Source organism: Actinoplanes oblitus, assembly GCF_030252345.1.
Classification (GTDB): domain Bacteria; phylum Actinomycetota; class Actinomycetes; order Mycobacteriales; family Micromonosporaceae; genus Actinoplanes; species Actinoplanes oblitus.
Map to the genome: position 1 here is coordinate 6,173,593 of NZ_CP126980.1, position 458,160 is coordinate 6,631,752.

The following is a 458,160-nucleotide window of genomic DNA, read 5'->3' on the forward strand; positions in this document are numbered from 1 at the left end:
GGCGGCCCGGCACCAGGTTCCGCACCGTCAGCGAGGTGCCGGTGGTCTCGCCGAGCAGCTCACTGACGCCGCCGTTCTGCCGGTACACCTCGTATTTCAGACCGGAGCCGGAAGCCGGCCAGGAGATGGTCGCGGTCCGGTCGGTAACGGTCGCGGCCGGCCGGCCCGGCGCCTTCGGCGCATTGCTTTCGGTACGGCTGGGGTGCACCGTGACCAGCGCCAGCGAGTACGGCGCCAGGGTCTGCGTCCCGGCGGTCCCGGCCGAGGCGGTGGTCAGCCCGTCCGCGCCGTTGGCGAACGTCTCGACGACCGGGGTCGCCGCGGACGGCGTGAACCCGTGGTAGTTCAGCGTGACGGTGTGCGCCGCGTCCGGGTCCTTGTTGACCATCAGCACCGCGAGGTCACCGTTCGGCCGCCGGACGGCGTGCGCGCTGACCAGTGCGTCGTCACTGCCGGTACCGATGAACTGGTCCCCGGTGTGCGCGAAGTCCCCGAGCAGCGACAGCGCGTGGTACGGCGCGAACGGCGTGTTCAGCGCGGGCTCGCACGCCGAGTTGTCAGCCACGCAGGTGCCGCTGGACAGCAGCCCGAAGTCGTTGAAATCGGTCTGCCCGGCGACGGTGGTGGCCTTGTCCGGACCGTTGTGCACGTTCCACCACTGCACGGTGAAGACGCCCTGGGCGAGCAGCCCGCTGTAGACATCGGCGAGGAAGAGCGCGCCGGGCTGGGTGTTGCGCCCGACGTCCACGTTGGTCTCGGTCATGCTGATCCCGATCCGGCCGGCGCCCGCGCCGGCGTACCGGTCGATCTGCTCGCGCAGCAGGTAGACCGCGTCCTGGATCTGCGCCGGCTTGCCGAGGGCCTCGGCCGGCGTGCTCCCGCCCGGGTACCAGTGCACGTCGACGAAGTCGATGGCCGCGCCGGCCCGGGTGAGCACCTCCTGGTTCCAGGTGCCGCTGTCGCCGGCCGCCACGATGCCGTCCGGCCAGTTCCCCGGCATGGTGAGCACCGCGCCCACCTTGATCGTCGGGTCCACCGCCTTCATCGCCTTGGCATAGGCGACGACGTTCTCCGCGTACTCCTTGGGGCTCTTGTCGGCGTGGTTGTCGGCCTCCCACGACGCGCCGTAGTGCCCGTTGCCGTAGTTCTCGTTGCCGATCGTCCAGTACCGGGCGCCGTAGCCCTTCGTCACGTTGGCGTACCGCACCCAGCCGGCCGCCTCCTCGGCGGTCCCGGTGCCGTAGTTCGCGATGATCATCGGCTGGGCGCCCGTCCGCCGCGCCCCGGCCATGAACGTGTCGAAATCGGTGTCCGGCGCGACGTAACCGCCCGGCGCGGTGTGCGTCTCCCAGTGATAGATGTCGGCGTAGGACCCGCCGGGATAGCGGACCATCTGGACGCCGGCGTCCTTGAGCAGGTCGGCCACGGCGGGCGTGCCCAGCTGCGAGTCCCAGATGGCGTGGTTGACGCCGAGCGCGGTGTCGCCGACGGTCGCGAGGCCGGCTCGGGCGTCGACGTCGACCCGGGTGTCGGTGGCGGCTGCCTGGGCGGCCGATGGCACGCCCGCGACGGCGCTGACCAGCGCGAGCAGGACGACGCCCGCCCCGGCACGCCGCCGTAGTGACAGATGCATGAGGTTCTCCATGGGGACAGGGGATGGTGGGAGCGCTCCCATGGTCCGGCCAGGAAAAGAGCCCTGTCAATGCCGCGATGCGGGGGCATTGACGGTACGGTACGGCGAGACCGCTCCGGGCGTACCGTAAATCGGTGTTTTCAGGATGAAGCGATCCGGGGGACGCGGTCCAGCTCGATGCCGAAGTGGGTTTTGTACGCGCTGAGCAGGGCCTCGTCGGAGTCCAGGACGGTCTCGGCGCGCTCGTCGCCGGCGGTGCGGATCAGGGTGCGCGCGCTCAGCGTGATGCGGTCGGCGCCGTCCAGGCGGGTGCAGACCGGGTTCTGCCGGAAGTGCGAGCCGGGCCAGGTCTGCTGCCACCAGCAGGCGGGGTCGAAATCGGTCAGCGGGCGGGGGCGGCGCTCCAGCCGGTACTGCGGTTCGCCGTCCCGGTGCACGACGACGTCGCCGTGCTCGGCGTCGGTCAGCCGGAAGATCCCGCCCGGGTCGCTCTGGTCGCCGCGGTCGTCGAGGCGCAGCGGATAGGACGTGTGCCGGCCGAAGCCGACGTCGACCAGCCAGGCGCCGTCGACGATCAGGGCGAGGTGGTCGAAGAGCGGGCCGAACACGCCGTCGCCGCGGTGCACCCGGCAGGCGACCCGGTCGACGGTGTGCCCCAACTCCTCGAGGAGCACGGCGAACAGGCCGTTGAGCTCGTAGCAGAAGCCGCCCCGGCGGCGCCGGACGACCTTGTCGAACAGCTCGTCCGGGTCGAGCGAGAGGGTCTCGCCGAGGTGGATGCCGAGGTTCTCGAACGGCACCGCGGTCTGGTGCGCCAGCGTCAGCTCGGGCAGCGTGGCGTCGCGCGGGACGCCGATCCGGTTCAGGTATGCGGTCACGTCCACCGGCAAAGCGTACGTTGACAACGATGCCGGTCGCTGCGAAGGTCGGCCGGTGCATCCGATCCCGAGCGAGCGGGCCCGCGCGCTGGTGACCGGCGCCTACGACACGCACGTGCACGTCGCGCCGGACGTGATGGAGCGGCGGATCGACGATGTGCGCCTGGCGCGCCGGTTCGCCGAGGTGGGGCTGGCCGGGTTCGTGCTCAAGTCGCACTACGTGCCGACCGCGGAGCGCGCCGAGGTGGTGCGCGGGGTGGTGCCCGGTGTCGAGGCGCTCGGCGCGCTCACCCTGAACGGCTCGGTCGGCGGGCTCAACCCGGTGGCCGTGGAGATCGCCGGCCGGCAGGGTGCCCGGGTCGTCTGGCTGCCGACCGTCGACAGTGCCAACGAGCGGGCCGGCCGGGCCGCGATCCCACCCGGCGCGACCCCGCCGATGTGGGCGGCGCTGCAGGACGAGCTGACCGGGCGGGGCATCGCCTGTCCGCCGATCGAGGTGGTCGACGAGGCCGGGCGGATCGTGCCGGCGCTGCACGACGTGTTCGCGGTGCTGGCCGAGCACGACATGGTGCTGGCGACCGGGCACCTGAGCGGGCCGGAGATCGTGGCGGCGGTGGACGCCGCGGCGGCGGCCGGGGTGCGGCGGATCATCGTGACCCACCCCGAGTTCACCTCGCAGCGGCTGGACGTGGCGACCCAGCGGCACCTGGCCGGGCGCGGAGCGCTGCTGGAACGGTGCTTCACCACGGCGTACACGAAGAAGGTCTCCTGGGATGCGCTGGTCGCGCACATCCGGGCGGTGGGGCCGGAGCATTCGCTGCTCTCCAGCGATCTGGGGCAGCCGTTCAATCCGCCGGTCGAGGACGGGCTCGCGCTGCTCGCCGACCGGCTGCTCGGAGCCGGCTTCGGCGACGACGAGGTGCGCACCATGGCGGTCGTCAACAGCCGGCGTATCCTCGGGCGGCCGTGATGCCGGCGTCCCGCGCCAGCAGCGCGGCCTGCACCCGGTCGGCGACGGCCAGCCGGGTGAACAGCTGCGAGGCCCGGTTGCGCACGGTCTTCTCGCGCAGGCCGAGACGCCGGGCGATCTCCGCGTAACTGTCCCCCGCCGCCAGCCCGGCCAGCAGGTCGAGTTCGCGTGCCGAGAGTGCGTCGAAGGGTGCGGGCAGCGGCGCCGGCCGGGGACGGACACCGCTGAGCAGCGACCCGCCGACGTTCGGGCCCAGCACGAACCCGCCGGAGGCGACCGCCCGCAGCGCGTCCACGACGGCGCCGGGGTCGGTGTCCTTGAGCACGTATCCGTGCGCGCCGACCCGCAGCGCCCGGGCCACCAGGTCCTCGTCGTCGCTCATGGTCAGCATGAGCACCCGGGTGACCGGGCTGACCCGGGTGATCCGGTGCACCGCCTCGATGCCGTCGCCGTCCGGCAGGGCGATGTCCAGGGCGACCACGTCGACCTCTCCCCCGGTGACGCCGCGCAGCGCGCCGGCGACGGTGGCCGCCTCGAGCACCTCGGTCACCCAGCTCTCGGCCTCCAGGATGGCCCGCAGCCCGCGCCGCATGATCGGATGATCGTCGACCACCAGCACCCTGGTCATGACACCGGCAGCCGGACGTGGATCGCGGTGCCGCCCGCGGGACCGGCGCCGATGTCGAAGTGGCCGCCCAGCTCGGCGGCCCGTTCGCGCATCGAGGCGAGACCGACGCCGTGGTTCCGGCCGCCGTTGATGCCGATGCCGTCGTCGACGATCTCCATGGTCAGGCACCTGTCGCGGCGTACCGCGACGGCGCAGGTGCGGGCCCACGCGTGCCGGGCCGCGTTGGTGACCGCCTCGGCGAAGATCCGGTACGCGGCCACCTCGACCGCCGGCGGCAGGCCGTCCAGCGAGCCCACCACGGTCAGCCGGGCCGTCAGCCCGCCCTCGGTCAGCTTGCGGCAACCGGTACGCAGCGCGTTCTCCAGCCCGTCGTCGAGCGCCGGCGGCCGCAGCTGGTCGACCAGGCGCCGGACCTCGACGACGCAGTCCCGCAGGTCGTCGGCGAGCTCGGTGGCGGTGCTCGCGGTGTGCACCCGCATCGACATCCCCATCAGCGCCGGACCGAGCCCGTCGTGCAGGTCCCGGCGCAGGCGCTGGCGTTCCTCCTCGCGGGTGAGCACCAGCCGCTCGCGGGCGTCGCGCAGGTCCCGGATCATCCGGGTGACGGCGACGGCGACGGCCGCCTGCATCGCCACGTCGCCCAGCAGCCGGCGTTCCGGTGCGGTGAACGGGCTGCCCGGACTGCGGATCGCGACGAGCAGCCGGCCGATCCGCTCGCCGTGCGCGATCATCTCGAACGACTCGGTGGCCGTCGTCGCCCGCCCGTGCTCGGCGAGCAGCCGGGGGCCGTCGCCGGTGGTGGACTCCAGTGCCACGTAGGGCACCCGCAGCGACCGGGCCACCGTCGCGGTCAGCGACGGCAGCACCGCGCTGGGGTCGACCGCCCGGCCGAGCAGGTCGCCCAGCTCGGCGATCACCCGGTACGGATCGTCCCGGTCACCGAAGAGCAGCCGTTCCACGGCGCGCTGGACCCACCGGCGCAGTGGTTCGAACGTCATCGCGATCAGGCCGGTGACCACCAGCGAGGCCACCGACGTGCGGTTGCCCAGTACCGCCCGGCCCAGCATGCCGACCAGCACGACGTAGCCGGCGATCACGACGAGGGTCATGATCGACCACACGATCGCACGGTTCAGCACCTGGTCCAGGCCGTAGAGCCGGTGCCGGACCATGGCCACCGTCATCCCGAGCGGCACGGAGAGCGCCACCACGATCGGCGCGCCCGGCACCGCCAGGGTGTTCAGGACCAGCCCGATGGCCAGCAGCACCGCCGCGGCGAGCAGGTAGGCCAGCTGCCGCCGGGCGTCGCCGCTGGTCCGGCGCCAGCGCAGCCAGAGCGCGACCAGCATGCCGGCCATGCCGGCGGCCACCGCGACCATGCCGGCCGCCGCGGCGTGCACCGCCGGCGACGCCGGCCCGGCGAAGGTGAAGAACCTGGTCAGCAGGTCGCGGGGGTGCTCCAGCGCGGCCACCGCGAGGCCGAGCGTGCCGAGCAGGGTGCCGCCGGCGAGGACGCCGGCGACCAGCCGCCAGTACCGGCCGGGCAGCGTGCCGTCCGGGAAGACCAGCAGGGCCAGTGCGATCAGCCCGAACGGCGGCCACCAGCACCACTGGCCGGCCCAGGCCGGGATCACGAAGTCCGACCAGCTCAACGCCAGCAGGTCGGCACAGGACACCAGCCCGGCGGCGCGCATCAGCCGGCCCACCGGGTTGCCCGGCTCGGCGGCCAGCACGAGCTCGCCCATCACCAGGTAGGCCACCGCCACCGGGGCGACGAAGAGGGTGGTCGTCACGGACATCGCGCCGGCCCCGGCCAGCTGGCCCACTGCCACGGCTACGACGACGGCGACAGCGGTGATCAGGAGCATCAGATGCTCGCGCACCCACCGAGCGATGGTCAACGCCCTACTCCCCACTTGGCGACTGGGAGGACGGTAGGCGCCGGGAACCGCCTGAGTCAGCGTTCAGTAGGGTTGCGGACAGGCCTGATGCGACAGTTGGCAGTGCGCGAAAATCGGCGCCCGGGTGGTATCACGCCACGGTTCGTCAGGCGTCCGCCGCGCCGTACCGGCCCGCGGTGAACAGCAGCGAGGGCTCCGGGCGCATCCCGTGCCGGAGCACCTCGCCGATCAGGATGACGTGGTCGCCGGCCGGGATCAGCCGGTGGGTCCGGCAGACCAGGTAGGCGGCCACGTCCGCCAGCAGCGGCAGGCCCTCCGGACCGGGCCGGCTGGCGGTTCCCCGGAAGCGGTCCCCCGGCCCGGCGAACCGCTCCGCCAGCTCCCGCTGCCCAGCGGCCAGCACGTTCACCGCGAACCGCGGCGTGGTCGCGAAGGCCGCGTGGCAGCGCGAGTCCCGCCGCAGGCACCACAGCACCAGCGGCGGGACCAGCGACACCGAGGTGAACGAGTTGATGGTCAGCCCGACCGCCAGTCCGTCGTGGACGGTGGTCACCACCGCGACACCGGTGGGGAACTTGCCGAGCGCGTCGCGCAGATTCCGGTGCATGTCATCGCCCTGCCAGTTCGGCGCGGGCCAGCCGCACGTCGGGGTCGTCGGGCGCCAGTGCGGCCGCCACGTCCAGGTCGGCCAAGGCCCGCTCCCACCGGCCGGCGCGCCGGTACAGGTACGCCCGGTTGTAACGCAGCGCCGGATCGTCCGGGGCCAGGCCGACGGCATGGTCCAGATCGGCCTCGGCCACCTCGGTACGGCCCAGTTCGAGGGCCGCCGCGGCGCGGCCGGAGCGGGCGGTGACCAGGTCCGGGTCCGCCTCGACGGCATGGTCGAAGGAGGCCAGGGCGGCGCGGTACTGCCCGCGTTCGGCCCGGACGCTGCCCGCGATGACGTGCAGGTGCGGGTTGCCCGGTTCGCGGGCGAGCCCGGCGCGCACGTCGCACATCGCGGCGTCCAGGTCGCCGCGCTCCAGGCGGAGGGCGGCCCGGTTGACGTACGCGTCGACGAAGTCCGGATCGAGCTCCAGCACATAGTCGAAGTCGGCCAGCGCGCCGTCGGTGTCGCCGCGGGCGGCACGCAGGTCGCCCCGGTTGTAGTACGCCTCGTGGAACGCCGGGGACAGCGCCATCACCGTCTCGTACTCGGCGAGCGCCTCGTCGTCGCGGTCCAGCCGGCGCAGCAGGTTGGCCCGGTCGAAGTGGTACTCCGGCCAGTTCGGATCGGCCTCGATCACCGCGGTGTAGTCGGCCAGCGCGTCCTCGATCCGGCCGAGCGCGACGTTGACCTGCCCGCGGTTGTAGCGCAGGACCGAGCGGTGCAGCCGGTGCTCGCCCGGCTCGAAGAACGCGTCCATCCGGGCGATGCAGTCGTCCACCAGGCGCAGCGCCTCCGGCAGGTTCCCGTCGTGCACCTCGACCAGTGCCAGGCCGTTGCGCATGAACACGCTCTGGAAGACCCGCTCGCGCGGGTTGTCCAGCACCGAGGCGATCGCCACGGCCTGGTTGACCCAGCCGCGGGCCAGCGCCTGATCGCGGTGGTCCGGCTCGTAGTGCCGGGTGTAGAGCATGCCGGTCGCGTAGGCGGCGCCCATGTGCACGGCCGGCACCACGCTGTTCGTCCGGGCCTCCTGATACAGCGCCTCGGCCTCGGCCGGGCGCTCCAGCACCGCGAGGGCGGTGGTCAGCCGCGAGGTGATGAAGAGGTAGCGCAGCTCCGGCTGGTCCCAGCCGACCAGCCGCCGGGCGCGCTCGGCCAGGTCGATCGTCGCGTCGTAGAAGCCCATGACGCTGCAGTGGTCCACCGCGAACCGCAGGGCCGCGACGGCGTGCACGGCCGGGTCGGTGCCGCGCTCCCGGTGGTACGGGATGGCGCCGAGCCGCAGCGACACCTCGCCGGCGCGTTCCAGGTCGTCGGCCCGCCGGTCGTGCAGGCGCCGCCGCTCGTCCGGGTCCAGGGCCAGGTAGGCGGCGAGCGTCGCCGGATCCTCGGCGAGGCAGTCGCCCGCCACGTACGCCTTGGCGTCGCCGGCACCGGACGCGGCGCCGGTGCGGACGACCAGCGCGAGCGCCGACGGGTCGAGCCGGCGCCGCATCACGGTCAGCAACTCGACGTCGGTCGGGTCGGCCTGATCGGCGTTCTCGATCACCAGGGTGCGCGGGCCGATCCGGCCGGTCAGGTCGCGCAGGAACTCGGTGAGGCCGTGCGCCAGCCGCCGGGTCCGCAGCCGCGAGTAGTACCTGGTGCGTTCGGCCGGCACCGCCAGCCCGGTCAGCGTCTCCGGCGCGGCGGGCACCAGCCCGTGCAGTTCCGGCGCCGCCGACAGGATCTCGATGGCGTGCGCGGCGACCAGGTCCGGCGGCGCCTCGGGGACGATTGCCCGCAATATCGTGCCGGCCATGGTGTACGGCCCGCGCAGCCGGCGGTGCGCGTTCACCGGTGGGGTGAGCAGCTTCATCTTCTTGCTCCGCATCAGTCGAGAACGTGGGCCGGCGCCGGTGCCCGGTCGCGCCGCGCCCGCCACAGCAGGTAGCCGAGGGCGGCGAACTGAAGCCCGTTGACCAGCAGGAAGGCCACCGAGTCGGTGACACCGGCGAGCCCCGAGCCGTCCGAGAGGTGGCCCAGCACGACACTGAACATGTGATAGGTCGCCGGGATCCCGGCCACCAGCAGGGTGCCGATCGAGAACGCGTAGCCGAGCACCAGCAGCCACGAGTACCAGCGGGCGACGGCCCGGTCGGTCGGGTGCCAGGTGCTCTCGTCCAGCACGTGGGCGTGCCGGCCGAGCAGGCGGTTCACCCGGTTGGCGACGGTGCGCCGGGCGGTCTTCTGCAGGTCGACGCAGCCGAACACGGTGACGATCACGTGGTACAGGTCGGTCTGCAGGTAGAAGTAGAACTGCCAGACGAACCGCAGCAGGGTGGCGAACGCCATCGCCAGGCAGATGCCGCCGGCCAGCGGTTCGGTGCCGTCCGGACGGCGCAGCAGCCCGGCCACCAGGGTCAGCACCGCCACCGCCACCAGGTCGGCCAGCATGCCGGCCAGCATCGGCAGATACCGTTTGGCGCGCGGCACCGCCACCAGGCCGTCCAGCGACGTCTCGACGACCACGAAGTAGAGCCGCCGGCCGATCCCCATCCGGGACCGCAGGCCGAGGCGGCGGCCGGCGAGGGCGTGGAACGACTCGTGCAGCAGGATGAACGGGAACTGGCCGACGAAGACCACCATCACCACGACGGTCACGTACGGCGAGAAGAACAGGTTGCTGTAGTGCGGGGTCAGGCCGGGCTCGCGGATCATCGCGAGCACCGCGGCGAGCAGCAGGCCGGCGTACCCGATCATCGCGACCGGCGAGAACAGCGCGCGCCCCAGGCGCTGCCACCGGACGGTCCCGGCGGCCGCGACCGGTTCACCGGGCGCCGCGACGAACTCCATCTCGGTCATCGCCTCGAGGAACTCGACGATGTCCACCGGCTGCCCGAAAGCCCGCTCGTACCACTGGGCGGCGCGGCTCGGCGGCGTGCCGCGGATCAGTTCGCGCAGCAGCGCCGCGCCGTCGGCCGGCAGCACGCAGTACGCGTCGATGTCGGCCCGGCCGACAGTCACGTCGTCGCCCTCGTCGAGCATCGTGAGCTGGTGCAGCCGCACCGGCCGATCCAAGTCTTCGACCATGATTGATCTCCCGTGCCAGGGTTGGTGGGGCTCCCTCGCGGGAGCCCCGTGTCTCATCAGGCGACGCCACAGCTCGGGCTGTACGGACACAGCGCCGCACTCGTCAGGCGCACGGCACCGGCCTTACGCACGTTGATCTTCTTCATGGCTTTTCCTCCCCCCGGTATCTCTGAGGTCTTGCGCAGAGCATGTCCGGCGGGGATGTCCCGGGCACAGGGACAGCCATCCCGGCCGGGCGGGAAGAACGCCCGTCAGCAGAGGAGGTCGTGCAGCGCCGCGACGCAGTTCGCCACGTCCGCCACGTGCGCGCTGTGACCGAACGAGCGGGGCCGGGGAATCGCGACGTCGAGCACCCGGCGGACCTGTCCCGGCCGGGCGCTGAGCACCACGACACGATCGGCCAGCAGCACCGCCTCGGAGATCGAGTGCGTGACGAAGACCGTGGTGGCCGGCGCTGACATGTGCATCGCCTGCAGCTGCCCGGCCAGTTCCTCGCGGGTCAGCGCGTCCAGGGCGGAGAACGGCTCGTCCATCAGCAGCACCCGGGGCCGCTGGATCAGCGCCCGGCAGAGCGCGACCCGCTGCTGCATGCCGCCGGAGAGCTCGTGGGGATGCCGCCGGTGGAACCCGGCCAGGCCGACCGCGTCGAGCAGTTCCGCCGCCCGCTCCCGGTACTCGGCCCGGGGCAGGCGCCGGATCTCCACCGGCAGCATGACGTTGCCCAGCACGGTCCGCCAGGGCAGCAGCGCCGGCAGCTGATGCATCAGCACCACGTCGCGGCGGGGGCGGTGGACCGGCGTACCGCCGATGGTCACGCGGCCACCGGTTGGCGCGAGCAGCCCGGCCATCAGGCGCAACAGCGTCGACTTGCCGCAGCCGGAGCGCCCGATGACGGCGACGAATTGGTTCTCGCCGATCGTCAGGTCGATGTCGCGCAGCGCCGCCACCTCGCCGGCACGGGTGGTGAACGTCCGGGACACCCGCTCCAGCACGATCATCCGGAGATCGCCCGCGCCCACGGCACCAGCCAGCGTTCCAGCACCACCACCAGGTAGAACAGAGCGGTGCTGAGCAGCGCCAGCAGGGTGATGGCGGCGAACGCGAGCGGCGTGTCCAGTGACATCCCGGACAGCACGATCACCGCGCCCAGCCCGCCGCTCGGGTTGTTGATCTCGGCGACCACCGCGCCGATCACGGCCAGGGTGACGGCGACCTTCAGGCCGGTGAACACCTGCGGGAGCGCCCACGGCAGGCGCACCTTGACGTACGTCTGCCAGCGCGACGCGGACAGCGACCGGCTCAGCTCGCCCAGCTCGGCCGGGGTCGAGGTGAGCCCGGCCATCGTCGCCACCACGATCGGGAAGACGCAGATCAGCACCACCAGCACGATCTTCGGCCGGGCGCCGAAGCCCAGCCACACCACGAGCAGCGGGGCGAGCGCCACCTTCGGTATCGAGTTCAGCGCGACCAGCACCGGCAGAGCGGCCCGCTCCAGCGCCCGCCACGCGGTGAGCAGCACCGCGACCAGCAGGCCGAGCGCCACCGCGATGCCGAACCCGGCAAGGGTCTCGGACACCGTGGCACCGGTCTCGCGGATCAGGTAGCCGGGCTGGGCACGGAAGGCCGCCACGATGTCCGGTGGCGCGGGCAGGATGATCTGCCGGATGCCGAACACCGCGGTGGCCGCCCACCAGAGCACCACCGTGCCGACCACCCCGGCGATCGGCAGGGCGGCTCTCACGGGTGTCGCCCGACGGTGGAGTAGGTGAGGATTCCCCGCACCACCAGCCGGGGGTCCTCGGCGAGCCGGCACAGCCGGTCGAGGTCGCGCTCGGTGAGCCCGGCGCCGAGCAGACCGGCCCGCTGCTGCTCGACGTTGACCGCGATGAGCCGCGCCCCCGCGGTGCCGCCCGGCCAGGACCGGGCCCGGACCTCGGTGGTCACGTCGACGAGCCCGGCCGCCAGCATCGCGGCGTGCAGCCGGCAGGCCCACGCCGGATCGTTGCCGTTGCCCGGCAGCAGCCGTCCCACCAGGATGTCGTAGTAGCGTTCGACCAGCTCGGCGGCGGCCTCGTCGGGCGCGGCCAGCACCACCCCGCGGATCGCCGAGGCCCATTCCTCGACGAGCAGGATCCCTTCCGGTACGAGGGACGCCGCCAGCCGTTCCAGCACCTCCACCCGGCTGGGCAGGTGAGACAGCACCAGCCGCGCGTGGATCAGGTCCCACGGCGGTGCCGGGACCGGTTCGGTGATCAGATCGTGGCGCAGCACGTCATAGCCCGCCCCGGCCCGCAGGTGCCGCGGCTTGAGGTCGGTGGCCAGCACCGGCCCGGCCCGCTCGGCCAGCCAGGCCGCGATGCTGCCACCGCCGGCGCCGACCTCCAGGCAGCGCCGCCCGGTGAGGTCGCCGAGGGCCGCGAGCCGCTCGACGGTGAACGGGTCGAGGATCTCGGCGAGCAGCCGGTGCCGCAGCGCCGCGATCGGATCGTCGTTGTCGAACGAGTACGTCCCCCGCCGCGTCGCCATCGGCTCAGCCCGCCGGCGCCAGCGAGAAGTCGACCACCGCGTCCGGGGTCAGGCTGCCCGGCGGGACCAGCCCGTTCCTCTCCAGCGTGGCGATCGCCGTGCCGACCCGCTGCTTGTCGATCACCCCGGACGTCTTCACGTACGGCGTCATCAGGGTGATCTCCCCGACCGCTGCGGTCACGTCCGCCGCCGGCTGCGCCTTCTTCATGATCTCGGCGGCTTCCTGCGGGTGCTCGATCGTGTACGCCAGCCCCTTGAGCGCCGCGTCGCGGAACCGCCGGGCCAGGTCCGGATTGCCCTGCGTGATGCTCACCGACGCGATCAGCCCGTTGCCGTACAGCTCCGGCAGGTAGGTGCTGTACGGCATGACCACGGTCTTCTTGCCACCGGCCGCCTTCTCCAGACCCTTCGCCCCGATCAGGAAGGTGCTCAGCGCGTCCACCCGCCCACCGGCCAGCAGCGCCGGCAACTGCGGCGGCGGCGCGTTGACCCACTGCACCTCGCTCGCGTCGATCCCGGCGAGTTTCGCGTAGCCCGGGAAGAGCAACTGGTTCACCGAACCGGTCGCGGCGCCCAGCTTGTGCCCCTCCAGGTCGGTGGGTTTGGCGACGGCGGAACCCGCCAGCGAAATGATCGAGACCAGCGTCTGCTGGTGGATCGCGGCTATCGCGCGGACGTCCTGGTACTGGCCTTTTCCGGCCAGGATCCAGGCCCCGGTCAGATCGAGATTGGCGAATTGCGCTTTCCCGGCCGCGAGTACCTTCAGGTTCTCCCCGGTCGCCGCGCCGAGCTGAATGGTGACGTCGATCCCGGCGTCCCGGAAATACCCCTTCTCCTGGGCGACCCAGGCGAAGGCGTCACGGCCCACCGCGCCGAAGGCGGTGAGATAGGTGACCCTGTCAGCTGCCGGCCTGCCGCCGTCCGGCTGCTCGTCGTCACCACACGCGGTGAGCGACAACGTCATGGCCATGGTGGCGGCGAGCGTGGCAAAGATACGCCTCATCGGACTTCCCCCGCATCGGTGACACATTGATCAACAACGATACGTTTCCGTGCGGAAGCCTAACCGATCAGTTCAGATCCGCGGTCGCCCACGACCCACCCGATTTCCGTACGCCCCGGCAGGCGCGCCGTTCTTTGCACGGCGTTCCGCGCAGCGATCGCCGCGACAGTCGTCACGGCGATCGGCGGATGCGGCCGGCCGCGCCCCGGGCCACCCAGGGTCAGCCGCATGGCGAGCAGCGACCTGCGGAGTGCGGACCCCGCTCAGCACCTCGATCCGGGCGCCGCCCAGCGACGGCGGTTGTGCCGCCGCTCAGCGACCGCGATCGTGCCGCCGCTGAGCGGCCGGAGTCATCGCGCTCAGCGGCCGAAGGAGAACCGCCGCTTCTTCTGCGGCCGGAAGCCCTGCAGCATGTCCGCGCCCTGGCGCAGCGCCCGGCTCGCCCGGGTGGTCCCCCGCCGCGATTCCAGGCGGTCACTGAGCTTGCGCGCCCCGGCAGCCGCCAGCGGCACCGCGATCGCCATCACCACAAAACGTCGAATGAAGCCGAAAATCATCGGAACACTCCATCATCAGGCCGGACAATGCTTCACAAATACCCGCCTGGCCAGGGAGCCAATCCCCGGGTGAAACCCGTAACGCCGACACCACGCCCTGGTCGCCGATGGTCAGCCGGGTTCGGATTCGTGGCCGGCCGGGTGGGAGCGCAGCAGGCCGGCATAGGCGCGCTCGGCGGTGATGTCGCCGGTGATCACGCGGTGGATGGTGCGGGTGATCGGCATGGGCAGGCCGTGGCGGTCGGCCAGCCGGACGGCGGCGTGAACCGTCTTGACGCCCTCGGCGACCTGGCCCATCTCGGCGAGGATGTCGTCCAGGCCGCGGCCACGGCCGAGCTGCTCGCCGACGTGCCGGTTGCGGCTGTGCGGGCTGATGCACGTCGCCACCAGGTCGCCCATCCCGGCCAGCCCGGCGAGGGTGGTCGGCTCGCCGCCCATCGCGACAGCCAGCGTGGTGAGCTCGGCGAGTCCGCGGGAGATCACCCCGGCCCGGGTGTTGTCGCCGACGCCCAGGCCCTGGGCGATGCCGGTGGCGATCGCCACGACGTTCTTCAGCGCTCCGCCGACCTCGCAGCCGATCACGTCGTGGTTGGTGTAGACGCGCAGCAGGCCGCGCCGGAACACCCGCTGGATCTCGGTGGCCACGGTCAGATCCTCGGTGGCGATCACGGTGGCCGCCGCCATGCCCGCCATGATCTCCTTGGCCAGGTTGGGGCCGGTGAGCGCGGCCGCCGGATGCCCCGGCAGCACCTCCTTGATCACCTCGGTCATCCGCAGCAGCGAGTCCCGTTCCAGCCCCTTGCTGAGGCTGACCACCGGGATCCACGGGTGCAGGTCCGGCTTGACGCGCTCCAGGGTGGCGCGGAACGCCCCGGTCGGCACGCCGACGACGAGCAACTCCGCGTGGCCGGCCGCCTCGGCGAGGTCCGAGGTGGCACGCAGGCGGGGCGGGAGCGGGAAGCCCTGGAGGTAGCGCCCGTTGCTGTGCTTGGCGTTGATCTCGTCCGCGGTCTCGGAGCCGCGCGCCCAGATCAGCGACTCGTGGTCGCGGCGGGTGAGAACGGAGGCGACAGTGGTCCCCCACGAACCAGCGCCCAGCACAGTGATCCGCATGATCGCCCTCCTCCTCGGCGCCTTCGGCGCGCCTTGAGGATACGGCCGCACAGACGTCCCCTAGGTCCGTCCACGCGCGACGAGCAGCCCGCCAGGATCCCGCCATCGCCACACCCGTGACCGTCGGCGTCCGCTCCTGACCCGCGGACAGCGAGCCGGGACCGGACTCCAGGCCGGCCAGCCGGAACCGCGCTGACGAATCCCGGGTCGGAACCGTCGCACGGCTGCCGGCGCGGGACCGGACTCACGTCACGGGACGTCGTCCGGTCCCGCGGGATGCCGGCGGGAGCGGACCTATTGGAAGCTGACGGCGGTCGGGCGGACGACCAGCACCACGCGGTGCTCGGCGTCGCCCGGCGGGCCGTCGAACCGCATGCCGTAGCGGTCGGCCAGCTTGGCGAAGAACTCGGCGCCCGGGTCCGGGTCGGCGCGTTCCAGGACGCCGCGGACCTCGAGGTAGCGGTAGGGCTGGTCCGGGTCGTTCACCGAGAGGCTGACCCGGGGCTCGGCTAGCAGGTTCTGGTATTTGCGGCGGATCGTGGTGTTGGTGAAGTAGAGGTACGTGCCGTCGTAGCTGAACCACATCGGGTTGACCTGGGGCTGCCCGTCGGGGCGGACGGTACCGAGGTGGCCGAAGAGCGGGCGCTCAAGAAGATCGACATGGCTGTCCGGGATGACACTCATAGCTCGACCTTATAACAGAGCCCTGACACTCCGCAGTACACTGTTGCCCATGGAACTCGGTGATCGCCTCGGCCTTGTGATCAAGCGGGCGGAGCAGGCGCTGATCGCGCGCAAGACGGCGGCCTTGCGCGAGTTCGAGCTGACCGTCCCGCAATACGCGGCGCTGCTGCTGCTGGCGTCGGCCGAGGGGATGTCGGCGGCGCAGCTGGCGCGGGAGTCGATGGTGACGCCGCAGACCATGTCGACAGTGCTGGCCAACCTGGAGGCGAAAGGCCTGATCGCCCGCGAGCCGTCCCCGATGCACCAGAAACTCGTGGTCAACCGGGTGACTCCGGCCGGTCACGCCGTGCTGCTGAGAGCCGACGCGGCGGCCAGCCGGATCGAGACCCGGCTGGCCGCCGCGTTCAGCGAGACGGAGCGCGATCAGTTCCGGTCACTGCTCGAGCGCGCCATTGCCGACCTCACCCGCGAGTGATCACCGCGAGCATCGGGGACACGACCTCACGCGCGGGTGATCCAGAAGGTCAGCCCGATCGACTCGTCGGTGAAGGCCCGCGGGTCGGGCCACTCCGGCTCACCGGCGGCGAAGTCGGTGGCCAGCACCTCGTCAGCGACCAACTCACCATGCTCGGTCAGGGCCAACCCGGTCTCCCCCGCCGCACTGAAACGCAGCCGGATCCGGTCGGCGACCTCCAGGCCGCTCGACTTGCGCGCCTCCTGGATCTGGCGGATCGCGTCGCGGGCCAGGCCCGCACGGCGCAGCTCCGGCGTCAGGTGCAGGTCCAGCGCCAGCGTCGCGCCGGCGTCGGAGGCCACCGCCCAGCCCTCCCGCGGCGTCTCGGTGATCACCACCTCGTCCACGGCGAGGATCACCGGCTCCTCGCCGACGGTCACCGTGGCGGCTCCGGTCGTCCGCAGACTGGTTTTCAGCTCCGCGGCGTCCGCGGCCTGGATGGCGGCCGCGACCTGCTGGACCGCCTTGCCGAACCGCTTGCCCAGAGCGCGGAAGTTGGCCTTGGCCGTGGTGTCGACGAGCGATCCGGCGAGTGGCTCGACCGCGTTGACGTTCAGCTCCGCGGCGATCTCGTCGAGCAGCTCGGGCGGCAGGTCGGCCGCGCCGGAGACCAGCGCGCGGGACAGCGGCTGACGGATCTTGAGACCGGACTCGGCGCGGGCGGTGCGGCCCAGCTCGACCAGCCGCCGGGTGGCCGCCATCCGCGCGGAGAGCCGCTCGTCGACAAGCGCGGCATCCGGCTCGGGATAGGCGGCCAGGTGCACCGACTGCGGCGCCCGCGGATCGACGGGCACGATGAGGTCCTGCCAGACCTGCTCGGTGACGAACGGGGTGAGCGGCGCCATGAGCAGAGTCACGGTGCGTAGCGCTTCGTGGAGGGTGGCGAGGGCGGCCGGGTCACCCCGCCAGAACCGGCGACGGCTGCGCCGCACGTACCAATTGGAAAGATCGTCGATGAAGGCGGCGATCAGCTTGCCGGTCTCGTGCGGGTCGAACGCGGCCAGGGCCGCGTCAACCCTCGTGATGAGCTGCTGGAGCTCGGAGAGAACCCACCGGTCCAGGGCGGATCGCTGGGCGGGCGCCGGGTCCGCCTCGGTCGGCGTCCACTTCGCGGTACGCCCGTAGAGCGCCTGGAACGCGACGGTGTTCCAGTACGTCAGCAGGACCTTACGAACCACCTCTTGCAACGCCGCGTGACCGACCCGCCGGGCCGACCACGGTGAGCCGACGGCGGCCATGAACCACCGGACCGCGTCGGCGCCGTGCTGGTCCATCAGCGGGATGGGTTCGAGGATGTTGCCGAAGTGCTTGGACATCTTGCGGCCGTCCTCGGCGAGGATGTGGCCGAGGCAGACGACCGTCTCATAGGACGAGCGGTCGAAGACCAGGGTGCTGACCGCCATCAGGGTGTAGAACCAGCCGCGGGTCTGGTCGATCGCCTCCGAGATGAACTGGGCCGGGAAGCGCGACTCGAACAGCTCACGGTTCTTGTAGGGATAGCCGAACTGGGCGAACGGCATGGAACCGGAGTCGTACCAGGCGTCGATCACCTCGGGGACGCGCCGGGCCGGCGAGTGGCACTCCGGGCACGCGAAGGTCACCTCGTCGATGAACGGCCGGTGCGGGTCCAGGCCGGACAGGTCCCGAGCCGCCAGGCCGGACAACTCCTCCCGGGACCCGACGCAGGTGAGATGGCCGGCCTCGCAGCGCCAGATCGGCAGTGGCGTGCCCCAGTAGCGGTTCCGCGACAGCGCCCAGTCGACGTTGTTGGTCAGCCAGTCGCCGTAGCGGCCGTGCTTGAGGTTCGCCGGCTGCCAGTTGGTCCGCTCGTTCTCCCGGAGCAGGGCGTCGCGCACCGCTGTGGTGCGGACGTACCACGACGGCTGGGCGTAGTAGATCAGTGCGGTGTGACACCGCCAGCAGTGCGGGTACTTGTGCTCATAGGGCTCGTGGCGGAACAGCAGCCCGCTCTCCCGCAGCTCCTCGACGAGCGGCCCGTTCGCCTCACGGAAGAACATGCCGCCGACCAGCTCGATCTCCGGCTCGAACGTGCCGTCGCGCCGCACCGGATTGACCATCGGCAGCCCGTAGGCCCGGCAGCTGGCCAGGTCGTCGGCGCCGAACGCCGGCGCCTGGTGCACCAGTCCGGTCCCGCTGTCGGTCGTCACATAGGTCGCCAGGATCACCAGGTGCGCGTCCGGCACGTCGACCAGCTGGAACGGAGGCTGGTAGGTCCACCGCTCCAGCTCCTTGCCCTGGAATTCCTCGCCGGTCGGCGTCCAGCCCTCGGGGATCAGCGGCTCGGCGACCACCAGGCGCTCCCTGCCGTCGGTGACCACGACGTAGGTCACCGACGGGTGCACCGCGACGGCGGTGTTGGACACCAGGGTCCACGGTGTCGTCGTCCACACCAGCAGCGACGCGCCGCCGGCCAGCGGACCCGAGGTGAGCGGGAACCGCACGTAGACCGACGGGTCGACGTCGGTCTCATAACCCTGGTCCAGCTCGTGATCGGAGAGCGTGGTCTGGTCGCGCGGGCACCACGGCGCCACCCGGAAGTCCTCGACCAGCAGCCCCTTGTCGAAGATCTGCTTGAGCGACCACCACACCGACTCGATGTAGTCCGGGTCCATCGTGCGGTAGGCGTCGTCCATGTCGACCCAGTAGCCCATCCGCCGGGTGAGCTCGGTGAACGCGTCGGTGTGCCGGGTCACCGACTCGCGGCACCGCGCGTTGAACGCGGCGATGCCGAACGCCTCGATGTCCTGCTTGCCGGTGAATCCCAGCTCTTTCTCCACGGCCAGCTCGACCGGCAGGCCGTGGCAGTCCCACCCGGCCTTGCGGGCCACGTGGTAACCCTTCATCGTCCGGTATCGCGGGAACACGTCCTTGAACACGCGCGCCTCGATGTGGTGCGCGCCGGGCATCCCGTTGGCGGTCGGCGGGCCCTCGTAGAACACCCACTCCGGGCGGCCCGCGGACTGCCGCAGGCTCTGCCCGAAGACGTCGCGCTCCTGCCAGAACCGCAGGATCGCGTGGTCGAGAGCCGGAAGATCAACCTGGGCGGGGACCGGACGATACATGCGGACGACCCTACTCAGCGCCGCCCGGCGACGTGGCAGCGAACTTACCTCGGTCGCCCGGCAGAAACGCGACGTACGTCACTCGACCACGTCGGCGGCCGACTCCCGCAGCACACCGCGTCGCGGCCGGCACCTGTCGTCCACGCACCGCCCGGCGAGTACGCCGAATCTTTTCGTACGACCGTCGGGCCGATTTTGTCGGAGGCCCCCGCTACGTTGCCGTCGATGACAGCCGAACTGACGTTTCCGCACCTCCTCGCCCGTCCCGGGCCGGTGACCGATGGCCGCTCGCCGCCACCGGATCGTGGCGGACGAGCCCGGCGGCCGGTGGCTGTGCGATGACGCGCCGGGGGCTCGCCGGATTGGTGCGCCGGTCATTCTCGGTCAGGATGGGCGGATGCGAGTGTCGATCTTGGTCGGTCAGGTGCCGGCGGTGTGGGACGTGGAGACGAACCTGGCCACGGTGCGGGAGGTGGTCGGCGAGGCCCGGGCCGGGGACGTGGTGGTGCTCCCGGAGGGGATGCTGTCGGGCTACGGCGAGGACCTGGGGCCGCTCGGCACGCTCGATCCGGCCGCGGTGACGGACGCGATCGGGCAGGTGGCGGAACTCGCCCGGCGACACGGCGTGCACGTGTTCTGCGGGACGTTGCTGCCGGAAAACGGCGGCTGGGCGAACGCCGGGCTCTACTTCGCGGCCGGCGGAGGACACCAGGTCTATCGGAAGATCAACCTGGCGATGAACGAGCGGGGGCCGCTGGTGGCGGGTGACGGCCTGCCGACGTTCGCGGTGGGCGGGGTGGCGGGGCCGGAGTTCGTCGCCGGGGTGCAGCTGTGCCGGGAGATCAGGTTTCCGGAGCAGTGGCAGCATCTCGCGGCGGCCGGGGCCGAGCTGCTGGTGTATCTGACCAACGCGGCCAATCCCCAGGAGCCGGCCGGGGTGTGGCGCAGCCATCTGATCAGCCGGGCGGCGGAGAACCAGCGGTTCCTGGTGTCGGCGAACATCGTCAGTCCGGCCCAGCACTGTCCGAGCATGGTGGTCTCGCCACGCGGCGAGGTGCTCGCGGAACTGCCCGCCGGGCAGCGTGGCCTGCTGCGGCACACCGTCGACCTGAGGGAGAACAGCGACTGGTATCTCGGTCAGCGCCGTGCGGACGTGCTGTCCCTGGCCTATCACCGCGGCTGAGCGGGGCCGGAGCCAGGCGGTCTGATCAGGGCCGGCCGGGCCGGGACCAGGCAGGCTGGTCAGGGCCGGCCGAGCCGGGACCGGACAGGCGGGTCAAGGCCGAGCGGGGCCGGGGCCAGGAAACCGGGTCAGGGCCGGGAAGGGGCCGACGGCGCAGGCGGTGAGGCCGTGGGACAGCAGGGTTCGGTGGGTGCGGGAGATGGCCTCGTGGCTGCCGACGGCGATGGGGTGCTCGCCGACGCGGCCGGTGTAAAGGACCAGCATCACGGCGTGGGCCAAGGGGATGCCGGGGAGTGCCGACCACAGCGCCGTCACCGCGGAGTCGAGGGTCTGCGAGCGGTCGGCGGCCAGGTACACCGCGGCGGCCGGGGAACGGTCGAGGCGGTGCGGGGCCGGCGCGGGTGGGTCGGCCGACTGCACCGCCGGCCACAGGGCCTCCACCAGGGCGGGCAGGTCGTCGTCCCGGCGGAAGTCGCGGCCGGCGGGGCGGGCCGGGCCGGTGCGGGGCTCGGACGTGACGAACGGATCCGCGCACTCGGGACAGCGGCCGAGGAGGTGGTTGGCCTGGCGGGCGAGTTCGCCGGGGTGTTCGGCGGTGTGCACCAGGTTGGCGAAGGGACCGTTCGCGTAGCGGGAGCGGATGACGCGCTTGATCCGGCGGGCGGCTTCGAAGGCGTCCGGGCCGCGCAGCACGAGGACCTCGGAGCCGGCGGTGCACAGGTAACGGTCGAGGAAGGCGTGCATCAGGACGTGGCCGTCCGCCGAGTACTCCGACCAGAGGAAACGGACGTCGGCGGGGGTCAGGGCCACCGGATGACGGCACACCACGGACAGTCCCTCGGCGGCCACCGCGGCTTCCACGGCGGTGCTCCTGACCGTACGCAAGCAGTCGGGTTTGAGAAGAATGAACGACCGGGACAAACCGCTCCCCTCCCGCCGTGCCGCCCTGACCCGCAACCTTACGGTGCCGGCCGCCGGAGGGGCCGCTCGGCGACGACCAGTTCGGTCGCGCGGTCGCAGGGCAGGCCGGGGGCGGCTTCGGCAAGTCGCTCGAGCAGGACCGGCGCCGGCGACGCTGACCGAGCGAGACCAGCCTTGGCGACACCGGGCGGGCGACACCGGGCGGGCAACACCGGACCTGGCGTCGCCGAAACGGGCACATCCTTGCGGGGCGGCAACGATCCGAGGAGAATCTGGGCAGGTTGATGACCCAGCCGACGCTTCGTGAGGAGATGGCTGGTGTCCGCGATCCCTGAGACCGACAGGAGTTCCGCGCAGCACCCCCAGGTGATCCACCTGGCGGGCGAGCTGGACTGGGGCTCGACAGCGGACCTCGGTCAGCGGTTGATGAGCATCGCCGAGTCGAGTACCGCCGGCACCATCGTGCTCGACCTGTCCGCGGTGAGTTTCCTGGACGCCCACTGCGTCCGCGACATCGTCCGATTCTGGAACGCTCTGACCGCTCGCGATCAGCAATTGTGGGTAGCTGGTCTGCATGGTGTCGCCCGCAAGATCTTCGACATCCTGGAGCTGACACCGATGCTGGCACGTCGGACGGACGATGACGATGGCGTGAGGGAGGCCAGTGACCGAGCCTGACGGACCGGTGGCCCGGCGCGACGACATTCCACCGGACGAACGCCGCCGGCGAGCCGACCTGTGGGAGGCCAGCGCCGACGAGCGCGAACGGCTCGCCGACGAGCGGGAACGGCTGGCCGACGAGCGCGAGTCCCTCGCCGACCAGCGGGAGCGGATCGACGACCGGCACGAGCAGACCCTGGACCGGCGGGAACCCGGCCGGGCGACACGTGCCTCGAGCGCCGGCCAGCCGGGCGACGACGATGACGAGGCGGCGGCGACGCTGGCGGCGGTGCGCCAGGCCGAGATGGCGGTGCGGCGCGCGGAGGCGGAACTGGAGCGGACCCGGCAGGCGGCCGCCCGGGTGCGGGCCCGCGCGGACCTGCGCCTGGCCGGTGCCGAGCGCGCCGCCACCGCGCGCGACCAGGCGGTGACCGCCGATGCCGAGGAGTCCGCCTGGCTGGCGGACCGGCGTGACTTCGTCGCCGCCGAACGCGAGGTGCAGGCCGCCGCCCGCGACGACCTGGCGGACCGGCGCGAGGAGGCCGCCGGGCAGCGCGAACGCCTCGCCGATCAGCGGGAGTACGACCTGCTGGATCGGGAGCACCGGCTGGATCGGCTCGGCCCGGCCGGCCGGCAGTCCCGGACGGCACGGTCCGGCGACGATCCGGCGCTGGACGCGAAGGCGCGGGCGGCCGGTCAGCGCCAGCGGGCCGCGGCGAGCCGGCGCGCGGCGGCGCACGACCGCGCCGAGGCGGCCCGGGTGTGGGGGCCGCAGACGTACGGGCCGATGCTGCTGGCCAGCTTCGCCCCGCTGGCCCGGCAGTTGCTGGACAACGACGACCTGTCCGCCGCGCTCACCCAGGTGCTGAAGTTCACCGTGGAGGCCGTGGCGGGATGCGACTACGCCAGCATCACGCTGGTGCGGCACGGCCGCGTCGTCGACACCGTGACCAGCGACGCGGACGCGGCCGAACTCGACGACGTGCAGTTCGCCACCGGCATCGGCCCGGCCGTGGAGGCGATGTCCGGCGTGCAGCCGGTCCACGTCCCCGACCTGTCCGCCGGGAAACGCTGGCCGGTGCTCGCCGCCACCGCCGTCGAGCTGGGCGTCTGCAGTGCTCTCTCGTTCGGTCTCTACGTCCACCGGCCGCCCGATCGGTCGGCGCTCGGCGCCTTCACCCTGTACGCCTCGGCTCCCGGCCCGTTCGGCGAGGAGGACCACGACTTCGGGTCCATCCTGGCCGCCTATCTGTCGGTGGCCGCCGCCACGGCACAGCGCCGCGACGAGGTCGACCGCCGGGAGGCGGCGTTGCATCGGGGCCTGAGCACCCGCGACGTCATCGGGCAGGCCAAGGGGATCCTGATGGAACGCGAGCGGCTGTCCGCCGGGGAGGCCTTCGACCGGTTGCGTCGCGTCTCCCAGCGGCTCAACCGCAAGCTCACCGACGTCGCCCAGCACCTCGCGGAAACCGGCGAGCTGCCCGCCTAGGGACCGGGCCCTATGCCCACTCGTGGGTCAGGACGGCGTACAGGTCGGAGTCCCGCCAGCCGTCGCGGATCAGCTCGGTCTCGCGCATCCGGCCCTCGTGACGCATGCCGATCCGGGTGAGGACCCGGGCGGAGGCGACGTTGCGCGGGTCGCAGGTGGCGTACACCCGGTGTCGCCGGTGCTCGCCGAACGCCGCGCCCACCATCCACCGGGCCGCCGCGGTGGCCAGTCCGCGCCCCCAGAATCCCGGGTGCAGCGAGTAGCCGATCTCGGCCTGATGCTCGCCGCGCAGGCCCAGCTCGGCACTGCCGGCGACGACGCCGTCGGCGACGATCGCGAAGACGAAACGGGTCGGGTCCGGCTGCTGCCAGGCCGCCGCTGCCGCACTGACGAACGCCTCGGTCTCCCGCGCCGTGTTCGGTCCCCACGCCTGGTACCGGCACACGTCGAGGAGCTGCGCGAACTCGTGCACCGCCGGCCAGTCAGCGACGGTCATCGGCCGCAGCGCGACGGACGTCATCGGGCGACCGCGCTCGCCTGCCGGGCCAGCGGGCCACGGCGGTCGGTGATCGTCCGGGCGGTCGGCATGCCGCCGGCGGTGGCGAGCCGGCCGAGGGGTCCGGTGGGAGACAGCATGCGAGGATCATGCCGGACGGGGCAACCGCGGCGCCCATCGAGGTGACGACGGCTCGGCCGGCCTCACAGGAATCGCACATTCGTTGAGGCGGTGGCATCGCTGCGCCAGAATGCCAGCCGTGACCGCCCGCATCCTCGTCGCCGACGACGATCCGAAGCACGTGCGGCTGATCCGGCTCTACCTGGAGCGGGAAGGCCATCAGGTGCTCACCGTCGGTGACGGCCGGGCGGCGCTGGAGCAGACCCGCGCCCGCCGCCCCGACCTGCTCGTCCTGGACGTGATGATGCCCCTGGTCGACGGCCTGGACGTGTGCCGGATCCTGCGCGCCGAGGCCGACCCGGCACTGTCCGGGGTGGCGATCCTGCTGGTCACCGCCCGGTCCGCGGAGAACGACATGCTGCTCGGGCTGGACATCGGCGCCGACGACTACCTGAGCAAACCGGTCAGCCCGCGGGAGCTGACCGCCCGGATCCGGGCCCTGCTGCGCCGGGTCCGCGGCGGGGAGAACCGCGAGGTGCTGCGGGTCGGTGACCTGGAGGTGGACGCGCCCCGGTTCGAGGTGCGGGTGGGCGGGCGGGCGGTGCGGCTGACCGCCAAGGAGTTCGCCATCCTGGAACTGCTCGCCCGGGAGCCGGGCCGGGTGTTCACCCGCGGGCAGATCATCGACAAGACGTTCGGGTTCGAGAACGACGTCTCCGAGCGCACCGTCGACGCGCACGTGGTCAACCTGCGCCGCAAGATCGAGATGGATCCGGCCGAGCCGCGCTACGTGCAGACCGTGTACGGGCGCGGCTACCGGATGGGCGAGCGGTGAGTTTCCGCCTGCGGATCTTCCTGCTGGTGCTGGTGGTGGCCGGCACCGCGATCGGCGCGACCGCCTGGCTCACCCTCAGCCTCACCTCCCGCGAGGTGACCCGGCTCAGCGCCGCCCGGGACCGGCACCAGGCGGAGATCGCCGGGGCGATCCGCCGGTTCGGGGTGACCAACGGGCGGTGGAACGGCGTCGACGCGGTGGTGGCGGAGCTGTCCGAGCGCACCGGCCTGCACATCCGGGTGGAGACCGAGGGCGCCACGCTTGCCGATTCGGACGTGCTGCGCGACCAGGTCGTCGGGCCGGTGCAGCGGCTGTCCACGCCCGTCGACCCGTACCCGGTGCTGGACGCCGGGACGCCGCGGCCGGCGAGCACTGTCGCGGTCGCCGCACCGATCCCGGCGCGGCCCGTGCTGCCGGCCGACCTGTTCGCCACCACGCCGGGCGGCAGCGGGCTGCGCACCCCGGAGCAGAGGGCGTACTTCCAGCTGGTGCAGTACCGGGCCGCACTGGTCGCGGTGCGCTGCGCGGCCGGCGAACACGCCGTCGCACTGCCCACGCTCGGCTCCGAGACCGCGCCCTACCTGACGCCGGAGCAGCGCGCCGCGGCGCCCGAGTGCGTGCGGGCCGGCCAGCGGAAAGTGCTCCACGACACGGACTGGCTCGACCAGTGGTGGGAGCAGTTCGCCCAGTGCCGGGACGATCCGCCGAGCGACTTCGAGCAGTGCCTCGGACCGGCCTTCACCGAGGCGGTGTCGACCACCGGGGCGATTCCGGTGCGGATCTATTTCGGGGCCGGGCGCGACCAGGGTCTGGCCGGGCTGGGCCGCCCCGCGCTGTTCGGTGCCGCCGGGCTGCTGGTGGCCGCGGCGCTCGGCACCGCCTGGATCGCCCGCCGGATCAGCCGGCCGGTGCGCGCGATCACCGGGGCGTCGCTGCAGCTCGCGGCGGGCCGGCTGGACGTCCGGGTGCCCGCCTCCGGCAAGGACGAGCTGGCGTTCCTGACCGCGTCGTTCAACGCGATGGCCGAGGCGATGCAGCGCAGTGAGGAACGGCAGCGGCGGCTGGTCGCCGACGTCGCCCACGAGCTGCGCACGCCGCTGTCCAACCTGCGCGGCTACCTGGAGGGGCTGGCCGACGGGGTGGTCGAGCCGACGCCTGAGCTGTTCGCCTCGCTGCACGAGGAGACGCTGCTGCAACGCCGGATCCTCGACGACCTGCAGGTGCTGGCGCTCGCCGAGAACGGGGACCTGGCGTACGCCATCGCACCGCTGGACCTGGCGGAGCTGGCCGGGTCGGCGGTGACCGCGCACCGGGCGGTGGCCACGAACGCCGGCCTGCGCCTGCTGGTCGACGCGCCGGAGCCGGTCGAGGTGCAGGCGGATCCGGACCGGCTGCGCCAGGTGCTCGGGAACCTGCTCAGCAACGCCATCCGGTACACCGACGCCGGTGGGCAGGTCGAGGTGCGGGTGAGCCGGGACGAGCTGACGGCGATCCTGACCGTACGCGACACCGGGGTCGGGATGAGCGCCGAGGAGGTGGCCCGGGTGTTCGACAGGTTCTGGCGGGCGGACCCGGCCCGGCACCGGGCGACCGGCGGGTCCGGGCTGGGACTGACCATCTCCCGGCGGATCGCCGAGGATCACGGCGGGACGATCACCGCGAGCAGCGCGCCGGGGCTCGGGTCGACGTTCACGGTCCGGCTGCCCGCCCGGATGCGGTAAGGCGGCCGCGCTCCGGCGTACCGGAAGCGGATCTGACCGGACGTGCCGCGGACCCGGAGCCTAGCGACGGGATGTGGTCCTGTCGGCGGCGACCGGACGCGGCTCGTGGCGCGTCAGCCTGCTGCGCGGACCGGGAACGGAGCGGTGGGCGCGGGCCTCGGCCTGCGGGAAGACGAAACGCTTGAACGCCCACAGCCGGAACACCATGGCGATCAGGGTGCCCAGGATGATGCCGCTGACGAAGTCGGCGATCTCCTGGACCGGGCGGCTGACGTCCGGGACCCGCAGGTCCAGCAGGTAGCGGGAGACGGCGAGCGGCAGCACGTTGAGACCGATGCCGATCGCGCTGACCGCGAAGAACAGCGCCGCCTCGTGATGCTGCTCACGGCCGCCGCGGGTACGGAACGACCACTCCCGGTTCAGCACATAGGACAGGATCGTGGCGACCACGGTGGCGAAGGCCAGCGCGGTGACCGGCTTGTCGTGCAGCACGGTGAGTTTGAGCAGATAGTTCAGGGCGGTGGTGGCGACGAAACAGATGCCGCCGACGACCAGGAACTTCGCCGCTTCATGGTGTTTGCGCCACAGCCGGTTCAGCCACATTCGCGCGAGTCTAGAGGGGTTTTCTGAGCGCTGCCGTAAAGCGGTGGCGGCCGATCATGGGCGGCTGGGAGGCTCCGGGACATGCGCCTGAACCACCGCACCCTGGCCAGCAAGATCATCGGCAGCGACCTGCCCTACACCGTGCTCACCCCGCCGGACTGGTCGCCGGAGGAGGCGTTACCGCTGGTCCAGGTGTTGCACGGGGCGAATTCGTCGGCCGAGGTGCTCGCCATGATGCAGCCGATCGCCGAGGGGATCGACCTGCCGCGCGCGCTGATCGCGTGTGTCTCCACGCCCACCGTCGGCGGTTTCTACCTCGGTCCGTGGGAGCGGGTGGTCGCCGACGAGCTGCCGGCTGAGTTCAACGTCACTCGGATCGCGCTGCTGGGTAGCTCGATGGGCGGGTTCGGGGCGCTGCGGATCGCGTTCGCCGACCCCCGGCGGTACAGCGCGGTCGCGGCGATCTCCCCGGCGCTGATCCCGGAGGGCGAGCCGCGCGCCCGCAACACCCTCAGCGTGCTGGCCCAGCTCGCCGAGGAGACCGACGAGGACGTCCCGCGGCGGCTGCGCGCCAACGCCGACGCGATCCGGGCCGGCGGCCTGCCGATCATGCTGCGCTGCGGCGACCGGGACGTGTTCAACATGCACGACGGCACCGAGCAGCTGCACCGCCTGCTCTGGGACCTGGACATCGCGCACGACTACCACCTGGTGCGCGACGGCGACCATCTCGGCCCCGAGGCGACCGCGTCGCTGCGCGCGGCGTTCGCCTTCGTGGCCGGGGCGCTGACGCCGCCGAGCGCACGGGATCGCGAGCTGGAGCAGGCCTGGCGCGACTGGCAGACGGCCGGCAAACCGGGTGATCCGCCGCACCTGGACGCCTTCGGTCCGTCGGCGTCGACCGCCGTGCGGGTGATGATGGCCGACGACCTCGCCGAGGCCGCCCGCCGCGACCCGACCGCCGCCCGGCGGTACGGCGTGCTGCGATGAACCCGGCGCTCGCCCGCGCCCTGATCGACGCCCAGTTCCCGCGGTGGCGTGACCTGCCGATCGAGCGGGTCGGCACGCACGGCACCGTCAACGCCGTCTTCCGGCTCGGCGACCGGCTGTCGGCGCGTTTCCCGCAGCGGGACGAGGATCTGGCCGCCGAGGCCGCGGCCGCCCGGGAGCTGTTCGGCGCGACCCGCTTCGCCACCCCGGAGCCGGTCGCGCTCGGCGAGCCGGGCCCCGGCTTCCCCCGGCAGTGGGCCGTGCAGACCTGGCTGCCGGGCACCGTCACCAGCGAGACGTCGCACGCGGCGAGCGAGGAGCTGGCGCGCGACCTGGCCGAGTTCATCGGTGGCGTGCGGGCCCTGGACACGCGCGGGCGGACGTTCGGCGGCCGGGGCCGGGGCGGGCACCTGCCCGACCACGACGACTATCTGGCCGACTGCTTCCGGCGCAGCGAGGGCCTGCTCGACGTCCCGCGGCTCCGCCTTCTCTGGGCCCGGCTGCGGGAACTGCCCCGCGAGGCGCCGGACGCGATGTGTCACCGCGACCTGATCCCCGGCAATCTGCTCGCCGACGGCGACCGGCTCGCCGGGGTGCTGGACGTCGGCGGCTTCGGCCCCTCGGATCCGGCCCTGGACCTGGTCTGCGCCTGGCACCTGTTCGACGCGGCCGCCCGGGAGGTGCTGCGTACCGAGCTCAGGTGTGGCGAGCTCGACTGGGAGCGGGGCCGGGCCTGGGCGTTCCAGCAGGCCATCGGCCTGGTGTGGTACTACGACCGGACCAACCCGGTGATGGCCCGCCTCGGCCGCAGCACCCTGCGCCGCCTGCTCGACGGATAGCGGGGCCGGGCCGGGACGTTTCGGTCGTACCGGGACGAGCAGCACCCGGGGCGACCGATGATCTTGGGCTGGACCGTCCGATAGGTGGGTATGGGACGGGCGGCTCGGCGTGGAAAAGTGTCCGGGTGCAGATCGATCTGGGTGATGCCGCCTCGGCCGTCGGGACAGCTCGCGACGGCGGGCGGGTGGTCAGCGTCGAAACCGCGGGGCGTCGCGCGGCCGGCTGTCTGATCACCGGGCGGCTGGTGCTCACCTCGGCCCACGCCGCTCCGGCCGTCGGCTCGGAGGTGACCGTGTGCCTGGCGGCCTCCGGGCGCGGCCTCACCGGCGTAGTGGCCTGGCGGGGCACACCGGGCGGGCCGGACGACGCCGCGCTCGTCCGGATCGAGGACACCGCCGGGGCCGAGGTCGCCGGGCCGGACCCGGTGTTCGGGCGGATGGTGACGGACCGGCCGGACCGGCCGGCGCGGGCGTGGGGTGTCCAGCGGCGGGACTGGCCGGTCGGCGCGGCGCCGCGGCCGGTGGCCGGCGCGCTCCACGAGAACCGGTTCGTGCCCGGCGACGCCGGCGACCTCGGCGGCTCCGGGGAGCCGGCGGCCGGGCTGTCCGGTGCGGCGGTGTTCTGCGCCGGGCTGCTGGTCGGCGTGGTCGGCGACGGCCTCGGGGTCACGCTGGTGAGCGCGCTGTGCCGGGAGCGGGGGTTCCTCGAGGTGGCCGGGACCGCGGTGTCCCGGCTGTCGCCGGTCGAGCTGGCCGGGGCTCAGGTGACCGAGCCGGACGCGCCGCGGTCACCGGCGGCGCTGCTGCGGGCGGAGAGCCGGGTGGTCGGATTCCGCGGGCGGCACCGGCTGATGGACGAGCTGGGCGCCTGGTGTTCCGGGGCCGGGTTCGCGGCGCTGCTGCTGCACGGGCCGGCCGGGCAGGGCAAGTCGCGGGTCGGGCACGAGTTGGCCGGGCGGCTGACGGCGGCCGGCTGGGCGGTCCTGTGGCTGGGCGAGTCCGCGCCGGACGAGGCGATCGCCGCGGTCGGCGACGTGGTGGTGCCGCTGCTGATCGTGGTGGACGGGGCGGAGGACCGCGCCGGGCAGATCCGGACGCTGCTGGCGGCCTGCGCCCGGCACGACGGCGCCCGGCCGCTGCGGGTGCTGCTGCTGGCCCGCAACGCCGGCGACTGGTGGCGGATGCTGCGCGACGAGCGGCTGCTGGGCGGCACCGCCGTGGTGGACCTGCCGGTGCTCGACGACGACCCGGACGGGCGGGCCACGGCGTACCGGGAGGCGGTGCACGCGCTGGCGGCCGCGCTGCCGGGGGTGCCCGGGCACGCCGCGCACCACTGGCCGACCGTCGCGGAACGGCTGACCGGGCAGCCGCACGACGCCGGCGGCCGGGCACTGAGCGTGCAGATGCGGGCGCTGGCCGACCTGCTGGACACCGCCGGGTTCGGCATCGCGGCGGGCTCGCGCAAACCGGCGGAGGACCGGCTGCTGACCCACGAGCAGCGGTACTGGTCGTTCACCGCCGCCTGGCACGGCCTGGACCTGCCGGATGTGGCGGCGCAGGACGTGCTCGCCGTCGCGGTGCTGGTCAGCCCCACCGACGAGGAGCAGGCCGACCGGCTGCTGAGCGCCGTCGCCGCGCTCGCCGGCCGGCCCCGGGAGCTGCGCGACGCGGTCCGGACCTGGCTGGCCGACCTCTTCCCCGCCGCCGGCGCCCGGCCGTGGGGCGGCCTGCGGCCGGACCGGCTCGCCGACCGGTTCGCCGGGCTGCGCCTGGCGGCCTCCCCCGGCCTGGTCACCCCACTGCTACCGATCCTCACCGAGAGCCAGCGCCGGCGGGTGCTGACCCGGTGGGCGCGAGCCGCGCGGCAGCCGGATCTGACCGACCGGCTCAGCGTCCCGCTGACCAGCCTCTGCGTCCGGCACGCCGGCCTGCTCACCGAGGCCATGGTGGCGGCCGCGGCCAGCGTCGCGGGCGCCGCGCCGCTGGTCACCGCGATACGGCGGATCGGCGCCGACCCGGAGGCCGACCCGGAGGCCGGCGTGGACCGGCTGGTCGCCATCGCCGACCGGCTCCCCCGGACCGGTGACCTGGCGCCGCTGGCCGCCGAGATCACCCAGCGGATCGCCGACCGGCACCGGCGGGCCGGGCGGGAGCCGGAGCTGGCCACCGCGCTGAACAACCTGTCGGTACGCCTCGGTGACCTCGACCGGCACGCCCCGGCGCTGGCCGCGATCGAGGAGGCGGTGGTCGTGCACCGCCGGCTCGCCGCTGCGGAGCCCGCCACCTACGAGGCGGCGCTGGCCCGGTCGCTGGGCAGCCTGGCCGTCCGGCTCAGCGTGCTGGATCAGCCGGAGCCGGCGCTGGGCGCGGCGGCCGAGGCTGCCGAGATCTACGGCCGGCTCGCCGAGGCGGACCCGGACAGCCACCGGTCCGAGCTGGCCGGCGCGCTGCTGAACCTGTCCCTCGGGTTCGGTGCTGTCGAGCAGTATCCGCAGGCCCTGGCCGCCGCGGAGGAGGCGGTGGTGCTGCACCGCCGGCTCGCCGAGCAGGAGCCGGCGGAGTTCCTGCCGCAGCTGGCGGCGGCGCTCAGCGTGCTCGGCATCAACCTGGGGATCCTGGACCGCAACGAGCCGAGCCGGACGGTGGCCGAGGAGGCGGTGGCGCTGCGGCGGCGGCTCGCCGAGCGGCAGCCGGACGCGTACCTGCCGAGTCTGGCGTCCGCGCTGACCGATCTGGCGGTGCGGCGGATCGTGCTCGGGGAGAAGGCGGCGGCCCTGGCCGCGGTGGAGGAGGCGCTGACCATCCGCTATCAGCTCGCCGAGGAGCGCCCGGAGACAGCAGGCGAGGATCTCCAGTGGTCGCTGCACGTGCATCGGGTGATCTCCGGGCAGGAGGCCGACCAGCACCCTGTCCGATAACGTTCACGGCGTTCGATGACTGCCGTGCGAGGACGAGGAGGGCGACGTGGCGGTTGCGCCGATCGAGCCGGATCAGACCGGGATGCTCGACACCGGCGACGGCAACGCCGTCTACTGGGAGACCTGCGGTAACCCGGACGGCGTACCGGTGCTGGTCGTGCACGGCGGGCCGGGTGCCGGATGCTCGGTCGGCATGCGCCGGTCCTTCGACCCGCAGCGGTACCGCATCATCCTGTTCGACCAGCGCAACTGCGGTCGCAGCACGCCACACGCGAGCGACCCCGGGACCGACCTGAGCCGCAACACCACCGAGCATCTGATCGGTGACATGGAACGGCTGCGCGAGCACCTCGGGATCCGGACGTGGCAGCTCTTCGGCGGCTCCTGGGGTGTCACGCTGGCGCTGGCCTACGCGCAGCGCCATCCGGACCGCGTCGCCGGCATGCTGCTGGTCAGCATCACGTCGGGGCGCCGGTCCGAGCTGGACTGGCTGTACCGGGGCGCCGGCCGGATGTTCCCCGAGGCGTGGGCGCGGTTCCGGGATTTCGCCGGTGCCGCGGACCACCGGCTGCCGACCGACGTCGAGCCGCCGATCGAGGATTTGCTGATGGCATACTCCCGGCTGCTGGACAGCGCCGACCCGGACCTGCGACGGCGAGCCGCCACCGAGTGGCTGGCCTGGGAGGACGCGCTCATCTCACTGGAGCACAACGGCAAGCCGGGACAGTACGGCAGGCGTTCCGACGAGGCGGCGCTGGCCTTCGTCCGGATCTGCGCCCACTACTTCGCGAACGGCTGCTTCCTCGACGACGGCGTGCTGCTGCGCGAGGCGGGCAGGCTGACCGGCATTCCCGCCGTCCTGGTACACGGGCGCGGCGACCTCGGCTCCCCGGTCATCACCGCGTGGGAGCTCGCGCGGGCCTGGCCCGATGCCGAGCTGGTCGTCGTCGAGGACTCCGGCCACACCGGCGGCGCCGCGATGGCCGAAGCCCTGCGGGCCGCCGGCGACAGGCTGGCCGGCCGGATCTCCGCGCGGGCGGCGGGCCACTGAACGTCGCCGGTCACGGCGTACCGGAAGCGGATTGTGAGTTTCTGGTGAAGAAGTCACACGGGTTCCGGTCAGCGCAGGGAAGCGTGCAGGAACCGCACAGGATCTTCACAAGCTGACCCTACGGTCGCCTCCTCACGACCACGAGGGGGAGGCCGAGATGTGCGGTCTGAGCGCGTACTTCAGCAACCGGCCCGGTGCCGGGCCGCTGGACGAGGCGGGCGCGGCGGCCTTCGCCGCGGCATTGGCCACGATGCGGCATCGCGGGCCCGACGACACCCGGATCGTGCACGGCGACGGGTACGCGCTGGGGTTCAACCGGCTCGCGATCATCGACCGCGAGCAGTCGGCGCAGCCGCTGCACTACGCGGACCGGTGGTCGGTGGTCTTCAACGGGGAGATCTACAACTACCACGAGTTGCGGGCCGAGCTGATCCGCGAGCACGGGGCGACGTTCGCCACGCACGGCGACACCGAGGTGCTGGCGGCCGCGTTCCACCACTGGGGTGAGGCGGCGCTGCCCCGGCTGCGCGGGATGTTCGCGTTCGTCGCCTACGACCACCGGACCGGGACGGTGCACGCGGCCCGGGACGCGTTCGGGATCAAGCCGCTCTACCTGGTGGAGACCGCTGACGGCCTGTGGCTGGCCAGCGAGCGCAAGGCCCTCGACCCGTTCGCCGCGCCGCCCGGCGGTGCGCTCGACACCGACGCGCTCGGGCACTACCTGAGCTTCCAGTTCGTGCCGGACCCGAGCACCCTGCACCGGCACATCCGGCGGCTGCCACCGGGGCACCGGCTGGTCTGGACACCCGGCGGCGGCGTGCGCGAGCACCGCTGGTTCCGGCCGTCGCTGCGCCCGCTGCGCCTGCAACCCGAGGTCGCCCACCAGGCCATTCAGGACGCGCTGCGCGCCAGCGTACGCAAACACCTGCACGCCGAGGTCCCGGTCGGCACGTTCCTCTCCTCCGGCGTCGACTCGTCCGCCGTCGCCGCCCTGGCCGCCGAGGCGCGACCGGGCATCCACGCGTTCACCGCCGGGTTCGCCGCCGACGGGTACTCGGAGATCGACATCGCCCAGGACACCGCCCGGCAGCTGGGCATCCCGCTGACCCCGACGGTGGTCACCGACGAGCAGGTGCTGGCCGAACTGCCGCGCATCGTGCAGCTGCTCGACGACCCGGTCGCCGACCCGTCGCTGATCCCGCTGTACTTCCTGGCCCGCACCGCCTCCCGCCAGGTGACAGTGGTGCTCTCCGGGGAGGGCGCCGACGAGCTGTTCGGCGGTTACCGGATCTATCGCGAGCCGCTGTCGCTGGCCACCGTCGACAGGCTGCCGCCGAGCCTCAAGCGCGGCCTGCACCACCTCGCCCAGGTGCTACCGGAGGGCGTCCGGGGCCGGTCGTTCCTGGAGCGCGGCACCACGCCGATCGAGCAGCGCTATTACGGCAACGCCCGGATCTTCGACCCGGAGGAGAAGGCCCGGATCATGCGGTTCACCGCGGAACCGCACACCGCGATCACCGCCCGGCTGTACGCCGAGACCGCCGATGTGGACGAGGTGGCCTCCATGCAGTACGTGGACCTGCACACCTGGCTGCCCGGCGACATCCTGGTCAAGGCCGACCGGATGAGCATGGCGCACAGCCTGGAGCTGCGGGTCCCGTTCCTCGACCAGCAGGTGTACGCGGCAGCCGCCGGCCTGGCCACCGACCTGAAGCTGCCGCCGGGGTCACGCACCACCAAGGCGGCGTTGCGCGAGGCGATGCGCGGGATCGTGCCGGAGTCGGTGCGCGACCGGGCCAAGCTGGGCTTCCCGACCCCGACCCGGCTGTGGCTGCGCGGCCGGATCGGCGACTGGGTCGATCACCTGCTGGCCACCTCACAGACCGGCCACCTGCTGGACCTGGAGTATGCCCGGGGTCTGCTCGCGGAGCACCGGGCCGGCACGGCCGACCGGTCGCGCAAGGTGTGGACGGTCGCGATGTTCTGCCTCTGGCACGCGATCAATGTGGAGCGGACCATCGTGGTGCCCCGGGCGGAGCAGGTCCCGGTGCCGCACTGAGGTCCCGGCCCTCCTGACGCTGCCGGTCGGATCACCGTCCTCCCTCGTCGCTCTGCCGACAACCGTATATCAGCATCCTTAGGTAAGCATGCTTGAATCAGGAGCTTGTTCTTCGTTACGCTGATCTCATGGTCCGTTCGGTGAACCAGGTCGCGCTGTCCGTGCGACGCGTCCAGCACCGGCACCACCGCGCCCTGACCGCCACGCTGTCCCACCTGGGGGTCTCCCTGGTGCAGTGGGATGCCCTGCGTCACCTGCACGAGCACCCCGACGCGTCACTGCACGACCTGGCACAGCTGACCTTCCAGACCGACCAGTCGTTCGGCACCCTGGCGGCGCGGATGATCGATCGCGGCCTCATCGAACGCGTGCCCGCACCCGGCCGGGCGATCCGGCACAGGATCACCGACGCGGGCGAGAAGATCCGCGACGAGGGCACCCGGCGGGTGTCCGCAGTGCTCGCTCAATCGTTCGCGGGGCTCGACGCGCAGCAGCTCGATCAGCTCGGTGCGCTGCTCGAGCTGGTCCTGCGGCAGCCGCTGGACCCGGAGACCACCGGCCGCGACTGATCCCGCGGCCGGCGACCGTGACTGATCCCGCGGCCGGCGGCCGTGACGTCTGGCGCGTCGATCACGGGGCGGCCCGCACTGCTCCGGTCCGGAGGATCGAGGCGCGGTAAATGCCGGCGCGTCCTGTCTACCGTGGCGCCGTGATCGGCAAGGCACCGCGACGCTCGGCATTGGGCGGGCTTGGGCGCTGGCCGTCGGCGGCGCGGCGCTAGCAGCGCTGCCGGTGCTCCTGGATCCGATCACGAGAACCACGGACTGCCCGAACTACGGCGCTGCCCGCAACGCGAGCGTGTTCGCCAATGGGGACTGGGACTTCTCCTTTCCGGGCGATCCAGGCGCCCTGGACGCGACGAGGCGGCAAACTAAGGTTCCTTATATAACCAAGCTGATATAGGATGGTGTCACCGAAACGAGAGAAAAGAGCCCGGCATGACGACGACCTCGCCGACCGTGTACACCGTTCACCGGCCCGGCACCACTGCGGTCCCGCTCACCGTCGACGAGGCCGGCGCCGGGCACCCGTTCCTGCTGCTGCACGGCGGCGCCGGCCCCGCCTCCGTCCTACCGTTCGCCGCGCAGCTGGCCGCACAGCGACCGGCCCGGGTCCTGACGCCCACCCACCCCGGCTTCAACGGCACCCCGAGACCCGACGACATCACCGACGTGCGCGCCCTGGCCCACCTCTACGTCGCCCTGCTCGACCAGCTCGACCTCCACGACGTCACCCTGGTCGGCAGCTCCATCGGCGGCTGGATCACCGCCGAGATCGCCCTGCTGGCCAGCCCTCGCATCGCCAGCGTGATCATCATCAACGGCGTCGGCGTCGACGTCCCCGCCCACCCGGTCGCCGACTTCTTCGCCCTCACCCTCGACCAGCTGACCGACCTGTCCTACCACGACCCCGACCGGTTCCGGCTCGATCCCGCCACCGTCACGGACCGCCAGAAAGCGCTCATGGGCGCCAACCGGCAAGCCATCGCCCTCTACGGCGGCAGCTCCATGACCGACCCCACCCTCGCTGGCCGCCTCACCCGGGTCACCGTCCCCACACTCGTCCTGTGGGGCCAGAGCGACCGCATCGCCACCCCCGACTACGGACGCGCGTACGCCGCCGCCATCCCCGGCGCCCGCTACCAAGCCCTCGACCAGGCCGGCCACCTCCCCCAGATCGAAACCCCCGCGGCCACCCTCACCGCCGTCTGGGGCTTCGCCGACCAGCACGCCACCGCGCGCCCCACCCACTGATCAGGCACTGACTCCCGCCCTGGGGCAGCCCGGGCCGACCGGCAGTGGGTGGCCGTTGACCGGTGACGTCAACCTGTCGGTCAACAGAACGAGCCCGGCGGAGCTGACGGGATGACGAGCCTGTGGCGCAACCGGGACTTCACCGCCCGGTGAACCGGTCAGGTGATCGCCACCGGCTCGGCGCGCGACGCCGGGCTCGTCGGTGCGGCCGGGTCGCTGCCCTGGGGTGTGCTGCCGCGGGGTCGCTGCCGGCGGGGTTCCGGCTCGACGAGGTCGGTCCGACGGGGACTGTCTGGGCGCCGACCGGCATCATGTTCGTCACCGCCGACGCGGCCACCGTCGGCCCGGCGGTCCGCAAGGCGCCCCGGCTGGTCCCGGACGGAGCCGCACGGTGAGGATCAGCCCACCCGCCGGCGCCGCGTGAAAGGCGGCGGCCGGTGCCGGCCGATCAGGATCAGCCGGCCCGCCGGCGCGCCCGCCTGGCCGCCAGCTCGTCACCCGCGGCCGGCCCCTCGGGCCGCTCGTCGACCGGCTGCGGCGCGGCCGGCTCGGCCGGCAGGTGCGACAACGAACCCTGGATCTCCTTGAACGCACCGCCGATCGCGATGCCGAACACGCCCTGGCCGCCCTGCAGCAGGTCGACGACCTCCTCCGGGGAGCGGCACTCGTAGACGGTGGTGCCGTCCGAGATCAGCGTGATCCCGGCCAGGTCCTCGACACCGTGCGAGCGCAGCGTCTCGATCGCCCGGCGGATGTTCTGCAGCGACACCCCGGCGTCCAGCAGACGCTTGACGACCTTGAGGACCACCAGGTCGCGGAAGGAGTAGAGGCGGGAAGTGCCGGAACCGGAGGCGTCCCGCACGCTCGGCACCACCAGCGTGGTCCGCGCCCAGTAGTCGAGCTGGCGGTAGCTGATGCCGACCGCCTGGCAAGCCGTCACTCCGCGATAGCCGACCGAGCCGTCCTCGCCGACGAGTGGGCCTTCAAGAGGCTGCTCGTGCACGCGACTACCTCCCCGCTGCCCATGATCAACAGATCTGGGCGGTGCCGGTTCACCTGGACTTCACGAGCGTATATCTCAGTCACTGGCGAAACATGGAGGTAACCGCACGACACGCCGCGTTCGGACGAGCGACACGCCGACGCGCCGTTACTCTCCGGCGCGTCTCGGTGTTTTCCGCCACTTTCAGCCGGCGAAGTCCTCGGGCCGCACCTGGTCGAGGAACTCGCGGAATTTCTCCACCTCGTCCTCCTGCTCGTCGGGGATCACGATGCCGGCCTCGGTCAGCACCTGATCGGCGCACCGGATCGGCGCGCCCACCCGCAACGCCAGGGCGATCGAGTCGCTCGGCCGGGCCGACACCCGGAGGTTCTCCCCGATCAGCAGATCGGCGTAGAAGACGTTGTCCTTCAGCTCGGTGATCTCCACGGCCTTCAGCGGCTGCTGCACCGCCGCCAGGATGTCCCGCAGCAGGTCGTGGGTGAGCGGCCGGGCCGGTTTCACACCCTGCTGCTCGTAGGCGATAGCTGTCGCCTCCACCGCGCCGATCCAGATCGGCAGGTACCGGTCACCGTCGACTTCCCGCAGCAACACGATCGGCTGGTTGCTGGGCAGCTCCACCCGGACCCCGACCACGCTCAGCTCGCGCACCGCCCGCCTCCGTGTTCGTTGTTGTCGCCGCCCCCAGACGGCCGCCCCTTACCCTGCACGGTACACGCACGCGGTGCTGATCCGCCCCGCGCGGGACACCCCGCACAGGGTAGGCCCACCGCGGCTCAACGCCCCAGTTCGCCGCGCAGTCCGGTCCGTACCAGCGCCGCGTGCAGCCGCTGCGACAGTGCCTGCAGCTCACGCGCGGTGTCGCTGGCGCGGGCCCGGGCCGCCGGATCCTGCTGGCGCACCAACGGCGCCAGCAACTGGGCGAACAGGCCCACCTCGCGGTCGGCCGAGTTCTTGAACGCCCGCAGGTGACGCACCTCCAGGCCGAACTTGGTCAGCCCGACGACGGCCTCCACGATGATCACCGCGTCGGCGTCGTACCAGCCCGGCGGGCGCGCCACGACCAGGCCGATCTGCTCCAGCTCGGCGAGCAGCGGCTCGTCCACCCCGGTCCGCTCGACCAGCTCGGCCGTCGGGATGCGGGCGTCGGCCGGATCGGCGGCCCGCTGCGTGCCGACCGCCACCAGCGTCGGCCGCTGCGGGACCACCGGCTCCTGCTCCATCCGGTCCAACTGCTCCCGGATCACCCGCAGGGGGAGGTACTGATCACGTTGCGCGGTCAGCACGAACCGCAGCCGTGCCACGTCGTTCCACGAGTACTTGCGGTACCCGGAGGCGGTGCGCTGCGGGTCGACGAGACCCTCCGCCTCCAGGAACCGCAATTTGGAGATCGTGGTGTCGGGGAACTCGGTGCGCAGATGGGCCAGCACCTCCCCGATGCTCATCAGCGCACCCTCGCGCCCGGCCTGGGGGCGCGAAGCCCCCGGGTCGCGTGCGGCCGCCCCCGACGGGTTCACGCCCGGCCGCCCTCGCCCTCCGGCCGCGGACCGGCGATGAACACCAGACGGAACTTGCCGATCTGGACCTCGTCGCCGTTGCTCAGCGTCGCGGCCTCGACCCGCTCACGGTTCACATACGTGCCGTTGAGCGAGCCCACGTCGCGGACGGTGAACACGCCCCCGTCGCGGTGGAACTCGGCGTGGCGACGGGAAACCGTCACGTCGTCGAGGAAGATGTCACTGTCCGGGTGCCGCCCGCTGGTCGTCACGTCGTGATCGAGCAGGAACCGGGCGCCCGCGTTCGGGCCACGGCGGACCACGAGCAGGGCCATGCCGGGAGGCAGGGAGCCGGACATGCGGCTGGGCACCACGTCGGTCTCGGGACCCTCGAGCACCTCGTCAAGGGCGCCAAGGTTCAGCGTGGACGTGACGTCGAGCGGGGGGAACTCGTCGTCTGGGCGCGTCATCGGACCACCTCACGGATCAGTTGGTCGTCGCCTCGACCGGCAAGGTCATGATGTTGCGACCTCGCCGAGGCCATCAAGGCCCGACGCACGACTATCGGTTTCGAAGGAATAACAGTTCTACATGTGCCCCGCGAGCCTAGTCAGCGCCAATATCGCGGGGCAACCAGACTCGCGGGTCGATGCTTCGGTCTAGCTCTCGGTGAGCGCCTGGTACGCCGCGGCGTCCAGCAGCTCGCTCACCGCCGCCGGATCGGCCGGGGCGATCTCCACGAGCCAGCCGGCCGCGTACGGCTCCGCGTTGATCAGCTCGGGCTCGTCACCCAGCGTGTCGTTGCGGGCCACCACCGTCCCGGCGATCGGCGCGTAGATCTCCGAGACGCTCTTGGTCGACTCCACCTCGCCCATCGAGTCGCCCGCCGCCAGCTCGGTGCCCTCCTCGGGCAGCTGCACGTAGACGATGTCACCGAGCGCGTCCTGCGCGAAGTGGGTGATCCCCACCCGCACGGGGCCACTGCCGTCACCGGCGACCCACTCGTGCTCCGCGGTGTACCGCAGATCCTCAGGAATCAACACTTCCTCCGTAGTCACGAAACCGGACGTGCGTACTGCAGGGCAGTCGCCTTACGCACCGCGGTCACCTCGACCATGCTGCGCGAGTCCATGGTCACGCTACCGCCGCCGCTCTTCACCGACGCCACCACCCCGCCCGGGATCTGCAACGCCGTACTCATCGTGCCGGGCGGGCCGATCACGAGAAGGCGGAACGGCCCCGTCAGATGCTCACCGTCGGCGATGATGCCACCACTGGGCGCGTCGATGAAGTAGGTGGACGCGACGATCCGTACCGAGGCTCCGGTCCCGCTGTTGATCTGCATCACCTCGCCGCCCGCCCCGCGCAGCTCCTGCACGGTGTTCAGCACGTCGGACGCCTCGACCTTGGTCAGCGTGATCTCCAGGCCCGGGCCCCGGCCGGCGATGGTGCCGGCCAGCAGGCCCAGCTCCTGACTGCGCTTGTTCGCCTCGTCGAGCGCCGCCTCGCGGCCGGCCACCCCCGAGGTGAGCTGCTGCTTGCTGCGCTCCAGCGCCTCGATGTCGGTGTTCAGCCGGCTGTCCCGGGCCTCCAGGTCGCTCAGGATCCGGACCAGGTCCTCCTGCCGCACGGTGGACAGGCCGCTGTCCGCGTCGTTGCTGCGCAGCTGCACCACCAGGGTGAACCCGAGCAGCGCCAGCAGCACCCAGATCAGCGTGCCGGCCGCCGCGGGCCGCTTCCGGCCCGGCTCCGGCTCCGCCGCCGCGCGATCAAGATCACTTTCCGGATCGGCCGGCTCGGGCGTGTCGCGCGTCGACTCATCGGGTGACGTGTCGGAAATCTCCGGCTCACCCTCCCGGGTGCGGACCGCCTCGGCTTCCGGTGCGCCGTCCGCCACCGGATCCGCCGCGTCGCTTTCCGGTACGACCTCGGCGCGCTCCCCGGCGTACCGGAAATCGTCAGCGGCCTCGGCCGAAGCGGGCCGCAAGTCGAACGTCGGCTCCTCCGCCACCACCGGCGGGCCCGCGGTGCCGCCGTCCCCGGCCTGCGGCTTGCGCCCGGCGGTGGGCATGCCGAAAGCCGGCGCCTGCTCGCGCTCGTTCTCCTCGCGCTCGGTCATCGCGTCCCCTCGTCGGCCAGCATCCGGATCCGGGCCCTCAGGCCCGGAAGAGGTGCCGGCGGATCGCCGCGACGTTACCGAAGATCCGCACGCCCAGCACCACCACGACACCGATGGACAGCTGGTTACCCACCCCCAGCTGGTCGCCGACGTAGACGATCAGGCCGGAGACCAGCACGTTCGAGATGAACGACACGACGAACTGCTTGTCGTCGAAGATGCCGTCCAGCTTGGCCCGCACCCCGCCGAACACCGCGTCGAGCGCCGCCACCACGGCGATCGGCAGGTACGGCACCAGCTCGTGCGGGACCGTCGGGTGGAACACGATGCCCAGCAGGACACCGCCGAGCAGAGCGAGAACGGGGATCATCGGCCGCCTTCCGAGGGTGAGCCGGCCGTCGACGGCGAGCCCTCGGGCACACCGGAGACGGCCACGGACGAGGCGCCCGACGGAGCGGGCGGAGGGGTGCTCGGCGCCGCCGACCGCAGCTTCAGCTCCGGCGCCGCGTTCAGGGTGACGCTCTTGACCTTGGACGACTCGAACGACAGGCCGAACCGGGCCGACAACGTCTGGAAGAAACTCCCGGCGTACCCGTCCCGGAAGTCCTTGGCCAGATCGCCCGGACCGATCGCCGTCACCTCGTACGGCGTGGTCACCGGCCGGGTGTCGACCAGGATCGCCTCACCGGCCTGCCGGATCGTCGAGGTGGCGGTCAGCCGCTGCCCGTTGATGGCGATCGCCTCGGCGCCCGCCGACCACAGCGCGTTCGCCGCCAGCTGCAGGTCGGTGTCCTTGACCTGCCCCTCGGTGCGCCGCTCGCCGGTCACCGGGTCCACCGACGTCGGCCCGTCCGCCAGGATGATCTTCGCGCCCGGGCCGCGCACCGGGGCCAGCCCGGTGGCCGCCTCCAGGTCGCCGATCCCGGCCACCGCGGCACCGCCCAGCTCGCGCTCGCGCAGCTGGGCGACCTGCTCGGCGAGCAGGTCGGCGCGCGCCTGCAGCGTCTCGGTCTGCGTCCGGCGTTTCTCCACCTGGGCCACCAGGGCGTCGCGCGCCTTGGTCCGGCCCGGCTCGTCGGCCACCGTCTGCTGATAACCGACCACCAGCAGGAAGCCGATCACGCCGGTGGTGACGATGGCCAGCCCGCTGGTCAGCCGCTTGCGGGCACCGGTGCGCCGGTAGCCCTCGGCGCGGCGGGCGGCGGCGTCCGCGTAACCCGGGTCGAGCGGGTTCTGGAACAGCGCGGTGAGGAAGTCCGGGCCGTAGGTCCGCTTCCCGGACGCCTCGCCGTCGGGATCCGGCGCCGCAACCGCCGGTTTCCTCCCGGCCGGCTCACCGCCGGGCTCCGGCGCCGGAGCCGCCGGGGTGGTCACGGCGCGACCGCCGGTGCGGCGCCCGGCCCGTCCCGGTCGGCGCGCAGCAGCCGCGCGGCCTGCATCAGATAGAGCACACCGGCCGCCCAGTACAACCCGAGCGCCCACCAGGCCAGGCCCCAGCCGACCGGGACGGCCCAGCTGTCGATCGACGGCACCGCGTCCGCCAGCAGGATCACCGGGAACGCGGCGAGCAGCACGAACGTGCCGGTCTTGCCCACGTAGTGCACCGGCGGCGGCCCGTAACCGTGCCGGCGCAGGACCAGCAGCGCGATCCCGACCACCACCTCGCGCAGCAGCAGCGCGCCGGTCAGCCACCACGGGACGACGCCGCGCATGGTGAAGCCGATCAGGGTGGCCAGGATGTAGAGCCGATCGGCGAACGGGTCGAGCAGCTCACCCAGCCGGGACACCGAGTTCATCCGGCGGGCCACGTAGCCGTCGACCCAGTCGGTGGTGCCGCCGACCGCGAGCACGATCACCGCGGCCACGTCGTTCTCCGGGCCGAGCAGCAGATAGAGGAAGAGCGGGACGCCGAGCAACCGGACGAAGCTGATCACGTTCGGAATCGTGAAGATCCGGTTGGAGGTCTCGATGGACGGCGCGGGCTGCGACATCGCCACGACTTCCTCTCCCCCTGGGCTGCGACTTCCGGGCCCGGGCACGGAGATGCCGGGGGTCGCTCGCCGAGCCACTATAACCACCTGCCTACCGAGTGCCGTGGCGCAGTCACGCCCGCCACACCCGCTAATGCGTCCTAGGAGGCTAGGCACCTGCCTAGCCTCCGCTCCGGGGCGGCATGCCCCCGCGGCCGAGCGGGCCTGTGCCGTCGTGCCGATCGAGAAAACACGCGGCGAGGTCCAGGTAGCCGCGGTGCGGGACCTGGGCCGCTGATGGGAGCGTCAGTGACGCTGGAACAGCGACCACAACGACGGCACGACCGGCGCCGGCAACCGCCAGCCCGTCGTCTCCAGCCACGTCGTGGTGTTGCTCACCCGGCCGTCCACGATGTCGAACATCACCAGGGCGAACGGCGCGAACCCGGCGCCCTCCGGCCGCATCTGCCAGAAAGCCGGCTGCCCGGAAGCCGCCACCGGAACAAGTCGATGCCCCACGCACGCCGCCTCCGGCGCCGCCATCGCCGCCCCGAACGGCTGCCCCGCCGACTCAAATCCGCCGGCAGCGCCCGCCGCGCCGCTCCCCGCAACATGTCGACACAGACGTTGGTGGCGATCCGGTAGACCCAGGTCCGCAGCCGCGTTCCCGGCTGGCAGCAGCGCATCGTCGAGGCGGCACACGAGCTTCGCGTCCGCATGTCGTCGCTCAATCCACGCGCCGACTCCCGGCTGACGAACCATCGCGAATCGGTACTGACGCCGGCCCTCGGCGCCCGCGCGACCGAGGTTCCCGGCGAGGCGCTGGACGGCGAGTACCGAGCCCGCCGGTTCACTCCGGACCGAGCCCGCCGGTTCACTCCGGACCGAGCCCGCCGGTTCACTCCGGACCGAGGATGTCCGGGAAGGTGCCGTACCGGCCCAGCGCGCCGAGTGCCGGGCGGAGCGGGAATCTGCCCGTCACCAGGTCCGCCGGTAACTCGACCCGGTGCGCCGGGAAACGCCGGAGAACGCCCAGGGTGATGTGCGGGCTGAACGCGTCACCGATGCCGGTCAGCGGCCTGCCGTCCACCGCGCCGGCACACCGGACCACGGTGTCGTGCGCCGCGTCCAGCTCGCGGCCGCGGAAGGCCTCCAGGCCGGCGTAGACGCCGCCCTCCGGGACGTGGAAGTCGCCGGGCGAGATGGGCGAGAACGCGAGCCGGTTCAGCCGGACCCAGATCACCGGCGGGAGGGCCCCGGCCACGCACGTCCACCACCGTTGCGCGGCCTCCGCGCCGCAGTCCGCGTGGAGAAGGGTGAGATGCGGTGGTGCGGCCGGGCCGATGGTCATCAGCGGCTCGCCACTCGCACCGACGTGCGCGGCGTACTCGGCGAGGCGATCGGCGGTCTCCGGATCAGGCAGCAGAACGATTCCGTACGGCAACGACGCGTCCTCTCGGTGAGCCCTCGGGAGACGAAGCGATGGGCGCCCGCTCAGCGTAGTAGGTCGAATACAGGTGGTTACCGAGGCCAGGCGGGGCGGGCGCCGATGCCGTACCGAAGAAAAACGAGCGGATCCGGAGCGGGCGATTGATCCGGGGTTGCGGATTCGTATGCCCTTCGACGCTCGCCGCGGGCGGGCCCGGAGGGCGACGAGATGCGGACCGAGGTGACCAGGGCGATCGCCGCGCAGCGCGGGGATCTCGCGGAGATGCTGGCCGGGTTGAGCGAGGAGCAGTGGGATGCGGGGACGCTGTGTGCCGGATGGCGGGTGCGGGAGGTGGTCGCGCATGTGACGCGACTGCCTGCGGGCCTGCTCAGCGGCGCCCCGGCCACCCGCTTCACCGCTTGACGCGATGCCCGGCGTCCCCCGGCCGGCCACCGGGCGCCGGGCATCGCCACGCCGCTCGCCGCTGGGCGGGTAACGCCTCGGGGTGTCGGCGGAACGGACAGTTTTCGGCGGCCCATCCGGGGGACAGCGGGGAGCGGCGTGCCAGCCGGGGGACTGGCACGGTGGGGCGGTGACGTGCGCCGAGTCAAGAGATCGGGCGGGCGAACCGCCCGAACGGGCACAGGGGGCGCAAACCACGCCGGTTTGCCAGAGGCTACTTGAACGATAAAGCTTGCTGGCGTGCAAGCGACAACTCACCACATCGCCGACATCGACGAGGCGCGGGCCGTACTCCGCAGGTACTTCTATCCGCTCGATGTGGACGTCCTGAACCCGGCACCCAGCTGGACGGCGCACTTCGCGGTGGGTGGCGACCCCGGGGTGACGCTCGGCGTGCTGGACTTCGGGGTGGATGTCCGGATCAGTGCCGGTGAGACCGGGTACTACCACGTGAACCTGCCGCTGACCGGCGCCGTGACCTGGCATCAGGGCCGGGACGAGCCGCGCCGCGCCAGCGCCGGGGAGTCGGCCGCGGTGAACCTGCCGATCGGGGACGCCTACCTGGACTCCTGGGACGGCGACTGCCGGCTGCTCGCCGTCAAGATCGGGCGAGGCGAGCTGGAGAGCCAGCTGGAGCGGATGCTGGACCGGCCGGTACGCAGCCCGATCGACTTGGCGCCGGTGCTCGACGTCCGGAAGGGCGCCGGGGCCAGCTGGGCCCGGCTGGTCCGGATGGTGGCCGCCGACACCGGCAGCCCGCAGGGGCTGACCGGGCATCCGGTGATCGGCGCCCGGATGCGGGAGACGCTCACCACCGGGCTGCTGCTGGCCGCCGATCACCGGTACCGGGGGCCGCTCGAACGGCGATCGCCGGCCCTGGCCGCGCCCGGCGCGATCCGGCGGGTGGTGGAGGCGATGCGCGCCCAGCCGGGCCGGCCGTTCACGGTGGCGGAGCTCGGTGAGATCGCCGGGGTGGGTGCCCGGTCGTTGCAGCAGAGCTTCGCGCGGTACGTCGGGATGCCGCCGATGACATACCTCCGGCAGCTGCGGCTCGGGCTGGTCCACGAGGGCCTGCGCGGTGCCGACCCGGCGACGACGACGGTGGCCCAGGTGGCGTACCGCTTCGGGTTCACGCACCTGGGCCGGTTCGCCGCGGCCTACCGGGAGCGGTACGACGTCACCCCCTCGGAGACCCTGCGCGGCTGAGGCGGGTCAGCGGCGGCCCCGCCGCGCCCGCACGTAGTCGTCGATCACGTAGCGGCCCAGCTCGGCGGCGTCCGGACTGAACACCCGGCCGCCATTGCGCCGCGCCACAGCACCCATGAACCGCTGCAGCCCCGGGTCCTCCCCCAGCATGAACACGTTGAGCGTCGCGCCGTACCGGGTGAGCAGGTCCACCTCGCGCACCGTCGCCTGGACGGTCTCCGGCAGCGGCGGCCACCAGAACGCCGCCTCGCCGTCGTCCTCCAGGTGCGCGGTCGGCTCGCCGTCGGTGACCACCAGGACCACCGGCTCCGAGCCCGGGTGCCGGCGCAGGTGCCGGCCGGCCAGTTTCAGCGCGTGCTGGAGGTTGGTGCCCTTCTCCATGGTCGGCTCGATCGCGGCGAGCTCGCCCTGCGACAGCGGCATCGCGTACTTCCCGAAGCCGATGATCTGCAGGGCGTCCTGCGGGTACTTCGTGGCGACCAGGTGCGACAGGGCCAGCGCCGTCTGTTTCATCGGGCCCCAGCGGCCGTCCGCGAACATCGAGTACGACAGGTCCACGCAGAGCGCGACCACCGCCGAGGCACGGCGCTCGGTCTCCGCGACCTCGAAGTCGTCCGGCTCCAGGCGTACCGGAAGGGTGGCGACGCCGCGGGAGGCGGCCCGGCGGCGGACCGCGTTGCCGATCGTGCGGACCACGTCGAGCGGCTGGTCGTCGCCGAACTCCCAGCGCCGGGACGAACCGATCAGGTCGCCCGCCGCGCCCGCGTCCCGCATGTCGTGCTCGCCGCGCTTGCCCGCCGCGAGGTCGTGGAAGATCCGGGACAGCGCGGTCTGGCCGAGCCGGCGCAACGCTTTCGGCGAGAGGGTGAGGCCGTCGCCGTCGCGCTGCACCCAGCCCTGCCGGCGCAGCTCCCGCTCCAGCTCGCGCAGCCGGCGCAGGTCGTCGGCGGCGGACCGGCCGAGCTGGCGCTCCACGGCGTCCACGTCGACGTCGTCGAGGGTGGCGCCGGGGTGCTCCTGGCCGAGCTGGTCGATCAGCTCGTCCAGGTCGGCGATCTCGCCGAGGGCGGCGGCCGCGTCGCCGTAACCCAGGTCGCCGGGGCCGCGCATCCGCTCGCCACGGTCCCAGTTCATGCCGGGCCGCAGCGCTTTCAGGTTGTCGGTCAGCTCGGCGAGCTGACCGGCCAGCGGGCCCTCGCCGAGCGCCTGGGCCATCAGTTGCCGCAGCTCCTCGCGCTGCTGCGGGCTGAGCGAGCGCATCAGCCGCTCGGCGGCGGCGGCCTGCCGGGCCAGCGAGTCGATCAGCTCGTCGATGTTCTGCGGGTCGTCCGGGAAGAACCGGCCGTGTTTGGCCATGAAGTCGCGGAACGCGTCGCCGGTCTCCTCGCCCCGGGCGTGCTTGGCGAGCAGGTCGTTGAGGTCGCTCACCATTTCCGACACGTCCGCGAGATCCCCGTTCCGCAGGGCGTCGCGCATGCCGGCGAAGCGCTGCTCGACGACCTCCCGCCGGAGGCCGTCCAGGATTTGCTGGTAGATGTCGCGGGCTTCCGCCGACTCCCAGTGGTATTCGGACAGTTCCGAAATGGCCTGAGACGTCGATCGCGGCAGGTTGTCCAGGACGGCCTCGTTGAACCGGGCCGCCATGTCGTCCCGAGCACTCAGCGCATCCCGCTCGGCGGCGAGGGCCTGATCCAGCATCTGCCGGGCCCGGGTGACGGCGCCGTCCAGGTTGCCCCGGCGCAGCGCCTCGCGCCGCAGGCGCCGGGCCCGCTCGCGCAGCGCGTCCAGCCCGCCGGCGTCCCGCGGCCCGCGCCGGATCAGGTCGCGGAGCGCGTCACGCAGGGTGTCGCCCCGCATGACCCGCTCCCCCATCTCGTCGACGGCCGCCCGCACGTCGTAGGGCGGCGCCAGCGGGTCGGGGCCGTCCCGCCAGGCGCCGTACCGGAAGACGTTCCGTGCCATGCTCAGCTCCCGTAGAGGGTGCGGCCGTCGTCGGTCAGTTCCTTGGCCAGCCGTCTCGTCAGGTGCAGCCCCTCCAGGACGAACTCGACGCCGGCCGCGGCCTCGCCCGGTGTCGGCGCGTCCCCGAGACCGAGCCGGTCGAGCACTTTCGACAGGCCGGGCACCGTGCCGATCTGACTGAGCAGCTCCTCGGCGCTGACCAGGTCACCGGTCTCGATGATGGCCCCCTCGGCGACCAGGTCGGTGAACCCGGACAGGTCCAGCCCGGCCAGCCGCGCCCGGAACGTCTCGGCGGTCGCGACCCGCAGCAGGTGCGCCAGGATCTCGGTCTCCCGGCCCTCCTCGCCGCTCTCGAACTCCACCTTGCCGCGCAGCGTCGAGGTGACCGACACGGTGTCGCAGATCCGGGCGACCGCCTCCCGCTCGCCGCGCAGCCCGGACCGGCGCAGCGCGGACGCCGCGACGGTCTCCGCCGCGGCGATCGAGAACCGGGCCGACACGCCCGAGCGGGCGTCCACCGACGACGACTCGCGGACCGCCCGGGTGTAGCGGGCGAGCACGTCGATCAGGTGCTCCGGGACGGCCGCCACCAGGGCCGCCTCCTGCCGGACCAGCGCTGTCTCCAGCTCCAGGTCGACCGGGTAGTGCGTCCGGATCTCGGCGCCGAACCGGTCCTTGAGCGGGGTGATGATCCGGCCCCGGTTGGTGTAGTCCTCCGGGTTGGCCGAGGCGACCAGCAGCAGGTCGAGCGGCAGCCGCAGCTGGTAGCCACGGACCTGGATGTCCCGCTCCTCCAGCACGTTGAGCAGCGACACCTGGATCCGCTCGGCCAGGTCGGGCAGCTCGTTGACGGCGAAGATGCCCCGGTTGGTGCGCGGCACCAGGCCGAAGTGGATGGTCTCCGGGTCGCCCAGGGCCCGGCCCTCGGCCACCTTGATCGGGTCGACGTCACCGATCAGGTCGCCGACGCTGGTGTCCGGGGTGGCCAGTTTCTCCCCGTACCGCTGCGAGCGGTGCAGCCAGGAGATCGGCAACAGGTCGCCGGACTCGGCCGCCAGCCGCCGGCTCGCCGGGGTGAGCGGATGGTAGGGGTGCTCGTGCAGCTCCGAGCCGGTGATGTAGGGCGTCCACTCGTCGAGCAGGCCGGCCAGCGCCCGGATCAGCCGGGTCTTGCCCTGGCCGCGCTCGCCGAGCAGGACCATGTCGTGGCCGGCGAGCAGGGCCCGCTCGACCTCGGGCAGGACGGTGTCGTCATAGCCGACGATGCCGGGGAAGCGCGGCTCGCCGGTGCGCAGCTTGTCGAGCAGGTTGTCGCGCAGCTCCTCCTTGACGGTGCGGAACCGGTGCCCGGTGGCACGCAGCTCGCCCAGGGTGCGCGGCAGGTCGGCGGGAGGTTCGAAGATCATCGCGGTAGGACCCTCTGTCACCGCAGGAACGCTACTCCGCGACGGTGACAACCGGCGACTGTGATCGGGAACGCAACCAGGACCGCGCGATTGGCTTTTGCTCACGGCGGCGGCGCGCGGCAGGCTTCGTCCCATGATTGACAGGTACGTCGCCTTCACCTCCGACCCCACCGGCGGGAACCCGGCCGGCGTGGTCCTGGACGCCACCGGACTGGACGACTCCCGGATGCTCGGGATCGCCGCCGAGCTGGGTTTCTCCGAGACCGCATTCATCACCGGGCGGGACGGGGACCGCCTGCGGCTGCGGTTCTTCAGCCCGCTCGCCGAGGTGGCGTTCTGCGGCCACGCGACGGTGGCCACCGCCGTCGCCCTCGGCCCCGGTGAGCACCTCTTCGTGACCAACGCGGGCGAGGTCCCGGTGACCGTCGACACCACCGGATCCGCCACGCTCACCAGCGTCCCGACGCGCGTGGAGCCGCTGCCCGAGGCGGACCTCACCGCGCTGCTCGGCACGTTGCGCTGGTCCGCCGGCGACCTCGACCCGGCCCTGCCGCCCCGGGTGGCGTACTCCGGCAATCTCCATCCGATCCTGGCCGCCGCCAGCCGGGCGCGGCTCGCGGACCTGGACTACGACGTGCCGGGGCTGACGGCGCTGATGACCGAGCGCGGCTGGACCACGATCCAGCTGGTGTTCCGCGCCGGCGAGCACAGCTTCGACGTGCGCGACCCGTTCCCGATCGGCGGCGTCTACGAGGACCCGGCCACCGGGTCGGCGGCCGCCGCCCTCGGGGGTTACCTGCGCGAGCTCGGGCTGGTCGGCGACGACGCGACGCTGGAGCTGCGGCAGGGCGACGACCTGGGCCGCCCGAGCCAGATCACGGTCCGCCTGGTGCCCGGCGAGGCCGGCGTCCGGGTCAGCGGCCACGCCGTGAAGATGTAGGCACCGACGGCCCGCCGGCGGTCCCGACCCGGTTCGGCTGGTGGCGGGACGCTGATCCCGGGGCCTAGCCGGACAGGGCCATCCCGGATTCGTAGCGCATCCAGGTGCCCTTGCCGCGGTGCTTCGAGGCGTACATCGCCATGTCGGCGTCGTGGAGCAGCGACCGCACGTCGTCGCGCTCCGCGGCGCAGGCGATGCCGATGCTCGCGTTGGCGCAGACCGCCATCTCGTCGCCGACCTGGATCGGCTCGGTCATCGCGCGGAGGATGCGCTGCGCGGTCAGCTCCGCGTCGCGGACCGTGCAGTCGCGCAGCAGCAGCGCGAACTCGTCGCCGCCGAGCCGGGCCACCAGGTCGCCGGAGCGCACCGACTGACGCAGTTTCTCGGCCACCCCGGCGAGCAGCAGGTCGCCGGCGGCGTGCCCGTGCGTGTCGTTGACCGCCTTGAAGCCGTCCAGGTCGACCAGCAGCAGCGCGACCGTCTCCGGCCGGGCCTCCCGCAGTGTGCTGGTGGTCTCCTCGCGGAAGTGCGCACGGTTGGCCAGCCCGGTCAGCTCGTCGAAGAGCGCCTGGTGGCGCAGCCGCTGCTCGTGCTCGCGCAGCTCGGTGAGGGTGGTGTCGAGCTGGTCGATCAGCCGGGTGTTGTCGTGGAAGGCGGCCAGCTGCCGGGCCACCACCAGGGCCACGATCACGCCGAGACCGCTGACCGCCACCACCAGCGGGCCGTTCCTGCCGTCCGGCAGCACGAGCACCAGGGTGGCGAAGACGACGACGATCGAACCGTACGGCAGCAGGCTGTACGGCTTGCGGCGGCGCGCGCCGAACGCGGTCTCGTCGACGCCCGCGATGATCTCCTGGATCCGCGGGCCCATCGCGACCAGCAGCGACGGGAAGAACCGGATGGCGTACACGTAGGCCGGGAACCCGTCGGCCAGGCCGGGCGGGGCGGCGAACAGGCCGATCCCGTTCCCGAGGGCCGCGGCGATCATCGGGATGGCCGCCGCCCGGTGCATCGGCGCGTTGCCGCTCAGGAAGATCTTCACGGCGGCGAAGCCGGTGGTCAGCATGACCGCGGCGCCCAGCAGCGCGCCGACCAGGCTGGAGTTCTCGTCGTGGTGTTGCGGGCTGAGCACCAGGCACCAGGCGACCACCGCGCCGCCGACCATCACGGTGGCGGTGTCCAGCCAGAACGCGAGCGCCTCGCGGCGGGAGCGGCCGGGGTGCGGGTGGATCAGCATGGCCACGATGATCAGGATCTCGCCGGCGGCGAAACAGCCGGACTGCACCGTGCCGCCGGCCGTCGACCACTGGTCGTGCCGGGTCAGGGTGAGCGCCGCCTGCACCGAGTCGCCGAGGACGAACAGCCCGGCGGCGACCGTCAGCAGCCGCCAGAAACGGCGGACCGGGCCGGACGCGATCCGGCTGACCCGCCAGGCCGAGTACGCCAGCAGCAGGTCGAGCGGCGGCTGGAACAGCCAGAACACCCGCACCTGGGAGTTGTAGTGGCCGGCCAGCACGAACAGCAGCACCAGGCCGAGCGCGGTCCAGCCGAACGCGCCGAGCAGGACCGGGTCACGCCGAATCGCCCGACCTGCCCTCGGCTCCCGCTCCACCCTCGTCACGGCGGGACAATCGGCCGGCGACGGCAACTCTTGAGCGTTCCCGGGCACCGGAGCGGCAGGGCCTAGGATGACTCCTCGATGAGCGCCACACTGATCGCCCGGGAACTCGCCGCTGGGCACGGCGACCGCAGCCTCTTCACCGGCCTGGACCTGGTGGTCGCCCCCGGGGACGTGATCGGCCTGGTGGGGGTGAACGGCGCCGGTAAGACCACCCTTCTGCGTACGCTGGCCGGTCTGCTGCCGGCGGAGAGCGGAAGTGTCGCGCTCAGCCCGCCCACCGCGAACGTGGGTTATCTCCCGCAGGAGCGGGAGCGCCGGGCCGGTGAGACGGTGCGCGACTTCTTGGCCCGGCGCACCGGGGTGGCGGCCGCGCAGGCGGCGATGGACGCGGCGGCCGACGAGCTGGCAGCCGGCGCACCGGGCGCCGACGACAGGTACGCGGTGGCCCTGGAACGCTGGCTCGACCTGGGCGGCGCCGACCTGGACGAGCGTGCCGAGGCCCTCTCCCGGGCGGAGCTCCGGCTCGACCTGGAGCTGCCGATGACAGCCCTCTCCGGCGGTCAGGCGGCCCGCGCCGGGATGGCGTCGTTGCTGCTCAGCCGCTATGACGTCTATCTGCTCGACGAGCCGACCAACGACCTGGACCTGGACGGCCTGGCCCACCTGGAGGGCTTCGTCAAGGGTCTGCGCGGTGGTCTGGTGGTGGTCAGCCACGACCGCGAGTTCCTCGCCCGCACCGTCACCAAGGTGCTCGAACTCGACCTGCATCAACAACAGATCCACCGGTACGGCGGCGGCTACGCCAGTTACCTGGAGGAGCGCGAACGCGCCCGGTCGCACGCCCGCGAGCAGTACGAGGAGTACTCCGACAAGAAGGAGGACCTGCTCGACCGCGCCCGGACGCAGCGTGCCTGGATGGACAAGGGCGTCCGCAACGCCCGCCGCAAGTCGAGCGACAACGACAAGATCGGCAAGAACCTCCGCGGCGAGACCAGCGAGAAGCAGGCCGCCAAGGCCCGCCAGACGGAAAAGATGATCGAACGCCTCGAGGTGGTCGAGGAGCCGCGCAAGGAGTGGGAACTCCGGATGGAGATCGCCACGGCGCCCCGGGCCGGCGCGGTGGTGGCGACCATGCGGGAGGCGTACGTCCAGCGCGGCTCGTTCGCCCTCGGGCCGGTCACCCTGCAGGTCGACTGGGCCGACCGGGTGGCGATCACCGGCGCCAACGGCTCCGGCAAGTCCACGCTGCTCGCGGCGATGCTCGGCCGGCTCCCGCTGACCTCCGGCACCGCCGCGCTGGGCCCGGGGGTGGTGGTCGGCGAGGTGGACCAGGCGCGCGGGCTGTTCCTCGGCTCGCAGAGCCTGGCCCGGGCGTTCGGCGACGCGGTGCCGGACTGGAGCGACGCCGACGTGCGGACCCTGCTGGCCAAGTTCGGGCTGCGGGCCGGGCACGTGCTGCGCCCGGCCGGCTCGCTCTCCCCCGGCGAACGCACCCGGGCGGCGCTCGCCCTGCTCCAGGCGCGCGGGGTGAACCTGCTGGTCCTCGACGAGCCCACCAACCATCTGGACCTGCCGGCGATCGAGCAGCTGGAGTCGGCGCTGGCGTCGTACACCGGCACCCTGCTGCTGGTCACCCACGACCGCCGTATGCTGGCGGCGGTCCAGACCAACCGCCACCTCGAGGTGGCCGACGGCAAGGTCACCGGCTGACACCCATGAGCACGATCATCACGTTCTACACCGCCGCCAACGACGACGCCGCCGAGGACGACGGCCCCGGCCGCGACGCCGTCGAGTTCGCCGGCTTCGACGTCTTCGCCTCCCTGGAGGAGTGGGAGAGCCTGCTGCTGGACCGGACCGGGGACCAGATCGCCGGGCCGGAGCAGGTCAACGACGAGGAGTCGCCGCTGATCCTGGGCTTTCTGCCGAAACTCACCGCGGCCCTGGCCCGCGCCGACGCCGCCACCCTGCGCGACGTCACGGCCCGGTGGGTCGCGGCCCGCGCGGCCGACGGCGAGACCCTCGACCCGGCCCGGGCCCGCGAGATCCTCACCGCGCTGGTGACGCTGGCCCGCTCGCGCCGTCGCCTCTACTGCCAGGTCGCCTGACCCACGCGCTCATCCTCCTGGCCCGCTCCCACCGCCGCCTCTACCGCCAGGTCGCCTGGCCCACGCGCTCATTCTTCTTGGCCCGTTCCCGCCGCCTCTACCGCCAGGTTCGCTCACCCACGCGCCGGCCGGGCGCGTCTGCCGGGCGCTGAGCGCCTCGGCGGCCGGGCACGGCGTGCGGATCGATCAGGCGACGTGGCGGGCCGGACGGAGCAGGGTCAGCGCACGGAGTGCCTCGGCGCGGGAGATGGGCTGGTCGTCCTCGGCCTGAACGGCCAGGGCCATCTCGATCGCCTGCCGGATCCAGGTCGTCTTGGGCAGGTCGGCGGCCTTGGCCGCGGCGGCGACGGACTGGTCGAGATCGACCGGCAGGCGCAGCGATCGGACGACCATGACCGGCGAGCCGGCCGGGGGCAGCGAGTCCAGCAGCGCCTGCTCCTCCCGCGGCCCGGCGGCCGGCTCGAAGGCGAGCCCGGTCATGAACCCGTCGAGCTCTTCGGGCGTCCGCGGTACGTCGTGACTCATTCCGTCTCCTCCCACCGGCTGAACTCCATCAGCTCCTCGTCCGTCATGTCGCGGGCGCCGATGATCTTCCAGGTGTGCCCGGCGGTGTGGTAGACCGCGACGATCAACGGTCGACCGGCCGCCGTGCGGCTCCACACGGTGAGGACCGAGACGCCGGTGGCGCTGGTCGCCCGTCGCGGCCAGCGGCGGCGCGCGTCCAGCGCCTGACGCACCTCACCCTGCTCGATGCCGAGCAGGGCGGCCAGTGCCCAGTCGTCCCATTCGTATGGCACCCCGGAAGCGTACTACTCGCGTAATACGCGGCTCCACCTCCGAGGTTACCCCGCCGGCGGGGTGAGTCCCGGGCTGAGCGGGCTCTCGTTGCCGCCACGGTCCAGCGCGCTGAGGCAGTAGGTCGCCTTCGCCACCGGTTGCCGGTCGGCGATCTCCGTGCCGGCCCGGCCAGTGGCCACCAGGGTGGCCGGGCCGCCGGTGCTGCGGTAGAGCGCCCAGTTCGCCGTCGCGACACCGGAGGCGGTCAGCACCAGCCGGTTGCCGGCCCGCCCGCTCCCGGTGAGCCGCGGGGTGGCGGGCGCCGCCGCGGCCAGCCGGGCCAGCCGGGGCAGCAGCGCCGGGGCCGCGTAGTGCGCCTTCCGGTACCGGCTGATCGCGCCGAACTTGTCGCCACGGACCTGCGCCGCGCTGAAGTGGATCTCGCCCTGCGCGCCGTACTGCCGGTTCAGCCGCATCTCCCGGTCGAGCATGGCCGGGTCGCTCCAGTCGCCCTTCTCGCCCACCCGGTAGTCGGCCATGCCGATGTAGAGCTGCACCTTGCTGCCCTTCATCAGGGTGGTCCACCACTTGACCATGGTGGTGTAGTCGGCCTTGTCGAACCCGATGGTCCAGTACAGCTGCGGCACGATGTAGTCGAGCCACCCGGAGAGCACCCAGGTGCGGGTGTCCGCGTAGATGGCGTCGTAGCTCTCCAGGCCGCTGGAGGCCGAGCCCCGCGGGTCCGACGACCTGTTGCGCCAGATCCCGAACGGGCTGATCCCGAACTTCACCCACGGCTTGAGCTGCTGGAGCCGCTCGTGCATCTCGCGGACCAGCGTGTTCACGTTCGCCCGGCGCCAGTCCGCCTTCGATTGCCCGGCACCGTATTTCCGGTACGAGGCGGCGTCCGGGAAGTCCTGCCCCTCCTCCGGGTACGGGTAGAAGAAGTCGTCGAAGTGCACGCCGTCGACGTCGTACTTCCGCACCGCCTCCAGCATCGAGTCCTCGACGAACCGGCGCGCCTCGGGGATGCCCGGATCGAAGTAGAAGCGCCCGTTCTTCCCGGTCGGGTACGCGATCCGCCACTCCGGATGCTTGCGCAGCGGATGGTTGGGCGCCAGCTTGGCGGCGTCGGTACCGGACCCGCCACCGGGCGCCGGCTGGGTCCCCCGGTACGGGTTGAACCAGGCGTGGAACTCCAGCCCCCGGGCGTGCGCCTCGGACACCATGAACGCCATCGGGTCCCACCCCGGCGACCTCCCGTCGAACCGGCCGGTCAGCCAGTTCGACCAGGGCGCGTAGTCGGACGGCCAGAACGCGTCGCCGCTGGGCCGCACGTGCACGAAGATCGCGTTGTGGTGCTGGGCGACCGCCACGTCCAGCCACCTGAGGTACTCCGCCTCGACCTGCGCCTGGCTCAGCCCGGGCCGGCTCGGGAAGTCCAGGTTGTAGACAGTGGTCAGCCACATCCCGCGCAGCTCCCGCGCGGCCACCACCGGCTGCCCGGCGCACCGCCCGGCGGTGCCGGCCACCGGTGCCGCCAGGGTTCCGGCGGGGACGACAGGCAACGACCCAGCGGCCGGCGCCTCGTAGAACGCGGCCCGGACCAGCCCGGCGCCGATCCCCAGCGCGGCGATCAGCACCGCGGACAGCAGCAGTCCCAGCCGAAGGCGTTGCGCCGTCGTCACAGCACCGACCGGTACACGTTCAGGGTGTCCTCGGCGATCCGGGCCCAGCTGAAGTGCTCGACGGCGCGACGGCGGCCGGCCTTGCCCATCCGCTCGGCGAGCTGCGGGTCGTTGAGCACCCGGGTGAGCGTGGCGGCCAGGTCGGCGACGAACTTCTCCGGGTGCACCGGGGTGCCGGTCCCGTCGTCGACCTGCTCGATCGGGACCAGCAGGCCGGTCTCGCCGTCCGCGACCACCTCGGGGATGCCGCCGGTGGCGGTGGCGACGACAGCCGTCTCGCAGGCCATCGCCTCCAGGTTGACGATGCCCATCGGCTCGTAGACGGACGGGCAGACGAAGACGGTGGCGTGCGTCAGCACCTGGATGACGTCCTGCTTGGGCAGCATCTCCTGCACCCAGATGACGCCCTCGGGGTCACGGGCGGCGCGCAGGTCGTCGGCGAGCGCCGCCACCTCGGCAGCGATCTCCGGGGTGTCCGGCGCACCGGCGAGCAGGATGATCTGCGCGTCGGCGGGCAGCGAGAGGCAGGCCCGCATCAGGTACGGCAGGCCCTTCTGCCGGGTGATCCGGCCCACGAAGACGACGCTCGGCCGGTTCCGGTCGATGCCGAGCCGGTCCACCACGGCGGTCCCGTGATCGGGTGAGTACAACGAGGTGTCGATGCCGTTGTAGACCACGTGGATCTTGTCAGGGTCGACCGACGGGTACGCCTTCAGCACGTCCCGCCGCATCCCGGCGGAGACCGCGACGACGGCGTCGGCCCCCTCGATCGCGGTCCGCTCGCAGAACGACGACAGGGCGTAGCCCCCGCCGAGCTGCTCCGCCTTCCACGGGCGCAGCGGCTCCAGGCTGTGCGTGGTCACCACGTGCGGGATGCCGTGCAGCAGTTTCGCGGTGTGCCCGGCGAAGTTCGCGTACCAGGTGTGGCTGTGCACGACATCGGCGCCCGCGCAGCCGGACGCCATGGCGAGGTTCACCCCCATGGTGCGCAGCGCGGCGTTCGCCCCGGCCAGCTCGGCCGGTTCCGGGTACGCCGTGACGCCCTCCTCGGTGCGCGGCGCGCCGAAGCAGTGCACCCGCACGTCGGCGAGCCGCCGCAGGTCCCTGGTCAGGTATTCCAGGTGCACACCGGCGCCGCCGTACACCTCCGGCGGGTATTCACGGGTCAGGAGGTCCACACGCAGAGCCACGCACCGCACAATAGCCGACCGCAACCGGGTGCGACCGCTTCGCGCACCCGGATGGCAACCGTCCGGGGCTCCAATGACCAGGTGCGAAACCGGAGCAGCAGCGTGGCGTGGTGGTACGCCCTGGCGATCGGTGTGCCGGCGGTCACCGCCGCGCAGCTGTTCGCCGCCGGTCCGCTGTTCTACGTGATCCAGCTGGCCGGCGTCGCGGTGGTGCTGTGCCGGCGCTCGCATCCCGGCTGGCGGCTGCTGGCCGCCGGGCACCTCGCCGGGGTGCTGGCGACCGCCTTCTGGACGCTGGGCCCGGTCGCCCCGAGCAACACCCCGCAGGGGCTCACCCTGGTCCCGCTCTACACGCTGGCCGCCGCCGGCACGGTACGGCTCACCCGGCGCCACCGGCGTGTCGCCAGCCCGGCCGAGCTGGGCGTGGAGGCCGGCGCCGTGGTCCTCGGGCTGGCCATGGTGGCCTGGTCGTTCGTGGTGCTGCCGTACCTCGGGGCACCGGGGTACCAGCAGGTCAGCAACGCCCTCGCGGCGCTCTACGCGCTGATCGACCTGGCCGTGCTGGGCGGCGCGCTGCGCGCCCTGACCGGCCCGTGGCGCACCCCGGCCCGGCTGCTCGGCATGTCCGGGGCGGCGCTGCTCGGCGCCCACCTGCTCTACGCCGCCACGGACGGCGACGGCACCGCCCCGTTCCTGCCCGGCGGCACCTCGTTCCTGCTCATCCAGTACGCCGGGGTGCTGGTCACCGCGGCCGCCCTGCACCCGGCGGCGGACCGGCTGGGCGTCACCGAGCAGCGGAACACCCGGACCAAGCTGGCCGGGATCGTGGCCATCGCGATCGTCGGCCCGCTGCTGCCGGTGCTCAGCCGCCCCACCGACGCCGTCGCGTACGTCCCGGCGACGCTCACCGCGGCCCTGTGCGGGCTGCTGGTGCTGCGGATCTGGCTGCTGGCCCGGATCGCCCAGCGGCACGCCCGGGATGCCGGGGAGCGGGCCGCCCAGCTGCGCGCCTCCGTCGACGAGCAGGCGGCGCTGCAGCGGCGGCTGGCGTACCGGGCCGGGCACGACACGCTGACCGGGCTGGCGAACCGGGAGCTGCTGCTCGAACAGCTGGCGCTGCCCAGCGTCCGGGACCGGGCGCACTGCCTGCTGCTCTGTTCGCTGGACGGGTTCAAGGAGGTCAACGACTCGTACGGGCACCCGGTCGGCGACGAGGTGCTGCGTCAGCTCGCCGGGCGGCTGCTGCTGTTCGCTCCCGAGGCGGTGCTGGTCGCCCGGCTCGGCGGTGACGAGTTCGGGCTGCTGCTGACCGACCCCGATCAGGCGGTGGAGCTGGCCGGGCGGGTGCTGGAGACGGTGGCCGGGGTGCCGGTGACCGTCGGCGAGCGGCGGATCCACCTGACCGCGAGTGCGGGACTGGCGGACGGCGTACCGGGAAATCCGCCCTCGGTCGTGCTCGGTGACGCGGACCTCGCGCTGCGGGCGGCCAAGGTGGCGGGCGGCGCCCGCCTGGCCCGGTTCGACGACTCGCTGCGCGCCCAGCAGAGCGAGCGTGCCCGGATCGCCGCCGGGCTGCGCGCCGGGCTCGCCGACGGCTCGCTGTTCCTGCACTACCAGCCGGTGGTGGACCCGGCGACCGGGCGGATGACCGGCGTGGAGGCGCTGATGCGCTGGCGGCGGGACGGCGAACTGGTGCCGCCGATGGTGTTCATCCCGGTCGCCGAGCAGACCGGGCTGATCGGCCAGCTCGGCGTGCTGGCGCTGCGGCTGGCCTGCGCGCGCGGCGCCGACTGGTACCGGCGGCACGGGATCTACGTGACCGTCAACGTCTCCACCCATCAGCTGCGCGACCCGGAGTTCGCGGACACCGTGCTGGCGGTCCTCGCCGAGACCGGGATGCCGGGCACCGGACTGGTTCTGGAGATCACCGAGTCGGTGCTCGTCGACGCGGCCGACACGCCGGTGCTCGGGACGCTGCGTGAGCACGGGATCCGGATCGCCATCGACGACTTCGGCACCGGGTACTCGTCGCTGGCCTACCTGCGCCGGCTGCCGGTGGACATTCTCAAGATCGACCGTTCGTTCATCGACGACGTCAGCTTCACCCGGGCCATCCTCGACCTGGCGCACAGCCAGGACCTGGTCACGGTGGCCGAGGGGGTGGAGACGGCGACGCAGGCGGACCAGCTCCGGGAGCTGCGGTGCGATCTCGTCCAGGGCTATCATTTCGGACGCCCGGCCGAGCCGGAGGCGATCGAGTCACTGATGCGAGAGAGCAGCGCCACGGCCGCGTGACCAAAGTTCGCAACACTTTGGGTGGCGAACGGCAGGCGGGGATATTAGCGTCCTTCCCATGGCTGTCAAGGTGCTTGCGATCGTTCTGGCCGGTGGAGAAGGCAAGCGCCTGATGCCCCTGACCGCGGACCGGGCCAAGCCCGGTGTGCCGTTCGGCGGCATCTACCGGATGATCGATTTCGTCCTCTCGAACCTCGCCAACGCCGGCTATCTCAAGATCGTCGTGCTGACCCAGTACAAGTCCCACTCGCTCGACCGGCACATCTCCAAGACCTGGCGGATGTCCACGCTGCTCGGCAACTACGTGACACCGGTGCCGGCCCAGCAGCGGCTCGGCCCGCGCTGGTTCGCCGGCTCCGCCGACGCGATCTACCAGAGCCTCAACCTGATCAACGACGAGCGTCCGGACTACGTGATCGTCTTCGGTGCCGACCACATCTACCGGATGGACCCGAAGCAGATGGTCAACGACCACATCGCCTCGGGCGCCGCGGTCACCGTGGCCGGCATCCGCCAGCCGCTCTCCCTCGCCGATCAGTTCGGCGTGATCGAGGTCGGTCCCGACGGGCGCAAGATCTCCGCGTTCCGGGAGAAGCCACGGGATGCCGTCGGCCTCGCCGACTCCCCCGACGAGGTCTACGCCTCGATGGGCAACTACGTCTTCACCACCCGCGCCCTCTGCGAGGCCGTCTCCGCCGACGCGCAGAACCCGGACAGCAAGCACGACATGGGCGGCAACATCATCCCGATGCTGGTCGAACGCGGCGAGGCGAACGTCTACGACTTCCGCGACAACGACGTGCCCGGCGCGACCGATCGTGATCGCGGCTACTGGCGCGACGTGGGCACCCTGGACTCGTTCTACGAGGCGCACATGGACCTGATCGCCACCCTGCCGATCTTCAACCTGTACAACCACGAGTGGCCGATCTTCACCAACTACGGCTCGTGGCCGCCGGCCAAGTTCGTGCACGGCTACGACGACCGCCAGGGCCGCGCCATCGACTCGATGATCTCCCCCGGCGTCGTCGTCTCCGGCGCCCTGGTCGAGCGCTCGGTCATCTCCCCCAACGTCCGGGTCAACTCCTGGGCCCACGTGGACGGCGCGGTCCTCATGGAGGGCGTCTCGGTCGGCCGCCGCGCCGTCATCCGCAACGCCATCATCGACAAGAACGTAACCATCCCGGAAGGCGCCCAGATCGGCGTCGACCTCGACCGCGACCGCAAGCTCTACACCGTCAGCGACAACGGCATCGTGGTCATCGGCAAGAACCAGCGGGTGGAGTTGTAGGGTCGCGGGTTCTGGTGGGATGGGGGGGTGCTTTCGGTACGCCGGGAGCACCTGCTCGCGGTGGGGGCTTCAGCCGGGTTCTGCCGCGCTGGGTCCGCCGTGACACGGGAGGGGTCGGGCTGCCACGCCACGGTCCGTCCTGCCACGGTCCGCCTCGCGACGGTCCGCCCTGCCGCGGTCCGCCCCGCGACGGTTCGTCCTGACGCGGTCCGCCCTGCCCCGGTCCGCCTGGCGACGGTCCGTCCTGACGCGGTCCGCCCCGCCCTGCCACACCACGCCACGCCACGCCACGGTCCTCCTCGCCCCGGTTCGGCTCCGGTCCGCCACAGCCCAGTCCCCGCCCGCCCAGGGGGCCTGCCCTGGGCCAGCATGACGGGAATTCTCGATCTTGGGCGGGTGGGCTGTGGACAGCGCGTTGATGTGGATAATCCGCTACACCGTCGGCAGTGACTGGCGCTGATGGGTCAGCCGGGTGACTGCTCAGCGGGAGCGAAGATCCGGCGGCGCGCTGCAGCCGCGATCTCCAGCGACGCACTCCAGCGGCGACCCCCCTAACGGCGCACTGTAGCCGCGGCCTCCAACGGGTGCACGGCAGCCGCGACCCCCTAACGGCGCACGGCAGCCGCGACTCCCAACGGTGCACTCCAGCCGCGATCCCCAACGGCGCGCTGCGGCCGTGATGACCGGCGGACCTCGCGTGTGACGGGGACGGACGGGGCGTGATCTGCGGACGGCTGCTGGGGGCGTACCGAAAGCGGGGGTTGATCTTGACTCTCGACCTGGTCGAGGGGGCAGGGTTCGGCTCATGAGTGGGACGCGGACGGAAGCGGTGGGACGGGCGCTGCGGCGAGCCTGGGGGCGGGACACGTGCGATCCGCATGACCTGCCGGATTGGGAGCCGGGAAATCCGGCTCGGGGGCAGTGCGGGGTAACGGCGCTGATCGTGCGGGAGCTGCTGGGCGGGGAGCTGGTGCTCGGCGAGGTGTTCGTTGGTGCGGAGAAGGTGGGGCACCACTATTGGAATCGGCTGCCGGATGGGCGGGATGTCGACTTCACGGCTGATCAGTTCCGGCCGGAGGAGAGGGTGACCGGAGGGTTGGTTCAGGAGGTGCCGACGGGCGGTCCGCTGCGCTGCCGGGAGCAGTATGAGTTGCTGCGTGCCCGGGTGTTGGCCCAGCTCGCGGCACATCCCTGACCGGCCAGCCGAGCGCAGCTCCGGCTGGTGCACATGGTGGTCTCAACACGCCGGACACCAACGTGGGCGCCAGCCGGGCACCGCGACATCCACACGGACCCGGCCATAACGCGGAGCACGGCTGCGGCTGGCCTACACGGTGGTCTCAACACACCGGACACCACCGTGAGCGCCAGCCGGCCACCGCGACGCCTGCACAGAACCGCACCACCACGCGGAACATGGGCCGCGGCTGGACCACACGGTGGCCTCAACACGCCGGACACCACCGTGAGCGCCAGCCTGGCACCGCACGGACCCGGGCCACCACGCGGAGCACGGGCCGCGGCTGGACCACACGGTGGTCTCAACAGGCCCGACACCACCACCAGCACCAGCCCGACACCGCGACGCCCACACCACCACAGGGAACAAGGACCGCGGCTGGACCACACGGTGGTCTCAACACGCCGGACACCACCACCAGGGCCAGCCCGGCACCGCGACATCCGCACGGACCGCACCACAACGCGGAAACGGGCCACGGCTGGACTCGGCACGCCGGACACCACCGTGAGCGCCAGCCGGCAGGGGGCGGGTCATGGATGGTCTCGGAGGGTCGTGGACGGGGACACTCCGAAGCGGGCCCGATAGGCGCCGGCGAAGCGGCCCAGATGCGTGAAGCCCCACCGATAGGCGACGTCGCTGACGCTGGTGAGGCCGGGGTCGGCGCGGGACAGCTCGGCGTGCACCCCGTCCAGGCGCAGCCGGCGCAGGTAGGTCATCGGGGACATGCCGACGTGCTGGCGGAAGGCGTCCTGCAGGACCCGGACGCCGACGCCGGCGACCGCGGCCAGCTCCCGGGTGGTGTAGAGGCGCCACGGCTCGGCGTGCATCACGTCGAGGGCCCGCTTGACGGTGCGCGGGCGGTACGGGCCCTGCAACCCGGCCGGCTCCTCGCCGTAGGGGTGCTCGACAGTCAGCGCCAGGCCGCTGACCACCATGTCGCGCCAGCGGGCGGCCATCCGCGGCTGGCTGGCCAGGCACTCCGGGGAGCGCAGCTCGGCGAGCAGCAGGCGGACCAGCGCCACCCAGGTCCGGCCCGGTCCGTCGACCAGGTCGAAGCTGGCGCCCAGCGGCATCGGCGAGACAAGCCGCTGGTCCAGCGCGGCGTCCAGTTCGCGTTCCAGGGCGCCGCGCTCCACCTTGACGCTGAGCAGCCGGCAGGTGCCCGGCCAGTCCAGCTCGATGTCGCCGGTCGGGCGGAAGACCACGGCCCGGGTCGGGTCGGCGAGCACCACGGTGCCGCGGTGCCGGGACCGGAGCACGCCGGTCAGCGGCACCAGCACGTGGTATGCCGTCTCCAGGGCGGCGATCGCCACCCGGATGTCGGTGCCGTACCCGACCTCGCCGACGGTGATCGGCCCCAGCTCCACCACGTCGGCGCTGAAGTCGAACCGGCCGGGGTCACCGACCGGCTCGATCCGCAACGGCTCGTAGTAGATCTTGCGACAGAACGCGCGGGCCTCGTCCACGTCGGTGGTACGCAATGCGACGTGAACCGGGACATCACCGCCCGTCATGGCTACACACTAGACCGCGAGCAGGGTCCTCCCCGGCACCGCGTGCTCCGGCCAGGTGAACTCGGCGACCGCGCCACCGCGCACCGCCACCTCGGCCAGCGGGTCCGGGCCGTCGGCCCAGATCGAGTACCGGCCCTCGGCCAGGCTGTCGATGACGACGCAGTAGGTGACGCCGCCCCGGACGTAGCGGGCCCGGACCGCGGCGTGCTGCCGCTGCTCCGGCCGGTCGGCCGGGCTGATCTCGATCTCGTGGCCGTGCTCCCGGGCCGTGGTGTGGATGATCAGCGCGCCGATCGGGCCGCCGATGTTCAGCATCACGGTGCCCTGACCGGACGGCGCCAGCGTGTGGTGGTGGTGCTGATGGTGGTGATGATGATGATCGTGGCTCATGCCGGCACCGAGAATCCGTCGAAGGGAGTACCCAGGTAGGGGAAGTGCTTGAGCAGCCCGGCGCTCGCGTCCTTGATGCTCAGGCCCTGCTCGACCAGGGCGGCCGCGGCGTCCGGGGTGAACTTCTTGTCCACCAGCGGCACGGTGACCCCGGCGATGGCGCGCAGCGAGATGGAGACGACGTCGTCGGCGATCCGGCGGCCGTTGGGGAAGCCGGCCACGTCACCGCCCACCACGCCGAACTTGTTCGGCTTGGCGGCCGGGGCGATCGCGGTGTTCAGCCGGAGCATGTCGGCCTGCAGCTGGCCGGTGTTGTTCTGGAAGCCGTCGATCAGGCCGGCCGGGATGCCGGTGAGCAGGATGGCGAGCAGGTCGGCGCGGTCCTTGCCGGCCTTGTTCAGGTCGGCCAGCTTGTCGAACAGGCCCGGGTAGAGCACCGGCAGCAGGGAGGCGAGCTCCGGCTTGGCGACGAACTCGGCGAACTGCTTGTCCTCGCTCGGCGGCAGGCTGTTCCACTTGTCCTTCTGCGCCATCGGCACGATGACCTCGTTGAACAGCGGGTTGCCCAGCCGGGACACCTGCACCTGCGGGCCGACGTAGACGTCAGCGTTCTTGCTGTCGCCGTCGCGCACCTGCACCTGGCGGCGGCTGGCCGAGGTCCACACCCCGATCACCGCGCCCGAGTCGGCGGCCTTGACCCGCTTCTTGCCGTCCCGGCGGACCATGTGCAGCGGGATCTGCACCGCGATGCTGTGCACGTTGGTCTTGTCGGTGGCGTTGACCGCCTTGCCGGCGTAGTTGAACAGCTTCTGGCCGACCAGGTGCTTGTCCTGGAACGGGCGCAGCGTGGCCAGGTCGAAGATGGCGCCCAGGTCGACGAAGAACGCGTCGGCGCGCTGCCCGGCGAACACCTTCTCGCCGGTCTTCAGCTTGTGCACGGCGTCCTTGGCGAGACCCTCGTAGTCCGGGATGGAGACCTTCCCGACGTTGCAGGGCGGGCAGGGCAGCTTCTTGGCCAGCACCGTGCTCTTGCCGTGGCTGTCGACCTTGGTCACCGAGAAGAACTGCCGCCGATTCCAGTTCTCGCTGTCGAGCGATTCGATCTGCCCGGTGTTGTAAAGAAAGGTCCTGTCATTGCGCAGTTCGGTGACGAACCGGAACTGATACGTGATGTCCGGGCGGGCGTCGCCGTTCGCGTCGATGTGGATTTCGTAGAGCACGTCGTCGCCGAACTCGAAGAAGTTCGGGCCGCTCGCCGGAATCTGCAGCGGCACGTAGTTCGCGATGATGGTGACCGTGTCCGGATCGTCGGGGCTGACGAACGCGTACAGGTCGGAACTGTCGGCGACCGGGTCTTTGCTGATCTCCGGCGCTTCGCGGTGGGAAGACATGGTGTCGTGATCCTCTTCGGTTAGCGGCCGGCGTGCTTGAGCAGCTGGGCGGCGAGTTTCTTGTCGGTGACGGTCTTCTTGGAGTCGCCGGAGAAGAGGTCGATGGTGCCCTTCTTGGCGTCACGCACCGAGACGATCAGCGGGGAGCTGTCCTTCGCCGAGGCCGTCTCGTTTCCACCGTTCTCGCTCGCGAGGCTGAGCCCGGCAACGGAGGCGGCCGAGACTCCGACGCCGGCGGCGGTGAGCGCCAGCATCCGCCGGCGATTGAACCGCGGGAACGCCTGGGCACGGTAGCGACTACGACTCATGCTGGGCCTTTCGTCTGTTGGGGGCCGGACGAGCGTTGCATTGTCGACGCCGGTGATTACGGGAATGAAGATCGAGGAGTTCAAAAGTTTTTTCAGGGATCTCTCAGGACCGGCGGCGACGCCGTCCGAGCAGGGCGATCACGCCGGCGATCGCGCCGGCGCCCAGAGCCCCGGCGATCAGCCAGTGGCCCACGTCGGCCGGGTCGTCGGCCGGACCGGTCGTCGCGGCCAGCACCGGCTCCTGGGTCGTCTGCTCCGGCGTCGGGCTGCTCGCCTCGGTCACCGGGGCCGCGCTCTTCGTCGCCACCGGCCGGGTGGTCTTCTTCGGCGCGGCGGTCGTCTTCTTCACCACCGGCTTGGCCGCCGCCGGGAAGACCAGGTCCGAGCAGGAGTAGTAGGTGTCCGGGGTGCTGGACGTCTCCCACACGACGTAGAGCATCTGCCGCCCGGTCCGCTCCGGCAGCTTCACGCTCATCCGGTACGCCCCACCGGTCAGCGGCGGGTCGGTGAACGTCCCGATCGGTTTGCTGCCGAGGTCGTCCCAGGTGAGCCGCTTCGACGAGTCGTAGCCGGGTTCGGTGAGAAAGATCCGGAACTGACCCTGGTGCGGGATGGTCCCCTTGTAGGCGATGCCGAGCCGCTGACCCGGCTTCACCGTCGTCGCCGGGAAGTCATCCCGGGGCAGGTCCAGCCCCCGGTAATCGGCCAGGCCGGCCGAGCAGAGCTTCCCGTCCGGCACGACCTTCCGATCGTTCCCGTTCACGCCGGCGATCCGCACGTTGTCGAACGCCCCGAGGAACCCGCCGGTCGCCGCCTTGGCCGCCTTGCACGCCGCCGCGGTCGTCGAGGTCCCGTTCCCGGCGCAGGCCGCCGACCGGCTGATCGGGGTGGTCGGCGCGCCGTGCGCGAACACCGGCCCGGCCGGCACCACGGCGGCCCCGACGGCCGCCAGAACGATGAAGAGACGCACGGCTGACTCCCAGGCGGATCACACGACCGGGACGTTCCCGGTCACCCGGGAGATACGGAGATCCGGCACCCCTCGTTCAGCGGCTGGCCGGCTGTGATTGCATGACCGAGTCCGGAAACACCAAACGGGAGGATTCATGAACAAGCCCGACGTCGGTCCCATCCCCGACGAAGCGCCCGCCGATCTCGTGATCGAGGACCTGGTGGAGGGCACCGGCCCGGAGGCCAAGCCCGGCGAGTACGTCAGCGTCCACTACGTGGGCGTGGCCCAGTCGACGGGCAAGGAGTTCGACGCCTCCTACAACCGTGGGCAGGCCCTCGGCTTCCGGGTCGGCGGCCAGCAGGTCATCGCCGGCTGGGACCAGGGCGTGGCCGGGATGAAGGTGGGCGGCCGGCGCAAGCTGACCATCCCGCCGCACCTGGGTTACGGCTCGGCCGGTGCCGGCGGCGTGATCAAGCCGAACGAGACCCTGATCTTCGTGGTGGATCTGGTCGAGGTTCACTGAGCTCGGCGGCGGGCCTGTCGGACTCCTCCTGCAGGAGACCCGACAGGCCCGCCGCCGCCTCGGCCTCGATCCGGGCGGCCAGCGCCTCCTCCTCGGCGAGCTTGGCCTCCTCGGACAGCACCTCGGCGGCGACCTCGGCCACGTGGGCCGCGCGCCGCTCCTCGACCGCCTCGGCGAGCGCCTCCGCGTACCGCAGACGTGCCTCCGCGACCTCCTCGTCGACGCGCTCCAGAGCCGACTCGTCCGGCCGGGTGTGCGACCAGATCCGGTTCAGCTGGTCGACCGAGAGGTCGCCGCGCCGGTACGCCTCCAGCGCGGCCCGCTCCACCAGTTTCCGGCTCTCGTCGGCAGGACCCGTCCACGCGTCCCATTTCGCCTGCTGGTACCGCTGCTCGGCCTGGTCACGCTCGTCGGCCGCCTCGGTGGCCCGCTCGCGCGCCTCGTCGGCGGCCGCCATCGCTCGCTGCGCCGCGGCCCACACCTCGTCGGCGCCGGTCGCCAGCTCCGCCGCCTCAGTCGCCTCCGGCGGCGGCGGAACCGGCCGGCGCCGCCCCGCCACCACTGCCATCGCACCCAGCGCCAGCACGGCGAACAGAATCAGCCCGAGCAGGATCTGGGCCGCGTCCATCCCCGTTCCCCTCACGCCCCTCGACGTTAGTAGGAACGTGAGACGCCCGCACCCGGGGCTCCCAAGGCTCGTCCAGAGGAATCACTTGGCCGCCCCGAGGGCCGCGCAGCCACCGGTCTCGTCGGGCAGCAGCGGCCGGAAGGTGACCTGCCACTGCTTGCCGCCGGACACCCACGGCGTACGCATGTTCGCCTTGCCGGCGGCCGCCCACAGCCGGTCCTTGTCGGCACCGTCGACCGACACGCAGTGCAGGCCGGTGCTGGGGGCCAGTTCCGCGCCGGGCAGCGCCGGGCCGGGCCAGTCCTGCGGCTTCTGCGTGAGGCCGTCGTCGGCGGCGACGTACTCCTGGGCGAGCGCGGCCAGGCTCGCCGGCACGTAGGCGTCCGGGCCCGGTGAGCCGCTCTCGGTGGTGAAGGCGTTCAGGTCGTCGACGTAGCCGGCCAGCTTCTTGCGGGCGGCCTGCTGGGCGGCGGTCAGGTTCGGGTCGTTCGGCTGCGCCTGGTGCAGGGCCGTCACGCGTACCGTCGCGGTCTGGCCACCGGAGGTGGCGGTGATCACCGTGTCCGGGACGTCGGCGACGCCGGGCGAGCCGAGATCGGCGCCGTTCCGGACGCCGGCCGCGATGGCGTCGGCGGCCCACTTGCTCGCCTGCTCCGGGGTGATCCGGCGAAGCTGCAGGTTGGGCAGGGCCGGGCCGGGTGCGATGGCGGGCACCGGCCCGTTGCTGATCACCCGCCCGTCGGCGTAGACGGTGACGTCCGGCAGGCGGCCGAACCGGTAGGAGGTCGGCACGAAGCCGCCCTCCTGGCCGATGCGCACCAGCACGGTGGGGTCGCCGGTGGGCGCGCTCTCGGTGATCGGATCGGCGGTGGTGCCGGCCGAGCCGGCCGAATCGGGCCGGGCACAGCCGGCCATCAGGATCAGGGGGATGGCGGCAGCGGTCAGAAGGCCGCGGGTTCGGGTCATGACCGGTACGACGAGACGTCCGCTCCGCCGGTTCCGTCCCGGCCGAAGATTCCCGCCGAAAGAGTGGATCTTCTAGGGGAACGCGGGTGTCACGGCACCACGCGCGCGGAACGGCCCTGCACGCTCACCACGTCACCGGGGTGCAGCTGCCGGCCGCGGCGGGTGTCCACCTCACCGTTCACCGTGACGTCGCCGGAGGCGATCAGGATCTTGCCCTCGCCGCCGGTGTCGATGAGGTCGGCCAGTTTGAGGAACTGGCCCAGCCGGATCATGTCACCGTCGATCGGCACGTCACGCATCGGCACATCATGCCACCAGCGATTTTCCGCCGGTCATGGGCCGGTCCGGCCGGTGGGCGCCCGGGACCCACGGCGGAGCGCGGGAAAAGTTCCGGGTGGGTTGAACCATCGGGAGCTGTGATCCGAACTAACTCCCGTGAGGTATTTGGGAACAGCACTGACCCTGGTGGCGACCGCGGGCGCACTCGGCGTGGCCGGCCCGGCCCTCGCCGACGTGACGATCAGCCCGTCCAGCGCGCCGCAGGGCAGTGGCCAGAACCTGAGCTTCCACGTACCCAACGACGGGAAGCTGCCGATCACCCGGGTGACGCTGAGGATCCCGGCGGACACGCCGATCGCCGAGGTCTATCCGCTCTCGGTGGACGACTGGGCGCCGCGGATCGCCTGGCAGGAACTCGCCACGCCGCTGAAGACCATCCACAACGGCACCCCGGTCACCCAGGTGCCGGAGGCGATCACCTGGATCGCGGTCGGCGGGAAGTCGATCCCGCCGGGTGGCGCGGCGGACCTGAGCGTGGCGGTCGGCCCGCTGCCGACGCTCAGCACGGTGCGGTTCACGCTCGTCGAGACGTACGCCGACGGGAAGACCGGACCGGCGGTGACGGCCGGGATGACGCTCACCCCGGATCCGGCAGGCACCGCGGCGGCCGGTCACCACGGCGCGGCGGATCCCGTGCCGGCCGACGAGGAGCAGCTCTTCGCGGACACCGTGGCGCAGGCCGAGCAGGACGACCGGGGCGGCTCGGTGCTCGCGATCGGTGGCTGGGTGGTGGCCACGCTGGCCCTGCTCGGCGCCGGCTGGGTGCTGCTGCGCAACCGGCACCGGGCCGCCGAGCCGGACGAGTCCGAGGAAGACGCGGCACCCGAGGCAACATCCGAGGCCCCGGAGACGTCTGAGGAGAAAGAGGCAGTCACGGCCAGCCGCTGGAGCTACCACGGCTGAATCAGACTCCCACGCAGGCAGGGTCCTGCAGCGGGAAACCTCACGCGGGTGGGCGTGAGGCGAGTCGTGGCACGCGCGTGGGGCGCGGGTCATGACAGGCGGGTGGGGCCCCGGGCAAGGCCCATGATCCGCGAATCGGGCGGGCGGGAAGGCGACTTCCCGCCCGCGCGGTGCTTCAGACGGGGACCACGCGTTCGGTACGCAAGGCGTCGATGATCTCGCGCTCCACCCGCTCCGACTCCTCGTGCGGGACCTGGCAGGTGCCGGCCGCGATGTGCCCGCCGCCGCCGTAGCGGAGCATCACCTCGCCGATGTCGACCGGCGAGGAGCGGTCCAGGATCGACTTGCCGCAGGCGAACACCGTGTTGAGCTTCTGCCGTCCCCAGATGATGTGCACCGAGACGCGGGCCTCCGGGTAGAGCGCGTACACCATGAACCGGTTCCCGGCCTCGATCACCTCCTCGTCGCGCAGGTCCACGACGATCACGTCGCCGTCCAGGTGGCTGACCCGGTGCAACTGCTCGACGAAGCGGGCCGAGCAGTCGTGGAAGAGCATGGCGCGCTCGGCGACGTCCGGCAGGGCGAGGATCTCGTGCACGTCGGAGTGCTCGATGCAGGCGTCGATCAGCTGCATCATCAGCTGGTAGTTGGAGATCCGGAAGTTGCGGAACCGGCCGAGCCCGGTACGGCTGTCCATCAAGAAGTTGAGCAGCGTCCAGCCGGTCGGGCTGAGGATGTCGGTCAGCGAGTAGTCCGCCGAGTCGGCCTGGTCGACGGCGCGCATCAGGTCGTCGGAGACCTGGGGGAACCGGGCCTTGCCGCCGAAGTGGTCGTAGATGACCCGGGCCGCGGACGGCGCGTTCGCGTCGATGACGTGGTTGCTGCGCTCACCCTCGTTGCGGATCGTCTCCGAGTGGTGGTGGTCGTAGACCTGGTAGGCGCGGGCGTCGTACGGCAGGTTGGTGAGGATGTCCCGGTCGGTGATGTCGACGGCGCCGTCCTGCACGTCCTTGGGGTGCACGAACATGATGTCGTCGATCAGGTCGAGGTGCCGCAGCAGCACGGCGCAGACCAGGCCGTCGAAGTCGCTGCGGGTCACGAGCCGGTACTTCACGGGGTCCCCCTCGGTTGCCAGACCTTTGCGACCATTTTGCCACTTTTATCGCTTAGGTCTTCCCGATCGAGGAAGCATCGGGGACGCCGGCCCATGTGCTGGGCGGCACACCTCGTGGTGAACCATCGGAGGGGGCTGCTGCGTAAGGTTCAAACGGACGGTAACAACCCGGTCGGAGGACACGGAGACGATGGACCAACCACAGCTCATCCAGGAGCGCAGCGCGCCGCCGGCCACTCTGGTGATCTTCGGCGCCTCCGGTGACCTCACCCGCCGCAAGCTGCTGCCGGCGGTCGAGAGCCTGGCCCGCCACGGTCGCCTGCCCGACCAGTTCGCCCTGGTCGGCGTCGCCCGGACACCGATGTCCGACGAGCAGTTCGCGGAGAGCGCCCTCGGCGGCCGCAGCCTGAGCGAGAAGCGACAGCTCGCCGGCGGCGTCCGCTACGTCTCGGGTGGCTACGACGACCCGGAGACCTACAAGCGCCTGGCCGAGACGCTCGACGAGCTGGACGCGCAGCGCGGCACGTCGGGTAACCGGCTGTTCTACCTGTCGACCCCGGCGAACGCGTTCGAGCCGGTGATCTGCGGGCTGGCCGGCGCCGGGCTGAACCAGGCGAACGAGGGCTCCTTCGCCCGCCTGGTGATCGAGAAGCCGTACGGGCGGGACCTGGCCACCGCCCGCGAGCTGGACGGCGTCGTGCACGCCGCCTTCGACGAGGCCAACGTCTTCCGCATCGACCACTACCTGGGCAAGGACACCGTGCAGAACGTCCTGGCCCTGCGCTTCGCCAACTCGATCTTCCAGCCGATCTGGGACCGCTCGTGGGTCGACCACGTGCAGATCACCGTGGCCGAGACGCTCGGTGTCGGCACCCGCGGCGGGTTCTACGAGTCGGCCGGCGCGATGCGCGACATCGTGCAGAACCACGTGCTCCAGGTGCTCGCGCTCGCCCTGATGGAGCCGCCCGCCTCGTTCGGCGGCGAGGGCCTGCGCAGTGAGAAGGTGAAACTGCTCCAGGCGATCCGGCTGCCCACCGACCGCGACATCGCCGACGCGGCCGTCCGGGGGCAGTACACCCGCGGCGGCACCCGCGAGGAGCTGATGGCCGGGTACCGCGAGGAGGTCGGCGTCGACCCGCTGTCGCGGACCGAGACCTACGCCGCGCTGCGCCTCAACGTCGACAACTGGCGCTGGGCGGGCGTGCCGTTCTACGTGCGTACCGGCAAGCGCCTACCGGCCCGGGTCACCGAGGTGGCGCTGCAGTTCCAGCGCCCGCCGCACCTGCCGATCCCGACCAGCCAGCTCACCGAGCTGGACGCGGACGCCCTGGTGCTGCGCATCCAGCCGAACGAGGGCATCTCGCTGCGCTTCGGCGCGAAGGTGCCCGGTCACTCGTTCCGGGTGCGGACCGCCAGCATGGACTTCTCGTACGACCAGACCTTCGTGGAAGAGTCGCCGGAGGCGTACGAGCGTCTGCTGCTGGACGCCCTGGTCGGAGACGCGTCGCTGTTCATCCGCAGTGACGAGGTGGAGCAGTCGTGGCGGGTCGTCGACCCGATCATCGAGCACTGGACGAACGACCGCTCGCCGATCCCGACCTACGAGGCGGCGTCCTGGGGCCCGGCCGACGCCGACCGGCTGATCGGCCGCAACGGGCGGAAGTGGCGCAACTCGATCTGAGACTGCGTCGGTGGGCGGGCTCGCATAGGGTTGTCAGGGAGTCCGCCCCCCGACCCGAAAGAGCTATCGCGAATGCAGGTTTCGGTCGCGCACCACCCACCCAACACGGCCGTCCTCGTCCTGCGCGGTTCCCTCGACATCGATACCGCGCCAGCCCTCAAGGCCAACCTCGGCCGTCTGGTCGAGCGTCCCGCCCCGCGCGTGGTGGTCGACGTGTCCGGCCTCGACTTCTGCGACTCGATGGGCGTCGGCGTGCTGGTCACCGCGCACGGCCGCGCCATGGAGCGCGGCGGCTGGGTCCGGCTCGCCGCCCCGTCCGGTTTCCTCCGCCGCCTCTTCGACACCCTCGGCCTGACCGACTATCTCCCCATGTTCCCGGATGTCGAAAAAGCCATAAAAACCGATTGACCCGATTTCGGTACGCCCGGAGCACGGTCCCGCCAAGCCCCACGCGACACCCGCCCGGCTCCGGACCGCCCCGCGCCTCACGCCCCGGGCGGCTGGCACCCACGGTGGTCTCCGGGCCGCTGACAGCACCGTGACGACCAGCCGGGCCGCGACGCGCGGTGCGGCCGGGACGGTGAGCGCGCCGCGCGGGGCGGTCAGCGGGTGCCGGTGGAGACGGCGTCCAGGGCGGCGACCGCGGCGCCCCGGGCGCCGGCCATGTCCAGGTCCGCGACCAGGGCGAACGCCGCCGCCTTGGCCTGCTCGTCGCGGAGCTGGGTGTTCTCCCGGACGGTGTTCAGGAACCACTGCCGGAAGTGCGGAGCCGCCTCCACCACCCCGCCACCCAGGAAGTACGCCGCCGGGTCGGTGAAGTTCGCCGCGATGGTGAACAGCTTGCCGATGGCCCTGGCCTGCTGGCCGAAGATCGCCATCGCCAGCGGGTCCTCCTTCTCGCCGTAGCCGCGGAGCAGTTTCGCCGCCTTCTCGATCGGCTCGGCGGCCAGCGGGTGCTCCGGGAAACGGGTCAGCCAGTACGGCAACAGGTTGTTCTTGATCCCGGTCAGCGACGCGATCGACTCGACGTCGCCGGCGAACCCGCAGTTGCAGGCCGGCACCGGCTGGTCCGCCTCGAGGACCCCGTGCAGCGGGATCTGCACGTGCCCGAGCTCGCCGGCCATCCCGGCCGCGCCCCGGATCACCTTGCCGTTCTCCACCACGCCGCCGCCGAGACCGGTGCCGACGATCGCGGCGACCGACGAGGTCTCCAGCGCGGCGGCCCCGAAGTGCCGGTGATGGGCGTAGAGCGCCGCGGCGTTCGCGTCGTTGTTGTAGATCACCGGCAGGCCGAGCCGGGCCTCCAGGGCGCCCCGGATGTCGAAGCCGTGCCACGACACCTGGTTGAAGTTCGTCGCGCCCTTGGACGAGATCACCCCGTGCGCGCTGGCCGGGCCGGGCGTGTCCAGGCCGACCGCGCGGACCAGGGACAACGGGGTGCTGGTCAGCTCCAGGATGCCGGTGAACGCCTCGGCGAGCGCCTCCACCGCCGACTCCGGCCCGTCCAGGACCCGGGAGGGATTCTCCACCAGGGTGGTCACCAGGAACTGGCCCGTCGCGTCGAGGACGGTGGCGTTGTTGCAGGTGCCGCCGTTGTCGAGACCGACGACGACCCAGGAGGAGGGGGTGCGTACCGTTTCAGCCTGATCCACGGGTGAGAGCCTACGTCCGGCACCGGTGTCCGGTCACGGGTGCGCTCGGATTGCGGGCTCGTTAGTCATGGTTGCCGTCGTGCGGCGGCGCCGCGAGCGGGCCGAACCGGAGTGCATGACGACGACCCGCCGCACCCTGCTCGCCGGTTCCGCCGCCATCGCCGCCGGGGTGCTCGTCGAGATGCCGGCCCAGGCCGCGCCGGCAGGTCCGGTTCTGCTCAGCGACGACCCGATCGCGCACCTGCTGCGCCGGGCCACCTTCGGCGCCACCCCGGAGTCCCTCGCCGAGGCGCGCGAGCTGGGCGCCGCCGCCTGGCTGGACCGTCAGTTGCAGCCTGGCAAGATCGACGACGCGGCCTGCGACCAGCTGCTGAAGCGACTCCCCCAGGCGCACGCCGCCCCGGCCGCGGTCCGCGCCGCGCTGCCCGAGCACTCCTACGACGGCTTCCGCCAGCTCGGCCAGGCGATCATCGCGCGGGCCGCCTGGAGCGAGCGGCAGCTGTTCGAGACGGTCGCCGGTTTCTGGGCCAACCACCTGCACATCGCCGCGCCGAGCAGCGGCGTCTGGGACACCCGCGGCGACTTCGACGCCCAGGTGATCCGCAAGCACGCCTTCGGCCGGTTCGCCGACATGCTCCGGGACGCCGCCCGGCACCCGGCCACGCTCACCTACCTGGACCAGCGCTCGTCGACCAAGGCGCACCCGAACGAGAACTACGCCCGGGAGCTGATGGAGCTGCACACCGTCGGTCTCGTCTACGACGAGACCGACGTCCAGGACGCCGCGCGGCTGCTGACCGGGCTGACCGTGAGCCGGGCCGGCAACTACGCGTACGACGCGTCCCGGCACGCCACCGGCCCGGTCGACATCCTGGGTTTCCGGCACGCCAACGGTGCCACCGACGGCGAGGGCGTGGCGCTGGCCTTCCTCGACCACCTGGCGAAGCACCCGAAGACCGCCGAACTGCTGGCCCGCAAGCTGTGCGTCCGGTTCGTCGCCGACGAGCCGCCGGCCACGCTGGTCACCCGCCTCGCCAAGGTCTACCTGGACAACGGCACCGCCGTCGTCCCGGTGCTGCGCGCCCTGTTCACCTCGCCGGAGTTCGCCGCCTCGACCGGCCAGAAGGTCCGCACCCCGTTCGAGGACCTGATCGCCGCCGTCCGCGCCCTCGGGTTGCGGCCGGAGCGGGACGGGACGAAGGGTCTCGGCACGCTCTACGACATCCTGGTCGAGGCCGGGAACGCCCCGCTGCGCTGGGCGCCGCCGAACGGCTACCCGGACGTCGCGGCGATCTGGGCCTCCCCCGCCGCCTTCCTGCTGCGCTGCAACCTGCACCTCAACCTGGCCGCCGGCTGGCATCCGAAGCAGCTGACCCGCCCGGCCGACCTGCTGAGGTCACTGGTCTCGGTGCTGCCGGCGACCTACGGCGAGCTGGTCGACGCGCTCGCGGTCCGGCTGGTCGGCACCCGGCTGCCGGCCGCGCACACCGCCGCCGTGCTCAGCGTCGCCGGAAAGCTGCCGACCAGTGGAGTCGACAGGAACGTCGCGGGCCACGCCCCCTACCTGATCGCGCTCGTGCTCGACTCGCCGTCCTTCCAGCTGAGGTGATCATGAAGACCGAACGGTGCTGCCCGGAGCTGTCCCGCCGCACGGTGCTCGGCGCCGCGCTGACCGGGCTGGCCGGCGCCACGCTGAGCACCCAGACGGCGTTCGCCGCCGCGGGCGCCGCCTACACCGGCGACACGCTCGTGGTGATCTCGCTGCGCGGTGGCTTCGACGGGCTCTCCGCCATCGCACCGATCGGGGATCCGGCGTACTACCAGGCACGGCCCTCGATCGGCGTACCGAAAAACCTGGTGATCGGCGGTGACGGAACCTTCGGTCTGCACCCGGCGCTCGCCCCGATCCTGCCGCTCTGGAAGAGCGGCAAGCTGGCCGCCGTGCACGCGGTGGGTCAGCCGGACCCGACGCGGTCGCACTTCGCCGCGATGGAGGCGATGGAGAACGCCGCGCCCGGCACCTCGCTGCGCAGCGGCTGGCTGGACCGGATGCTGGGGCTGACCGGCGCGACGGCGCCGATGGCCGGCGTCTCACTGGGGCACGCGATGCCCGCGCGGATCATGCTGGGCTCCTCCGACGACGTGGCGATGACCGGCATCGACAGGTTCACCCTGGCCGGCGAGGACAAGCGCCCGATGGCCGCCGCGTTGCGCGCCATGTATGCCGGCGCCCCCGCGGCGCTGGCCGCTCCGGCCCGGTCCGCCGACCGCGCGCTGGCCGCCGCCACCAAGGTCAAGAATCTGGAGTACGCGTCGACGGTCACCTACCCGGCCACCGAGCTGGGCGCCGCGCTGCGCGACGTGGCCCGGCTGATCAAGGCGAGGGCCGGTCTCGTCACGGCCGCCGTCGACTGCGGCGACTGGGACATGCACGAGGGTCTCGGCGCGGCGGTGAAGGGTCAGCGGATGTTCGACAACCTGGCCGATCTGGCCCAGGCCCTGGCCGCGTTCACCACCGACCTGGGCGACGCGCTGAACAACGTGACGGTGCTGACCGTCAGCGAGTTCGGCCGGCGGGTCCGGGAGAACGCGTCGCACGGCGCCGACCACGGGCACGGCAACGCGATGCTGCTGCTCGGCGGCGGTATCCGCGGCGGGAAGGTGTACACGAACTGGCCCGGCCTGTCCCCCGGCGCGCTGGTCGCCGGCGACCTGGCGGCGACCACCGACTACCGCGCGGTGATCGGCGAGCTGCTGCGGAAACGGTGCGGTTTCGGCGCCCTCGACGGGGTGTTCCCCGGGGTGCGGCCCAGCGACTTCGGGCTGGCCGTGGCGAAATGAGGAAAGGGGGCCGGTGACCGGCCCCCTTTCTCGTGTACGCGCTGCTTACCGCGCGCCGGCGGTGCGGCGCTTGGACCAGACGTCGAAGGCGACGGCGGCGAGCAGCACCGCGCCCTTGACGAACATGACCGTCTCGGTCTGCCAGCCGAGCAGGCCGGCGCCGTTGTTGATGACACCCATGATCAGACCACCGGTGATCGCGCCGACCACCTTGCCGACGCCGCCCTGCACCGCCGCGCCACCGATGAAGGCGGCCGCGATGGCGTCCAGCTCGAAGCTGTTACCGGCGGTCGGGCCGGCCAGGTTGAGCCGGCCGGCGAAGATGATGCCGGCGACCGCGGACAGCACGCCCATGTTGACGAACAGCCAGAAGACCACCGACTTGACCTTGACGCCGGAGAGCGTGGCGGCCTGCAGGTTGCCACCGACCGCGTAGATCTGGCGGCCGAAGACGGCCCGGTTGGTGACCAGGGTGTAGCCGACCACCAGGACGGCGAGCAGCACGAGGACCCAGGGCAGGTTGCGGAACCGGGCGAGCTGCACGACCACGAACATCACCAGCACGGCCGGGACGACGACCTTGGTGATGAACAGCCACATCGGGTCGACGCTCTGGTGGTAGCGGATCCGGGCGGTGCGGGAACGCCACTGCACGACGACCATGCCGACGACGACCAGCAGGCCGACGAGGATGCTGAACGCGTCGGCGCCGCCCAGCGGGCCGAGTGCGATGTTCTTGAGGAATCCGGGGGTGAAGCCGTTGGCCAGGGTGCGGATGTCGTCCGGGAACGGGCCGATGCCCTTGTTGCCCAGGATCCGGTAGGTGACCGCGCGGAACAGCAGCATGCCGGCCAGGGTCACGATGAAGGCGGGGATGCCGAAGTACGCCACCCAGTAGCCCTGCCAGGCGCCGACCAGCGCGCCGAAGGCCAGCGTCGCGATGATCGCGATCGGCCAGGGCAGGTCCCAGTTCACCATCATCACCGCGGCGAACGCGCCGGAGGCGGCCACCACCGACCCCACCGACAGGTCGATGTGCCCGGCGATGATGATCAGCACCATGCCGATGGCGAGCACCAGGATGTAGGAGTACTGCACGATGATGTTGCTGAGGTTCTGCGGGGCGAGCAGGTCACCGCCGGTCAGCGCCGTGAAGATCACGATGGTGGCCGCGAGGGCGATGTAGATACCGCTCTGCTTCAGGTCGAAGTTGACCTTACGAGGCGCCTGGTCCTGGGCACCGGCCGGTCCCTTGTCAACGGACAGATCGGCGTTGGTGGGTGCGACGGTCACGGCGCCACCTCCTGTTCTTCCTTCGTCATCAGAGTCATCAGACTCTCCTGGGTGGCCTCGGCACGCGGCACCTCGCCGGTGATCCGGCCGGCCGAGAGGGTGTAGATACGGTCACAGATCCCGAGCAGCTCGGGCAGCTCGGACGAGATGACCAGGATGGCCTTCCCCTCGTCGGCGAGCCGGTTGATGATCGTATAGATCTCGTACTTCGCGCCGACGTCGATACCGCGGGTCGGCTCGTCGAGGATCAGCACATCCGGATCGGTGAAGATCCACTTGGACAGCACGACCTTCTGCTGGTTACCGCCGGAGAGCTTGCCCACCACCGACTCGACGCTCGGGGCCTTGATGTTCATGCTGGCCCGGAAGTCGTCGGCGACCTTGCGCTCCTCGTTGCCGTCGACCCAGCCGCCCTTGGCGAGCTTGGACAGACCGGCGGCGGAGACGTTGCGCTTGATGTCCTCGATCAGGTTGAGGCCGTAGCGCTTGCGGTCCTCGGTGGCGTACGCGATGCCGTGGTCGATCGCCTCGCGCACGTTGCGGGCCTGGATCTCCTTGCCGTCCTTGACCAGCTTGCCGGAGATGTTGACCCCGTAGGACCGGCCGAAGACGCTCATCGCCAGCTCGGTGCGCCCGGCGCCCATCAGGCCGGCCAGCCCGACGATCTCGCCGCGGCGCAGCGTCAGGTTCGCGTTGCGCACCAGCGCGCGGTCCGTCTGGGTGGGGCTGTAGACCGTCCAGTCCTCGATCCGCAGGACCTCGTCGCCGATCTTCGGCTCGTGATCGGGGTACCGGCTCTCCAGGCTCCGGCCGACCATGCCCGCGATGATCTTCTCCTCGGAGAGGTTCTCGATCTCGTCGGTCCAGATCGTCTTGCCGTCACGCAGAATGGTGACCCGATCCGAGATTCCCATCACCTCGTTGAGTTTGTGCGAGATGATGACGCAGGTGATGCCCTCGTCACGGAGACCACGGAGCAGACCGAGCAGGTGCTCCGAGTCGGCGTCGTTGAGCGCGGCGGTGGGCTCGTCCAGGATCAGCAGCTTGACGTCCTTGGAGAGCGCCTTCGCGATCTCCACCAGCTGCTGCTTGCCGACGCCGAGTTCGATCACCGGCGTGACCGCGCTCTCGTTCAGGCCGACCCGGCGCAGCAACTCGTCTGCCGCCGCGTTGGTCTCGTTCCAGTTGATCCAGCCGCGCTTGGCGCGCTCGTTGCCGAGGAAGATGTTCTCCGCGATCGAGAGGTTCGAGGCGAGCGCCAGCTCCTGGTGGATGATGACGATGCCCCGGTGCTCGCTGTCGCGGATGCCGGAGAAGTGGCAGGGCTCGCCCTCGAACTCGATGTCGCCCTCGTAGGTGCCGTGCGGGTAGACCCCGGAGAGCACCTTCATCAGGGTCGACTTGCCGGCCCCGTTCTCCCCGCAGACGGCGAGGATCTCGCCCCTGCGTACCTCCAGGTTGACGTCCTGCAGGGCCTTGACGCCCGGGAACGTCTTGGTGATCCCTGACATCCGCAGGATCGTGTCGGTCATCTAGACCCTCCTATGGGCCGACGAAGTCCGCGCCCCGCCCGCGGGGGCGGGCGGGGCGCGGCACTCGAATCACTTCAGCTGGTCGGCGGTGTAGTAGCCGCTGTCGACGAGCTCCTTCTTGTAGTTGCTCTTGTCGACGATGACCGACTGCAGCAGCTGGGCCGGGACGACCTTCTTGCCGTTGTCGTAGTCGGTGGTGTTGTTGGTGGTCGGCGTCTGACCCTTGAGGATCGCGTCGGCCATCTCACCGGTCACCTTGGCCAGCTGGCGGGTGTCCTTGTAGATGGTCGAGTACTGCTCGCCCTTGATGATCGACTTGGTGGAGGCCAGCTCGGCGTCCTGACCGGTGACGACCGGGTACTTGCCGTCGGTGCCGTAGCCACCCGACTTCAGGGCGGAGAGGATACCGATCGAGATGCCGTCGTAGGGCGACAGCACGCCGTTGACCTTGACGCCACCCTTGTAGGTGGAGGTCAGGATGTTCTCCATGCGCTTCTGCGCGGTCTCCGGGTCCCAGCGCAGGGTGGCGACCGTCTTGAAGTCCTTCTGGCCCGACTTGACGACCAGCGTGCCGTCCTTGATGTACGGGTCGAGGATGCTCATCGCGCCGTTGAAGAAGAACGTCGCGTTGTTGTCGTCCGGCGAACCGGCGAACAGCTCGATGTTGAACGGGCCCTTCGCGTCGCCCTTGCTGCCGTCCGCCTTGAGCACGCCCAGACCGGTCAGCAGCGAGGTGGCCTGCTGCACACCGACCTTGAAGTTGTCGAAGGTGGTGTAGTAGTCGACGGTGGCGCTGTCCCGGATCAGCCGGTCGTACGCGATCACCGGGATCTTCGCGGCCTCGGCGTTGTCCAGCTGCGAGGAGAGCGCGGTGCCGTCGATCGACGCGATGATCAGCAGCTTGGCGCCCTTGGTGATCTGGCTGTCCAGCTGCTGGGTCTGGGTCGGGATGTCGTTCTCGGCGTACTGCAGGTCGACCTTGTAGCCCAGGCCCTCGAGCTGCGACTTGAGGTTGTCGCCGTCGTGGATCCAGCGCTCCGACGACTTGGTCGGCATGGTGATACCGATCAGCGCGCCGGCGGCGCTACCACCACCGGCCGCCTCCTTGTCGGTGGTCTTCTCGGCGTCCCCGCAGGCGGCCATGGTGGTCACCAGGGTGGCAGCGGCGAATGCTGCCGCGAGCCGGGTGTATTTCACGGTGATTCTCCTCTTTGAGAGCGGTGTTACAGGGGGCGGGCCAGACGGTGGTACGCCTGGTTCCACCGCACTCGATCGGCGAAGTCGTCGGTCGTCGTGCGGTCATCGATGAGCAGGAGCTCGGTCTGGGCCATCGTCGCGAAGTCCCGGAGGACCTCGGCGCCGACGGCCTGCGTGAGGACGGTGTGGTGCGGTCCCCCCGCGGTGAGCCAGCACTCGGCCGAGGTCGACAACGACGGCGCAGGTTTCCACACCGCCCGGGCGACTGGCAAATTGGGCAGCGGCTCGTCCGGCGGCACCACCTCGACGGCGTTCGCCACCAGGCGGAATCGGTCACCCAGATCAGCCAGACCGATCACCACACCGTTACCGGGCGCGGCGTCGAACACCATCCGGACCGGGTCCTGGCGACCGCCGATGCCCAGCGGGTGAATCTCGACACGTGGCCGTCCGGCCGCGATGGTCGGGCAGACCTCGAGCATGTGCGCTCCGAGGATCTTCGGCTCGCCCGGACCGAAGTGGTACGTGTAGTCCTCCATGAACGAGGTACCCCGGTCGGAGCCCGCGCCCATCGCCTTCACGGCGGCCAGCAGCGCGGAGGTCTTCCAGTCGCCCTCGCCGCCGAAGCCGTACCCGTCGGCCATCAGCCGCTGCACGGCCAGGCCGGGCAGCTGGCGGAGCCCGCCGAGATCCTCGAAGTTGGTGGTGAAGGCGCCGAAGCCGCCCTCGGTCAGGAACTGCCGCAGGCCGGCCTCGATGCGGGCGCCGTAGCGCAGCGAGTCATGCCGCTCGCCACCCTCCGCCAGCTCGGGGGCCAGCTCGTACAGCTCGGCATATTCGGACACCAGATCGTCGATGGTCTTCTCGTCCACCGCGTCGACCACGGCCACCAGATCGTTCACGCCGTACGTGTTGACCGACACACCGAAGCGCAGCTCGGCCTCGACCTTGTCGCCCTCGGTGACCGCGACGTCGCGCATGTTGTCGCCGAAGCGGGCCAGCCGCAGGGTGCGCAGCCGCTGCAGGCCGGCCGCGGCCTTGGCCCAGCCGTCGATCCGCGCGACCACCACCGGGTCGGACACGTGCCCGGCCACCGTCTTGCGCGGGACGCCCAGCCGCGCCTGGATGAACCCGAACTCCCGGTCGCCGTGGGCGGCCTGGTTGAGGTTCATGAAGTCCATGTCGATGGACTCCCAGGGCAACGAGATGTTGTGCTGGGTGTGCAGGTGCAGCAGCGGCTTCCGGAGCGCGTCGAGGCCCGCGATCCACATCTTGGCCGGCGAGAACGTGTGCATCCAGGCGATCACGCCGATCACGTTGTGGTCGGCGTTCGCGTCCAGCATCACCTGCTTGATCGCACCGGAGTCGGTGAGCACCGGGCGGGTGACCAGCTCGGCACCCAGGCCCGCGGCGAGGGTGCGCTGGATCTCAGCGGACTGGTCGGCCACCTGCTGGAGCGTCTCCGGCCCGTACAGGTGCTGGCTGCCGGTGAGAAACCAGATCTGCGGTTTCATCTGTGTCCTTAGGTGTTGATGGTGGTGCTGTTACCAGGTGTCGGTCACGCCGGACGCCCGGGCGATCTCCCGCCCGAACCAATCTTGCGGCACCGGGCACCCGGTATAGAGCTCGTTGAGGATCTTGGCCGCTTCCGGGGCACCCCGATCGCTACCGAGCGACCGCTCAGGGCGGTCCGGCCGACGCCGATCACAGGCGTCGTGCTCGGCGGGAACGGCATGGGAGTACCTCCACGAGGGGAGCCGGTCGGTGGCAACGGCCACACCCCGGCGGGAGAATCCCAGTGTTATCGCTAACAAAAGGCGTGTCAACGGCTCTTGGCAACAAGGCGGTAACGGCCGCTTAACGGCGGCCGTGACCCCGCTCAGGCCGGCGGCGCAACGCTCTCACGCACCACCAATTGTGCCGGAACGATCACCGTTTCGGCGGTACCCGGCTCGTCTTTCATCTGGTCCAGCAGCAGGGTCAGGGCGGCCCGGGCCACGTCGCCGAAGGCCTGGCGGACCGTGGTCAGCGGCGGGATGAAGAACGCCGCCTCCGGCACGTCGTCGAAACCGATCACGCTGACGTCGTGCGGCACCCGCCGGCCGCGCTCGTGCAGCGCCCGCAGCACGCCCAGGGCCAGGTGGTCGTTGGCCGCGAAGACCGCCGTGACCTCGGGCATCCGGGCCAGCATCTGGCCGGCCCGGTAGCCCTCGGCGGCCGACCAGTCCGCGCTGAGCAGCGGGGGCACCTCCCGGCCGGCCTCGCGCAGGGCCTTGCGCCAGCCCTGGATGCGCCCGGCCGAGTCGAACCAGTCGGTCGGCCCGGAGACGTGCCAGACCGTCTCGTGCCCGGCCTCCAGCAGGTGCCGCACCGCGTCCCCGGCGCCGGCCACCTGGTCGACGGTGACCAGCGAGCGCCCGGCCGCCGGGTCGCCGTCGATGAACACCACCGGCACGTCGGCCGGGATCGCGGCGAGGGCCTCGGTGGCCGACGCCGTCTGGGCGATCACCACCAGGCCAGCCACCCGCTGGTCCAGGTGCCGTTCGACCACCGAGGAGATCGAGTCCCGGTCCAGCTCACGGACGCTGCCCACGCTGACCGCGAAGCCGGCGTCCGCGGCGGCCTGCTCGAACTCGGTGAGCATCGAAGCGGGCCCGTAGAGCATGCTGTTGCGGGCGACCACCCCGATCAGCTGGGACCGGCCGGTGACCAGGGCGCGCGCCGCCCGGTTCGGCCGGTAACCGAGCTCGGCGATGGCGGCCCGGACCCGGATCCGGGTCTGCTCCTTGACGTTGGGATGGTCGTTCAGAACGCGTGAGACGGTCTGGTGGGACACCCCGGCCAGTCGTGCCACGTCCGTCATCGCAGGGGTTCGGGATCCCTTGGTCTCCACTTGCGCACCTCGCCAGGTCCAGATCTGATGGAGCTTAGCGGCAGGCCGCGCGTCTCCCGTGTGGGAATGTTATCGATAACAATGCCTGCCTCGCGAGCCCCGCGCGGCCGGTACCGGCGGAGCCGTACTCTCAGCAGCGATGGACGCGACACCCACGATCAGCAGCCACGTCGTGCTCAGCTCAGCGGGCGACGAGGGATTCACCTCCCTGCGCCGGCCCGCGCGGCCGCGCGCCGAACGATACGAGATCGGCCGGTCCCTGCGCGAGCGGTCCCCCCGCTCGGACGTGGCGCACTGGCGACCGCCGGCCGATCGGCCCGACCCGGTGCGCCAGGTGGTGGCGTCCCACGAGGGCCGGCTGCCCTGGCTCGTCCCGGTCCGGATCGGCCGCATGATCGCCAATCCGTACGCGTTCCTGAGGGGAACCGCCGGACTGATGGCCGACGACTTCGCCGGCCTGCCGCACACCGGCATCACCCCGGTCATCTGCGGCGACGCCCACCTGGGCAACTTCGGCTTCTACGCCAGCCCGGAGCGCGAGCTGGTCTTCGACCTCAACGACTTCGACGAGGCGCACCCCGGCCCGTGGGAGTGGGACCTGCGCCGCCTGGTGGTCAGCGTGCACGTGGCCGGCCGGGTCAACGGCTTCCGGGAGAGCGCCTGCGCCGACGCGGTGCGGCACTGCGTCGAGGAGTACCGCGAGCAGATCGCCCAGCTGGCCGCCCGCCCGCTGCTGGCCCGCTCCTTCGACCAGCTCGGTGTCGACGCGATGCGCAACGCCGCGAGCCGGGCCAGCTTCCGCGACGAGATCGAGCGGGCGGCCCGCCGGGCACGCCGGCGCACCAGTGACCGGGCGCTGCCCCGGTTCACCGAGCGGCGCGACGGCACCCGCCGGCTCGTCGAGGAGCCGCCGGTGATCACCCGGCCCCCGGACGGCGACCGGGAACTGCTCGAGGAGGCCCTCGACGGATACCTGAACACGCTCAAGCCGCACTGGGCCCGGATCCTGGGCGGTTACCGGATCCTCGACGTGGCACACAAGGTGGTCGGCGTCGGCTCGGTCGGCCTGCGCGCCTACGTCGCGCTGTGCGAGGGCAGCGATCCGGAGGACGTGGTGTTCCTGCAGCTCAAGCAGGCCCGCCGCTCGGTGATCGCGAGACACCAGCACGGCGCCCTGGCCTGGCACCGGCACCAGGGGCAGCGAGTGGTGGAATATCAGCAGGCGCTGCAGACGGTCAGTGACCCGCTGCTGGGCTGGACCACCGTCGGCGAGCACCAGTACTACGTGCGGCAGTTCCGCGACATGAAGGGCGCGATAGTGGTCGAGGACATCAACGCGGGAGCGCTCGCCGACTACGCCGGCATCTGCGGCTACCTGCTCGCCAAGTCGCATGCCCGGACCAGCGGCGCCTCGATGATCGCCGGCTACGTGGGCAGCGGCGACAAGCTCGACGACTCGCTGTCCCGGTTCGCCCGGCTCTACGCCGACCAGGTGGAGAAGGACCACGCGGCCCTGGTCAGCGCGGTCCGCACCGGCGAGCTCGAGGCGGTGGCGGCGTGAGCGGCGTGATCTCGCTGGACTCGGCGCCGCTGCGCGAGTTCTGGACCGAGCGGCACCTGTGCACGCTGACCACGCTGCGGGCCGACGGGTCGCCGCACGTGGTCGCGGTCGGCGCCACCCTCGACCCGGTCACCGGCATCGCCCGGGTGATCTCGTCAGGCACCTCGGCCAAGGTCCGGCACGTGCTCCGCGGGCAGCAGCGGGTGGCGATCTGCCAGGTCGACGGCCCGCGCTGGAGCACCGTGGAGGGCTTCGCGGTGATCCGTGACGACCCGGAAGCCGTCGCCGACGCGGAGCGGCGGTACGCCACGCGTTACCGCACGCCCCGGCCCAACCCGGCCCGGGTGGTCATCGAGGTCAAGGTCACCCGCGTGCTCGGCTCGGCCTCGCTGGGTGGCTGACGGCGGCGGTCCCGGGCCGGCCGGCGCAGCCGCCGGACACCCAGGTAGACCAGGTAGCCGGTGACCAGCAGCGCCCCCGGGAACTTGAGGTGGCGGACCAGGCCGGAGCCGTCCGGCAGCACCGAGAACGCCGCCCCGATCGCGATCAGCAGCATCGCCCTGGTACCCGGCGCGGTCACCGCCAGCAGGGTCAGCGGCCACAACGTGTACCAGGGCAGGAATACCGGAGCCAGGGCCACCGTGGCGACCATCGCCGCGGCGGCCCCGGTCAGCGCCGCCCGGACCGGGTCGACGCGGTCCCGCGCCGAGCGCACCCAGATCACCACCAGCACCACGGCGAGCAGCACGAAGGCCACCGAACGGACCGCCGGGACCGCGTCGAACCCCCTGTCGAACAGCTGACCGGCATAGGTGACGGTCATCCCGACGGCCGTCGGCATCGAGGTGAACTGGACCAGCGCCTCGCTGTCCCGCAGCCCGGCGACCCAGCCGAAGTCGAGGCCGGCGAGCACGGTGATCCCGCCCAGCGTCGCCACCGCCGGCACGGCCACCCCGGCCGTGCCGGCCACCAGGTCACGCAGGCCGATCCGCCGGCCGGCGGCCCGGGCGCCGGCCACGATCAACACCGCGAACGGGACGGCGATCAGCGCGCTCGCCTTCACCGCCACCGCGCCGCCGAGCAGGACGCCGCCGGCCACCGTCGCCACCGCCCGCCGCGGGAACCGGACCGGCACGGCCAGGCCGCCGACCAGCAGGCCGAGCATCACCGCGTCGTTGTGCGGGCCGCCGAGCAGATGCGCCCCGACCAGCGGGCCGGCCAGCGCCAGCCACAGCGCCCGGGCCGGCGGCACCCCGCAGCGCCGGGCCAGCGCCGGCAGCCCGGCCGCCATCGCCAGCACCCCGGCCAGCGCGACCAGCCGGAACAGCACCAGCGGCAGGAGCAGCGAGCCCAGCCGCGGCGGCAGCGCGTCGGCGATCGCCGGGGCGACCGGCAGCGCCTTGCCGGCCGCCACGATCGCGCCGGCGAGCACCACGAACAGCGGACCGTACGGCGTCACGGTGTCCTGCCAGATCGGCGGGACCGCGTCCAGCCAGGTGCAGGGCAGCGTCTCGGCGGTCGCGGAGTAGGGGCTCAGCCCCTGCGCGTACAGCTCGCCCTGGCAGCTGTAGGAGTAGAAGTCGCGGCTGCCGACCGGCGGCAGGAACAGAAACGGCGCCGTCCACAGCGCGATGGTGCCGAGCACCCATCGGACGCTGTGCTCCCGCTCGCGGCCGGCCCACCACGCGTAGCCCATCAGGCCCGTGCCGGTCAGCCACAGGACGATCACCGGCAGGTGGTGGACACCCGTCGCCGGCAGCGCCCCGCCGAGCAGCCCGGCGGCGAACAGCAGGAGCGCACCGGCGAAACCGGCCCAGCGCAGGGTCCGCGAGGTCAGCACGGCCCGATGGTCCCGTCCCCGGATGAGCGCCGGACCAGGGCGAAGCGAACGGTGAACGGCCATCCGATGCGGTGAGAGTTCACCCGGCTCCGATCTGATCGACGAGGACAAATGTCCGGTCCCCCGTTCGGGGGACCGCTCGGCACCCTAGCCGGGGCGGGCAACCCCGGCCGTCGCACGCGGGGCGGGGGCCGGCTGCGGGCGTACCGTCAATCGGGTTCGATCCGGCCTCGCGGCGCGCCGATCCCCCGAGGCCGCAGCGGCCTCGCGCCAGGCGATTTCCGGTACGGCGGGAGCCGTCCCGCCGGCGACGTCCGCATAGTGGCCGAGGAGTTGATCGCCGGCCGCCGCCGCAGCTCCGGCCCCCGATCGCGAGGCGGCCGGCCGCGCCCATCCGGTGGCGCGGACCCGGATCGGCGGCCAGCCGGGCGACCGGCGCGGTGAAGCCGGCCGCCCCGTGCGGCGGCACCAGGAAACCGGTCCGGCCGTCGCGGACCAGGTCACACGGGCCGCCCCGGGCCGGCGCCGCCTGCACCGTCTGCCCGAACACCCCTGGTAGCTCGCCCTCCCGCAGAGAGCTCCGGCACTAGCGGCTCTGCGCCCAGTCGCGATCCACGGTCGGCACAGTCCGCTGTTCCCGCAGTGCCCGGCTCCGGGCAACCGCCCAGCCCATCAAGATCAGTCCCAGCTGGTCATGGCGGTGGTGTCCGACGCGGTGACACCACCATGACAACCAGCCCGAAGGCCGGCTGGCCGTGACAGTGGTATCCGCGACGGTGACACCACCACGACAACCAGCCGGACACAGCAGCTGGCCGTGACAGTGGTGTCCGGGACAGTGAGACCACCGGGACAACCAGCCAGAGACCCCGGCTGGCCGTGACGGTGGTATCCGCGGCGGTGAGACCACCGTGAGGACCAGCCCAAGACCCCGGCTGGACGTGACGGTGGTATCCGCGACAGTGACACCACCATGACGACCAGCCCAAGACCCCGGCTGGACGTGACAGTGGTATCCGCGACAGTGACACCACCATGACGACCAGCCCGACACCCCGGCTGGCCGTGACAGTGGTGTCCGGGACAGTGAGACCACCATGACAACCAGCCCGACACCCCGGCTGGCCGTGACAGTGGTGTCCGGGACAGTGAGACCACCATGACAACCAGCCCGACACCCCGGCTGGACGTGACAGTGGTGTCCGGGACAGTGAGACCACCATGACGACCAGCCCGACACCCCGGCTGGGCGGGACGGTGGTATCCGCGGCGGTGACACCACCGTGAGGACCAGCCCAAGACTGCGGCTGGGCGGGACGGTGGTGTCAAGGGTGGTGAGGCCACCGGGAGGGCCAGCTGTTAGGGACGGGTTCTCCGGGGTGCGTTGCTGAGGGGAACTCATTAGGAGATACGGGAACGCGTCTCGCCTGGCTGAGCTTGTGCAGGTGTCATGTTTTGTCCCGCTGGAAGGGACACCTCAGGCGGGGGCGCGCAGCGGTCTGGTGCTGGGAGTGCCTGGCGACGTACCGGAAAGGGGTCAGATGCGGCCGTCCGGGGTGAAGGGGCAGGTGCGGGCGGGGAGCACCAGGCCGGCCGCGGCGAGGTCGGTGAGCAGGGCCGACAGTTGGGTGCGGGTGAGCAGGCCGGACTCGTCGGGTGACGGATGCGGGACGCCGAGTGCGGTGGCCGCCTCGATCGCCCGGGCGCCGATCGCGGCTTCGACCGCCCAGACGCGGTGAGCGCTGAGCGCGGGGCGCGCCGAGACGGTCAGCGCGCCGTGCAGGTGCAGCAGGCGGCGCAGGTCGGCGGCGAGTTTTTCGATCGGCAGGCCGTAGGGCCGCGGCTCGGGCGGGCGGCGGTCCCACAGGCGTTCGGTGAGCGCGTGCCAGCACCGCGGCGCCTGCCGGACCGTGACGAAGATCAGCGGCGGCGTGGCGATCATGATGGCGATGCGGCTGGCGTCCAGCAGGTTCACGGCACCCTCCGGATGCCCGGTACGTAGTCCTCTCCTCGACCTTCCGCCCGGATTGGCACCCCGTCAACACCACTTTGTGCGACTAGCGCCTATCGACAACCGAGAATCCCTGACCAAGGACCGCCGGCCGTGTGACGTCGGCGGATAGTCGCTCCCGGCGGCCGTCCGCGGGAGCTGCTCAGCCCCGGCCACCGGCCAGCAGCTGGCCGACTGCACCGCCCCGGTCAGCCACCACGTCGCTCAGCCGGCCCGGGGTGACTGGGTGCGGGCGGGACGGGCTCCGGGCGTACCGAAAGCTGGTTGTGAATGTGGGGTGGGAAACAAGAACGGCGGCGGGAATGCTCCCGCCGCCGTCTCTCGTCCCGGCCTGGTGCGCCCTGATCCGCCATGCGCCCAAGAGCTCGGGGGGCGGTCTCCTGGGCGGGTCGTTCACGGGCGCGGTAAGCAGCCGCCAAAACTGGGGGGCGGCGGCCGCTCGGCCGGGGAGTGCGTGGCCCCGCGGCGGACGGATCTCCGCAGCAGGACGGCCGGTCCTCCGGTGAACCCGCCCCCGTCGGGGCGCGTCCTTCGTGGACCCGGCCGCACAACAACCGTGCCAGACCCACCCCCCTTGATCCGCAAATGGCAAGCGTGCCCTTCGCCACACTCCGTCACCTGTTCAGGGTCGCCCGCAAGTTCGTAGGTTTCCTGAGAGGGAGCTTAAGAACTGCTTAAATCGATCACTCCGGCGTTTCCGGCAACCAATGATCGTCGTTGATCCGGGCAGATCGGCCCGCCCGCCGCCGGGGACTCGGCATATTCACTGCTCACCACATTGAACCCGGAGCGCCCGGTGGACGTATTCAGTGGCGACCGAGTACATCCGGCGGGCTGCGGCGCCGGGTCGGTCACCGGCCGCGGTGCCCTCGCGAGTCCGGGCTGGGGGACCCGCAGAGCGGTGGCGCACCACGCAAATCCGTGATTAACCTTCCACATCCACCACGTGGCGGGCGGTTGATCCGGTACGCGAGGGGCGGGCACCGGGGGGCGCGGAGGTGGTCCAGGGTGAGGACGGTGGCACATATGCGGCGACGGGGCGGTGGGACATTCCCCAGCCGTAACGGAGCCGCGTCATGAGCTTCGAGGACGACGAGTATTGGGACGAGGAGTACAACGAATACTCCTTCATGCCGAAACACGCGGTGGTCCAGCAGCGCCATTACGAAAAGCGTACGGCGCCGGACCCGGTCATCCCCACTCGCCGTTCGGCTGCCGAGAGTGACGAACCGGCGGCACGCCGTGGCCGTCGCGGCCCGGACCGACCGGCTGCCCCGTTCGACGACAAACGCCCCAGCTGGCTGTCCGACCCGGACTTCGTGCCGATCGACACCTCGGTCGAGAACCTGTCCGGCAACTACTTCGACGACATCGACTTCAACCGCCCCGAGCTGGGTGTCGACTTCGACAAACCGGACTTTCCGATCGTGGACCCGGCGGCTCTGCAGAACCCCGAGCGCCGGCGGCGGCCGCAGGGTGAGGACTCCGGGCGGGCGGGCCGGCCGGCCGATCGGTACGGGGTCCGGCGGGACGGCCCTGACGAACGCGGTCGCGGACGGTCCCGGGACATCGGGGATCGCCGGGACGACGGACGGCGACGGCCCGCCGAGGAACGCTGGGACGAGCGGCGTCCGGCTGAACCCTCGGTGCGCTGGGACGACGAGCGGCGGGGCGGTCCGGCCGGCCGGTCCGAGGAGCGGGACGGGCGGCGTGGACGCGGCTCGGCGGCGCGGGACGGGTTCGCCGATGAGCGCGGGTTCGAAAACCAGCGCGGGCGAGGGATGGACCCGCAGCGCGGCATCGACCCGCAGCCCCGGGAGGATGACGGCTTTGGGCCGATCCGTCCGGTGGGTGGTCGGCGGCCGCGGCGGGACGACGAGGACGTGCGGCGCGGGCCGGCGCGAGGCGGCGAGCGGCCGGCGGTTGCCGGGCGGGCTCAGGTTCCGGGTGGCAACGGCGATGACCGGTACGACGGGCGGGTGCGCCCGCAGGACGCCGAGCCGGTCCGGGCCAACGGGCGGGTGCGCCCGCAGGACGCCGAGCCGGTCCGGGCCAACGGCCGGGTGCGCCCGCAGGACGTCCAGCCGGCTCGGCCGGGCGATCGGGTCCGGGACGAGGAGTCGGTCCGGAACAACGGCCGGGTCCGGGACGACGATCTGATCCGGGACGACGAGTTCGGCCGGGACGGCGAGCTCCGGCGGGTCGACGGCCGGGGCCGCGGCGACGCTCGCGATCGTGACGAAGCGGTCCACGACGGCGGACGGGTCCACGGCGACGACCGGCGGCCCTGGCACGACGAGCCGGTCGACCTGCGTGCCCGCGACTGGGATGACCTCCCGGCGGACGCCGATCTGGCCGATGACCCCGCCGCCGAGGACTGGACGGCGGACGAGCCGCGGGACGAGCGTCTCGCCGGGCTGGACAAGTGGGTGGAGCAGGACGAGGACGAGCAGCCCGGTATCGGCCGGGGCGAGCCGGTGGTGCTCGACGGCGAGTACTACGAGACGCCCCGGGACAGCGACGAGGGCAAGCCGCGGGTTCTGCGGCGGGCCGAGCCACCCGCTCCCCCGAAGGTCGTCAGCCGCGCCACCCCGCCGCCCGCGCCACGCGTCATCAAGAGTGAGCCGCCGATCGCGCCCCGCGTGGTCGGCTCGCCGCAGCCGGCCGCGCCCGCCCGGGTGATCGGTCCGGCCGGACCCCAGGTCCCGGCCGCGGCGTCCGCTTCCCCCGCGGCGGCTGCCCGCCCGCAGGGTCCGGCCGTTCCCGAGGTCACTGACATTTCCGGTACGCCGATCGCGTCCCGCAACGCACCCGCCCCGAACGACGTGCCGCCGAACGCCACCCGGCTGATCTCCGGCGCGGTACCCCCGAACCCGGCTCCGCCTGTCACCGATGCGGTCCCGCCGAGCCCGGCCCGTCCCGTCCCGCCGCACCCGGCCGGTCCCGTCCCGCCGAACACGGCCCGTCCCGTCCCGCCGAACGCGGCCGGTCCCGTCCCGCCGAACGCGGCCCGGCCGGCGCCGCCGCATCCGGCCCCTCCCGTCCCGCCGAACGCGGTTCGGCCGGTCCCGGCCAACGCGGCCGGGCCCATCCCGCCGGGCAGTGCTGTCCCGGCCGGCTCGGAGACCACCGTCCCGAACCGGCAACCGGAACCGCCCCGCACCGGAACCCCGCAGCAGCCCGGCGCTCCCGGTCTGGCCGGTCCCCCGCCGGGTGGCGTGCCCGGCGGCCCGGCCAGTCCGGCTCCGGGTGCTGGGGCGTACCCGGGATCGGGTGTGCCGCAGCAACGGACCGGGCGTAGCCCCCGCACGGCGCACGTCTTCCTCTCCGAGGGTGACGGGCCCTGGGCGATCGTGCCGGACGAAGCGCCGCCGATGCCGATGCCCACGCATCCGAGCGGACGGCCCGGCGCACCGACGCCGGCCAACCGGCCGACTGTGCCGATGCCCGGCCAGTCGCCGGCCGCCCCGGCCCAGCCGATCACACCGCCCGGCCTGGTCACACCGCAGCCGGTGCCGACCGCCGACCCGGTCGCGCCCCGGTCCGCCCCACCGGCCGGCCCGATCGCACCGCCGTCGGCCTACCCCGCCGGCCCGATCGCACCACGCTCCGCGCCACCGGCCGGCCCGGTCGAGCTGCGGCCTACTGCGCCCGCGGGGCCGGTCATGCCGCAGCCGGGCCGGCCGATGCCGGCACCCGGTGCGGCGGGCGCGCCGCAGCCGATGCAACCGCACCCGGCTCCGGGCGCGACCGGAATGCCGCACCCGGCCCAGCCCCACCCGGCACCCGGCGCGCCACTCCCCGCCGAGGCGAACCCGGCATTGGGGGCGCCCTGGTCCGGCCAGCCCCACCCGGCACCCGGCGTGGCGCACCCGATCCAGCGGGGCCCGGTCGCGGGCCCGAACCCGACGCCCACGGCACCGCCTCCGGTCCAGCCGATCCCGGGACCTGCCGCGGCGCAGCCGGGCACACCGACCTTCGGTGGCACGCCCGCGGGGACGAACCAGCCGTTCGGGCCGCGTCCTGTGCCCGCCGGCTTCCGCGCTCAGCCGGTCGTGCCGCCGACGGGTGCCAGCCCGCAGGCGGACACCACCGCACCCGGGTGGGCCGCGGACCAACCGATCGCGCAGGCTTCGGCGGCCGGCGCTGCTCCGGCAGCGCCGCCGGCCGCGCGACCCGTGTCGTCCGCGGGCCAGTGGGTACCGGCTGCCGAGGCTCGGCCGGTATCGCCGGCTGGGCAGCAGGGGCTGGACGGGGTCGGCGACGGCTGGGGTCCACGGGCCGGTCAGCATCTCGCGGCCACGAGCGGCGCACCGGGACACCCGATCTCACCGGCCGGTGGACCGGGACACCCGATCTCCCCGGCTACCGCACCGGGACACCCCATGCCGCCGGTTGGCGGACCGGGACATCCGCTGTCACCGGCCGCCGGGCCGGGACACCCGATCTCGCCGGCCGGCGGGGCGGGGCAACTGGCGAATGGCTGGAACCAAGGAACCGGAAGTGTGCCCGTCGCGCCGCATGGCGGCGTGGGCGGTGGCCTGTCGCCCGCCGGCAACCGAAGCCATGAGGTACCGACCGGGGAGCTGTCTCAGGTCGGGACCCGGGGCGGCGAGACGCCGACCGGCGAGCTCGCGCAGGTCGGGAACCCGGGCAGCGGGGCGCCGACCGGGGAACTGCCGCAGGTGGCGCCGACGGACGATGACGGGTGGGGTCCGCGGGCCGGGCACCGGTCCGGCGCGGGGAGCACCCCGCTGCCGGCCCCACTGCCGGCCCCGCTGCCGGGCAACGACTCGGGCCCGGAAGCACATGCTCCTGCGGCCGGTGGCGGCCGGCCGCAGGACGACATCTGGTCGTCGCCGCGGCAAGGGCCGACTGCCGGAACCGGTGCTGTGCCCGCACAGCGGACGCCGGCCGACGACGGTTCTCCGGCTGCGGGGGACGACGGGGAGCCGGCGCCCTACATGGACGCGGACGGGACCTGGCACAACCTGAAGCCGATCGGGAAGCTGGCGGTGTCCGGGCCCGATCAGGAGCCCCGCCGGTACAGCGATACCGCGTTCGGCAGTGGGTGGTTCGTGGCCAAGACCGACGGAAAGGCTCCGGGAGCAACCGCCGCGGCGAGCGACGAGCCGCACGGGGCGCCGGACAGCGCGCCGGAGGGCAACCCGGCCGGCACGGCACCCGAGGCCACGGTAACCACCGGCAACGACACCGAGCCGGCCGGCGATACCGCGAACGGGACCGAACCGGCCGGCAAAACCGCCACCGGCACCGAACCGGCCGGGAAGCCCGCCAACGGCACCGAACCGGCCGGGAAGCCCGCCACCGGCACCGAACCGGCGGGCAAGCCCGCGAACGGCACCAAGCCCGCCGGCGAGAACGGCGACCTGGGGAAGCACCTGCCGCTCTCCGCCGCCGACCTGGACGCCATCCGCTGGCGGCTGGACGGCGGAACGCTTCGTGAGGTGGTCGACGACCGGAACGCCTTGCGCGATCTCGGGGAGCGCCTGGACGGGCCGCTCGCCGACGAGGCCGACAACGTGGTCAAGGCGGGGCTGCTCAGCGTACGGGCGGAGGTCTACCGGCTGCTCGGCGAGCTGGGGATGGCGGCGGCCGCGAGCCGGCTCGCGCTGGCCCACGCGGAGTCGGCGCAGGACGAGCAGTCGATGGTGATCGCGCAGGCGGAGCTGGCGCACGTGTTGCGGCTGCGCGGGGACTGGATGGAGGCGGACCGGCTGTTCCAGCGGGCGGTGGACTCCGACGTCTCGGCGGCGGTGCGCAGCGTGGTGCACGAGAACGCCGGGCGGAGCGCGTTCGACCAGGGGCGGCACATGGAGGCGCTGGATCACTTCGCGCGCGCGATCCGGCTCGGCGCCACCGAGGACACCGATCTGGTGGAGCGGATCGGCGTGTGCCTGGAGGCGGTCTACATCCACGTGCTGCGGGACGGCTGGGGTCCCTATCCGCGGCGGTCCGAGGAGATCCTGGCGCCGCTGAGCGGGCGCAACAGCGAGGAACCGGCGGAGGACGCGGCACCACCGGCGGAGCGGCGGGGCGCGGAGGCCTTCGACGAGGTCACCGCGGAACACCCGATCGTCGGGGAGAAGGGCTGATCGCGGGACTGCCGGGCGCGACCTGGGCGGTTCAGACGCCGACGGCGGTCTCCTCGGGCCGCTCCGCCGGGGTCCGGCCGGCCAGCGTCACCCCGGCGCTGGCCAGCGTGACCAGCAGCAGCGCGAGGATCTCGACGGGGCCGAGCCGCTGCCCGAGGACGAGCAGGCCGGCCAGGGCGGCGGCCGGCCGGCTCCAGGCTCATCAGGATGCCGAAGACCCGGGTCGGGATCCGGCGCAGCGCTGTCATCTCCAGTCCGTACGGGATCACCGAGGAGAGCAGGGCGACGGCGGCGCCGCCGAGCAACAGGTGCGGATGGTCGACGACACCGGCCGCGCCGGGCAGGCCGAACGGGGCGGCCAGCAGCGCGCCGACCGCGAGCGCGACGGCCAGGCCGCCGGTGCCCGGGACGAGCGCGCCGACCCGGGCGCTGAACACGATGTAGCCGGCCCAGCACAGGCCGGCCAGCAGGGCCAGGGCCAGCCCGCCGAGCGGGGCCGAGCCACCCGAGTGCAGGCCGAGCAGGACCACGCCGGCGCCGGCCAGCAGCGCCCAGAGCAGGTCGACCAGGCGGCGGGTCTGCACCAGGGCGAGCAGCAGCGGGCCGAGGAACTCGACGGTGACCGCGGTACCCAGCGGGACGCTGCGGATCGCCAGGTAGAAGACCAGGTTCATGGCGCCCATGAACAGCCCGAGCAGCAGCGCGGCCCGCCAGGCGGCGGCCGGCCAGCGCCGCGGGCGGGGCCGGGCGAGCAGGCCGAGGACCAGCGCCGCGACGGTCAGCCGCAGGAGGGTGACGCCGGCCGCGCCGAGGTCGTCGAAGAGCATCCGGGCGGTCGCGCTGCCGATCTGGACCGAGCCGATGCCGGCCAGGACGAGCAGCGGCGCGGGAACCCGTTTCATCTGTCACTCCGTTCGCAGGGCCACCACCGGGTCCAGCCGGCCGGCCCGCTGTGCTGGCACTACGCCGAAGATGATGCCGACCGCCGCGGACACCCCGAACGCCAGGGTCATCGACCACCAGGTGAGCGCGGCCGGCACCGGGCTGAGTCCGTCGACCAGCAGCGCGCCGGCGGCGCCGAGCGCCATGCCCAGCACGCCCCCGGTGGTGGTCAGCAGCACCGCTTCGAGCAGGAACTGGACGCCGATGTCGCGGGGCCGGGCGCCGACCGCCTTGCGCAGGCCGATCTCCTTGGTGCGTTCGCGCACCGAGACCAGCATGATGTTGGAGACGCCGACGCCGCCGACCAGCAGGCTGATCCCGGCGATCGCGGCGAGCACCCCGGTGAGCACGCCGAGGATGTCGCCGAGCACGCCGAGGATCTGTTCCTGGGTGACGGCGCTGAAGTCGGTGTCCGGGTGCCGCTGGGTCAGCGTCGCGACGACGTCCTTGCCTAGCTGGTCGATGCGGTCGCGGTCCGGGGCCCGGATGGCGAGGCCGTCGATCCGGTCGGTGCCGAGCAGCCGCTGCGCGGCGGTGACCGGTACGTGCACCTCGTTGTCCCGGTCGACGCCGAGGCTCTGGCCGAGCCGCTCGAAGACCCCGATGACCCGGAACCGGACGCCCCCGATGGTCAGCTGCCGGCCGATCGGGTCCCGGTCGGCGAACAGGGTGCGGGCCACGCCGGCGCCGAGCACCACGACGCGGCGGCCGGTGCTGACGTCGGTGCGGGTCAGGTAGCCGCCGCGGGACAGGTGCCTGACGAAGACCGTCGGCGTGGTCTCGAGGACGCCCTGCATGCTGGCGAAACCGGACCGGGAGCCGGCCCGGACGGTCTCGCCGGAGGCGATGGTGACGGCGACCCGGGAGCGATCCCCGACGACCCGGCTGACCGCGTCGGCGTCGTCCAGGGTGAGCGGGGAACTGGTCGGGGCGGCGCCGGCAGCCAGCCGGCCGGGCACCACGATCAGCAGGTTCGAGCCGAGCCCCTCGACCTGGTTCTCGATCTGCTGTTTCGTGCCGGTGCCGATCGCCACCAGCGCGACCACGGCGGCCACCCCGATCACCACGCCGAGCATGGTGAGCAGGCTGCGCAGGCGGTTGGCCCGCAGCGCGTCCAGGGCGACCCGCCACGCCTCGGCGACTCTCATGCCTCGATCAGCCCGTCCCGCATCCGGATCTGCCGGTGGGCCCGCTGCGCCACGTCCCGGTCGTGGGTGACCAGGACGACGGCGACCCCGTCGGCGTTGAGCGACTCCAGCAGGGTGAGGATGGATTCCCCGGTGGCGGAGTCGAGGTTGCCGGTGGGTTCGTCGGCCAGCAGCAGCGAAGGCCCGGTGACCAGCGCCCGCGCGATCGCCACCCGCTGCTGCTCGCCGCCGGAGAGCTGGTTGGGCCGGTGCCCGATCCGGTGGGCCAGCCCGACCCGCTCCAGCATCGCGGCCGCCCGGGCCCGGCGTTCGCGGCGCCCCACGCCGCGATAGACCAGCGGCAACCCGACGTTGTCCTGCGCTGTGGTCCGGGCCAGCAGGTGGAACGACTGGAAGACGAACCCGATGGTGGTGTTGCGCAGCTCGGCCAGGTCGTTCGGGGACAGCGCGCCGACGTCCCGGCCACCGATCAGCAGCGAGCCGCTGGTCGGCCGGTCCAGACCGCCGAGCAGGTGCATCAGTGTCGACTTGCCGGAACCGGACGTGCCGACGATGGCCAGGTAGTCGCCGGGCTCGACGGTGAGCGAGACGCCGCGCAGCGCCGGGACGGAGACGCCGTCCAGCTGGTAGGTGCGGGTCACGTCGGTGGCGACGACGGCCGGGGTGCTCATCGATGCGCTCGCCAGCTCGCTCACCGGGCCCGGTCGCCGGGTTCCACCTGGTCGGCGCCGGCGACCACGATCTGCTGGCCGGCGTCCACCCCGGCGACCACCTGGACGGTCTCCTCGCCCTGCACGCCGAGGCGCACCGGCACCGGCTGGTAGCGCCCGTCGCGGACCGCCCAGACGGTGTCCCTCCCGTCGGTGCTGACCACCGCGGAGGCCGGTACGGTGACCGCGTCCTCGACCTGGCGGACCTTGAGCCGGACGATGGCGCTCATCCCCGGCCGCGGGCTGGGTGCCGCGCCGCCGCTGTCGGCGAACTTCCCGCCGCCCAGGTCGAGCCGCACCCGGTAGGACACCCCGCCGCGCGCCGAGGTGGTGGGCAGCAGGTCGACCGAGCGGACCGTGGCCTGGTAGGTGGCGCCGGTCGCGGCGTCCAGCTCGACGTCGGCCCGCACGCCCGGCTTGACCAGCAGGACGTCGGTCTCGTCGACCTCGGCGGCCAGTCCGAGCCGGCCCATGTCGATCACGGTGAGCAGCGGGGTGCCGGCGGCCACGTAGGAGCCCTCGGTGATCGCCGAGTCGACGCCCTCGGCCGGCGTGGTGGCATTCGTCCCGCCGGTCCCCAGCAGGGACGACAGATCCGGGCCGGCCGGCGACGCGGCCCCGCCGAACTGGACCACGCCCGAGACGGGAGCACGCAGGGTGAGCGCGTCCACGGCGGCGTCCGCCAGGGCGTACGCCTGCTGTGCCTGCATCCGTTGCGCGGCGGACAGTGAGCTGACCGCCTCGCCGAGCGACGCGACCCCCCGCTGCACCGCGCGGACCGCGGCGGCGGCCGCGTCGGAGGCCGCGGCATACTGCTCCCGCGCGGTGCCGACCTGCTCGATCAGGGCTTTCCGCAGGGTCGGGTCGGCGATCTTCGCGGCCGCCGCCCGGGCCTGGCGGAACGCTTTCTCGGCGCGCCGGTCGGTGCTCTCGCGCACCTCGGTGAAGTCACCGGACGGCACGCCGCCGCCGGACGGCGACCGGTCGAGGGCGTCCTTCGCGGCATCCCGGCGGCGCTCCAGCTCGGGCGAGGTGATGACGGCCAGGACGGCACCCTTCCGCACCCGGTCGCCCGGCTCGACGAGCACGTCGGAGACGGTGCCGGCGGCGGGAGCGCTGAGCGTGGCGGCGGTGCGGGCGGTGACCGAGCCGGGCGCCTCGACGATCTCGTCGACGGTGCCGACAGTGGCGGTGCCGAGGCGGACTGAGGTGGGGTCGGAGTCGCAGGAGGCGGCGGTCAGTAGCAGGAGCACCAGGGAGCCGCCGGCGATCATCGCGGTGCGGGACACAGAGGCCACTCTATGTCGGATCACGCCCGGACGAGAGGCCGGGAAAGCGGAGCGAGGGGCCGGGGAAAGCCGAACGGGCCGCCCCGGAGAGGGACGGCCCGCGCTCGGCGGGAGTGATCAGGTACCCGGGCGACGCCCGAAGACCTTCACCGTCGAGCCGATCTTGCCGATGCCGTAGTACTTCTTGGCATCCTGCTGGAGCAGGTTGACGCAACCGTGCGAACCACGCCACTTGTCGTGGATGTACGTGGTGGTCTGGTGGAACCCGCGCCCGCCGATGAAGCGCTGCCAGTACGGCAGCCACACCTCGTACGGATCGGACCATTCCCGCTTCGTCCGCTTGTTGATCGAGAAGGTGCCGGCCGGCGTCCGGTACCCCTTCATGCCGGTACGGGTGATGGTCGGCTTGACGTAGACCTTCCCGTTCTTCATCACCCACGTCGTCTGATGGGTCAGGTCGACGCAGAAGGTGATGCCCTTCCGCTTGGGCTGGCAGGCCGCCGTCCTCGTCGCCGCCAGTCGTTTGGCGACGTCGTAGGTGGTCGGGCCGGCCAGGCCCTTGGCCGGCGAGATGCCGAACCGGTTCTGGAACTTGATGATCGCGGCACAGTCCGCGGCGGACTGCTTGCCGTCGACCGTCACCGTGCCGTAGCCACCCAGCTGCTTGAGGTAGCCCTCGACCTGCTTCTGGTACTTGCCGGTCGCGCACGATGCGGCCGCCGCCCTGGTGACCACCGTGGTCGCCACCGTGGCGGTGACCGGCGCGCTCCGCACGGCCGCGCCGGCGCCGGCCGGTGCCAGTGCGAACGCACCGAGTCCGCCGCCCACCACGGCGGCCAGCGCCGCTGTGGTGAGACGCGCGGTAACACGTATCACTGCCAAATCACATCCTCCCCAGGAGTGTCGTCCGCACATCGAAGCACAGCCGCCCCACCACGACGCTCAGGGGAAGGGACGGTGACACAAAACCGGGATGCCGATCGGCATCCCGGTCCCGGGGAAGAGGTTTTCTACTTGGGGGTGGCGAAGTCCTGCACCCAGTACGGGGTGTCGTCGCGATCCAGCGCCAGGCCGACGCCCATCTGGTCGAGCTTGCAGTCGAGGATGTTCTCCCGGTGCTCCGGGCTGTTCATCCAGCCGTCCATCGCCTCCCACGGGCTGTCCTGGCCGCGAGCGATGTTCTCGCCGTACCACCGCCAGGAGTAGCCGGCCTCGCTGACCCGCTCGCCGGCCCGGTCGCCGTTCGGCGACGCGTGCTCGAAGTAGTCGCGGCGGGCCATGTCGGCCGCGTGCCGGTTGGCCGCGTCGATCAGCCGGCGGTCGATGGTGACCGGCCGGCAGCCGGCGCGCTCGCGGTACCGGTTGACCAGGGCCAGGATCTGCTGCTGGACCGGCGCGACCGGGCTGGACGAGATGCTCTGCGCGGTGACCGCGGTGCGGGAGGCGGCGATCGGGTCGGCCGCCGCGGCGAAACCGTAGTTCTTGCGCGGGGTCTCCGCCTTGATCCGGGCCGGCGCCCGCTTCGGTTCCTCCGCCGGCCCCGCCGACGGCTCGTCCGCCGGTTCCTCGGACGGCTCCGCCGGCTCGCCCGACGGCGCCTCCGCCGGCCGCTGGGCGCGGTGGGCGGACCCGCCGCCGGGCGCCTCCGGGAGAGTGCTGCCGGGCGTCACATCCGGAATCCTCGGCACGTCGACCACATCGGAGTCCGGCTCCTCCTCCACGTACTCATCGCCCGCGCCGTCGAACAACGGCTCACCGAACACATTGAAGCCAGAGAAATCGTCATCCGGCGGCTCCTGCGCCAACGCGCGTGTCGTGACCGCTCCACCGGCGACGAGAGCCGCGGCAGCCACGCCGAGCACAACCAGAGGCTTACGCATAACTGAAGTCGATCCCATTCCTCAGCGCGCCCCGCCTTTCCGGGGCGCTCCCGGAGTTGACCAACGTCACAGACGCGAGGCGGTCACTTCGCCGCCGGACCCGCCTCCGGTCACCGCTGTTTCGACAACCATTTATCCGTACGGCATGAGCTGCGTAAAGTCCGATCAGGGCAGAGCACACGCGTCGCACAATCGCACTGGATTCCGGCACACTTCCCGCTATCGGGGTAATCCGCAAAGGCGTTCTTGCCGTCCACCCGGCTGGTCCCGGAATCGCATCGACCGCCGCTACGGTTCCCCGGTGCGAAACCGATACCTGGACCTGCTTCGTGCCGCCGCGATCGTCCGGGTGATCGTCTACCACCTCTTCGGATGGTCCTGGCTGTCCATCGTGATGCCCGCCATGGGCGTCATGTTCGCGCTGGCCGGATCGCTGACCGCGGCGTCGCTGGAGAAGCGGCCGGCGAATCGGGTCGTCACGTCCCGGCTGCGCCGGCTGCTCCCGCCGCTGTGGCTGCTCGGGCTCATCGCCGTCCCGGTGATGATCGCCCTGGGCTGGGCGCAGGAGGAGGACGGCGAACACCCCTTCACGCCGTGGAAGCTCGCCTTCTGGATACTGCCGCTCGGCGACCCGCCCGGCAGCGACCTCGGCATCGACTCCTGGGAGCCGCTCTGGTACATCCGGGCGTACGTCTGGTTCATCCTGCTCTCCCCGCTGCTCTGGGTCGTCTGGAAGAGGCTGGGCCCGGCCTGCTGGCTGCTGGTGTTCGCGCCGATCGCCGCGATCGTGGTGCTCGACAAGACCGGCTTCGCGCTGCCGGAGACCGCCGACGCGGTGATGTGGGACTTCGTCACCTACGGCGCCTGCTGGATCATGGGTTTCGCACACCGGGACGGGCGGCTGGCCCGGCTGCACCCGACGAGCGTGCTGCTCCTCGCCGCGATGCTCGGCGGGGCGGCACTGTACTGGCAGAACGGGCACCAGGGTGAGGACGCCTGGGACCTGAACGACGTCTCCGAGTCGCAGTCGCTCTACTCCCTGGCCTTCGTGCTGCTGACGCTGCGCTGGCAGCCGGGCATGGCGTGGCTGGCCCGGGTCCGGCCGCTGGACCGGGCGGTGACGCTGCTGAACAACCGGGCGGTCACCGTCTACCTGTGGCACAACCTGGCGATCGCGGCGATCTGGCCGCTCCTGACCTTCCTCGCCCTCGACGACCTCGGGCACCTGGAGAAGCCGGTGACACTGGGCATGACGTTCCTGCTGACCGGGGTCGCGGTGCTGCTGTTCGGCTGGGTCGAGGACCTGGCCGCCCAGCGCCGGCCGCGGCTGTGGCCGGACGCCGTCCCCGCTCGCGCGGTGAGCACCGCCACGCCCGATCCGGTGGCCGTGCCGATGGAACCGACCGGGCCGGTGCCGGCCGGCTGGCCCGAGGTGGGCCGGGACGGCATGCCGCGGGCCGGGTGGAGTGACGCGGGCCGCGACGGGCAGCCGTTCGCCGGGCGGCCACCGGCCGGGGTGAGCCGGCACAGCGCGCCGCCGGCCGACGGACGCAAGGCCCGCCGGGCGGCCAAGAAGCGCGACGAGAACAACCTGATCCCCACCTGGTGGGCGCCCGAGGAGTGACGAGCCGCCGGCTCCGGTGCGCGCGGTGGGCGGCTGCCCACCGGGGCCGGCCCCATCGCCGTACCGAAAATGATCGGCCCTGGGCGAGCCGGGCCGGTGCCCGGCAAGTCGGCCGGTCAAAGCGAGCAAAGCTCGCGAAGGCGGATCTTCTCCTCGGTAGCCTGAGGCCGTGGGGCAGCAGACACAGGCGCTGGCTCCGGCGCTCGACGCCGGGGTGATGGCGCTGGTCTTCCGCGCCGGACCGCTCTACTGCGCGCTGACCCTCAACGAGGTCCTGGAGACCATGCGGCCGCTGCCGACCCGGCCGCTGGCCGGCACCCCGCCCTACGTGCTGGGCCTGACGATCCTGCGCGGCGAACCCGCCCCGGTGATCGACGTGACCCGGCTGCTGACAGGGACCACGTCCGAGATTGATAGGTACGTGGCGGTGCGGGCCGGGCGCGGTCCGGTGGCCTGCGCGACGGGGCCGGTGCTCGGCGTGCGGACCGTCGAGGCGACCGCGCCGGACGGACCGAACACGCTGTTCACCGGGGCGTCCCGATCGCTGGTGGCGGCCGTCGGGACGATCGGCACCGAGCCGCTGCTGGTGCTGCGCGCCATCCGGACCGTGCCGGACGAGGTCTGGGAGCTGGCGGGCCGGGACGGCGGGACGGGAGGGACGCCGTGAGGCATGTCGTGCGGGAGGACCCGCCGCTGGTGCGGTTCCGCGGGATTCTCGAGCAGCGGCTGGGCTGGGTCACCGCGGACACCGAGGCGGTGCCGGTCCTGCCGGTGCTGGCCGAGCGGGCCGCGGCCCGGCGGATGTCCGAGAACGAGTACCTGAATCGGCTGTCGGTGCGGGACTGGCCGGAGGAGACCACGGTGCTGGCCGAGCGGCTCAGCATCACCGAGACCTATTTCTTCCGGCACGCCGACCAGTTCCGGGCGCTCGCCGAGCGGGTGCTGCCGGAGCGCGTCACGGCCCGGGCCGGGCAGCGGGCGCTGCGACTGCTGTCGGTCGGGTGCTCGTCGGGCGAGGAGGCGTACTCGCTGGCCATCGTGGCGCGCCGGGCGTGCCCGGCGCCGGACTGGATCGTGTCGGTGCTGGGCATCGACGCTAACCCGGAGATGCTGCGCCGGGCCGGGCAGGCGGTGTACTCCGACTGGGCGCTGCGGGAGACGCCCGCCGACATCCGGCGGCGCTGGTTCCGCCCGGCCGAGGACGGCTACCGGGTGCTGCCGGAGATCACCGCGACGGTGCGGTTCGCCGAGCACAACGTGGCCGACCCGGCCGAGCCGCGGATCTGGCAGCCCGGCCGGTACGACGTGATCTTCTGCCGCAACCTGCTGATGTACCTGACCAAGGCCACCGTCGCCGGCCTGCTCCGGCGGATCACCGGGGCCCTGGCGCCGGGCGGCGCGCTCTTCCTCGGGCACACCGACTCGCTGGGCAGCGATCCGGACGGCTTCACCGTGCAGCACTTCGGCGACACGGTCTACTACCGGCGCGACGAGCCGGCACCCCCGCCGCGCCCGGAACTGCGGCCGGTCATCCGGCACGACCCGCCGCGCCAGCCGGAGGACGTCCACCCGCGGGCCCTGGAGCTGCTGCGGGACGAGCAGTTCACCGAGGCGCTCGACCTGATCAGCACCGCGCTCCCCCAGCGGCGGCCCCGCGACCTGCTGCTCTACGGCGTGCTGCTGGCGCAGCGCGGCCGGCTGGCCCAGGCCGAGGAGACCGCGCGCACTCTGATCGACTCCGGGGTGCCGGACGCTGACGCGCACCACCTGCTCGGCGTCTGCCACGAGGTGGACGAGCCGGACCGGGCGGCCGGGCAGTACCGGCTGGCCGCCTACCTGGATCCCGGGTTCGCCATGCCCCGGCTGCGGCTGGGGCTGCTGGCCCGGCGGCGCGGGGACGGGCGGGACGCGGCCGCCGAGCTGGGCGCGGCGCTGGAGCTGCTGCCCCGGGAGAGCGAGGAGCGGATCACGCTGTTCGGCGGCGGGTTCGGGCGGCTGACGCTCAGCTCGCTGTGCCGTACCGAGCTGGACGCGGCGACGGCGGCCGGCGGGACGCGGCGATGACCGATCGGATGCTGTCCCGGGTCGAGCGGCTGCGGGCCGACTTCGACCACTCGTTCTCGGTGCCGGCCCGGACCCTCGACGACGAGGCGGTGGAGCTGCTCGCGGTGGGGGCGGGTGGGCGGGCGTACGCGTTGCGCCTGTCCCAGACCTCCGGCCTGTACCCGGACCGGCCGGTCACCCCGCTGCCCACCACGGTGCCGGCGCTGCGCGGGCTGGCCGGTTTCGCCGGTGTCGTGGTACCGGTCTACGACCTGGCCGCGCTGCTCGGGCACGCCATCGCCGAGGAGCCCCGCTGGCTGGTGCTGGCCACCGGCACACCGCCGCTGGCGCTCGCGTTCCACCAGCTCGACCACCACGTCCGGGTGCCGGTCGCCGACGTCGTGGACGGCTCCGGGACGACGTCCCGCAGCTGCCTGCGCGGCATGGTCCGGCTGCCGGACGGCGACCGGCCGATCGTCGACGTGCCGGCCACCCGCGCCCTGGCCCATCGGATGGCCGGGCATGAACACCCGGAGGTGTCCCCTTGATGGCTGGACGCACATATGGCCGGAAACTCGGCATCGGCGTCGGGATCACCAGCGCCCTGACCCTGATGTCGGTGGTCGTCGCCGCGCTGTGCCTGCTGTTCGTGATGCACGCCAAGGACCGGGTGATCTCGGCGGCCACCCACGAGCTGACCGGGGCGCAGAACCTCAACCGGCTGATGGAGAAGCGGCTCGCCGACTATCGGGGCTACCTGCTCTATGCCTCCCAGGAGTTCTCCGAAGCCACCGCGCAGGACCGGGTCGACTTCCTCAGCCAGCTGAGTGACCTGCAGTCGGGCGCCGGCGCGACGGTCAAGGGCATGCTCGCCCAGGTGGCCGACACCGAGGACAAGCACGCCGCGGCGATCGACACGGTGATGGACCAGCGGTCCCGGTCCGCCGACCCGGTGGCCGCCGCCAAGCTCAACAGCGACCGGGTGGTGCCGCTGCGCAACCAGGTGCAGTCGCAGCTCTCCGACCTGATCGACCGGGTCCGGGCCGACGTGGAGGCCGACCGCCGGCACTCGTCGCGGCAGGCCACCATCGCGATCGTGCTGATCCTGGTGCTGGGCGTGCTCACCACCGGCAGCGCGGTGCTGGTGGCCTGGCGGCTGAGCCGGGACCTGCGCCGCGAGGTGGGCGCCGCGGTGGGGCACATCCAGAGCTCGTCGGCGCAGCTGGAGGCGGCGGCCGCGCAGCAGGTGAACGGCGGCCGGGACCAGGCCAGCGCGATGAGCGAGATCACCACCACGATCAACGAGCTGCTGATCACCTCGCGGCAGATCGCGGACAGCGCCCAGCGGGTCTCGAAGATCGCCGAGGAGACCGAGTCGGCGGCCCGCAACGGCGACGCCACCATCGGCCAGACCCGGGCGTCGATCACCGCGATCCGCACCCAGGTCGACCAGATCGTCCAGCACATGCTGGCGCTGGGCGAGAAGTCGCAGCAGATCGGGGGGGTCGTGGACCTGGTCTCCGAGCTGGCCGAACAGACCAACATCCTGGCCATCAACGCCACCATCGAGGCGAGCGGGGCCGGTGAGTGGGGCCGCCGGTTCGCCGTGGTGGCCGAGGAGATCCGCAAGCTCGCCGACCGGACCGCGGCGTCGGCCAAGGAGATCCGGGCGCTGATCGACGACGTCCGGGGCGCGGTGAACACCACGGTGATGGCCACCGAGATCGGCGCCAAGGCGGTGGACGCCGGAGCCCGCCAGTTCGACGACGCGACGAGCGCGTTCCGGGAGATCGCCCAGCTGGTGGCCACCACCAACGACGCCACCCGGGAGATCGAGCTCTCCACCAAGCAGCAGACCACCGCCGTCGAGCAGGTGAACGTGGCCGCCTCGGACACCGCCCGGGTGTCCCGGGAGACCGAGGCCAGCGCGGTGCAGACCAAGCAGACCGCCACCCACCTGAGCACCCTCTCCAGCGACCTGCTGGAACTGGTCGGGACCCGGAGCCACTGAGATGCCGGAGAACCGGGATCCGCTGCGCTACTTCCGGATCGAGGCGCAGGAGCTGGTCGAGCAGATCAGCTCCGGCGTGCTCGACCTGGACCAGCGGCCCGGTCCGGAACCGATGGCGAAGCTGCTCCGGGTGGCGCACACGCTCAAGGGCGCGGCCCGGGTGGTGAAACAGAAGGCGATCGCCGACCGGGCGCACGAGTTCGAGGAGATCCTGGTCCCGTACCGGGACGACCCGGCCGGCCTGGCCGCCGCCGAGATGCGTGAGCTGCTGCGCCTGAACGACGAGATCAGCGCACAGGTCGCCGCGCTGACCAAGCCATCGGAGCCGGCACCGGCACCGGAGCCGGCACCGGTGGCGATGCCGATGCCCGAGCCGGTGGAGCCGGCTGTCCCCGGGACGGCCCCGGTGGAGCCGCCCGCGCCCCGCTCCGCCTCCGCCGACCTGGACGAGCTGCTGGACGCGATCACCGAGACCACCGCCCGGATGGCGCCGCTGCGGGCCGGCAGCCACGTCGTGGAACAGCTGCACCAGCACGCCGAGGCCCTCGCCGACCAGCTCCGCGGTGGCCGGACCGCGGCCGCCGTCACGCACGCCTCGGCCCGCCGGCTGGCCGCCGAGCTGGGCACCGCCGGGCGGCGGCTGATCGACGCGATGGACCAGATCGAACGGGAGCTGGACGACGTCCGGGCCAAGGCGGAGGGCATGCGGCTGGTGCCGGCCGGCACCATCTTCACCGCGCTGCGCCGGGCGGTGCGCGACGCCGCGGACAGCGAGGGCAGGCGGGTGCGGTTCGTGGCGCACGGCGCCGACGTCCGGATGGGCTCGCACCTGCTCGGCCCGGCCAGCGCCGCGTTCCTGCACGTGGTCCGCAACGCCGTGGTGCACGGCATCGAGCCGGCCGCCGAACGGGTGGCGGCGGGCAAACCGGCCGAGGGGACGGTCACCGTCGGGGTGGAACGCCAGGGCCGGTACGCCACGTTCCGCTGCTCCGACGACGGCCGGGGCTTCGACATGGCGGCGCTGCGGCACAAGGCCGAGGCCCGCGGGCTCCCGGCGCAGGGCGAGGCGGAGATCCTCGACCAGGTGCTGCACGGCGGGCTGAGCACCTCCACGGCGGTCACCGAGGTGGCCGGCCGGGCGATTGGGATGGACGTGCTGCGCGACGTCGCCACCCAGCTGCGCGGCGAGGTGAAGATCCGCAGCACGCCGGGCGCCGGGGCGGTGGTCGAGCTGATCGTGCCGCTCGTCCTGCTGAGCATGACCGGCCTGCTGGTGGAGACCGCGGGTACCGTCGCCTCGCTGCCGCTGGACGCGGTCCGCGCCTGCGTGCGGCTCAGCGCCGTGGAGGCGGCCACCGCGGCGACCACCGGCAAGCTGGTCTACCAGGACGTCGCGGCGCCGTTCCGGCCGCTGGCCGAGGCGCTCTACACCGGCCTGACGGTGCCGGACGCGGCGGGACCGGGTGCCGCCGTGCTGATGGACGGCGGGGACGGCCTGGTGGCGCTCGGCGTGGACCGGCTCTGCGGCACGCACGGGCTGGTCGCCCGGCCGTTGCCGGAACTGGCCCCGTGCACCCCGGCGATCGGCAGCGTCTCGGTGGACAGCGACGGCAACCCGCGGCTGGTCCTCGACCCGGCCGGGCTGGCCCGGGAGATCCTGCGCGCCGAGGGCGCCGCCGGCCGGTCGGCCGCCTCGGTCGCCCCGCCGCTGCCGATCCTGGTCGTCGACGACTCGCTGACCACCCGGATGCTGGAGCGCAGCATCCTGGAGTCGGCCGGTTACCAGGTCGACCTGGCCGCCTCCGCCGAGGAGGCCCTGGACCAGGCGAGAACCCGGCGGTACGGCCTGTTCCTCACCGACATCGACATGCCCGGCATCGACGGCTTCACCTTCGTCGAGCGGACCCGCGCCGACCCGGAGCTCGCCGCCGTCCCGGCGATCCTGGTCAGCTCCCGGGCCAGCGCCGCCGACCGGGAGCGCGGCATCCGGGCCGGCGCCAGCGCGTACGTGGTGAAGGGCGAGTTCGACCAGGAGGAGCTGCTCGCCCACATCCGCCGTCTGGTGGTGCGCGAATGATCCGGGTCCTGGTGGTCGAGGACTCGATGACCATGCGCCACCACCTGCGCGAGGCGCTGGCCGAGGACCCGGAACTGCTGGTGGTCGGCGAGGCGGTGACCGGCGAGCAGGCGGTCGAGATGGCCGGCCGGCTGCGCCCCGACGTGATCACCATGGACATGATGCTGCCCGGGATCAGCGGGTTGCAAGCGACCGAGCACATCATGGCCGAGCATCCGACGCCGATCCTGGTGGTGTCGTCGGCCGACCGCAAGGAGCTGTTCAGCACGTACAACGCGCTGGCCGCCGGGGCGGTGGACGTGATGGAGAAGCCGCGCGGCGACGATTCCGACGTGGACTGGTCACCGCGGTTCCGGCGTACCGTACGCATGGTCTCCCGGATCCGGGTGATCACGCATCCGCGAGCGCGGCTGGACGGCCGGGCCCGGCCCGCCGCGCCGCTGTCCCCGCCGGCGCCGGCGGCCGCCGCGGCCCCGCCGCCCGCCAACCCGTTGGCGCTGGTGGCGATCGGCGCGTCGACCGGCGGGCCGGGCGCGCTCACCGAGCTGCTGCGCGACCTGCCACCGGGCTTCCGCACGCCGGTGCTGGTGGTGCAGCACATCGCGGCGAGCGAGCAGTTCGCTGTGGCGTTCTCCGACTGGCTGGGCGGGCAGACCGGGCGCAACGTGCGCTACGCGACCGACGGCCTGAAGGTGAGCGCGCTGGCCGGTCAGGTGCTGCTCGCCCCGCCGGACCGGCACCTGTACGTCCAGGACCACGCGCTGCGGCTGTCCAGCGGGCCGCCCCGGCACTCCTGCCGGCCCTCGGTCGACGTGCTGTTCGAGTCGGTGGCCACCGAGTACGCCGGTCTGGCGGCCGGCTGCCTGCTCACCGGCATGGGCCGGGACGGCGCTGCCGGGCTGCTGCAGATGCGCCAGCGCGGCGCCGTCACCTTCGCCCAGGACGAGCACACCAGCACGGTGTACGGCATGCCGCGGGAGGCGGCGCTGCTCGGCGCGGCCACGTTCGTCATGTCCCCGTCCCGGATCGCGGCGCGGCTGGCCGAACTGCACCCGGTGGTGAGCCGCCGATGACGCCGACCGTGCTGATCGTCGACGACAGCCTGACCGTCCGGATGGACCTGCACGACGCGTTCTCCGACGACGGCTTCCAGACCATCCTGTGCGCGAACGGCGCGGAGGCGCGCGCCGCGTTCGCCAGGGAGGAGTTCGACGCCGCCATCCTGGACGTGCTGCTGCCCGACGCCGACGGGCTGGAGCTGCTCACCGAGCTGCGCGGATCGGCCGCGCACGCCGGGGTGGTGACCATGCTGCTGTCGGTGGAGAGCGAGGTCACCGACCGGCTGGCCGGGCTGCGGATCGGCGCCGACGAGTACGTCGGCAAGCCGTACGACGCCGGTTACGTGGTGGCCCGCACCCGCCAGTTGCTCGGCGAGGCCCCGGACAGCGCCAACGGCAGCCCCACCATCCTGGTCATCGACGACAGCACGACGTTCCGCGAACGGCTGCGTGACCTGCTCGAACCGGAGGGGTACGCGGTGCTGACCGCGGCCAGCGGCGAGGAGGGCCTGCGGATGGCCGCCGACCGCCGCCCGAACGCGGTGATCGTGGACGGGGTGATGCCGGGCATCGACGGCGCCACGGTGATCCGCCGGATCCGGCTCGACCCGGCCCTGCGCGACACGCCGTGCCTGCTGATGACCGCCGCCGACGACTACGCCACCGAGATGCAGATGCTGGACGCCGGCGCCGACGCGTTCGTCCGCAAGCAGCAGGACCTCGCGGTGGTGCTGGCCAAGCTGGCCGCGGTGCTGCGGCAGGCCGCCGAGCAGCTGCCGATCGAGGCGATCGGCAGCCTGCACGGTCCGGGCAAGGTGCTCACCGTCAGCCCGAACCGCGCCGAGCTGGAGGAGTGGGCCGACGCGCTGCGCGCCGACGGCTACGACATCGTGGCGTGCGGCAGTGTCAGCGACGCCCTGGAACTGCTCGGCGAGCAGGCCGCCGACTGCATCGTGCTGGGCCTGGACGGCGACCTGCCGCACGCCCGCGAGGGGTGCCGGCGGATCCGCGAGGTGCCGCGGGTCGGTGACCTGCCGCTGATCATGGCGGGCCGCGAGGAGGCGATGCTGGACTGCCTGGCCGCCGGCGCCGACGACTACGTGCGGCTGGCCGACGGCCCGGAGGGGCTGCGGGTGCACGTGCGCGCCCAGATCCGCCGCAAGCAGTCGCACGACGAGGCCCGCCGGATCCGCGAGGAGCTGATGCGCCGCGAGCTGGACGCCGCCGAGGAGCGCGCGGCCCGGCAGCTGGCCGAGACCCGGGCCGCGTTGGTCGAGGAGTTGGAGTGGCGCAACCGGGAGCTCGAGGCGTTCTCCGGCTCGGTCTCGCACGACCTGCGCGGCCCGCTCCAGGTGATCTCCAGCTTCGCCGAGCACATGCTGGAGGAGGCCGACGACGAACAGCTCGGCGAGCAGACCCGGCACCGGCTGAGCCGGATCTACGCGGCCGCGCTGCGGATGGCCGACCTGGTCGAGTCGCTGCTGATCCTGGCCCGGGCCAGCCGCGGCGAGCTGCGCCGGACCACCTTCGACCTGACCGCGACGGCCCGGCAGGTGTGCGCCGAGGTGGCCGGCCGGGACCCGGAGCACAAGGTCGACTTCGAGGTGCAGGAGGCGATGACGGCGGACGCCGACGAGGGCCTGGTCCGGGTGATCCTGGAGAACCTGGTGAACAACGCCGTCAAGTTCACCCGCAAGATCGAACACCCGGTGGTCACCGTCGGCTTCGATCAGGGGCGGTTTTTCGTACGCGACAACGGCGCCGGCTTCCCGGCCGGCAAGGCGGGTGAGCTGTTCCGCCCGTTCGCCCGGTTGCACGACGCCCGGGACTTCCCCGGCACCGGGATCGGCCTGACCACCGTGCACCGCGCCGTGGAGCGGCACGGCGGCGAGATCCACGCCGAGGGCGAGGAGGGGCAGGGCGCCACGTTCTGGTTCACCCTGCCCCCGGCGCAGCCGGCTACCTGACGTACGCCAGCCCGTCGCTGACCACCGCCGGGCGGCCGGACGTCCCGGCCACCACGATCACGACGGTGTGCTTCTTGCTGGCCAGCGCCTTCACCCAGAGCGCCTGCCGGTGACCGGCCGAGCCCGACCTGGTGTCCACCGTGGCGACCTTCCGGCCGTCCAGGTAGACGTACGCCTTACCGGTACGCGGCCCGCGGGAGAAGAGCAGCGCCGCCGACCGGCCGGTGAAGGTGTAGGTGAGCTTGGCGTTCTTCCTGCTCGCGGTGAGCGCCTTGCCGCCCAGGTAGGAACCGGACGTCCGGCCGGCCCAGGTGCCGGTCCGGGTCGCCTTGGTCTCGGCGAGGTAGAGCACCGACTGGGTGGCCGACGCGGCCCGGGCGTTGCCGGCCACGTCGCGCGCGGTGAGCGTGTAACCGACCCGCGCACCCGGCTTGGCGGTGGTCGCCCAGCTGCTCGCGGTCCCGGACAGTGTCGCCGAGCGTGGCCGGCTCACCGTGACAGCGGCCAGCCGCAGGTTGTCCCGCGCGGTGAACCCGACGGTCACCGGCGCCGACGTGGCGCTGTAGGTGCCGGTGCGCAGGCTCACCGCCGGCGCGGTGAGGGTCGGTGCGGTGGGGTCGCCGTAGAGGGTGGTACTGACCCGGGCGGTGCTGCCGGACCGGTGCGCGGCCAGGACGGTCACCGAGTGCCGGCCGGGCGCGACGGTCAGCTTGACGCTGCGGGCGGCGCCGTCGAGGGTCGACACCGTCCGGCCGTCGACCGAGACGGTGATGCCGGCGAGGTCGGCCGCCGCGGTCGCCACGGTCCAGGTCAGGGTGGCGCTGTCGCGCACGTAGTAGGCGCCGGCCGCGTACCCGCCGCCGGTCACCGACCGGAGCGCCATGCCGGTCACCATCTGCTGCGACTTGGCGCGGATCGCCGGCAGCCGGGAGTACAGGTTGTCGCCCGGGCAGACGGTGGCGTCCATGTCCCGGTGCCCGGACAGTCGCGGCACGGTGACCGTGGCGCCCTGCCGGAACTTGCTGTTGGTGGATCCGGCGACGAACGTGGCGGTGCTGCTCGGGTTGTAGCCGTACTTGCCCAGCCGGGCGGCCGCGAGCTGCGCGATCGTCGTCTCGATGGCGTCGTTGGAGGTCGCGGTGCGGTAGTCGCCGAGCACCGCTACCGCCGCGTATCCGGTGTTGAAGCCGATCGTGTGCGCGCCGACCACCGGCGCCTCCACGCCGCCCCGGCGGCCCTCGAAGAGCGTCCCGCACTTGTCGACCATGTAGTTGTAGCCCAGGTCGGACCAGCCGTTGCTGCGCACGTCGTAGATCTGGATGCCGCGCACGATCGCCGCGGACTGGTCACAGGTGTACGCGTTGGCGTCCTGGGTGTGCACGGTGTGGTGCACCCAGAGCGCCTTGACCTCGGTGGCCACGTTGATCGGCCCGACGATGGTCTCGTCGGCGCTCCACCCCTTGCGGGAGACGTACGCCGGGAACTGCGCCTTGATCGGCGCGGTCGAGGTCGGCACCGGGGTGGCCGAGCTCGGGGCGGGCACGCTCGATGCCGACGGCGTGGCCGATGCCGTACCGGGCGTCGCGCTCGACGGGGAACTCGACGGGGAGCTCGGCGGGTCCGACGGCTTCGGCGACGGCTCGGTGCTCACCGATCCGGACGGCTCCGGCGTGGGTGACGCGCTCTCCCCTTCGGCGAGGACCATGCCGCCGCCCTTGCCGCCGGTGTCCCGGCCGGGATCGATCAGATCGACGCGCAACCCGGCCGGCAACCCCTTGCCCTGCCCCTGGATCCGGGTGGCCAGCCCGTCCGAGTCACCCACCCAGAGCGGCTCGGTGCCGCCCCGGCGGGCGCCCGCCGCGGCCTCCGCGCCGTCCGGCCCGCCGTCGCCGACCTCCAGGGACTGCCAGCCGGACCACTTGCCGGTGGCCACGCTGCGGGTCTTCACCTGGATCGTGCCGGCCGGCTTGTCCGCCGGGTCGGCCCAGGTGACGCCGAGCAGGCTGAAGTGCTCGGTGGCGCGCTGCGGCACCCCGGCCGGGCCGGCCACGTCGACGGTGTGCAGCGCGGTCTTGATCCGCGGCGGCTCGGCGCCCGGCTCGGGCGGCAGCACCGAGACGCCCGCCAGCGCCGTGCCGTTCCCGGGGGTCGACGGCCAGGTGAGCACCGCGACGCCACCGCCTGCGGCGAGCACTGCGACGGCGGCACCCACGCCGATGGCAAGCTTCCGATTCATTGACAACCCCCGTGATCGTGATCCGGCGTGAGGCTACCCGATCACGATCACGTGGATTGATCGCGGTTACTCGCTGCCGAGCGCCGTCACCGGGCTGACCTTGGCGGCGCGGCGGGCCGGCAGCACCCCGGCGAGCGCGGTCAGGGCCACCAGGATCAGGAACGCGGCGGCCAGCTGCCACACCGGGATGGCCAGCGGGGCGTTCACGCCGACCGCCTGGATGGCCAGCCAGGCGTACGGGACGCCGAGCAGCAGGCCGAGGACGGCACCGATCACGCCGTACAGGCTGGACTCGGCGGTGAGCATGGCGCGCAGGCCACCGCGGGACATGCCGATCGCGCGGAGCAGCCCGGACTCGCGGACCCGCTCGACCACCGAGAGCGCCGTGGTGGCGCCCACCCCGACCACGGCGATCAGCACGGTCAGCCCGATCAGGCCGAGCGCGATGGCCAGCACCGCGGTCAGCGACGAGTTCAGCTGGTCCCGCTCGTCGGCCAGGACGTTCACGCTGAAGTCCGGGTTGCCGCCGCTGAGCGCGCGCATCGCCCGCAGCCCCTCGGTACGGCCGCTGTCCCCGTCGTGCGCGGCGTCGGCGAGCAGGCCGCTGACCGCCGGGCCGGCGCCGAGCGCGGTGAGGTCGGCCGGCGTGACCAGCAGCCCGGTGTGCAGCGGGGTCTCGTCGCCGAGCACCGCCACCACGGTCAGCTCGACCTTCTTGCCCTTGTTGACGACCGTCGCCCGGTCGCCGACGCCCAGCCCGCCGACCTCGGCGACGTAGCCGGCCAGCACCGCCTTGCCGGGACCGAGGTCGTCGACCGAGCCGTGCTTGACGTCCAGGTCGCGCAGCCGGGGCAGCGCCGCCATGTCCAGGTCGGTGACTGCCAGGTCCTCGAACTGGCCGACCTTCGCGGTGGCGATCCGGCGGTACGCCGTGACCCGGGTCAGCTCCGCGCTCGCCTTGGCCTTCGTCACGAACCCGGCCGGCAGGGCGATGCCGTCGCCGCCGGTCAGCTCGAAGTCGGCCGGGGCGGACGCGGCCAGTTCCCGGTCGCCGAGCACCCGCATCGACGCGCCGCCGACCAGCACCCCGGCGGTCAGCGTGACGCCGAGCGCGACCACCACCGACACCGCGGCGGCGCGCCGGGCACTGCCGCCCACCCCGCCGATCGCCAGCCGGCCGACCGGGCCGAGCCGGCGCAGCGGCCAGCCGGCCACCGCGAGCACCGGCCGGACCAGCACCGGGCCGAGCGCGATCAGGGCGACGAAGGCCAGTGCGCCGGAGGCGACGACGGCCAGCAGCATGGTCTGCGCGTCGTAGTCCTCGGCGTCCGGGCCGGGCAGGTTGGCGAAGACGTACCCGGCCAGGGCGACCGCGCCGGCCAGCGGCAGCAGCCCGGCCACCCAGCGTGCCGTGCCGATGCTCTTGCGGGCGCCGGCGCCGGCCGCCGCGCGCAGCGCCTCGAGCGGCGCGATCCGGGACGCGGAGACCGCCGGGGCGAGCACCGCGACCACCGAGATCACCACGGCGAGCAGGATGGTGCCGAGCGCGGGCAGCACCGGCAGGCCGGGCGAGAGCACCTTCCAGCCGAGCCCGCGCAGCACCGCCGGCACCAGGTGCCCGACGCCCAGCGCGGCGAGGACCCCGACGGCGCCGGTGAGCAGCCCGGTCAGGGCGCCCTCGGCGGCCAGCGCGCGGAACATCGCACCGCGACCGGCGCCGACCGCGCGGAGCAGGGCGAGCTGGCGCATCCGCTGGGCGAACACGATCCGGAACGTGCTGGCGGCGATCAGCCCGGCGGCCGCGACGGCGATCGCCACGAACATGCCGACCACGGCGAACACCTGGTCGATCTCGCCGGCCCGGTCGCGGGCCTCGGCCAACCGGACGTCGGCCCCCGTGGCCACGTTCGGTCGGTCGTCCTGCTTGACGCCCGCGAAGATCTTCGTCATCGCGGCCGCCACCCGGTCCGGGTCCGCTCCCCCGTCCAGGTCGATGTCGACCTGCTGGACGTACGGCTCGTCGACCAGCCCGAGCACCGTGGTGGCCGGGGCGTACGCGTCGTAGCCGAAGTCCTGTGGCGGCTTGACCACGCCGACCACCTTGAGCGGCACCTTCTTGCCGGTACCCGGGTCGACGGTCGCCGTCGCGCCGACGGTCAGGCCGAGCAACTGCACGGTCCGCGGCGTCACGGCGATCTCCCCGGCCGCGCTCGGGTAGCGCCCCTCGGTCGTGGTGACCAGCGCGAGCGGGCCGGTGCCCGGGTCGGCGGTGATGCCCAGGTACTGCCCGCCGAGCTGGGCGCCGATCGAGGTGCGGGCGGCCGTGCGGGAGACACCGGGCAGCGCGGTGATCGCGGCGACCTGCTTGCCGGTGATCGCCCCCTCACGGACCACCAGGTCGGCCGCCTCCGGGGTGCCACTGAGCCCGTTGAGCACGCTGCGCTCGGTGATCTGCTGGGCGAGCACGGTGGCGAACACCACGAACGAGGCGACCAGCACGGCCAGGCCGGTGAGCAGCAGCCGCGCCGGGCGGCGGGTGACGCCGGCGAGTTGCGTACGCAGAATGGTGTTCATCGCCCCGCCGCCAGCTGGTGCAGCGCGGCGGTGACCGACGCGATGTCCGGGTTGTGGATCTCGCCGGCCAGCTGCCCGTCGGCGAGCAGCACGACCCGGTCGGCGTAGGCCGCGGCGCCCGGGTCGTGGGTGACCATCACGATGGTCTGGCCCAGGTCGCGGGCCGAGGAGCGGAGCAGGGCGAGCACCTCGGCGCCGGCCTTGGAGTCCAGGTTGCCGGTCGGCTCGTCGGCGAAGAGCACCTCGGGCCGGGAGACCAGGGCCCGGGCCAGCGCGACCCGCTGCTGCTGGCCGCCGGAGAGCTCGCTGGGCAGGTGGCCGAGCCGGCCGGCCAGGCCCAGCGTGGTGACCAGGCGATCGAGCAGCTCGGCGTCCGGCTTCCGGCCGCCCAGGTCCAGCGGCAGGGTGATGTTGCGGGCCGCGGTGAGCTGCGGGAGCAGGTTGAAGGACTGGAAGACGAAGCCGATCCGCTCCCGGCGCACCTTGGTCAGCACCTTGTCGCTCTGCTTGGTCAGATCGCTGCCGCCCAGCAGCACCTGGCCCGAGGTCGCCGTGTCCAGCCCGGCCAGGCAGTGCATCAGGGTGGACTTGCCGGACCCGGAGGGACCCATGATCGCGGTGAACCGGGCGCGTTCGAAGCCGACAGTGACGCCGTCGAGGGCGCGTACCGCGGTGTCGCCGGCGCCGTACACCTTCACCAGGTCGACGGCCGCGACCGCCGCGAGGGCGTCGCGGCCGAGCGGGGGTGAGGACTGCGTCTGCATGAAAGCTCCAACCAGGCGGGGAGAATGCTGTGAATCCGACGGGAGGAATCCTGTTCGATCCCGGCGGCCCGCACATCGGTCCCCGGTCGGGCTCCATGATCGGGCGGCTCTAACTTTCGGCCGATGGAGGCGGGTTTCCGAACGCCTACGCTGGGTCACGATGAATCGCGTACTTCTCGGTGTTCTGCAGGTCGCCGGCCTCGGTGCGATGGCCGTGATCGGCCTCATCGACGTGTCCGGCGGGCTGACCTCCAGCCCGCTCTTCCCGGTGCAGGTGTTGCTCGCGATGGCGGTCGCCGCGGTCTGGCTGCCGCACTACAAGCCCGGCTCGACTCTGCTGCCGCTGGCCGCCATCGCGGTCTCCGGCGTCTCCCTGCTGGTCACCGCCGCCATCTCGGTCTACGGGCCCTATGGCGACTTGTGGGGCCTCGCCGAGTCCGCCGCGCTGCTGGTGGTGCTGGCCCTGGTCGCCCGCAACGCCCGGGCCGACCTGGCGGTGCTGGCCCTGGTGGCCGCCGGGGCCGCGGTCAGCGTGATGCCGCTGCGCGCCGGGCACTCCGCCATCTACTTCACGTTCTGCCTGATCCAGGCGCTCGGCGCAGCCGGCGCGATCGGGCTGGGCGTGGCCCTGCGGATGATCGCGACGAACCGGCAGCGGGCGCTCGACACGGTCCGCGCCGAGCAGCGCGCCGAGTTCGCCAGGGATCTGCACGACTTCATCGCCCACCACGTCACCGGCATCGTGGTGCAGGCGCAGGGCGCCCGGTTCATCGCCGAGCAGGATCCGCAGCGGGTGCTGCTCGCCCTGGAGCAGATCGAGCAGGCCGGCACCGAGACGATGGCGTCGATGCGCCGGATGGTCGGCGTGCTGCGCGATCCGCAGTCGTCGCCGGACGCCCCGCTCGCCCCGGTCTCCGGGGTGCCCGAGCTGGTGCCGCTCGCCGAGCAGTTCACCGCGGCCGGTGGCCCGCCGGCCCGGCTGCACCTGGAGGGCGATCCGCACGGGTTGCCGGTCGAGGTCTCCACCTCGGCCTACCGGGTGGTGATGGAGGCGCTCACCAACGCGCGGCAGCACGCGCCGCAGGCCACCGCCGTGGACATCTGGGTCCGCCGGGCGCGGGACCAGCTGCTGATCCGGGTGGCCAACGACGGCCCGGCGCCGCGCCCGTCACTGGACCGCCCGGGGTACGGTCTGGTCGGCCTCACCGAACGCGTCCGCGCGGCCGGCGGGCGGATCGTGTCCGGGCCGGGCGTCGACGGCGGCTGGGTCGTCGACGCGGTGTTCCCCCTGTAACTGGAGTGGATCTTTGATACGTGTGTTGGTCGCCGACGACCAGGCGATGGTGCGGACCGGCTTCGGCATGATCATCGGCGCGCAGCCGGACATGGAGGTGGTCGGCGAGGCCGCCGACGGCGTCGAGGCGGTCGAGCTGGCCCGCCGGCTGCGGCCCGATGTGGCGCTCTTCGACATCCGGATGCCGAAGATGGACGGCTTGCAGGCGTTGCGCCTGCTCGCCGGTCCGGGCGTGGCTGACCCGATCAAGGTGGTCGTGGTCACCACGTTCGACCTGGACGAGTATGTGCACCAGGCGCTGCGCAACGGCGCGGCCGGCTTCCTGCTCAAGGACTCCGGCCCGGCGCTGCTGGTCGAGGCGGTCCGCGCGGCGGTCTCCGGTGACGCGCTGATCAGCCCGTCGATCACCGTCCGCCTGCTGGAACACCTCTCGCACCCGGCGCCGGCCGGCGACGACGGTGGCCTGTCCCCGCGCGAGCTGGACGTGGTGCGGCTGATCGCCCGCGGCCGCACCAACACCGAGATCGCCACCGAGCTGTTCATCTCGGTCGGCACCGTGAAAACCCACCTGGGCAGCGTTCAGTCCAAGCTCAGCCTGCGCAACCGGGTGGAGGTCGCCGCCTGGGCCTGGGAACACCGTGTGGTGAGCTGACCCGCGCGACGCGGGGAGCCACATGGGGCTGAGGAACGTGCGCGGACCCGCGCAACGCCGGGAGGTCGCCGGCTGGGTCTGCGGGATGCCGCCTGCCGAGCTGAGCCGCGGCACCCTCGCGGAGCTGACGAGCGCGGCGAGATCGGCGGGAGCGCGAGCGGGAGCGGCGGGCCGGGGGCGGCGGGAGCGCGAGCGGCGGGAGCGGGAGCGGCGGGAGCGCGAGCGGGAGCGGCGGGAGCGGGAGCGGGAGCGGCGGGAGCGGGCCCGGACGGCGTCGCCTCACCGAACGCCGCGGCGCCTCCCCGGAGTTCGAGAAGGCGCCGCGGTCTGGTCGCGATCGCTTTCAGCGGAGCTTGCCACTTCACGGACTGGTCGTCACCGCCCAGCGGAGCCGGCCACCCACGGTCCAGCCGACCACCCACGGCCCAGCCGGCCACCCACGGCCCAGCCGCCCCGCGCAGCGGAGCTTGCTACACCGCGGTCTGGCGGCTGGTCAGCCGGGCGGCGATCGGCGGCTCCGGCGTCTTGTTCTCGGCCGGCCGGATCTGCGAGACGATCTGCCGGGCCGCCGCCCGCGCCGGGTGTAGCCGGTGCCGGATCAGCCGGGCGCCGATCCGCATCCGGGCGCTGCGCGGCACCGGCGTCACCGGCTCGTAGCCGAAATAGGTCAGCCGGTCGCCGAACGCGGCCTCGCACTGACGCACCTCGTCCTCGCTGAGCCGGGACCGCCAGCTCTGCACCCGCTCGGTGGTGACCTCCTGGTGGGTCAGCTTGTGCCAGGTCTTGTACTCCGGCACCGCCACCGAGGCGAGCTTCGACGGGTTGGTCATCGCCGGGTCGAAGTCCTCGTCGAGGAAGTCGCAGATCGCCCGCAGGTGCGGCTCCGGGTCGGCGACCAGGTCCTCGTAGCGCACCTGGTGGTAGACGTCCTTCGAATACCGCCGGGCGGCGAGCAGCGACGCGTCGGCGGACTGGGTCCAGTAGCCGATCAGCTTGTCGAACTCGTTGCCGCTCCACGGGGTCTCCTTGAGGGAGGCCACACAGTCCCGGCCGTCGCGCATGATGTTGATGATCTGCGCGTCCGGGAAGAGCCGCAGGATGGCCGGCAGGTGGCGCAGGTAGAGCGGCCGTTTGTCGCCCCAGCGCGGCTTGCCGAACCGGTCCGCGTAGTTCTTGAACACGATCCCGAGCGCGGAGCCGAGGGTCGGTGGCGCCGCGACGACGGCCTCGACGGTCGCCTGCCGGTCCAGCCCGAGGTCGTCGAACTGGTCCGTCGCCACGATGAACTCGCCGAGCGCCCGGCGGTTCGCGGCGTCGTTCAGGTCGCCGAACTTCTTGCGATCGGTGTACGCCGCGAGCAGGAACCGGGTCTCCGGCGGAAGCGCGATGCGCGGGTGCGCGTGCAACATGAGCTGCAACATCGTGGTGCCGGAACGTGGGCACCCGACGACGAAAATCGGCCGATCACTGGGCATGGCGACCACCGTAGGTGAGGCCCACTGGGTTTGTCCGCCCCAGCGCAGTCATGTTGCTCCTCTCTTCGTCCCCCCATGATCTTGAAGACTCCGCAAAGATTTCGCAAAGTTCCTGTGGCGGCAAGAGGCAGAAGCTGTCACCGGGCTGTGAATTGACTGACAACTTTCCTTAACTCTCACTATGAGCGGGACCCGGACCGTGGCGAACGCCGTTGGGCCGGATCATCACTCGGTCGGGGGCGGCCATCCTAACCCGCGTTCACCGGAACTTCCGCACTCGTTCCGACAGGTCGGGTGGACAACCAGCAACCGGCCACGATGAGCAGAAAACCGGCCACCGTGCCCACCCCGACCGGCTCGTGCAGCAGAGCCACCCCGAGCAGGGCGGCCACCACCGGGTTGACGTAGGTGACCAGACCGGCTCGGTTCGATCCGGCCAGCCCGATCAGCCGGTAGAACGCCAGCATGGCCAGCGCGGTGCAGAGCAGGCCGAGCCCGGCCAGAGCGAGCCACGAGTCGGCGCCCACCCGGCCGGCGTCGGCCGGCAGCCGGAACAGCGCGAACGGGATCAGGACCAGCGTGCTGATCGTGGTGGTGGCGGCGGTCAGCGCGTCCGGCGGGACGTCCGACAGGCGCTGCTGGACCAGCTTGGTGGCGAACGCGTAACTGAGCGCGGCGAGTAGCACCATCCCGGCGCCGAGCAGGGCCCACCGGTCCCCGGAGACGTCCAGCCCGACCAGCACCACCACCCCGGCGAACCCGGCCACCAGGCCGGCCGTGCGGATCCCGGTGATCGGCTCGGTGCTCGCCATCAGCAGCGCGATCACCACCGGCTCGATGGCGATCAGGATCCCGGTCAGCGACGAGCTGATGTGCGTCTCGCCGTAGGTGATCAGCAGGAACGGGCCGACGATGTGCACGGCGGCGAGCACCGCGATCACTCCCAGCCGGCCGCGCAGGGCGCTCAGCGAGCCGCGCAGCAGCGCCACCGGGACCAGCGCGACGGCGGCGATCGCGCACCGGCCGGCGACGACCAGCATCGGCGACAGGTCGTCGATGGCGATCTTGATAAGGAAGTACGGGATGCCCCACAGGACCGAGACGAGGACGAAGAGCGACCAGGAACGACGATTCACCTCTTCAGCCTGGCGCCGTACCGTAGTAAGCGGTAGTGCTGACTTGCTGATGCCGTGTTAAGGAGAGCTGATGATCGACTCGCGCCGGCTGCGGGTGCTCTCCGAGGTGGCCCGGCACGGCAGCTTCAATCGCGCGGCCGCCGAGCTGCGGCTCACCCCGTCCGCGGTGTCCCAGCAGATCAGCGCGCTGGAGCGAAGCCTGGGCACCGCAGTGGTGCGGCGCAGCACCCGCGGCGTGGAGCTGACCGAGGCCGGGCTGGTGCTGATCGACGCGGCCGAGGCGATCAGCGCCGAGTTGCTCACCGCGCAGCGGGAGATCGACCGGCTGGCCGGCGCGCGCACCGAGCGGCTCACCGTCGCCACCTTCACCAGCGGTGGCCAGCGGCTGCTGCCGGCCGCGCTGACCGGGTTCGCGGCGGCTCACCCGGGCGTCGAGCTCACCGTGATCGAGAGCGAGCCGGAGGACAGCCTGCCGCTGGTCAAGTCCGGTGCCGCCGACCTGGCCCTGGCCTACCACTTCGACGGGCCGCCGCCGGTCACCGAGGGCGATCGCTCCGGTCTGGTCTGGACGCCCGTGCTGCGCGACCCGATGTGGATCGTGCTGCCCGCCACGCACCCGCTCGCCGGCGCGTCCGCGCTGGGCCTGGCCGAGCTGGCCGGGGAGCGCTGGATTCACGGCTGCCTGAGCCAGAGCGACCTGCTGGAGCACTACGCGGCGCTGGCCGGGTTCCAGGTGCGGACCGCCTGCCGGGGCACCGACTACCAGTTCGCGCAGTCGCTGGTCCGGGCCGGTGTGGGGATCAGCATGATCCCGGAGGTGGCGCTGAGCAACGACGTGGCGGGCCTGGCCGCCGTGCCGATGCTGCCACCCGGCCCGTGCCGGTTCGTCGGCGTCGCCCTCCCCCGCCGCCGGCCCGCCGTCCTGGCCGGCGCCCTGCTGCGCACCGTGCGGGAGGCGGTCGGCTCCCTGCCACCGCATCCACTCACCAGGTCCTGACCCGCTGGCTCCACCGCCCGGCCCGGCGCCGCCGGCAGGTGCGCCGCACCACGCCGCTCGCCGCTTCCGGCCCGCCGTGCACCATCACCACCCGCTTTCGGTACGCGATGAGCACGCCCACCGGCACCCGGCGCCGCCGGTGCGTCTCCCGCCCGGGCGGTGAGTGCGGACCGCCGGGACGCCGCCACAGCGCGCTCCGGGCGTACCGGAAGAAGCGCAGCGGACCGGGACCGGAAGCGAGCCGAAGCGGTCCGGCGAACCGGACCGCTCGGTCGACGCGGCGGAACCCGGACTACAGCGCGGTCCACAGGGCCGGGACGTTGGGCGGCTCCCAGCCGTTGATAGCGGTGTGCGCCTGCCGGCACTGGTAGGACCGGCCGGCGTAGGTGACCTTGTCGCCCGCCCGGTACGCGGTCCCGGCCGCCCACGTCGTGGTGCCCGAGGTCGGCGCCGGGGTCGGCGAGCCGGTCGGGGTGACAGTGGGTGACGGCGTCGGGGTGGTCGGCGTCGGGGTCGACCCGCCACCGCCGCCGATGTTCAGGTCCACGCAGGAGTAGAACGCGTTGACGGTGTCCGCCACGTTCCACCGGGCCAGCACTGTCTGCCGCCCGGTGAAGCCCTTCATGTTCACCGTGTGCGACTTGGTCGCCCCGGGCTGCGCGCCACCGTCGTTGAAGGACGCCAGCAGCGTGTTGCCGATGAAGTACTCCCAGGTCGCCGTCGAGTGCCGCGCGGTGAGAACCCAGTTGAAGGTGACGTTCTGACCGACGGTGGCGGCCGGCCAGCTCTTGCTGTTGTCGTTGAGCTCAGTGAAACGGCTGCCGCCTCCGTTGCACTGCGTCGACCCCTTCGGGGCCTCGACGCTCTGCGGTTCGTAAACGATGTCGCCGCAGCCGGAGACCGCGCCGCTGGCGCAGTTGGCCTGGCGGCTGGGCGGGGACGAGATGTAGCCGTGCGCGGACGCCGGGGCGACGGCCACGAACAGCGACCCGGCGACCGCCGCGACGGTCAGCGCGGGCAGGGTGAATCGACGTCTCATCAGGGAACTCCTTGCTGAAGCACGAGGGACGACGTGTTCACCAACGTAAATGAAGTGTTCTTAACAGTAAACTCTGTTAAGGAATCTTTAGGGCAGAGGCCAAACCGGGATCTTCGGTACACGCTCGCCGACGTCGCCTGCGGTACCGGGATCGTCACCGCTCACCTGGCGGCGCCCGGCCGCTGGTGACCGGCTTCGATCGTACGAAAGGGATGGTGGCGAAGGCCGCGCCGCGCCTGCCGGACGTGCCCCGGCCGGACCCGCGAAATCGCCTGCCGGCTATCACCCGTCCCGGCGGCGGAAGCTGACGAAGGCGGCGGTCATCAGTGCCGCCGTGGTCCCGGCCAGGATGCCGAACCCCGGCCACGGATCGAGCAGCAGCGGATCCGGGACCGTCGCGAGCACCCGCAGCCCGGCCGCCGACGGCCAGTACCCGATGACGAACTCGGCCAGCGCCTCGGGCATCAGGTTCGCGAAGACCGGCACCAGCAGCGCCGCGACGATCACGCCGGTCACCGCCGCCGTGGTGGATCGGGTCAGCACCCCGGCCGCCATCCCCAGCAGCGCGGCAGCGGTCAGGTAGAGGCCCGCGCCGACGACGGCGCGCACCGCGCCCGGGTCGCCGAGCGAGGCCCGCGGCACGCCCTGGTCGCCCAGCGCGGCCTGGCCCACCACGAAGGCCAGCAGCCCGGCGAGCACCCCGGCGACCAGCACGGTCACCGCGACCACCAGGGCCTTCGCGGCGAGCAGGCGCCCGCGGCGCGGCGCCGCCGCCAGGCTGGCCCGGATCGTGCCGCTGCCGGTCTCGGTGGTGAAGGCCAGCGCGCCGAGCACCGCCGCGGCGATCTGGGTGACCAGGACGCCGGTCAGGCTGACCCGGACCGGGTCCCACGCCTGGCCCGGCGTCCACTGCCGGGCCTGCGCCGTCGCGATCATCCAGCCGAACAGCACGTTCAGGCCGATCAGGACGGCCAGGCTCCACCTCGGCGACCGCAGCGACCGCAGCTTGATCCACTCCGCCCGGATCATCGCGCACCGCCCCGGTAGTCGACGGCCCCGGCGGTGGCGGTCATGAAGACCTCCTCGAGGGATCCGCGGCGCGGCGTCAGCTCGGTCAGCACGATCCGCTCGGCCAGGGCGATCCGCCCGACGGCCCGCGCGTCCAGGCCCTCGACGGCCAGACCGCCGTCCGGCTCGGGCCGCACCGTTGCGCCCGCCGCCCGCAGCGCCTCGGCGAATCCCGGTCCCTCCGCCCGGACCAGCAGCGCCGACGGCGCCGCCCCGGCCAGGAACGACGCGAGGGAGGTGTCGGCTATCAACCGGCCCCGGCCGATCACCACCAGATGGTCGGCGGTCAGCTCCATCTCGCTCATCAGGTGGCTGGAGAGCACCACCGTGCGTCCCTCCCCCGCCAGGTCGCGCATCAGCGTCCGGGCCCAGGCGATACCGCTCGGGTCCAGCCCGTTGATCGGCTCGTCCAGCAGCAGGATCCCCGGGTCGCCGAGCAGCGCACCGGCGATGCCCAGCCGCTGCTTCATCCCGAGCGAGTAGGTCCCGGCCGGCCGGCCCGCGACGGCGGCCAGCCCGACCCGCTCCAGCACCTCCCCGACCCGCCGCGCCGGCAACCGGTTGCTTGCCGCGAGGTAGCGCAGATGCTCCCGCCCCGACCGGTTCGGGTGCACCGCCTGCGCGTCCAGCAGCGCCCCGACCTCGGCCATCGGCACCGCCAGATCGGCGAACCGGCGACCGTTCACGCGTACGACGCCGGCGCTCGCCCGCTGCAGGCCGAGCGCGACAAGCATCGTGGTGGTCTTGCCGGCCCCGTTCGGCCCGAGGAAGCCGGTCACCAGCCCCGGCCGGAACGCGCAGCTCAGATCGTCGACGGCGACCGTGTCGCCGTATCTTTTCGTCAGTCCCCGCAACTCCAGCATGCCGCCGATGCTGTCTCGCCGGCCTGTCCGTTCCCGCAGAGTCCCTGAACGTTCTCTGTGTTCATGGTCTTGTGTGGACGATCGACGGGTATCAGGGTGAGGGGGCAACGCTCCGACAGCCTCCGGGGGACCTGATGGCGTACCGTCGCCTGCCCGCTCTGACCGCAACTCTCACCCTGGCCGTGACCACCGCGTGGGTGCCGGCGGCGGCGCAGGCCGCGCCGCGCGGCCCGAACGCGGTGGTGCTCTGGAACGTCAACGCACAGAACGAGATCTACGAGGTGGCGAAGCAGTCACCGGCCACCGCGGCGCGCAGTTTCGCGATGGTGCAGGGTGCCGTCTACGACGCCGTGAACGCGATCGCCGGCACGCCGTACGAGCCGTACCTGACCGCGCCCAAGTCGCACCGCGGCTACTCGGCCGACGCCGCCGTGGCCGCGGCCGCCTCCGGGGTGCTGCTGTCGCTCTTCCCGGCCCAGGCCGCGACCGTGCACGCCCAGTACGACGCCGCGCTCGCCGCGATCCCGGACGGCTGGGCCGAACGCGGCGGCGTCGAGGTGGGCCGCCGGGCCGCCGACGCGATGATCGCGGCCCGGGCCGGTGACGGCGCCTTCGACACCGACACCTGGAACGTCAGCACGGCGCCCGGCCAGTGGCGGCCCACCCCGCCGACCAACGCGCAGGACGGCGCCTGGTTCGCCGACCTGCGCCCGTTCGTCATCCCGGACGCCGCGATGTTCCGCACCGCCGGCCCGCTCGCGCTGACCAGCGCGGCGTACGCCAGGGAACTGAACGAGGTCAAGACGATCGGCGGGGCCACCAGCACGGTCCGGACCGCCGACCAGACCCAGGCGGCGATCTGGTGGCACGACCGCCGGCTCACCGAGTGGGCGATGAAACGCCAGCTCGCCGAGACGCGGCGCCTGAGCACGCTGCAGACCGCCCGGATGTTCGCGATGGTCGACATCACCAACGCCGACGCGCTGATCGCCTGTTACCACGAGAAGAAGTACTGGAACTTCTGGCGCCCGGTGACGGCGGTCCAGGAGGCCGACAACGACGGCAACCCGGACACCGCCGGCGATCCGGCGTGGATGCCGCTGCTGGTCACGCCGCCGTTCCCGGACTACACGTCCGGGCACACCTGCTCGTTCTCCGCGCTCACCGTGACCTGGCAGCGCTTCTTCGGCCGCGACGACATCCCGATGAGCGCGTACAGCGCGGACTCCGGCACCACCCGGTCGTTCGACAGTTTCTCGTCGGCCCTCGCCGAGGTGGTCGAGGCCCGCATCTGGGGCGGCATCCACTTCCGGGCCGCCGACGTGCAGGGCGTCCGCATCGGCACCGCGACCGCCCGCTACGTCCTGTCCCGCGAGTTCCGCCCCCGCCACTAGCTGGTCCATGTCCCGGAATCCGGCCGTGTCTCGCACTCGGCCGGGTTCCGGGCCACGTGCCGGCATGGTGGGTCATCGGGACTGCCGCAGCTCCTCCAGGGAGGCGCCGTTCAGGATGCGTGCCACGTTTGTCGTGTGGTCGTCGGTCACGAGTTTCCGCGCCAGGTCGTCCAGGCCGGGGAAGTCGCCGAAGCGGGTCTGGAGGAAGAGTTCCATCGAACGGACCAGTCCTTGCTCGCGTCCTTCCTCCCGTCCTTGCTCGCGTCCCTCCACGCGTCCCTCCACGCGTCCGCGCTCCCGGTTTTCCTGGGCGATCTCGCGGCCGGTCTCGGTTTCTGCCAGTTTGTTGCGCATGCCTTTGCTCCTCAGCGCTTTGTCCACTTGAGCTGCGATGGCGTGCTCGGCGAGCATGCTCAAGTCGATCAGGACGAGTCGTTCTTCGGGGTTGGTCAGTTCAGCGATCCGGTCGGCGACCCGGTCGGCTACGTCGGGTGGGCGCCGGCTCGACCAGAGGGCGAGCGGGGCCAGGGGGCTGCGCAGTAGCGTGTCCGGGTCGAGGTCGTCGGGGACGTTCACCGAGTGGTATTCCAGGCGCAGGTGATCGCGCTGGAAGGAGCCGGGGTAGCCGCCGCCGGCGGGCCATACCACGGTTTGGTGGATCCGGTGGTGCGTTTCCTCGTATCGGCTGGCCAGTCCGGCCCAGTAGGCCACCATCCGGACTTGGAAGTCGTGGGTCCGTTTCACCTGTACTTCGATGTGGTGTACGTCGACGGTGCCGTCCGGGCCGGAGACGACGAACACCTTGTCGCGGTGCATGCTGCGCAGCCGGACCTGTTCGGTGGGCCCGTCGACGATCACGGCGCCGTCGTCGACGTGGACCTGGCACAGCAGGCGCAGCGTGTCGCGGGGATGGGCTGTCAGCAGTGCCTTGTACAGGCCGTCGTAGTCCCGGGTGGCGTCTCGTGGTCGCGGTATCTCGGGGCGGTTGTCACCCGGAGTGCGGGCCGTGTCCTTCGTTGTCCGCGCGTTCCCCGATGTGCTGGATGGCATGCGACAACTGTACGCACGTCAGCTGTCGCGCGACAAGGGGTAGTGGTGTGCTGGACTCGGCAGGTCGCGGACGGCCTGCCGGTGATCACGCCACCACCGCCGGCCCATTCCTGCCTCGTCGGAGCACCGCACCAGCCCAACGACCGGCGCCCATGATCCAAGAGACGGAACCCAGCCGTCCCTCGATCCGCCGCTCCCGGACCAGCTCACGTCCGGGCGCGGCGGATCACGCCGGCTCGCGATGCAGGGGTAGCACCACGCGGAAGACCGCACCCCGGTCCGCCCCGTCGCGCACCTCCACGCGGCCACCGTGCGCGTTCACCAGCGACCGCACTATCGACAGCCCCAGCCCCGACCCCCCGCCCCGGCTCCGGTCCCGCGACGTCTCGCCCCGGTGGAACCGCTCGAAGACACGCTCCCGCTCCCCCGGCGGAATCCCCGGCCCGCTGTCCGCGACCTCCAGGACCGCCTCCTCCCCGGCCTGCCCCACCCCGATCCGCACCGGCCCCTCCGGCGGCGTGTGGGCGTGCACGTTCCCCACCAGGTTCACCACCACCTGGCGCAACCGGGCCTCGTCCCCCAGCACCGGAGCGGCACCCGGCGGTCCCGCCCCGGACACCCCGCTCAGCGTCACCGGCCGGTCCGGGTCCAGGTCGGCGAACTGGTCCCGGGCATCAGCGGCCAGCGTCCGCAGGTCCATCGGCGCCATCTCCAGCGCCGGCCCGGACGCCGGCTCGTCCAGCCTGGCCAGCAACAACAGGTCCTCGACCAGCCCGGTCAGCCGCCGCGCCTCGGTGTCGATCCGCCGCATCGCCCGGTCGGCGCCGGTGACATCCCGCAGGTCGCCCACCGTCCGCCCGGCTCGGACCGCCTCGGGAGCCCCACTCGCGGCCCGTTCCGCGGACTCGCGTGTCAGCGACCCGCGCATCAGGTACAGCTCCGCCGACCCGGCGATCCCGAACAGCGGGGTCCGCAGCTCATGACCCACGTCCGCGACGAACCGCCGCATCCGCGCCTCGGACTCGGCCCGCGCCGCGAACGCCAGCTCGATCCGGGCCAGCATGTCGTTGAGCACCCCGGCCAGCCGCGCCACCTCCGAGCCCGGCGGCCCCTCGACCGGCACCCGCCGGCTCAGGTCACCGCCGGCGATCCGGGTCGCCGTCCGCTCGATGTCGCGCAGCGGCCGCAGCGCCGCCGGCACCCCGAACCACCCGGCCACACCCAGCGCCACCACCAGGACCGCCTCGGTGATCAGGCAGAAGATCAGCAGCCGGGTGACGATGTCGTCGACCGCGGCGAGTGACGCCCCGACGACGACCACCCCGCCGCCGGCGCGCGGCACCACCACCATCCGCCACGTGGATCCGTCCGGCCCGGGGGCGGAGACCGCCCCGGCCGAGCGCCGGACGGCGGCCGGGTCGGGAGGTCGCGCCGAGGAGTGATGCGCGGACGCCGACCAGGTCACGCTCCCCGAGGCGTCCAGGTAGACCACCGAGAAGTCGCTGATCAGGTCCAGGCCGCCGAGCAACTGGTCGGATCGCGCCGGATCGGCGGGCGACAGCAGCCCCGGACCCAGCCGCCCCATCAGCTGCCCGAACGCCACCACCTGCCGGTCCACCCGATCCACCAGGTGCCGCCGCAACTCCCGCAGCACCAGCACATCGCTGACCAGGATCCCGGCCATCAGCAGGCCGAGCGACACCGCCACCAGTCGCACCCGCAGAGAACCGCGAAATCTCACGGCCGCGGCCCCCGCATCACATATCCCGCGCCGCGCCGCGTGTGGATCAGTTTCGGCTCGCCGGCGTCCACCTTGCGGCGCAGGTAGGACATGTAGGTGTCCACGATGCTGGTGTCGCCGGCGAAGTCGTAACGCCACACCCCGGCCAGGATCTCCTGCTTGGAGACCACCTGACCGGCATGTGCCATCAGGAACTTGAGCAGCCGGAACTCGGTCGGCGACAGGCGCACCGGCTGCCCGCCGCGGCTCACGTCCTGGCTGTCCGGGTCGAGCGTCAGGTCGCCGACGACCAGCGCGCCGTCGCCGGCCCGGCGCAGCACCGCCTTGATCCGGGCGATCAGCTCGCGCAGGTGGAACGGTTTGGTCACGTAGTCGTCGCCACCGACGGTCAGGCCGGTGATCTTGTCGTCGGGGGCGTCCTTGGCGGAAAGGAAAAGAACCGGAATCTTCCGCGCCGGACCCCCGGTGGCCCGCAGCCGCCGCACCACCTCGAAGCCGTCCATCCCGGGCAGCATGACGTCGAGCAGGATGAGGTCGGGCGGATCCCGCAGCGCCGCCTCGACGGCCGCGGCGCCGGTGGCCGCCGACTCCACAGCGAAGCCCGCGAACCGGAGGGCGTCGGAGAGCAGCTCGCGCACGGTCGCCTCGTCGTCCACGACCAACAACCGCTGCATGGCCCGACCCTACGACCACCCTCCGGCAAAACCGTCCGAGGCTGAGAGAACTTTAAGAAGCCGCGTGGTCGCGCCGCTCCAGGAAGTCGTACACGTCCCGGTTGTCGACGCCCGGGAAGGTGCCCGGCGGCAGCGCGGCGAGCAGGTGCGAGTGCACCCGGGCACTCGGCCACGCGTTGCCCGCCCAGTTCTCCACCAGCTGCGCCGGCGGCCGGCGGCAGCAGTCCGGGTCCGGGCAGGTCGAGACGGTACGCCCGGACACGTCACCACCCCGGAACCACCGAGCGTGCTCGTACGGCGTGCCCACCGTCACCGAGAACTCCCCCGACCGCGTCGACTCCACGTGCACCGTGCACCAGTACGTCCCGGCCGTCGTGTCGGTGAACTGGTAGAACGACGAGTACGGGTCCTCCGCCTCGAACACCGTCCGGGACGCCCACTTGCGACAGACCGGCTGCCCCTCGATCGCCCCGGTCACATCCGACGGGAAACGCACGTTGTCGTTCTCGTACGCCTTGTAGACGATGCCGCTCTCGTGCACCCGCGCGAAGTGCACCGGGATCCCGAAGTGGTGCGTCGCCAGGTTGGTGAACCGGTGCGCCGCCGTCTCGTACGACACCCCGAACGCGTCCCGGAAGTCGTCGATGGCCAGCGCCCGGTCGGCCTTCGCCTCGGCCAGGAAGTCCACCGCGAACTTCTCCGGCATCAGCAGCGCCGCCGCGAAGTAGTTCACCTCGACCCGCTGGCGCAGGAAGTCGCCGTAGTCGGCCGGGTCGTTGTGCCCGAGGACGAAGTGCCCGAGCGTCTGCAGTACGACGCCCCGCGGGTCGTGGCCCTTCCCGCTCGCCACCTGCGGGAGATAAATTCGGCGGTTCTTCAGGTCGGTCACCGAGCGCGTGGAGCTGGGCAGGTCGTTCACGTAGTGCAGGCTGAACCCGACCTGCGCGGCGATGTCCAGGATGCCGCGCTGGGACAGCGGCCCGGTGGTATGACGTACCGAAAGCAGGATCTTGTTGGCCGCGGCCTCGATCTCGGCGAAGTAGTTGTTGCGGTTGCGCATGTCGGCGCGCAGTTGCGCGTTGGCGCGGCGGGCCACCTCGGGGGTGGCGCTCTGCTCGGTGAGCACCCGGTTGAGTTCGCGGTGCAGGCCGATCAGCGACTCCAGGGCGTCGGCGGGAAGTCGCCGGCCACCCTTGACCACCGGCAGGCCCAGAGCGGAATAAGCCGGATTCTTCTGCAGGTGGGTCAGCTCGATCTCCAGGGCGGCCCGGCGCGAGGGTGCCTCGGTCCGCAGCAGGTCCTGCATGGGCACCCCGAGGGCCGCGGCGATGGCCTGCAGCAGGGAGAGCTTGGGTTCCCGTTTCCCGTTCTCGATCAGCGACAACTGCGAGGGCGCCCGGCCCACCGCCTCGCTGAGCTGATCGAGGGTGAGACCGCGCGTGCGGCGCAAATGCCGCAGACGCTGCCCGAGCGTGACGAGGTCGACAGAGTCCGAAGATGAAGCGGTCACGTGTTTCAACTTATCAGAATTTTTTCACTTCTTCTCTTACGGAAGCCCTTCTACGGGGCTGGTGCGATCCATGAGAGTGAAGTTCTTCCACGAGGAAGAACGCGACAGGGCACCGAAAGGGAATACCGATGACTGAGCTTGCCGAAAACCGGGGCGGTACCGCAGAGGACCTCACTCAGGCCTGGGCCAGCGACCCGCGGTGGGCCGGCGTCAAGCGCGACTACACCGCGCAGGACGTCGTGCGGCTGCGGGGCACCCTGCAGGAGCGTCACACCCTGGCCGAGCGGGGCGCCGCGAAGCTCTGGGAGCTGCTGCACACCGAGGACTACATCAACGCGCTCGGCGCGCTGACCGGTGGCCAGGCGACCCAGATGGTGCGCGCCGGCCTCAAGGCGATCTACCTCTCCGGCTGGCAGGTCGCGGCGGACGCGAACCTCTCCGGCCACACCTACCCGGACCAGTCGCTCTACCCGGCGAACTCGGTTCCCGCGGTGGTCCGGCGGATCAACAACGCGCTGCTGCGCGCCGACCAGATCGACACCTCGAACGGCAAGTACGAGCGTGACTGGTTCGCCCCGATCGTCGCCGACGCGGAGGCCGGCTTCGGTGGCCCGCTCAACGCGTTCGAGCTGATGAAGGGCATGATCGCGGCGGGTGCCGCGGGCGTGCACTGGGAGGACCAGCTCGCCAGCGAGAAGAAGTGCGGCCACCTGGGCGGCAAGGTGCTGATCCCGACCCAGCAGCACGTCCGCACCCTGAACGCGGCGCGCCTGGCGGCCGACGTGGCCGGCGTCCCGACCCTGGTGATCGCCCGCACCGACGCCCTGGCGGCGGACCTGCTGACCTCCGATGTGGACGACCGCGACAAGCCGTTCGTGACCGGCGAGCGCACCGCCGAGGGCTTCTACCGGGTCACCCCGGGCGACGACGCCGCCATCGCCCGCGGTATCGCGTACGCCGACTACGCCGACATGCTGTGGGTCGAGACCGGCAAGCCGGACCTCGAGTTCGCCCGCAAGTTCGCCGAGGCCGTGCACGCCAAGCACCCGGGCAAGCTGCTCTCCTACAACTGCTCGCCGTCGTTCAACTGGAAGAAGAACCTGGACGACAGCACCATCGCCCGCTTCCAGAAGGAGCTCGGCGCGATGGGCTACAAGTTCCAGTTCGTCACCCTGGCCGGCTTCCACGCCCTCAACCACTCGATGTTCGAGCTCGCCAAGGGCTACGCCGAGACCGGCATGAGCGCGTACGTGAAGCTGCAGGAGGCGGAGTTCGCGGCCGAGGCCGACGGCTACACCGCCACCAAGCACCAGGCCGAGGTCGGCACCGGGTACTTCGACGCCGTCTCCACCGCCCTCAACCCCGAGTCGTCCACCACCGCCCTGTCCGGTTCCACCGAGGCCGAGCAGTTCTGAGTCAGTAGAAAGATGGGCAGGGAGATCTGATCATGGGTGCCGAAGAGATCACCATCACCGGAACCACCGCAGACCGATACTCCGAGATTCTGACCCCCGAAGCCATCGCGTTCGTGGTGGCACTGGACCGGGAATTCGGCGCACGCCGGGTGCAGCTGCTGGAGCGCCGCCGGCGCCGCCGGGCCACCCGCACCACCGACCTGGACTTCCTGCCCTCCACCCAGCACGTGCGAGACGACGCGTCGTGGCAGGTCGCGGCTCCGGCCGCCGACCTGCTCGACCGGCGCGTCGAGATCACCGGCCCGCCCGAGCGCAAGATGACCATCAACGCGCTCAACTCCGGCGCCAAGGTCTGGATGGCCGACTTCGAGGACGCCACGTCTCCCACCTGGGAGAACGTCATCCTCGGCCAGGTCAACCTGAAGGACGCGCTGGACGGCACCCTCGACTGGACGGCCGCTGACGGCCGCCGGTACGAGGTCGGCGACCAGATGCCCACCATCATGGTCCGCCCGCGCGGCTGGCACCTGCCCGAGTGCCACCTGCGGATCGGCGGCCGCGCGGTCTCTGCCTCGCTGTTCGACTTCGGCCTGTACCTGTTCCACTGCGGGCAGAAGCAGATCGACAGGGGCTCCGGCCCGTACTTCTACCTGCCGAAGCTGGAATCGCACCTGGAGGCCCGCCTCTGGAACGACGTCTTCGTCTTCGCCCAGGAACTGCTCGGCATCCCGCGCGGCACGATCCGGGCCACGGTCCTGATCGAGACGATCAACGCGGCGTTCGAGATGGACGAGATCCTCTACGAGCTGCGCGAGCACTCGGCGGGTCTCAACGCCGGCCGCTGGGACTACCTGTTCAGCATGATCAAGAACCGGCCGGACGTGGTCCTGCCCGAGCGGTCCCAGGTCACCATGACCGCGCCGTTCATGCGGGCCTACACCGAGCTGCTGGTCAAGACCTGCCACCGCCGCGGCGCGCACGCCATCGGCGGGATGGCCGCCGTCGTGCCCAGCCGCGACCCGGTCGCCGCGAAGCGGGCGCTCAACCAGGTGCGCCAGGACAAGCGGCGCGAGGTCGGCGACGGCTTCGACGGGTCCTGGGTGGCCCACCCCGGCCTGGTCGAGACCTGTCGCGAGGTGTTCGACCAGTGGCTCGGCGACGAGCCGCACCAGATCGTGCGCAAGCGGGACGACGTGCGGGTCACCGCCGCCGACCTGCTCGACGTCAAGGCCACCGCGGTCAGCGTGAGCGAGGTGGCGCTGCGCAACAACGTCAGCGTCTCGCTCCGGTACATCGCCTCGTGGCTGGGCGGGCGCGGCGCCGTCGCGCTCGGCGGCCTCATGGAGGACGCCGCCACCGCCGAGATCTGCCGCGCCCAGCTGTGGCAGTGGATCTCGTCGGGCACGCCCACCGACTACGGCGTGCCGGTCACGGCCGCCCTGGTCACCCGGATGTTGCGCGAGGAACTCACCGTGCTGAGCGAGACCGGTGCACTGGACGAGGAAGCGGCCCGGCTCTTCGGCCAAGCCCGGACGCTGCTGACCGTCCTGCTCACCGAGCGGACGTGCCCGGAGTTCCTGACCCTGCCGGCATACCTACGGCACCTGTCGGCCGGGTCCGCTTCTCCGGTCATCACTCAGGCTCCTGTCGCGGCCTGAGTGCATGAGGTGAAGCCGGGGCAGCCCTCCGACCTGCCCCGGCTTCACCGCGAACTCGCGGGAACCCTTTTCACCTCCCGCAGCCGCCACCTCCCGGGGTGGCGGCTTTTTCGTGTGCCTCGTCAGGCTCGCCGCGGCGACCTCGCGCCGCGCCTCGTCCGCCGGCTCGCTCCGGGCGGGCCGGCTATCCGCGGTCCTGCCAGGTGCAGAGGCAGACCCGGTTTCCCTCGGGGTCGGCGAGCACCCAGAAGCCGGGTGCCTCCGCGTCACTGACCAGCGTCCCGCCGGCCGCGACCGCCGCATCGATCCGGGGCCGCACCTGCGCCGGATCCACCCAGAGGTCCGGGTGCCACCGCTGCCGGGGCTCCTCGCTCCCGGACTCCTGGAACCAGACCGTCGGCAGCAAACCGGCCGGATCCCGCACCTCGCCGTCCCGATCGGTCATCCCCAGCACCGCCGCCCAGAACTCCCGGACCCGCCCCGCCGCCGGCGTGTCCAGCGCGAGTTCGAGGCGGGCAAGACCGGCCGTCTCCAGCGTCACCCCGGCCCTCGCCGCCAGCTCCGAGACCGCCTGGGCGAGCCGCAGGTCCCGCTCGGTCACCGCGCCCACGTCATGGCTGCTGGTGCGGACATCCACATACGTGTACCGCAGGTCCAGATCCGGATGGTGATCCATCTCCTCGGCCACCGCCCCGATCGCGCCGACCAGCGCCAGCCCGCTCGCGAAGTCCCCGCTCCGCAGCCGCGTCTGCAACCCGCCCAGCAGGTACACCCACCCCTCGGGTGCCCGCTCCGCGATCTCCCGCCCACTCAGCTTCGTCATGCCTCCATGCTGTCCCGCGCGGCCCCGCCGCACCTGCCCGGGCCCGTCAATCCGCCGGTCCGGTCGGTGGCCCTCCGCCGAGCCGCCGATCCCGCGTGGTGACCGAATTGAGCAGAATGACGGAGATGTGGATGAGGGAGCGGATGGCCTGGGCCTGCGTCGCCGCCGGCGGGGCGCTGACGTTCAGCCTCGAGGCGTTCGGCAGGCCACCGTTTCCCTATGCCGGGACGTTCACGGTCGGCCTGCTCACGGCGTACGCGAACAGCGGCGCCGCCGTCTGGACCCGGCAGCGGCGCTGGACCGCGGCGGGCCTGACTCTGCTCACCGGTGCCGTCGCCGCTGCCGAATCCGGTGCCACCGGCGACCTCGCGTCGGTCACCACCCCGAGTGCGGCCCTGCTCTGGGTGATCGGACGGTTCCTGCTGCTCGCGGGCACCTTGGCGCTCGCCGCCGGCCTGCTCTGGCACAGCGGCCTGCCGGAACGCCGGGAGCGCCTGCTCCCGGCTCTGCTCTTCGCCCTGCTGGTGCTGCTGGCCGGTGTGAAGGCGACCGAGATCGACCGGCTTCCGAGCCTCGCCGACAGCGCGATGATCCACCTCTCGCTGGTCGTCGTGGTGATGTTCGCCCTGGGCGCGACGGGTGTCGCGGTGAACGCGGCGCTCGCCGGTCCGCGCCGGCTCGTCGTCGCCGGCCTCGGTCTGCTGCCGGTGGCGACGCTGCTGGCCGGCGCCCTGCTCACCGTCGACGCCGATCCACTGTTCACCGGGTCCACCGGGTCCGCGTACTCGGTGTTCTCCGGCCCGGCCCAGGAGCAGCGGCTCGGCACGGATGCGGCCCTCGACGCGGCTCTGCGCGAGGACATCGTCCGCAATCTGCAGGCGAATGTCCGGGCGGCGTCCCAGGAAGCAGTCCTCTATGCCGAGGCGACGACGACCAGCACCGAGGTTCCCGGGCCCGGTGAGGGGCCGGGGCCGGCTCTCGCCCGCACCCCGGATCTCACCGACCACGGCGACACCTGGCTCGCGTTCCAGGTGGCGTTCCTGCTCGCCGGTCTGGCGGCGATCGTCACCGCGATCTTCCCGCCCGCGCGCGGGGAGCCGCTGCCCCGGCTGGACTGAGCCTCCGTCCGCAGGCCACCCCGCCGGCGAGCCGTGCCCGCTATGCGGCCCGACCCGCCGTCCGGCTAGATCGCGGCGACAGCCTCGACCTCGATCAGGAACTCCGGGCGGAACAGGCCGGCCACCCGGATCAGAGTGCTGGTCGGCGGGGCGGCGACGTTCACGAACTCGTCCCGCACCGCCCGGACCACCGGCAGCTCGTCGGTGTCCACCACGTAGAAGGTCAGTTTCACCACGTCCGCCCAGCCCGCGCCGGCCTGGGCGAGCGCGGCGCCGAGATTGCGGAACACCTGGCGGGTCTGCGCCTCCCAGCCCTCCGGCACGGTCCCGTCCGGACCCGCCGCGACCTGGCCCGAGGTCCAGATCAGCCGGCTGCCCTCGTGGATGGTCACGACGTTGCTGTACCCGTTCGGCGTCGGTTCGCCGGGGAAGTCGAAGGGGACCATGAACCCACCTTAGAGATCTTCCAGGGCACGCGTGGGTCCAGGACGCCACGGGCCATCACGAACAGGCACAGCGACGCGTTCACAAAGGACGACATCACGTCACTCGGGTGGTGCATGCCCCGGTACAGCCGGGCGGTGGCGACCGCCAGCGGCACCAGCACCAGCAGCCAGCACAGCGCCTTCAGCCAGCGGGGGCGGGCCAGCAGGGCGAGCACGATCGCCAGTCCGACGTAGAGCGCGAACGCCGCCGAGGTGTGCCCGGACGGGAAGCTGGAGGTCGGCGGCGACGGGTCGAGGCGATGCACGTCCGGTCGCGGCCTGTCGATCACCAGCGTGGTGAAGAAGAACACCACCGCCTGCGCGGTGACCGCGAGGCAGAGGAAGATCGCCTCCCGCCACCGGTGCAGCGTCAGCCGCAGCACCACCGCCACGACAGCGGTCACCGCGATGATCGACGAGGTGTTCCCGACACCGCTGAAGAAGCCGGAGACTCCGGTACGGTCCGGGGTGCGCGCGTCCTCGAACGCGCGGTTGACGCCGTCCTCCACGGTGAACGGCCAGCTGTGCGACAGCACGTGGGTGAGCAGCAGGCCCAGCCCGATCAGCAGGAGCAGGATCCCGGCGACCGGCAGCACCACCCGTTTGAAGCCCTGAGCGACGAATGTGGACACCGCCGCCTTCTACCCGATCGCGCGCTCCCGCACACGCCGTCCCTGAAATACCGTCACGGTGATCGCTGGAACCGCGACCCCGAGCAGCAGCCCGGCCACCACGTCACTGGTCCAGTGCACCCCGAGCGCCACCCTGCTGTAGGCGGTGATCACCGGAAGCAGCACCCCCGCCGCGCAGAGCGCCAGCCGTCTCCCCCGCCCGCCCGCGCGCGGCAGCAGGACCAGCAGGAACACCGCCGCCCCGAGCGCCGCGTTCAGCGCGTGCCCGGAGGGGAAGGAGAAGCCGGTGGCCCGGGCCACCGGATCGAGCAGGTCCGGCCGATGCCGGCCGAAGAGCAGTTTGAGTACGCCACCCAGCGCGCCACCGGCGGCCATCGTCGCCGCCACCCACCAGGCGAGCACGACTTCGTTACGCCGCGCCAGCCAGATCGCCAGCACCAGCGCCGCGAGCCGCCAGCTGTTCGGATGGAAGGCGAGACTCCACCAGTCCATCGCCTCCACCCAGCCGGGATGCCCGACCGCGTAGACGTGCAGCGCATCGGTCACGTCGTTGTCGAGCTCCCGCAGCTCGCCGGATTTGCCCAGCACCAGCGCGGCGATCACGCCGAACGGCACCAGCAGCGCGACTGCCGCGCCCGCCGCCTCGGTGGTCCGCACCCCGAGGGAGATCTCCCGCCCCTTCCACATGCGCCGCATATACCCAGCGTCCCCGCCGCGATGCGCGACGGGGACGAACTGGCGGGGTGCGGTCAGCGAGCGGCGAGGGCCCGGCCGGCCTCGGCCGCCGCGGCGTGCGCGGCCTCCTGCATCGCGGCAGCGGTCTCCTTGAACGAGTCGAGCGCCGGGTTCACGCCGACCAGGGTGAACTCCCGCTCGATCAGGGTCAGGTCGGCACCCCAGATGTCGGCGACGACGCGACGCAGGTAGGCGGTGTTGTGGTCCCAGCCGTCGCGCGGCGTGCCCGGCCCGTACGCACCACCGCGGGTGGTGACCAGGATGACCGGCTTGCCGTCGAGCAGCTTCTCCCCCAGGGTGCCACCGGCCATGGCCAGGTCGAACCAGATCTTGACGTGCTGGGAGACGCCGTAGTTGTAGAACGGCAGGGCGAGGATCGCGCCGTCCGAGTCCCGCAGCTCGGCGGCCAGCTCGTTGGCCAGCGCGAGGGCCCGGCTCTGCGCGTCGGTGCGGTCGGCCTCGGGGAGCCAGCTGGCCTGGACCGCGTGCTGCCAGGCGTCCGAGGGCAGCGGCTGGTTGCCGATGTGCCGACGGACGATCTTGGTGTCCGGCGCCGTCTCGAGCCAGGCGGCCTCGGCGATGTCGGCCAGCGCGCTGCTCGCGGACTGCGGACCCTGGATGCTGGCGTCGATGCGAAGAATGCTCATCGGTACTGCTCCCGTTGCTTTCGGACTTGAACCGTCAACTCAAGGTAGGCCGCCATGACTTGAATCGTCAAGTTGTCGAGGTTGACCATTCAAGTCAGCAGGATCACCGGCTGGGTTGAGGATTCAAGCTAAAGTTGTCGCCATGAAGACCGAGGAGCCGGCGACCGGCGAGCCGGCGGCCACCGGGCCGGCGGCAGCCGCGGCGTCGACGGCCGCCGAGCCGCACTGGCTCGACCCCGAGGAGACGGCCACCTGGCTGGCCATGATCAAGATGATCACCCGGCTCCCGGCCGCCCTCGACGCCGACCTCCAGCACAGCTCCGGCCTGTCCTTCTTCGAGTACCAGGTGCTGGCCGGCCTCTCCATGCAGCCGGACCGCCGCCACCGGATGAGCGACCTGGCCGAGTTCAGCGCCTGCTCGCTGTCCCGGCTGTCGCACACCGCCCGCCGCCTGGAGTCCAAGGGCTGGCTCTACCGGGAGCCCGACCCCACCGACGGGCGGTACACGCTCGCGGTGCTCACCGAGGCCGGCTGGGACAAGGTGGTGGCCACCGCTCCCGGGCACGTCGCCGGGGTGCGCCGGCTGCTGATCGACGCGCTCACCCAGACGCAGTACAAGCAGTTGCGCCAGATCAGCGAGCGGGTCAACGACGCGATCGGCAACGAGCCCTGCACCGGCGCGCACGCCAAGCCGACGGTCTGCTGAGCCGGGCGCCTCCCGCCGTACCGTGAAGCGGCGGATCGCCGGCAACGGCGGACCGTGCGCCGGGCCTCGCCTCGCACCCGGCCGGACTCCGGAACACGGCCGGGGACAGCTCGGCGCCGAACTTCCCGCGGTCGCCCGGATTCTCGATCTGGCCGATGGCGTTCGGCACCCGGTCACGACCTCACGTCAGGCACTTCGCGGACCCGCCGTTCGCGGTTACCGTGCAGTAAGGTGCGGGCGTGACCCACGAGGTGTTCAATCAGCCGCCGCCCCTGATCGGTTACGACGTCGCCGCCGATGCCGCCCTGACCGAGGCCCTGGACCGCGAGGGCGCCGGCTGGGCCGCCGACGATCTGCACAAGCTGGGCCTGCGGGCGGGCAGCGAGCAGACCCAGCGCTGGGCCGACGAGGCGAACCGGCACGAGCCCCGCCTGCTCCCGGTCGACCGCTACGGTCACCGCCTCGACGAGGTCGACTTCCACCCGTCCTGGCACCGCCTGATGGACGTGGCGGTCGGCGAGGGCCTGGCCGGCGCCGCGTGGGCCGACCCGCGGCCGGGCGCGCACGTCGCCCGGGCGGCCGGCTTCTTCGTCTGGGCGCAGCCGGAGGCCGGGCACGGCTGCCCGATCTCGATGACCTACGCGGTGATCCCGGCGCTGCGCAACGACCCGGTGCTGGCCGCGCGGTTCGAGCCGCTGCTGACCAGCCGCTCCTACGACCCGGGCCTGCGTGTCCCCGCCGACAAGCGCGGCCTGCTCGCCGGGATGGGCATGACGGAGAAGCAGGGCGGCTCGGACGTCCGGGCCAACACGACGACTGCCGTCTTCTCGGCGGAGACCGGCACCTGGCTGCTGACCGGTCACAAATGGTTCACCAGCGCGCCGATGTGCGACCTCTTCCTGGTGCTGGCGCAGGCGCCGGGCGGGCTCTCCTGCTTCCTGGTGCCGCGCATCCTGCCGGACGGCACCCGCAACACGTTCCGCATCCAGCGGCTCAAGGACAAGCTCGGCAACCGCAGCAACGCCTCCAGCGAGCCGGAGTTCGACAACACCGTGGCCTGGCTGGTCGGCGGTGAGGGCCAGGGCGTCCGGACGATCATCGAGATGGTGTCGATGACCCGGCTGGACTGCGTCACCGGCTCCGCGTCCGGGATGCGCGCCGCCCTGGTGCAGGCGATCCACCACGCCAGGCACCGCGCGGCGTTCGGCGGCCCGCTGATCGGCAAACCGGCGATGCGCAACGTGCTCGCCGATCTGGCGATCGAGTCGGAGGCGGCGACCGCCCTGGCCATGCGGCTGGCCGGCTCGGTCGACCGGGCAATCCGCGGCGACCAGGGCGAGCAGGCGTTCCGCCGGCTGGCCATCCCGGTCGGCAAGTTCTGGGTGTGCAAGCGGCAGCCGGCAGTGGTCGGCGAGGCACTGGAGTGCCTGGGCGGCAACGGTTACGTGGAGGACTCCGGGCTGCCCCGGCTCTATCGGGACGCGCCGCTCAACTCGATCTGGGAGGGCTCCGGCAACGTGCAGGCGCTCGACGTGCTGCGCGCCCTGCACCGGTCGCCGGACAGCCTGGAGGCGTTCTTCACCGAGGTGGGCGCCGCCGCCGGCGCCGACCGGCATCTCGACGAGGCGGTGCGCGGGCTGCGCGACCAGCTCGCCGATCGCAGCGATCCCGAGGTACGCGCCCGTCGCACCGTCGAGCGGATGGCCACCGTGCTGCAGGGTTCGCTGCTGGTCCGGCACGCACCGGCCGCCGTCGCCGACGCGTTCTGCGCGAGCCGGCTCGGCGGGGACTGGGGCTACACGTTCGGCACCCTGCCAGCCGGGGTGGACACCGCGGCGATCATCGAACGGGCTGCGCCACGCGGCTGATCCGCCGGGCTGGGCGCACGGGTGATCCGTGAGGCAGCCCTGATCCGCGCCGGTGCCGCGGACCCGCCCGCCAGGTCAGAAGCCGCCGCGTAGCGAGCGCACCTCGGCGAGCAGCTCCTGCTGGGAGATCGGCTCGACCAGGCCGCCGGTCCGGGCGTCCTGCATCGCCTTGGTCATCTGCACCCGGCGCAGCACCTCCTTGATGTCCGCGCCGGTCATCCCGGTGCTGGCCACCCCGAGGGCGGCCAGGTCGAGGTCGTCGGCGAACATCCGGAACCCGGGCGTCTCGTGCGCCGCGACCAGACCGTGGATCATCTTCCGGAAGATCTCCGCGCGGCTCGCCTCGTCCGGTTTCGGCACGCTCAGCTTGACGTCGAAGCGGCCGGACCGGATCAGCGACTCGTCCACCCGGTGCGGGAAGTTCGTGGTGGCCACCACTATCACGTTCGGGTTCTCCTCGATCAGGTCGTTCATCTCCTGCTTGAAGATCCCGGCGACCGCGTTGAGCGCCTGGCTGGCCGCGTCGCCACCGGCCCCGGCGTAGCTGACGATCGAGTCGAACTCGTCGAACAGCATCAGCGTCGGCACCCGGTAGCGCCGGGCGTCGCGGAAGATCTGCTTGATGTTGCGCTCCGAGCCGCCGAGCCACTTGTCCAGGATCTCCGGGGTGCGGATCTCCCGGAAGTCGGCGCCGATCTCGTTCGCCAGGGCACGGGAGAGCATGGTCTTGCCGGTGCCGGGCGGGCCGTACATCAGGATGCCCTGCGGGCGGCGGGCACCCCAGCGGGCCATCGCCTCCGGGTGCCGGAACGACACCGCGATCTGCCGCAGCTCGGCGACGATCTCGGCCAGCCCGCCGACCATGTCCAGGGTGACCCCCTCGGTGGTGACCGGGGCCGGTGGCGGGGTGGCCTCCCGGCTGAACACGTACCGCCTGCCGCGCAGCGCGTCCGGCCCGGCCAGCTCGGTCACCGCCTGCAGGGTCAGCGTCACGAAGGCCCGCAGGTGGTTCGCCGTCACCTCGTCGCGCGGCACCTCGGCCCGCAGCCGCACCACGTCGCCGTCGTCCTCCCTGGCAACATCGGCCTGCAGGCCGACCCCCGCGTCCGCGAGAACTCCCGGTTCGCGCGCCGCCGCCGGGCCCGCCGTCTTGTCGAAACCCAGTTTCCGGTACGCCGCGGCCGCTGCCGTGCCGACGCCGTCGACGAACCGGGTGGCCACCGGGTCACCCTCGGCGATCCGCTTGGACAGCAGCATGCCGATCGGGTCGCGCCCGAGCACCAGCTTGCGCACCCGCTCGGTGGTCATCTCCTCCGCGCCGGCGTGGATCCGGGCGATGAACACGTGCACCGCGCCGGCCGGCCCGTCGACGCTGGACACTGTGATGTCCACCCGCTGGATCGGGAGCGGCCACCGCGGGCCGTGCACCAGCTCGACCGGGTTCACCCGGGCCGCGGCCAGGACGGTGTTCGCGTCGATCAGTTCCACCGTGGCACCGGCGTACTCGAAGATCTCGCCGCCCATAACGTTTCCTCCGCTTTCGGATTTTCCCCTTACCGGCTTTTCCCAGAGTGACACGTCAGCGCTTCCACCCCGGCATTCACGTCAGTTAATCTGCGAACGCTGATCACCCTCGATGCCGTGGGCGCAGCCGGCGACCCCGGCGGCAGCTCACGGCCGTCGCGATCGTCGAATGTGGAGGAACTCCGTGCGTAAACGCATGATCGCCGTTCCACTCGCCGCCGCTCTGGTAATCACCCAGATGCCTCAGCCGGCATCAGCGGTGGATGAGATCAACACGAAGAAACTGCGCGACGCGGTCACCGTCTCCGGCATCCTCGGGCACGAACGCGTGCTCCAGCGGATCGCCACCCAGAACGGCGGGACCCGGGCCTCCGGCACGCCAGGTTTCGCGGCCAGCGCCGCGTACGTCTCCAGCGTGCTGAAGAAGGCCGGCTACCGGGTCACCGAGCAGAAGTTCACCTTCCCGTTCTACCGGGAGCTCGCCCCGGCCCAGCTCGACCAGGTCACACCGACCGCGACGACCTACCAGACGGTCACCTACGACTACTCGGCCAGCGGCAACGTCACCGGCCGGGTGGTGCCGGCGCTCAACAACGTCCTGCCGCCCACCCCGACCCCCAGCTCCACCGCCGGCTGCGCGCCCACCGACTTCGCGCCGGCCTCGGCCACCGCGCCGGAGGTCGCGCTGATCCAGCGCGGTGGCTGCGACTTCGCGGTGAAGGCCGCGAACGCGGCGGCCGCCGGGTACGACGCGGCGATCATCTTCAACGAGGGCCAGCCGGGCCGGACCGACCTGTTCACCGGCACGCTCGGCGGGCCGGGCACGATCCCGGTGGTCGGGCTGAGCTTCGCCGACGGCAGCGCGCTCGCGACGCAGGCCGCGGCCGGCACCGTGACGGTCCACGTGCAGACCAGCACCGAGGTCAACGCGGCCGCCTCGACCAGCAACATCATCGCGGACAGCCCGGGCGGCGACCCGAACCGGGTGCTGGTCGTCGGCAGCCACCTGGACTCGGTGGTGGCCGGGCCGGGCATCAACGACGACGGCAGCGGCACGGCCCAGGACCTGGAGATCGCCGTCCAGATGGCGAAGCTGAAGATCAAGCCGCGGCAGAAGGTGCGGTTCGCCTTCTGGGGCGCCGAGGAGGCCGGCCTGCTGGGCTCCGAGTACTACGTGGCGCACCTGAGCGACACCGAGCTCACCAAGATCTACGCCAACCTGAACTTCGACATGGTCGCCTCGCCGAACTACGTCAGGTTCGTCTACGACGGGGACGGCTCGGCCACCGGCACCTCCGGCCCGTACGGCTCCGACCAGATCGAGACCCTGTTCACCAAGTACTTCGCCAACCAGGGCCTGGCCACCGACCCGACCGCGTTCGACGGGCGCAGCGACTACGGGCCGTTCATCCTGGCCGGGATCCCGGCGGGTGGCCTGTTCAGCGGCGCCGAGGGCGAGAAGACGCCGGAGCAGGCAGCGGTCTACGGCGGCACCGCCGGTGCGCCGTACGACTCGTGCTACCACCAGGCCTGCGACGACATCAACAACCTGAACCCGAAGGCCCTGTCCGAGCTGAGCGACGGTGCCGCGCACGCGGTGCTGACCCTGGCCCTGACCAAGACCGGCTTCTACCCGGACGGCAGCCTGCGTGCCGCGGCCCGCGCCGCCGCCGCGTCGAAGCGGCTCCCGTTCAAGGGCGACCACGCCCTGCGCTGATCCACCGGCCCGGCCCGGCCCGGCCCCGCTCCGGCGGTGGCCGGGCCGCGGCACCTCGCCCGCCGCCCTGATCGCCGTCCCGGCGGGCCTCGGATCCGCCTCGGCCAGGTCCGTCCGGCGAGCGCGTCGCGGGCCGCGGGAGCATGCGCCCCGCGGACATCGCCGTACCGAAAAGGGCCCGAAATAGGGTCGCCGAGCGGCGACGCGGCCCGCGAGGATTCCGGAATGGATCAAGCGACGCACGAGATCGTCACCTTCTACCAGGACCGCTACGAGGAAGCGACCCGGCTGCACCGGCGCCCGCAGTCCCGGCTGGAGCGGATACGCACCCTCGAACTGCTGCGCGAGCTGCTGCCGGCGGCTCCCGCGAAGGTCCTCGACGTCGGCGGTGGCCCCGGCGCCTACGCGCGCGAACTGCTCGCCGACGGCTACCGGGTGCGCCTGGTCGACCTCGTCCCCGGTCACGTGGCGCAGGCGCGGGCCGGCGACCCGCCCGTCGACGCGGTCGTCGGGGATGCCCGGGAGCTGCCCGAACCGGACGACTCGCAGGACGCCACGCTGCTCCTCGGACCGCTCTACCACCTGCACGAACCCGCCGACCGGGTGCGCGCTCTGCGCGAGGCGATCCGGGTGACCCGGCCCGGTGGCCCGATCCTGGCCGCGGCGATCAGCCGCTTCGCCGGTCCGATCGACATGCTGGCCACCGCCCGCTTCGGCGACCACGTGCTGCGCGACGCCGAACGCCTGCTCACCAACGGTGCCAACGACGCCTCCATCGGCTTCACCCACGCCTACTTCCACCACGTCGCCGAGCTGACGGCGGAATGCCACGAAGCCGGCCTCACCGACGTCGTGGTCCACGGCGTCGAGGGCCCGGGCTGGTCGGCTGCCGAGGCGGCGCTGCCCGGCCCGCACGCCGAGGCCACCTTCGAGGGCGCGCTACGCCTGGCCCGCTTGTTCAGCACCGAGCCCGAGCTGGTCCCGGCCAGCGCCCACCTCCTGGTCGCCGCCACCACCCCGGCCCGCTGACCACTCACGATCCGCACCACCCCCGGTCCGCCGCTTTCCGGTACGCCGCCCGCCGCGCGCCCCGGGTACCGGCCAGCACTCGCGATCCGCAGTACTTCGGCAGCCGTCCGGGAGGGCTCCAGGCGTACCGGAAATGGGTGGGAATGGGAAAAGCGTGCCGTGCGGGAAGCGGCCGCCCGGGGGAAGTCATCACCGTCGGAGGATTCCGGGTGGGTGGGTTCGGTGGGAGGATGCGGCCATGCACGTTGTGTTCGTCCGCGGTGCTACCGGATCGACAGTGGCGACCGTGCACCGGGCTGACGGCGTCTCGTTGCAGCTTCCCGGGTACGACCGCAAGCACAAGGTTCCGCACGATCTCGCGCACTACGCCACGGAACGCGCGCTGGAGATGTCCGGTGGTGTGTTCGGCGCGATCGCCGGTGGCGGGGTCTTCAGCAACATGCGGGTGGTCGGCGGCAAGCCACGCCATGACGCGGCGGCGCGCAGCAAGCGGCTCCTGGACGCGCATCGGGACACGCTGACGATGGCGGAGCTGCTGGCCGGGGTGGTGCACCGGGCGGTCGAGGACGGGAGCGCCGACAAGACGCCGGCGATGGTCCGGGACGCGTGGCGCAGCCTCGGCACCGGGCCGTTCCCGTGGACCGACGACCATGTCGAGGACGCGGTCCGGCTCCTGACCGAGCTGACCGTCGAGTGGCAGGCGCGGGGAACCGTGCGGGTCACCTGGCCGGAACACCTGACCGCGCCGCTGCCCGCGTCGGGCGGGATCAGACGGGGCCGCCGCGGCCGCACCTGACCTCCCGCCACCGCCCACGCGAGAACGAGCACGGCCGCACCATCGGACCCGCGCGAGAACAGGCACGGACCCACCATCGGACCCGCGCGAGAACGAGCACGGCCGCACCATCGGACCCGCGCGACCACGAGGACCGCCGCGCCGCGATCCGGGTCACCGCCGGGAGTTCGCGTGGCATGATGCGTCGATGGCCACCGAGTCCCGGCATGTGACCGAGCACATCGATCGACCGGCCCGGGTGGTGTACGCATACGCCGCCGACCCGGCCAACCTCGCGCACTGGGCACCCGGCCTGGGCAGCTCGGTGCGCCTCGAGGACGGCCGCTGGCTGGTCGACGTGCCGGGCGGCGGAGCGGCCGAGGTGGTCTTCGTCCCGCGCAACGACTTCGGGGTTCTCGACCACGAGGTGCTGCTGCCCGGCGGCGGGATCGTCCACGTCCCGTTCCGGGTGCTGGCCGACGGGGAGCACGCCGAGGTGGTGTTCACCGTCCGGCGGGCCGCCGGGATGACCGACGAGGAGTTCGACAGGGACGCCGCGGCGGTCGCCGCCGACCTGGCCAGGCTCAAACGGATCCTGGAGGGCTGACGCCCCGGGTCAGCCGAGCTGCTGCTCCAGGACCTGACCCGGCCACGGCTCGCGGCCGGGCTGCGGGACGGTGAACTGCTGGGTGGGGGTGAAACCCTGGCGTTCGTAGTACCGGACCAGTGCCCGGTCGTCCCCGGCGTAACAGTCGACGCGCAGCAGCCCGGCGCCCGAGGCCACCGCGAGCCGTCGGGCGTACGCCAGCAGCCGGCGGCCGAGGCCCTGGCCGGCGTACTCCCGGTCGGTCACCAGCAGCACGACGTAGAGCTCCGGCTCCGGGGCCGGGTCCACGTAGGACGGCGGCTGGCCGATGCCGAGCGCGCCGACCACGTCCTCCCCGCGGACCGCCAGGTGCAGGCCACCGTCGGCGGCGATCCCGGAGATGAGCGTGGTGAGCCGGCGGCTCTCGGACAGCGGCGCGGTACCCCACTGGCCGGGCCGGCCGCGGGCGGTCAGCCACCGCACCGCCCCGTCGAGCAGATCCATCACGGCCGGTACGTCATCGGAGTCCCCCGGCCGAATGTCTGTCCACTCTGTACCGTCGCTCATCTGAAACATTCTGCCGCACGACTCGGGCCAACCGGAGAAACGGTCCACCCGCGATTCTCATCAGGCGCAGTCGTCGCCGATGTCCAGCGGATGCTCCGGCTTCGCCAGCTGGTCGGGGTCCTCGGTGTCCGGCAGCGCGGTGCCCCCGATGCCCTTCGGCGTCGGCGCCAGCAGCCCCTTCTTCCCCGCGGCACAGTCGACCCAGGCACTGTAGGACCGGGTCGCGCCGACCCACATCCCGCGATCGCTCCGCCGCACCGTCTCGTCCTGCACGAAGTTCCAGTCGACCTGGTCGTGCTCGACGGCGAGCGGCCGGTAGGCGAACTCGCCCTGGAACGCGTAGACCCAGACGAAGTTGGTGGTCACCCGCAGGACTCGGGTGCGGCCGTCCATCACCGACTCGTAGGTGACCCGCCCACTGACCCGCGGCTCGTTCCGCGGATCCAGCTTGACCGCCGGGTCGATCCAGGTCAGTACGTTGGTGAAGGTCTTGTCGCGCACCGACTTCTCGAATCGGGCACGCGCGCCCGGGGCCAGCAACCGCAGGAACCCGCTCGTCCGATGGTCGACGATCATGTCGTGGTCCAGCCGGGCGAGGATCAGCGCGGTCCGGACCTTGGCGAGCGCCACGGCGACCTCGGCCGCGCTGAACCCGGTGACCGCCTTGGCCGGCGGCAGGGTGATCCCGGCCGCCCCGATCGGATAGTGCGCCGCGGCCGTGCCCTCGAACGGGCTGGTCGGCGCGGCGCTGGTGGTAGTGGTCGCGGTGACGCCGTCCGGCACGCCCGGTCGCGCGGCCGGGGTGTCGTCGTCGCTGAGCGCCCACCGCACCGCCGGGACCACCGCGGCGATCAGCACGGCCGCCAGGAGCAGCGGAATCAGGTGGCGGAGCAGCCGGACCCGGCGCCCCCACCGCACCTTGCGCTCGGTCTTGCGCGCCCAGTCCTGGAGCTGCGCGATCGGATCGCTCTCGTCGTGCTGATTCATCCGTGTGGTCCCCGCGTCCCGCGTTCATCCGAGCGAGATCAGTATGAACCAGCCATCGATCTTGCGGAATGCGTGCGCACCGGGCCGCCACGTCCGGCCCGCCCCGGGCCGGCGCGCCGGCCACCCGACGGTGGCCGATTTCGCCCCGGCCGATCCGGTCGACATCACCGTTGGTGATCACGCGGCGGCGGCCCGGCTGTCCGGAAGCGAGCTGTCCGGCCACCACGACGCGACCCGCCCACGCCCGGAGCCCACCCCCGCCGAATAATCTACATAGGGCTTGACCCGCCGGTATCCACGTCTACCGTTTGGTTATGAGCGACGAGGAGTTCATCCACACGGCCCTCGTCGTGGCGTTCACGGCGGCACCGGGGCACCCCCGCGGCCTCCAGCACGCCATTGACGAGATCTACCGGCTGTTACATGAGGCCCCACCAGGGCATCCCGACCTGGTGATCGGGTGGGGGGTCCTCTTCGATCTGCTCCAGGAGCGCGCCGAGCACACCGGCGCGCTCGGCGACTGGGACGCGCTGGTCGACGCGGCCGGCTGCATGGTGCTGGTGGCCGAGCCCGGCACCGAGCTGGCGGTGCGCGCCCGGCGGCGGCGGTGGCAGGCGCTGCTGCTGCGTCACCAGGCCACCCGGGACCCGGCCGATCTCCGGGACGCCAAGGTGGCAGCGACGGCGGTGGCCCTGGCGGCCGCCGAGGTCCCCCGCTCTCCGCATCAGCCGCGGCCGCGCCGGCCGTGGCGATGTGATTGATCCACCACCCGTGTTTACACGTACCTAGGGGCGGGTTACAGTCGTCACCCGTTATGGGAGCGCTCCCAAATCCCCCTCCCCCCGAAGGTGACGCAGCGTTGAAGCGTAGTGTAAAGACCATCCTGGCCGCGGCGTTCGCCGCGGCCGCCGTTTCCGCTGTGGCGTTCTTCGCGCTGCCGGCGAGCGCCGAAGCGGCCTCGTTCACGGTGACGAACTCGTGGAACTCGGGATACCAGGGCGAGATCACGGTCAGCAACCCGTCCTCCTCGAAGATCGACAGGTGGAAGGTCGAGCTCACCCTCCCGGCCGGGTCGACGATCGGTCAGTCCTGGAACACCACCCTCGCCGCTTCGGGCCAGACCTTCACCTTCACCCCGGCCGGCTGGAACGCCTCGATCGCCGGGGGCGCCGCGACGAGCTTCGGCTTCATCGTCAACGGCACCGGCCGCCCGACGGCGTGCACCGTCAACGGGCAGGCGTGCACCGGGCTGACCGGCACGCCGGCCACCAGCTCGCCGGCCGCGACGCCGGGCACCGCGACCCCCACCGCGACGACCGCGTCGCCCACCGTGTCGCCGACCACCTCGCCGAAGCCGAGCACCGCGTCGCCGACCGCGACCACCGCGTCGCCCACGCCGACCAGGACCGCGACGGGCGGCACCCCGCTGGCCGTCAACGGGCAGCTCAAGGTCTGCGGCGTCAACCTGTGCAACGCGGCCGGCAAGAAGATCCAGCTGCGCGGCGTGAGCAGCCACGGCATCCACTGGTTCCCCAGCTGCTACACCGGCGCGGCACTGGACGCCCTCGCCACCGACTGGAACGCCGACCTGTTCCGGATCGCGATGTACGTGCAGGAGGGCGGCTACGAGTCCGACCCGAGCGGCTTGACCGGCAAGGTGAACAGCCTGGTCGACCAGGCCGAGGCGCGCGGCATGTACGCCCTGATCGACTTCCACGTCCTCAACCCCGGTGACCCGAGCTTCAACCTCGGCCGGGCCAAGGAGTTCTTCGCCAAGGTGGCCGCCCGCAACGCGGACAAGAAGAACGTGATCTACGAGATCGCCAACGAGCCGAACGGCGTCAGCTGGGCCACCATCAAGAGCTACGCCGAGCAGGTCATCCCGGTGATCCGGGCGAACGACCCGGACGGCATCGTGGTGGTCGGCACCCGCGGCTGGTCCTCGCTGGGCGTCTCCGAGGGCTCGTCGTCCGCCGAGATCGTCAGCAACCCGGTGAACGCGTCGAACGTGATGTACGCGTTCCACTTCTACGCGGCGTCGCACCGGGACGACTACCGGGCCGAGGTGCAGAAGGCGGCCGCCTCGCTGCCGCTGTTCGTCACCGAGTTCGGCACGGTCAGCGCCAGCGGCGACGGCGCTGTCGACACGGCCGGCACCACCGCCTGGCTCGACCTGCTCGACAAGCTGAAGATCAGTTACGCCAACTGGAACTTCGGCGACAAGAGCGAGGGCAGCTCGATCCTGAAGCCCGGCGCCTGCTCCGCCGGCACCTTCGCCGGCACCGCTCCGCTCACCGCGTCGGGCCAGCTGATCCGCTCCCGGATCCGCACCGCCGACGACTTCTGATCTCTGGTCCGCCCTCCCCTGCGTGCGGACCACTCGAACCGGGCCGGGACCCTACCCCGGCCCGGTTTTCGGGTTCCAGGGCGAAGCGCATAAAAATTCAGCCTTATATAAGTATCTAGTGATAGGCTCACGCCGTGCATGCGTTCGATGTGCTTGGGGACCCGGTGCGGCGTCGCATCCTGGAGTTGCTCGCCGACGGCGAGCAGTCGTCCGGCGCGGTGACCACGGTGATCCGTGCCGAGTTCGGCATCTCCCAGCCCGCCGTGTCGCAGCATCTCAAGGTGCTGCGGGACAACGGTTTCGCCACCGTCCGGCCGGACGGCGCCCGGCGGCTCTACACGGTCGACGACACCGCGCTGCGCGAGGCGGACGCGTGGCTGAGCCGGTTCCGCCGGTTCTGGACGCCGCACCTCGCCGCGATGGCCACCGAGGTCGCCCGCGGCAAGAGACTGCGGCGCCTGGCCGCATCCGACGAGACCCGGCCCGGCTAGCGGCCGCATGCGGCACGACCCGGCCCGGCCGGTGGCCGCTTCGGTGAACCCGGCCGCATCCGATGGCTTCAGGAGCAGCGAAGGAGCAGCGAATGATCGACGTGACCGAGCAGATCAACAACGTCCGGCGGACCCTCGGCGACAGGATCCTGGAGGCCGGTGCGGCCCGGGTGCTGACCATCAGCCAGGTCTACGACACCGACCTCGACGACATGTGGGACGTGGTGTCGAACCCGGAACGCATCGCCCGCTGGTTCCTGCCGGTCTCCGGTGACCTGCGCGAGGGCGGGAAGTACCAGTTCGAGGGCCAGGCCGGCGGCACCATCACCCGCTGCGACAAGCCGCTGTCGGTCGCCGCCACCTGGGAGTTCGGCGGGCAGGTCAGCTGGGTCGAGGTCCGCCTCACGCCGGAGGGCGACGGGCGCACCCGGTTCGAGCTGGAGCACACCGCGCCGATCGACGAGCACTGGGACAGGTTCGGGCCGGGCGCGGTCGGGATCGGCTGGGACATGGCCGTCTGGGGCCTGGCCAACCACCTCGCCGCGCCGGACGTCCCGCTCGACAAGGACGCCGCGATGGCGTGGATGGTGTCCGCCGACGGCAAGCGGTTCATGAAGCTCAGCAGCGACGCGTGGGCAGCCGCCGACCTGGCTCTCGGCACCGACCCGGCCGATGTGGACAGGCGGGCCGCGGCGACGTTCGCCGCTTACACGGCGACGGAATAGGACCGATTCACGGTACGCCGGTCCGCCGTGCGCCGGCCCGGCCTCCCGTCCCGCACCGGCCGGCGCGTCCCTCGCCGGGCGGCGCTCACTCGTCGCCGAGCAGCGCGTCCAGCACCACCCGGTCGTCGGTGATCGCGGCCTTCCACACCGCCCAGCCCCGGCCCCGCGCCCAGGTCCCCGGGTCCACGGCCAGCCGCTCGCGGAAGACGCGGCGGCTGGCCGGCGGCAGGAAGGTCCACGCGATCACCAGGTCGCACGCCGGATCGCCGACCCCGGACGTGCCGAAGTCGATCACCGCGCTCAGCTTCCCGTCCCGGACCAGCAGGTTGCCGGGCGCCACGTCGCCGTGGAACCAGACCGGCTTCCCGGTCCACCTCGCGGCCAGCGCCTCCGCCCAGATCGCCAGCAGCCGGTCGCCGTCGGGAAAGCCGGGAGCGGCCGACCGCATCTGGGCGTCATAGGTGCGCAGCGGGCCGCCGCGAAACCAGTTGTGCTGGCCGGGCGGCGGCCCGCCGGCGGCGTCGATCTGCTGCAGCGCGAGGAGGAAGTCGGCGATCGCCACAGCGAAGGCATCGGTGTCGGCGATCGTCGCGGTGGCGGCCGGCTCCCCGTCGAGCCAGCGGTAGACCGACCACGGGTGCGGGTAGTCCGCCGACGGCAGCCCCTCGGCGAGCGGGGCCGGGATCGGCAGCGGCAACTGCCGGGCCAGGACGGGTAGCCAGCGCTGCTCCTTGGCGACGGCACCGGCGTACTCCCCGGCGCTGGGCAGCCGGACCAGCATCTCGTCGCCCAGGTGGAAGGTGCGGTTGTCCCAGCCGGGGGTGGCGACCTCGCGCACCGGGAGGCCGGCCCACTCCGGGAACTGCGTGGCGACCAGCCGGCGCACCAGCTCCGCGGCGATCGGCGGGCGGTGCGGGACGGGTCCCAGGTCGAACTCCGTTTCGTCGCTCATCGGGCCACCCCACCGGCCCCGCCGGCACCGGGCAAGCGATTTTCCTGGCGGCGGGCCCGGCGCCCGGCGCGCGGTGGGTTGCCCCGGCGGGCGCGATGGCGTATCCACTGCGTCATGGACGGGGATGAACTGTTGCGGCACTGTCTCGCCAAGCCGGGCGCCTGGCGGGACGAACCATGGGAGAACGACGTCGTGGTCAAGGTCGGCCCGAAGATCTTCGCCTTTCTCGGGAGCACCGGCACCACCGTCGGCGTGAAGTGCGGCAAGGGCCGTGACCTGGCCGACGAGTGGCTGGTCCGGTACCCGGAGGACGCCACCGCCAGCGCCTACATCGGCCGGCACGGCTGGAACACACTCCGGCTGCGGGGCGCCATCCCGGCCGACGAGATCCGCGAGGCCGTCGACGCCTCCTACGAGGCGGTGGTGGCTTCCCTCCCCAAGAAGGATCGCCCCACCGGTTGACCCCACGCCCGCGCCGCCGTCGACGAGCCACCCGGGCTGGCCCCCACGGTGGTCTCAACGGCCCGGAGAGGGCCATGAGCACCAGCCGGGACCGGCGGCGCGCCGCGGTCGTGGGTCGGACGGGCCTCGCGGCCGGTGCACGAACCGGCCCGGCGGCGCGTCGCCGCCGTGAGCGGCAGCGGCCTCGCGGCCGTGCGCACGGACTCGGCCCGGCGGTGCGTCGCGGTCGTGAGCCGGGACCACAGCGCGCGTAGCCACGGGAGGGGCAGCTGCGGTTGCGGGAGGGCGAGATCGTACGAAATCGGGGTTATCGGGGGGAAGCCGAGACGAGGACGAAGTCCACCAGGGCGCGGGCGTAGTCGTCGGCGCCGGCGGCCACCTGGTCGCGGAGGTGGGGCGGGGTGGCCAGGACGTGGTTCATCACGCCGCCGCAGACGCAGTCCAGCAGGAGGGTGACGCTGGTCTCCGGGGGGAGTTCGCCGCGGGCGATGGCCCGGCGGACGATGGCTCGGGCGGCCAGGACCTGGGACTCCTGGAGGCGGTGCAGGTGGTCGCGGACTTCCGGGACCCGCTGCGCGTCGATGCGCAGCTGGAGGGCGGCCCGGCCGGACTCGCCCAGGTAGGAGCGCTGGACCTGGCGGGCGAGGCTGATCAGGTCGGCGCGCACCGAACCGGTATCGATGTCCTCGATGCCGTTCAGCCGGGCGGCCAGCGCGGCGGCCAGCAGGGCTTCCTTGTTGGGCCAGCGGAGGTAGATGGAGGCCTTGCCGACGCCGGCCCGGCGGGCGACGGTGTCGATGGTGAAGCGGTGCCAGCCGTTCTCGCCGAAGACCTCGGCGGCGGCTCGGGTGATGCGCTCGTCGACCTCCGGGTCGCGGGGGCGCCCGACCGGGCCTTGTGGGGTTGGTGACATCGGGCGGGCTCCCGTTGCTGGACGGATCTTGGCCAGTATAGGGTCGGCTTCCTAGACCAAAGTCGTCTAGGAAATGGGGTTCGGATGGCACCGGTGACCCGTGCGGCCGGCGACGAGATCGTCGTGACCGGTGTCGCTCAGCGTGAGGCGTGGCGGGCCCGGGTCCTGCCGCCGGTGGAGCGGCTGGCCGGGGGCATCTGGTCGGTGCCGGTGCCGATCCCGCACAATCCGCTGCGCTACACGCTGTCCTACCTGATCCCCGGCGACGACGGCCTGGTCGTCGTCGATCCCGGCTGGGCCAGCGACGAGGGCTGGGCCGCGCTGCGGGCCGGTCTGGTCGCGGCCGGCGCCACCCAGGCCGACGTGCTCGGCGTGGTGGTCACCCACGTGCACGCGGACCACCACGGCCTGTCCCGAGCGCTGCAGGAGTCCGGCGCCTGGGTGGCCATGCACCCGGCCGAGCGCGACGCGCTGAATCCGAGCGGCTCGCCGGCCGACTGGCTGCGGGCGCACCACGTGCCGGAGGAGGAGATCGCGGCGCTGGCCGGCACCATCGGCAAGCACCGGATGACCGCCGCGGCCCAGCCGGACGTGCTGCTCGACGACGGCGACCCGATCCCGCTGGCCGGGCGCACGGTGACCACCGTGTGGACCCCGGGGCACACGCCCGGCCACATCTGCCTGCTGGAGCCGGCCGCCGGCGTGCTGCTGACCGGCGACCACCTGCTGCCCCGGATCAGTCCGAACATCGGCTTGCAGCGTCCCGGGTCCTCCCCGCTGGAGTCCTTTCTGGAGTCGCTGGAGCGGGTCGCGGCCTACGACGAGCTGGAGGCGTTCCCGGCGCACGAGTACCGGTTCCGCGGCATCGGCACCCGGGCCCGGCAGCTGCGCGCCCACCACGACGAGCGCTGCGCGGAGATCGTCGCGGCCGTCGAGCGGCTGGAGCGGCCGACCATCTGGCAGGTCGCGGCGAGCCTGACCTGGTCCCGCCGGTGGGAGGAGATCGGGCCGATGCGGGTCGGCGCGGTCGCCGAGACCATGGCCCACGTGCGCTACCTGGCCGATCTCGGCGCCCTGCACTGGTCGGGCGAGTTCGTGACGCGGTCCGCCGCCCGCGCCTGACGCGAGCGGCGGTTCCCGGCCGTCAGGCGAGCTTCTTGGACTTCTTGATCGCGGTGGTGATCGCCTCGATCAGCGGCGCCGCGTGGTGCCAGGAGTAGATCGGCACGGCCTGCCACGGGAAGACCTGGTTGGCCTTGACGGCGGGCAGCGCGTTCCAGGCCGGCTTGCTGGCCAGGTCCTTCGGCTGCATGATGCCGGGACGGGCGTCCAGGAAGATGATGTCCGCCTGGTACTTGTCGGCGTTCTCCCAGCTCAGCGTCTCGAAGTAGTCGGCACCCTTGACCTCGGGCATGACCAGGTCGACGCCGAGCTCCTTGAAGTACATCAGGTCGGAGCTGACCGCGGCGCTGGAGACGTAGAAGACGTCAGCGGCACCGGAGCCGAACAGCACCTTGATCCCGCCGGACGCCTTGGCCGCGGCGGTCAGGTCGGCGGCCGCCTTCTCGAAGCGGGCCTTGGCCTCGGTGACCTTCGGCGCGCCGAGGTCGGCGCCCAGCGACTTGGCCAGCTCGGCGTACCGCTCGATCGGCTTGTTCAGCGGGACCCGCCCGACGTTGATCAAGGCGTTCGACGGGGCGACGGCGAGCACCTTGTCCTTGGACTCGTCCGGCACGTACCAGTAGGCCCCCGGGTCGAACATGTGGGTGACCAGCAGGTCCGGGGTGAGCGCGGCGTACTTCTCCACGGAGAACTGGCCCCACGCGTTGCCGACGATCTGGACCTTGTTGATGTCCAGGTCACCGGCCTGCGCCTCGGCGGTGCCGTCGGCCTTCTTGGTCTCGCCGAAGACGCCCACGATCTTGTCCTGCAGGCCCAGGTCGGCCAGCGCGGCGGCGGTGCCGGTGAAGGCGACGATCCTCGACGGGGTCTTGCCGGCCGTCAGCTCCTTCGGCTGGTCGTCGGTGAACGTCCAGGGACCGGCAGCGGCGGCGGAGGTGGCCGGCGAGGACGCGTCGTCCTTCTTGCCGCCACACGCGCTCAGCACGGCGCCCAGGGTAGCGGCGCCGCCGGCGGCGAGCAGGCCACGACGGGACAGGGGAAGGGAGGAATAAGACATGTTCACATCTTTCGCAAGGCAACACACCGGTCGCTCGACCGCGTGAATGGTTAGGCTAACCTAACGAACCGAACGCGCGTCAACAGGATGCACCGGCAGCCGACGGGAGCCCCACACTGTCCACCATCGACATCCGCCCCGGCCGGCGGGTCAGCGCCCGGCCGGCCGGGCTGCTGATCGCGGTCGCGGTGCTCGCCGCCGTGCTGGTCCTCGGGATCGGCTCCGGCGCGCGGTTCCTGTCCCCCGGCGAGGTCTGGGCCGGGCTGGTGGACACCGGTTCGCCGTACTACCGGATCGTCCACGAGATGCGGCTGCCGCGTACGCTGCTCGGCCTGGTCGTCGGCCTGGCCCTGGGCCTGGCCGGCGCGATCATGCAGGCCCTGACCCGCAACCCGCTCGCCGACCCCGGCCTGCTCGGCATCAACGCCGGTGCCTCGGCGGCGGTGGCCAGCGCTGCCGCGTTCCTCGGGATCGGCACCTTCGGCGGCTGGGTGTGGTTCGCGCTGGGCGGTGCGGCGGTCGTCACCGCGCTGGTCTACGCGGTCGGCGGCGGCCGCGCGGCCACCCCGGCCCGGCTGGCGCTGGCCGGCGCCGCGCTGAACGCCGCGCTCTACGGCTACGTGAGCGCGGTGACGCTGGCCGACACCGCGTCGATCGAGAAGATGCGGTTCTGGACTGTCGGCTCGCTGGCCAGCGCCGACTTCGCCACGCTGCGCCTGGTCACCCCGTTCATCCTGGCCGGCGTGCTGATCGCGCTGGCCACCGCCCGCCCGCTGAACGCGCTGTCGCTCGGCGACGACGCCGCCCGCGCGCTCGGCGCCCGGCCCGGCGTGATCCGCGGCCTGGTGATCGTCGCGGTCACCCTGCTCTGCGGCGCGGCCACCGCGGCGTGCGGCCCGATCGTCTTCGTCGGCCTGCTCATCCCGCACCTGGTCCGCCCGCTCACCGGTCCCGACCTGCGCTGGCTGCTGCCGTACACGATGGTGCTCGCGCCGGTGCTGCTGGTCGGTGCCGACGTGCTCGGCCGGGTCCTCGGCAGCCCCGGCGAACTGCAGGTCGGCGTGGTCACCGCGGTCCTCGGCGGTCCCCTGTTCCTCTACCTCGTGCGAGTAGCGAAATGATCACCACCCGGCCCCGCGCCGCACTGGTCGGCGGTGGCGCGCTGCTCGCCATGGCCGCCGTCGCGGTGCTCACCCTGGGCACCGGCGACTTCCCGATCGCCCCCGGCGACGTGGTCAAGGCCCTGGCCGGCCAGGGCGACGCGGCACAGACGTTCATCGTCAACGAGCTGCGCCTGCCCCGGGTGATCACCGCGATCCTGGTCGGCCTGGCCCTGGCCGCCGCCGGCGCGGTCTTCCAGTCGGTCACCCGCAACCCGCTGGGCAGCCCGGACATCCTCGGCATCACCAGCGGCGCCGGCGCGGCGGCGCTGACCGTGGTGATCCTCGGCGGCAGCAGCACCCAGCTCTCGCTCGCCGCGGTGGCCGGCGGCGTCGGCACCGCGCTGGTGATCCAGCTGATCGGCGGGCGCCGCGGGCTGCGCGGTCACCGGTTCATCCTGATCGGCATCGGGATGACGGCCGTCCTCAACGGGATCGTCGGCTACCTGCTGACCAAGGGCGTGCGGATGGAGAGCGCGCGGGCGATGCTCTGGCTGACCGGCAGCTTCGACGGCCGCGGCTGGGAGGAGGCGCTGCCGCTGCTGGTGGTGCTGCTGATCGCCGTACCGGTGCTGGTTCTGCTCTGCGGGCCGGGCCTGCGGATGCTGGAGATGGGTGACGACATCGCGGCCGCGCTCGGCGTCCCGGTCAACCGGCTGCGCAACGGCTCGCTGCTGCTGGCCGCCGTGGTGGTGGCGTTCGCCGCGGCAGCCGCCGGGCCGGTCAACTTCGTCGCGCTGATCGCGCCGAACATCGCCAAGCGCCTCACCCGCGCCCCCGGCCCGAACCTGCTGCCGTCGATGGCAGTCGGCGCGCTGCTCACCGTGGGCGCGGACTGGCTGGCCACGCACTCCGGCTATCCGATCCCGGTGGGGGTGGTCACCGGGCTGCTGGGCGGGGCGTACCTGGTCTGGCTGCTCACCACCGAGCGCCGGGCGGGCCGGATCTGATGAGCACGTCCGAAGATCACGCTGACCACAGGAGACCAGAGATGAGCCGACTGAGCGGCATCGGGATGACCCTCGCCTACGACAAGCGGGTCATCGCCGAGGAGCTGAGCGTCGAGATCCCGGACGGCTCGTTCACCGTGATCATCGGTCCCAACGCGTGCGGCAAGTCGACGCTGCTGCGGGCACTGTCCCGGCTGCTCAAGCCGGCGGCGGGGACGGTGCTGCTGGACGGGAACGACGTGCACTCGCTGCCCACGCGTACCGTCGCCAGGACGCTCGGGCTGCTGCCGCAGTCGTCGGCAGCGCCGGACGGGATCTCGGTGTCCGAGCTGGTCGCCCGGGGCCGGTACCCGCACCAGGGCATCCTGCGCCGGTGGTCGGCGGAGGACGAGCGGGTGGTCACCGAGTCGATGGCGGCCACCGGGGTGGCCGACCTGGCCGACCGGAACGTCGACGAACTCTCCGGCGGGCAGCGGCAGCGGGTGTGGATCGCGATGGCGCTGGCGCAGCAGACGCCGCTGCTGCTGCTGGACGAGCCGACCACGTTCCTGGACATCGCCCACCAGATCGAGGTGCTGGACCTGTGCGCCGACCTGCACGAGCGGCAGGGCCGGACGCTGGTCGCGGTGCTGCACGACCTGAACCAGGCGGCCCGCTACGCGACCCACCTGATCGCGATGCGCGGCGGGAAGGTGGCCGGCGCCGGACGACCGGCCGAGGTGCTCACCGCGACGCTGGTCGAGGAGGTCTTCGGGCTGCCCTGCCGGGTGATCGACGACCCGGAGACCGGGACGCCGCTGGTCGTTCCGGCCGCTCGCCGGCGTGCCGCCGAGGTCGCACCCGCCGGGGCGTAGGCCGTGTTCCGGAGTCCGGCCGGGGCTGCGGCCGGACTCCGAAACGCGGCCTAGTCGAAGATCGCACCGACGACGTGCTCGGCGATCGCCAGGGAGGAGGTCGCCGCGGGTGACGGGGCGTTGCGTACGGCGGTGACCGCGCCCATCCGGTGGATGCGGAAGTCGTCGACCAGGCTGCCGTCCCGGTCCAGCGCCTGGGCACGCACCCCGGCGCCGGCCCGGACCACGTCGGCCGCCCCGATCTCCGGGACGTACCGCATCGCCTCGGCCATGTAGCGCCGCCGGGAGAGCGAGCCGCGGACCTCCTTGACCCCGGTACGCCAGTGCCGCCTCGCCATCCGCCACGCACCCGGCCAGGCGGCCAGCGCGGCCAGGTCCGCGAGGGAGAAGTCGGAACGCCGGTAGCCCTCCCGGGCGGTGGCCAGCACCGCGTTCGGGCCGACCTCGACCACCCCGGTGACCCGGCGGGTGAAGTGCACCCCGAGGAACGGGTAGCGCGGGTCCGGTACCGGGTAGATCATGCCGCGGACCAGGTCCGCCTTGGCCGGCTTGACCCGCATGTACTCGCCGCGGAACGGGATGATGATCGGCTCCTGCCGGTCGCCGGCCAGCCTGGCGACCCGGTCACTGTGGATGCCGGCGCAGACGATCAGCCGGTCGACGACCAGGCGACGCTCGCCCGATGCCACTTCGGTCTTGCCGGCGTACGTCGCGATCCTGTCGACCGGCCAGTTGACGCGGACCTCTCCCCCGGCGGCGGCGATGTCGTCGGCGAAGGCCCGGGCGACGCCCGGGAAGTCGGTGATCGCCGTCTCCGGCGAATGCAACGCGGCGAGGCCGGCGGCGTGCGGTTCGATCTCGCGGATGCCGGCCGCGTCGACCCGGCGCATTCCGGGTACGGCGTTCTCCCGCGCCCGCTTCTCCAGGTCGTCCAGGCGCCCCAGCTCGTCGGCCCGGACCGCGACCACCAGCTTGCCGCACTCGTCGTAGGCGATGCTCCGCTCCTGGCAGTACTCCTTGAGCAGCGACCGCCCGCGGGTGCACAGCCGCGCCTTGAGGCTGCCCGGCGGGTAGTAGATGCCGGCGTGCACCACCCCGGAGTTGTGGCCGGTCTGGTGCCGGGCGACCGCGTCCTCCTTCTCCAGCACGACCACCCTGGTGCCCGGCCGCCGGAGGGTGATCTCCCGGCCGATCGCCAGGCCGACGATGCCGGCTCCCACGATCCCGATGGTCTCGTCAGCCATCACTCTCTCGCCTCCCGGTCAGGTCGGACGGGTATCGCCCTCGACCCTGGTATCGAACCGCACCGCCGCCCGCACCGATGACCCGGTTTCCGGTACGCCCACGCGATGCGACCGCGCTCCCCCTCCGCGGCCGGGTATTGCGCCCACGCCGCGGCGAGCCTATGTGAGCCGAACTGGTGGAGGGAAGACGACGCCGGCCCGCGCGGCGAGGCTGCGGACGTCGATCCACCCGCCACTGCGCGGATCGGCGCCGCTCAGGCATGATGAGGAGTCCGGCAGCGGCATCGACAGGGAGACGACGAGTACACATGGCGTCCGAGCACGACACCGACCGGCGAGCGGCGCGCGTCGCCGCCCCCAGTTCGGCGGCCCAGGCCCGCGACACCCTGCGCGACGCCATTCTGCGCGGCGAGTATCTGCCCGGCGAGCGCCTGGTCGAGGCGCAGCTCTGCGAGCGGTTGCTGGCGAGCCGGTTCAACGTGCGCGCGGCCCTGCAGGACCTGGCCGCCGAGGGTCTGGTCGAGGTGCAGCGCAACCGGGGGGCCCAGGTCCGCAAGGTGTCGATGGCCGAGGCCGTGGAGATCACCGAGGTCCGGATGGTGGTGGAGGGGCTGATCGCCGCCCGGGCCGCCGAGCGGGTCACCCCCGAGCAGGCCACCGAGCTCGACGAGATCGGCCTGCTGATGCGCCGCGCCGTCGAGGCCGGTGAGTACCGTCGTTACAGCGACCTCAACGTCCGCCTGCACGCCCTGATCCGCCGGATCGCCGGCCACCGGACCGCCGACCGGATCGTCGAGACGCTCCGCGGCCAGCTGGTCCGCCACCAGTACATGCTGTCCCTGCTGCCGGGCCGCCCACAGGCCTCACTCCCCCAGCACGAACGCATCATCGCGGCGATCCGCGACCACGACGCCAAGACCGCCGAGGCGGCCATGCGCGAGCACATCGCCAGCGTCATCGAAGCCCTCCGCTCCATGGACTACCTCGGCGGGGTCTGACCCGGTCACCGCCGTCACTCCGTCCCGCCGGCCGCGTCGGAGACGGGCAGGCGGATGGTCACCACCGTCCCGCCCTGCTCGCCCGGCGCGGCGGTGACCGTGCCGCCGTGCTGGGCGGCGGTCTGGGCCACGATGGCCAGGCCCAGACCGGAGCCCGGCATCGAGCGGGCGGCGGTCGCGCGGTAGAAGCGGTCGAAGACGTGCGGCAGGTCCTCCGCCGCGATGCCCGGACCACTGTCGGCGACGGTGAGCAGCGCCCAGCCGGACTCGCCCGGACCGAGGCCGGCTCCCGGCCCGGGGCCGGCGCCGCGATCGGCGACCTGGTGCGAGTCCGCGGTGGTCAGGCGGATCCGGACGGTGCCGCCGGGCGGGCTCCATTTCGCGGCGTTGTCCAGCACGTTCACCACCATGCGCTCCAGTTCGCCGGGGCGGCCGGCGACGATGGCGGGCGTCAGGCCGGTGTCATAGGTCAGCCCCGGGACGCGGATCCGGACCCGGGCCACCGCGGCGGCGACCACGTCGGCCAGCTCGACCGGCTCGACGGTCTCCCGGGTCGCCTCCTCCCGGGAGAGTTCGACCAGCTCGGTGGTGAGGGTGGCCAGCTCGCGCACCTGGGCGTCCAGGTCGGCGAGCAGCTCGGCCCGCTCCTCCGGGGGCAGCCGGTGGGCCAGCTCGGGACGGCGTTCCAGCTCCAGGAGCAGCTCGACGTTGGTCCGGATGCTGGTCAGCGGGGTGCGCAGCTCGTGGCCGGCGTCCTCGACCAGGGTGCGCTGGGCGCGGCGGGACGCGTCGATGGCGGCGAGCATCGCGTTCACCGAGCGGCCCAGGCGGGCGATCTCGTCGACGCCGTGCACGTCGATCGGATGGTCCAGGTCCTGGGTGACGGCGACGTCCTCGACCGCTGAGGTGAGCCGCTCGACCGGGGCCAGGCCGGCCCGGGCGACGGTACGCCCGAGGAATGCCGCACCGGCGATCCCGGCGGCGCACCCGAGGGCGAGCAGCAGCGCGAACGCGGTGAGCACCCGCTCGCTGGGGTCGGAGTCCATCCCGACCTGGACCGCGCCGCCGCCGGCCAGGGGCACGGTCAGCATGAGGTAGTCGTCGGTGCCGAGCGTGATGGTCTCCCGCACCGGCTGCCGTGCGGAGCCGGCGGCGATCCGCCTGGCGGAGTCGGTCACCGGCAGCGTGGTGCGGCTGCCGCCGGACGGCGCGCCGGTGGCGTCGAGGATCTGCCAGCACGGGCCGATCTCGCCGTGCCGCCAGCCGTCCCGCCCCGGGCCTCGCCCACCGCCGCCGTCACCGTGCCCGCCGAATCCGCCGGCGCCGGTGGCCGGCCACTCCCGGGTGCGGGACGACTCGGTCGCCAGCCACTGCTCCGGGTTGGCGGCGATCGACGCCGCGTCGTTGCTCAGCTCGAGGGCGACCTGATGTCGCTGGATCTCCCGGACCGCCACCCACGCGCCGCCCGCGACAGCCACCATGGCCGCCCCGACCGCGACCGTGACCAGCAGCGACAGCCGCGCGTGCAGGGTGCGCGCCCGCCACCACCGAACCGGCCCGAACCTCACCGCCACCCCTCCCCCACAGCCCCGCCCGCAGGACGAGACCGATGACCAGAAGCGCTCACAACGGCTCCTCCCGCAGGACGAAGCCGACTCCGCGCACGGTGTGCAGCAGCCGCGGCTCCCCCTGCGCCTCCAGCTTGCGCCGCAGATAACCCAGGTAGACGTGCAGGCTGTTGGACTGCTCGCCGAAGTCGTAACCCCAGACCTGCTCGAACAGGGCGGCCCGGCTCAGCACCTGGCGCGGGTGCCGCAGGAACGCCTCGAGGATGTCGAACTCGGTGCGGGTCAGCCGCACCGCCCGGCCGCCTCGCTGGACCTCCCGGGTGCGGGGGTGGAGGCGTACGTCGGAGAACCCCAGCCACTCGCCCGCCTCCGCCTCGCCGGGGATCGTGCCGGGTGGCGTGGCCAGCGCCGAGCGGCGCAGCAGCGCGCGGATCCGGGCCAGCAGCTCCTGCAGGGCGAACGGTTTGACCAGGTAGTCATCGGCGCCGGCGTCCAGGCCGGCGACCCGGTCGCCGACGCTGTCGCGGGCGGTGAGCATCAGCACCGGCAGGAAGACGCCGTCGGCGCGCAGCCGGCGGCAGGCCTCCAGGCCGTCCATCCGCGGCATGCTCACGTCCAGGATCAGCGCGTCCGGCTCACCGGCGCGGACCGCGTCGAGGGCCTGCAGCCCGTCGCCGGCGATCTCCACCTGATAGCCCTCGAAGCGCAGCGTGCGCGCCAGCGAGTCACGCACCGCCGCATCGTCCTCCACCACCAGGATCCGCATGCTCTCCACCCTGCCAGCACCCCCCGGCAACGATCAGCCCAGGTGCGCGGCGTCGAGCGCGGACTGCAGCGACCGCAGATATCCGTCGCTGGTCACGGTGGCCCCGGAGACCGTGTCGATGTCGGCGCTCTGCGCGTCCAGGGTCTCCCGCACGAGCGTCGGGATGGCGTACGCGTTGATCTCCTGGTCCTTGTGGTTCCCGGTCGGGTAGACCGGCACGGTGACCTGCGTGATCTTGCCGCCGGCCACGGTGATCTCCACCTGCACGTCACCCCACCGGGTCGACACCGTCGAGCCGGTGTAGTTCTTCCCACTGGAGGAAGAGGAGTCGGAACCGCCGGAGACGGGCGCCACCGCCGCCACCGGCTCAGCGCCATTGGTGCTGGTCCGATAGCTGAACAGGAGCACGAGCACGGCAACGGTGGAAAGCAGCCACAGAGTGATACGACGCATCGGATTCCTTACCAGGAGAAGAGTTCGGTGTGCAGGCGGTCGGCGGCGACCCCGGCCTCCAGCGCGGCGCCCCGCACCGACGCGGCCCACGCCCGCGGCCCACAGACGTACAGATGGGAATCGGCGATCCGGGGCACCAGCTGCCGCAACGTCTCGGCGTCCCGGTGCCCGGCCAGACCGGCCGGCAGCCAACCGGGGCGGTCGGCGCGCGGCCCGAGCAGCGTCACCACCCGCACCCCGCGGTGCTGGGCGAACCACTCCAGCTCCGACCGGAAGGCCAGCTCCGCCTCGCCGCGCGCCCGGTAGATCAGCGTCGCCTCGCCGGGCCGGTAGGGCAGTTCGCCGAGCAGCGACAGCAGCGGTGTGACGCCGATCCCGCAGGCCACCATCACCACCGGCCCACCGGTGTAGGTCTCCCCGGTCAGCTTCCCGTACGGCCCCTCGAACAGCACCCGCGTTCCCGGCCGCAGCCCGGCCACCCGGGAGCTGCCGTCCCCGAGGTTCTTCACGGTGATCCGGAGCTGATCGCCGTGCGGCGTGGCGGAGAGCGAGTACGGGTTGGCCCGGCTCCACCCCGCTCCGTCCAGGAACCGCCACTGGAAGAACTGCCCGGCCCGCACCGGCAGCTCCCCGAGCCGTTCCCCGCGCAGGTACACCGAGGTCAGCCCGGGCCCTTCGGACACCACCCGGGTCACCACCAGCCGGTGCCGCCAGTTGCGCCAGGCGGGCAACCCCACCCGGTACGCCAGCACCGCGCCCGCGGACACCCCGTACAGCGTCCACCAGTACACCGTGGCGGCCGTCGAGCCGGTGAAGTCCGTGCCGGTCCAGAGCTGATGCGGCAGGGCCAGCCCGACCCCGAGGTACGCGTACAGGTGCAGCAGGTGCCACGACTCGTACCGAAGCTTGCGCCGAGCGGCCCGGATCGACGTCACCACCACCATGACCAGCGCCAGGGTCCCCGCGGCGGCGAGCAACATCCCGGGGTAGTTCCAGATCATGTCCCAGAGCTCGGTGAGCAGACCGGTGATCGTCACGATGTGCACCACCATCAGCCAGAACGAGCCGAACCCGGCCCACCGGTGCCACCGCGCCAGCCGGTCCTGCCCGAACGCCCGCTCCACCAGGGGGATCCGGGCCATCAGCAGCACCTGGAGCAGCATCAGGTCGGAGGCGAGCAGCCCGGTCAGCCGTCCCCAGGCGGACAGGGTGACGACCTGCCGGACGCCGCCGTCGCTGACCCAGAGCGCCACCACCACCAGGAGGCTGAGCGCCGCGATCGAGCCGCCCACGTCGGCGTACCAGCGCGGCGTGGCGGACGGGCGGGTGCGGGGCGCCCGGGTGGGCACGGCTGTCGCTGTCATGCCCCCAAGATTCGGCACCTCACCTAAGACCTGGACCACCGGAAACGTAAGGAATCGCTAAGAGACACGGCTCTCAGACCCGGAACAGACGAGCCACAGCTTCCACCCAGGCGCCGGACCGCCAATGGGGAACACCACATGAACCCCGTCTGAAGGAAACCTCGTGAATGCTCTGTTCGCCGCGGCCGCGGATCTCCTGGCGATCGGCCTCCTGACGTTCGGCGTCTACTTCCCCCGGCACCACCGGCGCGACCTGGTCGCCGCGTTCCTGGGGGTGAACATCGGGGTGCTCGCCGTGTCGACGGTGCTCGGCGCCGAGAACGTCGGGGCCGGCCTGGGCCTGGGCCTGTTCGGCGTCCTGTCGATCATCCGGTTGCGCTCCGACGAGATCACCCAGCACGAGGTGGCCTACTACTTCGCGGCGCTCGCGCTGGGCCTGCTCAGCGGCCTGGGCGGCCTCGACCCGATCACCGGCGCGCTGATGGTCCTGATCATCGCGGCGCTCTGGATCGGCGACCACCCCGGCCTGTTCCACAGATACCGGCACCAGACCCTCCGGCTGGACACCGCGCACACCGACGAGACCGGGCTGCGCGCCCACCTGGAGCGCCTGCTCGGCGGGACCGTCGTCAACCTGTCGATCAAGCAGGTGGACCTGGTCAACGACAGCACCCTGGTCGAGGTCCGCTACCTGGCCCCGGCTGGCCGCGCCGCACGGGTGCCGGCCGCGTGATCGCCACCTTCGCCCCGATCTCGCTCGACGGCCTGGTCGCCGCGGCCGAGTTGCTCACCCGGGTCGACCGCAAGTACCTGCTGCCCGCCGCGCTGCTCCCGGCGCTGATGGCCGAGCTGCCACCGGAGGTCCGCGCGCTGGAGATCGACGGCCGCCGCGACTTCGGCTACCGCTCGGTCTACTTCGACACCGAGCGCCTGGACAGCTACCTCGGCGCGGCACACCGGCGGCGCCGCCGCTTCAAGGTCCGCATCCGCACCTACCTGGAGACCGGCGCTCGCTTCGTCGAGGTCAAGACCCGCGGTTCCCGCGGGACCACGATCAAGAACCGGCTCGCGTACGCCGGGAACGGTCACCTCCTGGGCGCCGCGGGCCAGGCCCACCTCGAGCACGTCCTGTCCGGCGCCGGCATCGTCCCGACCGGCCACACCTTCCACCCGGTGCTCGCCACCCACTACCGGCGGCACACGCTCTACCTGCCCGGATGCGGCAGCCGGGTCACCATCGACACGGACCTGAGCTGGTCCCTCCCGGACGGCACCGCACTGAGCATGCCGGGCCACGTGGTGCTGGAGACCAAGTCCGCCGGTGGCCGCTGCGACGTGGACCGGCTGCTCCGGCGGCACCGGCACCGCCCCGTCCCGATCTCCAAGTACGCCACCGGCCTCGCCGCGCTGCGCCCCGAACTCCCCGCCAACCGCTGGCACCCGGTCCTGCACCGCCACTTCTCCCCGAGGAACCACCATGAGACTGCGTAAGAAGTTCGTCGCCGCCGTCAGCTCGGCCGCGCTGGCGGCCGTCCTGCTCGCCGGCTGCTCCGGCGGCACCGGCGCGACAGCCGCCGAGGCGGCCACCGCCACCGCGGCGGTCAGCACTGTCGACGGCACCCAGAAGGCGTCCGCCGTACTCGCCGCCGACAAGACCGCCACCACCGTGGGTGACGTGTCCACCGGCGACGCGTCGGTCGTCACGCTGGCCGGGGGTTCGGCGTCGAGCGACGCCGGCGGCGTCACGGTGAACGGGTCGACGGTGACCATCTCGAAGGCCGGTACCTACCGGATCACCGGGACGCTGACGGACGGGCAGATCGTGGTGGACGCCGCCGGCGCCACCGTCACGCTGATCCTGGACAACGCCTCGATCAGCAGCTCGACCACCGCCGCTGTCGCCGCCACCGCCGTGGACTCGCTGGTCGTCATGCTCGCCGACGGGACCACGAACACGCTGGCCGACGCCGCGTCGTACGCCGATGACGCGGACGTGAACGCGGCCCTGTTCAGCGCCGGCGACCTGGGCATCACCGGGACCGGGTCGCTGACCGTGACCGGGAACGGCAACGACGGCATCACCGCCAAGGACGGCCTGGTGATCCGATCCGGGACGGTCGCGGTCACCGCGAAGGACGACGGGATCCGCGGCAAGGACTACGTGGTGGTCGACGGCGGCACGATCACGGTCACCGCCGGCGGCGACGGGATCAAGGCGGACGACACCGAGGACGCCGACTCCGGCTACGTGGCGATCGCCGGCGGGACGGTGACGCTGACCGCCGCCGGCGACGGCGTCGACGCGGCCACCGACATCGTGCTCACCGGCGGCGACCTGACGGTACGGGCGGGCGGCGGGCACGGCGTCACGGCCGCCGGCGACACCTCGGCGAAGGGCCTCAAGTCCGGGGTGATCACCGTGCTGGAGGGCGGCAGCACGACGATCGACGCCGCCGACGACGCGATCCACAGCGACGGCGCCGTCCACTTCACCGGCGCGAAGGTCACCGTGGCCAGCGGCGGCGACGGCGTGCACGCCGAGGGCCAGCAGATCGTCGACGGCGGCTCGCTCGACGTGACCACGTCCGACGAGGGCCTGGAGGCGGCCGACTTCGTCCTCAACTCGGGCACCGTGCACGTCGTCGCCAGCGACGACGGCGTCAACGCGGCCGGTGGCTCCGGCACCACCACCGCCGGCACCGGTGGCGGGGGCGGCGGCTTCGGGGGCGGGCCGGGCGGGGGCGGCGACGAGGTCGGACCGTACAAGTGGACGGTGAACGGCGGCACCCTGATCGTCGACGCGGGCGGGGACGGGCTGGACTCCAACGGGACGGCCTCGATCACCGGCGGGACCGTCGTCGTCAACGGGCCGGAGGGCAACGGCAACGGGGCGCTCGACGTGAACGGCACCTTCACGATCAGTGGCGGCACCCTGCTGGCGGCGGGCAGCGCGGGCATGGTGGTCTCGCCGGGCACCGACTCCGCGCAGGGCTGGATCTCCGCGTCGCTGGCCAGCGCGGTGCCGGCCGGCACCACCGTGCAGATCGCGGACGGTGACGGGAACCTGATCGCCACCTATGTGACGAGCAAGACCATCCAGAGCGTGGTCTTCTCCTCCTCGAAGATCAGGAGTGGTTCCGGCTACACCGTCTACACCGGTGGCAGCGCGAGCGGCAGCAGCACCGGTGGGCTGTCCGCGGGCGGCACGCTCGGCGCGGCCACCAAGATCACCACGGTGACCGCGGACCAGGCGGCGGCCGGGGGCGGCGGGTTCGGGGGCGGGCACGGGCCGCGCTGATTCCGGTACGCCACGGGCCGCTCCCTCGCCAGGCGGGGGAGCGGCCCGTCGCGTACCCGAAAAGGTGTTGATCCTCGGCAATCGCGATCAACCGCGGCATCCGGCGTGCGAGTATCCGCGAGCCGGACAAAAGCGGAGCATCTGGGAGGTCTCGTGGGCCGGATCGGGAAACGCCGCACGCCGCTGTGGGCTCGGCTCGGCATCGCCGTCGGCAGCCTCCTGCTCGCGCCGGCCCTGGTCACCGGCCAGGCGGCGGCCGGTTCCGGCGGTCCGGCGGCGGCGACCGGGTTCACCGGGCCGCTGAACCTGCTGCTCGTCGGCATCGACCCGCGCGACGATCACACCGCCCCGCTCGCCGACTCGATCATCGTGGCGCACATCCCGGCGGACCGGCACGGCGCGTTCCTCTTCTCGATCCCGCGCGACCTGGTCGTGACGATCCCGGCGTTCGCGGCATCCGGGACACCCGCCCAGCGCAGCAAGATCAACGCGGCGATGGCGCTGGGCAGCCGGCTCGGCGGCGACCGGTTCAGCCCGGCGCAGGGCTTCGCACTGCTGGCGCGGACCGTCGGCGACGTCACCGGCATCCGGCGGTTCGACGCCGGCGCGGTGCTGAACTTCGGCGGCTTCACCAAGATGGTCGAGGCGGTCGGCGGCCTGTCCATGCCGATCGACCAGACGGTCGTCTCCGAGCACCGCAAACCCGACGGCACCCCGCGGGACCGGCTGCCGGAGTGCCCCGGCCACGACAACTGCCACCGGCCCTACACCGGTCCGCAGAAGGTCTACCCGCGCAGCCTCCGGCCGGTGCACCTGCGGCCGTGGGAGGCGCTCGACTTCGTCCGGCAGCGCTACGGCCTGCCGCACTCCGACTACGACCGGCAGCGGCACCAGCGCCAGTTCCTCAAGGCCCTGGCCAAGAAGGTGAAGCGGACGGTGCTGACCAGCCCGGGCGGCCTGCTGCACACCACCGGCGTCATCGGCGACTCGCTGACCTTCGTCGGCGGCGGCCACAGCCTGAGCGAGTGGGCCACCGAGCTCGCCGGCCTGCACCTCAACGCGATGCGGACGCTCGGCCTGCCCGGCTCCGCCCTCTTCGAGAACGGCACCTACCTCGGCGAACAGTTCCCACCAGCGGTCACCACGTTCTTCACGGCGGTGGCCACCGACCGGATCCCGCGGTATCTCCTGGCCCATCCCGGCGTGGTCACCGTCGACGGCTGACCCCTCCCCCGGACACCGGCGCGGGCCGCCGGGCAGAATCGGGGTATGCGGCAGGCACGGGTGGATCACGGTGTGGTCAGTGGGACGTTCAGCCTCGACGGGCAGACCTTCGACGTCGACAACAACGTCTGGGTGGTCGGCGACGACACCGAGTGCGTGGTGATCGACGCGCCCCACGACGTCGACGCCATCCTGGCGATCGTCGGCGACCGGCGGGTCACCGCCATCGTCTGCACCCACGCCCACGACGACCACGTCCGGGTCGCGCCGGCGCTGCGCGAGCGGACCGGCGCACCGATCCTGCTGCATCCGGCCGAGCTGCCGCTCTGGGAGCTGACGCACGGCACCGGCGTCACCTGGGACCGGGACCTGTCCGACGGCGACCGGGTCGAGGTGGCCGGCATCGGCCTGACCGTGCTGCACACGCCGGGGCACGCGCCTGGCGCGGTCTGCCTCCACGCCCCCGATCTGGGGTGCGTCTTCACCGGCGACACCCTCTTCCAGGGCGGCCCGGGCGCGACCGGCCGGTCGTACTCGGACGGCGACCTGATCGTCGCCTCGATCCGGGCGAGACTGTTCGCCCTGCCCGGCGAGACGGTGGTGCACACCGGCCACGGCCCGGACACCACCATCGCCGCCGAGCGGACCGCCCTGACCCGGTCCTGACCCGTCGACGGTCCCGGCGGGCGGCGCAGGCGGTCCTGACTGCTTGATCGCGGCCGGGTCGACAGTCGGTCGACTGCCGCATCACAGTCCCGGAACAGGCAACGCCGCTTCACTCTGCTCGTGACCAGTGAAAACACTTCGAAGAAGCGACTCTCCCGGCGGGGTTTCCTGGGCGGTGGGCTGGGCGTGCTGGCCGCCGCCGCGGGTGGCGGCGGATGGGCGCTCAACCGCTATGTCATCGATCACGTCGAGGTGTCCGGCGCCTCCGCGCTGACCGCCGCCAACGTCGTGCAGGCGCGGGCGGCGACCGACGGCACGGCCACCGCGACGTCCTACACCAGCGGCACCGCGAAGATCGCGATCAGCACGGTGAGCACCGGGTCCGGTGGCGACAAGGTGACCTACTTCGTGGCCGACATCCAGGTCGGGGACGCCACCATCGTGCGGTCGGCGTTCGCCGGCGACCAGTTCGGCGAGAACATCACAGCGAACCCGTCGACGATCGCGGCGAGCGTGAACGCGGTGCTGGCGATCAACGGGGACTACTACGGTTTCCGGGACACCGGGATCGTGATCCGCAACGGGGTCAAGTTCCGGGACGCCGGGGCGCGGCAGGGGCTGGCGTTCTACGCCGACGGCAGCGCCAAGCTCTACGACGAGACGGCGACCAGCGCGGACGAGCTGATCGCGGCCGGGGTGTGGAACACGCTGTCGTTCGGGCCGGGACTGGTCGAGGACGGCAAGGTGCTCGACGGGATCGACCGGGTGGAGGTGGACACCAACTTCGGCAACCACTCGATCCAGGGCGACCAGCCGCGTACCGGGGTCGGCCTGATCGACGAGAACCACCTGCTCTGGATCGTGGTGGACGGGCGCAGCAGCGGGTACAGCCGGGGCGTCACGATGACCGAGTTCGCCCAGATCTTCGCGGACCGGGGCGCGCGGGTGGCGTACAACATCGACGGCGGCGGGTCCTCGGCGATGGTGTTCCGCGACAAGCTGGTCAACAACCCGCTCGGCCGGGGCCAGGAGCGCGGCACCAGCGACATCCTGTACGTGGCCGGGTGATCGCGATGCTCGTACTGATCCCCGCCTACCAGCCGGACGGGCGGCTGGCCGAGCTGGTCCGCGCGCTGGACCGGCACCACGTGCTCGTGGTGGACGACGGGAGCGGGCCGGCGTACGCCGAGTTCTTCGACGCGGCGCGGCGGGCCGGCGCCGAGGTGATCGCGCTGGACCGCAACCGGGGCAAGGGGTTCGCGCTGCGCGCCGGGTTCGCGCACGCGGCGGCCCGCCATCCCGGGCACGACGTGGTCTGCGCGGACAGCGACGGGCAGCACCGGCCGGCCGACATCGAGGCGGTGGCGGCCCGGACCGCGCTCACCGGCGCGGCGATGGTGCTCGGGGTGCGCCGGTTCACCGGGCCGGTGCCGGCCCGCAGCCGGTTCGGCAACGCCGCGACCCGGGTGTTGTTCCGGCTGGTCACCGGCCTGGCGGTGACCGACACGCAGACCGGCCTGCGGGGCTATCCGGCGCGGACGCTGGACTGGCTGGGCCGGGTCCCCGGCGATCGTTTCGAATATGAGCTGCGGCTGCTGCTGCGCGCGGCCCGGGAACGGCTGCCGGTCGAGGAGGTCGGGATCGCCACCGTCTACCTGGACGGGAACCGGTCGTCGCACTTCCGGCCGTTGCGCGACTCGGCGCGCGTCTACCGGCCGCTGCTCGGGTTCGCGGCGTCGTCACTGCTGGCGTTCGCGGTGGACGCCGGGCTGCTCGCGGCGCTGGTGACCGTCACCGGTCAGCTGACGCTGTCGGCGGTGCTGGCCCGGATGGTCAGCGCGACGCTCAACTACTCGGTGAACCGGGCCACCGTCTTCGCGCCGGTGCCGCATCGGCGGGCGGCGCCGCGCTATGCCGCGCTGGCCCTGCTGTCGCTGACCGCCAACGTGCTGCTGCTCGGCTGGCTGAGCGGCGTGCTGGGTTCGCTGGTGCTGGCCAAACCGATCACCGAGGTGGCGCTGTTCGCCGCCGGGTTCCTCGCGCAGCGCGCGTTCGTCTTCGGCCGGGAGCGGCAGCCGCGCGGCGCTCAGGTGGTCCCGGTGCGCTTTCCGGTACGGCGGGAACGCGCTCGCGGCGGGACGGTCGCCACGGCGTACCGGAGATCCGGGCGGTGACGCGGCCGGCGATCGGCCACCGGCCGCATCACGTTCCCGGTACTACTCGGGAAGCGCGGCGTCGGCGGTCGCCGCGTGCTTCGGGATGAGCAGCGCCAGCAGGGCGGCGAGCACCGCGGCCCAGGCGCACAGCCCGAACAGCAGCTGGTAGGCGCCGAGCGTGGGCAGCTCGTGCCCGCCGAGGACCTCGGCGAGATCCTGGACGCGGCCGGCACCTGACCGGCGCCGGGCCCGCGCGCCTCGCACTACCGCGCGGCCGAGGGGTCCACGCGCCTCGCAAGCACCGCGCGGCCGAGCGGTCCGGCCGCCGGCACCCGAGCCGCACCCGTGCGGGTCCGGCCCGGGCACCGGCCGCGGCCGAGAGTGTCCCGGTGACATCTCGACGGCCGTCCGCATGGACCCTCGTGCTCGCCGCCGCCCCGGTGGTGATCGCGGTCTACTACTGGCTGGTGACGCACGACCTGTGGCCGGGCGCCCAAGTCGGCCTCTACGTCAGCGCGAACGGCGCGTTCGCCGCCGCCTGCCTGGTCGTCGGGGCGCGCCACCGCGACCTGCGGCCGGTGATGCTCTGCCTCGCCGCGGCCGGCGCCTGGGGTATGGTCGCCGACCTGCTGTTCTACCTCCTGGCGCTGGTCTACGACGACGTCACCTACCCGAGCGTGGCCGACCTCGGCTACCTGGCCGCCTATCCGACGATGGCGGCCGGGCTGCTGATGATCGTCCGGCGGCGCACGCCGGGCTGGGACGGCGCCAGCGGCATCGACGCGGCGATCGTCGCGGTCGGCGCCGGGTACCTGGCCTACGAGTTCCTGATCGCCCCGACCGTCAACGTGACCACCGGAAACCTGGCCACGCTGGTGTCCGTCGCCTACCCGCTGGGCGACCTGATGCTGATCATGGTGGGTGCCCGGCTGGTGCTCGGCGCCGGCCCGCGCAGCCCGTCGCTCTACCTGATCGCCGCCTACCTGGGCTGCGCCCTGTACGCCGACACGGTCTACACCATCCAGTCGCTGGACGGCACCTACCAGCCCGGGAACTACCTGGACGCGCTCTGGATGGCGGGCGGCTACCTGTTCGCGGCGGCCGTGCTGCACCCGTCGGCGGCCAAGATGATCGCGCTGTCCCAGGTCACCACCCCGGACGCCACCCCGGCCCGGCTGACCGTCCTGGCGATCGCCGCGATCACCGCGCCGACCTCGCTGCTGATCCAGTACGCCCGCGGCGGCGAACCGCACGTGATCGCCGCCGGGATCGCCTGCAACGCGATGTTCCTGCTGGTGCTGGCCCGGATGGCGGGCCTGGTCCGGGCGCAGCGGCTGGCCGCGATCACCGACGGGCTGACCGGGCTGCGCAGCCGGCGGTACTTCGAGGAGACGCTGCGGCACGAGGTGGAGCGGGCCGCCCGGCACGGTGAGCCGCTGGGCCTGCTGCTGCTCGACATCGACCACTTCAAGCGGGTGAACGACACCTACGGGCACGGCGGCGGGGACCGGGTGCTGATCGAGGTCACCCACCGGCTGAGCCAGCTGGTCCGGCCGGGTGACCTGGCGGCCCGGTACGGCGGCGAGGAGTTCGCGATGCTGCTGCCCGGCGCGACCCCGGAGGAGACCCTGGCAGTCGCCGAGCGGATCCGCCGCGGCGTGGCGGCCGCCCCGATCGCGGTCTCCGAGGACGTCCTGTGCCACGTCACCGTGTCGATCGGCGCGGCCGGCGTGCCCGCGCTGCGCGACGTCGACGAGCTGGTGCTGGCGGCCGACCGGGCGCTGTACGCCGCCAAGAACGCCGGCCGCGACCGCGTCGCGGCCGCCGCCTGAGGCAAGCCCGGTGGGCGCACCGGACCTCCTGATGCGCTCCACACCCGGCGCGCTGCGCACTGAGCACGCTCAGACCCGGCGCGCTCAGACCCGGCGCGCTCCGCATCCGGAAGGCGCACGCTGGTTTTGATCTCCGGAAGCACCCACGGGCAATGAAGAGGGCGGCGATCGCTCTGGACGCGCAGCGGCCAGATCGCCGCCCTCGGCCCGCGCGGGAGCATGCGATCCGCACCCCGCAGGGCCCGCGTACATGAGGATTCTGCCCTATCCCCAGACTTCCGCGGCCGTCTCGACGATCAGGCGCAATTTGGCCACCTGTTCGTCATAGGTCAGCACATTCCCCTCGACGGTCGAGGAGAAGCCGCACTGCGGCGACAGGCAGATCTGCTCGAGCGGCACATGTTTCGCCGCCTCGTCGATGCGCCGCTTGAGCGTGTCCTTCGATTCGAGCGTGCCGCGCTTCGTGGTCACGAGTCCGAGAACGACCATCTTCCCCGGCGGCACGAAACGGAGTGGCGCGAACCCGCCCGACCGTTCGTCGTCGAACTCCAGGAAGAACCCGTCCACCGCGAGCTCGCTGAACAGCGCCTCGGCGACGAAGTCATAGCCGCCCTCGGCCGCCCACGACGAGCGGAAGTTGCCCCGGCACATGTGCGTGGTGACGCGCAGGCCGGCCGGCCGATCGGCGATCGCCGCGTTGATCTGCCGGATGTAGCGCAGGTGCTGGTGCTCGGCGTCGTCGCCGCGGTCGGCGAGCAGGCGGCGCTGGTCCGGGTCGTTGAGATAGGCCAGGCTGGTGTCGTCCAGCTGCAGGTAGCGGCAGCCGAGCGCGTGCACCCGGCGAACCTGCTCGGCGTAAGCGGCGCTCAGGTCTGTCCAGAACTGATCCTCGTCCGGATAGACCGCCGGATCGATGGCCGCCCGGCCGCCCCGGTAGTGGACCATGCTCGGCGACGGGATGGTCAGTTTCGCCGTGACGTCCGGACCCACCGCGGCGTCGAGGAACGTGAAGTCGTCGCCGAAGATCGTCTCGGTGAGCCGGATCGGGGCGTCGACGGCGAGCGCCGCCGACTCGAAGTCCAGTTCCCCGTCCGCGTTGCGGAAGTGGACCTGGATCTTGTCGTCGGTCGGGTGGATGCCGCCCAGCCGGTAGATGAAGTCCATGTGCCAGGCGGTACGGCGGAACTCGCCGTCGGTCGCCGAACGCAGGCCGACGTCGCGCTGCATCCGGACCACGTCACGGATCGCGTCGTCCTCGATCGCGCGGAGCTCGTCCGCGCCGATCTCGCCGGTGGCGTGCTTGGTGCGGGCGTCGAGGAGCCGGGGCGGGCGGAGCAGGCTGCCGACATGATCCGCCCGGAAAGGTGGGGTCATCCCCCCACTCAACACCCCGGCTCAGCCGTTGGAAAGAACTTCGTCGATCTGACCGAGGGCCAGCCGCATGCCCTCCCGCATGCCCATCCGGTCCAGCCGCTCCAGCTGCGCGGCGTCGGCGAAGTGGGTCACCACTGTCATCCGGGTGCCGCCGCCCACCTCGTCGAGCGTCACCACGGCGTGCACCGGCTGGTCCTCCGTGATCGGCTCGCCGTGCTTGTCGGCGAACCCGTCGTCGAACTCCAGCCGGTGCGGTGCCTCGATCGCGGTGATCGTCCACCAGCCGTGCGACAGCGTCCCGTCCGGACCGGTCATGTGGTAGCGCACCGCGCCGCCGGCCACGAACTCGTGCCGGGTGACGGTGGCCGGCCAGGTCGGCGGGCCCCACCAGCGCTCCAGCCGGCGCGGATCGGCCCAGACCTGCCAGACCCGGTCGATCGGCGCCGGGAAGTCGGTCACGAAGGTGAGGGTCAACGCCTCGATGTCCTTGATCGTCTCGGTGACTGTCACGATCCCTCCTCCTGCTCCTCCGCACGAAGCATCTCGGTGATCCGGTCGGCCCGCTGCCGCCAGATCCGCTCATAGGCGTCCATCAGCCCGCCGACGACGCCGCGCAGCGCCTCCGGCCGGCCGTGGACGATCTGCTCCCGGCCGCGCCGCTCCTTGGTCACCAGGTCGGCCCGCTCCAATATCGCGACGTGTTTCTGCACCGCCGCGAAGCTCATCGGGTAGAGCCGGGCCAGGGCGGAGACGGACTGTCCGTCCCTGATCACCCGCGCCAGGATGTCGCGCCGGGTGGCGTCGGCGAGCGCCTGGAAGACGCGGTCCGCGTCCCCGCCAACGTTCTCACCTACAACCATGTGGTTGCACGTTACTTGGCGCCGTTCGTGATCGCAACCGGGTAGCGTGCCGCCATGACGTTCTCGATCGTGGGCCGGTCCGCCGACGGCACAGCCCTGGGTGTCGCGGTGGCCAGCAAGTTCCTCGGGGTCGGCGCGGCGGTGCCGGCCGCCCTGGCCGACGTCGGCGCGGTGGCCACCCAGTCCTACGCCAACCTCGCCTACCGGCCGCAGTCCCTCGCGCTGCTGGGCACCGGGGTGGCCGCGCCGGAGGTGGTCAAGGCGCTGATCGCCGGGGACGCCGGCCCGGTCGGGCACCGGCAGGTCGGGGTGGTCGGCGCCACCGGCCCGGGCGCGACGTACACCGGGGCGGACTGCCACGACTGGGCCGGCGGGACGGCCGGCGACGGCTACGCCATCCAGGGCAACATGCTGGCCGGACCGGCCGTGACCGGCGACATGGAGCGCGGCTGGCTGGGGTCCGCCGCCGAGCCCCGGCTGGCGTATCGGCTGCTGGCGGCACTGCGCGCCGGCGACCGGGCGGGCGGCGACCGGCGCGGCCGGCAGAGCGCCGCGTTGCTGGTCGTCGCGAAGGGCCTGGGATACGGCGGCACCAGCGACGTCCTGGTGGACCTCCGGGTCGACGACCACCCGGACCCGGTGACCGAGTTGGGCCGGCTGCTGGAGATGCACACCCTGTACTTCGAACGCCCCGACCCGGCGACCCTGCTGCCGCTGACCGATGCGCTCGCCCGCGAGGTGCGCCAGCGGCTGACCGATCTCGGCCATGTGGACGCGGACCTGGACGAGGCGCTGGCGTCCTGGGCCGGCGTCGAGAACCTGGAGATGCGGATCGTCCCCGGCGCCATCGATCCGCTGGTCCTGGCACATCTGCGAGCCTGACCGCGGTCCGCTTCGGTCCGGGCCGTCATCATTTGGTACGGCTGTGGTGTCCCGCCGTGGGCAGGGGCGGGGAGGCGGGGCCGGGTCGAGGCCGCCGCGCGCCGCCGGGTGCCGGGCGCGGGCGCGAGGCGGGCCCGGGTCAAGGCCGCCGCGCGCCGCCGGGTGGTCGCGAGGCCGGGCCGGGGTAGGCACGCGGGCTTGGCGTACCGATGGTCATTAGTTTCGGCAACGTGAGTATTTACGGCAAAAGGGCCTTCCAGTCCCTTCTGTCCTGCGATGATCATTTATGGGACGTACGTGGTCGGGGACGATGGGACGAAAATGGGACACGAGGAGCGTGCCGGCGCGCCGGTGCTGAGCCGCCGCAACATCATCACGCTGGACTTCCCGGGACCGGCGGCGGCCGTCTGCCAGCTGCGCCCGGCCGGCACTTCCGCGCCGGACCCGTTCACCACTGACCGTTTCGTGGTCCGGCGCGAGCTGGCGCCCGCCGACTCCGGCGTGCCGATGATGCTGCGGGTACGGGTCCTCGACGCGGTCGACCGCCCGCTGCCGAACGCCGTCCTGGAGATCGTCCACCCCGCCCCGGACCCGGCCGCCCCGACGCTGCACGGCGCCCAGCTGACCGACCCGCACGGCTACGCCGAGTTCAAGACCGTCTTCCCGGGCTGGTCCGCCGACCGCCCGGCCGGCCTGGACGTGACCCTGCACCTGGCCGGCACCCGCGACACCGGGCGCTTCCACTTCCCGGCGCAGGTCACCGCCCAGGTGGCGGCACTCCCGGGCTATCGCGCCAACCCGAGCCCGCCGCCCCCGCCGGACCAGCCGGCCGGCATCCTGCACGTGGTCCCGCGCGACCGCTACGACCTCACCGCCGGCCTGCTCGCCACCATCAACGCGGTAACCGACCGCTGAGGCTCGCTACCACCGGCCTGCTCGCGCCCAGTCCTCGGCACCGAGCGTCGGGCTCTGGTGCGGCTTGCGATGGTCGTGCTGGACGCTACCCAGGTCGGGCATGCCGTTGGCGGCCAGCTCCACCTTCGAGATGGCACCCTCGATCTTGACCTGCTCGGCAAGGACTCCTTCCAGGGATGAGGCCATGTCGGCCATCAAGGAGATGAGTTCGCCGCCGGCGTCGAACACCTTGCCGTCGAAGAGGTGGAACAGGAAGTTGCTGCCGCTGGAGATCCAGTCGTTGAACTCCCTGTGCAGATTGATGATCGCCTCGATCTGGGCGTAGCCGATCTGGGCGAAACTGTTCCGGATGGTGCGGATCGTCACGGCGCACTGCTTCCCGGCGGTGCCCAGCCAGGTCGCCTCTTCGCCCACATGGCGTCACCGACCGCGCGAGTGATCTTCGCTGCCAGCCGCTCCTCGGTGACTTCGCGCAACGCTCCGGGGCGCAACCTGACCTCGATGTCGCCGGTCCCGCCGATCAGCACGGACACCGTTCCGTCAGCGCTCTCCGCACGCGCCTCGAACCGGCTGACCTCCTCCTCGAATTGCTGCAGACGTCCCATCTCGCTCTCCCCGTCAGCTCAGTTCGTCGAGGGTCTTCTGGGCAATCGTCCGTGCCGCCGCCTCGGCTGCGGTCCGGTGCCGGGTGGTGACCACTTCGCCGTCGGTGGCGGCGACGTCGGCGGCAGCGAAGGCGCCATCCGCCACCAGGCCGGCGCCGCTGCGGAGTTCCCCGCTCTCGTTGGTGCAGACCAGCGTGGTACCTACCCTGTGTGGCGATTCGGCACAGGTGGTGGTGACCACGTCGGTCGTCGGCCGGGTCGCGCTCTCGTCGGCGGTCCGGCCGTCGATGCCATCGACGAACCGCCCGTATCGCACCACCACCACCACCACCAGCTTGTGTCCGCCCTCGGCCGAGGGCGCGTCGAAGACGCAATGGTCCTGGACGGTGAATACGGCGTTGCCGTAATACGGCGTCTCGGACATGTTGCCGGCGCCGGGCAGCGCCTGCCGGACGAGCCGTTGCACCTGGGCGCACTTCGGGACGGCGGCCAGCGCCGGAGCGGCCGAGGCCGGCGGATCGGGCGACAGGGCCGGATGCGGACCGGACGGCGGATCGGGATGGTCCTCGCAGGCGGCGACCGCACCGCCGAGCGCCGCACAGATCAGGACCGCCAGGCAGCGACCGGTGAACTGATATCCACTCACGTCATCGTCTACGCCGAAATCGGGGCGGCCGGTTCAGCGGCACCCGATGCCGACTTTCCGCAGCTCAGGTGATCTTCGAGCAGTCGGTGACGCGGGCAGCGCCCGGCCTCCCGGCAGGGGGTGCCGCCCGGGTCGAGGCGGGGCGGCGCCGGCGGTGGCCGCAACCTGGTGGCGGTGCCGCGCCGGGCGCGGGCCGGCGCGGCGTGACACCGGTCAGCCGGTGCGCGGCGAGTTGAAGCGGCGAGTTGAAACGGCGAGTTGAAACGGCGGGTTGAAGCGGCGCCCGGCGGTCAGCCGGTGCGCTGCGGGTTGAAGCGGTGCGCGGCGGTCAGCGTCCGGGTCGACCAGCGCATGGCATCCAGGGCCGGGCCGGCGAGATCGGCCGACCCGGCCTCGCCGGCCTCGTAGGCGGAGACCGCGTTCAGCACCTGGCCGAGCCGGCCGGTGCCGCTGGTCAGGGCGTCCGCCACGTCGGCGGTGAGCGGCAGCTGCTCGGCCATCGCCGACGGGGTGCTGCCCATCAACCGGGCCATGCCGGTGACCAGGCCGGCCACGAACGCGGCACCCTGGTCGGCGCCGAACCGGGCGGCCAGGTTCTCGCAGAGCCGGGCCTGGGTCAGCGCGGTGAGCAACTGCTCCTCGGGGGCCTCGGCGACGTCGTCGACCACCATCAGGGTGGCCCAGCGGCGGATCCGGGTGAGCCCGACCAGCATCACCGCCTGGCGGACCGAGGAGATCCGGCTGACCACGCCGGCCGCCACCGAGTTGCTGACCCGCAGCACGCGCAGGGCCAGCGCCGGGTCGCTGACGATGATCGAGGTGATCTTCTCGAGCGGGACGTCCGGGGACATCAGGGCGGCGACCAGCTCCAGGCGGCGCAGCCGGGACGGGGAGAGGCTGGGGGTGCTGAGCACCTGGGGCCGGCTCAGCCAGTACCCCTGGCGCAGCTCCATGCCGTAGCGGTCGGCGATGGCGACCTGCTCGGCGGTCTCCAGGCGCTCGGCGACCAGTTGCAGACCGGGGTGCCGGCGGCAGGCCGCGACGATCTCGTCGAGCCGGCTCAGGTCGCCGTCCAGCAGGTCGAGCTTGACGTAGGAGGCCAGCCCGAGCAGCTGCTCGTGGCCGGAGCCCCAGACGAAGTCGTCCAGGGCGATCCGGTAGCCGGCGCCGGCCAGCGCGGTGATCCCCTCGATCACCTCGTCGTCCACCGTCACCGTCTCCAGCACCTCCAGCACCACCTGCTCCGGCCCGAACGGCAGGGGCAGCCGGCCGGTGAGGAACTCGCGGGTGAGGTTGATGAAGCACGGCCGGTTGCCGGCCACCTCGGCGATCCCGAACTCGGTGAAGGCGTTGATCATGACGGTGCTCGTCGCATAGGTGTCCTGCCGGCCGGACGCGACGGAGTCCATCCGGCCGCGGAAGAGCAGCTCGAAGGCCACCACCGTGCCCTGGGCGTCAAAGATCGGCTGACGACCGACGTGCACCGCATCCATCACCGGGATTCCCACGTCGCTGCCATCGGCAAAAAACCGGGCGACCTGACGAATCGGGGCAGGGAAACACAACCGGAACGGCCGGTTCCGCGGAAAGACCACTCATGTTGAGATGAGACCGCCGTCACAGCGCTTCGAAAGGGAACCACCTGATGCTCAACCTCGCCATCCTGCTGGAGGACAGCGCCCGCCGTTACCCGGAGCGCGCCGCGGTGGTGCTCGGCCCGCAGCGCCTGAGTTACGCCCAGGTGGACGCGGCGGCCAGCCAGGTGGCGAGCATGCTGGTGGCCCGGGGCATCCAGCCCGGCGACAAGGTGGCGCTCTCCTGCCCCAACCTGCCGTACTTCCCGATCGTGTACTACGGGATCCTCAAGGCGGGCGCCGTCGTCGTACCGCTGAACGTGCTGCTCAAGGGCCGGGAGATCACCTACCACCTGAACGACTCGCAGGCCAAGGCGTACTTCTGCTTCCAGGGCACCCCGGAGCTGCCGATGGGCGCCGAGGGCAAGGCCGGATTCGACGCCGCCGAGGGCTGCGAGCACTTCTTCCTGATCACCGCGGACCCGGCGGCCGCCTCGACGGTCGACGGCGCCGAGACGCTGGGCCAGGCCCTCGCCGGGCAGTCGCCGGTCTTCGAGACGGTGCAGCGCGCCGAGACCGACGCCGCCGTCATCCTCTACACCAGCGGCACCACCGGCCAGGCCAAGGGCGCCGAGCTGTCCCACTCGAACCTGGTGCTCAACGCGCTCACCTGCAACCGGCTCTTCGCCTCGCAGCCGGCCACCGACACCCACCTGCTGGTGCTGCCGCTGTTCCACTCGTTCGGCGCGACGGTGAACATGAACGCCGGCTTCTCGGTGGCGGCCACCCTGGTGCTGCTGCCCCGCTTCGAGGCGAACGCCGCGGTGCAGCTGTTGCAGAGCGAGGACGTGACGTTCTTCGCCGGCGTGCCGACCATGTACTGGGGCCTGCTCAACGCGCTGGACGAGAACGTCGACGTGGAGCGGATCGCCCGCAACATGCGGGTCGCCGTGGCCGGCGGCTCGAGCCTCCCCGTGGAGATCATCAAGGCGGTCAAGGAGCGGTTCGGCGTCACCATCCTGGAGGGGTACGGCCTCTCCGAGACCTCGCCGGTGGCCACCTTCAGCGACCCGGACGCCGAGCCCCGGCCCGGCTCGATCGGCATCCCGATCTGGGGTGTCGAGGTCAGGCTGATCGACCCGGAGTGGAACACGATCGGTGGCGCCGACGAGATCGGTGAGATCGCCATTCGCGGCCACAACATCATGAACGGCTACTACAACCGGCCGGCGGCGACCGCCGAGGTGATGCGGGACGGCTGGTTCCGCACCGGCGACCTGGCCCGCCGGGACAAGGACGGCTACTACTACATCGTCGACCGGGCCAAGGACATGATCATCCGCGGTGGCTTCAACGTCTACCCACGGGAGATCGAGGAGGTGCTGCTCACCCACGAGGCGGTCTCGCTGACCGCGGTGATCGGCGTGCCGCACCCCAGCCACGGCGAGGAGGTCAAGGCGTTCGTGATCCTCAAGCCGGGCGCCACCGTGACCGAGGACGAGCTGGTCGCCTGGAGCAGGGAGCAGATGGCCTCGTACAAGTACCCGCGTATCGTGCGCATCGTCGAGTCGCTGCCCATGACCGCCACCGGCAAGCTGCTCAAACGCGAGCTCAGCTGACCCCGGTCGAACAACGGCGACAACCGGCGCCCGGCGGGTATCCCGCCGGGCGCCGGTGCTCCCTAGACTCGCACGCAACACCCGCCCGCCCGGGGTCGATGATCGCTTGCATCGGTGACGCACAGTGGACGGGCAGGCACCCCTGGCGTACGGAGGCACAGCGTGACCACAGCCCTGGCGCACCGGTCCCCGGCGAACGCGTCATCCGCCCCGCCGGCGGCCGGTCTGCTGCGCCGGGTGGGCAACCTCCGGCACCACTCCCCCGGCCGCCTGCAGCTGATCCTCGCCGCGCTGCTCACCCTCGGCCTGCTCACCGGCCTGGTCGCCGGGCTGACCGCGCACGCCGCCTCGTCCGGCACCACCGACCTCGGTGGCCGCGCCCAGCCGCTGCTCGCCGAGTCCGAGCAGATCTACACCTCACTGGCCGACGCGGACACCACCGCCGCCCAGGCGTTCCTGGCCGGCGGGCTGGAGCCGGCGGCGCTGACCCGCCGCTACGACGACGACCTGGCCCGGGCCGGCACCGCGCTGACCCGCGCGGCCCGGCTGGTCCCGGCCGACAGCGAGGCCGGCAAGGCGGTCGAGGCGCTCTCCACCGGCATGGCGCGGTACTCGGCGCTGGTCGCCACCGCCCGGGCCACCAACCGGCAGGGCCTGCCGATCGGCGCGTCCTACCTGTCCGCCGCCTCCCAGCTCAACCGGGACACCCTGCAGCCGCAGGCGCAGCAGCTGTTCCGGACGGCCGGCACCGAACTGGGCGACAGCTACGACGCGGCCCGCAGCTCGTGGTGGCTGATGCTGCTGCTGGTGCTCTTCGTGGCCCTGGGCGTCGCGCTGTTCTGGAGCCAGGCCTACCTGAGCCGCACCACGCACCGCACCTTCAACGTCCCGCTGGTCGCCGCCACCGCCCTGATCGGCGTGCTGGCCCTGGTCACCGGCGGCGTCTTCGCCAACCAGCGATCCCACCTGGCCAGCGCGGACGCCGAGGGCTCGCGCCCGGTCGCGGCGCTCGCCGAGATGCGGATCCTGATGCTCAGCGAGCGGGCCGACGAGGCGCTCACCCTGGCCGCCCGCGGCGCCGCCGACCACGAGGGCGACTTCAAGGCCGCCAGCGGCGGGATCGACTTCAACGACCCCCGGCTGACCTACGCGCGGGCGAGGGTGGTCGAGGCGGCCCGCCTGCACAACGACTACCTGACGCTGCACGACCAGGTGCGGCGGCTGAACGAGCGCGGTGACTACGACGGCGCGGTCAAACTGGCGATCAGCGACGAGACCGGCAAGCGGTTCACCGAGCTGACCGACACCATGGGCGCGGCGATCGGCGACCGGACCGACGCCTTCACCGGCCAGGTCGAGGACGCCGGTGACGGGCTGGACCTGCTGACCGTGCTCGGGCCGCTGCTCGCGCTGGCCGCCTGCGCGCTCTTCGTGATCGGTATCCGTGCCCGCCTGGAGGAGTACCGGTGATGCGTACCCGACTCGCCCTGATCGCCACCGTCGCCCTGCTGCTGGGCACCGCCGGTTGTGCCGGCGACTCCGCACCGCGTTACGACGCCACCCCCGCGCCCACGGCCACCGGCCGGGGCCTCGAGCAGGGCGCCGAGCCCGCCGGGACGGCGCCCGCGGCGCCCGCCGACACCTCGTGCAACCCGCGGGCCAGCCTGCGCCCGTCCGGCGCGCTGCCGCAGCCGGGGCGGATGCCGGCCGGCACGCTGATGGCGGACATCCAGAAACGCGGCCGGCTGATCCTCGGCACCAGCCAGGACACCCTGCTGTTCAGCTCGCGCAACCCGTTCACCGGCAAGGTGGAGGGCTTCGACGTGGACATGGGCCGGCTGATCGCCGGCGCGATCTTCGGTGACCCGGACAAGCTGCAGATCACGGTCATCGGGTACGACCAGCGGGTCAACTCGGTGCTGCAGGGCAAGGTGGACGTGGTCGCCGACACGATGACCGCGAACTGCGACCGGTGGAAGGACGTCAACTTCTCCTCGATCTACTACGAGGCCGGGCAGAAGGTGCTGGTCAGCAAGAACTCGAAGGCGGCGAGCCTGGAGGACCTGGGCGGCAAGCGGATCTGCTCGGCGGCGGGGTCGACGTCGTACGACAACATCGGCAAGGTGCGGAGCAACCCGCCGCCGGTCGCGGTGTCCCGGGCGACCTTCGGCGACTGCCTGGTGGCGTTCCAGCAGAACGAGGTGGACGCGATCTCCACCGACGACACCATCCTGGCCGGGATGGCCGCCCAGGACCCGTACGCGAAGGTGGTCGGCCCGCGGCACACCCAGGAGCCGTACGGGATGGCGCTGAACCGGGACCACCCGGAGTTCACCCAGTTCGTCAACGCGGTGCTGGAGAAGGCCCGGCGGGACGGCACCTGGAAGCGGACGTACGAGAAATGGCTCGGCCGGTTCGGTCCGGCCCCGCAGCCACCGGCGGCACAGTACCGATGACGGCCCCCTCGGTAGCCCCCGCCGACGCCGAACTGGCGCGCCTCGAAACCGCCGTGCAGGTGATCTCGCGCAACCTCGTCGAGCTCGACGAGATGCCCGCTCGCAAGGACCTGGACGGCAAGCAGCTGACCGGCCGGACCGCCCGGGAATGGGCCGACGCCAGCGTCGCGATGGCCACCCTCTGGGACGGCTACCGGATGCTCAGCGAGTCGATCGTGCGCGCCCAGTCGCTGCGCGGGCAGCGCCGGTTCAACGACGCCGACCGGGCGAAATACCTGCACGAGGTGCTCGGCTCGTCGATCCTGCTCTCCACCACCACGGTGCCGCTGGCCCAGCGCGGGCTGCTCGGCGCCGGCCAGATCACCACCACCTGCACGCCGGGCGAGTTGCTCGCCGCGATGGAACTGTCGTTCACCACGGCCGTCGACGTGGCCAGCCGGGCCGCCGAGCGGTGGCAGAAACTCCTCCCCGCGGCCGCCGACGCGGCCGCCGCCCTCGATCAGGCCCGCGAGCTGTCCCGCCGGGTCGGTGCCCCGACCACCCTGCTGGACCAGGCCGACCGGCTGCTCGGCGACCTGACCGGCACGCTGGCCACCGACCCGCTCGGCACCGACCCGTCGATCCTGGACCGGGTCCGTGACCTGATCCGCCGCTCCGACGCGGAGCGCACCTCGGCCGCCGAGCTGCGCGACTCGCTGCACCGGCGGCTGGCCGAGGCCCGGGACCGGGCCGACGAGCTGGACCGGGCCGCCAGCGCCGCGCAGCAGGCGCACGCCCGGGTCACCGGCCGGTTCCCGGACTCGCAGATCGCCACGGTGCGCGCGGTGAACCTGCGGCCCGACCTGGCCGCGGTGGAGGCACTGGCCACCGCCGGGCAGTGGGCGCTGATCAGCCCGCGGCTGGCGCAGTGGTCGCGGGCGGCCCGCGAGCGGCTGGCCGCGCTCTCGGTGGTCACCTCGCACAACGACAAGTTGCTCGCCGAGCGCGACGAGCTGCGCGGCCGGCTCAGCGCCTACCAGGCCAAGGCGCTGCGGCACGGGCTCGGCGAGCATCCCCGGCTGACCCCGCTCGCCGAGCGGGCCCGCACCCTTCTGCACACCGCGCCGTGCGAGCTGGACCAGGCTCGGGCGGCCGTCAACGCGTACCAGGAAGCGCTCACCGCCACGATCGCGAAGGATGCCCGGTCATGAAATGCCAGCGGAACTGCCCCGGGACCATCGAGGACGGCTACTGCGACACCTGCGGGATGGCCCCGGCCGGCAAACCGGTCGCCGCCCCGCCGGAAGCCGGGAGACCCGGCATCGGTACGTGCCGGCGGGACGGCTGCGGCGGCACGATCGAGGACGGCTACTGCGACACCTGCGGGCTCGCGCCGGTGGCCACGAGCGCCCCGGTGCCCCAGCAACGGGCCGCGACCAGCAACACCGGCACGCAGGGCTCGACGCGTGGCAGTGCGCTCTCCACGCGTACCGGTGGGAGCCGGCGCGGCAGCGGCCGCACCTCGTCCAGCCGCCGTTTCGGCAGCGGCCTGGTGGAGATCGCCCCGATCGCCAAGGTCGACCCGGCCACCACGATCATGGCCGACGCGCAGGTGCCGGAGTCCAAGCGGTACTGCGCCAAGTGCAACAACCCGGTCGGCCGGTCCCGCGGTGACCGGCCGGGCCGCACCTCGGGCTTCTGCCCGCACTGCGGCGAGGCGTTCAACTTCACCCCCAAGCTGGTCAAGGGCGACGTCGTCGGCGGCCAGTACGAGGTGGCCGGCGCTCTCGCCCACGGCGGCCTGGGCTGGGTCTACCTGGCCGTCGACCTGAACGTCTCGAAACGCTGGGTGGTGCTCAAGGGCCTGCTCAACTCGCAGGACGAGGACGCGCTCGCCGCCGCCCTGGCCGAGCAGCGGTTCCTGGCCGAGGTCGAGCACCCCAACATCGTCAAGATCTACAACTTCGTCGAGCACGACGGCGCCGGCTACATCGTGATGGAGTACGTCGGCGGCAAGTCCCTCAAGGACATGCTCAAGCAGCGCCGCGAGGCGAACGGCGGGAACACCGACCCGCTGCCGCTGGACCAGGCGCTGGAATTCCTGATCGAGATCATGCCGGCGTTCAGCTACCTGCACGAGCGCGGGCTGATCTTCTGCGACTTCAAGCCGGACAACGTGATCCAGTCCGGCGACCAGATGAAGCTGATCGACCTCGGTGGCGTCGTGCACATCGACGACCAGGAGGCGGCGATCTACGGCACCGTCGGTTACCAGGCGCCGGAGATGGCGACCGACGGCCCGTCGGTCGCCTCCGACCTCTACACCATCGGCCGGACCCTGGCGGTGCTGACCACCGACTTCCGCGGCTACCAGACCACCTTCAAGGAGAGCCTGCCCAGCCGCGACGAGTTCGAGGTCTACACCCGGCACGAGTCGTTCTACCGGCTGGTCCAGCGGGCCACCCGGCCCCGCCCGGACGAGCGGTTCGTGGACGCCGCCGAGATGCAGGAGCAGATGCTCGGCGTGCTGCGTCAGGTGGTGGCCGCGCAGGGCGCGCCGAAACCGGCGCCGTCCAAGGTGTTCACCGGCGAGCTGCGCACCGACCTCAGGTCGGAGGCGCCGCGCTGGCAGGACCTGCCCACCCCGCTGATCGACCTGACCGACCCGGCGGCCGGCTTCCTCGCCTCGATCACCCTGACCGACCCGGCCGAGGTGCTCGCCCTGCTCAAGCACGCGCCGCAGGAGACCGTCGAGGTGCGGCTGCGGGCGCTGCGGGCGGAGATCGACTTGGGCACCCGGCACGGGTCCTTCGACGACGCCCGCAAGGCGCGGGACCGGTTCGCCGCGCTGGACGGCGCCGACTGGCGGCTGGCCTGGTACGACGGGCTGCTCGCGCTGGCCACCCAGGACTGGGCCACGGCCCGCGCCCGGTTCGACGCGGTCTACTCGGTGCTGCCCGGCGAGCTGGCCCCGCAGCTGGCGCTCGGCTTCACCGAGGAGCTGGCCGGGCCGGACCGGATGCCGGTCGCTGCCGGGTACTACGACGTGGTCAGCCGGACCGACCCGTCGTACACCACGGCCGCCGCCGGGCTGGCCCGCTGCCGGCTGGCCGGCGGCGACCGGGCCGGCGCGGTGGAGGCCTACCAGCGGGTGCCCGGCACGTCCTCGGCGTACGCGATCTCCCAGGTCGGCGCGGTGCGGGCGCTGGTGCACGCGCACCCGGACGCCAAGGTCGACGTGCAGGCGCTGACCGAGGCGGCGGCCCTGCTCGAACGGCTGGAGGTGGAGCGGGCGCAGCTCGCCGAGCTCCGGGCCGAGCTGCTGAAACAGGCGCTGTCCTCGATGCGCGGCGGGCTGCGGGTGCCGGCCGCGGTGCTCGGCGGCGGGCGTACCGGCGACACCGGGGAGAAGGACGTGCGGTTCGCGTTGGAGGACGCGTACCGCGAGATGGCCCGCGCCGCGCACGGTCCCGAGAAGATCCGCCTGGTCGACATGGCGAACGCGGCGCGGCCGCGGACCCGCACCTGAGCAACGAGAGAAGGCACGTTGATTCTGACCGAGTGCGACTCCTGCGCCGAGGGGCGCGCCACCGGCGCGTCGTTCTGTGAGGCGTGCGGGCGCAGGCTGACCGACACCGCGTCGGTCGGCGCCGCCGGCGAGACCGAGGCGACGCCGGCCGACGCCCCCGGCCCGGGCCGGAGCACCGGCCTGGCCGGCCGGGACTGCCCGCACTGCGCCGCGGTGGGCGCGGTCGCCGCCGACGGGTACTGCGAGGAGTGCGGGATGCTGGCCGGCCGGCCGCGCGACCACACCGAGGCGGACGGCGACCTGATGGCGGCGGCGGTCAGCGACCGGGGTCGCCGGCACCACCGCAATGAGGACGCGATGTGGCTGGCCGTCGGCAGCGACGCCGTCGACGTGGTGGTCTGCGACGGCGTCTCGGCGTCGTTCGACCCGGATGTCGCCTCCGAGGTGGCCGCGAAGGCGGCCGGTGAGTTGCTGGCCCGCGCCCAGCACCCGGGCCACGCCGCGGCGGGACCCGCGGACCGGCCCGGGACGCGGCCCGACGAGGCCACCGCCCCGGACACCGGTGAGGAGCCGACCGAGCCGGTCGAGCCGGACGAGCCCGCGCTGCCGATCGCCGAGGTGGTCGGCCGGGCGATCCAGGGTGCCGGCGAGGCGGTCGCCCAGCTGGCCGGCACCGGCGACCCGCGCCGGGCCACCTCCAACCCGGCCTGCACGATCGTCGCGGCGGCGGTACGCGGCCCGCACGTCGGGTTCGGCTGGGTCGGCGACAGCCGGGTCTACTGGATCCCCGCCACCGGGCCGGCCGAGCAGCTCAGCGAGGACGACTCGTGGGCCCGGCACGTGATCGCGATGGGCGCCGACCCGCGGGTCGCGATGAACGATCCGAAGGCCCACGCGATCACCGCCTGGCTGGGCGCGGACGCCGGCCGGATCAGCCCGCGGGTGGGCGCGTTCACCGCGGGGGCGCCCGGGCACCTGGTGCTCTGCAGCGACGGGCTGTGGAACTACCTGACCGACCCGGCGGACTTCGGCGACGCCGTCCGGTCCGCGCTGCGCGTCGCCACCGGGCCCCGCCCCCTGCTCGAGGCGGCGCGCGCGCTGGTGGCGTACGCGAACTCCGCCGGAGGCGCGGACAACATCACGGTCGCCATCGTGCCTGTGCCACCGCAAACCGACGCGGACATGGCGGAAGCCGAAGGCGACGCCGTAACCGACAGTGACAACGAGACCAGCGAAGCATAAGGAGTCCCGAGTGTCCTACAGCGCCGAGGCTTTCCAGAACGAGTACCTCGCCATGGGCGCCAGCGAGGTGAACGCGATCGTCACCGTCACCTCGTCGGGCGGCGAGGGCGGCCGCCGCAGCGCCGGGGCGACCGAGATCATCATCGTCGACGCGTCCGGATCCATGCAGGCCGAGGGCCGGATGGCGGCCGCCCGGCAGGCTGCCAAGGCCGCGGTGAACTGCATCGACGACGGCGTGCGGTTCGCCATCATCGCCGGGGTCAGCACCGCGCAGCAGCTGTTCCCGGACCCGGGCCAGCTGGCCGAGGCGTCGCCGCAGTCGCGGGCCGACGCGCTGCGGGCGATCGACCGGCTGCAGGCCAGCGGCGGCACCGCGATGGGCGCCTGGCTGCTGCTCGCCGCCCAGCTGTTCGATCAGCGGCCGGGCGACATCAAGCACGCCATTCTGCTCACCGACGGTGACAACGGCGAGCGGTTCGGCTATCTGGAGAGCGTGCTGGAGCAGATCGCCGGCCGGTTCGTCTGCGACTGCCGCGGCGTCGGCACGAACTGGAAGGTCTCCGAGCTTCGCAAGATCGCCACGGCGATGCTGGGCACCGTCGACATCGTGGCCCGGCCGGAGGGGCTGACCGCAGCCTTCGAGCAGATGATCACCGGGGCGATGGGCAAGACCGCCGCCGACGTGCAGCTCAAGGTGTGGACGCCGGTGAACGCCACGGTTCGCTTCGTCAAACAGGTGGAACCACAGGTGATGGACCTGACCGGCAAGCGGGTCGAGGACGGGCCGCGGGCCGGGCGCTATCCGCTGGGTTCCTGGGGGCAGGAGAGCCGCGACTACCACGTCTGCATCGACGTGCCGTCCGGCAAGGCCGGCGACGAGATGCTGGCCGCCCGGATCTCGGTGGTCGAGGGCGACACCGTGCACGCGCAGTCGCTGGTCCGCGCGGTGTGGACCGAGGACACCGCGCTGTCCACCCGGATCAACCGGCAGGTGGCGCACTACACCGGGCAGGCCGAGCTGGCCCAGACGATCCAGGACGGCATCGCGGCCCGGGAGGCCGGCGACGAGCGGACCGCGACGATCAAGTTCGGCCGGGCCGCGCAGCTCGCCCACGAGAGCGGCAACAAGGCCACCGAGGAGCTGCTCTCCAAGGTGGTGGAGATCGAGGACGCGGCGACCGGCACGGTCCGGTTGCGCCGCAAGGTCAACGCGGCGGACGAGATGGCGCTGGACACGCAGAGCACCAAGACGGTCCGGGTCGGGCGGTCGCAGTGAGCTCCTACACGTGCCCGAACGGGCATGTCTCCACCGAGGCGGACTACTGCGACACCTGCGGGGCGAAGATCGGTGGCGCGCCGGTGGAGGCGCCCGCCACGCCCGTCGCCGACTCGCCGAAAGGCGAGGAGTGCCCGCATTGCGGCACCCCGCGGGCCGGGTCGGCGCGGTTCTGTGAGGACTGTGGGTACGACCACACCACCGGCAAGGTGCCGCAGCTCACCGAGGTGCTGCCGGAGCCGGTGGCGGCCGGCGAGTGGACCGCGACGCTCTTCGCCGACCCGGCCTACTTCGCGCTCAACGAGGTGGAGGGGGTCACCTTCCCGGCCGACACCGGCGAGCGGACCATCACGCTGACCCCGCCGCAGGTCCGGATCGGGCGGGGCAGCGCCTCGAAGGGGACCAGCCCGGAGGTGGATCTGGCCGACACCGACCCGGGCGCCTCGCACAACCACGCGCTGCTGACGCTGAACGTGGACGGGGTGTGGCTGGTCACCGACCTGGGATCGACCAACGGGACCTACCTCAACGACGAGGATCAGCCGTTGACGGCGGGGCAGTCGCGGGTGCTCAAGGACGGCGACCAGGTCCACGTGGGAGTCTGGACGACGCTTACCATGCACGCTCCGTGAAGTAACCGGCCGGCACCGTGACCGAGGTGCCGAACAGACGGTTGACGGTGGCCGCCTCGGTGCTGCTCGGATTCGCGTTCGTGCAGCTCACCGGGGCGCTGCTGCCGGACATCAGGTCACCGCACAGGCCGGTGCGGCGGTCCGGCAGGCCGAGGATGTGACCGAACTCGTGCGCGGCGATCCGCGGCGGGTAGTAGCCGTCGTCGACCGCCTCCCGGCCCATGTACCAGCGGCCGTTGCCCAGCGAGGTGGTGTAGGTGCGGGGCCAGCCGTTGTCGGCGTAGACCCGGATGTTCGGGGTGCGGCCGGCCGGAACCGGCTCCAGCCGGACGTTGGTGACCCGACTGTTCCAGATCTGCGCGCCCTGGTTGACCACGGCGACGAACTCCTGCGCCTGGCTGGCGTCGTAGTAGAGCACCCGGGCCGCGGCCTGGGCGGGGGTGGCCCAGCCGAGTGCGAACACGAGGACCAGCGCGGCGGCGATTCTCTTCCACATCATGGTCCGACGCTAGGCCTGACAACGATGAATATCGATGTCTCGGCTCATATCACTTGGCACCTCGGACTTACGTGATGCCCGCCGCTGCGCGCGGCCGCCCCGGTGTGGTCTCGTCGTGCCGTGTCGGAGTTCGGAAGCAGGCTGCGCGAGTTACGGCGAGCCGCGGGACTGACCATGGAGCAGCTCGCCGAGGCGTCCGGGGTGAGCGCCCGCGCGATCAGCGACATGGAGCGCGGGCACAGCCGGACCCCGCAGGCCCGCACCCTGGCCGCACTCGCCGCCGGGCTCGGCCTCGGCCCGGGCCAGCTCGGCGACCTCGAGGACGCCGTCCGCCAGCAGCGCGTCCAGGCCGTCGGCCGGCCCCAGCTGTGCGAGCCGCCCCGCGCCGTCAAGGACTTCGTCGGGCGGGCCGGCGAGCTGGACCGGATGCGCCGGCACGCGCTGGCCGGGTTCGGGCCGGCGCCGGTCGCCGTGGTGCACGGGCAGGCCGGGCTGGGCAAGACCGCCCTCGCGGTACGCCTCGCCGACCAGCTGCGCGACCACTACCCGGGTGGCCGGTTCTATCTGGACCTGCGCGGCACCGACCCGGAACCGATGGCGGCCGGCGACGCCCTGGTCCGGCTGCTGCGCGCCCTCGAGGTGAACGCCCGGACGATCGGCGAGACCGACGACGAACGCTCCAGCCAGCTGCGCGCGGTGCTCCGGGACCGCCGCTGCCTGCTGGTGCTGGACAACGCCGGCAGCGAGGCGCAGGTCCGGCCGCTGCTGCCCAGCGAGGGCGCGAGCCTGGCCGTGGTGACCAGCCGCCGGGTGCTCGGCGGCCTGGAGGGCGTGGCCCGGATCGCCCTGGCCCCGCTCGGCCCGGACGAGTCGGCAGCCCTGCTGCGGGCGATCGCGGCGCAGGCCGCCGACCCGCGCGCGGCCGCCGGGGTGGAGGCGGTGGCCCGGCTCTGCGGGCACCTGCCGCTCGCCCTGCGGATCGCCGGGACCCGGCTGGCCACCCGACCGGCGTGGACCGTCGACCATCTGGTCGCCCGGCTCGCCGACGCCGACCGGCGACTCGCCACCCTGTCCACCGGCGATCTCGGGGTGGCCACCGCGTTCGCCCTCTCGCACGCCCAGCTGTCGCACCCGGCCCGGGAGCTGTTCCGGCGGCTCGCGCACGTGCCCGGCGTGGACTTCGCGCCCACCTTGGCGGCGGTGCTCACCGGCGCGCACCCGGACGACGCCGCGGACGGCCTGGACGAACTGGTCGACCTGGGCCTGTTGCAGCAGTCCGGGCCGGATCGCTACCGCTTCCACGACCTGATCCGGCTCTTCGCCGGGGAACGCCTGCGGATCGAGGAACCGGCCGGCACCCGGGCCGCGACCGCCAAGCGGATGGCCGACTGGCTGCTGGAGACCGCTGTCGTGGCCGGCCGCTGGTTCGAGCCGGGCTACGGCTGCCTGCCCGCCGGCTATGCCGGGCTGGTGCCGCTGGCCACCGCCGACGAGGCGGACGCCTGGTTACAGGCCGAGCGGAACAACTGGCTGGGGGCGCTGCGCTCGGCCTCCCGCGGCGGGCAGTACCAGCTCGTGGTGGACGTGGCCGAGGCGATGCACTGGTACTCCGACAAGTACGTACGCGCCGAATACTGGTACGACGTCTACGCCCGGTCCCGGGCCGCCGCCGCGCGCCTGCCGGACCGGCGGCAGGAGGTCACCCACATCAACTACTTCTCCTGGGCGGCCACCCAGTGCGCCCGCCGGCCGGACGAGGGCGCCCGGATCGCGATGGACGCCCACCGGGTGGCCGTCGACCTGGGCGACGTCAAGGAGCAGGCGTGGGCCCTGCGGTACGCCGGTGACGCGTGGCGGCAGGCCGGTGACCCGTCGGCCGCGCTGGACAGCTACCGCCGCGGGGCGGAGCTGTCCGACCTGGCCGGTGACCACGACGGTTACGTCCTGCTGCGGTCCGGGATCGCGCAGGCCCTGACCGAGCTGGGCCGGCACGCGGATGCGCTGACCGAGTGCCGGGCCACCCTGCGTGAGGCCGAGGACCGTCCGATGGCACCGCGGCCGGCGCTTGCCGCACTGGTCAATGTGCACCTCACCATGGCCGCGGCGCGGTGCGGGCTGGGCGACTGGGCCGAGGCGCTGCGGGTGGCCGAGCGCGCACTGCCGGCCGCCGTCGAGTACGGCTACGCCGGCTACCTGGCCGAGACGCACCTCACCATCGGCCGGGCCCGGCTCGCGCTGGGCGCCCCGGAGGCCGCCCGGTCCTCCGTGCACCTGGCCCGTGACCTGCTGGAAGACCTGCCGCACGGCCGGCTGAAGACGCTCGCCGGGGAGGTCATGCAGGCTTTGCCCTGACAGTTCTGCGTGTTGTTCTGCGTGGTCAGGGGACATTCACGTTGGTTGCATGGGCTCACGGACACGCCGCCCGGCGTGGACCCGGTGTGAAAGGACTCCCATGGGCTACGTGACCACCTCCGACGGCACGAACATCTACGTCAAGGACTGGGGCGCCGGCCGTCCGGTCGTGCTCAGCCACGGGTGGCCGCTGAACGCGGACAGCTGGGAGGCGCAGCAGCTCTTCCTCGCCCAGCACGGCTACCGGGTGATCGCGCACGACCGCCGCGGCCACGGCCGGTCCGACCAGACCTGGCACGGCAACGAGATGGACACCTACGCCGCCGACCTGGCCGCCGTGATCGAGACGCTGGACCTGCGGGACATCACCCTGGTCGGCTTCTCCACCGGCGGTGGCGAGATCGCCCGCTACATCGGCAACCACGGCACCGCCCGGGTGGCGCAGGCGGTGCTGGTCTCCGCGGTGCCGCCGCTGATGCTGCGGACCGACGACAACCCGGGCGGCCTGCCGATCTCGGTGTTCGACGGCATCCGGGCCGGCTCGCTCGCCGACCGCTCGCAGCTGTACAAGGACTTCGCGGCCGGCCCGTTCTTCGGTGCCAACCGGCCCGGCGCCACCGTGTCGCAGGGCATGCGGGACGCGTTCTGGCTGCAGGGCATGACCGCCGGGCACCACAACACCTACGAGTGCGTCGCCGCGTTCTCGGCCACCGACTTCCGCGGCGACCTGGCCAAGTTCGACGTGCCGACGCTCGTCATCCACGGTGACGACGACCAGGTCGTGCCGTTCGAGGTGGGCGGCAAGGCGTCGGCCGCACTGGTCGAGGGCGCCGAGCTGAAGGTGTACCCGGGCGCGCCGCACGGCATCACCGACACCCACAAGGAGCAGCTGAGCCGGGACCTCCTGGCGTTCCTGAACAGCTACGCGGCCTGATTCCGGGGCCGGGGAGGCGCTATGCTTCCCCGGCACTGTCGTCGATGCGAAAGGGATGGGCATGCGCCTCGACATGGACACGGTCTCCGCCTCGCCGCGAGAGAGCGCCCACTAGCACGTTCCTCGCCGCGGGCGGTCCTTCCTCACGACCGTTCATCTTGGCTCGAGGAGCACTTTTGCATGCCCTTCAGGGCCCGTTGCGGACAACGGGCTTCGCACGACTCTGGACCGCTTCGGCGGTCTCCAACCTGGGCGACGGGGTCACCATGGTGGCCGGCCCACTGCTGCTGGCCGGGATCACCGACGATCCCGCGCTGATCGCCGGCGGCGCCTTCGCCGGCCAACTGCCGTGGCTGTTGTTCGCCCTGATCAGCGGCGCCTTCGTGGACCGGCTGGACCGGCGGCGGCTGGTCGTCACGGTGAACCTGCTGCGCGGCGCGGTCCTCGCCGCTCTGGCCGCGGCGATCGCCACCGGGCACGTCACGGTGCCGCTGGTCTATCTGGCGTCGTTCCTGCTCGGCGTCGGGGAGACCCTCGCCGACACGGCGTACGGGGCGCTGCTGCCCGCGGTGGTCGCGCCGGACCACCTGGAGCGGGCCAACGCGCGGCTCACGGCGACGTTCACCGTCGCCAACCAGTTCGCCGCCAAACCGTTCGGGGCCTGGCTCTACGGGGTGGCGGCGGCGCTGCCGTTCGGGCTGGACGCGGCGAGTTTCGTGGCCGCGGCGGTGCTCATCGCGGGGCTGCCGGCGGTGGGCGTACCGGAGACCCCGGCGGCGAAGCGTGACCTGCGGGCGGACATCGCCGAGGGATTGCGCTGGCTCTGGCGGCACCGCCTGCTGCGGACCCTGGCCGCGGCGATGGGCGTCGCGAACATCGCGTTCTGCGCGGCGTTCGCGACGTTCGTGCTCTATGCCGGTGATCGCCTCGGCCTGTCCGCCGTCGGCTACGGCTTCCTGCTGACCATGTTCGCGGTCGGCGGCCTGGCCGGCACCGCCGTCGCGAGCCGGCTGTCTCGCCGGTTCGGCACCGGCACCGTGTTGCGGGCCGGGCTGATCGTCGAGATCGTCACCCACCTGACCCTGGCGATCACCACGAACCCGCTGGTGGCCGGCGGGATCATCGTGCTCTTCGGGGTGCACACCACGGTGTGGGGTGTGCTGGTGGCCACGATCCGGCAGCGGGCCGTCCCGGACCCGTTGCGCGGGCGGGTGGGCAGCGTGCACGCCCTGCTGGAGACCGGTGGGGCGGCGGTGGGCTGGCTGCTCGGCGCGGTCTTCAGCCGGCTGTTCGGGCTGACCATGCCGTTCTGGATCGCGGCGTGCGCGATGGTCGCGGTCGCGGCCTGGCGTCCGCTCGCCGAGGTCACCACCATTTCCGGTACGCCCACCGCCCGCACCTGATCGACGCCGGCGTGCCCGGTCCCGGGGCCGGGCACGCCGCATCCGGTCAGACGGTCTTCGGGGTGACCTGGCGGCGGGCGATCAGCAGCGCCCATCCGGCCGCCGCCACGGTCACCAGGACCAGGCCGATCAGCAGCAGCACCGGGTGCGCACCGGCCCGGTCGGCCGCGGCACCGACCGGATTCGGCCAGCCGAGGCGGTCGGCCAGCCAGCCCGCCGCGGCCAGCGCGGCACCGGACGCGCCGAGCACCCGCACCTGGGGCTGGATCGGGAGGCGGACGGCCAGGACCAGAGCGGGCAGGGCCAGGGCGACCAGGAGGAGTTGCCCGGCTTCGATGCCCAGGTTGAATCCGAGCAGGCTGAGGGCGAGCTGCCCGGTGGACAGGCGCATCTCGGCCAAGGTGACCGAGAACGCCATGCCGTGTCCCAGGCCGAACAGGCAGGCGACCAGGGCTTCCCGGTCCGGGAAGAGCGGGCGGATCGCATGCAGCGCGCTGACCAGGACACTGGCGGCGATGAACGCCTCGATCGGCGGCACCGGGAGCCGGGCGTGGCCCAGCGCGGAGGCGGCCAGCGCGACCGAGTGCCCGACGGTGAAGGCGAGGGTCACCGCGGCGATCCGGCGCGCGGCCCGGCGCGGGCCGATCTGCCCGCGCCAGCGGCCCCGATGCGCCCGCAGCGCCGCCGGCAGCAGCAGGACCAGCAGGAACAGCAGGTGATCGGGGCCCGCCAGGATGTGCTGGCCGCCGAGCCGGACCATCGCCAGGAACCCGCGCCACGCACTTCCCGCCGCCAGGTCGACGGTCAGATCCGGAACGGTCATCGTGCGCGGATCGACCCGGATCACCCCGACCTCGGCCCGACCACCGGCCGCGGCTGCGGCGGGGGAGGCGGCGCCCGACGGGGCGAGCCGACCGGCGGCCCAGTCGGCACGGACGGAGACCAGGATGGTATGGGTCACCACCTGGTGGATGACCGCGTCGTACCCGAGCCGGAAATGCCGGACATCGCCGCCCGGCGGTGGCGTGAGGGTGGCGGAGGCGGTCAGTTCGCGGTGGCTGCCGCGCTGCGCGTCCGCACCGAACGCCACCTTCCCGATCCGCACCCGCCACGCCCGCCCGTCGACCGCCGCCGGGCGGAAATGCGCCGCCAGATAGACCCGCACCCGCTCGGCGGCCGAGGCGGATGCCGCCGGGACCGCGGAAGCGGACGGCGCCGGAGACGGGGCCGCGGCCAGGTCGATACCGCTGGCCAGGGTGAGATCCTGGGCCGGGATCCGCAGCTCGGCCACCACCGACCCCGGGTGGACGTCCAGGCTGATCACGGTGTCCGGCATCGGATCGGCACCGGCCGGCGACGCCCCGAACACCAGCGCCGCCAGCATCGTCCCGGTGAGCAACGAACGGATCATGAGAAGGCCGCCGTGGCGTCGCCGGCGTTCACCACCCACGGCTTGATCGCGGCCAGGACCAGCCACTTCTCCGCGGCGCTCAGTCCGGCGCCACCGCGCGGTCGAGCGCATCACGACCACCCCATTCAGCGAAGGAAGCACCTCCGGATCACATTAAGACCGAAAAAACGCCTTACGGTACGGTTTGAGCGTTTTGTCCCTTAAGGAGCCGCCACGCGTCGTCCAGCAGCTCGGGACTGCTCGCGAAGACGAATGCCCCGCTCCCCGGCCTCTCCTGTCCGTTCAGCCCGCGGAAGCACCCGCCCGCCTCCGGGAGGATCACCGAGCTGGCCGCGAAGTCCCAGATCTGCCCGCCGGTCTGCACCGCCACGTCCAGATCGCCCTGCGCCACCAGCAGCGGCGGATGCACCGGCCACGGCTCCTCGGCGGCCACCGCGATCAACGGCGCGGCGATCTCCCGCCCCCAGTCCAGCGGCACCACCCCGAGCCGGCTGCCGGCCACCCCGGCCGGCGGCGGCGCCACGTGGATCCGCTCCCCCGCCACGATCGCGCCGTCCACCACCTGCCCGCGGTAGGCACCGCCGCCACGGGTGGCCCACCACACGAGCCCCTGCACCGGCACGACCTGCACGCCGACGGTGACCTCCCCGTCCACTTCCAGGGCGATCAGCACCAGCCACCGGCCGTCCCCGCGGACGAACAGCGCCGTCCCGTCGATCGGGTCGATGATCCACCGGCGCCCGTTCCCGCTCGCCGTCTCGCCGTGCTCCTCCCCGAGGATGGCGTCGTCCGGTCGCGCCTCGGTCAGCACGGCCCGGATGGCGTGCTCGACAGCCCGGTCGGCGAGCGTCACCACGGTGCCGTCCTTCTTGGTCTCCCGCGGCAGGTCGGCGATGACCGCGAAGTGGCGGAGCGCCTCGGCGGCGCCGGTCAGTGCGGCCCGCTGGGCCAGTTCGAGATCCGTCTCCACGGATCCATCCTGCCGGGTCGGGGCAGCGGGGTTGCCGGGTGACGCGGTAACGTGGTCGAAAGCTTTGAGTAACAATGCGTACTCCGATACATTCAGCCTGCCCAGACCTTCAGCCCGCCCAGACCCTCGGCCCGCCCCGACCGTTCCGCCGGCCCGGATTCGCCAGCCGGCTCCGACACCTCAGCCAGCGCAGACAGGACATCGCCCGTGAAGCCGGACCGGATCACCAGCGGGGTGGTCTTCACCGTGCCGCCGTCGCTGCCCCGTGGCCGGCACGAGCTGCCCCGCGAGCAGGTGGTCGCCGCGCAGCGGGAACGGATGCTGATCGCCGCCACCGAGCTGCTGGCCGGCGCGGGCTATCGCGGATTCGGGGTCCGGGAGATCTGCGCCCGGGCGGCGGTGTCCCGGGCCGCGTTCTACGAGTGCTTCGCCGACAAGGACGCGTGTGTCGACGCCGCCTACGACCGGTTCATCGCGGTGTTCCTGGAGCGGCTCGGCAGCGAGGACGGCGTGGGCGGCTTCGTCACGTCGTACCTCGAAACCTTGAGCAGCGACCGTGTCGCGGCCCGGGCCTTCCAGGTGGAGATGGACGCCCTCGGGCGGCCGGCGCGGCAGCGCCGCCGGCAGGCCATCGAGCGGCTCGCCCAGCTGATCCGCGACCTGCTCCCCGGTGGCTCGGCGGTGCCGCTCAGCGCCTGCGTCGGTGCGATATACGCGCTGCGGCAGATCGCCTCGGACGCGCTGGACAGTGACGACGATCCCGATCTGCTGGCGCTCGCGCCGGAACTGACGACCTGGTTGACCCGGATGGTGGAGGACCCCGCATGACCCAGACCTGCACCGCGCCGGCGGCTGAGCACGAGCTCCTCGCCGCACTGCGCGCCGATGAGCACCCCTCGTTCGGGGCGATGTTCCTGCACCGGGCGCAGGCGCAGCCCGAGGCGACCGCCTACCTGCGGCCCGGCCCGGACGGCTCCTGGCAGGCGCAGAGCTGGGCGGCGACCGCCACCGCCGTCACCGAGATCGCGGCCGGGCTGCTCGCGCTCGGTCTGCGGCCGGAAGACCGGGTGGCGATCGCGAGCGGCACCCGGGTCGAGTGGATCGAGGCGGACTTCGGCGTGATGTGCGCCGGCGGGGCGACCACCACCGTCTACCCGTCGTCGTCACCGGACGAGGTGGCGCACATCCTCACCGACTCCGGCAGCCGCTTCGCCGTCGCCGAGAACGAGAGCTTCGTCGCCAAGCTGCTCTTCGACGGCACCCCTGTCGAGTGGGTGATCCTGATCGACGGCGTGCCGGGCGACGACCCGCGCGTGCTCACCCTGGCCCAGCTGCGCGAACGCGGCCGGGCCGGCGAGCCCGGCGCTGTCGAGGCGGCGGTGGCCCGGGTCCGGCCCGACGACCTGGCCACGCTGATCTACACCTCCGGCACCACCGGCCTGCCCAAGGGTGTCCGGATCGCCCACCGCGCCTGGGTCTACCAGGGCCTGGCGATCCAGGCGATGGGCATCGTGCAGCCCGACGACCTGGGCTATCTCTGGCTGCCGCTGTCCCACGCGTTCGGCAAGGCGCTGCTGAGCTGTCAGCTCTCGGTCGGGTTCGCGTTCGCTGTGGACGGCGACGTGAGCAAGGTCGTGCAGCGGCTCGGCGAGGTGCGGCCGACGGTGATGCCGGCGGTGCCACGGATCTTCGAAAAGGTCTACGCCGCGGTGAGCGGGGCTACGGGCGTACAGAAAATGCTGTTGGACTGGGCCGTGAGCGTGGCCGGGAAGCGAAAGTCGGGATTGCGGTTCCGCGTCGCGGACCGCCTGGTCCTCGCGAAGATCCGGGCGCGTTTCGGCGGCCGGATGCGGTATTTCATCTCCGGCGCGGCGGGGCTGTCCCCGGACATCGCGCGGTGGTTCGACGCGGTCGGGCTGCCGATCGCCGAGGGTTACGGGCTCACCGAGTCGTCGGCCACGTCGATGTTCAACCGCCCGGACGACCTGGAGTACGGCACTGTCGGCCGCCCGGTGCCCGGGACCGAGGTGCGGATCGCCGAGGACGGGGAGATCCTGCTCAGCGGGCCGGGGCTGATGGACGGTTACCACAATCTGGACTCCAGCGCGACACTGCGGGACGGCTGGCTGCACACCGGCGACATCGGCGAGATCACCGAGCGCGGCTCGCTGCGGATCACCGACCGCAAGAAGGACCTCATCAAGACGTCGAACGGCAAATATGTCGCGCCCCAGGTGATCGAGTCCCGGTTCAAGGCGATCTGCCCGCTCGCCGGGCAATTCGTGGTGCACGGCGAGAAGCGGAAATTCATCACCGCGCTGATCGACCTCGACCCCGACGAGACCCGGAAATGGGCCTCGGCCCACGGCCTCGGCGACGCGACGCACGCCGACATCGCCCGGTCCGCTCCCCTGCGGGAGGCGATTGCGGGGTACGTCGAGCAGCTCAACGCCACGCTCAACTCCTGGGAGACGATCAAGAAGTTCGCCGTGCTGGAGCAGAATCTCGGGGTGGAGAGCGGCGAGCTGACGGCGTCGCTCAAGCTGCGCCGGCGGGTGATCGAGGAGCGCTATCGGCCCCTGCTGGACGATCTCTACGCGTAAGGTCGGACCATGCATCGAAGCCGGTTGTTCGGAGTCCTGATCGACACCCCGGCCGGGGAGGCCGACGCGGCCGTCTCCTTCTGGGCGACCGCGCTCGGCGGCCGGTCCCGGCCGGCGCCGGGTGAGCCGGAGTTCACCGGGATCACCGGCGCGGTCCCCGGCGTGGCGGTGGTGGTGCAGTCGGTCGACGACGCGGCTCGCTACCACATGGACATCGAGACGGACGACGTCGAGGCGGAGACCGCGCGGTTGATCCGGGCGGGGGCGAGCGTGGTCACGGACAACGGCGGTCACAAGATCTTGCGGGCGCCTGGGGGTCACCTGTTGTGCGTGGTGCCGGTGCAGAGTTCCGAGCACCTCTTCGCCACGGATTCCAAGGTTTGGCCCTGATCGGGCTCGACGCGCTTCGCACCCGGGCCGTCTCGACACCGGCCCGGTTCGATCCCGGCTGCCTTGATCCCGGCCCGGTTCGATCGCGGCTGCCTTGACCTTGGCCGATTCGATCCCGGCTGCCTTGACCTCGGCCGGTTCGATCCCGGCTGTCTTGGTCGGGGCCCGATTTGATCTCGGCCCGCCGCGGGCCCGGCTCGCTTTGCCCGGCTGGCCCCGGCCCCGACGGCTACGAGCGCAGGGCCGCGGTGATCGCTCCGTGGTCGTGATAGTCACGCGACTCCACGATCAGCCCGTCCCGGATCCGCAGCACCTGGATGTTCGCCACCCGGAAGCCCGGCCCGGCATAGTCGTACTCCGCCACGATCACCTCCGGATCCGCCGTCTCGTGCACCCGCACGTTCTCCGGGCTGAGCCGGATGGGCATCGACGCCGCCGCAGCGAAGCGCCGGGCCACCTCGTCCCGCCCGCGCAACCGGGTCCGCTGCGGGTCGAACGGCATCACCACCTCGGCATCCGGCGCGTAGAGCTCGCCGAGCGTGTCCCACTCGCCGCGCCCGATACCGCCGGAGAGCCTGGCGAAGACCTCGCGGGGTGTATCCATGGTCCACCTCCGTGCAGAATAGGAGTCTGTACTCCGTTTAAGCATACGGAGTGGTTACTCCGTTTAGGAAGGGGACCGGCGTGCCACGTGCCGACGCACAGCGCAACCGGGCACGGCTGCTGGAGGTCGCCGAGGAGGTCTTCGCCGAGCGAGGCACCACCGTCGCCACCGAGGAGATCGCCCGCGCGGCCGGCGTCGGGATCGGCACCCTGTTCCGGCACTTCCCCACCAAGGAGGCCCTGCTCCAGGCGGTCTATCTGGCTCGCCTGCGCCGCCTCACCGACGACGCCGCCACCTCACCGTCGCTCACCGACTGGATCCGGCACGCCGTCGAACAGTCCCGCGTCAAGAACGCCTTCGCCGAAGCCCTGACCGAAGCCGGCATCGACCCCCGGGGCGCCGCCGCCGAGGTGCACCGCGACCTGCTCGCCGCGATCGACACCATGCTCCGCCGCGACCAGTCGGCCGGCACCGTCCGCCCCGACCTCCAGGTCCCCGACGTCATAGCCCTGCTGGCCGGCGCCTCGCGGGCCGTCGAGGTCTCCCCCACGAGCCAGTCCCAGGTCCTCAACGTCCTCTTCGCCGGCCTCCGGCCCTGACCCCCCAGTCCCCGTCGCAGCCGCAACGCCTTCCCGCCCGCGCCGCACCCCACCTCCGTCTCACCCCTGCCACACCTCGTCTCGCCGTTACCCCGCCTCCCTCTCACCCCTGCCACACCTCGCCTCGCCGTTACCCCGCCTCTCCCTCGCCCCCTCCGGGTGCCGCCCGGCGCGAGCACCCGGGCCACCTCGGCCCAGTTGGTGGGCCCGCTTCGTCGTCACCCGCTCCGCAGATCTCGCCTCACCCACCTCGCCGCGCCTCGTCCCGTCGGCACCGCCACCTGCCCACCCCGCACCACCCGGCTGGCCGTCACGGCCCTATCCCGGCCCGAGACACCACCGTGAGCACCAGCCCGGCAAACCCGGCTGGCCGTGACGGTCCCATCCCAGCCCCGGACACCACCGTCAGCACCAGCCCCGCCCCGGCTGGCCGCCACGGCCCCATCCCAGCCCCGGACACCACCGTCAGCACCAGCCCCGCAAACCCGGCTCGCCGCCACAGCCCCATCCCAGCCCCCGACACCACGTCAGCACGAGCCCCCAACACCCAGCTGGCCGTCACGGCCCCATCCCAGCCCCGGACACCACCGTCAGCACCAGCCCCGCCAACCCGGCTGGCCGTGACGGCCCCATCCCAGCCCCGGACACCACCGTCAGCACCAGCCCCGCCAACCCGGCTGGCCGTGACGGTCCCATCCCAGCCCGGGACACCACCGTGAGCACCAGCCCGAACACCCGGCTGGGCGTCACCGCCCTGTCCAGGGCGGGGACAGGGCCGCAGCGGTGACCCGCTTTCGGCGGTGGCCGCGACGGGACCGCTGCGGGCGTACCGGAAAGCGGCAACCGCAAGCCGCAGCGGACCGCGGGCGGAAAGCGGACCGTGCGAAAAGCGCGGACCGGCGGCGGGCGGTCAGTCGAGGCGGAACAGGTCGCCGGCCTGCGTGGCGGTCAGCAGCCAGCGCAGGTGGGGCTGCGGGTTGCGCAGGTGGCAGGTCGCGTCGCGGGCGCCGGCCACGCTGCGGGCCGCGACCAGCATGCGCAGGCCGGCGGCGTCGCAGAAGTCGACACGGCCGACGTCGATGTGGATGTGGCGGACCGGGGCGCCGAGGCCGAGCAGGTCGTAGACCCGGGTGAGGTCGTAGAGCTGGGTCTGCAGGGCGGTGACCGACATCGCGTCCAGGCTGCCCCACAGTTCGATCATCAGGCGGTCGCCGTGCCGGGCGCCGGCGATCCTGGTGCCCGCGAACGCTGGTTCAGTGCTCATCACGGCACCTCCGGCCGGTTGCGCAGGATCGCCCACACCAGTTTCCCGCCGCGGGCCGGCATCGCCCCCCACGCCGAGGCGGCCGCCCCGACGATCCGCAGGCCCAGGCCGCGGTCGGTGAGCGACGGGCCGAGCGGGCCGGGCACCGGGTCGCGGACCTGCGGCAGCGCCGGGTTCCCGTCGTAGACGGCGAGGTGCAGTGCGGCGGTGGCGCCCTCGCCGCGCGGCGAGGCGATTATCTCGATGTCCGTGCCGGCGTGCTCGGCCGCGTTCACCACCAGCTCGGACGCCACCAGCCGGCCGCGCTCACCGAGGTGCGCCAGGTCCCAGCCCTGGCAGGCGTCGCTGACCAGGGAACGGGCCAGGGTCGCGGCGGCCGGGTCGGGGGGCAGTGCCAGGTGCATCCGATCGATCAGCGGGCGCCGGTGCGCCAGGGCGGTCCGGGCCTGCTGCACCGACGCGTACATGACCAGCCAGTCCCGGGCGCCGAGCCGGCGTAACCGGCGGGCCAGCGGAACCGGGGCCGGCAGGCACACCCCGATCGCGATCGGCGGCTGCATGGCGGCGCCCTGCGCGCACAGGGTCAGCCAGAGCGGGGCGCTGACCGCCCGCGGGTCGTTGAGCCGGTGCAGGTCGACGATCAGGCCGGTCGGGTGCTCAGCCAGGCACTTGTCCAGCACGGTACGGGCCTGCCAGGACAGCTGCCTGTCCCACGGCCCGCACAGGGTCACCTCGATGACGGCGGTGTCCGGATCGATGACAGCCAGCACCGGCTCGGCTGGCGCGCCCGCAGTCCAGTCGATCAGGTGCGGCGAGTCCGTGGCCATGACCCCTTCCCCTGGCGAACGCACTCAGTGTCATCGATGGTGCCGCCGACATTCTTGATTTGTCCCAAAGACACCGTCAACGGGGATTCACCATCCGCGACGACCGCCCGGCAACACGGTCACCCGCTGTCACGGGGTCAGCCGCTCCAGCAGAGCGCGGGCGGCCGGGCCGCGATAGCTCTCCGTCAGCACCTCGGCGAGTTCGTCACGCACCTCCGGATCGGGGTGCTCGGCGAGGAAGGCGAAGTCGGCGACCTCGCCCCGGCCGCCCAGGCTCCAGAGTGCCCAGCGGACCTCGTCCGGGTCGTCGGAGCGCAGGCCGGCCAGCAACTCCGCATAGCCCTGCCGGGCGCCGTCCTCGCCCAGCCGCCGCCGCAGCCGGGCCGCGCCGATCTGGCCGCGGCCCAGACAGCCGGGGCACGCGCAGGGCCGGCGGCCGTGCGCGGCCGGCATGTACCGCCAGCCGGTCACGCGCGGAGCGGGGCGGATGGTGCGCACCTCGCGGGCGGTGACCCGGCGCGGGACGACCACCTCGTAGCCCCGCGGGTCGGGCATGGTCCGCAGGATCGCCACCGCCCGGGCCGCGGTGACCCGCTCGGGTGGCTTGCCGTAGTGCCCGACGTCGACCGGCTCGGAGTCCGGCAGCACGAACGTGACGGCGACGAACTCGCGCGCCCCGCGCCGGCGCAGCTCACGCGCCCACTGGTAGGTGAGCGTGTGCGAGGGCAGCACCGGGAAGCAGTAGACCGGGGCGCCCAGACCGCCGCGGCGCACCGTGGCGGTCAGCCGCGCCGGGGTGAGGTGCACGAAACGGCTCACAAGCCACCCTGGTACGCCAGGACGCCGCGGTTGACAGCGGTGATCGCCTTGCGGGCGGTCTCCTTGACGCCGGGTGAGGCGGCCGACGCCTCCCGGATCTGGCCGAGCAGGTCGAGCACCTGCCGCGCCCAGCGGACGAAGTCACCGGCCGGCATGTCCGCGTCGTAGTTGTGCCCGCTGGCCAGCACCTTGGCCAGCGGCTCACCGCGGGCCCAGCGGAACATCGGCCAGACGAAGCCCGGGTCGGGCTCGCGGGTCAGCGACAGCCCGTGCTCGCTCTCCTCCACGGCGATCTCGGACCACAGCTTGGCGCAGGCGTCGACGGCGCCGCTGATCGGGCCCTTCGGCACCGAGGCACGGTCCTCACCCTCACGGCGCGACTCGTAGAGCACCATGGAGACCGCGGCGGCCAGCTCCTCGGGCTCCAGACCGTCCCAGACGCCCTGCCGCACGCACTCGGCGACCAGCAGGTCGGCCTCCGACCAGATCCGCCCGAGCATCCGGCCGGCCTCGCTCACCTCACCGTCGGCCGACAGGTAGCCGCGCGCGGTCAGCACCGCGCAGACCTGGTCGAACGTACGCGCCAGCGACCCGGTCCGCCCGGCCACCTTGGCCCGCAGCTGGTCGGTGTCGCGCAGCAGCCGGTGCCGGCGCTCGGCCCAGCGGGCGTGGTCCTCCCGCTCCGGGCAGGCGTGGCACGGGTGCTGGCGCATCTGCACCTTGAGCAGGGCGATCTCGGCGTCCTCGCCGGGGCTCGCCTTGCTGCGCCCGGATCGGCGCCGATCCGGGTGCCGGTCCAGCCCGGTCCCGCTGACCTGGGCGGCCAGATCGCGGCGGGCACCCGGGGAACGGTGGTTGAAGTTTTTCGGCACCCGCACGCGGGCCAGCACCTCGATCTCGCCGCCGAAGTCGGCCGGGCTGACCCGGCCGGCCCAGCGGTCCTGGGTGAGCACCAGCGGGCGCGGCTCGCCGAACCCGCCGGCCGCCGGCTCCAGCACCACGGCCAGGCCGGCGCGGCGGCCCTGCGGCACCCGGATCACGTCGCCGATGCGCAGTTTCGCCAGGGAGTCGTTGGCGGCCGAGCGGCGCTGGGCGACACCCTGGCGGGCCAGTGATTTCTCCCGGTCGGCGATGGCCACCCGGATGGCGAAGTACTCGTCGAAGTCGCCGTGGTGGCAGGCGGCGTCCTCCCCGTACGACTGCATGGTGTCGACGTTGCGCTGCACCTGGCGGGCCAGCCCGACCACCGAGCGGTCCGCCTGGAACTGGGCGAACGACGACTCCAGCAGCTCGCGGGATTTCTCCGCGCCGACGGTGCCGACCAGGTTGACCGCCATGTTGTAGGACGGGCGGAACGACGAGCGCAGCGGATACGTGCGGGTGGAGGCGAGACCGGCCACGTGCCGCGGGTCCACCTCGGGGCTCCAGAGCACCACGGCGTGCCCCTCGACGTCGATGCCGCGGCGCCCGGCCCGGCCGGTGAGCTGCGTGTACTCCCCCGGGGTCAGGTCGACGTGCGCCTCGCCGTTGAACTTGACCAGGCGTTCGAGGACGACACAGCGGGCCGGCATGTTGATGCCCAGGGCCAGGGTCTCGGTGGCGAAGACCGCTTTGACCAGCCCGTTGACGAAGCACTCCTCGACCGCCTCCTTGAAGGCGGGCAGCATGCCGGCGTGGTGCGCGGCGATGCCCCGTTCCAGGCCGTCGAGCCACTCCCAGTAACCCAGCACGGACAGGTCCTCGGCCGGGATGGCAGCGACCTTGGCCTGGGCGATCCGGCGGATCTCGGCGCGCTCCTCCGGGCCGGTCAGGCGCAGGCCGGCGCCGAGGCACTGCTGCACGGCGGCGTCGCAACCGGCCCGGCTGAAGATGAACAGGATGGCCGGTAGCAGCCCGGCGCGCTCCAGCCGGTCGACCACCTCGGCGCGCGGCGGCGGCTGCCAGCGGCGGCCGCGGCCGCCGCGCTGGTTCCACCCGCCGGCGCGCTCGCCCAGGTCCAGGCGGCGCTCCATCTCGCGGGTGTAGCGCAGCAGCTCGGGGTGCACGTCGTGTTTGCGGGCCGCGTCGGCGTCGTGGAACAGGTCGAACATCCGGCGGCCGACCAGCATGTGCTGCCAGAGCGGGACCGGCCGGTGCTCGCTGACCACCACCTCGGTCTTGCCCCGGACGGTGACCAGCCAGTCGGCGAACTCCTCGTAGTTGCTGACCGTGGCGGAGAGCGAGACCAGGGTGACCGAGGCCGGGAGGTGGATGATCACCTCTTCCCAGACCGCGCCGCGGAACCGGTCGGCGAGGTAGTGCACCTCGTCCATCACCACGTACGCCAGGTTTTTCAGCTGGGCCGACCCGGAGTAGAGCATGTTGCGCAGGACCTCGGTGGTCATCACCACCACCGGGGCGTCCGCGTTGATCACGTTGTCACCGGTGAGCAGGCCGACCTTGTCCGGGCCGTAGCGCTCGACCAGGTCGTGGAACTTCTGGTTGGACAGCGCCTTGATCGGGGTGGTGTAGAAGCACTTGCGCTCGCCCGAGCGCAGCGCCAGGTGCACGGCGAACTCACCGACGACGGTCTTGCCGGCCCCGGTCGGCGCGCACACCAGCACGCCGTTGCCCCGCTCGACCACCTCACACGCGGCACGCTGGAAGTCGTCGAGGTCGAAGCCGACGTCGAGCATGAAGTCGTCGAGCGCCGGGAACTCGGCGGCTCGCGCCGCCCGCCGCTGGGATGCCGCATACCGTTCGGCGGGACTAGTCATGACCACAGGCTAGTTCGACCGTATGACAATTTGCGACAAGGTATGGGCCGTGGGGACGGTCAAACGGCATCGGTAAGGTGCACGAGTGCCGCATGCCACCGAACCTCCCCAGTCCGCGCGGCTCGTGGAAGCTGTGCTGTTCGACTTCCACGGCACTCTCGCCCAGGTCGAGGATCCGGTCACCTGGGTCGTGGCGGCCGCCGCGGCCTGCGGCGCCGAGCTCGACCGGGCCAAGGCCACGATCCTCGCCGACCGGCTGGTCACCGCCGGGCGGGCCGGTGGCCCGCTGCCGCACCGGGTGCCGCCGCAGCTGGCCGAGCACTGGGCCGACCGGGACCTCTACGCGCACAGCCACCGGGCCGCCTACACCGGGCTGGCCGCGACCGTGCACACCGACGTCGAGGGGCTGGCCGACGCGCTCTACGACCGGCTGCTGAGCGCCGACGGCTGGTTGCCGTACCCGGACACCGAGCCGACGCTGCGCCGCCTGCACCAGGCCGGGATCAAGGTCGCGGTGGTCAGCAACATCGGCTTCGACATCCGCCCGCACTTCGCCCACTGGGGTCTGGACGGGCTCGTCGACGCGTTCGCGCTGAGCTACGAGGTGGGCCGGACCAAGCCGGACCCGGCGATCTTCCTGCGCGCCTGCGGGATGCTGGGCGCCGATCCGGAGCGGACCCTGATGGTGGGTGACACGCCCGCCGACGCGGGCGCGGTCAAGGCCGGCTGTGCCGCCCTGGTGCTGCCGGCCGCCGAGGCCGGCCGCAACAACGGCCTGGGCGCGACGCTCGCGCTGGCCGGTTGCGGGTGAAAGGTCAGACGTAACGGTCGAGCAGGGTGCCGCGGCGCCCCTTGCCCGCGGTCGCCTCGGTGGCCCGCGCGGTGCTGGGCTCGGTGCTGACCGCGGCGTCGGCCATCGCCTTGAGGGCCTGGCGGGCGTTGCCGAAGACCGAGGTCGCCATCGACGTGAGCGAGGACGTGTTACCGGAAACCGAGTTCATCGCCATGCCCTCATGTTCGGCCGTTCCCGGCGAATCTGACGGCCGGGTCAGCGGAGCAACCGAATCGCACCCGGCACAACTTTTATGTCCAGCGGCAGCGGGCCGAGCCGCTCCCCGTCCGCGTACCCGACGATCCCCTCGGCGTGCACCCGCACGTGCCGGGCGCGCCGCACGGTGACCCGCGGATCGGTGACGTGCGTGCCCTGCCGCAGCCGCGGCTTGAGCCGGACCAGGCCGCCGCGTCCGAGCGGACTCGCGTAGATCACGTCGAGCAGCCCGTCGACCGGGTCGGCGGCCGGCAGGATCCGCATGCCGCCGCCGTAACTGGCCGCGTTCCCGACCGCCACCACCTCGGCCGGCACGGTCAGCGTCTCACCGTCGATCTCCAGGGTGTAGCTGCGGGCCCGCAGCCGGGCCAGCTCCAGCATGATCGCCAGGTCGTAGCGGCGCGGGCCGCGCGGCCACCGCATCCGGTTGGCGCGTTCGTTGACCAGGGCGTCGAATCCGGCCGCGAGCACCGCGCAGAACCAGCGTTCCCGCCCGGCCGCGTCGGCCGCCAGGGCGGCATCGATCCGCTGGTCCCGGCCCGCTGCGAGACTCGCGGCGATCCCGGCCGCGGCGTCGAGAGGATTTCCCGGTACGGCGACCGCGCCCGCGAAGTCGTTACCCGTCCCAGCGGGCACCACCCCGAACCCGACCGGCTGCCCGGCGGCGGCCTGCAGCACCCGGTGCACGGTGCCGTCCCCGCCGACCGCGACCAGCGCCACCGCCCCGTCCCCGACCGCCCGGTGGCAGGCCTGCTCGGCGCCGGTCCCGCTACCCGCCTCCAGCAGCCGCACCGGATGCCCGGCAGCGCCCAGCGCCCGCACCACCTCGGGAAGCAGACCGCGGTGCCGGCCACGCCCCGCCCGGGGATTGGCCAGCACCGCGATGAAGTCCCTCGTCACAGCCGCCGAGGGTATCGGCACCCGGAGCGGCTGCGACATCGGGCGTTGCCCGGCACCGGCGCATCGACAGCCCACCATCCTGTTGACAATTAATCCCGGGAGTTCTCATCGATATCACCGCCGCGCCTCGCCTCGGCCACGCGAATACCATTTGCCACCTCCGCGACAACCCCGCACAGATGGACAGCGCGGCGGCGTCCACTTGCTACTGACGAATCGGCGTTATACGTTCTAGGCCGAACATCGACAAGCGGCATTGTCCGCTTGACACGGGGAGGTATTCGATGACATTCAGTCGTCGCCTGGCGGCAGCCGGCGGAGTCGCCACGGTGCTCGTGTTCGGCCTGGCCGCTCCCGCACTGGCACACGACGTCCGCCTGGGCGGCCCCAACGGCTGCGGGGCGACAAAGCTGCAGAGTTGTGGGTATGTGCAGGTCAGGTCCAACCACACCATCGTCGACGCCTGCGACACCAAGCAGGACGGCACCGGCTACGCGGCCACCTACAAGCTCAAGAACGGCACCACGGGGATGGTTTCCGACGGGAACGGCGCCGCGTCCGGATGCGGCATCATCCAGGCCGGAACGTCGAGCAATCCGGTCACCCAGCTGGCCGGCTGCTACTACTTCGGCGGCGCGTGGCTCTGCAACCCGCTGACCGCGGTCTGATCACGCGGTTTCATTACCGGCATTCCATTACGGCCCCGTACCGGCCGTGATGCATTGTTGCCGGCGGCTTTTGCCGCCGGCAACTTCGCATTTACCGGTGTGAATTGAACTGGCACGTCACGCCGACCCCGGAAACACCTGTGGTGCCGGCCGTTCTCCGTGCGGAGCCGGCCGGCACCACGGGTGCGTCACGATCGGATCGTCAGGTCATGTCGTCGAAGCGGCGCTCGATCGGGCGTGGCGTCTCCACCGGGGTGGGCGCCTCGATCGGGGTCGGAGCGGCGATCGGGTCGGACGCGCCGACCGGGACCCGCTCCTCCTCGAGCGTGGAGATCGCGTCGTCGTCGAGGCCCTCGTAGATCTCCTTGCCACGGCCCCGGCGCTTGTCGTTGATGAAGGACACGCCGACAGCCACGAAGTAGAGGGCACTGATGCACGCCGCCAGCAGCGTCATCCCGAACGGACCGGGGTCCGGCGTGGCGATGGCCGCGAACGCGAACGACAGGAACACCACGGCGCGCCACCAGCTGAGCAGCCGGCGGGCCGAGACCACGCCGGTGAAGTTCAGCATCAGCAACAACAGCGGGAACTCGAACGCGACGCCGAACAGCATGAGCATGTTCATCACGAAGCCGACGTACGACGTCAGCTCGAGTTTCGTCGGCTCGCCCAGGACGCCGGCTTCCATGATGAAGCGCAGGCTGTGACCGACCACGAAGTAGGCAAGCACCACGCCGGCGGTGAACAGCGGCATGGCGATGCTGACGAAGACGTACGCCCACTTGCGCTCGTGGCGGTGCAGGCCGGGGGCGACGAAGGCCCACAGCTGGTAGAGCCACACCGGGGACCCGACGACCAGGCCGACCCACAGCGCGATCTTCAGGCGCATGATCAGCTGGTCGGTGACCGCCAGGGAGATGAACTCACAGTGGCCGGTGTTCGGATTGAGCGAACTCGGCAGGACGCAGTAGGGCCGCTTGAGGAGGTCGAACACCCACAGCGAGATGATGAAGCCGACGATCAGGCCGACGACGATGCCGAGGGAGGCGATGAAGAGCCGGTTGCGCAGCTCACGGACGTGCTCGACAAGGGTCATCGAGCCGTCGGACGCCTGCTGGAACTTGCTCGGCCCCTTGTTGCGGCGCAGGCTCAGAGAAGCCATCGTCCCAGATCAGCGGTCGTTGGTGCGCTGCACCGGGTCGACGTAGGGCTGCGCCGGGGGCTGCTGCGGCTGCTGGTAACCCGGCTGCGGCTGCTGGTAACCCTGCGGGGCCTGCTGGTAGCCACCCGGCGGGGGCTGCTGCTGGTAACCCGGCTGCGGCTGGTAACCGGGCTGCTGCACGTCACCCTGCAGCGGCTGGCGCGAGTACTGCGCGTCGGCCTTCTCCGCCAGGTTGTCGTTGTCCTTGCCCTCGTCGACGAGGCCCTTGGTCTCCGCCTTGATGATCCGCAGCGAGCGGCCCAGCGAGCGCGCCGCGTCCGGCAGCCGCTTCGCACCGAACAGCAGCACGAGCACGACGACGAGAAGAATGAGGTGCCATGGCTTGAAGGCGCCGCTCATGGGATGACTCCAGACGGTGGGATCAGGTTGCGGGGTCCATCGTACGTGTCAGTTCCGGCGAAGTGACATGCCGGAACCCGCGAGATTCTTACGCATCGGCTTTACATCCTGGACAACGGGGCGGGAACGGCACAGTTCACTTGCCCAGCCCGGCCTTGATCTGTTCCACCTGCTCCTGCGCCTGCTCGGCACGCTGCTGCAGGCCGAGCACGGTCTGCTCCAGCCTCGCGGCGCCGGCCTGCAGGCGCATCGCCTCATGCTGCCGGCGCTGCAGCTTGCCGGCCGCCCGGCGCAACTCGGACAACCGGCTGAGCAGCCGCACCCCGGCGAAGACCAGCACGACCAGCGCGACCACCACCACGGCGATCCAGACCCACATCAGCACGGCAGCCACCCTATCGGGCCGGGGCCCGGTCCGCCGCACACGACCTAGCTCGGCGCGGCGTACTGGTCCAGGGCCTCGTGGGCGGCGGCGCGGATCTGCTCGACCAGCTCGGGCGGGCCGGCCACCGTCACGTCCGGGCGGCCGACCAGGAAGCGCCGGGCCCAGACCAGGTCGGTGACCCGCATCGTGACCAGCCACTCACCGGGTTCCTTGACCACCTGCTCGACCGGGTAGTACTCGGTGATCCACCGGCCGCCGCGGCCCACCCGCAGGGTGACCAGTGGCAGCTCCGGGCCGGGCCGGAAGACGCCGTCGGTGACGTCGTGCGGTACCGCCTCGACCGGCGGCCGGGACGGCTCGGCGAGCTCGCTGAACGCGTCGATCCGGTCGATCCGGAACAGCCGGGTCGCCTCGGCCCGGCGGCACCACGCCTCCAAATACGCGAACGTGCCAACGGTCAGCATCCGCATCGGGTCCACCACCCGGTCGGTGGTCTCGTCCCGGGCCGCCGTGTAATACGTCAGCCGCAGCGCGTGACCGGAGTCCACCGCGGCGCGCACCTTGGCCAGCTTCTCCTGATTGGCCGGGAGCTTCACGGCCACCGGGGCGTCGGCCAGGTCACCGGCCGCGCTCTCGATCTTGGCGAGGGCCCGCTCGATGGCGTCCCGGGAGCCGATGCCGGGTGTCTCGGCGAGCATCCGCAGCGCCACCACCAGGGCCAGCGCCTCGTCCGGGTTGAGCCGCAGCGGCTTGTCGATGCCGGCGTCGTGGCTGATCGTCACCCGGTCGCCGTCGAACGCCATGTCGATCAGGTCGCCCGGGCCGTAACCGGGCAGCCCGCACACCCAGAGCAGCTCCAGGTCCTCGCGCAGCTGTTTCGGGGTGACGCCCAGGTCGGCGGCCGCCTCGGCGATCAGGATGCCGGGGCGGGCCAGCAGGTACGGCACCAGGTTGAGCAGCCGGCCGAGGCGGTCGGCGGACGGGGTACGCGGCGCGGTCACCGGGCCACCGCCGGAACCTCGTAGCGGGTGACCAGCTCCTTGAGGTGCTGGATCACCGCGTCGCGCAGCTCCGGGGGACCGTCCGCGCGGGCGTCCGGCCCGTACCCGGCGATCCGCGCGGCGAGCCACTCCGGGTCCCCGTACGAAATGGTCAGCCGGTCGCCCTCCGCGCCGGGCACGATCTCGCTGGCCAGCCGGCGCAGACCGGCGGCCCGGCCGGGCCGGACGGTGACCGTGGCACGCCCGGTGCGGGCGATCGGGCCGGAGCTGACCGCCACGTGCTTGATCAGATCGGCGTCCTCGGGCGGGGTGAACGCGCCGGGGCGGCCGGTCGCCTTGACGTCGCCGACGATCCGGGACAGCCGGAAGCAGCGGGCGGCGTCCCGGTCCCGATCGTGGCCCACCACGTACCACCTGCCGCGCCAGCAGACCACACCCCACGGCTCCAGGCGGCGCACGCTGGGCTCGTCGACCTCGGGCACCCGGTACTTGAAGGTGACCGCGCGCCGATCGCGGGCCGCCGAGGTCAGCGGGCCGAAAGCCGGATCGACCGTGACCACCGGCTCCACGCCGAGGGTGGCCTGCGGATCCACCTCGACGCCGGCGGCGCGCAGCTTGGCCAGCCCGGACGACGCGGCGGCGGCCAGCCCGGCGTGCTGCCACAGCCGGGCGGCGATGCCGACGGCCGCGGCCTCGTCCGGTTCGAGCAGGATGTCGGGCAACGCGTACTCCCGCTGGGCGATGCGGTAGCCCGGCTCCTGGTCGAAGATGCTGGCGGTGCCGGTCTCCAGCGGCACGCCGAGCTCGCGCAGCTCGGCCTTGTCCCGCTCGAACTTGCGCTGGAAGGCTTCGTGGTCCCGGGGATCCGAGGGGTCGTGCTCGTAACCGGGCACGGTCAGGGCGATCTGCGCGGCGGTCAGGAACCGTCGCGTGGACAGCAGGCAGATCACCAGGTTCACCAGGCGCTCGGTACGAGTGCGTGACACGACACGAAACCTAGCAGCCCGGGTGTCCCGACCGTTAAACGCGAGCGGCGCGGGGAACGTTGAGCGGCGTGACCGTCGTACCCGAGCCCGAGACCACCCCGGCCGGTCTGCCCGACACCGGGCCGCGCGCCGAGACCGAGAGCGTCGGCACCGTGCTCCTGGCCCTGCTGGCCAACCTGGTGATCGCGGTGGCCAAGCTGGTCGCCGGCCTGATCTCCGGCTCGGCGGCGATGCTCTCCGAGGCCGCCCACTCGCTGGCCGACACGGTGACCGAGGTCTTCCTGTACGTCGCGTTGCGCCGAGGGCAAAAACCGGCGGACGAGGAACACCCGTTCGGGTACGGCAAGGAGAGTTACGTCTGGGCGTTCATCGCCGCCCTGTTCACCTTCGTCGGCGGTGCCGGATTCTCCATCTACCACGGGGTCGCGACCATCGCCGGCGGCACCGGCGCCGGCGAGTACCTGCTCTCCTACCTGGTGCTCGCCGTCTCGTTCGCCGCCGAGGGCGCCTCCTTCCTGAAGGCGCGCCGCCAGGTCCGCGACCAGTCCCGCCGCTGGAACGTCTCGCCGCAACGGTTCCTGCGGCTCACCCCGGACACCACCGTCAAGGCGGTCTTCTTCGAGGACTCGGCGGCCCTGATCGGCCTGCTGCTGGCCGCCGCCGGCCTCGGCCTGACCCAGCTCACCGGCCATGAGCTGTGGGACGGCCTGGCCTCGATCCTGATCGGCTGCCTGCTGCTGGTGGTCGCCTCGGTCCTGGCGCGCAGCAACGTGTCGCTGCTGGTCGGCCGGGCGGTGCCGCGCCGCGTCCACAACCAGATCGCCGCCGACCTGCGGTCCATCCCGGTGGTCACCGCGGTGCCGACACTGCTGACCATGCAGATCGGGCCGGGCGACATCCTGGTCGCCGCCAAGGTCGACTTCGACGACAACGTTCCCGGCAGCGCCATCGAGGCCGCCTCGGACGAGGCCGAGCGCCGGTTGCGGGACCGCTTCCCGGAGATCCGGTACGTCTTCCTGGACCCGACCCGTGGCGAGCCGGGACGCGACCACATCGACGGCGGACTGGACCGATAGGGTCCGCACATGGTGCGCTGGCGGTCGGGGACGGTTCTTTCGGTACGGCGAAGCTGGCGTGGCGCCGTCGAACTGGATGTCACCACCGAGCGGGGGCCGGTTCGCGCGCTCGCGTACCCGGATCTGGTGGGCTCACCGGAACCCGGCGACCGCGTGCTGCTCAACGTCGGCGCCCTCGTGATGGGCCTGGGCACCGGCGGTTACGCGCTGGTGGTGGCCCTGCCCGACCGGTTGCCCGCGGACCCCGCCGACACCGGCACCACCCGCGACTCGGGACACCTGGTCAAGGCGCGTTACACGCCGCTGCAGCCGATCCTGCTCGGGGTCGACGAGGAGGCGTCGCCGCACCGGGCCGTGATGGCGGCCGCCGAGTCGCTCGACGGGATGCCGGTGGTCACCGCCGACCTGCACTCCGCGCTGCCGGCGATCCTGGCCGGCGTGCACGCCGACCGGCCGGACGCCCGGGTCGCCTACGTGATGACCGACGGCGGGGCGCTGCCGGCCTGGTTCTCCCGCACGCTCGACGGGCTGGCCGGGCACCTGGCCGGGACCGTCACCACCGGGCAGGCGTTCGGCGGGGACCTGGAGGCGGGCACCGTGCACACCGGGCTGCTCGCCGCCCGGCACGTGCTGCACGCGGACGTGGCAGTCGTGGCGCAGGGCCCGGGCAACCTGGGGACCGGGACGGCCTGGGGCTTCTCCGGGGTGGCCCTCGGCGAGGCGATCAACGCGGCCGGGGTGCTCGACGGGCGGCCGGTCGGCTCCCTGCGGATCTCCCAGGCGGACGGGCGGGCACGGCACCGCGGGGTGTCACATCACAGCCTGACGGCGTACGGAAAAGTCGCCCTGACCCGCGCGGACCTGCCGGTGCCGGTGGGTCTGGAGGCGGCGCTGGCCGCCGATCTCGATTTCCTGAGCGACCGGCACCGGGTGGTCAGCGTCCCGGTGGACGGCCTCGACGCGGCGCTGCGTGCCTGCCCGGTGCCGCTGTCGACGATGGGCCGCAAACTGGACCAGGACTACGACTACTTCCTGGCCGCGGCCGTGGCCGGCCGGCACGCCGCCGCCCTGCTGGACGCTCGGTAGTTGCCGTAGTGGCGCCGGCGGGCGTCCCGGTCGCCGAGCTGCCTGTCGTAGACGGCCAGTTCATCGAGGGTGCCGGTCTCGGCCGAGGTCAGCGCCCGCCGCCACCTCCGGGTCTCCCCGAGCTGCCGGGTCTGCCCGCCGGACCCCGGTCCCGTCGCTGGCTGCCGGGTTCCTCCGCCGCTCTCGTGCGGAGCGGTCCGGGTGCCACCGCCTAATCCGGGGGAACCCGCCTGCCGATCGGATCTCCGGGGGACGGAGGGCACCGTGACCGCGGCGGAGAAACGCATGGGGGCCTGGTTCGTGTCGTCGCTGCTCGCCCGGATCAGCCTGGGCACCGCCGCGGTGGCGGTGCTCTGGTCGGTGCTGCTCATCCCGTTCGGCTGGACCAGCGCCGTCGTGGTGTCCGGGTCGATGATGCCGGAGATCCGGGCCGGCGACGTGGCGATCGCCAGTCCGATCGACCCCGCGGACGTACGCCCCGGTCAGCCGATCCTGGTCGACAACCCGGCGAAGCCGGGCCGGCTGCTGCTGCACCGCGTGGTGCGCCGCAATCCGGACGGGTCGTTCGTCACCAGGGGCGACGCCAACCGGGTCGACGACTCCCTGCCGGTGCCGCCCGGCTCGGTGCGCGGCCTGCCCCGGCTGCTGGTGCGCTACGTCGGCCTGCCGGTCTACTGGCACGCCCGGGGCGACTACCGCCACCTGACCGTCACCGCCGGCCTGCTCGTGACGCTCGGCCTGCTGGCGGCCAAGCGCCCGGACGAGGACGGCGACGCCGGTCTGCACCGGGCGGGCGGCGGCCACGCCCGATGGCGGCCGGGCCGGCCCGCGGCGCGGCACGTCCGCCGGGCTTAGGCCGTGTTCCGGAGTCCGGCCGCGGTCACCTCGATGCGGTTGCGGCCGTGGTCCTTGGCCAGGTACAGCGCCTTGTCGGCGCGCTGCAGCAGCTCGTCCGAGGTCTCCTCGCCGTCCCAGACGGCCAACCCGGCGGAGAATGTCTGGTCGTGCGGGGTGACCGCCAGCATCCGGGTCAGCGCCGCGTGGGCGCTGGCCGCGTCGACGCCGGGCAGCAGCACCACGAACTCCTCGCCGCCGTAGCGGGCGATCAGGTCCACCGAGCGCAGCGTGCCGTGCCAGGCCGCGCTGGCCGCCTTGAGCAGCCGGTCCCCGGCCGGGTGCCCGAACGTGTCGTTGAACCGCTTGAAGTGGTCCAGGTCGACGATCGCGGCGGCCACCGGCAGGTGATCGCGGCGGGCCCGTTCCAGGGCGCGGGGCACCTCGTCGTTCCAGGCACGGCGGTTCGGCAGGCCGGTCAGCTCGTCGGAGCGGGCCAGGTCGCGTACCCGCTGCGCCTGCCGCTCCACCTCCCGCAGCAGGCCGGCCATCCGGGCCACGACCAGCAGGAACAGCGCGGTCGAGCCGATCGCGATGCTCCAGCCGTCGACCACCCGGCCCTCGTGCACCTGCAGGGCGAGCAGGCCCGGGGCGATCAGGGAGGCGCCGGTCAGCAGCGCCAGCAGGCCGGGGCCGAGCCGGATGGCGGTCTCCTGGGCAGGTTTCGCCAGCTTGACCGCCGCCGGGTCCAGCGCGGCGACGGCGAACAGCGAGAACGCGGCCAGGAACACCGACTCCAGGATCCGGGCGAACCAGGCGGTCTCCTCCAGCGCCAGGCCGGGGGCGCCGAGATTGTCCAGGATCACCCAGGAGCTGTCGCCGAGCAGCAGCGTCCCGAGTGCGCCGGCCACCCACCAGAGCGCGCCGCCGCGGCTGCCGCCACTGCGCAGCAGCCGGGTCATCATGGCGAGCAGCAGCAGGTCACCGATCGGGTAGGCGGTCTGGACCGCGTGCGCCAGCCGGTCCATGTGGCTGACCAGGTTGATCGGGGCGATGATGTAGACCCAGGCGAGCAGCCCGAACCCGGTGGTGATGATCGCCGCGTCGACCATCGCGGTCCAGTTGGCCCACCGGTCGCGGCGGCGGATCAGCAGGGCGATCCCGGCCGCGCAGGCCGGGTACAGGCCGAGGAAGAACGGGTCGGCCGGGGTGGGCAGGTCGACCAGGTTCCAGAGCAGCGCGCAGGACTTGGCGACACCGATGCCGGTGGCGTTGCAGAACACGCCGGCGGCGATCAGGTACCAGGGCAGCCGGTCGCCGGGCTCCTGACGGCGGGCGCCGAGCACGATGGCGGCCGTGGCGAGCCAGCCGATGGCGACCTGCCAGCCGGCCAGCAGCCAGCCGTTGGCCGGCAGGAATTGGTACGCCAGGATCGCGACGGCCGCCGTCATGGCGTATGTCACCTGGGTCTGCCCTCGCCCGATCGTCACCGCACCAGGAGAAGGCCTGCCGGTTGCAGCCGGGGTGCGATCGCGCTGCCGGCCGGTCGCACGTCGGCTCAGTCGCGCCGCCGGGCGAGGGTCACGCCGTCCCGGACCGGCAGCATCACCGCGTCGACCCGCTCGTCGTGTGCGATCCGGTCGTTGAGCTCGGCCATCACCCGGTCGGCCGGCTCGGTGGGGTGCAGGACCCGGCCGCCGCGCAGCACGTTGTCCAGGGCCAGCAGGCCACCGGGGCGCAGCCGGGTGACCAGCTCCTCGTAGTACGCCGGATAACTGATCTTGTCGGCGTCGATGAAGCCGAAGTCGATCACCGGGTCGGCGGGCAGCGCGCGCAGCGTCTCGACGGCGGGCGCCAGCTTCAGCTCGATCCGGTCGTCGACGCCGGCCTTCACCCAGTACTCCCGGGCCACCTTGGTCCACTCGGGAGAGACGTCGCAGCACAGCAGCCGCCCGCCGGGGCGCAGGCCGCGGGCGATGCAGATGGACGAGAAGCCGGTGAAGGTGCCGACCTCCACCGCGTTGCTCGCCCCGGTCAGCCGGACCAGCATGGTGAGCAGGGCGCCCTCGTCCGGGGCGATCTGCATGCCGACATACTCCGGTGGCAGCGCGGCGGCGGTCTCGGCGGCGAGCTCGCGCAGCACCGCGTCCGCGGGGGTGCAGTGCGCCAGCAGGTAGTCGTTGATTCCCGGCCCAAGAATCTCGGTCATACCGCTTAGCCTTCCGCAATCCCGGCGCGGCCGCAGCCCCTCCCGGCCGACTTCCCCGCTTCCGGCCCATGTTCCACAGCCGACCCACCGCGGCCGCCGCGCGCTCGCCCTCGCCCAGCACGGCGGTGCCTCGCGTCGCCCTCGCCCTGCACTGTCGCCCCTCGCGGTCGCCCTCGCCTTGCACGGTCGCCCCTCGCGGTCGCCCTCGCCTTGCACGGTCGCCCCTCGCGGTCGCCCTCGCCCCGCGCGGTCGCCCTGCACGGTCGCGGTCGCCCTCTCAGCGGCCCTCGCCCTCGCCACTAAGGGGCGGGCGGATGCCAGCGTGGGAACCCGCTGGCGGGTGCACTGTGCGGAGGCACGGGACTATCCGGTGGGGTGTCCGAAACCACCCACGGACAATGAAGGGTGGGCTGATCGTCATGGACGCGCAGCGGCCAGATCAGCCCGCCCGGCCCGCGCGGGAGCATGCGATCCGCACCACAGCGGACGCGCGAATATGAATGTCCTGAATTTGATCTTATTTAGTAATGATCAAATAAAGCCACCCGGCCAGAAACAGCGCGAGGATCAGCACCATCAACCAGGTGGGAAAAATCTTGCGACCGGTGCGGGCCGCCTGCACGTCGCGGCGGATGCGCTCCCGGCGACGGTCGGCGCGGCCTCGCGGCGCCGCACCCTCCGGCCTCGGGCCTCGCGGATCGGCTGACTGGCCGGGATGTGACGTTGTCATAGCCCGGCCAGCCTACTCCCGCGTGTCACATGCTGGCGATCAGGCGCTCCACCCGCTCGTCGTAGGCGCGGAACGGGTCCTTGCAGAGGACCGTGCGCTGCGCCTGGTCGTTGAGCTTGAGGTGCACCCAGTCGACGGTGAAGTCGCGGCGTTTCTCCTGGGCGTGCTTGATGAACTCGCCGCGCAGGCGGGCCCGGGTGGTTTGCGGCGGTGTCTCCTTGGCCTCGAAGATCTGCAGGTCGTTGGCGATCCGGTCGACCTGCTTGCGCTTCTCCATCAGCGCGTAGAGGCCGCGGCCGCGGCGGACGTCGTGGTAGGCCAGGTCGAGCTGGGCGATCCGCGGGTGCGACATCGGGATGTCGTGTTTCGCCTGGTAGCGCTCGATGAGCTTGTATTTCGACACCCAGTCGATCTCGCGGGAGACCGGGTCGAGGTCGCCGCTCTCGATGGCGGACAGCACCCGGCCCCACAGCTCGACGACCCGCTTGGCGACCGGGTCACCGCCGCGGCGCTCGACGAACTCGGTGGCCTTCGCCAGGTACTCCTGCTGGATCTCCAGGGCGGAGACCTCTTTGTTGTTCGCCAAGCGGATCTTGCGGCGGCCGGTGACGTCGTGGCTGACCTCGCGGATCGCGCGGATCGGGTTCTCCAGCGACAGGTCGCGCATCACCACGCCGGCCTCGATCATCCGCAGCACGATGTCCGCACTGCCGACCTTGAGCAGGGTGGTGACCTCGTTCATGTTCGAGTCGCCGACGATGACGTGCAGGCGGCGGTACCGCTCCGCGTCGGCGTGCGGCTCGTCGCGGGTGTTGATGATCGGGCGGCTGCGGGTGGTGGCGCTGGAGACGCCCTCCCAGATGTGCTCGGCGCGCTGGGAGAGGCAGAAGACAGCGCCGCGCGGGGTCTGCAACACCTTGCCGGCCCCGCAGATCAGCTGGCGGGTGACCAGGAACGGGATCAGCACGTCGGCGAGACGGCCGAACTCGCCGTGGCGGCTGACCAGGTAATTCTCGTGGCAGCCATAGGAGTTGCCGGCGGAGTCGGTGTTGTTTTTGAACAGATAGATCTCCCCCGCGATGCCCTCGTCGTGCAGACGCTTCTCCGCGTCGACGAGCAGGCCCTCCAGAATCCGCTCGCCGGCCCGGTCGTGGGCGACCAGGTCGGTGACGGAGTCACATTCGGGGGTGGCGTACTCCGGGTGGGAACCGACATCGAGGTAGAGGCGAGCGCCGTTACGAAGGAAGACGTTGCTGCTGCGTCCCCACGACACCACTCGGCGGAACAGGTAGCGGGCCACCTCGTCCGGCGACAGCCGCCGCTGTCCCCGATAGGTGCACGTGACTCCGTACTCGGTCTCGAGGCCGAAAATTCGCCGTTCCATGACAAGACACTAGCCGCACTTCCGGCCTTTCGAAACGGGCGCGGCGGCAAAGCCACGCCCGTTTCGGTGATCAGTTCCCGGTGCCCTTCTCGGTGTCCTCCGAGGCCGCCGACTCGGTCGGCTTCGCGTCGGCCGGCGCGGGCGGCGCCGCGTCGGTCTCACCCAGATCCGCGTCGGGCACCGCGTGGTGCCCGAGCAGGGTGGTCAGCGTGGAATCCGCGATCCGCCGGAAGGTCCGGCCGACCCGGCGCCGGTCCAGCACCGCGACCTCGAGCTGCTTGGCCGCGAGGGTACGGGTCTGCCCGTTCTCCCCGCCCACGCTGCCCAGCGCCTCGGCGGCCAGGGCCAGCGCGGTGGGCAGGTCGGCGGTGACGTCGTGCCGCTCGCGCAGCACCGTGGCGATCGCCTCGGCCTGCCCGCCCATCGCCATGAAACCGGGCTCGTCCAGGGCCGAGCCGTCATACATGATCCGGTAGAGCTCGTCCTGCTCCGGGGTGGCGCCGACCTGCGCGATGCAGATCTCCACCTCGTACGGCTTCTGCGTCTCCGAGAAGATCGCACCGAGCGTCTGGGTGTACGCGTTCGCCAGCGCCCGGCCGGTCACGTCCCGCCGGTCGTAGGTCAGGCCGGTCATGTCCGCCATCCGCACGCCGGCCCGGCGCAGGCTCTCGAACTCGTTGTACCGCCCGACCGCGGCGAAGGCGATCCGGTCGTAGATCTCACTGATCTTGCGAAGGGTGGTGATGTTCTCGGCGACCAGCAGGATGCCGCCCTCGTAAGACAGAACCACGGCCGAGCGGCCGCGGGCGATGCCCTTGCGGGCGTACTCCGAGCGGTCCCGCTGGACCTGCTCGGGTGATGCGTAGAACTGCATGGCCACGGGTGGCTACTCCTTCATCTCGCGCGTGCGGATCAACCGCCCGGGTTCTCCATGCGTCCGGAGACGACCTGCTCGGCCACCGCGGTGATCTCAGCGTCGCTGAGCCGGAGGGTGCCGTTCGCCGTAGCGGTCATCACCACCGGGTAGATCTTGCGGGTGAGGTCCGGGCCGCCGGTCGCGGTGTCGTCGTCAGCGGCGTCGTAGAGCGCCTCCACCGCCAGCCGGATCGCGTCCTCGGTGCTGACGCCCGCCCGGTACTTCTTCTTCAGCGCGGCCTTGGCGAACAGCGAGCCGGAGCCGATCGCCTCGTAACCGGTCTCCTCGTAGAGACCACCGGCCACGTCGAAGCTGAAGATCCGCCCGGCGCGGCCCGGGTCGGCCGGCGACAGGTCGAAGCCGGCGAAGAGCGGGACCACGGCCAGGCCCTGCATCGCCGCACCCAGATTGCCGCGGACCATGGCGGCCAGCCGGTTCGCCTTACCGTCGAGGGACAGCATGGCCCCCTCGGTCTTCTCGTAGTGCTCCAGCTCCACCTGGAACAGCCGGATCAGCTCGATGCCGATCCCGGCCGTACCGGCGATGCCGATCAGCGAATACGAATCGGCGGGGTGCACCTTCTTGATGTCCCGGCTGGCGATCAGGTTGCCCATGGTCGCCCGGCGGTCACCGGCCATGACGACACCCTCGGCGGTCGCGATCGCGACGATCGTGGTGCCGTGCGGGGCGACGTCGCCACCGTTCAGCCCGGGGGGCAGCGGCCGCCGGCCCGGCAGCAGCTCGGGGGCCGCCGCGCTCAGGAACTGCGTGAAGGAGGACGTCCCCGTGTTGAGAAAGATATCCGGTAGACGCCCGGATGGATCAAAACCCGTCGCCACGTGGTTCCTTTCAGGTACGTGATCGCATTGGCGAGGAACACCGGGTCGTCCCGGAACTGTCCCAAGCCGCCGTTGCAGTTGAAGCACAATATCCCGCGCACCCGGCCGGTGCGATGATCGTGATCTACGTGTTGCGGGTCGGGCGCGCCACAGATCGGGCAGACGCCACCCTGGTCCGCCAGCATCCGGTCGAAGTCGGCCTGGCCGATGCCATGGCGGTCCGGCAAGTGATACTCGCGCGTTCCGCCATGGAGCCGCTGCTTCGTTCTCTGCCGCGCGCGTTGTGGCAAGGCTTGCGGTAGCGCCGGTAACCGCCGCTGTCGTCACGACTGCGGGGAAACTCCGCTAGCAGCTTCGTTTCCCCGCAGTCGGGACGATGACAGTGGCCGTCCGGTACAGCGCGGCGCTGTTGGGCCTCTCGGCCAGCCTTCTCCAGCAGACGTTTCGCGTAGCTCGTCTTCGAGCGGGCGTTGAAGCATTCCTCGCAGTAGCTTCCGCGCCCAGTAGGCCGCTTACTGCTGGCACAGAACGGCTCCAACGGTTTCCGCTCTCCGCAGTCGCGACGGCGACGCCGTCCGGCTACATCGTCATTCGAGAGAGGCATGTCCGCTTTAGGGCTTATGCCCTATTGGCCCCCTTTTTGCACGTAACCGCGGACGAATTCCTCTGCGTTTTCCTCGAGGACGGAGTCGATCTCGTCCAGCAGATCGTCCACGTCCTCGGTGATCTCCGCGTGCCGCTCGGCTACCTCGGGGTTGGCCTCAACGGTGACGTCCTCGATCTCCTGGTCGCTGGAGCTGCGCCCGCTCTGCGACTGACCACCTGTGTCTCGGGTTGCCATGGATGTCCCCCTTCTCAGCCACCCGAAGTCCTGCAACATCGGGTACGGAAAACCTACCTCGCGCCTGTGACGAAACGCCCTGCCGCAACGGGTGTTTTATTACCGACTCGTGATCACTTCAAGAAGGTCCTTGGCGCTCTCACAGGTGTCGAAGAGGGCCCCGACGTGCTTCCGGGTGCCCCGCTCCGGCTCCATCATCGGCACCCGCACGAGGGACTCGCGCCCCACATCGAAGATCACCGAGTCCCAGCTGGCGGCGACCACTTCGGAGGCGTACTGCGCGAGGCAGCGGCCGCGGAAGTAGGCCCGGGTGTCCTCCGGCGGTTCGTACATGGCGCGCTGCGTCTCGTCCGGGTCGAGCAGGGTCTTCATCGACCCGCGCGCGACCAGCCGGTGGTAGAGGCCTTTCTCCGGGCGGACGTCGGCGTACTGCAGGTCGACGAGCTGGAGTTTGGGCGAGGACCAGCTGAGGCTCTCCCGCTCCCGGTAGCCCTCCAGCAGCCGCAGTTTGGCCACCCAGTCCAGGGTGTCCGAGCAGAGCATCGGGTCGCGGCCGAGCTTGTCGAGCGCGTCCTCCCACCGGTTGAGCACGTCGGTGGTCTGCTCGTCGACGTCCCCGCCGTATCGCTCGTCGACGAACGCCTTGGCCCGCTCGAAGTACGCCCACTGCAGGTCGAGGGCGGTGAGCCGGCGGCCGTCGCGCAACCGCATCAGGTGTTTGAGGGTGGGGTCGTGGCTGACCGCCTTGAGCTCGCTGACCGGGTCGGCGATGCCGAGCTCGCCGGTGAACACCTTTTCCTCGATCATGTTGAGGACGAGCGCGGTGGTGCCCATCTTCAGATAGGACGCGATCTCGGAGAGGTTGGCGTCGCCGATGATGACGTGCAGCCGGCGGTACTTGTCGGCGTCGGCGTGCGGCTCGTCGCGGGTGTTGATGATCGGTCGTTTGAGGGTGGTCTCCAGTCCGACCTCGACCTCGAAGAAGTCGGCGCGGGAGGAGATCTGGAAGCCGGAGCCGCTGCCGTCCTGGCCGAGGCCGACCCGGCCGACCCCGGTGTAGATCTGCCGGGTGACGAAGAACGGGGTGAGGTGGGCGACGATGTCGGCGAAGGGGGTCTGCCGGCGCATCAGGTAGTTCTCGTGCGAGCCGTAGGACGCGCCCTTGTTGTCGGTGTTGTTCTTGTAGAGCTGGATGCGGTGCGCGCCGGGGATGGTGGCGGCGCGCCGGGACGCCTCGGCCATCACCCGCTCGCCGGCCTTGTCCCACTTGACCACGTCGAGGGGGTTGGTGCACTCGGGGGTGCTGTATTCCGGGTGCGCGTGGTCGACGTAGAGGCGGGCGCCGTTGGTCAGTATCACGTTGGCCAGGCCCAGGTCCTCGTCGGCCAGGGCCTCGGCCGGGTCGTACGCCGCGCCGGAGTAGGTGAACCCGCGGGCGTCGCGCAGCGGGGACTCCTCCTCGTAATCCCAGCGGGCGCGCTGTCCTCGGTTGAGTTCGGGGCGGGCGCCGTAGGCGTTGACCACTTGGGAGGAGGTCACCATCGGGTTGGCGCCGGGCTGACCGGGCACCGAAATGCCGTACTCGACCTCGGTCCCCATAATCCGTCGAACGCTCATGCGACCACCCTGTCCGCCACGAAGCTACGGCTGCTCATGCATCGAGCCTAGACGCTCTCACGTTGCATTCCGAAGCTGCCCGTACTCGGTGTGCCACCTTCCGTGCTGGGAACGGTCGCCGGCGTGTCCGGGCCGAATCGGTCATCCAGGTGTCGCTGGACCCGCCCGCCGAGCCGTTGTCCGGGACGTTCCACGAGGTGGTGGGCCATCCAGGCGACGATCAGGGTGGCCATGACGAAGGCGCAGCCGATGGCTGCCGGGCGGCCCGGCAGTAGTCGCGTGACCACGACGAGCACCGGCATGTGCAAGAGGTACACCGGGAAGCTGACCACGCCGAGCCAGGTGAGGAAGCTCGGCACGGCCCGGTGGCGCAGCAGGAAGGCGACAGCGAAGGTGCCGGCCACCGCTGTCGCGACGGTCCCGCCGCGCAGCAGGTCGGTGCCGGTGAGCAGCCACGAGTTGAGGCCGGCGGCGATCAGGACGAGGGTGAGCGCGGCAGCGGCGGCCCGCCGGTCGATCTGCCGGTGCTGCGCGCGGTAGACGACGGTGCCGGCGAACATCACGGCGAGCATCAGGACGGCGCCGCTGGAGCTTCCGGCGCCGGCCCACTCGGTGGGCTCGCCGTTGAGCAGGGGCAGCAGGACCATGGCGAGACCGGCGGCGCCGGCGATCCGCGCCCGGCCGCGTACGTACCGGAACACGCTGGCGGCCACCACGACGGCCAGCACCGCGGCGGTGAGCCGGCCCCTGGGGAACAGGCCGTCCGGCAGGTCTCGGCCGAGCAGCAGGACGACCAGCGCCAAGCCGCCGGCCCACCAGGCGCTCGAGCGGTGCCGCCGCCACGCGTACAGCCCGGCGACGATCAGGTAGAAGGTCATCTCGTAGGAGAGCGTCCAGAACGGACGGACCACGCCGCGCAGCCCGAGCAGGTCCTGCAGCATGGTGGCGTGACCGAGCACCGACGCGGTGGTGTCGGTGTACAGCGTGCGGTGCAGGCGCTGCCAGCCGGCCGCGGCGAGGAGCAGGCCGAGCCCGATGGTGAGCAGATACGCGGGGTAGATCCGGAAGAGCCGGCCGATCCAGAACCGGCGCAGCGAGCCGTGCCGCTCCAGGGACATCGGGATGACGTATCCGCTGACCAGGAAGAAGAGCAGGACGCCGTACCGGCCGAGGTCGAAGTGCCGGTAGATCGCCATGTGCCGGTCGAGGCCGATCACCTGGGGGCTGAGGTGGAAGAGGGCGACCACCGCGGCGGCGTAGCCGCGGAGCGCGTCGAGCCAGGTCAGGCGGGTACGGGTCACACCCGCTCAACGAGTCATGTCACATCGGGGAACTCGCCACCGCCGCCTCGCCGGCCTCCACCGGCCGGGCGGGTGCCGGCACCGTCACCGGCCGGCGCCAGGCGTCCGGGCCGAGCCTGGCGTCCACCCACTGCTGCACCCGGCGGCCCAGGTTCTGCCCGGGCTGCTCGACGTACCGGTAGGACAGCCAGGCCCCGCCGAGCGTGAGGATCCCGAAGGCCACCGAGAAGGCGGCCCGGCCCAGCAGGTTGTCCAGGGCGCTCTCCGGCGCGACGTGCTGCAGGCCGTGCAGGATGACGCTGTGCAGCAGGTACAGCGAGTAGCTGACGGCGCCGAGCCAGACCAGCACCGCCGGCACGCGCCGCTCGCGCAGGGCGAATCCGATCGCGAAGGTGATCACGACCGCCGCGGTGGTGGCGCACCACTTGATCAGCTCGTATCTGCCGCCGACCGACAGCCAGGTGGTCAGCGCGACCCCGGCGGCGACCAGGGCCAGCACCGGGACCGCGGCCCACCGGCTCAGCTGCCCGTGCTGCGCCCGGTAGATGACCGTCCCGGCGAACATCACCGCCAGCATGAACGTGGCCTGCCAGGACGAGTTGGCGATGCCGTACTTCGTGCTGTGGCCGTTGAGCAGCGGCAGCGCCACGAAGCAGAGCCCGAGCAGCCCGGCGGGCAGCACCAGCCATCGGCGGCCGGACACGTACGCCAGCAGGCTCACCCCGACCAGCAGCGCCAGCAGCACGGCCAGGTACCGCCGGTCGCCCACCGTCGCCCCGAGCAGGTTCTTGGGCAGCCCGGTGCCGCCCACCGCCGCGACGAGGATCAGGCCGGCCGCCCACCACGCGCTGAACCGGTGCAGGCCCCAGACGAACAGGCCGGCCACGATCAGGTAGAACGTCATCTCGAAGGACAGCGTCCAGAACGGGCGGACCAGGCTGCGCGCGCCGACGAACTCCTGCAGCATCGTGGCGTGCCCGAGCAGCCCGGCCGTCGACTCCCTGGCCAGCGAGCGCGGGAAGGTGAAGACACCGGCCGCGATGAGCGCCACGAACAGCGCGACGCTGATCAGGTACGCCGGGTAGATCCGGAAGAGCCGGCCGATCCAGAACTTGCGCGGGGAGCCGTGCCGTTCCAGGGACATCGGGATGACGTAGCCGCTGACCAGGAAGAACAGCAGGACGCCGTACTTGCCCATGTCGAAGTAGCGGCCCATGACGGCGTGGTTCTCGGCGCCGATCGCGATGGGGCTGAGGTGGAACAGCACGACCACCAGTGCGGCGAAACCCCGGAGCGCGTCCAGCCAAGCGAGGCGCGGCTTGATGATCACTGAACTCATAGCCGGGTCACAGTAACCGGGGGCGGGTGATTTCTCACCTACCCCCGGTTATCTCTTTTGGGCTACAAGTGGGGGACTACAGGTACTGGCCGGTGTTCGACGCGGTCTCGATCGACCGGCCGGCCTCGGCGCCCTTGCCACCGGAGACGAGCGTGCGGATGTAGACGATCCGCTCGCCCTTCTTGCCGGAGATCCGGGCCCAGTCGTCCGGGTTGGTGGTGTTCGGCAGGTCCTCGTTCTCCCGGAACTCGTCGACGCAGCTGTCCAGCAGGTGCTGGAGTCGCAGGCCCTTGGTCCCGGAGGTGAGGAACTCCTTGATCGCCATCTTCTTGCCGCGGTCGACGATGTTCTGGATCATCGCGCCGGAGTTGAAGTCCTTGAAGTACAGGACCTCCTTGTCACCGTTGGCGTAGGTGACCTCGAGGAAGCGGTTCTCCTCGGACTCCGTGTACATCCGCAGCACGACCGCCTCGATCATCGCGGCGACCGTGGCATCCCGGTTCCCCTCGTGCTCGCCGAGGTCGTCCTCGGAGAGCGGCAGGTCGGGAAGGATGTACTTGGCGAAGATGTCCTTCGCCGCCTCGGCGTCCGGCCGCTCGATCTTGATCTTCACGTCGAGACGGCCGGGGCGCAGGATGGCCGGGTCGATCATGTCTTCCCGGTTCGACGCGCCGATGACGATCACGTTCTCCAGGCCCTCGACGCCGTCGATCTCGCTGAGCAGCTGGGGAACGATGGTGTTCTCCACGTCGGAGGAGACACCGGAGCCACGGGTCCGGAAGATCGAGTCCATCTCGTCGAAGAACACGATCACCGGGGTGCCCTCGCCGGCCTTCTCCCGGGCCCGCTGGAAGACCAGGCGGATGTGCCGCTCGGTCTCACCCACGTACTTGTTGAGCAGCTCGGGGCCCTTGATGTTGAGGAAGTAGCTGGTGTGCTTCTCCTCGCCACGCCGCTCGGCGATCTTCTTGGCCAGCGAGTTGGCCACCGCCTTGGCGATCAGGGTCTTGCCACAGCCGGGCGGGCCGTAGAGCAGGATGCCCTTCGGCGGGCGCAGCTGGTGCTCCCGGAACAGGTCGGCGTGCAGGAAGGGCAGCTCCACCGCGTCGCGGATCTGCTCGATCTGCGAGTGCAGGCCACCGATGTCGGTGTAGTCGACGTCGGGAACCTCCTCCAGCACGAGCTCTTCGACCTCGCTCTTGGGGATCCTCTCGTACGCGTACGCCGACCGCGGCTCGATCATGAGCGAGTCACCGGCGCGCAGCTTGGTGATCTCCAGTGAGTCGGCGAGGAAGACGATGCGCTCCTCGTCGGCGTGCGAGACCACCAGGGCCCGGTCACTGGGGCCGCCGGACGGGTTGTCCAGGACCTCCTTGAGCAGGACCACCTCGCCGGTGCGCTCGAACCCGAACGCGTCGACGACGTTGAGCGCGTCGTTCAGCAGGACCTCCTGGCCCCGCTGGAGCTCGTCGACAGCGAGCGACGGCGAAACCGCCACCCGAAGCTTGCGGCCGCCGGTGAAGACATCCACCGTGCCGTCCTCGTGGGCCGACAGGAAAACGCCGTAGCCGCTGGGCGGCTGGGCGAGCCGGTCAATCTCTTCCTTGAGAGTGACGATCTGGGCCCGGGCTTCCTTCAGGGTCGCCACGAGCCGCTCGTTGTTCTCGGTCACTCGGGCCAGCTGCGCCTGCGTTGCCGCGAGCCGTTCCTCAAGCTGCCGGACGTGTCGGGGGCTCTCGGTCAACTTCCTCCGCACCAGAGCGAGTTCCTCTTGCAGGAACGCGACCTGACTGGAGAGATCGTTGGCCTCTTTCTCCCATCGTGCGGCGCGGGAGTCCGCTTCGTCGCTACGTGCCACGTCCCACCTCCCCGGGGGGCTCGAACGTCTTGAACCAACACTAGCTGTTGCGGAGCAGTTTTCATCCCATGCAACACCCTCGTCACTGAGTCTTGATCGATTGGTGCCACCGCCGATGAGCCGGTCGGGCAGGGTTCGGGTACCGTCGGGCGCAACCGGTTGTGGGAGGTAGGAGTGTCATCAGACACTGATGAGCTGCAGGTCTGGATCGATCAGGACTTGTGCACCGGTGACGGACTCTGCGTCCAATACGCTCCGGAAGTCTTCGAACTGGACATCGACGGACTCGCGTACGTCAAGAACGATTCGGGCGAGTTGCTCCAAAATCCGGGCATACGCGCCTTCGTACCGAAAAATTTGGTCCTCGAAGTCATCGACTCCGCGAAGGAGTGCCCGGGCGACTGCATCCACGTCGTCCGCACCGCCGACGACGTGGAAGTGGCCGGGCCCGAGGCCTAGAGGGTCGGACGGCCCACCAGGGACGCGACGACCCGGGAGAACTCCTCCAGGCGGGCGATCTGCCCGGGTCCGCCGTCGTCCAGGGTCTTGCCGAACCGCAGGGCGTCGTGGCGCAGCGGCGCCCGCCCCTCCTCCTCGGCCAGCCCGGGCGGCGGCACCGCGTCGTCCACCGAGCTGAGCAGCAGGTAGACGTCGATGCTGTCGACCCGGGCCTGCCCGCTGGAGGTCCGGGTGAGCCGCCGCCGGCAGCCCACCTCGGTGATCGTGGAGAGCGGCACCACCCGCAGCGACGAGGTCATCGAGCCGGCCGGGCCGTCGCCGGGCGCCACGTCCTCGCCGTGCCACAGCACCAGGCGGCTGCCGTCGCAGACGACGACCTCCTGCCAGACGCCGTTCACCTCGTTGACGAAGCGCTCCAGGGTGAAGCAGAGCACCGAGGCGCCGCGGAGCACCCCGAACAGGGCCTCCAGGGCGACCTCGGGATCACGCAGGTAGGCGCGGGCCGCCGAGTCCAGGTCCGGGTAGGGCGACCAGTCCGGGAACACCGCCGGCATCTCGTTGCTGCCGCCGAACGGCGGAGAACTCATCGCGCCCACTCCTTGTCCTCCTATCGACGCCTTACCGGAAAGTACCGGACTTGACGGGCGCGGTCACTCCCCGGTGGCGACGTCCTGCTCCTCGTGTGCCGCGTGCAGCGCCTCCCGGGCGGCCTTGCGCAGCGCGTACGCCTCGGCGCCCTTGCTCGGCTTGCGCCGGCGCGGCGGCGCGGTCACCCCCGGCGCCAGCTTGCGCGACGACACCAGGAACGCGGTGTGCGCGATCATCCGGTGGTCCGGGCGGACCGCCAGGCCGTCGGCGTGCCAGTCCCGGATCAGCGACTCCCAGGCCCGCGGCTCGGTCCAGCCGCCCCGCTCGCGCAGCGCCTCGACCAGCTCGGACAGCTGCGGGGTGGTGGCCACGTAGCCGATGAACACGCCGCCGGGGATCAGCGACCGCTCGACCATGTCGAGTGCCTCCCACGGGGTCAGCATGTCCAGCACGATCCGGTCGAAACCGCCGATCTCGTTGCCGGCGACGTCGCCCTCGTGCAGGTGCCAGGCCGGGTGCGGGCCGCCGAAGAACGCCTCCACGTTCTTGCGGGCGATCGCCGCGAAGTCCGGGCGCAGCTCGTAGCTGTGCACCTCGCCGGTCTCACCGACGGCGCGCAGCAGCGAGCAGGTCAGCGCGCCGGAGCCGGCGCCCGCCTCGAGCACCTTGGCGCCCGGGAAGACGTCGCCCATCGCGACGATCTGCGCCGCGTCCTTCGGGTAGATCACCTGCGCGCCGCGCGGCATGGACAGCACGTAGTCGCTGAGCAGCGGGCGCAGCGCGAGGTACTGCGTGCCGCTGGTGGCGGTGATCACGCTGCCGTCCGGCAGGCCGATGAGCGCGTCGTGCTCCAGCGCGCCGCGGTGGGTGTGGAACGCCTTGCCGGGCTCCAGCACGATCGTGTGCATCCGCCCCTTGGGGTCGGTGAGCTGGACGCGGTCACCCGGACGGAACGGGCCGCGATGGGCCGGCACCTGCTCGTCGACGGCGGTGGCGGGGGTCGTGGTCACTAACTCTTCTCTCAGTTCTTCCAGGTCGCTCAGGTCCGTTGCGCCCGCCGCGGTTCGAGCACGGCCGCGACGTCGGCGACCCGCAGGACGCCGATCACATCCTCGCCTGCGGTCACCAGGTACTGCGCACCCGGGTGGGCCTGCAACGCCCGGACCACCTGCTCACCGGTGAGTCCCACCGGCAGGCTGGTCAGCGCGTCACGGGACCGGGCGACGCTCTCCACGCTCACCCAGGGCCGCCGGTCGACCGGCACCCGCTCGGCGGCGACCGGATCGACCAGAGCGGTGAGGCTACCCGCCGAGTCGGTGACACCGAGCATCACGTCCGGCCGCGGGTCCTCGGAACGGCGCCGCTGCGCCTCGCCGAGCGGCGTGCCGGCCGGCACCGACAGCAGCGGACGGGCCAGCACGCCGAGGTCGATCAGCGGGAACCGGCCGGTCATCCGGCCCAGCCGGATCGACTGGCCGGCGCCGTGCCACAGGGTCATCGTGACGAGCAACACGAACAGCATCCCGAAGATGGTCAGCAGCCCGAACTGGAAGAGCACCAGCACCGTCACCGCGGTCCCGAAGGCCAGCGCCCGGCCGGCGTAACCGGCCACCACCGTGGCCCGGTTCCGGTCCTTGAGCAGCGCCCACATCGCCGCGCGCAGCGCCCGGCCGCCGTCCAGCGGCAGCCCGGGAAGCACGTTGAAGACCGCGACCAGCACGTTGCTGACCGCCAGCTGGAACGCGATCTGCCCGAGCACGGTGTCCTCCGGCAGGGCGAACGCGGCACCGGTCGCCACCGCGCCGAGCACCAGCGAGACGGCCGGCCCGGCCAGCGAGACCAGGGCGTCCACCCGCGGGGTGGGCGCCTCGCGGTCCATCTCGGTCCAGCCGCTGAGCAGCTCCAGGGTGATCCGGCGCACGCCGATGCCGTTGTGCCGGGCGGTCAGCGCGTGCCCGAGCTCGTGCAGCAGCACCGAGCCGAGCAGGCAGGCCACGAAGCCGAGCCCGACCAGATAGGCCCACGGCTGCCGCAGGCCCAGCTCGGCGCGCGCGTAGTTGCCGTAGACCACCGTGACCAGGATCGCCAGGAGCAGCATCGAGGCGCTCGCGTACACCGGGATGCCCAGCACCCGCACCACCGGCCGGCCGTCGGGTGGCACCGGCGGATTGCGGGGCGCGCTCTCCTCCATTCGCATGATGCTACGGACGAACCCGGATCCTTGCGGATCACGCATGCCCCGGCGTGATCCACAGGGCAGGCGGTGTCGTGCGGAATTCGTCGTACCCCTGCCCTAGCCTGGCTGGCATGACGGCACAGACGGTGTTCCCGCCCCCACAGCCCCGCCCCGGCGGTCCGGCCTCCCCGGCGACCTCCGCCGGGCGTCCGGGTCTGGCCGACCGGCCGTCCGGTCCGTCGCTGTCACCGTCACGCGCCGCCGACTTCAAGACCTGCCCGCTGCTGTTCCGCTTCCGCACCATCGACAAGCTGCCCGAGCAGCCCTCCGCCGACCAGGTCCGCGGCACCCTGGTGCACGCGGTCCTGGAGCGCCTGTTCGACCTGCCCGCCGCCGAGCGCACGCCGGAGGCCGCGGCCGCCCTGGTCACTCCGGAGTGGGAGCGGCTGGTCAGCCACGAGCCGGCGCTGGCCGCCCTGTTCGCCGCCGAGTCCGGGCCGATCGGCCCCATCATGGGTACGGTTTCCGCACCGCCCGCCTCCGACGGCACACCCCCCGGCCCGCCGTCGCCGGGCCCCTCCGAGCCGGTCGCCGACCCGGCCGGTGTGGGACACGCCACGGAGGCCGTCCGGGATCCGGCGGCGGTGGCCGCGGAGGCCGACGCCATGGGCCAGCTCGCCCTGATCGACGCACCGGCCGGCGCCGCCGAGGCCGCCCGGCTGGCCGCCTTCCTGGGCAGCGCCCGCGACCTGCTCGGCGGTTACTTCGCGGTCGAGGACCCGCAGCGTCTGGAGCCCGCCGAGCGGGAGACCCTGATCTCCACGATGATCGACGACGAGCTGCTGATCCGCGGCTACATCGACCGCCTCGACGTCTCCCCGGCCGGCGACCTGCGCGTCGTCGACTACAAGACCGGCGGCGCCCCGCGCGAGGCCTTCGAGGGCCGCGCCCTGTTCCAGCTGAAGTTCTACGCTCTGGTCCTCTGGCGCACCCGCGGCGTGGTCCCCCGAGTCCTGCGCCTGCTCTACCTCAAGGACGCCGAGGTCCTCGACTACAGCCCGGAGGCCGCCGAGCTGGAGCGTTTCGAGCGCACCCTGGTCGCTCTCTCCCAGGCCGTCGAGCGAGCCAAACGCGACCGCGAGTTCCGCCCCAAGCCGAGCCGTCTCTGCGGCTGGTGCAACCACCAGGCCCTCTGCCCCGAGTTCGGCGGCACCCCACCCCCGTTCCCGGAGTCCCCCACCGCCGGTCTCCCCGCCGACTCCGAACCCGACCGCCTCGCCACCCCCCACCAGGACAACCTCGTTGCCTGACCACCCGTCCCCATCCGTTTGCCGGCTCAGGGCCGCCGACCACGCCCGGCCGGCCGCTCGTCGGCACCGGCCTGCCGAGCACGCACTACCGGCAGGCCCGGCCAGCACCGGCCGCTCGACCCGCACCGCCGACACCGCACCACTGGCACCGCCAGCCCAAGCCGCCCCCAGCCGCCCGGCGCTCCGGACTACATCGCGGGAGCCGGCGAAATACCCCGGCCATCGGGTTGCACTCCGGCGAGGCAGGTGCCGGCGGTGAGGCCGATTCGGTTGCTGCTCGCGGACGCTTCGCCCCTGCAGCGTGCCGGGCTCCGGGCGGTACTGGCCGAGGCCGGGGCCCACGGCGGACCCGAGCTGGTGATCGCGGGCGAGACCGGCGACGGCGGGGAAGCCGTCGAGCTGGCCCGGCGCCTGCTGCCGGATGTGCTCGTCACCGACGTCGCGTTGCCCAGGATGGACGGCGCCGCGGTGGCCCGCGCGGTGATCGCGGCGCGGCTGCCGGTGCGGGTGCTGGTCCTGACCGCGCACGACAGCGACGATCAGCTGATCGAGCTGATCAGCGCCGGCGCGACCGGCTATCTCTGCAAGGACGCGCCCCAGGAGGAGCTGGTCGCCGCGATCCGCGTGGTCGCCGCCGGTGGTGCCGTGATCACCCCGCAGGTGCTCGCCCGGGTGCTGCCTCGCTTCGCCGCGATCCTGCCCACACCGGACGACACCGCCGTCACCGCCGACCTGCGATCATTGACCGGCCGCGAACGCGAAGTGCTGATCCACGTCGCCCGCGGCCACACCAACGCCGAGATCGCCGAAGCCCTTCAGGTCAGCGAGACCACCGTCAAAACCCACGTCGGCCACATGCTGGCCAAACTCCGCCTCCGCGACCGCACCCAGGCGGTGGTTCTCGCCTACGAGATCGGACTGGTCAAACCTGGTTCCTGACCCAGCACGCCTGCCCCGCGCGGCCGGCGCGATCGCCGCTTCGTCCCCGCACCTGCCCGGAGAGCGAGCCGCGGCCACCCCGGTTCGAGCAGTGAACCAGACCCGGCACCACCGGTCCGGCGGGAGACGGACGGAGCCGGGGCGGGATGCGCATGACGCCCGATACATGCCCGGAAAGCGCGAGCCGCGCACGCCAGGATCGGAGCTGCGGGCCAGGCGGGCCGGCGACGGTTCCGGCCGGGGTTCGAGGCGGGCCGCAGGTCAGGCCAGGGACGGGTCGGGCCGCAAGTCAGGCCGCGGATCGGATCGGATCGGGTCGGGCCGCGGGGCGGGTCGGACTGCGGGTCGGGCCGCGGATCGGGTCGGGCCGCGGATCGGATCGGGTCGCGGGCGGGCGGGGGACGGGCGGAGCCGGGCGCAGGCGGCAGGAACGGCCGGGACAGCGACGGCAGGAGGTGGCGGACGGCCAGGATCGACGACATCACGCGGCGATCCGGTCGGTGGCGCGGTGGATGCGGATGTCGCCGCTGGCGGTACGGACTCGCAGGTCGAGCATGGGGGCACCGGCAGGCGGGGCGGAGTCGCCGTGGGCGGCCAGGTCGGTGATGCTGCGACCGCCCACGGTGTTCAGGTCGAGCCAGACGCCGGTCCCGGGGGCCACGCCGACCGTGACGTCACCGGAGGCGGTACGGACGCGGGACTTGCCCTGGCACAGCGACCCGACCGCGACGCGCCCGCTGGCGGTGCCGGCGTTCAGTGAACCGCCGACCGAGGCGACCTCGATGTCACCACTCGCCGTGGCGGCCGTGACGTCACCGGTGACGTCACCGATACGGATCCGGCCGGAGGCGGTCTTCACCGACGCGGAACCACCCACCCGGCCGACCGACAGGTCGCCGCTGGCGCCGCCCAGCCGCAGGTCACCGAAGAGCTCGGCGATGTGGCCGTCGGCGGACGCCAGCCGCAGCTGCACGTCGCGGTAACTGCCGGTGGCGCGCACGTCGGCGGCGGCGCTCTCGCCGGTCAGCGTGCTGCCGACCGGAACCTGGATGCTGATCCGCAGCGCCGGGGTGCGGCGCCACCGCCAGCGGTCGCCGTGCGGGGCGCTGACCAGCAGGGTGCCGCCGTCCAGGAGCACCCGGGTGTTCTCCGCGGCCTGCTGGGCACCCGGGCTGTCGCTCAACGGCACGACCTCCACCCGGATGGTCTCGTTGTGCCCCGCGTCGATCTCCACGCTGCCGGACATGGCGCGCAGCGCGACGGTGACCGGCTGGGAGTACTCGAACTCATACATCATGATTTTTCCTCCAAAGAGGCATCGAAGGGTAAGGCGAGTCGCCGGGGTCAGCCCGAAGCCGAAGGGCCGACAACGGCGCGGCGAGTCGGCCCCGAAGGCAGAGGTCCGGCAACGGGCCCGGTGGGCCGGCCCCGAAGGCGAAGGGGGCTGGCTGCGGGCCACGGTGGTGCAGGCCGGAAGGCAGAGGGCTGACGAACGGGGTGACAGCGAGGCCGCCGGATCAGGCCTGGAAGTAGCCGGTGACGCGCTTGGCCGACACGGCGGCGCCGAACCCGGGTGGCGGCGACCCGGCCGGTTGCGGGTTGACCGCCGACGTGACCGCTCGGACCAGCCACGCGTTGACCGAGATCCCCTCGGCCGCGGCGGTCTGCTCGACCTGCGTCTTCAGCGCCTCCGGCATGCGCAGGGTGAGCCGGGCCAGGTCTCCCCCGTCGACCGGGACAGGTGGCGGCGGCGCCGAGGGCTCCGCGGCGGCGAGCTGGGTGACGACCAGGTCCGCCTCCCGGCCGCGCAGGCGCACCTCGACGGTGGCGTCGGTGAGCCGGGTGGTGATCTCCGCGGCGGCGTCGGAGAGCGCTTCCAGCAGCGCCAGCCGTGCGGACGGTTCCAGTGAGTTGCTCAGGAGCTCCGCGGCGCGGGCGGTGTCCGGACCGCCCGGCGCGGCCACGGCCGCGAGGTCGGAGCGTAACCCTTCGAGGTACGGCGTCAGGTCCATGACTCCACTATGACGTCATAGGTGACGTCACGCAAGCCCTCACTGATGTCATTTAGCCGTCATCATGCGACGAGGGCAAGGGACGAGGTGACGCGGCGTCGCCCGGCCCAGGGCGTACCGGAAAGGGGTCGACTAGCGCAGAGCGGCCAGGAACTTGACATCGACCCCAGCCAGCGACGACCTCAGGTGGATGCCGTCAGTTGACGGCAGGGTGACGTCGGACGGCACCGCGAGCACCACCGCCCCGGCCGCCACCGCGCTGGCCACCCCGCTCGGCGAGTCCTCGATCGCCACGCAGTCGCCGATCGGCACGCCGAGCAGGCCGGCCGCGGTCAGATAGGGCTCCGGGTCGGGTTTCGGCCGGGCCACCTCGTCGCCGCAGACCAGGACGTCGAAATTCTCCGCGCCGAGGGTCTTGAGCGCGACCTCGGCGAGCCGCCGCCCGGTCGAGGTGACCAGCGCCGTCGGCAGCCCCGCCGCCCGCACCTCGTGCAGCAGCTCACGGGCGCCGGGACGCCAGGTCAGGCCGTCGGCGAACAGCTCGGCGACGCGGTCGGTGAGCCAGTCGACGTCGGGCTGGTACGGCCGGTCGGGCTGCCCCATGTCGTCGCGGAAGAGGGCCATGCTGACCGGCATGCTGGTGCCGACCATGGCCAGCCGGGCCCGGGTGGACAGCCGCCCGCCGGCCCGGGCCGCAAGGTCCTCCAGGGCGACGCCCCAGAGTTTCTCGCTGTCGACCAGCGTGCCGTCCATGTCGAATAGCACCGCTGCGGGTGGTGTCGCGCTCAGCGGAATCTCCCCAAGTCAGACGTGAGCCGGACGCCCATTCTGCGTCCTCACCGCACCACCGAACCGACCAGTGTTCCGCAGCTCACAACGCCCGATCGGGGCTCACAGATCACAGGACCGCAGCGAGTCCCGGTAGCCGTTGGCGAACGCGTTGACCCGCATCTCCGGCGACCCGTGCGATCCCTCGGCGAACCACGGCTGCCCCGGCGCGTCACCGACCGATTTCAGTCCCTCGGCCAGTTCGTCGGTGTCGCCCTTGTCCAGCCGCAGCTGCCGGGCCCGCGCCTGGTCCCCGATGAACGCCCCCGCCATGCAGTCCGCCTGCAACTCCTGCTGGATGGTGAACTCCTTCTGGATGCCGAGCCGCGCCTGGATGCCGTGCGCGTACTCGTGGCCGAGCAGGTAGTACAGGAACGCGTCGCCGATCTGCCGGAACACCCCGAACGCCCAGTTCACGTCGTAGGCGATGAAGTCCCCGCGGGAGCAGTAGGCGGCGTTGTTCAGCGGCAGCGGCTCGTCGCCGCAGGACACCTCGCCGGCCCGCTCGTACGGAACCAGCTCCCGCACCGGCTCGAACTGGTCACCGGACTTCGCGAACACCCGGGTCCAGTACTGCTCGGCGACCCGCTGAGCCGCGTCGATGTCGGCGGCGAACTCCTCGGGCGTGTCGGTGCCGTCGAGGTCGACGGACCCGGTGGCCCGCGGGGTCGACCGGCGCGTCACCGGATCGTCGTCGGCGGAAGGCAGCGCGCCGCAGCCCACCAGCAGCAACAACACCAGGACGGCGGCGATCCGAGCGGACATGCGTCCTCCTCCAGCGGGGGGTACTCCACGGTAGACGCGAGTGCCCAGAACCCGCCGTCGTGAAAACGTCATGACGGCGTACCGGAAAACGCACCGACCGGAAGCCGGAGCGGGCCGCGAGCGATCGAAAGACGTCTTAGCACTCAGGGGCAACCCTGAGGGTGCCTAAGTGGCCTCCCCCAGCGAAATCTCAGCGTCGGGCTACTCCACGCGACGGACGCCGGGCGGCCGATCCGCCGACAGACTGAGCGGGCCGGCCGGGGCAACCGTGCCCCGGCCGGACCATGACTCAGGGGGAGAACGACGGTGACTGCGACGAATGCCGGCGGGCAGGTGGCGGCGCGCGCGGACGAGATCTGGAAGGTCTACGGCAGCGGCGAGGCGCGGGTGACCGCGCTGGCCGGGGTGAGTGCCGAGTTCGGCCGGGGCCGGTTCACGGCGATCATGGGGCCGTCCGGCAGCGGCAAGTCGACGCTGATGCACTGCCTCGCCGGGCTGGACACGGTCGACAAGGGCACCGTGCACGTGGGCGGCACCGAGATCAGCAAGCTCGGCGACAAGGCGCTGACCCGGCTGCGCCGCGACCGGATCGGTTTCATCTTCCAGCAGTTCAACCTGCTGCCGACGCTGAGCGCCGCGGAGAACATCCGGCTGCCGCTGGACATCGCCGGCCGCAAGCCGGACCCGCGATGGTGGGACGTCGTGATCGACACGGTCGGCCTGCGGGACCGGCTCGGGCACCGGCCCAGCCAGCTCTCCGGCGGCCAGCAGCAGCGCGTGGCCTGCGCCCGGGCGCTGATGGGCCGCCCCGACGTGATCTTCGCGGACGAGCCGACCGGCAACCTGGACTCGCGCTCCGGCGCCGAGGTGCTGAACTTCCTGCGGTCCTCGGTCCGCGAGCACGGCCAGACCATCGTGATGGTCACCCACGACCCGGTCGCCGCCAGTTACGCCGACCGGGTGGTCTTCCTGGCCGACGGCAGCATCGTCGACGAGCTGCACGAGCCGACCGCGGAGACCGTGCTGGACACCATGAAGCGCCTGGACAAGCACGGCGACCCGGTGATGCTCTGATGCTGCGCGCCACGCTGAAAAGCCTGCTCGCCCGCAAGCTGCGACTGATCCTTTCCGGACTCGCCGTCGTGCTGGGCGTGATGTTCGTGTCCGGCTCCTTCGTGGTCACCGACACCCTCAACCGCACCTTCGACTCGATCTTCGCGGACGCGTTCGCGGCGACCGACGTGTCGGTCAGCGCGAAGCCCAAGGTCGCGGTCAGCGAGATGGACGGCGAGGAGGTCGCCGCGCCGCTTCCGGCGGCGACCGTCGACAAGATCAAAACCCTTGCCGGCGTACGGTCGGCAACCGGCCGGGTGGACGCCGACGGCGCCCGGGTGATCGGCAGCGACGGCAAGGTCCTCACCTCACAGGGTCCGCCCCGGCTCGGTGGGAACTGGACCGGCACCGACAACCTGATGGAGTTGCGCGAGGGCCGCGGCCCGACGGCGGACGACGAGATCGCCGTCAACGCGAACACCGCCAAGCTGGCCGGCTTCAAGGTCGGCGACCGGGTCGGCGTGCTGACCCTGGAGCCGAAGAAGACGTTCACCCTGGTCGGCATCTGGGGCTACACCGGCAACCGGGACAGCATCGGCGGCGTGCAGGAGGTCGCCTTCACCACCCCGGTGGCGCAGAAGCTGATGCTCGGCGCGCCCGGCTCGTACTCGACGGTCGTGGTGCAGGCCGCCGACGGCGTCAGCCCTGCGGAGTTGCGTGATCGCGTCGCCGCCGCCCTGGGCCCCGACTATGTCGTGAAGACCGGCAAGCAGCTGGCCGACGAGAGCTCGTCGAGCATCAAGGAGGGGCTGAGCTTCTTCAACCAGATCCTGCTCGGCTTCGCCGGGGTGGCGCTGTTCGTCGGGATCTTCCTGATCCTCAACACCTTCTCGATCATCGTGGCCCAGCGGACCCGGGAACTGGCCCTGCTGCGCGCGATGGGCGCCAGCCGTCGTCAGGTGATCGGCTCGGTGCTGGTCGAGGCGGTCGCGATCGGCCTGGTCGCGGCGGTGCTCGGACTGGCCGCCGGGGTCGGCGCGGGCGCCGGGCTGGCCGCCCTGTTCGGCAAGTTCGCCGACGTGGACCTGGCCTCGATCGGCGTGCCGCCGGCCGCGATCATCAGCGCCTTCCTGGTCGGCCTGGTGGTGACGGTGGTCGCCGCGGTGCTGCCCGCGCTGCGCGCCTCGCGGATCGCCCCGATCGCCGCGATGCAGGAGGTGAGCATCCCGGACCGGCCGCTCACCAAGCTCAGCGTCGCCGGCGCCCTGGTGCTCTCGGCCGGCGCCGCCGCCCTGGGTGTCGGCCTGTTCGCCGACGCCGGCGACGCCACGCTGTGGCTGATCCTCGGTGGCGTGCTGGTCTCGTTCATCGGCGTCGCGCTGCTCACCCCGCTGATCAGCAAACCGGTGATCGGGCTGCTCGGCCGGCTCTTCGCCTGGTCGCTGCCGGGCCGGCTGGGCCGGCTCAACTCGGGCCGCAACCCGCGCCGGACGGCGATCACCGCGGCCGCCCTGATGATCGGGATCGCCCTGGTGACCGGCGTGACGGTGGTGATGGACTCGGCGAAGAGCAGCCTCAAGGCGGAGGCCACCTCGATCCTCAAGGCCGAGATCATGATCAGCGGGGATCAAAACGGGTCCCGGCCGCCGACGTACGACCCGGCGGTCATCGACAAGACCAAGACGATTCCCGGGGTACGCGCGGCGGCCGGGCTCTACCAGGACCTGGTGCTCGCGGACGGCAAGCGGGAGTACGCCAGTGCCACCGACGACTTCACCGGGCTGACCGAGGCGTACCGGACGACCGGGGCGGCCGCGGCGCTGACCACCCTCGGACCGGACCAGATCGCCGTCGGGGAGCCCAACGCCAAGGAGCACGGCTGGCAGACCGGTTCCCAGGTGACGATCCAGGCGTCGCGCGGGAAGCCGCACACATACACGATCGCCGCTGTCTATCCGGACGACGCGCTGCCCGGCAACCTGTTCCTGCCGCAGCAGGCGATCAAGGACTTCGGTATCCCGCAGCCGACCTTCGGTTTCGTCCGGCTCGACGACGGCGTCGCCGTCTCGTCCGTGCTGCCGCAGGTCAAGGCGCTGCTGGCGGACAGCCCCGAGGTGGCCGCCACCGACTCGGCGACCTTCGTGGACCAGCAGGCGGCGCAGTTCGACCAGATCATCACGATGATCCAGATCCTGCTCGGGCTGGCCATCCTGATCGCGGTCCTCGGCGTGGTCAACACCCTGGCGCTGTCGGTCCTGGAACGCACCCGCGAGCTGGGACTGCTGCGCGCGGTCGGCCTCGGCCGGGCGCAGACCATGCGGATGATCACCGTGGAGGCGGTGGTGATCTCGGTGTTCGGCGCGCTGCTCGGCGTCGTGGTCGGCGCCGGCATGGGGTCAGCGGTCACCCGGGCCCTGAAGGACGACGGGATCACCCAGATCGTGCTGCCCTGGGGCCGGATGGGCACCTACCTGGTGCTGGCCGCGATCGTCGGGGTGGTGGCGGCGGTGGTCCCGGCCATCCGGGCCGCGCGGCTCAACGTCCTGGGCGCCATCGCGCACGACTGAGGCCGGTGGCGGTGGCGGGCCGGTCTCCCGGCCCGCCACCGCTCATCCCAGGATCTTGTCGAGCTTGGTGAAGCTGCTTCCCCAGCCCTCGCGCGCCCCGCCCGCCATCGCGGCCGGGAACGGGCTCTGAGTCAGCACCAGCCGGGTGCGACCGCCCTCCTCGTCGAAGAACTCGATGCGCATCCGCAGCGTGTCCGCCCCGAAGTCCGGGATGTGGCGGACGTCCTCCTCGCCGACCAGCAACTCGTTCTCCACCACCTCGACGAACGTCGCGTTCACCGGCGAGCTCATCGACGGGTCGGCGTCGTTGACCATGGTGAACTTCTGCCTTCCGCCCGGGCGCGGGTCGATGTCGATCGAGTCCCGCGGCACCGACCAGCCCACCGGGCCGAACCAGGCGGCCAGCTGGTCCGGGTCGACGAAGGCGCGATAGACCAGCTCACGGGGGGCGTCGAAGACTCGGGTGATGACGAGATCGGTCATGGCTTCTCCTCCTGCAGGCGCTTGAGATGGGCGTCCAGGCGCGCGAAATTCTCGTCCCAGAACCGGCGGTAGCGCTCCATCCACGCGGTCGCCTCGCGCAGCGGACCGGCCTCCAGGCGACTGGAACGCCACTGGGCGGACCGGCTGCGCGAGATCAGACCGGCGTTCTCCAGCACCTTCAGATGCCGGGAGATCGCCGGGAGGCTGATCTCGAACGGCTCGGCCAGCTCCGTCACTGTCGCCTCGCCCTCGGCGAGCCGAGCCAGGATGGCCCGGCGCGTCGGATCGGCCAGGGCTGCGAAGATCACGCTGAGCCGGTCGGTCATTTAACCCTCCCGTTAATTAACGGAGCGGTTAAGACCATAGCCGCGCCGGCGGCGCGCGTCAAACCTTGGACGGGATGCGGCGGTGCAGCTCCGCCAGGAGGACGTCCGGACCCGGCGACATCAGGCCGACATCCACGACGTACGACGTCTCGCCGCCCCGCCGGCGCACCCGCGGCGCCAGCCCGCGCCCGTCGAGCACCTGCGCGTAGTCCATACCGATCGGCGTCACCACCAGCTCGGTGAACGGCCCCCACCCGTGCAGCGCCACCGAGGCGATCCCGGACCAGGGCAGATGCACCGGCTTGCGGCCGGTCGCGGCGAAGTCGATGCCGTGCACCGAGGTGTGCAGCCAGCCCAGCCGCTGGTACAGCGCCAGCAGCACCAGGGCCGACACGATCACCGGGACGATCAGCGCCACCTCGGCGCAGACCACGATGTCCGCGGCGTCCAGCCGGGCCCCGAACACCACGGCGAAGAGCAGGTAGACGGCGATCATCGCGGTCCACGCGGCGGCCACCACCCAGAGGACTGTCACATAGAACATGGCGCGCGGCTGCATGAAGCTGACGGTGTCATCGGCCGGCCCGAGCACCTGATCCACGTGGCTGGTCATAACGGAATTATCCGATCGGGCGACCGTCCGGTCCGGGGGAATCGACGGATACCCCCGAGGCGCCTATCCGGAATATGCGAATCTGACAGAAACGAGACGTTCGGCCGAGGCGGTTCCCCGCTCGGCGAATCTCCGGCGCGGCCCCCGGGTGGGTTCTCCGGGCCGCACGTAGGCTGTGTCTCATGACTGAGTTCGACGGCCTTCCGCTGCTCCGCTCCCCCGTGGCCATCGCCGCCTTCGAGGGCTGGAACGATGCTGCGGACGCTTCCACCGCGGCCGTGGAACACCTCGAGCAGGTCTGGGAGGCCCGTGAGGTCACCAGCATCGATCCCGAGGACTTCTACGACTTCCAGGTGAGCCGCCCCACGATCACGATGGCCGAGGGCGAGACCCGCAAGATCGAGTGGCCGACCACCCGGTTCACCGTGGCCAGCCCGCCCGGCAGCGACCGGGACGTGGTGCTGATCCGCGGCATCGAGCCGAGCATGCGGTGGCGCACGTTCTGCGAGTCGGTCCTGGAGATCTGCCACAGCCTCGAGGTCAATCGGATCGTGCTGCTCGGTGCGCTGCTCGCCGACGTGCCCTACACCCGCCCACTGCCGATCAGCGGCAGCGCCTCGGACCGGGACATCGCCGAGAAGTACAACGTCGTCCCGACCCGCTACGACGGCCCGACCGGCATCGTCGGGGTGCTGCAGGAGGCCGCCACCCGGGCCGAGCTGGACGCGCTGTCGTTCTGGGTGCACGTCCCGCACTACGCCAACAACCCGCCCTGCCCGAAAGCGACGCTGGCCCTGCTCAGCCGGATCGAGGACGTGCTCGACCTGCCGGTGCCAATGGCCGACCTGGCGGAGCAGGCGGACGAGTGGGAAAAGCGGGTGCGGGTGGCCGCCGAGCAGGACTCCGAGCTCGGGGACTACGTGCGGGAGCTGGAGGAGCGGGCCGGGGATGCGGGGATCCAGCCGCTGACCGGGGACGAGATCGCCAGCGAGTTCGAGAAGTACCTTCGTCGGCGGGGTGGGTCGGCCGGTCCCACCGCCGGCTCCTGGTAACGGTTCGGCGGGCTGCGGTGGGCGGTTGCGCCCACCGCGGCTTCCGGCTTCTCGTCCGTCGCGGGTTGTAGCATCTCGGCCGTCCTTTTGCCCGTCGCGGCGTTCAGCCTTCTCGCCCGTCGCCGCGTTCAGCCTTCTCGCTTGTCGCGGCGTTCAGCCTTCTCGCTCCTCGCGGCGTTCAGCTGCAGTATGGCCCTTAGGCGACTGCGGTCACCCGTGGACAGATGGAACAGCGTGCAGGCCGGACGCGACATCTCGGCCGACCGGCCAGCGATTCGCGGCCCAGCCGACGTGACCTGCTGATTCTCATTTCCGGCTGCGCGGCTCCGGCCATCAAGATCCGATTCCGCGTCTTCGAAGAATGGCACTGTCGCGGCGGCGCCGAGATTCCGGCAAATTCCGGGATCTCCGATGAGTCCGCGTCCGTTTGGCCGGAAAAGTTGCCATTCCCGGCTCTCGCCGCGACACCCCGAGTCCCACTGATTACGCGCCGAAATGCCTGGTCATGCGCTTGCCAGGCGGCTCCCGGCGGCGTACTCGTGAGTGAATGGCCTGCTATCAGCTATAAGGCTTTCAGAGGCCTAGCGGACAGATGACACGCGCCCCCATACTGAACGCAGGTTAGGCAGGGGGTCATATACGAAAAGGCGACACCCAGTAGCCGCTGGGTGCCGCCCAAGGCCTCTTGTCCGCATGCGGAGGGAGGTCCCGTTGTCCGCCATCTTTCTGCACCTCTCCTCGGCGTGCAAGCCCCGCCGCGCATCTGCGCGGCAGGGTGCGAGCGGGAAGGGAGGGAGTGAGTTGCCGGTCTTCTATCGGGGGCCGCGGGCGGTGATCACCCACAGCGTCGTCGAGGTGCCACGCCCCGCCCTGCGCCGTTTCAACGTGGCGGAACTGGTGGATGTCCACATCGTCCGGCACGACCCCGGCCCGGCCGAGGTCGGACAGCGGGTGATCGGGGTGTCCGCGCTGGTGGCGGCCACGGTCGCAGTGCCGGTGATCGGTCCGGTCTCAATGGTCCTGACTGCCGTGGTGCTCAGCGGGCTGTCGCTCTACGCGGCGGTCTGCCTGCGCGGGCAGGCTGGCAGGCGCTGGTGGCAGGTCCGCGCCGGCTACCGCGGCGAGGTAGTGGAGATCTTCGCCTCCAGAAATCAGGGTGAGTTCGAGGGCTTCTGCCGGGGCCTCGTGCGCTGCCTGGAGTACCGCGGTCAGTGACGGTCCTGCCGGTGATCGTCTTGCCGGCCGGCCCCCGCTGGAGCGTAGCGGCCGGTGATGCTCTCACCGGCCTGGCCCTCCTACCGGAGCGCTACGGTCGGTGATGGTCTTGCCGGCACGGGCCTCCTACTGAAGTGTTGCGGCCGGTGATGGTTTCGCCGGGTCTGACCCATCCACCGCCGTAACCCGCCCGGCGCGGCGCTTGCCGCGCCTGACCATCTCCCGGACCACGGCCGGCCGGGGAGACCGATGGGAGCCGCATGTGCGGCATGCGGCTCCGCCTTCGGCTCGGCTTCATGCTCGGGCTTCGGCTCGGCTTCATGCTCGGGCTTCGGCTCGGCTTCATGCTCGGGTTTGACCAGGGAAAACACGCCGCCCAACCCACTCGATGTCCGAAATGTCCGGGCGAGTATTGTGTGGGACGCTGGAAGCGGCAGCACTAACTGCCGTATGGCAGGTGGATCCGATTTGCCCAGGTGCAAGGTTCGCTCCAGGCCGGGGCTTCCGACGGGATGGGAGCGGGCACGGACGAGATGGAGTCGGTGCGCGACGAGTTGCCGGCCGTCGCCAGGCGGCGAGTTCGCCTTGCCCTCCGCGCCGCGCGGGACCACGCGGGGCTGAGCCAGTCCGAGGTGGCACAGCGGCTCGGCTGGTCGCTCTCCAAGCTGCAGCGCATCGAGCTCGGCGAGGTGACCATCACGCCGACCGACCTGCGCGCGGCCCTCGGGCTCTACGGTGTCGCCGACGGCGAGCACACTGCCGCCCTGCTCGACGACGCCCGGGCCGCTCGGCGCGAGCGGTATTGGACGGCTCAGGAGCACCGGGAGTACCTTCCGCCCGGCCTGCTCCAGTTGATGCAGTTCGAGCTGCGGGCCACTGTCATCCGCGACTATCAGATCGCCCTGATGCCGGGGGTGCTGCAGACGCCGGCGTCGGCCGAGGCGCACCTCGGCTGGTTCGACGAGAGCCTCACCGAGGACCAGCGGCGGGTCCGCCACGAGGTGCGGCTGCGACGCCGGCGGGCCGTCATCGAGCAGGAGAATTCGCCGGAGTACCGCGTGCTCCTCGACGAGTCGATCCTCTGGCGCGCGGTCGGCGGCCAGCTCACCGCCGCCGACCAGTTCGACGACCTGGCGCGTACCGCACAACGCCGTAACGTGCAGGTCCGCGTCCTGCCGATGGACGTCGGCACGATGATGAGCGCCTCCGGCGCCTTCGTGGTCCTCGACCTCAGTGACGACCCGCAGGACGCGGTCCTCTACCAGGAGGGCTATCTCTGGGACCAGCTGGTGCAGGACCTCGACCAGGTCCGCTACCACCGAGCGATCTTCGAACGGTTCTGGAGCAAGGCACTCGACGAGGACGCCAGCCAGGCGCTGATTCTGGCCCGCGCCTACGACCTGCGCGCGAGGATCGCAAGAGCGGCCTCCGCGCCCGATGGGGTTAGTTGAACCGAGGAGAGGGAGAAATGGCCGAGACCACAATGAGGTGGGAGCGCAGCACGTTCTGCGCGAGCGGATCGTGCGTGGAAGTGGCGGCGATCGGTCCCGACATCGCGGTGCGGGACAGCAAGAACATCGATCAGCCGTACCTGAGATTTTCCCGCACCGACTGGAACGCCTTCCTGGACCGCATCGCCACCGGCGCCGCGATGCCCACCTGACTCGTCACGTCATTCGTCACACCGGAAGCCGGCCGCCCGTCACAGAGCGGCCGGCTTCTCTCATGTCCGCGCTGCCCGCGCTGCCCGCGCTGCCCGCGCTGCCCGCCCTGCCCGCCCTGTCCGCCCTGTCCGCGCTGCGCGCCCTGCCCGCCCTGTCCGCCCTGCCCGCCCTGTCCGCCCTGTCCGCCCTGTCCGCCCTGTCCGCGCTGCGCGCCCTGCCCGCCCTGTCCGCCCTGTCCGCCCTGTCCGCCCTGTCCGCGCTGCCCGCGCTGCCCGCCCTGTCCGCCCTGTCCGCCCTGCCCGCCCTGCCCGCGCTGCGCGCCCTGCCCGCCCTGTCCGCCCTGTCCGCGCTGCCCGCGCTGCCCGCCCTGCCCGCCCTGCCCGCCCTGCCCGCCCTGCCCGCCCTGCCCGCCCTGTCCGCCCTGTCCGCGCTGCCCGCCCTGTCCGCGCTGCCCGCCCTGCCCGCCCTGTCCGCGCTGCCCGCCCTGCCCGCCCTGTCCGCGCTGCCCCCCAAGTCCCGAATATCGAGCAACCAGCGCCGGGATACAGCAACGCCCAGCCATAAGGTCCACCTGCTGCCGTGCGGCTGCCAAGAACGCAACCATCCCACCGGCGCTATTGCGTCAAACCCATCCACGCGAATACGTGCCGGCATCCCGCACTGCCCTCCCACAAGGGGCGCGAGTTCGTCGCGTATTTCCGAGCCCTCCCCCGCGTGTCGACTCGCCGATTCACACCGCCTAACGCATCCTAGGAACCTAGCTAGACATCCGTTCCCCTTTGACGTGTCGCGAGCGCCAAAGAGATCGACGGCCACCGCCCGCGAACGGTGGCCGTCCTTCAAGGCCGGCGCACCGCGGAGCAGTCGCTGGTCGACGGCGTCCGCTCCGCAGTGCGACGGCCACCCGGAACGGCTTCCGTACCGCGAACGGCGGCCGTCCGGAATGGCTTCCGCGCCGCGAGCGGTAGCCGATTGGAACGGGCTTCCGCCCCGCGAGCGGCAGCTGGTCGGATCGGCTCCCGCCTCGCGAGCGGTAGCCGATTGGAACGGCCTCCGCCCCGCGAGCGGCAGCTGGCCGGAACGGCTTTCACGAGCGGTGGCCGTCCGGACCCGCTTCCCGCCACGGGCGGTAGCTGGCCGGAACGGCTTCCGCCCCGCGAGCGGTAGCCGGTGAACGGGTCACCGCCACGCGGGGCGGTGACCGAAAACGGTCGCCGCGCCGCGAGCGGCGGTTGCTGGAGGGGGTCCGTAATGACGATCAATCCGGGCGCTGCCGAGTTCCCGCACCGGCAGATCGCAGCTCAACTACGCGAACGCGTCCGCCGCGGCGACTGGCAGCCGGGCGAGCGCCTTCCGTCCATCCCGGCCATCGCCGAGACCTTCGGCGTAGCCAAGCAGACGGTGCAACGTGCCGTCGACCAGCTCCGGGTCGAAGGCGTACTGATCACCAAACCCGGCTCCGGAACCTACGTCCGCGGCACCCGCCGCCGTCTCAACCGCCTCTCCCGCGGCCGCTACGGTGCCCACCGCGGCTACCACGCCGACCTCGCCGCCCGTTACCGCCAGCAGTTGGTCGGCGTCAGCCGAGAGGCTGCCCCGTCCGAGGTCGCCGACGCCTTCGGGGTCCGTGACGGCACCGAACTGCTGGTCCGTCGACACATCGTGCGCACCGACGAAGCCACCGTGGAGGTGGGTGCGTCATGGTTCCGGGTCACCGATGCCAGCGGCACCAGCCTGGAGCGCCCGGAAGCGTTCGGCCGGCCGTTGTATCAGGAGGCCGAGGACGTGCTCGGCCGCCGCTACACTTCGGCGACAGACACGATCACCGCTCGGCAGCCCAGCCGCGAGGAGGCGGAGATCCTGCAGATCCGCCCGGACACTCCTGTCCTGCACCTCCTTCACGTCGCCTTCGACGAAACCCGTAAGCCGATCGAAGTCGCTCAAGCCACCTGGCCGGGCCCGATGACCACGCTGACCGAGGAATACCGCATCCCGTCCCCCTCTCCTGACCCCGACCCTGACCCGGGCCTGGCCCTGGCCTGACCGCAAACCCGAAATCACCGGTCGTCAGTGGACTCTGCGACGCGCGAGCGTCCCCGGCGATTGCCGCTACCGTTTCGACGAGCAAGACGCCCTCCTTCGGCGAAGGTTCGTATCGGCACGCATCAAGGCTCGCCCGACGGCCATGGCCAGAGCATCTCCTGAAAGTTATAAAAAGAACCCCTACTTTCGACGGGTGCGGCGGCGTCAGGGCGCGACCTAGGCTCGCCGCATGCTCTTCCGTCTGCTGGTTCCCGATCCCGGCAGCCCCCGGGCCGCCGCTCGGGACCGGCTCGCCGACGTCATAGCGATCGTCGTCGCGCTGCTCTACGGCTCGACGATGATGTTGCTCGGCGACACCCGCCAGCCAGGTGCCGCGATCCCCTGGCAGCTCGATCTCACGATCGGTGTGGCCGGCGCCGGAGCCCTGCTGGTGCGGCGCCGATGGCCTCTCGCGCTGGTCATCGCGCTGCTCCCGTTCGGAGCCGTCTCCGTGGCGGTCACCGGGCCGATCCTGGTGGCGCTGTTCAGCGCGGCGATCCGGCTGAGGCTGCCGCTGCTGCTGGGCCTCGGCGCGGTCAACGTGCTCACCAGCGGCGTCTATTACCTGCTACAGCAGCATCCGGCCTTCGACGTCTGGGTGGATTACCTGGTCCGCTTCCTGGTCACGGCGGCGGCCCTGGGTTGGGGCCAGTTCGTGCAGGCCTATCGTCGGCTCACCACCTCGCTGCGGGAGCACGCCGCGCGGCTGGAGGCGGAGCAGCACCTGCGTGAGGAGCAGGCCCGGCTCGCCGAGCGAGCCCGGATCGCCCGCGAGATGCATGACGTGCTGGCCCACCGGATGTCGCTGATCAGCCTGCACGCCGGAGCGCTCGAGGTGCGTGACACGCTGCGGCCGGAGGAGCTGACGGTCGCGGCGGGCGCGATCCGGACCAGCGCGCACGAGGCCCTCGAGGAGTTGCGGGCGGTGGTCGGGGTGCCGCGAGGACGCCCCGAGCCACCACAGCCGGGGCTCGCCGACATCGACGACCTGGTGGCGAGCGTGCGGGCGGCCGGGATGGTGGTCGGGTTCGACAGCGCGGTGCCGGTCGACGGACCACCGGTGGTGCTCGGCCGGACGGCCTATCGGATCGTCCAGGAGGGCCTTACCAACGCCCGCAAGCACGGATCGGAGCCGACGGCCGCGGTGCGCATGGAAGGCGGCGCAGGCCACGGCCTGCGGATCACCATCAGCAACCCCATTTCCGGTACGCCCATCGCCGCCTCCTCCAGTGCCGGCCTCGGTCTGGTCGGGATCGGCGAACGGGTAGCGCTGGCTGGTGGCGACTTCCGCTACGGATCCCACGACGGCGTCTTCCGACTAGAGGCGGAGCTGCCATGGCCGGCATGACCACACACGACGAGGCTCAACTCGCCGACCGAATCAGCACAGCCGGACCCAGCACCCGCGAAGCCGGCAGGTCCAGAGCAAGCACCGGAGAAGCGAACACCTTGAGGTCCGGCATCGACGAGGCCAACATGACGGGATCTGGTCCCGACGGAACGACCAGGCTTGGACTCAATGGCGAGACCAACCCGCCCGCGCCGAACACTGGCGAAGCCAACGCGGCCGAGCCCGAGATCGGCGGTGCCAACGGGCTCGGAGCTGGCAGCAACGGAGCCGGCATGGCTCTGGGCGACGAGGGGGCGGCCTTGGGCGAGGCGACGGTTGATCGGCCTGTCCGGCTGGCGATTGTGGATGACGATCCGCTGGTGCGGGCCGGATTGCGCATCCTGGTGGGCGGGTCGCCGGAGATCGAGGTGGTGGCTGAGGCCGGTGACGGTGACGAGGCGATGCGGGTTGCCGACGCGCACTGGCCGGACGTGATGCTGATGGACATCCGGATGCCGCGGGTGGACGGGCTGGTCGCTACCCGGCGGATCCGGCAGAGGTCGAAAGCACCGCAGGTGATCGTGCTGACCACGTTCGACGCGGACGAGTATGTGCTGGAGGCGCTGCGCGGCGGGGCCAGTGGGTTCCTGCTCAAGGACACGCCGCCGCGGGAGATTCTGGCAGCGGTGCGGACGGTCGCCGCAGGCAAGGCGATCCTCTCCCCTACGGCGATCCGGCGGTTGATCGACCACGTGGCGGATCCGGCCGCCGGCACTCGCCGGGCACGGGCGCGTACCCGGCTGGCCGCTCTCAGCGAGCGAGAGACAGAGGTGGGGATGCTGGTCGGGCGCGGCTACTCGAATGCCGAGATCGCCTCCGAGCTGGGCATGGGCATCCCGACGGTGAAAGGTCACGTGTCCCGGCTGCTGACCAAGCTCGACCTGAACAACCGGGTCCAGATCGCCCTGCTGGTGCACGACGCGGAACTGCTCGGCGGCGCGATCGCTGCGACCGACGCCCGATCGACGGTGGCCGGGAGGGGTGTTCAAGGGGCGCGCACAGAGAGCGGTGGCTGACGCGACGGGGTTGACAGCGGGATGGAGGCGTGACGGCAGGAACGTTGTTGCAGGCATCTGGCGGGCGGGGCCTAGGATGCCGCTGATCATGGGTGAGACGGGGGAATGACGTGCGGATTCTTGTCCGGGCCGGTACCGGGTTGCTGATCGCTCTACACCTCGTGGTGACGATCGGGATGATGCTGATCTTCGTGGCCGGGGGTTATCCGTCGGCGGTGCTGGCCTGGGCGGTGCTGGCGGTGAACTTGGCCGCTTGGGGGTTGCTGGCCTGGCGGCGCACGCGCGGGACCTGGATGGTGTTCCTGGCCCATGTGCTCGCGGTGCTCCCGATGATCTGGGTGTTCGTGACCGTGTGGAGGGAACCGCAGATCGACGCGAACATCGGAGCCGGGTTCCTCGGCTTCTATCTGCTGGCCTGGGGGCTGCCCGGCTCGTTGCTGGCCTTCACCGGTTATCTGGGCGACAGCTGGTCGAACTGGTTCCCGCTCATCGCGATGATCACGCCGGTCCTCAACCTGGTGCTGCACGCCGGCTGGTTGATCCGTCGCCATCGAGCCGTCCCACTGCAACCCGCCGCGGTCTGACCCTGCCGGTTCTCTACACCGGTTGCCCCGGGCGAGAAGCAGTTGCGGACCAGCGGCCGCAGGTGCTGGCGGACGATGAGGTCACGGACGCAGGCGCTCGCGGACGACGAGATCACGGACGCAGGCGCTCACGGACGACGAGATCACAGGCGCAGGCGCTCACGGACGACGAGATCACAGGCGCAGGCGCTCACGGACGACGAGATCACGGACGTAGGTGCTGGTGGACGGCGGCGGTGGTTCGGGACCTGTCGCCGGTGGCCAGGAGGTCGATCAAGGCGCCGCGGAGGACGGCCAGGAGGCCTGTGCGGCGGGCCAGGGCTTCGGGGGTGTCGCGTTCGGTGGGGGGCTGGGCGGCGGCGAGCACGTCGAGCCAGTCGGTGACGGTATCGGCCGCGAAGTGGGACCAGGGGCCGTCCGGGTCGACCAGGGAGTGGGCGTACGCCTCAAGCCACATGATGAGAAGCGGACGGTGCGCCGGGTCGCTCAACCAGGACCAGATGCGTTCGCCGGCGGCCGGCAGGCCGGCCGGAGGTGGGACCTGATCGCGGAGATTGCGCAGGAGTTCCAGTTCGTCCTGGCGGGCGCGGGCCAGCAGGGCCCGGACCAGGCCGTCCTTGCTGCCGAAGAGGAAGAGGAGCACCCGGGGGCTGGAGCCGATCTCGGCGGCGAGCGGGCGCAGCGACAGGTCGGTGAGTCCGTGGCGGCGCACGTAGCCGTAGGCGAGCTCCAGGAGTTCGGTGTGGCGTGCCGAGGGAGCTGTCGAGGTGTCGGCCATCGGGCTAGTATCCGACTGAAACGAGTGTTTCAGTGAAAGAGGTGGCGAGATGACGCGCGACGATCGGCGACCCGGTCCGCCGCAGAACCTCGGCCAGGTCACGGAGGTGGCGAGATGACGCGCCAGGTGACGGAGGTGGCGAGATGACGCGCGACGATCGGCGAGCCGGCCCGCCGCAGAACCTCGGCCAGGTCACGGAGGTGGCGAGATGACGCGCCAGGTGACGGAGGTGGCGAGATGACGCGCGACGATCGGCGAGCCGGCCCGCCGCAGAACCTCGGCCAGGTCACGGAGGTGGCGAGATGACGCGCGACGATCGGCGAGCCGGCCCGCCGCAGAACCTCGGCCAGGTCACGGAGGTGGCGAGATGACGCGCCAGGTGACGGAGGTGGCGAGATGACGCGCGACGATCGGCGAGCCGGCCCGCCGCAGAACCTCGGCCAGGTCACGGAGGTGGCGAGATGACGCGCCAGGTGACGGAGGTGGCGAGATGACGCGCCAGGTGACGGAGGTGGCGAGATGACGCGCGACGATCGGCGAGCCGGCCCGCCGCAGAACCTCGGCCAGGTCACGGAGGTGGCGAGATGGCGCCTGACGATCAAGCGATCCGGCAGACCGGCGGATCTCAGCTGGGCCGCGGAGGTGGCGCGATGGGCGTGACGGTCAGACGGCTCGGCGAGCCTGGGGACCTTGGCTGGGTGGTGCAGGCGCACGGCGAGTTGTATGCGCGCGAGTACGGGTGGGACACCAGTTTCGAGGGGCTGGTCGCGCGGATCATGGCGGACTTCGCCGCCGGGCATGATCCGGAGCGGGAAGCGGGGTGGATCGCCGAGTTGGACGGGCGGCGAGTCGGGTGCGTGCTCTGCGTCGCCGGGGACGAGCCGGGGACGGCGGTGCTGCGGGTGCTGCTGGTGCATCCGGAGGGGCGCGGGGTCGGGCTGGGCGGGCGGCTGGTCGACACCTGCCTGGAGTTCGCGACGGCGACCGGGTATGAGCGGATGCGACTGTGGACGACGGATCCGCTGGTCGCGGCGCGGCACATCTACCTGCGACGGGGCTTCCGGCTGATCAGGGAGGAACCGCAGCGCGTCTTCGGGGCGGATCTCGTCGGTCAGACCTATCTGCGCGAGCTCGCCGCGCCGGGACTCGCCCCGGTCGCCTGCCTGTGACAGCGCCGGCCGAGCCCGCGGCGGATCCGGACCGCGGCTACCCGAATGCGGCCACCGAATGCGGCCACCCGAACACGGCCACCCGAACACGGCCACCCGACGGCCATCCCCCGCGGCGGGCCGGAAACGGCTCAGACCCGAGGAGCCGGTTGGCGCCTCGGGTCTGGAGCGGATGCTGGATCAGCGCGTGAGCGTGATCCCGGAGGTTCCTATCTCAGAAACCGAACCCGCCGTCGGTGAACGGCCCGACGTTCACGTTGAACAGACCGAGCTGGTTGACGCGCGAGTTCGAGTAGGTGTTGCCGATGCTGTCGTCCCAGCCGCTGCGGTAGCCGCGGTCGCGGACAACGATGACATCGGGCTCGTCGTCGTCGTAGGCGTACGCGTGACCGTACGAGGAGACGGAAGCGGCGGAGCCGTGGTTGTGCTTGCAGTGGGAGCCGGCCGCGGAGGCGGGGGCGGCCAGCGCAAGGCTCGCGCCGGTAGCCAGGAACAGACCGGCAAGGTACAGAGCCGGACGACGCATGATGGTTCCTTTCGGACGTTTGGTTTGACCTCCGAAAGCATGTCGCGGCGGCGAGGCGAATGCACGTATTTCAGGCAAATACCAGCGCAAAGTGCACTATTTCCGGAAATGGCTGCAGAGCCGGGGAAACCGGGTCTAGGGTCCGTGAGGGGCTCCCACTGCCCGCGCGGGGAATGCGTTCTCCAGCGGTCCACCAAGCCCGCATTCAAGGGCTACCGAGAACGGCGAAGGCCCGCCCGCAAGGTCGGACGGGCCCCGAGAAGGCACCAACCGCGCGCACACACGGCAGCGAAGAAGCGAACCACGCAAGGAATGCGGCCGCCGGCCCCGGAAGGAAAGCAATCCCGGTGGGAGAAACGAGCCGCGCGACGGGCGCTTCCGGCGAGCCCGGGACGAAGCCGGACCCGCCGAGAACCACCACAGTCCTAGAGGCGTACTCCGAGCAACGCGTCCACCGTCCGCGCCATGAGCGCCGGCGCCGACGTGTCATCCCCGGCACCGGACAGGACGGCGTCCGCCCACGCGTCCACCACGGCCAGCGCCGCCGGCGCGTCCAGGTCGTTGGTCAGCGCCTCGCGGACCGCGTCGAGCAGCCCGGCGCCGGACGGCCCGGACGGCGCGGCGGCCGCCTCCCGCCAGCGGGCCAGGCGCTGCTCCCCCGCCTTGCGCACCTCGTCGGTCCAGTCCCGGTCGGCGCGGTAGTGACCGGACAGCAGCCCGAGCCGGACCGCCATCGGGTCCACCCCGTCGCCCCGCAGCCGGGACACGAAGACCAGGTTGCCCTTGGATTTCGACATCTTCTCGCCGTCCAGGCCGATCATGCCGGCGTGCACGTAGTGCGAGGCGAACGGGGCGGCGCCGGTGAGCACCTCGGCGTGCGCCGCCGAGCACTCGTGGTGCGGGTAGAGCAGGTCGCTGCCACCGCCCTGCACGTCGATGGTGTCGCCGAGCAGGCCGAGCGCGATGGTCGCGCACTCGATGTGCCACCCGGGCCGGCCGGGGCCGAGGTCGCCGCCGTCCCACGTCGGCTCGCCGTCGCGGGCGCCGCGCCACAGCAGCGGGTCGAGCGGGTCGCGCTTGCCCGCACGGTCGGGGTCGCCGCCGCGCTCGGCGGAGAGCCTGGTCATCTCCTCGCGGCTGAGGTTCGACTCGTAGCCCCAGTCCGGCGCGGCGGTGATGTCGAAATAGACGTCACCGGTGCCGTCCTCCAGACGGTAGGCGGCGCCCTTGGCGACGAGGTCGCTCACGTGGGCGGCGATCGCCGGGATGGACTCGACGGCACCGACGTAGTGCGCCGGCGGGATGATCCGCAGGGCCTCCATGTCCTCGCGGAACAGCGCCGTCTCGCGCATCGCCAGGACCACCCAGTCCTCGCCGTCGCGCTGGGCGCGCTCCAGCAGCGGGTCGTCGATGTCGGTCACGTTCTGCACATAGGTGACGGTGTGCCGGGCGTCGCGCCACAACCGGTTGACCAGGTCGAAGGCGATCATGGTGGCGGCGTGGCCGAGGTGGGTCGCGTCGTAGGGGGTGATGCCGCAGACATACATGGTCGCGGTCTCCCCCGGTGTGACCGGATGCACCGACCGCCGGGCCGAATCGAAGAGCTTCAGCGTGGGGGCGTCCCCCGGCAGAGTCGGCACGTCATGCCCGGTCCAAGCATCCATGCCCGGAGCCTATCCAGCCCCCTCTGACGGACGCCGCCGGGCGTGACCTAAACCTCTGGATCGGCCTCCCGGGAATAACCGCCGCCGGCGGCAGACGACCGGGCGGGACTAGATCGGCGGCCAGGGAATCGCCGGCCAGTCGGTGGGCGGTTTCGGAAACCGGCCGGCCCGCAGCAGCCGTTTCACCCGGAGCGCGAGGTGCTGCACCTCGGTGACCGTGAGGTGCTCCTCCAGTGCCTCTCCGAGCGACCCGCCCAGCTCGGCACCGAGCCGGGTGAGCACCCCGATCGCCTCGTCGAAGAGCGGTTTCCCGGTCCAGCCCCAGAGCACGGTGCGCAGTTTGTTCTCCACGTGGAAGCTGACGCCGTGGTCGACGCCGTGGATCGCCCCGGAGGACGGGTAGAGCACGTGCCCACCCTTACGATCGGCGTTGTTGATCACCGCGTCGAAGATCGCGAGCCGGGCCAGCCGCGGGTCGTCGGCGTGCGCCAGCGCGTACGCGTCACCGTCGTCGTCCCGCGCCGCCGCCACCGGAAACCAGCCCTGCGGCACGTCGTACGCCGGGACGAAGCCGATCAGCCCCTCGGCCGCCTCCGGCTCGTCGATCCACAGCTGCAGGGCGCCGGGACCGAGCGGCCCGTCCCGCAGGATGGTCGGCGGGACCAGCCCCCAGCCGGTCGCCCGGGACACCAGGTAGGCCGAGACCTCACGGCCGGCGAGCGTGCCGTCCGGGAAGTCCCAGAGCGGGCGCTCGCCGCGCACGGGTTTGTACACACACCGGCGGGTCAGCCCGTTCAGGCTGATCTCGGCGCGCAGCGTGGTGTTCGAGGCGTCGACCAGGCGACCCTCGATCTCGATCCGGCCGCTCTCGAGCAACTCGAGGGCGTCAGCCTCGGCGAGCACCTCGGTCGGCTCGGCTGTCACCGGTGATAACCGTTGTGCCGGGGGCAGAGGTGACCGGACGGGTCGAGCGGCTGGCCGCAGAGCGGGCACGGCGGCCGGCCGGCGGCCACCACCCGGCGGGCCCGGTCGATGAACGCCCGGGTCGCCTCGGGGGTCAGCCGGACGCGAAGCCGGTCCAGGTCGTCGTCCGGCTCCTCGTCCTCGTCGTCATCGTCGTCGCCGGCCTCGTCGTCATCGTCGGCGAGCGGGTCGCCACCCAGCTCGACCTCGGGCTCACCGGCCTCGATCGCCTCGATCACCACGGTGGCGGTGTCCACGTCGAAGGCCAGGCCCAGGGTGCCGACCCGGAACTCCTCGTCGACCGGGGTGTCCAGCGGCTCGTTGTCGTGCACGGCGAGCAGCGGCGCCTCCGGCAGCGTGACCCCGAACCGCTTGTTCGCCTCCAGCAGCAACTCTTCGAGTTTCTCGGCGAGCAGCGACACCTGGACTTTTTCCAGGGCGACGCTGACCACCCGGCCACCGCCGCGCGCCTGGAGGTAGAACGTCCGATCCCCGGGCTCGCCCACCGTCCCGGCGACGAACCGCTCGGGCGGCTCGAAGGCGTGCACCTGGTGGGTCATGCGGTGCCCCCCTTCGACATGCCCTTCCGGCCCTCGCCTGCAGGGTTGCTGGTGGGTGCGGCGTAGTGCCGCTCGGCGCAGGCGGTCATGTCCCTAACCCTATCCATCTCCCGCCCCGATCGCGCGGCCCGAACAGGCGGGTTCGCCGAGGGCGCAATAGGGCACACGCTGCGACGATGGCCCGACCACGGAGGGTTGTCAGATGCCGCCGCCGGCGCCACCGCCGACGGCCGCGTCGCTCTGCTCGGCGGGCCTTTCCCCATCGGATTTCTTCGGTACGAGCGACGCCAGCTCACCCGTGTCGTTGACCCGCACCAGGAACGGCCGCGTCGGCGTGTACCGAATCACGGTGATCGATGCCGGGTCGGCCACGATCCGCTGGAACTGGTCGAGGTGCAGTCCCATGGCGTCGGCCACGATGGCTTTGATCACATCGCCGTGGCTGCACGCCAGCCAGAGCGCCTCCGGCCCGTGCTCGGCGGTGACGCGCTCGTCCCAGGTCCGGATGCTGGCGATCGCCCGCGCCGACATGCCGGCCATCGACTCGCCGGCCGGGAAGGTGACAGCGCTGGGGTGCTGCTGCACCACCGGCCAGAGCGGCTCCTTGGCGAGCTCCTTGAGCGGGCGGCCCTCCCACTCGCCGTACCCGCACTCGATCAGGCCGTCGTCGATGACCGGGCTGACGCCGGGCAGGGCCAGCTCGACGGTCTGCCGGCAACGGATCAACGGGCTGGACACCACCGCCGCCAGCGGCACGCCGAGCAGCCGGTCGGCGACCCGGGCGGCCTGGTCGCGCCCGGTCTCGTCGAGCTCCACCGGGCGGCGGCCGGCCAGCTCACCGGTGGCGTTCGCGGTGGTCCGGCCGTGCCGCAGGAGCAGGACGGTGGCCACTAGCGGGCCACGCCGGCGTCTTCGTACGCCTCGGCGACCACACGCAGGGTGTCGATGCCGGACTGCAGGTCGCCGACGTACGGGCTGATCGACAGCGTGCCGACGCCGGCCGCCGCGTACTCCCGGATCCGCTTGGTGATCTGCTTCTTGTTGCCGATGATCGAGGTGCGCTCGATGAACTCCTGCGGCACCGCCTCGGCCGCCTCGGCCACCTGCTTGTTCAGGTAGAGGTCCTGCACCCGGGCAGCCTCCTCGGCGTAACCCATCCGGACCGCGAGCTGGTTGTAGAAGTTCTGCTCCCGGCTGCCCATCCCGCCGATGTAGAGCGCCGCGTACCACCGGACCACGTTCGCGCAGGCCGCGATGTCGTCGCCGACGACCACCGGGACGCTGGGCGCCACGTCGAAGCCGGCCAGCCCGTGACCGTGCTTGGCCCGGCCGGCCGCGATGTGCCGCAGCTGCTCGTCGGCGGCGTCCGGGGCGAAGAAGATGGCCAGCCAGCCGTCCGCGATCTCGCCGGCCAGCTCCAGGTTCTTCGGCCCGACCGCGGCCAGGTAGATCGGGATGTGGGTACGTGGCGGGTGGAAGCCCAGCTTGATCGCCTTGCCGGCGCCGCCGGGCAGCGGCAGCTGGTAGTGCTCGCCGTCGTACTGCACCCGGTCGCGGCGCAGCGCCATCGTGACGATGTCGACGTACTCCCTGGTCCGGGCGAGCGGCTTGGCGAACTTGACGCCGTGCCAGCCCTCCGAGACCTGCGGGCCGGAGACGCCCAGGCCGAGCCGGAACCGGCTGCCGGAAAGGGTGTCCAGGGTGGCCGCCGTCATCGCGGTCATCGCCGGGGTGCGGGCCGGGATCTGCAGCACCGCCGAGCCGATGTCGATCCGCTCCGTCTGGCCGGCGATCCAGGCCAGCATGCTGACCGTGTCCGATCCGTACGCCTCGGCGGCCCAGACCACCGAGTAGCCGAGCCGGTCCGCCTCCTGCGCCATGGCGAGATGATCGGCGGGCGTGCTCCACGCCGTCTGGTAACCGAGACTGAGTCCGAGCCGCACTGCCCTGCCCTCCGGGAGAACCGAGATCTTGATGGTCCGCCCGCAAGCCTACTGACTACCGGCGGTCACGTTTCCGTCCGGTAACCGACGCGCCCTGACGTGCTGGAGGATTTCTTTGGCGGCGGAGTCTGAATAAGGTTCACTCATGCATCAGCGACCGCTCGGCCGAAGCGGGCTAGCGGTCTCGCGGCTCGCCCTCGGCACCATGACCTGGGGACGGGACACCGACCCCGACGACGCGGCCGAGCAGATGAAGCTCTTCCTCGAGGCCGGCGGCACCCTGCTGGACACCGCCGACGTCTACGGTAACGGCGACGCCGAGGCGGTGATCGGCTCGCTGCTCGACCACCTGGTCCCGCGCGACGAGGTGGTGATCGCCACCAAGGCCGGGCTGACCCCGCACGGCTGGCGCCCCCGGGACGGCTCGCGGGGCAACCTGCTGCGGTCGCTGGACGCCTCGCTGCGCCGCCTCGGCACCGACTACGTCGACCTGTGGCAGGTGCACGGCTACGACGGGCACACCCCGTTCGAGGAGACGCTGTCCGCTCTCGACCACGCGGTGAACAGCGGCCGGGTGCGCTACGTCGGCGTGTCCAACTTCGCCGCCTGGCAGACCGCCCGGGCCGCCACCTGGCAGTCGGCCTATCCCACCCGCGCCCCGATCGTCGCCGCCCAGATGGAGTACTCGCTGGTGGAGCGCGGGATCGAACGGGAACTGCTGCCGGCCGCGGCGGCGCTCGGCTTCGGCGTGCTGGCCTGGTCCCCGCTCGGCCGCGGGGTGCTCACCGGCAAGTACCGCAACGGCCGCCCGCTCGACTCGCGGGCCGCCTCCGAGCACTACGCGCCGTTCGTGCAGACCTATCTGGAGCCACGCAGCTCCAGCATCGTCGAGGCGGTGGTCACCGCGGCCGGCGGCCTCGGGGTGTCGCCCCTGGAGGTGGCGCTGGCCTGGATCCGGGACCGGCCCGGGGTGGCCGCCGCGATCCTCGGCGCGCGCACCGCCGGCCAGCTGCAGGGCGCCCTGCGCAGCGAGGACCTGACCCTGCCCGCCGAGATCGCCCGCGCACTGGACGACGTGTCGGCGATCGACGTCGGCTATCCGGAGCGCGAGGGCACCGGCGACCCGCACGGATCCGGCTAGCCGATGCTGCGCCCGCTGGCCAGTGCCGTCACCTACCGGCGTGCGGTGTTCCTGCTGCTCGGCGCGGTGCTGGCGCTGCCCTACACACTCGGCACCGGACTGCTCGTCCGGGCGATCACCGCCGAGCCCGGCAACTGGGCGAACAACGTGCCGGCCGCGCTGGCGGCGGCGGCGATCGCGCTGATCCCGCCGTTCCTGGGCGGCACCCGGGAGCTGGAGATCGCCGCCGTCCGCTCGCTGCTCGGCGTCGACCTGCCCGGCCACGACCGCGGCCACCGGATGGAACGCGAGACGCGGCTGCGGGCGGCGCTCTGGTTCGGACTGCACCTGCTCACCGGGGTGGCGATCGGCGCGGTGCTGCTGATCGTCCTGCCGGTGGGCATCCTCGCGATGGCCGGCGGCGAGGCGCTGACACCGGGCCGGGGCAGCTGGTGGTGGCTGGCCGCCGCGCCGCTGATCCTGGCCGGCGCCATCTACACGATCGCCGGGCTCGGCTCGCTGGCGGTGACCATGGCGCCGGTGCTGCTCGGCCCGTCGCAGCGGGAACGCGAGCGGCTGCTCGCCGAGCGCAACCGGCTGGCCCGCGAGCTGCACGACTCGGTCGGGCACGCGCTGACCGCGATGACCCTGCAGGCCGGGGCGGCCCGCGCGGTGTTCGCCAGCGACCCGGCGTTCGCGCTGCGGGCGCTGACCGCCATCGAGGAGACCGGCCGGTCCGCCGCCGGCGAACTGGACGCGGTGCTCGGCATCCTGCGCGACGCGACCGCCGAGCACCACGCCACGCCGACCCTGGCCGACCTGGACCGGCTGCTCACCGACCAGGTCGAGGCGGACCTGGCCGAGGTGGACGTGTCGCCGCGGGTGTCCCGGGAGGCGTACCGGATCGTCCAGGAGTCGCTCACCAACGCCGCCCGGCACGGCGCCGGGCCGGTCACCTTGCGGATCCGTCAGGAGGAGGACTTGTTGATCGAGGTGAGCAACCGGCGGGTCGCCGTGCCACCGCGCCGCAGCGGCGGCCACGGGATCGAGGGCATGCGGGAACGGGTGCACCTGCTCGGCGGCTCGCTCCAGGCCGGCCCGGACGGCGAGAACTGGCGGCTCGTGGCGAGGCTGCCGAAATGATCGACGTGCTGATCGTGGACGACGACGAGCTGGTCCGGGCCGGGCTGCGCGCGATCCTCGGCGCCCAGCCGGACCTCACCGTCGCCGGCGAGGCCGGGGATGGCAGCGAGGTGGTTCCGGCCGCGCTCCGCCTGCGGCCCGACGTGGTGCTGATGGACGTACGCATGCCGCGCCTGGACGGGATCCAGGCCACCCGCCTGCTCCTCGCCAAGTTCCCGGCCGATCCCCCGAAGGTGCTGGTGGTGACCACCTTCGCCAACGACGAGTACGTGTACCAGGCACTCCAGGCGGGGGCCAGCGGCTTCCTGCTCAAGCGCGCCCGCCCGGAGCAGATCGTGGAGGCGGTCCGGGTGGTCGCCCGCGGCGACTCGCTGCTGTTCCCGGCCGCCATCAAGAACCTGGCCGCCGCCTACGCCCGGCCGGACGGGCACCTGGACGGCGCCGGGCTGACCGCGCGGGAGGCCGAGGTGCTGGCCCTGATGGCGGACGGGCTGTCGAACGCGGAGATCGCCGAGCAACTGGTGCTCGGCGTCGAGACGATCAAGACGCACGTCGGGAACGTGCTGGGCAAACTCGGGGTGCGCGACCGTACCCAAGCGGTTGTCATGGCGTACAAGTCGGGGTTCATCTCCCCCTGAGGAGGGAGCCGGAACCCTCGCCGCGGGGATCTCCCCGGGGCGCGCGCGAGCGAGCGTAAGAGCATGACGAACACGGCACAGAAGGTGGCGGCCGGATGGGCCGCCGGCTACGGAACACTCGCGCTGGGCTGGGCGGTCACCGGGCACGGCTTCCCGTTCGGGCCGGGCGACCCGCGCAACTCGGCCAGCCCGCTGCGCGCCCTGGACGCGAGCGTCGGCGCCCCGCTGTTCGCCGGGGTGCTGCTCGCCACGGCGCTCGCCCTGCTCGCCATGGCCGGAACCGATCGGCCGAGCCGGTTCACCCGGATCGCGCTGGCCGGGTACCTGTGGCTGGTCGTGGCGGCGCTGCTGTTCGTGGTGGTGGACGTGCGGGCGCTGACGTTCGCCGGGTACCTGCCGATGCTGATCGGCGGGCTGCCGTTCGGCTGGCCACCCGTCGACTACGGCGCGATCTTCACCTGGGCGCTGGCCAACGAGGTCATCGCGATCGCCGGCGGCGTGCTGATCGCGCGTGCGGTGGTGCGCTGGCTGCGGCGTACCGAAAACGCTTGTGAATCCTGTGGCCGGACGGCCGTGGGCGGCGGCTGGACCGAACCGGAAGCGGCCCGGCGGTGGGGCCGGGTGGCGGCCTACGTCGCGGCGGTGATCCCGGCCCTGTACGCCGCCGTCCGGATCGCCTGGGGCCTGGGCATCCCGCTCGGTATCTCGCCGGCGTTCCTGGCCGACATGCACCGCACCGGGCTGGTCTGGGCGGGTGTCGGGCTGGCGTCGTTCGCGCTGGTCGGCTCGGTGCTGACGATCGGCCTGACCCGGCGGTGGGGCGAGGTGCTGTTCGGCTGGCGGGTGCCGATCCGGCTCGCGACGATCCCGGCCGGCCTGGTCGCGATCTTCGTGATGTCCGCGTCGGTCTCGCTGTTCACCGGAGACGGCTCGGCGAAGCTCTTCACCGGCGAGGACCGGGCGGCGGTGCTGCCGATGCTGCTCTGGCCGCTGTGGTCGGTCGCGCTGGGGCTGGCCGCCTATGGTTACCACCTGCGCCGCAGGCCCCCCTGCGAGGATGGTGACCAGGGAGTCGATTCACCGGCGGGACTGGTGCCGGGATCGCGGGCGGGAGCATATTAGATCGCATGGACTACGAATACGCGCCGCTCCGGTTGCCTTCGAATGTCGATCGTCTGACCGCCGCGGCGCAGCTCGCCATCCAGGCCGAGTTCTCCGGCTGGGAGCTGGCCAGGGTCCAACTCTTCGCGGACGGCACCCGCAAGGTGATGCTCCGCCGCCGGGTCCAGCCCACCCCGCAGCCCGGCCTGAGTTACTGAGAAAGCCCGCTCCTTCGAGCGGGCTTTCTCAGTCACGGCAGGGGCGCGATGCCGCCGAGCGGAGCGAGGCCGTCAGCCGTGGTTGTGCCCGGCGTGGTCTTCCTCGTCGTCGGGGAGGAACGGGTGCTCGTCGAGCCTGCCCACCAGCTGGTCACCCTCGGCCGGGGCGAACGGGCCGGACCCGTCCGCGTCGTCGAAGGCCTCCAGGTCCAGGGGCTCCTCCACCTCGGTCACCGTGAGCAGGCCGTCGAGCGGCTCCAGCTCGGGCACGTCCAGCGACGCGAGTGAGCCGTCGCCGGCCTGGAGCAGCTCCAGCACCGCCTCGCCGACCGACTCGACCGGGCCGGCCTCCTCCTCCTCGGGCACCGAGCCGCGACGCGCGTTCTCGGCGACCCGCAGCAGGGCGGACACGCTGGGCACCCGGTAGTCCCGGCGCTGCCGGACCGAGATCACCTGCGGGTACGCGTCACCCGCGCCGGTGCCGTCGCCGGCCTCCGCGGCGAGGAAGCGCTGGTCCGCCTCGTCCGGGTCGATCGACTCGACATCCCACGGGGTGACCTCGCCGTACGCGTCGAGAAGTTTCTCGTCGTACGCGAACGACGCGTTGTTCAGGTCGACGTAGGCCTGCCACACGTCGTCGTCGTCGATACGGCCGGCCGCCGCCTTCACGGCCGCGAGGTGGGCCCGCGCCGCCTCCACCACCCGTTCGAGGGCGGCGTCGAGCTCCGCGTTCTGGTCGCTCATGTTGTCTGGGGGTCCTTCCACATTTAGCTGTCGGAGCATCTAGCTGTTTCGGAGCAGTCGGTCGAGCACACGCACGCCGAACTTTAGCCCCTCCACCGGCACTCGCTCGTCGATGCCGTGGAACAGGGCGGCGAAGTTCAGGTCGGGCGGAAGTTGCAACGGGGCGAACCCGAAGCATCGGATGCCCAGAGTGCTGAACGCCTTGGCGTCCGTTCCACCGGACATCAGGTACGGCACGGTACGCGCCCCCGGGTCCTCCGCGCGCAGCGCCGCCGCCATCGCGTCCACCAGCGGCCCGCCGAACTCCGTCTCCACCGCCGGCTGCCGGTGCACGTGCTCGATCTCCACATCCGGCCCGATGATGTCCCGCAGCTCGGCCAGGAACGACTCCGCCTGGCCGGGCAGGGTGCGGCAGTCGATGGTGGCCGACGCCTTACCCGGGATCACGTTGTCCTTGTACCCGGCCTCGAGCCGGGTCGGGTTGGCGGTGTTGCGGATGGTCGCGCCGATCAGGTTGGCGATCGGGCCGAGCTTGGAAATCGCCAGTTCGGGGTCGTCCGGGTCCAGGTCGATCCGCAGCGCCTCGCTGACCTGCTCGAGGAACGCCCGCACGGTCGGCGTGACGACCACCGGGAAGCGGTGCCGGCCGACCGCGGCGACCGCCTCGGCCAGCGCGGTGACCGCGTTGTCGTCGTGGATGAACGAGCCGTGCCCGGGCCGCCCGTACGCGTGCAGCTTCAGCCAGTCGAGCCCCTTCTCGGCGGTCTGCACCAGGTAGAGTCGCAGGTCGTCGTTGACCGTGTAGGAGTAGCCGCCGACCTCGCCGATCGCCTCGGTGCAGCCCTCGAACTCGCCCGGGTGGTTCTGCACCAGCCACTGCGAGCCGTACTCCATCCCGGCCTCCTCGTCGGCGGTGTACGCCAGCACGATGTCCCGGGGCGGGGTGTACCCGATCCGCTGCCACTCGCGCACCACGGCCAGCACCATGGCGTCGAAGTCCTTCATGTCGACGGCGCCACGGCCCCACAGGTAGCCGTCCTTGATCTCCCCGGAGAACGGGCCGACCGACCACTCGCTCGGGTCGGCCGGGACGACGTCGAGGTGGCCGTGGACCAGCAGGGCGCCGCGCGACCGGTCGGCGCCGGGGATCCGGGCGACCAGGTTGGCGCGTTTCGGGGCCGACTCCAGCAGGCGCGACTCGATGCCCGCGTCGGCGAGTTTCTCCGCGACGTACTCGGCGGCGGCCCGCTCGCCCACGGTGGTCCGCGGGTCTCCGGTGTTGGTGGTGTCGATGCGCAACAGGTCCTGGCAGAGGGCGGTGACCTCGTCCACGGCGGAGGTGTTCATCCGCCCTTCTTACCAGCTGGCTGTCACCCGGGTTTGCCCGGAGACGGGTTGCGGGTAACGGCGGGCTCATGGCTGACGTGAATCTTCCCCCGCTTCCGCCGGTGGGTGGCACCATCTCCGGGCGCAGCGTCGTCGACGTCCTGAACGAGCAGCACCGCCAGATCCTCGACCTGACGTCGGGGGATGTCTCGGACAGCACTCATTCCGTCCTCATCGCCACGCTGTCCCGGCACCTCTCCGCCGAGGAGCAGTACCTCTACCCCGCGATCCGGGAAGCGGTACCGGACGGCGACCGGATCGCCGACCGCGAGCTCGCCGAGGACCACACGCTGCTGACCCTCATGAAGGAGGGCCGCCGGGACGAGCTGATCGCCGCCATCCACCGGCACGTCGAGGCCGACACCACGGAACTGTTCCCGCTGCTGGAGCAGATGGTCCCGGCCGACGACATGATCCGCCTGGGCAACCGGGTGGAGACCGCCGAGGAGGCCGCGCCGACCCGCCCGCACCCCGGCACGCCGGCCACCCCGCCGTGGAACAAGGTGATCGACCCGCTGGTCGGCGCCATCGACAAGCTTCGCGACGTGGCTACCGCCCGGCCCACGTATCCGCGCGATCTGTAAACTCACATTTACTTAGTTACCGTTTGGTAGGGTACGTCCCACTACTTAACTTCTTTGTCACAAACCGCCGATCTTTCCACCGGCCACAGGGCTAGCCTTCGATCCCGTTCTAGTCCTAACGTCACGCTATGAACCTGGAGCTGCGGCACCTCAAGGTGGTCTGCGCCATCGCGGAGACTGGCAGCGTGACCAAGGCCGCGTCACAACTCGGCCTGGCCCAACCGGCGCTCACCGCCCAACTGCAGCGGATCGAGCGTACGCTGGGCGGCCCCCTGTTCGACCGGGACCGGCGCGGCGCCCGGCCCACCGCCCTCGGCGAGCTGGTGCTCTCCCGCGCCCGGGTCCTGCTGCCCGCCATGAAAGGCTTGCAGGACGAGGCGGCCCGGCTGGCCGCCGGCGGCAGCCAGCAGCTCAGCCGTTACCGGATGGGCGCCATCGGCGGCCCGGTCTTCGCCCACCTGCTGCACCGGCTCTCCGCCGACCAGCCGGAGGCGCAGATCTCCACCTACGCGTCGTACTACGTCGACGAGCTGGCCACCATGGTGCTCAACGGCAAGCTGGACTTCGCCCAGGTCGGGGTCTGCGGCGACGCGCTCCCGTCGGCCGACTACGGCCTGGTCTGGGACACCATCGCCGTCGACGCGGTCTGCGTGCTGATGCGCGAGGACCACCCGCAGGCCAAGGGCACCGAGGTGGACCTGGCCGAGATGGCCTCCGAGCAGTGGTCCGCGGCGGCCGGCGACGGCTGCTTCGAGACCTGCTTCGCGGCGTCCTGCGCGCGGGCCGGCTTCACCCCCCGCCGCGTCCTCGAGACCGACGCGCGAGCCTGCATCGACATGGTGGAGCTGGGCGTCGCGATCGGGCTGTGCCAGCCGACCTTCCGCCCGCCGGCCGGGCTCACCACCAGGCCCCTCAAGGGGGCGCCGCTGCGCTGGCGGCTGCTGCTGGGCTGGCACCCGGAGTCGCCGGCCGCCCGGTTCGCGCCGAAGGTGCTGGAGCTGGCCCGCGAGGCGTACCAGGACGTGATCGCCCGCAACGAGGGCTACGTGGAATGGATGCGCGAGCAAGCGGCCGGGTCACCCACGTCCGCCTGACGCTCTTGACCCCCTTCGAAGATCAAATTCTTCCGTTACGCGCGTCCGCTGTGGTGCGGATCGCATGCTCCCGCGCGGGCCGGGCGGGCTGATCTGGCCGCTGCGCGTCCATGACGATCAGCCCACCCTGCACGGCCCGTGGGTGGTCACCGAAAAGCGAAGACCGGAAGGGCCCCGGACTGCGTCCGGGGCCCTTCCACGAACCGCGTCGCTCGGCGCGTGCCTGGTCAGCGGGTGCTCAGGGTCGGGGACTCGACGTCGAAGATCAGCGCACCGTCGCGGGCGTCGACCCGGACCGTCTGGCCCGGCGCGAGGTCCGCCCCGAGCAGCATCTTCGACAGCCGGTTGTCCAGCTCGCGCTGGATGGTCCGGCGCAGCGGCCGGGCACCGAACTCCGGCTGGTACCCCTTGTCCGCCAGCCAATCCACCGCCGCCGTGGTGATCTCCAGTCGCACGTCCTGGGCGTGCAGCCGGCGCCGGGTCGACTCCAGCAGCATCTCGGTGATCTTCCGGAGCTGGTCGGTCTCCAGCTGCCGGAAGATGATGATCTCGTCGATCCGGTTGATGAACTCCGGCCGCAGCTGTTCCTTGAGCCGCCGGTCCAGCCGATCCCGCAGGTCGTCGTCGGGCGAGCGCCCGTTCTCCGCCCCACCGAACCCGACGCTGCGGGTGGTCCCGCTGATCAGGTCCGACCCCAGGTTGCTCGTCATGATCAACACGACGTTCTTGAAGCTGACGGTGCGGCCCTGACTGTCGGTGAGCCGCCCGTCGTCGAGCACCTGGAGCAGGATGTTGAACACGTCCGGGTGCGCCTTCTCGATCTCGTCGAGCAGCACCACGCTGTACGGCCGCCGCCGTACCGCCTCGGTCAGCTGCCCGGCCTCGCCGTAACCGATGTATCCGGGCGGCGCCCCGACCAGCCGCGACACCGTGTGCCGCTCCTGGAACTCGCTCATGTCCAGCCGGATCATCCGGTCCGGCTCACCGAACAGCGCCTCCGCGAGCGAGCGCGCCAGCTCGGTCTTGCCGACCCCGGTCGGGCCGAGGAACAGGAAGCTGCCCACCGGCCGGTCCGGGTCACCCAGCCCGGCGCGCGAGCGGCGTACCGCCTCGGCGACCGCGACGACCGCGTCCTCCTGCCCGATCACGTGCTGGTGCAGGTGCTGCTCCAGGCGGAGCAGGCGGTCCCGCTCGGCCTCGGTGAGCTGCGCGACGGGGATGCCGGTGGCCCGGGAGACCACCTCGGCGATGTCCGCGTCGGTGACCCGCGGCACCCCGTCGGCACCCGCGCCGGCCCCGGCGATCTGCGCCTTCAGCTCGTTGATCTGATCGCGCAGCTGCGACGCGACCTCGTAGTTCTCCGCGTGCACCGCCTGGTCCCGGTCGCGGGACAGCTGCTCCAGCTGCCGCTCCCGCTCGCGCAGGTCGGCGTCCGGCATCTTGGTGCGCAGCCGCACCCGGGCGCCGGCCTGGTCGATCAGGTCGATCGCCTTGTCCGGCAGGTACCGGTCGGTGATGTACCGGTCGGAGAGCACCGCCGCGGCGTCCAGCGCCTCGTCGGTGATCCGCACCTGGTGGTGCGCCTCGTAGTTGTCCCGCAGACCGCGCAGGATCGCCACCGCGTCCTCCACCGTCGGCTCGCCGACCAGCACCGGCTGGAAGCGCCGGGCCAGCGCCGCGTCCTTCTCGATGTGCTTGCGGTACTCGTCCAGGGTGGTCGCGCCGATCACCCGCAGCTGCCCGCGGGCCAGCGCCGGCTTCAGCATGTTGCCGGCGTCCATCCCGCCGCCCTCGCCACCGCCACCGGCGCCGACCAGGGTGTGGATCTCGTCCATGAAGACGATCAGCTCGTCCCCGGACGCCTGGATCTCGTCGATCACCTTGCGCAGCCGCTCCTCGAAGTCGCCGCGGTAGCGCGTGCCGGCCACCAGGCCGGCCAGGTCCAGCTGGAACACCCGCTTGTCCTGCAGGGTGAGCGGCACGTCGCCGTCCACGATCCGCTGGGCCAGGCCCTCCACGATCGCGGTCTTGCCGACGCCCGCCTCACCGATCAGCACCGGGTTGTTCTTGGTGCGCCGGGACAGGATCTCAACGGCCTGCTCGATCTCGTCGGCCCGGCCGATCACCGGGTCGATCTCGCCGCGCCGGGCCACCTCGGTCAGGTCCACGCCGAACTGCTCCAGCGTCGGCGTGTGCCCGCCGCCACCGCGCGACCCGCCACGGGAGCTGCCCTGGCCACCGCCGACCGGTCCGGCCGGGGCCTCCACGTGCGGGATCGCCCGCGGGTCGAGACGGCCGGCCAGCAGCCGCCCGGCGACCGAGTCGCCGTTCAGCCCGAGCGCCATCAGAATGTGCTCCGGCCCGATGTACGAGGCGCCGACCGCCCGGGAGATCTGCAGGCTGTCCAGCAGCGCCCGCTTGGCAGCCGGGGTCAGCGCGACCTGCTCCCGCCCGTTCTCCCGGCCGGCCGCGCCCATGTCGGCGCGCCGGTTCGCCGCGGCGGTGCGGCTGGCGTCGTCACCGAGCCGGGCGTCCAGCTCGGTGAGCAGGGTCTGCGGGTCGGCGCCGGCGCGGCGCACGGTCTGCTTCATCGGCTCCTGCTGCAGGACGGCCCAGAGCAGGTGGTCGGTGTCCAGGTCGGCCAGGACCCCGTCGCCCGCGCCGATGTCGGCGGCCCTGCGGGCGGCGTCGGCCAGCACTTGCCGGGCGTCGTTGCTCATGTATCGCGCGATGTCGATCCGCTGCGCCGCCCGGCGCGGCTCCGCCGCACCGAAGAAGCGCGCGAACAGGTCGTCCCACTGACCGGGTCCACCCGGCCCCAACGGTCCGATGCTCATCAGTCTCTCTTCTCCTGGTACTCCACTGGCGGCGACATCCGGCCTACCCCCGGTCGGGAGCCGCAAACGCCCGCCGCCGCCTGTTAGAAGCGCGTGAGGCCAGGCCCTGATTCCCGATTCTCGCGAAAAGTTGACAGGGGTAGGCTCAACTTATGTCCGCTCCCCAGGAACCCGCCTCCGGCTCCCTGGCGCCGGTCTTCCGGGAACCCGCCCTCCCCGAACCGGTGCCCGCGTCCTCGGAGTCCCTGTTTCAGGGAGCCACATCACACCCACCCGTGTCCGGCGAACCGGAGTCTCCCCCGACATCCGCTGCCCGGACACCGCCGCCGATCACCTCTCCCGACCCGCGAGCCCCCGGGTCCCGATCCGCCACCTCCGGCCACACCTCCACCAGGCCGCGACACTCCCCCACCCCGCCGGCACCCTCCCACGACACCACCACCGAGCCGCGACGGTCCCCGACCCAGCCGGCGCCCTCCCGGGACGCCACCCCCGAACCGCGCCCCTCCCCCACCCGCACGGAGCCGGCGGTCTCCGGTGCGGCCGCCGCGGAGCAACCGCCCTCGCCCGCCTCCGCGCCGGCGGCGTCCGGTGCGCCGGTCCCGCTGGTGATCGTCGACGGCGCGAACGTGGTCGGTTCGGTGCCGGACGGCTGGTGGCGCGACCGAGCCGGCGCCGCGATCCGCCTCCGCGACAACCTGGCCCCGCTGCCCGCCGCCGGCCTGCCCGGCCTACCGCCCCCGATCGAGGTCGTCCTGGTCGTCGAGGGCAAGGCCCGGGACATCCCGCAAGACCCGTCCGGCGTCCGGATCGCCCGCGCCCCCGGCTCCGGCGACGACGAGATCATTGCTTTGGTACGCGACGAGCACCGCACCCGCCCCATCGTCGTGATAACCGCCGACCGCGGCCTCCGCTCCCGAGCCACCGCCCTGGGCGCCGAAGTCCGAGGCCCGTCCTCGGTCCCCCGCTGACCCGCAGCGGACACCGGTCCCCCAGCACTGGACCGGCGCACCCCATCGACATGCCGGAGGCGACCCCTACAGCGCATGCCGGAAGCGCCCGGCAGCGCATGCCGCAGACCTCCCCGCGCAGCCCATGCCGCAGACGTCCCCACACAGCGCATGCCGGAAGCGCCCGGCAAGCATGCCGTGAGGCCTCCCCACACAGCGCATGCCGGAAGCGCCCCGCGCAGCGCGTGCCGCGGGCCTCCCCGCGCAGCGCATGCCGCCCCGGACCCACGCCGCCATCAGGACGCTCCCCACGCAGACCCATGTGCCCAGCGCCCCAACGCCCCCGACGGTGGCCGGTTGCGGGGTGGGATGGGGCTCCGGGTTGGGAGTGGGGTCGGGGGCACCGGAACGGGCGCTTCGGAGCAAGGCGTCGGGCCGGGGCTGAGGCGGGGGTTCGGGGTTGGGAGTGAGGTGGGGGCACCGGGTCGGCGGTGAGGTCGGGCCTTCGGAGCGGGCCCTCGAAACGGGCGTCGGGTTGGGGTTGGGTGAAACGGTGACCAGCCGCGGACAATGAAGGGGCCGGCGATCGCTTTGGACGCGCAGCGGCCAGATCGCCGGCCCCGGCCCGCGCGGGAGCATGCGATCCGCACCCCAGCGGACGCGCGTACCTGAAGATCTTGAAGTTGATCTTTATGGTTGAGGCCGCAGCGGTGACCCAGCCCCGGACAGTAGGGTGCGCTCGTCGAGGCCGCGGCCGCCGAGGGGACGGGGCGGCCGAGCGATTTCGGTGGGGGGTGGCCGCGACGCGCAAGTCGGCATGATCCACAATGGACGTCGCGGAAAGTGGGCGCCACCAGGGCGATCATCGGTGTCGATCGTCGGACCGCTAGTGCGTCTTTTGTGTCAGTGGTGGGCAAAATGGCGCGGCCCGGGAGGCGCTTCCGGGGCTGGGCGTTAGGCTGTGTCGCAAGTGGGTTGAGTTACAGGAGGCCGAAAAGGGTGGCCAGTGTCGCCGAGGTCAGAGCGGCTGTGGACGCCGCGCTCCAGCAGGTGAACGAGGGGCAGGCGGCGATACAGGCGGCTCGGGAGAAGCTCGGTGAGGCGCAGCAGAGTCTGGCGGCCGCGCTCGACGGCAGTGCGCACGACGCCGTCGACACGGCCAAGGCGTCGCTGTCGCAGGCCGACCAGCAGCTCGAGGAATGCCTGACCGCCACGCTGGTCGCGGTCGAGGCCGCCCAGACCTACACGGCGACGCTCTGACGCGATGTCGCTGCTGCAGGAACTCGGCGCCCGGCTCCGGGCCGCCTCCGACGAGCTACCCGACGGCCTGGTCATCGCCGCGTTGGAAAAGCTTCGCAGCGCCACCGAGATCTTGAACTGGGTGCGCGAGGCGTCGGAGCACAAGATGGGCGTGCCCGAGCTCGGCAACGCCACCGAGCACGCCGAGCGGGCCGCCGCCGCGCTGCGCCTCGCCGAGGACGCGATCGAGAGCTACCTGGCCGCGCTCGGGCTCGGCGGTGACCCGGGCCGGCCGCAGGGGCAGGAGTGGCGCACCGCGCTGCGCCCGGAGCCGGAGTCGCAGCGGCCGGGCGAGCCGGGCGCGCAGCCACCGGTGGAGAAACTCGGTCCGTGGTGGCAGGAGCGCGTCGCCCAGCTCACCGGCGAGCCCGCGCCGACCGATCAGAAACCGCCCGGTCCCGGCAAGGCGGACACCGCCGAGCTGCTCCGCCGGGTGGCCGCCGGGGTGCGTGCCGGCGACCGCGCCCGGCTCGGCCGGGAGCTGCACTCGGTGACCGCGTCGACCGGCCTCGGCCTGGCCGCTGTCACCCCGCCGGTGCTGTATCGGCTGGCCGGCGACCTGCTCGGGCACGAACCACGGCCGGAGGACGTGCCACGGCTGCGCACCGCCGCCGAGAGCCGGGTCAAGGCACTGCTGCCGGGCACCTCGCCGGCCGTGCTGGAGACGCTCATCGACCGGATCTGCCGGGTTCCGGCGCGGGAGCAGGGGCACCGGCCGGCCGGGCATCCGGCGGACAACGCGGTGACCGCGAGCGTGCTGACCGGGGTGCTGCTGGCCCGGCTGGGCCGGGACGCCGAGGCGCTCGACCCGGACGCGCCGGAGCCGGTGCGCCCGCCTCGCGCCGAGGCCGGTGAGCAGCGCCGATGATGCCACGGGGCTGGACAACTGCGACGATGCCGGCGGGTCATGGCTGATTCCACCAAACAGCAGGTCATGGAGATCCGGGCCGGGCTGTCACACGCGCTGGGAGCCGCGGAGACCGCTCTCCGGCGTGCCCAGGAGGAGGCGGACGCGGCGCTCGCGCGCCTCGACCGGATCAGCGCGGCGGCCGGCAGCCGGCGGCGCAAGCTGGCCGAGGCGCGGGACAAGCGGCTCCAGTCGATCACCGAGTGGCACGACACCGAGCTGAGCGCGCTCTCCGGGGCGGCGGCCGGGGCCGCCGACCGGGCCGCGCCGGGAGCTGCCGGCGAGCCGTGGCACTCGTTCGAGGCGACGCCGTTGCCGCGCGCCGCCGAGCTGCGGGTCGGGCAGTTGCTGCTGCCCGCCGCGCCCGGCTCGGACGGCCAGCCCGAGGTGCCGGCCCTGGTGGAGCTGCTCGACCACGGGCACGTGGTGGTCCGCGGCGACCGGCGGCTGGGCGACGACGTGGTGGCCGGGCTGCTGCTGCGCGCGCTGGGCAGCAGCGCGCCGGGCACCGTACGGGTGATCGGCTACGACCCGGAGCACCTCGGTGGCGGGCTGGCCGGGTTCGCCGCGCTGGCCCCGGTGCGGGTGCTCACCCTCGTCGCGCCGAGCGGGCTCGGCGCCCTGCTCGACGAGCTGGTCGAGCACGTCCGGCGGATCAACGAGACGGTGCTGGCCGGGGAGTACTCGTCGCTGCGCGAGCTGCACGCGGCGACCAAGCGGCGGCCGGAGCCGTGGCGGGTGGCGGTGCTGCTCGGCGTCGGCGAGCTGAACCGGCACGAGCGCGTCCAGCTGGACCGGCTGCTGCGTACCGGGGCGGCCTGCGGGGTGCACCTGATCGTGCACGGGCCGGCCGTGGAGCCGGGCCCGGGGATCGAGTTCGTCACGGCGGCGCCCGGCGAGCAGGCGCGGATCGGCAGTGCGGGAGACCTTCCGGTACGCCTTGATCCCGGCCCGCCCCCCGCGGTGCTGACCGCCACCTGCCGGCAGATCGCCGAGGCGGTCGCCGCCGGTCCGGCCCCGGTGGCCCTGGACAGCCTGCTGCCGGATCCGGGCGAGGAGTGGCGGGAGAGTTCGGCGACCGGGCTGACCGCGCCGCTGGGCGACAGCCCGCAGGGCACCCGGGTGCGGGTGACGCTCAGCGACTATCCGCCGCACGCGTTGATCGCCGGGCCGTCCGGGACCGGCAAGACCAACCTGATCTACGCCTGGATGGGCGCCCTGGCGGCCCGCTACTCCCCCGCCGAGCTGGCGTTCTACCTGCTCGACTTCAAGGAGGGGGTGTCCTTCGCCCGGTTCGCGCCGGGCCGGCGGGACCAGAGCTGGCTGCCACACGTCCGGCTGGTCGGGGTGAACGTCAACACCGACCGGGAGTTCGGCCTGGCCCTGCTCCGGTTCCTCGGCGCCGAGCTGCGCCGCCGGGCGGACGCGGCCAAGCAGCACGAGGTGACCAACCTGGCCGAGCTGCGCGCCGAGGACCCGACCGGGGTGTGGCCGCGGATCGTCGCGGTGGTCGACGAGTTCCAGGTGCTGCTGGCCGGCCGGGACGCGGTCACCACCGAGGCCGTCGACCTGCTGGAGGACCTGGCCCGCCGGGGCCGCTCGCAGGGCATCCACCTGATCCTGGCCAGCCAGGACATCTCCGGCATCGAGGCGCTGTGGGGCCGGCCCGCGCTGGTCGCCCAGTTCACCCTGCGGATCGCGCTGCCCCGGGCCCGCCGGGTGCTGGCCGAGCAGAACGGCGCCGCCGACTCGCTGCCGCGCTACCACGCCGTCGTCAACTCGGACTCCGGCGCGGCCGAGGCCAACCAGATCGTCCGGGTGCCGGCGGCCGGCGACCGGGAGCAGTGGGGCGCGCTGCAGCACCGGCTGTGGCGCCGGCTGCCGCCCGGTGCGCTGCCGCCCCGGCTCTTCGACGGCGACGTGCAGCCCCGGCTCGCCGACAGCCCGGACTTCCGGGCGCTGGTGGCCGAGGACTCGCCGGCCCCGGTGGCGCTGCTCGGCGAGACCATCGACGTGATGTCCCGGTCGGCGCGGACCGTGCTGCGCCGCGCGCCGGGGCGCAACCTCGCGGTGCTCGGCACCCGGGTGGAGGAGGCGTGCGCGGTGCTGGCCACCGCCGGGCGCTCACTGGCGGCGCAGTTCCAGCGGGACGGCGCCCGGTTCTCGATCGCCTGCTTCGACCAGGACGCCCAGTCGTACGCCGAGGCCCTGCACGCCCGGATCCCGGACTGCGGCTGGTACGACGCGTCGAACGTCGACTGGCTGCTGGAGGACGCCGCCGCCGAGTCCACCGCGGCGTGGCCGGCCGACCGCCCGCACTTCATCCTGCTCTACGCCGCCGACGCGCTGCCCGGCGGCAAGGCGGCCCTGGACCAGCTGCGGACGGTGCTGCGGCAGGGCCCGGAGCGGCGGCTGCACGTGCTGGGCTGGTGGCGTGGCGCCGGGCTGCTGCGCGACACGCTGGGCGGGCAGGGGTCCCGCACCGACCCGATCGGCGCGTGGGTGGCTCTCGACGTGCACGGCAGCGAGCTGGCGCCGTACTACCCCGGTGCCGGGGCGCCGAACTGGTATCCGCGGCCCTGGCGGGCCCTGCACTTCGACCGGTCGGTGCATCGGGGCGCCGAGGTGATGATCCCGTACGGTGTCTCATGAGCGAACTGCAACCGGCCGACTTCGAGCGGGCCGACTACCGCACCGTCCTGCGCCGGCTGACCACGCTCGACCAGCGGGCCGCCGACCTGCGGGCCGAGGCGATCGCCTGGCACGCCGAGCAGCGCGCCGCCGCCGACGGGCAGGTGGCCGCCGCCGAGGAGCAGGCCCGGGCAGCCCAGCGGGCGGTCCGCGAGGCGCAGCGTGACCTGGAGCAGGTCGACGCGCAGGCGGCCGGGCTGTGGGCGGAGTACGTGCACCGCGTCGGCCCGGTGGCGGAACGTTTCGGCAAGCTCCCGCCGGCCAGCATCCCCCGGCAGCGGTCCGACCTGGCGGCCCGGGACTACCTCGCCGAGGTGGAGAAACGAGTCAAGTGGACACCGCCCGCCCGGCCGATCACCTTCGGCGTCAAGGTGCTGTTCGGCGTCTTCGGGCTGGCCGGCGGCATCGTCGGCGCGCTGCTGAACCAGGTGCTGCGGGACGCCGGGGCGGCGTCCGCCGGTGACTGGCACCAGGCGGCCCCGGTGGTGGCCCTGCTGGTGCTGCTGGCCTGCCCGGTGCTCGCGGTGGTCGGGGCGAAACTGGTGGCGGACCGGCGCAAGGTCGGCCTGGACACCGCGACGGTGGTCACCATCCTGGTGACCGGGCTGGTCACGGCGATGCTGCTGTTCACCGCGACGCAGTACGCCGGGGGCGGCGCTTAGCCCCGGGCCAGGGTGCGGCGGCGCTCGGCCTCCTCGACCAGGGCCGCCGGCACGTCCAGGTGGTCGCCGGCGCCGTGGGCCTCGTCGTACTCCAGATCGCCGCCGGTTTCGTATTCCGGGCCGCTCGGCTCGCCCGGCGGTGCGAGGCGGGCGTCCGGCTCGTCGGTCGCGTCGGTCATGCCTTCGTTCTACTCCGGCCGCCGGCACAAAACCAGCGTTCCGGGGTATCCGGGAAGAGTGTTGTGGATCGGGACGTCCGGATGGCAGTACAAGGACTGGCGCGGTGGCCTCTACCCGGAGAAGCTGCCGCAGCGGCTCTGGCTGGAGCACTATGCCGGGCACTACGCCACCGTCGAGGTGAACAACGCGTTCTACCGGCTGCCGGAGCGCACCACGTTCGAGCAGTGGCGGCAGCGGACGCCCGACGGGTTCGTCGTGGCGGTCAAGATGAGCCGCTATCTGACGCACATCAAGCGGCTGCGCGAGCCGGCCGAGCCGGTGGCCCGGTTCCTGGACCGGGCGGCGGGACTCGGCGACAAGCTCGGGCCGGTGCTGCTGCAGCTGCCGCCGACCATGCGCGCCGACCTGGCCGCGCTGGACGAGACGCTGAGTCTGTTCCCGGCCGGGGTGCGGGTGGCGGTGGAGCCCCGGCACGACAGCTGGTTCACCGGGGACTGCGAGAAGCTGCTGCGGGCGCACGGCGCCGCGCTGTGCTGGGCGGACCGCAAGGGCCGGCCGGTCACCCCGCTGTGGCGCACGGCGGACTTCGCCTACCTGCGGTTCCACGAGGGCGCCGCCCGGCCGTGGCCGCGGTACGGCAGCGCGGCGCTGCGCTCCTGGCTGGGCCGGCTGGGCCCGGACGGTTTCGTCTACTTCAACAACGACCCGGGCGGCGCCGCGGTGATCGACGCGGACGCGTTTGCCCGGATCGCCGAAGGACGTGGGATCGCTGTCAGTCATCCCCCAGCAGGTCAATGAAGGTTGAAGCATTCCGCTGCGCATAATCGGCGTAGCAATTGTTCATCAACACGTGCGTGGTCTTCGCCTCGCCGGCGAGCGCGCGCAGTTTCGGCACCCACTCTGCAAGTTCTTCCGTGGAATAGCGATAGTAGAACTTCTCGTGGATGTCCTTACTCGTCCACTTGTCGCTATGCCCGTGGAAACGCACGACTGCCAGATCGGCGGTCGCGGTCACCACCGGAGGCACCGAGGACTTGTAGCCCTGCGGCATGTCGACAGCGACGAACGGCAGCCGATGGTGGCGCAGGAAGTCCAGGGTCTCGTCCTGATTTCCGCCGTCGAACCAGGAGGCGTTGCGGAACTCGAAGACCGGCCGCAGCGGCTTGCACCGGGCCGCGACCTCCAGCAGGTACTCCTTGTTGGACTTGCGGATCCCGAACCAGGGCGGGAACTGGAAGAGCAGGGCCCCGAGCTTGCCGGCCTCGGCGAGCGGGTCCAACGCGGTGAGGAACCGGGTCCAGACCTCCTCGTACGTCTGCGGCGGCAGGTCCTGCGGGTAGACGTTCTTCTTGTCCGTCTCCGGCCGCAGGTCCTTGTAGAGCGCTGACACCTTGGTCGGGTGCCCGGTCAGCAGGCTGAACGCCTTGATGTTGAAGGTGAAGTCGTCGGGGGTGCGCTGTGCCCAGAGCCGCGTGGTCTGCTCGTTGGGCGGGCCGTAGTAGGTCGCGTCGACCTCGACCAGGGGGAACTGCCGCGCGTAGTACGCCAGCCGCTTCTCCGGGTTGTCGGCGGTCGACGGGTACCACCCCGACGCGATCAACGTCTTGTCGGTCCATCCACAGGTCCCGAACAGGATGCTCGCCATGGCTTACCGGTGCCCGCCTCCGCCCGCACGGAAACGAGCACCGGTACGGCTCAGCTGGCCCGGCGCTCGCGGACCTGCTTGCAGTTGACACACGTGGTGGCCGATGGGAACACCTCGAGGCGCTCCACCGGGATCGGGTTGGAGCAGCCCTCACAGTTGCCGTACGTCCCGTCCTCGAGCCGCTGCATCGCGTACTCCGCCTGGGTGCGACGGTCGAGGAGGGTGCGCAGCAGCGAGCCCGCGGCGTCCCGCTCCGCCGTCTTGGATCCGCTGTCGGCCTGGTCGTCGCCGGCCGAGTCGCCGATCTCGACCAGCCGCAGCCGATGGCTCTGGGCGACCGCCTCTTCATACTCCGCGTCGAGCTCCTCGAACCGGGTCCGCAGGAGCTCCCGGATCTGCTCCAGCTCCTCGGCCGAGCGCCCCTTCGCCGCGCTGGCGCCCTTACCGGCTACAACAGCACCGTTGACGAGCATGTAGTCCCCCTGCCCTTCCCTAAGCCCCAGCCGATGGGCGAGTGGCTCGATGTGTGGAGCCGCCTGATACCCACCGCCGGAGGTCCCAAACCGGGGCCCCCGCGAAAAAGTAACCGGAGCATAACTGTCAGTGGTCAGTTGCGCCACGGACTCGGCGAGCGGGTCTTGTGCCGACGATCACCCCGGCGCCACGACCAGCGCGGGATGGCGAGGATCATCCACTCGGACGACCACGTCGGCGAACTCCTGCGGAGCCATCTCTCCCACATACCGGGCGAAGGCGGGCAGGGTCCAGCGATCCTCGGCGGCGGTGCGCCGGTCCAGGGCCGCGGCGGAGAGCGCAAGGTGGACGGTGAAGTCGAAGGGCAGTCCGGCGCCGAGCAGCAGCGGGCCGCTGACCAGCACGATCGCGGCGGCCGGCAGCATGCGGTAGGGCTCGCGGGCGGCCCGGTCGGTGGCCGCGTTCCAGAGGCGGGTGACGATGCGCCCGGAGCCGCCGGGGCCGGCCGGGTCGAGCACCTCGCGGATCAGCCCGGCCTCGTCGAACCAGCCGGTGTAGAACGAGTCGGGATTGGCCCGCCCGAACTCCAGACGCAACGAGGCCGGACGCAAGAAGTCCCTGGTGTCGATGTGCACCGCCGGGCGGCCACGGACGCGCAGCGGGTCGATCAGGGCCGCTGCCAGCCGATCCGGGCCGGCGGCGTCGGCGCCGTCCACTGCCACCCGGACCCTACTGTCGGATTCCCGACTGGCCAGCCGGTCGGCGAGATTTTCGACCAGCACGGCGAAGGAGACCGGGGTGACGCGCATGCCTCAATCGTGCGGCATGATCGTGATCCGGGCGTCGTCGGCCAGCCGGTAGCCCACCCCGTAGACGGTGGTGACGGCCGGCACGCTGGCCCCCAGCTTGAGCCGCAGCCGCCGCACGTGCACGTCGACGGTGCGCTCCCCGGCCCGCTCGTAACCCCACACGCCGGCCAGCAGCTGGGCCCGGCTGAACACCCGGCGCGGCCGCTCGGCCAGGTAGAGCAGCAGGTCGAACTCGAGGCGGGTGAGCGGGACCGGCTCACCGTCCAGCAGCACCTGCCGGGAGCCGGTGAGCAGCCGCACCTCGGGGCCGCTGGGAACCGGCTCGGGCTCCGGCTCGGGCACCGCGGCCGCCTCGACGGTCACCGTGCCGCGGCTGAGCTCGACCAGCTCGCGGACCGCGGCCAGCAGCCGATGCGCCTGTGGGGACACCGCGTCCCCGGTGAGCGGGATGGCGAGCGTCACGGTCAGCGCCGGTTCGGAACGCCGGCTGGCCGAGCCGCGGCCCGGGCCGGCTGAACGACGATCGGCACGCGGCGACAATGCGCTGACCGGCATTGAATGAACCCCCAGGAATTTGCTGCGGCAAGCGAATACGACCGATCACCGAGGGAGGCGCGGCGCATGATCGGCGCCACCGTGAACAACCCTCAGTTGTGCGTAAAAGCGGGCCTGATATCTCCGGTCCGCCGGTTTGCGGGTCAAGTCGCCATCCACAGTGTGAGAAAGATGTTCCATATTGTTCCCGGTAACACGAATTCATTCCGGGAACGATTTCTGTCAGTCTCATTAAGCATTGCCGAACGCCGCGCGGCTGACCTGGGCCGGAACATGACGAAGGGGACGCCACGAAATCCGTGGCGTCCCCTTGCGAAAATCCCGAGTGAAATCAGCCACCCGAGGTGAGGCGGCGGCCGACGGCCGCGATCAACCGGTCCAGCTCGGAGCCGAACGGGTTGTCGTGCACCAGGTACGTCCAGGTCGCGCTCGGCCGGACGATCTCCGCCCGCTCCGGCTGCCAGCCGTCGCTGAGGTCGACCTCCTCGAACGTCTCGATGGTCCGCTCCTCCACCTTCGTCAGCAGCTCCTGGAAGGCCGGCACCGCCGACCTGTGGAACTCGTCCAGCGGGTCCAGCTTGCCCAGGGCCCGCAGGTGCACGCCCTCACGCACCTCGGACAGGTACGCCAGGTGGTCGGCCCAGAGCCGGTCCAGGTGGTACAGCGCGATCGCCCGGGCCGAGTCGGAGAGCACGTCCTCGTCGGTCTCCTTGGCCTTCTCCGGCGATTTCTCCAGCAGCATGATCGCGGCGACCTCGGAGGTGAGCAGCCGCTCCCGGCGCTCGGCCAGCAGCAGCCGCTGCTGCTCGATCACCACGCTGTACCGCCAGGTGTTGCGGTGGATCTCGTGGTTGACGCCCTCGGCGACCCGCTGGGCGTGCTCGACCGCGTAGTCCACCTGCGGGTCGTGCACCACGCCGTCCATGTCCATCCGCGGCGAGGCCGGCAGGATGTCACCGGCGTGCCGGGTGACCAGCTCGTCCTCCAGGCTGACGAAGAACACCGAGGCGCCCGGGTCGCCCTGCCGGCCGGCCCGGCCGCGCAGCTGGTCGTCGACCCGGCGGCTGTCGTGCCGGCCCGCGCCGATCACGTAGAGCCCGCCGAGCTCGACCACCCGGTCCCGGTCGGCCTCGTCGCTGCCGCCCAGCCGGATGTCGACACCGCGGCCGGCCATCTGGGTGGAGACGGTGACCGCGCCGACCGCGCCGGCCTCCGCGATGATCGCCGCCTCCTCGGCGTCGTTCTTCGCGTTCAGCACGTTGCACGGCACGCCGGCCTTGGCCAGCTGCGCGGCGAGCGTCTCGGAGGCCTGCACGTCGAGGGTGCCGATCAGCACCGGGCGGCCCTTGTCGTGCGCGATCTTGATTTCCTCGACCAGCGCCTCGTCCCGGGTGTCGTGCGCCGAGTAGATCCGGTCCGGGTCGTCCTCGCGGATGTTCGGGGTGTTCGGCGGGACCACCGCGACCTCGAGCTTGAAGTACTCCCGCAGCTGCTCGCCGACGTGCACGGCGGTCGCGGTCATCCCGCAGACGGTCGCGTAGAGCGCGATGTACGCCTGCACCGTGATGGTGTCCAGCACCTCGCCCTCGGCGGTGGCGGACAGCCCCTCCTTGGCCTCCACGGCCGCCTGCAACCCGTCCGGCCAGCGGCGGCGCTGGGCCACCCGGCCGCGCATCTCGTCGATCAGCTCGACCCCGCCGTTGCGGACGATGTAGTCCACGTCGCGGCGCAGCAGGGCGTGCGCGTGCAGCGCCACGTTCACCGCGGACAGGTGCTCGACCTGGTCGTCGGCGTACAGGTCGACGCCGCCGAGCTGCTCCTCGACGTTCTTCAGGCCGGCCTCGGTGAAGGCCACGCTGCGGCCGTCCTCGGCCACCTCGTAGTCCTTGCCCCGGCGCAGCGACTTGACCAGCTCGGCGGCCTCGTGCACCGGGTCGCTCTCGGTCGAGGTCGAGCCGGCCAGCACCATCGGCACCCGGGCCTCGTCGATCAGGATCGAGTCGGCCTCGTCCACGATCGCGGTGGCCAGGTCACGCTGCACCCGGTCGGCCACGTCGGTGACCAGCTGGTCGCGCAGGTAGTCGAAGCCCGCCTCGGAGACCGACACGTAGGTGACGTCGGCGGCGTACGCCTCGCGCCGCTCCTCCGGGGTCATCGACTCGGTCACCGAGCCGACGGTCAGGCCGAGCAGCGTGTAGATCGGCTCCATCCACTCGGCGTCGCGCTTGGCCAGGTAGTCGTTCACGGTCAGCACGTGCACCGGGCCGTTGCCCAGGCGGGTGTGACCGTAGGCCGCGATGGTGGCGGTGAGCGTCTTGCCCTCACCGGTGGCCATCTCGGCCACCCGGCCGTCGAGCAGCGCCATCGCGCCGAGCAGCTGGACGTCGTACGGCCGCTGGCCGATCGCCCGGAACGCCGCCTCCCGGCCGATCGCGCAGATCTCGGTATAGTCGGAGGCTTCCCGCGCGGCGTCGGTCAGGGCCGCGTCGTCCAGCTCCTTGAGCGCCTCCTCACGAGCCTCGATCGGCTCCAGGCGCTTCGACAGCGGGCCGAGGTCCACAGTCGTGCCCGGGCGCTGCAAAAACTTGCGGAATCGGTTCTTGAATCGCTGCGACACACCCATGGCGCGCAACGGTACTTTATTTCGCTGACAGCCATCGGCCGGACTCCCGCGCGCCGCTCCGACGAGATTCGCCCGGTCCGGTGGTTTGCCCTCCCGGGGCGCCGGGCACCTGCTGTGACGAGATCCCACCGGCGAGGAGGACCCCATGCCCAGCCAGCTGGTCTGCCGGCCGGAACGGGACCTGCCGGTGGCGGTGCTGACCGTCAGCGGCACCCTGGACCGCCTCACCGGCGACGCGCTGGGTGCCGCGGTCCGCCGCAGCCTCGCCGGGCAGCCGGTGAAGCTCCTGCTCGACGTGACCCGGCTGGAGGTGGCCGACCCGATCGCGTTCGGCACGTTCGGCTCGGTGCTCTGCCAGACCGCGGAATTCCCGAACGTACCCATCGTCGTCTGCGGCGCCGACCAGGACACCTCCGCCGCGCTGGCCGCCACCCCGGACTGCGCCGGCGTCGCGATGGCCGACGACTGCGCCGCCGCCCTGGCCGAGGCGAGCGCCGAACCCCCGCCGGACCGCCTCCGGGTCCGCCTGCGCCCGGTACCGGAAGCCTGCCGCCAGGTCCGCCAGCTGGTCGACCCGGCCTGCGCCCGCTGGCACCGCGCCGAGTTCGCCGCCACCGCCGTGCTAATCGCCACCGAGCTGGTCGCCAACGTGGTGCGGCACGCCCACACCACCATGGAGTTCACCCTGGCCGTCCACGACGGCCGCCTCACCATGGCGGTCCGCGACGGCAGCCGCGCCATGCCCCGCCAGCTGAACCCGACCCTCACCGACTCCGGCGGCCGCGGCCTCCGCCTGGTCCGCGAACTCTCCGCCGCCTGGGGAGTCCTCCCCGTCACCGACGGCAAAATCGTCTGGACCCACCTGATCCCGGCCCTCACCTGACCGGTCCCGCCCTGCTCGACCGGTCGCTCCGCCGCCCCAACGGCTCGCCGCCCCAACCGGCTCGCCAGTTCAACCGGCTCTCCGCTCCGGCCGACTCGCCAGTTCAACCGGCTCTCCGCTCCGGCCGGCTCGCTTCTCCGGCCGGCTCGCTTCTCCGCACGGCTCGCTTCTCCGGCCGGTTCGCTTCTCCGCACGGCCGCGCAACCGACCTCGCTGCCGCGGCGTAGTCGGCCGACTTCCGGTTCGCGCATTTTGTACGGTCTGGTATCGAGACAGGCGCAGACGACCGGTCCCGTGGCTGAGCGCGACCGCCGCCGAGCACCGGACCGCCCGGCGACCGCCGGGCTGATCCGGTCCGCTCCCACCGGCACCGCCAGGTGGCGCCGGCCGGCCGGGCCGATCAGGTCCAGGCCCACCCGCGGCGTATGACGACCGCGCCGCGATCCGGACTCACTGACGGCGTGGCAGGCCGCTCGGGGCGCTCGACGGGTCCTCCGGGCCGTCCTCGGCCGGAGGTGACGCCGGGCGGGCAGCCGGACGAGCCGCGCCACGCCCGGGCAGGCCGGACGGCGCACTCGTCTCGTCCACCGGCGCGCCGGAGGTTTCCCCTGCCGGGTTTCCCGTACCCGCCGGGGCTCCCGGTCCGGAACCTGCCGGGGCTCCCCCGCCGGCCCCCGGTCCGGCTCCGAGCCCTGCTGCCAGGCTCGGGCCGGGATGGGTTGCCGGACCGGCCGAGCCGTGTTGTCCCATGTCGGGCGCCTGAAGGCCGGGCCGGATGATGCCGGGGCCAGGCGCGGGTGGGTTGTGCTGTCCCATGTCCGGCGGCTGCAGCCCGGGTCGGGTCGCGGCCGGAGAGGTCCCTTGGTTCTGCTGCTGCCCCAGGTCGGGCGCTCGGAGACCCGGACGAGCCTCGGACGCCGGATTGTGCTGTCCCATGTCCGGAGCCTGAAGGCCGGGCCTCGCCTGACCCATGTCCGGAGCCTGCAAACCCGGCCGCCCCTGACCCATGTCCGGAGCCTGCAAACCCGGCCGCCCCTGACCCATGTCCGGAGCCTGCAAACCCGGCCGCCCCTGACCCATGTCCGGAGCCTGGAGACCGGGCCGCGCCTGGCCCATGTCCGGAGCTTGCAAACCCGGCCGTCCCCGACCCGTGTCCGGCGGCTGCAAACCCGGCCCCGCCTGACCCGTGTCCGGCGGCTGCAAGCCCGGGTGAGCCGCGCCAGCAGTCGCCAGCGGCGGAGTGTGCTGGCCTGTCGGCGACTGTCCGGTCACCGCGGCAGCGGACGGCAGGAAGTCTCCACCGGTAGCCGCCCCCGCCATCGCCGAGGCGCCCGGCTGCCCCTGGCCGGCCCCACCAAGCTGCGCCGCCGGGTTCATGCCGGGCATACCCGGCTGGCCCACCGGCCCGGCCGGCTGACCCATCGGCACGCCTTGCCCGCCCGGCTGGCCCATCGGGGCACCTTGTGCACCCGGCTGACCCAGCGGCATGCCTGGCTGGCCCGTCGGGGCACCCGCGCCCGGCTGACCCACCGGCATTCCCGGGTGACCCGTCGGGCCCGAGCCCTCGGCGGCGGGCGGCATCATCGGCACTGGACCACCTGCCCCCGGGAGGCCGAGCGGCCGAGCGGACCGGGTGAACCGTGGTGCGTCCAGCGGACTGTTCTGCTGGCTGTAGGACGGTGCCGCGACCGGCGCCCCCTCAGCGATCGGCTGACCGCCCGGAGCGGCCCACTGCGGCGGCACTCCCTCACCGGGAACACCCGCCGGCGGCACCGAGACGCCCAGCGCCGGCATGGCGACGGATCCCGGCGCCGGCATGGCGACGGACTCCGGGGCTGGCACGGCTGCGGATCCCGGGGCCGGCATGGCGGCGGATCCCGGCGCCGGCATGGCGGCGAGTCCCGGGGCCGGCCAGTTCTGGTTCACCGGAGGCTCCGCCGGAGCGGCCGTGGCCCACGGCGGAACGCCGGACATCGACCCGGCCGCCGGCGCGCCGTTCCCCGGCTCAGCCGTCCCCGCCAACCCGGCGACGTCCCCTGGTCCGGCAAGCCCGGATGTCCCCTGGCCCCCGGCCGCTCCTGGCCCACCCATCGGCTCAGCGAGCGAACCCAGCCCGCCGGGACCGCCGCTGTCACCAGGCGTTGTCCTGGCCAGGCCGGAGCCCGGCCCACTCTCCACCGGCGGCCAGGGACGCAGTCCACCTGAAGCCGCCTCGTCCCCCGTCGGCGGCCACGGGCGGACGCCGGCATCAGCCGCGCCCTTGACCGCTTCAGCGCCAGCCGCGGCGGCCGGCGGCCAGGGCCGTAGCCCACTACCGGCCGCGTCCCCGCTACCAGCGAGCCCTACAGCGACACCGGAGATCGGCCCGGAGCCAACGACGCTCGGCCCCGGTCCCCCAGAACCGGCGACCTGCTCAGCGTCTCCAGCGGGCGGCCAAGCCGTCAGCCCACCACCGGCTTCGCCCACCCGTTCCGACAACCCGGCCCCCGGCGTGCCGGACCCCGCCGGCCCGGACACCACCGGCCCCGACAACCCGGCCCCCGGCGTGCCGGACCCGGCCGGCCCGGACACCGCCGGCCCCGGCAACCCGGACCCCGGTCCGGCCGACGGCCCCTCTCCGGCAGCCGCGGGCGGCCAAGCCTTCAAGAGCCCACCGGCCCCCTCCGGCCCGCCCGGCCGTTCCCCGGAAACGTCGGGCGAGGACGACGCCGCATGCGCCCCCTCGCTCCGCTTCTCACCGCCGCCCGCCGGCCCGTTCCCGGGTGGCCAGGCCCGCGGCGGCGACCCACCCGGGGCCGTCTCGCCCGTGCCGCTTCCCGGCGACGGTTGGTTCGTCCCGGCGTCCCCACCCGGGCTCCCGTGCCGCCCACCGCCCAAGCCCGCCCCGGAGCCGGCCGGCGGCAGTCCGCCGACGTCAGGCGCACCATTCGTACCGTTGCTCACGCTCTGCGAAAGAAACCCCGACCCCGCGTTGCTGACGATCCGGCCGGCGGTGCCGCCCGGCCCGGCGTTGCCCACCGGTCCACCGGCGGCCGCCCCGGGTCCCACGTTCGCCCGGGGCAACCCGCCGAGCCGCGACTCCGACCACGACTCCCCGGCCGCCGGCGGCCGCTGGTGCGTCCCGGTCGGCTCGGTGGCCCAGCCGGGCAGCTCCGACGAGAGCGGGCCGGCCTTCCCCGCGGATTGGCGGCCCGCGGAAGCGCTCGGCCCGGCGTGCGACAGTCCCGGTCCGGGCCCGAGCGGATGCTGGTGCCCGGCGACCGGCTTCCCGGACGACGCCGGGGTGCCGGGCAGCGGCCCGGTCAGCGGATCGCCGGCCCAGGACGTACCCTCAGCTGTCGATCTCGCGGGCGGACCGCCCGGACTGTCGCCGGGGCCCGGTGGCCAGGCGGACCCGATGCCGGGCGGCGCGAGGGTACCGGGCGGGACGAAAGCCGGGCGGGTGGCCGCGATCAGACCGGAGGCCTCGGCGAGGCCCGCTGCCGCGAGGACCTCGGCGGCCGCCTGGCCGGAGCGGCAGGGCAGCTCCTCCCCGCAGACCGGGCAGTGGGTGAGGCCTTCGCGGGGACCCTCGCCACCGGCGTGTGCCTCGAGCATCTCCCGCGCGGTGCGCGCCAGGACGCTCTCCGGTTTGACGTAGTTCGTCGGTGCCACTGGTCTCCGCCCCCCGTCCGCGCGAGATTTCGCACGACCCGTCGTCCAGTTCACCCTGGCGGGTACCCCCGGAGGGCGGGTTTCCGCAGATCGGTGGGTTACCGGCGGGAATTGCCCGGTATCGGGCGCGGCGCCCGTCACCGGTTGGTAAGGAGAAGAAGATCAAAATTTCACGATTCACTCACGGTGCGCGGCCGGGTTCGCTCCGTAACATTGAAGGACATCCAGGAGGTGACCCCCCATGGACGACACTGAGCTGCATCGCGAGCGGATCCTCCGGCACGTCAGTCCGATCATCACCGGCCGGTTCATCGGCTACCAGGCGTCGTACACCCGGGAGGTGAGCGTCGGGCGGCTGTTGGCGATCTTCGTGTTCCTCGCGGCCGGGATCGCCCAGCTGGTCGCCTCGCTGCTCCGGATGAGACCGGCCCGGCGCAGCCTCAAGGACCTGCGCAAGGGCCCGGAGTTCCTGGTCACCCCGGTCCGGCTGCGCGACGATCTCGGCCAGACCTACGAGATCGAGATGCACGGGCAGCTGCCGCAGTCCGCGCTGCACCGCGGCGACCTGGTGCAGGTGCGCACCGAGCCGCAGCGCGACCGGACCCTGCCGGTCAAGTTGCTGCAGGTGGTGAACCTGACGACGATGCAGCCGCTCACCCCGCGTATCCCGACCCGCTGGTCGCACCTGGGCCCGGCGATGCTGCTGCAGGCCGCCGCCGGACTGGTCGTCGCCGGCGTGGTCCTGGCCGCGCTCTTCCGCTGAGCCCGCGTAAAGATCGCGAGGACCGGGTAACGATGCGTCCATGTTCGACGCACCGTTCGCCATCACCCGCCAATGCTGCCCCGCCGAGTCGAGAACAGGCATAGACAGCGGTAATCATGGTTCCGGGGGGACCGCTGCGACGATGCCCGTTTCCCCTCCGCGCTGACAGCTCGGAAGGTGGTGCCTGGTGGGCGAGAAAGTCGAACAGACCCAGTTTTCCCGAGAGGACCGGTCCCGGTACCGGCAGAAGATCCGCCGCAGCCTGGACGTGTTCGCCACGATGCTGCGGGAGTCCCGCTTCGAGTTCGAGCGGCCGATGACCGGCATGGAGATCGAGCTCAACCTGATCGACGACAACGCCGATCCGGTGATGCGCAACGCCGAGGTGCTCGGCGCGATCGCCGACCCGGACTTCCAGACCGAACTCGGCCAGTTCAACATCGAGATCAACCTGCCACCCCGGCGGCTGGCCGGTGACGACTACGCCGACCTGGAGAAGGGCCTGCGGGCCAGCCTGAACCACGCCGAGCACAAGGCCCGGACCGTCGGCGTGCACATGGTCACCGTCGGCATCCTGCCCACCCTGCGCCGCGAGCACCTGACCGGCGCGGCGCTCACCGTGAACCCCCGCTACAGCCTGCTCAACGAGCAGATCTTCGCGGCCCGCGGCGAGGACCTGGACATCCGCATCGACGGCGTGGACCGGCTGGCGGTCACCACCGACAGCATCGCGCCGGAGGCGGCGTGCACCAGCACCCAGTTCCACCTGCAGGTCAGTCCGGCGCAGTTCGCGGCGTACTGGAACGCCTCCCAGGTGATCTCCGGGATCCAGGTGGCGCTGGGCGCGAACTCGCCGCTGCTGTTCGGCCGGGAACTGTGGCGGGAGACCCGGATCCCGCTGTTCGAGCAGGCCACCGACACCCGGTCGGAGGAGATCAGGGCCCAGGGCGTACGCCCCCGGGTGTGGTTCGGCGAGCGCTGGATCACCAGCGTCTTCGACCTGTTCGAGGAGAACGTCCGCTACTTCCCGGCGTTGCTGCCGATCTGCGACGAGGACGATCCGGCGGACCTGCTGGAGCGCGGCGAGATCCCGGCGCTCAGCGAGCTGCGCCTGCACAACGGGACGGTCTACCGCTGGAACCGCCCGATCTACGCGGTCGTCAACGGCCGCCCGCACCTGCGCGTGGAGAACCGGGTGATGCCGGCCGGCCCGACGGTCGCCGACACCATCGCCAACGGGGCGTTCTACTACGGCCTGGCCCGCAGCGTCGCCGAGGCCGACCGTCCGATCTGGACCCAGCTGAGCTTCCGCGCCGCCGAGGAGAACTTCCACACCTGCGCCCGGCACGGCATCGACGCCAGCGTCTTCTGGCCGGGCGTCGGCACCGTCCCGGTGACCGAGCTGGTCCTGCGCCGCCTGCTGCCGCAGGCCGCCGACGGCCTCGACAGGTGGGGCGTGTCGCCGGCCCAGCGCGACAGGCTGCTCGGCATCGTCGAGCAGCGCTGCCTGCGCCAGCAGAACGGCGCGTCCTGGCAGGTGGACACCCTGCACGAGCTGGAGAAGAAGGGGATGGACAGGCAGCGCGCACTGCACGAGATGATGCGCCGCTATCTGCCGCTGATGCACGAGAACGTCCCGGTGCACGAGTGGGAGGTTTCCTAGATCAGAATCCGGATTCGATACGCCCGCGCCACCTCCCCGTGGCTACCCGCGATCATGTCCGGGCTGGCGACCGTCCGGCGACCGCCGGGCGGTCGCCGCTGGTCCCGGTCACCCCCAACCCGGCCCCGGGGCCATGGCCGTCCCGCATCCTCCCGTCCGGGCAGGTCCCCCGCGGCTCAGCCCGGCTCCGCCCGCGGGCCGCCGCGCGCGATCGCCACCGTCACGCCGCCGCGCACCCGCTTGGGCAGCACCAGTTCCGCCGCCGTCCCCGCCGCGAGCAGTGCCGCCGCCTCCGCCACACTCGGCGTGCCGACCACCGCCGCCACCACCCGGCTCGGCCCCGGCACCGCCTGCCCGGCCAGCTCGCCCGCGCCGAACGCGACCAGCCGCCACCCCAGCACCCTGCTCAACTCCCGGACCCCCGGCTCGGCGGCCCGCCGGTCCAGGGTCGCCAGCACCGTCCCGTCCAGCACCTCCAGCCCCGCCTCGGCCAGCGCCGCCGCCACCGCCGTCGCCAGCTCGGCCACCCCGGTCCCGGCCCGAGCCCCGATCCCGACCGCGATCACGCCGCACCCATCCCGGCCGCGATCACGCCGCACCGGCCCCGGCCGCGATCACGCCGCCGCCGCGCGCACCAGCCGCTCCGCCATCCCCCGCTGCCCCGCCCAGTGCAGGTGCAGGTAGGACGCGTGCACCCCGGACGACGCGAAACCCTCCGGATCCGCGCCCCGCCAGGCCCACGCCGCACCCCCGGCCGGCGACAGCAGCAGCCCGGATCGCGGATGCACCGTCGTCCGGTGGAACTCGTGCCCGGTGACCCGGGTACCCGCCGCCGCCAGCGGGCTGTCGGTCAGCGCGACAGCGTCCCGATACCCCAGCGTCAGCGACGGCGTCATCGCCGCCTCCGCGTCCAGGACCCCGCACATCGGGGCGCCGTCCAGGGTCCGGCACAGCCAGAGCAGGCCGGCACACTCGGCGGCGATCGGATGACCGGCCGCGGCCAGCTCCCGGACCGCCTTGCGCAGCGGCTCGTTGGCGGACAGCTCGGCGGCGTACACCTCGGGGAAGCCGCCACCGACCACCAGGGCGCGGGCCCCGTCCGGCAGGGCGGTGTCGCGCAGCGGGTCCACCACCGCCACCTCGGCGCCGGCTCCGGTCAGCAGCTCGGCGGTTTCCGCGTACGCGAAGGAGAAAGCCGGACCACCGGCGAGCGCGACGATCGGGCGGCCGGTGACCGGGGTCTCCGCCTGCGGGGTCCACGGCGTCGCCGCCAGCGGCGGCGCCGATCGGGCCACCGCCGCCACCGCGTCCAGGTCGACAGCGTCAGCGACCAGCGTGGCGAGCGCGTCCACCGAGGCCAGCGCCTCGGCCCGGCGTTCCGCGGCGGGCACCAGCCCGAGATGCCGGGACGGCGCCGCCACCGCGCCGGCCCGCCGCAGCGCGCCCAGCACCGGCGTGCCGACCTCCTCGCAGGCGTCCCGCAGGATCTGCTCGTGCCGGTCGGAACCCACCCGGTTCAGGATCACCCCGGCCAGCCGGACCGTCCCGAAGCTGCGGAACCCGTGCACCACGGCGGCGATCGACCGCCCCTGCGCCGCGGCGTCGACCACCAGGATCACCGGGGCCTGGAGCAGCTCGGCGACCTGCGCGGTGGAGCCGGTCTCGCCGGCACCGGTCCGCCCGTCGTAGAGGCCCATCACCCCCTCGACGATCGCCAGCTCGGCGCCCCGCGAGCCATGCGCGAAGAGCGGGCCGATCAGGTGCTCGCCGACCAGCACCGGATCCAGGTTGCGCCCCGGCCGGCCGGCCGCCAGCGCGTGGTATCCCGGGTCGATGTAGTCCGGACCGACCTTGAACGGCGCCACCGGCACCCCGCGCCCGGCGAACGCGGCCAGCAGCCCGGTGGCCACCGTGGTCTTGCCGTGCCCGGAGGCCGGCGCGGCGATCACCACCCGCGGGATCGTCACCATTCGATGCCCTGCTGGCCCTTGCGGCCGGCGTCCATCGGATGCTTCACCTTGGTCATCTCGGTGACCAGGTCGGCCGCCGCGATCAGGTCCGGGTGCGCATCCCGTCCGGTGATCACCACGTGCTGGGTGCCCGGCCGCTCCGCGAGCGTCTCGATCACGTCCGCGACGTCGACCCAGCCCCACTTCATCGGGTAGGTGAACTCGTCCAGCACATAGAACTTGTAGGTCTCGGCCGCCAGGTCCCGCTTGATCTGCGCCCACCCCTCGGCGGCCTCCGCGGCGTGATCACGCTCGGTCCCGGCCCGCTGGATCCAGGACCAGCCCTCCCCCATCTTGTGCCAGGTCACCGGCGTCCCATTGACCCCGTCGAGGGCCTTCAGCGCGGTCTCCTCGCCGACCTTCCACTTCTGCGACTTGACGAACTGGAACACCCCGATCGGCCACCCGGCGCTCCACGCCCGCAGCGCCATCCCGAACGCCGCCGTGGACTTGCCCTTGCCCGGCCCGGTGTGCACGGCGAACACCGCCTGCCGCCGCCGCTGCCGCGTCGTCAGCCCGTCGTCGGGCACGGTGGTCACTTTTCCTTGCGGCATGTCGTCGCTCTCCCTCGCGGCATGATTGTCGCTCCTGCTGCGCCCATCTTCGCGATGCGCGCCCTGTCTCGGGCCGGGGTCACCGGCGCCCGCGTCCCCGCGGCGGCGGGCCGGGTGGCGGTGGGCTCCCGGTCCGCTCTTGCGCGGACCGCCATTTCTCGGTACGCCGGACCGTCCGCCACCTGCGGTCCGCTTCCCCGCGGACCGCCAGCTCCCGGTACGCCGGACCGTCCGCCACCTGCGGTCCGCGCCCCGCCGGCCGCCGCCCGCCGGTACAGCGGGCCGCCCACCAGCCGCGCCCGGCTCCCCGGTACACCAGACCGCCCGCCGTCGTCGGGTTTCCACATCGGCGCTTCGTCCACAGGCTGCCTGTCGCCGCCCCCGGCCCTCCGCCACACTGCTCTGCGGGGGCTCCCCCGGAGAGGGCGGGCCGTGGGAGCGAGCGGTCCGGGAGAGCGAGTCCACCAGCCACCGCGCCACGATCGACCAGCACCCTGCGCCGACCACGCCGGAAACGGCGAACCCCGATCGGCAACCCGCCCTTCCGCCCCTCAGGCCACCCGGCGATAGGCGCGATCCGCCGGCACCGCACCGCCCCCCGGACGACCTCGCCCGGCAGCCGCCTCCAACCGCTCCAGCGGCATCACGTCGGCCTGCAGCGCGGCCGCCAGCCGGCGGGCCAGGCCCAGCCGGATCGGGCCGGACTCGCAGTCGACGACCACGGTGGCCACCCCGGCGAGGGCCGGTGCCAGCAGCAGCGGGTCCGGGCCGCTGGTGGCCCGGCCGTCGGTGACCACGATCAGCAGCGGCCGGCGGCGCGGGTCGCGGCGGCGTTCGGTGGCGATGGTGCGGGCGGCGGCGCGCAGGCCGGCGGCGAGCGGGGTACGGCCACCGGTGCGCAGGGCCGCGAGCCGCATGACGCCGACCTCGTGGCTGGAGGTCGGCGGCAGCACCACGTCGGCGTCGGCGCCCCGGAACGTGATCATCCCGATCCGGTCGCGTCGCTGGTAGGCGTCCCGGAGCAGGGACAGCACGGCGGTCTTGACCAGGGTCATCCGCTTGCGGGCGGCCATCGAGCCGGAGGCGTCCACGACGAAGAGCACCAGGTTCGCCTCCCGGCCGACGTGGATCGCCTCGCGCAGGTCCCGTGGCTCGACGCCGAGCAGGCCACCGGCGCCGCCGGTGGCACGGCCGCGGCCGGTGGCGAGGGCACCGCGGTGCAGCGCGGCCCGGAGTGTGGCGGGCAGGTGCGGCGCGCCGGCCAGTTTGCCGACCGGCTTGCGGGAGCCGATGACCCGGCCCCGGCGGGCGTAGGCAGGGGACCGCTTGCCGGTGTGGCCACCGTCGCCCCGGGCGGCGATGCGCAGCGTGCGGGGCCGGAACGCGGCACCGGCCTGGGCGGGTGCCGCCGCCTGGCCGTCACCTGGCGCCGCGCCGGGACCCGAGTCCGGCGGGGTGCCGGCAGGCATCGGGGTGTCGGCGGCGGCCGGGGCGCCGCCCTGCGGACCGCCGGGCGGGCTGCCACCGCCGGGACCGCCGCCCGGGCCGCGGTCGTCCGGACCGCCGGGGTCACCGTCCGGACCGCCGTCCGGGTCGTCGTCCGGCCGCGGGTCGTCGGGGGTCTCGCCCGCGGCCTCCTCCCGGGCCTGCCGGTCGGCTTCGGCCAGGGCCTGGTCGAGTTTCTCCTCGTCGGTGCCGGGCGGGTCGAGCGGATCGGTCCGGCGGCGGTGCGGCAGGGCCAGGCGGGCCGCGTCGCGGACATCCTCGGCGGTGACCCGGTCGCGGCCGTGCCAGGCGGCCAGGGCGACGGCGCAGCGGGCCACCACGATGTCCGCGCGCATGCCGTCGACCCCGTAGGCCAGGCAGACCCGGGCGATACGGTCCAGTTCGGCGTCGGGCAGCACGACGGCCGGCAGGATGGCGCGGGCGGCGGCGATCCGGGCGGCGTACTCCCGCTCGTCGGCGGCGAAGCGGGCGGCGAACCCGGCCGGGTCCAGCTCGTACGCCAGGCGGCGGCGGACCACCTCGGCGCGCTGGGTGGCGTCGCGTGGGGCGGCGACCGTGACCACCAGGCCGAACCGGTCGACCAGCTGGGGGCGGGGTTCGCCCTCCTCCGGGTTCATCGTGCCGACCAGCAGGAAGCGCGCGGCGTGCTTGACCGAGACGCCGTCGCGCTCGACGTGGGCGCGGCCCATCGCGGCGGCGTCCAGGAGCAGGTCGACCAGGTGGTCCGGCAGGAGGTTGACCTCGTCGACGTAGAGCACACCGCGGTGGGCGGCGGCGAGCAGCCCCGGTTCGTACGCCTTGACGCCGTCGGCCAGGGCGCGCTGGATGTCGAGGGTACCGACGACCCGGTCCTCGGTGGCGCCGACCGGTAGCTCGACGAGGCTGGCCGGGCGGTGCGCGGCGGGGGTGTCGGCGGTGTGCGGGCCGTCCGGGCAGTCCGGGTCGGGCGCGGCCGGGTCGCAGGCGAAGCGGCAGCCACGGACCACCGTGACCGGTGGGAGCAGGGCGGCGAGGGCCCGGACGACGGTGCTCTTGGCGGTGCCCTTCTCGCCGCGGACCAGGACGCCGCCGACGGCCGGGGAGACCGAGGTCAGCAGCAGGGCGAGGCGTAGGTCGTCGAGGCCGACCACGGCGGAGAACGGGTACGGAGTCGTCACAGGGTGTTCCCTCCCGGCGGGTGTCCACGCCCGCGCGTCGGCTGTCACGAGCGGCCGGAGTCTCCTGACTCCCGGATCGCCGTTTCCCGCTCACCTTCCGGCCCGGCGGGCCGTGGCGTGCTGATCGCGTCAGCGGGTCGCTCCCCGGTCACAGTGGCGGGACCGTCCCGGATTCGCACCGGGTTCCTCCGCAACCGCTCGAGGTCCCATCTTTCCGACCGCGGGCCGGGCCCGTCAAACGACGACCAGCGAGATCACACCGGCCGCCCCGGGCCGTCAGACCGAGACCAGGCAGAGCACGTGCCCGTCGGGGTCGGTGAGCACCGCCTGCCGCTCGCCCCACGGCTGGTCCTCCGGCGCGTCGATCACGGTGGCCCCGGCCTTCTCCGCCGCGGCGGTCACCGCGTCGACGTCGTCCACCCGGAAGCTGATCGCCACCCCGGCCAGCCCCGAGGTCGGCGGCCGCCGGTGCAGCATCAGCTCGGTGGTCGTGCCGGGAACGGTGAGCGTCACGAGGTCCCCGAACGCCGACTTCTCGGCGAGACCGAACACCTCCTGATAGAGAGCCCGGCTCCGGGCCAGGTCCGCTACCGACACGATAAGGCGCTGAAGTCCGATTACGGTCATGATCGCGACCCTAGACTACTGATTCCGCCCGGCGAAGACGGCGGCGTAGTGGTCGCGCAGTCTCTCCCAGCCGTGGTTCATCGCGTCCCGGCCACGGATCGCGGTGACCTCCTCGCCCGCCAGCAACCTGCCCAGCACGTCCGCGCAGAGGTGCCAGCCGGCCGCGACCATCGCGTCCATGTCCCGATCGGCCAGCGTGTGCCGCAACGTCAGCCGGGTACCGCCCTCGGCCGGCTCCAGCTCCCAGCGCAGCAGGTCCTCGCCCCAGGTGTACTCCAGCAGGTGCGGCGGCTCGACCCGGCGCACCTGCGCGGGCAGCGCGGTGCGCTCGTCGCCGTCGGCCATGGTCAGGGTGGCGGGGCCGGTCTCGGTCAGCGGGCGCGAGGCGGTGAAGGGCGCCCAGCGGTCGAGCCGGTCCGGGTCGACCAGCGCGGGCCACACCTGCTCGGGCGGCTGGCGCAGCTCGCGGATGAAGATCAGGGTCCAGCGGTCGCCGTCGGCGACCACGCTGGCCTCGGTGAGCGGTCCGGTCACGGTTCCCCCTCCGATGTTGTCGACGCGAGATGTCTGTCCAGGGCGTCCAGGTGGCTTTCCCACAATTTCCGGTACGGCCGCAGCCACCCGTCCAGCGCCCGGAACGGCGCCGCCTCGAGGCGGTAGATCCGCTGCTGGGCCTGCGCGCGCACGGAGACCACGCCGGCCTCGCGCAGCACCCGCAGGTGTTTGGAGACCGCCGGCTGGCTCATGCCGAGCGCGCCGACCAGGTCGCTCACGCTCGCCTCGCGGGTCAGCAGCGCGTCGACGATGCGCCGGCGGGCCGGTTCGGCGAGCACCTCCAGGACGTCCACACCCCCAACATGCCGCTCCGGAAATATAACTGTCAAGGCATGTTCAGTGCCGAAAAACGCCCCACCGGAGAACCGGTGGGGCGCCGTTCGACAGTCCGGGTCGGGCTCCGCCTCCGAGTCCGCGCCGGACCCTCTCAGCGCTGCGACATCGGCACGAAGTCGCGCACCGGCGAGCCGGTGTAGATCTGCCGCGGGCGACCGATCTTGTTGGCCGGGTCGTGCATCATCTCCTGCCACTGGGCGATCCAGCCCGGCAGGCGACCGATCGCGAACAGCACCGTGAACATCTTCGTCGGGAAACCCATGGCCTTGTAGATCAGGCCGGTGTAGAAGTCGACGTTCGGGTACAGCTTGCGGGAGACGAAGTAGTCGTCGCGCAGTGCGATCTCCTCGAGCTGGAACGCGATGTCCAGCAGCGGGTCCGGCGTCTCCAGGGTCGAGAGCATCTCCTGGGCGGCCTTCTTGACGATGGCGGCGCGCGGGTCGTAATTCTTGTAGACCCGGTGGCCGAAGCCCATCAGCTTGACGCCCTTTTCCTTGTTCTTCACCCGGGTGACGAACGAGTTGACGTCGCCGCCGTCCTTGCGGATCTGCTCGAGCATCTCGAGGACCGCCGCGTTGGCGCCGCCGTGCAGCGGGCCGGACAGCGCGTTGATGCCGGCCGAGACCGAGGCGAACAGGTTCGCCTGGGCCGAGCCGACCAGCCGCACCGACGACGTGGAGCAGTTCTGCTCGTGGTCGGCGTGCAGGATGAACAGCATGTCGAGGATCTTCGCGACCTTGGGGTCGACGTCGTAGTTGACGGTCGGCAGGCCGAACGTCAGACGCAGGAAGTTCTCGACGTAGTCGAGCGAGTTGTCCGGGTACGGCAGCGGGTGGCCGATCGACTTCTTGTAGGCGTACGCCGCGATGGTCGGAAGTTTCGCCATCAGCCGGATCGCGGAGATCTCCACCTGCTCGTCGTCGAGCGGGTCGAGCGCGTCCTGGTAGAACGTGGACAGCGCGGTCACCGCCGAGGAGAGCACCGCCATCGGGTGCGCGTCGCGGGGGAAACCGGAGAAGAACGTCCGCATCTCCTCCTGCAGCAGCGTGTGCACCCGGATCTTGTCGGCGAAGTCGCGCAGCTGCGCCTCGGTCGGCAGCTCCCCCTTCATCAGCAGGTACGAGACCTCGAGGAAGGTCGACTTCTCGGCCAGCTGCTCGATCGGGTATCCGCGGTACCGCAGGATGCCGGCGTCACCGTCGATGTAGGTGATCGACGACGTGGTCGACGCGGTGTTGACGAAACCCTGGTCGAGGGTGACGTAACCGGTTTCCTTCAGCAGAGCACTGACGTCGATGCCGCCCGGACCGTCGACGGCCTCGCGCACACCCATCGACAATTGCCCGCCAGGGTGGTCGAGCTTGACATCCGTCATGTATTTCCCTCACTTCACCGGCAGATGTCCCAAAGATTTTGCCGTTCACCGTAAACCCTCAACCTGAATGGGTCATCAGGTGGCCACCCGTTGAGGCATTGGTCACCAGTCGGTATAGACCGTTGCGCCATAGATAATGATCGGTATATTGCGAGAACGTAACGGGAAGCGGAGGTCGGACCGATGCAGATCCCGAGTCGGCCACCGGTGGTGGCCGGGGTGAACGGGACCGCGGCCGGCCTGGCCGCCGTGCGCCTGGCCGCCCGGGAGGCGATCTCCCGCGGAACTCACTTGTCAGTGGTGCACGCCTTCAGCTGGGACGAGCCGGAGACCCGCCGCGCCGCCGCACGCGTCGTCGAGGAGGCGGTCACCACCGCCCAGCGTTCCACACCCGGCCTCGACGTGCGGGGTCAACTCGTGGATGGACCCGCCGGCCGGGTGTTGCGCAAGGCCAGCCGGACCGCCGCGCTACTGGTCGTCGGCGCCGACGACCTGGCCGCGACCGGCCGGCTGCCGGACACGTCGCCGCTGCTGGAGGCGGTGACGCAGGCCTGGTGCCCGGTGCTGGTGGCGCGCGGGCCGCGCCCGCCGTCCGGGCGGGTGCTGGCCGCCGTCGACGGTTCGGCGCCGTCCGTGCTGGCCCTGCGCTGGGCCGCCGAGCAGGCCCGCCGAGGCCGGATCCCGCTGGACGTGACGCACGTGGGATCCGAGGAGACCGGCCAGGAGGTGCTGGACGCGGTGCTCGCCGCACTGTCCGACCCGCCACCACTGCGCCGCCGGGTGCTGACCGGCCCGCCGGCCGCCGCCCTGGTGCGCGCCTCCCGCCGGGCCGGGATGATCGCGCTGGGCCCGCGCGGGGCGGGCGGGGCCGGCCGATTCGGATCGGTGGCCGACGAGCTGTTACGGCACGGCGGCTGCCCGACCGTTTTTGTTCACGGGCGCCGGGAACCGGCGGGCAGGTCGAAACCGGGGTACTCAACTGGCCAATTCCGGCCGGTGACGTCACGTCCGTTGCTACGGTGAGCAAACAATAGTCTTAGGGCAAAACGGGAGGAATGGCCGGTGCCCTCCGTGCTCCCGCCCGCCATCGCCCGCCGCCAATGGCAGTTCATGGCCGCGATCGGCGTTCTGGCCACCGCGCTCTACGCGGCGTACTCGTCGTCGGGCCTCGCCGCGGCCAGCCTGGTGGTGCTCGGCGTGCTCACCGTGGCGGCATGTTTCGTCGGGCCGCGCCGCTGGGGCGCCGAGCCGCCGGTGGCCTGGCTGCTGATGGCGCTGGCCGCACTGCTCTTCCTGATCGGGCTGCTGATCCGGCCGACGGTCACCAACCAGCCGATGCCGCTGCCGCTGCTCGCCGACGCGGCCAGCTTCAGCGGATACCTGCTGCTCGGCGCGTTCCTGTGCATGCTGCTGCGCAGCCGGCAGAGCCTGGAACGGCACGCCGTGCTGGACGGGCTGATCGTCTGCCTGGCCGCCGGGCTGACCAGCACGCTGCTGCTGGCCGCGCCGGCCGCCGCGATCCCGGGCCGGTCGCCGCTGCTCTCCATCATCCAGGGCACCTATCCGCTCCTCGACGTGGTGCTCGCCCTGCTCGTGATCAACCTGGCGTTCACCACCAAGACCTGGCCGATCAGCATGATCGCGCTGCTGGTGATGATGGTCGGGCTGTTCGTCGGCGACACCGCGTACGCGATCGTCGGCGTGAACGGCCACATCTACGCCTCACCGCTGCTGAACCTGCCGTACGCGCCGGCCTACGCGGCGCTCGGCGTGGCCGCCCTGCACCCGTCGGTCGCCGAGATGAGCCGCGCCGAGCGGCTGCCCGTGCAGGCCTGGTCCTGGCAGCGGCTGGCGGTGCTGCTGCCGGCGCTGTTCCTGCCGTTCGCGCTGCTGCTGACCACCGGCACCAGCGCGGCCTCGCACCGGCTGCTGATCGCGGTGGCCGGCGCCCTGATGATCCTGCTGCTGCTGGCCCGGGCGATCTCCGCGGTGCAGGCGCAGGTCGCCGCCCAGCTGCACTCCGAGCACCAGGCCACCCACGACCCGCTCACCTCGCTGCCGAACCGGCAGTCCATCTCCAGCGAGATCGAGCGCCTGGTCACCGCGGTCGGCCCGGACGGCCCGCAGCGGGTCTGGGTCTACATGCTCGACCTGGACGGCTTCAAGTGGGTGAACGACTCGTGGGGCCACGACACCGGTGACCAGCTGGTGATCGAGGTGGGCCGGCGGCTGCGCGCCCACGTGCCGGAGACGGTGCCGGTGGCCCGGGTCGGCGGCGACGAGTTCCTGCTCGCCTTCGTCGGCGACAAGGCCGGCGCGCTGCGGCTGGTCGACGACATCCGGGGCTGCTTCGCCAGGCCCTTCACGGTCCGGGACACCGAGGTGGTGATCAGCGCGTCGATCGGGATCGCGCACTCGGTCGGTGACGCGGTGCGCTCCGCGGTGACCGCCGAGGCGCTGATGCGCGACGCGGACACCGCGATGTACCGGGCCAAGGCCGAGGGGCCGGGCCGGTCCACCATCTTCGACACCTCGATGCACGACCAGGCACGGGAGCGGATCGAGCTGGAGGTCGCGCTGCGCCAGGCGCTCGCCGACCACCAGCTCTACGTGGTGTACCAGCCGATCGTCCGGCTGGAGACCGGGATGCCGGTGGGCGCCGAGGCGCTGGTCCGCTGGGAGCACCCGACCCGCGGCCAGATCCCGCCGATGCTGTTCATCCCGATCGCCGAGGACGCCGGGCTGATCTCGCAGATCGGCACGTTCGTCCGCAACGAGGCGCTGCGCCAGCTCGGCGTGTGGCGTTCGCAGGGTGTCGTGTCGGAGAGCTTCTACCTGTCGATCAACGTGTCGCCGCGCCAGCTGAGCGAGCCGGAGCTGCCGCTGGTGATCTCCGGCGAGCTGTTCAAGTACGGCGTCCCGGCGCAGTGCGTGGCGCTGGAGATGACCGAGTCGGTGATGGTGGACGGCTCCAGCGTCACCGGCCGGGTCCTGCACGAGCTGCGCCAGCTCGGCGCGAAACTGCTGGTCGACGACTTCGGCACGGGCTTCTCCGCGCTCGGCTACCTGCGCCGCTTCCCGGTCACCGGCGTCAAGATCGACCGGTCGTTCGTGATCGGCCTGGGTAAGAACGTCGAGGACGACGAGATCGTCCGCGCGGTGGTCGCGATGAGCCACGCGCTCGGCCTCAGCGTGATCGCCGAGGGCGTGGAGACGGTGCTGCAGCGGGAGGCGCTCTACCACGTCGGCGTGGTGAACGGGCAGGGCTGGCTCTGGGGCAAGGCGGTCTCGGCCACCGAGTTCGCCGAGCGCTGGCACCTGTCGGCGGACCTGCCGGAGATCCCGCTGCCGGTCGCCGCGGTGACCAGCTCCGGGCGGCACCGCCGCCCGGACACCGCCTGATCAGGATGCCAGCCGCTCCCGATCGTTGTTCGGGAACTCGTAGAGCCAGAACGACTGGGCGTCCATCCGGGTCGGCACCGCCTTGCCGGAGATCCGGGTGAGGATGACGCCGATCATCCGGGGCAGCCGCAGCTGCTCCTCGTTGTAGGTGCAGATGTCCACGAACACCTTGCCGTTGACCGCGCCGATCGGCCGGTACAGCGCGGTGAGCAGCTCGACGAAGACGCCGGTGCCGCTGCCACCCTTCTTCGCGCCGACGAAGAGCACGTAGAAGATCCGCTTCTCGGCGTACAGCTCCGGCCAGTGGTGCCGGAAGTAGTCCGGCGAGATCAGCGAGACGGCCTCCAGGTTGGTGGTCATCGCGGCCATCCCGAGCACCGTGCCGTCGTCGTCGAGCGCGAGGTACTTCTCCGCCCGGTCGTCGGCCATCAGCTCGTCGAACTCGTGGCGGTACAGCAGGTGCCGGTTGACCGCGAGCACCGCCAGGTCACCGAAGGACTCCATGTAGAAGTCCCAGGCCGGGTCGAGCAGTTCGGCAGGTACCACCGACATGACTTCCACACGCATGTTCGCCCCCGTGAAGTTGCCTCGCTTCCTGACAAACCTCTCAGCCCCACTGGTGCGGCGCGGGCAATTCCGGCATCATTCGCTCACGGATTTGCCGGCGTGAGCCACATCACGCCGGCCCGACGACTCACGGGAGAGGACATGACCGAGTTGATCGGCGCCGAGGGCCGGGCGACCTGGCTGGTCGTCCTCCTGCTGATGCTCGCCGCCGGACTGGGCCTGGCGCTGCTGGCCGCGACACGGGGCGGGTTGCCACCGCGCCGGTGACCCGATGAGGCACGCTGGGCTGATGCGCTTCGCCACCTGGAACGTCAACTCGGTCAAGGCCCGGCTCCCCCGCCTGCTCGACTGGCTGGAGCACACCGCTCCGGACGTGGTCTGCCTGCAGGAGACGAAGGTCGGCGAGGACGGCTTCCCCGCCGACGAGGTGGGCGAGCTGGGGTATCGGACGGCCGCGTACGGCCAGGGCCGCTGGAACGGGGTGGCGCTGCTGTCCCGGGTGGGCGTCGAGGACGTGCGCCGCGGCTTTCCCGGCGAGCCCGGCTTCCCGGACCCGGAGGCCCGGGCGGTCAGCGCGGTCTGCGACGGCATCCGGTTCATGTCGGTGTACGTGCCGAACGGCCGCACCCCCGACGACCCGCACTACCTCTACAAGCTGGAGTGGCTGCGGGTGCTGCGCGACGTGCTCGCCGCGGACCTGGCCGCCGGGCCGCTCGTGGTGGCCGGCGACTTCAACGTGGCACCGGCCGACGCCGACGTCTGGGATCCGGCCGTCTTCGCCGGCTCGACCCACGTCACGCCGCCGGAGCGGGCCGCCATCGCCGCGCTGCGCGACCTCGGGCTCACCGACGTGCCGGCCCGGGCCATGAAAGGCGACCATCCGTTCACCTATTGGGATTACCGCGCCGGCATGTTCCACCAGAACAAGGGGATGCGGATCGACCACGTCTACGCCAGCGCCGACCTGGCCGCCATGGTCACGGATGCCGTGGTGGATCGCGAGGCGCGCAAGGGGAAAGGCCCGTCCGATCACGCACCGGTGGTGGTCGACCTCAAGCGCTGATCATGCCGGTCGCGTCACGCTCGATCCCCGTTTTCCGGCCGACCCCGTAGGCTGAAGAGGTTCAGCACGACTCGGCGGGGGCGACGGGAGGGATGGATGTCAACCCGGATGCCGGCTTCGGCCGGCGATCCACACACGCCCCCGAGCACGGTGACCGCACTGCCGGCCGCGACGCCGGAGCTGTTGCGGGCGGCTCTCGACGCGGCCACCGACGCGATGCTGCTGTGCACCACGGCCGGCGACACCGTCGTGCTGGTCAACGCGGCCGCCCAGGCCCTGGTGCCGGACCTGCGGCCCGGCGAGACGCTGACCGCGGCGCCGCTCGCCGAGCTGGCCGCGGCCGCGGCCGACGGCGCCGACACCTTCCGCTCAGAGCATCACCACCGTTTTCTGTACGGCGTGAAGCGCCGGCTCGACGACCGCCACTACGCCTGGTACCTGCGGGATCGCACCGCCGAGCAGGAGCGCACCGCCGCACTGGAGGCCGAGCGGGCCCGGGCGGCGTTCCTGGCCGACGCCGGCCGGCACCTGTCCGCCTCCTTGCACCTGCGCCGGGTCCGGCGCACCACCGCCGAGCTGGCGGCCGCCCACCTGGCCGACGCGGCGGTGGTGATCCTGCCCCCGCACAAGCGGCAGAGCGCCTGGACCAGGATGGTCGCCGGCCGGCCGGTCGAGGAGGGCACGCTCGCCGAGCGCGGCCTGTCCGAGGTGCCCGGCCTGCGCGAGGTGATCGACGGCTTCCCGCCGATCCCGAGCCGCTGGCTGGACCCGGCGCAGGCGCCCGGCTGGTTGCTCCCGGCCGCGTTCGGCCCGATCGGCGCGCTGCTGGTCACCCCGCTGCCCGGTAACGCCGAGCCGGCCGGGGCGCTGATCCTGGCCCGCGGCGGGCCGCAGGCCTCGTTCAGCGAGGCGGACGAGGCTCTCGCCCGGGTGTTCGCGGCCCGGGCCGGCGCCGCCCTGGCCGCCGCCACCCTCTACCGCGACCAGGTGGACACCACCTCGGTGCTGCAGGCCGATCTGCTGCCGCCGGAGCTGCCGGTGTCCGAGGGGTTCGAGCTGGCCGGGTCCTACCAGGCGGCGTTCGAGGCGCTCCAGGTCGGCGGCGACTTCTACGAGGTGTTCGGCCCGTCCGGGGCGAGCACCGACACCCTCCTCGCGCTCGGGGACGTGTGCGGCATCGGGCCGGAGGCGGCGGTGCTGACCGGCAAGGTGCGCCAGACGCTGCGCGCGCTGCGCCTCATGCACGCCGGGCCGGAGACCATGCTGCGGGTGCTCAACCAGGCGCTGCTGGCGTCCGGCCGCAACCAGCGGTTCGTCACGCTGGTGGTCGGCTCGGTGACCCGGGCCGAGCACGGCCGGGTCCGGTTGGAGCTGGTCAGCGGCGGCCACCCGAGGCCGCTGGTGCTGCGCGCCGACCGGACGGTCGAGGAGGTGCCGGTCAGCGGCACCCTGATCGGGGTGATGCCGGAGACGGTGGTGCACCCGGCCACCGTGGAGCTGGCCCCCGGCGAGCTGTGCCTGCTCTACAGCGACGGCCTGACCGAGGCGCGCGGCGGGCCGGGTGGGCGTGACGAGTTCGGCGAGACCCGGCTGCGGCAGGCGCTGTCCTCCTGTGCCGGCCTGCCCGGCGCGGTCGCCCTGGAACGCCTGCGTCAACTCGTCTCCGATTGGGTACACGGGGGCACCACAGACGACATCGCCATGCTGAGCATCCGCGCGGCCGAGAGGACGCCGCTCAGCCTGCGCGGCGGCGGAGCACCGAACGAGTCGCCCTACCTGAGGGCCGCCCGCCGCGCCGACCGGAGGGCCCGACCGCGCGCATGATCATCACCCGTTCGCCTCGTTCGCTCGACGATCCCGGCCTCTACCAGCACTATCTGGACCTGGTCGGTGACGGTGACGAGTTCGGCGCCACCGAGCTGGCCCATGCTCTGCTCGACGACGGCGTCCCGGCCCAGCGGATCATGGTCGATCTGATCGGCGGCACCCAGGCCCGGGTCGGTGAGCTGTGGGCCGCCAACGAGTGGTCGGTGGCCCGGGAGCACGCCGCCACCGCTGTCAACGAGCGGGTGCTGGCCGCCCTGGCCGTCGGCCTGAGCGCACCGCCCCGCCGCGGCCGGATCACCCTGGCCTGCGTGGACGGCGAGTGGCACGGCCTGCCCGCGCGGATCCTGGGCGAGCTGCTGAAGATGGACGGCTGGCGGGTCGACTTCCTCGGCGCCAGCGTCCCCGGCCCGCACCTGATCACCCACCTGCACCAGACCGGCCCGGACGCTGTCGCGCTGAGCTGCATGATCCCGACCCGGCTGCCCCGCGCGCACGCCGCCATCACCGCCTGCCGCGCGGCCGGCGTCCCGGTGATCGCCGGCGGTCGCGGCATGGGCCCCGGCGGCCGCTACGCCGAACGGCTGGGCGCCGACGCCTGGGCCGGCTCGGCCGAGGAGGCGGTGGCCCGGCTCGGCGGCGACTGGCCCCCGCCGCTCGCTCCGGAGTTCCCCACCGAGTTCCTGGGTGACGAGGAGTACTCCCACCTGGTCCGCTCCCGGCCGCAGCTGATCGACACCGCGATGCACCGGCTGGCCGCGGTGGTCCCGGCGGTCCAGCACTACGACGAGCAGCAGCTGGAGGCCACCCGGGAGGACTTCGGCCACATCGCCGACTTCCTGGCCGCCTCGCTCTACCTCACCGAGCCGCACATCTTCCAGGACTTCACCGCCTGGACCGCGCAGGTGCTCGCCGCCCGCCGGGTCCCGGTCTCCGCGCTGCGTGCCGGTCTGCGCCTGGTCCGTGACCAGCTGATCGACTTCCCGGCCGCCACCGCGACCCTCGACCTGGCGCTCGCCGACCTGCCGGCGTCCTGACCCGCCGGCCACCCGCGGCTCGTCACCCTCCAGGCGATCCGCCGGCTGCGCCACGACCCCCGCCACCCGAAGGCGCCATCCAGGCGATCCGCCGGCTGCGCCACGACCCCCGCCACCCGAAGGCGCCATCCAGGCGATCCGCCGGCTGCGCCACGACCCCAGGCGCCGGGGGCGGCATCCGGCGTACTGTGCTGGGCCACGCGGCCACCGGGCGAACCCCCCGGTGGCCGCGTGGCCCGCGAATACCTGTCGCGACGTGGCGCGACCCGGCCGAGCGTCGATCAGCTGCGGCGGAAGGCGTAGCTGCGGCCGCCGGCAGCGCCGGCCGCCTTACCGGCGCGGGCCCGGTCCGACCGCTCCCGCGCCGCCTGCCGGCCGTCGCGCGCCCCGTGGTGCGTCGCCTCCGCGGGAACGCCCTGCTCGTGGTCGCCGCCGGCGGCCGCCACCCGGCCGAGGGCCGCGGCGATGTCGCGGCGGGCCAGGTCGTCCTGGTCGAGATGTACCGAGAAAGGTTGGGCAGGCATGTCGCCACCTCCGGGAAGGTCGAGTCCGGTGCCCGGTTCGGGGACGGGCGGGAGGTGCCGGCGATCGACGCGGCGGGAGGTAGCCGTGACCGGACGCGCCACCGGAGTCGACCCGGACAGGCGGCACCCGAGCGCGGAACCTCGATCAGCGGATCGAAGGCCGGCGCGGAAGGCGACCCACGCGGACTCGACCGCGCGTCAACCGCCGGACACGAGGACCGGGGAGGCGAGGGAGCCGGTGGCGCGGGCGCCGGGGTGCGATCACAGCATGCGGCCAACATATCCGCGGTGCTTCCGGGCGCGCCACCGATTTATTCGGGGACTCCGGCACGACGTGGCCGCGCGGCGGAGCGGCGCTCCGGGCGTACCGGAAACCGGCGGACCTGGCGGCGAGGCGGACCGGAAGCGGACCGGGATTCGGGCCGGAAGCGGACCGTGACTCGGGCCGGAAGCGGACCGTGACTCGGGCCAGGAGCGGACCGGGAGCGGACCGGACGTGGAGCGGGCCGGCGGTGGGCCGGCCCGCTGACCATCGGGAGAGCTCAGCCGAGCTGGATGTACACGTCGTCGAGCTGGCCGTGGTACATGTCGCTGGAGGCGCCGAAGTTCGGCCCGCCGATGCGCAGCGGCATGGTGTTGTCGACCGAGAGCGTCGCCGGGATGGTGGTGCGCGAGCCGGGGTTGCCGTCGACCGAGATGGACAGGCTGGTGGCGGTCCGCTCGCAGACGATCTTGTGCCAGCTGCCGTCGGCGAGCGGGCGGGCCGAGGTGGCGGTGAAGGTCTGCCCGGTGCCCTTGCCGGTCATCGCGCACTGGGCGCGCCCGGTCTTGCCGGTGAGCTGCAGCTTCCAGACACTGTCCGCGCCGGCCAGGCCCTTCTGCATGACGTTGGCCTTGCCGTGCAGCTGCGCCTGGGTCACCCGGACGCTGGCCGCCCACCGGAAGTTCCGGGTCCCCGGGTTCAGGTCGGCGTCGTTCGGGGCTTCGAGCAGGGCCTTGCCGCAGGTGCCGGTCGCCGGGCAGACGGCCGGGAAGGCGGCGTAGCGGCCGGCGCCCTCGGTGTTGATCGCGACGGTGCCGTTGTCGGCGCCCCGGACGGTCAGGCTGGAACCCCGGCCGGACAGGTCGGAGATCTTGCCGGCGGTCGCGCCGCCGTCGAAGTTGTAGCGTGCCACCAGGGTCGGCGGCGGGTCCACCACGGGCGCGGCGGCCGCGGGGGCGGCCAGTGCCGGGACCGTCAGGAGAACCAGGGTGGAGAGCGTGAACATCTTCATACCCCAGAAGATGCCTGATAATGCCGGTTTGGGGGGTAATAAACCCGACTAAGTAGATCGTAAGGGGTCAGAGAAGTCCGGCGGACTCCGCGATCAGGCAGACCGCGACCAGGCGCAGCAGCGGCCAACCGGCGCCGCTCCACCCGGCGACAGTGGTCGGCGCGCCACCCGGCTCGGGCAGCGGACGGGACATCCGGACCGCGGCGGCGGCGATGCTGCGCGCGTACGCCGCCAGCCCCTCCGCGTCGATCGTCCGGCCCGCGTCGAGCAGCGCCTCCCGGACAGCGGCGGCGTGCTGGTCGACGACGGCCAGCAGACCGGGCTCGGCGAACGCGGCGGCGAGGCCGTCGACACCGACGCGGGCCATCATCTCGTCGAGGTAGGAATCGGCGGTAACAGCGGCGAAGGCGATGCTCTCGTTCGTCATGCGGAAGAATCTGCCAGGTGCCGCCCGGTCCCGACAGGGGCGTGACCGAACGGCACCTGAGCCGCACCAACCTGCAACCAGCTCAGAGCGGCAGAGCGTCCATGGCCTTGAATATGCGCTTGTCAGAGACGGGGTAGGCGGTCCCCAGGGTCTGCGCGAAGAGGTTGATCCGCAGCTCCTCGATCATCCACCGGATCTCCCGCAGCCCTTCCGCGGCCGGCCCGCCCGGGGCCGCCTCCGCCTTGAGCTCGCGGTACTCCGCCTCGATCTCCTGGATTGCGGTGATCAGCTGCCGGTCGCGCCCCGCGGACCCGCCGAGGCGGTCCAGCCGGTAGCTGATGCCGCGCAGGTAGCGGGGCATGTGGTGCAGCTGCCGCCAGCCGGTCTCGGTCACGAAGCCCGGGTAGACCAGGCCCTTGAGCTGCTGCCGGATGTCGGTGAGCGCGGGCAGCAGCATCGGGTCCTTGACCTGGCGCACCCGCTGGTCCACCTCGTACGCCGTGGCCAGCACCGCCTGCACCTGGGTGACCACGTTCGCCACCGCGTCGACCAGGTCCTCGCGCACCGTGTCGCGCAGCGACGCGAACTCGACCGACGACCAGACCGGCCCACCGGCGTCGGCGACCAGCTTGTCCACCGCCGCGCCCGCGCAGTCGTCCAGCAGGTCGGCGATCGACCGGTACGGGTTGGCCCGGGACAGCTCCAGTTTCGCCCGGTTGTCCAGGCGCCCCTGCAGGAACCGGGCGGCCGGCGGCAGCGTGAGCAGCAGCAGCCGCCGGGTGCCGGCCCGCATCGCGATGCGCTGCTCGGCCTCGGTCTCGAACACCTTCACGCCGACGCTGGCGCCCTCGTCGACCAGGGCCGGCCAGACGTTCACCCGGTAGCCGCCGCGTACCTGCTCGACCCGGTGCGGGAGGGCGCCGAAGTCGTTGGTGGTGATGCCGGTGCGTTCCAGGTCGCCGGCCGCCCGGGAGATGGTGGCCCGCACCTTCGGCGCCAGCTCGCGGCGCAGCACCTCCAGGTCGCGGCCCTCGGCGACGACCTCGCCGGACTCGTTGACGATCCGGAAGTTCATCCGCAGGTGGTCCGGTACCTGGTCGGGCCGCCACGCGTCGCGCGGCACGATGGTGCCGGTGAGCCGGCGCAGCTCGTTGCCGACCGCGTCGGGCAGCGGGCCGCGGCGGGCCGGAATCCGGTCGAGGACGGCCTCGGCCCAGTCCGGGACCGGCACGAAGCTGGTGCGCATGGCCTTGGGGAGGGCGCGGATCAGGGCGATCACGACGTCCTTGCGGAAGCCGGGGACGGACCAGCCGAAGTCCTCCGCGTCGACCTTGTTGATCAGGTCGAGCGGGAGCCGTACGGTGACGCCGTCGGCGTGCTTGCCGGGGTCGAACTCGTAGCGCAGCGGCAGCTTGACCCCGCCCGCGAGCCAGGCGTCCGGGAACGCGTTCGGGTCGACCGTGTCCCGGCCCGCGTTGACCAGCTCCTCGCGGGTGAAGGTGAGCAGGTCCGGGTTCTCCCGGCGGGCCTTTTTCCACCACCCGTCGAAATGCCGGGACGAGACCACCTCGGCGGGGATCTTCGCGTCGTAGAGCGAGAAGACCACCTCGTCGTCGACGGCGATGTCCCGCCGCCGCGCCCGGTTCTCGATCTCGGCGATCTGCCGCAGCAGCCGCCGGTTCGCCTCGAAGAACTTGTGGTGGGTCTCCCAGTCCCCCTCGACCAGGGCGTGCCTGATGAACAGCTCGCGCGAGACCTCCGGGTCGACCTTGCTGTACCCCACCCGGCGGCGCGGCACGATCGGCAGCCCGTAGAGCGTGACCTTCTCGAAGGCCATCACGGCACCCAGCTGGCGATCCCAGTGCGGTTCGCTGTAGGAGCGTTTGACCAGGTGGGGGGCGAGTTTCTCGGCCCACTCCGGCTCGATCCGGGCGTTCACCCGGGCCCACAACCGGCTGGTCTCGACCAGCTCGGCTGACATCACCCAGCGCGGCTGCCGCTTGAACAGCACCGAGCCCGGGAAGATCGCGAACTTGGCGCCCCGCGCCCCGAGATATTCGCGCTTGTCGGTGTCCTTGAGCCCGATGTGGCTGAGCAGACCCGCGAGGAGGGCGGTGTGCACTGGTTGCGGCGCGACTCCCGCTTCCCAGTCCTCGGTGAGCGAGAGCTTGAGGGTACGCGCGACCTGCCGCAGCTGCGTGTAGATGTCCTGCCACTCCCGCACGCGCAGATAGTTCAGGAACTCCGAGCGGCACAGCCGGCGGAACTGGTTGCCGGACAGCTCCCGCTGTTTCTCCCGCAGGTAGCGCCACAGGTTGAGGTAGGTGAAGAAGTCCGATTCCTTGTCCACGAACCGGGCGTGTTTCTCGTCGGCCTGCTGCTTCTTGTCGGCCGGGCGCTCGCGCGGGTCCTGGATCGACAGCGCCGCGGCGATCACCATCACCTCGGCGACGCACTCCTGCCTGTCCGCCTCGATGACCATGCGGGCCAGCCGCGGGTCGACCGGCAGCTGGGCGAGCTGGCGGCCGAGCGGGGTGAGATCGCCCTTGTCGAGGGCGCCGAGCTCCTCCAGCAGCTTGATGCCGTCGGTGATGTTGCGCCGGTCCGGCGGGTCGATGAACGGGAACTTGGCCAGGTCACCGAGCCCGAGGTTGGTCATCTGGAGGATCACCGACGCGAGGTTCGTCCGCAGGATCTCCGGTTCGGTGAACTCCGGCCGGCCCTCGAAGTCCTCCTCCGAGTAGAGCCGGACGCAGATGCCGTCCGAGGTCCGGCCGCACCGGCCCTTCCGCTGGTTGGCGCTGGCCTGGGAGACCGGCTCGATGGGCAGCCGTTGCACCTTGAGCCGGTGCGAGTACCTGCTGATCCGGGCGGTGCCCGGGTCGATCACGTACCGGATGCCGGGCACCGTCAGCGAGGTCTCGGCCACGTTGGTGGCCAGCACGATCCGGCGGCCGGTGTGGCGTTCGAAGACCTTGTGCTGCTCGGCGGCGCTCAGCCGGCCGTAGAGCGGGACCACCTCGGTGTTGCGCAGGTCCTTCCTGGTCAGCGCGTCGGCGGTGTCCCGGATCTCCCGCTCGCCGGACATGAAGACCAGGATGTCGCCGTCGGTGGGCAGCTCGTCGACGGCCGCCGCGATGCCCTCGATCTGGTCGATCGGCTCCTCGCGGACCTCATCATCGTCCTCGTCGATCAGGGTGGTGGTGACCAGCGGGCGGTAGCGGACCTCGACCGGGTACGTCCGGCCGGACACCTCGATCACCGGGGCCGGTTTGCCCTCGGCGTCCGCGAAGTGCTCGGCGAACCGCTGCGTCTCGATGGTCGCCGAGGTGATCACGATCTTGAGGTCGGGCCGTTTCGGCAGCAGGTCGCGCAGGTAGCCGAGGATGAAGTCGATGTTGAGGCTGCGCTCGTGCGCCTCGTCGATGATCAGCGTGTCGTATCGCCGGAGCATCCGGTCGGTCTGGATCTCGGCCAGCAGGATACCGTCGGTCATCACCTTGACCAGGGTGTCCTCGCCGACCTGGTCGGTGAACCGCACCTTGTAACCGACCGTCGAGCCGAGCGGCCGGTCCAGCTCCTCGGCGATCCGCTCGGCCACCGTCCGGGCGGCGATCCGCCGCGGCTGGGTGTGGCCGATCTGCCCGCGCACGCCGCGACCCAGCTCCAGGCAGATCTTCGGCAGCTGGGTGGTCTTGCCCGAGCCGGTCTCGCCGGCGACCACGACGACCTGGTGGTCGCGGATCGCCGCGGCGATGTCGTCCTTGCGGGCGCTGACCGGCAGCGCCTCGGGATAGCTGATCGGCGGGACCGCGCCGAGCCGCGTCTCGAGTCTGAGCCGGGCCCTCTCGACCTCGGCGGCGATCTCGGCGAGGGCGGCGGACCGGGCGTCGTCGTCGCGGATCCGACGCGTTCCGTCGAGGCGGCGCCGCAGCCGGTGTTCGTCACGGGGAAGGAGCTCGGAGATCCGGCTGCGTAGTTCAGAAATCGACATGGCGGGCCAAGGATAGGCGCAACCGGCGCGAAACGCCTGGTGATTAACGCCGCCCTGGCGGCCGGCCACCGGTCTCAGCTACCCGGGCTCTTCTGCGGGTTCGCGGCCAGCCACTGGTCGATGGTGTCGTTCCGGATCGCGGCGAACATCGCCGGGGCCTTCCGCGCGTCCAGCCGCACCGCGGTGCCGGCCGGCGTGCGCAGGCCGGCCGACGAGTACGGCACCGTCGCGTAGGTGATGTTCGGTTGTACATCCGGCCGAAGTCGCCACCGGGCACCTCGTAGCGCTGGCGCATGAACGGTCAGCTTGCGTACCGTGGTCGCGGTCAGCTTGGCCCCGCCGAAGCTCGGCGAACGGCGACCGGGCCTGGTTTCCCGTGCACACGTGCAGAATGCCGCCCAACCGGTCGGAGCCCCCCGTCAAGATCATCGCGCTCCGGCGCGATAGCGCAGGTCACTCGCCCTCGTCGTCGACAGTGCCGTCCGGATGCGCGGCCAGCCACTGGTCGATGGTGTCGTTCCGGACCGCGGCGAACATCTCCGCCGCCGCCCTCGTGTCCAGCTGCACCGCGCTGCCGGCCGCCGTCCTCAGGTCCGCCCGGGTGTACGGCACCGTCGCGAACGTGATGTCCGCCGGCCGGATGTCGCGCACCGCCAGGACCAGGTCCCGCAGGTTCAGGCTCTGGTCGACGGTCAGCGAGTCGGCGGCGATGCCGAGCAACTCGTCCAGCCGCAGCGGCTTGAACAGCAGCTTGTTCGCGGCCACCTTGGCGATCACCGCCTTGACCACCAGCTGCTGGTTGCGGATCCGGCCGAAGTCGCCGCCGGGCACGTTGTAGCGCTGGCGCATGAACTCCTCGGCGATCGCCCCGTCCATGTCGTGGCAGCCCCGCTTCCACTCCCGGTCGCTGAAGGTGCTCTTCACGTCGTACGGCACGCAGACGTTCACCCCGTCCACCGCGTCGACCAGGTCGTGGATGCTGGCGAAGTTCGCGATCATGGCGCCGTCCAGCGGTACGCCGGTCAGCTCGCGTACCGTGGTGGCGGTCAGCGCCGCCCCGCCGAACGCGTACGCCGCATTGATCTTGTTCTTGCCGCCCTTCCAACTGCCACCGGCCGGCACCTCGACGTAGCTGTCCCGCGGGATCGAGATGATCGTGGCACGGCTGCGGTCCCTGGCGATGTGCACCAGCATGATGGTGTCCGACCGCTCGCCGATCGGGCTGCTCCCGCCGGGCTCGGTGGCCCGCGAGTCGGAGCCGAGCAGCAGCAGGTTCAGCGCGCCCGACTCCCAGTTCTGCTTGCTCCGCGCGGCCTCACCGGCCGGCGCCGAGGGCAGCAGCGCGGCCCGGTCCACCTGATTCTCGTAGTGGCTGACCAGCACGTAACCACCGGCGGTCAGGCCGCCGATCAGGAACACCAGCAGCACCGAGAGCACGATCAGGGCCTTCTGCCAGCCCGCCCGCCGGCCGAACCACCCGCGCCGTTTCGCGGTCCCGGTCTCCTGAAGATCTGCATTCACGCGCCTCACTGTGCGGATGCCGTGCCCACCGGTCAAGGTGGAGAGACCCGTTTCTCCGGAGCACCCTGGCTCGATATCCCGGATGACGGGATCGGACAACCGAATCGAGGCCGAGGGTGATCGTTGTCGCTGAGGACCACGAGGACATCCGCTACGTGCTCAAACGCTCGCTGGAGCGGGCCGGTCACCGGGTCGTGGTGACGGCTGACGGAGCGGCCGCGCTGGCCGCGATCCGGGAGCACCGGCCGGACCTGGTGGTGACCGATGTCGACATGCCGCGGATGACCGGTCTGGACCTGTGCCGGGCGATCCGCGCCGACGACGACCTGCGGCACATCCCGGTGGTGGTGGCCAGCGGGTCGCTGATGCCCGGCGACGCCCAGGCCAGCGACGCGGGCGCGTCAGCGACGCTGCTGAAGCCGTTCGTCCCGGCCCAGCTGCTGGCCCTGGTCGCCACCCTGCTCCCGCAGACCACCCCGGACAACGGCTGACCGCAGGATCAGGACCGATTTCCGGTACGCCGGGAGCGGCCCCGGTCAATCCTGACGCTGATGATCCGGCACCGGGGCTCGCAGCCGCGCCGCCGCGGGGTCGTGCGCGGACGGCGCGGACGACGGCAGCGCCGACAGTCCGGGCAGCCGGCTGTCCAGGATGGCCGCCCGTTCCGCGAGCGCCCGATCCAGGGCGGCGCGCACCTTGGCGTCGTCCTCTTCCGCCGGTTCCTTCGGGATGTGCTTCATCTCCGCCTCCTCGGTAGTGTCCGGCGGGCGGGTGCCGGCGAACCGTGTCCCCCCGCCGTCGTCGTTCTCCGCCTCGATCTCGCCGCCGGGCCGCTCCACGATCCGGGCCCGGGCGCGGCCGATGGCCGGGTGGACCAGCCAGGCGAGCGCCGCGGTGAGGACCAGGCCGCCGGCCAGCACGACGCCCGGCAGGTGGCCGCCCGCGCCGGGCAGCCGGGCCGAGTCGGCGCGCAGGACGAGCAGCCACGTGTGGTCCGCGACCGGGACCGGTAGTTCCCGGCTCAGGTCCGGGTCGCCGCCCGCCCGCACCTCGGCGACCGTGGCCCGGCCGCCGTCGCCGTCGACGGCCACCAGGCTGCCGCCGACCGGGCCCTGGCCGGCCGCGGTGAGCACGACGCTCAAAAAGTCGCCGCCGCGCAGGCCGAGCACCACCCAGCCACGGAAGACCGGATCGTTGGCCCGGGTCCAGATCGGTGCGGCGAAGAGGAACGACTGCTGCCCCCGCCCGACCGGCGGGTCCCGGTCGGGCAGCGGCAGGTAGGCGCCGGAGACGGTGCCGCGCATCGTCTGCCGGGCGGTCGCCAGGGCGGCCGCGGGCGGGGCCACCGCGGCCAGGTCGGCGCCGGCCACGCCCCATCCGGCCGCCTCCTCGGTCAGCTCCCGGCTGAAGATCGGGAAGTAGTGCTCGTCGCGCCCGCCCGCCGGCCGCAGGGTCAGTCCCTCCGCCCCCCGCGAGCGCCAGTACGCCTCGGCGGCCGGCACCCCGGCGGTGCGCACCGGCACCACGTAGGCGACGGTCACCGCCCCGGGCAGCCCGGCGGCCTCCAGCGGCGCGCTCGCCCGGTCGAAGTCGTCCCAGCTCGGGTCGTCGCCGGCGGCCAGTCCGGCGGCGACCGTGTCGAGCAGGGTGCGGTAGTGGCCGGTCTCGGCGCGCACCGCGGCGACCGCCATCCGGGCGCGCTGGTCCATCACCCGGCGGCTGTTCTCCCGCTGGGCGGCGCGCAGCCCGGCCACCGTCAGCAACGTGACCAGCAGGCCAGCGAGCACGACCGCGGCGGCCAGCGCCGGGCGGGTGTAGCGGCTCCGTCCCTCCACCATAAGGAGCGTAAGCCGCAAAACGCCCCCGCCGACCGGACTTCGGTCAACGGGGGCGCCGGCACCGCGAATTACTTCCAGGTGTCGTACTGGTAGAGGTTGTAGGCCGCCATGATGCCGGTGACCTTGGTGTAGTAGTTGGGGTCGGTGGCGTAACCGGCCTTCCACACCTGCCAGATGAAGTTGTTGGCGTCCCTGCTGTAGGCGAACGCCGGCGTGTACCGCTGGTTGACCTTCAGGAAGTACCCGTGGTCGCGGAACGAGTGCGCCATGGTGGCGTAGGTCCGGAAGGCGTCGGCGGTGGCGAAGCACTTGCCGGCCTTGTCGCACTCGGTGGTCTGGTAGACGTGGCAGCCGCTGGCGATGGTGCCGAACTTGCCGTTCTGGCACTTGATCCCGAAGTAGTTCCGGTCCACCGAGGCGAGGCCGCTGCGGCCCCAGCCGGACTCCAGGACGGCCTGGGCGATGGTCACCGACGGCGGGACGCCGTACTGCCGCCAGCCCTGCTGGGCGCCGGTCACCGCGGCCGCGATGAACTGCGCCTGGGTCATCGACGGGTTGGCCGGCGTGGTCGACGACGCGGGCGCGCAGGCGGCGAGCGAGGCCGCCACCACGTAGGCGTGCGAGAGGTAGTGCCCGTCGGTGGTCCGGTCCCACTGACCGGTGGTGCGCACGGTGCCCCGGACGGTCGAGCCGGGTACCGCGCAGACCAGCTGCACGGTGGCGCCGTTGGCGACCTTGCGTACCGCGGCACCCTGGGTGTTCGGCGCGGTCCGGATGTTCACCGGCCCGTCCGCGGTCTTCACCTTCGCCGTGACGTACGCCGCGGCCCGGCTCTGCGCCGGCTTCGCCTTGACCCTCTCGGCGGCCGGCGTCCCGCCGCACGACGGGATCCTCGCGGTCGTCTTGACGTACGAGTGCGACACATAGTATCCGCTGGTCAACCGGTCCCAGACGGCGGTGGTACGCAGCTTGCCGCGCACGCTCTGCCCGGTCAGCTGGCAGGCCACCACGATCTTCTGGCCGTCGTGCAGGGTGCCCTTGACGGTGGCCGCCAGCGACGGCTTCGCCCGCACCTTGAGCTGGCTGTTCACATCGACGATGGCGGCGGTGCCGGCCGCGCTGGCAGCCGTCGGCGCCAATCCCAGCCCGGCCCCGGCGGCAAGCACCAGCGCGGCGCCGGTGAGCAGTCGTCGGGAGCTGTGCCTCATGAAAACGTCCCCTCGTTCCGGTTGGCTCCGTACGAAGATCCGTTGCGGCCGTTGCCCCGGCAGTGCGCATTCGGGTGCGGCTGAGTTGCTTGGAAAGGGCGGAGACTGGGAAAGGGCGTGACCACACTTCGGCGTCGACTTTCAGGAGAGGCGATGACGGCGGTCGCACCGCACCGGTCACGTAGCGAGACCCTCCCGGCCACGGGTCGCTGGCACGCGATATCGCCGCTGCTGGTGGCGGTCCTCGCGGCGGCCGGGGCGTACCTGGTCCACCTGGTCTTCATCCGCACCGGGCTGGGTCAGACGGTGGACACCGCGGCGATGCGCGGCGGCGACGTGCGGCACGAGCAGGTGACCCAGGTGCTCAGCCGTACCCTGCAGGCCACCCAGCTCGCCGCCCTCGCGATCGTCTGCCTGGTCGCGGTCGGGGTCGGCGTCCTGCGCCGGCGCTTCGACCTGTCGATCGGCGCGGCCCTGCTGGTGGTCGTCGCGAACGTCGCGGTCCAGCAGCTCAAGGCCCACCTGGACCGGCCGGAGCTGGACGGCGTCGCGATGCCGAACTCGTTCCCCAGCGGGCACACCGCGGCCGCCGCGTCGGTCGCCTTCGTGCTGATCCTGGTCTTCCCGCGGGCGCTGCGCGGCGCGCTGGGCCTGCTCGGCGCGGCCTACGTCGCGGTGGTCGCGGTGGCCACCGTGTGGGCCGAGTGGCACCGTCCCAGCGACACCGTGGCCGCCCTGCTGATCGTGCTGGCCTGCGGCGCGCTGATCACCTGGGTGATCCGGCTGCGCCGGTCCGGCGGCGAGCGCCCGTCGATCACCCCGGCCCGGGTGGCCACCCTGCCGCTCGCCCTGGTCGGCGCGATCGCCACCGCCGCCTGCCTGTTCGGCCTGGCCACCGTCGCCGTGTCCGAGCGGGTCCTGCCGGACCTGGTGTCCGGCCGCTTCGCGTTCCTCACCGGGGTGGCGGGCATCCTGTCCGCCGTCGCCGGAACGTTCTATTTCTGGGTCCGGCTCACCGCCGGTGATCCGCTGGCACCCGCTCAGGGAGGCACGAAATGACCACGCCCGGCGACTCCACGAACCACACCCCGGCCACCAGTCCTCCGGCTTTTCCCGCCTCGCCGGCGAACCTCACGCCGGCACCGGCGACCTCGCCGGTCACCGGTACTCCCCCGGAACCGCCCGCCGACGACCCCGCCGCGGCCACGCCGCAGACCGCCGGTCACGTCCCGCCCGGCCCGGCCGGCGTCCCGCAACTGCCCGCGCAGACCCTCGGCCGGCCCACCGGCTCCACCGCGGGCGTCGTGGTCGGCAGCTACGCCGAGTACGCGCTGGCCCAGAAGGCCGTCGACTACCTCTCCGACAACAAGTTCCCGGTCGAGCGGACCTCGATCATCGGCACCGACCTGCGTCTCGTCGAGAACGTGCTGGGCCGGCTCACCACCGCCCGCGCGGCCGCCGCCGGCGCGGCCAGCGGCGCCTGGTTCGGCCTGTTCATCGGCGTCCTGTTCGGCCTGTTCAGCGACTCGAACTGGTTCGCGGTCATCCTGACCACGGTGCTCATCGGCGCGGTCTGGGGCGCGATCTTCGGCGCCATCGCGCACGCGGCCACCGGCGGCCGCCGCGACTTCACGTCCCGCAGCTCGCTGCAGGCGGCCCAGTACGCCGTCCTGGCCGACGCCGAGGTCGCCGACGAGGCGAAGGCGCTGCTGGTCCGCCTCAACTGGCAGGCCAGCGGCGCCCAATGACTCCGGCCACCCGGGCGCGGCTCCGACGACCCGGGCCGCGCTGATCAGCGCGGCCCGAGTGGTCAAGCTCTGGAGTCAGATCCGGCTCGTCACGTCGCGCCGGCTGACGAACCCCGGCGCCGGACGCTGGTCACAGGTCGTTGGCGAGCTGGGTGCGGAGCTTGCCGAGGGCCTTGGTGAGCAGCCGCGAGACGTGCATCTGGGAGATGCCGACCTGGTCGGCGATCTGCGACTGAGTGAGGTTGCCATAGAAGCGCAGGGTCAGGATCCGCTGCTCGCGCTCGTCGAGCGAGGCGAGCGCCGGCCCGAGCGCCACCCGGGTCTCGGCCAGCTCGTACTCGTGGTCCTCGCCGCCGAGGGTGTCGCCGAGCTCGGTGGTGCCGTCCGCGCTGATCGGCGTGGACAGCGACGTCGCGTTGTAGGCCCGCGCGCCCTCCAGCCCCTCGAGCACGTCCTCCTCGCTGATGCCGAGGTGCACGGCGATGTCCGGCACCGTCGGCGAGCGACCCAGCTTGTGGGTCAGCGTGCTGTTCGCCTCGGTGATCGCCAGGCGCAGCTCCTGGAGACGGCGGGGCACCCGGACCGACCACGTACGGTCCCGGAAGTGCCGTTTGATCTCCCCGATGATCGTCGGGATCGCATAACCCGCGAAGTCGACGCCGCGCTCCGGATCGAACTTGTCGACCGCCTTGATCAGGCCGACCGTCGCGGTCTGCACCAGGTCGTCGGTGGGCTCGCCACGCCCCGAGTACCGGTGGGCCAGGTGCCGGGCCAGGGGCAGCCACGCCTCGATCGCCCGGTCGCGCAGCCGGGCCCGATCCCGCCCGGCCCGGGTTGCCGACATCGCGTCCAACAGCTCGGTGGCGGTGGCCTCGGGTGCGGCCTGCGCCGACTCGTCAGGAATCTCTGTTGCTTGAACCTCGATCGTTGCCATGTGGTCCTCCATCAGCGGGCAGAGAGCCGTGCCCGCACGCGGCGACCGTTCTGAGGAGCAACGCTAGCCGAGAAGGCTAGCGGTGCCTAGCTGAAAGTATGAGTGACGTTACGTGAATGCGGGAACTACACAACGAATTCATCCTAGGGAGTCGGGCGGTGTCCCGCAGGGGCGCGCGCGATTTGCCGTCGGACCCTCGTGATAGACAGCACGACAGAGTGACCAGCAGGAAGAGACGGGAAGACATCGGATGACCATCCTCGGCATCGACATCGGCGGCTCGGGCGTCAAGGGTGCGCCGGTCGACACCGCGCGCGGCGAGCTGCTCGACGAGCGGTTCCGCGTTCCCACGCCGCAGCCGGCCGACGTGGACAGCGTGGTCGACGCGGTCGCCGAGGTGGCGGCCAAGTTCGACGGGTTCGACAGCGTCGGCGTGACCTTCCCCGGCGTGGTCGTCGACGGCGTCACCCGCACCGCGGCCAACGTGCACAAATCCTGGGTCGACGCCCCCGCCGCGCGCCTCTTCTCCGAGCGGCTGGGCAGACCGGTGACGGTGCTCAACGACGCGGACGCGGCGGGCGCCGCCGAGGTCGCGTTCGGCGCCGGGCACGACCAGTCCGGCCTGATCATGATGGTCACCCTGGGCACCGGCATCGGCACCGCCCTGTTCCTCGACGGCGTCCTGCTGCCGAACACGGAGCTCGGCCACCTCGAGATCGACGGCAAGGACGCCGAGCTGCTCGCCTCCGACCGGATCCGCGAGGCCGAGGACCTCAGCTGGGAGAAATACGCCAGCCGGGTCACCAAGTACCTGCGGCACGTCGAGATGCTGCTCTCCCCGCGCCTGTTCATCATCGGCGGCGGCGTCAGCAAGAAAGCCGACAAGTACTTCCCGCTGCTCGACATCCGCACCCCGGTCGTCGCGGCCACCCTGCTGAACAACGCCGGCATCATCGGCGCCGCGGTCTCCGCCGAGCAGGCCAGCACCGGCCACGGCCAGCACCCGGGCGCCATCCCGGTCGACGCGGCGGCCGGCTCGTCCGACACTGCCGCGCACACGGTGAACGCCGGCTCCGGTTCGACGGGCGCCGGGGAGGCCCGCTGATGGCCCGCTCCATCGCCACCAACACCCGGGCCAGCCGCGCCGAGCTGATCGAGTTCCTGCGCCCGCGGCACCACGCGATCCTGATGACCGTGCGCAAGGACGGCCGCCCCCAGTCCTCGCCGAACACGTGCGGTGTCGACACCGAGGGCCGCATCGTGATCTCCACCTACCCGGAGCGCGCCAAGGTCGCCAACGTCCGGCGCGATCCGCGGGTCACCCTCTGCGTCCTCTCCGACGAGTGGAACGGCCCGTGGGTCCAGGTCGACGGCACCGCCGAGGTGATCGACCTGCCGGATGCGGTGGAGCCCCTGGTGGAGTATTTCCGCTGCATCTCCGGCGAGCACCCGAACTGGGACGAGTACCGCCAGGCCATGCGCGACCAGGGCAAATGCCTGATCCGCGTGACGATCGACAGCTGGGGGCCGATCGCCACGGGCGGCTTCCCGGCTCGCCTCGCCGACAGCTGAGACGAGGCACGGCCGGCACCACGCCGCCCGTGCCCCACCTCACCGGCAGCCGCACGGCCGGCCTGCCGCCGGGGTCTCACCTCGCTGACAGCAGATGAGCCGGACGGCCAGGACCTCGCCTCAGCCAGCCCAACAACAGCAACGCCGCACGGCCGGCACCCTGCCAACAACAGCAACGCCGCACGGCCGGCACCCCGGCTCCCCGCGCGTCACCTCGCCCAGAGCAGGAACTGCGCCCGCACGGCCCCTCGCCGCGCCACAGCGGAGACGCCACACGGCCGGCACCACCCTCTCGCCGCCCGTCACCCGCCGAGAGCAGGAACGCGCCCGCACGGCCCCTCGCCGCGCCACAGCAAAAACGCCGCACGGCCGGCACCCCCAGGAGGACAGGAGGGGTGCCGGCCGTGCGGTTTCAACCCTCTCCGCGAGGGGTCAGGCGTGCTGTCCGGCGGGCGCGAGGAACGCCCCAGCACACCGGGCGGAGAGGGTCGAGCGGAGGGTCAAGAGGTCCCGGGAAGCGCCCGGTTCCGTCCACAGTCACGGCTTGTCCACAGCCCGCCCACGCGACGCCGCACTCCCCCGCCACACTGTCTGCGGGGGCTCCCCCTTGGGAGGGCGGGCCTGCGAGCGTGTCGGGCGACGGGGCTTCTCTCCAGGTGGACGTCCCTGCGAGAGCGTGAACCGGCGCGGCAACCCTTGGGGCGGCCGAGCCCGCGAGCGTCAGCCGGACCAGCGGACGAGCCCGCGAGAGCGCCAGCCGGACCAGTGGACAAGCCCGCAAGAGCGCCAGCCGGAAGGCCTAGCCTCCGGGCCGGCGAAGCCTGCGAAAAGCGTCAACCGGCACAGCCCACCTCCCGGCCGGCCAAGCCCGCGAAGGCGTCAGGCGGCCAGCGGCTCGCGGGACTGCTCAGCGTCCAGCAAGTAGAGCAGTGTGTCGCGGTGCATGGCCGCGATCGGCTCCAGCAAGTCCGGGTGGCGCAGCAGGACGGCGGCCTCGCGGTCGCGGGCGTCCGGCTGGAGCAGGCGGCGGAACTCGCTGGGCAGTCCGCCGGTGCGGCGGGTGTGCGGGCGCGGCCGGGGCTCCGGGATCGGCACCGCGGCGATCACCGCGTCGACCCCGCGGCGGGCCAGCATCGGGTCGGCGAGCAGGCAGGCGGCCCAGCTGACGACGACCTCGTCGACCCAGGTGCGCCAGCCCTCGCCCTCGGCGAACTCGTCCTCCGGCTCGCTGCCGGCCTTCCAGTCGAGGACCGCGGAGCCGCCCGGGCCGGCGATGGCGACCAGCGCGGCGTCGATCTCGGTGGGGTACCGCAGCCAGGCGGCGACCGTGACGGCCTGCCGGGCCTGCAGCTCGGAGAGCGTGTGCGCGACCGTGTTCGACTCACCGCCGGGGTAGGCCCGGGCGAGCCAGTGGGTGCTGGCAGCGATCACCGGGGACAGTGCGGTCGACGGTCCGGCCACGACGTTCTCCTTGTCTCGGGCGCCCCCGGCGTTTCGGTGGCGTCAGGGTATTGCTCGGCCGGGACGCCCACCGCCATGAGTAAGGTTCCTCGATGGCAACGCACGGCAACCGACGCACACCCGGGCAGGCCGGGCAGCCACCGCCCGGCAACCGGCGCGCACCGGACGAGCACCGGCTGACACCGGACGAGCGGCTCGCCAGGGTCGCGGCGGTGGCGTCGGGGGCCGCCGAGCTGGTCCCCGACCCGCGGCGGCCGCGGGGCTGGACCCTGCTGGTCAACGGCGTGCCGCAGTCGTACGTCGACCTGGCCGACCCCGAGCACCTGGAGTTCCCCTACGTCCGGCAGATCGCCCGGGGCTTGCGAGCGTGGGCGCGCTCCGCCGTACCGGAAAGCGTCCTGCATCTCGGTGGGGGCGGGCTGACCGTGCCGCGCCTGGTGGCCCGGTGGTGGCCGGGCGCCGCGCAGGTGGTGGTGGAGCTCGACGCGGACCTGGTGACGATGGTGACGCGGGAGCTGCCGCCGGAACGGCCGCCGGAGATCGTGGTGGGCGACGCGCGGGAGGCGGTGGAGCGGGCCGGCACCGGGCGGTACGACGTGATCGTGGCCGACGTCTTCGCCGGCGCCGCGATGCCGGAGCATCTGGGGACGGTGGAGTTCGTCACGCAGTTGCGCCGCGTGTTGCGCCCCGGCGGGTTGCTGATCATGAACGTGACGGACGTCCCACCGATGGCGTTCACCCGGATCCAGGTGGCCACCGTGGCGGCGGCGTTCGCCGACGTCGGTCTGCTCGGTGACCAGGCGGTGTTGCGCGGGCGACGGGCCGGCAACGTGATCGTGTTCGCCGGCCGCGTTCCGCCGCTGCGGACGAGCCGGGACGAGCGCCTGTTGCGGGAAGGTGAACTTGTCGTGTTTTCCGGCGGCGCGCGGCCCCGGATGGATGCGAAACGGTAGGGGGACTCCGGTAGGTTTGGCGGCATCGGCGATCGGCCGTTTCGCGGAATCCTCTGTTGTTTCAAAGGCTCCACTCCGGAGAAGTCATAGGACGGCCGCGGTGGTTTTTCCGGTCGCCGGGTCCTACTGAGCCCCTCTGACTACGGTGGAGATCATGACCGGTCGCTTCCCCATCGAAGACGTGACACCGGCGGTGTCCGGTGGCCGCTACCCCGCGAAGGCGGTGGTCGGTGAACTGGTACCGGTTTCCGCGGTGTCCTATCGCGAAGGTCACCACGCGCTCGGCGTGAATGTGGTATGGCGCAGCCCGGACGGGCAGACCATGCCGTTCACCCGGATGACCCCCGGCACGCCGGGCCTCGACCAGTGGCACGCCACCATCCGGCCGGACCAGGTCGGGCGGTGGACGTTCACGGTGGAGGCGTTCGACGATCCGTACCGGACATGGCGCGACGCCGTGGTAAAGAAGATCGGTGCCGGGCAGGGCGCCGAGGACCTCGCCAACGACCTCGCCGAGGGTGCGGACATCCTGGACCTGGCCACCAAGATCGTGCCGACCGAGCACGAGGAGAAGGTGCGTGCCGCGGCCGCCGCCATCCGCGATCACCAGCGGTCGCTGTTCGCCAGGGTCACCCCGGCGCTCGACCTGGAGGAGCTGCTCTGGCACAACCCGGTGCGGCACCTGGTCACCACGACCCGGTCGTTCGCCATCTGGGTGGACCGCAAGCGCGCCCTCTACTCGGCGTGGTACGAGTTCTTCCCCCGCTCGGAGGGCGCCGAGATCGGCCCCGAGGCGACGCCGATCAAGCACGGCACCTTCCGGACCGCGGCGCTCCGGCTCCCCGCCATCGCGGAGATGGGCTTCAACGTCGTCTACCTGCCGCCGATCCACCCGATCGGCAAGATCAACCGGAAGGGCCGGAACAACACGCTGGTGGCCCGTCCCGAGGACGTCGGCTCGCCGTGGGCGATCGGCTCCGACGAGGGCGGCCACGACGCGATCCACCCGCAGCTCGGGACGATGGAGGACTTCATCGCCTTCCGCGAGCGGGCCGAGGAGCTGGGTATGGAGGTGGCGCTCGACCTCGCGCTGCAGGCCGCCCCGGACCACCCGTGGGTCAAGGAGCACCCGGAGTTCTTCACCACCAAGGCCGACGGCACCATCGCGTACGCCGAGAACCCGCCCAAGAAGTACCAGGACATCTACCCGATCAACTGGGACAACGACTACCGCACCCTGCGCGACGAGGTGTACCGCGTGGTGATGCACTGGGTGAACGCCGGCGTGCGGATCTTCCGCGTCGACAACCCGCACACCAAGGCGGTCAACTTCTGGCAGTGGCTGATCCCCAAGGTCAAGGAGTCCCACCCGGACGTGCTGTTCCTGGCCGAGGCGTTCACCCGGCCGGCCATGATGAACGGGCTGGGCAAGATCGGCTTCACCCAGTCGTACACGTACTTCACCTGGCGGACCACCGCCCCGGAGATGCGCGAGTACATGGAGCAGCTGCTCACCTCGATCGACTGGATGCGGCCGAACTTCTGGCCCAACACCCCGGACATCCTGCACGAGACGCTGCAGCACGGCGGCCCGCCGATGTTCAAGATCCGCGCGGTGCTGGCGTCGATGCTCACCCCGTCCTGGGGCATGTACTCCGGATACGAGCTGTTCGAGCACGTGGCCCGGCCCGGCTCGGAGGAGTACATCGACAACGAGAAGTTCGAGCTGAAGCCGCGCGACTACGCCGCCGCCGAGCGGGCCGGACGCTCGCTGGCGCCGTACCTGACCAGACTGAACCGGATCCGTGAGCAGAACCCCGCCCTGCACTGGCTCCGCAACCTGCGCTTCCACGAGATCGACAACGGCGCGCTGCTGTGCTTCTCCAAGCGCGACGCCGAGACCGGCAACACCGTGCTGGTGATCGTCTCGTTCGACGCTGCCAACGTGCAGTGGGGCAACACCACTCTGGACATGCCCGCCCTGGGGCTGGACTGGCACGACAAGTTCACTGTCGTCGACCAGATCAGCGGGGCGACGTACGAGTGGGGGCAGTACAACGCGGTCCGGATCGACCCGTACGTCGAGCCGGCGCACATCTTCGTGGTGCAGGCGGGGTAGGGGGACACCTGATGGAGCAGAGCAGCGAGCACGATCCGGCAGAGGGAAGTCACAACGAGGGCGGCGTGGTCGAGCACCCCGACTCGGGTGACTTCGGGCATGCCCGGGTGCTGCCCGCGGACCGCACCTGGTTTCAGCGCGCGGTCTTCTACGAGGTGCTGGTCCGGGCGTTCTACGACTCGGGGTCGGACGGCGGCGGTGACCTGCGCGGCCTGATCGAGCGCCTGGACTACCTGCAGTGGCTCGGGGTCGACTGCCTGTGGCTGCCGCCCTTCTACGACTCGCCGCTGCGCGACGGCGGCTACGACATCCGCGACTTCTACAAGGTGCTGCCGGAGTTCGGCACGGTCGAGGACTTCGTGGCGCTGCTCGACGCCGCGCACAAGCGCGGCATCCGGGTGATCACCGACCTGGTCATGAACCACACGTCCGACTCGCACCCGTGGTTCCAGGCGTCGCGGCACGACCCGGACGGGCCGTACGGCGACTTCTACGTCTGGAACGACACCAGCGAGAAGTACCAGGACGCGCGGATCATCTTCGTCGACACCGAGGAGTCGAACTGGACGTTCGACCCGGTGCGGCGGCAGTTCTACTGGCATCGGTTCTTCTCCCACCAGCCGGACCTCAACTACGAGAACCCGGCGGTGCAGGAGGCCATGCTCGACGTCCTGCGGTTCTGGCTGGACCTGGGCATCGACGGGTTCCGGCTGGACGCGGTGCCGTACCTCTTCGAGGAGGAGGGCACCAACTGCGAGAACCTGCCGGCCACCCACGCGTTCCTGAAGCACTGCCGCAAGGTGATCGACGACGAGTTCCCGGGCCGGGTGCTGCTGGCCGAGGCGAACCAGTGGCCGGCCGACGTGGTCGAGTACTTCGGCGATCCGAAGACCGGCGGCGACGAGTGCCACATGGCGTTCCACTTCCCGCTGATGCCGCGCATCTTCATGGCGGTACGCCGCGAGTCCCGATTCCCGATCTCCGAGATCCTGGCGCAGACCCCGGCCATCCCGGAGAACTGCCAGTGGGGCATCTTCCTGCGTAACCACGACGAGCTGACGCTCGAGATGGTCACCGACGAAGAGCGCGACTACATGTACGCGGAGTACGCCAAGGATCCACGGATGAAGGCGAACGTCGGCATCCGCCGCCGGCTGGCCCCGCTGCTGGAGAACGACCGGAACCAGATCGAGCTGTTCACCGCCCTGCTGCTGTCGCTGCCCGGCTCACCGGTGCTCTACTACGGCGACGAGATCGGGATGGGCGACAACATCTGGCTCGGTGACCGGGACGGCGTACGCACCCCGATGCAGTGGACCCCGGACCGCAACGCCGGCTTCTCCACCGCCACCCCCGGCCGGCTCTACCTGCCGGTCAACCAGGACCCGGTGTACGGCTATCAGGCGGTCAACGTGGAGGCCCAGCGGGACAGCGCGACGTCCCTGCTGAACTGGACCCGGACCATGCTCGCGGTGCGCCGCCGGCACGAGGCGTTCGCCGTCGGCACGTTCCGCGAGCTGGGCGGCTCCAACCCCTCGGTGCTGGCGTACCTGCGGGAATACGGCGACGACGTGGTGCTCTGCGTCAACAACCTGTCCCGGTTCCCGCAGCCGATCGAGCTCAACCTGCAGCACTGGAACGGGTACACCCCGGTGGAGTTGACCGGCCACGTGAACTTCCCGCGGATCGGCCAACTGCCGTACCTTTTGACCCTTCCGGGACACGGTTTCTACTGGTTCCAGCTGTGCGGGTCTGAGGAGAAGCAATGACGCTGCCTTATGCCGAGTGGTTACCGAAACAACGTTGGTACGCGGGGCGCAGCCGGGTGCTCGCCTCGGTCAAGGAGGCCTCGGCCACGCCGCTGGGCGAGGGTCTCGAGCTGGTCCTGATCGACGTGGAGTACACCGACGGCAGCTCCGAGCGCTATCAGGTGATCATCGCCCGGGGCTCCGAGCTGCTGCCGGAGTACCACGCGGTGGCCACCATCGGGGCGGACGAGCACGGGCGGGCGGCGTACGACGCCCTGTACTCCGCCGAGGCGGCTCGCCACCTGCTCAGCCTCGTCGACCGCTCGGAGCCGGTCGGTGACCTGAGCTTCGAGAAGGAGCCGGACGTCCAGCTGCCGCTGCAGTCCTGGCCGCGGGTCTTCGACGCGGAGCAGAGCAACACCAGCGTGATCTTCGAACAGGACGCGATCCTCAAGGTGTTCCGCCGGGTCACCTGCGGGATCAACCCGGACATCGAGCTGAACCGGGTGCTGGGCCGGGCGGGTAACCCGCACGTGGCGCGACTGCTCGGCTCGTTCGAGACGTCCGACGACGCCGGGCAGTGCTCGCTCGGGATGGTCACCGCGTACGCGGCGAACTCGGCCGAGGGCTGGGCGATGGCCACCGCGTCGGCCCGGGACCTGTTCGCCGACGCGGAGTTCCGCGCCGACGAGGCCGGTGGTGACTTCCAGGGCGAGTCGTACCGGCTGGGCGAGGCGGTCGCGTCGGTGCACCTGACGCTCGCCGCGGAGCTGGGCTCCGGGCCGTCGCCGTTCCCGGTCGACGCGGTGCTGGCCCGGCTGCGCACCAACGCCAACGCGGTACCCGAGCTCCAGCAGTACGTGCCGGCCATCACCGCGCGGTTCGAGTCGCTGACCGGCGAGCAGGTGACCGTCCAGCGGGTGCACGGCGACCTGCACCTGGGGCAGGTGCTGCGCACCCCGGAGGCCTGGCTGCTGATCGACTTCGAGGGTGAGCCGGGCCAGCCGCTGGACGAGCGGCGGCTGCCCGACTCGCCGTTGCGCGACATCGCCGGGGTGCTGCGCTCCTACGAGTACGCCGCCTATCAGCTCCTGGTCGACCAGGACGACGACGAACACCTGGCGGCTCGCGCCCGGGAGTGGGTGGACCGCAACCGGGCCGCCTTCTGCGACGGGTACGCGCACGCGTCCGGCACCGACCCGCGCGCCCAGCAGGCACTGCTGGCCGCGTACGAACTCGACAAGGCGGTCTACGAGGCTGCCTACGAAGCCCGACACCGTCCCGGATGGCTGCGGATCCCCCTGCGGTCGATCGCTCGGCTGGTCGGCTGACCCCCTTTTCTCTCCAGAGGAAGCGAAGATGATCGGGCACACCACCTCACGGCTCGCCGCCGACCAGCGGGCCATGCACGCCGTGATCTCCGGCGACACCCACGACCCGCACGCCGTCCTCGGGGCTCATCCCGGCGGCGGGCACACCGTGATCCGGACCCTGCGCAAGGGCGCTTCCGCGGTCGCCGTCCTGCACGAGAACGAGCGGTACGAGATGACCCTGGTCCACCCGGACGGGATCTTCGCGGCCGAGCTGCCCGGGACGGTCCTCGACTACCGGCTGGACATCGACGGGACGCAGTGCGACGACCCGTACCGTCACCTGCCCACCCTCGGCGAGCTGGACCTGCACCTGATCGGCGAGGGCCGGCACGAGAAGCTGTGGCGGGTGCTCGGCGCGCAGCCGCGCGGCACCGGCGTGGCGTTCGCGGTGTGGGCGCCGGGCGCCCGTGGCGTCCAGGTGATCGGCGACTTCGCCGGCTGGGGACCGTACGACGGGTGGCCGATGCGGTCGCTCGGCTCCAGCGGCGTCTGGGAGCTGTACGTGCCGACCGCGCACGTCGGCACCAAGTACAAGTTCAAGATCCTCGGCCGGGACGGGGTGTGGCGCGAGCACGCCGACCCGCTCGCCCAGCACACCGAGGTGCCGCCGGCCACCGCCTCGGTGGTCTTCCAGTCGTCCTACCAGTGGCACGACGAGCAGTGGATGCGCTCGCGGGCGACGAAGGCGTGGCACCAGGAGCCGGTCAGCTGCTACGAGGTGCACCTGGGCTCGTGGCGGCCCGGGCTCAGCTACGAGGAGCTGGCCACGCAGCTGGTCGACTACGTGGTGGAGACCGGATTCACCCACGTCGAGCTGATGCCGGTGATGGAGCACCCGTTCGGCGGCTCGTGGGGCTACCAGGTCACCGGCTACTTCGCGCCGACCTCCCGGTTCGGCAACCCGGACGAGTTCCGCTACCTGGTGGACAAGCTGCACCAGGCCGGGATCGGCGTGATCCTGGACTGGGTGCCGGCGCACTTCCCCAAGGACGAGTGGGCGCTGGCGCGCTTCGACGGCACCCCGCTCTACGAGCACGGCGACTGGCGGCGCGGCGAGCACCCGGACTGGGGCACCTACGTCTTCGACTTCGGTCGCAAGGAGGTGCGCAACTTCCTGGTCGCCAACGCGCTCTACTGGTGCGAGGAGTTCCACGCCGACGGGCTGCGGGTCGACGCCGTCGCGTCGATGCTCTACCTGGACTACTCCCGCAAGGACGGCGAGTGGACCCCCAACCAGTACGGCGGCCGGGAGAACCTGGACGCGATCAGCTTCCTGCAGGAGATGAACGCGACCGTCTACAAGCACCACCCCGGCGTGGTCACCATCGCCGAGGAGTCCACCGCGTGGCCGGGCGTCACCCGCCCGACCCACCTGGGCGGTCTCGGTTTCGGCTTCAAATGGAACATGGGCTGGATGAACGACACCTTGACCTACATGGCCAAGGAGCCGATCCACCGGCAGTGGCACCACCACCAGATGACCTTCGCGACCGTCTACGCGTGGAGCGAGAACTACATCCTGCCGATCAGCCACGACGAGGTGGTGCACGGCAAGGGCTCGCTGACCGGCAAGATGCCCGGCGACCTGTGGCAGAAACTCGCCAACACCCGGGCCCTGCTCGGCTTCATGTGGGCCTTCACCGGCAAGCAGCTGCTGTTCATGGGCGCCGAGATGGGCGATCTGCGCGAGTGGAGCGAGGAACGCGGCCTGGACTGGGCGCTGCTCGACGACCCCCAGTTCGGCGGCATCAAGGGCCTGGTCACCGACCTCAACCGGGTCTACCGGGAGACCCCGGCGATCTGGACCCAGGACACCAACGCGTCCGGCTTCCGCTGGATCACCAGTGACGACTCGCAGCACAACACGTTCTCGTTCGTCCGCTTCACCCCGAACGGCGACACCCTCGCGTGCATCGTCAACTTCGCCGCGATCCCGCACGAGAACTACCGCATCGGCCTGCCCAAGCCGGGCCGCTGGCTGGAGGTCATCAACACCGACAGCGAACTGTACGGCGGCTCCGGCGTCGGCAACATGGGCGCCGTCGAGGCGGAGGACCTGCCCTGGCACGGCTTCGACCACTCGGTCGCGCTCCGGGTGCCGCCGCTGGGCGCCCTCTGGCTCAAACTGGAGAGCTGACCTCCCCCGGGGGACGGGCCACGCCCGTCCCCCATCATGATCCGATGGATCTCTCACCGTCCCAGCGGCGATTTCTGGCTTTCGGCGTACGCTCATGGGTCTACTCCGGCGACCGTCCCGGCACCCCGGTGATCGCCGCCTTCCCGCCCCCGGTCGACGACGTCCCGTCCTGGGGCCGCCGCATCGCGGACACCCTGGACCGGGGCGACGAGCTGCCCCGCGCCGATCTGGAACGGGCCCTGTTCGCCACCGAGCTCGCCTTCGCCAGCCAGCACCTGCGCGGCGGCCCCGCCCGCCTCGGCTTTCCGGACCGGGACGCCATCACCCTGCTGCGCGACCTCCAATTGCAGGTCCACCACGGCCTGTCGGCAAGCGTTCACGAGGCCGCCTGGACGCCGATGCGAGCCGACGAGACCGACGCGGTCTGGGACAGGTTCGACAGCCGGTTCGCCTTCCGCCCCAGCATCTATGACATCCACTGGCCGGGCATCACCGAGCCGACGCCGTCGGTCACCTTCGACCTGTCCGGGCTGGACGACGCGCCGGCCTGGGCCCGCACGCCGGAGACACCCCCGGCCGCCGCCCTGTCCGCCCGGATCGACGCGCTCGACGCGATGGCGTTGCTCGCCTTCACCGAGATCGTCCCGGACGGCGCGCGGATGGCCGTGCTCGACTGGCAGCACCGGTGCCACTGGTTCCGCCCCGACCTGCAGGCCCACCGCGGCGGTCCGTGGACCCAGAGCGTCTGTCCGGACGGCGACTACTACATCTTCCTCACCGAGGACCTCGCCGCCGGCACCTTCGGCCACCCCTGGGAGCGGACCCTCTGCGTTTTCGGCGAGCCGCTGATGACGACGCTGGTCCCGCTCCTCACCGGCTGGCTCCCCATCACCCGCGACCACCGCTGACCCGCCCGGACAACGCGGCCGGCCACGGAAGCCGGCCGGCCGGCCGCGGTCAGCGGTCAGCCACGGGAGGCGGTAGCGGAAAGCGGTCGGCGCGGAAGGCGGTCAGCCCGGGTCGCGGGCCAGCCACTCCGGCGCGAGGATCCCGAAGAGCAGATCGTCGGTCCACTCCCCCTTGATGAAGGTCTGCTGCCGCAGCAGTCCCTCCCGGGTGAACCCGAGCCGCTCCAGCAGCGCCGCCGACGCGGTGTTCCGCGCGTCGCACTCCCCCATCACCCGGTGCAGCCCCTGCAGGCGGAACAAGCGGTCCAGCACGGCGCTCACGGCCTCTGTCGCATAACCCATCTTCTGGTACGCCGTAGCCAGCGTGAACCCGATCTCGGCCTGCCGCAGGTTGTCGTGCAGCCGCACCGCCACGTCGCCGATCAGCACCCGCTCGGCGGTGTGCTCGATCGCGTACTGGAACCAGCCCGGCTGATCCGGCGAGCTGGCCGCGAAGTTCCGCACCGCGGTCTCCGCCTTGGCCAGCGGAAACGGCGCGTCCCACGACTGGTAGCGGGCGACCTCGGGATCCGACCGGTACTCCGCCAGCGTGGCCGCGTCCGTCGCCCGGAATCGCCGCAGGATCAACCGCTCCGTCGCCATCAGCATCCGACGAGGATATGTCAGACCCCTGGTGCAGAATCCCGGATATGAGCGAGCGGATGGAGCGGGTGCGCGAGGTCTGTCTGGCGCTGCCGGAGGTCGAGGAGCGGCCGAGCCACAGTGCTCCGACGTTCTTCGTCCGGGGCCGGAAGTCGTTCGTGATGGTCTGGCCGGAGGGCCACCATCACCATCACTTCCCCCATCTCTGGTGCGCCGCGCCGCCCGGCGCCCAGGAGGAGCTGATCGCCGAGGATCCGGCGCGTTTCTTCCGGCCACCCTATGTGGGCCATCGCGGCTGGCTCGGCGTCCGCCTCGACCGGGATCCGGACTGGTCGGAGATCGCCGAGCTGTGCACCGACGCCTACCGCGTGATCGCCCCGAAAACCCTCGTCGCCCGCCTGGACGCCACCGACTGAGCCGCGGGGACGCGGGCCCGGGCCCCCGCGGGCACGGAGAGAAAGCAGATCAGCCGACCCGCGGGCACGGAGAGAAAGCCGGCCCGCGGGCCCGGACAGCAAGCCGTTCACACCGCCCGCGGGAACGGACAGCACGCCGATCGGGCCGTCCGGCGGCATGACCGGAAAGCCGCTCAGGCCGCCCGGGCCGCGGTGAGGAAGGCGGCGACGGCGGGCCGCGACTCCCAGCGACGCAGCCAGGTGAGTGTCACGGGCGTGACCGCCTCCCGCAGCGGGACGGCCGCGACCACGCCCCGGACCGCCGACTCCGGCAGGAGGGCCAGTCCCATCCCCGCCGCCACACAGCCGGACAGCGCCGCCAGGCTGCCCAGCTCGGCGACCACCGACGACCCCAGCCCCGACCGGTCCAGCATCTCGCGGAACCCGCAGCCCACCTGGGTCGCCACGAAGGGCTCCCCGGCCAGCTCGCCGGGCGTCAGCTCCGCGGCCCCGGCCAGCGCGTGGCCGGGCGGAGTGACCACCATCAGCCTCTCGGTGCCCACCACCGCCGTGCCGAGCGCCTCGTCCCGCGGCGCCTCGCCGAAGGTCAGCGACACGTCCAGCTCACCCCGCCGGACCGCCGCGTACAGCTCCCCGCGGTTCGCCTCGCGCACCGACACCCGCACCCGCGGCCAGCGCGCGCGATAGGCCGACAGCACGCCGGGCAGTCGCTGCGCGCACAGCGTCTCCAGCGCGCCCACGGCCAGCTCCCCGCTCGGCTCGCCGGCGTCCTCCCGGACCACGACCCGGGCCTCCTCGGCGAGCAACAGCAGCTGATCAGCGTACGAAATCAGTCGCTGACCGGCGGCCGTGAGCCGCAGCCGGCGCCCGCCCCGCTCGAACAGCGGCGTCCCGAGATCCGCCTCCAGCGCCTGGATCTGCTCGGTGACGCTGGACTGGGCGTAGTGCAGCTCCGCCGCCGCGCGGGTCAGGTTCAGCGTGCGGGCTACCACCCGGAAGGTCCGCAATTGCCGGAACTCCACGTCACCCCCGCGCCGATCGATCGGTTTCGCCGATGGACGGCATCGTAACCGCCCGTTTCCGCCCGGCCGCCACCGCTGCCACGCTGGTCCGGTGTGGATCAACCGGCGACTGCTCGCACTCTCCCTCGGATATTTCCTGGTCATGCTGGACACCACGATCGTCACGGTGGCACTGCCGTCGATCGGTGACCGGCTCGGCGGCGACCTCAGCACGTTGCAGTGGGTAGCCGACGGCTACCCGGTGACCTTCGCCGCCGGCCTGCTCACCGCCGGCGTGCTCAGCGACCGGTTCGGCGGCCGCCGGGTGTTCCTCGGCGGGCTGTGGGCGTTCGCGGCGCTCTCCGCGGCCTGCGCGCTGGCGACCGGTCCCGGCGTGCTCATCGGGTTGCGGGCGCTGCTCGGGATCGCCGGCGCCCTGCTGGTGCCCAGCTCGCTGGCCCTGATCGCGGCGGCCCACCCGGCCCCGGAGAACCGGGCCCGCGCCCTGGGCGTCTGGGCCGCGCTGAGCGGTCTCGGTCTCGTCGCGGGACCGGTCGCCGGCGGCCTGCTCACCGACGCTTTCGGCTGGCCGTCGGTGTTCCTGGCCGCCGTCCCGGTGGCGCTCGCCGCGGTGGCGCTGCTCGGCCGGCCGGACCGCCCGGCACCGCCGGGCAACACCGGGCGGCGGGTGGACGCGGCCGGTCAGGTGACTTCCGGCTTGGCTCTGGGATTCCTGACGTACGGAACCATCGCCCGCCATCCGATCGCCCTTCTGATCGCGGTCGTGGCGATCGCCGGTTTCGTGCTGCGCCAGCGGCGCGCCGCCGACCCGATGCTCCCGTCCCGCATGTTCGCCGACCGCACGGTCGGCGCCGGCCTGGCCGCCGGCACCCTGGTCAATTTCGGCCTGTCCGGCGTGCTGTTCGTGCTGACCCTGCTCTTCCAGCGGGCACACGGCTGGTCCCCGTCGACCACCGGCCTGGCCTTCCTCCCGCTGACCGTGCCCACCGCGGTCAACCCGATCCTGACCGGCCGCCTGGTCGCCCGCTGGGGGCCGCGGCGCCCGGCCGGCGCCGGTTTCCTGCTGATGGCGGCCGGTGTCGTGGCCCAGCTCGCCGGCGGCGTCCCGGTCGCCCTGGCCGGGCTGTTCGTGCTGGGCTGCGGGGTGTCGCTGGCCATCCCGGCGCTGGTGGCGGCGGTGGTCGGCGCCCTGCCCGGCGATCTGGCTGGGGTCGGTTCCGGCGCGCTCAACGCCGCACGCCAGGTGGGCGCGGTCGTGGGTGTCGCCGTCCTCGGTGCCCTGGCCGCGCACACCGCCCTGATCGTCACCGCGCTGGTCCTGCTCGCCGGGGCCGCGCTGACCGCCTTCCTGCACAGCGCCCACCCGGCCGACGCACGGCGGCGCAGTCCCGCCACTCCCAGCTCACGTTCCTGACCGCAGCCGGCTGGCACTCACGGTGGTCTCACGCACCCTGACACCACCCCCACGACCAGCCCCGCCCCGCGAAGCAAACCAGGCTGGCACCCACGGTGGTCTCACGCACCCTGACACCACCACCACGACCAGCCCCGGCCCGCGAGGCAGGCCGGGCTGGCACTCACGGTGGTCTCACGAGCGCTGACACCACCGCCAGGACCAGCCGGCACCCCAAGACGGCACGGCTGGCGCTCACGGTGGTCTCAGGAGGCCTGAGACCACCGTGACGACCAGCCACGGGGCAGGGCACGGCGCGGGGTGCGCTGGGCGTACCGGGAAGGGTTCAGACCTCGATGACGTCGGCGATGATGACCGTGACGTTGTCCGGGGCGCCGTTCTCCAGCGTCCGGTTGACCAGTTCCGCCGCGCACGTGCGCCGATCCGGGTTGTCCCGCAGCGTCTGAGCGATCACCGCGTCCTCGACATAATCGGACAGCCCGTCACTGCAGAGCAGATAGCGATCACCCACCCGGGCCGGGATCATCCGCCCCGCCGGCCGGAACGGACCGCCCTGCACCGCCTGCGTCACCAGTGCCCGCTGCGGATGCCGCCGCGCGTCGTCAGGCGTCAGCACCCCCTGGTCGACCAGCGCCTGCACATACGTGTCGTCCCGGGTGAGCTGCTGGAAGTCCCCGTCACGCAGCAGGTAGCAGCGGGAGTCGCCGACGTTGAGCGCGGCCAGCCGGTCACCGGAGAGCAGCAGCGCGGTCACCGTGGTGCCCATGCCGTCGCGGGCGTCGTCGTCCGCGACCGCCTTCTCGATCTGCTTGTTGGCGAGCTGAAGCGCCTCGATCAGATCCTGCAGCGGCTCCCCGGTGTCGGGTTTGTGGTCCACCTCGCCGAGCGTCTGCACCAGGATGTCACTCGCGAGCTCTCCGGCGGGCAACCCGCCCATGCCATCCGCGACCACGAAGAGGCGATTGCCGACGAAAACCGCGTCCTCGTTGTTGGACCGGACCAGGCCCTGATCAGTGGCGGCGACCGCCCGGACAGCAAGCGTCATGTAGCAAGAGTGCCAAAGGCCAGTTGGGTTGTCTCTAGTACCCCCATACCTACCTTTCGTGGCTACCGTGCGGTCGGACCTTTTAGCAGGTCAGGAACGCCGCGGCGGGTGTACCGCGGGCAGCGGGCGGCCGGGGCGGTAACTGGCCGGATTCGGCCAGGCAGGTGACACCTGCCGGTGGGACGGCCGGTGATCATGACGGCGTATCCCTGCGGGGCGACGCGACAAGCGCCGGTGGCCTCGGTAACAATCGTCGGCGTGACGACAGCGATCCATCAACGCATTGCCTCCGAGTTGGGGGTACGGGAAGGCCAGGTGTCGGCGGCCGTCGAGCTGCTCGACGGCGGCGCGACCGTGCCGTTCATCGCCCGCTACCGCAAGGAGGTGACCGGCACCCTCGACGACGCGCAGCTGCGCACCCTGGAGGAGCGCCTGGGCTACCTGCGGGAGCTGGAGGACCGGCGGGCCGCGGTGCTGGAGTCGATCCGCGCCCAGGGCAAGCTGGACGACGCGCTGGAGCGGCAGATCCTCGAGGCCGACACCAAGGCCCGGCTGGAGGACATCTACCTCCCGTTCAAGCCGAAGCGCCGCACCAAGGCGCAGATCGCCCGCGAGGCCGGGCTGGAGCCACTCGCCGACGCGCTGCTGGGCGACCCCGGCCAGGACCCCCGCGAAAGGGCGCAGGCCTTCGTCGACGCCGACAAGGGCGTCGCCGACGCGCAGGCGGCGCTGGACGGTGCCCGGGCGATCCTGATCGAACGGTTCGCCGAGGACGCCGACCTGATCGGTGACCTGCGCGAGCAGATGTGGACGCGGGGCCGGCTGGTCGCCAAGGTGCGCGACGGCAAGCAGACCGACGGGGCGAAGTTCTCCGACTACTTCGACTTCGCCGAGCCGTACGCGAAACTCCCCTCGCACCGCATCCTGGCCATGCTCCGCGGCGAGAAGGAGGAGGTCCTCGACCTCACCATGGAGCCGCACCCGGAGGAGGACGAGGGCTACTTCGAGGGCCGCATCGCCGGGCGCAACGGCATCAGCGACCACGGCCGGCCCGGCGACAAGTGGCTGGTCGACACGGTCCGCTGGGCGTGGCGCACCCGCATCCTCATCCACCTCGGCGCCGACCTGCGGGTCCGGCTGCGCGAGGCGGCCGAGGACGAGGCGGTCCGGGTCTTCGCGGCGAACCTGCGTGACCTGCTCCTGGCCGCCCCGGCCGGCACCCGCACCACGATGGGTCTCGACCCCGGTTTCCGGACCGGCGTGAAGGTGGCGGTGGTCGACGCGACGGGCAAGGTGGTCGCCACCGACACGATCTACCCGCACGTGCCGCAGAACAAGTGGGACGAGTCGATCCACCGGCTGGCCGCGCTCGCCTCCAAGCACCACGTCGAGCTGATCGCGATCGGCAACGGCACCGCCTCCCGGGAGACCGACAAGCTCGCCACCGAGCTGATCAAGAGGCACCCGGAGGCGAAGCTGACCAAGGTCGTCGTCTCCGAGGCGGGCGCGTCGGTCTACTCCGCCTCCGCGTACGCCTCGCAGGAACTGCCCGGCCTGGACGTCTCGCTGCGCGGCGCGGTCTCCATCGCCCGCCGCCTGCAGGACCCTCTCGCCGAGCTCGTCAAGATCGACCCGAAGTCGATCGGCGTCGGCCAGTACCAGCACGACCTGTCCGAGGTGAAACTGGCCCGCTCGCTCGACGCGGTGGTCGAGGACTGCGTGAACGGCGTCGGCGTGGACATCAACACCGCCTCGGCGCCGCTGCTCACCCGGGTCTCCGGGATCACCGCCGGGCTGGCCGAGAACATCGTGCTGCACCGCGACCAGAACGGCCCGTTCAAGAACCGCAAGGAGATCAAGAACGTGGCCCGGCTCGGGCCGAAGGCGTTCGAGCAGTGCGCCGGCTTCCTGCGCATCCGGGACGGCGAGGATCCGCTCGACTTCTCCAGCGTGCACCCCGAGTCGTACCCGGTGGTCCGGACCATCGCCGCCGACGCCGGCGCCGAGGTGAAGACGCTGATCGGCAACAGCCCGCTCCTCAAGGCGATCCGCCCGGAGAAGTTCGTCACCGACACGGTCGGCCTGCCGACCATCACCGACATCCTCAAGGAGCTGGAGAAACCGGGTCGCGACCCGCGTCCGGCGTTCACCACGGCGACCTTCGCCGAGGGCGTGGAGAAGATCTCCGACCTGACGCCGGGGATGGTCCTGGAGGGCCAGGTCACCAACGTGGCCGCGTTCGGCGCGTTCGTCGACATCGGCGTGCACCAGGACGGCCTCGTGCACGTGTCGGCGCTGTCCGAGAAGTTCGTGCAGGACCCGCGCGAGGTGGTCAAGTCCGGTGACGTGGTCAAGGTCCGCGTCCTGGAGGTCGACCCGGTCCGCAAGCGGATCTCGCTGACCATGCGGCTCTCCGACGAGCCGAACCGGGGCCGGCAGCCGCGCGAGGACCGCGGCGGCCAGGGCGGCCCGCGCGGTGGCCAGGGTGGTCAGGGCGGCCAGCGCGGCGGTCAGGGCGGCCAGCGCGGTCAGAGCGGCGGTCAGGGCGGGCAGCGCGGCCAGGGCGGCGGTCAGCGCGGTCAGGGCGGTCAGGGCGGTCAGGGCGGTCAGCGGGGCGGTCAGCCGCGCCAGGGCGGCGGCGGTCAGCGGGGCGGCGGCACCAGCTTCGGCAACAGCGCGATGGCCGACGCGCTGCGCCGCGCCGGTCTGACCAAGGACTGACGGCAGGCGGCACGCACGGTCACACCGATTTCCGGTACGGGTGGACAGCTCACCGCGTACCGGAAATCGGTCGCCGCAGGCGTCAGGCCCAGATCCGGACGTCGCTGAAGGACGCCTGGTAGGGCCCGGCCGCGGGAGCGTCACGCTCGCAGAAGATGCCGAGGTACGCCTTGCCCACGCCGAAGTCCGGCTCGGTCAGCTGGGCCACGCCGACCTCGGCGCCGTCCCGGGTCACCGTCACGGTGTCACCCAGGACCCCCAGCCGGATCCGGGTCGGGGTGCCGAGCGGGATCGGATCCTTCAGCACGAAGGTGCGCTTGGTGGTGACCAGGCCCTTGCCGTCGCGGTTGTGCACCCCGATGTAGAGGTTCCGCTCGCAGATCCGCGCCTGGTAACCGTGCTGGTCGGCGAACCGGAACCAGATCGCGGCGCAGCTGTCCGCGGTCTCCAGCCGGGTGGTGGCCTCGATGGTCAGGTTGGCCGGCAGCTCATCGCTGGGCCCGCTGCACCGGTAGACGCCGTTGGTGTCCCGGTGGGCGGCCAGCATGCCGTCGCGGAACTCGCACCGGCCCTGACCGGCGGTGTCGGTGGCTTTCCAGAACCCCGGACCGCTCAGGGCGTCGGCGATCCGCGGGGTACCCAGCACCGGGTCGTCGACGCTCTGCGTGGTGTCGCCGTCCCGGCCCGGGTGGTCGGAGGCCCGCATGATCATCGCGACGATCGTCGCGCCGGCCACCAGCACCGCCGTCAGCAGGGTCAGGACCAGCGGGAACACCCAGCGGCGGCGCGGCTCGGGCGGCTCCGGCGCGGTGCCCGCGGTGTCCATCGGCGGCGACGAGATGGGCACCGTGACGATCGAGTTCTCGTCGTAGCCGACCAGGCCGGGCGGGATGTTCAGGGTGGGCGCCGTGGTGGTCGCGCCGGCCATCGCCCGGGCCGGGATCGCGTAACCGGTCACCGCCTGCGCCTCGGCGGCGGCGGCGCGCAGGTCGGGCTGGCCGGCCAGGGCGGCCGCGGTGGCCGCCGGCCGCTCCCCGGAGATCAGCAGGTCGAGCAGCTCGCGGGCGCTGGGCCGGTTGGCCGGGTCCTTCTCCAGGGCGTGCGCGACCAGGCCGCGCAGCGGGCGGGACAGCTCGTGCAGGCGCGGCGGCTGGGTGAGGATGCGGGCCGCGGTGGCCGCCGGCGAGTCCGCGTAGAACGGGGTCTTGCCGGTGCCCGCGTAGGTGACCACGCTGCCCCAGGCGAACACGTCGGCGGCCGGGGTGATCGGGGTGCCGGCGTCGGTGTCGAACCGCTCCGGCGCCATGTAGGCGACGGTGCCGACCATCTGGTCGGGGCGGGTGTTGCCGCTGGTCGCCGTCATCGCCCGGGCGATCCCGAAGTCGATCACCTTGGGGCTGCCCGGCGCGAGCAGCACGTTGCGCGGCTTGAGATCGCGGTGGATCACGCCGGCGCCGTGGATCGCGGTCAGCGCGGTGGCCACGCCGATCGCGACACTGTGCAGGTTCGCCGAGGTCAGCGGGCCGCGCTGCTCGACCACCTCGGCCAGGGTGGGCCCGTCGACGAACTCCACCACCAGGTACGGCTGCTCGTGCTCGGGGTCGGCGTCGAGCACCTCGGCGGTGCAGAACGGCGGCACCTGCCGGGCCCGCTCCACCTCGCTGCGGAACCGGCGGCGGAACTCGTCGTCGTCGGCCAGGTCGAGCCGGACCACCTTGACGGCGACCAGCGCCGTGCCGTTCTTCGGGCGGGCCAGGTAGACCGTGCCCATGCCGCCCTCGCCGAGCCGCCCCAGCAACTCGTAGTCGCCGAGCATGCGCGGATCGTGCGGACGCAACCGTTGCGTCCGATCGCCCGGCACCGTGCTGTCGACCATGTTTTTCGCGCCCCCCAGTGTTCGCTCGCACTGTATCGGGCGTGTCGGCGGCCGGAGTAGACCCGGTGGCCCGGTTGCCGCCGAACCGACACACGGCAACTGCGGGTCAACCCTGAGTGCCGGAGTCCGGGGCCGATCCGGGCATCGCCGGATGGAAAGTGTCGTACCCGGGTAGCAAGCTTGAGGTATCACTTCCCCACCGGGGAGGCCGACCAAAGGAAAGAGAGCGACCCGCCATGAACGCCGTGCACGACACGATGGCCCGCCAGGGGCTGGTCCGCCCGCGCGACGGCCGCATGCTCGGTGGCGTCTGCGCCGGCCTGGGCCGCCGCTTCGGGCTCGACCCGTGGATCGCCCGCCTGCTGTTCGTCCTGATCCTGTTCCTCATCCCGGGCAGCCAGATCCTGATCTACCCGGTCCTGTGGATCGTGATGCCGTCCGAGCAGACCTCCTACGAGCCGACGGTCCCGCCGGCCGGCTGGTGACGTCCCGGACCGTTCTTTTCTGAGGAGACCGCATGACCATCGTCGGCACGCTCATCGTCGAGGGCCCGCCGCGGTCCCTGCTGGCCTTCGCCCGGGCGGTCCCGATCCTGGTCGACGGGGTGGCCAAGGGCGAGGTCAGGGCCGGCAAGCGGCTGACCCTGGCGCTCGCCCCCGGGGCGCACTCGGTGCAGGCGCAGCGGCACGGCACCCCGCTGCCGGTCCGGCTCGGCCCCGGCCTGACCACCCGGGTGCGGGTGGAGCGGGACGGCGCCGGGAAAGCGCACCTCGTCGAGGTTGACCACCCGTGACCACGCGGCCACGATGGGCAGTGGTGCTCCCGACGGCGTGTGGAGGCGACGATGGCCAAGATCCTGCTCCTGACCGGTGACGCGGCCGAGGACCTCGAGGTGATGTACCCGTACCAGCGGCTGCTGGAGGAGGGCTACCAGGTCGACATCGCCGCGCCGGCCGCCAAGAGACTGCAGTTCGTGGTGCACGACTTCGTCGACGGCTTCGACACCTACACCGAGAAACCCGGGCACACCTGGCCGGCCGACCTCGGCTTCGCCGGCGTCGACCCGTCGGGATACGCAGCCCTGGTGCTGCCCGGCGGCCGCGCCCCGGAGTACATCCGCAACGACGTGGAGTGCCTGCGGATCGTCAGGCACTTCTTCGAGGCGGACAAGCCGGTGGCCGCGCTCTGCCACGGTCCCCTGGTGCTGGCCGCCGCCGGCGTCCTGGACGGGCGCACCACCAGCGCCTATCCGGCCTGCGCCCCCGACGTGCGGGCCGCTGGCGGCACCTGGATCGACAGCGCCGCCCACGTGGACGGGGTGCTGGTCACCGGGCGAGCCTGGCCCGACCACCCGTACTGGATGCGCGAGTTCCTCACCGTGCTGCGGGCCAAGGCGCCGGTCAGCTGACCAGCTTCGTCAGCTCCCCGGTGAGCTGCAGGTCGTCGAGATACCCGCGCTTGACGATCGCGCCGGCCGCGTCCAGCAGGACGTAAACGCTCTGCTGGGCGATGCCGAACTTCGCCCAGATCGTGAGGTCCGGGTCGTTCAGGTGGGTCACCGCGCCCACCCCGAGATCGGCGACGAACTGGTGCATCGCCTTGGTGGTGCCCATCCCGGCGACGCCCAGGAAGGTGAGGCGGCCGGCGTACTCCTCCTGGAAGTCGGCCACCGACTGGGCCTCGCTGGCGCAGGTGGCGCACCACGGAGCCCAGAACCACAGGACGGCGGGTTTCCCGGCGAGCTGGGCGGCGTCGTAGGGGGCGCCGTCCAGCGTCGTACCGGAGAATCGCAGGGTCTCGGGGACCGGCGCCGCCGACCCCGTGGTGGCCGGTCGCGCCGGCGCCGCCGAGCCGGCGGTGACCGGCCGCGCGGGTGCCGCCGCGCAACCGGCCACCGCCAGGGCCAGCGGGAAGGTCAGCAGACCGCGCCGGCTCGGCATCAGTGGGCCGCCGTCGCCGGGTCGATCAGCCGTAGCGCGAGGGCCGGGCAGACGTTGACCGCCTTGCGGGCACCGTCCTCCAGCCACGGCGGCAGCGGCGTCTGCGGGAACGCCGGGAACCCGTTGTGGTCCAGCCGGATGATCTCCGGGGCCACCGCCGAGCAGAGCCCGTGCCCGTCGCACCGCGACCAGTCCAGGGCCAGCTTCCGGGCGCCCTTCTCCGCGGTGTACGGCAGCGGCAGGATGCCCCGCACCTGCTTGCCGCAGCCCTCGCCGTTGGCGTGCGCCTCGACGTCCTTGGCGAACACCTCGAGCGCGGAGAGCGCGAACCGCGACGTGCCGTCCGGGTGGCTGCACGCGCCCCGGCCCTTGACCAGGCCGGCCGCCTGCCGCACCTGCTCCAGGGCGGAACCGCCGAGCGACACCAGGGTGACCGCCCGGGCCAGGTCGGGCAGACCCAGCCGGCACGGGCCGCACTGACCGGCCGACTCACCGGCGAGGTACTGCACCACCTGGGCGACCTCGCCGAGCGCGCAGGTCTTGGACCCGATCGGGATCAGCATGCCGGCGCCGAGGGTGCCGCCGACCTTGGCGAAGCCCTTGCGCGAGATGGTCACCGTCTCCGCCTGCTCGGCGCTGATCCACTTGCCGTGGTAACCGCCGACCAGCAGCCCCGGGCCGATGTCCGCGCCGCACATGGCGAGGACGTCCATCAGCGGGGTGCCGCTGGGCGCCTCGACGACGGCCGGGTTGGTGGCCGAGCCGCCGACGGTGAGCATCACCGTGCCCGGCTCCTCCGGGATGCCCACCGAGTTGTACTCCCACGGGCCGAGCCGGGCCGCGATCGCCAGCTGCGAGTACGTCTCGGCGTTGGACAGCAGGGTGGGCAGCCCCATCACGCCGTTGTCGCTGGACCGGACCTTGCGGCCGGGCGGGATGTGCGCCTCGCCGTTGATGCCGCGGACCAGCGCGCCGCCCTCGCCGGAGATGAACCGGTGCGGGACCGTGACGATCCGGGTCGGACAGGGCATCTTCCGCTCGGCCAGCGCGGCGGTCAGCGAGTTCTGCCCGATGCCGTCGTCGGCGATGCCGATGACGATCTCCTCGGCGTCCAGGGCGGCGGCCGCGAGGGCGGCGCCGTCCAGGATCAGGTGCGGGCCGCGGGTCAGGATCGCCTTGTCCTTCCAGGACGGCGGCTCACCCTCGGTGGCGTTCACCACGATCACCGGGGGCAGGTCCTGACGCTTGCACGAGTCGATCACCGCACGCACCTTGCGGGCGAACGGGAAGCCGGCGCCGCCGCGTCCGCGCAGCTCGATGCGGTCGGCGAGACCGATCAGCTCACCCGACGAGAGGGCCGCGAACCCGCCGTGCACCTCCTGGTGCGCCTGCAGGTCGAGGCGGCCGTACTCGTCGTAGCCCGCGGTGATCCGCGGAATGCCGATCGAGGTGACCGGGGGAACCTGTGCCGTGCTCAATTCACGTCACCGCGCAGCTGCGAGAAGTACGCCTCGTCGTCGTCGCGACCGGCACGACCACGGCGGGCCGGGGCGCCACCGCCGCGGACCACGTCGCTGGACGGGCGGCGGGAGCGGCGGGCGGACGTGTCGACAAGGGTGTCGTCGTCGGCCAGGTCGACGAACTCGCTGCGGCTGTGCCGGCCGTCGTCGGCGCGGCGGCGGCCACCGCGGGGCTCGTCGTCCTCGTCGTAGCGGGGGGCGCGCTGGCGCGGCACGTCCTCGTACCGCGGCTCGTCGTCGGCGCGGCGGCGGCCCCGCGGCCGCTCCTCGTAGACGTCGTCGTCGGCGTAGCGGCGCATCCGGGTGCCGGTGTCGGTCACCTCGTCGCGACGCAGCCGCGTCCCGGTGTCGTCCATCCGCATCCGGGTGCCGGTGTCCTCCATGCGCAGGCGCGTTCCGGAGTCCTCCATCCGGAGGCGAGCCCCGGTGTCCTCCATCCGGAGGCGAGCCCCGGTGTCCTCCATCCGGAGCCGCGTGCCGGTCTCCTCCGCCGAGCGGCGGCCACGCGGGCGCGGGCCGTCGTCGTAGTAGTCGTCGTCACGGCGGCGGCCGCGCGGGGCCGGCTCGTCGTACCGCTCGTCCTCGAAGTCCCGGCGCGACATCGGCCGGGTCGGCTCGTCGTAGCGCTCGTCGTAGCGATCGTCCTCCACGCGGCGCTGACGCGGGGCCGGCGCCTCCAGCTCGCGGAAGTCGGCGACCGGCGCCGGGCTGATCGGCGCGACGGCCGGGCTGACCGGCGCCGCCGGCGGCGGGGCCGGCGGGGCGACCGGAACCCAGCTGTTCACGCTCGGCGCGGCCTGCACCAGGTCGCCGGTGGGCTCGCGGTCCCGGCCGCCACCGCCCCAGCGGTTACGCGGCGCGCTGGAGGTGGGCACCACGCCGCCGGACGGCTTGGCGGCGCCGATCCCGGCCGCGGAGGAGAAGTCCTTGCGCCGGTTCAGGCTCACCGACAGCCGGACGGCCAGGCCGATCAGCACCAGCAGGACGCAGATCACGTAGCTGACGATCACCCAGGTCGCCGCGGCGCGGCCCGCGCTCAGGCCGTGGACCAGGGCGATCGGCCAGATCAGGTACGACACCGAGTGGATCGCCCGCCACATCCACGGCTTGCCGCGGCCGATGAACTTGGCGCGGATCAGGCCGCTCCAGGTGACCAGCACCATGATGTAGCCGGAGATCTGCCCCAGCCCGATGTACAGCGTGTTGGTCGGCGTGATGAACGGGATGAAGATGTCGATCACGCGGATGTGCGACTCGACGGTCTTGGTCCAGAGGTGGAAGGCGAGCGAGGAGATCGCCATCACGCCGGTGGTCCGGTGGGTGGACTGCAGGAACACCCGCTGCCTGATGGAGAGGACCAGGCGGTCGGTGGAGACCAGCCCGACCATGATGGTGATCGAGAGCGACACCAGGGTGAGGACACCCATGTAGAACTCGGCGTACATGAAGAAGTACACGTAACCGACGCGGCCCGGCCCGGTCATCATCGCGACCGACCAGACTGCCGCCAGGACACAGACCACCAGCAGGATGACCGCGCTCGGGGGCACCGAACGACCACCGGTGGAGCCGATGTCGACCGCGACCCTACTCGCGGTGCCTTCTTTGTTCTTCGACCGGGCCATTGACTCCTCGTTTTCCGCAACGGTCACGTCCCATGGGCGGTGGGACGCCGGCGTCCGTGGGGAACGCCCCGTGCTCACGTTGTTCCGGACCCGTCCGCGGCGTGCTTTCCCCTGCGTTGCCCCGGCCGTGTCCTCCCCGGATTACGTGCCGGGCGGGGCTTCGGATGAACGCGTGCGAAATTTCTGGGCGACTCTTTTCCGTGATCGCCCGACTACGTCTCGCACATGGCTCTTGAGCTGCTTGAACGACCGTTTTCCCAGGCACCTAAGCAAGATTTAAGGTGCGCCATGGAGTGACCCGGGCCACCCGGTGAACCAAACGGCCGCGCACGGCGAACTTAATGGTGACGCCAGACGTCACACGAAGGGGGATCGACGTGCGGCATTCCACCGCGCTGCTCGGGGCCGTGCTGGCCGGGGCCGCTCTGGGCACGGCCGGCACGACAGCGCCGGCCCGGGCCGACGTTCCAGGCTTCGGCGTACGCCTCACCGCGCCCGCCACGTTCAAGGCCAGCGGGAACACCAAGACCCTGACCGCGGTGGTCACCTCCGACCAGCGCGACTGCCGCAAGGTGCGGTTCACCCTGATCGTGCGGGGCGGCTCGGTTCCGCTGGACCGGATCCGGGTGACCCGGTTCGAGGAGTCCGGCGAGTTCCCCACCCGGCTCGCCGTCGACGGCGACACCGCCACCCTGGTCGACGAGCAGCTCGACCCCGGCACACTGTGCCGGGGTCGCACGGTGACCGGTCGCTGGCAGGTCGGCTTCACCGGCCGGGAAGGTGGCGAGGTCCGCTTCGAGGTGCAGGCGTTCGACGCGCAGAACACGCTGCTCTCCGCCGCCGGGGCGGGCACCGAGGTGGCCGGTCAGGTGGCGACCTCGTCACCGACGCCGTCGAGGACCACCGCCACCCCGGAGCCGAGCGCCTCCGCGGACGAGGAGGCCACCGAGACGGAGGCTCCGGCGGACACCGAGCCGGCGACGGATCCCACGCCGACCCAGACCGCTGCCGCGCTCTCCCCCGCGTCCGAGGACAGCAACCTGCTCGGACCCGGGCTGATCGTCGGCGGTGTGTTCTTCTTCCTCGGGCTGATGCTGCTGCTCCGGCTGCGGGCGCGGACCCGCGAGGCGCGCCGCCAGGCGGAGACCATGCCGACCGGTTTCTACACGATGCCGTAATCCGTCCAGTTATTCCTACACCTACCGGGTGGTTTCCCCCCTAAAACGGACGCTTCGGTCTACGGTGCCCTTACCGTGATCCACAGCGTCACCGTCCATAGGGGAGGACTCTGTGACCCGTACCGTCAAGATCGCGAGCGCCGTAGGCGCCCTCGCCCTCGCCTCCGTCGCCGTGCCCGCCGGAGTGTCCTTCGCCGCCACCGACCGCGCGCCCGACGTCGCCGACCGTGCCGCCGCGGCCGGCGGCTCCGACGCGAACTCCGCCACCGGTTCCGCCAGCGGCGCCGTCGGCGGTTCGTCCGCCGGCTCCGTCGCGAACTCCGATGCCGGCTCCGCGACCGGTTCCGCCAGTGGTTCGCCCAGCGGCTCCGCCACCGGTTCGCCCGGCGGCTCCGCCAGCGGTTCGTCCAGCGGTTCCGCCACCACCCAGGAGGAGAGCTTTCTGGGGGCCGAGCCGCTCGTCCCGGACGCGATCCAGGCGCCCGCGGGCAACGTGGTGCACGCCGTTCTCAAGGCCCGCGGCGTGCAGGTCTACGAGTGCAAGCGCGGCATGTGGCAGCCCCTCGAACCGGCCGCCTCACTCACCGGCGTGACCATGAGCCCGGTCAAGAAGGTGACCGCGGTGCACTTCCGCGGTCCCGCCTGGGTCTCCGACCAGGACGGCTCCATGGTCGAGGGCACCGACCCGGTCACCGCGCCCGCCCGCGAGGCGGCAAGCGTCCCGCAGGTGCTGTTCAAGGCCACCGGCAACCGCGGCGGCGGCCTGTTCGGCCCGGTCACCTGGATCCAGCGCCTCGACCCGCACGGCGGCGCCGCCCCCACCACCTCTTGCGGCGGCGACCAACCGATCGCGGTCCCCTACCGCGCCGTCTACCGCTTCTTCACCAAGAAATAGCCGCCATCCCAAGGACCACCGTCAGGTCCCCCGCGACGCACGTCCCTCCAAGATCACCCCCAGCTGGCCCTCACTGTGGTATCCGGAGCGCCGAGACCACCGTGAGCACCAGCCACACGGTCCCGGCTGGGCCTGACGGTGGCATCCGGAGCGCGGACACCACCATGACCACCAGCCACGCGGTACCGGCTGGGCCTGACGGTGGCATGCACGGCGCGGATGCCACCGTGAGCGCCAGCCGCTGGGCCTGGGGGTGCATCGGGGGCGCTGATACGGACGCGGGGGCGCGGGTTTGCCGACTGGACCGGACGCATGACGACTTGGGGAGCCGGTGTTCGGGGGTCAGGGGACGGCGAGGACTACGGCGGTGGCGTTGTCGTGGCCGCCGGCCTGGAGGGTGGCGTCGAGCAGGGACCGGGTGGCCTCGGCGGGAGAGCCTGCGCCGAGCAGCCGGGATAGGTCCTGGTAGGCGAGCTGGCCGGCCACCCCATCGGTACAGAGGAGCAGCCGGTCGCCCGGGTGCAGGGCCACGTCGAGGACGTCCGGGTCCGGCCGGTCCGGGTGGCCGGCATAGCGGGTGAGGCGGTAACCGTCGGCCTCGGCGCGCGGGTCGGTGGCGGCGTACCAGCCGTGGATCAGGCCGAGCCAGGCGACCGTGTGGTCGACGGTGAGCAGCTCCAGCAGGCCGGCGCGCAGGCGGTAGGCACGGGAGTCGCCGAGCTGGACGACACGTACCGTCGCGGGGCCGTCGCCCGGGACGCCGGCGAGCGCGGTCAGCGTGCACCCGGTCAGCTCACGCAGGGTGCGGGCCTTCTCGCGTACCCGGGAATGGGCCTGCTGGACAACGGCCCGCAGCGCGGCCGGGTCCGGACCGGTGAACCCGGTCGCGAAGGTCTCGACAGCGATGCGGCCGGCGGCCGCGCTCCCCTCGCCCGCGCCCATGCCGTCCGCGACGATCGCCAGCGGCCGCCGCGCGTCGAGGTGCACCACGTCGTAGTTTCTGTCGTAGCGCTTCCCGGTCACGCTCCCGGCCGCGCCAGCCACGAGCCGGTCCCCGACCCGCCACGTCGCCTCCGCGATCACCCTGGCACCCCCGCACACGTCATCCGGTCGACCACACCACCCTCACACAGGCGATACCGCCCACCGCGACCAGGCGGGCGACAGTGGGCGGCCCGCCGCGACCAGACGGGAGAAAGCGGGCGGGCTGGAGAAAGCAGGCGGGCGGAAGAAAGCGGGCGGGCTGGAGAAAGCAGGCAGGCGGAAGAAAGCAGGCGGGCCGGAGAAAGCGGGAAGGCCCGCCTCGACAGCGGGCGGGCGGCCCACCGCTGGTGGGCATGCGGGAACCCCCGCCCCGGGCGTGATCGGGGCGGGGGTCCGGTCTAGCGGCGCGTCAGGACAACGGCGGGTAGGCGTTGGCCATCAGCTGCTGGAACTGCGCGGAGAACCAGGCGCCGGAGATCGGCGCGTTCGGCAGGGCGCCGCTCATGCTGTTGCCGTTGCGGGCGTTACCGGTGTAGGTCGGGTCGCACATCCGGTCGAAGCCCTTGCCCTCGTCGTTCGGGATCAGCGAGGAGGAACCGTCGGACTCACCCGGGGGCTTGACCCAGACGTAGGCGTCGATACCGCTGGCCGGGGCGGCCTTCGGGCGCTCGCCGAGACCGGCACCGGCCTGGTTGCACCAGTTACCGGCGTGGATGCGGCGGTCGATGCGCGACTCGTTGACGTAGGTGTTGATGTCGGTCGAGGTGCTCGCCTTGGTGGGCCGGGCCGAGCCGCCCCAGCCGTTGCGGGAGGTGTCGATCAGCATGCCGATGTTGCTGTTGAAGCCGATCGAGACCAGCTTCGTACGGAACGCCTGAGCGAACGTCAGCTCGTCGGTGTACTGGTTCCAGTCGATCCACTTGGACTGCCGGATGTTCTGCCCGCCGACGGTGACGGTCGGCTGGATGTACGGCTCCTGCAGCGCCGAGTAGTTGGCGGTGTTGGTGATGAAGCCGGTGACGTTGTTGACGTTGCCGGACGCCTTGGCGGCCTGGAGCATGATGTCGGCGGTCGGGCCGAAGTTCGAGTCCCAGCCGATCCAGCCGTGGTGCGCCGCGTCCACGTAGTTGTAGACGTTGCCGATCGCGCCGAGCTTGTTCAGGGCGTAGCCGATGCCCTGCACGTACCCGCCGTTGGCCTTCATCGTGTCGCACATCGCCGTGCCGCCGGCCTGGCCGGAGGTGTTGGTGACGAGGTTCGGCAGCGAGTCGATCTCGACGATGTTGATGATGCGCAGGTTCTTGTACTTCGCGTCGCCCTCGATCGCGGCGATCGGGTCGATGTACTCGCTCTTGTAGCGCGGCAGGTCGTCCGGACCGAGCTCACCGTTCGAGGCGAGCGCGGCGCAGTCGCGGCCGGGCAGGTTGTAGATGACCAGCTGGATGTAGCCGGCACCCTGGGCGAGCGCGGCGTCCAGGTGGTCACGCAGGCCCATCGAGCCGTTCGAGCTGCTGCTGTCGGTGCCCGCGATGGCGGCGATCCGGTCCAGCCAGACGGCCGTCGGGTTGTTCGAGACGCGGCTGCCACCGGGCTCGGCGTCGGCCTTCGCCTTCCACTCCGGGTTGACGTAGCCCTTCGCGTTCGCGTACGGGTTGTCGACCTTGGTGCCCGGGTCGGTGGGGACCGACGGGCTGGTGGACGGGCTGCTCGACGGCGACGACGGCGGCGGGGAGCTCGGGCTCGACGGCGGCGGCGAGTTGGGGACGGTGCCCGTGCAGGCGACGCCGTTGAGCTTGAACGTCGACGGCGCGGTGTTGGTGCCCGAGTAGTTCGCGTTGAAACCGAAGTTCGCCGTGGCGTTGGTGCCCAGCGACGCGGACCAGGACGGGTTCGTCGCGGTGACGTTCTGCCCGGACTGGGTGATCGTGGCGCTCCAGCCCTGGGTGATCGTCTGGTTCCCGGGGAAGGCCCAGGTGACGTTCCAGCCGCCGGAGATGGGGTCACCGAGGTTGGTGACGGTCACGTTGCCGGTGAAACCAGTGCTCCACTGGTTCACCGCGTAGTCGACGCGACAACCGGCGGCCGCGCTGGCGTCGGTCGCGATGGCGACCGCACCGGCACCGGCCAGGGCACTCACGGCGGCGGCTGCCGTGAGGGCACGGGCCCGGGTGGAAATGGGTCTCATGAGGACTCCTCGAGACGTGCGGCGGCGCCAATGATCAGCGCCAATGGGAGCGACGGCCAAGGCATCGGTGGGGATCGTTGGCCGACGCGGACAGCATTACATGGGAGCGCTCCCAGCGCAATGATCCAGAAACACTTGGGCAATTGCCCGTTCACCGCCGCAGTCGGCCCACCAGCGGACTCGCCCAGCAATGCGACAACCACCGCAGTCGCGCCCACCAGCGGACTCGCCCAGCAATGCGACAACCGCCGCGATCGCGCCCACCAGCGGACTCCCCCAACGATGCGACAACCGCCGTTCCGGCGGCCATAACCGGATGTGACGATGCAGCACATGACCACCGGCGAGAGCGGCGACGAGGACATCGGGGACCTCTTCGACAAGCACTCCCGGGCCGTCTACAACCACGCCTTCCGGCTCACCGGCTCCTGGTCGCTGGCCGAGGAGATCACCCAGCAGACCTTCCTCACCGCCTGGCAGCGCCGCGACCGGATCCGCCTGGTCGACGGCTCGCCGCTGCCCTGGCTGCTGGTCACCGCCGGGCACCACGCCCGCACCGAGCAGCGCACCCTGACCCGCTGGCGCAACCGGCTGTTCCGCTCCCCGGCCACCGAGATCGAGGCCGATCCCGCCGACGACGTGGCCGGCCGGCTCGACGACGAACGCCGGATGCGCTCGGTGCTGGCCGCCCTCCGCGAGTTACCCCGCGCCGAGCGGGAGGCGGTCGCCCTCTGCCTCTGGTCCGGCGTGGGATACCCGGAGGCCGCGGCCGCCCTGGGCGTCACCGAGACCGCCGTCCGTAGCCGGGTCAGCCGAGCCCGGGCCCGCCTCACCCGCCTGCTCACCGAACCATCCCAGCCCGCCGCCGGGCCGCCCGCCGCCGGCGCCCGCGTCCGGCTCACCGAAGCCCCGGAGGGAAGCCGATGATCACCGATCTGGAACCGCCGGCCGAGCGTGATCTCCCGCCGGCCCGCGCCGCCCACCTGCGCGCCGCGCTGCTGCGCCGGACGCGCGCCGAACCCCGGAAGACCCGGCGCGGGCTGCGCCTCACGGTCGCCGCGACGCTCACTGTCGCCGCCGCCTTCGGCGCGTTTCTGGTACGCCCACAGCACCTCCCCACCACCCTCGCCATGGGCCCCGGCGAACTCAGCCCGACGCTCAGCGCCGACGTCGACGACTGCCTGAGGGTCCCCGCGAACTGGCGGTCCACCAGCCGCGAGCCCTACCTGGCCATCCCGGTCGACCGGCGGGACGTGGCCGTCGCCAGCGAGGCGGCGGGCCGGACCGCCATCCTGTTCCTGAACCGCCGCGGCTACGCCACCTGCACCACGGTGCGGACCGTCAACCCGATCACCCGGGTGACCAGTGAGCGCAGCCGTGGCCTCGGCTCCGACGCGTGGGGTGACACCCGGGACTGGCTGCCCGGGCCGGTCCAGGTGCTCTGGCTGGAGTCGTCAGGCGACCGGTCCGGCTGGGTCAGCGCGTCCGGGCGGGTCAGCCACCGGGTGAGCCGGCTGGTGCTGGACCACGGCTCCGGGAAGACCACCCGGGCCCGGCTCGTGGACGGCGCCTTCGGGCTGCTGACCACGACGGCGGACGTGCGACCCGGCGCCCAGCTGATCGCCTACGACGCGAACGGCGCGGTCATCCTGAGGGAGCGTCTGTTCGCCGGCGCGGCGGCACGGATCGCGAGCTGCTACGTCAGCGACACCGGCAAGGTGGTCTACCGCCCGGTGGAGCCGGAGAAGTACACCGGCAAGTGCGTTCCCGCCGAACGCTGGCACAACTGACCCCTTCGCCCCAGCTGACCAGTTCGCACCAGGGGGCACAACTGGCGCGCCGGACCTGGCCGGCCCAGCGGACCCGCTGAACCCGGGTGAGGACACCGGGGGTTGATCTCCGGAACCGCCCACGGGCAATGAAGAGGGCGGCGATCGCTCTGGACGCGCAGCGGCCAGATCGCCGCCCTCGGCCCGCGCGGGAGCGTGCGGTCCGCACCCCGGCGGACGCGCGCATATCAGGTCCTTGAAATTGATCTTGATTTCTTGTCCGCAAGCGATCGGAATCATCCGCTACCGACCGGCGTCCGGGCTCCGGCCGATCAGTCGCCCGGGTCGGGTAACGAACCGCAACTGAACTGCGACCACCCGTCGCCGCCCTGCGGCTCAACACCGCCCCGGCCGTGCCGACCGGTAAGACCATGAGCGTGGGCAGCGGATTGCACACAGCCGGACCTCTCCTGGAGGCACCCGGCGGTACGGGCGCGCCGCCGGACCGGCAGGCGTTGCTGTTGACGGAACTGATCAGCTTCATGACCAAGGACACCCCTTCGGTCCAGCACGTGCTCGACCTGATGACTCCGCATCTGGTGGAGATCGCCGGGCTGACCGCGGCTACCGTCTTCGAGCTGGACTCGGAGACCGGCATGATGGCCGGGACCGCGCAGTTCGGTGAGCCGGGCCGGCGTGACCAGATGGTCGCCGGCAAGGTCTTCCGGGCGGCGGCCGGTGGTCCGCCGGTGGTCAGCGGGCAGCAGATGGCGATCCGGCTGCGGATCGGCGGGCAGACCGTCGGCGTGCTGCTGCTCACCGGTGAGCGGCTGGCCGAGCTGCGGCAGGACACCATCTCGACTGTCGCGCTGCACTTCGCCACCACGCTGCAGGGGCTGTTCGCGGAGAAGGCCCGGCAGTTCGTGGCGCACACCAGCGCCACCATCCAGGAGCTGTTCGAGAAGGGCATGACAGCGGGCAGCGTGGAGGAGGCGGCCGAGCTGCTCACCCACTCGTGCGCCACCGCGTTCCGCACCGAGCACGCCGGCCTGCACCTGATCGACAACGACGGGCGGATCCGCTACGTCTACAGCGTCGGCTGCCCGGACGAGATCCGGCAGCAGCTGGAGACCAACCTGGTCGGCAAGTCGGCGATCGAGTCGCCGGTCTGGCGCAGCACCGTCGAGTCCGGCGAGCCGGTGCTGGTGAACAACGCGGCCAGCACCAAGACCCGGCCCGGCGGGATGGCGCAGACGCTCGGCCTGGGCTCGTTCATCGCGATGCCGCTGATGTCCGGTTTCGGCGCTGTCGGCATGGTGCTGTGCGGCGACTCGTCAGGTGTCCGCGACTGGAGCGCCCGGGACCGGATCCTGGCCCAGCAGCTCGCCGCCGAAGGCGCGCTGATCATGGACAGCGCCCGGATGCGCCAGGCCAACCAGATGCACGTCGAGGAGCTCACCCGGCAGGCGTTCCACGACTCGCTGACCGGCCTGCCGAACCGCAAGCACCTGCTGGACCGCGGCGAGCAGGCGGTCGAGGTGGCGATGGCCACCGGCACCCGGCTGGCCCTGCTGCTGCTCGACCTGAACGGCTTCAAGCAGGTCAACGACACCATCGGCCACCACGCCGGCGACATCCTGCTGCAGCTGGTCGGCAAGCGGCTGGACGGCCTGATCCGCAAGCCGGACCTGGTCGCCCGCCTCGGCGGCGACGAGTTCTCGGTACTGGTCACCGGCGACCCGAGCGACGAGGCAGCGGTCGAGGTCGGCGAACGCATCTGTGCCCGCCTGCGCGAGCCGTTCGAGATCGACGGCCGCGTGGTCCAGATCGGCGCCAGCATCGGCGTCGCCTCGTTCCCCCGCCACGCCACCGAGTTCGCCGCCCTGATGAAGGACGCCGACGCCTCGATGTACGAGGCCAAACGCGGCGGCGGCGGGGTCCACCTGACGCCTTAGCAGCTCATGTCGAGGCCGGGACGCGAACCGCGTCCCGGCCTCGACGCCGGTCCGGGCCGGTCACCTGCCCTCCAACGATGGGGTGCTGTACTGCCTCAATCAGCGGGGATACCCTCCTCCTATCGCATTCCTGGGGGGAGTGACATGTCCACCGATTGGTACAAGAGTTCGTATTCCGCGGCGACCGCGGCCTGCGTCGAAGTGGCCGTCTCGAGTGATCGGAAATCCGTCTCGGTCCGCGATTCCAAGAATCCGGACGGCGCGATCCTCACCTATCAGGCCGCCGCATGGCAGTCCTTCATCCAGGACATTCAGGAGGACCGTTTCCGGCGGGCGTGAAGAAGCCAGCCGGCCAGCAGGCCGCCGACCGCGATACCGGCGGAGAGGGAGACCGGCCGCCGCCGATTCCTGGGCGCCGGCCGCTCGTCAGCAGCCGGCGAGGCCGCTCGGCGATCCATGGCGATCCGGTGTTCCGCTGTGATCATCTCCATGAACCAACGACGCTCCGGGTGGTTCCGCGTACCGATCCAGTCGTCGCCGACCCGGGACCACCACTGCCTGGTGATCGGACTGCGAAACATGTTCGCGGCCATCATCCGCAACTGGCCGTCATCCAATGCGCCCAGCTGCCAAATAGCCAGCCAGTACATCAGAACGAGGTTCGCGTAGATCTCGTGACGAGGGTGTTCCCCGTCAACCGTCGAGCAGTCGAGCACCTCGATGAACTCCGGGTTGTCGATCGCCATTCTCATCAATTCGACGTGCTGTTGCCGATCCAGGTCGGCGAACTCCTGGCGGATCTGACGCTGCTGGAAGAGCAGCGAGGCACCGACGCCGACCAGGGCGATCGCCGACAGCACCGCCGATGCGCCGGCGAACGTGTCACCGACATCCGCGAGTCGCTCCCAGTCGAGTTTCGCGCCGGAGAGCACGATCATCACGATCGGCACCACCAGCACCAGCACGACGACCAGGAGCACGGCCATCAGCCACAGGCCCGCCCGCGCTCGCCGGAGACCCACCGGCCTTGTCGCATGCGTCCACTTGACTGCCACAACCACGAGCATGCATACGCCCGGCAACTGGAGTCTTACCTGGAGTGATTGAGACTCGCCGGATGTGATCGCTTACCGTGCGTCGAGGGACGGGTCCTAGACTTCGGCGCATGCTCACCATGCAGGAAGCTCTGGCCCGCCTCACGGCGTATTGGACGGAGCAGGGATGCCTGATCGTCCAGCCGATGAACACCGAGGTCGGGGCGGGGACGCTGAACCCGGCCACCTTCTTGCGGGTGCTCGGTCCGGAGCCGTGGCGGGTGGTCTACGCCGAGCCGTCGGTGCGGCCCGACGACTCGCGGTACGGGGAGAACCCGAACCGGCTGCAGACGCACACCCAGCTCCAGGTGATCCTGAAGCCCGACCCGGGCAACCCGCAGGAGCTCTACCTGGGCAGCCTGGCCGCGCTCGGCATCGACGTGGCCGCGCACGACGTGCGGTTCGTCGAGGACAACTGGGCCTCCCCCGCGCTCGGCGCCTGGGGGCTGGGCTGGGAGGTCTGGCTGGACGGGCTGGAGATCACCCAGTTCACGTACTTCCAGCAGGCCGGCGGGCTGAACCTCGATCCGGTGTCCGTGGAGATCACCTACGGCATCGAGCGGATCATCATGGCGCTGCAGGAGAAGCAGCACTTCAAGGAGATCGAGTACGCGCCGGGCGTCAGTTACGGCGAGGTCTTCGGCCAGGCCGAGTACGAGATGTCCCGCTACTACCTGGACGACGCCGACATCGAGACGAACCGGCGGCTGCTGGATCTCTACGCCGGCGAGGCGCAGCGGATGATCGACGCCGGGCTGCCGGTGCCCGCGCACAGCTACGTGCTCAAGTGCTCGCAGGCGTTCAACGTGCTGGACGCGCGGGGTGCGGTCTCCACCGCCGAGCGGGCCGCCGAGTTCGCCCGGATGCGCCGCCTGGCCGGTGAGGTCGCCACCCTGTGGGTGGCCCGCCGCGGCGAGCTGGAGCACCCGCTCGGCCTGGTGACCCCGCCGGCGCCGGCCCGTACCCCGGCCGCCGCGCAGACCGGCGACCGGCCGCGCACCCTGGTCTTCGAGATCGGCACCGAGGAGCTGCCGCCGGCCGAGCTGCGCAGCGCCCGCGAGCAGCTGCTGCGCCTGGTCACCGAGGGGCTGGCCGGCACCCGGCTGGAGCACGGGGAGATTCGGGTCTTCGGCACGCCGCGCCGGCTGATCGCCGTGGTGCAGGCGGTGGCCGCCCGCGAAGAGGACCACGTCCGGACCGTGAAGGGGCCGAGGGCCGGGGCTCCGGACAAGGCGATCGAGGGTTTCGCCCGCGGGCACGGCGTGTCCCGGGAGGACCTGGAGATCGAGGATCCCGGCACCGGCGTACCCCACCTGGTCCTGCGCAGGAACGAGCCGGGACGCGCGGCGCCGCAGGTCCTCGCGGACGTCCTCGCGAAGGTCGTCGGCGGCCTGCGGGCCGCCAAGAACATGCGGTGGAACGACCCGAGACTGGCCTTCAGCCGCCCGCTGCGCTGGCTCACCGCGCTCTGGGGCGACGACGTGGTGCCGGTGACCGTCGGCACCCTGGCGGCCGGCCGGCAGACCCGGCTGCTGCGCACCGCCGTCCCGCCGGTCGCCGACATCGCCTCGGCCGAGACCTTCCTGGAGACGCTCGGGGTCAACGGCATCGTCGCCGACCACGAGGACCGGCGCGAGCTGATCGCCGTCGGCGCACAGGACCTGGTCTACCCGGACGGCACGATCGACGTACGCGGCGAGGCGGCGCTGATCGACCAGATCACCGACCTGGTGGAGCAGCCGTTGCCGCTGCTCGGCACGTTCGACGAGGGCTACCTGACGCTGCCGGACGCGGTGCTGACCACGGTGATGCGCAAGCACCAGCGGTACCTGCCGGTCCGCGACGAGGACGGCAAGCTGCTGCCGATGTTCGTCACGGTGGCGAACGGCCCGGTCGACGTCGACCTGGTCCGGACCGGCAACGAGGCGGTGCTGCGCGCCCGGTACGAGGACGCCCGGTTCTTCTACCGCGCCGACCTGGACACCCCGCTCGCCGACATGCGGGCCCGGCTGGCCCGGCTCACCTTCACCGACAAGCTCGGCTCGATGGCCGACCGGGCGGGGCGCATCGGCGTCCTGGCCCGGCTGCTGGGTGACCGGCTCGGCCTCGGGTCGCCGGCCCTGGACCGCGCCGCCGAGCTGGTCAAGTTCGATCTGGGCGCGCAGCTGGTGACCGAGATGACCAGCCTGGCCGGGGTGATGGCGCGGGACTACGCGTTGCACGCCGGTGAGTCCCGGGCGGTCGCCGAGGCGGTCTTCGAGGCGGAGCTGCCACGCAACACCGGTGACGCGCTGCCGCGCACCATCCCGGGCGCGCTGCTGTCCCTCGCCGACCGGCTCGACCTGGTGGCCGGCCTGGCCGCGACGGTCGGGCTGCCGACCGGTTCCAGCGACCCGTTCGCGGTGCGCCGGGCGGTGCTCGGCCTGCTCGCCGTGCACCGGTCGACGCCCGAGTTCGCCACCCTGTCGCTGGTGGACGCGCTGGCTCTGGCCACCCAGCCGGTGCCGGTCCCCGGGGAGGTGCTGGCCGCGGTCGGCGACTTCCTCGCCAAGCGCCTGGAGCAGGCGCTGACCGAGGAGGGTCACCCGGTCGACCGGGTCCGGGCGGTGCTGCCGCACTTCGCCCGGCCGTCGGTGGCCGACACGCTGCTCGCGCAGCTCGCCGGCGCGGTCGGGGACGCGACGTTCGCCGCGGTCGCGGCGGCGATCCAGCGGGCCCGGCGGATCGTCCCGGCGGGGACCACCGCGGGGTACGACGTGAGCGTCCTCAAGGAGCCCGCCGAGCTGGCCCTGCACGACGCGGTCACCGCCGTCACGCTTCCGCCGGTGCCGGACCTGCCACTGTTCGTCGCGGCCACCGCGGGCCTGGTCGACCCGGTGAACCGGTTCTTCGACGACATCCTGGTGATGGCCGAGGACCCCGGCATCCGAGCCGCCCGGCTCGGGCTGCTGGCCACGGTCCGCGACCTCGGGGAGGGGCTGCTGGACTGGCCGCAGCTGCGCCTCTGATACGTCCCGGCGCCCGTTGTCCCCGTCCGGGTGGGATCACCGCGCACTGTCCGAGATCCGATCGACTGCGTGCCGGGCGGGGGCCACCCTGCAGCGATGGTCACCAAGGACATCCTCACCTCCGTCACGCCGCTGATCGTGCCGCTGGTGACGATGATCGCCACCACGCTGGGCATCGTCCTGCAGGACTGGCGCTCCCGGCGCAACCGCCTGCTGCGGCGCCGGATGCTGATGGACGAGGCGACCAAACAGGTCGCCTTCGTGAGCGAGTGGTGGAAGGCGAGCCAGCTGGTCGACGACCCGGCGCGGCAGGAGGCGGCCCGGGCCGCCGCGGCCGCCATGATCGCCGAGGCGGCCACCCGGGTCGCCGAGGTCCCGGTCGTCGCGCCGAAGCCGCGCACCAGGTCGCTGATCCGGCGGCTCCTGCTCTGGTACCCGTTCAGCCGGCGCACCGCCGAGGTGATCCGGGTGCTCTACTACGCGCTGCTCGCGCTGATGACGCACGGCGTGGGCAACTTCATCCAGGACAACCTCGACGACCAGTACGACGACTACGTGCGCGCCGACTTCATCGCCCTCGGCGTGCTCGGCGTGCTCGCCGCGAGCATCAGGTTCTGGGCGGTACGAGTCGAGGAGTCCGGCGGGGAGGCGAGGCGGGGCAGGCGTTCCACTGTCGGGCAGTGGCTGCTGCTCTATCGCATCCGCACCCCGCGCGCCCGGGTGATCAAGGCCGGATTCTTTCTGATGATCGGTGGCATCGCGTGGTACGTGTGGCACGCCGTGGGCTGGGTCGAGGACGAGCCGCTGCGGCTGTTCCCCGAGGCGAGCTTCATCGCGACGCTGCTGGCCTGCGCGATGGCCCTGTCGGCCTGGGCACGGTCGATCGACCCCGGCACCGCCGACGAACGGCCGGGGCCGGTGCGCGGTCCCCTCCTGCTTTTCCGGATGCGCCGCGGCAGCGCCCGGTTCGTCCGGCTCCTCACCTACGCCGGCGCGATCATCGCCACGGTTCTCGTCCTGGTCGGCGTACCGGAGAAGCCGTTCGCCTGGGGAGATCCGGAGTGGATGGACCTCATCGGCGCCGCGGCCGGTCTCCTCATGATCGTCGCCGCGCTGCGCTACTGGGCGGTCACCATCGACCAGGGTGGCCTACCGGACGAGCCCGGGTCGTTTCGCCGGTTCGCCCTGCTCTACCCCTTCCCGCGCCGCGCGGCCCGGGTGGTCCGCGCGGGTTTCTTCGTCGCCACCGTGCTCGCCGCCGGGGACCTCGTGTCTCTCGCCCTCCATGTCGGTGACCTGGCCGACCAGGCCGGCGCGGCCCTCCAGACCCTGGTCGAGGCGGGGCTCGCGGCCGGCTTGCGAGCGTGGGCACTCGCCCTGCACGGGCCCCCGGCGCAGGCCGCGGACCGCACGGCACTCATCGCGCCGCGGTCCGCCGCACCGGGCGGCCCCGGATGATCCACTCAGCGACGAGGATGTTGATGAGCCAGCCCGCGGCCATCGCGACAGCACGCCCACCCACCCCGGGCGTCACACCGGCCAGGGCGAACGGCAGATGGGTGAAGACCTGAGTGCCGGCGCCCTGCGCGAGGGCGTACGCGCGGATCATCCAGGCCCGGTGCGCCGCGATGTCCCGCCGCCGGACGGTGACCACGGCCAGGACCAGGGACGTCAGCATGCCGGTACCGACGATCAGGCGGGTCACCTCGACGACCAGGCCGTCGACCGGCGGGACGTCGTAGAAGACCGCCATCCACAGACCGCTGACGGCGACCACCAGGCCGGCCGCGACCAGGACCCGGCCGGCGAGCCGGTGCCAGCGCGGGTGCCGGCGCCGGAAGGCCGGGGCGAACTGGAACGCGCCCACCAGGCAGTACAGGACGGCGGCGACGATGTGCGCGACCACCGGCACCGGCATGTCGAAGAACCGCGCGTTCTCCTCGGTGACCGGGGCGCCGGTGGCCAGCTCGCCGAGCCGGTGCACGCCGGCGACCGAGGGCACCAGGCTGAGGGCGAGCAGACCCGCCGGGATCCGCCAGCCACCCCGTCGTCGTGTCCGCTGGCTGGCCGGCGCCGGGCCGAGTGCGGTATTCGTCGTCATGCGTCGATCGTCGCGGCCGGAGCCGCCCCGGGTCGCCCGCCCGTGGGCCGGCGGCACCCGTTCTCCGGACCGATCCGGAAACCGTACTTTCGGCCGTTACCGGCGCCCGGTCTCGTATGCCCACATCGCGATCTCCACCCGGTTCCGCGCGCCGAGCTTGGTCATCATGCTGGCCACGTGGGTTTTCACCGTGCTCAGACTGATGTGGAGCTCGGCGGCGATCTCGCCGTTCGTCCGGCCGGCGGCGACCGCGGCGAGCACCTCCTCCTCGCGCTCGGTGAGCGGGTCGGCCGGCTGCCGCAGCTCGCCGCCGGCGCCGCCCCGGGCGAAGGCGTGCAGCAGCCGCGCGGTGACCGCCGGCGCGATGAGCGCGTCCCCGGCGGCGGCCGCCCGGACCGCCTGCGCCAGCAGCTCCGCCCCGGCCTCCTTGAGCAGGAAGCCGCGGGCGCCGGCGCGCAGCGCACCGTAGACGTGCTCGTCCAGGTCGAAAGTGGTGATCACGACGACCGGGAGCGGATCGGCGACGCCGGGACCGGCCAGCTCACGGGTGGCCGCGATGCCGTCCACCCCGGGCATCCGGATGTCGAGCAGGCAGACGTCCGGGCGCAGCCGCCGGGCCAGCTCCACCGCCTGGTGACCGTTGGCCGCCTCGGCGACCACCTGGATGCCCGGCTGGGCGTTCAGGATCATGGTCAGGCCGGTACGGACGATCTCCTGGTCGTCGGCGACCAGCACACGCACTGTCACGCGGGCAGCACCGCCTCCACGTGCCAGCCGCGCTCCGGGCCGGGACCGGCGACGCAGGTGCCGCCGAGCAACTCGGCACGCTCGCGCATGCCGCTCACGCCGTACCCCGGCAGGCTCCGCGGCGGACCGTGCGCCGCGCCGTCGTCCTCGACCCGCAGCCGCACCTGCGGCCCCTCCGCCGCCACCCGGACCGTGATCCGGGTCGCTCCGCGCGCGTGCCGCCGGGCGTTGGTGATCGCTTCCTGGGCGATCCGGTACAGCGCCGTGCCGACCGGCGGCGCGACAGCACCGAGACCCGCGCTCATCTCGATCTCCACCCGCGGTCCGGCCCCCTCGGCGAGGGCCGCCAGGTCGGCCAGCCGGGGCGCGTCCGGCTCGTCGGTGCGCAGTGCGCGGACCACGGTCCGCAACTCGGCCAGCGCCTCCTTCGCCTCGCTCTCGATCAGCCGCAACGCGTCGGTTGCCGCGTCCGGGCGGGTGCCGGCGGTGGCCAGGCCGGCCTGCGCGCGGATCGCCATCGCGGAGACATGGTGCGCCACCGTGTCGTGCAGGTCCCGGGCCAGCCGCTCCCGCTCGCGGAGCCGCACCTGGTCCAGCTCCCGGGCGCGGGCCCCGGCCCGGTAGCGGGCCGCGGCGCCGAGCGCGAGCACCGCGACGGTCAGCGCCGTCCCGCCGATCGTGTCGCTCGCGTTGACCTGCCCGGTCGCGAAGGACAGCAGCTGCTTGCCGGCGATCACCGCGGCACCCAGCACGACCTCCCGGCCGGACCCCCACCGGAACAGGGCGTAGAGCAGCAGCAACAGGTAGACGAGGGAGTACTCCTCCGGCGGCACGCCGCCGGTCAGGACCGGCGCGAGCAGGGTGGCGCCGAAGGCGACGGTCACCGCGAGCAGCGGCCGGCTGCGCCGGATCAGCAGCAGCGGGGCGAGTCCGGCGGCCAGCACCCCGGCGACCACCCGGTCCGGCAATTCAGGACGAAAGACGCTTTCCAGTACGGCTGCGGCCGCGCACACGACGACCAGCGCCGCGTCCCGCCAGCCCAGCGGCGGGCGGCCGGGCGGACGCGGTTCGGCCAGCAGGGAGCGGAGAGGGCCGGGCACGCACCGATCGTACGGGCCGGAGCCGGTGGTCAGCATTGGCCGGACGTTCGCGGACCGGCCACGAGGGCGTCGCCCGGGCGACGAATCCGTCACCTGGACTGCCTCTCGGTAGGTTCGGCCGTTCAGGCCCGACTCAGGACTCGTGGAGGACAACGTGGCAGATCGCCGTCAGGTGCTGCGCCTCAGCGCGGTGGCCGCCGCCGCCCCGGCGCTCGGCGGAGCCGTCCCGGCCCCGGCCCAGGCCGGTCAGGAGCACGGCCGGCACGACAAACCGGGTCACGGCACGAAGCGGCAGACCCTCGTCGTCGGGCACCGGGGCGCCTCCGGTTACCGCCCGGAGCACACCCTCGCCTCCTACGAGCTGGCCGCCCGGATGGGTGCCGACTACATGGAGCCCGACCTGGTCAGCACCAAGGACGGCGTCCTGGTCTGCCGCCACGAGCCGGAGATCGGCGGCACCACCGACGTCGCCTCGCACCCGGAGTTCGCCGGGCGCAAGCGGACCGTGGTGCTCGACGGCGTCAGCGTCACCGGCTGGTGGACGCAGGACTTCACCCTCGCCGAGCTGAAGACGCTGCGCGCCACCGAGCGGATCCCGGCCACCCGCCAGCACAACACGCTGTTCGACGGCCGGTTCGAGGTGCCCACCTTCCAGGAGCTGCTGGACCTGCGCAAGCGCCTGAGCCGGGAGCTGGGCCGGGACATCGGCGTGTTCCCGGAGACCAAGCACCCGACGTTCTTCCGGAGCATCGGCCTGGAGCTGGAGAGCCCGCTGGTGAGGATCCTGCGCCGCAACGGCCTGGACCGCCGCGGCGCGAAGGTGTTCATCCAGTCGTTCGAGGCGAAGAACCTTCGGACGCTGGCCGACCAGTACCGCGTCGAGGTGCCGCTGGTCTTCCTGAGCAGCGCGTCCGGCAGCCCGTTCAACGACACCCGGACCTACGCGGACTACCTGACGCCGGCCGGGCTCAAGGAGCTGTCCGAGTACGTCGACGGTCTCGGCCCGGACAAGAACCAGATCATCCCACGCACCGCCGACGGCACCCTGGGTACCCCGACCGCCCTGGTCGCGAACGCCCACCGGGCCGGCCTCAAGGTGATCCCCTACACCTTCCGCGCGGAGAACAGCTTCCTGCCCACCGAGCTGAAGGTCGGCACCGACCCGGCCGCCTACGGCAAGGCGATCGACGAGCAGATCACCTTCCTGCGCACCGGCATCGACGGCCTGTTCACCGACCAGGCCGACATCGGCGTCCTGGCCCGTACCCTGGCCTGACCCGGCGCACGAGACGGCCCGGCGGTGATCCGCCGGGCCGTCCGCTGCCGAAGCCGTGAGCCGTCGCGCCTACTTGTGCACGATCGTCGGGTAGATGTGCTCGAAGCTGAGCTTGTTACCGAAGCCGCTCGCCACGATGAAGGTCAGGCCGAGCAGCACCCCGACGATCACCACCGCGAACAGCAGGTAGCCGGCGATCGTGCCCAGCGGTCGTTTCGTCCCGGCGGTGACGCCGGTGGCGTCCACCGACGCCTCCCCCGCGCCCCAGGCCAGCGACCGGATGCCGAGGGCGAAGAGCACCGGCAGCCCGGCGCCGAGGATCAGCCCGGCGAGGAGGACCTGCCACGCGCCGTCGAGCGCGAATCCAAGGTTGTTCGTCATGTCCGCTTCCTCAGTTCGCCGCGACCATGGGGACGGCCGGCGCGACCGCCGGCTCGGTGGCCGGGGCGGCCTCCCAGTCGTCGTTGACGTTCTCGTGGTCGACCTGGTGGCCGCGGGACCGCAGCCACATCGCCACCGAGGCGGCGACCAGCAGGACGAAGACCGCGATGGCGCCGGCCAGGCCGCCGATGGTGTGCCCGATCCACCACATCGCCGCGCCGATCAGGCCGGCCGCCGGCAGGGTGATCAGCCAGGCCATCACCATCCGGCCGGCCACCGCCCAGCGCACCGTGGCGCCGGGCCGGCCGATGCCGGAGCCGAGCACCGAGCCGGTGGCGACGTGCGTGGTGGAGAGCGCGAAGCCGAGCTGGCTGGAGGCCAGGATGACGGCGGCGGCACCGGACTGCGCCGCGGTGCCCTGCGCCGGGTTGATGTCGGTGAGGCCCTTGCCGAGGGTGCGGATGATCCGCCAGCCGCCCAGGTAGGTGCCGAGCGCGATGGCGAGGGCGCAGGCCACCTTGACCCAGAACGGGATGTTCTTGGTGTCGCTCCAGTCACCGCTGGCGATCAGGGCGAGCGTGATGACACCCATCGTCTTCTGCGCGTCGTTGGTGCCGTGCGCCAGCGAGACGAGCGAGGCGGAGCCGATCTGGCCCCACTTGAAGCCCTTCTCGGTGAACCGGGCGGCGATCCCGTTGGTGACCTTGAAGATCAGCCAGCTGCCGGCCACCGCGATGAGCGCGGCGATCACCGGGGACAGGACGGCGGGCAGCAGCACCTTGCCGACCACGCCGTCGAGCTTCGAGCCGTCGCCGTTCCAGTTGACGCCGGCCCAGCCGAGGCCGGCCACGGTGGCGCCGATGAGGCCGCCGAAGAGCGCGTGGGAGGAACTGGACGGGAGGCCGACCAACCAGGTCAGCAGGTTCCACACGATGCCGCCGACCAGCCCGGCCAGAATGATCAGGAGAAGGCCGCTGCCGCCGTCGGCGAGCAGCTCGGTCTTCGGCGCCCCGGTCTTGTCCTGGATCTTCACGACCGCGTTCGTGACTGTCAGCGCGACCTCGACGGAGAGGAAGGCGCCGATCAGATTCAGCACACCGGAGAGGGCTACGGCGGTTTTGGGCCGCAGGGCCTTGGTCGCGATGGAGGTGGCCATCGCGTTCGCCGTGTCGTGGAACCCGTTGGTGAAGTCGAAGGCGAGTGCCGTCACGACCACCAGCGCGAGGATCACGGATGTTTCAGTCACGCCGTGATCGTGAATGGTCAACAGGGGTTGCTGCCAGGGGACGAACGCAACATGTACAAGGTTCCGCTCTCGTTAACCTGTTGTTTCCCTAAATCTCACGCTCAGTGTCGTCAGAATTACTTTGAGTGTCTGTCAACAAAGGAATGGTGAACAATAACCTACTAATTAACCCCTCTCGATCCGGACATAGCGGACCTTGTTTCTCTGCGGTAAATTCTGGTTCCCGGCCCGTTATAGGGGTTATGCGTGGTTTATCACGCTAGTCGCGGCGCAACCCGCGGGCCGCGTCTGGAGCCGCCCGCTGATCCGGTCCCCCGGGACGCGGTGCGGAAGATCCGCCCCGGCCCGCGACGGCGGCGCCACAGCCGGAAGGGTGCGGCTGGTGCTCAGGGTGGTCTCCCGGGCCGGGAGACCACCCTGAGCACCAGCCGCACCCCGCGGCGGTCAGGACACGTGCGACTCCGCGTCGGCGGTGGCGATCGCGTCGACCAGGATCGCCAGGCCCTCGCGGGCCTCCTCCTCGGTCAGCGTGAGCGGCGGGCCGATCCGCAGCACGTTGCCGTAGAGGCCGCCCTTGCCGACCAGCAGGCCGTGCTCCCGGCAGAGATCAAAAACACGCAGCGTGGCGGCCGGATCGGGCTCCGTGGTGCCCGGGCGGACGAACTCGATACCGATCATCAGTCCCCGGCCGCGCACGTCACCCAGGATTTCGTACGTCAGGTCGCGCAGACCGCCGAGCAGCACGGCGCCCACCCGCCGCGCGTTACCCTGCAGGTCATGTGACAGCACGTAGTCGAGTACCGCGTTCCCGGCGGCCGCGCTGACCGGGTTGCCACCGAACGTGGAGAAGCTGATCGCCGGCACCGCGTTCATCACCTCCGCCCGGCCGACCACGCCGCCCAGCGCGAACCCGTTCCCGATCCCCTTGGCGAAGGTGATCAGATCCGGGGTCACGCCGTGCGCCTGGTATCCCCAGAAGTGCTCGCCGGTGCGACCCCAGCCGGTCTGCACCTCGTCGGCGATCAACAGGATGCCGTGCTCGGCGAGCACTTTCCGGTACGCCCCGAGCAGTCCGTCCGGCCCGGCCACGAAGCCGCCGACACCCTGGACCGGTTCGGCGATCAGCCCGGCCACGTCGCCGGCGGTGACCGTGGCGAGCACCTCGCGCAGGTCGTCGACGGCCGCGTCGATCAGATCACTGTCGGACAGCCCGGCCATCCGCCCGCGGAGCCGGTCGGCCGACGCGAGCCAGTGCACGGTGAGCGGGCTGAGCGAGCTGGACGACCAGCTGCGGTGCCCGGTGATCGCCATGGTGGCGAACGTCCGCCCGTGGTAGCCGTTCTTGATCGCCAGGATCTGGTTGGACCGGCGGGCGTTGGTCGCGAACAGCAGCGCCGACTCGTTGGCCTCGGTGCCCGAGTTGGTGAAGAAGACCCGGGCGTCCGGGATCCCGGAGAGCCGGGCGATCTTCTCGGCCAGTTCGACCTGCTGCCGGATCAGGTAGAGCGTCGAGGTGTGCGCCACCCCGGTGGCGAGCTGCGCGCGCACCGCATCGCTGATCTCGGCGATGTCGTAACCGACCATGGTGGTCAGCACGCCGCCGAAGAAGTCCAGATAGGAGCGCCCGGCGGCGTCGGTGACCCGGCGGCCGGACCCGGAGACGATCTCGATTGCGTCGTCGCCGTAATAGAGCGGCATCCATCCGGGCAGCACGGCCCGGTGCCGGTCGAGAAGTGACATACGACCTCCGATCGATGACATCGTCAGCGTGTCCCATGTCATCCGGCACTCGCAAGACGCGACGGTCTAGCGCTGGGCGTACTACGGGGAGTAGACAGACGATCACAGCGATTTTCTTCCGAATAGATCAATTACGGAGGGGCCGCAATGACGACCGACGTGGTTCGCGCCGCCCTCGTCCAGACGACGTGGACGGGCGACAAGGAATCGATGATCAAAGCCCATGAGGGGTACGCCCGGGACGCCGCCGCCCAGGGCGCCCGGGTGATCTGCTTCCAGGAGCTGTTCTACGGTCCGTACTTCTGCCAGGTGCAGGACGCCCGGTTCTACGAGTACGCCGAGTCGATCCCGGGCCCGACCACCGAACGGTTCCAGGCCCTCGCCGCCGAGCTGGGCCTGGTGATGATCCTGCCGATGTACGAGCAGGAGCAGGAGGGCGTCCTCTACAACACCGCCGCCGTCGTCGACGCCGACGGCAGCTACCTCGGCAAGTACCGCAAGAACCACATTCCGCAGGTCAACGGCTTCTGGGAGAAGTTCTACTTCCGGCCCGGCAACCTCGGCTACCCGGTCTTCGACACCGCTGTCGGCCGGATCGGTGTGTACATCTGCTACGACAGGCACTTCCCGGAGGGCTGGCGGGCGCTCGGCCTGAACGGCGCGCGGATCGTCTTCAACCCGTCGGCCACCAGCCGCGGCCTGTCCGGCTACCTCTGGCGGCTGGAGCAGCCGGCCAGCGCGGTGGCGAACGAGTACTTCATCGGCGCCATCAACCGGGTCGGCGTGGAGGAGCTGGGCGACAACGACTTCTACGGGCAGTCCTATTTCGTCGACCCGGAGGGCAAGTTCGTCGGCGAGGTCGGTGACACGCACCACCCCGAGCTGATCGTCCGCGACCTGGACCTGAGCCTGCTCAGGACGGTCCGGGACCGCTGGCAGTTCTTCCGCGACCGCCGCCCGGACAGCTACGACGGGCTGGTGCAACCATGAGCACGCTGATCAAGGGTGGGACGGTGGTCGGGCCGGCCGGGGCGGTACCGGCCGACGTGCTGATCGACGGCGAGATCATCGTGGCGCTGTTCGCCCCCGGCACCGCGCCCGAGGGGCCGGAGATCATCGACGCCACCGGGAAATACGTGATCCCGGGCGGCGTCGACGCGCACACCCACATGGAACTGCCGTTCGGCGGCACGTTCGCGAGCGACACCTTCGACACCGGCACCCGGGCCGCGGCGATCGGCGGCACCACCACGATCGTCGACTTCGCGGTGCAGCGCACCGGCGAGGTGGTACCGGACGGGCTGGCCGCCTGGCACGGCAAGGCCGACGGCAACTGCCACATCGACTACGCGTTCCACATGATCCTCGGCGGCGTCGACGACGAGTCGCTCAAGGCGATGGATCACCTGGTGGGCAGCGAGGGGATCACCAGTTTCAAGCTGTTCATGGCGTACCCCGGCGTCTTCTACTCGGACGACGGCCAGATCCTGCGGGCCATGCAGCGGGCGCGGGAGAACGGCGCCCTGATCATGATGCACGCGGAGAACGGGCCGGCCATCGACGTGCTGGTCAAACAGGCCCTGGAACGCGGCGAGACGGACCCGATCCACCACGGCCTGACCCGGCCGCAGGAGCTGGAGGCGGAGGCCACCAGCCGGGCCATCTGGCTGGCCGCGGTGGCTGCCGACTGCCCGCTCTACATCGTGCACCTGAGCGCGTCGAAAGCCCTGGAGCAGGTCCGCCACGCCCGCGACCTGGGCCGCAACGTGTTCGCCGAGACCTGCCCGCAGTACCTCTACCTGACCCTGGAGGACCAGCTCGGCGCGCCCGGCTTCGAGGGCGCCAAGTGGGTCTGCTCGACACCGCTGCGCAGCAAGCACGAGACCCACCGCGCCGACCTGTGGCAGGGCCTGCGCACCAACGACCTGTCAGTGGTCTCCACCGACCACTGCCCGTTCTGCTTCAAGGACCAGAAGGAGCTGGGCCTCGGCGACTTCTCCAAGATCCCGAACGGGATCGGCAGCGTCGAACATCGCGTCGACCTGCTCTACCAGGGCGTCGTCGACGGCAAGCTGTCGCTGGGCCGGTGGGTCGAGACGATCGCCACCACCCCGGCCCGGATGTTCGGGCTCTACCCGCGCAAGGGCGTGATCCAGCCCGGCTCGGATGCCGACGTGGTCGTCTACGACCCGCACGGCCGGACCCGGATCAGCGTCGAGACGCACCACATGAACATGGACCACTCCGCCTGGGAGGGCTGGGAGATCGCCGGCCGGGTGGACACCGTGCTCTCCCGCGGCGAGGTGATCTCCGCGGGCGGTGAGTACACCGGGCGGGCCGGCCGGGGCCGGTACGTCAAGCGCGGCCTCAGCGACTACCTGCTCTGAGGGGACCGGGATGGACATCGGCGTGGTACTCCAGAACGACCCACCCGCCCGGCGCGTGGTGGAGCTGGCCAAGCGGGCGGAGGCGGCCGGGTTCAGTCACGTGTGGACGTTCGACTCGCACGTGCTCTGGCAGGAGCCGTTCGTCATCTACTCGAAGATCCTCGACGAGACCCAGCGGGTGATCGTCGGCCCGATGGTGACCAACCCGGGCACCCGGGACTGGACCGTCACCGCCTCACTGTTCGCCACCCTCAACGAGATGTACGGCAACCGGACCATCTGCGGCATCGGCCGGGGCGACTCGGCGCTGCGGGTGCTCGGCGCTCCCCCGCAGAGCCTGGCCCAGCTGCGCGACTGTGTCCAGGTGATCCGGGCGCTCGGCAACGGCCGGCCGGCGACGCTGCGCGGGACGGAGATCCGGTTCGGCTGGGCGCCGGACAGCCGCCTCGACGTGTGGGTGGCCGCCTACGGGCCCAAGGCGCTGCGGCTGACCGGCGAGGTGGGCGACGGGTACATCCTGCAACTCGCCGACCCGGACATCGCGGAGTGGATGATCAGCGCGGTGCGCCGGGCCGCGGCCGCCGCCGGCCGTGATCCGGCGGCGCTCAGGTTCTGCGTCGCGGCGCCCGCCTACGTCGGTGCCGACCTGGCGCACCAGCGCGACCAGACCCGCTGGTTCGGCGGGATGGTCGGCAACCACGTGGCCGACATCGTCGGGCGGTACGGCACCGGCGGCGCGGTGCCGCGGGCGCTCACCGACTACGTCAGGGCCCGCGAGGGGTACGACTACGCCGAGCACGGCCGGGCCGGCAATCCGCACGCCGGCTTCGTGCCCGACGAGGTGATCGACCGGTTCTGCGTGCTGGGTCCGGTGGAGAACCACGTCAAGCGGCTGCAGGAGCTGCGCGAGCTGGGCGTCGACCAGTTCGCCGTCTATCTCCAGCACGACGCCAAGGAGGAGACCCTCGCCGCCTACGGCGAGCACATCATCCCGGCGTTCGGATGAGACGGGCGCTCGCGGTCCCGCTCGGGGTGCTGGCCGTCGCGGTGCTCTGGGAGGGCTACAAGGCGGTCGGTGACCCGGCCGGGACGGTGCTGTTCGGCACCCGGGTGCTGCCCCGGGCCGACGACCTCTCGATGCCGCACCTGTGGACCGTGGGGCAGCGGCTCGGCCGGCCCGAACTGGCCGGTGGCGACCCGGTGTGGCAGGTGGTGCTGCGCGCCTGCCTGTTCACCCTCGGGATCACCGCGGCCGGGTTCCTGATCGGCGCCCTGGTCGGCCTGCTGCTCGCGGTGGCCATGCAGCGGTTCCGGATCGTCGAGCGCGGCCTGCTGCCGTACGTGATCCTGTCCCAGACCGTGCCGCTGGTGGCGCTCGCGCCGCTGGTGGCCGGCTGGGGCGGCACCCTCATGCCGGCCTGGGCGACGGTCGCGGTGATCGCCGCCTACCTGGCCTTCTTCCCGGTCGCTGTCGGCATGCTGCGCGGCCTGCAGTCGCCGTCGGCCGGCGGGGTCGAGCTGATGCACAGCTACGCCGCCGGGTGGTGGCGCACGCTGGTGAAACTGCGCTTCCCGGCGGCGCTGCCCTACCTGTTCCCGGCGCTGCGGCTGGCCGGCGCGGCGGCGGTGGTCGGCGCGGTGGTCGGCGAGATCTCCACCGGCACCCGGGGCGGGATCGGCCGCCTGATCATCGAGTACTCCCGGGAGGCCACCTCGGATCCGGCCAAGGTCTACACGGCGATGCTCGGGGCGGCGTTGCTCGGCCTGCTCGTGGCGGGCGCCGTCAGCCTGCTGGAGATGCCGCTGATGCGCCACCGCCGCCACGTGGAGGTGGTGACCCTGTGAACGCCGTGGAGGTCGTCCAGGCCACGAAGATCTTCAACGCCGGGCGCTCCGACGAGGTGCGGGCGCTGTCCGAGGTGGATCTCACTGTCGGCGACGGCGAGTTCGTGGCGCTGATCGGGCCGTCCGGCTGCGGGAAGAGCACGCTGCTGCGGCTGATCGCCGACCTGATCCCGCCGACCTCCGGCAGCGTCACCGTCGCCGGGAAATCGGCCGGGCAGGCGCGGCGCGACCAGGCGTACGGTCTGGCCTTCCAGCAGGCCGGCCTCTTCGAGTGGCGAACCGTCCGCCGGAACGTGGAGCTGCCGCTGGAGTTGCGCGGCGTGTCCCGGGCCGACCGCAGGGCCCGCGCCGAACGGATGCTCGACCTGGTCGGGCTCGCCGAGTTCGCCGGGCACTACCCGGCCCAGCTCTCCGGCGGCATGCAGCAGCGGGTGGCGATCGCCCGGGCCCTCGCCGTGCGGCCGCCGCTGCTGCTGATGGACGAGCCGTTCGGCGCGCTCGACGAGATGACCCGCGAACGTCTCCAGGCCGAACTGCTGTCGATCTGCGCGACGACCGGCACCAGCGCGGTCTTCGTCACCCACTCGATCGCCGAGGCGGTGTTCCTCGCCGACCGGGTGGTGGTGATGTCCGCCCGGCCCGGCCGGATCACCGCGTCGATCTCGGTGGAGCTGCCGTCCCGGGACGACGCCGGCCGGCAGTCCCCGGTCTACTTCGACAAGGTGACCGAGGTGCGGAAGGCGCTCCGCGGATGAGACGCCTGCTGCCGCCGCTGACCGCCGGACTTCTCGCCCTGGTCCTCTGGCAGCTGTTCGTCACGCTCGGCCGGGTCGCCCCGTTCATCCTGCCGGCCCCGTCGGCGATCGGCAGGGAACTCGTCGCGCAACGCGGCAACGTCTGGGACGCCGCCCTGGCCAGCGGCGCGAACGCGTTCCTCGGCCTGATCGCCGGCACCCTCGCCGCGGTGGTGGCGGCCCTGCTGGCCAGCCGGTTCCGCGGCCTCGGCGAGGTGTCGGTGCCGTTCGCGGCACTGGTCAACGCGCTGCCGATCATCGCGCTGGCGCCGGTGCTCAACAACATGTTCGAGTCGACCAGCAGCGTCCCGCGGCGGCTGGTCACCGCTATCGTGGTGTTCTTCCCGGTCTTCCTGAACACGCTGCGCGGCCTGCGCGAGGTCAGCCCGGTCCATCGGGAGCTGATGCGCGCGTACGCCGCGAGCGGCTGGACGTTCGCGACAAAGGTGCGGCTGCCGGGCGCCCTCGGTCACCTGTTCACCGGGCTGCGGCAGGCGTCCTCGCTCGCCGTGATCGCCGCGGTGGTCGCCGAGTACTTCGGCGGGCTGCAGGACGGGCTCGGCTCGCGGATCACCTCGGCGGCGGCGTTCACGGCGTACCCCAGGGCCTGGGCCTTCGTGGTGGGCGCCTGCCTCCTGGGACTGACTTTCTACCTGGCCGTCCTGCTGCTGGAACGGCTGGCCATGCCCTGGAAGACAAGTGTGCTCAGTTAAGGGGTTCGCCTTGAAGATCTCCCGGATGGTTCTCGCCTCGGTCCTCGCCCTCGCCGCCTGCGGGACCGCCGACACGCCGGTCACCCCGGCGCCCGGTGGCAGCGGCGGCGCCCGCACCCCGATCAAGCTGCAGCTGCAGTGGTTCTACCAGGCTCAGTTCGGTGGCTATCTCGCCGCCGCCGACCAGGGCTTCTACAAGGACGTGGGCCTGGACGTGACGCTGCTGGAGGGTGGCGTCGACATCGTGCCGCAGACAGTGCTCGCCCAGGGCAAGGCCGACTACGCGGTCGCCTGGGTGCCCAAGGCGCTCGCCTCCCGGGAGCAGGGCGCCGGGATCACCGACGTCGGGCAGATCTTCGCCCGGTCCGGCACCTACCAGGTGGCCTGGGCGGACAGCGGCATCACGACCGCCGCCGACCTCTCCGGCAAGAAGGTCGGCAACTGGGGGTTCGGCAACGAGTTCGAGCTGTTCGCCGGGATGACCAAGGCCGGGCTGGACCCGGGCAAGGACGTCACCCTGGTGCAGCAGCAGTTCGACATGCAGGCGCTGCTGAAGCGGGAGATCGACGCCGCCCAGGCGATGAGCTACAACGAGTACGCCCAGCTCCTGGAGGCGAAGAACCCGGCGACCGGCAAGCTCTACACCCCGGCCGACTTCTCGGTCATCGACTGGAAGACCGAGGGCACGTCGATGCTGCAGGACGCGGTCTGGGCGAACACCGCGAAGCTCAGCGACCCGGCCTACCAGCAGCAGACCGTGCGGTTCCTGACCGCGACGATCAAGGGCTGGGCGTTCTGCCGGGACAACCCGGAGAAGTGCCGGGACCTGACCGTGGCCAAGGGCTCCAAGCTCGGCAGGAGCCACCAGCTGTGGCAGATGAACGAGGTGAACAAGCTGATCTGGCCGTCGCCCGCCGGGATCGGCGTGATCGACGAGGCGGCCTGGAAGCGGACCGTCGACATCTCGATGACCACCAGGAACCAGACCGGCGACACCGTGCTGACCAAGGCGCCGGAGGGGCTGGCCTACACCAACGACTACATCGAGCAGGCGATCGAGCAGGCCCGGGCCGGTGGTGTCGACGTGACCGGCAGCGCCTTCCGGCCGGCGACGGTCACCCTGTCGGCGGGCGGCGCCTGACCGGCCGGCGGTGAGTGGCGGGGAAGCCGCCCGGCGAAGAGCCGAGCCGTGATCTGTCGGCGGGGACAGTTACCGCCACCCGACAGACACATAGACCTACCGATGACCTGCGCCGACCCGACAGCCTGGAGGACGTCGACACCCCCACGAGGAGGAGAAAGATCGTGCGTGGAACACGTCGTGGCCTGGTCGCGGCCGGGCTCACCACAGCGGTGACCTTGGCCGGTCTCGCGGTCACCGGACCGGCCCAGGCGGCCTCATGCCCGGCCAACTCGGTCTGCATCTATGAAAACCGGAACCTGTCGGGCGGCTACGTCCAGGTCTACACGTCATCGGGTCTGGTTCGCCGGGCGATCCCGGTCTCCTGGCTCTACGACTGCAAGTGGGTCCACATCGCCCACGGCAACGCGTCATCCGGCAGCAACACCACCGGGTTCGCGTTCGACCTGCTCTACATCAACCCCAGCAATGCGAGTCAGAAGAGGTTCATCGGAAGAATGGCGCCGCACAAGAGCTACAACAGCTTCGGCAGCGGCGACGACGACACCAACTACATCATGAGCCCGGGCTGCGGACCGGAATAGACCCCAGCCTGGCAGGCGGCCCGGCGGCGATCCGCCGGGCCGCCTGCCGTCGGTCAGATCGTGAAGGGCCCAGGCCGCATTGCGGGGTTCGGCCGCCGCCAGGCGCGCTCCGGGCCACGCCGCAGCCCCGGTCGGACTCCGAAACCCGCCTAGATCGGGATCAGGCGGGCGGCGAGGGCGACGGTGGTGAGGTCGCCGTTGCGCAGCTTCTCGGCGGCATGTGCCTCACCCAGCGTCTCCAGGCGTACGGCGGAGGCGCTGATCAGGGCCTCCTCGCCGTCGAGCAGGCGGCGGGCGATGCGGGCCTGGGCCGGGCTCAGCTCCGCGTAGGCACAGCGGTCGAGCGCGGCGATGGTCTCGTCCTCCAGGGTGCCGGCCATCGCCCGCTCGGTGACCACTTTCAGCAGCCAGCTCGGCCACCACGCGTACTTGCCGACCACCTGGCCCGAGTGCAGGGCGACGGCCGGATCCTTGCCGTGCGCGAGCATCTTCACCGCGAGGTCGGTGTCGAACCGCTCCAGCCGCAGCGCGCCGACGAAGGCGCGCAGGATCAGCTGCGTCTTGACGAACTCCTGCGCCTCGTGGGCGGCCTCGCCGAACCTGCCCTCCAGCAGGTGGGTCAGCGCCTGCACCTCGCGCAGCTCGAACGCGTCACCGGACCGCTCGGAGAGCCGCTCCACCGTGGCGACCAGCCGCTCCACGCCCTTGGCGGCCCGGTCGGCCAGCTCCTCGCTGGCCGGCTTGTTCAGGTGCCGGACCATGACCTCCAGCGCGATCTCGGCCTCCCGGCGCAGCAGCGGCGAGGAGATCTTCGAGGTGATCTCGTCCCCCAGATGCTCGGTGAGGTAGGCGAGGTCGAACTTGTCGGAATTCTGCTGGAACTGATCCCACCACGATGCCGGGTGCCGCTGCTGTTGAATCACATAACCAACAGTGACCGACCGATTACCCTCCGGCAAGTGATTCAGCCATCACCCACGGGGGTTGCGCTCAGCCGCTCCGGCTGTCAGACCATTGGGATTGAGCAGGCCCGCTGCGACAACGGTACGGCTCAGCGGACGCGTCAACTCGGCCAGCCGCAGGCAGCCCTTCTCGCCCAGCGCACGGTAGGCCGGCTCGGCCAGCACGTCGGTCCGCTCCTCCAGCTCGGCGCGCAGCCGCTTGCCCTCCTCGGAGAGCTCGAGCGGCCGCGGCTCACCCTCGCCGGCCGGCTCGCCACCGGTCACCAGGCCGCGCTCGCGCAGCGACTCGATGGCACCCGACCAGTCGTCGCGGCTCCAGCCGCGGGTGAACCGCAGGAACTTCTCCTTGGCCAGGCCGCTGGCCACGTGCAGCACGTTCGCCTCCACGCCGCTGATGCCGGCGGCGACCAACAGCGCGATGTGCCCGTCGCCACGGAACTCGCGGAGCAGCGTCTGCGCGTGGAAGAGCACCAGGTGCGGGGCATCCGGCCAGGGCAGCTCGGTGTGCGCGGCGAACAGCGGGCGGCCCTGCGGGCGGGACGCCGCGTCCAGCGCCGCGGTGCGGGCCAGCTCGGCGGCCTCGGCGAACTCCGGACCGGCCAGGGTTTCGGCGCCGAGACCACGGGTGAGCGCCGCGTCGACGATCTCCCGGCGGGCCTCGATCATCTGAGCGGGGGTGACCTTGTCCCAGGCGGCCGGCAGGGCCCGGGCCACCAGCGCCGGGTTGAAGTTGTAGAACGTCGCGGCCACCAGCCCCGGGCCGGCGGTGCCGAACGCCGCGGCGCGCGCCGCGAAGTAACCGGCGGACGGGTCGAGGCCCAGCCGGCCGTAGACCTCGGCCGCCTCGGGCACCAGGTAGACCAGGGCGTGCAGGGGCTCGGTGGTCCGCCAGGCCAGACGGGACGGGCGCTCGGTCACGGATTCCACGGCAGCTCCTCGGCTTCGGCGACGACGGGCGCGGCCACGGAGTGATCGGGAGCGGGCCGCTCGGACACCGTATGCCACTTGCCGGAGCGGCGCGCGGCCTGCCTGGTGACCAGATGGACGGGCAGCGGCGGGGGCGGGAACGGGCCGGGCCCCCAGCGGACCCAGATGGCCAGCCGACCGGCGGCGGCCTCGGCCAGCAGCTTGTCGACGGTGCGCTGCCGGTCGGTGCGATCGACCTCGATCGCGATCGGCGCGGCGCCGCCGGGGCGGGCGCAGGCCACGTCGAGCACCGAGCTGCCGCGCATCGGCGGTGGCAGCGGGACCACGCTGGGCGCGCGCCGGTAGACCCGCCAGCCCTGCCGGCCGGCCCACTCGACGATCGCGTCGATGAGCCGGGCGGTGGCGTCGCCCTCGCTCAGGTCGGTGAAGCTGAGCCGGTCGAGCCAGGCACCCAGGGATCGCGCCGTGCTCGTGCCGTCGTCCGCCGTGTCCATCCCCGCCACCCTATCGACCCGCCGCGCGACCGGACCTCCCGGCGCGCTCCACCCCCGACAGCGACAAGGCGCGCTCGACGCCCGGGCGGATGTCCGCACGACACGAGGACTCGGCACGGCATGTCCGGCGCGCGGGCCGATGTCCGCCCGCGACACGAGGACTCGGCACGGCGGGTTCGGCCTGGGGTCTGATCTCCCGGACCGCCCACGGACAATGAAGGGGCCGGCGATCGCCTTGGACGCGCAGCGGCCAGATCGCCGGCCCCGGCCCGCGCGGGAGCATACGATCCGCACCCCAGCGGACCCGCGTAAATGAATGATTTGATCTTTATTCCGGATAGCTCAGGCCGCGGTCAGCTTCCGCTGGGCGACGAGACGAGCGGTGAACGCGGCGGCATCCACCGGCCGACCCAGAAAATACCCTTGGCCTACCGTGTAGCCGAGTTTGCGCAGGCGGTCGGCCTGCTCCTGGTTCTCGATGCCCTCCGCCACGGTGTCCAGCCCGAGCGCGTCCGCGAGCTGCACCACCGCCCGGGCCACCGCCTGCCGGGCGTTGGCGGCGGCGCTGCCCTCCTCGTCCAGCTCGATGTTGTCGACGAACGACTTGTCCAGCTTGACGACCGCGGCCGGGAAGGCGCGCAGCAGGCTGAGCGAGGACTCGCCGGTGCCGAAGTCGTCGAGGGCCAGCCGCACGCCCATGTCGTGCAGTTCGTGCAGCACCTTGAGCACCTGATGGCCGCGCAGCACCGCGGATTCGGTCAGTTCCAGCACCAGCCGGTCGGCGGGCAGGCCGCTGTCGGCAAGCGCGGCGCGCACGTCGGCGACGAAGTCCGGGTCGTGCAGCTGGCGGACCGACACGTTGGGCGCCGCCTTCCACAGCACGTCCGGGCCGAACTCGGCGATCCACGCGGCGGCCTGCCGGCAGGTCTCGCGCAGCACCCAGCGGCCCAGCGGCACGATCAGGCCGGTGCGCTCGGCGGCCGGGATGAAGTCGGCCGGCGACACCATGCCGCGCTCCGGGTGGTTCCAGCGGACCAGCGCCTCCACGCCTATCGTCCGGCCGTCCACCAGGCTCACGATCGGCTGGTAGACCAGGGAGAACTCGCCGGCGTCCAGGGCCCGGCGCAGGTCGCCGCCGAGCTGGGCGGCGGCCTGGGCGGGCTTCTCCATGCCGGCCGCGTAGCGCACCCAGTTGGCCTTGCCGCGCTGCTTGGCGGTGTGCATCGCGGCGTCCGCGTCGCGCAGCACCTGGCTGGCCCGCGCGCCGGCCGGCGCCGTGGCACTGCCGGCGCTGGCCTGCACCAGCAACCGGTGCGCGCTGATCGGCACGGCGATCGCCGTCATGATCCGCTCGGCCACCGCGGCGTCCCCGCCCGGCGTGGTGATCAGCACCGCGAACTCGTCACCGGCCAGCCGGGCCGGCACGCCGTCGTCGCCGATCGCCCGGCGCAGCGTGTCAGCGAACGCGACCAGCAACTCGTCGCCGACGTCGTGGCCGAGCGAGTCGTTCACCGTGTTGAAGTCGTCCAGGTCGACCAGCAGCACGGTGGCGCCGGTGGTGGCCAGGGCCGCGTTCAGGCGCTCCCGGAACAGCGCCCGGTTGCCGAGGCCGGTCAGCGCGTCGTGGGTGGCCTCGTACTGCAGGCGGGCCTCGGAGGCCTCGCGCTCGCGCAGCAGCCGGGTGTTGTCCCGGTTGACCACCCACTGCCGGACCGAGACGAGCGTCGCGACCAGGGCGGCCACGCCGGCCACGATCCGGACCTCGTGGATGCCGTCACCCAGCGTCGTCGTGCCGAACAGCACGTGCGCGAGCGGCACGTCGGCGGCGACCATGGCCAGGTAGGGCAGCCAGGAGTCGGCGCGCGCCGGAGGACCGGCGGTGGCGTGCCGCTGGCGCAGCGCGGCCAGCGCGATCAGCAGCGGCACGATCGGCAGCAGCACGGACTGCGCGGAGATCGCGGCGTCGCCCGGGCGCAGCACCGCGAGTACCGCGAACGCGGCGGCGACCAGGCCGGTCCCGGCGACCAGCCGGACCGCGAGCCGGTCCAGCGGACCACCCGGGAGGTACGACACCTTGGTGACCGCGCCCGCCGCGAACAGGAACCCGCCGAGCACGGTGGCGAGCACTCCGGGACTCCATGGGTGCGACAGGGTCAGCATCGGGAAGATCCCGAAGTGCCAGAGCACCGCGGCGCAGCCGAGGAAGGCGATCGCCCGGTCCAGCCACTGCCGGCCGCGCTGGGCCCAGCCGGTCACCCCGAGCGGGACCGTGGCGACGGCGGCCATGGCGGCCAGCTGTCCGAGACCGATCAGCACCGACGCGCCCACCGGCATCGCCGGCATGGCCGGGTAGGCGGCGACGCCGGCCAGGCCCAGCCAGGCGTAACCGGCCGCCATCAGCCAGCCGGCCGTCTCCAGCAGCAGCCAGAACCGCCGTCCGGCCGGGGCCGGCCGGACGTCCCGGCGCAACGCGCGCAGGGCCAGGCCGGCGGCCAGCAGGCCGACGGGCATGAAGACGTAGCAGACGGTGGCGGGGCCGATCCGGGTGATTGACCAGCCGGCGAACCAGAGGACGCCGAGCAGGGCCGTCGCGCCGGTGACCGCGGCGTGACGTCCGGGGCGGGTCATCGGGCGAGTTCCCGGGAACGCTGTTTGTCGGCGTACATCCGCAGGTCGGCGGCGTGCAGCAGGTGGTCGGGCTGGTCCGCCGGGCCGGCCGCGACGCCGACGCTGGCGCCGACGGTGAGCCGCCGGCCGCCGATCTCGGCCGGCACCGCGAGCGCGGCGCGCAGCCGCTCGGCGATCCGTTCGGCCTCCTCGGCGCCGGCCCGGACCAGGACCGCGAACTCGTCGCCGCCCAGGCGGGCCGCCAGGTCACCGGCGTCGGTGCAGGCCAGCAGCTGCTCGGCGACGTGCCGCAGGACGGCGTCGCCGGTGGCATGCCCGTACGTGTCGTTGATCTGTTTGAACCCGTTCAGGTCGACGAGCAGCACCGCCACCTCGGCGGTGCCGGCCACGCCGATCCGGTCGGTGAACAGCCGCCGGTTGGCCAGTCCGGTCAGCGCGTCGTGCCCGGCCTGGAAGCGCAGCCGTTCGCGCAGCTCGCGCTCCTCGGTGACGTCCCGGGCGTTGATCACGATGCCGCCGATCCCGGGCTCCTCGACCAGGTTCACCGCGACCGCGGAGAGCCAGCGCCAGCTGTCGTCGTCGTGCTGCACCCGCATCTCGATGTGCCGCTTGGCCCCGGGGGTGGCGAACACCTCGGCGAGCTCGGCCTCGATCCGCGGGGCGTCGCCGGGGTGCATCAGGTCCAGCAGGTGCCGTCCCACGTAGTCGTGCAGGGAGCCGCCGATGATGCGTTCCACCGCCGGGTTCAGGTACTTGACCACGCCGTCGGTCCGGACGATGGCGGTGATCTCGGAGGCGTGCCGCAGCAGCGCCTCCTGCCGGCGCTCCCGGCGGCGGATCTCGGCGAGGCTCTCGTCGAGCCGGTCGAGCAGCCCGTTGTTCTCGGCCAGCGCGAGCAGCTGGCGCACCACCACCAGGGCCACGTTGAGCAGCAGGCCGGCCAGCGCGCCCCAGGCGGACAACCCGAGACCCTGGGTGAGCAGGGCGACCACCAGGATGATCGCGCAGAGCACGGTGCCCAGGTAGGGCAGCGAGCTGTACCGGCGGCCGGTGCCGGGATCCCGCCGGACCCGCTCGCCGCGGCCGGCCCGCATCTCCAGTAGCTGGATCCGCGGTGAGGCGACCATCAGCAGGCAGGGGCCGAGCACCAGCAGCGACGGGAAGATGACGCCGGCGATGTTGTCGGTGGGCAGCAGCGCGTTGCCGACCGCCTGGATCCCGGTGGCGACCACCACCGGGATCGCGGCCGGCATCACGATCGGGCTGGACCCGCTCATGCCGATCTTGACGGCCAGGAAGCCGCCGCAGAGCACCACGCCGCAGCCGAAGAACGCCGAGAGGTAGCCGGCCGGGCCGGCGTGCGTCATCCCGGACCTGGTGAGCAGGCACCAGATCAGCGCGCCGACGGCGGTGTTCACGATCGCCGCGTCCAGCAGCACCCGGATCCGGGTGCCGCGCGACCACATCCGGCTCGGGTGGAACAGCGCTGTCACGCAGAGCAGGACCACGCCGAGCACGCCGAGTGTGGTCTGCACCGGGAAGAAGGCGAAAACGTCCTGGTGTGGGTGCCTCAGGACGTAGACCAACTGGGCGCCGTCACCGGCGGCGAAGATCAGCCCGGCGGCGCCCATGGCGCGCCAGAAGCGGCGGCTGGGGCCGGTGAGGCTCGGCTCGCGCGCGACCCGCCGGGAGAGGGCGAACAGGGCGAGGTCGGTGAGCGGCGCCACCACCCAGCAGAGCAGCATCTTCTCGCGCGGGGTGCCCAGGTCGAGGGCGAAGAAGCCCAGCACGGCGGCGGAGATCACCGCGAGCGGGGCGAGCACCCGATCACGCCACACGCTGCCCACCCCCGGTCGCCATTCACCTCTGTTTGCAGCGATCGGCCTGAGATGCGCCTTTGTTAGGCTTTCCCGCCGATCCGGGTCCGGGCGCGGGGCGGCGCCGCCACGGTCGTCATACCGCCGTGACCGCTCGGTGAGCTGAACTTCGCCCGCGAGACATCGACATCCCTTTTGATTCAGCTTCATGAATCTGTTAACCAGGGGTACGGTCGCCGGGCTGCTGCTGGTCACCACGCTGGCCACGCCGGCCCGGGCGGCGGCGGGCACCGCCGAACTGGCGCTGCGCTGGGCGCCGATCCACTACCAGGACGTGGACGCGACAGGCACGCACGCGCTCGGCGGCAAGTCCGACTACCTCGCCCGGTACGACTTCGACGGCAACCTGAACGGCCGGGACAACTGGGACCACGCCGGGCAGGACACCGCGGCGCACGTCTACTACTCGGTGGTCGAGACGTCGACGCACTGGTACCTGACGTACTTCTTCTTCCACCCCCGGGACTGGGTGGACCACCCGTTCTTCGAGACCGAGCACGAGAACGACGGCGAGGGCGTGCTGGAGATCGTGGAGAAGGACGGTTCGGCGTACGGGCGGCTGCGCGGCGCGGTCACCGTGGCGCACAGCGACTTCTACTCGTACACCCCGGCCGGCAGCACCTGGACCTCGGGCGGCGAGACCGTCGACGGGACGCTGCGCACGCAGTCGTCGCCGCACGACGGGTTCCAGCACCCGGTCACCGCGCAGGAGGCGAAGGGGCACGGGCTGAAGGCGTACCCGCAGTACACCATCGACGGGGACGGGATCGTCTACTACCCGTCGACGGTGGCCGAGACGCCGTCCAGCACCAACGACCGGGACGTCCAGTACCAGCTGGTGGACATTCTCGCGGCCGGCGGGATGTGGGCGCAGCGCACCAACGGCACGCTGTTCGCGGCGCTGGGCACGTTCGCCGGGGACACCACCGGCGGCTGCGGCACCGGCACGTTCGGGTGCGGCACCGACTCGGCGAACGCGCCGTGGGGCTGGGACGACGGGAACGACGTGCCGGCCCGCGGGGAGATCGCCACGGATCCGGCGAAGCTGGCCGCGGCGTACTTCACCGTGCCGGAGTCGCTGTCCAGGACGGACACCGTCAACGGGTACGCCGTGGCGGCGGCCGCGCTGCGCGAGGCCGCCGCCTCCCTTCCCCGGACGGTCGACTGACCTCAGGCGGCGGGGGTCTCCTCGGCCGGCTGGGAGGTCTCCGAGGGCGAGTCGTCCGGCGCGGGCGACTCGCCCTCGGCGGGAGCGGCCTCGGTGGGGGCGGCCGACGGCTCGTCCGACGGCTCGGCGCCCGGGGTCGACGCCGACGGGGCCGGGGTCGGCGCGGGCGAGGTCGACGCCGACGGGGCCGGTGTGGGCTTGACCACCTTGCCGGACGCCTCGACCTTCGTCGCGGTGTAGACCGCGTCGACGTACGTACCGGACACCGTGATCTGGTAGCCGGCGGCGAGCGCCGACACCGCCACCTTCTTGCCGTTCAGCAGCACCCGGGCCGTCGACGGCACACCGATGGTGACGGTGCGGCCCTTCACGTCCCTGGTGCCGCCCTTGACCGCGACGGTGACCGAGGTGGCGTCGGCTTTGGTCACCTTGCCGGAGGCGGTGAAGGCGACCTTGACCTTCTTCACCGGCGCCGGCTTGACCGGGGCCTTCTTGTGCGAGGAGGGCGCCGCCGACGGCTTGGCGGCATAGGCGGCCACACCGGTGGAGGCGACGGGGAGGGTGACGGCCGCGGCCATGGCCACGACGGCGGCGAGACGACGCATACGCATTGTGAGGAACTCCTGACCGTTCTCTTGGGGAGTTCTAGATTCGGCGGCGGCGGTTGCCGGCGGGTGTGCCCGCCGGGTGCGGATCGGTTGCCGGTTGACACGCGGGCCCGGACTGGGCGAATGTTCCGGCATGCACGAAGTTTGGCCGGCGCCGGGTGCCCTGCTGGTCTCGCGGTACCGCCTTGTCACCTTGCTGGAGACCGGCGGGATGGCGCAGGTCTGGCGGGCCACCGACGAGCTGCTCGATCGGCCGGTCGCCGTCAAACTGCCGGCCGGTGACATCCGGGCCGCGCACCTGGCCTGGCGGGAGGCCCGGCTCGCGGCGCGCCTGTCGCACCCCGGCATCGCGGCCGTGCACGACTACCGGGAGGCGGTCCGGCCGGACGGCTCGGTGGTCCCGTTCGTGGTGATGGAGCTGCTGGCCGGCGAGACCGTGGCGGCCCGGCTCTGCGACGGCCCGGTGCCGTGGCCGGCCGCCGCCGCGGTGGGCGCCGCCGTGGCCGGCGCCCTGGCCGCCGCGCACGCCGCCGGGGTGGTGCACCGGGACATCAAGCCGGGCAACGTGATGCTCTGCGAGGGCGGCGTGAAGCTGCTCGACTTCGGGATCAGCGCGACCGCCGGCGAGCCGGACGACGACGACACCGGGGCGACGTTCGGGACTCCGGCGTACGCCGCGCCGGAACGCCTGGACGGCAAGCCCGCCGAGCCCGCCACCGACCTGTACGGCCTGGGCGTCCTGCTCTTCGAGATGGTCGCCGGGGAGCCGCCGTACAGTGTGGACACCTGGGAGGAGCTGGCGATCGCCCGGCAGGCGGGCCCGGCCCGGCTGCCCGAGGCCCTGCCCGAGCCGCTGGTCGACCTGATCCACCGCTGCCTGGACGACGATCCGGAGCGCCGCCCGTCCGCCGCCGAGGCGTGGAAAGTGCTCGCCGAGCTGGCCCCGTCGCAGGACAAGAGGTCGCCGACCGTCCCGCTGCCCGGTGCCCGGCCCGCCGGGCACGCCCGGGTGCCCACGGTCGGCCTGCACGGCCGGGTCGCCCGGGGTCGCAAGATCGCCGTGGGTGCGGCGCTGGGCGCCACGGCTGTCGCGTTCCTGGCCCTGGTGCACGTGGTCAGCCAGTCCGGCGAGGACCTGGCCGAGCCGCCGGCCCCGAGCCCACCCTCGGTCGCCCCGTCGACGGTGACGACCACCACGCCGGCGCCGAGGAAGACGACCACGTCGCCCTCCCCCGAGGCCACCACGCTGACCGTCGACGCGGCACTGGACCGGGTGACTGCCGCTGTCGAGCAGGGTGAGCGATCCGGCGCGATCCGCCCGGACGTGGCCCAGGACTTCCGCAACATCCTCGGCCAGCTCGCCACCGAGGACGATCCGGACATCCAGGAGAAGGTCACGCTGCTGCGCAAGAAGGTCCGGCAGCGGCTCGGCGAGGGCGCGCTCACCGCCGCCCAGGCCGCCGTGCTCCAGGACCGCCTGACCGATCTGGGTCAGGCGGGGGCGTGAGGCCGCGGGTCCGGTCCGGACCCGCTCCGGCTTCCGGACCGCCGCTTTCCGGTACGCCCGGAGTCGTCCCGGATCAGGCCGAGCCGCGCAGGATCAGCCGGGTCGGCATCACCGTCTCGTGCTCGGTCGGCTCGTCCCCGTCCAGTTTCGCCAGCAGCAGCCGGACCATCTCCTGGCCCATCTGCTCCACCGGCTGGAAGACGCTGGTCAGCGGCGGATCGGTGTGCCGCGCGATGACCGAGTCGTCGAAGCCGACCACCGCCACGTCCTCCGGCACCCGGCGACCCGCCCGGCGCAGCACCCGCAGCGCGCCGGCCGCCATCATGTCCGAGGCCGCGAACACCGCGTCCAGCTGCGGATAGTTGGTGAGCAGCCACTCCATCGCCATCGCGCCGCTGATCTCGCCGAAGTCACCGGCCGCCGCCGGGCCGTCGCCGACCACGTCGCGATATCCCTGGTAACGGGCCACGCCGGGCGCGGTGTCCATCGGGCCGGTGATCGTCGCGATGCAGCGCCGGCCCTGCTCGCGCAGGTAGGCGACGGCGGACCGGGCGCCGCCGCGGTTGTCCGCGTCGACGAAGCTGACCGGGCCGGGATGCGCCGGGCGGCCGGCCCGGACGGTCGGCAGGCCACGCTCCTCCAGGACCGCCGGCAGCGGGTCGTCGCCGTGCACCGAGAGCAGCAGGGCGCCGTCCACGTGCTGCCGGGTCAGATAACCCTCCAGCTGGCGGCGCTCCTCCGGGGCCTGCGCGATCATCAGAACCATCTGCAGGTTGCGCGCGACCAGCACCGACGACACCGACTGGACGATCCGCCCGAAGAACGGCTCGGCGAAGAACCGCTCACCCGACTCGAAGACCACGAGCGCTATCGAATCGGTTCGCTGGGTGACCAGAGCCCGCGCGGCACGGTTCGGCACATAGCCCAGCTCGTCGATGGCGTCCTGCACCGCTTTGCGGGCTTTCGGACTGACCTGGGCCGAGCCGTTCACCACCCGGGAGACGGTGCCCCGGCCGACGCCGGCCCGGGAAGCGACCTCTTCCAAGGTCGGCCGCCCGGCCGAGCGGTTGCTGTGATCCCTCATCGCCAGCCGTCCTTTCCACGAAACCGGCTGGAGACAAGGTACAACCGCCACACCGCCGGGCCGCTGATTCTAGTGGTCGACTTTCGGACCACGGGAGCGCTCTCGGTCCGCGGTGGCGCAATCCTTGCGGTAGCGGTCGTCACCGCCACTTCCCGATCCGGTGTCCCGCCCGGCACAGTGATGGGCATGCGGGGACATACAGTGGCAATGCTTCTCCTTCCGCGGACCGCGCCGCTCGACGTCGGCATTCCCGCGCAGGTCTTCGCACCACGGCACGGACTCGACTACCGGATGATCCCGTGCGCGGCGCAACCCGGCCTGCAGCCCGGCCGTGACGGCCTCAGCTTCCACGTCGAGGCCGGGCTGGAAGCGGTGGCCGAGGCCGACACCGTCATCGTGCCCGGCTTCACCGACCCGACCGGCCCGGTCGAGCCCCGGGTGCTCGAGGCGCTGCGCGACGCGGCGTTCCGCGGCGCCCGGATCGTCTCCATCTGCACCGGCGCGTTCGCCCTGGCCGCGGCCGGCCTGCTGGACGGCAGGCGGGCGACCACGCACTGGTTGCAGGCCGCCACGCTGGCCGAGAAGTACCCCAAGGTGATCGTCGACGGCCGGGTGCTCTTCGTCGACGAGGGACAGATCCTGACGTCGGCGGGGGTGGCCGCGGGGATCGACCTCTGCCTGCACCTGGTCCGGCGCGACCACGGCGTCCAGGCGTCGAACGCGGTCGCCCGGGTGCTCGTCGCCGCGCCGTACCGCAGCGGTGGCCAGTCGCAGTACGTGCCGCGCACCATCCCGGAGCCGCTCGGCGACGTCTTCGCCGCGACCCGGGAGTGGGCGCTGCGGCACCTGGAGGAACCGCTGACGGTCACCGCGCTGGCCCGGCACGCCGGGGTGTCGGCGCGCACGTTCGGCCGGCGGTTCGTCGAGGACACCGGGTACACGCCGATGCAGTGGGTGCTGCGCGCCCGCGTCGACCTGGCCCGGGAGCTGCTGGAACGTACCGATCTCGGGGTCGACCAGATCGCCGCGCGGGTCGGCGTCGGCACCGGGGCCAACCTGCGCATGCACTTCCAGCGGATCCTGCGCACCTCGCCCAGCGAGTACCGGAAGGCCTTTGGCGGAAACCTTGCGCGGCCTGACTCTCGGCCACCTGCTCCGCGGTCCGTCGCCTGGGCAGGCTTATCGGCATGACAACTCCAGTCGGTACCACCCGGGTCGCCATCAACGGTTTCGGACGCATCGGCCGCAACGTCCTGCGGGCGGCCGCCCGCAGCGACGTCGAGATCGTCGCGATCAACGACCTCACCGACCCGGGCACGCTGGCCCACCTGCTGCGCTACGACAGCTCGCTGGGCCGCTTCGACGGCAGCGTCGAGGCGCACGAGGACCACCTGATCGTGAACGGCCGGCGGATCGAGGTGACCGCCATCCGGACCCCGGCCGAGCTGCCCTGGAAGGACCTCGGCGTGGACGTCGCCCTGGAATCGACGGGCCGCTTCACCGCCGCTGACGACGCGCGCGCCCACCTGGCCGCCGGCGCCCGCAAGGTCCTGGTCGGCGCGCCGTCCAAGGGCGCCGACCTGACCATCGCCTACGGCCTGAACCACGGCGACTACGACCCGGCCGTGCACGACGTGGTCTCGAACGCCTCGTGCACCACCAACGGCCTGGCCCCGATCGCCTCGGTCCTGGACGACCTGGCCACCATCGAGACCGGCTCGATGACCACCATCCACGCCTACACCCAGGAGCAGAACCTCCAGGACGGTCCGCACCGCGACCTGCGCCGGGCCCGCGCCGCCGCGCTGAACATCGCGCCGACCACCACCGGCGCCGCCACCGCCATCGGCCTGGTCCTGCCCCGGCTGGCCGGCAGGCTCACCGGTTACTCGGTCCGCGTCCCGGTCCCGGTCGGCTCGCTGGTCGAGCTGAACGCCGTGGTCGAGCGCCCGGTCACCGCCGAGGAGATCAACAGCGCGTTCGAGGCGGCGGCGGGTGGCCCGCTGCGCGGCGTGCTGGAGTACTCGGCGGACCCGCTGGTCTCCACCGACATCACCGGCAACCCGGCATCGTCGATCTTCGACTCGCTGCTGACCGCGGCCAACGGGCGGCTGGTCAAGGTGGTGGCCTGGTACGACAACGAGTGGGGCTTCGCCAACCGCGTGGTCGACACGCTCACCCTGCTCGGCCGCTGACCCCCGCGGCTGGTCCTGGTGGTGCTCTCCCGGGGCCTGAGACCACCCCCAGCACCAGCCCAGCACCTGCGGCTGGTGGTGGGAGTGGTGTCCCGGGGCCTGAGACCACCCCCAGCACCAGCCCGGCACCTGCGGCTGGTGGTGGGAGTGGTGTCCCGGGGCCTGAGACCACCCCCAGCACCAGCCCGGCACCTGCGGCTGGTCGTGGGAGTGGTCTCCCGGGCGCCGAGACCACCACCAGGACCAGCCCGGGAACCTCGGCGAACCGGGGCGCGGCGGTTGTCTCTATGCTGTGCGGATGGCGGTCACCCTGGCAGATGTCGCCCGGCTGGCCGGGGTCTCCCCCGCCACCGTCTCCCGCGTGATCAACGACAGCGCCAAGAAGGTCGCGCCCGAGCTGCGCGAGCGGGTCCTGGCCGCCGTCGCCGAGCTGCACTACGTGCCGAACGCGCACGCGCAGAACGTCGCCCGCCCCCGCAAGTCAGCGGTCGGGGTGATCGTGCACGACGTGTCCGACCCGTACTTCGCCGAGATCACCCGCGGGTTGCAGCGGCAGGCCGCGGCGCACGACCGGCTCCTGGTGATCTGCAACAGCTACCGGGAGCCGGAGCGGGAGCTGGCCTATGTGGCGCTGCTGCGGGCCCAGCAGGTGCACGCGCTGATCCTGGCCGGCTCGGGCTATCACGACGACGCGTTCACCGCGCGGCTGAACGGCGAGCTGAACGCGTACCAGCAGGGCGGCGGCCGGGTCGCGGTGATCGGGCGGCACGAGCTGGTCGGCAGCGCGGTGCTCCCGGCGAACGAGGCCGGCGCCTACCAGCTGGCCTGCCGGGTGCTCGGCCTCGGCCACCAGCGGATCGGGGTGATCGCCGGGCCGCGGGCGCTGACCACCACCACCGACCGGCTCTCCGGTGTCCGCCGCGCCGCCGGCGAGCTGGGGGTGCCGCTGCCCCCGGAGCAGATCGTCTACGCCGACTTCACCCGCGACGGGGGCGCCGTCGCGGCCGCCGAGCTGCTCGCCGCGGCGCCCGGCCTGACCGCCATCCTGGCGCTCAACGATTCGATGGCGGTGGGCACCCTGGCCACCCTGCGCGAGCGCGGTGTCGCGGTGCCCGAGCAGATCTCGGTGACCGGTTTCGACGACATGCCGATCGCCCGGGACGTGACCCCGGCGCTGACCACGGTCCGGTTGCCGCTGGTCGACATGGGCGAGCGGGCGATGGCCCTGGCCCTGGGCGACGACCCGGGCCCGGTGTCCGAGCCCGCCCACGCCGAGATCATCTGGCGTGCCAGCTGCGCCGCGCCACCCCGCTAGTCGAGCAGCCACACCGTCAGTGCCGTGCCGTAAGGCGTGGCGGCCAACAGCAGCAACCCCAGCCAGACCGCGCTGAGCACGGCGAGCCGTGCCGTGCCGCGCCGGTCACCCGAGCGAACCGCGTGCACCAGCGTCGCCAGGCCGAAGAGGACCATCGCGATCCCGATCGGGTAGACCAGCCAGGCGATCAGCCGGCACACCCCGAGGATCCAGACGAGCGGGTTCCACAGCGAGTCCGGCCCGATGTCCATCGACGCTTTCGGATCGTCCAGTCGCCCCAGCCCGGGGTGCAGGAGCGCGCCGAGGTCGTCGGCGCGCACGGCCGCCAGGACCAGGATGCCGAAGCTGCCGATTAGGTACGCCACCAGCAGCACCAGTTGCACCCACACGACCACCCGTCCGGTCGTGGTGGCGCCCCGGCGAACGGGATAGACATCAGTCACCCGGGCAATCTACCCGCGATCACGCCGCTGGTGGGCCCGCCGGCGTACCGAAAAGGCCGAAGCGGTCCCGGGCAGCCGGGACCGCTCCGCCGGCGGCGGATCTCACGCCGGGGCGCTCTCCGCGGCCTGGTCCTCGATGATCGTCTTGATCCGGTCGGCGCGGGTCTGGCTCTTGACGCCGGTCACCGCCGTCACCCGGTACCTGGTGAGCCTCCCGGTGGTGCGCAGGTGCTCGTGCAGCTGCGGGCCGAACTGCTCGACGATCTCCTCGTCGCTCGGGCCGCGACCACCCTGCGGGCGGGGCAGCAGGTGCTGCCAGGGCTGGTCGCCGCCGGTCGGCTGGCCGCCGAGCGCGGAGAGGTAGTCGCTGACGAACTCGCGGATCGTCTCGTCGTCCAGCCGGGGCACGCTCGGCGCCAGCATCATCGCCAGCTCCCGCGGGTCGGTGACGTCGCTGCCCTCCATCTCCTCGATCAGCGCGGCCCGCAGCTCCTCGATCGCCGCCATCCAGGCCGGCGAGCCGACCGGCGCGGTGACCGGGTCCGGCAGCAGGTCGCGCCACGGGAAGGCGGCGTCGCCGGGCTCGCCGTTCATCTCCCGGACGTAGTCGTTGACGAACGAGCGGACCACGCCCTCGCCCAGGTCCGGCACGCGCGGGGCCAGCGTGCGGACCAGCTCGGCAACCCGGGTGTAGGTCATCTCGGACAGGTTGTCGGCGGTGATCTCGTCGGCGACCAGGCGGCTGAGCCGCTCGACGGCGAGCCGCCACCACGGGGAGCCGACGATGTTCACGGCGCGCTGGGCGCCGGTCGGGGTGGCCGCCCAGGAGGGCAGGCCGCCACCGTTGGTGCCGTTGCCGTTGGCACCGTTGCCGTTGCCGTTGGCGCCGTTGCCGTTGCCGTTGGTGCCGTTGCCGTTCGCCTGCGGGACCGGGGTCGTGGCGAGGAACGGGCGCGGCGCGGCGGCGGCCGGGATCGAGCCCAGCACCGCGGGCACCGCGCCGGGCACCGTCGCCTCCTCCTCGGGCCGGCGCGGGGCCGGGACCGGAGCCGCCGGCGCCACGGGCGCCACGGGCGCCACCGGAGCCGTCGCCTCCGGAGCCGGCATGCCGAGCATCTCCTCCGGGGTCACCGCCGCCGCCAGGCGCTCGCCCAGCGACGGCGTCTCCGCCGTCGAGTTCACCAGCGCGGCGAGCTTCGCCACTGTCGGCCGGACCGGCACGTCCTCGATGACCGGCGCCGGCGGCACGAACTGCACCGGCGGCGCGGTCCGCAGCGGCGCGGTGGCCGGCTCGTCGACAGTGGCGGCCGCCACCGGTGCCGGCGCGGCGATCACCGGCGTGGCCGGCCGGGCGTCGGCCGGGATCAGCAGGTCCATCACCCGCTGGATCCGGGCCAGCTGCCCGATCACCTCGTCCACCACCGGCTCACCGGCGGTCCGGGCGTCCTTCAGCAGCCGGTTGCGCCACCACGACCTCGGCCAGCGGGCCGAACTGACCCGGTGGTGGTTGACCACCATCCGGCGGACCTGCCGCTCGGCGGCCATCCGGGTCAGGTCCGGGTCGTCGTCCGGGATCAGCCAGCCCCACCGCTCGGCGAGCCGCCGCGGGCTGTAGGCGAACCGGCCGCGCCGGACCCGCTGCCCGGCCGCGGTCAGCGCCGCCCACCACATCAGGAAGATCACGCAGGGCACCGCGAGTCGCAGCAGCTTCTCGGTGCCGGTGACCGCGTTGCTGGCCACGATGATGCCGGAGACGGCAGCGATCAGCGCCGCGATCCACAGCATCGGGCCGGGGTGGCCGGGCGTCTCGATCTTGCCGTCCGGCCCGTAGACCGACGTGTTGCGGTACTGCTCGGCGGCGAGCGAGGTGGCGGTCAGGAAGCAGATCTCGAAGACCGCGAAGACCAGGATCGCGAACACCTTGGGCAGGTGCAGCTGCTCGGTCGCGATCACCCACATGCCCTCGGCGTTGAGCAGCAACGCCAGGTTCATGCTGAACGACAGCGCGATCGGGCGCAGCGGCTTGCCGGACCGTTTCGCCCAGATCGCGAAGCTGATCAGCAGGACCACGCCGAGCAGGCCGCCGGCCAGGGAGACCAGGGCGGCGTAGTCCTGCCAGAGGTTGGCCAACTGATCGTTGAACTGCTTCATACGGGGAGGCCCTTCATCGGAACCGGAAGATACGCGTCGAGTGCGGCAGCGATCAGCGCGGACCGGTTGCCGGCGGTGTGCCGGCCGGCCAGCCCGTCGATCACGGCGAGGTTCTCCGGGTTCGGCCGGATCGACACCTGCACCTGGTCCTCCAGGTGCTGGCGCCGGCCGGAACGCTGGGCCACGAAAAGACCGTCCTCGGCCATCGGGGTGCCGGTGAGCTCGGCGAGGCGGGGGTGCGTGTCGTTCAGCGCGTCGAACACGATCTGCGTGTGTGACCGCCCGGTCGCGGCCGCGTGCGCCCGGAGCCGGGACCGCAGGCTGACCGCGAGATAGACCACCACGCTGCTTCCGGTGATCGTGCGTGCGCTGCCCGGCACGGCGGACCCTCCTCGTCGTCGGGGCATTCTTGCTGGCGCGGATTTCTATCACGTAACCGCCCGGCACGCGAAAAGGCCAGCTACCGCAGTGCTATCCGATAGCTGCCGGTAAGCGATCTCCCCTGATCGGGTTACTCGCCGCGCTCGGCCCGGCGCTGCACGAAGTCCGCCCACCGTGGATCCTGCTCGCCCCGTCCCGGTCCACCGAAATCGAGCGGGTCCATCCGCGACACCAGGACGGCCGCGGTGAGCAGCACGCCCAGCGCCACGACGCCGAGCACCGCGTCGACCAGCGGGAACCAGCCGGCCAGCGGGAACGCGTCGAGACCGGCCTGCGCCTCGGCCACCCGGGTGAGGTCCGGCAGCAGCGCGTCGGTCTGATCGGAGACCTCGCCCGGGACGCTGCTGAGGCCGATCATCATGCCACTCCCGGCCAGCGCCCCGATCCGCCACCAGCAGGCGCACGCCAGGGCACCCATCAGCGCGGCCGTCGCCGCGTACACCCAGAGGAGCGCGGCGGACCGCCGGACCGCCGATGGCACTCGCCGTCTCATCGCTCTCCCGGCATCGATGTCGATCATGATCGCTGGGAGCATAGTGTCCGGACACGGCGAAGGGGCCCCGGAGGGCCCCTTCCGTTCGTTACCGGATCACTTGTTGAGCGAGCAGGTGGAGAGACCCTCGGCGTTCAGGTTCGGCTTCGCGGCGGTCCGCCCGATCGCGGTCTCCATCCGGTTGATCGTCGAGAACCGCTTGTCCTTCAGCGGGCCGAGGATCGCGTTCTGGATGAAGTTCGGACCACCCTGGCCGACGGAGCTGGCCAGCCGCTTGTTCGCCTCCTGGATCTGGGTGTCCAGCAGCGCCAGGTTCCGGTCGATCTCGGCCTGCGCGGACGCCGGGATCGCCACGTTGATCTTCACGGCCGGGCAGTTCACGGTCGGCGCGTTGGCGGCCACCTCGGCCGGGTCCTGGGTCCGCACCGTGGTCTGCTCCGGCGCCGCGTTGCCGCCGCCGTTCGCGTTCAGGGTGCACGGCGACAGGCCCTCGGCGTTCAGGTCCGGCTTGGCCGCGGCCCGGCCGATAGCCGTTTCCATCCGGTTGATGGCCGCGAACCGCTTACCCTGCAGCGGGCCGAGAATCGCATTCTGAATGAAGTTCTTGCCGCCCTGGCCGACCGTGTCGGCGATCCGCTTGTTCGCTTCCTGGATCTGGGTGTTCAGCAGCGCGAGATTCCGCTCGATCTCGGCCTTGGCCGATGCCGGAACGGCCGGAAGCTTGTCGCCGACCGTCGGGCAGTTCACCGTCGGCAGGCCCTGCGCCGCACCATTTCCGGTCGCCGCGCCATTCCCGTTCGCCGCCGCGGTCGCCGCGGCCACCGCCGTCGGTTCCGGCGCCGCATTGCCGCCGCCCTTCTGGTTCAGCGCACAGGTGGCGAGCGAGTCGACCGGCAGATTCGGCTTGGCCGCGGACCGCCCGATGGAAATGGCGATCCGGTCGATCGTCGAGGCCCGCTTGTCCTTCAGCGGCCCGAGGATCGCGTTCTGGATGAAGTTCGGACCGCCCTGCCCGACGGACGTGGCGAGCCGCTTGTTCGCCTCCTGGATCTGGGTGTTCAGCAGCGCCAGGTTCCGCTCGACCTCGGCCTTGGCCTTGGCCGGGATGGCCGGCAGCTGCGGCGCGACCTGCGGACAGTTGACCGTCGGCACGGCCTCCGAGGTCGCCGCGTTCGCCACACCGAGCCCCACACCGGCCAGGGCCACCGCCACGCCCGCGATGCCGGCCACCCGCCAGCGCCGGACCTGGGATCCTCCCGCGTTACTCCGGTAGCTCCGGTACCGCTTCATGTGTGTCGCCCTCCTGCTCGAACCGCGTTCTCATCCCGTCCTTACGGGAACGCTCCCACTCCGGATCGAACTAAAGGAAAACTTAAGGAACCGCCCGCTGCTTTATTAAGGTGCCACTTATCAAGATCATGACTGACCAGGGACATTTATCAGACTCACAGGAAGCTTTCCAAAAACCCTTTCCGGTACGCCGGCCCCCCATCACAACCGCAAGCGACCGTCCCGTGACCACACGCGATCACCGCTCCACCCAAGACCCGCTCGGCGACCGCCGGGCGGAATCCGTGGTGGCGGTTCACAGCCGGAATCCGCCGCATTTCTCGCGCCCCCCTTTCCCCGATGGTCGTGTGCCAGACTCGGCCACCATGAACCTGCCTCCGGAGGTACGCGCGCTCACCCGGACCCGTCTCGACGCGGAGTCCGCCGACTGGTACCTGGGCCAGGCCCGCCCCTCGATCGCCTACCAGGTGGCCGACGAGGGCTGGAGCGCGATCGGCGGCGATCCCGCGGTGGCCGCCTTCGACTGGCCGGAGTACCAGGGCGAGCCCATGCTGATGCTGGCGCAGATCGACTGCGCCGAGGCGGCCACCCTGCTCGGCGACGCCTGGCCGTTCCCGGAGCGGGGCCGCCTGCTGTTCTTCCACGACGACGACTTCCGCGCACCCTGGCCCGGCCCGGCCGGCGACGACGGCTGCCACGTCCGGCACGTCGCCACCACCCCGGTCGCCCCACTGCCGGACCGCCGCCGCACCATCCCGGTCCTCCCCCTGGACCCCACCCCGCAGGCCACCCTCCCCGGCTGGGAGGACGGCCTCGACCTCGCCGCCCACGTCACCGACCCGCGCGAGTTGAGCCACCTCCAGGAGGAACTCCGCCCGCTGCTACCCACGCCGAGCCACCGCCTCCTCGGCCACCACGACAAGCGCGCCACCCCGGTCCCCGGACACCGTCCCCTGCTCCAGGTCGCCGCCGAGGAGGGCACCGCCTGGGGCGAGGTGGTAGCCGTCACCTTCTGGATCCCGGAGGCCGACCTGTCCACCGCCACCCTCACCGACGTCCGCCGCACCTACGAGGTCGCCTGACCCGTGCACTCCCGCCAGGCGACCCGACCCGCGCGGCGGCGGCATGCGACCCGTGACCGCCGATGGCCGGAGCGTCGCACGGCTGGCTCGACCAGTGGCGCGGGACCGGGCACGCGGGACGACGGGAAAGCGGTCCAGTCAGGAGGAGCCATCGGGGTAGTAGAGGCCCAGGGCGAGGGCGACGGCGGCGAGCGGAAGCGGCAGGAGCCATTCCAGGGAGCCGGTGCCGTGGTCCGGGTCGAAGGCGGTGACGTGCTCGATCCAGGCGGGGAGCAGTGCTGCCACGAACATCAGCACAGCGCCGCTCACGGCCAGGATCAACCGGACGCGGGTCCGGCGGGCGGGACGGGGCGGGTGCACGCGGTCGCTCCTCATGCGGAAACGGTTCGCGCGATCGGGGGCCGTTGTCAATGCCGATGCCGCTGACGTGACAATCGCGTCCGCCGCCGGGGCACCGGATCGAGGGCCGGCCGCCGGGGCGGCGGGCACGGCACGGGTGAACCGGCGGCCGGGAAACGTGACGCCGGCCGCCCGCCCCGGAGAAGAGGCCGGGGCGGGCGGGTGCTCAGGGCGTACGCGAAAGGGTTATTTCAGACTGAGGCGGCCCGCCCCGGACTGGGCATCGACCACAGCGGGCACCTGGGCGGTCGGCGTGAGCGGGCCGGGCCGCAGCACCGGGGTCCACCCCGCGTCCGCGGCCAGGTCCGGGTCATGGGTGGCGTTGTACTCGGCCAGCAGGTTCACCTCGGTGATCTTGCCGGTGCCGACCCGGGTGAGGGTGCCCTTCTCGGTCATCCCGGCGCCGCCCCAGTCGTGGACGACGGCGTCGAGCGGGATGTCGGCGCTGCGCAGGAAGAAGTTGTTCTCCGCGTAGATCGCCGAGTGGACGCCGACACCCCAGGAGTACTGGTAGGTGTCCTCGTCGGTGGCGTAGTAGTAGTTGTCGTAGACGTCGACCTGTCCGAATCGGACACGCGGGACGCGCTGGCCGGTGTTGGCGAATTTGTTGTGGTGGATCGTGACGCGCAGCTTGCCGACGTCCGCGCCGACCGTGTTGGTGGAGCCGATCAGCATCGTCTTGTCGTGTTCCTGGAAGACGTTGTACGAGATCGTCACCAGGTCGGAGGCCCGGATCACGTCGAGCGCGCCGTCGTGCACCTGGTACGGACGCCCGTAGTACAGCGGCTGGTCCGCGTCCACGTTGTCGCCGTCGCTGAACGTGTTGTGGTCCGCCCAGACATGGGTGGACCCGGTCAGCGTGATCAGGTCGTAGGCGGAGTTCCAGTTGCCGGCCGCGCCGTCGGTCGGGTCCCAGAGCGGGAAGCAGTCGGCGGCGTCCTCCAGCCGCAGATTGCGGATGATCACGTTGTCGGCACCCGACACCAGCAGGTTCAGCCCGACCAGCCGGGCGTTTGCCAGGCCGAGGATGGTCGTGTTCGACGGCACCTTGAGCTGGACGTCGGCGGCCTGGTTCTTGGCGGACCGGACCCGGGCGTCCTCGAGGGGACCGGTCGGCTTGGTGGTCACCCCCTGGTAGGCGGCGAGGAAGGCGTCGAGCGAGTACGCCGGGTCGGCGTAGGAGGCGCAGTCGCCGTCGGGCCGGAGGGTGCCGGCGACCAGCACGATCCGCGGCGCGGTGTCGGCCGGGTCGAGGGCGGCGGCGAGTTCGTCACGGGTACGGACCAGGTGGACGTGAGCGGCGTCAGCGGCCGCGCCGCCGGTGGTGCCGGACGCCCAGCCGTCGTCGACCGGGAGGACGTCGCGGGCGGCGGCCGGGACGGGGCCGGGCGCGGCCGAGGCGGGGACGGTGGCGACGCCGGCGAGGAGGAGGCCGAACGTCGCCGCGAGAGCGGTTCTTCGGGGCATGGGTCACTCCAAAAGCGACACAAAATCGGATTTATAGGGCACCGGACGGCCGTGCGGGATCACGGAAACCGGACAGCGGGGGTCAGGCGGGGCTGGGCTCCAGGTGCATCCACACGAAGATCAGCGGCTCGGCGCCCCGGCTGATCAGGTGGTGGTCCTCACCCGGCTCGAAGAGCACCGCCTCGCCGGCCTGGAACTCGTCCACCTCGGCACCGTCCACCTCGATCGCCCCGCTACCCCGCACGATCACGAAGATCTCGGGCACCGGGTGCACGTGCCGCCCCGGTTCGTCGTGGGTCCGGAAGTTCGGCTCCGGATAGACCCGGAAACCGCCTTTCTGTACGACGTGGCCGGGCAGCACGCTGGTGAACGTGGGCCCCCGGTGGTGGGCCTGGAACTCAGCGATGCTCAGCTTGCGCATGGGTCACTCCTCTCTCGTCGAAGGTCACCCGGTGCGGCGGGACCGCCCAGGGCAGGTCCATGTCGGACGGCAGCAGTCCGGTGGCGGCGACCCGCCGGACGAGGTCGGCGGCGCCGGGCAGCACCATGCCGCCGCCGTCGGGGTGCGGTGTCGTCGTCGCGATCGGCGCCGGCGCCGGTGCCGCGACGATCGCCTCGGCGACGGCGGTGAAGGGCCGGGTCCGGTCGAGCGGGGCGATCAGCGGCTCGTCGCCCAGGAGGTTCGCCAGCAGCCCGGTCCGTCCGGAAATTTCGCGATACGTCGAGTCGCCGGGCAGCCGGACGCGATCGGTGGGGTATTCCAGCACGCTCTCCCCGACCCGGATCTCCCCCGGCACGAACACCGCCGACGCGAGCGTCACGCCGATCACCATCGTGCGCCCGTCAGCGCCGGTCAGCCGCAGAAAGGTGCAGTCGTCGGTCTGGATCTCCCGGGTCCGGTACCGCTCCACCTCCATGGTCATCGGCTGGAACCCGTCGGCCACCGCGAGTGCCTGCATCAGCGCGTGCGCGAACGGGTTGACCAGCGCCCCGTCGAAGGCCGACTGCCGCCCCGCCCACGGCGCCCGCCGGTAGTAGCTGTCCGGCCGCCACCACGCCCCCGCCGCCGACACGTGATCAGCACCGGACACCGCCGCCCGGAAGGTGGCCAGCGCCGCCGACCCGAGCGCCTGGAAACCCACCTGGCACCGCCGCCCGCCGTCCCGCACGGCCCGCGCCAGCACCTCGTGCTCGGCGAGCGAGACGACCGGCGGTTTCTCCAGGAGCAGGTCCGCCCCGGCGGCCAGGCAGTCCAGCGCGATCGGCAGGTGGGTGTGCGGTGGCGTACAGATGATGACCGCGTCCGGGCGGACGGCCGTGAGCATCGCGCGGTGATCGTCGAAGAACGGCACCCCGGGCTCGGGCTCGACAGCGTCGCGGTCGCAGAGCGCCGCGATCTCCAGCAGGCCGCGTCCGGCCAGGTCGTTCAGCGTACGGCGGTGCGAGTGCCCGTGCCCGCCGGCGCCGATCAGGGCGACCCGCCGGGTCATCGGCCGGCCGCCGCGATGGTCGCCGCCGCACCGTGCCGGTCCAGCTCGGCGACCCAGCGGATCAGTTCGGCCCGCAGCTCCGCGTCCCCGGCCAGCGCCGCCGGGAACACCTCGGTCAGGCCGAGCAGCGCGTCGACCAGCCCCTGCGCGGTGTCCGGCGCGGCGGCGACGACGGCCCCGATCCGGGCCGCCAGCGGATCGTCGAGCGGCAGCGCGGACCCGTCGTCGGCATACCCGCGCACGAACCGCATCCAGCCGGCCAGCACCAGCGCGGCCCACACCGGCACCGCCCCGGCCCGGCGCCGGTCGGCGATGGTGCCGAGCAGCCGGTGCGGCAACTTCTGCGTCCCGTCCATGGCCACCTGGTGCGTCCGGTGTCCCAGCTCCCGGTTCGCGAACCGCTCCAGCGCGGTCTCGCCGTACCCCCGCACCGTCACCCCGGCCGGCGGATCGATGGTCGGCGCGATGTCCTCGGCCAGGAAGCGCCGCAGGAACCCGCCCATCCCGGGCAGCTCCAGCGCCTCGGCGATCATCTCGCGACCGGCCAGCGCCCCGAGGTACGCGCAGGCCGAGTGCACCGAGTTCAGCGCCCGCAGTTTGAGCAGCTCCCACGACCCGACCTCGCCGGTCATGATCGCCCCGGCGGCCCCCCAGTCCGGCCGCCCACCGGGGAACCGGTCCTCGATCACCCACTGGTGGAACGGCTCCGCCACGACCGGAACGCTGTCCTGCGCCCCGAGCGCCGCGGCCGCCCGCCGGAGGTGGTCCGCGCTGGTCGCCGGCACGATCCGGTCCACCATGGTGGCCGGGAACTCCACCCCGGCGGGCAGCCGCGCCCCGGCCACCTCCAGCGCCTGCTCGACCATCCCGCGGATCCGCGGCCCGTTGCCCTGCAGGTTGTCGCAGCAGAGCACGGTCAGCGGCGCCTCGCGGACCAGCAGTGCCCGGGCCAGCAGCGCCGGCACGCTGACCGGCGGGCTCGCCCCGGTCAGTTCGGCCCGCAACGCGTCGTCGAGCAGCAGTTTCCCGTCCGGCCCGAGCCGGTACGCCTTCTCCGTCACGGTCAGCGACACGATCCGGATCGCCGGGTCGGTGATCGCCGCCAGGATGCCGTACGGGTCGCCGGCGACGTGCCCGAGTCCCGCCATGATCCCGACCGCCCGGGCGTGGTCCGGCCCGCCGCCGACGGTCAGCACGCTGTACAGCCGGTCCTGGGCCCGCAGCTTGTCGACGATCTCCCGGGAGCGCGGCGCGACCCCGACGATCCCCCAGTCACCGCCGCTGGCCGCGACCGCCGCCTCGGTGTAGACGGCCTGGTGGGCCCGGTGGAACGCGCCGAGCCCGAGGTGCAGGATGCCGGGCCGGACGTCGCCGGGCCGGACCGCGGGACGGCACTCCGGGGCGAGCCCGGGCAGCGCGGCGGCGCCGAGTGTGGTGGTCACCGTCATGCCGCCGGCCCGTCCAGCCGGAAGACCTTCTTCGGCAGGTGATAGGCCAGGTCGGCGATGGTCTCGGCGGCCTCGTCGAGCGGCAGCCGGTCCTCGGCCACCAGCCGGGCGAGGAACCCGGCGTCGATCCGGCGGGCCACGTCGTGCCGGGCCGGGATGGAGCAGAAGGCCCGGGTGTCGTCGACGAAGCCGGCGGTGTTGTAGAAGCCGGCCGTCTCGGTGACCGTCTCGCGGAACCGGCGCAGTCCCTCCGGGCTGTCCAGGAACCACCACGGGGCGCCCAGGTAGAGCGCCGCGTACCCGCCGGCGAGCGGGGCGAGTTCCCTGGTGAACGCAGTCTCGTCGAGGGTGTAGAGGACGATCCGCAGCCGCGGGTCGTCGCCGTACCGGTCCAGCAGCGGCCGCAGCGCCTGGACGTACTCGGTCGCCGACGGGATGTCGCCACCGACGTCGCGGCCGTGCCGGGCGTACAGGGCGGTGTTGTGGTTGCGCACCGAGCCCGGGTGCAGCTGCATGACCAGGCCGTCCTCCAGGGACATCCTGGCGAACTCGACGAGCATGTGCGCCCGGAACACCTCGGCGTCCGCGGCGTCGGCGGCACCGCCCAGGCCCTTGCGGTAGAGCAGGGCCGCCTCGCCCTCGGCGAGGTCGGCGGTGGCGGCGGTCGGATGCCCGTGGTCCGAGCTGGTCGCGCCGGCCGCGATGAACAGCTCGCGGCGGGCCCGCAACGCGGCCAGGAAGCCGGGGTAGGTCCCGACGTCCTGCCCGGTCAGCTCGCCGAGCGCGGCGACCCGCTGGGCCCAGCCGGCCCACTCCATGTCGACCAGGTTGTCCGGCCGGAACGTGGTGATCACCCGGCCGCCCGGTCCGCCCCAGCCGTCGGCGGCCAGCTTGGCGTGCGCGGAGAGGTCGTCAATCGGGCTCTCGGTGGTGGCCAGCACCTCGATGTTGAACCTGGTGAACAGCGCCCGCGGCCGGAACTCCGGCTCGGCGAGACGGGCCGACAACTCGTCGTAGATCTCGTCGGCGGTGGCCGTACCGAAAGGCTTGTCGATCGAGAAGACCTCGGCGAACACCTTCTCGGTCCAGAGCCGGGACGGGGTGCCGCGGAACAGGTGCCAGTTCGCGGCGAGCAGGCGCCAGATGGCCCGGCCGTCGGTCTCCACCTCGCTCCCGTCGACGCTCGGCACGCCCAGCCGGGCGGGTGGGATGCCCTGGCTGGCCAGCATCCGGGTGACGTAGTGATCGGGCACCACGAACAGCCGGGCCGGGTCGGGGAACGGCTCGTCGTCGGCCAGCAGCGCCGGGTCGACGTGGCCGTGTGGGCTGATCAGCGGCAGGTCGCGGGCGTGCGCGTAGAGCTCACGGGCGATCTCACGCTGGGTTGCCTCGGCGGGGAACAGAGTCACCTGATCTCCTCAAGATCTAGGAGGTCGTGCACGTTGACGGCCTGTCCGGTCGCCAGGCTTTCGTTGGCGGCCAGGCCGGTGAGCAGGGCTCGGGCGCCGTCCACGGCGTTCGCGGACCGGCCGAGCGGGTCGGCGGGGGCGTCCGGCCGGATGAGGTCGGCGAGCATGCGCACATCGGCTCCACCGTGCCCCTGCCGGGAGTACCCGTCCACAGTGATCTCACGCGGCGGCGCCCAGAACGGTCGGATCAGCAGGCGGCGGGAGCCTCGCTCGGCGTCGGACAGCGCGCCGGGCTCGCCCTTGACCCCGGCGGCCGCGGCCGGGGCGACGTGGTCGGTCTCGACCACCTCCAGCTCCAGGCGGCCCCGGCTCCCGTTGACCATCACCCGGTAGCCCTCCCACGGGGAGTACGCGGTGAGGTGGTAGCTCATCGAGGCGCCGCCGGCGTAGCGGACCAGCACCGCCATGTCGTCCTCGATGGACACGCCGGGCGCGAAGACGTTGCGGTCGCGCAGGTAGCCGTCGTACCGCTCGGCCTCCAGGTACAGCTCGCGCATCGCCGGCTCGTCGGTCATCCGCAGGGCGAACGGATCATCCTCGGCGGCGGCCGCGCCGTGCGCCCGGTCGTAGTCGCGGGCGTACCCGTGCCGTTTGCCCTGCTCGCCGTAGAAGAACAGGCGGCCCGCCGCGAAGACCTGCGCCGGCGCGTCGTCGAGCCACCAGTTGACCAGGTCGAAGTGGTGGCCCGCCTTGTGCACCAGCAGGCCGCCGGAGTTCGCCTTGTCCCGGTGCCAGCGGCGGAAGTAGTCGGCGCCGTGCCGCACGTCGAGCAGCCACTCGAAGTGCACCGAGCCGATCTCGCCGATCTGCCGCAGCTCCCGCTTCACCGCCTCGTGCAACGGGTTGTAGCGGTAGTTGAAGGTGACCCGGACGCGGCGGCCGGTCCGGCGCTGCGTCTCCAGGATCCGCCGGCAGCTCGGGGCGTCGACTGTCATCGGCTTCTCGGTGATCGCGTCACAGCCGGCCTCCATGGCCGCGACCAGGTACTGCTCGTGGTAGCGGTCGACGGTGGTGATCACCACGACGTCGACGCGTTCCCGCTTGAGCATCTCGGTGAAGTCCTCGGCACGATAGACCGGGATGTCGAGGTCATGCCGCCTCTTGTGGACCTCGGGCCGCGCCGGGTTGGTGTCGGCCAGGGCCACCAGCCGCGCGACGTCGGCGTGGTCCCCGGTGAGCGCCCGGATGAACATCCCGGCTCGGGCGCCGGCTCCCACGAGGGCGTAGCGAATCACGACGGCTCCCTTCGGCAAACGTTTGCAACAGATTAGGGATCAGATGACGATGCAAGTCAATGCACCGTGTATATATGTCCACTTTTGGTCCACTTAGGTGAAGCGTACGCAACAGAATCGACATCGAAGGGCGTTGACACTTCAGCAACCGTTTGCATTAATGGCTCCACCAGAGAGAGCCGGATCACATTCTGCCGAGGAGGACATCGTGGCCGTGACCATCCGGGACGTCGCCAAGGCGTCCGGAGTGCACATCTCCACGGTGTCGCGCACCTTCTCGGCGCCGCACCTGGTCAACCCCGAGACGCGCACGAGGGTGCTGGCCACCGCGGAGGAACTGGGCTACCGCCCGAACCGGGCCGCACGGGCACTCATCACCGGACGGACCCACAACATCGGCCTGATCGTGGCCGACATCGCCAACCCGTTCTTCCCGCCCATGATCAAGGCGGCCGAGACCCACGCGCGGCGGCGCGACTACCACGTCTTCGTCGCCGACACCGACGAGGACCCGGTCGTCGAGACCGACCTCGTCCGGGCCTTGGCCAAGCAGGTCGACGGGATCCTGCTCTGCAGTCCCCGGATGAGCGACGACCAGATAGAGCTGATGCGCCGCGAGGTGCCGCTGGTCGTCGTGAACCGCCTGATCGACGGGCTTCCGGCGGTGGTGATGGACGTCGGCGCGGGCGCTCGCTCGGCCGTACGCCATCTCGTCGGCCTGGGCCACCGCCACCTCGTCTACCTGTCCGGTCCGCGCGGGTCGTGGACCAACCGGGAGATCCGCCGAGCCGCCGGGGTCGCCGCCCGGGCCGGTGGAGCGGACCTCACCGTCCTCGGCCCGCACCAGCCGGTCTCGTCGGCCGGCGCGGACGCCACCGAGGCCGTGCTCGCCACCGGCGCCACCGCGGTGCTCGCCTACAACGACCTGATGGCCATCGGCCTGCTGCAGTCGTTGCAGGACCGCGGCGTCGCCGTCCCGGAGCAGATCAGCGTCGTCGGTTTCGACGACATCGCGACCAGCGCGCTGGTCCGGCCCACGCTCACCACGGTGGCGAACCCGACCGCGGCCGCCGGGCGCGCCGCCGTCGACATGCTGCTTCAACAGGGCGACGACGGCGCCACCGGACAGGTCACCCTCCGGACCGATCTGGTCATCCGCAACTCCACCGGGCCCGGGCCGTACGCCCCGGCCGGCGCGACCGCCGCTCAGGTCGCCGCATACGCCAAGGAGTGACCCACCCCATGACGACCGCACACCGTTTGACGCGCGGCCTGGTGGCCGCCGCCCTTCTGCTGCCGCTCGCCCTCGCCGGCTGCGGCGGTGACGACTCCGGCAGCTCCGGGAAGACCGAACTCACCTTCTTCTGGTGGGGCGGCGAGGCCCGGGCCAAGCTCACCGAGCAGGCGCTCGAGCTCTACAAGTCCAAGCACCCGGACGTCTCGTTCAAGACGACCTGGCAGGCGAACCAGGGCTACTTCGACAAGCTGGCCACGCTCACCGCCGGCTCCGACGCACCGGACATCTTCCAGATCGACGACAACTACCTGGCCGAGTACGCGACCCGGAACGTGACGCTGGACCTCACCTCGTACAAGGACTCCAGCAAGATCGACGTGTCGAAGTTCCCCGAGGGCCTGTGGAAGTACGGTGTCGTCGACAACAAGCTGGCCGGCGTGGCGATGGGCGAGAACACCCAGGGCCTGGTCTTCAACAAGACCAAGCTGGAGGCCGCCAAGCAGGAGCTGCCCAAGACCGGGATGACCTGGGACCAGCTGATCGCCTGGGCGCAGAAGGCCGGCACCGCCACCAAGGTCCCCGGCACCATGGACCCGAGCGCCGACTACAAGGCGATGTGGGTGTGGCTGCGGCAGAACGGCAAGGATCTCTACCACGGCAACCAGCTCGCCTTCACCAAGGACGACGTGCAGAAGTGGTTCGAGCTGTGGAAGGGCGCCCGGGACGCGAAGGCGACCCCCACCGCCGACGTGATCCACGAGGGCAACGAAACCGACATCACCAAGCAGACGGTGGTCACCGGCAAGGCGCTCACCTCGTGGGTGTGGGCCAACCAGATGCCGGACATCCAGAAGAACACCAAGGACGTGCTGGGCGTGGTGGCGTACCCGGGTGACCCGTCCGCGCAGTGGGCGCGCGCCTCGATGTACCTCTCGGTCTACCGGGGCAGCAAGCACAAGGACGCCGCGGTCGACGTGATCAACTTCCTGGCCAACGACCCGGAAGCCGCCAAGATCCTCGGCACCGACCGTGGCCTGCCGTCCAACCTGGACAACCGCACCGCGGTCTCGGCGACCGTCACCGACCCGGCGATGAAGGCCTCGATCGCCCTCGAGGACGAGCTGGTCAAGAAGTTCGGACCGGCGCCGAGCGTGCCGCCGAAGGGCCACAGCACCGTCAAGACCGAGCTGCGCAAGGCCGCCGAGGCCGCCCAGTTCGGTACCGCCACCCCGGCCCAGGCCGCCGAGCAGTTCTTCAACGCCGCCCAGGCCGCGGTGGCCGGGTGAGCGACGTGGCAGTCAGCACCCGGCCGCCCGCCCACCGGCCGCAGTCCGGTCGCGCCGCTTCCCAGCGGCGGGGCCGGCCCGCCCGGCACCGGGACGACGGGCGGGCCGGATACGTCTTCCTCTCCCCCTGGCTGCTCGGGCTCGCCGCGATCACCGCGATCCCGATGCTGATGTCGCTGTACCTCAGCTTCACCAACTACGACATCCTCAGCCCCTTCTCCGACGTCGAGTGGATCGGCCTCGACAACTACCGCAAGATGTTCACCGACGACCCGGCGTTCTGGCACGCGGTCCGGGTGACGCTGGTCTTCGCGCTGATCGGCACCCCGCTCAAGCTGGGCGCCGCCCTCGGCGTGGCCCTGCTGCTGAACCGGCCGTTCCGCGGCGCGGGGCTGTTCCGCGGCCTGTTCTACCTGCCGTCGCTGCTCGGCGGCAGCGTCGCGGTGGCGATGATCTGGCGCAGCATCTTCGACCGGTCCGGCGCGTTCAACGCGTTCCTGAGCTGGTTCGGCATCGAGGGCAAGGCCTGGGTGAACGACCCGTCCACCGCCCTCGGCACGCTGATCCTGCTGGCCGTCTGGCAGTTCGGCGCCCCGATGGTGATCTTCCTGGCCGGGCTGAAGCAGGTGCCGAACGAGCTGTACGAGGCCGCCGAGGTGGACGGCGCGACCGCGTTCCGCAAGTTCCTCAGCGTCACCCTGCCGATGCTCTCCCCGGTCATCTTCTTCAACCTGGTGCTCGAGACGATCCACGGCTTCCAGGGCTTCACGTCGGCGTTCGTGCTCTCCGGCGGCACCGGCGGCCCGGTCGACTCGACGCTGATGTACACCCTGCAGCTGTACATCAAGGGCTTCGCGAACTTCGAGATGGGCTACGCCTCGGCGATGGCCTGGGTCTTCCTGCTCACGATCGGCCTGGTCACCGTAGTGCTGTTCCGCACCGGCCGGTTCTGGGTCCACTACTCGGACGGAGACGACTGATGGTCGCCGTTACCGCCGCCCGCCGGCCGTTCCACCCGCGCTCGCTGATCCGCCCGGCGATCCTGCTGATCCTCACCGGGATCATGCTGTACCCGCTGGCCTGGATGCTGGGCAGCTCGTTCAAGGCACCCGAGGAGGTGCTGAACAACGTGTCGGTGTGGCCCGACGCGTTCACGCCGAGCAACTATCCGGACGGCTGGACCCACTTCGACGTGGCGTTCGGGCGGTTCTTCCTGAACAGCTTCATGGTCGCCTCGCTCACCGTGGTGGCGAACTGCGTGTCCTGCCTACTCGCCGCGTACGCCTTCGCCCGGCTGCGGTTCCGGCTGCGCGGCTTCTGGTTCACCCTCATGATCGGTACGCTGCTGCTGCCCAGCCACGTGCTGATCGTGCCGCAGTTCGTGATGTTCAAGTCGTTCGGCTGGGTGGGCGGGCCGTGGCCGTACCTCCCGCTGATCGTGCCGCACCTGCTGGCCACCGACGCGTTCTTCGTCTTCCTGATGGTGCAGTTCATGCGCGGCATTCCCCGCGAACTCGACGACGCCGCGAAAATCGACGGCTGCAGCGCCTACTCGGTGTTCCGCCACGTCATCCTGCCGCTGTCCCGGCCCGCTCTGGTATCGACTGCCATCTTCTCCTTCATCTGGACCTGGAACGACTTCTTCCGCCAGCTGGTCTACCTGTCCGACCTGGAGAAATACACCGCTCCGGTGGCGTTGACCCTGTTCATCGACTCCACCGGCCAGTCGGCGGTGGGCCCGATGTTCGCGATGTCGGTGCTGTCGCTGGCACCGGTGTTCCTGTTCTTCGTCGCTTTCCAGCGGCTGCTCGTGGAAGGCATCAACACGACGGGCCTGAAGGGATGACCATCCCGCATCGGGAGCTTCCGCTCCCCCACATCCGCACCACCGGCGGGCGGCCCACTTCCGGTCCGCCCGCCCCCGGCCCGCCCCTTTCCGGTACGCCCATCCCCCACCCATCCCTTTCCGATACGCCCATCCCCCGCTCGTCCCTTTCCGGTACGCCCGCCCCCCGCCCGTCCCTTTCCGATACGCCCGCCCTCGCCGCTACGCCGGACGCCCGGCCGGCCTGGCCCACGGAGGAGGCGCCGCCCGCTCGGGTGGACTGGCGCGACAAGTTCGCCCTGGCCACCGACCTGGCATTGATCGGCGTCGCGGTCACCGCCCTGTCCCTGCCGCTGGTCACCGCGCCGGCTGCCCTGGCCGCCGGCTCCGCAGCGGTACGCGGCCGCTACCACGACGGCCGCCTGCCCGGCTGGCACCCCTTGCTCCACCAGTACCGGCGCGGCATCCTGCCCGGCCTCCCGGTCCTGCTCGCCATCGTCGTCCTGCTGATCGACCTGGCCGCCGTCCGCGGCGGCCGGGTCCCCGGCGGCCCGGTCCTGCTGGCAGTCACCCTGGTCGCCGTGCTCGGCCTCGCCGGGGTGGCCGCCCTGACCCTGGTCGCCGTCGGCCGTGACCCCGAACTACCCTGGCGCGCCGCCGCCCGTTGGTCCTGGGAACACCCGGCATGCGTCCTCGCCCTGGCCTTGACCAGCGTCGTCGCCTTCGTGCTGACCCTCGCGGTTCCGATCACCCTGCCCTTGATGATCGGCTTCCACCTGTTCGCCCTCCACATGATCAGCGACCGCCTGGCCCCCTGACCCGTCAGCCGGCCCTCACGGTCCCCCCACCCCGGCCACCACCACCAGCGCCAGCCGCCGAACACCCGGCTGGCGCTCACGGCCCTATCCCGAGCCCGAACACCACCACCACCACGACCAGCCGCCCACCACCCGGCTGGTCCTCACGGTCCTATCCCGAGCCCGGACACCACCACCACCACGACCAGCCGCCCACCACCCGGCTGGTCCTCACGGCCCTATCCCGAGCCCGAACACCACCACCACGACCAGCCACCCACCACCCGGCTGGTCCTCACGGCCCTATCCCGAGCCCGAACACCACCACCACGACCAGCCACCCACCACCCGGCTGGTCCTCACGGCCCTATCCCGAGCCCGAACACCACCACCACGACCAGCCGCCCACCACCCGGCTGGTCCTCACGGCCCTATCCCGAGCCCGAACACCACCACCACGACCAGCCGCCCACCACCCGGCTGGTCCTCACGGCCCTATCCCGAGCCCGGACACCACCACCACGACCAGCCGCCCACCACCCGGCTGGTCCTCACGGTCCTATCCCGAGCCCGGACACCACCACCACGACCAGCCGCCCACCACCCGGCTGGCGCTCACGGCCCTATCCCGAGCCCGAACACCACCACCACGACCAGCCGCCCACCACCCGGCTGGTCCTCACGGCCCTATCCCGAGCCCGAACACCACCACCACGACCAGCCGCCCACCACCCGGCTGGCCCTCACGGCCCTATCCCGAGCCCGAACACCACCACCACCACGAGCCGCCGAACACCCGGCTGGTCCTCACGGCCCTATCGCGGGGTGGGACACCACCAGCAGGACCAGTCGCGCGGGTGGGTGACGGCGGTCACGGTGGGCAACGTTGGGGAGGGGTGTGGCCACTTATCGGGTGACCAGACCATCACCGAGCAGCGATGAAGACCGGTGCGTATACCTTCAGCTCCCCGCCCGCAGCGCCCGTATCCACCCCGTCCGCCACGCCGGCCGCCACCGCCGCCACGCCGGCCCGCCCGCCATCGCGCGTGAGGTCGGGACGCGCCTCCGACGGGCCGACATGGGGCGTGAAGTGACGGCACGCTCCCAGCGGGGGCTCGGCGCGTCCCCGCGTGCGTCACGAAGGCGGTCGCGGCGAGCGGATTTGGCACGCCTGGGAGTGGGGCGGTCGGTGCCCGGGGGCACCTGGTGGGGTGGGGTTTGGCGATCGTGGCCACCCTCGGGCGTCGCCCTGGAGGGGTTCGCGTTCTGGGCGCGCCAGCGCCCTGCGAAGCCCGGAAGGGTCCCTGGCGGGAGCGACGATCAGTGATCAGCGCGGATCCGAGTCAGCGAATTTCGTCAATATCACTGCCGTGAGCCGGGCATCCAATGTCGCTGCCGTGAGCTGGGAATCGAATGCCCCTTGCCGTGAGCGGGAACCGAACATCCCGGCCGTGAGCAGGAACCGAACATCCCTGCCCTGAGCGGGAACCGAACATCCCGGCCGTGAGCTGGGAAGCGGTCAGGCGCCGCGGCGGTGCTCGAAGATGAGGTACGTCTCGGTGCCGGCGATCAGGCGGGTGCCGCTCAATCGCTCGGTGATCACCGAGCGGAGGTCGTCGACGTCGGCGGCGGCGACGTGCAGGAGGAAGTCGTAGTTGCCGGAGATGAAATAGACGTCCTGGACGGCGGGGATGCCGGCCAGGGACTCGGCGAACTTGCCGATGGCGTCGCGGGCGTCGGAGCGGATCTGGACCGCGATCATGGCCTGGATGGGGCGGCCGATCCAGGCGGGGTCGACGTCGGCATGGAAACCTCGGATGGCGCCGATCTCGCGGAGGCGGCGGATCCGGGTGAGGCAGGTCGACGGCGCGATGCCGACGCGGTCGGCCAGGGCATTGTTCGGCATCCGGCCGTCGGCGCGCAGCAGGCTCAGCAGCTCCAGATCGATGTGATCCAGGCCTCGAACATCCTTCGGCAGGTCGGTCATCGCGCGGCGCCGAATCGAAGGAAATGCCTTGCTGAGGTCCCCAGCAGAATCTTGTTCGCCGCACTTGCCGTCTCACTGCACATCGTTTCACTCTAGCGGCATAAGGCGTCAGCCCCGACGCCGAGCGAGAGGAAAATCCCCATGCACATCGGTGTGCCGACTGAGGTCAAGAACCACGAGTACCGGGTGGCCATCACGCCCGCGGGTGTGGTGGAGGCCGTGCGTCACGGGCACGAGGTCGTCGTGCAGGCCGGCGCCGGGGTGGGCTCGGCGATCACCGACGAGGACTACGTGGCCGCCGGCGCCCGGATCCTGCCGGACGCGGACGCCGTCTGGGACGCCGCGGACATGATCCTCAAGGTCAAGGAGCCCATCGCCGAGGAGTACCACCGGCTGCGGGCCGGCCAGGTGCTCTTCACCTACCTGCACCTCGCCGCCGACGCCGAGGGCACCAAGGCGCTGCTGAACAGCGGCACCACCGCGATCGCCTACGAGACGGTGCAGCTGGCGGACGGCTCACTGCCGCTGCTGGCCCCGATGTCCGAGGTGGCCGGGCGACTGGCTCCGCAGGTCGGCGCGTACAGCCTGATGCGCAACAGCGGCGGCCGGGGTGTGCTCCCCGGTGGTGTGCCGGGTGTCGCCCCGGCGAAGGTGACGGTGATCGGTGGCGGTGTCTCCGGCGCGAACGCGGCGACCATCGCGCTCGGGCTGGGCGCCGAGGTGACCGTGCTGGACCTGAGCATCCCGCGGCTGCGGCAGCTGGACGCGCAGTTCGGCGGGCGGGTCCGGACGCTGGTCTCCAGCACGTACGCGATCGAGCAGTCGGTGATCGAGGCGGACATGGTGATCGGCGCGGTGCTGGTCCCCGGCGCGAAGGCGCCGACGCTGGTGAGCAACGATCTGGTGAAGCGGATGAAGCCGGGCTCGGTGCTCGTCGACATCGCCATCGACCAGGGCGGCTGCTTCGAGGACTCGCACCCGACCACCCACCAGGACCCGGTCTACCAGGTGCACGGCTCGGTCTTCTACTGCGTGGCCAACATGCCCGGCGCGGTCCCGAACACCTCGACCTACGCGCTGACCAACGCGACCCTTCCGTACGTGCTGCGCCTCGCCGACCTCGGCTGGCAGGAGGCGCTGCGCACCGACCCGGCGCTCGCCCAGGGCCTGAACACGCACGCCGGCATCCTCACCAACGACTCCGTCGGTTCAGCGCTGGGCCTCCCCACCGAGTCCGTCAGCTCGGTGCTTTCCGCCTGACCCGACGTACCAGCGCGCCCTCCGTCATCGCCTCTGCGACGGAGGGCGCGCCTCGTTGTCACCGGAATCAGAACGCGGCCAGCACGCTGCCCTGGTACTTGTCGTTGATGAACTTCTTGACCTCGGGCGAATGGAGCAGCTTCTCCAGCTTCACGATGCGCGGGTCGTTCTCGTCGCCGGTGCGGACCACCACCAGGTTCGCGTACGGGTTGTCGTCGCCGCTCTCCAGGGCCAGCGCGTCAGTCGACGGCTTGAGACCGGTCTCGATCGCGTAGTTGCCGTTGATCACGGAGAGCGCGGTGTCGTCCAGGCTGCGCGGCAGCTGAGCCGCCTCCAGGGTCTTGAACTGGAGGTTCTTGGGGTTGGTGGCGATGTCCTTCTGGGTCGCCTTGACGCCGGCGCCGTCCTTGAGGGTGATCAGGCCGTTCTTGGCGAGCAGGTTCAGCGCGCGGCCCGAGTTCGACGGGTCGTTCGGGATCGCGACCAGGCCGCCGCTGGGCACGTCGGCCAGCGACTTCACCTTCTTGGAGTAGACGCCGAGCGGCTCGATGTGCACCGGCTTGAGCGCGGTGAACTGGTAGCCCTTCGACGCCTTCTCCTCGTCCAGGTACGGGGTGTGCTGGAAGTAGTTGGCGTCGAGCTGCTTCTCCCGCAGGGCGACGTTCGGCTGGACGTAGTCGTTGAAGGTGACGATGTCCAGCTTCAGCCCCTCCTTGGCGGCGAGGTTGTCCTTGACGTACTGCAGGATCTCGGCGTGCGGGACCGGGCTGACGCCGACCTTGAGGGTGTCCGACTTGGTATCGCCCGAGTCGTCGGAGCCGCACGCGGCCAGCCCGAGAACGAGTGAGGTGGCGGCCAGGACGGCGGCGAGGGAACGGCGGCGCATCGGGAGGGTGCCTTTCTATCGGTGTGACAGCCGGCGGGCGAGCAGGTCGCCCACCATCTGGATGAGCTGGACGAAGATCAGGAGCACCACCACGGCGGCCAGCATGGCCTTGCCCTCGAAGCGGTTGTAGCCGTAGTCGATGGCGAACGCGCCGATGCCGCCGCCACCGACGGTGCCGGCCATCGCGGTGTAGCCGGTCAGCGCGATGACGGTGATGGTGAAGCCGGAGACCAGCGCCGGTAGCGCCTCGCGGAGCAGCACCTTGCCGACGATGGTGCCGCGGCCGGCGCCCATCGCGGTGGCGGCGGCGACCACGTCGGCCGGCACCTCGTGCAGCGCCGTCTCGACGATCCGGGCGAAGAACGGGATGGCGCCGACGACCAGCGGGACGATCGCCGCGTCGGTGCCGATGCTGACACCCGCGACCAGCCTGGTGAACGGGGTGATCGAGACCATCAGGATCAGGAACGGGATCGAGCGGCCCAGGTTGACGATCAGGCCGAGCACCGCGTTCACCGCGCGGGACGGCAGCAGGCCGCCCGGCTCGGTGAGCACGAACACCACCCCGAGCAGCAGGCCGCCGAGCGCGGTGAACAGGGCGGCGACGCCGACCATGTAGAGGGTGTCGGTGGTCGCCGGGCCGAGCAGCTCGAAGACTTCGGACCAGGTCACGACGCCACCCCCACTTCGGCGCCGCGGCGGCGCAGGAACGCCAGCGCCTCGGCGTTCGCCTCGGCATCGCCGGGGAGGGCGAGCCGCCAGCGTCCGGCGCGAGTCGCGGCGAGCGTTTCCACCGAGCCACCCAGGATGCGTACGTCGGTGTCGAACCGCCGCGCGAGTTCCGCGATAATCGGCGCGTCGGCGTCGGCGCCGCTGACCGTGACGTCGACGACTGTCGCGCCGGGCAGCTCGGCCGGCGCGTCCAGCGGGAACAGGTCCCGGGCCAGCTCGGAGCCGGGGCGCTGGAGCAGCTCGGCGACGGTCCCGGACTCGACGAACCGGCCGTCCCGCATGATCGCGGCGGACGTGCAGATCCGTTTCACCACCGTCATCTCGTGAGTGATCAGCAGGATGGTGAGCCCGAGCCGGCGGTTGAGGTCGAGCAGCAGGCGCAGGATCGAGTCGGTGGTCTCCGGGTCGAGTGCCGAGGTGGCCTCGTCGGAGAGCAGCACCTCGGGCCGGGCGGCCAGCGCCCGGGCGATGCCGACGCGCTGTTTCTGCCCGCCGGAGAGCTGGGCCGGGTACGCGCCGGCCCGTTCGGTGAGCCCGACCAGGTCGAGCAGCTCGGCGACCCGGGCGCGGCGCTCGGCGCGCGGGGTCCCGGTCACCTCCAGGGCGAACGCCACGTTGCCGGCGACCGTACGCGCGGAGAGCAGCGCGAAGTGTTGGTGGATCATCCCGATGCCGTGCCGGGCCAGCCGCAGCCGCTTGCCGCGCAGCGTGGTCAGCTCGGTCCCACTCACCCGGACCGTGCCGGCGTCCGGCCGCTCCAGCATGTTGACGCAGCGCAGCAGCGTGCTCTTGCCGGCTCCACTGCGACCCAGCACGCCGTAGACCTCGCCGGCGCCGACGGTCAGGTCGACCCCGTCGACGGCCGTCACAGATCCCGATCGGGAGCGGTACGTCTTACGAAGTCCGCTGATTTCAATCACGTAAACACCCTGGTGAAGCATTGTGATCCGGATCGCAAAACCTATCGGATCGATCGGCTTTGCCGTGTGGCCCAGGCTAGTGCCCATGATCGGCTGCGGCTACCGGATGTAACGACCCTCACGAGTTTCGTCACTTTCCCGCATCAGTCACCGGGCATGCCGGAGAACCGGCCCGCGGCGGGCCGGGTGGGTGGCTGCCGGGATCAGCCGGCGGCGTAGCGGATGGCCTGCTCGTCCTCGTTGAGGGCGGGGACCGGGCGACCCCGGGCGACACGGGTCTCGGCGAGCTCGACCATCTCGTCGGGCCGGACCCGCGGCGGCAGCGTGCCGAACCGCGCGATCCGGTCCTGCTCGGCGTCGCTGTCGGTCATCAGCTCGTCCTGCTCCATCCGCCGATGCTCTCACTGGCGGGACTCGTGCACCAGGATGGCGACCTGCACCCGGTTGGTGCAGCCCAGTTTCTCCAGCAGGCGGGAGACGTAGGCCTTCACCGTCGGCACGCTCATGTGCACCTCGGTGCTGATCTCCGCGTTCGACATGCCGGTCGCGACCGCCTCGGCGACCTCCCGCTCGCGCTCGCTGAGCCGGTCGAGCGCGGCGCGGGCCCGCGCCTGCGCCTGCGCGGAGTCGACCCGAGCGGCCCGCCGCAGGCCGGCGTCGCCCGCCCGGCCGGCCGGGTGGCGGAGGTCGTCCGACTCGCCGGCCGGGAGGCGGTCGCCTGCCCGGCCGCCCGGCTGGCGGGGGTTGTCCGGCTCCGACTGGCCGGCCGGGTGGCGGTCGTCCGCCCGGCCGAGCGCGTGGCGGATCAGGCGGGGCAGCACCGACGGCGCGAGGATCGGCTCACCCGCCGCCGCCCGCCGGACCGCGTCCAGGATCGACTCCGGTGCGATGTCCTTGAGCAGGAACCCGTTGGCCCCGAGGCGCAGCGCCCCGAGCAGATGCTCGTCGGTGTCGAAGGTGGTCAGCACGATCACCGCGGGCTCCGCACCGGCCCGCCGGATCTCGCGGGTCGCGGTCAGCCCGTCCATCCGCGGCATCCGGATGTCCATCAGCACGACGTCGGGCCGCAGCCGCCGGACCAGCTCGACCGCTTCCGCGCCGTCCGCGGCCTCGCCGACGATCTGCAGGTCGGGCCCGGCCCCGAGCACCATCGACAGCCCCACCCGGACCAGCGGGTCGTCGTCCACGATCAACACCCGGATCACACCGGCCACGGTAACCGCCTCCACGGCCGGCGACCCGAGCCGCCGCTCACGCGGCCCGCCAGGGCAGCCACGCTTCCAGGCGGAAGGACAGGACACCAGCGGCGTCCCGGTGAACGCCGTGCTGAAAGCGGCCGCCGAGCAGCGCGACCCGCTCGGCAAGCCCGAGCAGCCCGGTGCCCGCCCCGGGAAGCGCGGGGCTGAGACCGGAAAGGGCGGGGTTGAGGCCGGGAAAGGCAGGGCTGAGGCCAGGAGAGTCAGGGCTGAGGCCGGGAAAGGCGGCGCTGGGACCGGGGAGCCGGGAGCCGGTGCCGGCGGTGACGGGGGCGGCCCGCACTGGCAACGGATTGGCGATCACGACGTGCAGCTCGCCGCCGGGAGCGCCGCTCAGGCCGACCCGGACGAGCGTGCCCGGCGCGTGCTTCCCGGCGTTGGTCAAGCCCTCCTGGACCAGACGGTAGACCGTCCGCCCGAGCGCCGCGCCGGCCGGTGCGTCATCCAGGGAGTCGCCGAACTCGATCCGCATCCCGGCCGCCCGAGCCTCGGCGACCAGCTCGTCCAGATGCTTCAGGCCGGGCTGTGGGCGCAGGTCGTCGCCCGGCCCGGCGCGCAACACCCCGAGGATCTCCCGCAGGTCCTCAAGCGCCTGGTGGGCGCTGTCCCGGATGGTCGTCGCCGCTTTCGCCACCTCGTCCGGGGTCAGGTCGGGCCGGATCTGCAACGCCCCGGCGTGCAGGCTGACCATGGAGATCCGGTGCGCGAGCGCGTCGTGCATCTCCCGCGCGATCCGCTCCCGCTCCAGGGCCCGCAGCCGGTCGGCACGCACCAGCGCCTCCTCCTCGGCCCGCGCCGCCCGGTCGCGCAGCACCGCGACCAGGTCACGGCGGGCCCGCATGGCCAGGCCGAGCGCCACGGTCGCGGCCGAGAAGGCGAGGGTGATCACGAACTCGGCCGTCGCGGACAGCTCCGGGTCCGGGCGGAGCCGGCTGTAGACCACACCGGCCAGCAGGGTGCCCACCAGCAGGACCCCGATCACCCGGCCGCGGCGCAGGGTGACCAGCGTGTAGAGCGCGATCGTCCCGGCCACCCCGACGGAGTCGGTCACCGCCGAGAGCGGCACGAACAGGGCGGCGACCACGACCGGATGATCGCGGCGCCACCACAGCGCCAGCGACGCCGCCAGGGCGAGCACCAGGCCCCAGAACGTGGCGTCGCCGCTGGTCCGGCCGCTCGACTCGGCCTCCCCCGCGATGAGCAGCGCGCCGAACCAGGACACCGCGATCGCCGCCAGGTCGAAGACGCGCTCGCCGGCCGTCGCCATGAAGCGATCCAGGCGACTCACGAGCGCACCAGGGGGCGCCAGAGCTGGTGACCGTCCTCGTCGCGTACCGAAAAACCGAGCTTTTCCAGAGCGGCCCGCAGCTCGCCGGCTTCCTTTGCGGCTTTCCTGCGCAGGACGGCGGCGCGGGCCGAGAGCACCGCGTCCACCTCGGGTGGCAGGTCGTCGCCGGATTTCCACGGGCGGTAGAGAGAGGTGTAGGGATCGGTGTCCCGCCACGGATAGCCGAACTCCGCGAACGTGGCGGCGAGCACCCGCCGCCGGGCCCGCGGCTCGCACCGCACCATCTGCCGCGACTCCCGGTCGAGCACGACCAGCGTGTCGCCCTCCGGGAACAGGGCGGTGATCTCCGACCGGGGCAGCTCCCGCTCACCCAGCCGCAGCCGGTCCGGGGTGACGGTGATGTGCGTCAGGCTCTCGCTGATCGCGGCCGTGGCGAGCAGCCCCGCGACGACCAGGATCGCCGCCTGGATCGCCAGCTCCCACGCCGAGTCGACCCTGCTGATCAGCACGACGACCGGCCGGAACGGCAGCCCGACGGGTGAGCGCAGCGCCCACCGGGCGATCGCCGGCAACGCCGCGGTGAGCAGCAGCCCGAGCGCCGCCGGCCCGCAGGTGATCAGCAAGCGGTCCGGCGGCGAGAAGCCGAGCTCGGCGGAGGTCCTGGTCATGCACCCGACGCTAGGCGTGCCCCCGGACCCCGGCCAGTTGCCGAAAGTCTATTGTCGCTTCTAACTTTCGGCAGAGCCGGCGCGCTCAGCAGCAGCGGCTTACGGCCGTTGCTGCGGATCGCGTACCGGAAATCGGGCGGACAGCGGGCGGAAGCGATCGCGAGCGAACGGATCGCGTACCGGAAACCGGGCGGACAATGGGCGGAAGCGGTCGCGAGCGAACGGATCACGCCTCCGGGACGGGCACCGAGAGGGCGATCGTCAGGGCGAGCACCCACTGCGGGTCCTTGAGCTTCTCGCCGTAGAGCTCGCGCAGGCGGGCCATCCGGTAACGGACCGTCTGCGGGTGCACGAAGAGCTCGGCGGCGACGTCCTCGCGCCGCCCGTGGTGCAGCAGCCAGCTGCGCAGCGTCTCGACCAGCTTCGCCGCGGCCGCCCCGCGCTCCCCGGCGAGCGGCGCCAGCACCCAGTCCCGCAGGTCGGCCAGGGCGCCGCGATCGGCGGTGACGACCAGCTCGGCCAGGTGCTCCTCGGTGTCGACGACCTTGCCGCGGGCCGGGGTGTGCAGCTGGTGGACCCGGACCGCGCGCTCCACCGAGCACTGCGCGCGCAGCCAGGGCCGGGCCGGGCCGATCACCGCGTTGTGACCGGTGAGCAGCCGGTTCAGGTGCGCCCGGGAGGCGCCCTGCGGGTCCGGGACCAGCAGGATCGCGGTGCCGGGCAGGTCCGGCAGGGCGCCGGCCAGCGACAGCGTGCGCGGGTCCAGCAGGTCGATCAGCGACCGGGAGGACCGCTCCGGCAGCAGGATCGCGGTGAGGGTCTGCGGCGGGACCCACTCGGCGCGCTCGGCGGCCGCCTGGATCACGTGCGCGGGCTCGCCGGCGACCAGCGCCTGGGCAAGTTGTTGCAGGTGGCGCAGCCGGATCCGGCCGGTGGCGGCCAACTCGTCGGCGTGCCCGGCGACGCTCGCGGCGGAGAGTTCGTCGATGTAGGCGAAGACCAGCTCGGCGAAGTCGGCGATGGTCCCGGCCGGCTGCCCGGACCGTACGCTGATCGCGGCCAGCTCCCGCCAGGCCACCCGGGCGCCGACCCGGTAGGCGGCGAGCAGCGCGTCCAGGCTGCGGCCGTTGCGCGCCTCGCCCCGGCCCAGCGCGTAGGCCGCCTCCAGGGCCGACGCGAGCGGGGCGCCGGGGTCGGTGCCGGGCCGGGAGACCAGGTTGAGGAAGGTGCCGAGGGCGGCCTGCACGGCTCGTTCGATCTTGTGGCCGAGCTCGCCGGCGAACGGCTCCGCGTACGCCGGCACCTCCATCACGATCGCGGCGAGGGTCTGCACGGCGACCTCGGGCAGCCCCCTGCGGAGCGGCTCGACGACCTCCACCGGCAGGCGGTACGACCGGACGTCACGCAACGGCTCGATCACCCAAACTCCCATGTTTCACGTTCGACCCTTGTCCCCACCGAACAATTATGGTGCCCCCGATTCACTTCCCCTGGTCATGACTTCACCCGGCCGACCCAGCAGGCTTGGTGAGGTGCCGGTAACCCAGACTTTGCGCAATGGCGCGTGGCGAGTCGTCGAGCTGATCACCACTCCGGTGGTTCCCTCCGATTATCTCGACGTGATCGCCCCGCTGCGCAACCCGAACGTCCTGCGCGCCCGGGTCGAGGCAGTGCACCGGGAGACCGCGAACGCGGTGACCCTGGAGCTGCGCCCGGGTCGCGGCTGGCGTCCCCACCAGCCGGGGCAGTATGTCCGGCTCGGCGTGGACGTCGATGGCATCCGCCTGTGGCGCTCCTACTCGGTGAGCAGTCCGGCCGGGCAGCCGTCCGGGCGGATCAGCGTCACCGTCAACGCGGTCCGCGACGGCCTGGTCAGCTCCTACCTGCTGGCGAACGCCCGCCGCGGCATGATCGTCAACCTCGACCTCCCGGCCGGCGACTTCGTGCTGCCCGCCGAGCGACCGGCGAAGAGCCTGTTCGTCACGGCCGGCAGCGGGATCACCCCGGTGATGGGCATCCTGCGCAGCGCCGTGCACGAGCTGCCCGACGTGGTGGTCGTGCACTCCGCCCGCACCAGCGAGGACGTGGTCTTCGGCGCCGACCTGCGCGCCCTCGCCGCGGCCGGCCGGATCACCCTGATCGAGCGGCACACCGGCGCCGACGGCCGGCTCAAGCCCGCCGAGCTGGCCGAGCTGGTCCCCGACCTGTTCGAGCGGGAGACCTGGGCGTGCGGCCCGGGCGAGATGCTCGACGCGCTCGCCGACCACTGGAGCGAGGCGGGCGCCGCGGAGCGCCTGCACGTCGAGCGGTTCCGGCCCACCGTGCTGGTCGCCGGCGACGGCGGCTCGGTCACCTTCGAGCGCTCCGGCGCACGGGTCGAGGCACCGGCCGGCGTCTCGATCCTGGACGCCGGCGAGGCCGCCGGGCAACTGATGCCGTCCGGCTGCCGGATGGGCATCTGCTTCAAGTGCGTGCTGCCGATGCGTGAGGGCATCGTCCGGGACATGCGCGACGGGCAGATCACCACCGCCGTGGAAGGCGACAACGTTCTCATCCAGACGTGCGTCTCGGCCGCGGCCGGGCCGTGCCACCTGGACGCCTGACATCCCCCCAGTAAAGATCGCCGAAAGAAAACGAGGACCTTCGTGACGACGCTGCAACGTCAGGAAAACAATCCGATCGCCCACCTCACCGCCGAGGACATCGAGGCGATCGGCCGCGAGCTGGACGCGATCCGGGACGAGGTGATCGCCGTCCGGGGGGAGCGCGACGCCGCCTACATCCGCCGCGTCATCAAGGTGCAGCGGAGCCTGGAGATCGGCAGCCGCGCGGTACTGCTGTTCTCGCTGTTCCCGCCGGCCTGGCTCGTCGGCACCGCCGGCCTGTCGGTGGCCAAGATCCTGGAGAACATGGAGATCGGCCACAACATCCTGCACGGCCAGTACGACTTCATGCGTGACCCGAAAATCCACTCCACCACGTGGGAGTGGGACATGGCCACGCCCGCCGAGCAGTGGCAGCACTCGCACAACCAGATCCACCACAAGTACACCAACGTGGTCGGCAAGGACAACGACCTCGGGTACGGCATCATGCGGGTCGACGAGAACCAGCGCTGGCACCCGTTCTTCCTGGCCCAGCCGCTGTGGAACTTCATCAACGCCCTCTTCTTCGAGTACGGCATCGCCGCGTACGACCTGGAGCTGGGCCGGAACCTGCAGACCAAGAAGCGGCGCAGCAACCCGGTCTTCCGGAAGAACCTGAAGGCGGTCGGCCGCAAGATCGGCAAGCAGGCGCTGAAGGACTACGTGATCCACCCGGCGCTGTCCGGCCCGTCGTTCCTGCACACCATGGCCGCGAACTTCACCGCGAACGTGATCCGCAACGTGTGGAGCCACTCGGTGATCATGTGCGGGCACTTCCCGAACGGCGTCTCCACCTTCGAGCGCACCTCGATCAAGGGCGAGACCCGCGGCGAGTGGTACCTGCGCCAGATGCTCGGCTCGGCCAACATCTCCGGCAGCAAGCTGATGCACATCATGACCGGCAACCTGTCCCACCAGATCGAGCACCACCTCTTCCCGGACCTGCCGGCCAGCCGCTATGCCGAGGTCGCGGTCAAGGTGCGGGCGCTGTTCGAGAAGTACGACCTGCCGTACGTCACCGGGCCGCTGCCCAAGCAGGTGGCCTCCGCCTGGGCCAAGGTGATCCGGCTGTCGCTGCCGAACCGCAAGCCCACCGCCGCGCCGGACCCGAGCATCCCGCCGCGGCGCCCGGTCGCCGAGCCGGTCACCGCCTGACGTTGTCACCCGGCAGGCGCGGTCCGTCGGGCCGCGCCTCCGGCGTGCGCAGGATCAGCAGCGCGAACAGCCACATCGGGACGTAACCGAGCAGTACCGACACCGCGTACGGGAAGTCGGAGCAGGCGAAGACGGCCACGAACATCAGGGTGAGCAGCGCGCCGAGCAGGTAGACGCCGACCGCGTACCCGATGACGTGCCCGCCGCCGCGCCGCTGGTGTCGGGTGACCAGCGCGTAGGTGAACGGGATCGCGCCGGGCTGGATCAGCAGCAGGAGAACGCCCAGCACCAGGATGACGACCCCGGGTGAGACCGATACCTCGACGTTCGGCATCACCGCACGTTACTTGTCGGTAGCGCGCCGCGCCAGGCCCCCGCTCCGCGCTCCGGGCCCGCCGCGGGACAGCCAGCGGGCGATCTCCCGAATCATCCGGCGATCGCCGTGCGCGCCGCCGCGGAACATGTGGCCGAGGCCGCGGAACACGCGGAATCGCACGTCCTTCCACTGGGCCGGGCCGGCCGACCAGCGGTTCCGGCCGCCCTGGGGCGGCTCCGCCACCCCCATCTGTGGCCGAGGCGGAAGATCGGTCCGGGTCCGCGGTTGGTCGCTGTTCGCGCAATTGGCGTACGGCGGCCAGCTCCTCGAACCGCCCCGCCCGCAGGCGATCGACGACGAGCCGCGCCGTTCTCATAGTTGAGAAAGGTAGCAGGGATTAGATTGGTCGCGTGGAGACCGCTGAGTTGCTGGCCCATCCGGTGCGGCTGCGAATCGTGCACGCACTGCGTGGCGGCCGCGAGATGACCACCGCGGACCTGGTGGAGCGACTGCCGGACGTGTCGAAGGCGACCGTCTACCGGCATATCGACCTGCTCAGCAACGGTGGGGTGCTGGAAGTGGCGGCCGAGCGGCGGGTCCGCGGGGCTGTCGAGCGGCGCTACCGGCTGCGGCAGGACCGGGCGTCGATCAGCGCCGCCGCTGCCGCCGGGCTGACCACGGAGGATCACCGCCGAGCGTTCACCATCGCGATGACCGCGCTGACCGCGGAGTTCGGCGCCTATCTGGACCGGCCGGGCGCCGATCCGGCGCGGGACCTGGTCGGATATCGGCAGCACGCGGTCTGGCTCAGCCCCGGGGAACTGGTCGAGCTGATCAGCGAACTGCGCGCGGCGATCCTGCCCCGGCTCACCCAGGACCCCGCCCCGGGCCGCGCGCAGTACCTGCTCAGCCCGATCCTCTTCCCGATCGGGGACGCGCCAGCCGAGCCCTAGCGCGGCCGGCCACCGCCGGTCCGGCGACCGTCGCGGGACCCCCCGGCCCGCGCTCGGCGCTGACGACCGCCGACACGCGGACAACGGACGCGAAACCACCTCTTCGCCCTTTTCATGACATCGTGAAGCGCATGGAGGTTCGACGGCGGGCGATATTCGCGAATATTGTTCAACTTCCGGCCATTCGACGGACATCGCCGCCGCCCAAGATCGTGGGCATGGTCTCCGACGCCGCCGAAGGGCTGCCCGCCGTCTCCGGGTGGGCGACGCTTCGCCGGGCGGTCGTCGGCGCGAGCCTCGCCCTGACGGCGTGCCTGGTGATCCGGCTGCTCGGACGACCGATGGGCGCCTACCTGATCCCGACCGTCGTGGTCTGGGCGGTCGTCGCGCTGTACAGCGGCTTCGACCGCCGCTGCCGGATCGCCGCGGCCGCGGCCTGGGCGGCGGCCGCCCTGGTCTGGTTCGGCGCGACCCCGCTGCTGGCCGGCGGCACCGCCGACGACGTGGTCCGCGCGGTGGCCGGCGTGCTGGTCGCCAGCCAGGTGTACGCGCTGATCACCCACGCCGGCCGCGAACCCCAGCTGGTCCCGGCCGGACCGAGCTGGCGCCAGGACCGCTAGGCCGGCGGTTGCCGAGGTCAGGTCAGATAGGCCAGCTCGGGCAGCTCCGCGCGGTAGGTGTCGACCAGGCGCTCGGCCAGCGGGCGGTCGGCGATCAGTGGGTGGGTGGCCATCGCCTGGATCGCCGCCTCCCGGGAACCCTCCGCGACGGCCCGCAGCACCAGGCGGTCGGTGGCCTTGACAGCGCGCACCAACGCGACAGCGTGCGCCGGCAACGGCCGGACCGGCAGCGGGACCGCGCCCCGGGCGTCGACCCGGCAGGGCACCTCGACCACCGCGTCGTCGCTGAGGATGTCCAGGGTGCCGCGGTTGCGGACGTTGAGGATCAGGGTGGCCGGCTCGTCGCGGGCCAGCGCCCGCATCACCGCCAGCGCGACGCCCTCGTAACCGGCCGGCCGGCTCTCGTCGTGCTCCCGCTCCCCCGCGCCGGTCAGTTCCCGGTTCTCCGCCATGTAGGTGGCCTCCCGCTCCCGCCACGCCGCCAGCCAGGCGTCCAGAGGTTCCCGGGCGGCGATCTCCCGATAGGTGCGTTCCTGCTGCTCGCGCAGGAACGCACCACGGGTCTGCGGCGCCTCGCGGATGGCGTCCAGGGTCCCTTTCGGGTCGTAGTAGTAGTGCAGGTACTCGTTCGGGATCGCGCCGAGCTCGCGCAGATCGCCGAAGAGCCGGCCCTCCTCGATGCTCGCCAGCCGGTCGTCGTCGGCGAGCAGCCCGGGCAGCAGGTCCCGGTCGCCGGCGTGCACGCCGTAGAGCCAGCCGAGGTGGTTGAGACCGGCGTAGTCGACGCGTACCTCGGCGGGGTCGGCCCGCAGCGTCCGCAGGACGCGGTCGACCAGGCCGGTCGGCGAGTCGCAGATGCCGATCACCCGGTCGCCCAGCGGACCGGACATCGCCTCGGTGACCAGGCCGGCCGGGTTGGTGAAATTGATCAGCCAGGCCGCCGGCGCGAGGCGGGCGACGCGTTCCGCGATGCGCAGCGACTCCGGCACCGATCGCAGCGCGTACGCGATCCCGCCCGCACCCACCGTCTCCTGCCCGAGCACCCCCGCGTCGAGCGCGACCTGCTCGTCCACCACCCGCCCGCGCAGCCCGCCGACCCGGATCGCGGAGAAGACGAACGCCGCACCCGCCAGCGCCTCGTCCAGCCGGGTGGTGGTGACCACGGCCGGTGCGTCCGGCACGTCGCGGGCCAGCGCGTCCAGCACCCGGCCGATCCCGTCCAGCCGGCCGGGGTCCACGTCGTGCAGCGCCACCTCGGTGATCCCGGTCCGCCGGTGGTCGGCGAGCAGCGCCTTGTAGACCAGCGGCACCCGGAAGCCGCCACCGCCCAGAATGGTCAGTCGCATGTCAGCCCTTCATCGCTTCGTTCCCCGCGTCCTGTGCCCTCTTCAGGCCCTCGGCGACGCCGAGCTGGCCGAGGAACACCTGCTGCAGGATCGGCGTGTAGGCGGTGCCGCCGGCCCCGACCTTCGGCCCGACCGGCGCCGGGAACGTCGTGCCGGTCGCCGAGTCCAGGAAGGGCCGCAGGTCGACGCCCTGCTTCTTCCAGTAGTCGACGAAGGCCTGCTGCGCCGCCGTCACCCCGGGGAACGCGTAACCGCCCTCGGCGATCGGCTTCTGCCCGTCGGCCGAGCCGAGCCACCTGAGCACCTCGACGGTGGCGTCCTTGTGCGGCGTCCTGGCCGAGGCAACCGCGGCGACCCCGTGCACCACGCCGACCCGCCCGGCCGGGCCCTTCAGCATCGGGGCCAGTCCCCAGGCGAACCCGGCGCCGTCCTGAATGCTCTTGAGGTGGTACGGCCCCGACTGGAAGAGCGCGAGCTTGCCCTGGGTGAACAGCTGCAACGTCTTGTCACCGTTGGTGTTGGTGTCGGCGGCCGACGGCGCCACGTGATCCTTGTTGATCAGGTCGACGAGGTATTGCACGGCCTGCTCGGTCTTCGGCCGGCCGGCGAAGTCGAAGGTGTCGCCGGACTGCCAGGTGCCGCCGTTCGACCCGACGAAGTCCCACAGGATCGCCTGCTGGTCGAAGGCGGCGTTGAAGCCGAACGTGCCGGTGCGACTGTCGGTGAGCTTGCGCGCCGCGGCCCGCAGCGTGTCGTGCGCGCCGGACGGATCCCAGGTCAGCGTCGCCGGGTCGACGCCGGCCTTGCCGACCAGGTCCTTGTTGTAGAACAGCGCGATCGAGTCCCACAGCTGCGGGACGCCCCACAGCTTGCCGTTACGGGTGTAGAGGTCGACGACCGGCTTGGTCCAGCCCGGATCGGGGTCGACCGGCAGCAGTTGGTCGTTGTCGGCGTAGACGCCGAAGTTCGAGGTGTTGGTCCAGAAGATGTCGGCGGTGGTGCCGGCCGCGATGTCGGCCGGGAGCTTGGTCCAGTAGTCGGCCCACGGCACCAGCTGCACGCTCACCTTGATGTCCGGGTGGGCCCGCTCGAAGGCGGCGAACGACTGCTCGTACGCCTTGGCGACCTGGTCGTCCCAGAGCCGGAAGGTGACGGTGGTCTTGCCCTTCTCCTCGTCGCCGCCGGCGACGGAGCAGCCGGCCAGCAGGAGCAGGGGGATCAGCAGGAGGGACAGTCGTCTCATGTGCTCACCTCATCCCGGTGATGGTGATCGATCGGACGATGTGTTTCTGGAACAGCACGAAGATCACGAGCAGCGGCATGGTGGCGAGCGTGGTGGCGGCCATCACCAGCGTCCAGTTGCCGCTGTACTGACTCTGCAGGCCGGCCACCGCGACGGTGAGCACCTGCCACCGCTGCCCGCTGGTGATCACCAGGGGCCAGAGGAAGTCGTTCCAGTGGGTGACCACCGTGATGATCAGCAGGGTGGCCAGGATCGGACGGCTCAGCGGCAGGATCACGTGCCGCAGCACTCGCCGGTGGCCCGCGCCGTCGATCCGCGCGGCGTCGAGCAGCTCCTGCGGGATGGCCCGGAAGAACTGGCGGAGCAGGAAGATCGCGTACGGCGAGCCGAACATGGCCGGCAGCACGATCCCCCAGAACGTGTTGACCAGGCCGGCCTCGCTGAGCAGCACGAACCTCGGCACCAGCACCGCCACGACAGGCACCATCAGGGTGGCCAGGTAGACCCAGAACAGCGCGTCCCGGCCGGGGAAGTCGAGACGGGCGAACGCGTACGCCGCCAGCACCGAGCAGGTCAGCTGGCCGAGCACGACCACCAGCACCACCTGCACGGTGATCACCAGGGGTGGGATCAGGGTGTGCCCGCCGATCACCAGCTCCGCGTAGTTCGCCGCGGTCACCGGGTCGGGCGCTGCCAGCGGCGGCTGCTGGGCGAACTGCCTCGGCGTCTTCACCGAGGTCTGCACGCTCATCAGGTAGGGCGCGAGGATCACCAGGGCACCGAGGCCCAGGGCGAGGTAGGTCGGCACGGCACGCCGCAAGATCTTCACCCCATCTCGTACGTCGTCCGGCGGCGGAAATACGACTGCTGCGCGACGGTCACCGTGATCAGGAGCAGGAAGAGCACCACCGACATGGCCGCCGCCCGCCCCATCCGGAAGTCGACGAAGGCCTCCCGGTAGATCGCGTACGCCACCACCTCGGTGCGGCCGGCCGGGCCACCCTGGGTCATCGCGTAAACGGTGTCGAACACCTGGAAGCTGCTGATCACGCCGGTGACCAGGACGAAGAACATGGTCGGGCGGAGCAGCGGCAGGGTGATCCGGCGGAACCGCTGCCACGGCCCGGCGCCGTCGATCCGGGCGGCCTCGGCGTACTGCGGCGGGATGCCGGCCAGCCCGGCCAGGAAGAACAGCGCCACGTAACCCACGTTGGTCCAGACGGTGACCGCGGCGACCGACGGCAGCGCCAGGACCGGGCTGGTCAGCCACTCGACGCGGTGGCCGAGCAGCTGATTGACGGCGCCGTCGGACGGGTCGAGCAGCCAGCGCCAGACCACGCCGAGGGCGAGCGGCGCGCTGATCCAGGGCAGCACCAGGATGGCCCGGAAGACCGTGGAGCCGGGCAGCCGCTGGTCGAGCAGGACCGCGGCGGCCAGGCCGAGCGCGGTCTGCGCCGGGATCACCAGCAGCACGAAGAACGCGGTGACGGCGAGCGACCGGCCGAACGCCGGGTCGGTGAGGATCGACAGGTAGTTGTCCAGGCCGGCCCAGTGGGCGGGGCTGACCAGGTCCCACCGGAACAGGCTGATGCCGAGCACCACCACGACCGGCAGCAGCAGGAACCCGCCGACGCCGACCAGGCTGGGCGCGAGAAACGCCCACCCGGCCGCGGTGTCGCGCCTGCGTGTCGCGGTCATCGGTCGGCGTGCGCGTCGGAGAGCTGGGCGATCGTCGCGGTGGCCCGGTGCACGGCGCTGCGCCGGCCCGGCGGGATCACCTCGGGCAGGAACGCGAACCGCCGCGCCAGCTGCCCCTCGCTGGACTCCGGATGCCGCCGCTCGGCGGCCCGCAGCGTGGCCTGCCACCAGTCGGCGATGTCGCCCCAGCCGGGCGCCGACAGCGACCCGCCGAAGTGCTGCACCGAGAGCGCGGCCACCAGGTTGGCGAAGGCGAGCCGGTCGGCGAGCGGCCACCCGCCGAGGGTGCCGGCGATGAACCCGGCGGTGAAAACGTCGCCGGCGCCGGTCGGGTCGAGCGCCTCCACCGGCACGCCCGGCACTGTCGCCACCTCGCCGGTCGCCGCGTCGACGGCCAGGGCGCCGGCGCCGCCGTCGGTCACCACCACGATCGGGACCAGACCGGCCAGCTTGTCGAGCGCGGCGCCCGGCGTGCCGGTGCGGGTGTAGCGCATCGCCTCCACCGCGTTGGGCAGGAAGGCGTGGCAGTCGGGCAGCACCGCGAGGGCGTCGACATTCCACTGGTCGGTCTCGTCCCAGCCGACGTCGGCGAAGATCAGGGTGCCGTCGCGACCGGCCCGGGACACCCAGCCGGTGCTCGAACCGCCCAGGCTCACGGCCGCCGCGCGGGTCGCCGGCAATCCGTTGACCAGGCCGTCGTCGTCGGTGGGCAGCGGGTGCCCGTGGGTGATCATGCTGCGGTCGCGGTCGTAGGCCAGCGAGACGGTGACCGGCGAGTGCCAGTCGTCGAGCCGGCGGGACGCCGAGAGGTCGATTCCCTCCTGCCGGCTGAGCACCTGGTGGCAGAATTCCCCATAGGCGTCGGTGCTCAGCGCGGTGCCGAGCCCGGTGCGCAGGCCGAGCCGGCTGGCCGCGACCGCCAGGTTCGCCACGCCGCCGGGGCACGACCCCATCCCGGAGGCCCGCACCTCGGTGCCCGGCCCGGGCAGCTCGCGCAGCCCGGTGAAGATGACGTCGAGGAACACCACCCCGGGGACGAAAAGATCGAGCTGGCGTGCCATTGGCCGATCTTACCCCCCGCCCGATAGGTGAAGTGGTGATTGATCATTGGCTGCGACGCACGTCTCCGTGCGCCGCACGCAGGGTGTCCACGTGGCGGTCGGTGCCCGGCGGGTGAAGCCGGTCGAGCAGCTGCCACGCCTCGTCCAAGGCCTGGGACAGCTCACGGATGCGCCCGGCGTGCTGACGACGCACGTCCTCCCGCACCTTCTCGATGCGGCGCAGCCAGCCGGCACGGGCCTCGGCACCGGCCTCGGCGACCGGTTGCGGCGGGTCGGGCGGCGGCTCCAGGACGTCGCGGGCCGGGACGATGGCGGCGATCGGGCGGCCACCGTCGACCACCACAGTCACCTGGCCGGTCAGCCCGGTGAGCCGGACGAGCTGCTGGAACCGCAGGCGCGTCTCGGCGATGGACAACTCGATGCGGCGACGGATCGGCATGGCTGGTTCTCCCATGCCGCGATGATGCGCGCGGGGTATGACAATTTTGCGGTAGGTTGCCGCGATGAGCCGATCACTTGTGGACGCGGACGACGTACGCACGGTGGTGTCGGCGGCCGTCGAAGCCCTCCGCGGCGTGGCCGGCCGGGACTGGCGGATCCCCGCCGGCGACCTCAGCTGGTCCTGCTGGGAGACGGTCGAGCACGTCGCCGACGACCTGTTCGCGTACGCCGGGCAGCTCGCCGCCGACCAGCCGCCGGCCGATCGTTACGTGCCCTGGGGCGTCAAGCGGACCCGCCCGGACGCCCCCGCGCTCACCGTCTATGTGAATCCGGCCGACGGGACCGCCGGCCTGCTGGACGTCCTCGCGGCGTCCGGCGGCCTGCTCGCGGCGACCGTCCAGGTCAGCCCGCCGCAGCGGCGCGGCTTCCACCCGTTCGGGCTCGCCGACGCCACCGGCTTCGCCGCGATGGGCGTCGTCGAGGTCCTGGTCCACCTGTCGGACCTGGCGGCCACCCTGGAGTTCCGGTGGTCGCCCGACCCGGACGTGTGCGGCCGGGTGCTGCGGCGCCTGTTCCCGGACGCCCCCGCCGGCCACGACCCGTGGTCCACCCTGCTCTGGTGCACCGGCCGGGTGGAGTTGCCCGGCCATCCCCGCCAGACCGGGTGGCGGTGGCACGCGGCCTGAGCCGGACGGCACCGCGCGGGCTCACCGGCGGAAGCGGAGCAGCGCCTCCATCGCCTCGTCCGCGCTGTCGCTGAGCACGGCCAGGTCCACGTCGGTGTAGATCCGGCGCCGGGTGTCCACCACGCAGTGCGCCCCGAGCATGATCCGGTCCGGCCCGACCAGCGGGACGCCCAGGTAACTGCGCAGGCCGGTGGTGGCCAGGAACGGGTTGGCCGCGTGCACCGGGTCGTCGCTGAAGTCGGCCACGCAGTACGGCTCACCGTTCAGCACGGTGCGGCTGCACACCGCCCACTCGGCCGGTGCCCCGCGCGCGGCCGCCACCCAGTCGCCCAGCCCGTACGCCCCGACGATCTGCTGCGCGTCCGCGCCCAGCACGGAGACCAGCGACACCGGGGCCTCCAGGAGTTTCGCGCTGCGTTCGGCCACCTCGTCGAGGGCGGCCCGCAGCGTGTCGCCGGCCAGGTCGTACCGGGCCAGCTCGGCGAGCCGGGCGGGGTCGGCCAGGCGGTCGTACAGACCGATCTTCATCGGAGCCTCCGGGGGAAGACGGACAGGGACCACGAACAGGATGCCGGATCAGCGGTGGCAGGAAAGGGACGAAGCCACCGGGTGGTGGCGAAAGCCTCCCCTCCGGTCGCTCCGGTCACCACCCGGCCGGGCACGGTGGCGCCCCCGACCGCCGCCACGATCTTGACGATCACGCCGGGGTCCGCGCAGCGCCGCTTCATACCTACACCGTCGGCACCGGTGCGGTGCTGCTGAGAGCCGTCGGTGCGCGGGACCGCGCCGGACGCCGGCCACCGCGACGACAGCGCCGAGCAGGCAGAGCACGCCGGAGACCAGGGTCGCGGCGTGCATCCCGGCGAGGAACGCGTGGCCCGAGCCGTCGATCACCGCCGCCGGTACCGAAGCGGTCATGGCGGCGGTGACCGGCGCGACGCCCATGGCCACCGCGTCCTCGGCCGCCGGCACGCCCATCCGGACCCAGCGGCCGTCGGCGGTGCGGTACCCCCCGGCGTCCCGGAACCGTGACCGCGGCCGCGCCCCGCCCGGTCCGGCTTTCGCCGGACATGTGCGTCCGGTTACGAACGGAAGACCTGTTCGAACGCCTGCCGGGTGGCGCCGCCCCGGTCCAGGATCGCGAAGACCACCCGGTCGAACCACGGGCTGACCGCCAGCGCGCCGGCGAACGCGCGCGCCACCTCCGCCGGGTCGTTGCCGAAGACGCCGCAGCCCCACGCGCCCAGCACCAGGTCACGGTAGCCGTGCGCGGCGGCGACCCGCAGCACCCGCGTGGCCCGGCGGCCCAGTGCCCGGCCGATCTCCGGCAGGGATTCCGGCTGGTTGCGGGCGATCGCCGACCGGTTCGGGGCCGCCGACACCAGGAAGGAGACGGGGTACGCGGTGGGCAGGAGCCGCCCCTTGTCGTCGCGGAAGACCGGAACCGCCGACGCGTAGATGATCCGGTCGGTGTAGAGCAGCGACCGTTCCGCCCGGTGGTGTGCGTAGAAGTCACCGGCGGCCAGCAGGCAGGGATAGAGCGCGGAGCTGCGGGCCAGGCTCTCCTCCTGGGCCTGGGCGCCGTTCAGGAAGCCGCCACCCGGGTTGCGCGCCGAGGCGAAGTTGAGACAGGCCGGGTTCCCGCCGAGGCGGCGCGCCGCCCACAGCGTGGACTCGGCGGTCACCTCGATCCGCGGCGGCCCGCCGGCCGCGGCCGGCTCCGGCAGCTCGTCGCCGGGCAGGTGCAGGCGAGTGCCGGCAACCGCCCGGGCCACCTGGTCGGCGATCCGCACCGGACCGTCGGGGCCGGGGTAGTGGCCCCGCTCGGCGATCTCGACGGCTTCCCGGCCCAACGCCCGCAATCTGGCACTCATGGTGGTCGATCATGCGTCAGGTGGACCCCGGACGCGAGCCGTTTCGCTGTCCCGGGTGCTGCCTCCCCCATACGGAGGCAGCACCCGGGACCCTCGCCGGACCGTCCGGGGGCATCTCCGGACGGTCCCGTCTCTATCCGGCCAGCCGGAAGCGCTCGGCGTGCACCTGCCGGGACGGGACCCGCAGCCGGCGCAGACTGTCCAGCACGGACGCGGTCATCGCGCCCGGGCCGCAGACGTAGACGTCCCGGGCGGTGATGTCGGGCACCAGGGCGAGCAGCCGCTCCGGTGCGAACGGCTGGTAGCCGCTCCCGGTCCGGCCGGTCAGCAGGTGCAGCCGGGCCCGCCGGACGTCGGCCAGGTTGCGCAGCTCGCCGAGCAGCACCGCGTCCCGCGCGTCGCGCACCCGGTAGAGCACGACGACGTGCCCGGTGAGGTCGGTGTCCTCCAGCAGCGCCCGGATCGGGGTGACGCCGATCCCGCCGGCGATCAGCACCGTCGCGCCCCGGGTCCGGTGCGCCGCCGTGAACGCGCCGTACGGCCCCTCGGCGTACACCTTCGCCCCGATCGGCAGGTCCCGCAGCCCGGCGCTGGTCACGCCGACGCCTTTCGCGGTGAGCCGCAGCGAGCGGCTGTTCGGCGCGGCCGACAGCGAGAACGGGTTGACCTGCCACCACCGGTTGTGGCCGGGGAAACGCCAGAGGAAGAACTGCCCCGCGCGGGCCGGCAGCCGGTCCAGGTCCCGGCCGGTGACGTGCACCGACACGGTGTCGTCCGACTCGGCGACGACGGCCGCCACCCGCAGCCGGTGCCGGGAGTTACGGATCAGCGGGACCACCAGGCGGCCGGTGAGCAGGGCGCCGATCGCGAACGTCCACAGGCCCCACCAGTACGCCTGGGTGACCACATTGACCTTGAACGCGGTGCCCTCGTACACCTGGTGCAGCACGCCGAGCAGCACGACCAGGTAGAGCAGGACGTGGATGGCGTGCCAGGTCTCGTAGGAGAGCCGCCGCCGGGCGACCCGCACGGAGAGTGCCACGATCACCAGGAGCAGCCCGGCGGCGATCATGCCGAACAGGACCGGCGGTTGTTTCGCCAGGACGACGACCTCGTCGAGGAGGGGAACGCCGTCCAGGCGGGCGAAGCCGAGCAGCACCAGCGCCGGGTGGGCGCACGCCAGCCAGAAGACCGTCATCCCGGTCCAGCGGTGCCAGGTGGTGAGACGGTCCATCCCGTACGCCCGGTCGACCACCGGCAGCCGGGCGACCAGCAGCAACTGGAACGCCATGGCCAGCGCCAGGTAGAGGCCGAGCAGGCGGCCGATCGTACCGAAGAGGTTGGCTGCCGGGCCGGCGGCGGCGAACATCACCTGAACCGCGGCGAGGTTGAGCACGATGAAGGCCGCTGTCGCGACGCGCGCGACGCGGATCGAACGGCGGAAGGTGAGGACTCGAGGCTGCGTCATGGTGGTCATCCCGGTCTCCCTCAGCTGGGAGCTGTCTCTTGCCGGGGTGTACCACGCCCGGAGCGGGCCGGTTCATGATTCTTTTCCGGGTCCTTCGTCGAGATCGCAGCCGGATTCGAACCGGCGTGTACCGCTTTGCAGGCGGCCCCCTCACCACTCGGGCATGCGATCGTGCGGGCGGCAGGATTCGAACCTGCTCAGCGAAGCACCCGGTTTACAGCCGGGCCCGACTCTCCGGCGTCGGCGCGCCCGCGCGGCGTGTAATGCCACGCTGTGCCCTCGGCGCGATTCGAACGCGCACCACCGGCGTCCTCAACGCCGGGCCTCTGCCAGTTGGGCTACGAGGGCTCTGTTGTCTTCAGAGAACAAAAAACCGCCATTCCCCGTACGCGGGAACGGCGGCGCGAGGCTCGCGAGCGGGCTCAGCCGCGCCACCGGTCCGGGGCGAGATAGAGGTGGCTACACAGCATGGTGGTGATCTCCCTGAGGGCTCGAAGCTGTGTCTCAACCTAGGCGGCCCGCCCCGGACCGGCAACGCGTTTATCCGCCGGCGCGCAGGCTCTCGTCGGTGGCCAGCCGGGCCAGCTGGGCCGCGGTGAAGGGCAGCTCGGCCAGCTCCGGCCCGGTCGTGTCGGCGACCGCGCCGAAGGTGTCGCCGCGGGTCTGTCCCACGAAGACCACCGTCCCGTCCGGGTACCGGTAGGCGGCCGACTGTTCGGGCCGCCGATCGGCACCGATGGGCGTCACCACACCCACGACCGCGGAGCCGACCGCTCGATCGGCGCGTCGGACGGCCGCTCGCGCCGCCACCAGCCCCACCGGCCCTCGTCGACGAAGGCGCGAATCAGCACCTGGCGCAGGTACGGGTCCAGCGACTCCTGCCGGCTCACCCGATGCCACCTGAGGTAAAGCTTCGCCCGGGCCGCGAAATACTCCGCGAAACCCTCGTCACGGTCGCTCATGCATTCCCCTATCGTTCGGCTGCCGGGGTATACACGGGGTCACCGGCCCACCGGGTTGCACGGCTGGCTCCCGCTCTTGCCGGTGGCCCGGGCGAGAGGCGGACCCGCGGGCGGCGACCGGCCGTTTTCACCCGCGCCGATGAGAGCCCGTGTTCAACTGCGCGGCAATGCGTCCAACTGCTCAGCAATGCGTGCCGATTGACGCATCGCTCCCCCCTTGCTACTTTCCGATTGCGCTGTCCGGGTGGGCGAAATTCTCACGGAATTTCATTTCGCACGCCGTTGCGATCTCGGCGGACGAGAGGATTTTTTTCGGTACGCCAGAATGATCCGCGCCTCGTTCCGGCACCTTTCCGGCAGCCCTTCGGAGGTATCTGTGCGACGTCTCACGATTGCTCTCGCCACGGCCGGTGCGGTCGGCGCGGCCACCCTCGCGGCGCCGGCCGCCGCACTGGCTGTGCCCGGCGCGGCCGCCGAGCCGGATTACTGGTCGCGCGTGCTGAACTGGCGAAGCCAGAAATGTCTGGAGCAGAGCTGGGAGAACGGCTCCGAGCAGCCGGACATCAGGGTGGCCACCTGCACCGGCGCCGAAAACCAGCAGTGGACGTACACCCGCGTGGGCTCCTCCTACACCATCGCGACCGTGCGAAACAAGAAAAGTGGTAAGTGTTTGGAGCAGGTCTACGTGAATGGCGTCGAGCAGCCGGACGTCAAGGCGGCCGTCTGCACTGGCAGCTTGAACCAGCAGTGGCGGACCGCCCAGGCGGAATGGTACGTCACCGGATACTTCATGGAGAACGTGAGCAGCGGCAAGGAGTTGCAGCAAAGCTACCTCAACAACACTCAGCAGTCGGTGGTAAATGTCGCCGAGACCAACCCCTGGTCGGATTACCGGAACCAGGTCTGGCGCCAGTGAGACAGATCCGGTCGCATGGGACGCCGGCGGGGGTCCGGCGCCTGCCGAACCCGCACCGGGGCACTGGAGCAGGACACTCCGGTCCGGATCACACCGAGAGGAAGTGAGCCGCGGCGGGCCTCGGCCCGCCGCGGCTGCTGTCACTCGGGCGCGTTCAGATTTCTGGTGTTTTCTCCGCGCCGCGACTCCAGCGGAACCGGAGTCGTCTTGCGATGTCCGGGCGACCTGCTCAGGCGGCCGGGATCGGCAGCACGTGCAGCTGGGCCGGCGCGCCGTTCGGGAGACCGTCGTCGCTGACCGCGTACAGCCGGCGGCCGTTCGGTGCCCACGCCAGGGCGCCGGACACCAGGGTGTGGTCCGACCCGCCCAGCTCGAACCGGGTGACCGGGGTCCCGTTCAGGTCGAACACGAAGACGTCCGGGTCGTAGGGGGCGTACACGCCGCCCGCCACCCGCGTGCCGTCCCGGGACACCGCGACGGCGTTCGGGTACGGCCCGGTCTCGTACGCCGTCCCGGTCTTGCGCATGTCCTCGACCGGGTACGACTGCACGTGGTACGGCGCCCCGCCGGCCGCGAACGCGGTGGTCCCGCCCGGGTCGAGGGCCAGGCCCTGCCCGTTCGCGCCGGAGTTCTCCGGCGTGGTGGCGCTGATCCGGGTCAGCTCGCCGCCGGCGCCGACGGCGTACGCGATGTCGATCGACGGGCTCAGTTGCCGTTCGCCCGCGAGCAGCACCCTGGTGTTGCCGGTGGCCGAGGCGAGCAGCGGCGCGGTGTAGAAAGCGGCGTCGGCGAGCCCCTTCGTCGCCACCGTCGGCCGGCGCCCGAGGTCGATCCGGCCGATGTCGCCGGTCCAGGTGTCGCACCCGTAACCGAACCAGAGGTACCTGCCGGTGTAGGCCAGCGACGACGGGCAGGTGCCCGCGCCGATGTCGAAAGTGGCCGTGAGCGCGAGCGAGCCGGTGTCGACGGCGGCGATCTTCCCGGCTGGCCGCAGTGCCACGTACAGGGTCCTGCGGTCGTTGCTGAGCTGCAGGTCGGTCGGCCCATCCAGCCCGTCGACGGTGCCGGTGACCGTACCGGCCGCGTCGGTCACGACGATCTGTTTCGACTCGCTGCCACCGCTGACGAAGACCCGGGTCCCGGTGCTGACGACGTCGGACGGGTCGCTGAACGGGAGGGTGGTGACGGTGGGCGCGGGCGCGGCCACCGCCACGGCGGGTGTGATCGCGGCGCCGGCGAGCCCGGTGACGAGCGCGACGCCGAACACGGCGAACGTTCTTGACTTGCGCATTGCCATTCCCCCATGGATGGTTTGCCGATCATCGGCGCGGGCCGTTCCCCCGTCTCATGATCGACTCCCATCAATGGTAATTCCCACCCGCCACCCACCCTCCGACGAAGATTTTCACCGCCTCACTTCGGCGCGTTCAGATCGTCCAGGGCTTTCTCGGCGCCGCGGCTCAGCGGGACCGGGGCCGTCTTGCGGGCGGTGGCCAGGCTGATCTCCTTGGCGGCGGCGCTGGCCTGCTCCAGCTGCGGCTTGCGGTCAAAGAGGGTCTTGGTGAGGACGCAGGCCACGTTCGGGTCGAGGTCGGCGCGGACCAGCAGGTAGTTCGGCACGACGATGGTCTTGACGTCGGCCGGGAGCTGGTAGGCGGTGGCCGGGATGGTGCCCTCCTGGTACACCTCGTTGATCTTCTGCATGGCCGGCAGCAGCAGCGTGACGTCGAGGAACTCGACCTGATCCTTAGCGGACGTCAGCAGGTCGGTGATGCCCGGCGTGGGCAGCCCGCCGGACCAGAACAGCGCGTCGATGGTGCCGTCCTTCATACCGTCGACGGTCTTGGTGAGGTCGAGTTTCTGAGCGCTCACGTCCGTGGCCGGATCCAGGCCGGCCGCCTTCAGGATCCGGTTGGCGATCACCTCGGTGCCCGATTTCGGGGAGCCGGTGGAGACCCGCTTGCCCTTCATGCCGGCCACGTCCTTGATGCCGGCGCCCTTGCGGACGATCACCTGGGTGTAGTTGGTGTGTATCCGGGAGAGCGCCGCGATCGGCTGCTTCGAGGTGAAGCTGCCGGTGCCGTTGACCGCGTCGGCGGCGGTGTCGGCCAGCGAGAACGCGACAGCGTAGGTGCCGGCGACCAGCTGCTGGATGTTCTGCACCGAGGCGCCGGTCTCGGCCGCGGTGGCCTGGACCTGGCCGCCGGTCGCGTTGACCTGCTCGGCGTAGGCGTTGCCCAGGGCGAAGTAGACACCGGTGGCGTTGCCGGTCGCGATGCCGATCCGGGTGGCCTGGGCCACCTCGCAGGTGACCGCGCCGCCGGAGTCGGTGGCGGCGGTGTCCTGCCGGCCACCGCACGCGGTCGCGGCCAGCGCCAGGGCGGTGATGGTGGTTACGGTCAGGATGCGTCTCATGCTTCTCCTCGCGGTGATGAGGTGCGGGTCGTGGTCCGCTGTTCCGCTTCCGGTTCTTCTTCGGTACGCCGACCGCGGGCAATCCACGCGAGCAGCGCGGACAGCACCAGCGCGCCCAGCCCGGCCGCCACCGAGACCGGCGCCAGATAGAGGAGGAACAGCCCGGCCACCGCACCGAGCACCCGGCTCGGCAGCCCGGCCCGCCCGATGCCGGGCACCCAGCCACCGGTGGCGATCGCCAGTCCGAGCACCGCCAGCGCCGCCACCACGCTGGTCCACAGCACCCCGGTCACCGGGCCGCGGGCCAGCAGGTACTCGCCGCGCTCGGTGAGCACGAAGGCGATCGGCGCGAGGAAGGCGGGCAGCGCGTACTTCAGCGCCTGCCACATCGTCGGCATGGTCCGCCCGCCGGTGATCGCGCTCGCGCCCACCGCCGCGAGGGCGGTCGGCGGGGTCACCTCGGAGAGCACCGAGTAGTAGAAGACGAACATGGCGGCGGCCGGGGCGCCCACGCCGAGCCCGAGCAGCGCCGGCCCGATGATCACCCAGCCGATGATGAAGCTGGCCGTGACGGGCACCGCGAGGCCGAGCACGGAGAGCGCCACAGCGGCCAGCAGGACGGTCAGGGCGAGCACCGCCGTCGGGTTGTCGGTGATCGCCCGGGCGCCGTTGACCAGCAGCGACGCCAGCTGCGCACCGAGCCCGGTCTTGGTGGTGATCGCGGTGATCACCCCGGCGGCGGCGCAGACCGCGACCACCGGCAGCACGCCACGGACCCCGGCGGCGAGCGCCTGGAACAGCCGGGGCGGGGTCAGCCGGGCGGCGCGGTCGAGGTACGAGAGGGCGACGGCGAGCAGCGTCGCGTAGACCACGGCCCGGGTGGCGCTCTCGCCCAGGGCGAGCAGGACGACGATCAGGATCAGCGAGGAGAAGTGGTAGCCCAGGCGGGTGAGCAGCCGCCAGGCGCTGGTGGCGGGCAGGTCCACGGCGCGGACGCCGAACCGGCGTACGTCGATCTCCACGGCGAGCAGGATCCCGAGGTAGTAGAGCAGCGTCGGGATCGTCGCCCAGCCGAGCACCGTCAGGTAGGACACGTCGAGGTACTCGGCGACGATGAACGCCGCGGCACCCAGCGTCGGCGGGGACAGGATGGCGCCCACCCCGGCCGCGGCCAGCATGCCGCCGGCCTGCTCGGGCGGATATCCGGCGCGGCGCAGCATCGGCCAGGTGACCGCGCCGACGCTGACCGCCGTGGCGGTGCCCGACCCGGAGACGGTGCCGAGCAGGAACCCGGCGGCCACCGCGGTGCGCCCGGCCGCGCTGCGCGAGCGGCGGAAGGCGGCCACCGACAGGTCGACGAAGAACCGGCTGGCCCCGGAGAGGTCGAGGACCGCGCCGTAGATCGTGAACAGCACGATGTACGTCGCCGCCACGTCCAGCGGCGTCCCGTAGAACCCGCTGCCGGAGTTGTAGAGCGCGTCGATGATCTGCGCGAAGTCCAGTCCGGCATGGGCGATCGGCCAGGTCTGCGGGAGCAGGCCGCCGTAGTAGCCGTAGAGCAGGAAGGCCCCGCACACGATCGGCAGCGCGAGCCCGGTGGTCCGGCGCGCCGCCTCGATCACCAGCAGGAGCAGGACGGCGCCGAACGCGACGTCGATCGGTTCGAGCAGCGCCTGCCGGTCGAGGAAGCCGTCGTAGCCGCCGCCGAACGGGTTGACCGGATAGAGACAGGCCACCAGCGCCAGCCCGGCCAGCACCCCGTCGAGCCGGGTGGGCCGCTCGCCGCCGCGGCCCCGCGCCCGGTAGGCCAGGAAGATCAGCGGCAGGGTCAGCGCCAGAAAGATGATCAGGTAGAACTGGCTGCCCTGGGCCAGTGGGCGGAACACCTGCCAGAGCGTGAGCACCCCGGTCGCCGCGGCGACCACCGCCACCAGGGTCCCGACGCGTCCGCGCAGCTCACGGGCGGGGCGCTCCTCCTCGTCGTAGTGCACCGCCGGTGGATCTCCGCCGCCCAGAGATCGATCATCGCCCATGTCCCGGACATTACTATGCCGAAGTCCCTCGGTGGGTGCGGTCCGGTCCCGGCTGGCGCGCACGGTGGTGTCAGCGGCCCTGACGCCACCGTGCGCACCAGCCGGGATCGGGACGTCAGCGGGAGACTTCGAAGCGACGGACGGCTCCGGTGAGTTCGTCGGCCATGCCGGCGAGGTGCTGGGCGGCGCTGCGGGAGCTGGCGACGCCGGCGGTGGTGTCGCCGGCCGCCTGGGCGACCTCGGAGATGTTGCGGGCGATCTCCTCCGCGCCGGTGGCCGCCTCGGCGACCGAGCGGCTGATCTCCGCGGTGGTCGCGGTCTGCTCCTCGACCGCGGAGGCGATGGTGGTCTGGTAGTCGCTGATCCGGACGATGACCTCGGAGATGCGTTCGATGGCGGCGACCGCGCTGTTGGTGTCCGACTGGATCATCTCGACCCGCTGGCCGATGGTCTCGGTGGCCTTCGCCGTCTCCTGGGCCAGTTCCTTGACCTCGCCGGCCACCACCGCGAAGCCCTTGCCCATGTCGCCGGCCCGGGCCGCCTCGATGGTGGCGTTCAGGGCGAGCAGGTTGGTCTGCTCGGCGATGCTGGTGATCAGCTTGATCACGTTGCCGATCTCGGCCGACGACTCGCCGAGCTTGCCGACGATGGTGCTGGTCTCGTGGGCGACCGAGACCGCCTCGCCGGCCACCCCGGCCGCGTCCGAGGCGTTGGTGGCGATCTCGCGGATCGACACGCCCATCTGCTCGGCCGCGGCGCTGAGCGTGCTGACCAGCCGGGCGACATCCTCGGCGGCCTGCTGCGCGGCGGCGGCCCGGCCGGCCGCGGTGTCCGCGCCGGCGCTGAGGTGGTCGTTCACCGAGTTCAGGTTGCGGGAACTCGCCAGTACGGTCGCCGCGCTCCCATTGATCATGGTGACCGCATCGCGCATGCTGGCCGTCGCCTGGTTCAGCGCCGCCGCCATCTGCCCGACCTCGTCGCGGCTGTCGACGCCCGCGTCGCGGGTCAGGTCCCCGGCGGCCACCGACTGGAGCACCGCCGTGACCCGGCGCACCGGCGTCACCACGGCACGGACCGCGAGCAGCGCGATCGCCAGCCCGAGCAGCAGCCCGAGCACGCCGATCACCAGCACCTGCCTGGTGACCGAGCCGCGCGCGTCGCTGACCTCCCGGTTCGCCTGGACCGCCGAGTCGGCGTGCGCCTTCTCCAGGGTCGCGAACTCCTGGTCCAGCTGGGTGTACAGCTCGGTGCCGGCGTTCCAGCTGTCCCAGAAGTCCTGGAGCCGGCCGTCGAGAGCGGCCGGCATCATCTTGCCGGTCCGCAGCTCGTTGAACTTGTCGAAGTTCGCCTTGAGCGCGGTGGCGGTGGCCGCGTCGGCGCTCAGCGGGAGGTACTTCTCCCAGGCCTCGTCGACGGCGGCGGTCCGCTCCTTCATCTCGGCGTCTTCCTTGGCCCGGTACGCGGCGTCCGACATGTAGTAGTTCAGCGCGAGCATCCGGACCCGGAGCACGTCCTCGTGGACGGAGGCGAGGTGCTGGATCGGAACGACACCGTGCCCGTAGACGGCGTTCGACTTGTTCTCCACCAGGCGCAGGCCACCGACGGCGATCAGGATGACGACGGCGCAGGCGGCCGCTACCGAGACCACCGAGGTCAGCATTTTCACGGACAGGGGCAGATCCGCCAGCCGCTGCCGGAACGAACGAGACGAGGACACACTTGAAGTTCGGCACCCGGCCATCCGGACTTAGCCGGATGGCCGGGCCCAAACGTCAGCCGACCTCGCGAAGCCGGGCGGCGATGCGTTCCGGTGTGGTGTCGCTGATCCAGGACGCCATCGCCGATTCCACCCCGGCCAGGTACTTCAGCTTGCCGGGCGCCCGCAGCACGCTGAACACCTGCAGGTGCAGGCGGAACAGGTCGCGGCCCTGGCGGACCGGCGCCTGGTGCACGCCGGCGATGTAGGGCAGCGGCTCCGGCCCGGGATGGTAGCGGTCGAGCCGGCCCAGCACGTCCAGGTAGATCCGGACCAGGTCGTCACGTTCCGCATCGGTCAGCGCCGGCAGGTCGGGGACGTCCCGGTGCGGGGCCAGGTGCACCTCGACCGGCCAGCGCGCCGCGGCCGGCACGTAGGCCGTCCAGTGCTCCCCGACCGTGACGATGCGGGTCCCGGCGCGGCGCTCCGCCTCGAGGATGTCGCGGAACAGGTTGCCGCCGGTCCGGTCCCGGTGCTGCCGGGCCATCTCCAGCATCCGGGCCGCCTTGGGCGGCACGAACGGGAACGCGTAGATCTGCCCGTGCGGGTGCGGCAGCGTCACCCCGATCTCCCGGCCGCGGTTCTCGAACACGAAGACGTGCTCGACACCGGGCTGTCCGCCCAGCTCAGCGGTGCGGTCGGCCCAGGCCTCCAGGACGGTCCGGGCCCGCCGCGGGTGGAGGCCGCCGAACGACCCCTTCGGGGCCGACGAGAAGCAGACGACTTCGGTACGCCCATCGGCCGGCCGGGTCGGCCACAGCGGGTCCCCGTCGACGAACGACGCGGAGCCACCGTTGCGCGGGGAGAACGACGGGAACCGGTTCTCGAAGACCACCACGTCGTAGTCGGCCTCGGCGATCTCGGTCGGGAAGCCACCCGGCACCGTCGGCGCCAGCGGGTCCTGGTCGGCCGGCGGCAGGAACGTGCGGTCGTTGCGGTGCGACGCCATGGCGATCCACTCGCCGGTCAGCGGGTCGTACCGGACCTGGGCGCCGCCCTTGAGGACCTCCTCGGCGCTGGGCAGCGGCCGGGTGTCCTCGGCCTGCCGGACCGCGGCGCCGGACACGTACGGCTCGGTGTCGTCGAAGTAGATGATCTCGCGGCCGTCGGCCATCCGCCGGGACGTCTTACGCACCCGGTGCGGGCGGTCCGGCTCGCCGGTGGTGGCCCGCCCGACGACCCGGATCGCGTCGACGGCCAGCAGCTGCGAGCCGGCCGCGACCAGCCGGTCCCGCGCCTGCGACGGCACCGAGACCGGCGAGACGGTGGCCAGTGGCAGCAGGTGCAGGGTCACCTCGGCGCCGGCCCGGTAGCCGGCGTCGACCAGGTTGACCTGCCAGCGGGAGCCGTCCCAGAACCGGTCGGTGACGGCGACCCCGTCGACCCGCAGCTCGCCGACGTCGCCGGCCCAGTCGATCTGGAGCAGGGCGTCGTGCTCCGGGTCGGCGGCCCAGTCCGGCAGGTGCAGCCGGTGGACCGCGGCGAACTCGTCGAACGCCTCCGGGCCGGGCGCGGAGCAGCGGCCGTCGTGCTTGCCGTACTCGGCGGGCACGTCGCCGGCCGGGCGCAGCTCGGTGGTGGCGACGTCGACGGTGAGCGGGACGTGCGCCGGGGACACCGGGAGGTCGGCGAAGGCGCGCGCGGCCGGGTCGTACACGCGTACCGAAGCGGTCGACGCGGTCTTGGCCAGGATCCGGCCGGAAGCGTCCCACTGCAGCTCGTCGTCGCTGAGCAGGACCCGGCGGCCGGCCGCCTCGCAGACCCACAGCGAACCCGCGGTGCCGGCCGGCAGGACCAGGACGTCGAGCGTTCCGGTAGCGGTCTCGAACCGGGTCGGCTCCAGGCCGGGGGTGATCGCCCGCTCCTGTCCGCCCACCGACAGCGCCGGCGCGATGCCCGCCTCGGCGAGCAGGACCAGGGTGGGCACCGCGCCGGGCAGCAGGGTGAGCGCGGAGGCGGTGGCCCAGTCCAGGCGGACGCCGCCGGCGGTCAGGCCGACCGGCCAGCGGGCCAGGGTGCCGGCCGGGATGTCCACCGGCTGGGAGGGGAATTCCACCTCGCGGTCGGCCAGCACGACCTTGAAGCGGGCACCCCGGTAGGTGTCCAGGGGGACGTGCGGCTGGTGCCAGGCGACGAAGAGGAAACCGCTGGTCCCGTCGCTGCGCAGCGCCCACCGCAGGGTGGTGCTGTCCTCGACGCCGTCCGGGCGCACGTCGGGCAGGCTGGACGGCATGTCGGCGAGCCGGGCGCCGAACGCGGCCAGGAAGCTGTGCTGGCGGCGCAGTTCGGCGTGGCTGCCGGCGAGCGCGCCGGCCTCGCCGATCGGCGCGTGGAAGTCGTAGCCGAGCCTGGGCAGGTCGTTCGGGTAGCCGGTGGCGTGCGACTCCTGCAGGCCGCCGGGAACGTCCGGGTTGGTGCCGCCGGCGTACATGTAGTAGCCCTGCCAGGCCGAGCCGTTGCCGATCTTGCAGTGCGCGATGGTGGCCACGTCGAGCGCGCTGGGCAGCGGCCGCCGGTGGTACGCGGTCGCCATCCCGCCGGCGAGTTCGCAGGTGGCGGCCGGGAAGAGGTCGGACGGGACGCGCGGGCCACCCTTGGCCGCCTCGATGTTCTGCGCCCGCCGCACGTCGGCGCCGATGCCGGGGTCGTCCCAGACGTGCGAGAAGAAGTAGTGGTCCCGGAAGTTGGGCGCCCAGGGCGCGTCCGAGTCGACCCAGAAGCCGTCGCCGTAGCCGCCGTAGAGCGGAAGCACCTCCTCCTCGGGCAGCTCGGCGCTGTCCCAGGCGGTGGCGGTCCAGAGCGGGGCGGACATGCCCGCCGCGCGGGACATCCGCTTGAGCGTGCGCAGGTGCTCGGGCTGGGTGTAGAGCTCGTTCTCCAGCTGGATGCCGAGCACCCGGTCCAGATGCCCGCTGAGCTGGGCGCCGATCGCGGCGAACCACTCCTCGACCAGGCTCAGGTAGGCCGGGTCGTCGGTGCGGTGCCGGACGGGGGCCCGCTGCACCCAGTCGGGGAAGCCGCCGTTGCGGCTCTCGGCGTGCACCCAGGGGCCGATCCGCAGCACCACGTCGAGGCCGGTCTCGGCGGCCAGGTCGACGAAGGCGGCCACGTCCAGGTTGCCGTCGAAGCGGTACTCGCCGGGGGCGGGCGAGTGGTGCAGCCAGAACAGGTAGCTGGCCACCACGGTGACGCCGCCGGCCTTCATCTGGCGCAGGCGCTCCGCCCAGCGGTGCCGCGGGACCCGGCTGTAGTGCAGCTCGCCGGAGACCGGGACGACCGGGGAACCGTTCTTGATCAGGTACCGGTTGGTGAGCGACAGGCCCGCCCGGACGTCCTCGTCGTTGCTCATCCGCGGGCGGCGCAGCGGCGTCGTCCACGGATGGTGGCGGACGGAGAGTGGCTCCGTTTCTTTGGGCACGAGACCCCTCTTTCCGTTGGGACTGTAACCGGTCACAGCCCGGCAAGAGCGAACGATACACAGGATTAACCGGTTGGAAGCAAGGGCTTGACACATCGACGTAACAGCAGCACTGTAACCGGTCACAGGCATTGACCCGGGCCCCCGGCCGGCATGCCCATCAAGGAGGATCGATGAAGAAGACTCTTGCGCCGCTCCTGGCCACCCTTACCGCCGTCGCCCTGTTCACCACGACCGCGTGCAGCGGCGCCGACGACAGCAAGTCGGACACCGGGAGCACCACCGGCGACGAGAAGGTCGCGCTGACCTACTGGAGCTGGGCGCCGAACATGGACAAGGTCGTCGCGGGCTGGAACGCGACGCACCCGAACATCCAGGTCACCGTCAACAAGCAGGATGGTGGCGACCCGGCGGTCACCAAGCTGCTCACCGCGATCAAGGCCGGCAGCGGCGCGCCCGACGTGATGCAGGCCGAGTACCAGAAGATCCCCACCCTGGTCTCCGCCGACGCCCTGGCCGACATCGCCGACCAGGCCGGCTCGCTCAAGGACAAGTTCCCGGCCGCCGCCTGGAACAGCGTCACCCTGGGCGGCGACGCCGTCTACGGCGTGCCGCAGGACTCCGGCCCGCTGATGTTCTTCTACCGCGCCGACGTCTTCGCGAAGAACGGCCTGCCGGCCCCCAAGACCTGGGACGACTACGCCGCCGCCGCCGAGAAGATCCACAAGGCGAACCCGAAGCAGTACCTCGGCACCTTCTCGGCCACCGACGCCGGCCTGTTCGCCGGCCTCGCCCAGCAGGCCGGCGCCTCCTGGTGGGGGGTGAACGGCGACTCCTGGACCGTGAACATCAACGACGCGAACACCCAGAAGGTCGCCGGGTACTGGGGTGGCCTGGTGGAGAAGGGCGTCGTCGACAACAAGCCGATGTACACCCCGGAGTGGAACGCCGCGCTCAACGACGGCACCCAGGTCGGCTGGGTCTCCGCGGTCTGGGCGCCGGGCGTGCTCGAGGGCAGCGCCAAGGACACCAAGGGCAAGTGGAAGGCCGCCCCGATGCCGCAGTGGGACGCCGCCAGCCCGGCGACCGGCAACTGGGGTGGCTCGGCGACGAGCGTCACCAGCCAGAGCAAGCACCCGAAGGAGGCCGCCGCGTTCATCGCGTGGCTGAACAGCGACCCGGCGGCGCTGAAGCTGCTGGCCGGCACGGCCAACGTCTACCCGGCCGCCAACGACGCGACGAGCGTGCTGACCACGCCGCCGGCCTTCTTCGCCGACCAGGCCGACTTCTACACGATCGCGGCCGAGGCCGGGAAGCAGACCAAGCCGTTCACCTACGGCCCGAACGTCAACGTCGCCTACAGCGCGTTCAACGACGCGTTCGGCAAGGCCGCCGAGTCGAAGAAGGCCGCCGCCTTCACCGAGTCGCTGACGACCATGCAGAAGGCGACCGTCGACGACATGAAGAACAGCGGCTTCACCGTCGCCGGATGACCTGCACCGGGTGGGCGTTTCTCCAGGAGGCGGCCACCCGGTTCCGCACCAGGAAGGTTTCGGCGATGACGCTGACCACCACCAGACCCACCTCCACCGCCGCACCGGTCGCCAGCAAGCCCGTGCGGAACCGGCGGGCCGGCGTCCCGTACGCCTTCCTCGCCCCCGGCCTGCTCCTGTTCACCCTGTTCCTGGCCGCCCCGATCGTCTACGCCGGCTACCTGAGCCTGCGCAAGGTGAAGGTCAGCGGCCTCGGCCTCGGCGCCAAGTCGCGCACCGAGGTGTGGGCCGGGCTGAGCAACTACACCCGATCGATGACCGACCCGGAGTGGCTGCCCAGCGTCTACCGGATCCTCGGCTACGGCCTGGTCGTGGTGCCGCTCATGCTGGGCACCGCCCTGCTGATGGCCCTGCTGCTGGACGCCGGCCGGACCCGGCCCGCGCTGAGCAGCTTCACCCGGATCTCGATCTTCCTGCCGTACGCGGTGCCGGCCGTGGTCGCCTCGCTGCTCTGGGGCTTCCTCTACCTGCCCCGGGTCAGCCCGTTCGTCTACGCCCTGGACCGGATCGGCATCCAGGCGCCCGAGCTGCTCTCCTCCTCGTGGGTGCTCTACGCGGTGGCGAACGTCGCGATCTGGGGCGGCACCGGCTTCAACATGATCGTCATCTACACCGCGCTCAAGTCGGTGCCGACCAGCCTGTACGAGTCGGCCCGGATCGACGGCGCCTCCGAGCTGTCGATCGCCTGGCGCATCAAGATCCCGATCGTGATGCCGTCGCTGATCATGACCTTCGTCTTCTCGATGATCGCGACGCTGCAGGTGTTCGCCGAGCCGATCACGCTGAAGCCGCTGAGCAACACGATCTCGTTCACCTGGACCCCGCTGATGAAGGTCTACCGGGACGCGTTCGTCCGCAACGACATCTACGCCGCGGCCGCCACCTCGGTGGTCATCGCGGTAGCCACGTTCATCCTGTCCTTCGGCTTCCTCAAGCTCGTCGGCCGTCGCGCGTTCAACCAGGAGGACTGACATGACGGTTCTCGCCGCCCGCCCCGGCAAGCGGAAGACCAGCAAGATCGCCACCACGCTGCTGCTGCTCGGCGCCGCGTACTGCCTGCTCCCGGTGGTCTGGGTGCTGATCGCGTCGAGCAAGAGCTCGGGCGAGCTGTTCTCCACGTTCACCCTGGCGCCGAGCACCCACCTGTTCGACAACCTCGCCGACCTGAGCAACTACCGGGACGGCCTGTACTGGCGGTGGATGGCCAACACCGCGCTCTACGCCGGCGTCGGCGCGGCCGTCTCCACGTTCATCTCGGCGATGAGCGGGTACGCGCTTGCCAAGTTCGACTTCCCGGGCAAGGGCTTCGTGTTCAACGTGATCCTGGCCGGTGTCCTGGTGCCCGGCGTCATCCTGGCCATCCCGCAGTACCTGCTGCTGGCCAAGGTCGGGCTGACCAACACGTACTGGGCGGTGCTGCTGCCCAGCTTCATCAGCCCGTACGGCATCTACCTGGCCCGGATCTTCGCGGCCGCGGCGGTGCCCGGCGAGATCCTGGAGGCGTCCCGGATCGACGGCGCCGGCGACTGGCGCACGTTCCTGCGGGTGGTCCTGCCGATGATGCGGACCGGCCTGGTCACCGTCTTCCTGTTCCAGTTCGTGGCCATCTGGAACAACTTCATGCTGCCGTACATCATGCTCGGCAACGACCGGCTCTACCCGTTGACGGTGGGGCTGAACGGCCTGCTCAACCAGGGTGCCAGCCAGCCCTCGATGTACACCGCCGTGGTGACCGGCGCGCTCGTGTCGATCGTCCCGCTGATCGCCCTCTTCCTGACGCTCCAGCGCTACTGGCAGGTCGACCTGGCCGCCGGTGGCGTCAAAGCCTGATCGAGAACGGTCAAGACTATGATCCCGAACGTGTCGCGCAAACGCCCAACGATCCGCGATGTCGCTCGCGAGGCGGGCGTCTCCTACGCGACCGTGTCCCGGGTGCTCAACGGACGCGACTGGGTGAGCCCGGAGGCCGTGCGCGCGGTGCAGGACGCCATCGCGCGCACCGGGTACACCACCAACCAGCACGCCCGGTCGCTCGCGACCGGGCGGTCGGGATCGATAGCGTTCCTGCTCACCGAGCCGCAGCACCTGCTCTTCGAGGACCCGAACTTCTCGGTGCTGCTGCGCGGGGTGGCCCAGGCGCTCTCCGACCGGGAGCAGACCCTGATCCTGATGATCGCCTCCACTCCCGAGGAGCGCCTGCGCACCATCGCGTTCCTCAACGGCGGGCACGTCGACGGCGTCCTGCTGGTGTCCCCGCACTCCGGCGACCCGCTGCTCACGCAGCTGGTGCAGGCCCAGGTCCCGATCGTGGCCTGCGGCCGGGTGCTCGGCCTGGAAGAGATGATCAGCTCGGTGTCGGCGGACGACCGGGCCGGCGCGCGCACCGCCACCGAGCACCTGATCGCGGCCGGCTGCCGGCGGATCGCCACCATCACCGGGCCGCTGGACACCTCCGGCGGCGTCGACCGGCTGGCCGGGTACACCGACGCGCTGATGGCCCACGGCCTGCCGATCGACCACGATCTGATCGTGCACGGCGACTGGACCCGGCAGAGCGGGGCGGCCGGCATCCGCGCGCTGCTCGACCGGGCCCCGGACGTGGACGCGGTGTTCGCCGCCTCCGACGCGATGGCCGCCGCCACCCTGCCGGTGCTGCGCGACGCCGGGCGCGGCGTGCCGGCCGACGTCCGCGTGGTCGGGTTCGACGACTCCGGGCTGGCGGCCACCACCGAACCGCCGCTCAGCACGGTTCGCCAGCCCCTGGAACGGATCAGCGAGGAGATGGTCCGGCTCCTCGTGGACGTGATCAACGGGCGTACCCCGCTCTCCATCACCGTGCCCACCGGACTCGTCCTGCGAAGCTCCTCCCCCGCCTGATCTTTATCGGGCCCCCCATGGGGGCCGATCTTGGTTCCCCCCTTAGACCGAGATCGGCCTCCACCATGGATGCACGTCCCTTTTGTCAGCAAAGGAGCGCCATGAAGATCCCTGCTGTCCTCGCCACCGCCCTCCTGCTCCTGCCCGCCACGCCCGCCGCCGCGGCCGGCCGGCACCATCTGTCGATGCTCGGCGCCGACGTCTCCACCCTCCCCCGCGCGCTGGACCTGGGCGCCCGGTACTACGACGCCCGCGGCCACCGGGCCGACCCCTACGAGATCCTCGAGAAGGCCGGCGTCAACTACCTCCGGCTGCGCGTCTGGAACAACCCGGCCAGCGGTTACAACAACAAGGCGGCGGTGGTCCGGCAGGCGCGCGAGGCCAGGCGGCACGGCCTCAAGGTGCTGATCGACTTCCACTACTCGGACACCTGGGCCGACCCGGGCAAGCAGTTCATCCCGAAGTCGTGGGCCGGGCACGACCTGGCCCAGCTGACGAGGGACGTCTACGACTACACCTACGACGTGTGCTCGGCGATCAAGCCGGACAGCGTGCAGATCGGCAACGAGATCAACACCGGCATGCTGTGGCCGGCCGGGCAGGTCACCGACGGCGACTTCGGTCCGCTGGCGACGCTGCTGAAGGCCGGGTACGACGCGACCAAGGCCTGCTCACCGCGCACCCAGGTGATGATTCACACGGCGGACGCCGGGAGTCTCGGCGCGGCGCGGTGGTTCTACGACGGGATCGCGGCGCAGGGCGTGCGGTGGGACATCACCGCGCTGTCCTACTACTGCATGTGGCACGGCGACCTGACGAACCTGACCACCGTCCTCACCGACGTCGAGGCACGTTACGGCAAGCCCGCGGTGATCGCGGAGACCGCCTATCCGTACACCACGGAGAACTACGACCACCTGGAGAACATCATCACGTCGGCCGCGCCGTGCGACGGGATCCCCGCCACGCCGCGCGGGCAGGCGACCGCGTTCTCGCAGGTGCAGGATGCCGCCCGGGCGGCCGGGGCGCTCGGCGTCTTCTACTGGGAGCCGACCTGGACCGCCGTCGACGGGAACGGGTGGGACACCGAGGACATCGAGAACTCCGGCGACGCCTGGGAGAACATGGCGACCTTCGACGACGGCGGGCGGATCAACCCGTACGTGGTCTGGCGCCGCTAGAAAAAGGTCTGTTCCTAACCCCCGAAGGAGCACGATGCGCAGATCCCTCACCGCCGTCATCGGAGCAGTGCTGCTGATGCTGGCGTTCACCCCCAACCCCGCTCACGCCGCCTCCCTCACCATGCTCGGCGCCGACGTGTCGTCGCTGCAGCGCACGCTCGACCTGGGCGGCAAGTACTACACGGCGGCCGGCGCCCAGGCCGACCCGTACGACATCCTCAAGGGCGCCGGCGCCAACTACATGCGGCTGCGGGTCTGGAACAACCCGGCCAGCGGCTACAACAACAAGGCCAAGGTGCTGCAGCAGGCCAAGGCGGTCAAGGCCAAGGGGCTCAAGCTCCTGGTCGACTTCCACTACTCGGACACCTGGGCGGACCCCGGCAAGCAGTACCCGCCGGCGGCCTGGAAATCGCACACCCTCGCCCAGCTGCAGACCGACGTCTACAACTACACCTACGACGTGTGCACCGCGCTCAAGTCGCAGGGCACCACCCCGGACAGCGTGCAGATCGGCAACGAGATCAACGTCGGCATGCTGTGGCCCGCCGGGCAGGTGACCAACAACAACTTCGCTCCGCTGGCGTCACTTTTGAAGGCCGGGTACAACGCCACGAAGGCCTGCAACAGCGGCACCCAAGTCATGATCCACACGGCGGACGCGGACAGCGACGCGAACGCGCGCTGGTTCTACGACGGCATCAAGGCGCAGGGTGTCTCGTGGGACGTCACGGCGCTCTCCTACTACTGCATGTGGCACGGCACGCTCGCCAATCTCTACAACGTGATCGCGGACGTGAAGTCCCGGTACGGCAAGCCGGTCGTGGTGGTGGAGACGGCGTACATGTACACCACCGCCAACGCCGACGGCCAGACGAACTCGATTCCCGGCACCACCACGTGCGACGGCCAGCCCGCCAGCAAGGCCGGCCAGGGCACCGAGTTCACCTGGATCCAGAACACCGCGCGCAACGCCGGCGCGATCGGCGTCTTCTACTGGGAACCCACCTGGTACGCCATCGCCGGGAACGGCTGGGACCCGGCCAACATCAACGGCACCGGGGACGGCTGGGACAACATGGCCACCTTCGACGCCACCGGCAGATTCAACGGCAACGTGAAATGGACCGCCTGACCCTGCTCCCCTGAGGTTCGGCCCGGCGTTCCCCAGCGCCGGGCCGAACCATGCGGTGGTCCGGCATTTCCCCCGCCGACCGGTCGGATCACCACGGCTTTCCGGTACGGCCTGAGTGACGTACCGGAAAGCGGCGGCCGGAAGCCGCGGCGGCCTCGCGCCCGCCGGATGGTCAGCGAGGGCCGGACGGGGACGGGCGGGACGAC

General features: G+C 72.1%; 413 protein-coding genes, 3 tRNA genes, 2 pseudogenes and 1 riboswitch (2 of these 419 cut by a window edge). Of the genes and pseudogenes, 187 read left to right on the forward strand and 231 right to left on the reverse strand.

Annotation, left to right across the window (positions count from 1 at the left end; translation table 11 throughout):
• Together Actob_RS27860 and Actob_RS27865 are read right to left on the reverse strand one after the other, a co-directional pair.
• Positions 1 to 1,633, reverse strand: partial view of a cellulose binding domain-containing protein gene (locus Actob_RS27860; RefSeq protein ID WP_284914797.1) — the 5' portion only. 407 nt of this gene lie to the left of the window's left edge; 1,633 of the gene's 2,040 nt are visible here — the first part of the coding sequence; the start codon lies at positions 1,631 to 1,633; its stop codon lies off the left edge, out of view.
• Positions 1,634 to 1,773: 140 nt separating this feature from the next.
• A complete protein-coding gene (locus Actob_RS27865) occupies positions 1,774 to 2,517 on the reverse strand; it encodes an arylamine N-acetyltransferase family protein (RefSeq protein WP_284914798.1) in 744 nt (247 codons plus the stop codon).
• Positions 2,518 to 2,566: 49 nt separating this feature from the next.
• Between Actob_RS27865 and Actob_RS27870 the strand changes: the two genes are divergently transcribed.
• Positions 2,567 to 3,481, forward strand: a complete 915-nt coding sequence (locus Actob_RS27870) for a DUF6282 family protein (protein ID WP_284914799.1) — start codon at positions 2,567 to 2,569, stop codon at positions 3,479 to 3,481.
• Here the strand turns inward: Actob_RS27870 and Actob_RS27875 are convergent.
• The 12 genes from Actob_RS27875 to Actob_RS27930 all read right to left on the reverse strand — a co-directional run bounded on the left by Actob_RS27875 (position 3,450) and on the right by Actob_RS27930 (position 15,614).
• Positions 3,450 to 4,109 carry a response regulator transcription factor gene (locus Actob_RS27875; RefSeq protein WP_284914800.1) on the reverse strand — a complete coding sequence of 220 codons (660 nt, stop codon included), beginning with the start codon at positions 4,107 to 4,109 and terminating at the stop codon, positions 3,450 to 3,452. The two genes, Actob_RS27870 and Actob_RS27875, sit on opposite strands and share 32 nt — an antisense overlap.
• On the reverse strand, positions 4,106 to 6,010 hold the full coding sequence (locus Actob_RS27880) for a sensor histidine kinase (RefSeq protein ID WP_284914801.1): 1,905 nt from the start codon (positions 6,008 to 6,010) through the stop codon (positions 4,106 to 4,108). Before Actob_RS27880 ends, Actob_RS27875 begins: the two co-directional genes overlap by 4 nt.
• A gap of 145 nt (positions 6,011 to 6,155) precedes the next feature.
• The gene (locus Actob_RS27885; protein WP_284914802.1) at positions 6,156 to 6,617 is read right to left on the reverse strand and encodes a flavin reductase family protein; all 462 of its coding nucleotides are present in this window, start codon (positions 6,615 to 6,617) and stop codon (positions 6,156 to 6,158) included.
• 1 nt (position 6,618) lies between these two features.
• The gene (locus Actob_RS27890) at positions 6,619 to 8,532 is read right to left on the reverse strand and encodes a tetratricopeptide repeat protein (RefSeq protein WP_284914803.1); all 1,914 of its coding nucleotides are present in this window, start codon (positions 8,530 to 8,532) and stop codon (positions 6,619 to 6,621) included.
• On the reverse strand, positions 8,532 to 9,731 hold the full coding sequence (locus tag Actob_RS27895; RefSeq protein ID WP_284914804.1) for a hypothetical protein: 1,200 nt from the start codon (positions 9,729 to 9,731) through the stop codon (positions 8,532 to 8,534). Before Actob_RS27895 ends, Actob_RS27890 begins: the two co-directional genes overlap by 1 nt.
• Before the next feature lie 251 nt (positions 9,732 to 9,982).
• On the reverse strand, positions 9,983 to 10,729 hold the full coding sequence (locus tag Actob_RS27900; RefSeq protein WP_284914805.1) for an ABC transporter ATP-binding protein: 747 nt from the start codon (positions 10,727 to 10,729) through the stop codon (positions 9,983 to 9,985).
• A complete protein-coding gene (locus tag Actob_RS27905) occupies positions 10,726 to 11,472 on the reverse strand; it encodes an ABC transporter permease (protein WP_284914806.1) in 747 nt (248 codons plus the stop codon). The genes Actob_RS27900 and Actob_RS27905 overlap by 4 nt, the downstream gene beginning before the upstream one ends.
• Positions 11,469 to 12,257, reverse strand: coding sequence for a class I SAM-dependent methyltransferase (locus Actob_RS27910; RefSeq protein ID WP_284914807.1), 789 nt, complete (start codon positions 12,255 to 12,257; stop codon positions 11,469 to 11,471). Before Actob_RS27910 ends, Actob_RS27905 begins: the two co-directional genes overlap by 4 nt.
• 4 nt (positions 12,258 to 12,261) lie before the next feature.
• The gene (locus Actob_RS27915) at positions 12,262 to 13,260 is read right to left on the reverse strand and encodes an ABC transporter substrate-binding protein (RefSeq protein ID WP_284914808.1); all 999 of its coding nucleotides are present in this window, start codon (positions 13,258 to 13,260) and stop codon (positions 12,262 to 12,264) included.
• Positions 13,261 to 13,619: 359 nt separating this feature from the next.
• Positions 13,620 to 13,817 carry a hypothetical protein gene (locus Actob_RS27920; RefSeq protein WP_284914809.1) on the reverse strand — a complete coding sequence of 66 codons (198 nt, stop codon included), beginning with the start codon at positions 13,815 to 13,817 and terminating at the stop codon, positions 13,620 to 13,622.
• A 111-nt stretch (positions 13,818 to 13,928) separates the two neighbouring features.
• Complete coding sequence (locus Actob_RS27925) at positions 13,929 to 14,930, reverse strand: NAD(P)H-dependent glycerol-3-phosphate dehydrogenase (RefSeq protein ID WP_284914810.1); 1,002 nt, start codon at positions 14,928 to 14,930, stop codon at positions 13,929 to 13,931.
• Between the two features lie 294 nt (positions 14,931 to 15,224).
• Complete coding sequence (locus Actob_RS27930; RefSeq protein ID WP_284914811.1) at positions 15,225 to 15,614, reverse strand: PPOX class F420-dependent oxidoreductase; 390 nt, start codon at positions 15,612 to 15,614, stop codon at positions 15,225 to 15,227.
• Positions 15,615 to 15,663: 49 nt separating this feature from the next.
• On the opposite strand from Actob_RS27930, the gene Actob_RS27935 reads away from it, so the two are divergent.
• Positions 15,664 to 16,089, forward strand: a complete 426-nt coding sequence (locus Actob_RS27935; protein ID WP_284914812.1) for a MarR family winged helix-turn-helix transcriptional regulator — start codon at positions 15,664 to 15,666, stop codon at positions 16,087 to 16,089.
• A gap of 26 nt (positions 16,090 to 16,115) precedes the next feature.
• Here Actob_RS27935 and ileS read toward each other — a convergent pair whose 3' ends face one another.
• Entirely contained in the window at positions 16,116 to 19,211 is a 3,096-nt protein-coding gene (ileS, locus tag Actob_RS27940; RefSeq protein ID WP_284914813.1) for an isoleucine--tRNA ligase, read from the reverse strand.
• A 397-nt stretch (positions 19,212 to 19,608) separates the two neighbouring features.
• Between ileS and Actob_RS27945 the strand changes: the two genes are divergently transcribed.
• Positions 19,609 to 20,394, forward strand: coding sequence for a carbon-nitrogen hydrolase family protein (locus tag Actob_RS27945; protein ID WP_284914814.1), 786 nt, complete (start codon positions 19,609 to 19,611; stop codon positions 20,392 to 20,394).
• A gap of 93 nt (positions 20,395 to 20,487) precedes the next feature.
• Here the strand turns inward: Actob_RS27945 and Actob_RS27950 are convergent, their stop codons facing one another.
• The gene (locus tag Actob_RS27950) at positions 20,488 to 21,255 is read right to left on the reverse strand and encodes a hypothetical protein (RefSeq protein ID WP_284914815.1); all 768 of its coding nucleotides are present in this window, start codon (positions 21,253 to 21,255) and stop codon (positions 20,488 to 20,490) included.
• 378 nt (positions 21,256 to 21,633) lie between these two features.
• On the opposite strand from Actob_RS27950, the gene Actob_RS27955 reads away from it, so the two are divergent.
• The gene (locus Actob_RS27955) at positions 21,634 to 21,993 is read left to right on the forward strand and encodes an STAS domain-containing protein (RefSeq protein WP_284914816.1); all 360 of its coding nucleotides are present in this window, start codon (positions 21,634 to 21,636) and stop codon (positions 21,991 to 21,993) included.
• Positions 21,980 to 23,464 (forward strand): ANTAR domain-containing protein, encoded by a 1,485-nt coding sequence (locus Actob_RS27960; RefSeq protein ID WP_284914817.1) that lies wholly within the window; start codon positions 21,980 to 21,982, stop codon positions 23,462 to 23,464. The genes Actob_RS27955 and Actob_RS27960 overlap by 14 nt, the downstream gene beginning before the upstream one ends.
• A gap of 10 nt (positions 23,465 to 23,474) precedes the next feature.
• On the opposite strand, the gene Actob_RS27965 is transcribed toward Actob_RS27960, so the two are convergent.
• Entirely contained in the window at positions 23,475 to 23,984 is a 510-nt protein-coding gene (locus Actob_RS27965; RefSeq protein WP_284914818.1) for a GNAT family N-acetyltransferase, read from the reverse strand.
• 226 nt (positions 23,985 to 24,210) lie between these two features.
• Here Actob_RS27965 and Actob_RS27970 point away from each other — a divergent pair, with 226 nt between their 5' ends.
• Together Actob_RS27970 and Actob_RS27975 are read left to right on the forward strand one after the other, a co-directional pair.
• Positions 24,211 to 24,915, forward strand: a complete 705-nt coding sequence (locus Actob_RS27970; protein WP_284914819.1) for a response regulator transcription factor — start codon at positions 24,211 to 24,213, stop codon at positions 24,913 to 24,915.
• Complete coding sequence (locus Actob_RS27975; protein ID WP_284914820.1) at positions 24,912 to 26,636, forward strand: HAMP domain-containing sensor histidine kinase; 1,725 nt, start codon at positions 24,912 to 24,914, stop codon at positions 26,634 to 26,636. The genes Actob_RS27970 and Actob_RS27975 overlap by 4 nt, the downstream gene beginning before the upstream one ends.
• 60 nt (positions 26,637 to 26,696) lie before the next feature.
• Here the strand turns inward: Actob_RS27975 and Actob_RS27980 are convergent, their stop codons facing one another.
• Positions 26,697 to 27,239 carry a GtrA family protein gene (locus Actob_RS27980; protein ID WP_284914821.1) on the reverse strand — a complete coding sequence of 181 codons (543 nt, stop codon included), beginning with the start codon at positions 27,237 to 27,239 and terminating at the stop codon, positions 26,697 to 26,699.
• Positions 27,240 to 27,320: 81 nt separating this feature from the next.
• Here Actob_RS27980 and Actob_RS27985 point away from each other — a divergent pair, with 81 nt between their 5' ends.
• From Actob_RS27985 to Actob_RS28015, 7 genes are all read left to right on the forward strand, one after another.
• Positions 27,321 to 28,229, forward strand: a complete 909-nt coding sequence (locus Actob_RS27985) for an alpha/beta hydrolase (protein WP_284914822.1) — start codon at positions 27,321 to 27,323, stop codon at positions 28,227 to 28,229.
• Complete coding sequence (locus Actob_RS27990; RefSeq protein WP_284914823.1) at positions 28,226 to 29,068, forward strand: phosphotransferase; 843 nt, start codon at positions 28,226 to 28,228, stop codon at positions 29,066 to 29,068. The genes Actob_RS27985 and Actob_RS27990 overlap by 4 nt, the downstream gene beginning before the upstream one ends.
• A gap of 125 nt (positions 29,069 to 29,193) precedes the next feature.
• On the forward strand, positions 29,194 to 31,986 hold the full coding sequence (locus Actob_RS27995) for a tetratricopeptide repeat protein (protein ID WP_284914824.1): 2,793 nt from the start codon (positions 29,194 to 29,196) through the stop codon (positions 31,984 to 31,986).
• 82 nt (positions 31,987 to 32,068) lie between these two features.
• The gene (pip, locus tag Actob_RS28000) at positions 32,069 to 33,037 is read left to right on the forward strand and encodes a prolyl aminopeptidase (RefSeq protein WP_284922395.1); all 969 of its coding nucleotides are present in this window, start codon (positions 32,069 to 32,071) and stop codon (positions 33,035 to 33,037) included.
• 157 nt (positions 33,038 to 33,194) lie between these two features.
• Complete coding sequence (gene asnB / locus Actob_RS28005) at positions 33,195 to 35,096, forward strand: asparagine synthase (glutamine-hydrolyzing) (RefSeq protein ID WP_284914825.1); 1,902 nt, start codon at positions 33,195 to 33,197, stop codon at positions 35,094 to 35,096.
• Positions 35,097 to 35,224: 128 nt separating this feature from the next.
• Entirely contained in the window at positions 35,225 to 35,665 is a 441-nt protein-coding gene (locus tag Actob_RS28010; RefSeq protein WP_284914826.1) for a MarR family winged helix-turn-helix transcriptional regulator, read from the forward strand.
• A gap of 429 nt (positions 35,666 to 36,094) precedes the next feature.
• Complete coding sequence (locus tag Actob_RS28015) at positions 36,095 to 36,910, forward strand: alpha/beta fold hydrolase (protein ID WP_284914827.1); 816 nt, start codon at positions 36,095 to 36,097, stop codon at positions 36,908 to 36,910.
• Positions 36,911 to 37,364: 454 nt separating this feature from the next.
• Here Actob_RS28015 and Actob_RS28020 read toward each other — a convergent pair whose 3' ends face one another.
• The 11 genes from Actob_RS28020 to Actob_RS28070 all read right to left on the reverse strand — a co-directional run bounded on the left by Actob_RS28020 (position 37,365) and on the right by Actob_RS28070 (position 44,939).
• A complete protein-coding gene (locus Actob_RS28020; protein ID WP_284914828.1) occupies positions 37,365 to 37,913 on the reverse strand; it encodes a MerR family transcriptional regulator in 549 nt (182 codons plus the stop codon).
• A gap of 183 nt (positions 37,914 to 38,096) precedes the next feature.
• Positions 38,097 to 38,561 (reverse strand): bifunctional nuclease family protein, encoded by a 465-nt coding sequence (locus tag Actob_RS28025; RefSeq protein WP_284914829.1) that lies wholly within the window; start codon positions 38,559 to 38,561, stop codon positions 38,097 to 38,099.
• Positions 38,562 to 38,686: 125 nt separating this feature from the next.
• Positions 38,687 to 39,355 (reverse strand): transcriptional regulator FtsR, encoded by a 669-nt coding sequence (gene ftsR, locus Actob_RS28030; RefSeq protein WP_284914830.1) that lies wholly within the window; start codon positions 39,353 to 39,355, stop codon positions 38,687 to 38,689.
• A 68-nt stretch (positions 39,356 to 39,423) separates the two neighbouring features.
• Positions 39,424 to 39,876 carry an oxoglutarate dehydrogenase inhibitor Odhl gene (gene odhI / locus Actob_RS28035; RefSeq protein WP_014692031.1) on the reverse strand — a complete coding sequence of 151 codons (453 nt, stop codon included), beginning with the start codon at positions 39,874 to 39,876 and terminating at the stop codon, positions 39,424 to 39,426.
• A gap of 189 nt (positions 39,877 to 40,065) precedes the next feature.
• Positions 40,066 to 40,446 (reverse strand): glycine cleavage system protein GcvH, encoded by a 381-nt coding sequence (gene gcvH / locus Actob_RS28040; protein WP_284914831.1) that lies wholly within the window; start codon positions 40,444 to 40,446, stop codon positions 40,066 to 40,068.
• Between the two features lie 14 nt (positions 40,447 to 40,460).
• Positions 40,461 to 41,525, reverse strand: coding sequence for a DUF881 domain-containing protein (locus Actob_RS28045; RefSeq protein WP_284914832.1), 1,065 nt, complete (start codon positions 41,523 to 41,525; stop codon positions 40,461 to 40,463).
• Between the two features lie 37 nt (positions 41,526 to 41,562).
• Positions 41,563 to 41,895 (reverse strand): small basic family protein, encoded by a 333-nt coding sequence (locus Actob_RS28050; RefSeq protein ID WP_284914833.1) that lies wholly within the window; start codon positions 41,893 to 41,895, stop codon positions 41,563 to 41,565.
• Positions 41,892 to 42,899, reverse strand: coding sequence for a DUF881 domain-containing protein (locus Actob_RS28055; protein WP_284914834.1), 1,008 nt, complete (start codon positions 42,897 to 42,899; stop codon positions 41,892 to 41,894). Before Actob_RS28055 ends, Actob_RS28050 begins: the two co-directional genes overlap by 4 nt.
• Positions 42,896 to 43,516 carry a CDP-alcohol phosphatidyltransferase family protein gene (locus tag Actob_RS28060; protein WP_284922396.1) on the reverse strand — a complete coding sequence of 207 codons (621 nt, stop codon included), beginning with the start codon at positions 43,514 to 43,516 and terminating at the stop codon, positions 42,896 to 42,898. The genes Actob_RS28055 and Actob_RS28060 overlap by 4 nt, the downstream gene beginning before the upstream one ends.
• Positions 43,517 to 43,801: 285 nt before the next feature.
• Positions 43,802 to 44,257 (reverse strand): hypothetical protein, encoded by a 456-nt coding sequence (locus Actob_RS28065; RefSeq protein ID WP_284914835.1) that lies wholly within the window; start codon positions 44,255 to 44,257, stop codon positions 43,802 to 43,804.
• Between the two features lie 136 nt (positions 44,258 to 44,393).
• The gene (locus Actob_RS28070; RefSeq protein WP_284914836.1) at positions 44,394 to 44,939 is read right to left on the reverse strand and encodes a hypothetical protein; all 546 of its coding nucleotides are present in this window, start codon (positions 44,937 to 44,939) and stop codon (positions 44,394 to 44,396) included.
• Between the two features lie 213 nt (positions 44,940 to 45,152).
• Between Actob_RS28070 and Actob_RS28075 the strand changes: the two genes are divergently transcribed.
• Positions 45,153 to 45,347: a maleylpyruvate isomerase N-terminal domain-containing protein gene (locus tag Actob_RS28075; RefSeq protein ID WP_284914837.1), complete on the forward strand. Its 195-nt coding sequence runs from the start codon at positions 45,153 to 45,155 to the stop codon at positions 45,345 to 45,347.
• A 279-nt stretch (positions 45,348 to 45,626) separates the two neighbouring features.
• Complete coding sequence (locus Actob_RS28080) at positions 45,627 to 46,592, forward strand: AraC family transcriptional regulator (protein WP_284914838.1); 966 nt, start codon at positions 45,627 to 45,629, stop codon at positions 46,590 to 46,592.
• A gap of 6 nt (positions 46,593 to 46,598) precedes the next feature.
• On the opposite strand, the gene Actob_RS28085 is transcribed toward Actob_RS28080, so the two are convergent.
• The gene (locus tag Actob_RS28085) at positions 46,599 to 48,554 is read right to left on the reverse strand and encodes a vWA domain-containing protein (protein WP_284914839.1); all 1,956 of its coding nucleotides are present in this window, start codon (positions 48,552 to 48,554) and stop codon (positions 46,599 to 46,601) included.
• 2 nt (positions 48,555 to 48,556) lie between these two features.
• The gene (locus tag Actob_RS28090) at positions 48,557 to 49,960 is read right to left on the reverse strand and encodes a sigma 54-interacting transcriptional regulator (RefSeq protein ID WP_407653720.1); all 1,404 of its coding nucleotides are present in this window, start codon (positions 49,958 to 49,960) and stop codon (positions 48,557 to 48,559) included.
• Between the two features lie 133 nt (positions 49,961 to 50,093).
• On the opposite strand from Actob_RS28090, the gene Actob_RS28095 reads away from it, so the two are divergent.
• On the forward strand, positions 50,094 to 50,900 hold the full coding sequence (locus Actob_RS28095) for a PhzF family phenazine biosynthesis protein (RefSeq protein ID WP_284914841.1): 807 nt from the start codon (positions 50,094 to 50,096) through the stop codon (positions 50,898 to 50,900).
• A gap of 64 nt (positions 50,901 to 50,964) precedes the next feature.
• Here the strand turns inward: Actob_RS28095 and Actob_RS28100 are convergent, their stop codons facing one another.
• A complete protein-coding gene (locus tag Actob_RS28100; protein ID WP_284914842.1) occupies positions 50,965 to 52,521 on the reverse strand; it encodes a GGDEF domain-containing protein in 1,557 nt (518 codons plus the stop codon).
• 78 nt (positions 52,522 to 52,599) lie between these two features.
• On the opposite strand from Actob_RS28100, the gene Actob_RS28105 reads away from it, so the two are divergent.
• On the forward strand, positions 52,600 to 54,231 hold the full coding sequence (locus tag Actob_RS28105) for an ABC-F family ATP-binding cassette domain-containing protein (RefSeq protein ID WP_284914843.1): 1,632 nt from the start codon (positions 52,600 to 52,602) through the stop codon (positions 54,229 to 54,231).
• Between the two features lie 5 nt (positions 54,232 to 54,236).
• On the forward strand, positions 54,237 to 54,629 hold the full coding sequence (locus tag Actob_RS28110; protein WP_284914844.1) for a hypothetical protein: 393 nt from the start codon (positions 54,237 to 54,239) through the stop codon (positions 54,627 to 54,629).
• A 186-nt stretch (positions 54,630 to 54,815) separates the two neighbouring features.
• Here Actob_RS28110 and Actob_RS28115 read toward each other — a convergent pair whose 3' ends face one another.
• Genes Actob_RS28115 through glgA form a run of 4 tightly spaced genes read right to left on the reverse strand, consistent with a single transcriptional unit; the run spans position 54,816 to position 58,284 of the window.
• On the reverse strand, positions 54,816 to 55,154 hold the full coding sequence (locus Actob_RS28115) for a hypothetical protein (RefSeq protein ID WP_284914845.1): 339 nt from the start codon (positions 55,152 to 55,154) through the stop codon (positions 54,816 to 54,818).
• Positions 55,151 to 55,426, reverse strand: coding sequence for a hypothetical protein (locus Actob_RS28120; protein WP_284914846.1), 276 nt, complete (start codon positions 55,424 to 55,426; stop codon positions 55,151 to 55,153). The genes Actob_RS28115 and Actob_RS28120 overlap by 4 nt, the downstream gene beginning before the upstream one ends.
• Before the next feature lie 45 nt (positions 55,427 to 55,471).
• The gene (locus Actob_RS28125; RefSeq protein WP_284914847.1) at positions 55,472 to 57,094 is read right to left on the reverse strand and encodes a glycoside hydrolase family 10 protein; all 1,623 of its coding nucleotides are present in this window, start codon (positions 57,092 to 57,094) and stop codon (positions 55,472 to 55,474) included.
• Positions 57,091 to 58,284: a glycogen synthase gene (gene glgA / locus Actob_RS28130; protein ID WP_284914848.1), complete on the reverse strand. Its 1,194-nt coding sequence runs from the start codon at positions 58,282 to 58,284 to the stop codon at positions 57,091 to 57,093. The genes Actob_RS28125 and glgA overlap by 4 nt, the downstream gene beginning before the upstream one ends.
• A gap of 81 nt (positions 58,285 to 58,365) precedes the next feature.
• Here glgA and Actob_RS28135 point away from each other — a divergent pair, with 81 nt between their 5' ends.
• The 3 genes from Actob_RS28135 to Actob_RS44215 all read left to right on the forward strand — a co-directional run bounded on the left by Actob_RS28135 (position 58,366) and on the right by Actob_RS44215 (position 63,065).
• The gene (locus tag Actob_RS28135; RefSeq protein ID WP_284914849.1) at positions 58,366 to 60,579 is read left to right on the forward strand and encodes a putative bifunctional diguanylate cyclase/phosphodiesterase; all 2,214 of its coding nucleotides are present in this window, start codon (positions 58,366 to 58,368) and stop codon (positions 60,577 to 60,579) included.
• 58 nt (positions 60,580 to 60,637) lie between these two features.
• A complete protein-coding gene (gene glgC / locus Actob_RS28140; RefSeq protein WP_284914850.1) occupies positions 60,638 to 61,870 on the forward strand; it encodes a glucose-1-phosphate adenylyltransferase in 1,233 nt (410 codons plus the stop codon).
• Between the two features lie 805 nt (positions 61,871 to 62,675).
• On the forward strand, positions 62,676 to 63,065 hold the full coding sequence (locus Actob_RS44215) for a YunG family protein (RefSeq protein WP_456319229.1): 390 nt from the start codon (positions 62,676 to 62,678) through the stop codon (positions 63,063 to 63,065).
• 578 nt (positions 63,066 to 63,643) lie between these two features.
• On the opposite strand, the gene Actob_RS28150 is transcribed toward Actob_RS44215, so the two are convergent.
• The 5 genes from Actob_RS28150 to Actob_RS28170 all read right to left on the reverse strand — a co-directional run bounded on the left by Actob_RS28150 (position 63,644) and on the right by Actob_RS28170 (position 67,686).
• Positions 63,644 to 64,627, reverse strand: coding sequence for an AraC family transcriptional regulator (locus Actob_RS28150; RefSeq protein ID WP_284914852.1), 984 nt, complete (start codon positions 64,625 to 64,627; stop codon positions 63,644 to 63,646).
• Positions 64,628 to 64,636: 9 nt separating this feature from the next.
• Positions 64,637 to 65,017, reverse strand: coding sequence for a phospholipase (locus tag Actob_RS28155; protein WP_284914853.1), 381 nt, complete (start codon positions 65,015 to 65,017; stop codon positions 64,637 to 64,639).
• Positions 65,014 to 66,408: a DUF4331 domain-containing protein gene (locus Actob_RS28160; protein WP_284914854.1), complete on the reverse strand. Its 1,395-nt coding sequence runs from the start codon at positions 66,406 to 66,408 to the stop codon at positions 65,014 to 65,016. Before Actob_RS28160 ends, Actob_RS28155 begins: the two co-directional genes overlap by 4 nt.
• A gap of 20 nt (positions 66,409 to 66,428) precedes the next feature.
• Positions 66,429 to 66,716 carry a hypothetical protein gene (locus Actob_RS28165; protein ID WP_284914855.1) on the reverse strand — a complete coding sequence of 96 codons (288 nt, stop codon included), beginning with the start codon at positions 66,714 to 66,716 and terminating at the stop codon, positions 66,429 to 66,431.
• 103 nt (positions 66,717 to 66,819) lie between these two features.
• Positions 66,820 to 67,686, reverse strand: coding sequence for a lytic polysaccharide monooxygenase (locus tag Actob_RS28170; RefSeq protein ID WP_284914856.1), 867 nt, complete (start codon positions 67,684 to 67,686; stop codon positions 66,820 to 66,822).
• A gap of 136 nt (positions 67,687 to 67,822) precedes the next feature.
• Here Actob_RS28170 and Actob_RS28175 point away from each other — a divergent pair, with 136 nt between their 5' ends.
• Positions 67,823 to 68,191, forward strand: a complete 369-nt coding sequence (locus Actob_RS28175; protein WP_284914857.1) for an FKBP-type peptidyl-prolyl cis-trans isomerase — start codon at positions 67,823 to 67,825, stop codon at positions 68,189 to 68,191.
• On the opposite strand, the gene Actob_RS28180 is transcribed toward Actob_RS28175, so the two are convergent.
• The 3 genes from Actob_RS28180 to Actob_RS28190 form a co-directional block, all read right to left on the reverse strand.
• Positions 68,139 to 68,834, reverse strand: coding sequence for a hypothetical protein (locus Actob_RS28180; RefSeq protein ID WP_284914858.1), 696 nt, complete (start codon positions 68,832 to 68,834; stop codon positions 68,139 to 68,141). The genes Actob_RS28175 and Actob_RS28180 overlap by 53 nt on opposite strands.
• Before the next feature lie 66 nt (positions 68,835 to 68,900).
• Positions 68,901 to 69,785, reverse strand: coding sequence for a hypothetical protein (locus tag Actob_RS28185; protein ID WP_284914859.1), 885 nt, complete (start codon positions 69,783 to 69,785; stop codon positions 68,901 to 68,903).
• An 89-nt stretch (positions 69,786 to 69,874) separates the two neighbouring features.
• The gene (locus Actob_RS28190; protein WP_284914860.1) at positions 69,875 to 70,084 is read right to left on the reverse strand and encodes an RNA-binding S4 domain-containing protein; all 210 of its coding nucleotides are present in this window, start codon (positions 70,082 to 70,084) and stop codon (positions 69,875 to 69,877) included.
• A 145-nt stretch (positions 70,085 to 70,229) separates the two neighbouring features.
• Here Actob_RS28190 and Actob_RS28195 point away from each other — a divergent pair, with 145 nt between their 5' ends.
• Entirely contained in the window at positions 70,230 to 71,027 is a 798-nt protein-coding gene (locus tag Actob_RS28195; RefSeq protein WP_284914861.1) for a DUF1775 domain-containing protein, read from the forward strand.
• A 175-nt stretch (positions 71,028 to 71,202) separates the two neighbouring features.
• Here Actob_RS28195 and Actob_RS28200 read toward each other — a convergent pair whose 3' ends face one another.
• Positions 71,203 to 72,141 (reverse strand): exopolyphosphatase, encoded by a 939-nt coding sequence (locus Actob_RS28200; protein WP_284914862.1) that lies wholly within the window; start codon positions 72,139 to 72,141, stop codon positions 71,203 to 71,205.
• A gap of 190 nt (positions 72,142 to 72,331) precedes the next feature.
• Here Actob_RS28200 and zwf point away from each other — a divergent pair, with 190 nt between their 5' ends.
• Positions 72,332 to 73,822 (forward strand): glucose-6-phosphate dehydrogenase, encoded by a 1,491-nt coding sequence (gene zwf / locus Actob_RS28205; protein WP_284914863.1) that lies wholly within the window; start codon positions 72,332 to 72,334, stop codon positions 73,820 to 73,822.
• A 72-nt stretch (positions 73,823 to 73,894) separates the two neighbouring features.
• Positions 73,895 to 74,230, forward strand: a complete 336-nt coding sequence (locus Actob_RS28210) for an STAS domain-containing protein (protein WP_284914864.1) — start codon at positions 73,895 to 73,897, stop codon at positions 74,228 to 74,230.
• Positions 74,231 to 74,424: 194 nt separating this feature from the next.
• Here Actob_RS28210 and Actob_RS28215 read toward each other — a convergent pair whose 3' ends face one another.
• The gene (locus Actob_RS28215) at positions 74,425 to 75,474 is read right to left on the reverse strand and encodes an ROK family protein (protein ID WP_284914865.1); all 1,050 of its coding nucleotides are present in this window, start codon (positions 75,472 to 75,474) and stop codon (positions 74,425 to 74,427) included.
• A gap of 79 nt (positions 75,475 to 75,553) precedes the next feature.
• Between Actob_RS28215 and Actob_RS28220 the strand changes: the two genes are divergently transcribed.
• Together Actob_RS28220 and Actob_RS28225 are read left to right on the forward strand one after the other, a co-directional pair.
• On the forward strand, positions 75,554 to 77,083 hold the full coding sequence (locus Actob_RS28220) for a DUF1800 domain-containing protein (protein WP_284914866.1): 1,530 nt from the start codon (positions 75,554 to 75,556) through the stop codon (positions 77,081 to 77,083).
• 2 nt (positions 77,084 to 77,085) lie between these two features.
• A complete protein-coding gene (locus tag Actob_RS28225; RefSeq protein ID WP_284914867.1) occupies positions 77,086 to 78,315 on the forward strand; it encodes a DUF1501 domain-containing protein in 1,230 nt (409 codons plus the stop codon).
• Between the two features lie 45 nt (positions 78,316 to 78,360).
• Here Actob_RS28225 and mmsB read toward each other — a convergent pair whose 3' ends face one another.
• The 5 genes from mmsB to Actob_RS28250 all read right to left on the reverse strand — a co-directional run bounded on the left by mmsB (position 78,361) and on the right by Actob_RS28250 (position 85,200).
• Positions 78,361 to 79,608: a multiple monosaccharide ABC transporter permease gene (gene mmsB, locus Actob_RS28230; protein ID WP_284914868.1), complete on the reverse strand. Its 1,248-nt coding sequence runs from the start codon at positions 79,606 to 79,608 to the stop codon at positions 78,361 to 78,363.
• On the reverse strand, positions 79,605 to 81,140 hold the full coding sequence (gene mmsA, locus Actob_RS28235) for a multiple monosaccharide ABC transporter ATP-binding protein (RefSeq protein WP_284914869.1): 1,536 nt from the start codon (positions 81,138 to 81,140) through the stop codon (positions 79,605 to 79,607). Before mmsA ends, mmsB begins: the two co-directional genes overlap by 4 nt.
• A 69-nt stretch (positions 81,141 to 81,209) precedes the next feature.
• Entirely contained in the window at positions 81,210 to 82,337 is a 1,128-nt protein-coding gene (gene chvE, locus Actob_RS28240; RefSeq protein WP_284914870.1) for a multiple monosaccharide ABC transporter substrate-binding protein, read from the reverse strand.
• 26 nt (positions 82,338 to 82,363) lie between these two features.
• Positions 82,364 to 83,851 carry an L-arabinose isomerase gene (gene araA / locus Actob_RS28245; protein WP_284914871.1) on the reverse strand — a complete coding sequence of 496 codons (1,488 nt, stop codon included), beginning with the start codon at positions 83,849 to 83,851 and terminating at the stop codon, positions 82,364 to 82,366.
• A 365-nt stretch (positions 83,852 to 84,216) separates the two neighbouring features.
• Positions 84,217 to 85,200 carry a LacI family DNA-binding transcriptional regulator gene (locus Actob_RS28250; RefSeq protein ID WP_284914872.1) on the reverse strand — a complete coding sequence of 328 codons (984 nt, stop codon included), beginning with the start codon at positions 85,198 to 85,200 and terminating at the stop codon, positions 84,217 to 84,219.
• 169 nt (positions 85,201 to 85,369) lie between these two features.
• On the opposite strand from Actob_RS28250, the gene Actob_RS28255 reads away from it, so the two are divergent.
• Together Actob_RS28255 and Actob_RS28260 are read left to right on the forward strand one after the other, a co-directional pair.
• Positions 85,370 to 86,791 carry a DUF2252 domain-containing protein gene (locus tag Actob_RS28255; RefSeq protein ID WP_284914873.1) on the forward strand — a complete coding sequence of 474 codons (1,422 nt, stop codon included), beginning with the start codon at positions 85,370 to 85,372 and terminating at the stop codon, positions 86,789 to 86,791.
• Positions 86,788 to 87,192 carry a TIGR03618 family F420-dependent PPOX class oxidoreductase gene (locus Actob_RS28260; protein ID WP_284914874.1) on the forward strand — a complete coding sequence of 135 codons (405 nt, stop codon included), beginning with the start codon at positions 86,788 to 86,790 and terminating at the stop codon, positions 87,190 to 87,192. Before Actob_RS28255 ends, Actob_RS28260 begins: the two co-directional genes overlap by 4 nt.
• Here Actob_RS28260 and mptB read toward each other — a convergent pair.
• Both mptB and Actob_RS28270 read right to left on the reverse strand, forming a co-directional pair.
• Positions 87,105 to 88,631 (reverse strand): polyprenol phosphomannose-dependent alpha 1,6 mannosyltransferase MptB, encoded by a 1,527-nt coding sequence (gene mptB, locus Actob_RS28265; protein ID WP_284914875.1) that lies wholly within the window; start codon positions 88,629 to 88,631, stop codon positions 87,105 to 87,107. The genes Actob_RS28260 and mptB overlap by 88 nt on opposite strands.
• 1,537 nt (positions 88,632 to 90,168) lie before the next feature.
• Positions 90,169 to 90,606 carry a hypothetical protein gene (locus tag Actob_RS28270; RefSeq protein WP_284914876.1) on the reverse strand — a complete coding sequence of 146 codons (438 nt, stop codon included), beginning with the start codon at positions 90,604 to 90,606 and terminating at the stop codon, positions 90,169 to 90,171.
• A gap of 1,112 nt (positions 90,607 to 91,718) precedes the next feature.
• Here Actob_RS28270 and Actob_RS28275 point away from each other — a divergent pair.
• On the forward strand, positions 91,719 to 96,758 hold the full coding sequence (locus Actob_RS28275) for a hypothetical protein (RefSeq protein ID WP_284914877.1): 5,040 nt from the start codon (positions 91,719 to 91,721) through the stop codon (positions 96,756 to 96,758).
• Between the two features lie 905 nt (positions 96,759 to 97,663).
• Here the strand turns inward: Actob_RS28275 and Actob_RS28280 are convergent.
• The 5 genes and pseudogenes from Actob_RS28280 to Actob_RS28300 form a co-directional block, all read right to left on the reverse strand.
• Positions 97,664 to 98,848 (reverse strand): ABC transporter permease, encoded by a 1,185-nt coding sequence (locus Actob_RS28280; protein ID WP_284914878.1) that lies wholly within the window; start codon positions 98,846 to 98,848, stop codon positions 97,664 to 97,666.
• A pseudogene (locus Actob_RS28285) lies at positions 98,848 to 99,519 on the reverse strand (ABC transporter ATP-binding protein); the annotation flags it as partial. The pseudogene Actob_RS28285 and the gene Actob_RS28280, both read right to left, overlap by 1 nt.
• A gap of 20 nt (positions 99,520 to 99,539) precedes the next feature.
• Complete coding sequence (locus tag Actob_RS28290) at positions 99,540 to 100,847, reverse strand: efflux RND transporter periplasmic adaptor subunit (RefSeq protein WP_284914880.1); 1,308 nt, start codon at positions 100,845 to 100,847, stop codon at positions 99,540 to 99,542.
• 117 nt (positions 100,848 to 100,964) lie between these two features.
• Positions 100,965 to 101,729: a L,D-transpeptidase family protein gene (locus Actob_RS28295; protein WP_284914881.1), complete on the reverse strand. Its 765-nt coding sequence runs from the start codon at positions 101,727 to 101,729 to the stop codon at positions 100,965 to 100,967.
• A 128-nt stretch (positions 101,730 to 101,857) separates the two neighbouring features.
• The gene (locus tag Actob_RS28300) at positions 101,858 to 102,727 is read right to left on the reverse strand and encodes a CAP domain-containing protein (protein WP_284914882.1); all 870 of its coding nucleotides are present in this window, start codon (positions 102,725 to 102,727) and stop codon (positions 101,858 to 101,860) included.
• A 301-nt stretch (positions 102,728 to 103,028) separates the two neighbouring features.
• On the opposite strand from Actob_RS28300, the gene Actob_RS28305 reads away from it, so the two are divergent.
• The 8 genes from Actob_RS28305 to Actob_RS28340 all read left to right on the forward strand — a co-directional run bounded on the left by Actob_RS28305 (position 103,029) and on the right by Actob_RS28340 (position 113,507).
• The gene (locus tag Actob_RS28305) at positions 103,029 to 104,351 is read left to right on the forward strand and encodes an acyltransferase family protein (protein WP_284914883.1); all 1,323 of its coding nucleotides are present in this window, start codon (positions 103,029 to 103,031) and stop codon (positions 104,349 to 104,351) included.
• 169 nt (positions 104,352 to 104,520) lie between these two features.
• Positions 104,521 to 105,018, forward strand: coding sequence for a chemotaxis protein CheW (locus Actob_RS28310; RefSeq protein ID WP_284914884.1), 498 nt, complete (start codon positions 104,521 to 104,523; stop codon positions 105,016 to 105,018).
• Positions 105,015 to 106,415, forward strand: a complete 1,401-nt coding sequence (locus Actob_RS28315; protein WP_284914885.1) for a CheR family methyltransferase — start codon at positions 105,015 to 105,017, stop codon at positions 106,413 to 106,415. The genes Actob_RS28310 and Actob_RS28315 overlap by 4 nt, the downstream gene beginning before the upstream one ends.
• Positions 106,412 to 106,942: a chemotaxis protein CheW gene (locus Actob_RS28320; RefSeq protein ID WP_284914886.1), complete on the forward strand. Its 531-nt coding sequence runs from the start codon at positions 106,412 to 106,414 to the stop codon at positions 106,940 to 106,942. Before Actob_RS28315 ends, Actob_RS28320 begins: the two co-directional genes overlap by 4 nt.
• The gene (locus Actob_RS28325; RefSeq protein WP_284914887.1) at positions 106,942 to 108,405 is read left to right on the forward strand and encodes a methyl-accepting chemotaxis protein; all 1,464 of its coding nucleotides are present in this window, start codon (positions 106,942 to 106,944) and stop codon (positions 108,403 to 108,405) included. Before Actob_RS28320 ends, Actob_RS28325 begins: the two co-directional genes overlap by 1 nt.
• Position 108,406: 1 nt before the next feature.
• Entirely contained in the window at positions 108,407 to 110,482 is a 2,076-nt protein-coding gene (locus Actob_RS28330; RefSeq protein ID WP_284914888.1) for a hybrid sensor histidine kinase/response regulator, read from the forward strand.
• Positions 110,479 to 111,555 carry a chemotaxis-specific protein-glutamate methyltransferase CheB gene (gene cheB, locus Actob_RS28335; RefSeq protein WP_284914889.1) on the forward strand — a complete coding sequence of 359 codons (1,077 nt, stop codon included), beginning with the start codon at positions 110,479 to 110,481 and terminating at the stop codon, positions 111,553 to 111,555. The genes Actob_RS28330 and cheB overlap by 4 nt, the downstream gene beginning before the upstream one ends.
• Complete coding sequence (locus Actob_RS28340) at positions 111,552 to 113,507, forward strand: response regulator (protein ID WP_284914890.1); 1,956 nt, start codon at positions 111,552 to 111,554, stop codon at positions 113,505 to 113,507. The genes cheB and Actob_RS28340 overlap by 4 nt, the downstream gene beginning before the upstream one ends.
• Here the strand turns inward: Actob_RS28340 and Actob_RS28345 are convergent.
• The 3 genes from Actob_RS28345 to Actob_RS28355 all read right to left on the reverse strand — a co-directional run bounded on the left by Actob_RS28345 (position 113,500) and on the right by Actob_RS28355 (position 119,081).
• Positions 113,500 to 115,743, reverse strand: a complete 2,244-nt coding sequence (locus tag Actob_RS28345) for an N-acetylmuramoyl-L-alanine amidase (RefSeq protein WP_284914891.1) — start codon at positions 115,741 to 115,743, stop codon at positions 113,500 to 113,502. The two genes, Actob_RS28340 and Actob_RS28345, sit on opposite strands and share 8 nt — an antisense overlap.
• Before the next feature lie 66 nt (positions 115,744 to 115,809).
• The gene (locus Actob_RS28350; RefSeq protein ID WP_284914892.1) at positions 115,810 to 118,317 is read right to left on the reverse strand and encodes an FtsX-like permease family protein; all 2,508 of its coding nucleotides are present in this window, start codon (positions 118,315 to 118,317) and stop codon (positions 115,810 to 115,812) included.
• Positions 118,314 to 119,081, reverse strand: a complete 768-nt coding sequence (locus Actob_RS28355) for an ABC transporter ATP-binding protein (RefSeq protein WP_284914893.1) — start codon at positions 119,079 to 119,081, stop codon at positions 118,314 to 118,316. The genes Actob_RS28350 and Actob_RS28355 overlap by 4 nt, the downstream gene beginning before the upstream one ends.
• 160 nt (positions 119,082 to 119,241) lie before the next feature.
• Between Actob_RS28355 and Actob_RS28360 the strand changes: the two genes are divergently transcribed.
• Together Actob_RS28360 and Actob_RS28365 are read left to right on the forward strand one after the other, a co-directional pair.
• Entirely contained in the window at positions 119,242 to 120,375 is a 1,134-nt protein-coding gene (locus tag Actob_RS28360) for a sensor histidine kinase (protein ID WP_284914894.1), read from the forward strand.
• A 13-nt stretch (positions 120,376 to 120,388) separates the two neighbouring features.
• A complete protein-coding gene (locus Actob_RS28365) occupies positions 120,389 to 121,027 on the forward strand; it encodes a response regulator (protein WP_284914895.1) in 639 nt (212 codons plus the stop codon).
• A 470-nt stretch (positions 121,028 to 121,497) separates the two neighbouring features.
• Here the strand turns inward: Actob_RS28365 and Actob_RS28370 are convergent, their stop codons facing one another.
• Both Actob_RS28370 and Actob_RS28375 read right to left on the reverse strand, forming a co-directional pair.
• Complete coding sequence (locus Actob_RS28370; RefSeq protein ID WP_284914896.1) at positions 121,498 to 122,436, reverse strand: sulfotransferase family protein; 939 nt, start codon at positions 122,434 to 122,436, stop codon at positions 121,498 to 121,500.
• 314 nt (positions 122,437 to 122,750) lie between these two features.
• Positions 122,751 to 123,638 carry a DMT family transporter gene (locus Actob_RS28375; RefSeq protein ID WP_284914897.1) on the reverse strand — a complete coding sequence of 296 codons (888 nt, stop codon included), beginning with the start codon at positions 123,636 to 123,638 and terminating at the stop codon, positions 122,751 to 122,753.
• A gap of 70 nt (positions 123,639 to 123,708) precedes the next feature.
• Here Actob_RS28375 and Actob_RS28380 point away from each other — a divergent pair, with 70 nt between their 5' ends.
• Complete coding sequence (locus Actob_RS28380; protein WP_284914898.1) at positions 123,709 to 124,635, forward strand: LysR family transcriptional regulator; 927 nt, start codon at positions 123,709 to 123,711, stop codon at positions 124,633 to 124,635.
• Positions 124,636 to 124,927: 292 nt separating this feature from the next.
• On the opposite strand, the gene Actob_RS28385 is transcribed toward Actob_RS28380, so the two are convergent.
• The 3 genes from Actob_RS28385 to Actob_RS28395 form a co-directional block, all read right to left on the reverse strand.
• The gene (locus Actob_RS28385) at positions 124,928 to 125,674 is read right to left on the reverse strand and encodes a lytic polysaccharide monooxygenase (protein ID WP_284914899.1); all 747 of its coding nucleotides are present in this window, start codon (positions 125,672 to 125,674) and stop codon (positions 124,928 to 124,930) included.
• Between the two features lie 282 nt (positions 125,675 to 125,956).
• Positions 125,957 to 126,703: an ABC transporter permease subunit gene (locus tag Actob_RS28390; RefSeq protein ID WP_284914900.1), complete on the reverse strand. Its 747-nt coding sequence runs from the start codon at positions 126,701 to 126,703 to the stop codon at positions 125,957 to 125,959.
• Positions 126,700 to 127,605 (reverse strand): ATP-binding cassette domain-containing protein, encoded by a 906-nt coding sequence (locus Actob_RS28395; RefSeq protein ID WP_284914901.1) that lies wholly within the window; start codon positions 127,603 to 127,605, stop codon positions 126,700 to 126,702. The genes Actob_RS28390 and Actob_RS28395 overlap by 4 nt, the downstream gene beginning before the upstream one ends.
• 134 nt (positions 127,606 to 127,739) lie before the next feature.
• Between Actob_RS28395 and Actob_RS28400 the strand changes: the two genes are divergently transcribed.
• A complete protein-coding gene (locus tag Actob_RS28400; protein WP_284914902.1) occupies positions 127,740 to 128,999 on the forward strand; it encodes a vanadium-dependent haloperoxidase in 1,260 nt (419 codons plus the stop codon).
• A 72-nt stretch (positions 129,000 to 129,071) separates the two neighbouring features.
• Here the strand turns inward: Actob_RS28400 and Actob_RS28405 are convergent, their stop codons facing one another.
• From Actob_RS28405 to Actob_RS28420, 4 genes are all read right to left on the reverse strand, one after another.
• Complete coding sequence (locus tag Actob_RS28405) at positions 129,072 to 129,857, reverse strand: RpnC/YadD family protein (protein ID WP_284914903.1); 786 nt, start codon at positions 129,855 to 129,857, stop codon at positions 129,072 to 129,074.
• Positions 129,858 to 130,275: 418 nt separating this feature from the next.
• Positions 130,276 to 131,766, reverse strand: a complete 1,491-nt coding sequence (locus Actob_RS28410; protein ID WP_284914904.1) for a sensor histidine kinase — start codon at positions 131,764 to 131,766, stop codon at positions 130,276 to 130,278.
• A gap of 20 nt (positions 131,767 to 131,786) precedes the next feature.
• On the reverse strand, positions 131,787 to 132,464 hold the full coding sequence (locus Actob_RS28415) for a response regulator transcription factor (protein ID WP_284914905.1): 678 nt from the start codon (positions 132,462 to 132,464) through the stop codon (positions 131,787 to 131,789).
• 52 nt (positions 132,465 to 132,516) lie between these two features.
• Positions 132,517 to 133,974, reverse strand: coding sequence for an XRE family transcriptional regulator (locus Actob_RS28420; RefSeq protein WP_284914906.1), 1,458 nt, complete (start codon positions 133,972 to 133,974; stop codon positions 132,517 to 132,519).
• Positions 133,975 to 134,102: 128 nt separating this feature from the next.
• Here Actob_RS28420 and aceA point away from each other — a divergent pair, with 128 nt between their 5' ends.
• Both aceA and aceB read left to right on the forward strand, forming a co-directional pair.
• On the forward strand, positions 134,103 to 135,389 hold the full coding sequence (gene aceA, locus Actob_RS28425) for an isocitrate lyase (protein ID WP_284914907.1): 1,287 nt from the start codon (positions 134,103 to 134,105) through the stop codon (positions 135,387 to 135,389).
• A gap of 32 nt (positions 135,390 to 135,421) precedes the next feature.
• Entirely contained in the window at positions 135,422 to 137,047 is a 1,626-nt protein-coding gene (aceB, locus tag Actob_RS28430; protein WP_284914908.1) for a malate synthase A, read from the forward strand.
• 184 nt (positions 137,048 to 137,231) lie between these two features.
• Here the strand turns inward: aceB and Actob_RS28435 are convergent, their stop codons facing one another.
• Complete coding sequence (locus tag Actob_RS28435) at positions 137,232 to 137,870, reverse strand: VOC family protein (RefSeq protein WP_284914909.1); 639 nt, start codon at positions 137,868 to 137,870, stop codon at positions 137,232 to 137,234.
• Between the two features lie 131 nt (positions 137,871 to 138,001).
• Between Actob_RS28435 and Actob_RS28440 the strand changes: the two genes are divergently transcribed.
• The gene (locus Actob_RS28440) at positions 138,002 to 138,988 is read left to right on the forward strand and encodes a hypothetical protein (protein WP_284914910.1); all 987 of its coding nucleotides are present in this window, start codon (positions 138,002 to 138,004) and stop codon (positions 138,986 to 138,988) included.
• 65 nt (positions 138,989 to 139,053) lie between these two features.
• Here Actob_RS28440 and Actob_RS28445 read toward each other — a convergent pair whose 3' ends face one another.
• From Actob_RS28445 to Actob_RS28460, 4 genes are read right to left on the reverse strand one after another with little or no spacing between them, the layout of a single operon-like run.
• A complete protein-coding gene (locus Actob_RS28445; RefSeq protein WP_284914911.1) occupies positions 139,054 to 139,434 on the reverse strand; it encodes a RidA family protein in 381 nt (126 codons plus the stop codon).
• Entirely contained in the window at positions 139,377 to 140,105 is a 729-nt protein-coding gene (locus Actob_RS28450) for a phosphatase PAP2 family protein (RefSeq protein ID WP_284914912.1), read from the reverse strand. The genes Actob_RS28445 and Actob_RS28450 overlap by 58 nt, the downstream gene beginning before the upstream one ends.
• 9 nt (positions 140,106 to 140,114) lie before the next feature.
• Positions 140,115 to 140,801 carry a phosphatase PAP2 family protein gene (locus tag Actob_RS28455; protein ID WP_284914913.1) on the reverse strand — a complete coding sequence of 229 codons (687 nt, stop codon included), beginning with the start codon at positions 140,799 to 140,801 and terminating at the stop codon, positions 140,115 to 140,117.
• 53 nt (positions 140,802 to 140,854) lie between these two features.
• Complete coding sequence (locus tag Actob_RS28460; RefSeq protein WP_284914914.1) at positions 140,855 to 141,487, reverse strand: NAD(P)H-dependent oxidoreductase; 633 nt, start codon at positions 141,485 to 141,487, stop codon at positions 140,855 to 140,857.
• 142 nt (positions 141,488 to 141,629) lie between these two features.
• Between Actob_RS28460 and Actob_RS28465 the strand changes: the two genes are divergently transcribed.
• Positions 141,630 to 142,193: a MarR family winged helix-turn-helix transcriptional regulator gene (locus Actob_RS28465; RefSeq protein WP_328518392.1), complete on the forward strand. Its 564-nt coding sequence runs from the start codon at positions 141,630 to 141,632 to the stop codon at positions 142,191 to 142,193.
• A gap of 239 nt (positions 142,194 to 142,432) precedes the next feature.
• Complete coding sequence (locus Actob_RS28470) at positions 142,433 to 144,061, forward strand: acyl-CoA dehydrogenase family protein (protein ID WP_284914915.1); 1,629 nt, start codon at positions 142,433 to 142,435, stop codon at positions 144,059 to 144,061.
• A gap of 75 nt (positions 144,062 to 144,136) precedes the next feature.
• Here Actob_RS28470 and Actob_RS28475 read toward each other — a convergent pair whose 3' ends face one another.
• Positions 144,137 to 145,585: an ATP-binding protein gene (locus tag Actob_RS28475; RefSeq protein WP_284914916.1), complete on the reverse strand. Its 1,449-nt coding sequence runs from the start codon at positions 145,583 to 145,585 to the stop codon at positions 144,137 to 144,139.
• A gap of 259 nt (positions 145,586 to 145,844) precedes the next feature.
• On the opposite strand from Actob_RS28475, the gene Actob_RS28480 reads away from it, so the two are divergent.
• The 4 genes from Actob_RS28480 (at position 145,845) to Actob_RS28495 (ending at position 149,713) form a co-directional block, all read left to right on the forward strand.
• The gene (locus Actob_RS28480; protein ID WP_284914917.1) at positions 145,845 to 147,302 is read left to right on the forward strand and encodes a M28 family metallopeptidase; all 1,458 of its coding nucleotides are present in this window, start codon (positions 145,845 to 145,847) and stop codon (positions 147,300 to 147,302) included.
• A gap of 225 nt (positions 147,303 to 147,527) precedes the next feature.
• On the forward strand, positions 147,528 to 148,331 hold the full coding sequence (locus Actob_RS28485) for a class I SAM-dependent methyltransferase (RefSeq protein ID WP_284914918.1): 804 nt from the start codon (positions 147,528 to 147,530) through the stop codon (positions 148,329 to 148,331).
• 238 nt (positions 148,332 to 148,569) lie between these two features.
• The gene (locus Actob_RS28490; RefSeq protein WP_284914919.1) at positions 148,570 to 149,127 is read left to right on the forward strand and encodes a hypothetical protein; all 558 of its coding nucleotides are present in this window, start codon (positions 148,570 to 148,572) and stop codon (positions 149,125 to 149,127) included.
• 187 nt (positions 149,128 to 149,314) lie between these two features.
• Positions 149,315 to 149,713, forward strand: a complete 399-nt coding sequence (locus Actob_RS28495) for an SRPBCC family protein (RefSeq protein WP_284914920.1) — start codon at positions 149,315 to 149,317, stop codon at positions 149,711 to 149,713.
• Between the two features lie 9 nt (positions 149,714 to 149,722).
• On the opposite strand, the gene Actob_RS28500 is transcribed toward Actob_RS28495, so the two are convergent.
• Together Actob_RS28500 and Actob_RS28505 are read right to left on the reverse strand one after the other, a co-directional pair.
• A complete protein-coding gene (locus tag Actob_RS28500) occupies positions 149,723 to 150,259 on the reverse strand; it encodes a GNAT family N-acetyltransferase (RefSeq protein WP_284914921.1) in 537 nt (178 codons plus the stop codon).
• Between the two features lie 60 nt (positions 150,260 to 150,319).
• A complete protein-coding gene (locus Actob_RS28505; protein WP_284914922.1) occupies positions 150,320 to 151,246 on the reverse strand; it encodes a hypothetical protein in 927 nt (308 codons plus the stop codon).
• A 314-nt stretch (positions 151,247 to 151,560) separates the two neighbouring features.
• Between Actob_RS28505 and Actob_RS28510 the strand changes: the two genes are divergently transcribed.
• The 4 genes from Actob_RS28510 to Actob_RS28525 all read left to right on the forward strand — a co-directional run bounded on the left by Actob_RS28510 (position 151,561) and on the right by Actob_RS28525 (position 154,809).
• The gene (locus Actob_RS28510; RefSeq protein WP_284914923.1) at positions 151,561 to 152,007 is read left to right on the forward strand and encodes a hypothetical protein; all 447 of its coding nucleotides are present in this window, start codon (positions 151,561 to 151,563) and stop codon (positions 152,005 to 152,007) included.
• Positions 152,008 to 152,105: 98 nt separating this feature from the next.
• Entirely contained in the window at positions 152,106 to 153,593 is a 1,488-nt protein-coding gene (locus tag Actob_RS28515; RefSeq protein ID WP_284914924.1) for a cellulase family glycosylhydrolase, read from the forward strand.
• A gap of 134 nt (positions 153,594 to 153,727) precedes the next feature.
• The gene (locus Actob_RS28520) at positions 153,728 to 154,084 is read left to right on the forward strand and encodes an ArsR/SmtB family transcription factor (protein ID WP_284914925.1); all 357 of its coding nucleotides are present in this window, start codon (positions 153,728 to 153,730) and stop codon (positions 154,082 to 154,084) included.
• A gap of 92 nt (positions 154,085 to 154,176) precedes the next feature.
• Positions 154,177 to 154,809, forward strand: coding sequence for an SRPBCC family protein (locus Actob_RS28525; protein WP_284914926.1), 633 nt, complete (start codon positions 154,177 to 154,179; stop codon positions 154,807 to 154,809).
• 85 nt (positions 154,810 to 154,894) lie between these two features.
• Here the strand turns inward: Actob_RS28525 and Actob_RS28530 are convergent, their stop codons facing one another.
• A complete protein-coding gene (locus Actob_RS28530; protein ID WP_284914927.1) occupies positions 154,895 to 155,761 on the reverse strand; it encodes an aminoglycoside phosphotransferase family protein in 867 nt (288 codons plus the stop codon).
• Between the two features lie 114 nt (positions 155,762 to 155,875).
• On the opposite strand from Actob_RS28530, the gene Actob_RS28535 reads away from it, so the two are divergent.
• The gene (locus tag Actob_RS28535; protein WP_284914928.1) at positions 155,876 to 156,223 is read left to right on the forward strand and encodes an MmcQ/YjbR family DNA-binding protein; all 348 of its coding nucleotides are present in this window, start codon (positions 155,876 to 155,878) and stop codon (positions 156,221 to 156,223) included.
• 307 nt (positions 156,224 to 156,530) lie between these two features.
• Here Actob_RS28535 and Actob_RS28540 read toward each other — a convergent pair whose 3' ends face one another.
• Positions 156,531 to 157,136, reverse strand: a complete 606-nt coding sequence (locus Actob_RS28540; RefSeq protein WP_284914929.1) for a TetR/AcrR family transcriptional regulator — start codon at positions 157,134 to 157,136, stop codon at positions 156,531 to 156,533.
• An 84-nt stretch (positions 157,137 to 157,220) separates the two neighbouring features.
• Here Actob_RS28540 and Actob_RS28545 point away from each other — a divergent pair, with 84 nt between their 5' ends.
• Positions 157,221 to 158,258, forward strand: coding sequence for an MBL fold metallo-hydrolase (locus Actob_RS28545; protein WP_284914930.1), 1,038 nt, complete (start codon positions 157,221 to 157,223; stop codon positions 158,256 to 158,258).
• A gap of 22 nt (positions 158,259 to 158,280) precedes the next feature.
• Here the strand turns inward: Actob_RS28545 and Actob_RS28550 are convergent, their stop codons facing one another.
• Positions 158,281 to 159,315 carry an ABC transporter substrate-binding protein gene (locus Actob_RS28550; RefSeq protein WP_284914931.1) on the reverse strand — a complete coding sequence of 345 codons (1,035 nt, stop codon included), beginning with the start codon at positions 159,313 to 159,315 and terminating at the stop codon, positions 158,281 to 158,283.
• A 131-nt stretch (positions 159,316 to 159,446) separates the two neighbouring features.
• Between Actob_RS28550 and Actob_RS28555 the strand changes: the two genes are divergently transcribed.
• The 3 genes from Actob_RS28555 to Actob_RS28565 all read left to right on the forward strand — a co-directional run bounded on the left by Actob_RS28555 (position 159,447) and on the right by Actob_RS28565 (position 162,279).
• On the forward strand, positions 159,447 to 160,436 hold the full coding sequence (locus tag Actob_RS28555) for a FecCD family ABC transporter permease (protein WP_407653721.1): 990 nt from the start codon (positions 159,447 to 159,449) through the stop codon (positions 160,434 to 160,436).
• Entirely contained in the window at positions 160,433 to 161,425 is a 993-nt protein-coding gene (locus tag Actob_RS28560; protein ID WP_284914933.1) for a FecCD family ABC transporter permease, read from the forward strand. Before Actob_RS28555 ends, Actob_RS28560 begins: the two co-directional genes overlap by 4 nt.
• 65 nt (positions 161,426 to 161,490) lie before the next feature.
• Entirely contained in the window at positions 161,491 to 162,279 is a 789-nt protein-coding gene (locus Actob_RS28565) for an ABC transporter ATP-binding protein (RefSeq protein WP_407653722.1), read from the forward strand.
• A 50-nt stretch (positions 162,280 to 162,329) separates the two neighbouring features.
• On the opposite strand, the gene lhgO is transcribed toward Actob_RS28565, so the two are convergent.
• Positions 162,330 to 163,523, reverse strand: a complete 1,194-nt coding sequence (gene lhgO, locus Actob_RS28570; RefSeq protein WP_284914935.1) for an L-2-hydroxyglutarate oxidase — start codon at positions 163,521 to 163,523, stop codon at positions 162,330 to 162,332.
• 308 nt (positions 163,524 to 163,831) lie between these two features.
• Here lhgO and Actob_RS28575 point away from each other — a divergent pair, with 308 nt between their 5' ends.
• The gene (locus Actob_RS28575; protein ID WP_284914936.1) at positions 163,832 to 164,521 is read left to right on the forward strand and encodes a GntR family transcriptional regulator; all 690 of its coding nucleotides are present in this window, start codon (positions 163,832 to 163,834) and stop codon (positions 164,519 to 164,521) included.
• A 14-nt stretch (positions 164,522 to 164,535) separates the two neighbouring features.
• Here Actob_RS28575 and Actob_RS28580 read toward each other — a convergent pair whose 3' ends face one another.
• Genes Actob_RS28580 through Actob_RS28595 form a run of 4 tightly spaced genes read right to left on the reverse strand, consistent with a single transcriptional unit; the run spans position 164,536 to position 168,672 of the window.
• A complete protein-coding gene (locus Actob_RS28580) occupies positions 164,536 to 166,089 on the reverse strand; it encodes a HAMP domain-containing sensor histidine kinase (RefSeq protein ID WP_284914937.1) in 1,554 nt (517 codons plus the stop codon).
• A gap of 55 nt (positions 166,090 to 166,144) precedes the next feature.
• Entirely contained in the window at positions 166,145 to 166,855 is a 711-nt protein-coding gene (locus Actob_RS28585) for a response regulator transcription factor (RefSeq protein ID WP_284914938.1), read from the reverse strand.
• Between the two features lie 33 nt (positions 166,856 to 166,888).
• On the reverse strand, positions 166,889 to 167,308 hold the full coding sequence (locus Actob_RS28590) for an FMN-binding protein (RefSeq protein WP_284914939.1): 420 nt from the start codon (positions 167,306 to 167,308) through the stop codon (positions 166,889 to 166,891).
• 8 nt (positions 167,309 to 167,316) lie between these two features.
• Positions 167,317 to 168,672: a ferredoxin reductase family protein gene (locus tag Actob_RS28595; protein ID WP_284914940.1), complete on the reverse strand. Its 1,356-nt coding sequence runs from the start codon at positions 168,670 to 168,672 to the stop codon at positions 167,317 to 167,319.
• A gap of 163 nt (positions 168,673 to 168,835) precedes the next feature.
• Here Actob_RS28595 and Actob_RS28600 point away from each other — a divergent pair, with 163 nt between their 5' ends.
• From Actob_RS28600 to Actob_RS28630, 7 genes are all read left to right on the forward strand, one after another.
• The gene (locus tag Actob_RS28600) at positions 168,836 to 169,405 is read left to right on the forward strand and encodes a DUF4956 domain-containing protein (protein ID WP_284914941.1); all 570 of its coding nucleotides are present in this window, start codon (positions 168,836 to 168,838) and stop codon (positions 169,403 to 169,405) included.
• Positions 169,402 to 170,163: a VTC domain-containing protein gene (locus tag Actob_RS28605; protein ID WP_284914942.1), complete on the forward strand. Its 762-nt coding sequence runs from the start codon at positions 169,402 to 169,404 to the stop codon at positions 170,161 to 170,163. The genes Actob_RS28600 and Actob_RS28605 overlap by 4 nt, the downstream gene beginning before the upstream one ends.
• Positions 170,150 to 171,970: a carbohydrate-binding domain-containing protein gene (locus Actob_RS28610; RefSeq protein ID WP_284914943.1), complete on the forward strand. Its 1,821-nt coding sequence runs from the start codon at positions 170,150 to 170,152 to the stop codon at positions 171,968 to 171,970. Before Actob_RS28605 ends, Actob_RS28610 begins: the two co-directional genes overlap by 14 nt.
• Positions 171,971 to 172,123: 153 nt before the next feature.
• Positions 172,124 to 173,194, forward strand: a complete 1,071-nt coding sequence (locus tag Actob_RS28615; RefSeq protein ID WP_284914944.1) for an LCP family protein — start codon at positions 172,124 to 172,126, stop codon at positions 173,192 to 173,194.
• A gap of 45 nt (positions 173,195 to 173,239) precedes the next feature.
• Positions 173,240 to 173,860, forward strand: coding sequence for an MBL fold metallo-hydrolase (locus Actob_RS28620; protein WP_284914945.1), 621 nt, complete (start codon positions 173,240 to 173,242; stop codon positions 173,858 to 173,860).
• A gap of 120 nt (positions 173,861 to 173,980) precedes the next feature.
• Entirely contained in the window at positions 173,981 to 174,928 is a 948-nt protein-coding gene (locus Actob_RS28625; protein WP_284914946.1) for a phosphodiester glycosidase family protein, read from the forward strand.
• Between the two features lie 5 nt (positions 174,929 to 174,933).
• Positions 174,934 to 176,034 carry a bifunctional glycosyltransferase family 2/GtrA family protein gene (locus Actob_RS28630; RefSeq protein ID WP_284914947.1) on the forward strand — a complete coding sequence of 367 codons (1,101 nt, stop codon included), beginning with the start codon at positions 174,934 to 174,936 and terminating at the stop codon, positions 176,032 to 176,034.
• A gap of 42 nt (positions 176,035 to 176,076) precedes the next feature.
• Here Actob_RS28630 and Actob_RS28635 read toward each other — a convergent pair whose 3' ends face one another.
• Entirely contained in the window at positions 176,077 to 176,280 is a 204-nt protein-coding gene (locus Actob_RS28635; RefSeq protein ID WP_284914948.1) for a hypothetical protein, read from the reverse strand.
• A 125-nt stretch (positions 176,281 to 176,405) separates the two neighbouring features.
• Between Actob_RS28635 and Actob_RS28640 the strand changes: the two genes are divergently transcribed.
• Positions 176,406 to 177,848, forward strand: a complete 1,443-nt coding sequence (locus Actob_RS28640) for a GGDEF domain-containing protein (protein ID WP_284914949.1) — start codon at positions 176,406 to 176,408, stop codon at positions 177,846 to 177,848.
• 264 nt (positions 177,849 to 178,112) lie between these two features.
• Here the strand turns inward: Actob_RS28640 and Actob_RS28645 are convergent, their stop codons facing one another.
• Genes Actob_RS28645 through Actob_RS28655 form a run of 3 tightly spaced genes read right to left on the reverse strand, consistent with a single transcriptional unit; the run spans position 178,113 to position 180,082 of the window.
• Complete coding sequence (locus tag Actob_RS28645) at positions 178,113 to 179,222, reverse strand: 5-methyltetrahydropteroyltriglutamate--homocysteine S-methyltransferase (RefSeq protein ID WP_284914950.1); 1,110 nt, start codon at positions 179,220 to 179,222, stop codon at positions 178,113 to 178,115.
• 21 nt (positions 179,223 to 179,243) lie between these two features.
• Complete coding sequence (locus Actob_RS28650) at positions 179,244 to 179,732, reverse strand: SRPBCC family protein (protein WP_284914951.1); 489 nt, start codon at positions 179,730 to 179,732, stop codon at positions 179,244 to 179,246.
• Positions 179,729 to 180,082, reverse strand: a complete 354-nt coding sequence (locus Actob_RS28655) for an ArsR/SmtB family transcription factor (protein WP_284914952.1) — start codon at positions 180,080 to 180,082, stop codon at positions 179,729 to 179,731. The genes Actob_RS28650 and Actob_RS28655 overlap by 4 nt, the downstream gene beginning before the upstream one ends.
• A 54-nt stretch (positions 180,083 to 180,136) precedes the next feature.
• On the opposite strand from Actob_RS28655, the gene Actob_RS28660 reads away from it, so the two are divergent.
• Positions 180,137 to 180,964: a DUF1028 domain-containing protein gene (locus tag Actob_RS28660; protein WP_284914953.1), complete on the forward strand. Its 828-nt coding sequence runs from the start codon at positions 180,137 to 180,139 to the stop codon at positions 180,962 to 180,964.
• A 276-nt stretch (positions 180,965 to 181,240) separates the two neighbouring features.
• On the forward strand, positions 181,241 to 181,879 hold the full coding sequence (locus Actob_RS28665) for a peptidase associated/transthyretin-like domain-containing protein (RefSeq protein ID WP_284914954.1): 639 nt from the start codon (positions 181,241 to 181,243) through the stop codon (positions 181,877 to 181,879).
• 6 nt (positions 181,880 to 181,885) lie between these two features.
• On the opposite strand, the gene Actob_RS28670 is transcribed toward Actob_RS28665, so the two are convergent.
• From Actob_RS28670 to Actob_RS28685, 4 genes are all read right to left on the reverse strand, one after another.
• Complete coding sequence (locus Actob_RS28670; RefSeq protein WP_284914955.1) at positions 181,886 to 182,245, reverse strand: hypothetical protein; 360 nt, start codon at positions 182,243 to 182,245, stop codon at positions 181,886 to 181,888.
• Positions 182,242 to 182,484, reverse strand: a complete 243-nt coding sequence (locus Actob_RS28675; protein ID WP_284914956.1) for a YbaB/EbfC family nucleoid-associated protein — start codon at positions 182,482 to 182,484, stop codon at positions 182,242 to 182,244. Before Actob_RS28675 ends, Actob_RS28670 begins: the two co-directional genes overlap by 4 nt.
• 13 nt (positions 182,485 to 182,497) lie before the next feature.
• Positions 182,498 to 183,130 carry a hypothetical protein gene (locus Actob_RS28680; protein WP_284914957.1) on the reverse strand — a complete coding sequence of 211 codons (633 nt, stop codon included), beginning with the start codon at positions 183,128 to 183,130 and terminating at the stop codon, positions 182,498 to 182,500.
• 290 nt (positions 183,131 to 183,420) lie between these two features.
• A complete protein-coding gene (locus Actob_RS28685) occupies positions 183,421 to 184,623 on the reverse strand; it encodes an EAL and HDOD domain-containing protein (protein WP_284914958.1) in 1,203 nt (400 codons plus the stop codon).
• Positions 184,624 to 184,775: 152 nt separating this feature from the next.
• Here Actob_RS28685 and Actob_RS28690 point away from each other — a divergent pair, with 152 nt between their 5' ends.
• The 8 genes from Actob_RS28690 (at position 184,776) to Actob_RS28725 (ending at position 195,437) form a co-directional block, all read left to right on the forward strand.
• Positions 184,776 to 186,323 carry a long-chain-fatty-acid--CoA ligase gene (locus tag Actob_RS28690; RefSeq protein ID WP_284914959.1) on the forward strand — a complete coding sequence of 516 codons (1,548 nt, stop codon included), beginning with the start codon at positions 184,776 to 184,778 and terminating at the stop codon, positions 186,321 to 186,323.
• Positions 186,324 to 186,485: 162 nt separating this feature from the next.
• Positions 186,486 to 187,793: a hypothetical protein gene (locus Actob_RS28695; RefSeq protein WP_284914960.1), complete on the forward strand. Its 1,308-nt coding sequence runs from the start codon at positions 186,486 to 186,488 to the stop codon at positions 187,791 to 187,793.
• Positions 187,793 to 188,779: a glutamate ABC transporter substrate-binding protein gene (locus tag Actob_RS28700; protein WP_284914961.1), complete on the forward strand. Its 987-nt coding sequence runs from the start codon at positions 187,793 to 187,795 to the stop codon at positions 188,777 to 188,779. The genes Actob_RS28695 and Actob_RS28700 overlap by 1 nt, the downstream gene beginning before the upstream one ends.
• Entirely contained in the window at positions 188,776 to 189,969 is a 1,194-nt protein-coding gene (locus Actob_RS28705; RefSeq protein WP_284914962.1) for a hypothetical protein, read from the forward strand. Before Actob_RS28700 ends, Actob_RS28705 begins: the two co-directional genes overlap by 4 nt.
• Positions 189,966 to 192,287 carry a serine/threonine-protein kinase gene (locus Actob_RS28710; RefSeq protein WP_284914963.1) on the forward strand — a complete coding sequence of 774 codons (2,322 nt, stop codon included), beginning with the start codon at positions 189,966 to 189,968 and terminating at the stop codon, positions 192,285 to 192,287. Before Actob_RS28705 ends, Actob_RS28710 begins: the two co-directional genes overlap by 4 nt.
• An 18-nt stretch (positions 192,288 to 192,305) precedes the next feature.
• Positions 192,306 to 193,529 carry a PP2C family protein-serine/threonine phosphatase gene (locus tag Actob_RS28715; protein ID WP_284914964.1) on the forward strand — a complete coding sequence of 408 codons (1,224 nt, stop codon included), beginning with the start codon at positions 192,306 to 192,308 and terminating at the stop codon, positions 193,527 to 193,529.
• A 10-nt stretch (positions 193,530 to 193,539) separates the two neighbouring features.
• Entirely contained in the window at positions 193,540 to 194,805 is a 1,266-nt protein-coding gene (locus Actob_RS28720; protein ID WP_284914965.1) for a vWA domain-containing protein, read from the forward strand.
• Positions 194,802 to 195,437: an FHA domain-containing protein gene (locus Actob_RS28725; protein WP_284914966.1), complete on the forward strand. Its 636-nt coding sequence runs from the start codon at positions 194,802 to 194,804 to the stop codon at positions 195,435 to 195,437. Before Actob_RS28720 ends, Actob_RS28725 begins: the two co-directional genes overlap by 4 nt.
• Here the strand turns inward: Actob_RS28725 and Actob_RS28730 are convergent.
• Positions 195,418 to 195,936 carry a snapalysin family zinc-dependent metalloprotease gene (locus Actob_RS28730; protein ID WP_284914967.1) on the reverse strand — a complete coding sequence of 173 codons (519 nt, stop codon included), beginning with the start codon at positions 195,934 to 195,936 and terminating at the stop codon, positions 195,418 to 195,420. The genes Actob_RS28725 and Actob_RS28730 overlap by 20 nt on opposite strands.
• Before the next feature lie 120 nt (positions 195,937 to 196,056).
• Between Actob_RS28730 and Actob_RS28735 the strand changes: the two genes are divergently transcribed.
• The 3 genes from Actob_RS28735 (at position 196,057) to Actob_RS28745 (ending at position 200,625) form a co-directional block, all read left to right on the forward strand.
• Entirely contained in the window at positions 196,057 to 198,288 is a 2,232-nt protein-coding gene (locus Actob_RS28735; RefSeq protein ID WP_284914968.1) for an ATP-binding protein, read from the forward strand.
• Between the two features lie 100 nt (positions 198,289 to 198,388).
• Positions 198,389 to 199,222 carry an alpha/beta fold hydrolase gene (locus Actob_RS28740; RefSeq protein WP_284914969.1) on the forward strand — a complete coding sequence of 278 codons (834 nt, stop codon included), beginning with the start codon at positions 198,389 to 198,391 and terminating at the stop codon, positions 199,220 to 199,222.
• Positions 199,223 to 199,398: 176 nt separating this feature from the next.
• A complete protein-coding gene (locus tag Actob_RS28745) occupies positions 199,399 to 200,625 on the forward strand; it encodes an MFS transporter (RefSeq protein ID WP_284914970.1) in 1,227 nt (408 codons plus the stop codon).
• Between the two features lie 46 nt (positions 200,626 to 200,671).
• Here Actob_RS28745 and Actob_RS28750 read toward each other — a convergent pair whose 3' ends face one another.
• The gene (locus Actob_RS28750; protein ID WP_284914971.1) at positions 200,672 to 202,036 is read right to left on the reverse strand and encodes a HupE/UreJ family protein; all 1,365 of its coding nucleotides are present in this window, start codon (positions 202,034 to 202,036) and stop codon (positions 200,672 to 200,674) included.
• A 172-nt stretch (positions 202,037 to 202,208) separates the two neighbouring features.
• Positions 202,209 to 203,006, reverse strand: a complete 798-nt coding sequence (locus Actob_RS28755; RefSeq protein WP_284914972.1) for an inositol monophosphatase family protein — start codon at positions 203,004 to 203,006, stop codon at positions 202,209 to 202,211.
• Between the two features lie 207 nt (positions 203,007 to 203,213).
• Here Actob_RS28755 and Actob_RS28760 point away from each other — a divergent pair, with 207 nt between their 5' ends.
• From Actob_RS28760 to Actob_RS28770, 3 genes are read left to right on the forward strand one after another with little or no spacing between them, the layout of a single operon-like run.
• Positions 203,214 to 203,834 (forward strand): TetR/AcrR family transcriptional regulator, encoded by a 621-nt coding sequence (locus Actob_RS28760; RefSeq protein ID WP_284914973.1) that lies wholly within the window; start codon positions 203,214 to 203,216, stop codon positions 203,832 to 203,834.
• Entirely contained in the window at positions 203,831 to 205,609 is a 1,779-nt protein-coding gene (locus tag Actob_RS28765) for an AMP-dependent synthetase/ligase (RefSeq protein ID WP_284914974.1), read from the forward strand. Before Actob_RS28760 ends, Actob_RS28765 begins: the two co-directional genes overlap by 4 nt.
• 9 nt (positions 205,610 to 205,618) lie before the next feature.
• Entirely contained in the window at positions 205,619 to 205,999 is a 381-nt protein-coding gene (locus tag Actob_RS28770; RefSeq protein WP_284914975.1) for a VOC family protein, read from the forward strand.
• 229 nt (positions 206,000 to 206,228) lie between these two features.
• Here Actob_RS28770 and Actob_RS28775 read toward each other — a convergent pair whose 3' ends face one another.
• The gene (locus Actob_RS28775; protein WP_284914976.1) at positions 206,229 to 206,603 is read right to left on the reverse strand and encodes a nuclear transport factor 2 family protein; all 375 of its coding nucleotides are present in this window, start codon (positions 206,601 to 206,603) and stop codon (positions 206,229 to 206,231) included.
• A gap of 80 nt (positions 206,604 to 206,683) precedes the next feature.
• Here Actob_RS28775 and Actob_RS28780 point away from each other — a divergent pair, with 80 nt between their 5' ends.
• Entirely contained in the window at positions 206,684 to 207,202 is a 519-nt protein-coding gene (locus tag Actob_RS28780; protein ID WP_284914977.1) for a TetR/AcrR family transcriptional regulator, read from the forward strand.
• A 910-nt stretch (positions 207,203 to 208,112) separates the two neighbouring features.
• On the opposite strand, the gene Actob_RS28785 is transcribed toward Actob_RS28780, so the two are convergent.
• From Actob_RS28785 to Actob_RS28800, 4 genes are all read right to left on the reverse strand, one after another.
• Positions 208,113 to 208,466 (reverse strand): STAS domain-containing protein, encoded by a 354-nt coding sequence (locus Actob_RS28785; RefSeq protein ID WP_284914978.1) that lies wholly within the window; start codon positions 208,464 to 208,466, stop codon positions 208,113 to 208,115.
• A complete protein-coding gene (locus Actob_RS28790) occupies positions 208,466 to 209,293 on the reverse strand; it encodes an ATP-binding protein (protein ID WP_284914979.1) in 828 nt (275 codons plus the stop codon). The genes Actob_RS28785 and Actob_RS28790 overlap by 1 nt, the downstream gene beginning before the upstream one ends.
• 129 nt (positions 209,294 to 209,422) lie before the next feature.
• The gene (locus Actob_RS28795) at positions 209,423 to 210,112 is read right to left on the reverse strand and encodes a HEAT repeat domain-containing protein (RefSeq protein WP_284914980.1); all 690 of its coding nucleotides are present in this window, start codon (positions 210,110 to 210,112) and stop codon (positions 209,423 to 209,425) included.
• Positions 210,109 to 212,868 (reverse strand): DEAD/DEAH box helicase, encoded by a 2,760-nt coding sequence (locus Actob_RS28800; RefSeq protein WP_284914981.1) that lies wholly within the window; start codon positions 212,866 to 212,868, stop codon positions 210,109 to 210,111. Before Actob_RS28800 ends, Actob_RS28795 begins: the two co-directional genes overlap by 4 nt.
• 85 nt (positions 212,869 to 212,953) lie before the next feature.
• Here Actob_RS28800 and Actob_RS28805 point away from each other — a divergent pair, with 85 nt between their 5' ends.
• Positions 212,954 to 213,679 (forward strand): HAD family hydrolase, encoded by a 726-nt coding sequence (locus Actob_RS28805; RefSeq protein ID WP_284914982.1) that lies wholly within the window; start codon positions 212,954 to 212,956, stop codon positions 213,677 to 213,679.
• A gap of 4 nt (positions 213,680 to 213,683) precedes the next feature.
• Here the strand turns inward: Actob_RS28805 and Actob_RS28810 are convergent, their stop codons facing one another.
• Complete coding sequence (locus Actob_RS28810; protein ID WP_284914983.1) at positions 213,684 to 213,875, reverse strand: hypothetical protein; 192 nt, start codon at positions 213,873 to 213,875, stop codon at positions 213,684 to 213,686.
• A gap of 41 nt (positions 213,876 to 213,916) precedes the next feature.
• Positions 213,917 to 214,855, reverse strand: a complete 939-nt coding sequence (locus Actob_RS28815) for a diacylglycerol/lipid kinase family protein (protein ID WP_284914984.1) — start codon at positions 214,853 to 214,855, stop codon at positions 213,917 to 213,919.
• Positions 214,856 to 215,100: 245 nt separating this feature from the next.
• Here Actob_RS28815 and Actob_RS28820 point away from each other — a divergent pair, with 245 nt between their 5' ends.
• Positions 215,101 to 215,484: a hypothetical protein gene (locus tag Actob_RS28820; protein WP_284914985.1), complete on the forward strand. Its 384-nt coding sequence runs from the start codon at positions 215,101 to 215,103 to the stop codon at positions 215,482 to 215,484.
• Between the two features lie 202 nt (positions 215,485 to 215,686).
• Here the strand turns inward: Actob_RS28820 and tatC are convergent, their stop codons facing one another.
• The 5 genes from tatC to Actob_RS28845 form a co-directional block, all read right to left on the reverse strand.
• Positions 215,687 to 216,646 carry a twin-arginine translocase subunit TatC gene (tatC, locus tag Actob_RS28825; RefSeq protein WP_284914986.1) on the reverse strand — a complete coding sequence of 320 codons (960 nt, stop codon included), beginning with the start codon at positions 216,644 to 216,646 and terminating at the stop codon, positions 215,687 to 215,689.
• A 9-nt stretch (positions 216,647 to 216,655) separates the two neighbouring features.
• Positions 216,656 to 217,045 carry a Sec-independent protein translocase subunit TatA gene (gene tatA, locus Actob_RS28830; protein ID WP_284914987.1) on the reverse strand — a complete coding sequence of 130 codons (390 nt, stop codon included), beginning with the start codon at positions 217,043 to 217,045 and terminating at the stop codon, positions 216,656 to 216,658.
• Between the two features lie 136 nt (positions 217,046 to 217,181).
• Positions 217,182 to 217,424, reverse strand: coding sequence for a hypothetical protein (locus Actob_RS28835; RefSeq protein ID WP_284922398.1), 243 nt, complete (start codon positions 217,422 to 217,424; stop codon positions 217,182 to 217,184).
• A gap of 50 nt (positions 217,425 to 217,474) precedes the next feature.
• Positions 217,475 to 218,431 (reverse strand): helix-turn-helix transcriptional regulator, encoded by a 957-nt coding sequence (locus Actob_RS28840; RefSeq protein WP_284914988.1) that lies wholly within the window; start codon positions 218,429 to 218,431, stop codon positions 217,475 to 217,477.
• Positions 218,428 to 219,417 (reverse strand): helix-turn-helix transcriptional regulator, encoded by a 990-nt coding sequence (locus Actob_RS28845; protein WP_284914989.1) that lies wholly within the window; start codon positions 219,415 to 219,417, stop codon positions 218,428 to 218,430. The genes Actob_RS28840 and Actob_RS28845 overlap by 4 nt, the downstream gene beginning before the upstream one ends.
• Positions 219,418 to 219,485: 68 nt before the next feature.
• Here Actob_RS28845 and Actob_RS28850 point away from each other — a divergent pair, with 68 nt between their 5' ends.
• From Actob_RS28850 to Actob_RS28860, 3 genes are all read left to right on the forward strand, one after another.
• Positions 219,486 to 220,493, forward strand: a complete 1,008-nt coding sequence (locus Actob_RS28850; RefSeq protein ID WP_284914990.1) for a cation diffusion facilitator family transporter — start codon at positions 219,486 to 219,488, stop codon at positions 220,491 to 220,493.
• Between the two features lie 9 nt (positions 220,494 to 220,502).
• Positions 220,503 to 221,579, forward strand: coding sequence for a DUF3866 family protein (locus tag Actob_RS28855; RefSeq protein ID WP_284914991.1), 1,077 nt, complete (start codon positions 220,503 to 220,505; stop codon positions 221,577 to 221,579).
• Between the two features lie 285 nt (positions 221,580 to 221,864).
• Positions 221,865 to 222,434, forward strand: coding sequence for a signal peptidase I (locus Actob_RS28860; RefSeq protein WP_284914992.1), 570 nt, complete (start codon positions 221,865 to 221,867; stop codon positions 222,432 to 222,434).
• On the opposite strand, the gene Actob_RS28865 is transcribed toward Actob_RS28860, so the two are convergent.
• The 12 genes from Actob_RS28865 to arc all read right to left on the reverse strand — a co-directional run bounded on the left by Actob_RS28865 (position 222,431) and on the right by arc (position 235,447).
• Positions 222,431 to 223,903, reverse strand: coding sequence for a GGDEF domain-containing protein (locus Actob_RS28865; RefSeq protein ID WP_284914993.1), 1,473 nt, complete (start codon positions 223,901 to 223,903; stop codon positions 222,431 to 222,433). The genes Actob_RS28860 and Actob_RS28865 overlap by 4 nt on opposite strands.
• A gap of 68 nt (positions 223,904 to 223,971) precedes the next feature.
• Positions 223,972 to 224,622, reverse strand: a complete 651-nt coding sequence (locus tag Actob_RS28870) for an O-methyltransferase (RefSeq protein WP_284914994.1) — start codon at positions 224,620 to 224,622, stop codon at positions 223,972 to 223,974.
• Positions 224,623 to 225,139: 517 nt separating this feature from the next.
• Complete coding sequence (locus tag Actob_RS28875; RefSeq protein ID WP_284914995.1) at positions 225,140 to 225,352, reverse strand: hypothetical protein; 213 nt, start codon at positions 225,350 to 225,352, stop codon at positions 225,140 to 225,142.
• A 25-nt stretch (positions 225,353 to 225,377) separates the two neighbouring features.
• On the reverse strand, positions 225,378 to 226,736 hold the full coding sequence (gene pafA, locus Actob_RS28880; RefSeq protein WP_185044627.1) for a Pup--protein ligase: 1,359 nt from the start codon (positions 226,734 to 226,736) through the stop codon (positions 225,378 to 225,380).
• Positions 226,737 to 226,806: 70 nt separating this feature from the next.
• Positions 226,807 to 227,616: a proteasome subunit alpha gene (gene prcA, locus Actob_RS28885; RefSeq protein ID WP_284914996.1), complete on the reverse strand. Its 810-nt coding sequence runs from the start codon at positions 227,614 to 227,616 to the stop codon at positions 226,807 to 226,809.
• A 32-nt stretch (positions 227,617 to 227,648) separates the two neighbouring features.
• Positions 227,649 to 228,491 (reverse strand): proteasome subunit beta, encoded by an 843-nt coding sequence (prcB, locus tag Actob_RS28890; protein WP_284914997.1) that lies wholly within the window; start codon positions 228,489 to 228,491, stop codon positions 227,649 to 227,651.
• Positions 228,410 to 228,676 (reverse strand): endonuclease VII domain-containing protein, encoded by a 267-nt coding sequence (locus tag Actob_RS28895; protein WP_284922399.1) that lies wholly within the window; start codon positions 228,674 to 228,676, stop codon positions 228,410 to 228,412. The genes prcB and Actob_RS28895 overlap by 82 nt, the downstream gene beginning before the upstream one ends.
• Positions 228,677 to 229,116: 440 nt before the next feature.
• Positions 229,117 to 229,332, reverse strand: coding sequence for a ubiquitin-like protein Pup (locus Actob_RS28900; protein WP_189331165.1), 216 nt, complete (start codon positions 229,330 to 229,332; stop codon positions 229,117 to 229,119).
• A 99-nt stretch (positions 229,333 to 229,431) separates the two neighbouring features.
• On the reverse strand, positions 229,432 to 230,949 hold the full coding sequence (dop, locus tag Actob_RS28905; protein WP_407653405.1) for a depupylase/deamidase Dop: 1,518 nt from the start codon (positions 230,947 to 230,949) through the stop codon (positions 229,432 to 229,434).
• Positions 230,950 to 230,996: 47 nt separating this feature from the next.
• On the reverse strand, positions 230,997 to 232,250 hold the full coding sequence (locus Actob_RS28910; RefSeq protein WP_284914998.1) for an acyltransferase family protein: 1,254 nt from the start codon (positions 232,248 to 232,250) through the stop codon (positions 230,997 to 230,999).
• A gap of 19 nt (positions 232,251 to 232,269) precedes the next feature.
• A complete protein-coding gene (locus Actob_RS28915) occupies positions 232,270 to 233,589 on the reverse strand; it encodes an acyltransferase family protein (protein WP_284914999.1) in 1,320 nt (439 codons plus the stop codon).
• Positions 233,590 to 233,665: 76 nt separating this feature from the next.
• Positions 233,666 to 235,447 (reverse strand): proteasome ATPase, encoded by a 1,782-nt coding sequence (gene arc, locus Actob_RS28920; RefSeq protein ID WP_284915000.1) that lies wholly within the window; start codon positions 235,445 to 235,447, stop codon positions 233,666 to 233,668.
• A gap of 174 nt (positions 235,448 to 235,621) precedes the next feature.
• On the opposite strand from arc, the gene Actob_RS28925 reads away from it, so the two are divergent.
• A complete protein-coding gene (locus Actob_RS28925) occupies positions 235,622 to 235,906 on the forward strand; it encodes a ferredoxin (protein WP_284915001.1) in 285 nt (94 codons plus the stop codon).
• Here the strand turns inward: Actob_RS28925 and Actob_RS28930 are convergent.
• The 3 genes from Actob_RS28930 to Actob_RS28940 all read right to left on the reverse strand — a co-directional run bounded on the left by Actob_RS28930 (position 235,903) and on the right by Actob_RS28940 (position 238,691).
• Complete coding sequence (locus Actob_RS28930) at positions 235,903 to 236,493, reverse strand: hypothetical protein (RefSeq protein ID WP_185044635.1); 591 nt, start codon at positions 236,491 to 236,493, stop codon at positions 235,903 to 235,905. The genes Actob_RS28925 and Actob_RS28930 overlap by 4 nt on opposite strands.
• Positions 236,494 to 236,556: 63 nt before the next feature.
• The gene (locus Actob_RS28935; RefSeq protein WP_284915002.1) at positions 236,557 to 237,504 is read right to left on the reverse strand and encodes a tRNA (adenine-N1)-methyltransferase; all 948 of its coding nucleotides are present in this window, start codon (positions 237,502 to 237,504) and stop codon (positions 236,557 to 236,559) included.
• Positions 237,505 to 237,533: 29 nt separating this feature from the next.
• Entirely contained in the window at positions 237,534 to 238,691 is a 1,158-nt protein-coding gene (locus Actob_RS28940) for a site-2 protease family protein (RefSeq protein ID WP_284915003.1), read from the reverse strand.
• Between the two features lie 110 nt (positions 238,692 to 238,801).
• Here Actob_RS28940 and Actob_RS28945 point away from each other — a divergent pair, with 110 nt between their 5' ends.
• Entirely contained in the window at positions 238,802 to 239,980 is a 1,179-nt protein-coding gene (locus Actob_RS28945) for a RecB family exonuclease (RefSeq protein ID WP_284915004.1), read from the forward strand.
• Between the two features lie 255 nt (positions 239,981 to 240,235).
• Entirely contained in the window at positions 240,236 to 240,919 is a 684-nt protein-coding gene (locus Actob_RS28950) for a LuxR C-terminal-related transcriptional regulator (protein WP_284915005.1), read from the forward strand.
• Between the two features lie 481 nt (positions 240,920 to 241,400).
• On the opposite strand, the gene Actob_RS28955 is transcribed toward Actob_RS28950, so the two are convergent.
• The 4 genes from Actob_RS28955 to Actob_RS28970 form a co-directional block, all read right to left on the reverse strand.
• Positions 241,401 to 242,216 carry a DUF4097 family beta strand repeat-containing protein gene (locus Actob_RS28955; RefSeq protein ID WP_284915006.1) on the reverse strand — a complete coding sequence of 272 codons (816 nt, stop codon included), beginning with the start codon at positions 242,214 to 242,216 and terminating at the stop codon, positions 241,401 to 241,403.
• Positions 242,217 to 242,436: 220 nt separating this feature from the next.
• Entirely contained in the window at positions 242,437 to 242,931 is a 495-nt protein-coding gene (locus tag Actob_RS28960; protein ID WP_284915007.1) for a toxin-antitoxin system HicB family antitoxin, read from the reverse strand.
• 132 nt (positions 242,932 to 243,063) lie between these two features.
• Positions 243,064 to 243,696 (reverse strand): HAD family hydrolase, encoded by a 633-nt coding sequence (locus Actob_RS28965; RefSeq protein WP_284915008.1) that lies wholly within the window; start codon positions 243,694 to 243,696, stop codon positions 243,064 to 243,066.
• A 126-nt stretch (positions 243,697 to 243,822) separates the two neighbouring features.
• Positions 243,823 to 244,524: a neutral zinc metallopeptidase gene (locus tag Actob_RS28970; protein WP_284915009.1), complete on the reverse strand. Its 702-nt coding sequence runs from the start codon at positions 244,522 to 244,524 to the stop codon at positions 243,823 to 243,825.
• 306 nt (positions 244,525 to 244,830) lie between these two features.
• On the opposite strand from Actob_RS28970, the gene Actob_RS28975 reads away from it, so the two are divergent.
• On the forward strand, positions 244,831 to 245,598 hold the full coding sequence (locus Actob_RS28975) for an ABC transporter ATP-binding protein (RefSeq protein ID WP_284915010.1): 768 nt from the start codon (positions 244,831 to 244,833) through the stop codon (positions 245,596 to 245,598).
• On the forward strand, positions 245,598 to 248,144 hold the full coding sequence (locus tag Actob_RS28980; protein WP_284915011.1) for an ABC transporter permease: 2,547 nt from the start codon (positions 245,598 to 245,600) through the stop codon (positions 248,142 to 248,144). The genes Actob_RS28975 and Actob_RS28980 overlap by 1 nt, the downstream gene beginning before the upstream one ends.
• A 42-nt stretch (positions 248,145 to 248,186) precedes the next feature.
• Here Actob_RS28980 and Actob_RS28985 read toward each other — a convergent pair whose 3' ends face one another.
• From Actob_RS28985 to Actob_RS28995, 3 genes are read right to left on the reverse strand one after another with little or no spacing between them, the layout of a single operon-like run.
• Positions 248,187 to 248,627 (reverse strand): SRPBCC family protein, encoded by a 441-nt coding sequence (locus tag Actob_RS28985; protein ID WP_284915012.1) that lies wholly within the window; start codon positions 248,625 to 248,627, stop codon positions 248,187 to 248,189.
• Positions 248,624 to 248,953 carry an ArsR/SmtB family transcription factor gene (locus Actob_RS28990; protein WP_284915013.1) on the reverse strand — a complete coding sequence of 110 codons (330 nt, stop codon included), beginning with the start codon at positions 248,951 to 248,953 and terminating at the stop codon, positions 248,624 to 248,626. The genes Actob_RS28985 and Actob_RS28990 overlap by 4 nt, the downstream gene beginning before the upstream one ends.
• Positions 248,954 to 249,011: 58 nt before the next feature.
• Positions 249,012 to 249,566: a hypothetical protein gene (locus tag Actob_RS28995; RefSeq protein WP_284915014.1), complete on the reverse strand. Its 555-nt coding sequence runs from the start codon at positions 249,564 to 249,566 to the stop codon at positions 249,012 to 249,014.
• 182 nt (positions 249,567 to 249,748) lie between these two features.
• Between Actob_RS28995 and Actob_RS29000 the strand changes: the two genes are divergently transcribed.
• The 9 genes and pseudogenes from Actob_RS29000 to Actob_RS29040 all read left to right on the forward strand — a co-directional run bounded on the left by Actob_RS29000 (position 249,749) and on the right by Actob_RS29040 (position 258,569).
• The gene (locus tag Actob_RS29000) at positions 249,749 to 250,618 is read left to right on the forward strand and encodes a PAC2 family protein (RefSeq protein ID WP_284915015.1); all 870 of its coding nucleotides are present in this window, start codon (positions 249,749 to 249,751) and stop codon (positions 250,616 to 250,618) included.
• 801 nt (positions 250,619 to 251,419) lie between these two features.
• Positions 251,420 to 251,833, forward strand: coding sequence for a DUF6232 family protein (locus Actob_RS29005; RefSeq protein WP_284915016.1), 414 nt, complete (start codon positions 251,420 to 251,422; stop codon positions 251,831 to 251,833).
• A gap of 512 nt (positions 251,834 to 252,345) precedes the next feature.
• Positions 252,346 to 253,284 (forward strand): helix-turn-helix domain-containing protein, encoded by a 939-nt coding sequence (locus Actob_RS29010; protein WP_284915017.1) that lies wholly within the window; start codon positions 252,346 to 252,348, stop codon positions 253,282 to 253,284.
• A gap of 17 nt (positions 253,285 to 253,301) precedes the next feature.
• Positions 253,302 to 253,496 (forward strand): DUF397 domain-containing protein, encoded by a 195-nt coding sequence (locus Actob_RS29015; protein WP_284915018.1) that lies wholly within the window; start codon positions 253,302 to 253,304, stop codon positions 253,494 to 253,496.
• Between the two features lie 62 nt (positions 253,497 to 253,558).
• The gene (locus Actob_RS29020; protein ID WP_284915019.1) at positions 253,559 to 254,671 is read left to right on the forward strand and encodes a hypothetical protein; all 1,113 of its coding nucleotides are present in this window, start codon (positions 253,559 to 253,561) and stop codon (positions 254,669 to 254,671) included.
• Between the two features lie 77 nt (positions 254,672 to 254,748).
• On the forward strand, positions 254,749 to 255,540 hold the full coding sequence (locus Actob_RS29025) for a GntR family transcriptional regulator (protein WP_284922401.1): 792 nt from the start codon (positions 254,749 to 254,751) through the stop codon (positions 255,538 to 255,540).
• 229 nt (positions 255,541 to 255,769) lie between these two features.
• Positions 255,770 to 256,927 (forward strand): sensor histidine kinase, encoded by a 1,158-nt coding sequence (locus Actob_RS29030; protein ID WP_284915020.1) that lies wholly within the window; start codon positions 255,770 to 255,772, stop codon positions 256,925 to 256,927.
• 230 nt (positions 256,928 to 257,157) lie between these two features.
• A pseudogene (locus Actob_RS29035) lies at positions 257,158 to 257,901 on the forward strand (response regulator transcription factor); the annotation flags it as partial.
• Positions 257,902 to 258,095: 194 nt separating this feature from the next.
• The gene (locus Actob_RS29040; RefSeq protein WP_284915021.1) at positions 258,096 to 258,569 is read left to right on the forward strand and encodes a hypothetical protein; all 474 of its coding nucleotides are present in this window, start codon (positions 258,096 to 258,098) and stop codon (positions 258,567 to 258,569) included.
• Between the two features lie 205 nt (positions 258,570 to 258,774).
• Here the strand turns inward: Actob_RS29040 and Actob_RS29045 are convergent, their stop codons facing one another.
• Positions 258,775 to 259,347, reverse strand: a complete 573-nt coding sequence (locus Actob_RS29045; RefSeq protein ID WP_284915022.1) for a TetR/AcrR family transcriptional regulator — start codon at positions 259,345 to 259,347, stop codon at positions 258,775 to 258,777.
• 584 nt (positions 259,348 to 259,931) lie between these two features.
• On the opposite strand from Actob_RS29045, the gene Actob_RS29050 reads away from it, so the two are divergent.
• On the forward strand, positions 259,932 to 260,516 hold the full coding sequence (locus Actob_RS29050) for a GNAT family N-acetyltransferase (protein WP_284915023.1): 585 nt from the start codon (positions 259,932 to 259,934) through the stop codon (positions 260,514 to 260,516).
• A 214-nt stretch (positions 260,517 to 260,730) separates the two neighbouring features.
• Here the strand turns inward: Actob_RS29050 and Actob_RS29055 are convergent, their stop codons facing one another.
• From Actob_RS29055 to Actob_RS29080, 6 genes are all read right to left on the reverse strand, one after another.
• Positions 260,731 to 261,042: a hypothetical protein gene (locus tag Actob_RS29055; RefSeq protein ID WP_284915024.1), complete on the reverse strand. Its 312-nt coding sequence runs from the start codon at positions 261,040 to 261,042 to the stop codon at positions 260,731 to 260,733.
• A gap of 425 nt (positions 261,043 to 261,467) precedes the next feature.
• Positions 261,468 to 262,706, reverse strand: a complete 1,239-nt coding sequence (gene mshC, locus Actob_RS29060; RefSeq protein ID WP_284915025.1) for a cysteine--1-D-myo-inosityl 2-amino-2-deoxy-alpha-D-glucopyranoside ligase — start codon at positions 262,704 to 262,706, stop codon at positions 261,468 to 261,470.
• Between the two features lie 108 nt (positions 262,707 to 262,814).
• Positions 262,815 to 263,630 (reverse strand): SCO1664 family protein, encoded by an 816-nt coding sequence (locus Actob_RS29065; protein ID WP_407653406.1) that lies wholly within the window; start codon positions 263,628 to 263,630, stop codon positions 262,815 to 262,817.
• A complete protein-coding gene (locus Actob_RS29070; RefSeq protein WP_284915026.1) occupies positions 263,627 to 264,229 on the reverse strand; it encodes a DUF3090 domain-containing protein in 603 nt (200 codons plus the stop codon). The genes Actob_RS29065 and Actob_RS29070 overlap by 4 nt, the downstream gene beginning before the upstream one ends.
• A 198-nt stretch (positions 264,230 to 264,427) precedes the next feature.
• The gene (locus Actob_RS29075; RefSeq protein WP_284915027.1) at positions 264,428 to 265,120 is read right to left on the reverse strand and encodes a histidine phosphatase family protein; all 693 of its coding nucleotides are present in this window, start codon (positions 265,118 to 265,120) and stop codon (positions 264,428 to 264,430) included.
• A complete protein-coding gene (locus Actob_RS29080; RefSeq protein ID WP_284915028.1) occupies positions 265,120 to 266,172 on the reverse strand; it encodes an LLM class F420-dependent oxidoreductase in 1,053 nt (350 codons plus the stop codon). The genes Actob_RS29075 and Actob_RS29080 overlap by 1 nt, the downstream gene beginning before the upstream one ends.
• A gap of 145 nt (positions 266,173 to 266,317) precedes the next feature.
• Here Actob_RS29080 and Actob_RS29085 point away from each other — a divergent pair, with 145 nt between their 5' ends.
• From Actob_RS29085 to Actob_RS29105, 5 genes are all read left to right on the forward strand, one after another.
• Entirely contained in the window at positions 266,318 to 267,313 is a 996-nt protein-coding gene (locus tag Actob_RS29085; protein WP_284915029.1) for an aldo/keto reductase, read from the forward strand.
• Positions 267,314 to 267,316: 3 nt separating this feature from the next.
• Positions 267,317 to 268,435 carry a sensor histidine kinase gene (locus Actob_RS29090; RefSeq protein WP_284915030.1) on the forward strand — a complete coding sequence of 373 codons (1,119 nt, stop codon included), beginning with the start codon at positions 267,317 to 267,319 and terminating at the stop codon, positions 268,433 to 268,435.
• Positions 268,432 to 269,073 (forward strand): response regulator transcription factor, encoded by a 642-nt coding sequence (locus Actob_RS29095; protein WP_284915031.1) that lies wholly within the window; start codon positions 268,432 to 268,434, stop codon positions 269,071 to 269,073. Before Actob_RS29090 ends, Actob_RS29095 begins: the two co-directional genes overlap by 4 nt.
• Before the next feature lie 63 nt (positions 269,074 to 269,136).
• Positions 269,137 to 270,195, forward strand: coding sequence for a hypothetical protein (locus Actob_RS29100; protein WP_284915032.1), 1,059 nt, complete (start codon positions 269,137 to 269,139; stop codon positions 270,193 to 270,195).
• Between the two features lie 5 nt (positions 270,196 to 270,200).
• Complete coding sequence (locus tag Actob_RS29105; RefSeq protein WP_284915033.1) at positions 270,201 to 270,392, forward strand: DUF5703 family protein; 192 nt, start codon at positions 270,201 to 270,203, stop codon at positions 270,390 to 270,392.
• A 72-nt stretch (positions 270,393 to 270,464) separates the two neighbouring features.
• On the opposite strand, the gene Actob_RS29110 is transcribed toward Actob_RS29105, so the two are convergent.
• Positions 270,465 to 271,136 (reverse strand): hypothetical protein, encoded by a 672-nt coding sequence (locus tag Actob_RS29110; protein ID WP_284915034.1) that lies wholly within the window; start codon positions 271,134 to 271,136, stop codon positions 270,465 to 270,467.
• Between the two features lie 39 nt (positions 271,137 to 271,175).
• Positions 271,176 to 272,483: a M20/M25/M40 family metallo-hydrolase gene (locus tag Actob_RS29115; protein WP_284915035.1), complete on the reverse strand. Its 1,308-nt coding sequence runs from the start codon at positions 272,481 to 272,483 to the stop codon at positions 271,176 to 271,178.
• Positions 272,484 to 272,551: 68 nt separating this feature from the next.
• Between Actob_RS29115 and Actob_RS29120 the strand changes: the two genes are divergently transcribed.
• Both Actob_RS29120 and Actob_RS29125 read left to right on the forward strand, forming a co-directional pair.
• Positions 272,552 to 273,106, forward strand: coding sequence for a hemerythrin domain-containing protein (locus tag Actob_RS29120; RefSeq protein WP_284915036.1), 555 nt, complete (start codon positions 272,552 to 272,554; stop codon positions 273,104 to 273,106).
• Positions 273,107 to 273,234: 128 nt separating this feature from the next.
• Positions 273,235 to 274,200, forward strand: a complete 966-nt coding sequence (locus Actob_RS29125) for a LysR family transcriptional regulator (RefSeq protein ID WP_284915037.1) — start codon at positions 273,235 to 273,237, stop codon at positions 274,198 to 274,200.
• 227 nt (positions 274,201 to 274,427) lie between these two features.
• Here the strand turns inward: Actob_RS29125 and Actob_RS29130 are convergent, their stop codons facing one another.
• Complete coding sequence (locus Actob_RS29130; protein WP_284922403.1) at positions 274,428 to 277,022, reverse strand: ATP-dependent Clp protease ATP-binding subunit; 2,595 nt, start codon at positions 277,020 to 277,022, stop codon at positions 274,428 to 274,430.
• A 623-nt stretch (positions 277,023 to 277,645) separates the two neighbouring features.
• Between Actob_RS29130 and Actob_RS29135 the strand changes: the two genes are divergently transcribed.
• The 5 genes from Actob_RS29135 to Actob_RS29155 all read left to right on the forward strand — a co-directional run bounded on the left by Actob_RS29135 (position 277,646) and on the right by Actob_RS29155 (position 283,546).
• A complete protein-coding gene (locus tag Actob_RS29135) occupies positions 277,646 to 278,008 on the forward strand; it encodes a hypothetical protein (RefSeq protein WP_284915038.1) in 363 nt (120 codons plus the stop codon).
• A 978-nt stretch (positions 278,009 to 278,986) separates the two neighbouring features.
• A complete protein-coding gene (locus tag Actob_RS29140) occupies positions 278,987 to 279,247 on the forward strand; it encodes a hypothetical protein (protein ID WP_185044674.1) in 261 nt (86 codons plus the stop codon).
• 4 nt (positions 279,248 to 279,251) lie between these two features.
• Positions 279,252 to 280,154 (forward strand): hypothetical protein, encoded by a 903-nt coding sequence (locus Actob_RS29145; protein WP_284915039.1) that lies wholly within the window; start codon positions 279,252 to 279,254, stop codon positions 280,152 to 280,154.
• 39 nt (positions 280,155 to 280,193) lie between these two features.
• Complete coding sequence (locus Actob_RS29150) at positions 280,194 to 282,845, forward strand: FtsK/SpoIIIE domain-containing protein (protein ID WP_284915040.1); 2,652 nt, start codon at positions 280,194 to 280,196, stop codon at positions 282,843 to 282,845.
• The gene (locus Actob_RS29155; RefSeq protein ID WP_284915041.1) at positions 282,842 to 283,546 is read left to right on the forward strand and encodes a hypothetical protein; all 705 of its coding nucleotides are present in this window, start codon (positions 282,842 to 282,844) and stop codon (positions 283,544 to 283,546) included. Before Actob_RS29150 ends, Actob_RS29155 begins: the two co-directional genes overlap by 4 nt.
• Here Actob_RS29155 and Actob_RS29160 read toward each other — a convergent pair.
• Complete coding sequence (locus Actob_RS29160) at positions 283,543 to 283,725, reverse strand: hypothetical protein (RefSeq protein ID WP_284915042.1); 183 nt, start codon at positions 283,723 to 283,725, stop codon at positions 283,543 to 283,545. The two genes, Actob_RS29155 and Actob_RS29160, sit on opposite strands and share 4 nt — an antisense overlap.
• A 58-nt stretch (positions 283,726 to 283,783) precedes the next feature.
• Between Actob_RS29160 and Actob_RS29165 the strand changes: the two genes are divergently transcribed.
• On the forward strand, positions 283,784 to 284,524 hold the full coding sequence (locus tag Actob_RS29165) for a DUF72 domain-containing protein (protein ID WP_284915043.1): 741 nt from the start codon (positions 283,784 to 283,786) through the stop codon (positions 284,522 to 284,524).
• On the opposite strand, the gene Actob_RS29170 is transcribed toward Actob_RS29165, so the two are convergent.
• The 5 genes from Actob_RS29170 to secA2 form a co-directional block, all read right to left on the reverse strand.
• Positions 284,499 to 285,371 (reverse strand): DUF72 domain-containing protein, encoded by an 873-nt coding sequence (locus Actob_RS29170; protein WP_284915044.1) that lies wholly within the window; start codon positions 285,369 to 285,371, stop codon positions 284,499 to 284,501. The genes Actob_RS29165 and Actob_RS29170 overlap by 26 nt on opposite strands.
• Before the next feature lie 50 nt (positions 285,372 to 285,421).
• The gene (locus tag Actob_RS29175) at positions 285,422 to 285,844 is read right to left on the reverse strand and encodes a TraR/DksA family transcriptional regulator (protein WP_284915045.1); all 423 of its coding nucleotides are present in this window, start codon (positions 285,842 to 285,844) and stop codon (positions 285,422 to 285,424) included.
• A 177-nt stretch (positions 285,845 to 286,021) separates the two neighbouring features.
• Entirely contained in the window at positions 286,022 to 286,654 is a 633-nt protein-coding gene (locus tag Actob_RS29180) for a nucleoside/nucleotide kinase family protein (RefSeq protein WP_284915046.1), read from the reverse strand.
• 3 nt (positions 286,655 to 286,657) lie between these two features.
• Complete coding sequence (locus tag Actob_RS29185; protein WP_407653407.1) at positions 286,658 to 287,116, reverse strand: winged helix-turn-helix domain-containing protein; 459 nt, start codon at positions 287,114 to 287,116, stop codon at positions 286,658 to 286,660.
• 424 nt (positions 287,117 to 287,540) lie between these two features.
• Positions 287,541 to 289,832 carry an accessory Sec system translocase SecA2 gene (gene secA2 / locus Actob_RS29190; protein ID WP_284915048.1) on the reverse strand — a complete coding sequence of 764 codons (2,292 nt, stop codon included), beginning with the start codon at positions 289,830 to 289,832 and terminating at the stop codon, positions 287,541 to 287,543.
• 145 nt (positions 289,833 to 289,977) lie between these two features.
• Between secA2 and Actob_RS29195 the strand changes: the two genes are divergently transcribed.
• The 3 genes from Actob_RS29195 (at position 289,978) to Actob_RS29205 (ending at position 296,795) form a co-directional block, all read left to right on the forward strand.
• Positions 289,978 to 290,715, forward strand: coding sequence for an ATP-binding protein (locus tag Actob_RS29195; RefSeq protein WP_284915049.1), 738 nt, complete (start codon positions 289,978 to 289,980; stop codon positions 290,713 to 290,715).
• Between the two features lie 3,895 nt (positions 290,716 to 294,610).
• Positions 294,611 to 295,132 (forward strand): hypothetical protein, encoded by a 522-nt coding sequence (locus tag Actob_RS29200; RefSeq protein ID WP_284915050.1) that lies wholly within the window; start codon positions 294,611 to 294,613, stop codon positions 295,130 to 295,132.
• A gap of 187 nt (positions 295,133 to 295,319) precedes the next feature.
• Complete coding sequence (locus tag Actob_RS29205) at positions 295,320 to 296,795, forward strand: glutamate--cysteine ligase family protein (protein ID WP_284915051.1); 1,476 nt, start codon at positions 295,320 to 295,322, stop codon at positions 296,793 to 296,795.
• Positions 296,796 to 296,971: 176 nt separating this feature from the next.
• Here Actob_RS29205 and Actob_RS29210 read toward each other — a convergent pair whose 3' ends face one another.
• The 8 genes from Actob_RS29210 to Actob_RS29245 all read right to left on the reverse strand — a co-directional run bounded on the left by Actob_RS29210 (position 296,972) and on the right by Actob_RS29245 (position 304,914).
• Complete coding sequence (locus Actob_RS29210; RefSeq protein ID WP_284915052.1) at positions 296,972 to 297,361, reverse strand: cobalamin biosynthesis protein; 390 nt, start codon at positions 297,359 to 297,361, stop codon at positions 296,972 to 296,974.
• A gap of 48 nt (positions 297,362 to 297,409) precedes the next feature.
• Positions 297,410 to 298,765, reverse strand: a complete 1,356-nt coding sequence (locus Actob_RS29215; RefSeq protein WP_284915053.1) for a cobyrinate a,c-diamide synthase — start codon at positions 298,763 to 298,765, stop codon at positions 297,410 to 297,412.
• Positions 298,759 to 299,358, reverse strand: coding sequence for a cob(I)yrinic acid a,c-diamide adenosyltransferase (cobO, locus tag Actob_RS29220; protein WP_284915054.1), 600 nt, complete (start codon positions 299,356 to 299,358; stop codon positions 298,759 to 298,761). Before cobO ends, Actob_RS29215 begins: the two co-directional genes overlap by 7 nt.
• A 551-nt stretch (positions 299,359 to 299,909) precedes the next feature.
• Positions 299,910 to 302,069 carry a VWA domain-containing protein gene (locus Actob_RS29225; protein WP_407653408.1) on the reverse strand — a complete coding sequence of 720 codons (2,160 nt, stop codon included), beginning with the start codon at positions 302,067 to 302,069 and terminating at the stop codon, positions 299,910 to 299,912.
• Positions 302,057 to 302,235, reverse strand: a riboswitch (cobalamin riboswitch). (Overlaps the previous gene by 13 nt.)
• 62 nt (positions 302,236 to 302,297) lie before the next feature.
• Positions 302,298 to 302,648, reverse strand: coding sequence for a VOC family protein (locus tag Actob_RS29230; protein ID WP_284915056.1), 351 nt, complete (start codon positions 302,646 to 302,648; stop codon positions 302,298 to 302,300).
• A gap of 15 nt (positions 302,649 to 302,663) precedes the next feature.
• Positions 302,664 to 303,182, reverse strand: coding sequence for an SRPBCC family protein (locus Actob_RS29235; RefSeq protein WP_284915057.1), 519 nt, complete (start codon positions 303,180 to 303,182; stop codon positions 302,664 to 302,666).
• Entirely contained in the window at positions 303,179 to 303,496 is a 318-nt protein-coding gene (locus tag Actob_RS29240; RefSeq protein ID WP_284915058.1) for an ArsR/SmtB family transcription factor, read from the reverse strand. Before Actob_RS29240 ends, Actob_RS29235 begins: the two co-directional genes overlap by 4 nt.
• 134 nt (positions 303,497 to 303,630) lie before the next feature.
• Entirely contained in the window at positions 303,631 to 304,914 is a 1,284-nt protein-coding gene (locus tag Actob_RS29245; RefSeq protein WP_284915059.1) for a citrate synthase, read from the reverse strand.
• Positions 304,915 to 305,097: 183 nt separating this feature from the next.
• On the opposite strand from Actob_RS29245, the gene Actob_RS29250 reads away from it, so the two are divergent.
• Both Actob_RS29250 and Actob_RS29255 read left to right on the forward strand, forming a co-directional pair.
• Positions 305,098 to 305,937 (forward strand): universal stress protein, encoded by an 840-nt coding sequence (locus tag Actob_RS29250; RefSeq protein ID WP_284915060.1) that lies wholly within the window; start codon positions 305,098 to 305,100, stop codon positions 305,935 to 305,937.
• A 39-nt stretch (positions 305,938 to 305,976) separates the two neighbouring features.
• On the forward strand, positions 305,977 to 308,316 hold the full coding sequence (locus tag Actob_RS29255) for a putative bifunctional diguanylate cyclase/phosphodiesterase (protein ID WP_284915061.1): 2,340 nt from the start codon (positions 305,977 to 305,979) through the stop codon (positions 308,314 to 308,316).
• Here the strand turns inward: Actob_RS29255 and Actob_RS29260 are convergent, their stop codons facing one another.
• Complete coding sequence (locus tag Actob_RS29260; protein ID WP_284915062.1) at positions 308,317 to 308,883, reverse strand: hypothetical protein; 567 nt, start codon at positions 308,881 to 308,883, stop codon at positions 308,317 to 308,319.
• A gap of 141 nt (positions 308,884 to 309,024) precedes the next feature.
• Between Actob_RS29260 and Actob_RS29265 the strand changes: the two genes are divergently transcribed.
• From Actob_RS29265 to Actob_RS29280, 4 genes are all read left to right on the forward strand, one after another.
• On the forward strand, positions 309,025 to 309,150 hold the full coding sequence (locus Actob_RS29265) for a hypothetical protein (RefSeq protein ID WP_284915063.1): 126 nt from the start codon (positions 309,025 to 309,027) through the stop codon (positions 309,148 to 309,150).
• Positions 309,151 to 309,172: 22 nt separating this feature from the next.
• Positions 309,173 to 309,946, forward strand: coding sequence for an exodeoxyribonuclease III (locus Actob_RS29270; protein WP_284915064.1), 774 nt, complete (start codon positions 309,173 to 309,175; stop codon positions 309,944 to 309,946).
• Positions 309,947 to 310,042: 96 nt separating this feature from the next.
• Positions 310,043 to 311,770, forward strand: a complete 1,728-nt coding sequence (locus tag Actob_RS29275) for a PP2C family protein-serine/threonine phosphatase (protein WP_284915065.1) — start codon at positions 310,043 to 310,045, stop codon at positions 311,768 to 311,770.
• A complete protein-coding gene (locus Actob_RS29280; protein WP_284915066.1) occupies positions 311,767 to 312,807 on the forward strand; it encodes a cobalamin B12-binding domain-containing protein in 1,041 nt (346 codons plus the stop codon). Before Actob_RS29275 ends, Actob_RS29280 begins: the two co-directional genes overlap by 4 nt.
• Positions 312,808 to 313,088: 281 nt before the next feature.
• Here Actob_RS29280 and Actob_RS29285 read toward each other — a convergent pair whose 3' ends face one another.
• From Actob_RS29285 to Actob_RS29310, 6 genes are all read right to left on the reverse strand, one after another.
• Positions 313,089 to 313,331, reverse strand: coding sequence for a hypothetical protein (locus tag Actob_RS29285; RefSeq protein ID WP_284915067.1), 243 nt, complete (start codon positions 313,329 to 313,331; stop codon positions 313,089 to 313,091).
• A gap of 542 nt (positions 313,332 to 313,873) precedes the next feature.
• A complete protein-coding gene (locus Actob_RS29290; protein ID WP_284915068.1) occupies positions 313,874 to 314,605 on the reverse strand; it encodes a LamG-like jellyroll fold domain-containing protein in 732 nt (243 codons plus the stop codon).
• 67 nt (positions 314,606 to 314,672) lie between these two features.
• Positions 314,673 to 315,032, reverse strand: coding sequence for a DUF6401 family natural product biosynthesis protein (locus Actob_RS29295; protein WP_284915069.1), 360 nt, complete (start codon positions 315,030 to 315,032; stop codon positions 314,673 to 314,675).
• 82 nt (positions 315,033 to 315,114) lie between these two features.
• Complete coding sequence (hrpA, locus tag Actob_RS29300) at positions 315,115 to 319,026, reverse strand: ATP-dependent RNA helicase HrpA (protein WP_284915070.1); 3,912 nt, start codon at positions 319,024 to 319,026, stop codon at positions 315,115 to 315,117.
• A 74-nt stretch (positions 319,027 to 319,100) separates the two neighbouring features.
• The gene (locus Actob_RS29305) at positions 319,101 to 319,250 is read right to left on the reverse strand and encodes a hypothetical protein (protein WP_284915071.1); all 150 of its coding nucleotides are present in this window, start codon (positions 319,248 to 319,250) and stop codon (positions 319,101 to 319,103) included.
• Positions 319,251 to 319,479: 229 nt separating this feature from the next.
• Complete coding sequence (locus tag Actob_RS29310) at positions 319,480 to 320,547, reverse strand: LCP family protein (RefSeq protein WP_284915072.1); 1,068 nt, start codon at positions 320,545 to 320,547, stop codon at positions 319,480 to 319,482.
• Positions 320,548 to 320,663: 116 nt separating this feature from the next.
• Between Actob_RS29310 and Actob_RS29315 the strand changes: the two genes are divergently transcribed.
• Positions 320,664 to 321,038, forward strand: coding sequence for a response regulator (locus Actob_RS29315; protein ID WP_284915073.1), 375 nt, complete (start codon positions 320,664 to 320,666; stop codon positions 321,036 to 321,038).
• A 45-nt stretch (positions 321,039 to 321,083) separates the two neighbouring features.
• On the opposite strand, the gene Actob_RS29320 is transcribed toward Actob_RS29315, so the two are convergent.
• Entirely contained in the window at positions 321,084 to 322,382 is a 1,299-nt protein-coding gene (locus Actob_RS29320) for a CHASE domain-containing protein (RefSeq protein WP_407653410.1), read from the reverse strand.
• 71 nt (positions 322,383 to 322,453) lie between these two features.
• Complete coding sequence (gene gsmA, locus Actob_RS29325; RefSeq protein ID WP_284915075.1) at positions 322,454 to 323,593, reverse strand: sporangiospore maturation cell wall hydrolase GsmA; 1,140 nt, start codon at positions 323,591 to 323,593, stop codon at positions 322,454 to 322,456.
• Between the two features lie 153 nt (positions 323,594 to 323,746).
• Here gsmA and Actob_RS29330 point away from each other — a divergent pair, with 153 nt between their 5' ends.
• Both Actob_RS29330 and Actob_RS29335 read left to right on the forward strand, forming a co-directional pair.
• Positions 323,747 to 324,652 carry a phosphatase PAP2 family protein gene (locus Actob_RS29330; RefSeq protein ID WP_284915076.1) on the forward strand — a complete coding sequence of 302 codons (906 nt, stop codon included), beginning with the start codon at positions 323,747 to 323,749 and terminating at the stop codon, positions 324,650 to 324,652.
• A gap of 197 nt (positions 324,653 to 324,849) precedes the next feature.
• Positions 324,850 to 325,341 (forward strand): general stress protein, encoded by a 492-nt coding sequence (locus tag Actob_RS29335; protein WP_284922404.1) that lies wholly within the window; start codon positions 324,850 to 324,852, stop codon positions 325,339 to 325,341.
• 130 nt (positions 325,342 to 325,471) lie between these two features.
• On the opposite strand, the gene Actob_RS29340 is transcribed toward Actob_RS29335, so the two are convergent.
• Positions 325,472 to 326,275: an RNA polymerase sigma factor SigF gene (locus Actob_RS29340; RefSeq protein WP_284915077.1), complete on the reverse strand. Its 804-nt coding sequence runs from the start codon at positions 326,273 to 326,275 to the stop codon at positions 325,472 to 325,474.
• A 250-nt stretch (positions 326,276 to 326,525) separates the two neighbouring features.
• Between Actob_RS29340 and ppgK the strand changes: the two genes are divergently transcribed.
• Both ppgK and Actob_RS29350 read left to right on the forward strand, forming a co-directional pair.
• Complete coding sequence (gene ppgK, locus Actob_RS29345; protein ID WP_284915078.1) at positions 326,526 to 327,380, forward strand: polyphosphate--glucose phosphotransferase; 855 nt, start codon at positions 326,526 to 326,528, stop codon at positions 327,378 to 327,380.
• Positions 327,380 to 327,847: a PPOX class F420-dependent oxidoreductase gene (locus Actob_RS29350; protein WP_284915079.1), complete on the forward strand. Its 468-nt coding sequence runs from the start codon at positions 327,380 to 327,382 to the stop codon at positions 327,845 to 327,847. The genes ppgK and Actob_RS29350 overlap by 1 nt, the downstream gene beginning before the upstream one ends.
• A gap of 879 nt (positions 327,848 to 328,726) precedes the next feature.
• Here the strand turns inward: Actob_RS29350 and Actob_RS29355 are convergent.
• A complete protein-coding gene (locus tag Actob_RS29355) occupies positions 328,727 to 329,308 on the reverse strand; it encodes a hypothetical protein (protein ID WP_284915080.1) in 582 nt (193 codons plus the stop codon).
• Positions 329,309 to 329,400: 92 nt separating this feature from the next.
• Between Actob_RS29355 and Actob_RS29360 the strand changes: the two genes are divergently transcribed.
• The 6 genes from Actob_RS29360 to Actob_RS29385 all read left to right on the forward strand — a co-directional run bounded on the left by Actob_RS29360 (position 329,401) and on the right by Actob_RS29385 (position 338,546).
• A complete protein-coding gene (locus Actob_RS29360) occupies positions 329,401 to 330,261 on the forward strand; it encodes a spermidine synthase (protein WP_284915081.1) in 861 nt (286 codons plus the stop codon).
• A 154-nt stretch (positions 330,262 to 330,415) separates the two neighbouring features.
• The gene (locus Actob_RS29365; RefSeq protein ID WP_284915082.1) at positions 330,416 to 332,380 is read left to right on the forward strand and encodes an alpha-1,4-glucan--maltose-1-phosphate maltosyltransferase; all 1,965 of its coding nucleotides are present in this window, start codon (positions 330,416 to 330,418) and stop codon (positions 332,378 to 332,380) included.
• An 11-nt stretch (positions 332,381 to 332,391) separates the two neighbouring features.
• Complete coding sequence (gene treS / locus Actob_RS29370) at positions 332,392 to 334,149, forward strand: maltose alpha-D-glucosyltransferase (protein ID WP_284915083.1); 1,758 nt, start codon at positions 332,392 to 332,394, stop codon at positions 334,147 to 334,149.
• Positions 334,146 to 335,459 (forward strand): maltokinase N-terminal cap-like domain-containing protein, encoded by a 1,314-nt coding sequence (locus Actob_RS29375; RefSeq protein ID WP_284915084.1) that lies wholly within the window; start codon positions 334,146 to 334,148, stop codon positions 335,457 to 335,459. Before treS ends, Actob_RS29375 begins: the two co-directional genes overlap by 4 nt.
• Positions 335,460 to 335,487: 28 nt before the next feature.
• Positions 335,488 to 337,638, forward strand: a complete 2,151-nt coding sequence (glgB, locus tag Actob_RS29380; RefSeq protein WP_284915085.1) for a 1,4-alpha-glucan branching protein GlgB — start codon at positions 335,488 to 335,490, stop codon at positions 337,636 to 337,638.
• Positions 337,639 to 337,682: 44 nt separating this feature from the next.
• Entirely contained in the window at positions 337,683 to 338,546 is an 864-nt protein-coding gene (locus tag Actob_RS29385; protein WP_284915086.1) for a DUF2716 domain-containing protein, read from the forward strand.
• Between the two features lie 102 nt (positions 338,547 to 338,648).
• On the opposite strand, the gene Actob_RS29390 is transcribed toward Actob_RS29385, so the two are convergent.
• The gene (locus Actob_RS29390; protein ID WP_284915087.1) at positions 338,649 to 339,194 is read right to left on the reverse strand and encodes a GNAT family N-acetyltransferase; all 546 of its coding nucleotides are present in this window, start codon (positions 339,192 to 339,194) and stop codon (positions 338,649 to 338,651) included.
• 41 nt (positions 339,195 to 339,235) lie between these two features.
• On the opposite strand from Actob_RS29390, the gene Actob_RS29395 reads away from it, so the two are divergent.
• The gene (locus tag Actob_RS29395) at positions 339,236 to 339,604 is read left to right on the forward strand and encodes an MmcQ/YjbR family DNA-binding protein (RefSeq protein ID WP_284915088.1); all 369 of its coding nucleotides are present in this window, start codon (positions 339,236 to 339,238) and stop codon (positions 339,602 to 339,604) included.
• Between the two features lie 173 nt (positions 339,605 to 339,777).
• Here Actob_RS29395 and Actob_RS29400 read toward each other — a convergent pair whose 3' ends face one another.
• Positions 339,778 to 340,626 (reverse strand): LysR family transcriptional regulator, encoded by an 849-nt coding sequence (locus Actob_RS29400; RefSeq protein ID WP_284915089.1) that lies wholly within the window; start codon positions 340,624 to 340,626, stop codon positions 339,778 to 339,780.
• 91 nt (positions 340,627 to 340,717) lie between these two features.
• Between Actob_RS29400 and Actob_RS29405 the strand changes: the two genes are divergently transcribed.
• On the forward strand, positions 340,718 to 342,040 hold the full coding sequence (locus tag Actob_RS29405; protein WP_284915090.1) for an MFS transporter: 1,323 nt from the start codon (positions 340,718 to 340,720) through the stop codon (positions 342,038 to 342,040).
• 325 nt (positions 342,041 to 342,365) lie between these two features.
• Here Actob_RS29405 and Actob_RS29410 read toward each other — a convergent pair whose 3' ends face one another.
• Complete coding sequence (locus tag Actob_RS29410; protein WP_284915091.1) at positions 342,366 to 343,085, reverse strand: PP2C family protein-serine/threonine phosphatase; 720 nt, start codon at positions 343,083 to 343,085, stop codon at positions 342,366 to 342,368.
• A gap of 258 nt (positions 343,086 to 343,343) precedes the next feature.
• Here Actob_RS29410 and Actob_RS29415 point away from each other — a divergent pair, with 258 nt between their 5' ends.
• Entirely contained in the window at positions 343,344 to 345,806 is a 2,463-nt protein-coding gene (locus Actob_RS29415; protein WP_284915092.1) for a Tex family protein, read from the forward strand.
• An 82-nt stretch (positions 345,807 to 345,888) separates the two neighbouring features.
• On the opposite strand, the gene Actob_RS29420 is transcribed toward Actob_RS29415, so the two are convergent.
• Positions 345,889 to 347,622 (reverse strand): serine/threonine protein kinase, encoded by a 1,734-nt coding sequence (locus Actob_RS29420; RefSeq protein WP_284915093.1) that lies wholly within the window; start codon positions 347,620 to 347,622, stop codon positions 345,889 to 345,891.
• Positions 347,623 to 347,918: 296 nt separating this feature from the next.
• Here Actob_RS29420 and Actob_RS29425 point away from each other — a divergent pair, with 296 nt between their 5' ends.
• Genes Actob_RS29425 through Actob_RS29435 form a run of 3 tightly spaced genes read left to right on the forward strand, consistent with a single transcriptional unit; the run spans position 347,919 to position 349,090 of the window.
• On the forward strand, positions 347,919 to 348,167 hold the full coding sequence (locus Actob_RS29425) for a PspC domain-containing protein (protein WP_284915094.1): 249 nt from the start codon (positions 347,919 to 347,921) through the stop codon (positions 348,165 to 348,167).
• A gap of 32 nt (positions 348,168 to 348,199) precedes the next feature.
• On the forward strand, positions 348,200 to 348,475 hold the full coding sequence (locus tag Actob_RS29430; RefSeq protein WP_284915095.1) for a hypothetical protein: 276 nt from the start codon (positions 348,200 to 348,202) through the stop codon (positions 348,473 to 348,475).
• Positions 348,476 to 348,526: 51 nt separating this feature from the next.
• Positions 348,527 to 349,090 carry a DJ-1/PfpI family protein gene (locus Actob_RS29435; RefSeq protein WP_284915096.1) on the forward strand — a complete coding sequence of 188 codons (564 nt, stop codon included), beginning with the start codon at positions 348,527 to 348,529 and terminating at the stop codon, positions 349,088 to 349,090.
• Here Actob_RS29435 and Actob_RS29440 read toward each other — a convergent pair.
• The 3 genes from Actob_RS29440 to Actob_RS29450 are packed head-to-tail and all read right to left on the reverse strand — an operon-like array spanning position 349,083 to position 352,767.
• Positions 349,083 to 349,622 carry a TlpA family protein disulfide reductase gene (locus Actob_RS29440; protein ID WP_284915097.1) on the reverse strand — a complete coding sequence of 180 codons (540 nt, stop codon included), beginning with the start codon at positions 349,620 to 349,622 and terminating at the stop codon, positions 349,083 to 349,085. The two genes, Actob_RS29435 and Actob_RS29440, sit on opposite strands and share 8 nt — an antisense overlap.
• The gene (locus Actob_RS29445; RefSeq protein ID WP_284915098.1) at positions 349,622 to 351,100 is read right to left on the reverse strand and encodes an NADH-quinone oxidoreductase subunit NuoF family protein; all 1,479 of its coding nucleotides are present in this window, start codon (positions 351,098 to 351,100) and stop codon (positions 349,622 to 349,624) included. Before Actob_RS29445 ends, Actob_RS29440 begins: the two co-directional genes overlap by 1 nt.
• On the reverse strand, positions 351,097 to 352,767 hold the full coding sequence (locus Actob_RS29450; protein WP_284915099.1) for a translation initiation factor III: 1,671 nt from the start codon (positions 352,765 to 352,767) through the stop codon (positions 351,097 to 351,099). Before Actob_RS29450 ends, Actob_RS29445 begins: the two co-directional genes overlap by 4 nt.
• Positions 352,768 to 353,144: 377 nt before the next feature.
• Between Actob_RS29450 and Actob_RS29455 the strand changes: the two genes are divergently transcribed.
• Together Actob_RS29455 and Actob_RS29460 are read left to right on the forward strand one after the other, a co-directional pair.
• Positions 353,145 to 353,945, forward strand: coding sequence for a hypothetical protein (locus Actob_RS29455; protein WP_284915100.1), 801 nt, complete (start codon positions 353,145 to 353,147; stop codon positions 353,943 to 353,945).
• Between the two features lie 112 nt (positions 353,946 to 354,057).
• Positions 354,058 to 354,840 (forward strand): DUF3455 domain-containing protein, encoded by a 783-nt coding sequence (locus Actob_RS29460; protein WP_284915101.1) that lies wholly within the window; start codon positions 354,058 to 354,060, stop codon positions 354,838 to 354,840.
• Positions 354,841 to 355,182: 342 nt separating this feature from the next.
• Here Actob_RS29460 and Actob_RS29465 read toward each other — a convergent pair whose 3' ends face one another.
• On the reverse strand, positions 355,183 to 355,923 hold the full coding sequence (locus tag Actob_RS29465) for a PP2C family protein-serine/threonine phosphatase (protein WP_284915102.1): 741 nt from the start codon (positions 355,921 to 355,923) through the stop codon (positions 355,183 to 355,185).
• Between the two features lie 310 nt (positions 355,924 to 356,233).
• On the reverse strand, positions 356,234 to 358,009 hold the full coding sequence (locus Actob_RS29470; RefSeq protein WP_284915103.1) for a glycoside hydrolase family 6 protein: 1,776 nt from the start codon (positions 358,007 to 358,009) through the stop codon (positions 356,234 to 356,236).
• 333 nt (positions 358,010 to 358,342) lie between these two features.
• Here Actob_RS29470 and Actob_RS29475 point away from each other — a divergent pair, with 333 nt between their 5' ends.
• The 4 genes from Actob_RS29475 to Actob_RS29490 all read left to right on the forward strand — a co-directional run bounded on the left by Actob_RS29475 (position 358,343) and on the right by Actob_RS29490 (position 362,072).
• A complete protein-coding gene (locus Actob_RS29475) occupies positions 358,343 to 358,936 on the forward strand; it encodes an RNA polymerase sigma factor (RefSeq protein ID WP_284915104.1) in 594 nt (197 codons plus the stop codon).
• A complete protein-coding gene (locus tag Actob_RS29480; RefSeq protein ID WP_284915105.1) occupies positions 358,933 to 359,799 on the forward strand; it encodes a hypothetical protein in 867 nt (288 codons plus the stop codon). Before Actob_RS29475 ends, Actob_RS29480 begins: the two co-directional genes overlap by 4 nt.
• A 500-nt stretch (positions 359,800 to 360,299) precedes the next feature.
• A complete protein-coding gene (locus Actob_RS29485) occupies positions 360,300 to 361,733 on the forward strand; it encodes a sensor domain-containing diguanylate cyclase (RefSeq protein WP_284915106.1) in 1,434 nt (477 codons plus the stop codon).
• Positions 361,734 to 361,877: 144 nt separating this feature from the next.
• Positions 361,878 to 362,072 carry a DUF397 domain-containing protein gene (locus Actob_RS29490; protein WP_284915107.1) on the forward strand — a complete coding sequence of 65 codons (195 nt, stop codon included), beginning with the start codon at positions 361,878 to 361,880 and terminating at the stop codon, positions 362,070 to 362,072.
• On the opposite strand, the gene Actob_RS29495 is transcribed toward Actob_RS29490, so the two are convergent.
• Positions 362,045 to 362,719: a DUF6082 family protein gene (locus Actob_RS29495; RefSeq protein ID WP_284915108.1), complete on the reverse strand. Its 675-nt coding sequence runs from the start codon at positions 362,717 to 362,719 to the stop codon at positions 362,045 to 362,047. The two genes, Actob_RS29490 and Actob_RS29495, sit on opposite strands and share 28 nt — an antisense overlap.
• A gap of 179 nt (positions 362,720 to 362,898) precedes the next feature.
• Here Actob_RS29495 and Actob_RS29500 point away from each other — a divergent pair, with 179 nt between their 5' ends.
• Both Actob_RS29500 and Actob_RS29505 read left to right on the forward strand, forming a co-directional pair.
• Positions 362,899 to 365,835 carry a glycine--tRNA ligase gene (locus Actob_RS29500; RefSeq protein WP_284915109.1) on the forward strand — a complete coding sequence of 979 codons (2,937 nt, stop codon included), beginning with the start codon at positions 362,899 to 362,901 and terminating at the stop codon, positions 365,833 to 365,835.
• Positions 365,836 to 365,931: 96 nt separating this feature from the next.
• The gene (locus Actob_RS29505; protein ID WP_284915110.1) at positions 365,932 to 367,293 is read left to right on the forward strand and encodes a hypothetical protein; all 1,362 of its coding nucleotides are present in this window, start codon (positions 365,932 to 365,934) and stop codon (positions 367,291 to 367,293) included.
• On the opposite strand, the gene Actob_RS29510 is transcribed toward Actob_RS29505, so the two are convergent.
• The 3 genes from Actob_RS29510 to Actob_RS29520 all read right to left on the reverse strand — a co-directional run bounded on the left by Actob_RS29510 (position 367,253) and on the right by Actob_RS29520 (position 369,783).
• Positions 367,253 to 367,936, reverse strand: a complete 684-nt coding sequence (locus Actob_RS29510) for a DUF2306 domain-containing protein (protein WP_284915111.1) — start codon at positions 367,934 to 367,936, stop codon at positions 367,253 to 367,255. The two genes, Actob_RS29505 and Actob_RS29510, sit on opposite strands and share 41 nt — an antisense overlap.
• Positions 367,937 to 368,032: 96 nt before the next feature.
• Positions 368,033 to 368,683, reverse strand: a complete 651-nt coding sequence (locus Actob_RS29515) for a response regulator transcription factor (RefSeq protein WP_284915112.1) — start codon at positions 368,681 to 368,683, stop codon at positions 368,033 to 368,035.
• The gene (locus Actob_RS29520) at positions 368,680 to 369,783 is read right to left on the reverse strand and encodes a sensor histidine kinase (protein WP_284915113.1); all 1,104 of its coding nucleotides are present in this window, start codon (positions 369,781 to 369,783) and stop codon (positions 368,680 to 368,682) included. The genes Actob_RS29515 and Actob_RS29520 overlap by 4 nt, the downstream gene beginning before the upstream one ends.
• Positions 369,784 to 369,937: 154 nt before the next feature.
• On the opposite strand from Actob_RS29520, the gene Actob_RS29525 reads away from it, so the two are divergent.
• Positions 369,938 to 371,059: a glycerophosphodiester phosphodiesterase gene (locus Actob_RS29525; protein WP_284915114.1), complete on the forward strand. Its 1,122-nt coding sequence runs from the start codon at positions 369,938 to 369,940 to the stop codon at positions 371,057 to 371,059.
• 69 nt (positions 371,060 to 371,128) lie between these two features.
• Here Actob_RS29525 and Actob_RS29530 read toward each other — a convergent pair whose 3' ends face one another.
• From Actob_RS29530 to Actob_RS29540, 3 genes are all read right to left on the reverse strand, one after another.
• A complete protein-coding gene (locus tag Actob_RS29530) occupies positions 371,129 to 371,440 on the reverse strand; it encodes a hypothetical protein (protein ID WP_284915115.1) in 312 nt (103 codons plus the stop codon).
• Positions 371,441 to 371,450: 10 nt separating this feature from the next.
• Positions 371,451 to 372,686 carry an inorganic phosphate transporter gene (locus Actob_RS29535; RefSeq protein WP_284915116.1) on the reverse strand — a complete coding sequence of 412 codons (1,236 nt, stop codon included), beginning with the start codon at positions 372,684 to 372,686 and terminating at the stop codon, positions 371,451 to 371,453.
• Between the two features lie 444 nt (positions 372,687 to 373,130).
• Positions 373,131 to 374,426 (reverse strand): aspartate aminotransferase family protein, encoded by a 1,296-nt coding sequence (locus tag Actob_RS29540; RefSeq protein WP_284915117.1) that lies wholly within the window; start codon positions 374,424 to 374,426, stop codon positions 373,131 to 373,133.
• 147 nt (positions 374,427 to 374,573) lie between these two features.
• Between Actob_RS29540 and Actob_RS29545 the strand changes: the two genes are divergently transcribed.
• From Actob_RS29545 to Actob_RS29580, 8 genes are all read left to right on the forward strand, one after another.
• Positions 374,574 to 375,416, forward strand: a complete 843-nt coding sequence (locus Actob_RS29545; RefSeq protein ID WP_284915118.1) for a nitrilase-related carbon-nitrogen hydrolase — start codon at positions 374,574 to 374,576, stop codon at positions 375,414 to 375,416.
• Entirely contained in the window at positions 375,413 to 376,813 is a 1,401-nt protein-coding gene (gene hydA, locus Actob_RS29550; protein ID WP_284915119.1) for a dihydropyrimidinase, read from the forward strand. The genes Actob_RS29545 and hydA overlap by 4 nt, the downstream gene beginning before the upstream one ends.
• A gap of 10 nt (positions 376,814 to 376,823) precedes the next feature.
• A complete protein-coding gene (locus Actob_RS29555; protein ID WP_284915120.1) occupies positions 376,824 to 377,819 on the forward strand; it encodes a TIGR03842 family LLM class F420-dependent oxidoreductase in 996 nt (331 codons plus the stop codon).
• Positions 377,816 to 378,658 carry an ABC transporter permease gene (locus Actob_RS29560; RefSeq protein WP_284915121.1) on the forward strand — a complete coding sequence of 281 codons (843 nt, stop codon included), beginning with the start codon at positions 377,816 to 377,818 and terminating at the stop codon, positions 378,656 to 378,658. The genes Actob_RS29555 and Actob_RS29560 overlap by 4 nt, the downstream gene beginning before the upstream one ends.
• Complete coding sequence (locus tag Actob_RS29565; RefSeq protein ID WP_284915122.1) at positions 378,655 to 379,413, forward strand: ABC transporter ATP-binding protein; 759 nt, start codon at positions 378,655 to 378,657, stop codon at positions 379,411 to 379,413. The genes Actob_RS29560 and Actob_RS29565 overlap by 4 nt, the downstream gene beginning before the upstream one ends.
• Positions 379,410 to 380,165 (forward strand): ABC transporter permease, encoded by a 756-nt coding sequence (locus Actob_RS29570; RefSeq protein ID WP_284915123.1) that lies wholly within the window; start codon positions 379,410 to 379,412, stop codon positions 380,163 to 380,165. The genes Actob_RS29565 and Actob_RS29570 overlap by 4 nt, the downstream gene beginning before the upstream one ends.
• A gap of 10 nt (positions 380,166 to 380,175) precedes the next feature.
• The gene (locus Actob_RS29575; RefSeq protein WP_284915124.1) at positions 380,176 to 381,306 is read left to right on the forward strand and encodes an ABC transporter substrate-binding protein; all 1,131 of its coding nucleotides are present in this window, start codon (positions 380,176 to 380,178) and stop codon (positions 381,304 to 381,306) included.
• 164 nt (positions 381,307 to 381,470) lie between these two features.
• The gene (locus tag Actob_RS29580; RefSeq protein WP_284915125.1) at positions 381,471 to 381,890 is read left to right on the forward strand and encodes a peptidase inhibitor family I36 protein; all 420 of its coding nucleotides are present in this window, start codon (positions 381,471 to 381,473) and stop codon (positions 381,888 to 381,890) included.
• Between the two features lie 149 nt (positions 381,891 to 382,039).
• Here Actob_RS29580 and Actob_RS29585 read toward each other — a convergent pair whose 3' ends face one another.
• The 5 genes from Actob_RS29585 to Actob_RS29605 form a co-directional block, all read right to left on the reverse strand.
• Complete coding sequence (locus Actob_RS29585) at positions 382,040 to 382,813, reverse strand: hypothetical protein (protein ID WP_284915126.1); 774 nt, start codon at positions 382,811 to 382,813, stop codon at positions 382,040 to 382,042.
• 48 nt (positions 382,814 to 382,861) lie between these two features.
• A complete protein-coding gene (locus Actob_RS29590) occupies positions 382,862 to 383,779 on the reverse strand; it encodes an SCO6745 family protein (protein WP_284915127.1) in 918 nt (305 codons plus the stop codon).
• Positions 383,767 to 384,273, reverse strand: a complete 507-nt coding sequence (locus Actob_RS29595; RefSeq protein WP_284915128.1) for a hypothetical protein — start codon at positions 384,271 to 384,273, stop codon at positions 383,767 to 383,769. The genes Actob_RS29590 and Actob_RS29595 overlap by 13 nt, the downstream gene beginning before the upstream one ends.
• 342 nt (positions 384,274 to 384,615) lie before the next feature.
• A complete protein-coding gene (locus Actob_RS29600) occupies positions 384,616 to 386,901 on the reverse strand; it encodes a putative bifunctional diguanylate cyclase/phosphodiesterase (RefSeq protein ID WP_284915129.1) in 2,286 nt (761 codons plus the stop codon).
• Positions 386,898 to 388,739, reverse strand: a complete 1,842-nt coding sequence (locus tag Actob_RS29605) for a GGDEF domain-containing protein (protein ID WP_284915130.1) — start codon at positions 388,737 to 388,739, stop codon at positions 386,898 to 386,900. The genes Actob_RS29600 and Actob_RS29605 overlap by 4 nt, the downstream gene beginning before the upstream one ends.
• Before the next feature lie 187 nt (positions 388,740 to 388,926).
• On the opposite strand from Actob_RS29605, the gene Actob_RS29610 reads away from it, so the two are divergent.
• The gene (locus Actob_RS29610; protein WP_284915131.1) at positions 388,927 to 389,946 is read left to right on the forward strand and encodes a hypothetical protein; all 1,020 of its coding nucleotides are present in this window, start codon (positions 388,927 to 388,929) and stop codon (positions 389,944 to 389,946) included.
• A gap of 2 nt (positions 389,947 to 389,948) precedes the next feature.
• On the opposite strand, the gene Actob_RS29615 is transcribed toward Actob_RS29610, so the two are convergent.
• Positions 389,949 to 390,557, reverse strand: a complete 609-nt coding sequence (locus tag Actob_RS29615; protein ID WP_284915132.1) for a hypothetical protein — start codon at positions 390,555 to 390,557, stop codon at positions 389,949 to 389,951.
• A 130-nt stretch (positions 390,558 to 390,687) separates the two neighbouring features.
• Here Actob_RS29615 and Actob_RS29620 point away from each other — a divergent pair, with 130 nt between their 5' ends.
• Positions 390,688 to 392,061, forward strand: coding sequence for a serine/threonine-protein kinase (locus Actob_RS29620; RefSeq protein ID WP_284915133.1), 1,374 nt, complete (start codon positions 390,688 to 390,690; stop codon positions 392,059 to 392,061).
• Positions 392,062 to 392,134: 73 nt separating this feature from the next.
• On the opposite strand, the gene Actob_RS29625 is transcribed toward Actob_RS29620, so the two are convergent.
• Complete coding sequence (locus Actob_RS29625; protein ID WP_284915134.1) at positions 392,135 to 393,145, reverse strand: LacI family DNA-binding transcriptional regulator; 1,011 nt, start codon at positions 393,143 to 393,145, stop codon at positions 392,135 to 392,137.
• 207 nt (positions 393,146 to 393,352) lie between these two features.
• On the opposite strand from Actob_RS29625, the gene Actob_RS29630 reads away from it, so the two are divergent.
• From Actob_RS29630 to Actob_RS29640, 3 genes are all read left to right on the forward strand, one after another.
• Positions 393,353 to 394,336, forward strand: a complete 984-nt coding sequence (locus Actob_RS29630; protein ID WP_284915135.1) for a GlxA family transcriptional regulator — start codon at positions 393,353 to 393,355, stop codon at positions 394,334 to 394,336.
• On the forward strand, positions 394,333 to 395,340 hold the full coding sequence (gene gap, locus Actob_RS29635) for a type I glyceraldehyde-3-phosphate dehydrogenase (RefSeq protein WP_284915136.1): 1,008 nt from the start codon (positions 394,333 to 394,335) through the stop codon (positions 395,338 to 395,340). The genes Actob_RS29630 and gap overlap by 4 nt, the downstream gene beginning before the upstream one ends.
• Positions 395,341 to 395,638: 298 nt before the next feature.
• Complete coding sequence (locus Actob_RS29640; RefSeq protein ID WP_284915137.1) at positions 395,639 to 396,655, forward strand: LacI family DNA-binding transcriptional regulator; 1,017 nt, start codon at positions 395,639 to 395,641, stop codon at positions 396,653 to 396,655.
• Here Actob_RS29640 and Actob_RS29645 read toward each other — a convergent pair.
• The 5 genes from Actob_RS29645 to Actob_RS29665 form a co-directional block, all read right to left on the reverse strand.
• Positions 396,652 to 397,098, reverse strand: coding sequence for a hypothetical protein (locus Actob_RS29645; RefSeq protein WP_284915138.1), 447 nt, complete (start codon positions 397,096 to 397,098; stop codon positions 396,652 to 396,654). The genes Actob_RS29640 and Actob_RS29645 overlap by 4 nt on opposite strands.
• A gap of 102 nt (positions 397,099 to 397,200) precedes the next feature.
• Positions 397,201 to 399,249, reverse strand: a complete 2,049-nt coding sequence (locus Actob_RS29650) for an MFS transporter (RefSeq protein WP_284915139.1) — start codon at positions 399,247 to 399,249, stop codon at positions 397,201 to 397,203.
• The gene (locus tag Actob_RS29655) at positions 399,246 to 399,629 is read right to left on the reverse strand and encodes a hypothetical protein (protein ID WP_284915140.1); all 384 of its coding nucleotides are present in this window, start codon (positions 399,627 to 399,629) and stop codon (positions 399,246 to 399,248) included. Before Actob_RS29655 ends, Actob_RS29650 begins: the two co-directional genes overlap by 4 nt.
• Before the next feature lie 131 nt (positions 399,630 to 399,760).
• A complete protein-coding gene (locus Actob_RS29660; RefSeq protein WP_284915141.1) occupies positions 399,761 to 400,183 on the reverse strand; it encodes a hypothetical protein in 423 nt (140 codons plus the stop codon).
• 96 nt (positions 400,184 to 400,279) lie between these two features.
• Positions 400,280 to 401,473: a hypothetical protein gene (locus Actob_RS29665; RefSeq protein ID WP_284915142.1), complete on the reverse strand. Its 1,194-nt coding sequence runs from the start codon at positions 401,471 to 401,473 to the stop codon at positions 400,280 to 400,282.
• A 365-nt stretch (positions 401,474 to 401,838) separates the two neighbouring features.
• Between Actob_RS29665 and Actob_RS29670 the strand changes: the two genes are divergently transcribed.
• Complete coding sequence (locus tag Actob_RS29670) at positions 401,839 to 402,555, forward strand: DUF1963 domain-containing protein (RefSeq protein WP_284915143.1); 717 nt, start codon at positions 401,839 to 401,841, stop codon at positions 402,553 to 402,555.
• A 138-nt stretch (positions 402,556 to 402,693) separates the two neighbouring features.
• On the opposite strand, the gene Actob_RS29675 is transcribed toward Actob_RS29670, so the two are convergent.
• The 7 genes from Actob_RS29675 to Actob_RS29705 form a co-directional block, all read right to left on the reverse strand.
• On the reverse strand, positions 402,694 to 402,930 hold the full coding sequence (locus tag Actob_RS29675) for a hypothetical protein (protein ID WP_284915144.1): 237 nt from the start codon (positions 402,928 to 402,930) through the stop codon (positions 402,694 to 402,696).
• A 210-nt stretch (positions 402,931 to 403,140) separates the two neighbouring features.
• Positions 403,141 to 404,421, reverse strand: a complete 1,281-nt coding sequence (locus Actob_RS29680; RefSeq protein WP_284915145.1) for a pectate lyase family protein — start codon at positions 404,419 to 404,421, stop codon at positions 403,141 to 403,143.
• An 82-nt stretch (positions 404,422 to 404,503) separates the two neighbouring features.
• Positions 404,504 to 404,842, reverse strand: coding sequence for a cupin domain-containing protein (locus Actob_RS29685; RefSeq protein WP_284915146.1), 339 nt, complete (start codon positions 404,840 to 404,842; stop codon positions 404,504 to 404,506).
• A complete protein-coding gene (locus tag Actob_RS29690; RefSeq protein WP_284915147.1) occupies positions 404,820 to 405,911 on the reverse strand; it encodes a Gfo/Idh/MocA family protein in 1,092 nt (363 codons plus the stop codon). Before Actob_RS29690 ends, Actob_RS29685 begins: the two co-directional genes overlap by 23 nt.
• Positions 405,908 to 407,359 carry a mannitol dehydrogenase family protein gene (locus tag Actob_RS29695; protein WP_284915148.1) on the reverse strand — a complete coding sequence of 484 codons (1,452 nt, stop codon included), beginning with the start codon at positions 407,357 to 407,359 and terminating at the stop codon, positions 405,908 to 405,910. The genes Actob_RS29690 and Actob_RS29695 overlap by 4 nt, the downstream gene beginning before the upstream one ends.
• Complete coding sequence (gene uxaC / locus Actob_RS29700) at positions 407,356 to 408,768, reverse strand: glucuronate isomerase (RefSeq protein ID WP_284915149.1); 1,413 nt, start codon at positions 408,766 to 408,768, stop codon at positions 407,356 to 407,358. Before uxaC ends, Actob_RS29695 begins: the two co-directional genes overlap by 4 nt.
• A complete protein-coding gene (locus Actob_RS29705; protein WP_407653723.1) occupies positions 408,765 to 410,021 on the reverse strand; it encodes a Gfo/Idh/MocA family protein in 1,257 nt (418 codons plus the stop codon). Before Actob_RS29705 ends, uxaC begins: the two co-directional genes overlap by 4 nt.
• A 250-nt stretch (positions 410,022 to 410,271) precedes the next feature.
• Between Actob_RS29705 and Actob_RS29710 the strand changes: the two genes are divergently transcribed.
• The 5 genes from Actob_RS29710 to Actob_RS29730 all read left to right on the forward strand — a co-directional run bounded on the left by Actob_RS29710 (position 410,272) and on the right by Actob_RS29730 (position 415,229).
• Positions 410,272 to 411,297, forward strand: coding sequence for a LacI family DNA-binding transcriptional regulator (locus tag Actob_RS29710; RefSeq protein WP_284915151.1), 1,026 nt, complete (start codon positions 410,272 to 410,274; stop codon positions 411,295 to 411,297).
• Between the two features lie 8 nt (positions 411,298 to 411,305).
• Positions 411,306 to 412,586 (forward strand): ABC transporter substrate-binding protein, encoded by a 1,281-nt coding sequence (locus Actob_RS29715; protein WP_284915152.1) that lies wholly within the window; start codon positions 411,306 to 411,308, stop codon positions 412,584 to 412,586.
• A gap of 5 nt (positions 412,587 to 412,591) precedes the next feature.
• A complete protein-coding gene (locus tag Actob_RS29720; protein WP_284922405.1) occupies positions 412,592 to 413,566 on the forward strand; it encodes a carbohydrate ABC transporter permease in 975 nt (324 codons plus the stop codon).
• Positions 413,566 to 414,432, forward strand: coding sequence for a carbohydrate ABC transporter permease (locus tag Actob_RS29725; protein ID WP_284915153.1), 867 nt, complete (start codon positions 413,566 to 413,568; stop codon positions 414,430 to 414,432). The genes Actob_RS29720 and Actob_RS29725 overlap by 1 nt, the downstream gene beginning before the upstream one ends.
• 254 nt (positions 414,433 to 414,686) lie before the next feature.
• Positions 414,687 to 415,229 carry a hypothetical protein gene (locus Actob_RS29730; RefSeq protein ID WP_284915154.1) on the forward strand — a complete coding sequence of 181 codons (543 nt, stop codon included), beginning with the start codon at positions 414,687 to 414,689 and terminating at the stop codon, positions 415,227 to 415,229.
• A 1,498-nt stretch (positions 415,230 to 416,727) separates the two neighbouring features.
• On the opposite strand, the gene Actob_RS29735 is transcribed toward Actob_RS29730, so the two are convergent.
• Entirely contained in the window at positions 416,728 to 417,195 is a 468-nt protein-coding gene (locus tag Actob_RS29735) for an Lrp/AsnC family transcriptional regulator (RefSeq protein WP_284915155.1), read from the reverse strand.
• Between the two features lie 141 nt (positions 417,196 to 417,336).
• On the opposite strand from Actob_RS29735, the gene ald reads away from it, so the two are divergent.
• Complete coding sequence (gene ald, locus Actob_RS29740; RefSeq protein ID WP_284915156.1) at positions 417,337 to 418,455, forward strand: alanine dehydrogenase; 1,119 nt, start codon at positions 417,337 to 417,339, stop codon at positions 418,453 to 418,455.
• A gap of 67 nt (positions 418,456 to 418,522) precedes the next feature.
• Here the strand turns inward: ald and Actob_RS29745 are convergent, their stop codons facing one another.
• The 8 genes from Actob_RS29745 to Actob_RS29780 all read right to left on the reverse strand — a co-directional run bounded on the left by Actob_RS29745 (position 418,523) and on the right by Actob_RS29780 (position 425,637).
• Entirely contained in the window at positions 418,523 to 419,341 is an 819-nt protein-coding gene (locus Actob_RS29745; protein ID WP_284915157.1) for a MetQ/NlpA family ABC transporter substrate-binding protein, read from the reverse strand.
• A 15-nt stretch (positions 419,342 to 419,356) separates the two neighbouring features.
• A complete protein-coding gene (locus tag Actob_RS29750) occupies positions 419,357 to 420,013 on the reverse strand; it encodes a methionine ABC transporter permease (RefSeq protein WP_284915158.1) in 657 nt (218 codons plus the stop codon).
• Entirely contained in the window at positions 420,010 to 420,942 is a 933-nt protein-coding gene (locus tag Actob_RS29755; RefSeq protein WP_284915159.1) for a methionine ABC transporter ATP-binding protein, read from the reverse strand. Before Actob_RS29755 ends, Actob_RS29750 begins: the two co-directional genes overlap by 4 nt.
• A gap of 254 nt (positions 420,943 to 421,196) precedes the next feature.
• Positions 421,197 to 421,382 (reverse strand): hypothetical protein, encoded by a 186-nt coding sequence (locus Actob_RS29760; RefSeq protein ID WP_284915160.1) that lies wholly within the window; start codon positions 421,380 to 421,382, stop codon positions 421,197 to 421,199.
• Between the two features lie 12 nt (positions 421,383 to 421,394).
• The gene (locus Actob_RS29765) at positions 421,395 to 422,198 is read right to left on the reverse strand and encodes a response regulator (protein WP_407653412.1); all 804 of its coding nucleotides are present in this window, start codon (positions 422,196 to 422,198) and stop codon (positions 421,395 to 421,397) included.
• A gap of 46 nt (positions 422,199 to 422,244) precedes the next feature.
• Positions 422,245 to 423,537: a sensor histidine kinase gene (locus Actob_RS29770; protein WP_284915162.1), complete on the reverse strand. Its 1,293-nt coding sequence runs from the start codon at positions 423,535 to 423,537 to the stop codon at positions 422,245 to 422,247.
• The gene (locus Actob_RS29775) at positions 423,534 to 424,205 is read right to left on the reverse strand and encodes a YqeB family protein (protein ID WP_284915163.1); all 672 of its coding nucleotides are present in this window, start codon (positions 424,203 to 424,205) and stop codon (positions 423,534 to 423,536) included. Before Actob_RS29775 ends, Actob_RS29770 begins: the two co-directional genes overlap by 4 nt.
• Positions 424,206 to 424,431: 226 nt before the next feature.
• A complete protein-coding gene (locus Actob_RS29780; protein WP_284915164.1) occupies positions 424,432 to 425,637 on the reverse strand; it encodes a PucR family transcriptional regulator in 1,206 nt (401 codons plus the stop codon).
• Between the two features lie 64 nt (positions 425,638 to 425,701).
• Here Actob_RS29780 and Actob_RS29785 point away from each other — a divergent pair, with 64 nt between their 5' ends.
• Both Actob_RS29785 and Actob_RS29790 read left to right on the forward strand, forming a co-directional pair.
• The gene (locus tag Actob_RS29785; RefSeq protein ID WP_284915165.1) at positions 425,702 to 426,808 is read left to right on the forward strand and encodes a ferredoxin reductase; all 1,107 of its coding nucleotides are present in this window, start codon (positions 425,702 to 425,704) and stop codon (positions 426,806 to 426,808) included.
• Positions 426,809 to 426,850: 42 nt separating this feature from the next.
• Complete coding sequence (locus Actob_RS29790) at positions 426,851 to 428,005, forward strand: fatty acid desaturase family protein (RefSeq protein ID WP_284915166.1); 1,155 nt, start codon at positions 426,851 to 426,853, stop codon at positions 428,003 to 428,005.
• Here the strand turns inward: Actob_RS29790 and Actob_RS29795 are convergent.
• Positions 427,995 to 428,339 (reverse strand): hypothetical protein, encoded by a 345-nt coding sequence (locus tag Actob_RS29795; RefSeq protein WP_284915167.1) that lies wholly within the window; start codon positions 428,337 to 428,339, stop codon positions 427,995 to 427,997. The genes Actob_RS29790 and Actob_RS29795 overlap by 11 nt on opposite strands.
• A 392-nt stretch (positions 428,340 to 428,731) precedes the next feature.
• Here Actob_RS29795 and Actob_RS29800 point away from each other — a divergent pair, with 392 nt between their 5' ends.
• Together Actob_RS29800 and Actob_RS29805 are read left to right on the forward strand one after the other, a co-directional pair.
• Complete coding sequence (locus Actob_RS29800) at positions 428,732 to 429,274, forward strand: helix-turn-helix domain-containing protein (RefSeq protein ID WP_284915168.1); 543 nt, start codon at positions 428,732 to 428,734, stop codon at positions 429,272 to 429,274.
• Between the two features lie 218 nt (positions 429,275 to 429,492).
• A complete protein-coding gene (locus Actob_RS29805) occupies positions 429,493 to 429,894 on the forward strand; it encodes a hypothetical protein (protein WP_284915169.1) in 402 nt (133 codons plus the stop codon).
• 17 nt (positions 429,895 to 429,911) lie between these two features.
• Here the strand turns inward: Actob_RS29805 and Actob_RS29810 are convergent, their stop codons facing one another.
• From Actob_RS29810 to Actob_RS29835, 6 genes are read right to left on the reverse strand one after another with little or no spacing between them, the layout of a single operon-like run.
• A complete protein-coding gene (locus Actob_RS29810; protein ID WP_284915170.1) occupies positions 429,912 to 431,240 on the reverse strand; it encodes a 6-phospho-beta-glucosidase in 1,329 nt (442 codons plus the stop codon).
• Position 431,241: 1 nt separating this feature from the next.
• Positions 431,242 to 432,483 (reverse strand): ABC transporter substrate-binding protein, encoded by a 1,242-nt coding sequence (locus Actob_RS29815; RefSeq protein ID WP_284915171.1) that lies wholly within the window; start codon positions 432,481 to 432,483, stop codon positions 431,242 to 431,244.
• Positions 432,484 to 432,487: 4 nt separating this feature from the next.
• Positions 432,488 to 433,312 carry a carbohydrate ABC transporter permease gene (locus tag Actob_RS29820; RefSeq protein WP_284915172.1) on the reverse strand — a complete coding sequence of 275 codons (825 nt, stop codon included), beginning with the start codon at positions 433,310 to 433,312 and terminating at the stop codon, positions 432,488 to 432,490.
• On the reverse strand, positions 433,309 to 434,181 hold the full coding sequence (locus tag Actob_RS29825; RefSeq protein WP_284915173.1) for a carbohydrate ABC transporter permease: 873 nt from the start codon (positions 434,179 to 434,181) through the stop codon (positions 433,309 to 433,311). Before Actob_RS29825 ends, Actob_RS29820 begins: the two co-directional genes overlap by 4 nt.
• Complete coding sequence (locus tag Actob_RS29830; RefSeq protein WP_284915174.1) at positions 434,178 to 435,242, reverse strand: carbohydrate kinase family protein; 1,065 nt, start codon at positions 435,240 to 435,242, stop codon at positions 434,178 to 434,180. Before Actob_RS29830 ends, Actob_RS29825 begins: the two co-directional genes overlap by 4 nt.
• A gap of 43 nt (positions 435,243 to 435,285) precedes the next feature.
• Complete coding sequence (locus tag Actob_RS29835) at positions 435,286 to 435,696, reverse strand: hypothetical protein (RefSeq protein WP_284915175.1); 411 nt, start codon at positions 435,694 to 435,696, stop codon at positions 435,286 to 435,288.
• Positions 435,697 to 435,745: 49 nt separating this feature from the next.
• Between Actob_RS29835 and Actob_RS29840 the strand changes: the two genes are divergently transcribed.
• A complete protein-coding gene (locus Actob_RS29840; protein ID WP_284915176.1) occupies positions 435,746 to 436,369 on the forward strand; it encodes a DinB family protein in 624 nt (207 codons plus the stop codon).
• A 21-nt stretch (positions 436,370 to 436,390) separates the two neighbouring features.
• Here Actob_RS29840 and Actob_RS29845 read toward each other — a convergent pair whose 3' ends face one another.
• From Actob_RS29845 to Actob_RS29880, 8 genes are all read right to left on the reverse strand, one after another.
• Positions 436,391 to 436,897 (reverse strand): GAF domain-containing protein, encoded by a 507-nt coding sequence (locus Actob_RS29845; protein ID WP_284915177.1) that lies wholly within the window; start codon positions 436,895 to 436,897, stop codon positions 436,391 to 436,393.
• Between the two features lie 554 nt (positions 436,898 to 437,451).
• A complete protein-coding gene (locus tag Actob_RS29850; protein ID WP_284915178.1) occupies positions 437,452 to 438,243 on the reverse strand; it encodes a TIGR02452 family protein in 792 nt (263 codons plus the stop codon).
• A gap of 133 nt (positions 438,244 to 438,376) precedes the next feature.
• Complete coding sequence (locus tag Actob_RS29855) at positions 438,377 to 439,720, reverse strand: ferredoxin reductase family protein (protein ID WP_284915179.1); 1,344 nt, start codon at positions 439,718 to 439,720, stop codon at positions 438,377 to 438,379.
• A gap of 91 nt (positions 439,721 to 439,811) precedes the next feature.
• Positions 439,812 to 439,882 (reverse strand) — tRNA-Cys (locus Actob_RS29860).
• 1 nt (position 439,883) lies between these two features.
• Positions 439,884 to 439,964 (reverse strand) — tRNA-Tyr (locus Actob_RS29865).
• A 21-nt stretch (positions 439,965 to 439,985) separates the two neighbouring features.
• Positions 439,986 to 440,059, reverse strand: a tRNA-Leu gene (locus Actob_RS29870).
• Positions 440,060 to 440,251: 192 nt separating this feature from the next.
• Positions 440,252 to 440,458, reverse strand: a complete 207-nt coding sequence (locus tag Actob_RS29875; protein WP_284915180.1) for a hypothetical protein — start codon at positions 440,456 to 440,458, stop codon at positions 440,252 to 440,254.
• Positions 440,455 to 440,673 (reverse strand): SigE family RNA polymerase sigma factor, encoded by a 219-nt coding sequence (locus tag Actob_RS29880; protein WP_284915181.1) that lies wholly within the window; start codon positions 440,671 to 440,673, stop codon positions 440,455 to 440,457. Before Actob_RS29880 ends, Actob_RS29875 begins: the two co-directional genes overlap by 4 nt.
• A 244-nt stretch (positions 440,674 to 440,917) precedes the next feature.
• Between Actob_RS29880 and Actob_RS29885 the strand changes: the two genes are divergently transcribed.
• The gene (locus tag Actob_RS29885; RefSeq protein ID WP_284915182.1) at positions 440,918 to 441,589 is read left to right on the forward strand and encodes an RICIN domain-containing protein; all 672 of its coding nucleotides are present in this window, start codon (positions 440,918 to 440,920) and stop codon (positions 441,587 to 441,589) included.
• Positions 441,590 to 441,818: 229 nt separating this feature from the next.
• Here the strand turns inward: Actob_RS29885 and Actob_RS29890 are convergent, their stop codons facing one another.
• From Actob_RS29890 to galT, 5 genes are all read right to left on the reverse strand, one after another.
• Positions 441,819 to 442,880: a YncE family protein gene (locus tag Actob_RS29890; RefSeq protein ID WP_284915183.1), complete on the reverse strand. Its 1,062-nt coding sequence runs from the start codon at positions 442,878 to 442,880 to the stop codon at positions 441,819 to 441,821.
• A gap of 122 nt (positions 442,881 to 443,002) precedes the next feature.
• Positions 443,003 to 444,004 (reverse strand): TAXI family TRAP transporter solute-binding subunit, encoded by a 1,002-nt coding sequence (locus tag Actob_RS29895; RefSeq protein WP_284915184.1) that lies wholly within the window; start codon positions 444,002 to 444,004, stop codon positions 443,003 to 443,005.
• Complete coding sequence (locus tag Actob_RS29900) at positions 444,001 to 446,037, reverse strand: TRAP transporter permease (RefSeq protein ID WP_284915185.1); 2,037 nt, start codon at positions 446,035 to 446,037, stop codon at positions 444,001 to 444,003. The genes Actob_RS29895 and Actob_RS29900 overlap by 4 nt, the downstream gene beginning before the upstream one ends.
• Positions 446,038 to 446,152: 115 nt before the next feature.
• Entirely contained in the window at positions 446,153 to 447,754 is a 1,602-nt protein-coding gene (locus tag Actob_RS29905) for a methyl-accepting chemotaxis protein (protein WP_284915186.1), read from the reverse strand.
• 55 nt (positions 447,755 to 447,809) lie between these two features.
• Complete coding sequence (galT, locus tag Actob_RS43930) at positions 447,810 to 451,211, reverse strand: galactose-1-phosphate uridylyltransferase (protein ID WP_328518393.1); 3,402 nt, start codon at positions 451,209 to 451,211, stop codon at positions 447,810 to 447,812.
• Between the two features lie 173 nt (positions 451,212 to 451,384).
• Here galT and Actob_RS29920 point away from each other — a divergent pair, with 173 nt between their 5' ends.
• From Actob_RS29920 to Actob_RS29945, 6 genes are all read left to right on the forward strand, one after another.
• Positions 451,385 to 452,704, forward strand: coding sequence for an ABC transporter substrate-binding protein (locus Actob_RS29920; protein ID WP_284915187.1), 1,320 nt, complete (start codon positions 451,385 to 451,387; stop codon positions 452,702 to 452,704).
• The gene (locus tag Actob_RS29925; protein ID WP_284915188.1) at positions 452,701 to 453,735 is read left to right on the forward strand and encodes a carbohydrate ABC transporter permease; all 1,035 of its coding nucleotides are present in this window, start codon (positions 452,701 to 452,703) and stop codon (positions 453,733 to 453,735) included. Before Actob_RS29920 ends, Actob_RS29925 begins: the two co-directional genes overlap by 4 nt.
• Position 453,736: 1 nt before the next feature.
• Positions 453,737 to 454,594: a carbohydrate ABC transporter permease gene (locus Actob_RS29930; RefSeq protein ID WP_284915189.1), complete on the forward strand. Its 858-nt coding sequence runs from the start codon at positions 453,737 to 453,739 to the stop codon at positions 454,592 to 454,594.
• 30 nt (positions 454,595 to 454,624) lie between these two features.
• Complete coding sequence (locus Actob_RS29935; RefSeq protein ID WP_284915190.1) at positions 454,625 to 455,641, forward strand: LacI family DNA-binding transcriptional regulator; 1,017 nt, start codon at positions 454,625 to 454,627, stop codon at positions 455,639 to 455,641.
• 101 nt (positions 455,642 to 455,742) lie between these two features.
• On the forward strand, positions 455,743 to 456,822 hold the full coding sequence (locus Actob_RS29940; protein WP_284915191.1) for a glycoside hydrolase family 53 protein: 1,080 nt from the start codon (positions 455,743 to 455,745) through the stop codon (positions 456,820 to 456,822).
• Between the two features lie 34 nt (positions 456,823 to 456,856).
• Positions 456,857 to 457,954, forward strand: a complete 1,098-nt coding sequence (locus tag Actob_RS29945) for a glycoside hydrolase family 53 protein (RefSeq protein WP_284915192.1) — start codon at positions 456,857 to 456,859, stop codon at positions 457,952 to 457,954.
• 172 nt (positions 457,955 to 458,126) lie between these two features.
• Here the strand turns inward: Actob_RS29945 and Actob_RS29950 are convergent, their stop codons facing one another.
• A protein-coding gene (locus Actob_RS29950; protein WP_284915193.1) for an HAAS signaling domain-containing protein crosses the window boundary here: on the reverse strand, positions 458,127 to 458,160 show its 3' portion. Its footprint extends 965 nt past the window's final position; the window shows 34 of its 999 coding nt (coding positions 966-999); its start codon lies off the right edge, out of view — the gene reads right to left on this strand; it ends in the stop codon at positions 458,127 to 458,129.

Bases quoted from the DNA above. Each gene is read 5' to 3' on its own strand.
- Actob_RS29450 (WP_284915099.1), bottom strand. From the start codon at position 352,767: ATGGCCCGGTCGAAGAACAAAGAAGGCACCGCGAGTAGGGTCGCGGTC.
- Actob_RS28435 (WP_284914909.1), bottom strand. From the start codon at position 137,870: ATGACGAAGCTGAGTGGGCGGGAGATCGCGGAGCGGGCACCCGAGGGG.
- cobO (WP_284915054.1), bottom strand. From the start codon at position 299,358: ATGCCGCAAGGAAAAGTGACCACCGTGCCCGACGACGGGCTGACGACG.
- Actob_RS28225 (WP_284914867.1), top strand. From the start codon at position 77,086: ATGAAGACCGAACGGTGCTGCCCGGAGCTGTCCCGCCGCACGGTGCTC.
- Actob_RS28385 (WP_284914899.1), bottom strand. From the start codon at position 125,674: ATGAGACGTCGATTCACCCTGCCCGCGCTGACCGTCGCGGCGGTCGCC.
- Actob_RS29015 (WP_284915018.1), top strand. From the start codon at position 253,302: ATGGCCGAGACCACAATGAGGTGGGAGCGCAGCACGTTCTGCGCGAGC.
- Actob_RS29665 (WP_284915142.1), bottom strand. From the start codon at position 401,473: ATGAAGCGGTACCGGAGCTACCGGAGTAACGCGGGAGGATCCCAGGTC.
- Actob_RS28395 (WP_284914901.1), bottom strand. From the start codon at position 127,605: ATGCTGGAGTTGCGGGGACTGACGAAAAGATACGGCGACACGGTCGCC.
- Actob_RS29245 (WP_284915059.1), bottom strand. From the start codon at position 304,914: ATGACGGATGTCAAGCTCGACCACCCTGGCGGGCAATTGTCGATGGGT.
- Actob_RS28860 (WP_284914992.1), top strand. From the start codon at position 221,865: ATGGGGGCCTGGTTCGTGTCGTCGCTGCTCGCCCGGATCAGCCTGGGC.
- Actob_RS28970 (WP_284915009.1), bottom strand. From the start codon at position 244,524: ATGTCCGCTCGGATCGCCGCCGTCCTGGTGTTGTTGCTGCTGGTGGGC.
- Actob_RS29145 (WP_284915039.1), top strand. From the start codon at position 279,252: ATGTCGCTGCTGCAGGAACTCGGCGCCCGGCTCCGGGCCGCCTCCGAC.
- Actob_RS29695 (WP_284915148.1), bottom strand. From the start codon at position 407,359: ATGACGGTGACCACCACACTCGGCGCCGCCGCGCTGCCCGGGCTCGCC.
- Actob_RS29890 (WP_284915183.1), bottom strand. From the start codon at position 442,880: ATGCGCAAGTCAAGAACGTTCGCCGTGTTCGGCGTCGCGCTCGTCACC.
- Actob_RS28785 (WP_284914978.1), bottom strand. From the start codon at position 208,466: ATGAGCACTGAACCAGCGTTCGCGGGCACCAGGATCGCCGGCGCCCGG.
- hydA (WP_284915119.1), top strand. From the start codon at position 375,413: ATGAGCACGCTGATCAAGGGTGGGACGGTGGTCGGGCCGGCCGGGGCG.
- Actob_RS29640 (WP_284915137.1), top strand. From the start codon at position 395,639: ATGGCGGTCACCCTGGCAGATGTCGCCCGGCTGGCCGGGGTCTCCCCC.
- Actob_RS27965 (WP_284914818.1), bottom strand. From the start codon at position 23,984: ATGACGTCCGTCGCGCTGCGGCCGATGACCGTCGCTGACTGGCCGGCG.
- Actob_RS29000 (WP_284915015.1), top strand. From the start codon at position 249,749: ATGACTGAGTTCGACGGCCTTCCGCTGCTCCGCTCCCCCGTGGCCATC.
- odhI (WP_014692031.1), bottom strand. From the start codon at position 39,876: ATGACGCGCCCAGACGACGAGTTCCCCCCGCTCGACGTCACGTCCACG.
- Actob_RS27900 (WP_284914805.1), bottom strand. From the start codon at position 10,729: ATGATCGTGCTGGAGCGGGTGTCCCGGACGTTCACCACCCGTGCCGGC.
- Actob_RS28015 (WP_284914827.1), top strand. From the start codon at position 36,095: ATGACGACGACCTCGCCGACCGTGTACACCGTTCACCGGCCCGGCACC.
- Actob_RS28980 (WP_284915011.1), top strand. From the start codon at position 245,598: ATGCTGCGCGCCACGCTGAAAAGCCTGCTCGCCCGCAAGCTGCGACTG.
- Actob_RS28945 (WP_284915004.1), top strand. From the start codon at position 238,802: ATGACGGCACAGACGGTGTTCCCGCCCCCACAGCCCCGCCCCGGCGGT.
- Actob_RS28095 (WP_284914841.1), top strand. From the start codon at position 50,094: ATGATTGACAGGTACGTCGCCTTCACCTCCGACCCCACCGGCGGGAAC.
- Actob_RS28545 (WP_284914930.1), top strand. From the start codon at position 157,221: ATGGCACCGGTGACCCGTGCGGCCGGCGACGAGATCGTCGTGACCGGT.
- Actob_RS28045 (WP_284914832.1), bottom strand. From the start codon at position 41,525: ATGACCGAGCGCGAGGAGAACGAGCGCGAGCAGGCGCCGGCTTTCGGC.
- Actob_RS29725 (WP_284915153.1), top strand. From the start codon at position 413,566: ATGGTCGCCGTTACCGCCGCCCGCCGGCCGTTCCACCCGCGCTCGCTG.
- Actob_RS28575 (WP_284914936.1), top strand. From the start codon at position 163,832: ATGGCGTCCGAGCACGACACCGACCGGCGAGCGGCGCGCGTCGCCGCC.
- Actob_RS28320 (WP_284914886.1), top strand. From the start codon at position 106,412: ATGACCGATCGGATGCTGTCCCGGGTCGAGCGGCTGCGGGCCGACTTC.
- Actob_RS29295 (WP_284915069.1), bottom strand. From the start codon at position 315,032: ATGACGAACGAGAGCATCGCCTTCGCCGCTGTTACCGCCGATTCCTAC.
- Actob_RS29615 (WP_284915132.1), bottom strand. From the start codon at position 390,557: ATGCGTATGCGTCGTCTCGCCGCCGTCGTGGCCATGGCCGCGGCCGTC.
- Actob_RS28160 (WP_284914854.1), bottom strand. From the start codon at position 66,408: ATGTCTTCCCACCGCGAAGCGCCGGAGATCAGCAAAGACCCGGTCGCC.
- Actob_RS29930 (WP_284915189.1), top strand. From the start codon at position 453,737: ATGACGGTTCTCGCCGCCCGCCCCGGCAAGCGGAAGACCAGCAAGATC.
- Actob_RS28455 (WP_284914913.1), bottom strand. From the start codon at position 140,801: ATGCGGCGCATGTGGAAGGGGCGGGAGATCTCCCTCGGGGTGCGGACC.
- Actob_RS29785 (WP_284915165.1), top strand. From the start codon at position 425,702: ATGACTTCACCCGGCCGACCCAGCAGGCTTGGTGAGGTGCCGGTAACC.
- Actob_RS29385 (WP_284915086.1), top strand. From the start codon at position 337,683: ATGGATCTCTCACCGTCCCAGCGGCGATTTCTGGCTTTCGGCGTACGC.
- Actob_RS29880 (WP_284915181.1), bottom strand. From the start codon at position 440,673: ATGAGCGACCGTGACGAGGGTTTCGCGGAGTATTTCGCGGCCCGGGCG.
- Actob_RS29505 (WP_284915110.1), top strand. From the start codon at position 365,932: ATGGTCACCAAGGACATCCTCACCTCCGTCACGCCGCTGATCGTGCCG.
- Actob_RS28770 (WP_284914975.1), top strand. From the start codon at position 205,619: ATGCATCGAAGCCGGTTGTTCGGAGTCCTGATCGACACCCCGGCCGGG.
- zwf (WP_284914863.1), top strand. From the start codon at position 72,332: ATGGACCAACCACAGCTCATCCAGGAGCGCAGCGCGCCGCCGGCCACT.
- tatA (WP_284914987.1), bottom strand. From the start codon at position 217,045: ATGAGCGGCGCCTTCAAGCCATGGCACCTCATTCTTCTCGTCGTCGTG.
- Actob_RS29270 (WP_284915064.1), top strand. From the start codon at position 309,173: ATGCGCTTCGCCACCTGGAACGTCAACTCGGTCAAGGCCCGGCTCCCC.
- hrpA (WP_284915070.1), bottom strand. From the start codon at position 319,026: ATGTCGATTTCTGAACTACGCAGCCGGATCTCCGAGCTCCTTCCCCGT.
- Actob_RS29395 (WP_284915088.1), top strand. From the start codon at position 339,236: ATGAGCGAGCGGATGGAGCGGGTGCGCGAGGTCTGTCTGGCGCTGCCG.
- Actob_RS28765 (WP_284914974.1), top strand. From the start codon at position 203,831: ATGACCCAGACCTGCACCGCGCCGGCGGCTGAGCACGAGCTCCTCGCC.
- Actob_RS29030 (WP_284915020.1), top strand. From the start codon at position 255,770: ATGCTCTTCCGTCTGCTGGTTCCCGATCCCGGCAGCCCCCGGGCCGCC.
- Actob_RS28855 (WP_284914991.1), top strand. From the start codon at position 220,503: ATGGTGCGCTGGCGGTCGGGGACGGTTCTTTCGGTACGGCGAAGCTGG.
- Actob_RS28960 (WP_284915007.1), bottom strand. From the start codon at position 242,931: ATGGACCTGACGCCGTACCTCGAAGGGTTACGCTCCGACCTCGCGGCC.
- Actob_RS29115 (WP_284915035.1), bottom strand. From the start codon at position 272,483: ATGAACACCTCCGCCGTGGACGAGGTCACCGCCCTCTGCCAGGACCTG.
- gsmA (WP_284915075.1), bottom strand. From the start codon at position 323,593: ATGAGGCACAGCTCCCGACGACTGCTCACCGGCGCCGCGCTGGTGCTT.
- Actob_RS28150 (WP_284914852.1), bottom strand. From the start codon at position 64,627: ATGACGGGCGGTGATGTCCCGGTTCACGTCGCATTGCGTACCACCGAC.
- Actob_RS29110 (WP_284915034.1), bottom strand. From the start codon at position 271,136: ATGAGCGACCAGAACGCGGAGCTCGACGCCGCCCTCGAACGGGTGGTG.
- Actob_RS27920 (WP_284914809.1), bottom strand. From the start codon at position 13,817: ATGATTTTCGGCTTCATTCGACGTTTTGTGGTGATGGCGATCGCGGTG.
- Actob_RS28065 (WP_284914835.1), bottom strand. From the start codon at position 44,257: ATGGTTCGTCAGCCGGGAGTCGGCGCGTGGATTGAGCGACGACATGCG.
- Actob_RS29625 (WP_284915134.1), bottom strand. From the start codon at position 393,145: ATGAGGGATCACAGCAACCGCTCGGCCGGGCGGCCGACCTTGGAAGAG.
- Actob_RS28550 (WP_284914931.1), bottom strand. From the start codon at position 159,315: ATGTCTTATTCCTCCCTTCCCCTGTCCCGTCGTGGCCTGCTCGCCGCC.
- Actob_RS29280 (WP_284915066.1), top strand. From the start codon at position 311,767: ATGATCATCACCCGTTCGCCTCGTTCGCTCGACGATCCCGGCCTCTAC.
- Actob_RS29150 (WP_284915040.1), top strand. From the start codon at position 280,194: ATGGCTGATTCCACCAAACAGCAGGTCATGGAGATCCGGGCCGGGCTG.
- Actob_RS28870 (WP_284914994.1), bottom strand. From the start codon at position 224,622: ATGACCGAGATTCTTGGGCCGGGAATCAACGACTACCTGCTGGCGCAC.
- Actob_RS28510 (WP_284914923.1), top strand. From the start codon at position 151,561: ATGAGCGACGAGGAGTTCATCCACACGGCCCTCGTCGTGGCGTTCACG.
- Actob_RS28010 (WP_284914826.1), top strand. From the start codon at position 35,225: ATGGTCCGTTCGGTGAACCAGGTCGCGCTGTCCGTGCGACGCGTCCAG.
- Actob_RS28930 (WP_185044635.1), bottom strand. From the start codon at position 236,493: ATGAGTTCTCCGCCGTTCGGCGGCAGCAACGAGATGCCGGCGGTGTTC.
- Actob_RS29660 (WP_284915141.1), bottom strand. From the start codon at position 400,183: ATGAGACGGCGAGTGCCATCGGCGGTCCGGCGGTCCGCCGCGCTCCTC.
- Actob_RS28645 (WP_284914950.1), bottom strand. From the start codon at position 179,222: ATGACCCCACCTTTCCGGGCGGATCATGTCGGCAGCCTGCTCCGCCCG.
- Actob_RS28915 (WP_284914999.1), bottom strand. From the start codon at position 233,589: ATGAGTTCAGTGATCATCAAGCCGCGCCTCGCTTGGCTGGACGCGCTC.
- Actob_RS29480 (WP_284915105.1), top strand. From the start codon at position 358,933: ATGATCACCGATCTGGAACCGCCGGCCGAGCGTGATCTCCCGCCGGCC.
- pafA (WP_185044627.1), bottom strand. From the start codon at position 226,736: ATGGAACGGCGAATTTTCGGCCTCGAGACCGAGTACGGAGTCACGTGC.
- Actob_RS29390 (WP_284915087.1), bottom strand. From the start codon at position 339,194: ATGCTGATGGCGACGGAGCGGTTGATCCTGCGGCGATTCCGGGCGACG.
- Actob_RS28740 (WP_284914969.1), top strand. From the start codon at position 198,389: ATGGGCTACGTGACCACCTCCGACGGCACGAACATCTACGTCAAGGAC.
- Actob_RS29100 (WP_284915032.1), top strand. From the start codon at position 269,137: ATGACGAACACGGCACAGAAGGTGGCGGCCGGATGGGCCGCCGGCTAC.
- ppgK (WP_284915078.1), top strand. From the start codon at position 326,526: ATGACCATCCTCGGCATCGACATCGGCGGCTCGGGCGTCAAGGGTGCG.
- Actob_RS29690 (WP_284915147.1), bottom strand. From the start codon at position 405,911: ATGACCCGGCGGGTCGCCCTGATCGGCGCCGGCGGGCACGGGCACTCG.
- Actob_RS29180 (WP_284915046.1), bottom strand. From the start codon at position 286,654: ATGCGCGTCACCCCGGTCTCCTTCGCCGTGCTGGTCGAAAATCTCGCC.
- Actob_RS29940 (WP_284915191.1), top strand. From the start codon at position 455,743: ATGAAGATCCCTGCTGTCCTCGCCACCGCCCTCCTGCTCCTGCCCGCC.
- Actob_RS28255 (WP_284914873.1), top strand. From the start codon at position 85,370: ATGGACGCGACACCCACGATCAGCAGCCACGTCGTGCTCAGCTCAGCG.
- Actob_RS28380 (WP_284914898.1), top strand. From the start codon at position 123,709: ATGATCGACTCGCGCCGGCTGCGGGTGCTCTCCGAGGTGGCCCGGCAC.
- Actob_RS28060 (WP_284922396.1), bottom strand. From the start codon at position 43,516: ATGTCGCAGCCCGCGCCGTCCATCGAGACCTCCAACCGGATCTTCACG.
- Actob_RS28800 (WP_284914981.1), bottom strand. From the start codon at position 212,868: ATGACTAGTCCCGCCGAACGGTATGCGGCATCCCAGCGGCGGGCGGCG.
- Actob_RS28250 (WP_284914872.1), bottom strand. From the start codon at position 85,200: ATGACGGACGTGGCACGACTGGCCGGGGTGTCCCACCAGACCGTCTCA.
- Actob_RS28665 (WP_284914954.1), top strand. From the start codon at position 181,241: ATGATCATTTATGGGACGTACGTGGTCGGGGACGATGGGACGAAAATG.
- pip (WP_284922395.1), top strand. From the start codon at position 32,069: ATGCTCGACACCGGCGACGGCAACGCCGTCTACTGGGAGACCTGCGGT.
- Actob_RS29620 (WP_284915133.1), top strand. From the start codon at position 390,688: ATGCACGAAGTTTGGCCGGCGCCGGGTGCCCTGCTGGTCTCGCGGTAC.
- Actob_RS29285 (WP_284915067.1), bottom strand. From the start codon at position 313,331: ATGCCTGCCCAACCTTTCTCGGTACATCTCGACCAGGACGACCTGGCC.
- Actob_RS28105 (WP_284914843.1), top strand. From the start codon at position 52,600: ATGAGCGCCACACTGATCGCCCGGGAACTCGCCGCTGGGCACGGCGAC.
- Actob_RS28705 (WP_284914962.1), top strand. From the start codon at position 188,776: ATGACGGCCCCCTCGGTAGCCCCCGCCGACGCCGAACTGGCGCGCCTC.
- Actob_RS28165 (WP_284914855.1), bottom strand. From the start codon at position 66,716: ATGAGTCGTAGTCGCTACCGTGCCCAGGCGTTCCCGCGGTTCAATCGC.
- Actob_RS29490 (WP_284915107.1), top strand. From the start codon at position 361,878: ATGTCCACCGATTGGTACAAGAGTTCGTATTCCGCGGCGACCGCGGCC.
- Actob_RS29595 (WP_284915128.1), bottom strand. From the start codon at position 384,273: ATGGACACGGCGGACGACGGCACGAGCACGGCGCGATCCCTGGGTGCC.
- Actob_RS29260 (WP_284915062.1), bottom strand. From the start codon at position 308,883: ATGCGTGTGGAAGTCATGTCGGTGGTACCTGCCGAACTGCTCGACCCG.
- Actob_RS29090 (WP_284915030.1), top strand. From the start codon at position 267,317: ATGCTGCGCCCGCTGGCCAGTGCCGTCACCTACCGGCGTGCGGTGTTC.
- Actob_RS29780 (WP_284915164.1), bottom strand. From the start codon at position 425,637: ATGGGAGTTTGGGTGATCGAGCCGTTGCGTGACGTCCGGTCGTACCGC.
- Actob_RS27985 (WP_284914822.1), top strand. From the start codon at position 27,321: ATGCGCCTGAACCACCGCACCCTGGCCAGCAAGATCATCGGCAGCGAC.
- Actob_RS29125 (WP_284915037.1), top strand. From the start codon at position 273,235: ATGAACCTGGAGCTGCGGCACCTCAAGGTGGTCTGCGCCATCGCGGAG.
- Actob_RS28810 (WP_284914983.1), bottom strand. From the start codon at position 213,875: ATGGCGATGAACTCGGTTTCCGGTAACACGTCCTCGCTCACGTCGATG.
- Actob_RS29410 (WP_284915091.1), bottom strand. From the start codon at position 343,085: ATGACGCTTGCTGTCCGGGCGGTCGCCGCCACTGATCAGGGCCTGGTC.
- Actob_RS28595 (WP_284914940.1), bottom strand. From the start codon at position 168,672: ATGACAGCGACAGCCGTGCCCACCCGGGCGCCCCGCACCCGCCCGTCC.
- Actob_RS28460 (WP_284914914.1), bottom strand. From the start codon at position 141,487: ATGAGCATTCTTCGCATCGACGCCAGCATCCAGGGTCCGCAGTCCGCG.
- Actob_RS29420 (WP_284915093.1), bottom strand. From the start codon at position 347,622: ATGCTCGGCGACTACGAGTTGCTGGGGCGGCTCGGCGAGGGCGGCATG.
- Actob_RS28280 (WP_284914878.1), bottom strand. From the start codon at position 98,848: ATGAGAGTCGCCGAGGCGTGGCGGGTCGCCCTGGACGCGCTGCGGGCC.
- Actob_RS28565 (WP_407653722.1), top strand. From the start codon at position 161,491: ATGACCCTCGCCTACGACAAGCGGGTCATCGCCGAGGAGCTGAGCGTC.
- Actob_RS29330 (WP_284915076.1), top strand. From the start codon at position 323,747: ATGACGGCGGTCGCACCGCACCGGTCACGTAGCGAGACCCTCCCGGCC.
- Actob_RS29095 (WP_284915031.1), top strand. From the start codon at position 268,432: ATGATCGACGTGCTGATCGTGGACGACGACGAGCTGGTCCGGGCCGGG.
- Actob_RS29795 (WP_284915167.1), bottom strand. From the start codon at position 428,339: ATGCCGAACGTCGAGGTATCGGTCTCACCCGGGGTCGTCATCCTGGTG.
- Actob_RS29155 (WP_284915041.1), top strand. From the start codon at position 282,842: ATGAGCGAACTGCAACCGGCCGACTTCGAGCGGGCCGACTACCGCACC.
- Actob_RS29215 (WP_284915053.1), bottom strand. From the start codon at position 298,765: ATGGTGACGATCCCGCGGGTGGTGATCGCCGCGCCGGCCTCCGGGCAC.
- Actob_RS28990 (WP_284915013.1), bottom strand. From the start codon at position 248,953: ATGACCGACCGGCTCAGCGTGATCTTCGCAGCCCTGGCCGATCCGACG.
- Actob_RS29340 (WP_284915077.1), bottom strand. From the start codon at position 326,275: ATGGCAACGATCGAGGTTCAAGCAACAGAGATTCCTGACGAGTCGGCG.
- Actob_RS29705 (WP_407653723.1), bottom strand. From the start codon at position 410,021: ATGTTCATCCGGGCGCTCACCGGGGACCACGCCGACGTCGCGCGGCTG.
- Actob_RS28690 (WP_284914959.1), top strand. From the start codon at position 184,776: ATGCTCAACCTCGCCATCCTGCTGGAGGACAGCGCCCGCCGTTACCCG.
- araA (WP_284914871.1), bottom strand. From the start codon at position 83,851: ATGAAACCGCAGATCTGGTTTCTCACCGGCAGCCAGCACCTGTACGGG.
- Actob_RS27935 (WP_284914812.1), top strand. From the start codon at position 15,664: ATGGAACTCGGTGATCGCCTCGGCCTTGTGATCAAGCGGGCGGAGCAG.
- Actob_RS28190 (WP_284914860.1), bottom strand. From the start codon at position 70,084: ATGCGTGACGTGCCGATCGACGGTGACATGATCCGGCTGGGCCAGTTC.
- Actob_RS28530 (WP_284914927.1), bottom strand. From the start codon at position 155,761: ATGAGCGACGAAACGGAGTTCGACCTGGGACCCGTCCCGCACCGCCCG.
- Actob_RS28360 (WP_284914894.1), top strand. From the start codon at position 119,242: ATGAATCGCGTACTTCTCGGTGTTCTGCAGGTCGCCGGCCTCGGTGCG.
- Actob_RS29610 (WP_284915131.1), top strand. From the start codon at position 388,927: ATGAATCTGTTAACCAGGGGTACGGTCGCCGGGCTGCTGCTGGTCACC.
- Actob_RS29855 (WP_284915179.1), bottom strand. From the start codon at position 439,720: ATGACCACCATGACGCAGCCTCGAGTCCTCACCTTCCGCCGTTCGATC.
- Actob_RS27990 (WP_284914823.1), top strand. From the start codon at position 28,226: ATGAACCCGGCGCTCGCCCGCGCCCTGATCGACGCCCAGTTCCCGCGG.
- Actob_RS27980 (WP_284914821.1), bottom strand. From the start codon at position 27,239: ATGTGGCTGAACCGGCTGTGGCGCAAACACCATGAAGCGGCGAAGTTC.
- Actob_RS28355 (WP_284914893.1), bottom strand. From the start codon at position 119,081: ATGCAGACGCAGTCCTCACCCCCGCTCGGCCGCGACGCCCTCGCGGCG.
- Actob_RS28750 (WP_284914971.1), bottom strand. From the start codon at position 202,036: ATGATCCGTTCGTTGCTCACCGGGACGATGCTGGCGGCGCTGGTGTTC.
- Actob_RS29435 (WP_284915096.1), top strand. From the start codon at position 348,527: ATGGCCAAGATCCTGCTCCTGACCGGTGACGCGGCCGAGGACCTCGAG.
- Actob_RS29290 (WP_284915068.1), bottom strand. From the start codon at position 314,605: ATGAAGATGTTCACGCTCTCCACCCTGGTTCTCCTGACGGTCCCGGCA.
- Actob_RS29945 (WP_284915192.1), top strand. From the start codon at position 456,857: ATGCGCAGATCCCTCACCGCCGTCATCGGAGCAGTGCTGCTGATGCTG.
- Actob_RS28900 (WP_189331165.1), bottom strand. From the start codon at position 229,332: ATGGCAACCCGAGACACAGGTGGTCAGTCGCAGAGCGGGCGCAGCTCC.
- Actob_RS29425 (WP_284915094.1), top strand. From the start codon at position 347,919: ATGAACGCCGTGCACGACACGATGGCCCGCCAGGGGCTGGTCCGCCCG.
- Actob_RS28940 (WP_284915003.1), bottom strand. From the start codon at position 238,691: ATGCGAATGGAGGAGAGCGCGCCCCGCAATCCGCCGGTGCCACCCGAC.
- Actob_RS29050 (WP_284915023.1), top strand. From the start codon at position 259,932: ATGGCGCCTGACGATCAAGCGATCCGGCAGACCGGCGGATCTCAGCTG.
- secA2 (WP_284915048.1), bottom strand. From the start codon at position 289,832: ATGGGTGTGTCGCAGCGATTCAAGAACCGATTCCGCAAGTTTTTGCAG.
- Actob_RS29920 (WP_284915187.1), top strand. From the start codon at position 451,385: ATGAAGAAGACTCTTGCGCCGCTCCTGGCCACCCTTACCGCCGTCGCC.
- Actob_RS28835 (WP_284922398.1), bottom strand. From the start codon at position 217,424: ATGTGGGTCTGGATCGCCGTGGTGGTGGTCGCGCTGGTCGTGCTGGTC.
- Actob_RS27930 (WP_284914811.1), bottom strand. From the start codon at position 15,614: ATGAGTGTCATCCCGGACAGCCATGTCGATCTTCTTGAGCGCCCGCTC.
- Actob_RS28620 (WP_284914945.1), top strand. From the start codon at position 173,240: ATGCGGCAGGCACGGGTGGATCACGGTGTGGTCAGTGGGACGTTCAGC.
- Actob_RS29265 (WP_284915063.1), top strand. From the start codon at position 309,025: ATGACCGAGTTGATCGGCGCCGAGGGCCGGGCGACCTGGCTGGTCGTC.
- gap (WP_284915136.1), top strand. From the start codon at position 394,333: ATGACAACTCCAGTCGGTACCACCCGGGTCGCCATCAACGGTTTCGGA.
- Actob_RS28415 (WP_284914905.1), bottom strand. From the start codon at position 132,464: ATGCAGCGGTTGTTGGTCGTGGACGACGAGGCGACCGTGCGCGAGCTG.
- Actob_RS28325 (WP_284914887.1), top strand. From the start codon at position 106,942: ATGGCTGGACGCACATATGGCCGGAAACTCGGCATCGGCGTCGGGATC.
- Actob_RS28155 (WP_284914853.1), bottom strand. From the start codon at position 65,017: ATGAGCCACGATCATCATCATCACCACCATCAGCACCACCACCACACG.
- dop (WP_407653405.1), bottom strand. From the start codon at position 230,949: ATGAGCGTTCGACGGATTATGGGGACCGAGGTCGAGTACGGCATTTCG.
- ileS (WP_284914813.1), bottom strand. From the start codon at position 19,211: ATGTATCGTCCGGTCCCCGCCCAGGTTGATCTTCCGGCTCTCGACCAC.
- asnB (WP_284914825.1), top strand. From the start codon at position 33,195: ATGTGCGGTCTGAGCGCGTACTTCAGCAACCGGCCCGGTGCCGGGCCG.
- Actob_RS29085 (WP_284915029.1), top strand. From the start codon at position 266,318: ATGCATCAGCGACCGCTCGGCCGAAGCGGGCTAGCGGTCTCGCGGCTC.
- Actob_RS28445 (WP_284914911.1), bottom strand. From the start codon at position 139,434: ATGGTCCCCTTCGACTTCCCCGGCGAACCGACGCCGAACGGGTACAGC.
- Actob_RS28685 (WP_284914958.1), bottom strand. From the start codon at position 184,623: ATGGATGCGGTGCACGTCGGTCGTCAGCCGATCTTTGACGCCCAGGGC.
- Actob_RS28590 (WP_284914939.1), bottom strand. From the start codon at position 167,308: ATGCGTCGTATCACTCTGTGGCTGCTTTCCACCGTTGCCGTGCTCGTG.
- Actob_RS28075 (WP_284914837.1), top strand. From the start codon at position 45,153: ATGCGGACCGAGGTGACCAGGGCGATCGCCGCGCAGCGCGGGGATCTC.
- Actob_RS28985 (WP_284915012.1), bottom strand. From the start codon at position 248,627: ATGACCGATCTCGTCATCACCCGAGTCTTCGACGCCCCCCGTGAGCTG.
- Actob_RS29250 (WP_284915060.1), top strand. From the start codon at position 305,098: ATGCAGATCCCGAGTCGGCCACCGGTGGTGGCCGGGGTGAACGGGACC.
- Actob_RS29545 (WP_284915118.1), top strand. From the start codon at position 374,574: ATGACGACCGACGTGGTTCGCGCCGCCCTCGTCCAGACGACGTGGACG.
- Actob_RS29470 (WP_284915103.1), bottom strand. From the start codon at position 358,009: ATGAGACCCATTTCCACCCGGGCCCGTGCCCTCACGGCAGCCGCCGCC.
- Actob_RS28210 (WP_284914864.1), top strand. From the start codon at position 73,895: ATGCAGGTTTCGGTCGCGCACCACCCACCCAACACGGCCGTCCTCGTC.
- Actob_RS29045 (WP_284915022.1), bottom strand. From the start codon at position 259,347: ATGGCCGACACCTCGACAGCTCCCTCGGCACGCCACACCGAACTCCTG.
- Actob_RS28610 (WP_284914943.1), top strand. From the start codon at position 170,150: ATGAGACTGCGTAAGAAGTTCGTCGCCGCCGTCAGCTCGGCCGCGCTG.
- Actob_RS28875 (WP_284914995.1), bottom strand. From the start codon at position 225,352: ATGACAACGTCACATCCCGGCCAGTCAGCCGATCCGCGAGGCCCGAGG.
- mshC (WP_284915025.1), bottom strand. From the start codon at position 262,706: ATGGATGCTTGGACCGGGCATGACGTGCCGACTCTGCCGGGGGACGCC.
- Actob_RS29760 (WP_284915160.1), bottom strand. From the start codon at position 421,382: ATGGAGCAGGACGAGCTGATGACCGACAGCGACGCCGAGCAGGACCGG.
- Actob_RS29810 (WP_284915170.1), bottom strand. From the start codon at position 431,240: ATGCGACTGACCATTCTGGGCGGTGGCGGCTTCCGGGTGCCGCTGGTC.
- Actob_RS28370 (WP_284914896.1), bottom strand. From the start codon at position 122,436: ATGTTGCACGCGCACCCGCGCATCGCGCTTCCGCCGGAGACCCGGTTC.
- Actob_RS29835 (WP_284915175.1), bottom strand. From the start codon at position 435,696: ATGGGAGAACCAGCCATGCCGATCCGTCGCCGCATCGAGTTGTCCATC.
- Actob_RS28490 (WP_284914919.1), top strand. From the start codon at position 148,570: ATGCACGTTGTGTTCGTCCGCGGTGCTACCGGATCGACAGTGGCGACC.
- cheB (WP_284914889.1), top strand. From the start codon at position 110,479: ATGATCCGGGTCCTGGTGGTCGAGGACTCGATGACCATGCGCCACCAC.
- Actob_RS28440 (WP_284914910.1), top strand. From the start codon at position 138,002: ATGAGGGAGCGGATGGCCTGGGCCTGCGTCGCCGCCGGCGGGGCGCTG.
- Actob_RS29895 (WP_284915184.1), bottom strand. From the start codon at position 444,004: ATGAGACGCATCCTGACCGTAACCACCATCACCGCCCTGGCGCTGGCC.
- Actob_RS28895 (WP_284922399.1), bottom strand. From the start codon at position 228,676: ATGCTGGCGGACCAGGGTGGCGTCTGCCCGATCTGTGGCGCGCCCGAC.
- Actob_RS29845 (WP_284915177.1), bottom strand. From the start codon at position 436,897: ATGAAGATCGGTCTGTACGACCGCCTGGCCGACCCCGCCCGGCTCGCC.
- Actob_RS28485 (WP_284914918.1), top strand. From the start codon at position 147,528: ATGGATCAAGCGACGCACGAGATCGTCACCTTCTACCAGGACCGCTAC.
- glgB (WP_284915085.1), top strand. From the start codon at position 335,488: ATGATCGGGCACACCACCTCACGGCTCGCCGCCGACCAGCGGGCCATG.
- Actob_RS28540 (WP_284914929.1), bottom strand. From the start codon at position 157,136: ATGTCACCAACCCCACAAGGCCCGGTCGGGCGCCCCCGCGACCCGGAG.
- Actob_RS27925 (WP_284914810.1), bottom strand. From the start codon at position 14,930: ATGCGGATCACTGTGCTGGGCGCTGGTTCGTGGGGGACCACTGTCGCC.
- Actob_RS29105 (WP_284915033.1), top strand. From the start codon at position 270,201: ATGGACTACGAATACGCGCCGCTCCGGTTGCCTTCGAATGTCGATCGT.
- Actob_RS28350 (WP_284914892.1), bottom strand. From the start codon at position 118,317: ATGAACACCATTCTGCGTACGCAACTCGCCGGCGTCACCCGCCGCCCG.
- Actob_RS29630 (WP_284915135.1), top strand. From the start codon at position 393,353: ATGCTTCTCCTTCCGCGGACCGCGCCGCTCGACGTCGGCATTCCCGCG.
- Actob_RS27885 (WP_284914802.1), bottom strand. From the start codon at position 6,617: ATGCACCGGAATCTGCGCGACGCGCTCGGCAAGTTCCCCACCGGTGTC.
- Actob_RS29010 (WP_284915017.1), top strand. From the start codon at position 252,346: ATGGGAGCGGGCACGGACGAGATGGAGTCGGTGCGCGACGAGTTGCCG.
- Actob_RS28185 (WP_284914859.1), bottom strand. From the start codon at position 69,785: ATGACCCGAACCCGCGGCCTTCTGACCGCTGCCGCCATCCCCCTGATC.
- Actob_RS29675 (WP_284915144.1), bottom strand. From the start codon at position 402,930: ATGAGGAGCGACCGCGTGCACCCGCCCCGTCCCGCCCGCCGGACCCGC.
- Actob_RS29160 (WP_284915042.1), bottom strand. From the start codon at position 283,725: ATGACCGACGCGACCGACGAGCCGGACGCCCGCCTCGCACCGCCGGGC.
- Actob_RS29510 (WP_284915111.1), bottom strand. From the start codon at position 367,936: ATGACGACGAATACCGCACTCGGCCCGGCGCCGGCCAGCCAGCGGACA.
- Actob_RS29570 (WP_284915123.1), top strand. From the start codon at position 379,410: ATGAGACGCCTGCTGCCGCCGCTGACCGCCGGACTTCTCGCCCTGGTC.
- Actob_RS29925 (WP_284915188.1), top strand. From the start codon at position 452,701: ATGACCTGCACCGGGTGGGCGTTTCTCCAGGAGGCGGCCACCCGGTTC.
- Actob_RS29495 (WP_284915108.1), bottom strand. From the start codon at position 362,719: ATGGCCGTGCTCCTGGTCGTCGTGCTGGTGCTGGTGGTGCCGATCGTG.
- Actob_RS29500 (WP_284915109.1), top strand. From the start codon at position 362,899: ATGCTCACCATGCAGGAAGCTCTGGCCCGCCTCACGGCGTATTGGACG.
- Actob_RS28525 (WP_284914926.1), top strand. From the start codon at position 154,177: ATGATCGACGTGACCGAGCAGATCAACAACGTCCGGCGGACCCTCGGC.
- Actob_RS28730 (WP_284914967.1), bottom strand. From the start codon at position 195,936: ATGATGTGGAAGAGAATCGCCGCCGCGCTGGTCCTCGTGTTCGCACTC.
- Actob_RS28775 (WP_284914976.1), bottom strand. From the start codon at position 206,603: ATGGATACACCCCGCGAGGTCTTCGCCAGGCTCTCCGGCGGTATCGGG.
- Actob_RS28790 (WP_284914979.1), bottom strand. From the start codon at position 209,293: ATGGCCACGGACTCGCCGCACCTGATCGACTGGACTGCGGGCGCGCCA.
- Actob_RS27945 (WP_284914814.1), top strand. From the start codon at position 19,609: ATGCGAGTGTCGATCTTGGTCGGTCAGGTGCCGGCGGTGTGGGACGTG.
- mmsA (WP_284914869.1), bottom strand. From the start codon at position 81,140: ATGACCGACACGATCCTGCGGATGTCAGGGATCACCAAGACGTTCCCG.
- Actob_RS28330 (WP_284914888.1), top strand. From the start codon at position 108,407: ATGCCGGAGAACCGGGATCCGCTGCGCTACTTCCGGATCGAGGCGCAG.
- Actob_RS28465 (WP_328518392.1), top strand. From the start codon at position 141,630: ATGAAGACCGAGGAGCCGGCGACCGGCGAGCCGGCGGCCACCGGGCCG.
- Actob_RS27875 (WP_284914800.1), bottom strand. From the start codon at position 4,109: ATGACCAGGGTGCTGGTGGTCGACGATCATCCGATCATGCGGCGCGGG.
- Actob_RS29020 (WP_284915019.1), top strand. From the start codon at position 253,559: ATGTCCGCGCTGCCCGCGCTGCCCGCGCTGCCCGCGCTGCCCGCCCTG.
- Actob_RS28500 (WP_284914921.1), bottom strand. From the start codon at position 150,259: ATGAGCGACGGTACAGAGTGGACAGACATTCGGCCGGGGGACTCCGAT.
- Actob_RS27890 (WP_284914803.1), bottom strand. From the start codon at position 8,532: ATGCGGAGCAAGAAGATGAAGCTGCTCACCCCACCGGTGAACGCGCAC.
- Actob_RS28495 (WP_284914920.1), top strand. From the start codon at position 149,315: ATGGCCACCGAGTCCCGGCATGTGACCGAGCACATCGATCGACCGGCC.
- Actob_RS28110 (WP_284914844.1), top strand. From the start codon at position 54,237: ATGAGCACGATCATCACGTTCTACACCGCCGCCAACGACGACGCCGCC.
- lhgO (WP_284914935.1), bottom strand. From the start codon at position 163,523: ATGGCTGACGAGACCATCGGGATCGTGGGAGCCGGCATCGTCGGCCTG.
- Actob_RS28710 (WP_284914963.1), top strand. From the start codon at position 189,966: ATGAAATGCCAGCGGAACTGCCCCGGGACCATCGAGGACGGCTACTGC.
- Actob_RS29230 (WP_284915056.1), bottom strand. From the start codon at position 302,648: ATGACCGTAATCGGACTTCAGCGCCTTATCGTGTCGGTAGCGGACCTG.
- Actob_RS28085 (WP_284914839.1), bottom strand. From the start codon at position 48,554: ATGGCACGGAACGTCTTCCGGTACGGCGCCTGGCGGGACGGCCCCGAC.
- Actob_RS28655 (WP_284914952.1), bottom strand. From the start codon at position 180,082: ATGGTTGTAGGTGAGAACGTTGGCGGGGACGCGGACCGCGTCTTCCAG.
- Actob_RS28675 (WP_284914956.1), bottom strand. From the start codon at position 182,484: ATGGGACGTCTGCAGCAATTCGAGGAGGAGGTCAGCCGGTTCGAGGCG.
- Actob_RS29815 (WP_284915171.1), bottom strand. From the start codon at position 432,483: ATGAGACGACTGTCCCTCCTGCTGATCCCCCTGCTCCTGCTGGCCGGC.
- Actob_RS29555 (WP_284915120.1), top strand. From the start codon at position 376,824: ATGGACATCGGCGTGGTACTCCAGAACGACCCACCCGCCCGGCGCGTG.
- Actob_RS29175 (WP_284915045.1), bottom strand. From the start codon at position 285,844: ATGCTCGTCAACGGTGCTGTTGTAGCCGGTAAGGGCGCCAGCGCGGCG.
- Actob_RS28660 (WP_284914953.1), top strand. From the start codon at position 180,137: ATGACGTTCTCGATCGTGGGCCGGTCCGCCGACGGCACAGCCCTGGGT.
- Actob_RS27915 (WP_284914808.1), bottom strand. From the start codon at position 13,260: ATGAGGCGTATCTTTGCCACGCTCGCCGCCACCATGGCCATGACGTTG.
- Actob_RS29745 (WP_284915157.1), bottom strand. From the start codon at position 419,341: ATGCGCCGCCGTTCCCTCGCCGCCGTCCTGGCCGCCACCTCACTCGTT.
- Actob_RS29805 (WP_284915169.1), top strand. From the start codon at position 429,493: ATGGTCTCCGACGCCGCCGAAGGGCTGCCCGCCGTCTCCGGGTGGGCG.
- Actob_RS29195 (WP_284915049.1), top strand. From the start codon at position 289,978: ATGCCCAGCCAGCTGGTCTGCCGGCCGGAACGGGACCTGCCGGTGGCG.
- glgC (WP_284914850.1), top strand. From the start codon at position 60,638: ATGGCTGTCAAGGTGCTTGCGATCGTTCTGGCCGGTGGAGAAGGCAAG.
- Actob_RS28505 (WP_284914922.1), bottom strand. From the start codon at position 151,246: ATGAATCAGCACGACGAGAGCGATCCGATCGCGCAGCTCCAGGACTGG.
- ftsR (WP_284914830.1), bottom strand. From the start codon at position 39,355: ATGAGCATCGGGGAGGTGCTGGCCCATCTGCGCACCGAGTTCCCCGAC.
- Actob_RS28630 (WP_284914947.1), top strand. From the start codon at position 174,934: ATGCTCGTACTGATCCCCGCCTACCAGCCGGACGGGCGGCTGGCCGAG.
- Actob_RS29070 (WP_284915026.1), bottom strand. From the start codon at position 264,229: ATGACCCACCAGGTGCACGCCTTCGAGCCGCCCGAGCGGTTCGTCGCC.
- aceB (WP_284914908.1), top strand. From the start codon at position 135,422: ATGGGTGCCGAAGAGATCACCATCACCGGAACCACCGCAGACCGATAC.
- Actob_RS29025 (WP_284922401.1), top strand. From the start codon at position 254,749: ATGACGATCAATCCGGGCGCTGCCGAGTTCCCGCACCGGCAGATCGCA.
- Actob_RS29365 (WP_284915082.1), top strand. From the start codon at position 330,416: ATGACCGGTCGCTTCCCCATCGAAGACGTGACACCGGCGGTGTCCGGT.
- Actob_RS29475 (WP_284915104.1), top strand. From the start codon at position 358,343: ATGACCACCGGCGAGAGCGGCGACGAGGACATCGGGGACCTCTTCGAC.
- Actob_RS29830 (WP_284915174.1), bottom strand. From the start codon at position 435,242: ATGGCACGCCAGCTCGATCTTTTCGTCCCCGGGGTGGTGTTCCTCGAC.
- Actob_RS28390 (WP_284914900.1), bottom strand. From the start codon at position 126,703: ATGATCCGGGCGGAGTGGATCAAGCTGCGGTCGCTGCGGTCGCCGAGG.
- Actob_RS28275 (WP_284914877.1), top strand. From the start codon at position 91,719: ATGAGCTTCGAGGACGACGAGTATTGGGACGAGGAGTACAACGAATAC.
- Actob_RS29530 (WP_284915115.1), bottom strand. From the start codon at position 371,440: ATGACGAACAACCTTGGATTCGCGCTCGACGGCGCGTGGCAGGTCCTC.
- Actob_RS29900 (WP_284915185.1), bottom strand. From the start codon at position 446,037: ATGGGCGATGATCGATCTCTGGGCGGCGGAGATCCACCGGCGGTGCAC.
- Actob_RS28700 (WP_284914961.1), top strand. From the start codon at position 187,793: ATGCGTACCCGACTCGCCCTGATCGCCACCGTCGCCCTGCTGCTGGGC.
- Actob_RS29850 (WP_284915178.1), bottom strand. From the start codon at position 438,243: ATGAGTGCCAGATTGCGGGCGTTGGGCCGGGAAGCCGTCGAGATCGCC.
- Actob_RS28815 (WP_284914984.1), bottom strand. From the start codon at position 214,855: ATGTCGCAGCCGCTCCGGGTGCCGATACCCTCGGCGGCTGTGACGAGG.
- Actob_RS29600 (WP_284915129.1), bottom strand. From the start codon at position 386,901: ATGACCCGCCCCGGACGTCACGCCGCGGTCACCGGCGCGACGGCCCTG.
- Actob_RS29120 (WP_284915036.1), top strand. From the start codon at position 272,552: ATGGCTGACGTGAATCTTCCCCCGCTTCCGCCGGTGGGTGGCACCATC.
- Actob_RS28995 (WP_284915014.1), bottom strand. From the start codon at position 249,566: ATGACCAGCCACGTGGATCAGGTGCTCGGGCCGGCCGATGACACCGTC.
- Actob_RS28340 (WP_284914890.1), top strand. From the start codon at position 111,552: ATGACGCCGACCGTGCTGATCGTCGACGACAGCCTGACCGTCCGGATG.
- Actob_RS27895 (WP_284914804.1), bottom strand. From the start codon at position 9,731: ATGGTCGAAGACTTGGATCGGCCGGTGCGGCTGCACCAGCTCACGATG.
- Actob_RS28475 (WP_284914916.1), bottom strand. From the start codon at position 145,585: ATGGGCGGCGAGATCTTCGAGTACGCCGGTGCCACGGTGGAACTGATC.
- Actob_RS28345 (WP_284914891.1), bottom strand. From the start codon at position 115,743: ATGAATCGGAAGCTTGCCATCGGCGTGGGTGCCGCCGTCGCAGTGCTC.
- Actob_RS29680 (WP_284915145.1), bottom strand. From the start codon at position 404,421: ATGCCCCGAAGAACCGCTCTCGCGGCGACGTTCGGCCTCCTCCTCGCC.
- aceA (WP_284914907.1), top strand. From the start codon at position 134,103: ATGACTGAGCTTGCCGAAAACCGGGGCGGTACCGCAGAGGACCTCACT.
- Actob_RS29775 (WP_284915163.1), bottom strand. From the start codon at position 424,205: ATGACCAGGACCTCCGCCGAGCTCGGCTTCTCGCCGCCGGACCGCTTG.
- tatC (WP_284914986.1), bottom strand. From the start codon at position 216,646: ATGGCTTCTCTGAGCCTGCGCCGCAACAAGGGGCCGAGCAAGTTCCAG.
- Actob_RS29275 (WP_284915065.1), top strand. From the start codon at position 310,043: ATGTCAACCCGGATGCCGGCTTCGGCCGGCGATCCACACACGCCCCCG.
- Actob_RS29200 (WP_284915050.1), top strand. From the start codon at position 294,611: ATGGACGACACTGAGCTGCATCGCGAGCGGATCCTCCGGCACGTCAGT.
- Actob_RS28560 (WP_284914933.1), top strand. From the start codon at position 160,433: ATGATCACCACCCGGCCCCGCGCCGCACTGGTCGGCGGTGGCGCGCTG.
- Actob_RS29670 (WP_284915143.1), top strand. From the start codon at position 401,839: ATGAACCTGCCTCCGGAGGTACGCGCGCTCACCCGGACCCGTCTCGAC.
- Actob_RS29715 (WP_284915152.1), top strand. From the start codon at position 411,306: ATGACGACCGCACACCGTTTGACGCGCGGCCTGGTGGCCGCCGCCCTT.
- Actob_RS29685 (WP_284915146.1), bottom strand. From the start codon at position 404,842: ATGCGCAAGCTGAGCATCGCTGAGTTCCAGGCCCACCACCGGGGGCCC.
- Actob_RS28115 (WP_284914845.1), bottom strand. From the start codon at position 55,154: ATGAGTCACGACGTACCGCGGACGCCCGAAGAGCTCGACGGGTTCATG.
- Actob_RS27970 (WP_284914819.1), top strand. From the start codon at position 24,211: ATGCCAGCCGTGACCGCCCGCATCCTCGTCGCCGACGACGATCCGAAG.
- ald (WP_284915156.1), top strand. From the start codon at position 417,337: ATGCACATCGGTGTGCCGACTGAGGTCAAGAACCACGAGTACCGGGTG.
- Actob_RS28300 (WP_284914882.1), bottom strand. From the start codon at position 102,727: ATGCGTAAGCCTCTGGTTGTGCTCGGCGTGGCTGCCGCGGCTCTCGTC.
- Actob_RS28535 (WP_284914928.1), top strand. From the start codon at position 155,876: ATGGACGGGGATGAACTGTTGCGGCACTGTCTCGCCAAGCCGGGCGCC.
- Actob_RS28175 (WP_284914857.1), top strand. From the start codon at position 67,823: ATGAACAAGCCCGACGTCGGTCCCATCCCCGACGAAGCGCCCGCCGAT.
- Actob_RS29540 (WP_284915117.1), bottom strand. From the start codon at position 374,426: ATGTCACTTCTCGACCGGCACCGGGCCGTGCTGCCCGGATGGATGCCG.
- Actob_RS29560 (WP_284915121.1), top strand. From the start codon at position 377,816: ATGAGACGGGCGCTCGCGGTCCCGCTCGGGGTGCTGGCCGTCGCGGTG.
- Actob_RS29375 (WP_284915084.1), top strand. From the start codon at position 334,146: ATGACGCTGCCTTATGCCGAGTGGTTACCGAAACAACGTTGGTACGCG.
- Actob_RS44215 (WP_456319229.1), top strand. From the start codon at position 62,676: ATGAGTGGGACGCGGACGGAAGCGGTGGGACGGGCGCTGCGGCGAGCC.
- Actob_RS28400 (WP_284914902.1), top strand. From the start codon at position 127,740: ATGGCGTACCGTCGCCTGCCCGCTCTGACCGCAACTCTCACCCTGGCC.
- Actob_RS29360 (WP_284915081.1), top strand. From the start codon at position 329,401: ATGGCAACGCACGGCAACCGACGCACACCCGGGCAGGCCGGGCAGCCA.
- Actob_RS28090 (WP_407653720.1), bottom strand. From the start codon at position 49,960: ATGATCTTCGAACCTCCCGCCGACCTGCCGCGCACCCTGGGCGAGCTG.
- treS (WP_284915083.1), top strand. From the start codon at position 332,392: ATGGAGCAGAGCAGCGAGCACGATCCGGCAGAGGGAAGTCACAACGAG.
- Actob_RS29650 (WP_284915139.1), bottom strand. From the start codon at position 399,249: ATGAAGCAGTTCAACGATCAGTTGGCCAACCTCTGGCAGGACTACGCC.
- Actob_RS29430 (WP_284915095.1), top strand. From the start codon at position 348,200: ATGACCATCGTCGGCACGCTCATCGTCGAGGGCCCGCCGCGGTCCCTG.
- Actob_RS29440 (WP_284915097.1), bottom strand. From the start codon at position 349,622: ATGCCGAGCCGGCGCGGTCTGCTGACCTTCCCGCTGGCCCTGGCGGTG.
- Actob_RS27910 (WP_284914807.1), bottom strand. From the start codon at position 12,257: ATGGCGACGCGGCGGGGGACGTACTCGTTCGACAACGACGATCCGATC.
- Actob_RS29055 (WP_284915024.1), bottom strand. From the start codon at position 261,042: ATGCGTCGTCCGGCTCTGTACCTTGCCGGTCTGTTCCTGGCTACCGGC.
- Actob_RS29350 (WP_284915079.1), top strand. From the start codon at position 327,380: ATGGCCCGCTCCATCGCCACCAACACCCGGGCCAGCCGCGCCGAGCTG.
- Actob_RS29840 (WP_284915176.1), top strand. From the start codon at position 435,746: ATGAGCCGATCACTTGTGGACGCGGACGACGTACGCACGGTGGTGTCG.
- Actob_RS28050 (WP_284914833.1), bottom strand. From the start codon at position 41,895: ATGATCCCCGTTCTCGCTCTGCTCGGCGGTGTCCTGCTGGGCATCGTG.
- Actob_RS28955 (WP_284915006.1), bottom strand. From the start codon at position 242,216: ATGATGTATGAGTTCGAGTACTCCCAGCCGGTCACCGTCGCGCTGCGC.
- Actob_RS28820 (WP_284914985.1), top strand. From the start codon at position 215,101: ATGACATTCAGTCGTCGCCTGGCGGCAGCCGGCGGAGTCGCCACGGTG.
- Actob_RS29825 (WP_284915173.1), bottom strand. From the start codon at position 434,181: ATGACCGCGACACGCAGGCGCGACACCGCGGCCGGGTGGGCGTTTCTC.
- Actob_RS28585 (WP_284914938.1), bottom strand. From the start codon at position 166,855: ATGCGGATCCTGGTGGTGGAGGACGATGCGGCGGTGCGTGACTCGCTG.
- Actob_RS29735 (WP_284915155.1), bottom strand. From the start codon at position 417,195: ATGACCGACCTGCCGAAGGATGTTCGAGGCCTGGATCACATCGATCTG.
- Actob_RS29170 (WP_284915044.1), bottom strand. From the start codon at position 285,371: ATGGCGAGCATCCTGTTCGGGACCTGTGGATGGACCGACAAGACGTTG.